Raw genomic sequence first — 461,373 nt, 5'->3', positions numbered from 1 at the left:
TCAATGATTATTGGAAGGATCATTGGTTTTTTCTTCGTTTGATTAAAGAGATATTGCCCCAGTTCCTTCTTAATGGTTTGTTTAATGATGTTCCACCGGTATATTTTTTCACTTTGTAAGTCATTGACCGTTTTCGTGACAAGACGATTCACATTCTTAAGGAGGTCCTCGGAATTTTGAACATATACAAATCCACGGGAAATGGTATCAGGTCCTGATACTATTTTTCTTTCCGTCTTGCTAAGTGTTATGACGATGACGAGCATTCCATCTTCGGAAAGCTGCTTACGGTCCCGCAGAACGATTTCTCCAACATCCCCGACGCCAACACCGTCGACAAAGGTATTGCCGGCAGCCACCTTTCTTGTTTGACGGGCAACGGAGTTTTCAATATCCACCACATCACCATTATTGATGATGAAAGTGTGGTCCTTCTCCACCCCGACAGACTCAGCTAACAATCGATGCTGGTGCAGCATCCGATACTCACCGTGAATCGGGATGAAATACTTAGGTTTCATAAGGGTTAGCATGAGCTTTAACTCTTCCTGATATGCATGTCCTGATACATGCATGCCCGTTACAGTCCCAGAACCGTAAATGACCTTGGCACCCAGTTGAAACAGGTTGTCGATGATACGTGAAACATCCCGTTCATTTCCGGGTATTGGTGTGGAGGCAAGAATCACTGTATCATCGGGCAATATGCTCATATCCCGATAATTCGAACTGGAAAGGCGGGAAAGGGCGGCAAACGGCTCTCCTTGACTTCCTGTACATAAAACCGCGACCCTTTCCGGAGCATAACTATCGACTTCTTGTGGTTGGATAAGCATCCCATCAGGAACCTCGAGATAGCCGCGTTCAATGGCAACGGTTACGACGTTCACCATGCTTCGTCCAATCAGGGCCAGTTTCCGGTTTGTCTTCTGTGCAGCGTTCACAACTTGTTGAACACGATTGACATTTGAAGCGAATGTCGAAAGGATGACTTTCTGTTTTGCCTGCATGAAGGCCTCTTCAATATGGCTGCCAACCAGATGCTCCGAGGGACTGGAGCCGGGACGCTCTGCGTTCGTGCTTTCCGATAGTAGAACGAGGACACCTTCACTCCCGATTTTGGCCATTTTATGAATATCGGGATACTGATCATTCATCGGGGTCAAGTCAAACTTGAAGTCCCCTGTATGAACGACCGTGCCTTCCGGCGTATGCATGGTGACTCCGAGGCAATCGGGAATACTATGATTCGTTTTGAAAAAGTCCAGAACCATTTCCCCGAATTCCAGCTTTGAATCCGAATTGATCTGGATTAATTCCGTATCACCCAAAAGGTTATGTTCTTTTAACTTCAATTCAATCAAACCAAGTGTTAAACGTGTGGCATAAATGGGTACATTCAATTTTTTCAAGAAATAGGGGATACCGCCGATATGATCTTCATGCCCATGAGTCACAATCAAAGCGCGTATCTTCTCCTTATTCTCCTGAAGAAAGGAAATATCAGGAATGATCAAATCGACTCCTAATAAACTTTCATCAGGAAACTTTGCACCACAATCAATAATGACGATATCGTTAGAATATTGAATCACATACATGTTTTTACCGATTTCATTCACTCCGCCCAGAGCCAATATGGACAAAGCATTCTCTTTCACACTCAAGTAGATAGACCTCCCTTTATTATGATAAGGATAGTGTTTCCTTAGGTCGCTTTTATAAAACCAACTCTTTTTTAAAATCAGGGCAATTCAAAAAGCCATAAAAAAAACACCTGCCGCTTTCGGTAGGTGCGTATCTTCAATCTTATCGGCTCAAGCAAGAATGGATGCTTTCTTCAAAAGCCTCCATGTATGCTTGGATCTGTGAAGCATATCCAGTTTTCAAAGTGGAAAGCAGACTTTCTATCAAGAATTCTCGCGGTTTGTCTGACTGCATCAGCTCATCTTGGATGAAGTCGACCAATTCAATGGCTCTTCTTCGATCTTCATCGCAAGGAATAGCTTTGTTTATCGCTTTTTTCAATTCCGTGGTGGAATGAAGCAAATCATTATGGCAAGCATCAAGCTGGTTTGTGAATTTTGGAAACCACGTATCCATTAATTCCGGATCAATGATCTGTTCCCCGCTTTCAGCCACTTCATTGACTAAATGGACAATGCGATTCATGCAATAGCGGATAATTTGTATGTCCGGTGTACCGGCGGGATTAGCACGGTAACTAAAATGGCTCATGTGGGTCATCATCGAATGAAAGATAATGACGCTATCTAAAAGATAGGGTTTTTTACTTTCACCGAAGATATCGATAAAACGGTTATACATCCAGCGTAAGCTCAACAATAGCGTCTTATTGATGAATTGTTTTAATTCTTCATCATTGGAAACACGGACTTCTTCGATCAGGATAAGCAATTTGCTTTGCTTGTTCACCATCAATTGCAGTTCGAGCTGCCGGATGAAAATTTCAATATCGGCGGAATCTTGACCAATCAACAGTTTTTCCCGTTCATGGCGGATCTTTGTATAAAAGGAGCGGAAAATGGCTATAAATAATTCACCCTTCGAAGGGAAATAATTATAAAATGTACCTTTTGATATACCGCTGCCGTCTAAAATGTCCTGAATGGACGTCGCTTGGTAGCCTTTGTCAATAAACAGCTTATGAGCCGTATCGATGACATTCTGCCTTCGGTTGTTCATCATATCACCTTATTTTCATTATACTGCTTGTATAAATTTAATCGTACTCTATTTTTCATCACAGCACAAACCCTTATTTAAACCAGTAAATTTTTATTGCAAAAAATGAACTAGGGGTATATTATTGATTTTGTGAGATTGAAATATACCGCTCGTATAATTAAATGAACCAATAGTTTGAATGGAGGAATAGATAAAAAGTGAGTACTGCACAAATAAATGAGAAAAAGGGTTCGTATGGCATTTTGGCCATACTGATGGTCGGTGCGTTCATATCGATACTGAATTCAACCCTTTTAAATATTGCACTGCCATCAATCCAAATAGACCTGGGAATCGAGACTGCCACAGTCCAATGGCTGACAACGGGCTACATGCTCGTGAACGGAATCATGATTCCGACAACTGCCTTCTTAATAAGAAAATATTCGGTGCGTAATCTGTTTCTGACAGCCATGCTCCTATTCTCAATCGGGACGATCGTGGCAGGTGTAGCGCATGTATTCCCGCTATTATTGAGCGCACGTATGGTTCAGGCTGCCGGTTCGGCAATCATGATGCCATTATTAATGAACGTACTTTTAACTTCTTTCCCTGTTGAAAAACGGGGCTCGGCAATGGGACTATTCGGTTTGGTCATGATGTTTGCCCCTGCAATCGGGCCGACGCTTTCAGGCTGGATCATCGAACATTATGATTGGAGAATGCTATTCCATTTCATTACTCCGCTAGCTTTACTAGTGCTTATTTTCGGCTTCTTTAAACTTAAAGACCACAAGGAAAAAGTCGATATCTCAATTGATAAAATATCGGTCATCCTTTCAAGCTTAGGCTTCGGCGGTTTGCTTTACGGATTCAGTTCGGCAGGCAGCAAGGGTTGGGATAGCCTTGAGGTATACGGAACACTGATTGTCGGTGCCATCTCCCTGATCCTTTTCATAACACGCCAGCTTAAAATGGAAACACCAATGCTTGAGTTCAAGATCTTCAAGCACCCGATGTTCGCTTTATCCGCAACGATCTCAATCGTACTGAACATGGCGATGTTCTCGGGGATGATCTTAATTCCGATGTACACACAAACAGTACGTGGCATTTCACCATTCGATTCTGGATTACTGATGCTTCCAGGTGCGTTATTAATGGCCCTCATGTCACCGGTTACCGGTAAGCTTTTCGATAAGTTCGGTGCCCGCATCCTTGCTTCAATCGGTTTGCTTATCACCGTGGTAACCACGTATTTGCTAAGTAAATTATCAATGGAAACTACGTATACAGAAATTATAATCCTGTTTTCCGTTCGTTCCTTCGGGATGTCAATGTCCATGATGCCGATCATGACAAATGGCTTGAACTCGTTGCCAGCCCGCATGAACCCGCACGGTACAGCGATGAATAACACACTGAACCAAATTTCCGGTGCGATCGGTACGGCATTGCTCGTTACGGTCATGTCTAACCGTGCAGCTTCTAGTGCCGAAGATTTAATGACGAAAGCGATGAGCAAATTAACAAGCCAGCCCACCGCTGAGATGATGGGCCAAATGAAAGCCCAAATCGGGATGCAGGCAATGCTGGATGGAATTAACTTCTCCTTCTTTGTATCTACCTTCATTGCCGGTGTGGCGCTGATTCTGGCATTATTCATTAAGCGTGCTTGGCCGGCTGAAGAAAAACCAGCTGTGAAAAAAGATCAAACCGCTTAAATGAAACAATAAAAGGCCCTATGCCACCTGAATCGTTCAGGCAGCATAGGGCTTTTTTTATTCTGCCTTTCACGTTAAGGCCCGTAACGGAATGTAATTCAGGCTGCTGAGGAATGAAGCCAAAGGATGAATAAATGGATGAAGGCAGGAATAAAAGGTGTGAAGGCAGAAATGATCAGATGCAGGATGAAAAAATGGGTGAAGGCATAAAACGTATAATTTACTTATAGTAAACATAGTATTTTAGAGGTTTTTTTAAAATAGATCGAGGTTCAAAATGACGAATCCGATCCTGGGAGTGAACGGAGATGGAAATTCGGGTTAATCAAATTGAGTTGAATGGACTCACGTTTCAATATCGGGAGTGCGGGGATGTTTCTGCACCACCGCTTGTTGTTCTTCATGCGCTGGGAAAAAGTTCGGAATCATGGGACCATGCGGCTGCCGCATTAGGAGAAAGTTTTCGTGTTTTAGCTTTAGATCAACGGGGCCACGGTGGGAGTGCGAGAACGAATACATATACTTTTGAATCGATGCGTGATGATTTGCTTCATTTTGCGGATGCGCTTGATTTGGGAAGGTTTTCGCTAATGGGGCATTCCATGGGGGGGACGGTTTCCTATCTTTTCTCGCAAACTTTTCCTTCGAGGATAGAAAGGTTGATTGTCGAAGACACACCACCTCCTTTCTCGGATAAACCAATGGAGGTTCCTTCCAGGCCTTCTGTCCCGCTGCCGTTTGATTGGCAGGTAGTGCCTTCGATTCTACAGCAGCTTAATGAACCCGATCCCGAATGGTGGGCACGCCTCACCGATATTATGATGCCAACGCTTGTTATCGGGGGCGGGGCCAGCCATATTCCCCAAAACAAATTGCAGGAGGTTTCCGAGCTTATCCCCAATTGCGAATTGGTGACGATAGAGGATGCCGGACACTTTGTCCATGAAGATGATTTACCTGCTTTCTTGTCTGTCGTAAAAAGGTTTCTTTCCAAAGGGCAGGCGCTTTAAGGCGATAGGAGGGTTGCCGGTGCAGCCCTCTTATTTCTGCTTTAAATGGTTTATTTTAAAGACGGCATTTACCGATTTATTATTAAGGATTTCCAGCAGCTGTTCAGCCATATAGTCAGCGCTATATTTAAAGCCAGTGTTGACCCATTCGATGATCATGCCCAATATCGCATATGCTTGGTAACTGGAGGCAAGTTCTTTATTGATCTTAGGGTTCGGCCGGTAATCTTCCAGGTCCTCCACTGGAAGTTTCTTCAACTCATTACAAATCCGTTCCAGTAATGTAGGCCATGCATTCGACTTTAGGATGAGGGTATAAATGTTTGCATGGTTAGCTACATGTTCAAATATTTTGATGACCGAAGCCGTTAGTTCATTGATGGTGAAAGTTTCGGCGTTCTTATAAGGTTCCCGGTAAGATATGATCAAATCGGCAATCACATCCTCCATGACCTCTTCAAGCAGTTCCTCTTTGTACTGATAGTGTTTATAAAATGTACCCCGATTAAGGTCGGCGAGTTCTACAATATCAGTAATCGATATCTCCCTGAAATCCTTACTTTGCATTAAAGAAATGAGGGATTCTTTCAAAGCCATTTTGGATTTCCTGATCCTTCTATCAATCCCAGTATTATTATCAGTCATTTTCTTCATCCTTTGTTCGTTATTGTGCTTTTAATAAACATAATCATCACTTTCTGTTCATTATTCAACATGGAGGACAGCATTTGCTGATTGTATAAGCCTACTGAAACTAATTATACTATAAAGGAAGGTAGATAATGAACATCTGTACAATAAGTAACGCTTCACTAGAATGAATGGGGGAGTTCAAATGAAATTACAAGACAAAGTTGCCGTTGTGACAGGAGCAGCATCAGGCATGGGGAAACAAATTGCCATAGATTATGCTCTAGAAGGAGCTAAAGTCGTCGTATCGGATTTAAATCTTGATGGTGCGAACGATACGGTGGAAGAAATAAAAGCGAATGGCGGAGTGGCCTTTGCCATTAAAACGAACGTAGCGGTGGAGGAAGATATTCAACATTTGATCGATACCACGGTCAGTACGTATGGAACGGTGGATATTTTGGTGAATAACGCGGGTATCATGGATGGCATGGAACCTGCTGGAGACATTGAAGATTCTAAATGGGATCGGATTTTTGCCATTAACACGACAAGCGTCATGCGTTCGACTAGAAAGGTGATGCCAATCTTTTTAGAAAAACAAAAAGGGGTCATCATCAATATTGCTTCTGCTGGCGGTTTGTACGGTGCCCGGGCTGGTGCGGCTTACACTGCCTCTAAACATGCAGTCGTTGGTTTCACGAAAAACACGGGCTACATGTATGCCAATAAAGGGATTCGCTGCAATGCTATAGCACCAGGCGGAGTAGAAACCAATATTGGTTCCAGCATGACGAATATCAATGAGTTTGGCTTCTCTCGCCAACAACTGGGTATGGCTATCAATCCACGAAACGGTAAACCTGAAGAAATCGCTAAAGTGGCATTATTCCTTGCTTCAGACGATTCCAGTTTTGTTAATGGTACTGTCATCGCGGCAGATGCTGGTTGGAGTGCATATTAAGCCATGAATTAAAAAGAATCCATGCATTCCTGCCAGTAAGCAGGGATGCATGTTTTTTTGAGTGGAGCCTTGGCAGGATATTTGGAGGGGGATTGTGGTTAGCTAGCAATTTCCATGAGGGAGGTTTTGACTTCATCGGGTGATTTCAATCGAAAGTGGATTAGTGGGGGCTGGATAGTTCCGCTACTATCCAGTTTTTCTCAAAAAGAATTATGCTATCAATTGGATTTAAAAGATAAGTTGAACTCTGAAATCTCGGAAGCAAAATAGGTTCCCTGAAAAAATCCACTTTCCTTATGAAATAGAATCATTGAGTGATCCATTAGTTTGCTGCGATACCTCGCAAACAATATATTAATGTTCGTGAGAATATTGAAGGACTTTCTGACGGACGTAATCAAGGTGCTTGTACATTTGGCTGAATGCTTCATGTGGATCATGTGCTGCAAGTGCAGCATAGATGGCTTTATGATACTTCACAGTCAGTTCCCGTTCCCTGAATTGAATCAAGCTATTTATTTTATTATGAGTGATCAATAAGGAATCGATCATGCCTTCAATGATGGGATTGTTCGCACTTAAAGCGATGATCTTATGGAATTCTTTATCGGCCTCTCCGTAATCGTTGTCTTCACTATTGGCAATCGTGTCAATCGTAACTTGCAGTTTCTCCAGTTGCTCGTCTGTGATCTTCTCGGCAGCCATTGTTACCAATCCCAACTCCAAAGCCATTCGCGCTTCGATGATCGCTGGTAAATTATCCGTAGCCAACGCAAGCATCACAGAGAATGGATGTGTACCGATTTTATCGTTAAAAAAGGTTCCTTCACGCGTTTTCCGTGTAATGACCCCTAGTGTATCAAGGGCACTGAGCGCCTCACGTAAAACAGGCCGGCTTACTTCAAGTTCTTTCATAAGCTCCATTTCAGGAGGCAGTTTGTCGCCCGCTTTCATTTGGCCAGTAACGAGCAGATGCACGATTTGATCCACGACTTGTTGTGAAAGAGTGTTGCGATGTACCGATTGTACGCCTAATTTCTTTGACGATTCTTCCATTGTGTAACCCCTTTTCTGTTAAATCCTATATGTATTCCTACTGTAAGACTAATTATATAATATAATACACTTATTTGCATGTAGACCTATGTCCAAAAAAAGTAAAATGCGCCGCTCTAAAGAGAGAGACGCACGCATTGTTGGTAAAAAATCATCTGACAAGGCAAGGTGATTTCGGATTGAACTTCCATCCGGAAACCAAGTATTGCATAGCCATTGAATCATCACGGGCACCAAGTCCTTTTTGTTTATAAAGCTGATGTGCCTTCTCGATTTGTTCCATATCCACTTCAATTCCAAGTCCGGGTTTGGAAGGGACATCGACCATTCCGCCGACAATTTTAAAAGGTTCTTTCGTCAAACGCTGCCCATCCTGCCAAATCCAGTGGGTATCGATCGCAGTGATTTTTCCAGGTGCGGCTGCAGCAACGTGTGTAAACATGGCAAGTGAAATATCAAAGTGATTATTCGAGTGTGATCCCCAAGTCAAGCCCCAGTCATTACACATTTGAGCGACACGGACGGAGCCTTGCATCGTCCAAAAATGCGGATCGGCAAGAGGAATGTCCACGGATTGAAGTTGAATGGAGTGCCCCATTTGCCTCCAGTCCGTTGCAATCATATTCGTAGCGGTTGGAAGGCCCGTTGCGCGCCTGAATTCCGTCATGATTTCCCGGGCGGAAAAACCATTTTCCGCTCCGCATGGATCTTCCGCATAAGCCAAAACATGATGTTGATCCCGGCAAAGTTTAATCGCATCCTCAAGCAGCCAGCCGCCATTTGGGTCAAGGGTGATCCTGGCTTCAGGGAAGCGTTCCGCAAGTGCCTTCACCGCTTCGATTTCTTCTTCCCCGCGCAAAACCCCGCCTTTCAATTTAAAATCATTGAACCCATAGCGAGAGTGGGCGGCTTCTGCCAAGCGGACGATCGATTCGGGTGTCAGCGCTTCCTCATGACGGAGGCGAATCCAGTCATCTTCCGCTTCCGGTTCGCTTAAATAACCAAGATCTGTTTTATTGCGGTCACCTACATAAAATAAGTAGCCCAGCATTTCCACTTTATCACGCTGCTGTCCTTCGCCGAGAAGGGCTGCGACTGGAACACCTAAATGTTGGCCAACTAAATCAAGAAGTGCCGCTTCCAATGCTGTTACGGCATGAATGGCAATACGAAGATCGAACGTCTGAAGGCCGCGCCCTCCAGCATCCCGGTCCGCAAACTGCTTGCGGATGGTATTTAGAATGTTGTTGTATGTCCCGATGGACTGGCCGACAACCAATTCTTTAGCATCTTCGAGTGTCTGGCGGATTTTTTCGCCTCCAGGAACTTCACCGACACCCGTATTACCTGCATTGTCTTTTAGAATGACGATGTTCCGAGTGAAATAAGGAGCATGGGCACCACTCAAGTTCAAAAGCATGCCGTCATGGCCCGCAACTGGAATGACGCTCATTTCTGAAATTACCGGTGTGCCGATTTTTACATTATCCTTTAGCAATTGATTGTTCATGATTTTTTCCCCCTGCCAGAATATTTAGTTTACTATGACTTTAACTCTACACGTTTAATTTCACCAACTAGGAATAAATAACTTAAAATCGCGACAAGAGCATTAGCACAAACGAAGACTAGCGCACCATTGAACGACCCTGTAGTGGCAATGATATATCCGATGATAATCGGTGTTGTAATGCCGGCAATGTTACCGAATGTGTTGAAAAGCCCGCCGCTGACACCTGACATTTCCTTTGGTGAGGTATCGGCCACTACCGCCCAGCCGAGTGCCCCGAATCCTTTACCGAAAAACGCAAGGGCCATAACGAAAATGACAACCCATTCCGTATCTACATAATTTGCTGCCACCAAGCTCATCGATAGAATCATCCCAACAACAATTGGCAACTTTCTGGCGACAGTCAATGAGAATCCCTTCCGTAACAAGAAATCCGAGAATGTCCCTCCGAGAATGCCGCCAAAAAACCCACAAATGGCCGGAAGGGAAGCGACGAATCCAACTTCAAGAATGGTCATGCCCCTTTCTTGTACTAGGTACACAGGAAACCATGTCAGGAAAAAGTACGTTAACGTCGTAATGCAATATTGTCCGAGATAAACACCTAACAGCATGCGATTTGATAATAGCTGCTTTATATGATTCCAGTTGACGCCTTTCTTTTCCTCCTTATTTGTACTGGTTTGATCCATATTGATCAAAGCGCCGCCCGCTTCGATATATTCAAGCTCAGCTTTGTTGATGCGTGGATGTTCCTTTGGGCCATAAATCGTTTTCAGCCAGATGAAAGCAACGATGATTCCTAAAGCCCCCATAAAGAAGAAGACGTATTCCCAACCGAATTTATACGTAATGTAACCCATGATCGGTGCAAAGAGAACGGTTGCAAAATACTGGGCCGAATTGAAAGTGGCAGCCGCGGTTCCGCGTTCATGGCTTGGGAACCAGGTGGCAACGATACGGCTGTTGGCCGGAAAGGAAGGGGCTTCCGCCAATCCAACTAAGAAGCGCAGTCCGAACAATACCATGACAGCCGTTCCCGCAGAACCGAAAAAACCGAGAAACCCTTGTAAAAGCGTAAAGGTAGACCATAACGTGATACTCCAAAAATAAACTTTTTTCGAGCCAAAACGGTCTAAAAGCCATCCGCCTGGAATTTGTCCAGCTACATAAGACCAAGCGAAAGCGGAGAAAACATAGCCCATCATGACTGAATCGAGACCAAGCTGACCAGACATGTCCGTACCCGCAATGGATAGCGTCGCACGATCCGCATAATTCAGTGCTGTAACCAAAAAGAGCATAAAGACAATGAACCATCGTGTGCGTGTTTTTTTCTGGGCACTTGGCAGTTTAGGAGATGGTTGAAAAACTTTTTCTTCAGCGTTCATATACTCACTTCCTTAATCGTATTTTATTATATTTTCTAATTGATACCGCTTACAATGTTAACTGTTTCCTCCTTCGTGAAAATTCTTAATATTTAGTTTTGTCCAATGGTAAGACAAATAAAATTGTTTGTCAATAGCTTTTTTTCTTAAAAGTTTTTTCATTTTAGCTCCTTCATTATCGTGTTTTTTGTATATATTAGAAGCGAAATTATCGAGGGATAAAGTAGTGCTTCATTTTTCAGAAAATAAAAAAAATACGATTGACCAGATGGTGTATTTGTCTTACAATAAAACAATAATACACAAGGGGGAATAAAAAATGAATAAGATCCGCAAGGCACCTAAAGGAATTCTCGGATTTCCCGTGGCACCATTCACAACGAGTAATAAGCTTGATGAACAAGCACTCGCCCAAAATATCCAATTTTTATTAGATGAGGGACTAGAAGCTATTTTCGTGGCATGTGCAGCAGCGGAATATCCATCATTAAGTAAAGAGGAATATGAAGCGATGGTCGAGGTAGCCGTATCCGTCACCGCTGGAAAAGTACCTGTATACACAGGGGTAGGCGGGAATATTCAAACTTCCCTCGAACTTGCCAGAATATCTGCGGAAAAAGGGGCAGATGGTTATTTAATATTACCTCCATATCTCGTTACTGGAGAACAGGCAGGTCTGTCGGCTTATTTCAAAGCCATCGCAGAGAGTACAGACTTGAATTCCATCGTATATCAGCGTGATAATGTGGCATTTTCACTTTCAACTTTGGAAGCGCTTGCTGAGGTCCCGCAGGTAGTCGGCGTCAAAGACGGTCTGGGCAATATGGAGTTGAATGGACTCCTTACACAAACCTTCGGAAAACGTTTCGGCTGGCTGAACGGAATGCCGCTTGCGGAAGTTACCATGTCGGCCTACGTTCCACTTGGCTTTGATTCCTATTCATCGGCGATATCCAATTACATCCCGCATATCTCACGAAAGTTCTATAATGGCATTTTGAGCGGAGATCAAGAAACGGTCAATGAAATTTACCAGCAGGTCATCATGCCGATCAACAACATTCGCCGTCAGCGAAAAGGGTATGCCGTTTCTCTCATTAAAGCAGGTATGGAGATTATGGGAATGCCGGTTGGGCAAACAGTCAGATTACCGATTCTTCCGGTGGAAAAAGAACATTATGCAGAAATGCAAACGATATTAGAGAATGCTTTAGATCGTTTTCCAAAAGAAACACCAATTCAATCAATCTAATAAGGGTGGGGATTATATATGATTACTACAGTTCAAACAAAAACGTATCTTAACTATATTAATGGTGAATGGGTTGCTTCCATTTCAAATGAAGTTGAAAAAAGTTTAAACCCGGCAGATAAACAGGCAATTGTCGGTTATGTACAAAAATCCACCAAGGAAGACTTGAACCTGGCAGTGGAAGCAGCGAAAAAGGCGAAAGGTAAATGGCGCAAACTAGCTGGTTCAGAGCGCGGGGAGTATCTATATAAAGCAGCGCAAATTCTTGAAAAGCGGATTGATGAAATCGCAGAATGTGCAACACGGGAAATGGGCAAGACATTTGCTGAAACAAAAGGGGAAACGGCACGCGGTATTGCGATCCTGAAATACTATGCAGGAGAAGGAATGCGTAAGGTGGGGGATGTCATTCCATCCACCGACAGTTCAGCGCTTATGTTCACGACGCGCGTTCCGCTTGGTGTAGTCGGTGTCATTACACCTTGGAATTTCCCGATCGCCATCCCAATCTGGAAGATGGCTCCTGCCCTCGTATATGGGAATACGATTGTGGTGAAGCCAGCCACCGAGACGGCCATCACCTGTGCGAAAATCATGGAGTGTTTTGAAGAAGCCGGTTTCCCGGCGGGTGTTGTCAATATGGTTACAGGGCCGGGCAGTGTCATAGGGCAGGGCATCGCCGATCACGAAGATATAAACGGGATTACCTTTACCGGCTCAAACGGAGTCGGAAAAAGGATTGGACAAGCGGCGTTAGCGCGCGGAGCGAAATACCAGCTTGAAATGGGCGGGAAAAACCCGGTGATCGTTGCAGCGGATGCGGATCTTAACTTGGCTGTAGAAGCAGTCATCACAGGTGCGTTCCGTTCAACGGGGCAAAAATGTACCGCGACAAGCCGTGTCATCGTTGTAGCTGAAGTTTATGAAGAGTTCAAGCAGCTGCTGGTGAAAGAAACGAAAGGCATTTCCATCGGGGATGGATTGGACAGCGGGACATGGATGGGACCATGTGCCAGCGAAAGTCAATTGAATACGGTTCTTTCCTATATCGAAAAAGGAGTGGAAGAAGGTGCTGCACTTCTAATTGGCGGGAAGCGTGCTGAAGAAGGCCCTCAGGCGAATGGCTTTTATGTAGAACCTACGATTTTTGATAATTGCACGTCAGATATGACAATTGTACAGGAAGAAATTTTTGGCCCGGTGATTGCCTTATTGAAAGCTGATTCAGTTGAAGAAGCCCTGCACCTTGCGAACAGCGTGGAATATGGCCTTAGTGCTTCAATTTTCACAGCCAATATCAAACATCTGCTTTCATTTGTTAATGATATGGAAGCGGGATTGATCAGGGTCAACGCCGAGAGCGCAGGCGTTGAATTACAGGCGCCATTTGGCGGCATGAAAAACTCCAGCTCCCACTCCAGGGAACAAGGAGAAGCCGCAAAAGAGTTTTTTACTTCCATTAAAACGGTGTTTGTCAAATAAGGGGAAAAAACAGTATTTTAACTGAAAATTACCGGCACGTGTATGTTTAGTGATGTCTGTTTGCTTTTTTAGAATGAAGGAGTGGTGAAGTGGATACGAAAACGCAACTGACGGAGGTACCGCTTTATATTAAGGTGAATGGGATCGACAATGTCGCCATCGTGGTTAATACGGGAGGCCTGGATCAAGGAACCGTATTCCCTTGTGGGCTTGAATTGAAAGAAAGAGTGCCACAAGGCCACAAAGTGGCTTTAATGGACATAGTCGAGAATGAAGCCATCGTACGCTATGGGGAAGTTATCGGTTATGCTGCTAAATCAATCAGTAAGGGCTGTTGGATTGACGAATCACTGGTGATACTTCCGTCTTCTCCGGATTTAAAGGAATTGCCGGTAGCAAATGATATTCCGAAAACTTTACCCCCGCTTGAAGGGTATACATTCCAAGGGTTCCGCAATGAAGATGGCAGTGTTGGAACCAAGAATATATTGGGCATTACAACAAGCGTCCAATGCGTAGTGGGCGTGCTGGATTTCGTCGTGAACCGGATAAAAAAAGAGCTACTCCCGAAGTATCCCAATGTTGATGATGTTTTCGCCATAAATCACAACTATGGGTGCGGAGTCGCTATCAATGCACCGGAAGCGGTCATTCCCATTCGCACGATACAGAACCTTGCGAAACACCCGAATTTCGGCGGGGAAGCCTTGGTAGTTGGACTGGGGTGTGAAAAACTGTCTCCAATGAGAATAAATCCAAGCGGGGACGATTCAGATATCATTTCACTTCAGGACCAGCAGGGATTTGCGGGAATGGTCCAATCCATTATGGAAATGGCCGAGGAACGTTTAATCAAGTTGAACCGCCGGCAGCGGGAGACATTTCCGGTTTCCGAATTAGTCATCGGCACCCAGTGCGGAGGAAGTGATGCGTTCTCTGGTGTCACAGCTAACCCTGCCGTAGGATATGCTACAGATCTGTTAGTCAGGGCAGGGGCAACCGTTCTATTCTCTGAAGTAACAGAAGTACGGGATGCGATTCATCTATTAACGCCTCGTGCAGTGAATGAAGAAGTGGGGAGAGCTTTAATAAAGGAAATGGATTGGTATGATAACTATCTTGCATTGGGTGATGCCGATCGAAGTGCCAATCCGTCGCCTGGAAACAAAAAGGGCGGGTTGGCCAATGTAGTGGAAAAATCATTAGGCTCCATTGCCAAATCCGGAGGCAGCCCCATTTCAGGCGTTTTGGCTCCAGGTGAAAAAGCAACGGAAAAAGGGCTGATTTTTGCCGCTACACCAGCTAGTGACTTTGTTTGCGGAACACTGCAGCTTGCTTCCGGCATGCACCTTCAAGTTTTTTCAACTGGAAGAGGCACACCTTATAATCTGGCAATGGCTTCCGTCATCAAAGTATCTACACGAAATACATTGACCGAGCAATGGAAAGATCTGATCGATATAAATGCTGGAACTATCGCTACTGGTGAAGCAACCATAGAGGAAGTCGGGTGGGAAATATTTCACCTTATTCTGGAAGTGGCCAGCGGTAAAAAGAAAACCTGGGCAGAGCATTGGGGCCTGCATAATGATTTGGCACTGTTCAATCCTGCGCCAATTACCTAATAATGATTCACTTGACGGACTTCCTTTTATAGGGGGTCCTTTTTTGTTGATCCAATTTTTATGGGTTGATTGAAAAGTAAAAAGACTTCAAAATCCTTCTATTTTAAGTGAATTTTGAAGTCCCCTAAAATAAGGACATTACCATCTATCACTGTATACCTTTTCCTGTACAGGTCACTGAGGACATCGCTGTTTAGGTTATTTGTATAGGTATAAACATCCCGAGGCTGATAAACGAAGGGTGATACTTCTTTATACGTATAAAAAGTGTATCCGTCATATGCCTCGCCAGCGATCTTATACGATTCGAATCGGATTACATAATCACCCTTTCCCCCTTCTCCCTCAATTACATAGTATTCATGACCTAAAAGTAACCGAGGGATAATAGTAAGTACTAATAGCACAAATATAACATTGGCTATAATGGTTGTTACCGTTTTGTTAGTGAAGTATATGTATGAGAAAAACCAAAAGATAAATAGAAAAAGGAAGTCGGGTAGAATCGTACCAAATATAAATTCCTTCCCATCGGATGGAGACACTAAAACAAATCCAATAAATGAAAGGACTATCATAACAAGCCTAAGAAGCGCATAAACTGCTGCTGTTGAAATGAAAAATATACATATTGTACGTTTCATTCCATTCATTCTTATTTTCAACGGTTAATATCACCCCAGTCCAATCTTACTCTACCATAAATATTCTTGGAATTTACAAGAAAAGGATTTTGGTTGAATCAATGCTATTATTTTTCCTCCAGAAAAGAGGACCGCCGTACTATTGGCAGAAGTTATTAATGAAGGAATGATTTACATCAGGGTGATACTGAAGTAAATATGAGGAGGGATCGCATGGTCACATTCAGGAATGCGACGGCAGAAGACTTAAGTGAAATCGTACGGATGCTTGCGGATGATGTATTGGGGAGGGAGAGGGAGCGGTATGAAAATCCGCTTCCTGACAGCTATCTAAAAGCATTTGAATCCATAGCTGCAGATGAAAATAATGAATTGATCGTTGCATGTCTTGGTGAGGAAATCATTGGGGTGCAGCAAATCACATTCACGCCTCATATTACCCATCAAGGCGGCTGGAGGGCTACGATCGAAGGGGTTCGGACGGCATCTGCAGAACGGGGGAAAGGCATTGGCAGCAAGTTGATTCAATATGCGATTGACCGTGCAAAGAAGCGGGGCTGCCATATCATTCAGCTCACGACCGATAAACAGCGGGAAGAAGCGCTGCGATTTTATGAACGGTTAGGATTCAAAGCCACTCATGAAGGCATGAAAATGAAGCTTTAATTCACGGTCTTTTGTCCCCTTTTTTTGTGCACGACAATCCGGCTGGAATTATATGTTAAAATCATTGGTGAGATAGTAATAGATGTATAGATGTTAAAAACTGATGAAAGGGTGAGCTAGATGGAAAACGAAGCATGTATTCAGAAGAGGTACGGTGTAATTAGTTTTACTTCATTCATCATTGGAATCATTTGCTTTTTTACTGTTTTTATTACGCCTATCAGAATGGCCAATTTCGGGAGCATGACTGGTGGTTATATCACATTTTTCCTTACGATTGCCGGCATCGTCCTCTCTGTCATAGGAATTTTGAAGAAAACGGAGAAAAAAATGATTTCCATCATATCATTGGTTTTCTCTTCATCATTCTTTATATTTTGGGTAATCATCATCACTTTGTTGTTAACTGGTGAAATAGAATGGCCACGCAGATCAAATTAGCAGTTGCATTGGTAGAGTTACTGAGTTTTGCTTGAAGATTGGTTGGAGTTGAACCAATTGAACCTTTCGTGATGCTCAGCGGAGCTGAAAAACAGAATGGAGAATCATAGAATGAATGTCAAAGCGGAATTATATTGGAATGAATATTGGCAAGGGAAAGAAGATAAACCCCAGTCAGTCAGTGCATGGCAATTCGGGGCCGATCCCGATGATTTGGCTCAGTTAGTGATGGATGGGATAAAAACGGCTACATGCTCTGGGTATGTTTTTTACGGAGAGGAAAATGAACCATTACCATCCGTGGGTGATTACAGCATTATCTTAAGCAGTGAGGATTTGCCCTTAGCCATCATACAAACAGTGAAAGTCGAAGTATTGCCCATGAACGAAGTGAGTGAAGAGTTTGCGATTGCAGAAGGGGAAGGAGATCGAACCTATACATACTGGTGGGATGCTCATGAGAAATTTTTTAAAGAAGAACTGGACAAAATCGGCCACACCTTTAAAGAAGATATGCTGCTGGTGTGTGAGCGTTTTGAATTGATACATGTAAAGTGAGTGTGGACGGATCGGTCGGAGAGAGCAATAAGTGTTTTTGTTCAGTGATTTGCTATAATAGGTCATTGAATTAAAAAACTTATAGAAAGATAGGTATTTGCATGAAAAAGAAACTGATATTCATTGGATTGGGAATCCTGGTTGTTTTCCTGCTGTTGCTTGGTACGTATAAATTAATGAATTCGAGAACCTATCAGGTGTTCGGTGGATTAACGGATAATGTCGAGACGAATGAAAAAGTGGTCGCTTTGACTTTTGATGATGGCCCATCGAAGAATGTAAATGAGATCCTGCCGTTGTTGGATAAATATGATGTGAAAGCTACGTTCTTCCTGATCGGAAATGAAATCGAAAAGTACCCGGAGGAAGCTGGGAAAATAGCGGAAGCGGGACATCAGATTGGAAATCATACGTATTCCCACAGGCGGATGGTGTTTAAATCGCCTTCTTATATCAAGGCGGAAATCGAGAAAACGGATAAATTGATTCAGAACGCCGGATATAAGGGTGAAATTGATGTCCGGCCTCCAAACGGGAAAAAAATCATAGGTTTGCCTTATTATTTAAATAAAAATGATAGAGAGACCATTACCTGGGATCTGGAACCAGATAGCTATTACACTACCGCTTCTGACAAAGTGAAGTATGTGAAGGAAAATATAAAACCAGGTTCGATCATCCTGATGCATCCGATGTATGATGATACGGGTAAAGAGCTTCAAGCGATTGAAGGGATCTTACGAGAGTTAACGAACGAAGGGTATACGTTTGTGACGGTCAATGAACTTCAGGAAATGTAGTTTTTGGTCCAGACGATTTTCGAAGAATCGGGTTGCTGCGGCAGCCCTTTTTTATTTGATATAAAGAATAGTACAAAACCTGGGCTGCATATTGTTTCTTAACGGAAGGTTGTTGTTAGGGCTTGGATTCGCATGAATTTTTCCTTAGTGGAAATAAAGCTTTTAAAATGGGGCTGGTTACTTGTATCGGAATAAAAACACCGCTCTGATCATGATTTTGTGTTTCCTGTTATTCCTATTTCTTGTGGTGCTCATTTTTCGCCACATCACGGTATACTTCGTGTATAGCTCGGGCATCGGCCCGTTATTACTTATTGGGGTAATGGTTTTGGCTATCGTTATGCTTTTTATCAGAGGGTATAAATAATCGAGTCTGTTTCTTCGAGGCTGCTGCGCAGCCTTTTTTTTGTTTCTTTGAATCAAGAGACATAAAAAAATATAAAAATCAATAAAAAATTAACACTCCAACATTAGTAATATATGGTAAGATTTGAAATGGAATTATTTTCTTCTAAATTTTATTCAGGGGTGATTAGTGCGTGGAGTTTTTTACTAAGTGGTCGTTTAAGAACAAGGCTGCCGTTTCATTGGTAACCATATTTATTTTGATGATAGGAGTTGTCAGTTATTTTAAACTGCCGATGGAATTTTTACCATCTGCTGATAATCCACAAGTTACGATTATCACAATGGGGCAGGGCACCGATTCGAAAACGATGGAAGCACAAGTTACAGATCCGATTGAAAGGGCAGTAACGGGCGTTAAAGGAAAGAGTTCCATATACTCCACTACTGGAGATGGTTTTTCTAAAGTAGATCTATTCTTTGAAGCCGGATCGGATATGAAACAAGCGAAACTGGATGTTCAGGAAGCATTAGGCAGTGTAGCATTGCCGCAAAGCATGGCAAAGCCTACTGTTACACAGTTAAATACATCAATGATTCCCATTTCATTTGTATCAGTTACTTTTAAGGATGGGTTAACAGCTGAAAATATAGACTTTGCCAAGAAAGAATTAGAGCCTTTGTATAAAGATATTAAAGGGGTTTCGGATGTACAGACATTTGGGGTTTCGCAATCCATTCTTTCAGTCAAAGTGGATAATGAAGAATTGGCTAAAAAGAAAGTCTCCATTCAAGATGTCATGAGCGTCCTTAACGGTCAGAATGCAGCTCTGGCCGTAGGCGAAAAAGTGATTGATGGGAAGGCAAGTAACATCAAGGTGATTGGTGATTTAACAAGTATTGAAAAATTAGAAGCGCTGAAGGTCACTCCGAATGTCGCACTTGGAGAGATAGCAAAAGTTGAAGAAGCGAATGATGGCAACCTCATCAGTCGTTTTAATGGAAAGGAAAGCATTGATTTAAGCATTATCAAGGACAGTCAATCAAATGCTGTCACAATCAGTAAAGAGGTTGAAAAAGTAGCAAAAGAAATTAATGAAAAGTATAGTGACCAGAAATCGACCATTTATTTATCTACAGCTGATATGGTGGAGACGTCCGTTCAGACGATGGTAAAAGAAGTTCTGTTAGGTGCGCTATTCGCTACGATTGTAATCATGGTCTTTTTACGGAATGTACGATCTACATTCATTACAATCGTATCCATACCGCTATCTCTTGGCTTTACGTTATTTTTACTGTCATTGTCGGGAGTGACGCTGAATATTTTGACGTTGGGCGGTGTCGCTGTAGCGATCGGGCGCTTGGTGGACGATAGTATTGTCGTTATTGAAAACATTTTCCGGAAAATGCAGCAGGAGAAGATTTCAGTCGAATTGGTGATGGATGCAACGAAAGAAGTGGGAGTGGCAATCACAGCTTCAACCCTTACGACTGTGGCCGTTTTCTTGCCGGTTGCTTTATTGAATGGAGGGCTTCAGGAGTTTCTTCTTCCTTTCGCTTTGACTGTCACTTATTCTTTGCTGGCTTCATTAATTGTGGCATTGACGGTTGTTCCGTTAATGAGCGCAGGATTGCTGAAAAGGACGGAGCTGCCAAAACATCGACCGGCCAAGCGTTTTACGAAGCTGGTTACTTGGTCACTAAACCATAAATGGGTTGTCCTGATTGTTGCGATGCTGTTGTTTGTCGGTTCCATTGGTACATATTTTGCCATGCCAAAAGGGGCGATTGATAATTCTTCAGCAGACTATGTCTCCGTGACATTAACTTATCCAAATGATCAGCCCTATGAGAAAGTAAAGGAAAAAGCGATTGAACTCGAAGAAACGATGCAGGGTATGAGTGAAGTGGATAATATTTTCATGCAATTAGGAAACTCGCCCGAGACAGCACAATATGGCGAAGTCGCATCACCTACAGAAGCGATTTTCGGCATCCTGGTAAAGGATAAAGCAAATGTAGATGCAATCCTGAAAAAAATGGAAAAGGAACAAGAAAACTATCCTGATGCGAAGCTTACGGCCCAAGCCTCTTCCTTTATGATGGGAGCATCAAAGACGAACATTACGATAGATGTGATCGGCAGTAATGTTGAAGATTTGGAACGGACGGCCAATAATGTCAAAGAAAGAATTCAGGATATTAAAGGAATCGAAGAAATTACAACGAACCAGGATGAAAAGAAAACCATTTATTCATTCACGGTAGATCCAGCTAAAGGCAATACAGAACAAATAGGTCAACAATTGGGTATCATGCTTAATAAAACCCCTATCGGCCATATAACTTTACAGGATAAGCAAACACCTGTTGTCCTTGAACCAATCTTGGATCCTAAAAAACCGGAGGATTTAAAAAGCATTCCGATCATGACAGACGGGGGGCTAGCCCCAGTGTCAAAAGTTGCTTCTTTAAAGAGCGAAGAGAGCGCAACAACGCAGTTCCATAAAGATGGAGAAACATATCTCCAATTAACGGCAACGGTCGATCCGGCTAAGCTTTCCGATATTGCAAGCAAAATAAATCTTGAGGTATTTGGAGATAAAGAGAACAAAGGCCTTGATATTCCGGATGATGTAGAGATTTTAGTCGGCGGAGCCAGTGCTCAGCAGACAGATGATTTTTCCGATTTATTCCTTACGATGTTAATATCGATCGGCATTGTCTTTTTAATCATGGTTATAACCTTTAAATCGATCAAAGCACCGATTGCCATTCTATTTTCCTTGCCATTCGCTGCCATTGGAGCGGTATTAGGATTGGTTATCAGTCGAATTCCAGTGGATATTACAGCACTGCTGGGTGCTCTCATGTTAATAGGAATTGTTGTGACAAACGCGATTGTGCTTCTGGATCGAGTCAAACAAAACGAAGAAAAAATGATCATCCGTGATGCGATCGTCGAAGCGACAGCCACAAGATTCCGTCCAATCATAATGACGGCTGTAGCAACGATTTGTGCCATGCTGCCGCTTTTATATAAAAAGGCGGAAACAGGAAGCTTGGTTTCACAAAGCTTGGCGATCGTTGTCATTGGAGGGCTAGCTGTTTCCACACTGCTCACACTGATCGTCATTCCATGTATATACGAATTGCTGTACTATAAAAAATCGAAAAAACAGAGAAGGAAAAAGAGAGAACCCGTTAACGAACAAATCGAGATGTAAGGAAGTTTTAATAAAAAAGTTTGTAGAGAAAAGCAACATTTTCTTTACAAACTTTTTTTCTTTAAAATAATGGTTGACTTCCCTCTAACCTGTAACTAAAATGATTACAACGGGCGATGAACAATCCCAGGAAGCAATCGACTGTACAGTTACTGAATGCCATGTTCTTATATTGATTTTTTTTGCTCGGTGTTGTAACTATTTTGGTTACAAGTTTAGTTGATATTGAAAAGTGAGGGAATATATTATGACAGTGAAAATTAAAGCGTATTCTGATTTTATTTGTCCATTTTGTTTTTTAGGTAAAGGGCCTTTGGACGAAATCGTGAAGGAAAAGGATGTAGAAGTGGAATGGATGCCATTTGAATTGCGTCCTAGTCCATATACGAAAATTGATCCATGGAAGGAACCCGATAAGTTGAATTCATGGGATTCTTACATTCTTCCTGCTGCGAAAAAGCTAGGGGTTGATATGCGTTTACCCCGTGTCTCCCCGCATCCATATACACATTTGGCATTCGAAGGCTGCCATTTTGCAAAGGAGCACGGAAAAGGGAACGAATTCCACAACAGAGTATTTACTGCGTTTTTTCAAGAGGAACAAAATATTGAAGATATAGAAGTGTTGACAAAATTAGCGGGTGAAGTTGAGCTTCCTATAGATGCCTTTAGAGAAGCGTTAGTGTCACGAAAGTATCGGGAAGTGCACCAGCAAGCACTCAAACATGCTTATGAAGAAGCAGATATCAGGGCTGTCCCGACGTTTATTATTGGTGATGAAGTCATTCAAGGACTAGCCAACAAAGAAAGGTTAGCGCAAGTCATTGAGAAGGAAGAAGCAAAAAATAAACAGAATGAATTTGATGGCTTGCAATGTGATGGTATGGGGAATTGCTAATAACGTTTTTACTGTCAGGGAAATGAGAATTTACAACAGTAAGGTCATTTCAAGCTACTTAAAATAGGGCATGATTAGAATACTTACAGAAAAAACCCTTTTATCAAACAATAAAACCTGTTCTTTTACTGTTTAATATAAAAGGGGTATTTTAATGTAATTCTAGTTGAATTGTAGTAATAATATTAGAATCATCAACCCATATATAAGCATTTTTACACTTATGAGTGAAATATCTAATGGCAAAAGTATCTTTTAAACAATCTTTTAAAGTCCAATTGTATAAGGAGAGCGAGATTATTGGCCCCTTTGATGTGTTTTTTAAATAAGCTAACACCTTATCGAACTCCATATCTTCGTATTTCTTTATAAATTCAGGTATTATCTTGTATGATTTTTGTGGTTTCCATTCATATTGTGATTTGCTAATTGTCCCATATAGATTTTTTATTATTGGATTTATGTGACTCGACCTTATCAAGGAGAGAGATTCTTGATTCGGCTTATTTAATATTATTTCTGATGGTACTTCGTTTTCTAATAAAATCTTGGTGTTGTCAAAATGCATAATAATTTCTTCGATGACTTGATTATCAATTCTATCGACAAATAACGAAGTAACACTATTTTCATCTTGGCAACCCAACAGTAAAAAGAATTGAGTTAATAGTGAATATTTTTTTTCGAAATTTGAATTAGGGGTAAATTCCCTGATCTTGAAATCTGAAAAACTGTCTGTATTGTTTTCGAACTGATTATTAGCTTCAGAAGGTTTCAACCATTCCATTAGTAGCCCACCTAGTATGTTTTTTATTTAACCTCAAAATAACTATAACCATTTGCAATGGCTGAATAAGTACCATTTTTTACTGTCCTGAACGTTCCACCAAGTTTTGCACGGTATTTTCCAGCAGACAATCGGTCAGATGATTCATTTCTAATTGTGGAAGTTGGTCGGTTTATAGGATAGCTGAAATTGTGAGTTTTATAATTTTTCCAACCGCCTTTAAGGAATCCGTGATGTTTTTGTATTGTAACTTTTACATTGCTATAAGCTATTACATCTCCACCAACTTGTATTGTCCAAGGGCAATAGGCAGATTTACTTATGACATAACAGCCAACCGTTCCGCGCGCGAAAGAAAGTCCGTATGGAGTGATAACTGATTCATTTCCATTAGAAAGGCTATTTGGTGAATAATCAGTGTTTGCAAGATTTGGTAGTGAATCCAGGTCTATTGTTGGCTCTGCCTCTTGTATTATTACTTCTGTTAATTCTTTAGATGGACCTGTTTCTTCTGCTTTTGATTGATTAGGAAAACTAGTGAACAAAAGTACTGAAAATAAAAATAGAAAAAGCACTTTTCTCATCATAATAACCCCCTAAATAATTATTTTCCATAATAAAATCATATATTTATGGATTTATTACAAAAACTAAAAGGCAGATATAATCATCGGAAGGTGTTATTTTGTTTTGTTATATATACCTATATAGTTAAATTATTACATAGTGTATCATGTTTTTTTGTGAAAACATAGGTTGTTTTACCTAGATATTTTGGTTTTTTCACTTAATTTTTAGGACATTTATATTATTTTTAAGATGAAGAAGGACTGCTTAATATAATTAGCGGAGGTAAATAATTGACAATGAGAATCATTTTCATTTATAGTGGAGTGTGTAATGAAATCAATTCTCAATTAGGAAGGTGATATAGATGAAGGTATTCATTGGTTATGTCAGTTTATCCGGTAATACCGAGAAAATGGCTATAAACATAAAGAATAGAATGAAGGCTGTCGGCTGTGAAGTATATATGGAAAGATTGGACACTGTTGAAGTTGATGCTTTAAAGGATTTTGATTTGGCCTTTATTGGTTTATATACATGGAATCTTGAAGATGTACCGTATGAAGCAAACGAGTTTTATGAAGAAATTGACCAAGTGGACTTTGCTGGAGTGAAAGTTGCACTCTTTGGTGCCGGCGACCTGACCCATTCGAAACCCTGCGCCGCGTTAGATATCCTTTCCGATAAAATGAAGCGATTTGGATTTGATGTATATGATCGAGTATTGAAATTACACCATGAAAGCAGTACATACGAACAACTGAGGAAATGCGAAGACTTTGCAGAGCATGCCCTTATATGGGGAAGCAATAGGAAAAAGTGGAGATTCTTCATGTGGGATCGGTTGCTAGGCAGCCCCAAATACCAAAAGTCTGTATTTTTGTTAAGGAGGGTCCTTGATGATTACCCAATTAAGTGCAAAGGGAGAAGCAAAAAAAGAAGAACTTATACAAGAACTTCTGAAATTCGGGATTTTTAAAAAATATAATAAACAACTATACGAGCTTCCGATCGTAGTTTTACAGAAGGAATTCAATCACTTGAGAGGTGAATCAAAAAATGTCTAGGAGAAGGAAATCTTATACTCAACTGCTAAAAGAAAACCGCGAGCTTCTGTTGCATGACAAAATCGAAGTGGAACGCATCTATACAAAAATCGATCAAAAAGCCATCAATGAAAAAAAGGGCAGTAAGCAAGTACAATCATGATTGGTCAATAAATAAAACCGAAATCTATTTTTTGATTTCGGTTTTTTCACCTTGATTTTTCACTTTTCGCAACAGCTTGTCATGAAGTTTGGACAAGGTAAACAATACAAGGATAGAGCCGATTAATGTTAACGCCATATCCCATTGGGCGTCCCAAATATCACTTTGTGTTCCTAAAAAGTCCTTTGAAGCTTTTCTGCCTTTTGAAATGATGGCAGCTATCCATTCGATGATTTCATAGAGTGCTCCAATGGCAAGCGCAAAACTTACTGTGACAGCAAATAACCACGGTCCTTTTGTTAGGGGGGTTTTACGGATTACTATTTCCCTAATCACAATTGCAAGTAAACCTTTTATGAAATGCCCGAACCGGTCATAGTGGTTCCGGTTTAGATCGTAATGATCTTTTATCCAATTAAATAGAGGAACTTTTGTGTACGTATAATGGGCACCGATGAACATGGTAATTGAAAGAACGGCAATAACGAAATAGGATAATGTAGTAAGGCGGAATTTATTATATGTGGCCATTACATAAATCAGAAACACTACGGCAGGAAGGACTTCCATTGTCCATATCAAGTATCCTTCAGGCTTAATCACTGACCAAATAAACACTGCAGTGACTAGCAATAGAAATAATAAATGAATCAGTCTACTTTTATCTCTTCCCAATTTTTTCACTCCATAAATTTATGATATGTACATAGCAAAAGATTGAAATTCACAATCGGAAAAATCAATCAGATTGTGAATGGATAAAATGCTTAATACTTTCATTTAAATGATTAGCCGCTTTTGTAGGGATTTGATGCTTTACATGATCAATGAATCTTAATTCCGTATAGGGCAATTTTTCATGCAATAAATGGGCATAGCGATACATTGGTTTATCTTTTTCACCATAGATCAGTAAAGTGGGAAGATTGATTTTCTCAAGCTGATGGGTACAGTTATAATGCAAACTATAATGGTAATACTGTTCGATATTTCGGGCATCTCCTTTTAGGGCTTCATTAAACATTTTGTTGAACAGCTTAATGGTATTTGAATTGCTCCATGAGATGGAAAGCGCAAGAATGGGAACTGCGTCTTTCTGGGCAAGTGATATGCCTAAAGAAATCTTTTGCTTTAAAGATGTATCCCTCACTTCAGACATTCCACCTATTACAATGCCACCTAGAGCCCTATCGGCACAACTCAGCAAGAATTCCAGTACGATGGAGCCGCCGGTCGAGTATCCGCATATCATTGCTTTTTTAATTTTCAAATGATCCAACAGATGTTTGATATCTTCTATAATCAGGGGATAAGTTACTGGCTGTCTTGAATACTGACTTCTTCCATGACCCCTAATATCAAAAGTGATAACTTTGAATTCTTCGGATAATTTCTCCAATTGGTATTCGAAATTCACACTAGTCAGTACAGGAGGATGGATAAAAACAATAGGAACCCCTTCTCCCCTAACAGAATAATGCAAGCTGATACCGTCCACATCTAACATTGGCATGAATATTCACCTCATTTGAAGAGTACTTGCATAATATCCCTCCTGAAAGAATTTTCCCTATTTAACATGTTTTTATTACTAATTGTTTTGGTAACAAACATCTTGAATTTTTTGGTTTTTTTTGAACAAGATATTATAGTTCAGGAAATGAACAAAAATATATAAAATAAGGTGATGTAAATGAGAGCAAACATGGATAAAATTTTACCAGTTGTCGCTTCGGTAGGAGTAGGTATAGCCACTTATCAAATGTTGAGTGGAAATGGCGGGAAAATGAAAAATATGGTGCCGCTAGCCACTAACTTGATGGGAATGGGAACTGGGATGCCAGGGCAGAATCAACAACAGCCAGAAAATCAATAAAAACAAAATCATCCCCTATAGGGGATGATTTTGTTTTTTTTCAAGTGTTTCTTCCTGCCTGTGAACAACATATGTAATTCTATTTGGGGTACGCCAACATTTCGAAATCATGACATTACCCAATCTGATTTTAACTATGATTCAAATGTACACCCTTATGAATTTCTGGCTATCCTATTTTTTATCAAATTTAGGCTGGGAGAATGATTCGAACGGTTGTGCCTTTTTGGGGTGAACTTTTTACATTAATGGATCCTCCATGAAGGTGAACCAATTGTTTCGTTATGGCCATCCCAAGACCCGTTCCACGCCCGGAATCACTAGTATTGGTACCACGGTAATAGCGCTGGAAGAGCCTATCTAGAGTTTCATTGTCCATACCTATGCCGTCATCTTCAATCTTAATTATGAGAAGGTGCTGCTCAATAGGCGAAATAGATACTGTAATCGTAGTACCAGCAGGATTATAATGGATTGCATTCGCAATTAGGTTATCAATAATCCGTTGAAACCATTTGGTATCGATGGATGCTATAGCTGTTTCGTTTTTCGGCTGGAAGACGAATTTCATATAGCTGTTAGCCGGATCATTTATGAAATGGATAATGGTTCTGCGTATGAATTCAATGATATCCACTTCTTCTTTCACAATGGGCAGAGCTTGATTTCTTAAACGGTATGTTAATGTTAGGTCTTCAAGTAATTCCATCATATACCCTGACTTTTCAGCAATGATTAAGGCGAATTCTCTTGTCTCTCTTTCTGTCCACGAGTAATTTTCAGATTCAAGCATTTGAGCATAACCTGATATGGAAGCAAGAGGCGTTTTTAAATCATGCGAAAGACCGCTTATCCATTCATCCCTGGTTTGAGTCATTTTCCTTCGTTGGGTTTCGTTTTGATGTAGGGTCTCGGTTAACTGTTCAAGGGTTGTAATCAGATCCTTATATAACCGATATTTCCTTTTTAACTTTCCTTTTTTATTTAACAAGATGGGGCGCTGATGAAGATCGAGTGGCTGTTCATATAAACCACTTCCAAGATTTTGAATCCATTTCATCATCGTAATCAAAGGAACCCCGAATTTACGTGCATACCAGAAAGTACCCGTTAACAACAGAAGAAATAACACTATAAAAATGATTAAAATACTTTTACTGATCCTTTTGAACAAGTTTTCTTCTATAGAGGTCGAACCTGAATGGTTTATACCCACAATTATTGTCTGTTCTGTCTCTGCATCAAAGAAAGCATCAACTGAATCGTGTTCACTCTCTGATAAGGTTTGAATGTCCTGATTCGTGTATGAGATCCCTTCCTTTTCGCTACCATATCCATCCAATACCTTACCGGTCGAATTGATTAATTGAATCCAACCTTCTTCCTCATCTATTTGCTTAAGAGTAGCAGCGGAAAGATTAAGATGATGATTTTTCCAATCGATACTTGTCTTAACCTCGTTTAACAGACTAGTCTCAGAACTTTTTCTACCGAATATAAGTAACTGGGGCTGCGGATACGCTTCATCTAATTTCCAATGGAAGTATTCCACAGGGTCAGAGCTATTTTGTAGCATTAAACCAGCAAGTTCGCTCTCATTAAAATGTGAAGGTACATTTTCTGAAGTATTGTAAGCTCCAATGACATCGCCTTTTGTTGTCAGGACTAGGAGCCAGCCATTCTGATTCTTTGCCAGCTGTTTTAATTCGTCATCGAATGTCACTTTTTTACCTTGTATCGTAATCCTATCAGAAAAGAAAGTGCTATCTGCCTTTGATAAGTCTTGTGTAACCTCGTCATTCATGATGGAAAAGCCAATGATCGCCCAAATGGACAATAGAATAAAGAAAAATATGATGAAAACAAGAATTAATTGGATAAAAAACTGTACAATAAAACGTTTATGAATGTTCATGTTTACTACCATCAGAAATAAATTTATAGCCAAGTCCTCTTACAGTAATAAGATGACGTGGTTTACTTGGATTGTCCTCAATCTTTTCCCGAAGTTTACTAATATGGACCATAACGGTATTATCCTCACCTAAAAATTCTTCGCCCCACACTTTTTCATAAAGCTGGCTTTTACTAAAAAGCTGATTGGGATATTTACAAAAGAATAGTAGTAGCAGGTAAACTTGTGCAGGCAATTCTACTTTTCTGCCATTCACGGTCACTTCTCCAGATAGAATGTTTACTTGGATTTGTCCGTATTGGTAAAACGTTTGGGGAGTGTGTGAAATCTTTCCTGAATGACGCCGTAAATGTGCTTTTACCCTTGCGACAACTTCAAGTGGATTAAAGGGTTTTGTAATATAATCGTCTGCGCCTAATGCAAATCCAGAAAGTTTATCCAAATCTGTTGAACGTGCCGTAAGAAAGAAAATGGGGGCATCGGTAGTTTCTCTAATGAGCGGACAAATCTCAAAACCACTGCGATCTGGGAGCATAACATCCAAAAGGATTAAGTCATATCTTTTTGTTTGACATAAGGTCAAAGCGTCCGCAGCAGTAGATGCTGTATCTATATTTTTGAATTCTTCTCTTTTTAGAATCGTTGTTAACATATGTAGTATTGCTTTTTCATCATCTACAATTAATATTTGTGTCTCTTGCATATGGATACTCCCATTCTATTATGATATATAAATTATCATATCATTCGTTTACCAATTATTTAATAATTAAGGAAAAATTAAGGTGGAGTTTCTGATAGCTTAAGAAAGAACATCTATAATAGTCCTTAAGTGATGAACAGGAAGGAAGAGACTTAGTATGTATATTATTGGAAAAAGAGAATTTATCAGCTTATTTAAAGGAATTAAATCAGTCATTATAGTAATGATGTTATTAGCTACCTCCTATTATTCGGCCAAGTTTTCCGATTTATTAACGTCTGGGATTGAACTTACAGCGAGGGAAGCTGAAAATATACACACAGTTGGTCTTTTGATCCTTATATTATTTTTTGGTCAATTATTTGTTATGGGCCTTTCACACGATAGCCTGAACAGAGAAACACACGAACGCACTATACGATTTTTAGTGACAAGAACGTCAAGAACCTCCATTATACTGGGGAAGTTTTTAGGTATTTGGCTATTTTGGCTTATTTGCCTAACGACCTCCTTCTTGCTTACCAGCATCTTTTCCCAGAAGATTGATGTTTTTATCTTTACTCAGACAATGAGTTTATTAACCTACCAAATAGGCTTAACAATCTTACTTTCCGTTCTCATTCCTAAGCCTGGATTTACCATGTTCCTTGGAATCATGGTTGGGGTAGCTTTTCCTATCATTGGATTATGGGTTTCCTTTACGTCGAATGTTTGGGTGAGTTGGATAAAATTCATAACCCCCTATTATTATCTGATTAGGGAAGACTATACCTTTTTGGTGATTATTATATTAGCAGGTATCATGCTCGTTATCGCCAATCTGATTTTCAAAAGGAGGGAATGCTGATGAACGCCATAGAAACAACGCAGTTAAAGAAATCGTATGGAGCGGTACCAATCGTAAAAGGAATTGATCTTATCGTGGAAAAAGGAGAAATCTTTGGTTTTCTAGGTCGTAACGGAGCTGGTAAATCAACCTTCATCAATATGTTAACCGGCATTATTCAACCCAACTCTGGAACGTACTCGCTTCTAGGTGTAAAAGGTTCAAATGATCAGGTAAAGAAGAGGATTGGGGTAATGCCTGATTACTCGACATTATATGGCTCGTTAACGGCGGTGGAGCATTTGAAGTTTTTATCAGCTCTTTCAGGAAATCCTGCAGGAAAAGATAGGTGTATTGAAGTCTTGCAGTTAGTTGGTCTTGAATCTCATGCTCATAAAAAAGCCGCTAAATTTTCATTCGGTATGAAAAAGAAGCTTGGAATTGCACAAGCCATCATCCATGAACCTGAGCTAATCTTTCTAGATGAACCAACTTCAGGTTTGGATGCGGAATCCGCAATCCATATTCAAAAGCTGATCAAGGATCTGCAAAAAAAAGGTGCGACCATTTTCATGACATCCCACAATCTTTATGAAGTAGAGAAAATATGCACTCGAATAGCGATTATGAAAGAAGGTCAGATTGTTAATATTGGCACAATGGAAGAACTCAGGAACTTATATAGGTCGACGATAAGGGTCAAGCTTAAGCATTCTTCGGTACCGAAATCGGAACAAGTAAAATTACATCAGTGGCTGGAGTCAGTAGGTACAGAACTGGAAATGAAAGATCCTTACATGACTATCAATATTGATGATGAGAAAAAGATTGCTGATATGATCCGAGCTTTCAATCAGTGTAAGGTTGATGTCTTACGTGTAAAAGTAAAAGAACCATCACTAGAAGAAATCTTTTTGGCCGAATAGGTTAAATGAATATAAGTTTATAAAGCACATTGATTTAAAAATTCAGGCGGTGATTTTATTTATTCTATAATGAGCTTACCTCAAAAAAGATTATCCAAGGATGCGATAAAAGTGTGGATGTTAAGTGAAACGATTACGAATCTAATCGCATTCATCATACTTGGAGTCTTACTTTACTTAGATTATCGTTTTTCTTGGAAAGAGTGGATCGGTTGGATTCTGATTGGGATTACAGTTATCTCTGTGCTAGGTGCAGCCTGGTCATTGATCAGCCCTTTTCTTCTTTATAAAAACTGGCGCTTTGATGTAGATGAAGAGTTTTTACAATTGAAATCTGGTGTACTAAATGAAGTGCATGAACTTGTTCCAATGACAAAAATTCAATCGGTTGCAACCAAACAAGGACCGTTACTTAGAAAATACGGACTCTGTTCAGTTTCAATTGAAACGATGGGTTCCTCTCACTCGATACCAGCTCTACCAAAAGAGGTTGCTATCAAGTTAAGGAATCAGATTGCTCAATATGCAAAAATTAAGGAAGTGGAGCAATGAAGACAGCAAAACGATACAATCCACTTCTTATGCTTTTTAACTTCTGTAAATTAGTCAGGAATTCCATTTTCTTTGTCATTTATTTCTTTGTGATCAAAGCTGGTTCTGAATCCACCTTCATCACATATGGCAGGGTTGTTTTTTTTATCGTTTTCGGATTAACACTTATTTCAATTATTTTAAAATGGTTCACCCATAAATACGAACTTGATTATCGTTCCTTTCATCTATACAAAGGAATTTTCAATAAATCTGAACGAACCATTCCTTTTTCTAAAATTCAAAACGTCAACCGTCATACGTCTTTATTCCATCGAATTTTTAAAGTGACTTCCGTTAATTTTGAAACAGGTATAACAGGTGAGGATGCTGCTGTTAGATTCGAAGTCATTTCTCAAAAGGAAGCAAATCGAATGGAAATGCATATGAATAGTACTGTTAACGAAGAATTGGCGACCATTCATGCTAGCGAATATAAAGATATTCTTTCTGTTGAAGCGGAAGTTAAAAAAGAGATTTCAAATCGGACCAATCATTATAAGCCGACAAAAAAGGATATTATAAAAGCTTCCTTTACATCTCTTAGTTTTCTGGTCCTTATTCCTTTTATTAGTTCTTTATATTTTAAAATCAATGAAATCTTTCATGTGGAAAATAAAGCAGTGGGAATTTTTGAAAAGCTAATAGGCTCTTGGTGGATGATGACGATCATCATCATTGTTTTCGTCATTGCTTCTATCACTTTCGGAATAGTGAGGACATTTTTAAAATATGGGAATTATCAAATTTCCTCAGACCATGATCGAATTTACATTACGAAAGGTCTAATCGATGAAACTGCCTTTTCTATAGCCAAAGAAAAAGTGCAGGCAATTGAAATTAAACAGTCCTTCATGAAACGGTTGCTCGGACTTGCCGAAGTGAAACTGACAAGTGCAGGTGGTTTAAGTTTGGACGAAGATACGCTTGAAACCAACTCACTCTATCCCTATCTACCTGTTAAACGGGCATATGAAATAGTCTCGGAAATTTTGCCATTCTATGAAATATCACCTAAGATGATTCCCCTCCCGATCAAATCCTTTTGGCTGCGCATACTGTGGCCAAGCTGGCTTTGGGTCGTAGCAACAATTTTCTTATTTTATTTCAAGCCAACTGTTCTGGAAGTGGAAGAAGCTTGGTGGATGCTATCTGCTATCCTGTTAATAATTATTGTTGTTTCAAGGTTATTAGATTTCTTCAATACCTTCTACATTTTGAACAATGACTTCATTCAATTCAAAACCGGGAGTTTCACCACATCTTTATTCGTGTCAAGACGAGATAAGATCATTGAAGTGAACGTAACCCGAAATCTCATTCAAAAAATGCTCGGCCTTGCCTCCATTGGGACAATCAACCGGGCTAAACCGGTGCATCATGCTGGTATTGACCATGTTTCTTTTGAGGTGGCTGATTCATTTTACAAATGGTATATGGAACGTAGAAATGAAATCAAAGTTGAATGAAAGGGTATAACATAAAGATAGGGCCAACATCAGGATAAGTGTTCGATCAGATCATGATTACTAATATATATAAATAAAGCCTATGAATGAGGATGGTGCATTGTCAATAATGGGATTCCTTTTCGGCACTTCCTGTGGATAATATTTACCATTTTTTATAATTAAAGTAATAAAACACCAATAAAATAACTCCTTGCGTTATAATGAATGGGCTCCAAGGGAAGTGTCAGAAACCTGCAGGAGTCATTTGAATGGAGGTTATATGTGTTGAAGAAAAAATTATTGGTCATGATTCCAACAGTTGCCTTGATGTTGGCCCCTTTAGGAACGGGGACTTCAATTACCGAAGCGGCATCAAAGGGAAGTCAAATCCAGAAAATCGAAACGAAGGCGGAAACACGCCCGACCCTCAAGAAAGGCTCACGTTCGAGTTATGTAAGAGACTTACAGCAAAGCCTTAAAGATGTTAAATATCATGTAGGTGTTGATGGGATTTTCGGTCCCCAAACACAAAATGTGGTAAGGGAGTTCCAAGTGGATCATAACTTAGCTTCAGATGGTATCGTCGGACCGAAGACATGGGCTGCTTTAGATGAAAATAAGGTGGAAAGAAGACAGTTCACGGAGAAAGACGCTATCGCGTTAGGGAAGAAGAAGCTGGGTAACAACATCGTATTCAGCGGTGATGGCAGATTGCTGAAAGATGGCAAGGGAAAATCATATTACAACTTTAAAGCAGCTAATAAAGATTGGATCGATCAAGGCGGCACAGGAACGATTGGGTGGTTCCACATTTATAAAGATGGCCGTGTAGTGGAACAATAAAGGATATACATGCAAAAATGGTTCTCACTTTAAGTGGGATTTTTTTTATGTGAAGCATCAAGAAGACTAAATACATCTATTTTTGGCTATAAATAACAAGTAAATACAGATATAATAGTAAATGGACAGCAATTTGGTATAGTGGGCAGCGGTCACTCCTTTTCAGAAAGGGGGTGTCGCTGGTGATTTCTATTATGGACGGACTGATGCTAATGATTTCATTCGCCTCTTTAATCGTCGCAGTAATCGCGGTTACATTAAAAAAGTAACCCCCTCCATACCATCCGGCCAGATGTATGTAGGAAAAGGGTTACTTTCATGATCGAGTAGCAACTGACTTACCACAGAAAGCCGCTGCTCTTTATGCAGTTTGCTGTTCATTGAGACGCTGGTTTAACCAGTGTCTTTTTTTTATATTTATTATTATATCCTCATTTTCCCTATACATTCAACTAAAAAACCTGGATGAAATCTTGAATAAAAGTAAAATCATTTAGATTTTCGTTAAATTCCTGCCGTTTTCCAGTTTGAATGATTTCATTCCTTTATAAGAAACAATCGCAGGAATCATACAAAGCAAGGCCATCGGTAAACAATAAAGCAGATAGAAATGCCCTCCGTTATCAAGCAAGGGAATGAAGGCTAAAGCAACAAAAAGTAAAGTGAAAAAAATGATCGTGAAAATCCCGAATGATTGATGATAGAATGCATGAATTTCCCTTCTTCGTTCATCTTGGTTGGGTAAGGTCTTTACTGCTTTGTGCGTTCGAAGGAATAGGTACAAGGAGAACATTAGAAATAACGCGGAAAATGGCAAAGCGATCGCAAATAATGAAACGTCAAGAATGGAAAGATAAAAGCTGGATAAAAAGAAAACCTCTGATACCCCTAATGCAAAACAATAATTGAAGATACTTATTCTATCAGGTTGTTTAAGCATGAAATCCCTCCTTCTATATCATATTATGCAACTGCTTTCATGTTCACCACTTTGTCACATTTAAAAGGTAAAAAATCCTCCCGGTTCCACTCAGCACCGCTCGCTGCCTAGTGGGATGTATCAAGCCTCCAGATGTTGAATAGAGTCTTTGCATATTACGAATAGTAATAAAATATCGCTTAAAGGGGGGAGTGCTCAGTGACTGTAAAAACGGCAATCAAAGGATTTTTGCTTGTTCTTCTATTATATTTCCTTTATGTAGTTGTGACGGCTGTTGTTCTTTTCCCCAAAGCAGAAAAAGAAGAAAACAGGCCGATAAAACAGGTAAGTGAATATATGGGAGAGAAGGAAGCCACCGTGGATCGTGTCCTGCTTTTCGAAGACGGTTATGAGTCGGGACTCGCCAGAATGCGAATGATCCAGGAAGCCCAGCATTCAATCGATATCGCCTACTATGCTTTTGGAAAAGGTGAATCAACCGAGCTTTTTCTTGGAGCCTTGATCGATGCGGCTGACCGAGGTGTCAAAGTCCGAATCCTTCTGGATGGAATATCTCATGGACTCAGAGGGCAATTAAGCAGTGCCCGTTATGCATTGGCTTCACATGAAAACATTGAATTAAGATATTACGAAACCTTTAAGCCATTTAAGCCGTGGACCTGGCATAATCGCCTTCATGACAAGATCATCACGGTAGATGGAAAGTTAGGCATCATCGGAGGGAGGAATATTGCCGATAAGTACTTAGCAAATAAGCCGCCGAGGAATTTTGTCTATGACAGGGATGTACTCATTTTCAATGCTAAAGAGGAGAAAGATAGTGTAATCGTTGAAATGAAGGGCTATTTGAATGAATTATGGACCCATCCGTATACGAGCGATGTTTTTTCGGACCTGTCGAAAAGGCAAACGGAAAAAGGAAAACGCGAAAGAGATGCGTTAGCGAAAAAATACAGCAAAGCTTTGCGCACTGAAACCGATTTCGTGAACCCAGTCGTCGATTGGGGTAAGGCTACTACACCTACTAAAAAAGTGTCCTTCATTCATAATCCGATCGAACGGTTCAACAAATACCCTATTGTGTGGAGATCTTTATTGGATATTGCTGCGAACGCCAATCAATCGGTATACATCCAAAGTCCCTATATTGTCCCAGCGGATGCCTTGAAGGAATATGTACCGAAGCAATTGGATTCAAAGGCTGATTGGACCATACTTACCAACTCGGCTGCATCAACCCCGAATATGATCGCTTTTTCCGGTTACTTGGCTTTTAGGGATAGCGTCGTTGAGACGGGGGCAAGGCTTTATGAATATTCAAAGCCTTATTCTTTGCATGGTAAATCGGTTGTCTATGATCAACGATTAAGTGCAGTGGGTTCCTACAATTTGGATTCTCGATCTGCCTTTTTAAATACGGAATCGATGGTGGTCATCGATAGTGAAAGATTTGCAGCGCAGTTGATAGGAGCGATGGATTCAAAAATCAAAAATAGTACACTCATTGCGGACAATAAAAAATATATACAACCGCCTGAAGATCAGAAAAAGGAAGAGTCCTTTTTTAAGGCCACCTTTTTAAATGCCCTCTCGAAAATTACGGTATATTTGAATAGGTTCATTTGAAACATGACTAAAAAGACAGCAATCTCAGTGATTGTTGTCTTTTTAGCCTTTTGCGGAGATTATCTTATGAATACATATGTAATTTGCTATACTTGAGCAAGCTAATCACAATAATCGTAAGGAGAACAGAAACATGCAAACATTACAGCACCTATCGAAACATATTGTCTACCTGCCGCCAGTTCAGGAAACGGATCGCCCGGTTCTTGCCGCCGTGACGGGAAACAAGAAAACGCTCATCATCGATGCCGGTAACTCTGTCAGGCATGCACAGCTCTTTGAGGACGAATTGCTTCGGAATGATATAAGCGGGAATTTCCTCGTTCTTACCCATTCACACTGGGACCATGTATTCGGACTGGAGAATATCGGGATTCCGGTGATTTGTCAGGAAAAAACATACACGAACATTAAAGATATGCAGCAGCTTTCATGGGAAGATCGGGCCCTTGATCAACGTGTCGAAGAAGGGACGGAGATTGCCTTTTGTGCCGATGCAATCAAATTGGAACATGGGACGAATAGAGAGATTTCCCTCCCCCTGCCCGATATCATCTTTGAAAAAACGATGACGATCGATCTCGGCGAGATAACCTGTGTCATCGAACATGTTGGCGGCGACCATGCCAAAGATTCCTGCATCATTTATATACAGGAGGAAAAAACCTTATTTCTGGGAGACTGCCTGTATGCCAATCTTTATGCGGAAAAATGGAATTATACGGCTGAAGAGGCTTTGCTGCTTCTTAAGAAAATTGAAGCCTATGATGCCGAAACATATATACTTTCCCATCATGATCAGCCTCGCACGAGACTGGAGATGGAGGCGGAGCTTAAGCTAATGAAAGAATGTGCCAGAGCGGTGGTCGAACATCGGGGAAGCCGGGCTTTAATGGAGCAGGAATTGGCTAAAGGATTAAAGCGGGATTTAACTGAGGACGAGCTCGAAACGATTGGATTTTTCGTGAATGGGTATGTTGAGAGTGACTGAACTCTAAAGTGGGGTATGAGCTCGGCATTATTGGGCTCATACCCAGGCCTCAAAAGAGATAATAAACGTTATTAGTGCTGAAACGATAAGAACTGATAGGATGCCTGATATGATTTTCCCTGCTTTTGCTCCTCTATTATCGGGATATATATGACCAATAATATAGGAGGGGATGAAAAAGATAGCCGAATAGAACACTGTATAATGAATACCTGAATCTCCATTTGACCAGCCGCTAATTCCGATAGTATGTAAAATATGATCTCCCATGCAAGATTTATCGCCAAATTCAAACGTAAACAATATTCCCAATAAACATAGCACGAAAGAAAGTGAACCTAATCCGATATCTTTTGTTTTCATAACTTCAATGGTTGTCATGTTCTTTTTTCTCCTTGTATTAAAAACCAAATTATGGTTTTTATTGTAAGATAACTCAGCTAGTACTTAAATCCCTACACCTGTACCAGAACCCCAATTAAAAACTGCACCTCCAATTGTCTAACAATTAGGGTGCAGTTCACATTAATTATGAGCTTTTTCTAGAGCTAGCTTTATCCCGAAACCAATCAAGACCGTCCCGGTTATCCCCTCGAATATCGCTTGGGTTCTAGGCTTTTTCATAAAAGCACTGATTTGGTTCAGCAGATAGATATAAAATACAAACCACAACGCAGTTAAAACGGTATACGTCATGCCCATGATCAGGAATGGTAAAAACGTATCATTCCCCGGATTCACGAACTGAGGCAGAAACGTTAAAAAGAAGACGGCCACTTTAGGGTTCAGCAGATTGGTAAGGAACCCTTGCTTAAAGCATGACTGGTTTTCGTACTTACTTTTGACCGTCGTTTCCGCCGCTGCGGCCACTTGCTTATTCCTTAATCCCCATAGTGTCTTGAAGCCTAGATATACCAAGTAAACGGCACCGACATATTTGAAGATGGAAAATAATAAAGCGGATTTCACAATGATTGCTGAAAGCCCGAACACGGCAGCAGATGTATGAATGAGCAGGGCACAGCATGTGCCGAACATCGTTTTAAAACCTCCCGACGTCCCCACGGTAACGGTGTTCCTTGTGGCTATTGCTGTATCTGGACCAGGTAAGATGATGAGAAGGATGCACATGATGATGAACAGATAAAAGTTTTCCATATTCGGACCTCCACTCTTAGCGATGAATTCTGAAAATTATAACATAGATGCACGTGGTTTAGGGAGATAAATTTGATAGTTAATGATTACAACAAAAAACAAGCCAAATCAGTTTTTGATCTGGCTCGTTTTTTTGAAAACATTTTGTCAGGGCGACTTTTTCAACACAGCACGTACCGGACTTCCATCTGCTTCAACTAAAGGAAGAGGGAGGGCTGCCAACTCATAATTACCCGGTCCGATGCCGTCCAATACAAGTCCTTCCAAAATGTGAATGCCATGATCGGCAAGTTCATGGTGGGCAGACAGCTCTTTACTATCCAGTGGATCTACTGATGGTAAATCAAGTCCAATTAGACGGACGCCGTGTTCTGATAGATATGCCGCTAATTCTGGCTGGATATGTGGAATGGTTTGTGGAAACACACTTCGATCCTTCCATGCATCCGTGCGAATTAACAGACGGGTAACGCCTTGTAGATCTATATGGGATAATTCATCGACTCCGATGCTTGTCTTGTTTGGTAAATGGATAACTCGGGCATTTCCCATATATAAGTCGAGATCCAAATCAATCACTCTTTTTCCATCATCATCGAAATGAAAAGGTGCATCAATATGGGTACCGGTATGGATACTCATATTGATTTGACCTACATTGACAGATCCGCTCTGTTCTTTACTCCAATTGACTTTATAAGAGAAAGGTGTATCTCCAGGCCAGACTGCAACGTTATCATCCAGACGTTGTGAAATATCAATCCATGTCCCCATGCATTTACCTCCGTCTCTACTGGCTGTTTCTTGAATATCTTATAGCTTCGTTCTTAGACTCCATAGCTCTGGGAAAAAGTGTTGATCCAGTGCTCTTTTTAAATACGTTACACCTGATGATCCGCCAGTACCTTGTTTATTACCAATGATTCTTTCCACTGTAGTCATATGATTAAAACGCCATAATTGCTGTTGGTGGCCAATGTCCACTAACTTTTCGCCCAGCTCATATAAGTCCCAATATTGCTCTACATCGCGGTAAACTGTCAGCCAAGCCTCTTCAACACTGGCATTTGGTTCATACCTTTGTGACCAATCCCTGCTGATGGCTTCTTGATCAATAGGTAATCCGCGCGCCACAAGAGCATTGATCGCCGCGTCATAAATACTTGGCTCATGAAGGGCCTGCTGCATTTGCTCGTATAAATCCGTTTGGTGCTGATAGACGGATAGCGTATGGACATTTTTGTTTCCTAATGCAAATTCAATCAAGCGATTCTGATAAGATTGGAATCCGGAAGATTGTCCCAGTTTATCCCTGAACTCCATGTATTCAGCCGGCGTTAAAGTTGAAAGGACATTCCATGACTGGATCAATTGCTGCTGGATCCTCGAAACGCGGGACAGCATTTTAAACGAAGGTTCCAACCTGTTTTGGCGTATGGACTCAGTTGCTGCTGTCAATTCATGCAAAATGAGCTTCATCCATAGCTCACTCGCTTGATGGATAACGATAAATAGCATTTCATCATGATGATCGGAACATCTATGCTGACTGGTTAAAATCTTATCAAGGTGGAGGTAATCTCCATAGGACATCGATTTTTGAAAGTCGGTTTGAATTTCTTTCTCTAAACCCGTTATTGTTTGTTCATTTTTATCTGTATTCTTCATTCCGCAATCTCCTCACTTTTCGCAAAAAACTATTTATTCCGTCATTCTATTCTATCTTCTTTTCCAGAGGTTCTTCCATTACATTATGGTTAATATTTCTTCTTTTTGAAACAAAATAAGCAACAGCTAAAAATAGTAACCAAGGAATCCCGAATTGAAGCATGATTTTGAAATCCGTAAACCATGACGTAATCATCAAACTGAATAGAAGAACGGCTCCTAGTATCGTTAAATAGGGGAAACCGATCATCCTAACAGGTAATTTGCGTCCGCCGGTTTTCTCCCATTTCACCCTGAAAAACAAATGGGAAATGAAGATCATGAGCCATGTGAACATGGCACCGAACATGGAAATCCCCATCATGAAAGCATAGGATGAACCAGGAAGTAACGCATGAACGCCTGCAGCGATGAAAATCCCCGTTGAAGAGACAGCAAGGGCTTTCGTAGGAACACCGCTTTTGTTTAACTTTCCTAAAAAGGTAGGTGCATGTTTTCCGCGTGCCAATGAAAACATCATCCGTGTTGAAGCATAGAGCTGAGCGTTCATGGCAGATATGGCCGCCGTTAGAATAATAAAGTTCATGATCCCGGATGCACCTGGAATGTTCAGGATTTCCATCACTTTTACGAATGGGCTTACCTCGATCCCGGCCGTTTTCCAAGGAACGATCATCAGCATGATGCCGATTGTCAGCACATAGAAAGTGGATAAACGGAACACGGTCGCTTTTAATGCTTTTGGGACGGCTGCATCCGGATCTTTTGCCTCCCCTGATGTAACCGCTATCAATTCAGTTCCAAGAAAGCTGAATAAAGAAATAAATACGGCTATCCACATCCCCTTCAAACCAAATGGGAAAAAACCGCCTTCATTCACGAAGTTTTCCGGTCCTATATGCGGCTGTTCGGATGAACCGAACAGTACATAGGCTCCAAGTAGGATAAAACCAACAATGGCACTTATTTTAATAAAGGAGAACCAATACTCAAATGTCGCGAATGTATTCACGCTGGTAGCATTTACATAAATCAGGACACCTGCAAACAACAAAATCCATACGATTCCCGGCACGGTCGGAAACCAATAATTCATATATACGCTGACTGCACTTACTTCAACCCCAACGGCCAAAACATTGCCAATCCAATAGGAATAGCGGACAAGATAGCCTGCCATTGGACTCATGTACTTTTCCGCAATGGCCCCAAAAGATCCGGAAGTAGGGTGGGCAACCGTCATTTCGGCTAAACAGCCCATCAATAGTAAGACAATGAACGCCCCAAGAGCATAACTGAGCAATACACTTGGCCCTGCCGCTTGAATCGCAAGTCCGCTGCCAAGAAATAGCCCCGTCCCGATGGCACAGCCCATCGCGATCATGGAAAGCTGACTTGTTTTCAGCTCTCGCTTTAATCCTTTTTCTGGCTCATCTTTAAAGTTCAATTGAGTATTGTTTTTCTCCATAGTTCATCTCCTTTTTATCAAAAAGATTTATCCTGCCCTAATTAATTAACCATTTGAGGGATGAGCCCCATCTGGCGGAACTCCAGGTTATGCGACCACTTCACGCTCATTCTTGTATTTTTCATATTGTTTTTCTGACATGATTTTCTTGAGTATTTGTACAACTTCCCAAACTTCCGCATAAGAAGTATAGAGTGCAACCGGGGCGAGGCGAATGATGTTAGGTGCACGGAAATCTGGAATGACACCGTTCTCTTTCAATGCCTTGCATATCCGTGCAGCTTCTTTATGCTCGAGGCTTACATGACCACCGCGGCGGATGTCTTCTCTGGGAGTTCCAATGAAAAAGCCCATGTCTTCCAATTCGAATTCGACTAAATCCATTAAATATTGATTGATTTTCAGGGATTTTTCACGAATATTTTCAATTCCAGCTTCTATAAAAATGTCCAAAGACCCAATCAAAGGTGCACAACTTAACACATGCGGCGTGCCAATTTGATACGCTCCTGCTGATTCAGCTGGTGTTAAGGTATGTTCCATATCGAATTGTTTATCTTTTTTGGAGCCGAACCATCCAGCCAATCCAGGCATCGTCCCAAAATGTTTTCGATTTACATATAAACCGCCAACACCGCCAGGGCCGCCATTTAAATGTTTATAATTGCACCAATAAGCAAAATCCACATCCCATTCGCTGAATGAATGCGGGATGGCACCGATGGAATGACATCCGTCAAATCCGATTACAATGCTTCTTTTATGAGCTTCATCAGTCAATCGTTTCATATCCAGTATTTGACCGCTGCGATACAGGACCGTTGGCAAGATGATCAAAGCGATGTCATCGGTCATTGCTTCGATAATGTCATCTTCTTCAAGAAATCGGCCATCACGGCTTTTCACGCGGATGAGATCGGTTTCCGGATCGTATCCATGTGTACGCAGCTGACTTTGAAGAGCATAAATATCAGTCGGGAAGGTTAATTCATCAGCCAAAATCTTTCTGCGCATTCCTTCAGGCTTATAAAAAGTAGCTACTAGCTGATGCAGATTTACAGTTGTGGAGCCGGTTACAATAACTTCCTCGGGAGAAGCTCCGACCAATTGGGACATCTTCGCGCCCAATTTCTCAGCCATGAAAAACCATGGGTGATTCCCTTGCGTCCATCCATCAATCCCATGCTCTTTCCAATCTTCCAAAGACTCCAGAAGAGTGCGTTCAGCCCTTTTCGAAAGAAGCCCCAATGAGTTCCCATCCATATAGATGGAATCCGGCTTTAAATAAAACTCTTCCCGAAAATCTTTAAGCGTATCATTCTCATCCATTTGTTTAGCGTGATCCAATGTATATTCAGAAACCATAATCATCCTCCTATATTAGTTTTTTTAAATTCTAGGAGAATCGTACCAAAGAATATGACACGGTGTCAATAAGTTAATTCAGAAAATTATAAACATTAAAACTGACATTCCAACAAATGTTTTTTATTTTATGGAAATCCTTTATGCTAGAAGATAAAGGGAGGAATAGGCATGGAGAATGGCAAAGTAGGAGATAAACGGCATTTACGCTCGATCATGACACGACAAAAGCTATTGGAAGCTGCAAAGGAAATATTTCTTGAAGAAGGTTATCAAGCTGCGCTTATTTCCCAAATGATCAAAAGAGCAAACATCGGATACGGGACGGCCTATGTTCATTTTAAAGGGAAAGAGGATCTGTTAATTGTATTAATGGAGAATGTAATGGAGCAATTCTATGAAATTGCCGAGACCTCTTTCTTCCCAAAATCAAAAGACGAAGCAAAACATATCATCAACAGACAAGCTAATGCATTTTTGAAAATGGCAGAAGCTGAACGCAATATGATGCAGGTTTTCGAACAGGCCATTGGCATATCAACCATTATTTCAGATAAATGGAAAGCGATCCGCATGAAGTTCATTCAGCGAATTTCACAGGACGTCGCCTATGCACAGCAAAATGGGCTGGCAAGAACGGAACTAAACCATGAGCTTGTCGCAAGAGGATGGTTTTTCACAAATGAAATGTATCTGTGGGAAATCGTCCGAAACGAACATCGAAGTTCAGTAGAAGAAATCGCTCAAACCATCACCTCAGTTTACGTCGAAGGCTTATATGTATAATGATAATGGCAGCTCACCAATCTTCCGGTTATATACAATCGGAAGTTTTTTTTATTTTCAAAACTCACGAGTATAGCCGCGGAATTCACGAGTAAACTGCTCAAACTCACGAGTAAATAGCGCAAATTCACGAGTAAAGCGCCCAAACTCACGAGTAAATAGCGCAAATTCACGAGTAAAGCGCCCAAACTCACGAGTAAAGCCGCAGAACTCACGAGTAAAGTGCAAATTCACGAGTAAAGTGCCCAAACTCACGAGTAAATAGCGCAAATTCACGAGTAAAGTGCCCAAACTCACGAGTAAATAGCGCAAATTCACGAGTAAAGCGCCCAAACTCACGAGTAAATAGCGCAAATTCAGGTATATATCACTCAAACTTACAAGTAAGGTGCAAATTCCCGAGTAAACCGCCAAAACACCCTCCTCATTAGCATCGGACTTACAGCGTCTACTCCTTAAGTCTTACTAGAAAATATAGCTAAGGCTCATTATACGAACCTGTAAAAGTAGATAAGATATAAACATAGAAAGGAGGACGAAAACAATGAAGAAATTTGGTTTATTTATTGTAGGACTGATCGCACTTTTCCTGTTGCTGGCGAACGTTGGTCCACTGATCAGCCTGGCGATTTGCTTGGCGATCCTATACTTTGGGTTCAAGCAGTTCATGAAGTCCGAATCGACAGGGGCGAAGATTGCGTGGGGGTCAGTCTCCATTATCGTGCTGATCGTTTCTATTTCCCATATCCCGGCAATATTGGGACTGGTGGCAGCTTATGTTCTTTACCTGGTTTATAAAAAATGGAATGAAAATGATGAAAGTGCATCATCGAAAGAAAGTGACCCATTCTCAAATTTTGAAAGAGAGTGGAAAGAGTTGAATAAGAACTAATAGAAGGGATGTAATGGGAATGGGTAATTTATTTTCAAGAATGAAACAAACGATTTCGGCTGATTTTCACGATCTATTGGATAAAAAGGAGCAAAAAAATCCAATAGGGATGTTAAATCAATATTTGCGTCAATGTGAGCAGGAGACGGAAAAGGTCGGTAAGTTGCTTGAACGTCAATATCTTTTGAAAGAAGAGTTTACACGTGAGTATAATCAAGCGCAAAATCTAGCTGAAAAACGTAAGCATCAGGCTGAGATTGCCAAGCAGTCGGGAGAAACCGATTTGATGGAATTTGCTGTAAAGGAAAGCCTGCACTATGAAGAGCGTGCACAAAGTTTGAAAGAGGCGCATAAAAGTGCAGAGGTTCAGTTGGCTGAGTTGGAGCGGAAATATGAAGAAATGAAACATAAGCTGAAGGATATGCATCTAAAGCGGTTGGAACTGATGGGCAGGGAAAATATTGCCCGGGCAAACAACCGGATCAATCGGGTTTTGGACGGAGGCAGTTCCGAAGCCAAACCGGTAGCGATGTTTGAAGAAATGGAGCATTATATCGATCGCATCGAGCACCAGGTCCATACAGATTATAATCGGCATACGATCGATGCCAGGATTGTTCAGCTTGAAAAAGAATTGGAACAGAAAGAAGCGTAAAGTTTTTTTAAGGCATCGCTGTCATCCCCTCGCCTTTTGGAATGGAGGGCGGGGGAAAACAGGCTGTCAGAACGTGACAATTTCATGGTATTCTTAAAAGGCACGGGTTTCTGTGCCTTTTAAGAATATCGTGATCATATAAAGGGGAGGCGAACCGATGTTGAACAAGATGAAGACGGACTATATGGGATGGATACTTCTCATCGGAGTCGTCCTGATTTTTTTAGAGATTGCATTTACGGGTGGAGGTCTCCTTTTTTCCCTCGCTTTTTCAATAGGATGCATCTATTTAGGCAGGAAATTCACAAAACGGACAATCGGGAAAATCCTATTTTTTATAGGGCTGATTTCGCTTATCATCAATGTCTTGAATATGTTCGTCTTTAAATTTTTCCTAATGGCGATCCTCATTTATCTTTTGTTTTTATATTATCAGTCCAAAAAGAATCCTGATTGGGTCAGTCCCATTTTAACCAATGATGATTCGGACGAAGAAAAGATCAATAAGGAACGACTGCTGAAAACCGATTATCTATTTAAAAATAAGTTGTTTGGTCATCAACAAACGACCGAACATGTATATGAATGGAATTCCGTGAATGTTCAGGGCGGGGTCGGTGATACGGTTATCGATTTAAGCAAAACGATTTTACCGAAAGGCGATGCTGTCATTTCCATCAGGAATATCATTGGCAATATCACTGTCCTTGTACCGTATGGCATCGAAATCAGGGTCCATCATTCTGTCATTGCAGGCAGAGCGCGGATTTTTGAAAATAAGCCTGAATCCAGGGTCTTTAATCAAATTTATTCCTACCAAACGGAAGGGTTCAATGAAACGGATCACAAGGTTCATATCATCACTTCAATCTTAGTTGGCGATTTAGAGGTGAAGCGTATATGAGCATACTGACACGGCAGATATTGACTGCCCTTGGTGTTGCTTTCGTTCTTTCCCTTGCTTTGCCGGCGATGGTTTTCTTCATCTTTCCTTTATCCGATTGGAGTGTATTGTGGGAGAAAGTGGTCATGGGATTACCCTTCGTCATATTTTTGCCAAGCCTGGTCATGACGGTAGGGCTGATTTATGGAGTGGTTTCGGGTATGTTTTGGAAGAGACAGCTTGAAAGGGTGGATGAAGGTCTGCATTTCCTTGAACAGGGCCGCTTACCCTCGCAACAGGAAACGTATCCAATTCAAGAGATGGCTAAAATGGCGGAACGGATGCAACTGATCCATAAGCAAATCAATGAGCAGACAAAACTATCGCAAAAAATGGCGAATGAAAAGGCCATTGATCAGGAGAAACAGATCCAGGAAATCGTTTCCCAGGAACGAAACCGTTTAGCGCGGGAGCTGCATGATTCGGTGAGCCAGCAATTGTTTGCCGCTTCGATGTTCATGTCGGCCATCACCGAATCACAATCCGATATGGAAAAAACGGAAATGAAACAATTCAAGGTAGTGGAAGAAATGATCCATCAATCCCAGCTTGAGATGAGGGCGCTATTGCTTCACTTGAGACCTGTTGCATTAAAGGGAAAATCTTTACATGAAGGAATGAAGGAGCTTCTTTTGGAATTGGCCCAAAAAGTGACGATGGATATAAATTGGAAGATGGAGCCTGTCACTCTGGATAAGGGGATTGAGGACCATCTGTTTCGGATTTTACAAGAATCGATTTCCAATACGCTGAGACATGCAAAAGCGAATTCGCTTGAAGTGCTATTGATCGTTCGTGATGGATTGATCATTTTACGAATAACGGATGACGGCATCGGTTTTAACGTCGAGGAGTCGAAAACGGGATCATATGGTCTGCAAAACATGCATGAACGGGCTGTTGAATTAGGCGGGACGATGCAAATTGTAAGTGTTCAGAATAAAGGAACGAAACTTGAAGTGAAAATCCCATTATTAAATGCTGGAGGTGATCATGATGATTAAAGTATTATTTGTCGATGACCATGAAATGGTAAGGATAGGGGTATCGGCTTATTTATCCGCACAGTCGGATATCGAAGTGATCGGGGAAGCGGACAATGGTTTGAAAGCTGTAGAACTGGCAATGGAATTGCGTCCGGATATCATTTTGATGGATTTGGTGATGCCGGAAATGGACGGCATAGAAGCGACGAAACGAATTATTGAAAAATGGCCAGAAGCAAAGATCATCATTGTGACAAGCTTCCTAGATGATGAAAAAGTGTACCCGGCATTGGAAGCCGGAGCGACGAGCTATATGCTGAAAACATCAAAGGCCAGCGAGATTGCGAGAGCTGTCCGTTCCACTTTCCAGGGTCAAAGCGTACTTGAACCTGAAGTGACGGGAAAAATGATGGAAAAGCTGCGTCGCCCAAAAATCACCCAGCTTCATGATCAATTGACAAACCGTGAAATGGAAATTTTACTGCTGATGACTCAAGGGAAAACGAATCAGGAAATTGCCGATGAACTATACATAGCCCTGAAAACCGCCAAAGTGCATGTCAGCAATATATTAAGCAAGCTTGCCGTGCAGGACCGTACGCAAGCAGTGATTTACGCATTTAAGCATTCGCTCGTTCATGACGAACAATGACGCAAAAAAAGGGGCTGTCCCAAAAGGATAAAACCAGCCAAAAAGAAGCAAATAAAAAAATCAAGAATGCTGTTAAATCAACATCTTGATTTTAAAGATGGGGTGTCAATAAGTCTAAATTGGACTTATGAGACAGCCCCCTTTTTCTATGGTTCTAGGCAGAGATTAGAGAAGGAGAGAAATCGCGTCATATAACGTCTGTGAACAGGAGAGGATAAGGAGTTGATAGACTCGTTGCTGTACCAAGACCCTCTTTGGGTCTCAAAAGGACATTACCTTTTTAGCCTTAGTCTTTATGTTTCACTCTTTTTATTCATCTTATGATTAGCCAACAGTAAACCTATTCCAACAATCCCACCAATAATGGTTATTGTGAAACTTTCAGGTGTTCTGGTGGTGACACCATATAGAAAGCATCCGAAGAATATGACCACGATAAGAGTGTGGAATAAACGATATTTTGACATCAAAACACCTCTTTTATTTAGTTGTGATACTTGTACTTAGTCGTAGTCTTACCTTTGTAGTTGATCTTTTCATAGTATACTGTTTTTGACTTAAATTTATAAGCTTTAAGGTCACTTTTCTTAATGTAGTTTCTAAATGAAAGACTACCATGATATAACTCTTTCCAACTAGTATATGTAGCAACTGCAAAAGAGCCAACACCTGCAGTAGTCCCTAAAAATCCTACACCACCCAGTACAACCCCACCAATAATCAGACCTTTACGCCTATCTGAATTTTGGTAGACCAATGAATAGTCTTTTGGAGGTACTTTCATACATGTATATGCAGGATAACATGCTGCTGCCGGTTCTGGTTTTGCCAGTGATGTAATACTAAACATGCTGGTTAATAGGATAACGGACAATAAGGCTTTTAAAGTTTTACTTCTCACGAACATTCCCCTTCCCAAGACAAATTTAAACTCACTTTGTGTTTAATAGATATTTTAATTCATAACTTTATAGTAATACAAAGTGAGAGGAACGAAATTCCAATTTTGAAATGGGGCGTTGCTGTTTTGAGATGCTTATTTATTTGTTGAATGGAAAAGCTATTGCTTACTCACGAACAAGTTGTATGGTTTGAATCGTTTAGACTTATTTGTAGTTAGTTATTGTAACTGCCCTTAAAATATCTTGCCAGTTAAGTGTAGGCAATTCAGTGTTTTCTACAATGACTCTATTCCAGAGAATCCTTAGAATTAAATCAAGCTTCCTCTACTGTATCGAGCCTCGTTCCGTATATCCGATAAAGAACCAAAGCGAATACCATTCCTATAAAGGAGATGGAGGAAATGAACAAGTAAAGGGTCTTCCCGCCATATGCTCCATATATGGCTCCGCCTATATAAGAAGCAATAATTCCCGAAACCCCGAAGAATAGCAGCGCCAGTACGGTCTGGCCTGTGGCACGCCATTCCACCGGAACGATCCGGTAAAGATATTGGATGGCCGCCGAGTAGAAAATCGGGAAAGTCAATAGCTGCATGACCTGCAAATAAGCTAATAGCTGTGGATCGGTAATCCACGCAGAGACGAAATAACGGATAAAGAAAAACGCTGCTGCAAACGAAATGATGATGATTTCCTTACCTTTGCGCAGCCACCAAAAGCTTAGGGCGAATACAACGATTTCACTTCCCGCCGCCAAGAACCAGGTCAAGCCTACAAGCTTGGCACTTCCCCCAAGTTCCCGGATATATACTCCAAGGAAGGTATCGTTCATCCTTGCCGGAACAGCACAGATAAAGACCAATAACAGAAAGAGAAGCGTCTCTTTATTGCTGAAAAAATGCTTAAGGCTGCTTAAGGTGACAGGTTTCCCTGAAACGGGAGCATCAGGCATCATCCAGCTGACAATGAAGCTGATCAAACCTATTCCTGCAAAAAGGAACGCAAGGCTGTTCGCTCCGAAATATGACATAACATAGCCGGTGATCAGCGATATGACCGCATAACCCAATGCACCATATGTCCGGATGGAGCCGTAGCTAATCCCGGATTTCTCTGCCATCGTAAAATTGAGGCTTTCCGTCAGGGGATCGATCGGCATCAGAAAGAAATATAGCAGCATGGCAAACAGGATAAGCTGAAGATAACTGCTTGAATCATAGAGGAAATAACCGATTACGCTCGAGAAAAAGATGAGTAACAACAGGACTTTTCGTATAGTCCTTGTTTTGTCGCTGATCATTCCCCATAAAGGCTGGGTAATGAGGGTGACAAAACCTCCTGTACCGATGATGAATCCGATTTGGGCTGGACGCAAACCTTGATCAGCCAGATAGACTGGGAGAAACGGAATGAAAATGGCAAGCAGTCCAAAATATAAAAAGTTAAAACTCTTTAATAATCGTATTGCTTTCATAAAAAATATAATACCTCACGTGTTCTATAGAGTGGATTGATTTCAGACCATGTTATTGTATCATTGATGACAGAATTTGAAAAAATAGTTTTAAAATAGATTCGGTTTCGAGGTTAAATCTCACTTTTAAAAAATGGATGTAAATGATAGAATTAACACTTATTGTTAATTAAAGAGGGTGGTAATTCATGGACCAGGACACAAAAGTGATTCAAGAGTTGCAGCAATTGAAGCAAAAAGTCGGTCATCTTGAAGACTTATTGACGCAGCAACAGAATAAAAAGGAAAAAGCAGGACCATTTCGAATCTTCCTGGACGCAGTAGGCTCACTGCTATTTGGATTAATTGTTGTAGGACCGGTTATAGTGATTGTCGTTGGGGTTCTGATGGTGGCTGCATCATGGTTAGGGATCGAATTTTAAACGTTTAGGAGATTATGAATATATTGATTTGATTAGGTGACCAGTGGGAATGGATAGGGAAATGTTTTTTTCTATATATTGTAATTTTATTTGCATCGAATGCACGATTTAAGTATTGCATCTTTTCTTAAAAGGGGGATTTTTAAAGTGAAAGTATTGCTACCTTTTGCAATAGCCATGATTGCACTTACAGGGTGTTCTGCAATAGCCGATAACGGAACCAGTGAATTGAAATGGTATAAAACCAAAGAAGAAACGATTAATCATGGCATTAAAGAAGAAAAGATAAAAAAAGAAGACATCATTGGAGAAGTTAGTGAAAACAGAGAAACATTTGTTATTTATAAGAAACAATTTGAAGAAGGCTTGGGAGTAGGGGTATCAAGCATTAGTGAGCAAGAAGGAAAGTTTGCTTGGTATGACCCTGATCAAGATGTTCTTGTTAAAAACGATAAAGTCAAAAAGTATTCTTCCCAGATCAGTTGGGGAACAACAACACAATCAGGAAAGGATTTTACAATTTACACTGGATTAAGTGATGATCAAAGTCCTATCGTTAAAACACAAACTAGTGAAGTAAGCCCTGCGATAGACAAGGGAAGTGGGATTTATTTCTATATAGAACCTGCTAAATAAGTCATAAGAACATTTGTTGAATTTACGAAACTACTGGTAAATTGAGGGTATCCATTAATGGCACTCTTTGTCTTTAGGAAACCTTGCAAATACGATTCAACCATCATGGGTTCTTCATTTTCATCTTTTAAGACTATCTAACACTTGATTCTGCAGCCGCAGGATGTTCCTTAAGTGCGATTGAATTTGTATATTATTTGTCCGCCAGTATCCTATAATTGGATCAAGGGCTTTCACGATTTCCCCTAATTTGTTTCTTTGAAAATATTATCCTAAGAAAGTTATTGACAAATTTACCTTGAGTCCGTATAGTATGGGATATTATTAAAAATATTCAGATATAATTTTTGAAACGCAATGAACAGGAGTAGTAAAAGCTCATTATTCGGTGAAGAGAGCTGCGGGTTGGTGCAACGCAGTCCAATGATACTTTGAACTTGCCTGGGAGTGGTAAAGCGAAGGATAGGAATAATTCCATTCTTTTGTTTTAACGATTAACCTTCGTTACAAGGTTTTTAAAGCAGGGTTCTTTAAAGAGCCAATAAGAGTGGTACCGCGGTAAGCTTAAGGCATATCGTCTCTTTCTTCATTTGATTATGAAGGAAGAGACGATATGCTTTTTTTGATTTTTGGGAGGTAAGGATATGGAAACGGACAAACGGAATTTACAGAGGACAATGACTTCAAGGCATATTACGATGATGGCATTAGGCGGTGCCATCGGGGCAGGTTTATTTAAAGGAAGCAGTTCAGCCATTGATATGGCAGGCCCTTCCGTAATCATTGCGTACTTAATAGGGGGAATCATCCTATTATTCATCATGCAAGGTTTAGCTGAAATGGCGGTCCGCAATAGCGGTGCACGAACATTCAGGGATTTGGTCGAATCGATCTTAGGAAAGTATCCTGCCTATTTCCTGGATTGGATCTATTGGAAAATGTGGGTATTGAATATTGCGGCCGAATCAGTGGTTGCGGCGATTTTCCTTCAATATTGGCTGCCCGGATATCCAATCTGGATATTGGCATTAGCTGTTTCGGTTTTGGTTACTGCGGTTAACTTGCTGTCGGTAAAGGTTTTTGCTGAAACGGAGTACTGGCTTGCTTTAATTAAGATTACGGTCATCATTGTGTTCATCATCGCTGGATTATTGTTACTGCTCGTTACTTTTGGTGATCATACAGCGGTCGGTTTTTCTAACTTGACCGAACATGGTGGTTTCTTTCCGAATGGATCGACAGGTTTGATCACGGCGATGCTGGTGGTAATCTATTCATATGGCGGTACGGAAATCATCGGGGTCACATTAGCTGAAACGAAAAATCCTGAAAAAGTGGTTCCAAAGGCCGTTCGCAGTACATTGGTCAGGATCATTTCTTTCTATATCATTCCTTTTTTCATCATCGTTAGCTTAATTCCTTGGAACGAAGTAAACGGGGTGAAGGAAAGTCCGTTTGTAATGGTCTTTCAAATGATCGGGATTCCAGGTGCCGACCATATCATGAATGCCGTCGTTCTATTAGCGATCATATCATCGATGAACTCCGGGTTGTATGGTTCATCCCGCGTTCTGTATACACAAGCCGTGGATGGTCGCGTTCCGAAAATCTTTTCCCGTTTATCCAAGAAGAAAGTACCTGTTCCCGCAATATTAATGTGTACTTCCGCATTATATGGCGGTGTATTGATTTCCTTATTTGCCGGAAGCAAGACCTTCGATTTCCTAATGGGTTCGCTTGGATATACCGTATTATTCATCTGGTTGATCATTGCTTTCGCCCATTTGAAATCACGTAAACAACAGTCCGGAAAAACAAGTGCCTATTCGGTAAAATGGTTCCCGTATACGACTTGGGCTGCGATCATCGCTTTAATAACGATCCTGATCGGAATCATTTTCACGACATCCATAGTCGTTACGATCATTACACTTTGCATCTACATCTTCATTTCCTTAACGTATGTATGGAAAAAACGCCATAACAAAATCTAGAGATGGCGGAGTGATCACTTTTGCCTTCCCGCATATAAGTTTCATATCAAGCCGTGGTATATGCCATGGCTTTCGTTATGTATTCTTAGTTGGATGAAAAGTAAGAGATATCCATTTTACTAGTTCATGGGAATCATTAACTTTAGCGATTAAAGAGTTAATCTAGTGAAAAATGTAGTATAATAATCTTTGGAAAAAAACCAATATATTGAAAGCCGGAGCGAGCTATGAAAAACAATTCCCTACTATCCTTTCACCCGTTATATTATTTATTACTTTTGATGATTACTAGTTCCATCTATTCAATCATCAATCAATCTTCAGGTCATGCTGTCGATGTTACGACTATAATAGATGGGGAGATTCCCTTTATTAAAGAATTTGCCGTTCCTTATTTACTTTGGTATCCGTATATTTATGGATTGCTGATTTACTATTGCTTCGTTGACCGAAAGCACTATTTCGTCGGATTAGGCAGTTTGATATCGGGGAAACTTCTCTGTTTTCTTGTATATTGCCTTTGGCAAACGACAGTTCCGCGTCCAGAAGTCGTGGGCAACGATATCTTTGCCCAGTTAATGCGGTTCATCTATAGTCATGATCAACCTGTCAACTGCCTTCCCAGCATACATGTACTGACCACATTCATCATGATGATCGTCGCCCATAAGCGGAAAGAAGAGCACAAATGGGAGTATGCCAGTGTCACTGCATTCGGAACACTGATCATCCTCTCCACACTATTTACGAAACAGCATGCTGTATTGGATGTACTCGCAGGAATCCTCCTAGCATGCGGGGTATATGCAGCCGTCCAGTATACGTTCCATGCGCTATCGGCTTTTCAGGCCAATCATTACCCAGCGAGGCAAATTAAAAAGTGACCACAGGAAAAAGCCACTGTAAGAATATTCGCTCCCATGAGTTGATATGTTACAGCGGCTTTTTTTTATTGAATGATTGGGCATTTATGTAAATTATATATGGTATTATGTTTTTAATCGAATGGAAACAGTGGAGGGAGGAAAAGAATGCCTCATCATCTTGATCGAATGGCTGAAGACTTGGTTAAAGCAAAGTTGGAAAATTATTGGCCGGGTTTTGAACTTGTTGCCTATGCAATATATGACAAGAGTAATGTTTATCTATTTAATCATCCTAAATTCAGTAACAATCCACCATGTACATATCATATTTTAAAGTGGGATACCGAGTTTACTGCTGACACAATCATTATGTATGAAGAATACCCCACTGCAATTGTTAATATGGATCACTATAAGGAATATGAAGATTTGTTTTCAATGCTGGTTCATGAATTGTTTCACGGCTATCAATATATAAAGGATGAAAAACGGTTTCCCGATGAAATGCTGGGAATCACATATCCGCTGTCAAAAGAAAATGTGGAATTACGAAATCAGGAACGAACAAATCTTTATTGTGCAATGTTGGAAAATGACCTAATTAAGAAGAAACAATACCTTAATGCCTTCATTGCCCTAAGGGAAAAAAGAGCAGCCAAGATTGAAGAGTACCTGACATATGAAAATTTGATTGAAACAATCGAGGGACCTGCGTGGTATGTCGAATTGAAGGCTTACTCGGAAAAAAGCCCGCTTGATTACGATTCAGTTTTAAAAAAGTATGCACAACAACTAACAAACAAATATGAATCTACTTCTCGGATTAGAAGAAGTTGTTATAGTTCGGGTTTATTTATGTGTTTGTTACTGGCTGGATGGAAAGTTTTTTTGATAGAGAAGATACATTATATGACCTATTAAAACAGCAGTCCGGTGACTATATGGAGCATTCAATGGCTGATGTGAAAATAAGTCCTGAAACAGAGGAAGTCATTAGCTTTGCTATGGAAAAGAGAATGAAAGCATTTGAAGAGTTTAATAAAGAAGCAGGCATTCATTTATATATTGAAGGGAAAATAACTGCTGAATCTTATGACCCGATGAATATGATCCCATTAGAAGATAGACTGTTACATAAGAGCTTTATAAAAGTAAGGATGAACAATGAAGATTTTCTTATTCAACAACCGGTAATTGCCCATGTTGATCATGGGATTCAAAATATAAATAAATTACATCTGATAATAGAGAATGAACCCTCTGAAACCAATGATTCGCTAACCATTGATGGCATTGGAGAAATAAAGGGAAGATATAAGAAACAAGAAAATATCCGGCATGTACTTATTTAAAATGAATTTTATCTTAACTGGGTTTCAATCATCATTCCCTTATTACTTTTTGCACTAAGGATTTTGGTTGAATTGAATGTACAGCCTATGTAAAAAAAGCATCGAACCTCCCATGACAGGAAGTCAGATGCTTTTTTCTTTTACATTTCAGCTTCAATTTTCAAAGATGATTCTTCGCTGAACTGTTCTTTATCCAGGTCACCCGTTATTTTACTAGTCAGAATACCGGAAGTCATGCTTCCGCTGACATTCACGGCCGTTCTACCCATATCGATCAATGGCTCGACGGAAATCAACAGGCCGGCCAAGGCGATTGGCAGGTTCATTGCAGATAATACAAGGATGGCAGCGAATGTTGCTCCTCCGCCTACACCTGCAACCCCGAAAGAACTAATGGCCACGATGGCAATCAACATGGCGATAAAGGAAGGATCTAGCGGGTTGATCCCAACCGTTGGAGCGATCATGACCGCTAACATGGCCGGATAGATTCCGGCACAGCCGTTTTGACCGATCGACAAGCCGAAGGATCCGGCAAAGTTGGCAATACCTTCGGACACCCCTAGTTGTTTCTGTGTTTGGATGTTCAATGGCAGGGCGCCAGCACTTGTTCTTGAAGTGAAGGCAAACGATAATACTGGGAAAGCTTTTCTCAAATATACGATTGGATTCAATCCTGCAAGCATCAGCAATAGCAAATGGATAAGGAACATGACAATCAGGGCCACATATGAGGCACCTACGAATTTCCCTAATTTCAGGATGGCATCCAAATCACTCGTAGCTACCGTCTTCGTCATGATCGCCAAGATCCCGTAAGGTGTTAAACGCAGGATCAATGTTACTACGCGCATGATGATGCTGTGCAATGTATCTACTATTTTAGCAAAAAATTCAGCATGTTCAGGCTGTTTCCTTTTGACTCCTAAATAGGCAATCCCAAGAAATGCAGCAAAAATTACAACGGAAATGGTTGATGTCGGACGTGCACCCGTTAAATCAAGGAACGGATTGGACGGAATCAATTCAAGAATTTGCTGCGGCATCGTTTTATCCTGAATCGTACCGTATGTTTCCGATATTTGATCCCCGCGGCTTAACTCCGCTTCTCCTTGCTCAATTTGAACGGCTTCCAAATTGAATACAGTTGCCGAGGTGATCCCGACAGCTGCTGCAATCGCAGTCGTTCCAAGCAGGATTCCGATGATCAGGACACTGATCTTTCCAATATTGCTAGTCAGTTTCAATCTTGTGAATGCGGATAAGATGGAAATGAAGACAAGCGGCATGACGATCATTTGCAGGAACTTGACATAGCCGGAACCTACAATGTTAAACCAATCGACCGATTTAACGATCGCCTCTGACTGAGGTTCATAGAAATACTGCAAAAGAAGTCCGAATACAATTCCTAAACCAAGTCCAGTAAAGACCCTTTTTGTAAAGGAAATATGCTTCTTATTCATGTAAAATAAAACGCCTAAAAGAACGAGCATTATGGCAAGATTTAAAAACACATAACCAATCATATATATTCCTCCTAATTCCGATTAACCAAATGAGAATAATAAATATCTGAAGCCTATGATACATCATCCGCTGATTTTTTACCAGAAGAAAATAATTTATTTTTGACTTTTCAAGTAATTCATGTATTTATCTTTATTCAGGAACTGGATTTGAGGGAACAATAAAGGGATGCTGGATCAAGCTAGGGTACAAATCTTCATCTATATATTTATCAGGAAGGATTAGCCCTTTGTTTTCTTGAATGATAGATTAGGCCGCATATGCTTAGCGTTTTTTTGAAAGGGTGGAAGAATGATGGATATATACATTGACAGGCTTAATGAACGGGATGCACAAGCGTTATTTACATTTGAATGCAATAATAGAAGGTTTTTCGAGCAAACGGTCCCAGGCCGGGGTGATGATTATTATAGCTTTGGAACGTTTGGAATCAGGCATAAGGAATTATTAAAAGAACAAGAAGAGGCCATCTCCTCTTTTTATTTGATTAAGGATGGTTCAGGCATAATCGTCGGCAGGATTAATCTTGTGGATATCGACCCCATCAAGGGTACGGCTCATGTCGGTTATAGAATCGGTGAAGCGTTTACGCAAAAAGGGATTGCGAATGAAGCTTTAAAGCTATTGATGAAGCTGGCGCCGGATTTGAATGTGACGCAAATACATGCCAAAACGATAAGTGACAATATCGCCTCCCAAAAGGTTTTGGTGAAAAACGGTTTTGAACGGATTTCGATTAATGAGGAAATTAGTGCGGATTCGGGTCAAAAGCTAACATTCTTCCATTATAGTAGGAACCTTTAAATCCATTTTCTTCTATATAATAGAACGCATTCCATTTTTTAATTGTGAAAAGAGGGGGAGGTAGCGGCTGTCACAGAAAGGACCTTCCCTGTAAACTAACCGAGGATAGACCGCTTGATGGTCGCAAAGGACTTAAGAGTAAATAATTGCGAGATATTTTCCCGGCAAAAGAGTTCCTTTACTTAAAAGAAGAAAGGAGAATCTAATATGATAGAAGGTTTATATGAAGCCCATTTACCAGTCAAGAACCTGGACATCTCTATGGATTTTTATAAGAAAATAGGCTTGAAACTAGCTTGGAGGGATGAAGATACTGCCTTCTTTTGGATCGAGGAAAACAAAAGCTGGGTCGGCTTATGGGAAGGGAAGGAATATCAAACTCCATACCACCCTTCACTAAGGCATATCGCCTTTCGGGTAACTTATGATAATATGAAAAATGCATTAACTTGGCTCAAATCCTTGCAAATTGAAGTCGTCCCTTTTGGAAAAAGGACAACGATTGAACCATTTGTGCGTCCGAACCAAGGAAACGCTTCCGTCTATTTCAATGATCCCGATGGCAATAGTCTCGAACTTATGTGTTCGATAAAAGTCCCTGATGCATATAAGCATATGACCGAAAAACTTTCGCTTGAAGAATGGGAAGAACTATTAACCAGGTGAACTTTGTAAAGAAAAATTTCCCCGCCCTGTCTCAATCATTAATTTTTTATAGAAGTATGAGCAATCAATATGGAAAGGCTTAGGGCACTTGCTTCCCTCTAATGATTAATTTCAGATTTCTTGTTTATTTGTATTTTGTTAATATATAGATTAATTGGGTTTTTTGATAAAATGAAAACAAAAAAATATTCTGTATGAAACTTTTGATTTTGGAAAGGCAGAGCCAGTGTTTTTTGATTTTGGAAAGGCAGAGCCAGTGTTTTATAGAAGGAAGTGTAAGAATGCAATTAACGAATAACGATAGTATCCATAATCAATTACGTGCAGACTGTGAGAATTGTTTTGGTTTGTGCTGTGTAGCCCTGCCATATGCAAAGTCTGCTGATTTTGCATTTGATAAAGATGGAGGTACACCATGTTCAAACCTTCAATCCGATTATCGTTGCGGCATCCATGAAAATCTCAGAGCAAAAGGGTATAAAGGCTGCACGGTATATGAATGCTTCGGTGCCGGTCAAAAGGTATCCCAGCTCACCTATGATGGAAACGATTGGAGGGACAACCCAGAATCAGCAAAGGAAATGTTCGAAGTGTTTCCAATTATGCAACAACTCCATGAAATGCTTTGCTACTTAAATGAAGCACTTAATTTAAAAGATGCGCAACCTCTTCACCGAGAATTGCATGGCGCTTTTGAAGACACGGAATATCTCACTAAACAAAGTCCAAAGTCTATCATGGACCTGAATGTACCAGCTCATAGAACGATCGTTAACGATTTACTCCTGCGCACAAGTGAAATGGTACGTGCAAAGGTTTCATTTAAGAAAAATAAGAAAAAGCCGAACAAAATAGGCAGGGGAAGTGACCTGATCGGTGCAAAATTGAGAGGTGCTGACCTTAGGGGAGCGAACTTAAGAGGGGCTTTACTTATTGCATCCGACCTCAGGGAAGCCGACATGAGAGTGACGGACCTGATCGGTGCAGATTTTAGGGACGCCGATTTAAGCGGTGCCGATCTCACCGGAAGTTTCTTCATCACACAAGCACAGATTAACTCGGCTAAAGGCGACACGAATACAAAATTACCGCACTCATTAAGCATTCCCGATCATTGGAGGTAGAAGGATGTTTAATTCACGAGTAAAGCGTGAAACTCACGAGTAAAAGTGTCAAACTCACGAGTAAAAGCGTGAAATTCGCGAGTAAAAGTGCCAAACTCACGAGTAAAAGCGTCAAACTCACAAGTAAAAGCGCGAAACTCACGAGTAAAAGCGTGAAACTCACGAGTAAAGCCCAAACTCACGAGTAAAAGCGTAAAATTCGAAAGTAAAAGCGTAAAACTTACGAGTAATAGGAAATTTAATACATAGTGCATGAACATCAATAGCGGACAAGTAAATTAGATTTGGCTTTAATCCGAAGCTTTTACAAAGAGTGAACTCTACCAACAGCGATTCTTCATTAGGAAGGATCGTCTTTTACATTTGGGCGGGAAATGTTCATTTTTCCTTTGACTCTGACGTTGCGTGATACCTTAATGTAAATGATATCGAAAGGAGGTAAGAAGCAGTGGCAATGAAAGTGAAGGAGCTAGCCGATTTGGTTGGCATTAGTGTGCGGACACTGCATTATTATGATGAAATCGGGTTATTATCGCCGGAGGAAATAACCGATGCAGGTTATCGGCTTTATTCGAATGATAATCTTGAGATGTTGCAGCAAATCCTGTTTTTCAGGGAACTTGGCATGCCATTAAAGGAAATAAAACAAATGGTAAACAGCTCTTCGTTTGATAAACAAGATGCGTTAAAGCAACATCAAAAAATGTTACTGGAGAAACGCAGTCAGCTCGATAAATTAATTAAGACGGTCGAAAAATCGATCAAGCATATGAAAGGGGAAATTCAGATGACGAATAAAGAGAAATTTGAAGGATTTGACTTCAGTCAGAATCCATATGAAGAAGAGGCTCGCAAGCTTTGGGGGGATAAAGCTGTCGATGAGTCGAAGGCTAAAGTGGCGGACATGTCCAAAGATGCACAGAAAGTTGTATCGGAGATCTATTTAAAACTTGCGGCAATCCGAGATGCTTCGCCTAAGTCGGAGGAGGCACAAGAGGCCATTAAAGAATGGTATGATTGTTTGAACAATAACTTCGGCACATACTCGCTGGATGCTTTCAAAGGATTAGGTCAAATGTACGTGGACGATCAACGCTTCACCAAAAATATCGATCAATACGGTGAAGGATTGGCAAAATTCATGTGTGATGCGATGGGGCATTTTGCTGATGCTAACAAAAATTGAATCTCAAGATTAAGAAATTTCAAAATAAGAAGGTTGCTCCGGCAACCTTCTTATTGGAGCTGGATATCAGGTAATAGCCAACCCCTATGGTCTATACCCGTATGAAAAATTGAATATGAATATGAAAAGTAAAAAAACGGCCAAAGATGGAATGAAACTAATTAGTACCCATCCCTTCGCTTCCTTACTTTTCACACTTGTGAACCATTTAAAATAAATGAACAGGAGAATGATTAAAAAGGACCATGAATAATAACCAGTCATCGTGTCAACCCAGGCTGAATTTTTATCCCAGTAGGCGTCAGGCACAGGAGTGATATTTCCATACCGTTCATCAATTTTATTTTTTGTGGTAATGAAGATATAGGAAATGACAGAGTAATAAACGACAATGGCGGCTTTTACCAACCAGGGTATGAATCTATTGGAAAGGACGATTAAAAAGATGATGGCCAGAAACACGAATAACTCGATATATAGCTCCAAAATAAAAACACCTCCATTTTATATAGTATAATGATTATGTAAAAATTCCCATTATATTATGGTAGACTGCGAGGTACTGGTTAAATGGAACTTTGGAAAATCAGTCAAAAGGTTTCGGAGCTAAGCGATGTGATTCCTTATTATTTTTTTAGTCTAGTTTCTTCCTGTTTGTCGCTTTCCACGGTGATGGTTGTATTCAGCCTGGGTACCTGGGGAGTGATTGGCATTATCGTGATTTCTTTTTATGTCGTTATCCCTTATTTATTATTTGCTGTTCCGGTACAGGTCCTTTTCAATAAACATCCTAAAAAATTCAGTTTAAACTATTTTTGCCTTTATATTTTTTTCTCTTTGCCGGCCGTATTCATTTATAGTTCGGTGCTTAATTTTGACTTCAGCATGGATATTTTGACTACAAAGAATTTCTATGCAATCAGCCTTTTAGCGGCACTGTTTTTTTGGTTTTGGGATTCGGTCTTTTTACAAAAAAAAAGCTCTGTATCATAAAAAGGGACCGGTTAAATGGTCCCTTTCAACATTACTTCTTTAGCAAGTTTACGATTTCTTTAGCTTTTTCTAATGTAACTCCTTCAATGATACTGTTGTTTTTTCGAACAGCCGTACCGAAATGATAGTGACCGGTATGCAGTTCGGAATGGATAGAAAGGATATTATCCTTATTCAATCCGCTTCCAACCAGTATGGCTATGTCGCCGCAGACTCTTTTCATTTGTTGAATCGTTTTCATGCGGCCAGGGAAATCCCCATGCCCGCCTGAGGTCAATATCGTAGTGATTTCTGGATATTGTGCTAGCATTTCAGCTGAAATGACAGTGTCGTGCGTATCATCGATGGCTCGGTGGAATGTAATCTCCAAACCTTCACATACGGTCAATAGTTCTTCGAGGTATGGTCGATTGATTTCATTTTTTTCATTTAATGCACCTAATACGACCCCGTTCGCTCCCAGTGATCGAATGATTTGGATATCTTTTTTCATGATTTCCAAATCCTTTTGCGTATAGCAAAACGACTGGCTATGAGGCCTTACCATCACGTTGACGGGTATCTTCACTGAATTGACGACAGCTTCTATCAGGGCGTGGCTTGGAGTTAATCCACCCTCGGCTAAAGAACTGACAAGCTCGATTCGGTCTGCGCCCGATTCTTCGATTATTAGGGCATCTTCTATCGTTGTGGCAATGAATTCAATGTACATTGGATTTTCCTTTCCTGCATGCAAGTGTTATATGAATATTAAATCCATTAAAAATCGTAAAGTCAATTCATTAATAGTTTTCCTCAAATGGAATATCTTTATTTCTCAAATTTATGAAACGAAATGAACATTCAAACGTATAAAAACAGAATATATTCAATGGTATATTTGTTCGGCGGGGTAATTAAATGAAAATCATCATGACGGAGGTTTTTTAATTGGATAAAGAAAGTAAGGAAATAAAGAAATCGAGATTTTACAAAGTAGGGATGGGGTTCCTTATCATTTCCCTTCTCACTTGGATCATTCCTGTCGCAGCTCCTTTTACGCCATTTTCGACTGCGGTTAAGGCTGGGGTCATAACAGGTGCGATTGTCTTTGCGGAAGTGATGTTTTGGGCAGGCGCACTTTTGGTCGGGAAAGAAGTGGCCGCTAAATATAAAGGCTATTTAAACCCGAAAAATTGGAGAAAAGAAAAAGGCTGAAGCTGTTTTTTATAAAAAAGGGCTGGGAGTGAAGCTCCAATGGAAACTGAGTTGTTGAAAGTTTTCGATTCCAATCGCATTCAAACAGGCGTGGCTTCGCGAGAGGAAGTACATAGATTGGGACATTGGCATGAGGTTTTCCATTGCTGGTTCGCAAGTTCGGAAGCGGGCGTGGATTACCTATATCTTCAGCATCGTTGTGCGATGAAAAAAGATTATCCGAATCTATGGGATATTACGGCTGCCGGCCATTTACTGGCTCATGAAACGGTATACGACGGAGTAAGGGAGATTAAAGAAGAGCTAGGCATTGACGTTTCCTTTGACGAGTTGGTTCCATTAGGGATTATTGAATACCATCAAACGAAAGAAGGTTTCAACGACAAAGAACTGGCAAACGTCTTTCTATATGAACGTGCACATAGCTTCGATGATTTCACCCTGCAGCCAGAAGAGGTTTCCGGGATGGTGAAGGTTGTGCTGACTGACTTCGAAGAGCTTTGGACCGAAGCGAAGGACAAAGTGTATATTAAGGGATTTGAAATGAATCACGAAGGCCGCAGGATGATGATCGATCGATTTGTTGGACGGAATGAGTTCGTTCCGCATGATCGTTCCTATTATGATAGCATCATTAGATTGATCAGAGAAAACCTCGCTAAATGAAAATAAAGCCCCGACAAAACGATTCGAGTTTTGTCGGGGCTTTTCTTTTTTCTTGAAAAAAACATTAAGTATATCGACCTGTATCTTTCCCGATTAACGGCAGTCTATTGGCTCGTTTTGTTCCAGCTTGATACGCATAAGTTCTTAGTTGTTACCTTATTTGTCCTGAATGGCTCATAGGGATAATGACTTTGTCTCTGTGATGATTCAGCTGATAAAGCGAGACATACCAGACTGTAATGATGATGCCAGGCTGCAACGTAAGGGCGGGGGATGTAGTTTTTCATGAACTAGGGAATTTATCACTTGTAAGAATATTACAAAATTGTAAGATGAACAGTGTATAAATTTTGTTAAGGGGATGAGTGAAATAATGAAAAAAATGGTTTTATGCATTTCATTTTTTGTAGCTTCTTTAGTCCTTTTTGGCTCCCTTGATTCTTTTGCGAGCAAAGCTTCAGCAGAAACACACACCTATGACGGAAAAAGTCCTTACTATAATAGTTGTGCGAATAGCGCTGTCACGAAGAAGTCGGTGAAAATTTATGCCAATGGCGGTTCTGCCAATTTGGAGTTGAAATTCAGCACTGTCTGTAAAACCGCCTGGGCGAAGATCACTCTAAGCAGACCGGCTAAAGCAGATGGTGAGGCAACGGCATTGGTTGTTCGAAATACTGATAATAAACAATTCAGCTGTGCATCTCCTGGAGGAAATGGTGAAATAAATAAAGGTCAAACGTCATGCTATACACCGATGGTATATGATTTAGATCCGCGAAAAGCAAAAGCGGTAGCCTTTTGGCCATATACAGCAGGTGAAACCGACTGGTATTAATGAAAAAAGAAAAACCTTCATCTATATTTTTGCAAAGAAAGGATGAATGAATTGAATAAAAAGCTTAAAATGATAGGTTTATCCATGGTGATGACACTGTCGATGTTTATTGTCGACTTTGGATTTGGAAAAAATCAAGCACTGGCCGAAACACACACCTATGATGGAAAAAGTCCATACTATAATAGTTGTGCAAATTCGGCGGTAACGAAGGATAAAAAATGGATCGATTCCAATTCGTACGTAGAATTGAAATACAGCACTGTGTGTAAAACCGCCTGGGCAAAAGTGACCGTAACACGCCCCGCCGTATACAATCATGAAGCGGATGCCAGAATCGTCCGAAGTACTGATGGTAAGGCCTATACATGCTCAAGTTCCGGGGGCAATGGTGTTGTGAATATCGGGCAGACCTCATGCTATACACCAATGGTATATGATTATGACCCGCGCAAAGCACAGGCCCAAGGGATCCATGCGATTCCAAATAGTGATGCCTATAATAAAGCGGTGACTATTTGGTACTAAAAAACAAAAACGCAAAAAAGCATCCTTATAGCCGGATGCTTTTTTTGCGGTCAGATTGTGCTTCCAATTGAAGTAGATATCGTTTCATCTCCGTACCTCCACGGTAGCCGGTAATGGCCCCGTTTTTTCCGATAACCCGGTGACATGGCACCGTGATCAGAATTGGGTTGGCGCCAATGGCCGTACCAACCGCCCGAACAGCTGCAGGTCTTTGGATGATTTGGGCAATATCGGAATAGGAACAGGTTTGTCCATAGGGTATTTGATTCAGCGCTGCCCAAATTTCTTGTTGAAAGGGGGTGCCTTTTATATCTGCGGGAAGAGAGAAAGTCTGCCTGGTTCCTTCGAAATATTCTTGTAGTTCTTTTAGATAGGGATTTAATGCTTTTTCATTTTCAACAAGGTTCGCATTTGGAAAGCGTTTTTGCATCAAGGACTTCAGTTCTTCATACGTTTGACCGGGAGAGCCTACATAGCAAAGCCCTTTTTCCGTCCTGGCCACATATAATTGCCACTTATCATAATGGAATATGGCCCAGTCAATGGTTTGTTTTTTATCATTCTTCATTTGCTTCACGCTCCAAAGCTTGAGTTTTGAGATAAGCATTCCTATATCCTGAAGGGGTATTCCCCATTTTCCTTTTGAATAACGTCATGAAATAGGGCGTACTGGAGAACCCGGTAGCGAAGCCTATTTCAGTTATCGGCAGTTCGGAGGTTTCCAGCAGCCTCGCCGCTTTTTCAAGGCGAAGCCGCTGAATGTATTCAGTGGGCGATATTCCCTTCACACGCTTGAATGATCGTTGTAAATGATACGGGCTGCCGTGGGAAATATCCGCCAATTTGTTCAAAGTGAGGGGTTCGCTGTAATGGGTGTCGATCCATTCGGCTATTTGTTCAACCCATTCTTCTGTCGGCACATTCAGTCCTTCCGGTTTACATCGTTTACAAGGCCGGAACTCCTCTTCCAAAGCCATCATGGCATTTTTGAAGATCTTCACGTTTTCCTTTTTAGGCACCCTAGATTTACAGGAGGGCCTGCAAAAGATGCCTGTCGTAATCACCCCGTATAAAAAATGATCATCATATGCTGCATCACAATCTATAATAGCTTTCCAATACTCATTCGGGAAATCTGCTTTTTTCGGATTCACTACATTCACCTCTCCATTTAGTATACAAGAAAGGGTTGATATACAAACATTTTGATAATATAAAAGCAAGATAACGTAATTGTTCAATAATTTTTGTTAAAATTAGGGAGTTGAATGAAAGAGCAAGATAACGTACTTGTTTTTGATTAGAATAAAAGGAACGGGACATAGGAGGAGCAGAATGAAAGAGACATTATCAAATGATGAAGGCATGAATGAATTGAGAATTCGTGCTCCAAAAGAGTTTAGTTTTTCGGAAAATCTTAAATATTTATCAAGATCCTCCAATGAATGTCTGTTCGATATTGTTGATCAAAAGATTTATCGAGCACTTGTTGTCGAAAACGAGACACTTTTAGTAGAAATCAGTGCTTTGAATGAAACGGAGCTGAACGTTCGTTTTCCAGGGCGAACTGCCCCGATGGATAATCAGGTAAAGGATGCTGTTTCCCAATACGTTCGTCACTGGTTCGATCTTGAGACAAATCTGCTTCCTTTTTATGAATTGGCCCAAAAGGACCCTTTATTGCAAAAGCCGGTAAGCCAATTCTTCGGCTTGAGAAATATGGGCATCCCTGATTTATTTGAAGCGATTGCCTGGGGAATACTTGGTCAGCAGATTAACTTGACTTATGCCTATACCTTGAAACGGAGGCTTGTGGAGGGATTTGGTGAATATGTTGAATTCGAAGGAAAGCAATATTGGCTGTTTCCGACACCTGATGCGATCGCGAAATTGACCGTAGAAGATTTTTCCGATTTGAGGATGACCGTAAAGAAGTGTGAATATTTAATAGGTGTTGCTCAACTGATTGCAGAAGGGGAACTTACTAAAGAAAAGCTATTGAATGCAAAGGATGTAAAAGAGGCTGAAAAAATGCTGACCAACATACTGGGAATCGGTCCGTGGACAGCGAACTATGTCTTGATGCGCTGTTTGCGTTTTCCAGCAGCCTTTCCCATCGATGACGTCGGGCTGCATAATTCCATGAAACTGCTCATGCAAACAGAAGCAAAACCAACGAAAGCGGAAATCCTGAAACTATCGGAAGCATGGGCCGATTGGGAATCCTATGCAACCTTCTATTTATGGAGATTGCTATATTGAATACCGGAGATAAAACAGCAAGTAACGCCGATAAAACTCCATATTCCGAGATAAAACTATAGAATTCGTCGATATATCTCCATATTAGGAGATAAAACTGCAAGTAACGTCGATATATCTCCATATTAGGAGATAAAACTATAGAATTCGTCGATATATCCCCATTTCCGGAGATAAAACTATAGAATTCGTCGATATAACTCCATATTCGGAGATAAAACTATAGAAATCGTCGATATATCTTTATATTCGGAGATAAACCTGTAGATTACGTCGATAAAACTCCATATTCGGAGATAAAACAATAAATTTCGTCGATATATCCCTATTTCCGGAGATAAAACTGCAAATAACGTCGATTTCAGCATTTGCGATAGATCCGGGTGCGATTTCGTTTTGTCTGTTCAGGAATACTTTTATATATCTAAACAATGGTGCGCGTTTCTGGTATTACCCCATCTTCGTCGGACCGCGTTCTGTTGCCGGCTTCAGGTGGAATGGCAGGTTCTGGACGTTTTTGGCATTGATACAAGACAAATCAATTCATTTAGCTGTTTTTGAAAAAATGCTCAAAGGAGATGTTTCCTTTGAGCATTTTATGTTTCTGATTGTTTTGCTTTCTTCCAATACGAAAAGGTATGGTAGCAAGACAGAAGCAGCACTATCCAAAGAAAAACATTATTAAGAGAAATGCCTATCGTTGATCGTCCCCCTAAAGCGGTCAACATTCCGACTAAGGAAAGGAGATACAAGGTGGAAAACAACAGCTCCTTGAACTTCGCACCATGATCGGCGTGACGATCTTTCTTAAATAGGATACTGAGAAATAGTCCTATCATAACGCCAAGAAGCACCTCAGGTGAAATGATATCAGAAAGAAAGAAGACTGGAAAAAAATCATAAATCAGCAAAAGGGTGAGGATGATCATATAAATCATTTGAAAAGGATTCAATTCAGCACTTCCTTTTTTGTTAAATTATACCTTGTTTTGTTGCTTAAATCCTTTCATTTTTGAATGTGGCTAAATAAACGGCCAACAATGTTCAATATTTAATAGAAATGGTAAAATCATTATGCTCCTATAAAATTTAGTGAATGAAAATGAAAATAGAGGATGCTGTTGAATATGAGGAAAGTATCGCTGGAAACCAAGATTCTCGGGTTAGTTCTATCATTGAGCCTGTTTTTGATCCTGTTATTGACGACTACTTTTTCCTATATGGAAGGAAGGCAAATAGCGAAGGATAAAGGTCAATTGGCGTTGGAGCTTTCAAAGACGATTAGCTTCATGCCTACCGTTACAGAGGCTTTTGAGACGGATGATCCCGCTGGCATCATCCAGCCGATTGCCGAAAAGATCCGCAGGGAAACAGGTGCTGAGTTCATCGTTGTAGGGAATGCAGAGGGAATTCGCTATTCCCATCCGCTTGTTTCCGAAATTGGGAAGCGGATGGAAGGCGGGGATAATAGCAGGGCCATTCGGGAAGGCGAATATTATGTCTCCGAAGCGGCAGGATCACTCGGTCTTTCCATTCGGGGGAAGTCACCGGTATTCAATGAGGATGGAAAAATAATTGGAATCGTCTCCGTCGGTTTTTTGGTGGACGATGTCCGCGCCCAAATTTTCAAGGATTTGTCCAAGGAGATGATTGTATCTTTAGTGGCCATCATGATCTCGATCATTGGCAGTTATATGCTGGCAAGGAGCATACGTAAAGATACACTGGGGCTGGAACCATTTGAAATCGCCAATTTATATAAAGAAAAAAATGCAGTGCTTCAATCGGTGAAAGAAGGGATTCTGGCCATTGACCAAAATGGGCTGATTACCTCGATGAATCAGCCGGCAAAAAAATTGCTGGATATTAAAGAGTCCGTTCGCCATTTGAACGTCGATGGCCTATTTCCTTCGAAATATTTATTCGAGGTGCTGAAGTCCGGTGAACCGCAAGTGGATAAGGAGATTTCATGGGAAGACAAATCCGTTATCGTCAATTGTACGCCGATTTTCGATAGTGAAGGGGTAAGCGGTGTTGTCGCTTCGTTTCGTGATCGAACGGAAATTGAGGAAATGGTCAACACATTATCGGAAGTGAAGATGCATTCAGAGGATTTAAGGGCACAAACCCATGAATTTACCAATAAACTATACGTCCTATCAGGATTGATACAATTAGGGGAATATGATGAAGCAATCGATATGATTCAAAGCGAAACATCCGAATTGCATTCCCTGAACCGTGTCGTGTTCGAACAGATAAAGGATACAAAGGTACAAGCCCTGTTACTTGGCAAGATCGGGAAAGCATCAGAAAAGAAGATCATCTTTGAAATAGACGCACAAAGCTACCTAGAGAAACTGCCGGATCATATAAAATTGTCACAACTAACATTGATTCTAGGCAACATTATCGATAATGCACTTGAAGCGGTTTCAAGCATGGAGGAGCCGCTCGTGAAATTTTTCGCCACAGATATCGGAAATGATATGGTATTTGAAGTGAGTGATAACGGAAAAGGAATACCTGAGGATGCCATCGCCCATATTTTCGATCGGGGTTTCACTTCGAAAAACAGCGGAAGTCCAAGTGGTTATGGACTTTCGAATGCTGATCATGTCGTCAAAGAGCTGGGCGGCATCATCGAGGTTCAAAGCGAGGATGGGAACACCATATTCACCGTTTATCTTCCTAAAGAACAGTGAGGAGGGAAAGAATGCAGAAGATAAGAGCAGTCATCGCAGAAGATGATTTTCGTGTAGCGGATATCCATGAAAAATTCTTGAAAAACTTTGATGAAATAGAAGTGGTCGGAAAAGCTGTCAATGCCAAAAAAACGCTTCGGATCTTGGAACAGAAAAGCCCGGATCTGCTTTTGCTTGATGTTTATATGCCGGATCAGCTTGGTACAGACCTCCTTCCGGACATACGGAAAAAATTCCCGAATGTGGATATCATCATGATTACCGCGGCAACGGATAAAGAACAACTGGAAAAGGCGCTTCACTATGGTGTGGAGAATTATTTAATTAAACCAGTGGAGATGAAGCGCTTCAACCAAGTTATCGAAGAGTATCTGAAGAAAGTCCATCTGATGAAATCCAAACAAGAGATAGATCAGGATTTTGTGGATCTCATTTTGAAAAAGGGTTCATCCGTTTTGGAATCGAACGATGGGCAGGACCTGCCGAAAGGGGTCGACGAAATCACTTTGGCGAAGGTGATAGAGGTACTCGAAGCAAGCGATATCGGTTTGTCGGCTGAACAAGTGAGCGGACAGATCGGTGCTTCCAGGACAACTGCGAGACGCTATCTGGAATACTTGATTTCCGTTAAGAAATGTAAAGCGGAAGTCGTATATGGGGTAGTGGGGAGACCTGAGCGAAGATATTATAAAATTCAATAGAATTAAGTGAGAGACACCTTCAAGATTGAAGGTGTCTTTTTTAGGCTGTCTTCACATACTTTGTTGCTATTTACCAGGTAGTGAGTTGTGGTTGATTTCCCCTCCAGATGCTCGCTTTCCGCGGGGCGGGCGGTGAGCCCCCTCGGCGTAAACGCCTGTGGGGTCTCACCTGTCCCGCTGCTCCCGCAGGAGTCTCGCACTTCCGCTCCAATCAACCTTAAATAGTTTCGTTTTAAAAACAACAATCTTTACGAAAAGAGCCTTTTTTTATGATGCATCGTTTGAAAGATTATGAAAAAAGCAATATATGTCAAAAAAACGATATGTTAATCTGTTATCCTTTTCTTAAGGAGGTTCGGAAATGAGATATAGCCCCATCATCCAAAAAACGATTGAATATATAGAGAATAGCTTACAAGCCGAATTGTCCTTGGAGAACATCGCACGGTTCGCAGGTTTTTCGAAGTTTCATTATCATCGTATTTTTCACAAGGAGGTTGGCGTGACCGTATCGGAATATATTCGATATCGAAGAATTGCCAATGCAGCTAACATGCTGCTTTATACCGATGAAAAAATAATCGATATTGCTTTATATTACCGCTTTGAAACACAGGAATCCTTTACTCGTTCATTCAAGAAATATTATGACCTGCCGCCAGGGCAATATCGGAAACTCGTAAGTAAACTAACCTTGCAAAAGGAGGAAATGACGATGAAAAACGAACAATTATTAAAAGGCTGGAATTTAAGCGGGAGTCATCCATTCAATTATCAAATGGGAATTGACCGGGAGACATTCCATAAAGGCCAGGCATCAGGATTCCTGAAATCCGTCACTGCCGAATCCAAGGAGCAATTTGCAACGATGATGCAGCAATTCAAGGCGGAAAATTACCTTGGTAAAAGAATGAAACTGTCGGGTTTTTTAAAATCAAAAGGTGTTGATGGATTTTGTGGTTTATGGATGAGGGTGGATAATGCGCTTCAGGATGTTTTGCAATTCGACAATATGGGGGATCGGCCCATCGTCAACGATACGGAATGGAACCATTATTATATTATCCTGGATGTACCCGAAAACAGTGCCATCATTTCATTCGGGGTCCTTCTTTCAGGGCGCGGCCAAGTATGGATCGATGAACTGGAATTCGAGGAAGTCAGTATCGATACACCAACGACCAATATAGACTACGGCTGTGACCTATTGGACGGACCGGCAAATTTATCATTTGAAGAATAAATGCGCCTAAATAATCGCTGAATTCCTTAAAGAACGCGCCATTCAACCCGGGGAGTGGCGTTCGGTTCATCCTCGAAAAATCGCTTCCGTGAACACAATGAACACAATTAACAAAATAGTTTTAAAACACAATAAATTGAGAACGCTTACAAATGAAGCGGTTTCATATACACTTTATCTTATTAGAAGATAGGAGTGATAGATATGCTCGCTTTATTAGGATACTTGATGATAGTAGTGTTTATGATTTTAATTATGACAGGGCGACTTTCAGCCATGATAGCTTTGATTGCAGTACCAAGTGCCTTTGCACTTATTGGCGGGTTTGGCGGTAAAATGGGTGAGATGGCGCTGGAAGGCATCAAAGACGTTGCGCCAACGGGAATCATGATTTTATTTGCAATCCTTTTCTTTGGCATTTTGATTGATGCTGGGGTTTTTGACCCGATCATCAATACGATTCTTAAGGTTGTAAAAGGAGATCCGGTGAAAATTGCCATCGGCACGGCAGTCCTGGCTTTGCTGATTTCCTTGGATGGAGATGGTACGACTACATATATGATAACGATTTCAGCCATGCTTCCGCTATATAAACGGATTGGAATGAGACCGCTAGTATTGGCCGGTATTGCCGTTTCGTCATCTGGAGTCATGAACCTTCTTCCTTGGGGAGGCCCTACAGCACGGGTGATGACCGCTTTAAAACTTGAAATGTCCGATGTGTTCACACCCGTCATTCCAGCGATGATTGGCGGAGTCCTATTCGTCCTTTTCATGGCATATTGCTTGGGTAAAAAAGAAAGAAAGAGAATCGGGATCATTGAAGTCGATTATCATGCTGTGGCACAGCACGCGGCTGCAACGGAAGATGCTTATCTTAAACGGCCTAAATTGATCATATTCAATTACGCATTGACTCTTACACTGCTGGTTGCGCTGATCATGGAACTTATGCCTTCAGCGGTTCTGTTCATGGTAGGTTTCGCGATTGCCATTACGGTTAACTATCCGAAACTCAGTGATCAGAAAGAACGTGTAGCAAACTATGCGGACAATGCTTTATCTGTTATTTCGATGATTTTTGCGGCAGGTGTTTTCACTGGAATCCTTGCCGGTACGGAGATGGTCGATGCCATGGCAAACTCTTTGATTCAGCATATTCCAGATCAAATGGGCGCACATTTTGCTGTCATCACAGCCATCATCTCAGCACCTTTTACGTTCTTCATGTCTAATGACGCATTTTATTATGGGGTGCTCCCATTACTTGCTAAAGCGGGAGCTGCTTATGGAATTGACCCTGCCCTGATCGGCAGAGCTTCACTATTGGGGCTTCCTGTCCATCTATTAAGCCCGCTTGTTCCATCTACCTATCTATTGGTTGGAATGGTAGGGGAAGATTTCGGTGCCTTGCAGCGCACTTTCCTGAAATGGGCATGCGGATCGACGCTTGTCATGATAGTGGTTTGCGTCCTATTGGGAATCATCCCGCTATAAAGCTCTAAGAGTCCCGTTCGTCACGTTGGCGAACGGGACTCTTTTCTGTCTGCATCAAGCGCTGAATAAATCTGGAAAAGTGAGATACATTATGTTTGTCTTCTCTTTCGCGACAAAGTTAGCTTTTTCTTTTATTGAATGAGGGATGTACGTACCTTAAGATTAAAGGAAACTATATTAATAAGAAGGGAAGAGAGCAAAAATGGCTCACTTTAATATAAAAGTTGCAGTTCAAAAGTTCGGTAACTTTCTAAGTTCAATGGTCATGCCGAATATATCAGCTTTCATAGCATGGGGGCTAATCACTGCCCTATTCATCCCATCTGGTTTCCTGCCAAATGAAAGCCTTGCCAAAATGGTTACACCGATGGTTACGTTTTTATTGCCGCTTTTAATTGGGTATACGGGCGGTAAGCTAATCCATGACCACCGCGGCGGCGTAGTCGGTGCCATTGCGACAATGGGCGTCATCGTCGGATCTGACATCCCGATGTTCCTTGGAGCCATGATAATGGGACCGTTCGGCGGTTATGTCATCAAGAAATTCGATCAATTGATTGAAGGGAAAATAAAAGCAGGTTTTGAAATGCTTGTTAATAATTTCTCGGCGGGGATTATTGGCGGCTTATTGTCCATTCTATCCTTCTTGGCCATCGGGCCTGCTGTTGACGTATTTACGGGCTGGCTTGTAGCAGGAGTCGATTGGCTTGTCGGTACAGGTTTACTGCCGTTGACAAGTATCCTGATCGAGCCTGCCAAGGTCTTGTTCTTGAACAATGCCATCAATCATGGTGTACTATCACCAATTGGTGTAGAGCAAGTTAAACAAACAGGGGCTTCCATCCTGTTCCTTCTGGAATCGAATCCAGGACCAGGTATCGGCGTACTGCTTGCTTATTGCTTTTTTGGAAAGGGAACGGCGAAGAAATCGGCGCCAGGAGCTGCCATCATTCATTTCTTCGGCGGGATCCATGAAATTTATTTCCCTTATATCCTAATGAAGCCGATGTTATTCTTAGCCGTCATTCTTGGAGGCATGAGTGGAGTTTTCACATTGGTCCTACTGGGCGGAGGATTGTTCGCTCCAGCATCTCCAGGCAGCATACTTGCCATTACAGCGGTAACTCCGCATAATGCAGGTGCATATATTGCTAACTTTGCAGGCGTCATCGTAGCCGCCCTTGTTTCATTCATCGTCGGTGCATTCATCCTGAAAACAGGAAAGCAATCTGAAGAGAATATTGAAGATGCCGCGAAAAAAATGCAAGAAATGAAAGGCAAGAAAAGCTCTGTTGCCGATGTATTCGCTTCAGATCCTGGAACGATGCCAACAAACGTCAGCAAAATAATATTTGCCTGCGATGCCGGGATGGGATCAAGTGCTATGGGGGCTTCGCTGCTTCGCAAGAAGGTGAAGGAAGCCGGATTGAATATCACTGTTACAAATACGGCAATCTCAAACATTCCTGCTGATGCACAAATCGTCATTACACAGGAAGAGTTAACTCCAAGGGCACAGAATAAAGTGCCGAATGCCTATCATGTATCCGTCGATAATTTCCTATCAAGCCCGGAATACGATTCATTGCTTGCACGGCTTCAGGATGACGGTACCGATGAGCTGCATGAAATCGTCGAAGATGCTGAAGAGAAGGTTCCCGGTGTTCGTGAACATTCAATCGAGCCTGGCATCGACGAGGATGAGCAGGAAGGTAATGAATTGCTTCGCAAAGAAAATGTCTTCCTTAATCAACAATTCGCCAATAAGGAAGAAGCGATCCGCTTTGCGGGAAGAGCTTTGGTCAATGCAGGTTACGTTAAGGAAAGCTATATTGAAGCGATGATTGCCCGTGATGAATTGACTTCAACCTATATGGGGAATGATGTAGCCATTCCGCACGGAACCGAGGAAGCTAAGAAAGATGTCCTTAAATCCGGATTTACCGTTTTACAAATTCCTGATGGTGTCGACTTTGACGGCCAAAAGGCACGATTGATATTCGGCATTGCCGGCAAGGACGGGACACATCTTGAAATTCTATCTGGCATTGCAGTTACATGCTCTGACATGGAGAATATTGAAAAGATGGTTAAAGCCACATCAGCCAGGGAATTGATGGATATTATAAGTGTAGAAAATAATTAAATACTCTTAACCAAGAATAGAAAAGCGATTTACGCTTTTCTATTCAGTATTTTCTCGTGTTACTCCACCAGAAATGAGTTGGTAGCATGTATATTACTTCAAGGGAAAAATCAATCATAGAATTGATCATAAAAACTTCAGGAAAACATACAGCCTTATCCATTGCGACACAATTGAATGTTAGTGTCCGGACGGTTCAACGCGATCTGAAGTCCATAGAAAAAATCCTGCAATCATTCGAGTTGCATTTAACACGCAATACACATGAGGGACTGTCCATCGACGGGAAGAATGAACAAGTCTTTCGGCTTGTACAGCATCTGATGGGCAATCATCCGATCGATCAAACGCCACAAGAAAGAAAGCTGCATCTTCTTTTAGCTTTACTGCAGGAAGAATCGTATAAAACTCAAGTTCTTGCGGGGGATCTCGCTATAAGCATTACGACTCTTACAACCTATTTGGACGAACTGACCGAATGGTTAAAGAATTTTAATATCGTGATTACCAGAAAAAGGGGAGTCGGAATAGAGCTAGCCGGCACCGAAGAAAATAAACGGAAAGCCCAGGCAGCCTATTTCTTGCACTTCTTTAATGAAGAACTGATTGAAAGTTTATTTTTGCTGCAAGAAGGAAAATTCCCAGAAGCGAAAATCCTCGACTATTTCGATCCCGAATATCTTCTGGCTATCGACGGGGTGCTGAACTCAACTTTTAACAGTGCCCACTCCCGATTGGCGGATAGCGGGTATATAGGGTTAATTGTACATATTTATGTAACCCTGCAAAGGAATGAAAGCCAATATTTTTTGGAGAAGGACTTCAATAAAATAAGCGAACTTTCCGATGAGAATAATCTCATGAATAAAATAGGCAAGGAACTCAGCACCATGCTGGAAGTTTCTTTTACCATCGATGATATAAGCTACCTTGCAGCCATCCTTAAAGGCTCCAAGCTTCATGCGGCTGATGCCGTTCCCTATGACAGTGTATTGCTTGGCCAGCTGATAAGAAACCTGATAAAAGATGTTTCGGCACAACTGCAAATCAATTTGACCAAGGATTTCCCATTGTATCAGGGGCTCCTTGCCCATATGGAACCATCGCTTTTCCGAATCAAACAGGAAATGGGATTGTACAACCCATTAACCGAAGATATTAAGCGAAAGTACCCGGTTCTCTTTTTGGCAGTGAAGACCAGTCTGGAAAAGGGATTCAAAGAAATAAAAGAATTTCCTGAAGATGAAATAGCCTTCATCGTCCTTCATTTCGGATCTGCATTAGTGCTGCGGGAGGAAGAAATATCAATAAGGGCACTCATCGTCTGCCCGACAGGTATCGGTACGTCGAAGATGCTTGCAAGCCGGATCAAAAAGGAAATCATCGAAATCGAGACTGTAGAAATCAAGACGATTAAAGACATCCAGCAGCAGGGCAGTCTGAAAAACTATGATGTGATCATTTCTACCGTCCGGCTTCCGTATATCGATAGTGATTATATCCTTGTATCCCCTCTATTGAGTGAAGAGAATATTTTGAACATCAGGAATTATTTAAGGAAGAATATCGAAAACTTCACGAAGAATAAGCGTTATGGCATTCAGTCAGCCGATAAGGATACCGTGACCAAAAAAGAGGATGGCGAACTGAAAGAAGTGCTGCAGGAATTGAAAGATACCCAGCAGAGCATCGAGTCGATCATGGATAATTTCCGGTTTTATCGGCTGCCGCATCGGAAAGGACATCCAGAAATCATCGAAGAAATGGTGAGGGTGTCTGAAACGGAAGAACTGCTGATGGGTGCCGATGATGTGGTCAGATCCTTGAAGGAACGGGAAAAAAAGGGCGGTTTAGGCATTCCCGGCACGGGAATGGGCCTGTTCCATACGAGACATAAGAATGTAAAAGAACTGATATTCCAGGTGGCCCACCTGGAGGAATATCGTCTGGTCAAAGGTATGGACGGTAATGACGTCCATATGAAAAATTTACTGCTGATGCTGGCACCTGAAGAATTGAGTGTGAAGCAGCAGGAAATCGTCAGCTTAATAAGTTCAAGCTTAATTGAAAGCAATGAATCCATCATGATTTTTTCATCTTCGGACGAAGAAATGATTAGAAGAAGGCTGGAAGCCATATTTTTGGATTATTTATATACTAACTTGATAAAGGGATGATTGTAATGAAACAAGCAGTACATTTCGGTGCAGGAAACATTGGAAGAGGATTTATCGGAGCACTTTTTTCACAATCTGGATATCATGTGACATTTGTAGATATAGCTGATCAAATCATCGATCAGTTAAATGATAAAAAGCAATATCAAGTCAAACTGGCCACTGATCAACAAGAATCAGTCACTGTGAAAAATGTTTCGGGTTTAAACAGTTTAAAGCAGGAAGAGGAAGTCATTAAAGCAATTTCCGAAGCAACCTACCTCACCACTGCTATCGGACCCAATATTTTGCCTCATATCGCTCCCTTAATTGCAAAAGGATTAGCATCAAGAGTGAAGGAAACCGATGAAAAACTATATGTGATCGCTTGCGAAAATCAAATATCGGCAACAGACCTATTAGAAGGCTACATTCTGGAAAACCTGGATCAAGCTACGAAGGAAAAACTAGCCGATAAAGTCTACTTCTTTAACTCAGCAGTCGATCGCATCGTTCCTATCCAAAATAACGAAGGATCACTCGATGTTTTGGTGGAACCTTATTATGAATGGGTCGTTGAAACGAAGGAAAGCATACCTGCCGTTGAAGGGATGACCATTGTAAAAGAACTCGCCCCATTCATTGAGAGAAAACTGTTTACCGTTAATACAGGACATGCCGTCATTGCTTACCTCGGTTATCTCAAAAATAAAAAATCAACCATAGACCAGTCATTGGAAGACGCGAGCATTGTGGAGCAAGTCAAGAAAACCCTAGGCGAAACGGGCGCCTATTTAATAAAGCAATACGGTTTGGATGCAGGTGAGCATCAGCAGTATATCGAAAAAATCATCAATCGTTTTAAAAACTCCTACCTTAATGACTCGGTGAATAGAGTCGGACGTTCACCGCTCCGTAAACTCGGGCCAAACGACCGTCTAGTGCGCCCTGCCGTAGAAGCAAAGAAAGCCGGCCTATCCTACACTAATCTGGCGAAAGCGATAGCGGCCGCTTTACTCTTTGATTTTAACGAAGATGAAGAAGCCCTTAAACTGCAAACGATGATCAAAGAACACGGTGTAGCTTCAGTACTTAAGGAAGTTAGCGGATTGGACGAGAATAGCGAAATAACCGAAGAAGTCATCAACCACTACAACAACTTGAAATAAAAGCAGAAGAACTCCTGAAATCTTTTTCAGGAGTTTTTTACTTAATCAAAAAGCCAATCTATAGAAGGAACTGGCATCCGATAATCTATAAAACTCAAAAAAAACCTTGTAAACAGTAATCATTACGTTTTATAATGGGAGACAGTCAAGACAAGAGAGAGTGTTTTAAAGTATAAATCGTAATCGTTTTGATTTATTGGCCGAAAAGGGCTGAAAGAATGGATTGAAAAAGGAGGATTCATACAATAAATCGAGAATTTGGTGCATTATTTAATAATTTGGTGCTATTGCAAGAGATTTAGAGCTATTATTCACGAATTTAGAGCTGTTACTCATGAATTTAGAGCAAATACTCGTGAGTTTGGAGCAAATACTCGTGAGTTAGAGCAAATACTCGTGAGTTTGGAGCAATACTCGTGAATTTAGAGCAAATACTCGTGAGTTTGGAGCAAATACTCGTGAGTTTAGCACATTTACTCGTGAATGAATATTTACTCTCGAGGAGGATTACATAGTTTGATTTCGGATAAGCAATCGGCGATGTGTTATGTCGTTTGTCATGATGGTAAAGCTGCAATCTAAATCGTAATCAATGCGATTTTAAAACAGCCAATAAAAATAGTTGAGGTAATGGGGGAAATATATCGTGTTCAGAAAATGTAAATTGATTTTTATTGTATGTTTATCATTCTTTCTTTTGGCTGCTTGTTCCACCGAGTCTGCGAAGGATCAAGCGGGAGGGAAGAAAGAAGTGAACTTGCTTTTTAATTTTGCGACTAGCTCGCTTGATCCGAATGTTGATACTAGTTATGTGTCGCTTAGGGCTGGCATCACTGAGACATTGGTCCATCTCAATGATGAGGATTTGACCATCGAACCTTGGCTGGCGAAGAGCTGGGATAGCAAGGATGGTCAATTATGGAATTTTGAATTAAGGGAGGGTGTGACGTTTCAGAATGGAAAGCCGATGGATGGCAAAGCGGTGAAGGCTTCCTTGGAGAGGGCGATGAAAGATAGTCCGGCGATCAAGAATGCTTTGCGGATTGAGTCGATTGAAGCGGACGGGAATGCGCTGACCATTAAGACGGAGGTTCCTTTTCCTGAGTTTCCTTCTGAATTGGTTCATCCAAATACATCGATTATTGATGTGAAGGAAAGTGACTATATAAACAAGCCGATAGGAACCGGGCCATTTGCCGTTTCGAAATTCATACCAGGTACGGCTGTTGATTTAATCCGATATGAGTCTTACTGGGATGGAGCCGCAAAGCTTGAGAGAGCCAGGTTTTCGTTTAATGAAGATGCCAATGCACGGTCTCTTGCCCTTGAATCGGGAGACGCTGATATTGTTTTCCGTCCGGAAGTGGAAAGCCTGGAAAATTTAGAGGCGAAAGATGGTGTGAAGGTTGAATCGACATCGACTTTCCGCGTACATCAAATGACGATGAATTTGGAACGTAAAGCATTGCAGGACATACACGTCCGGAAGGCGGTTGATGCCTTGATCGATCGTTCATCCATTGCGGAAACGATTTTACATGGTCATGCAGAAGTGGCGACGGGGCCATTCCCATCCACTTTCTCTTTTGCTCCGGATTATCCGAAAAAAGCGAATGGAATGGAAGCCGCTAAGGCGTTTCTTGATCAGGCGGGATATAAGAAAGTGGATGGTGTCATGCAAAAAGACGGTAAACCGTTAACGTTTACACTGCTTACATACAGTTCACGTGCCGACCTGCCGTTAATTGCCCAGGTTTTTCAATCGGATGCCGGTCAGTTGGGGATTGATGTGAAAATCAAGCAAATAGAAATCCCTGAAGAGTATATGGCTTCCAATCGCGATTGGGATTTAACGACCTACAGCAATTTAACGGCTCCGAGAGGGGATGCCGGTTATTATTTAAATGCTACTTATCATCCAAAGGGTGCCTTGAACTTCAGTGGGGCTGATGATGATCGCCTGACGTCCCTGATTGATGAGCTGAACGTGACGGTCGGGCAGGAGGAGCGCTCGGATTTAGCTGAGGAGATTGCGATGTATGTGGATGAACAAGTGTATAATTCATTCATTTTACATCCGAATACACTTGTTGCTTATGATGCCGATAAAGTTAAAAACTGGATCACTTCGAGAAGCGAATACTACATGCTGACGAATGAATTGGATGTGAAGTGAATGCTTCGCATCTTAGTCCGCCGATTCATTGAGGTCGCGATTTTTGTTCTTGTGATTACATTCATCTCTTTCCTTTTTGTTAGGCTTGCTCCTGGCGACCCGGTTCTCTCGATACTTCAAGTGGATGATGTGTCGGTCACAAACGAGCAAGTCAATGAGCTTCGTGAAGAATTAGGGTTCAATGATCCGCTGTTCGTGCAGTATGGCAATTGGTTTGCGGACTTTATCCGGTTGGATTTCGGGCATTCCTACCTGACGAATCAGCCTGTGATGGAAATGATCATGAGCGGGCTGCCTGCAACACTTGAGCTGGCGGTTGGTGCATTGCTTGTCATGCTTGGTATAGCGATTCCGTTAGGTTCGCTTGCTGCCTTGTACAGGGGGAGCTGGATCGATCAATTCAGCCGGGCCGTTTCTTTATTGGGGGCAGCCATTCCTAGCTTTTGGCTGGGGCTGCTTTTGATAGATTTATTTGCGGTACGATGGGGAGCCCTTCCAACGATGGGCAGGGACGGGTTTCGTTCTTTGATTCTGCCGTCGGTCACGCTGGGGCTGGCCATCACAAGTGTGTACGTCCGTTTGCTGCGTTCGAGCTTGATAGATTCCCTCAGTCATGATTTCATCAGGGCTGCCCGATCTAGGGGGATTTCAGAGATGCGGATATTCTTTGCCCATGCATTTCGTTATAGCTTGCCCCCGGTCATTACCGTATTCGGCGTCAGCCTTGGCAGCCTGATCGGCGGTGTAGTCGTGATCGAAGTTATTTTTGCCTATCCGGGCATAGGTAAGATGGTCGTGGACTCGATTCGGTCGCGGGATTATCCAGTCATCCAAGGGTACCTGCTGGTCATGGCCATCATTGTATTCATGGTTAATAGTGCCGTGGATTTATCTTATCGTTATTTAAATCCGGAGCTAAGACTGAAGGAAAGGAAACATGGAAAATGGAGTTAGTTATCAAAGAAAAATCCAAAAGGCGCTGGAGAATGACCGTCCTATTTGCGGTGATGGCGACAGTCCTTGCCGTTGCGGCTTACACCTTTCTTATTCTGAAACATGATCCGGCACTGGTCAATCTGGAAGAAAGGCTATGGCCGGCGAGCATGGAACATCCGTTAGGGACGGATCATCTAGGGCGTGATGTATTGACGCGCCTTCTGCTTGGCGCACAGCTGACGGTTGGCTACGGCCTCTTATCTTTGTTTGCCGCAGTTATCATCGGCGTCCCGTTCGGGATGATTGCCGGTTTTAAAGGAGGTCTGATCGATCGGGTCTTCATGCGCATGGCCGACGCGTTTCTCGCCTTCCCAGATACGATCGTTGCCATTGTTCTTAGCGGTTTATTAGGTCCGGGAATCGAAAATCTCCTCTTGGCGATCGTTCTGGTGAAATGGGTGAATTATGCCCGGCTTGTGCGAAGTACGGTGATCACCGAACGTCAGAAGGAATATGTCACAGTTGCTAAAATCAATGGATTGAGTTCATTTGGGATCATGCGGAAGCATCTATTTCCGCACCTAATCGGGAATGTGCTTGTCCTTTCTAGCCTCGATTTAGGAAAAATCATTTTGCTCATATCTTCCTTATCATATATCGGGCTCGGTGCGCAGCCGCCGGCACCGGAGTGGGGGGCCATGCTGAATGATGCCCGTCCATATTTTCAATCCAATATGTTGCTGATGATTTACCCAGGGCTCGCCATCGTATTTGTCGTCCTTTTAACCAACATGCTCGGTGATTATTTGCGCGATGCATTCGATGTGAAAAAGGAGGTGGGATCATGAGCATTTTATCCGTGAGGCAGCTGCATATCATGGGAAAGCAAAATCATATCGTCAAGGATCTTTCATTAGATGTGCAGGAGGGTGAGTGGTTCGCACTTGTCGGACAAAGCGGGAGCGGCAAAAGCATGACGGCCATGGCAATATGTCAGCTGCTTGCACCCAATCTTCAAGCAAAGGGGGAGATATGGTACGGGGAAAAGAATTTATTAACCCTATCTTCCTCAGAAATCAGGAAGGTTCGCGGAAAGCGCCTGGCCTATATTTTTCAAGATTACCAGGGTTCATTCACACCGTTCCTTACCATCGGTCAGCATTTCGACGAATATCAGCGTACACATTTGAATCTTTCCAAAAAGGCAAGGAGGCAGCAAGCGGTCAATGCGCTCATATCGGTGGGCCTGAATGACGATATCTACGGCAGATACCCTTTTCAATTAAGCGGCGGTCAGCTTCAACGCGTATCCATTTCAATGGCCCTGCTGCTTGAACCTGATATCTTGATAGCGGATGAACCGACCACAGCCTTGGACAGTGTATCTTCCTTTAAGGTTTTACAGCTATTATCAAAGCTCCAAAAAGAAACCGGATGTGCAATCTTGTTCATTACCCATGATTTACGTCATGTCAGGAAGTATGCGGACCGCATTGCGGTCATGAAAGACGGGTCCATCATAGAGACCGGTGATAAAAATCAGGTATTGAATCATCCGCAGCATGCTTATACGAATGAACTGATTCAATCATCGCCATCATTGAGGAGAATTCCATTTAAGCTTGAAGGAGTGTCAGGATGAGTTTATTAGACGTGCGAAATGTCCATAAAAGCTATGATAACGGAGTGGAAATACTAAGGAACGTGAATTTCAGCATGGAAAGGAAGGAATGCCTCGGGTTAGTGGGGGAGAGCGGCTGCGGAAAAAGCACACTGGCAAGACTCATCCTTCAGATTGAATCTTTTGACAAGGGCAGCATCCTATTTGAAGGAACCGAGCTGCAAAACAAAAGCGAACGCAGTTTAAAACCGTATCGCAAGAACATCCAGGCCGTTTTGCAAAATCCTGCATCGGCTTTGAATCCAAAACTAAGGATAAAGGATTCACTAATGGATCCATATCTTCAATTTGGCAGCCAGGTCAATTTGAAATATTTTACGTATACAAGTGAAGCGAACTTTATCGGACAGCTCCTGGAAACGGTGGAGCTTCCAAGGAGTTTTGCTGAACGTTACCCGCATGAGCTAAGCGGCGGACAAAAGCAGCGGGTGACCATTGCACGTGCAATCAGCATCGAACCGGCCCTCATTATATTGGATGAACCGGCTTCAAGCCTGGACGTGCTGTCGCAAGCGGCGGTGCTGAAATTGTTAGGCGGGCTGCGGGAGACTTTGGACACTTCCTACCTTTTTATTTCTCATGATCTATCGGCTGTACAGGAGATGAGCCAACGGATCATGGTGATGAAAGGGGGTGTTATTGTGGATTCATTCGAAAAAGAACAGCTTTTTTGCAGCGATCGCCATTCATACACAAAAGAACTGATTTCGATGTTTGAATAATGAAGTTTGAGTTTTAAATCGTAATGATTTCGATTAAGTTGCAGTTTGATACTTAAGGAGGAAGTAAGGTGAACCATCGATCATATTTGGCCTTGGCCATTCCTCTGACCATATCGACGATAACGACGCCATTGATAGGCGCGGTGGACACCGCTGTTGTGGGTCAGTTGCCAAACCCTGCTTATTTAGGCGGCGTAGCTATAGGTACGGTTATATTCAATACCTTATATTGGCTGTTTGGTTTTTTACGTGTGAGCACTTCGGGATTTGCTGCACAAGCACTTGGGGCAAACGACGGAAAGCAAGGCGTTTTAGCCTTTTTAAGGCCTTTTATACTGGCGATTGTTGTAGGGGGAGGTTTCATCCTGCTTCAGGGGCCAATTGAACAGGTTTCCTTAACACTGATGAATCCCAATGCTGATGTTCGAAGATATGCGGCAGAATACTTCAGCATTCGAATATGGGGAATCCCATTCACTTTAATGAATTACGTCATCTTGGGATGGCTGATGGGGATGTCCAAGATCAAGGTTTCGCTAGTTTTACAGGTGTTCATGAACCTGATGAACATTGCCTTGGATTTCCTATTTGTTCATGGATTCCAGTGGGGTGTGCCAGGGGTAGCGATTGCGACCCTCCTTTCGGAAGTGACCGCCTTTTTCATTGGACTGATTCTTATTGTGAAAGCGTCGCCGCATCGAATGGAAATGCCCCCGTTGAAAGAGATGTTCGACCCTTCATCCATTAAGAAAATGATGTCGGTGAATCGGGATTTATTCATCAGGACGCTTTGCCTGTTGGCAGTTTTTAATATCTTCACGGCAAAGGGGGCCTCATATGGGACGGAGATATTGGCGGCGAATGCCGTACTCATCCAAATTCACTATATGATGGCTTACTTCTTTGACGGGCTCGCAAATGCTTCAAGCATCCTTGTTGGAAAAGCGATTGGTGCGAGAGATAAGCACTTATATAAAAAGACCCTGATCCTGTCGTTGCAGTGGGGTGTTCTGTCCTCCATGTTGCTCGCTGTCAGTTACTATTTATGCGGTGATGCCATCCTAGCACTTTTCACAAGGATACCAAGTGTCATCGAGCTGGCAAACATTTATGGAATCTGGCTTATTTTGTTTCCTTTAACGGCCAGTGTAGGCATCGTTTTCTACGGTGTTTTTACTGGGGCAACAGAAGCTGCCCCGATTCGTAACTCGATGATTTATTCCTTGATTGCCTTTATGATAACACTTTATATTTTTGTCCCGGCCTATCAAAACCATGCATTATGGCTGGCCTTTACAGTATTCAGCCTAGGACGTTCGGTATTTTTGGCATTGTATATACCACGGTTAAGCGAAAAAATATTTCCAAATAGGAGTGTGCGCCTTGAAAACGATCAAATGGTCTAGAAATCAGGAAAAAATCATTCATACATACATGGATACTTATAAAATTTTACTAGAAGAAGATGATTTATCACCAAATAACGAAATCATCAATCGCGTTTTGACCGAACTGGTTTCGATGATATCGAAACCTTTGGACCAGCATGTGGCAGATGAAATTCTTAACCATGATGAAATCCGATCGATTCGGGATACCATGCTTGAAAAGCTGACGATTGCTGAAACGTTGATGGAGAATCATTATGCCGAATTATTCGTTGGCCGTGTGAACTCCCTGGATGACTTCCGTTCTTTCATTTATTGGGATAACTACAAAGAACTGATTCAAACGGAAATCAATGAATTGAATAAGGTGAAAAATGATATTCGATCATTTGCATTTGTAGGGACGGGACCTCTGCCATTAAGTCCTTTGCTGCTAAAACGGGAGTTGAGTGCGAAAATGACATGTCTCGATATTGATGAACAAGCCCATTCACTTGGCCGGCGCATCGTCCAAGAACTGGATAAAGAAGGGGATTCAGACTATATTTTGAATGATGGCGCCCTTCATGACTACACGGAGTTCGACCTGGTGTGGATTGCCAGCCTGGTTCCTAATAAAGAAGAAATACTGGAACGGATATATCAGACAAACCCTGATGCAACCGTCGCAATACGGTCGGTGGACGGCATTCATCAATTATTATATGAGCCCGTTGATGCAACAAAATTCAGTAAGGTGGCATGTGAGGAAGTCGGGAGAACCATTGCGGATTCTTTCATCATCAATTCAACCATTTATTACACATTTAAATAGTGGCACCATGGAACGAGTTGCTTCGGCAATTCGTTTTTATTTAGGGAAAAAAGAAATTCCAATAAACTTACTTGACATTATAAGCTTATGAAAATATAATTACTTACATAAAGTAACCAACAAAAAGGAGAATTCATACATGAATAAAAATGATGCAGGTCAAGTTTTTTTAAGGGTGATATTAGGTCTTACTTTTTTCATTCACGGCGTTTCAAAGTTTCAAGGGGGCATAGGAAATACGGCCGGATTTTTTGATAGCCTTGGCATTCCTGGCTTCATGGCATACATCGTTGCAGGAATCGAATTGATCGGAGGACTTGCGGTTATACTGGGTTTGGGAACACGAATCGTATCCGTCCTATTTGCGGTCATTATGGCGGGGGCGATTTTCACGGCTAAATTACCTGCCGGTTTTCTAGGAAACGGGCAAGCAGCGGGTTACGAATTGGACTTGGCACTGCTTGCGATGTCTGTCTATCTAGCGTGTGCCAACCGCACGGTTCTTTCTTTGGATCATGTGATTTTCAATAAAAAAGGGAAGTGACAATATGGAGAAATTTCACCAAAAACCAATTACATTTGTTGGCGAAGTCAGTATAAATGTTTTGGATTTGAATAAGGCCATTCTGTTTTATCAAGAAATCATCGGTCTTCAAGTATTGAAGAAAACCGACCGGCAAGCTGTTTTGACGACAGACGGAAAAAACCCGTTGCTGATACTTGAGCAGCCTGCGGATGTGATTCCGAAAGAAGGGCGGACGACGGGCTTATATCACTTTGCCCTGTTGCTGCCGAGCCGTGCCGACTTATCGATTTTTTTACGCCATTTACTTCAAACGAAATATCCATTTGGAGCGGCGGATCATGAAGTGAGTGAAGCGCTGTACATTACCGATCCGGATGGAAATGGCATCGAAGTATACTCTGACCGGCCATCAGCTGATTGGAGATGGGCCGGCGGGGAGGTCGAAATGGGCACGGATCCGCTGGATGGGAATGACCTGCTGAAAGAAAGCGATGGGGAGTGGAGCAAACTGCCTGCAGGTACCTTGATGGGGCATATACATCTGCATGTAGCGGATTTACGTAAAACGGAGGAGTTTTACATGCAAGGTCTTGGGTTCACCGTCGTGAATCGATATGGAGGAGCGCTCTTTACTTCAACCGGCGGATATCATCATCACATCGGATTGAACACATGGAATGGCGTTGGTGCCCCTGCCCCGAAGGAAAATAGTGTGGGGCTAAACTGGTATACACTCGTTTATGCAGATGAAGAAGCGAGAAACAAAGTAACGGAGCAACTGGAAGGAATCGGGGCTGTCGTCACGGAAAAAGAAGGTTTTTTCGCTGTAACAGATCCATCAGGCAATGAGATTCATTTAGTGGTCTAAATGATAAGAATAAAATAGAAAGCAATGGTGAGAGGATAATGGGATTCTTAAGCAGATTATTTGGAAATAAAGAAGCCGCGGCAGAAGAGAATGGGAAAATGACAAAAGTGTTATTCGTGAAAGTGAACGATCGTCCTGCAGATCAGGCAATCAGCTCGAAAATGTATGACACATTCTTACAAGCATATAAAGAGACACACCATGCGGATGAAGTGACCGAGCTGGATTTATTTAAAGAAGAGCTTCCTTACTATGGAAATACGGCGATTACCGGACTATATAAACGCAACCAAGGTCTTGAACTGACAGCTGAAGAGGAAAGTGCCGCAAAACTGGTTGACCAATATTTAAATCAATTCATGGCCATGGATAAAGTGGTATTCGCTTTCCCTCTATGGAACTCAACGGTTCCTGCACCGTTAATCACCTATCTTTCTTATTTGGCACAAGCCGGTAAAATGTTCAATTATACGGCGGAAGGTCCTGTCGGGTATGCTGGAGATAAAAAAGTCATGCTATTGAATGCCCGCGGTTCTGATTATGCATTAGAAGGAATGGCTTCCGCTGAAATGGCCGTGAGTTTAGTGAAAAATATCATTGGGCTATGGGGAATCAACAATCCGGAGACCGTGGTCATTGAAGGCCATAATCAGTATCCGGATCGGTCACAAAAAATCATCGCGGATGGTTTGGAAAACGTTGCAAAAGCGGCTGAAGCATTCTGATTGCAAAGCGAAAAGAATAGCAGGCAAAGAAAGGCCTCCATATCAATGGGGGCCTCCTTTTGTGCAGGTATGGTGTTATTTGACCTGATACTTTTTCAAACGGTATTGAAGGCTTTGGCGGCTAATATTCAGGGCCTTGGCTGCTTGGGAGATATTCATGCCATGTTCCTTCAATATCTTCTCCAAGTATTGCTTTTCAGTATTGGCGATATAATCATCAAGAGATAAGGTCGACTCCTGTAAATCTCCATTTGCTTGAGTCTCTTTTCTTCCGGGATGAATGTCTTCCAAATGGGCTTTCTTCCTAAATAGAGCCGGAAGGTGGGTGATGGCAATCTTTGCATCGCCAGGTTCCATTAAATTCATGGCCCCCTCAATGATATGTTCAAGTTCCCTTACGTTCCCGGGCCAGTCGTAATCATAAAAAAGCGAGTAGACTTCTTCGCTGATCCCTTCTATATTCAATTCGAACAGCGCATTGAATTTCTCGATGAAGGATTGCGCCAGCAAAGGAATATCCTCTTTCCGTTCACGAAGAGGCGGGATGAATAACGAAACGACACTTAATCGGTAGTATAAATCCTTTCGTAAATGGTCATTTGAAATGGCATCTATCGGATCTTCATTTATCGTTGCAATGACCCTAACGTCAATGTTCTTATCTTTAGTATCCCCAACACGGCGAATCGTCCTTTCTTGAAGGGCCCGTAATAATTTCGCTTGCATGTTCGGATTTAATGAGTTGATTTCATCTAGCAGGATGGTACCGCCCTGTGCCTGTTCGAATAATCCAGGCCGTTCGATCGATCCGGTGAAGGCGCCTTTCTTTGTGCCGAAGAGTATTCCTTCAATTAGACTATCTGGCAGGGCAGCACAGTTTTGGCTGATGAAAGGTTGTGTCGAACGGCTGCTGCCATTATGGATGCTTTGGGCGAAGAGCTCTTTTCCGGTGCCCGTTTCCCCAACGATGAGGATGGAGGATGCCGTCCTGGTCGAGCGCTTGCACTTTTCTATGACTTCCAGGAAATTTTCACTCGTTCCGATGATGCTGTCAAAGGTATATTTGGTATCGCCCTTATTCAATATATTATCTTTAATGATTCTTTCCAGATTCGTTATATCCTTTGCCACTTCAATGGCCCCGATGATATTTTGCTTTTGATCCAAAATCGGAAACGTATTATTGATTGTTGTAATTTCCTGACCAAGATTATTGAAGTAGGTCTGCTTCGAGTTCTCGGTTGTCTTCCCCGAATGAAGAGCCCTTATTAATGTACTCTCCGTTTCTTCCTTGAATTTAAAGATTTCGTGAATCTTCTTCCCTAACACTTCTTCTGAATCCATTCCTTCGATTTCTGCCATTTTCTTGTTATATACAATCGTCCGCCCCTTTATATCGATTATATGTATCCCTGTATCGATTACATCCACAAGCGAATAGAGGATGGATTGGAAACCATCTATTTTAATGATTTGATCTAAATTCATGAATGCCTCCCGTTTTTCTTCTTTTCTTAGAGTTATTGTAGAGGAATTGAAGCAAAGGCGCAAATAAAATTTGCACAGCAAGATTATTTTGCATTGAAGTGCAAAAATATTTTGCAGAAAAAGTTCAAAAATGCTGTTTTTTATGGTTTTTCTAGTTGGCATGAAATTTGCATTAATAAAAAGTGTAAGGTTTAAGCGACAAAAATAGGGATTAGAGCAAAAAATAATGGCATACTATGTCAATTTTGCCCTTGAAGTGCTGAATTTCATTGCGTTTTTAAAGAAAAAACATAATTTTTTCGAAAAAATGAAAAGTTGGCACGGAACTTGCTTGTTAAATAAGGGAGAAGTAAAAACATAAATTTAGGGAGATGAGACATAATGGTCCAAACATATAAACACGAACCATTTACTAATTTTAAAATCGAAGAAAACAATAAAGCTTTTCAAGCGGCATTGAATGATGTAGCTAATGATCTAGGGAAGAAATATCCGCTGATCATTAATGGTGAAAAAGTGTTTACTGATGAAGTCATTACCTCTGTAAACCCAGCAAATAAAGAAGAAGTTATCGGAACCGTATCCAAAGCAAATAAAGATCTTGCAGAGCAAGCGATGCAAGCGGCAGATAAGACATTCCAAACTTGGAGAAAAACGAAAGCGGAAGTGCGTGCAAACATTTTATTCAGGGCTGCAGCGATCGTTCGCAGAAGAAAACACTATTTCTCGGCTCTATTGGTTAAAGAAGCAGGGAAGCCTTGGAATGAGGCGGATGCAGATACAGCGGAAGCGATCGACTTCATGGAATACTATGCACGTCAAATGCTGAAGCTTAAAGACGGCATGCCAGTGGAAAGCCGTCCGATTGAACACAATGCTTTCAATTATATTCCGCTTGGTGTCGGTGTCATCATCTCACCTTGGAACTTCCCGTTTGCGATCATGGCAGGCATGACGACGGCTGCTCTTGTTTCAGGTAATACAGTCTTATTGAAACCGGCCAGTACAACACCGGTCATTGCAGCTAAATTCATCGAAGTGCTGGAAGAAGCGGGCATGCCTGCAGGAGTTGTGAACTTCATTCCAGGAAGCGGTGCCGAAGTAGGCGATTATTTAGTAGATCATCCTCGTACACGTTTCATCAGCTTTACCGGATCTCGTGATGTCGGTATCCGTATTTATGAGCGTGCGGCAAAAGTACATGAAGGCCAAATCTGGTTAAAACGTGTCATCGCTGAAATGGGCGGTAAAGATACGATCGTTGTTGATAAAGAGGCTGATCTGGAATTGGCGGCACAATCAATCGTCGCTTCTGCATTCGGATTCTCCGGTCAAAAATGTTCTGCTTGTTCACGTGCTGTCATAGTGGAAGATGTATATGACCAAGTCTTGAATCGTGCCATTGAATTAACGAAAGAAAAAACGATCGGGGAACCAACAGATCTAAACAACTTCATGGGTCCGGTCATCGATCAAGCAGCTTACGATAAAGTCATGAGCTACGTTGAAATCGGTAAAGAAGAAGGGAAAATTGTAACAGGGGGAGAAGGAGACAATTCAAAAGGTTTCTTCATCCAGCCAACTATCATTGCCGATGTGGATGAGAACGCACGTGTGATGAAAGAAGAGATTTTCGGACCGGTGGTTGCATTCTGTAAGGCAAAAGATTTCAATCATGCAATCGAGATTGCCAATAATACGGATTATGGATTAACGGGTGCAGTCATCTCTAACAACATTGAACATATCGAACAAGCGCGTGAGGATTTCCACGTAGGTAACTTGTACTTCAATCGCGGCTGTACTGGTGCCATTGTAGGATACCAGCCATTTGGCGGATTCAATATGTCAGGTACGGATTCAAAAGCGGGCGGTCCTGATTATCTAGTTCTTCACCTTCAAGGTAAAACAACATCTGAAACGCTATAAATTTTAGGGGGAATCAACATGACAACTTTAACGGAAAAATTAATCGAGCAAACAGAACAATATGGTGCAAACAATTATAATCCACTTCCAATCGTCATTTCGAAGGCAGAAGGAGTTTGGGTGGAAGATCCTGAAGGCAACAAATATATGGATATGCTTAGTGCCTATTCAGCAGTGAACCAAGGCCACAGGCATCCGAAAATCATCGACGAATTAAAAAAACAAGCTGATCGCGTAACATTGACATCCCGTGCATTCCATAGTGATAAATTAGGACCATGGTATGAAATGGTTTCACGCATTACGCAAAAAGACATGGCACTGCCTATGAATACAGGTGCTGAAGCCGTTGAAACAGCCATCAAAGCTGTTAGACGCTGGGGCTATGATGTTAAGGGAATCGCAGAAAACCAAGCTGAAATCATTGCTTGTATCGGGAACTTCCATGGCCGTACGATGGCAGCCGTGTCCTTGTCATCCGATGATGAATATAGAAGGGGCTTTGGACCGATGCTGCCAGGGATCAAGCTTATCCCTTACGGCGATCTTGATGCATTGAAAGAAGCGATTACACCGCAAACGGCTGGATTTTTAATCGAACCGATTCAAGGTGAAGCGGGAATCATCATTCCGCCACAAGGATTCTTAAAAGAAGCTTACGACTTATGTAAAGAAAATAATGTCCTATTCGTTTCTGATGAAATTCAGTCAGGACTTGGACGTTCAGGAAAAATGTTCGCCTCTGACTGGGATGGAGTAGTTCCTGATATGTACATTTTAGGTAAAGCGCTGGGCGGCGGGGTTTTCCCAATCTCTTGCGTAGCTGCGAACCGTGAAATCCTTGGCGTATTCAATCCTGGTTCCCATGGTTCTACATTCGGCGGCAATCCATTGGCATGTGCGGTTTCCATCGCTTCATTGGAAGTCCTTGAAGAAGAGAAGCTTGCGGAACGTTCATTGGAGCTTGGGCAATACTTTATGGATAGTTTAAAAGAAATCAAGAATCCAATGATTAAAGATATCCGCGGTCGAGGCTTATTCATCGGAGTCGAATTAACAGAAGCAGCAAGACCATATTGTGAGCAGCTTAAAGAAGAAAAACTGCTATGTAAAGAAACACATGATACAGTTATCCGTTTTGCTCCGCCATTAGTGATTACTAAAGAAGACTTGGATTGGGCAATCGAACGCATCAAAAAAGTTTTATCCTAATATACCTATGAGGTGAATTCCATTGAGTACAACAATCAAAGAAGAAAAAGAAACTGCCAGCTTGCTTGATTCAACACAGGTCGTAATCAAGGAGGCGCTGGATAAGCTTGGCTATTCTGAAGAAGTGTTCGAGCTTTTGAAGGAACCTCTGCGGATGTTGACCGTCCGGATTCCAATTAAGATGGATGACAATTCGACGAAGATTTTCACTGGATACCGTGCCCAGCACAACGATGCTGTCGGTCCGACGAAAGGCGGAATCCGTTTTCATCCTGAAGTCGATGAGGAAGAAGTCAAGGCACTTTCAATGTGGATGAGTTTGAAATGCGGAATCGTGAATCTGCCATATGGCGGAGGAAAAGGCGGCATCATCTGTGATCCGCGCCAAATGTCAATCGGTGAATTGGAAAGGCTTAGCCGTGGATACGTTCGGGCAATCAGCCAAATAGTGGGGCCGACTAAAGATATCCCGGCCCCGGATGTTTATACGAATTCACAAATCATGGCATGGATGATGGACGAGTACAGTAGAATAAGAGAACACGATTCTCCTGGTTTCATTACAGGTAAGCCACTGGTACTGGGCGGTTCACACGGCAGGGAAAAGGCGACTGCACAAGGTGTCACCATCTGTATCGAGGAAGCGGCAAAGCGTAAGGGCATAGAATTGAAAGGTGCACGCATCATCGTCCAAGGGTTTGGGAACGCAGGAAGCTTTTTAGCCAAATTCATGCATGATGCAGGTGCGAAAGTGATTGGCATATCGGACGCATATGGTGCCATCTATAAACCTGAGGGTCTGGATATCGATTACTTACTTGATAAAAGGGATAGCTTTGGAACAGTAACGACACTATTCGATCATACAATCACCAACCAGGAGCTTCTGGAACAAGATTGTGATATTTTAGTGCCTGCCGCCATTTCCAATCAAATCACCAAAGAAAATGCCCATCTTATCAAAGCCCAAATTGTCGTAGAGGCCGCGAATGGGCCTACCACATTGGAGGCAACCAAGATCTTGACGGAACGCAATGTGCTTCTCGTACCTGATGTATTGGCAAGTTCAGGCGGTGTGACAGTTTCTTACTTCGAATGGGTTCAAAATAATCAAGGTTATTATTGGGAAGATGAAGAGGTCCAAACCAAATTAAAAGCGTTATTGGTCAACTCATTTAATCAAATATATGAAATGTCCGAGACGAGAAAAGTGGATATGAGGCTGGCAGCGTATATGGTGGGTGTCAGAAAAATGGCAGAAGCCTCGATATTCCGCGGCTGGGTATAAGCTAAAGTCTAATAATGGGGAGTGGAGGAGTGATTCCGTGTTAAAACCGATTCATACCATCGAGTGTGCTCAAGATGGGACCGTCGAACAAGTTTACGTTCAAAAGGATTCCTATGTTTATGAATGGGAAAGGCTCTTTTTAGTGAAGACGGAAGATGGGAAATTGATTGATGTTTCAATAGGTGCCAGTGGTCACATTACTGAAATTAATGTTTCGGCAGGGGATACTATTAAAAGAAAGCTTCCTTTAGCTTTGCTCCAAGACGATTTTGTTATAACTGGCTCTGATTGAATATAGGAAAGAGGGTGTTCCAAAGGCGGAAGCGATTTCTGCTTTGGGATGCTCTTTTTTTTGTTGTGATCATTTATAAGGCGGTGACAAAGCCAGGAAAAAGTTTGAAAAGAAAAAACGCCCTGTTTCATGGTAAAATATCAGAATGATTGGACAATGCACCAAGCAGATCCTAACCAAGAAGTAATAAGTGAATGGACCAATCTGTGGAGGCTTGGCAGGGTTTTGTAAAGTCGGGAGGAGGCTGGAAGGGTGAATATGGATGTGGATATATTCAGGCGATTATCCGATTTTGATAATGTTTTGGTCGTAGATGATAAAGGGATGATCATTTTTTATGATATGGCAGATTTAAATGTCCTTATGGAGCTTGGGATAAGGCCGGAAGAATTCATGGGGAAGAGTGTCACTTCCTTTTATAAAAACATCACGAACGAAAATAGTACGCTGATGAATGTGTTAAGGACGGGAAAGCCGTTATGTAATATAAAACAAGAGATGATCACCAAAACGGGAGAGGTCATCGAAACGATCAATTCCACATATCCGATAGCCGAAAACGGTAAAATCATTGGGGCCGTAGAATTCTCTAAGCGTTTCTTTTCCAAGGATGCCATCCAATACTTGGACAAATATTCGAGCCATAAAATCTTCAGGAGAAATAATACCGTTTATACGGTCGATGATATTATCACGGTTAACCCTAAAATGGAAAGCATTAAAGATAAACTGGGAAGAATTGCGCGAACGACCTCAAATGTTTTGATCGTTGGGGAAACGGGCACAGGGAAAGAGCTTATCGCCCAGGCGATCCATAATTTAAGCGATCGTTTTGGAAAGCCCTTCATATCACTTAACTGCAGTGCGGTTCCTGCCAGTCTATGGGAAAGCACTTTGTTTGGTACGAATAAAGGGAGCTTCACCGGGTCGGAAGACATGCCGGGTCTATTCGAACAGGCGGAAGGCGGGACTTTATTTCTGGATGAAATCAATTCCCTGGATATGAATCTTCAGGTGAAGCTCCTGAAGGCGATTGAAGAGAAAACGATCAGGAGACTGGGCGGGAAGAAAAATATCCGCTTGGACATTAGGGTGATTTCAGCAACGAATGAGGTACCGGATATTTTACTGGCGGAGAAACGGTTGCGGGAAGATTTATTCTATAGAATTGGTGTCGTGCAGATTGACCTGCCAAACTTGATGGAAAGAAAAGAGGATATAGAAGTCCTTGTCGATCATTATCTGAATTTTTACAACAATACGATGAATATCTTTATAGACGGTGTTCAGGAAGAAGTGCTCCAATGCTTCAAAAGATATCCATGGCCAGGGAATATCAGGGAATTGAAAAATGCGGTCGAGACGGCATATAATCATGTCCAGTCCAGTAAAATCACCCTTGATGATATTCCTGGAAGAATCAGAGATTATACGGAAGCTCCAATGGCTGATAACAACAGCCTTCATGTGGATTCCTTAAAAGATGCGGTTCAGCAATATGAAAAAGAGATCATTGTGCGTCAATTGAAAAATACGAATGGGAAAATTGCAGAATCTGCCAGACAGCTTGGCATCTCCAAACAATTATTGAAATATAAAATGGAAAAACATAAATTGCGGTAAAAATTTTTTTGCGCTAGAGGGAAAAATTTCACCACTTCTTAATGGATTTGGATAATCAAAGGGTCACATTCTATATGCTAAATAGAATCGTGACCCTTTTTTTTGCCTTGTGTGCAGGGTCATATGCCAGTAATGTTAAAAATAATTAAAATATTGTTAAGATTGGCACGAGATTTGCTTATATAACTGATAGGCGTATTAAAAATAGTTTCATTGAATGATAAAAAAATAGAGGTGAATGGATGAAGACAAACAAGATAGTACGTGACAGCCTTATTTTTGGTTTTGCTTTATTTGCCGTATTTTTTGGGGCGGGCAACCTGATTTTTCCTCCGTCGATCGGACTTGCATCAGGGTCGGATTGGCTTCCGGCGTTAGCGGGCTTCATTCTTACCGGAATTGTACTCCCTATACTGGGTGTTGTGGCGGTCCTGAATTCAAAAGGAAAATTTGAAGAACTGACAAGGCCGATCAGCCCCTGGTTTTATAAGGTATTCAATCTGGTCGTCATGATTGGGATTGCGATGCTCGTCACTGTACCCAGGACAGCCGCCACGACACATGAGATGGGGGTTCATACATTATTCCCGAATGTACCTTCTTTCGTGACGATGCTCGTTTTCTTTGGATTGAATTTTTATTTTGCCAGCGATCGCTCCAATCTCATTGATAAAGTCGGACAAGTGCTAACGCCTGCCCTGTTCGCGATCCTTCTTTTTATCGTCATCAAAGGCACATTCGATCCATTGGGGGCGCCAGTAAATACGGAAATCCAAAATCCGTTTGGCCACTCGTTTTTTAGTGCTTATCAGACCGGTGACGTGTTTACGGGCCTTCTTTGTGCCTCGGTTTTCATTGGCTCGATTGCAGCTAAAGGATATGCGGAACCTTCCAAAATGAAGCAAGTGGTCATGAATGGAACCATAGTGGCTGGTTTGGGATTGCTCATCATATACGGAGGGCTACTATATATCGGTGCTACAGGAAGCGGATTATTTCCAAATGAAATGGAGAGTGCGCAGCTGGTGACGGGCCTGGTTTATAAACTGCTTGGGGATTACGGCACCGTTGCATTGGCTATAGCGGTTTCATTAGCATGCCTTACCACCTCAATTGGAATAACCGCTTCAATAGCAGATTTCCTTAGCGGGCTGACAAAACAGAAAGTGAGTTACCGCAATTGGGTAATCGTCGTTTGTACCACTGGAGTGTTGATGGGGCTAATGGGTGTCGAAAAGATCATCGACTATTCGGTACCTTTATTCATGGGAATTTACCCTGTTTCGATCGTGATTGTCTTACTTGGCGTTTTCCGCAGGTACATCCCAAACGCGGGTGCCTATAAGGGGTCTGTCCTGGCCACTTTCATCATCAGTTTATGCGAAACATTGGATAGCATCGGTATCCATATGGGATACATGAGCGATTTCATTTCCATCATCCCCTTCAATGCAAATGGGTTTGCATGGCTCATTCCAGCCGTACTGGGATTCGTTGCGGGAATGCTCATTCACCGAAAACAGGCTCAGGAAATTTCTTCAACCCCCATGTCTGGTGAAAACCATTCATCTTAAATGTTGGGAAACGGCATAAAGTTTAAATATGGAAGGATGAAGGGAAGTTTCCACGTTCATCATGTTGGATTTTACTTAATAAGGAGAGGGAAAGTATGAATGCGAATAAACGAAATATGAATGTTATTTATATAAATGGAAAAATATTCACTTCGAATCCAAAACAACCTTATGCAAGTGCCATGGTTGTTCGTAATGGACGCATCGAGTGGGTTGGAGAACAGTCAGAGACAGATGGAATGAATGGGGAACGGATCGACCTTCTAGGGCGGCGGGTGCTTCCCGGACTCATTGATGCACATCTTCATCCGCTATTTTTAGCTAAGGCAGCCAAGCAAATTCCATGTATGCCCCCTGTCGTTGAATCGATTGAGGATTTGATCAAAGCCGTTCGTGAACAATGTGAATCCCGGAATTCAGGGGATTGGATTGAAAGCTGGGGATATGATGAAGGGAAATTGACGGAAGGACGGTCCCCTTCACGCCATGATCTGGATAGGGCGACTACGGAAGTCCCTGTTGTCATAACCCGTACCTGCGGCCATATAATTGCCGTGAACAGCAAGGCATTGGAATTGGCGGGGATCACAAAGGACACGCCAAATCCAGCAGGAGGGGAGATTGACAGGGATTCGGAAGGGGAGCCGACCGGAATATTACGGGAAAATGCAAAAGAACTGGTCAATAAAGTGATGCCGGTTCAAACATTCGAAGAAGAAACAGATACTCTCGCCGAACTGAGTCCCAAATTATTATCACATGGGATTACGGCAATCACTGAGCTCCTGGCAAGGACCCAGCCGATCGATTACTTGGATATGTATAGGGAAGCAAGCAAAAAGGGCCTCAAGCAACGTACCGTTTTATACTATATTTGGGAAGATATGAAGAAGGATATGATCCTGGATAAGGATAAAACAAACAGGGAAAGCCAGAATCATATAGGCGGGGTCAAGTTATTCTCGGATGGCAGCGTGTCGGGGCAAACGGCGTGGGTCGATCCGCCGTTTTTAGGAGAAGAAAAGAACCATGGCATCCAGATGACATCAGAGGCAGAGTTGTTAAGTGCAGCTGAGGCAGCCAGGAAAAACAATATTCAATTGGTCATACATGCCATGGGGGAGCAAGCGATCGATATGATCGTGAATACCTTTTACGGAAAAACGGGATGGATCACGGATGGTCCATCGATAAGGATCGAACATGCTGCCATGCCTACAAAGCAAGCACTTCAGCGTGCAGCTGAAACGGGTATCGCTTTTGTTCCACAACCAATCTTTTTATATGCCGAAATCGAAAGCTACCTTAAAAATCTAGGTGCAGAACGTTTGAAGCAAACCTACCCCATCCAATCCATGTTGGAAGCAGGCATTAAACTGGCATTCTCTTCCGATGCACCTGCAACGGCATGGGTCGATCCGGTCAATCCGTTCGTTGGAATCAAGGCAGCCGTCACGCGAATTGCCTATGACGGTACGGACACCGGTCAGGATCAGCGTGTAGATGTACCCACCGCGATTTCACTTTACACACGGGCCGCTCAGGAGATAACGAGAATCCCGGATGTCGGGCAGCTCACTCCGGGCTATCATGCAGACTTCATTGTGCTTGACCAAGATATATTGGCGATCAGGCCGGAGGAAATCGATAGGATTACAGTGGAAGAAACTTATATGGGCGGTTCTTTGGTTTATCAAAAAGAAACGGCGATAAATAAATAGAAGATATAGGGACGAAAAGGGGCAGATTTCCTTTTCGTCCCTTTCAATTCCTTGGTGCGGATGTTCCACGATAGTAAAAAAAATTTTACGCTAGAGGGTAAAAAAATTTACACTTCCGTGCTGGGAAGTCTTGGAAGTGATGTTGCTGTTTGAGAGTATAAGGCGCAAATCCTGTTTTTCAAGGAGCGGGAATTCTTAATTTACAGAAAATTAATAATTAGCACATAACTTGCTGGTTTACTAGATAGATAGATTTTATAGTTCATATTTGAGGAGGAAATGGTCATGCAAAGTTTGAAGTTATATCCGGAAATAAAAGGTGTAAGAGAAGATGTGATTGCTTGGCGGCGTCATCTTCACCAGCATCCGGAATTATCTTATCAAGAAGAGAAGACATCGCAATTCGTATACGAAACCCTGTTGTCATTTGGAAACCTGGAAGTTACACGTCCGACAAAATACAGTGTGATGGCCCGCTTGATTGGCTCCCAACCGGGGAAAACATTGGGTATCCGTGCAGATATGGATGCGCTGCCGATCGAGGAAGAGAATTCTTTCAATTTTAAATCCCGAACACCTGGTGTCATGCATGCTTGCGGTCATGATGGTCATACGGCGATGCTTCTTGGTACGGCGAAAATCCTTTCCTGAAAGATGGCCTGAAAGGTGAAGTTCGCTTCTTTTTTCAGCATGCCGAAGAGTATTTTCCTGGTGGAGCGCAGGAAATGGTCGATGCAGGCGTAATGGAAGGTGTGGATATCGTGATTGGGGCCCATCTCATGTCCACCTTTGAAATCGGGAAAGTTGGCATCGTGTATGGACCGATGATGGCTGCGCCAGATGGTTTTTTTCTGACCATTAAAGGAAAGGGAGGCCATGGTTCGGCTCCCCATGAAACGATTGACAGCATCGCGATTGGTGCCCAGGTCGTTACGAATCTTCAATATATCGTGTCCCGCAATACAGATCCGCTGGACAACTTGCTTCTTTCCATCGGAAAGTTCGTTGGAGGGGAAGCGGCCAATGTCATTGCAAACTCTGTAGAGATTAGCGGGACGGTTCGAAGTTTTGATTTGAAATTCCGTGAATCCATGCCAATTCTTATGGAAAGGGTCATTAAAGGCATTACGGAAGCACATGGTGCCTCGTATGAATTTAACTATCTAACTGGATATCGCCCAGTCATAAATGACAATGAAGTCACTAAGCTCATTGAAGAAACTGTCCTTGAAGTTTATGGAGAACAAGCTGTCGACCATCAAAAACCGACGATGGGGGCTGAGGACTTTTCGGCTTTCCAACAGAAGGCCCCTAGCAATTATTTCTTGATAGGAGCTGGGAAAAAGGAAAAGGGAGTAACCTATCCCCACCATCATCCGCGTTTTAATTTTGACGAAGATGCCATGGAATACGGTGTTAACATTTTTCTCCATGCTGTTCGAAAGATTTTGGGATAGGGCCTGATCTACCTGGGAAAAGGAAAAAAGAACTAGATTAACATAAGGACTTTTAACCAAGATAAATACATGCTCCTTCGCTGGCCATACGTCTTAACAGGGGATGGTTCCGCGAAGGTATTTTTGATTTGGAAGGGCATATTGTCTTATTCCCGTTCATAAACTTTTACAAGCCAGTACCAAGGCAAGAAAGGAGTGGATCATGGTTGCTCGAAACCGGTTGACTCTATCCGTGTGCGCTTTCTAGGAATTTAAGCCCACGACTAGGAGCTAGTATGCTAAAATACAAATTGAGATTTATACATCAAATAAATAGTGGTTTTTCTGAATCTATCCATATTTACAATAAAAAAGAAAACATTCAGAATTCCGCCATTTAAAAGAAGGGAGTTAATCAGAGTATGAGAATCTCAGAATTAAAGAGGAAAGCCCTTCAGTCGTTGGGAGGTAAATGGGGAGTAACTGTTTCGCTTATGTTGCTGTTATTCTTGATCAACCTCGTTTTTCCTATAATTGTCGAAGTGATCGGAAGCGGTGGGTTTTCAGAATGGCTCATGCAGGAAGAAACACCGTTATGGTCTGATATCTTCAGCATGGTCTTTTCCATTGCCTTAATCCCGCTTACCATTTCAACCACTTGGTTCTACCTGAATTTAGTTAGGGAAGGGAATCCTGGCATTCCGGAAGTGTGCGCTATCTATAAAGATGGAAAAACCTCTTTCAAGCTTATTGGGGCATCCATCTTACAAGCAATTTTCATTTTTTTATGGTCATTATTATTAATCATTCCGGGTATCATCAAGGCCATCGCTTATTCGCAGCAGTTTTTCTTATTGAAGGATCATCCTGAATACACGGTGCTTGAAGCCATTACAGAGAGCAAAAAAAGAATGAAGGGCTTGAAATGGAAGTATTTCCTTATGCACCTAAGCTTCATCGGGTGGGGCATCCTTTGCATGTTCACGCTGGGAATTGGTTTGCTATGGTTGATTCCTTATGCAGGAACAACAACGGCTGCATTCTATGAAGAATTGATTGTGCCTCAAGAAGATATTGACGATGATCAACAAATAGAGGGATAAAAGATGAACCGATAGCATATGGCTATCGGTTTCAGACTGTAGACAAACTCGATTTTAATCGAGTTTGTCTATAGTTTTTTTATGGCATGTACAATTTGGACGTTGATTTACGCTCCAGGCACTCGCTTTCCACGAGCCTCCTCGGCTTGCGCCTGCGGGGTCTCCCTAGACGCGCTTTTCCCGCAGGAGTCTCGCACCTTCCTATCCAATCAGCTTTGTTATAAAAATTAGTTAGAAACCATACCTGATGAGTTGAAGGTGTTGGTTTGGGAACATCATTTGATCAAAGTCACATTTTCCGAACCCCTTTTGTCTACAAACTGCAATCAGTAGTAAAAGGCTATCTGTTTTTCCCGTTTCTCCTTAAAAAGGTTAAATTGTTCATTTTGCCTAGTGTATAATAGAATATTGAGAATGCCATTTAGGGGGATTACATAGTGAGTGGGTATAATATTGCGGATCTGGTATACCAATTGTTTTGCCTTTTATTTCTAATCCTGATCATCGTTGGGACCGTATCCCTTTTCCGTTCCATCAAGCACCGTAAAACCAGACTGGATATCATGGAAAAGAAAATGGATGATTTGCATGAACTGATTAAAAGGGGAAAAAATTGACGGCGGCATGGTGCAGGCGTTCAAGCTGCAGGTAAACTCGAAGAAAAGCGAGTTTGCCTGCAGTTTTTTTATTTAATCAGCTTGATTTCAGAAATAATATTTTTATTTTAAATCATGGTTATCACCTGTAATAGCTTGATGGGCATTCGGCAGGAAAGCATTCCGAACCCTATGTTTGTGCAGTTTTTATTATTTGAAAAACGTTCCAATCAACGTGATCCACAAACTCAGGTAAGTACAAAAAATTTATACTGAAATAACGTAGTGAAAAGCACTCTTTCCGAATTTGGAAAAAGAGGATTGGATTTTAGCCTCCTTGAGAGACATAAAAAAATAGAAAAAGAAAGGGAATTGTCAAAAATAAGCAGTTTTACATAGGGGTGTCGGGATTGTGGGGCAAATTTCATGTAAGGCCGCTGGTATGGAAGATGCATGGTTTGTTGCGGTGTTTTACCCTATAATGGAATAGATGTTTATTTAAGGATTTGGTGAAAAAGTCTATCAGGAATGCTCGGCCCTATAACAAATCGACGGAGATGGAGAATGCTTCACATTCGGTCCTTTTGTTAGGTACTTTTGAGAAGTGGGAGGAGTCGGTATCATGAAAGAAGTTATTGCAGTAAAAGAAATTACTAGGTTTAAAACAAGGGCGGAGGAATTTAGCCCGTACGCTTGGTGTAAAAGGATGTTAGAAAATGACCCTGTGAGTTATCACGAAGGAACGGATACGTGGAATGTTTTTAAATATGAAGATGTGAAGCGGGTTCTCAGTGATTATAAACATTTTTCAAGTGTTCGGAAACGGACGACGATTTCGGTTGGAACGGATAGTGAGGAAGGTTCTGTGCCTGAAAAGATCCAAATCACTGAATCGGATCCACCTGATCATAGAAAACGCCGTTCACTGCTGGCAGCAGCATTCACACCTAGAAGTCTTCAAAACTGGGAACCTCGCATTCAGGAAATTGCAGATGAATTGATTGGACAAATGGATGAGGGAACAGAAATCGATATTGTGGCATCATTGGCGAGTCCGCTTCCGATCATTGTCATGGCCGATTTGATGGGCGTTCCCTCGAAAGATCGTTTATTGTTTAAGAAATGGGTGGATACCTTATTCCTTCCTTTTGATAGAGAAAAACAAGAAGAAGTAGATAAATTGAAGCAAGTGGCAGCAAAAGAATACTATCAGTATTTGTATCCGATTGTTGTGCAAAAACGATTGAACCCGGCGGATGATATCATCTCAGATCTATTGAAGTCGGAAGTGGATGGGGAAATGTTTACGGATGATGAGGTTGTCCGGACGACCATGCTGATTTTAGGTGCAGGAGTCGAGACAACCAGTCATTTATTGGCCAATAGCTTTTATTCGCTGCTATATGATGACAAAGAAGTTTATCAAGAGTTACAAGAAAACCTGGATTTAGTTCCGCAGGCGGTCGAAGAAATGCTCCGTTTCCGATTCAATCTTATTAAATTGGATCGCACTGTAAAGGAAGATAACGATCTATTGGGAGTGGAATTGAAAGAAGGGGATAGCGTGGTTGTTTGGATGAGTGCAGCTAATATGGACGAAGAGATGTTTGAAGACCCCTTCACACTTAATATCCACCGCCCTAATAATAAGAAACATCTCACATTCGGTAATGGCCCTCATTTCTGCCTGGGAGCGCCGCTTGCCAGGCTGGAAGCGAAGATTGCGCTTACTGCATTCCTGAAGAAATTCAAGCATATTGAAGCGGTGCCATCGTTCCAGTTAGAAGAGAATCTTACCGATTCAGCAACCGGTCAAACTTTGACATCACTACCGCTTAAGGCAAGCTGCATGTAAAAACGAAAAACCTTGTGCCCTAACCTGCATAAGGTTTTTTCTTTTTGCATGTTGAATGGTATGCGTTAAATATGTTCCTGCCACTCCTTGAAACGTTCGGCAGGAAATCTTATAGTAACCTGAAGTTGAGGTGACAATGACGAATAGAGTAGTATGATAAAGTAGAAAATTTTGTGCCCAGGCATGTTCCCCGAATTAGGTTGGCGGGCGATGAAGCAATTACACCCACCATGCAATGAAGAAGATATGATAAAATAGAAATTTCCAAATGAAACAGTTTTAATAAGTGAAAGGATGTTATCATGAAATTAAAGCAGCAATTAACCATTGCCTTTATAATAAGTGTACTTTCTTTAATCGGGTTCAGTTTCATGGCATTTACCATAAGTGCAAATGAATACCTGAAATTTGATGAAGATGTGATTTCCTTGGTGCAGGGATGGGAGTCCCCTCTGCTGACGGACATCATGAAGTTCTTTACTTACATAGGTTCAACCGCTTCACTGATCATCCTTTCCTTGGTCATTTTGTTTTTCTTATATAGGATTTTGAAGCATCGTTTGGAACTAGTCTTATTCACTGCAGTCATGGTGGGTTCACCTCTTCTCAATTTGATGGTTAAGCTATTCTTTCAACGCGCCCGGCCCGATTTACATCGACTCATCGATATAGGGGGATACAGTTTCCCTAGTGGACATGCCATGAATGCATTTTCTTTATACGGTATTCTTACATTTCTGCTATGGCGTCACATTACGGCTAGGTGGGCAAGGATTCTATTGATTCTTTTCAGCATGTTGATGATCCTCTCGATAGGTATTAGCCGAATATACTTGGGGGTCCATTATCCTAGTGATATCATTGCCGGGTATTTGGCGGGCGGTTGTTGGATTGCGATTTCCATCTGGTTTTTCCAAAGGTATCAAGACCGGCGGAAGAACAAAGATCGTTAATAAAGGGAGCAAGGTTATTGCAAGATAAACAGCCGGCAGGTAACAAGCCAGCTGTTGATTCAAGAAAGTTAGGAGCGTATTAAATGGAAAACTGGATTACGGAATTCATGAATGATTTTGGGTATATGGGAATCTTTCTATTAATAGCATTGGAAAATATTTTCCCGCCGATCCCGTCTGAGGTCATTCTTACTTTTGGCGGTTACATGACAACAAAAGCGGATATGACGATTATCGGTGTCGTGATCGCTTCGACCCTAGGGTCTGTGGCAGGGGCAGTCGTCCTTTATGGAATTGGTTTACTTCTTGATGTGAAGGTCATTGAAAGGTTCGTGGAAAGATGGGGCCATATTCTTCGGTTAACGGTATCGGACGTCCATAAGGCGAATTCATGGTTTGACAAATATGGGTCATGGACCGTGTTTTTCTGCAGGCTGGTTCCGCTGATCAGAAGTTTGATCTCGATTCCAGCAGGGATGTCCCATATGAGCTTTTGGCTCTTCCTGCTTTACACAACATCCGGAACATTAATTTGGAACATCATCTTGGTGAATATCGGGGCAGCTGTTGGCTCTTCGTGGGAAGATATTGTAGGGTACATGGACATTTATTCAAACATCGTATATGCGATACTGGCCTTGCTATTGATCGCTTTCGTTGTTTTGATTTTTAGAAGGAATAAAGGCAAAGTATAATCTCAGTTTAGTTGATTGGGCCGTTATCATCGGCATTCATTCCCTAACCGAATATGACCATTAAAGGCTGTCATTGCGACAGCCTTTTTCTTATTGGAGGAAGAAAACTGAACCCAGAATAAAGGGGGAGTGCTTTGGACAAAATGAGTGAAACGAAAAAGGAATGAGGTTCGGTGCTATGGCTTCTTTTTTCAAACAAAAGAGACAAGTGAAGCAACGTGAAAAGAAAAAGGAAGATGAAAGTCAATCCAAAAGCAAAACGCCTGATTATATTGAAAGTTCCCTTTCTGCCAATCTGGAAATCGTGAAGAAAAAGACGGGAAAAAGTCCCGACATCATTATCCGAACGTTGAAAATCGGGCAAAACCCGGAGATAAAAACAACTATTTTGTATGTGCAGGGTCTGATTGATAATCCTAGCGTTACGGACTTTATAATTGAATCAATCATGAAAAATCCTCACCTGTCAAAAAACATACTTCCACAAGAAGCATTGGATATTATCTCTGAGGACGTAGTCTCCCTCGGTGGGGTAGAAACCGTCACGGACTGGGAAAAACTATTTTTGTCATTATTATCAGGGGACAGCATCATTTTTGTTGATGGAGTAAACACCGCCCTGGTTGCCAGTACAAGAGGAGGAGAGAAGCGCTCGATTCAGGAGCCAAGCACGCATTTGACTGTCCGGGGATCGAGAGAAGGGTTTACGGAATCGAATGGAACGAACATCGCCATGTTACGCCGCATCATCAATACCCCGGATTTATGGATAGAGTCGATGAAAATAGGCACGGTGACAAAAACGGACGTTTCCATCATGTATATAAATGGAATTGTCAAGGAAGGGATTGTCGAGGAGGTCAAGAAGCGCTTAAATCGAATTAACATCGATAGCATTCTTGAATCAGGATATATTGAACAATTGATAGAAGACCAGGTCATGACCCCATTCCCAACCCTTAACCATACAGAAAGACCGGATATGGTTGCGGGAAATCTTCTGGAAGGAAGAGTGGCGATATTCGTTAATGGAACGCCTTTCGTCTTGGTGGCCCCGGCAATATTCGTACAGTTTTTTCAATCTGTCGAAGACTACTATAATCGCTTTGACATTGCTTCTGCCACACGTTTTTTACGGATCATCGTTTTCATCATCTCGATAGTCGGGCCAGCTGTCTATGTTGCAGCAACGACTTTTCATCAGGAAATGATTCCAACAAAGTTGCTGGTCATTGTAGCGGCCCAAAGGGAAACGGTTCCTTTGCCTGCCGTCGTTGAAGCGCTTCTTATGGAAATGACCTTTGAAATATTACGGGAAGCAAGTCTTCGGATGCCAAAGGCCGTTGGTTCGACGATGTCCATTGTCGGAGCATTGGTCATCGGGCAGGCGGCCGTCCAGGCTGGTATCGTATCGCCGGCAATGGTCATCATTGTCTCGATCACGGCGATTGCCAGTTTTGCAACCCCTTCTTATGCCATAGCAATTTCTGCCCGCATTGTGCGGTTCGGATTCATCATTTGTGCCGGCACTTTAGGTTTTTATGGGATGATTTTAGCCTTTATCATTCTCATCGTCCATTTATGCAGCCTCCGTTCACTTGGAGTTCCTTATATGACACCGCTCGCCCCTCTGAATCCTGAAGGGTTGGGCGACACATTCTTCAGAAGACCTATGTGGGCCTTTAAGGAAAGGCCAAAATTATTAACCAACGAAAGTAATCTGATAAGGGAAGGCGAAAATCAAAGACCATTGCCTCCTGAATCACGCGGAATGAAAACTTCTGACGAGAAAAAAGGTGAAGGCAATGAATCGTAAAAGATTAGTCCTGCTCTTGATGATGTTGATCGCCACCACATTCACTACTGGCTGCTGGGATAAAACAGAGTTAAACGAAATGGCCATCGTCTCGGCGGTCGGACTCGATAGAAATAAAGAGGGAAAGATTGTGGGAACATTCCAAATCATTAATCCAGGTAATGTGGCGGGAGCTCTTCAGGGCGGCGGCGGAACGAATCCACCGATATCCATTTATAGGGCCGCTGGAAATAATATACTTGAACTGGATAGTATCGCTTCAACGAAAATCTCCCGAGATATGTATTTTGCCCATGCCAACCTGGTTGTCATCGGTGAGGAACTAGCAAAGGAAGAGGGCCTCAACGATATTTTCGATGCATTTGAGCGCTCACCGGAATTCAGGGCAACTACGAGGATTGTGATTGCCCGGGGTGTGAAAGCAAGGGATATTGTCGAAACGTTAACTGCAATCGATAAGGTATCTGCTGAAAAAGTCATTAGGACGATTGAAACCACTGAAAAAACCCAAGGGAAAAGTATTAGCATCAATCTCCAAGAGGTGATCAAGAATCTGCTTAGTACCGGAAAAGAACCAATAATAAGCGGTTTTACCGTGAAAGGCAACACAGGTAAAGAGGATAAAATGGAGAATACCATGTCTTCGGATATTGAGGCAAACCCTAATGCAGCGGGAATTGGTGTTTTTAAAGATGGCAAATTGATTGACTGGCTGGACGGTGATAAGGCAATAGGATCAATGTGGGTATTGGATAGGATCGAAAATACCTATTTAAACCTTGATTGGGAGGGTAAAAAAAACGCAATCACCTATTCAGTAATTCGCCAAAAAACCAACGTCGGGGCAAAATTGGTAAACGGCAAACCGAAAATAACGATAAATGTCCGTGCAGAGGGAGATATCCGGGAGGTGAATGTTCCCTTGAACCTAACCGATATGCATGTTCTGATAGATATTGAAAAGAAGTTAGCGAAGGATTTGAAGAAGGAGATGGAAGAAGCAATCGTTCGGGCACAAAAAAATAAATCCGATATTTTTGGCTTTGGGGAGCTCATGCACGAATCCCATCCGAAAGAATGGAAGAAACTAGAGAAAAACTGGGACGACGATACTTTTCCTAAACTGGAAGTAGATGTGCAGGTAGAAACTTTCATTCGCCGTACCGGATTACGTAATAAGCCATTTCTTTCAAATTTAAAAAAGAAAGATCAATAATGGAAAGGAAGTGGCATCCTCATGGAAAAGGCAAAAATCAGCGGTTACCAGCTGTTCGTCCTTATTTTCCTGTTTGAAATGGGCAGTGCACTTTTGGTTCCGCTTGCAGGTGAAGCCAAGCAGGCTGCTTGGCTAGTCATCCTTATTGCGATGATAGGTGGATTTTTATTATTTTTCATTTATTATGGCCTTTTTCAATACTACCCTGAGCAGCTGTTAACAGAGTTTGTAAAACATATATTGGGGAATTTTCTAGGCAGGATCGTAGCTTTTCTATACATCCTTTATTTCATCTATCTTTCTGCAAGGGTGCTGAGGGATTTCGGAGATACGCTGCTTACTTTTGCCTATCCTCATATTCCGTTATTTGTTGCGAACGCTGCATTCATTTTAGTCGTGGTGTATACGGTCCGTAAAGGGATAGAAGTATTGACGAGGACGGGGGAACTATTCTTTGTCTTGGAGAATTTACTTTTAATGACCTTCATGCTTCTGATTATTGCTTCCGGCATGATCCATTTAAACAACTTAAAACCCATTTTTGAAATGGGCGGGACAGAGATGGTGAAAATGGGTTTCACTAAAACCGTATTTTTTCCATTTGGCGAGATCATAGTGTTTTTAATGATTTTTCCTTATTTGAATGAACCTCAGCGACTGAAAAAAATTGGGATAGGGAGCTTGGCGACAAGCGGTATTTTTCTCGCGATAATAATGGCTGTGAATATTGCTGTACTTGGTGTGGACCTTACGACACGTTCGCAATACCCTCTTCTTACCCTTATTCAGTCAATAGAGGTCGCTGGCTTTCTTGAACGTCTCGATGTGTACTTTCTGTTTTTGTTGATGATTGGCGGGTTCATCAAGATATGTGTATTTACTTATGTAGCGGTAACGGGTACGGCGAATGTTTTCAATGTTAAACAGCCCTCCAGACTTGCATACCCTGTTGGCATCGTCATTTTATTGATTTCAATTATTATGTCAAGCAGCTATACGGAACATATCCATGAAGGGCTAGATGCCGTACCAAATTACGTCCATCTGCCATTTCAGGTGATCATTCCGTTGCTTCTCTTGATGATTGCCTTTTTTAAGAATCGAAAAAAAAGGAAAGGCCAGCACCAAAATAAGTTCCAAGGCGGAGTTGATCAAAAATGAAATTCTTCGGTATAACTGTTTTGATACTGTTTCCTTTAGTGGCCTTTTCTTTAGGTATGGATATTCTATTGGGATTTGATCTGGATAATTCAATCAAGCATGCCATTAACCCATTTTTGGTGAAGGACCCCGCTGAACTTATCCTTTTTATCATTCTTGTTGTACTCCTTCTGTTCAGCTTCTTTTATCGAAAAAAAAAGAAAGGCAACACGAAAGGACAACAATGAAGTTGCAATTTCCTTTGTTGAAATAGAGATGAACTCCGAATGGGGAGTTTGTCTTTTTGCTTTTTTACAACCCTGTAAACCCATTTCATAGTATGATGTTAAAATGAGCTTATTTTTCAGCGGAATGTAAAATCACTCAACCAAAAAACCCCGGGAGGAGGACGGCAATTTGGATATCAAATTAAATCAAAAAATCATAAAAGACATGTGCGGGGCCGTCTCCTTTAAAAGAGGGGAAGCTTTTCATCGTGCCAATAAAGTGACATTTGAAAGCTATCGTCATGATGGTTGTGAAGCATCGGTTAGAGGCAAGGAAGACTTCCATGTCACGATTGAAGTGGATGCAGTCGGCGGATTTCAGACGAAATGCAGCTGTCCTGTGCTAGTTTCCTTCCCTAGGGATTGCCAGCATATTGCAGCCGTCCTGCTGTCGGTATACGACCATCAGCGAGATGGAACGATTCCTGAAGGCCTGCATACAGCCGGTTCTGATGCTACAGCCCATGAGAAGTTGTCAGAGGGCTTGCTGACCCTTTTCAATAATCAGCCTGTACGCAAAAGCGGTCATCAGCGCCATTTTGAAAAAAGAAAGATGCTTGAAGCGGAATTTACGTGTAAACCAGTATGGATGGGCATGGAACAATATATGTTAGGACTGGAAATGAAAATCGGTTCTCTCAATGTGTCGAATGTCCGGGATTTCCTGAAGCGAGTTAAAGAAGGAAAGCCTGCCCAAGTGTCCCCTTCATTTATATATGACCCGGTGCTGCATTGTTTTCAGAATGAAAATGATTCCGTGCTTCAGGAACTCATTACAGTGATATCGGATGAAAAAGTCTACGTGGACGCCCTGACGGATAAATCTGAATATACATTGGACGATCACTTATTACTTTTGCCTCCATCTTCTTTCCGAAGGCTTGTCCCCATCCTTGAAGCGGCGCCAATGGTGAAGCTTGCCTATGGCGGCCTTGCATTCAATGGCTTTCGTGTAGCAAACGGACCGCTTCCTTTACAGTTTGACTTTACCGAAAGCGAGGTCAAAGGTTATCATTTGAATATTAAAAGGCTGCACGAGATGATCGTCATGAATGCATACACATTGGTCCTATTTGAGGGGAAATTGGTTCAGCTCGAAAATGAGGATTTCAAACGCCTTTCAGAGTTAAAGCAAATGATGGAGGATTCGGGGATGAATCAAATTCCAATCCATCATGACCAGCTGGAATTATTCCTGGACAAAGTGGTACCAGGTTTGAAAAGATTCGGTGAAGTCCATATAGCAAGATCCATCACCGAATTGTTTTTGAAGACACCGCTGGTTGCAAAGCTATACTTGGATCGAGTGAAAAACAGGCTGCTTGCCGGGCTGGAATTTCATTATGAAAATATCGTGATCAACCCTTTGGAAAAACAGGAATCCAAGGTTATGAGGGATGTTGAGAAAGAGGCGGAGATAATAAAGCTGATGGAGGATAGCCAGTTTGCCAAGACGGAAGGCGGCTATTTCTTGCATAACGAAGAGTTGGAGTATGAGTTCTTGTACCATATCGTTCCTAAACTCCAGAAGCTGGTACAAATCTATGCCACGACCGCTGTAAGGAACCGAATTTCCCGTGGAAATGCTGCACCGCGCATTAGGGTGAAAATTAAAAAAGAGCGTACTAATTGGCTCGAATTCAAATTTGAAATGGATAATATCCCAGATAAACAAATACGTGAGGTCTTAGCCGCGCTTGAAGAAAAAAGAAAATACTATCGTTTAAGGAATGGATCGCTGCTTTCCCTTGAAACAAGGGAATACGAGGAAATCAATCGTTTTCTGAATGCACTGCCCGTACAGGATGAAGACCTGGAAAGCACACTGAACATGCCCATCATAAAAGGACTCCAGCTCCTTGACTCCGTTAATGATGGCCAGACATTCACGATGGAAGAATCATTCCGGCAGTTTTTGGATAACATCAGGAATCCGGGTGCCTTGGAGTTCACGGTGCCAAATAGTCTGGACCCGATTTTGCGCGAGTATCAAAAAAACGGCTACAAATGGATGAAAATCCTTGCACAATACGGTTTTGGCGGGATTCTTGCTGATGATATGGGTCTGGGAAAAACACTGCAAAGCATCACGTTCATTTTATCCGAGCTACCTGACATCCGTAAGAAAAGGGTTCCGGCGCTAATTGTCTGCCCATCATCATTGACCTACAATTGGCTGAGTGAATTCACTAAATTCGCTCCTGATATACAAGCCGTCGTCGTGGATGGAGACAAGACGGAAAGGACGAAGCTGCTTAAAGAAATGAAGGACATGGATGTAGTGATCACTTCTTATCCATTGCTTCGGAAAGACATCAAGTCGTTTGAAAAAGAGGACTTCCATACGGTGTTTTTCGATGAGGCACAGGCTTTTAAGAACCCGATGACACAAACGGCACGAGCGGCCAAGAAGATAAAAGCGGCACATCGCTTCGCGTTGACTGGTACGCCCATCGAGAATTCACTAGAAGAACTCTGGTCCCTTTTCCACGTCGTATTCCCTGAACTATTCATGGGGTTAAAGGAGTATAGCAACCTCTCAAGGAAGCAGATTTCCCGCAGGATCCGTCCATTTTTGCTGCGGAGAATGAAAGAGGACGTACTAGGGGAATTACCGGAAAAAATCGAGTCGCTGGAATCGATGGAACTGCTTCCCGATCAGAAGAAACTGTACGGCGCTTATCTGGCCAAGCTGCGGCATGATACGCTGAAACACCTGGACAAGGATACCCTTCGCAAAAATCGGATCAGGATCCTTGCAGGCTTGACCCGGCTTCGGCAAATATGCTGTCACCCCGCCTTGTTTGTGGACGGATATAAAGGCAGTTCAGCAAAATATGAGCAACTGATGCAAATTGTCGAAGATTCGAAGCATTCTGGAAGACGGGTGCTGATTTTCTCGCAATTTACAAAAATGCTTACAATCATCTGCAAGGATTTGGCCATGAAAGGACAACCCTTTTTCTACCTGGATGGCCAAACCCCATCAAAGGAACGTGTGGAAATCTGCAATCGGTTTAATGAAGGAGAACGGGATATATTCCTCATTTCGTTGAAAGCGGGCGGTACGGGTCTCAATCTGACGGGTGCCGATACAGTCATTCTATATGACCTTTGGTGGAATCCGGCAGTTGAGGAACAAGCCGCGGACCGTGCCCATCGAATGGGGCAGAAAAATGAGGTTCAAGTCATCAAGCTTATTGCTCGTGGGACAATCGAAGAAAAAATGAATGAACTCCAAGAGAAAAAGAGACATCTTATTGAAGAAATCATCGACCCTGGAGACAAGTCGTCATCTGCACTTACAGAAGAGGATATCAGGGAAATCCTGATGATATAAGGGTTTAGCCGAAGGTAATAAATAAATAGTTCAGTTATGGAGCATTCCTCTTACAAAGGAATGCTTTTTTATTTTTAAGGCACTTTTCGTAAAGATTGTTGTTTTTAAAACGAAACTATTTAAGGTTGATTGGAGCGGAAGTGCGAGACTCCTGCGGGAGCAGCGGGACAGGTGAGACCCCACAGGCGTTTACGCCGAGGAGGCCCACCGCCGGCCCCGCGGAAAGCGAGCATCTGGAGTGGAAATCAACCACAACTCACTACCTGGTAAATAGCAATAAAGTATGTGGAAACAACCATTTTAAAAAGAATAGGATATTTTATTAACAATAATAATATAATAAAAAACAACAATGTTTTATTGTAAAACGATAAAACGTGTGTTAAATTAAATGGACAATAAATAAGTGAGGTGCTTTTTATGAAACTAGGAACAACACTCTTTTTAAAGATGGCTGTTATTCTTATTGGAATTCCAGTTCTTGCTTTGTGCATCTTCGTGGTGCCTGGAATAGCGAATTTTGCAGCAGAATTATATCCGGATATGGCTTATTTGAAATATCTCGTTTTAATCGACTTGTATGCATCGGCGATACCTTTTTACTTTGCTCTATATCAAGCCTTTAAACTTTTAAGCTATATTGACAGGAACAAAGCTTTCTCGGAATTATCTGTAAGAGCCTTAAAGACTATAAAAAATTGTGCAATCACAATAAGCAGCTTGTATGTAGCAGGCATGCCGCTCTTTTATCTCATGGCGGAAAGGGACGACGCCCCAGGTATCATATTAATCGGAATGGTCGTTATTTTTGCTTCAATGGTGATTGCAGTCTTTGCTGCTGTTCTTCAAAGGCTTTTACAAGAAGCCATCGATATAAAATCAGAAAATGACTTAATGGTCTGAGGTGAATAACTTGGCAATTATAATCAATATTGATGTGATGTTGGCTAAAAGGAAAATGAGTGTTACAGAACTTTCCGAGAGGGTTGGAATAACGATGGCTAATCTTTCCATATTGAAAAATGGCAAGGCAAAAGCGATTCGATTAACAACTTTAGATGCGATTTGTAAGGCTTTAGAATGTCAACCCGGGGATATTTTAGAATACCGAAATGATGAAGGCACTCAAGATTAAGATTTATAAAGGGGAGTTACTCATGAATGTAGATAAAAAAATGGAGGCACCAATCATGAGAGCATTAAAACAACTCGTTCGTTTTGGTTGGGAGCAGGCCCTATCATGCTTGTTTCCGGCCGTTATTTTTGGCTCTTTGGCTATTACAAAATTCATTCCGCTTCCCTTTCTGCCGCGGTATGACTGGCTGCTCATCATCTGCCTTCTAATGCAGTGGTGGATGCTGCGTTCCGGACTTGAAACACGGGATGAACTAAAGGTCATCACCTTATTCCACCTTATTGGTCTTGTCCTTGAACTTTTCAAGGTACATATGGGCTCCTGGACTTATCCAGAGGAAGGATATTTCAAGTTTTTTGGAGTGCCTCTGTATAGCGGATTCATGTACGCAAGTGTAGCGAGTTATCTTTGCCAGGCGTGGAGGAGGTTAAAGGTTGAACTGATCAAGTGGCCGCCGTTTTTGGTCGTTGTACCTCTTGCGCTTGCGATTTATTTGAATTTTTTCACCCACCATTATTGGATGGATGTTCGTTGGTGGTTATCTGGACTTGTCATCATCGTCTTTTGGCGAGCATGGGTCACATACGAAGTTGGTGGAACCCGTTATCGTATGCCAATCGCATTTTCTTTTGTGCTCATCGGATTTTTCATATGGATAGCCGAAAACATCGCAACGTTCTTTGGAGCTTGGGAATATCCAAACCAAACCGATGCATGGAGTCTCGTACATCTAGGAAAGGTAAGCTCATGGCTCTTACTAGTGATTGTCAGCTTTCTTATAGTAGCGACGCTAAAACAGGTTAAGGGGAAAGATTCCGCTGTGATGGATGAGGGTCAATTTTTATAAGATAATTATTCAAGTTAGATAAAAATAAGTATAGACGACACATTGTGTCGTCTTTGATTTTCTATGCTTTTATGTCATTCCTATGAAACAAGTTTTAATCCTACTGCTGCGCCAAGGACCATGGCTATAAAAACGACCCTGCGCCAATCTTTGGATTCCCCGTATAAGAGCATCCCGATTATCGCTCCGCCTGATGCGCCGATTCCTGTCCAGATTGCGTAAGCCGTTCCCATCGGCAAGGTTTTCATGGCATAAGCAAGAAACAGGAAACTTGCTCCAAATCCGATGAATAACAGCAGCAAGGATTGCCAATTTCGGTCTTTGTGCAATTTATTGATCATCGCAACCCCAAACATCTCAAAAAGCCCCGCTAAGATTAAAGAGACCCAAGCCATTATGATTCATCCCCTTTCTCAGCCTTATCATCCGTCACTAGCTTCAAGCCGATCACCCCTGATAATAAGAGGAGGATCAATAGCGTTTTGCTCAGCTTGAAGGATTCCCCAAAGAAAAGGATTTCGGAAAAAACAGTCCCAGCAGTCCCCATACCGACAAAAACGGCATATACCGTTCCGACAGGAAGCTTCCTGCCAGCCATTATCATCAAGTAAAAACTGATGATGATCGAAATGACCGTTCCAGTCCAAGTCCAAAAGTCATCCGCATGTTTTAAGCCAATCACCCAAAATACTTCAAAAAAAGCTGCAATGAATACTTTAATCCAGTTTGTGCTCATGAAATAACGCACCTCCGATTTTATTCTTTACCAAAAAAACAAAAAAAGCCCAAGAGATAACTGTTAAACAGTTTCTCCCAGGCTTTTATCCTTCCGTGACACAGCATGCTGTGAGTTTTCTCTCGGACCAGACCAGCAATGAGACGCACTGCGGAACCCTAGAAAACCTTTGACATATGCAATTACCTTTCATTATACATACTTTTTGAACTTACTCAAGGTAAAAGTTTTGCCAGCTGCCATGCCGATTTTTCCCTAATATCCGCATATGTCCCGTAACGTTTGCAGCTTTCATCTGAATACAGCGACCCATTTCGAACTCTACCGGACTATATTCAAATTGGAAGGAAAGCCTGTTTTCCTATAGTTTTTTTATTTGGCTCCTTTCGTAAAGATTGTTGTTTTTAAAACGAAACTATTTAAGGTTGATTGGAGCGGAAGTGCGAGACTCCTGCGGGGCGAGCGCCTGGAGTGGAAATCAACAAATAATGAAGGGATAGATAGGTAGTGTAATCGGCTAAGAATTTGCGGGGTTTCAGGTCAATTTTTCGGATCTTAACAAAGAATGCTAATATAAGAAATAGATTAAAGAGGGAAAGTAGGTGGCTCTTATGGAGAAGCAGGTACATATTTTAATTGTTGAAGATGATAATGATATTAGCGGATTGCTTTGCAATATGATGAAAAAAAGTGGATATGTCCCTCAGCCGGCATTTTCAGGGACGGAAGCAATATTGTACGTGGAGAAAAAGAAATGGGATATGGTGTTGTTGGATTTAATGCTGCCAGGAATGGACGGGGAGGAAGTTCTTCGTAAAATTAGGGAGCATCATCATGTCCCTGTTTTGATTATATCCGCAAAAGGAGAACAGCAAACGAAAATAAATGGATTGCGCGCTGGGGCAGATGATTTCATTACGAAGCCATTTGATATTGAAGAAGTAATGGCAAGAATAGATGCTCATTTAAGAAGATCTTCAACCATGAAAAGAATAGAGGAAAAGAACCAGCTTACGTATAGAGGCATTACTGTGGATACTTGAATGGTGAGCTTTTTGCCACTCTGAAAAATCATCTATTTATCATGACCTGTCAATGGAAAAAAAGAACGTAGTCGGCTTCTGTTTTCAGCTCAAAAAAGCCCCTAAGTCTTATCCGGGGCTTTTTTGGCTTGCTATTTAGGCATTCACTGTCCGTTTCGGGGATGGACCTTCTTTTTTATGAGATACATAGCTATGTAGGATCATTCCCATGATGACGATAAAGATGCCGAACCACGATAACGGAGAAGGAATCGGTAAAGATAGGAATAGTAATTCGCCAGCAAGGGCAAAAAGGACCTCCATCGATTGTGTTGCTTCAACTGAAGCTAATTTCTGCATATTTCCGCGTACCAAATCGGTCGCCATGAAAAAAAGGACCGTGGCAATGACTCCAGAAAATAGTGCCACCAAAAGGGATTGGAAACTCTGCATCTTCGTCGGTGCACCTACTGTAAAGAAACCGTACAAGGAAAGCAAAAACCAGAATGGCAGACTCGCCAAAGTCATTCCCAAAACCCGCTGATAAGCATCCAGACGGCCTTCGGATACTTCCATCATTTTGCGATTTCCCAAAGGGTATGCAAATGAGGCGATGACGATTGGAATCACTCCCAGCCAAAGATTGGCCATTGAAATGTGTTTGGTATGTTCCAGTTGCATCAGGATGATCCCAAGCAGAATGATCATGGACATGAGGAGGCCTTTCACAGAAACCCTTCCCCTTTGCCTTTCGATCCCATCTTTCGTTTGGACATTTTCAAAAAACAGCGGCGCAAGCAGCGCACCCGAAATGATCGTGATTTGCCAAGTGCCGGCGATCAGCCAGCCAGGTGAGTAGGCGGACGCAAAGCATAAAGGAGCATAAAATAACCCAAATCCGACAAAACTCCAAAGCAGCCAAGGACCCGGCTTTTCTCTCATCACTTGTAAAAGGGGACGCAGGTTTTTTCTGCTCCATACGATACACAACAGAAAGGGCACCATAAAGATATAACGCAGCGAAGCACTCCAAATCCAACTTCCGCCAGACAGCTCCATGGCCTGATTCAAAACAAACGTAAATGCAAAAAAGAAAGCAGAACAAATACCTAATATAATCGGACGCAATTGACTCACCTCAATCTGTTTTATGAGTCAGTAAGACTCTGGAAGGATGGCAATCGTTTCGGCTTTCTGAAAAATTTTTCAGGAATGAAAGCAGAATGAATTTTCTAAATATTATAAGCGATCAATTTAAATTGTCCTTCAAAAGCAAAAGAAAATCAACAGATTCTTTTAAGCTAGTGAAATTCATTCTTCATGATTCGACATGAAATGAAAAGAAAGCTTGTTGGAATTGAATGAAGGCGTTTCCATTTTTGAATTCAAATTAGAAATATATACCAAAACAAGAAGCGATAAACGTTGTCGTGAAGCGTATTATGGAGGAATTACTAATATTTTATATAAAAATCATATAGAGGCAGATAGTATATGAAGATACGAGAATTGACGAATATGGTAGGTAGTGGTATCTTAATAGAAGTGCAAATAATGTCGAATGGTGACGAAATGTATAAATGCAACATTCGCAAGAAAGTTAGTGGGGTAAATTAAATGAAATCTACAGGTATTGTACGTAAAGTTGACGAATTAGGGCGGGTAGTCATTCCAATTGAACTGCGCCGAACATTAGGAATTAATGAGAAAGACGCTCTGGAGATTTATGTAGAACAAGAGCGCATCATCCTTCAAAAATATAAACCAAACATGACTTGTCAGGTTACAGGTGACGTTTCAGATGACAATATGAAACTTGCTGACGGTAAATTAATACTTAGCCCAGAAGGTGCCGAACTTCTAATCAAAGAAATTCAAGCCAGCATGGAAACTGCTAAATAATTAATATACTAGATAAATAGCATCCAAGTGTAGGGAAGGTTTTCCCTACACTTTTTTATATTAAATGGTGAAATAATAAAAATGGTTCGATTCACGGGAGAAACCAATCTTTTCATAAAGTCTCTGTGCTTTCACATTATCCTTGCCTGTCTCCAGTGAAACCCCTTTAGCACCTGTTTCACGTGCAAAAGCGATGGCCGCGTTCAATAACTCCTCGCCAAATCCCTTTTTACGGGCGGACTCCTTCACGAATAAATCATTCAATACCCATGACCGCATCATACTCACAGAAGAAAAAGAAGGATACAATTGTACAAAACCAATTGGATTTCCTTCATCAAACGCCATAAAAACCACAGACTCCCCATGTGTCAGCCTTTCCCTTAAAAACTCCCTTGCACGACCAGGATCAGAGGTTTGCTTATAAAACACCCTGTATAAATCAAAAAGTTCCGTCAGTGATTCCAGCTCATGTAATGTAGCCTTCTGTATGCTCATAAATGGACCCCCAAATGTTAGAATAATCTAAATTTACCATTTAACCATGCTATCCGCCAAATTCCGGACCGCATTTTCCAGCCCCAAAAAACAGGATGGAGCTCAAAAAGGCACCATCCTGATTTTTTCATCATGTAGAGGGCTGTTAAACCCGAAATGAGCAGCAAACTTATGAGATATTAGCGTTTATCCATAGAATGCAGCAGCACCCTCATGAGATATAGGTGTTTACTCGTGAATTAAGCCGTTTTACTCGTGAGATTGGAGCAAATACTCGTGAGTTTAGTCGATTTACTCGTGAAAGGAGCATTATCCATAGAATGCAGCAGTAATCTCATGAGATATAAGCATTTACTCGTGAGATTAGTCGATTTACTCGTGAAATTGAAGCAAATACTCGTGAGATTAGCCGTTTTACTCGTGAGATTAGCCGTTTTACTCGTGAGATTGAAGCAAATACTAGTGAGTTTAGCCGTTTTACTCGTGAGATTGAAGCAAATACTAGTGAGTTTAGCCGTTTTACTCGTGAGATTGAAGCAAATACTCGTGAGTTTGGCCAATTTACTCGTGAAAGGAGCATTATCCATAGAATGCAGCAGTAATCTCATGAGATATAAGCATTTACTCGTGAGATTAGTCGATTTACTCGTGAGATTGAAGCAAATACTCGTGAGTTTAGCCGTTTTACTCGTGAGATTGGAGCAAATACTCGTGAGTTTGGCCAATTTACTCGTGAAAGGAGCATTATCCATAGAATGCAGCAGTAATCTCATCTCGTGAATGATGCATTATCATTGAACCCTAAAATCAAGCTAAATCTTCATTACCGCAGTGGTTGAGCTTCTAATCCGCCTGTGTTAAGGATATGTACATTTACGTTTATATCATGTATTGAATTCTTATCAAGAAAATCGGCCGGCTCTTTAATATGATTTTCTTGCCAGTATTTTGTCTCTTTGATATAAAGAATTTTGCCTAAGTTTAAAGGGTCTGCGTTCTTTTGGAGCCCTGTTTTAAAAGTTGTTTGGATTTCTTTTTTAATTTGATTTTCAAATTTTCGTTTTAATATATCCATTTCTATTTGTTTGTCCAGTCCTTCGATTCTGCCGGATACATCAATATCAATCACAAACTTGTATTTCCCATTCTTGAAAACTGGTTTAACTTTATGCTGTGGATGGGAGAATAATGCATTGATGTCCTGTTTATTCAAGATAATATTTAAGGGAGTTTTGTTGGTACTTTTAGTTAGCCAGCGAACACCGCTCAATTCTTTTTCAGAGAACCAGGGCTGGGACACTTTATAGTAAATGACAAATGCACCATCCATAACAAGGCTTTTTCGATTTTTATCTTTATCTTTCCAAGTTTTATCGTTCCAGGAAATGGAGGGTAAGATGGTCGTTGATGATTTTTCCCGCTGATTGGAATAGTATCTTTGTACCGTTATGGGTTTGATGTATGATCTATTCCGATATACATCTTCCGGTAAATATAATGTCGTGTATAAAGGCGACAAATTAAAAAAGCCGTTAATGGAGAATAGCTCATCCATTGAACTTTTTGTGGCAAAAATATTGGCTGAGTATCTAAGTAATTGGTTTCTGTAAATATAATCCACTATTTCTGTACTTTGCTGCTTCAAAACATTTTCACTGATTACAAAGGTGGAAACATGCCCTAAATATAGCGCTTGTTGAGTATTGCGCATAAGTTGATTAATGGCGTTCGAGACGGATCGGCCTTTTTGTTTTCCAACATATACGGGAGGGGCTTGAGTCGGCTTCGATTCCGTTTTAGCTACAGCAGCGAAGTCTACAAGTTGCGTATATACAATGTATTCCCCATCCTTGTAATCAATCCCTATAGCTGTTATATAATGAAAATCCTGAATCGTTTTTTCGTCCCAGCACCCCGAAAGTAAAAAGAGTAACGGAAGAGTCAACAAAATGTTACAGATGCGGAACATGGCACTACTGCCCCTTTCTGGTCTTATCTTGAGCTGCCAAGGATCGCTTGCTCAGGGATTGCCATGGCCTCATTATTAATGAATCCAGTATTTTAGTGAGTCTTGGCGGGTTTAGTCCATCAAGATATGCAACCCCAAAAGAATCCAGTCTGGATAATATAGTGACAATGGTGAGTAAACCGATTATCATGCCGTAAATTCCATAAATACAGCTTAATAACAAAACAAACATACGGAGTACGGTGACGGCAGCTGTTAAAGACTGGTTTACAAGGGTATAAGATGCGACAGAGGTCACGGCAGTTACCACAAGCATGGTTTGTGAGGTCAGTCCTGCCCTTATCGCGGCATCGCCGACAATGAGACCACCTACAACGGCAACTGTCTGCCCAACCGCTTTAGGTAACCTGACACCGGATTCACGGAATAATTCAAATAAAAGGAGCATGAGAATGAATTCCATCGTGGCAGATAAGGGGAGTCCCAGCCTTGAAAGGGTTATCGTGGCCAGTAACGGAAACGGCACCTGTTCAATATTGAAAGCGGAAATCGATATCCAAAATCCGGGCAATAAAATCGTTATCCCAATCCCTAAAACACGAAGAAGTCTCTCAAGGCTTACAAATAAATAGGGGAGATTCGAATCTTCTGCAGTTTTTATTTGCAATAATAAGGTAGATGGAGCCACTATTACCGTTGGCATTCCGTCCACGATCAGAATGAATCTTCCTTGATTGAGTGCTTCGACTACAAAATCAGGGCGGCTCGTGTAATGAGTGAGTGGAAATATACTATATTTACTGTTAGTGATCAATTCCTCCAATTGTTGACTGCTCACCAATATATCAATATCTATGGAGTTAAGCTTGGACCTTACATTTTTGACTAGTTCTAGGTCGATAATGTCATCCATGTACATCAGTGCGACTTTCGTTTGACTGCGCCTACCAACGATAAAGTCTTCATAGACAAGCGATTTTGTTTTCAGACGTTTTCTGACTAAAGCGGTATTTATGGATAAATCTTCGACAAATCCATCTCTTGGCCCCCTTACCGAGACCTCGAAAGAAGACTCCTCAGGCTGCCGGTTCGGAACTTTGGACAAATTAATGGAAAATAAATCTTGTGTCGACGGTATGAACAATAGGGCATTCCCGGAGAAAATCTGCTGTTGGACACTAATGAATTCACTATCAATGGTCACTTTCGTCAAATCCACCAAAGGTTTTAGCTTGTTGATAACCTTTTCAGCATCTATTCTCTCGTCCAATTGCATCATTTTGTTTAACTTTTCCAAAATTCCTTCGTTCAATAAACTGATATCAGCCATACCCGAGCAGTAAAAAATAAGGACAGGAATGGGTCTTTCTGTTTCTCCGATATAAAACGTTTCAAATATGATATCTGAACTTGAACTGAATAACTCCCGAAATGTCTCTTCCTTTAATTCAGGCAGGGTTGGCTCATTTTTGGATCGTCTCATTCTCATGTTTTTTCCCCTCCTTAGAATTAATGAATGTGCCGATAAATAAAAAGGTGGACAAAATGATCAAAAAATATAAAGCGCCAGGGTAGTAAAAAGTTTGGGTCATTTGCAAGAACTTGAAATTACTGTAGGGAACGATGGAGACGATCGCCATAAGAAAACCTACAGCGAAGAGAATTCCTATCTTCATTTGGTTCGTTTTTTTATTAAAGACTTCCGTTATTAAGAATAATGCCAGTGAAACACGGACATAGGCCCCAGCAAGCCATTGATAAATCGAAAAGAAATCTGTATGTTCAATATATTTTCCAATTGTCAGTAAACGCCATTGTTCATAGGCAGGGTATCTCATTGCCTCAGCTAATGTCGGGCCGAACTCAGCGATTCCAGCCGTCAATGGGCCGAAAACCAGAAAAACTAAACCGATACTTAAGAAAACCAATGTCTTGCGACTAATTGTATCCGTAAGTTTTTCCTGGAAAAAGGTGAGTAAAATCAGTTCCATAAGACCATATGCAGTATATTGAAAGGATTTAATGCCGTTAAAATAACCATCCTCAAAAAGAGGCAGGAGGTGACTATAATCTTTAGTCGGTATATTTCCAGTCGCAACCAAAATGCCAAGTAACACGACAACGGGCAATAATACGGAAGAACTGATGGCAATGGATCGAATGCCTGAATGGGCCAAGAATATGCATAACAGCGTAAACGGGATGATAATGGCTAAACTTGGCGTTTCAAATAGAAAAGTTGTAGTGATCCAATCCATCGTTTCCTTTGTAGTGGCCAAAACAAGGCTGATCAGGTAGAGCACTATAAAGAATAAAACGATATTTTTAATAGGTTTTCCAAATCTATTTTCAAGCCAATCCGTCATGGATTGATTTTTCATATTCGTGATTATCCTGGATAGGAGGTAGACCCAAATAGGGATTAAACCAAGGGTAAGGATAGAAAAAAACCAAGTATCCCTTCCGCCGGTGGATAGGAGGAATGGAATCAAAATAACGTGATTAAGAAGGCCGATTGATAAAAAGAAGATGCTCAGGGTTTGTATCGAACTAATTTTCTTCAAGATGATCCTATCCCCATTTCCATTTCCATTTCCATTGTTTAAAGATTGGATTGATGCAAAATGCCATTCATTTGTTTATGATTGCTAAATGTGGAAATAGTATACGCGCTAATGATATGGATTAAATTTCCTGATATTTAGTGATGAGCAGTAGAGCAAAGCAAACTATGCCGGAAAAAGGATTTGTTTTAATCGATAAAGAATATATATAGATGCTATTTTTATTGAACATCAAGGGGGAATGAAGATGGATTTAAGATACCCGATTGGGAAGTTTCAGTTTGACGGGGAAATTAATAGTGGTGTAGCCGAAGGGTGGCTCAACGAGATTGAAGCTATGCCTCGGGTTCTGCGGGAAGCAGTAGGGAACATGGATGATGAACAGCTTGATACGGCTTATCGTCCTGGAGGATGGACGGTCCGCGAAGTGGTGCATCATGTTGCTGATAGTCATATGAACGCATATATTCGCTTCAAATTGGCCCTTACGGAAGAAAGTCCTGTCATTAAACCGTATGAGGAGGGGAAATGGGCAGAGCTGCCTGATTATGATTTGCCGATTGATGTTTCTCTATCACTAATCGAAGGTATACATATCCGCATGGGCAAACTTTTATCGGGTCTTCATGCAGATGACCTGAGCAGAACATTCATCCATCCTGATTCAGGAGAGGTGACAGTCGGTGAAAATATAGGAATTTATGCATGGCACGGACGCCATCATCTGGCTCACATTATTACTTTATCAAAGCGCCAGGGATGGTGAATATGACTGAGAAAGGTGTGATTACTGTGAACGCCGATGTGAAAATCGAACAAATAACATCAATCGAAGACCATCTTAATGAACTGTCCGACCTTTTGGTGCAAGTGGTGGATGATGGTGCGTCCATCGGTTTTTTACCACCCATGAAACAGTCTGAGGCCATTGATTACTGGGGTAGTGCCATGAATCCTGATGTGATTCTGTTGGTCGCTAAGTTACAGGGTAAGATTGTAGGGAGTGTACAGTTACATTTATGTTCAAAGCAAAATGGCGGCCATCGAGCGGAAATCGCAAAATTAATGACGCATACTGGTTATAGAAGAAATGGCATAGGACGTTCACTCATGCTAGAGGCTGAGAAGAAGGCCAAACAGGAAGGGCGGACATTATTGGTCCTGGATACGAGGGAAGGAGATCCTTCAAATCTCCTGTATACCTCATTGGGATATATTCAGGCAGGCAGGATTCCTGAATATGCGAAATCTGCAAATGGTGAATTCCAACCGACCATTTTTTATTATAAAAATAATCTCGGGTAACGAATTGAATGGGGGGAATCCAAGTGCAAGCTTCAATCGAAAAAGATGGTAATGGGATTATCGCAAGATTCGATCGCCTTCTCAATCATTCGGTTGAAAAGGTATGGGGTGCTTTAACGGAGAATGATAAGTTGGAAAAGTGGATGTCCAACCTGGAAATGAAGGACCTCCGAAAAGATGGGACGATAAAATTCAATTTCAATGATGGGTCAGGGAAATCTTTTGATATGAAGATCAGGGACTTCCGGGAATCTGCCGTTTTAGATTTTGAATGGGGGGACGGCTGGGTTCGTTTCGAGGTATCCCCTGAAAAGGATGGATGCTCATTGGTATTGAAAGAATCCATTACGCCAGTTAATGATCATACATCAAAAGATTTGGCAGGCTGGCATATTTGCCTAGATATGTTTAGTGATTTACTTGATGGACACCATCAGGACTTCCCAATGGATGAATGGGAAAAATGGCATAAGGAATATACGGCTGCCGTCAAACGAATGGATGGATAATGGATGTGTGACAGGCAGCAGGATACATAAGGAAGCGGAACAATGAATTTCGGCCAAAGCCGAAGTGATGCTTCTGCCATGAAGGAAGTTTTTTATTGATATTCCAGTTGGCTCCATGTTAAGATGACTTTAACTTTTAAGAAATGGAGGTTTTCCTTGTGACATATATCAGACTGCGTTTCCAATCTTTGAACCGTTAATTGAATACGTTCAAGAGCTCTGCCGTCCGCAGGGTAAATGGGAATGGTCTGTCTATTTTTAAGGAAACCTTCATTTTACGCATTTAAGAAAAAAGAGACCCAACCTCTTTTTTTTTGTCCAGCTGTAGCCGGGGCAACCTTTGTGATCATAGGTTTTCACGATTCCAGTTGAATTTAAAATGGAAGAATTTATATAAAGGGAGAATTACATTACCTATCCAAGGGATTTTGGATAGATCTAAGATTCTTCATTGTATTGACCAAACCGAAGGCCAGTGGGAGATTGATTTTTTATCGTGAAAATAGTCATCCTCTCAGGTTTCTTTAGATAGGTTCTGATCCATTTACTCTAAACACAGGCAAATAGCCTGTGTTTTTTTTAGGGCATTAAGAACAAATATTGAAAATAGAATGAGGTGTTTAAGAGATGAAATCATTAAATGAACAAGTAAAGGACAATTGGAAAAAGAATATCCCTCTTTTTCTAGGCAGTCAGACGATATCCCTCTTTGGCTCGTCCTTGGTCCAGTATGCCATCATGTGGTATATCACATTGAATACACAGTCGGGTGTCATGATGACGATATCCATCGTTTGTGGTTTCGTGCCCACCTTCATACTCTCCCCAATCGCGGGGGTATGGGCAGACCGCTATAATCGGAAGATACTGATCATTCTTTCGGATTCTTTGATTGCCATTTCAACGCTCGTATTGGCCATCTTGTTTTTAATCGGCTACGATGAGCTTTGGCTGCTTTTCGTCATGTCCGCTGTCCGCGCAATCGGAACTGGGATCCAGACTCCTGCAGTCGGGGCCATTCTCCCGCAGCTTGTGCCAGAGGATAAGCTTACGAAGGTGAACGGGACAAATGGAAGCATTCAAGCGCTAGTGATGCTCGTTTCCCCCATGGTGAGCGGCGCGTTGCTTACGATGGCTTCAATCGAAACCATTTTCTTCATTGATGTGATTACAGCTGCAATTGCCATCTTCACATTGCTGGCCTTTTTGAAAATTCCAGCACATTCGAAGGCATTACAAAAGCAAACAACCAGCTATTTCACCGATTTGCAAGAAGGCTTCAGTTATATCAGGAATCACGACTTTCTTAAGAAGTTCTTTATGTTTTTCGCATTTTTCTTCGTGCTTGCCGCACCAGTTGCATTCCTAACACCGCTTCAAGTCACACGCTCTTTCGGGAATGATGTTTGGCGGTTGACTGCGATAGAAATCACCTTTGCCATCGGTATGATGCTAGGCGGGATTTTCATGGCTTCCTGGGGAGGCTTTAAAAACAAGATCCATACGATGACACTTGCAAGCCTTATAATTGGTGCCTGTACTTTCGCTCTTGGAATCATCCCCGTTTTCTGGATTTACTTGATCATCATGGGGGTAGTGGGATTGGCGATGCCCATTTTTAATACGCCGTCCATGGTCTTGTTACAGGAGAAAATTGAGGGTGATCTTCTTGGGAGGGTATTTGGTGTTTTAGGAATGATCTCGACTTCCATGATGCCCCTGGGAATGCTTGTATTCGGACCGATATCCGACATCATTAAAATAGAATGGCTCCTTATAGGAACTGGTATATTGCTGTTCATTCAAGGTTTTTTCCTGCTGGGCAGCAAAGTGTTGATCGAAGCCGGAAAACCTATCTCCAAAGATGCCTCCGAGTAATGGGGCACGGAACGACATGTCAGGCTGAAGGATTTTCAGCATGCCGGATATTTATTCTTGTAGAAAGATGATACCATGAAAGTCATCATTTGATTGGGGAAGGAGGAAAAGATGGGTTTTTTGGGGAAATTATTTAATTGGATGGTAGTTATCGGAATGATTCTTCTTATAGGACGATTGATTACGATGGCGTTCTTGTTTCTGGAAATTCCATTTACGACCTTTTTCAAGGACTACAGTCTCATTTCGATCATCATTTTAATAATAGGTGCAATTGGTCAGCAATTCACCAAGCCGGGTAAAAAGTAAATGAGTTATCACCTTTCCTTTTCATGAAAAGAATCAGCTTCGAATTCACTAGACCGAGATATTCTAATGTCGGTCTAGTTTTTTATTTAAGATATGTTAAATAATTCTGCCTGTGGAACAACATCGCTATCGGCAATGAATTGTCGTCGGACAATACACTTTGCACCGATGCTTGGAGGGCATTTTCCACCTAGGCAAGAAACAAAGGATTGGAACACTACTGTTTTAAATCAGACGGTGCAGAACGTGTAGAGGGATTTATCATATCCAAAATGTTAATAATTATCTCATTCTATTGAAAGGTTGGATACAACGACTTAATGGAGTAGCAACAAAATATCTACCCCATTATTTGAGTTGGTTTCATTTCTTGGATATGATTAAACATCGAAGTGATAACATTTCAATAAGTAGTATGATAGTAGATAGTAGAAAGTTGTCTTTTCAAGACAGATGTTACTTATAAAGAGTTAAAGATTATCAACCTTAATAAATGAATACATTGGAACTAAGGGGGCGGAAAATTGAATATAGAAGTTGGCTATTTCCCGAAGAGATATTATGACTCAAATCCTGATGCTGGAGGTTTTTTTCCGTTTGCAATAGAAGGCACTACACCATATGTTTTCTTAATGGATGGCTTTTATCTACCAGAATGTGATGAAAATTTCCTGCCATTGTGGATGAGGAATATTAAAGCATTTCCACTTTATTTTTGTGCTGAGGTTTCTTCTTATTGGAAAGATGAGTTTGAACATAATTGCAAGGAATTCAATATCAGTTATAGATACTTAACTAACCGATACGTTGTTACTGAAATCCAGAATGAAAAGCAGTTTAAGGAGATTTTCCCTTTCTATATTACTCTTGGTAGTGGGAATGATTTAGTTTTATGGTCCACAAACAAAGATGTATTTAGTGTAGAACAAAGAGAATGGAAAGGAAATTGGGAAGGGAAAATTGCGGGAACAGTAGTGGTTAAAGTAGAAGTCGATGCAAGTATTTTTTGGATTGGCTATGATGGAGATAACATTTCGGTTATCTCAAGTCAATCGAATTTCGCAACATATAAAAAAATAATCAAGACTTTTCCCGATTTTGTAGTTCCAAAGCTATGTAAGTACGAGTAATTTTAAAAATTAAAATGATTATGAGACCCCTGATAAGAGAAGGTCTCATTTATTTGACTAAAAAATAACAATATTATTTAACATAACCTTTATTTAAAAAATGCTTCAGTTGATTTCAGAAATCCGCTCCCTTTCCGCCGACAGTCTGCCAAGCCTCCTCGACGCAAGCCTCCTCGACGCAAGCGTCTGCGGTGTCTCGTCTAGCCAGTTATTCGGCAGGAGTGTCGCAAATTTCTTCAATCGATTAAGGGTATAGGAAAAAAACATGAAGAATAATCTAGTCTTAAGAATATTGGGGATGAGACTAGCCTACAGTTTTTTCTTAATAAATGTTCCAGTTGATTTCAGAAATCCGCTCCCTTTCCGCCGACTGCCTGCCAAGCCTTCACAGCATGCACTAGTGGGGTCCCGGCCCTTGGAAAGCGAGTGTCTGGAGGCAACGCTCACATTTTACAATGGGCTTTGTTTTTCGGGTCACGAATGTATTATTAATTCCCATCATTTTCACTGACATGCATTTCTTGTTTAATTTCATTCATCCTGTTTTTTCCCCATTCATACATCATTTCAACGATCGGCAGCAAGGTCATTCCAAGTTCAGTCATGGAATATTCGACTTTTGGAGGGATCTCGGGATATACCTTCCGATGGACGATGCCGTCTTCCATTAGTTCACGTAACTGATTCGTTAAGATTTTATGGGATATTTTCGGGAAAAGCCTTTGTAGTTCACTGAATCTGTGCGGGCCTTCTACACCTAAATGCCATAGAATGACGATTTTCCATTTGCCGCTGAATATGGATAAAGTAAGCTCTTTTTCGCAATTATAATAGCCGTTTAAGATCTTTTCTTTGATTTCATCTCTTAATGTTTCTGACATGGACATTAGCTCCTTTTTTATTTTACCAGTAACCTTAAGGTAACCTCCGCACATAAAAGTGCATTCTTCACAGCGCCGATTACGAGCGTTACAATTTGAGTGTCATCAGACAATTCAATTCAGGAGGCAATATATATGAGTAAAAAAGCATTACTAATTATACCACCAGAACGTTTTAATGAAGATGAATTATTTCAGCCGAAGGAAGTATTGGAAAATGCAGGAGTGGCAGTGACGATAGCCAGTACGAAAACAGGAGAAATAACTGGTGACTATCAAGGCAAGGCTTTGGCAGAGGTGATCTTTTCTGAAGTTTCAGCAAGTGATTATGATGCAATCGCAGTAATTGGGGGATCAGGTACGAATGATCATCTATGGGGTAACCAAGAACTGCAAAGTTTTTTGAAACAAGCGCATGAACAAAAAGTTCTTGTAACGGGAATTTGTGCAGGTTCTGTCACTGTAGCGAAAACAGGTTTACTTTCTGGACGTAAAGCTGCTTGTTACCCAGTTGATGTTCAAATTGACGAATTGAAAGCCAATTCCGCTGAATATGTAAAACAGCATGTCGTTGCGCATGGTGATATCATAACGGGTGATGGTCCGGATGGCGCAAAAGAATTCGGAGAAAGCTTAGCCGCAGCATTACGCTAAATCGCGTTTTATTGCTGACTTAATATCCCCTATGTGAAACCCTTGGATTCTATACAATCCAAGGGTTTTTTTATTTGAAAATGGAATGCAAACTTTAGACCTATTAATTTATCCTTTATTGGTGATTGACAAGGGATTGATAGGTATATAGTATGTTTATGTGGAAAAATAAAGTAAGTGATCGTAATTTAGGAAGGATCCATTTTGAGCATAGATTGAATCTTTGTTTTCACACATAAGGGCATTTGCAGGCCAAATAAAAGGGGGAAACTATTGATGAGAAGTTCATCGATTGACAAGAAAGAAAAAGTAAAGAGAAGGATATCGCTCCGGATAAAATGGTTACTATTTATATGTACATCCGTTCTTCTCGCGATAGTCGTATCCGTTTCGATAATGGGGGTAAAGGTGACTTCCATTTTTAAAGAAGATAGTACGTCCATCAACGAAAGCTCGGCCCAAAATGCAGCGGCCCAAATCAATTTGAGCATGGCCACGTATGAAAATTCGCTAGAGCAATTATCACAGCTGGTTTCCAATCAGATCAAGAATGGTGATTCAATCAAGGATATTCAAAAAACGTTAGAGGCTTTTCAAAAGAACAATGAGGATTTAATTTCCGTTTATTATATGGATGGATCGGATGGTTCCTTGTATGCTTCTCCCCAAATGGATTTCAATCAGGATGCCAGGGAGACAAAGACTTATACGCAGCTGACCGAAAGACCGGAAACGAAATGGATGGATGTGTATAAAGATGGAGTTTCGGGAATGATCATGACTTCCGTTGTCACGCCCGTTTTATCGGACGGGAAAATGGCAGGGGCCCTGGGTTATGATATCGACCTTGCGACAATCGGGAAAATGAGGTCAACCATCGAAAAAGATTCCACTAGCAATCTGGTGATATTGGATTCACAAGGGTTTATCGTGAGTTCATTCATGAAGGATATGGACGGGAAGAATATGAATCCTGACAAAAGCGGCATGGAAGAAGGTGTGGAGGATTTCATTACGGACACTGACCGATTCAGTTCAGAGTTCAAGTGGGTGGCCGACATGTATAATGGGGGCGGAAAAGCAAACCAACCCTTGACGTTGGATGGTGAAGATTACACAGGTGAATGGAGTACGGTCCCTGAAGTGAACTGGAAGGTGTTGGCGCTCACACCAGACAAAATACTGCAATCCAAGCTAGGTGACATTACTAGAATCGTACTGGTATCAGGTATTTTAGGTCTTTTATTCGGGATGGTATGTGCTCTTTATCTAGCAGGAAAGTTAACGAAAATCATGGCCGACTTCCAAAAAATCATAGAAAAGACGGCAAGTGGGGATTTAGTGACCGAATTTGCCATTAAATCCAATGATGAGATTGGGGACTTGAGCAAAAGCTATAACTCGATGCTAGGGAAATTAAGAAGATTGGTTGAGAAGGTAAACGGCAATGCGGAATCGGTGACAAATGCCAATGCCGGCTTAAGCCAAATAGCTGCTGAAAATAGTGCGGCCATTACAGATGTTTCACGCGCGATAGAAGAGATTGCAGCGGGTGCTTCGAATCAATCTGAACAGGTGGAGCATGGTGCGGGTACGATCCAGGTCCTTAGTGGGGAAATCGATGGGTTATCAAAAAAATCAAGGGAAACCCAGTCCGTATTGGAACTTGCATCTGAAAAAATAGAGTCAGGGAAACAACAGGTAAGTGGTTTGGAAGCGTCATACCATAAATTAGAAGTGGCGTTTTCTGCAGTCACGAGCATGAGCTTAAGACTTGTGGAAAAATCAAAAACCATTTCAGATGTCACGAATGCCATTTCGAAAATATCGGAACAAACCAATTTATTATCTTTGAATGCATCTATAGAAGCTGCAAGGGCAGGTGAGTCCGGCAAAGGTTTTGCTGTCGTGGCGAATGAAGTAAGGAGCTTGGCTGATGATTCAAAAGAAGCTACAAAAAATATTCAAGCAATCATCCAAAGCATTCTGTCAGATACAGAGGAATTGCTGAAAACGACAAATGAAACGAATCAAATCAGCAAGGATCAGAAAAATGCCGTGAACACGGTAAGTGAAGCCATGAAAGAGCTGGAAGATTCCGTCGGGAAAATATCCAATTCGATTCAGGAAGAAACACAATCCATTGAAAGCATCAATCGACAAAAAGAAACGGTTATTAAAGTGATAGAAGAAATCACCGCCGTATCACAGCAAACGACAGCTTCATCAGAAGAAATTGCATCATCCATGGAGGAACAAGCTGCTTCTTCCAATGAACTTGCTCAATATACACAGCAGCTTACACAGTTAATAAATGATTTGGAGCAGACGCTAGGGGAATTCCAGATAGAGAAGTAGGGAATAAACAAGTGTTGCAAAAAGGGAGTCCATTACAGTGGTTTCCTCTTTTGTTGGATTGCCATTTCATCATTATGAAAAGGTACATCGCTGGGACATCTCTCTATGGTGGACAAAATCAATAGAAGCACAAAAGTATAATTTAGAGGATCGGGTCAAGTATCCATGCTTTTTTTACAAAGGGGAATAATATATAGGAATCGGACAAGTCGGCACGGATATTAGAAGCTTCACAAATTTATATGAGATAGATTCATAGTAACGAGAGGGGAATGCCATTTAGCTTTCCCCTTATTTACTTCTGCTAGATGATGTATGTACCAATGGGTTTGGTTTCCTGATCAATAATCCATCGCCTTCGTAATCAATTTCCGTTTGTTCTCATGCAAAACCTCAAATACGTTTCCCTTCCAAAACTATGCTGCATATCTTCCATTTTTATCAAAGTGTGTAAACAAAATCCTCTAGGGATTCTTCGATTTCCAACTTTTCTCGATGAGGTATAGGAATAATGATTTGCTTTTATGGTGTTTTATTGAATCCGACTGTTGGTTTTTTTGTAAGAAATAGGCTAAAGGTTTCATTGTTTTTACCGATAATATTATTGTTGTGAGCATTAAGGTGCATCTGATTGAGTGGATGATAGGATAGAAGATTCGTATGATGGGATTTACATGAACATCGTAAATATATAAATATTTCAGCATATAAAGGAAGGTTAAAATGTTTAATGGAAAAATAAGCTGTATGATACTGACGACATTGGTATTCATGGTTAGTTTCACTTTTTTACCTGGTTTAAAGGCCGAGGCTGCAGATCCTGTGCATACTGTAATCTCTGGCGAAACGGTGGAATCGATTGCCAAGACACATGATATATCGGCTGAACAATTGATGAAGACGAATGGTTTACCGGATGATAAGTTATTTGCGGGCCAAAAGTTGACAATCATTCAAACGGCGTATACTCCTTCCATCTATCAATGGTCGGAGAGAGGAAAAAAAATTGCGAAATATGCGAGATCTTTCATAGGTTTTAAAAAGACAGCTGGAGAGGAGACGCCTGAAAAAGGATTCGATTCGAGCGGATTGATTCATTGGGTGCTTTCCCGGCAAAATGTGCCGGTTGACCGTTTGACAGTAGATGGTTTTTATAAGCAAGGGATGGATACAGCCACTCCAAAAACTGGGGATATAATATTCTTTCTGGAAAAAGACAGCTTAAAAGTGGTGACTGCGGGTATTTATGTCGGCAATAACCAATTTGTCAATTCTGGATATGGTGCGGAAACGGTTCAGGTGAGATCCACTACAGAAGATTACTTTGCAAAATACCAAGTGGCGTACAAAACATATACGCCTAAAGGAGAGCATATCGTCCAAACGGGAGAAACGCTTAAAAGTATATCGGAGAATTACAGTATTTCCATGAGTACGATCAAAAGTCGTAACGCTTTAATTACCGATGAGTTGTTGCAAGGGCAGTATCTTCAACTATACAGCAACCCGTTATATCCGTTTTATGTAAACCAGGAGGCTGCATATGATAAGGCATATGATGTCATCAAGTATGCATACACTTTACGCGGATTCACCTATGTTTTCGGGGGAGACGATCCAATGACCGGTATGGATTGCAGCGGCTTCATATATTGGGTCATGAAGGAGCAGGGCCTTTCGGTAAAACGAGGTTCCGCCGAGGATTACTTTTCATTGGTGCCCAAAATCGATAATCCAAAGGCAGGGGATTTAGTTTTTTTTAGCGACACAGGAACAAGGCTAGGTGTGACCCATGTTGGTATTTATCTGGGTGATGGACGTTTTCTCCATACAACGGAAAACGCAGGCGTTCATATTTCCAACCTTTCGTCAGGTTATTTTGCCGAGAAATTCGAAAGCTTCGGTCAAGTTGAAAGCCTCATGGACTAAGAAGGTCATTCAACCTGTTTATATTCATGAGTCGCTTTTTCAATGGCAGTAACGAACCGTTTAAGAATATTACAGTGATTGGCCCTGTTCTTACTGGTAAAGTCATCACCTTTGAAAAAGCTTTTTCTGAGCTTTGTGGAAAGTTCCAATTGTACGCCTGCACCCGTTTTGGATGTGTTGGTGATGTTGTTTCCATTCATGCCAGAAAGGTGCTGCGGTGCATGATCAGTTTGAAATCCAGCTTTGTTGAGGCATTGCTGGATAAGGTTCTTATATGATTCGTTCTTTCCGCCAATGTAAACCAGCGCATGATGTACGTCGTAGTGGCCATGGATCGAAAGGGTGGTCTGAGCATTCGCTGCCATCGAAACGCCGCTCGGTTCATTGAATAAGCGGGATGTTATATGGAGGACCTGGTTGCCCCTTGATTTTAGGCCTTCGAATAGATAGGTGCTTGCAAAAAGTTTCTCTCCAAGTGCGGCCGCAACTTCGCTCGTACCTGGTTCGATATTCCCGCCATGGATGGCTAGAACTGCAATATCAGGATTCCTGTGATGAACGATGATGCGGTAATCAAGGTATTCTTGTTCATTTTCCTGCAGTTCAAAAAAATCGGTATAGCTATTTTCAATCATGGTAATCCTCCGTATCTGTAGTGTATCTGATCTTCCATACCCGTTGACGGCAAAAATAAAAAAAGCGGGGATGCCCCAGCTTTTTTTATTTTTCGACTGTTGTATATTGTTCTATTTTCTTTTGCTCGTCGGGTGTTAACGTTTCTGTCCGTTTAAACGTATTCATTGTTACAAGCAGGGCTGCTACAAGAAGGACGGGTATTACCCAGCTTGTTATTTTTTTTACGATATTCATATTCAAAATCCCCTTATACAACGCTAAAATTCTTATGATATTTAGAAAAGGAGGGGCTGGATTGCCTGTTTAATGCTGAGCTTTCCAGCTTCCGTTTCTTCTTTTATCTCCAGCTCCGGATATTTGTCCATTTTTCTCGTTTTTAACGAGTCCTTGAACCCCGCCATAATACATGGGGGAAATCTTCTGAATGACTTCATATCCTGAATCTTCCAAGTCGGATATGGTTTCATCCGAAAGCCTGGATTCTGTATAAATCTTCTTTCCATCAAAGACGAACCGATTACGATCGACGATATCCTGTAATGAGCCTTCATTTTCTGTATAAGAATAAAGAACCTGCATCAATACTTGCGGAATCCTATTCCCGCCTGGTGAGCCGATCCCGATCGATTCGCGCCCAGGTTTCTTGAGAATGGTCGGAGCGGTGAAAGTTCTTGACCGTTTATATGCCTCTTGAGAGTTCAAGCCGGACCTGAAATTTTTCAATTGATCGTTAAGGAAAAATCCATTTGTATAATCCCCAGATCCGAAAAAGTTACTGAGCGTATTTGTTGTGGAAACGACAGTGCCATTTTTGTCCATTATCACAAAGTGTGTCGTACTTTCATGTTCTTCGGAATCATTCGGTTCTTTATCTTCCCATTTTTCACTTTTTATCTTATTTTTAAGATTATCCAAGTGAATGGGGGAGAGCAATTTTTCCGCCTTGGAGTGACTTATTCCATCTCCAACATGGACGGTCCGATCTTGATAAGCGGTATCCGTGATGCCCCCCAAGACTTTCATATAAGCTGATTTGCTTGAAGAATCACCTAGGTTCATTTCCTCGGCTAGCTTTAACATTTCAAGAACGGTAATTCCTGAAAAGGGCGGAGGGGCAGTAAAAACATCATAACCGGCAAATGTTCCTTGGACCGGTTTCCGTTCTTTCACCTCATAGCGCTTTAAATCCTTCAAGTCGATATCTGATTCCCTTTTAATATCCCGCGCAATTTCCCCTTTATAAAAACCATCAGGACCTTCCTGCTGGATCTCCTTCAATGTTTCAGCAAGTCTTTCCTGGACGAGGGTTTTGCCTGGTTCAATGGCATCACCATCAGGATAAAAAAGTGAAGTCGCATCGGAGGATATCCTTGGCTGGGCCGCGTCTAAGCGTGATGATAACGATTCGTCGACTTCAAATCCGTCTTCAGCCAAATCTATCGCCGGCTGAAGAAGATCTGCCATTGGTACGCTCCCATACTTATCACTGATGACCTGCATGCCGGCCACTAAGCCAGGAATCCCTGTATCGTGTCTTGAACTTGGGTCTTCTGGGGAGGATTCACGATAATCGATAAATTCGGGTTCGCCGGATTCCGGGGCAATCAGCATACCGCCGCCGCCTCCCACGCCAGATCCATAAGGTTCGACTACACCTAATACATACGATACCGCAATGGCGGCATCAGCGGCCGTTCCGCCGTTTTCCAATATATCCATACCCACATCTATTGCGATCGGATTTGAAGAACTGACCCCATATGATTGTTCCGTTTTACTCTTTATCGGATCATTCGTGTCAGAAATAGGGGGTGTCTTCGAACATCCAGCAATATATATGAGCAAGCTTAGGGATATGAGCACTTTTCCCGTCATACGGTTAATCATCGGTTGTTCCCCCTTTTCGTTGAGCTTCTAAGTTGTGTATCTTCATTCTTCAAATAGTAGTGATAAAGCGTTCCTTACTGAATGGGTTGCATTTCCGGTTGTTTAGCTTGTACGGCCTTTTTCTCTTGTGCTGCTTTTTTCTCTAGTGCAGCTTTCTTTTCCATTGCTGCCTTTTCCTCTTGTTCACGCTGTGCCTTATGATCGATTACCTTCTTGTGATCCAAGGTAATCTCGATGCGATCCTCTTTTTTAGACCACTGGACTTTTTCACTCGTTTCCTTCGTCAACTGTCGGTAAACACGTGATTTGTCAATGGAAGAGGTAGCTGGCCTTGGTGTTGCTTCTTCAATTTGCAGCGGTACGACATCGATTGTAGCTTTTCCGTCTTCCGCTAAATGGTATTGAACCATGGCTGAATCCTTTGTGCGTGTCCAGCCTTGATCGAATATGAAATTTCCTAGACTATAGAAAATGATTCCATCTTTATAAACATCAAACGATTGAAGCACGTGGGGGTGATGCCCGATGATGATGTCAGCGCCCGCATCGATGATAGCTTTAGCCAAGTCTTTTTGCCGATCGGTTGTTGAGGTTGAATACTCTTGTCCCCAGTGCATATTCACCACAACCAAGTCTGCATTGCCTTGCTTGGCATTCCTTGCTTTGCCGATCATTTCAAATAATAAATCAGGATTGGAGTTCAATAGTCCGGCTTTATCATTTTTTGATACGGCATCCTTACCGTAAACATCTGTGAAGCCAAGTGTTGCAACACGTACGCCATTAACATCCGCATAGTCGATGCTGTTTTTTGCTTCCGCAGTGTTCGATCCAACACCGACATAGTGCATATCCTCACTTTTAAATTCATCAATCGTGTCAAGGAGTCCTTGTTCTTCATAGTCCATCATATGGTTATTTGCCAATGACACCACAGAGAAGCCAGCATCTTTAACGGCTTCCACACCACTAGTATTGGAGTTTAACCGGATTGGAGTATCTGCTTCCTTGTAGTTAGATACCTCTTCTTTTAAAGCGGTATGTTCATAATTCCCACTGACATAATCCGAATTGGCAAAATAGGGTTTCATATACCGGAAGAGGTATTCATACCCGTGCTTTTCCGTCACTTCTTCAACATAACGTCCCATCATCACATCACCGACCATTGTCATCGTCAATGGTTGATCGGATTTTGTTGCGACTGTTTTCACTTCCTCAGCCCGTCCCATCCAAGTGGTAATGACTAAAGCGATTAGTAATATAGGTAGTATGATTCCAGTGTATTTAAGATTTTTTTTCTTCGTGCGTTTAATAAAGATAAGTGTTTTTTCTTTTGCATTTAAAGTCCGTTTCATTTTTTGCACCTCAGAATAGGTAATACACGTTCATTAAACCGAAAGTTAAACCGGATAATAAAAGCGTGCTGCCAAGTGTCAATGGCATTCCTTGTCTTTGTATGGTATTCGCTATCAATCCAGGTACGATTATACCGATTCCCCGAAACTCGAATATTTCAAAGGGCATGACGGGGTAGACTAAGTCCAATAGGAGTTTCAAGCAAATCCCGGTCACCATCATGGCGGCGAATTTTCTTCTTCCATATAAAATCACCCATCTTGAAAGGCCGTGGGTGACGATTAAATAAGTTACGACACTAATGATCAAAATGGTGAGCATGATTTCCCATTGATCAAATACTAATGCCAAATAACCTGGCACGATAAGTCCTGCGGGTACGACACCCGTCTTTTCTGAAAATATAAGGCTAAGCGTTACTCCAAGTACTAGGGCTACGTATAAATCCGATCCAAACATTAAGGTTCCTCCTACTTAACTTGCTTTTTGCTTTGTTTTAGATTTCATGAATGCTTCAATTAATGGTTCCGCTGCACCGTGAATATTCCCGACACCGTAGACGATGCGATTTTTCATCAATGGGCGGAGACGGGCCACGATTTCTTCAGTTGACCAGTTTTCTAAATCCCAATATTCTTTAGTATCCAATTTACCTTGCTCGAATACCCTTGTAATCGGTGATGTGGTTTCACCAATGGCAATGACGATTTCAGATTTTATGTAAGGCAATACATCTCTTGCAAACTGCTCAGTACGGTCCACACGATCGGCACGGCAATTCATGATGACGATAGGAGGTTCTGTGCTGTATCCGAACGTATTGACACGTTCCCATATGTTCAGCGTCGATGATGCATCATTTGCAGCAAAGCCATTGACAAAGAAAGTTGGCTGGATGGGATCTCCGAATTTGGTGATCCGCATGGCACCTGGATCGGGATGCGCATTCAACATGCCGCGAAAAGCCGTTTTTTCATCAATGCCCAAAGCTTCAGCAACGGCCAAGGCCAGTGATGCATTATCAGGAAATACCATATAGTCGAATTCACGCAGGAACTCTTCCGATATTCTGGAGTTGTCTGCAACGATTACTTTTGTGTTGCGTTCTTTGGCAATTTGCTTGAAAAAGTCCAAATATTCACTTTCGATGGTTATTAAGTGACCATTATGGGGAATGGTAGCAGTGAAGGCTTCAGCAACCTCATCCAATGTCGGTCCCATGACATCCATATGGTCTTCCAATACATTCACGATGACCCCAATGTTTGCCTGGATCATTTTGTTTTGAAAGATTAGTTGATAGTCAGGCTGTACGGCCATGCACTCACAAACCAGTGCTTCCGTGCCTAAGTCGGCAACTTCTTTAACTACACGCCGTTGTTCTCCTATGTTGGGTCCTTCCGGGCGTCGTACAATCGGTTTTTCCTTGTCGGTAAACCAATAGATCATTCTTGCTGATGTTCCGGTTGTTTTACCTACTGTTTTGTATTTAGCTTCCTGGATCACACCTGTAATTAGACGCGTTACAGTCGATTTCCCTCGAATCCCATTCACATTCACACGTACCGGGATGGAGTCGAGACGCTTCTGATGGCGTTTTTGTTCAAAAATGCCATAGCCAAGCAAAAAGATCGCACAAATAAATATTGGTGCCATTTTTTAACCTCTCTTTTTTTCAAATATTTGAATTACTGAATACACACTACATGATTTTAAACTTAATAGGCAAGAGTCAATTATTCTATCGTAATATAGTTATCGTCAGCTTTTTCAAATATATGTATATTAGAGTGTAATAGTATCTAATGGGATAAATTGTTTTATGAGTACAAAGATATGGCTGAAAATTGAGGGAATCGAGGTTTTATTACACTAAATTATGGAAAGTTTAATAAAAACCTATTTTGGTCAGAAGTAAAATAGGTTTATGAGTATTTGAACCTAATTCATAATGGCTATATTTGAATAATAATTAATTTTTAAAAGTGAGGTTTATTACAGTTTATTAATTGTTTATACCCATTGTTTGACATAAACGTTACAATTTTTATGCATTTGTCATTCAATGTGAAATATTGCATCTAACGACTCAATTAGTTGAACTCTTTTGAATATGGATAAAGATGAGTAAAAGAACACATCTCTTTTTTTTAAATATTTTTCGGTTTTTCCTTGGTAATACCCAGGGGTCTATAATTGAACTTTTACCTAAAACATGAAATAAACTAAAGTTAACCCATTTCTTTTAAAAAATACCTAGTTTCTTCTATAAATATAGTGTTTATAGAAGAAGGAAAAATAAAAAAGCCCAGAAGCATATCTGAGCTTTCGGCTTATATATTGTAAATGAATGTAATGGTCACGGATCTCCGTTAATCATGGAGATTTAACTTTTGTGGGTCTTGAGTTACAGCTTGGGTAGCTGATAATGGAAGGAATCAGGTTAACTGGATTTCTTTCTGTCAGAAATCTCAAGGTTGGAGCCCTTTTTACCGCCATCAATCACATAAAGTCTAGGAGCTAATCTCCTTCTTTTTCCTTGATTGTCAGGATTCATCTTCATATAATTTTCGTATTCTTTGCGAAAGAATTCTTCGGTTTCCCGTTCCAGTGCTTTTCTTTCTTTAAAATCTGCGATGAATTTGAAAAAACGTTTCATATGAATTCCTCCTTATGGGGTTAAAAGGTCTTAGTTTAATAGTAACATATCGTTGGTGTAGTTTAACCTTTTTTTACAAATTTGGAGTGGAAAATATGTTTTTGTGTGAATAAAGTTGTGAATGGTTTGATTCGAGAGAAAGCATGCAATCGATATTTACTGAGCATATGGGCCCGTGCATGGTGTTGAAAGGAAAGGTCTGGATTTGCAGGTATTGGAAGTAATCATTATTTCAGTTAAAATATTCCTTTGATTATATTCATTATACACTAAATATTCTGAAAACAAAGGAAAATATTCACTTCCAGCCGCTTTTGATAGATTTGCTTTTTTAACGGTTCATTATTTTGTATAGTTATATATTCCCCGAATATACGAAAATGAAACAACACTTATAATAGGAGAAAAAAAGCAAGTTCCCGCATTCAAGCAGCGGGAACTTGCTAGTGTCATAATTGGAATTTCTTAACCTGTGCAGTCAGCAATTCTGCCGAAGATGCAAGTTCACTGGCATGATTCGTGATTTCATCCATCGAAGAACTGGATTGCTGAGCGGAGGCGGAGACTTGTTCGATTCCTGCCGCGGACTCTTCAGAAAAGGCAGCGATATCTTCGATAGCCTGATTGATTTTTTTGCTATTTGTGGAGATATAGTTCAATTCTTCGGTAATATGCTGTATTTTCATTTCCATATTCCCGACAGAGTGATTGATTGTTTCAAAGGTTCGGCCTGTGAGTGTGATCTGTTTCGTGCCTTCATCCACTTGAGTATAACCATCTTCCAGGGAGTGGACGACTGTTTTTGAACCCGTTTGAATGGCGGAGACAATATTGGTGATATCCCCAACGGAGTGTGTGACCTCTTCAGCGAGTTTCCGCACTTCATCGGCGACGACGGCAAAGCCCTTGCCATGTTCACCAGCACGAGCGGCCTCTATGGCTGCATTCAGCGCCAATAGATTGGTTTGATTGGATATATCTTTGATGACCTGCACAAGCTGCGAGATTTGCTGTGATTGAGAATCGAGCCCTTTCACTTGCTCTACGGCATTTTTGACAATCCCATCAATACTTTGCATCTGTTGGACTGAACTGCGCATTAAAGCGGTGCCGTCCTTGGTCAAGGAAAGGATTTCGGTTGAACTTCTAGCCACATCCGCTCCTTCCAGGTGGGCCAACTCGATCCTGCCGGTGAAATCATCCATCATGCGAACCATTTCGGCTGCCCGGCTGGCTTGTGACTCCGAACCTTCCGAAAGTTCATACATCGTAGACGCTATTTGCTTGCTGCCCTGCTGCACTTCATTTGCTGATTGAGTCAGATCCTCGCTTTGGTTGGTAACGGATTGCGAAACAACGAGCATTTTTTCGATCGTATCACGAAGGTTTTTCTGCATTAGGTTGGCGGAGACCGTTAATTCGCCCAGTTCATCATATGACTTTTGCTCCAGGGGCTCATGATTCAGCTCTCCGTCAGCCACCATTTTCATCCTGTCCCTAATTTTAAGGAGGGGGGTGGTAATGAGGTTGGCAGTAACAAGCGCCAGCACAAGGCCGATAAGGACTGCTGCAATGGATAAGATGATACTTGTCGTCTTGACCGATTTCCCGCTTTCGATGACGGTTTTACCTGAAGCGACAATCAATTCCTCGCGTTTAGAAGCAAGCTCCTTGAAACCCTCCATTACTTCATTGCTGATTGGCGCCACTTCATTTTTGAGTATCTCTTTGGCGCGTTCTTCATTTCCTTTTTCATACTGGATAAATACCCGTTCTACAATCATCGTCCTCCAATCCACGCTCTTCTCGATCAATTCCTTTGTTTTATCAGAATCGCTTAAGGCTAGGAGTTCCTCCTGGATGACCTGGCTTTCTTCGGTATATTGTAAGAACCTTTCTTTATAACTCTCGTCGCCATATAGAATATAGGCCCGGACGAATGCGGTTCTTTGTGATAGATTATATAGGAGCTTTTCGTCTTGGAAAAGAAGCGGAAGTTCCCTTTCGATGATATCCTGTGAGTATACCAGTGACTTGTTGCTGCTATAAATGTTGAATGCTCCTAAGATGACACATAAAGATATGATGAGTGAAAATGCCACCAATACCTTTGCTTTAATGCTTTTCAAATTATTGGACCCCTTTATCGATATTTTATTCACTCTTTTTATCGGATTTTTAATGTGATTTTTAAGTAATGAAAAGTTAACCAAATTTTCCACCAGGTCTAATGTTCACTTTATATAAACATCTTGATTTCTTATCATTTTCAAGTTACTATTGACTTGGAAAAATATAATATTCCGCGTTAAGGCGGAAGAGGTTCTAGCTACCCTCTCAAAAAAACTAAGGAGAAACAGTGCTCTATTCTTAGGGTGCTGTTTTTTTCCGTAAAAAGGAGTTTTATAGAATGAAGAAGAAAGAAAAGGCAGTGGTTGTGTTTAGCGGAGGGCAGGACAGTACGACGTGCCTGTTTTGGGCATTGGAGAGATTTGAGGAAGTGGAAGCGGTGACGTTCGATTATAATCAGCGGCATAGCTTGGAAATCGAATGCGCTCAAAACATTGCCAAGGAATTGGGCGTGAACCACCATATCCTTGACATGTCGCTGCTGAACCAACTGGCACCGAATGCATTGACAAGAAGTGATATCGCAGTGTCGGACGGAGAAGAAGGGGAACTGCCGTCGACGTTCGTGCCAGGGAGGAATTTGCTGTTCCTTTCGTTTGCCGGAGTGCTGGCGAGCCAGATTGGCGCTAAACATATTGTCACAGGAGTCTGTGAAACGGATTTCAGCGGATATCCTGACTGCCGCGATGTATTCATTAAATCGTTGAATGTGACCTTGAACTTATCGATGGACCAGTCATTCGTGATTGATACGCCGCTAATGTGGCTTAATAAAGAGGAAACATGGGAGCTTGCTGACCAGCTTGGCGCGTTCGACTTTGTCCGCGAAAAGACCCTGACTTGCTATAACGGAATCATCTCCGATGGCTGTGGAGATTGTCCGGCATGTAATCTGCGGAAAAAAGGACTCGATGACTATGTAAGCAGACGGAAGGTGCTTTCATGATGTACGGTTTTAAGATAGTGGATAAACTCCAGAAAATAGATGAAGATATTCAGCGCAGCCAATTGAAGTATACAAACAAGAGGGTTCTCGTGAGTAAGGAATTCACCTTTGACGCGGCGCACCATCTGCATGACTATGAAGGGAAATGCAAGAACCTGCATGGCCACACGTATAAAGTCATTTTCGGATTGAGCGGGTATACGGATTCACGCGGGTTGATGATAGATTTTGGTGACATCAAGGATATATGGAAAAATGAAATCGAAATCCACCTGGATCATCGTTATTTGAATGAAACCCTGCCGCTCATGAATACAACAGCTGAAAATATGGTTGTCTGGATTTATGAAAAAATGGCCGAAGCCCTATCATTAAAAGAATATGAGGGTGCTAGAGTCGAATTTGTTCGACTGTACGAAACGCCGACAAGCTATGCCGAAGCCAGACGGGAGTGGATGGAAAGTGAGTAAACTCCCGGTTATGGAAATCTTCGGGCCGACCATCCAAGGAGAGGGAATGGTCATTGGTCAAAAAACCATGTTCGTTCGGACGGCCGGCTGCGATTATTCATGTTCCTGGTGTGATTCCGCATTTACATGGGATGGCACAGGTAAGGAAGATACCGTTCAGATGACTGCCGATGAAATATGGGATGAGCTGAAGCGAATTGGGGGTTCCGGTTTTTCCTTCGTGACGATATCTGGGGGAAACCCGGCCCTGTTGAAAAACCTGAACGGCTTGATAGCGATCTTACATGAAAATAAAATGAAAATAGGTGTCGAAACACAAGGGAGCCGATGGCAGGATTGGTTTCTCGATATTGATGAACTGACTATCTCACCTAAGCCGCCGAGCTCTGGAATGAACACGGACTTTACCGTGCTTGACCAAATCATCTCGAATCTTGCCAATCGAAATCCAGAAAAACATGTTTCATTGAAGATCGTCGTCTTTAACGAGGAAGATTATCAATATGCCAAACATGTACATGGGCGTTACCCGGATATTCCCTTTTATCTGCAAGTCGGCAATGACGACAGCAGGACGGCGGATGATCGACAATTGATCAGCGGCCTATTGAAGAAGTACGAAGAGTTAATTGATAAAGTGATAGCGGATGATGAATTGAATGATGTGAAAGTCCTGCCACAGCTGCATACCTATATATGGGGTAACAAGCGGGGCGTGTAAAGTAAAGGCAGTGTGATGTTTAATCACACTGCCTTTTAAGCTTATTACAACCTTTGCATGTGTGTAGCTTTGAAGGATGATGTGTATTTAAGGCCATATCCAAATAAGCGATCCATTCCTATATGTGCTGTCCAAATTAAACCAATCATCATCCATGCATCCGACTTTAGGAATATGGCTAACAAAATCATGAAGATGGACACGATATAAGTATGGAATGCGTTATAAACCTTTGCTCCAATCCGATCATCGATCAGATAGGCCAGCATGGAAACATCAGGGGACAAAATCAACAAGAGGAAAATCCACCAGCTGAATTCATATAACGAATAGATGTAAATCACCGCTAAAAGGACCATAAGTCCTTCAATATGAAGGAATTTCTTCACCATTTCATAACCTCCAAAGTTTAATTGACCATTGGTCAATTATATCCAAAAAAAATTATATGATGTTCTTGGTGATATTTTTTACATGAAAATAGGCTAAACCTTTTACATCTTGATAAGATAGCTCAGAATTAATATAAAAAGTTATGAATCCGTGAAGAGAAAGAAAAATCGACCAAATGGATGCAGGATTTAGTTTGTTGTCCGTTAGATCCGTCAAGGACTGGATTAGCTTTTCGTATGTTTTATTAGAGTCGAATTGAAGTAACTGCTGAATTTCTTTTTCCTTCGATAAGAACATGATGGAATAATGATTCTGTTGGGTTAAACCGAACTCCAAGAAGCACAATAAAATCTTTTCCATTTTTACAGAAGGGTCATTTTTCGACAGGATGATATCATCGATTAAAGAATTTAAAACGGAAAAATCCGTTTTCACCAAACTATAAAATATTTCCGCCTTGTTTTTAAAATGATAATAAATGGCTCCATGACTGCAATCCAATGATTTAGCCAATTGCCTCATCGAGACATTCGAATACCCTAACGCTGCAAAAAGGTTTCTAGCTTCATTCAAAACCATGTCCCTGGATAATTCTTGACCTGCCGATTTCCTTGGCGACATCTTGTCACCTCCTTATTAATTGACCACTGGTTAATTAGGATGATAGCTCACGGATTTTCAAATGTCAATTATTAGGTCGAATGATAAAGTACTGTTTTTTAAGTGGGATTTTGCCATTTGTTTCACCAGTGTTGCAAAGGATAAACCCCCAGTTTATTGAGGGTTTATGCAATTTATTAAAAAACTAATGATGCTCTCAAAGTAGTAACGCCATTTTCTAAATAACCCTTTAAACAGGTTAATGTATATACCCAACCTTCTTTTTGTCCGATCATTTTGTTTATTATTTCAGGGTCGTCTTCACTCAATCCAGATTCGTTCACTTCAATGATCGTACTCGTTTTATCCAACTCTTTTAGTGTAATGGTAACAATCGTTTCTTGATCATTTCCGCCCCATGCAAACACGATTTTCCTATTTTCCTCTACTTCCAATACATGAATGACCACTTCAGCATCGTATTCGTTGTATCTCAATGTAGGCGTCCTGCCTTTTTCCCATCTTTCCGAACTTGATGAGAACCAGAAATTCCCGATTTTTTCAGGATTCACAATGGCTTCAAACACTTCATTAGCTGGCTTGATTATCTTAAATTTCGTGATTATTTGGGTATCCATTATTAACTCAACTCTCTTTCAATGTGTTTTTATAGTTTCCGTTTAATTATCCCAGTCTACTGATATGGGCGGGAGGGTCCGTCCAGTTTCAAGCAAGCTCTTCAGGTTACTTAAAAGGGCTGGCCATCCATTATTCAAGCCTTCAAAGGTATTGTCATCATATACGAAATCCGTCTCCAATAGCTCCTCATGCCTAAGAATTAACTTCACAGTCGAATCGTCCATTTTCTGTAATTCAAAAGTGACCCGTGTAGGCTGCTCGCGAGGTGTTTCGTCTCCTGCCATGATCCATGTAAACGAGAGCAGGTGCAACGGCTCGCATTTAAGTACATGCCCATGATCGGTAATCCGCCCATCTTCCAGCAAATATTTAACGGCTGACCCTTCTTGCCAGTCAGACTGAACTTGTAATCCGAAGTGGTATTTCTTCGTGACTTCACCACTCGTCAAGGCTTCCCAAAGCTTCTCTGGTGTGGTTGAGATATAAATAGGATAGACAAACGTAGTTTTTTTCATCATTCTTTTTCTCCTCGCCAAATAAGGTACAAGACTCTATCTTTGATTTTCGGCTTTTATATACAGACGGTCAAGCAGTTTTATGCGACAGAAATCGGCAAAAGGGGGAAACAGGCCCATTGAAATAAATGGCTAAATCAATCGGTTTCAGCGAATACATACTTAAATCGACGGTATGGAAACTTCTTGATTTCCAACCGCTTTCAAGCTACGATGAATAAGGGAAATGATAATCCGCCCGGGCGGAAGAGGTTCTAGCTACCCTCTCAAAAAAACTAAGGAGAACAGGGCTCTTTCTTAGGGTGCTGTTTTTTCTGTATAAGGAGAATTAAGAAATGTTAAGAATTTTATTGTATTTAGTATCCATCATCACGGCGAATGTGGTTACAGCAGCTTTTGCGCCATTACATTTTGGCATGTTCATCATCCCGATGGGGACATTGCTCATCGGGGGAACCTTCATCTTCCGAGATCTGGTCCAGAATAAATTCGGCCGCGCGAAGACCTATATATGCATCGTCACTGCACTTATTTTATCTGCATGTGTATCATTTTTATTAGGAGATACGTTACTGATTGTGTTTGCTTCCGCATTATCCTTCGTGGTCGCAGAAACAGCGGATACGGAAATTTATACCCGTTTAAAGCTCCCGATGAGTTGGAGGGTGTTTTACAGCGGGATCGTTGGAGGATTTTTCGATTCGGTGATATTTGTCGTGATTGGCCTAAGTCCTCTGGGTGCCAATATATTGCCATGGGAAGCAGTACCCGCTGCGGTCATCGGCCAAATCATCGTTAAAACGATCATTCAGTCCATTGGTGCCGTATTGTTGGGACGAATCAACGTAGAACTGGAGAAACGTGTAGTCTCCAGTTAAATGCTAGGAGGGATGCACTCGATGGATGGAACCAAAAAAGAAGAAGAAAAATGCTATTGCCTCGAGGCCTTTCGTGAAAAATATGGCCCGCATGTTCAAGGGGAATGCATGAAGCTCTCCTGCGCCAATTATCGCAAGCAAAAAGGAATAGACAAAAAAAGGACCTGATTAGGTCCTTTTTTTGCGTGATTGAAGTGACCCACGAGTAAACATTCCAAACTCACGAGTAAACAGCGCAAATTCACGAGTAAACAGTCCAAATTCACGAGTAAAAGTGCGAAACTAAGTGTACAGTACGAATTCGCGAGTAAAAGTGCAAAACTCACGAGTAAACAGCGCAAATTCGCGAGTAAAAGTGCAAAACTAAGTGTGCAGTACGAATTCGCGAGCAAATTCACGAGTAAACAGCGCTCACGAGTAAAAGTGCGAAACTAAGTGTGCAGTACGAATTCACGAGTAAACAGTGCGAACTCACGAGTAAACAGTCCAAACTCACGAGTAAAAGTGCGAAACTCACGAGTAAACAGTCCAAATTCACGAGTAAAAGTGCGAAACTCACGAGTAAACAGTCCAAACTCACGAATGCCGTATGAATTCGAGAGTAAAATAGCAAAAAAAGCTCCTTGGGCCGTTCCATTATTGGGGGCAGGAAGCTTTTTATTTGGTTTAGAAATGCTCTGCGCTTTTTCGAACTAATTTTTCCAGGAAGAAAAAGCATTCGCGTTTCCGCTCAAGTTCGGTTTGTCCATTTTCGGTGACATGATAATATTTCCTGCGGCCTGATTCGGACTCTTTCCAATGTCCTTTTATGAATTCTTTTTTTTCTAATCGTTTAAGGGCAGGGTAGAGGGTGCCTTCACTTATTTCATAGTTGCCCTTGCTCATTTGCTTCAGGATTTTGGTTATTTCATAGCCGTATAGCTTTTTTTGTGAAAGAAGTGAAAGCAAAAGGAGGTCAATGCTTCCCTTCATTAATTCTTTATCCATATAAAATCTCCTCCTTTTCATTTTTAAAGTGTAATACGTTGTACATCGTATCACAAGGTGCATTTTACTTTTCTTAAAAAAAATGGTTAAATGACGATTGCTAAATAAATTTAATCATAGTAAAATGTGCTTCGGAACGGATGAGTTGTGAAGAGTGTGGTAAGGATACTATATACATGATTTAATGGTTTTAATGAAAATACGGAATAGGATAGAAGAATCACTACTCAAGGGGTATTAATTGATTTTTTTTCGAAAATCATTTAGATTCTATTTATCAACAAGAGCAAAGAAAGAAGGTCCTAGATAGATGAAAGTGAAAGCACCTGAGTCATTCACATATATAGGTGGAAAGAGAGCAGTTCTTCTGCTTCACGGGTTTACCGGAAGTACAGGAGATATGAAGAAGTTAGGGAAGTACTTAAATGATCTCGACTATACTTGCCACGGACCTCTTTATAGTGGGCACGGAGTATCAGCCGAGGAACTTGCTAAAACTGGTCCAAAGGAATGGTGGGGAGATGTAGTTAATGGCTATAATTTCCTAAAAGGAGAAGGCTATGAGGAAATTGCAGTTGTAGGAATTTCTTTAGGGGGAGTGTTCTCATTAAAAGTTGGAATTGAATTGCCTGTAAAAGGGGTAGTTTCAATGTGCGCTCCGACGCAAGGAAAAAGTATCGGTCGACAAAAGAACCGCTTGCTCAATTATGCACAGGCTTATAAGAAGTTTGAGGGCAAAGATGCAGACCAAATTGCTGCAGAAGTGAAGCTGCTTGAAGAAGAGCCTATGCCTCAACTAAAAGATGTGTTGAACATTATAAATGAGACAGGTGAAAATTTAGATTTAATCACATCACCAACTCTTGTTCTGCAAGGTCGTTTGGATGATCCCGACTATACGGAGAGTGCTACAGCGATTTTCAATGAAGTCGATACACAGCATAAACACTTGATTTGGTATGAAAAGTCTGGCCATATTATCACATTGGGCAAGGAACGTGAACAGGTGTATGAAGATGTGTATAAGTTCTTGAATACACTGAATTGGTCGGAGTAATAAGCGATATTTTTGATTCCCTTTAAGTTGAACGTGTAAAAAGCCTACAGTCGTAAGTAGGCTTTACACTATACTTGAGGGGATTTTATTTTGGCTGCGCATCTATTTGTAGAAAAAGACCTTTAAGGTATCGTTATTATCAAGAGTTGCCAATAAAATATCGTTCACGTCGGCATTATATGTTATTTTGATTTTGTTTTTCAGCCATGCTTCGTCTTTACCGCCCCGGTTCAATTCTTTAGAATCAATCTTTCCCTCTTTAATAATCGTTTTAGGAAAAGTGAAGGCATTTGTTGCCAGGTGCATATCTGCTGGGGTTACTGCTTCATATTGGGGATCTAAAAACAATGAAATGGTACCGCCCGGTTCCCATAGCGCGAGGGATACTTTTTGAATATCTTCGACTTTTTCTTTTCTTAATTCCGATAATAAAACATCGATGGAGATTCTGGCCCTTGCTAAGCTTTTGTAAATGATTTGTCCATTTTCGATAAGCGGAAAGGGGTCTGAGTCAAAAAACCTTCGGAGTTTTCCCCACTTAAGGCTTGCAAACACACTAATTATATATAAAATGACCAATACACTGGTTGTTATCATGGAGCCCTTCAAACCTAACTGTTCATCAGATAAAGGGTGGGCAAGAATGTTTCCAAGAATTAAAGCCATTATGAAATCAAGTAATCTTAACTGCGAAATGGACCGTTGCCCCATCAATTTTACCGAAAGAAGCAAGAAGAAGAAGGAAATGATGGCCCTTAAGATCCACTGGATTGCAGTAAGAGTTTCCTGGCTATTAAAAAAATCCACAAAAATTCACGTCCTAATTTCCAATAAAGGAGAAGAATGGGCCTCTTTAGAGGGGGCCGTTTATAGTTTTAGCCGGCTCCTTCATAAGTATTACCCAACATTGGCCCTTCGGAGACTTTATTGACTGTTTTCGAAAAATTTATATTAATATAACAACTTTAAAACGTATTGTAATTAAAAATAAACTGATTTAAAATGATATCTTTCCTAAGAAATTTATTTAAAAAATATCCTTGTATAATATCAGTGACAATGGTCTGATAGTTTCTACCTGGCAGCCGTAATGCCGGACTACAAGGAAGTATGAAAATAGAAGAGATGAACAGGTTAATGTTGGTTCGCTTGAAAAAAGCTTGATCCTAAAAAACATGCTTCGATGAAAGCTCTTACTTTTTCACACTTTCTTGCTGCGGCTGAAGGTGTAAAAGGTGAGGGCTTTTTATATAAAAAAAACGAATGGGAAATGATATAGCTAAAGGGGATGAAAGCATGCTTTTCTTATTGAATATACTAGGTGTTTTAGTTGTAATGGGTATCGTTTACCTTTGTTCACCTAATAAAAGGAACGTTAAGTGGAAAGCCATTCTTACCTTGCTGGTTCTTGAATTGCTTATCACATGGTTCATGTTATCGACAAAAATAGGGGCATGGGTCATCAATCTGATCGCTTCATTCTTTACCTGGTTGATTGAATGTGCGAATGAAGGGATTTCTTTTGTCTTTCCTTCGCTTATGGCAAATGAACAAGTGGATTTCTTTTTCAGCGCATTGATGCCGATTATCTTCATTATCACGTTTTTTGATGTTTTATCGTATTTCGGTATACTTACGTGGATCATTGATAAAGTGGGATGGCTCATTTCAAAAGTATCCGGTTTGCCGAAACTTGAGAGTTTCTTTTCGATTCAGATGATGTTCCTTGGAAATACGGAGGCACTTGCCGTACTCCGCCTTCAACTCAGTGCGATTAAGGATCAGCGTCTTTTGACATTTGGAATCATGAGCATGAGCAGCATCAGCGGTTCAATCATTGGAGCCTACCTGTCCATGGTACCGGCAACCTATGTTTTTGTAGCGATACCTTTGAACTGCTTAAATGCTTTGCTGATAGCTAATATGCTGAATCCCGTCGATGTCAGTAAAGAAGAAGACGTCGTTTATGTACCTTCTAAAGAGGAACGTAAAGATTTCTTTTCCACCATTTCCAACAGTATGTTGGTTGGGGCCAAAATGGTCTTCGTCATCATGGCAATGGTTATCGGCTATGTGGCGTTGACGGCCAGCGTAAACGGCATTTTCGGCTTCTTCGTGGATGGATTGACCATTCAAAAGATTTTCTCTGTCATTTTTAGTCCATTTGCATTCTTGCTTGGATTAACTGGACAGGATGCCATGTATGTCGCTCAATTGATGGGAATCAAGCTTGCCACGAATGAGTTCGTTGCCTTGCTCGATCTAAAGGATAAAGTCAGTACACTGCCTCCGCATACAGTCGCTGTTGCTGTCACTTATTTGACGTCATTTGCCAACTTCAGTACAGTGGGCATGATCTACGGAACATTCAATTCCATCCTCAATGATGAGAAATCGAACATTATCGGAAGGAATGTTTGGAAGCTGTTGGTTAGCGGGATGGCTGTTTCCCTGTTAAGTGCCATGGTCGTTGGATTATTCGTTTGGTGATTTAAAACATGGGCATCCATTTGGATGTCCCATCTGAAAAAAGCTGTGCAGGATTTTCCATGCACAGCTTTTTCGTTTATTTCGTCAAATAGTTCTCTGTATAATATGGTTTATTTTCCTCATCGAAGGCAACTCCGACACCGAGGGATTCAAAATCTTTCTGTAATTTGTTTTCCCTGTGTCCAATGGAGTTCATTAGGCCTTCATGGGCAAAGATACTGCTATTCTGACCGGCAGCCAGGTTCTCCCCCGCCATTCGAAAATTGATTTTGTCATCTTCCATCCGGTCAAAAGGGGATTCCCCTTCAAGGTTTGTATGGTTGAAGTATTGATTCACGGCCATATCTGCACTATGATCCTGTGCAGTGACCTTCACTCGTTTATCCCATGTTAGCACGGAGAGATCATGATTGACCCGTGATGCATTGGTCAAATCGAATAATTGATATTCAAAGCCCTTCTTTAATCCGGGGCCGGCTTTTGCAAAATAGCCACTCTTTTGCTTTTCGAGTTTTGCGTCGATGATTTGGATTGCCGTGACTGTATTTTTCTCATGTTTGTCATAAAAAATGGTCACATAGCTATTATCCATTTCGAACATATCGTATTCGCCGCCGTCACTTCGAATCTGGTAATAGACGTTTCCTTTAAGCAGTTTTGTTACAGGCTCCGCCATTTTCCCGGTCACGGTTTCTTTTGGTGTACCGCGTTTAATGCCTTCCTTTGAGGAAATCAAATCTTGGTTCGTATATAAACCAACAACTTTATTGTTATTATCGTAGGCAACCATGAAGAAGTTTTGATAATTTTCGTGATAGGCAAACCAGTCCACGCCATATTCATTCCGCGTATTCCGCTTAGCTTCACCAGCCATTTTTTCTACATCATCCTTCGTGTCGCCAATTTCGATATTACGGACTGAAAAGGATGCATCAGCAGGTGCTTCCAGTGCTGGTTTTTTCACTTTTTCCGTTTCCTGAGATTCTTTTTCAGAAGCGGTATCCAATGTTTCCGTCAGCGAGCCAATCAGGCTGCTGACTCCAGTGCTCAGTTTTTCCAAGGCTGTCGTAATCTCGGGCCCGTTTATAACTGAACGAACATCTGATGCAAAGGCACTAACCCCGGCTTTGAATCCAGACTCCTGAATATCTTTACCATAGCCATACCATAATCCAGAGAGTAGGAGTATGAGGACCACAATATTAAATAATTTACGCAAATCGTTCACTCCTGCTCTATCCAGGATATAGAATCCCGATTAATGAAAGATCATCTGCAGCACACTTAAAACAGGTGGGGCACCTAACAAAAATAGTGAACACATAATGAGTATTTGCGAGACCATTTTTGGAAGCTTTTCTTTCCCTTTTCCCGAATACCAGCCACTGAACTGAAGTTTATTTCTATACCAGACGAATAATAAAAGCAGTATCGCAATCGAGCCTAGCCAGCCATACTGAGTCACTCCTATGTTTATATATATGCCGTTTACAATGCTCGAAATGATTGTTCCGGCAATCCCGAATATTAATATGATGCGGAACAATTCTAATAAGACTTTCATATGTCACTCCTTGGTTAGACCATTATACTTCTTCGATTACAAAATAAAAATTTAAATGATTTGGCATTACATATTATACCAAAAATAAAGAGGGGAATAAAACAGGTACCTCTTTCGAAGGTGAAATTTTCATTATTATTTAGGCTGTTTTCACATACTTTGTTGCTATTTACCAGGTAGTGAGTTGTGGTTGATTTCCCCTCCAGATGCTCGCTTTCCGCGGGGCGGGCGGTGAGCCTCCTCGGCGTAAACGCCTGTGGGGTCTCACCTGTCCCGCTGCTCCCACAGGAGTCTCGCACTTCGGCTCCAATAAACCTTAAATAGTTTCGTTTTAAAAACAACAATCTTTACGAAAAGAGCCATTAGTTAAGTCTTTATAAACAAAAAAAGATTAGCCATTGCGCTAATCTTTTTCATTTGGGATTACTTTAATTGATCATTCAAGACACTTTCCTCGAGAACGGAAAACTTATCACCATACACCCTTGTTATGTGATTTTCCCCCCATGTACATAGTGCGGAAAGAATACTTTCCAGGCTTTGTCCATACTCACTTAATTCATATTCCACTTTTGGGGGGACCTGGTTGTAAACGATCCGGTTGATGACTTCGTCCTTTTCCAACTCCCTCAACTGTTGGGTCAACATTTTTTGGGTGATGTTCGGCATAAGGCGCTTCAATTCACTAGTCCGCTTTTTCCCGTGGGTAAGATGGCAGAGGATAACGCATTTCCATTTTCCTCCCATTACTTCAAGTGTCGCTTCAACGGATATATTGTATTTCTTTTTTTGCATGATTTGCATACTCTCCTTACATTATAGGTACTAAAAGGTGCCTATATCACTTTAAAGTACGTACTGTTTTTTATTTGTATTATATCTCATAATAACATTTGCACACCGAATTCCACTGTACCATTTATAAAAAAAGTTGCTCAGGCAATTTCAATGATAGTACAAAACGACAAGAAGGAGAAGAGGATATGATTTCAAATAAAAATAGAAGTACATGGGCATTGCTGGCTTTAGCGATCAGTGCCTTTGCGATTGGAACAACTGAGTTCATCAGCGTGGGATTATTACCACTCATTTCTAAAGATTTACACATTACAGTGACGACGGCGGGACTGACGGTGTCCTTATACGCTTTGGGGGTCATGTTCGGGGCACCTATCCTGACATCATTGACATCGAATATGTCGCGAAAGACTTTATTGCTTTGGATAATGGTCGTGTTCATTATAGGAAATGCATTAGCGGCTTCTGCGACCACGGTCGGTGTATTATTGATCGCACGTGTCATTTCAGCGCTTGCACATGGTATCTTCATGTCAATCGGCGCTACGATTGCCGCTGATTTGGTCCCTGAAAACCGCAGGGCGAGTGCCATCGCCATCATGTTTACAGGTCTGACGGTGGCAACGGTGACCGGAGTTCCTTTTGGAACCTTCATCGGTCAGCAATTCGGCTGGAGATTCGCTTTCATCATCATAGTGGCTATCGGCTTGATCGCTTTCATCGGAAACGGCATCCTAGTCCCATCGGATTTAAGAAAAGCGGCACGGACCACTTTCCGTGACCAAATCAAATTGGTGACGAATGGGCGTTTGCTGCTAGTATTCATCATTACAGCGTTAGGGTATGGCGGTACATTCGTTGTCTTTACGTACCTGTCGCCTTTACTTCAGGAAGTGACAGGGTTTAAAGAAGGAACTGTTGCCTTGATTTTGTTAATATATGGAGTAGCCATAGCAATAGGAAATACCCTTGGCGGGAAATTCGCCAATCGCAATCCTATTAATGCCCTATTCTATATGTTTCTTATTCAGGCCATTGTTCTTGTGGTGTTGACTTTCACGGCACCGTTCAAGGTAGCTGGTTTAATTACGATCATTTTAATGGGATTGTTTGCATTCATGAATGTTCCGGGGCTTCAAGTGTATGTCGTCATGTTAGCGGAGCGTTTCGTGCCGAGTGCAGTGGACGTGGCGTCAGCCATCAATATTGCCGCCTTCAATGCGGGTATCGCCATTGGTGCCTACTTAGGAGGGGTGATAACGGATTCGATCGGATTGATCCATACAGCGTGGATAGGTGGGGTCATGGTGTTTGCAGCAGTGATTTTAACAGGATGGAGCCGGGCCCTGGAAAGTAAAGACCGTACCAAGGGAACGGACAAAATAGCATAGGATTTAAAAAGTGATGCATCTTAGAAAAAGCATGCTATGCGTATAGGGTATCAATGAAAAGTATCATTGCATCCCTTCAGTGAATGATGGAAGGTTCTCTGAAGGGATGTAATGATACTGATACTAAAAGCGCATTACAATCTATAAAAACAATCATCTGGAGGTAGAGTATTATGGTGAAAAACTTACAAGATACAACTACATTGCATAACGGCGTCAAAATGCCTTGGTTCGGATTGGGCGTATTTAAGGTGGAAGAAGGACCGGAGCTGGTAAATGCAGTTAAAGTGGCCATTAAACATGGTTATCGCAGCATCGATACGGCTGCCATTTATGAAAACGAAGAAGGGGTTGGACAAGGGATCCGTGAGGGCTTAAAAGAAGCTGGAATCTCAAGGGAAGACTTATTCGTAACATCCAAAGTCTGGAATGCCGATTTAGGCTATGAATCGACAATTGCAGCTTACGAAAAAAGCTTACAGAAACTTGGCTTGGAGTACCTGGATTTATATCTTATCCATTGGCCAGTGGAAGGAAAATATAAAGAAGCTTGGAGAGCGTTGGAAACTCTATATAAAGAAGGAAAAGTGAAAGCGATCGGTGTGAGCAATTTCCAGATTCACCACCTAAAAGATTTAATGGAAGATGCAGAAGTGAAGCCGATGGTCAATCAAGTGGAATGCCATCCGCGTTTAACTCAAAAAGAAGTTCAGGCATTCTGTAAGGAACAAGGAATACAACTTGAAGCATGGTCTCCTTTGATGCAAGGTGAACTTCTTGATAATGAGGTTTTACAAGCTATTGCAACCAAGCATGGCAAATCTGTTGCACAAGTCATTTTACGCTGGGATTTACAAAATGGGATTGTAACGATTCCGAAATCAACTAAAGAACATCGTATTGTCGAAAACTCAACTGTATTCGATTTCGAATTGACCGAAGAGGAAATGAACCAAATTGATGGATTGAATCAGAATCACCGTGTTGGGCCAGATCCTGATAATTTCGACTTTTAATTAAGTATGAAGGAGAGGGACGGGATATCCGTCTCAGAATGTAGACAAACTCTATGTAAATCGAGTTTGTCTACATTTTTTTGCTTATACAAATTTGGACGTTGATTGGAACGTAGGGCACTCGCTTTCCGCGGGCGGTCCGCCCTCGGCGAACTTGCGCCTGTGGGGTCTCCCTTGGACTCGCTATTCCCGCAGGAGTCTCACACACCCGTTCCAATCAACTATGTTTTGAAATTTTAGGTAAAACCCCTTTTGTCTACTAACTCGGACGGGATATCCGTCTTTCTCTTTTTTTATGGATTTCGCATCGGAATTTACAATGACAGCTTCGGGAATCTGATTAGTTGACACCGTATTACTGGGATGATATAAATGCATGTGCATGCATTATATAAAAAAGGAGATGAAGAATGATGAATGATTTATTTTCACCTTATCGCATAAAAGAACTTGAACTTAAAAATAGGATCGTCATGCCGCCGATGTGCCAATACTCCGTCGAAGCGGAAGATGGTATACCAACGAACTGGCACCAGCAGCATTATGTAAGCAGGGCAGTTGGCGGCACGGGGTTAATTATAGTTGAAATGACCGATGTGGAGCCTGATGGGCGCATTTCGAATCGTGATCTTGGATTATGGTCCGATGATCAAATTGGGGCTTTCTCCAACATCGTTAAGGAAGTTCACCAATACGGTGCAAAAATCGGGATACAAATTGCCCATGCAGGCCGTAAAGCGGAGGATGCGGAACCGCCGGTGGCACCATCAGCCATTGCGTTTGATGAAACGTATAAAACACCAAGAGCTTTAGAAACGGAAGAAGTGAAGGAAATGGTCGATAAATTCCGGGCATCGGCCAGAAGGGCAGTTCAAGCAGGATTTGACGTAATCGAATTACATGGTGCACACGGGTATTTAATCCACCAATTCACTTCACCGCTTACGAATAAACGTGATGACGAATATGGAAGAGACCTGACTAAATTCGGAGTGGAAGTCATTAAAGCAGTGAAAAGCGAAATGCCTGCCGACATGCCTTTAATCATGCGCATTTCTGCAAAAGAATACGTTGAAGGCGGATATGGTATTGAAGAAAGCATTGCATTTTCACAAGTCTTTAAAGAAGCAGGCGTCGATATGTTCCATGTAAGCTCTGGAGGAGAAGGCCCGATTGGAGCAGACGGAAGACCTGGTACCCATGCCAGCTATCAAACTCCGTTGGCCAGGGAAATCAAAAAAGCTTTGGATATTCCGGTGATTGCTGTAGGTCGATTAGATGATCCGATTCTTGCAAATTCAATCATTGGTAATGAAGAAGCGGATTTGGTTGCCGTCGGCCGAGGAATGCTGCGAAACCCTTATTGGGCACTTGAAGCATCAAAAGCTTTGAATATAAAAACGGAGATTCCTAAACAATATCAACTGGGATTCAAGCATTGATACGGATTTTTAAAACGCCGGCGAATATTATATTCGCTGGCGTTTTTCCATTCAGTGCATGAGGGGATTTGCGTACGCGAATCCATTACGTGATGTTTGACTGGAAATTTTGCTATAATGAAAAAGATAAATCAAACGATAATTCGAGGTGCTAATTATGGAAGAAATCAAAATCATTACAACGGAAGAAGTGGAAGCTAAGCTTGAGGCAGGAGAAGCGATGGAGCTTGTCGATGTTCGTGAAGACGAAGAAGTGCAAGAGGGAATGATCGAAGGCGCGAAACATATTCGCATGAATGATATCCCGGCGAACCTTGACTATTTTGATAAAGAAAAAGAATATATCTTTATCTGCCGTTCAGGACGCCGCAGTGAAAATGTATGCCATTATCTTCAGGAACAAGGATATAAAGTGGCAAACATGGTTGGCGGAATGCTTGAATGGGACGGCGAAGTCATCGTTAAGTGAAGTTCTTCAAAAAGACCTGTTACTTTTGTAAGCGTAAATCCAAGAATGTGACGGCTTATTTGAATGAAGAAAGAAAAAAGATCATGGTTTGTTCACAATGCCGTGAATATGCGGAAAGACGTGCATATTTGAAGGCATGAAAACAAAGAGTCCTTTCATCATGAAAGGACTCTTTTTTCTATATGAACCTTACTTACGGGGATTCAAACGTTATATGTTAAAATTAGGGTGCTGAAGTCAGAAAATATAGAAAAAGGAGATTTGAAGAATGAATGTTCATAAAATAGCGGTCATTGCGGGTGACGGGATTGGCCCTGAGGTGATTAATGAGGGTGTAAAGGTCCTTAAAGAAGTGGCGGCCATTGCCGGTGATTTTTCTTTCCAGTTCACCTATTTTCCATGGGGCTGTGAATATTACCTTGAGCACGGCAAAATGCTGCCCGACGATGGACTGGAACAACTGATGAAGTTTGACGCCGTGTATCTGGGGGCTGTCGGTTATCCTGGTGTCCCGGACCATATTTCCTTACGTGAACTTTTGCTGAAGATCAGAAAGGGATTTGACCAATATGTGAATGTTCGACCCGTTAAATTGCTTCAAGGTGCACCCTGTCCATTAAAAGACGTGACTCGTGACCAAATCGATATGGTTGTCATCCGTGAAAACAGTGAAGGGGAATATTCCGGTGCCGGTGATTGGCTTTTTAAAGGCAAGCCGGAAGAAGTCGTCCTGCAGACGGGGGTCTTTTCACGAAAGGGAACCGAGAGGATCATCCGTTATGCTTATGAACTGGCGCGCAAGACGGGAAGGACGCTAACGAGCATAAGCAAGGCGAACGCATTGAATTATTCAATGGTTTTTTGGGATCAGGTTTTTGAAGAAATTGGACAGGAGTATCCGGAAGTAGAAACGAATTCCTATCTGGTCGATGCGGCAAGCATGTATTTTGTCAAACAGCCCGAACGGTTTCAAATCGTTGTCACCTCCAATTTGTTCGGTGACATCATAACGGATTTAGGTGCTGCCATTGCAGGCGGGATGGGACTGGCGGCCGGTGCCAATTTAAACCCGGAACGGATTTATCCTTCGATGTTCGAACCGATTCATGGTTCAGCCCCGGATATAGCACATCAAGGCATCGCCAATCCACTTGCGGCCATATGGTCCGCCAGTCAGATTCTCGATTTCTTTGGACATGAGGTTTGGGGTGCAAAAGTGTTGGACGTGATTGAACAGGCGATGGTCGATAAAAAGGTGCTGACTCCTGATATGGGCGGGGCAGCTTCTACAGAGGAAGTCGGGGATGAAGTGGTTAAAATATTATCCGCTTTACAAACAAATCAAGTATAAAAATCAAGTGAAAAGGGCATCCTGCACAATAACTATCATTATAGTAAAAGGGCGGGGAGAGCCGATGATACAAGTGAAATTATTTGATTATGAGCATGAAAAGGATCTAGAGGATGAAATGAACTTTTTCCTGGAAGACATTCGTGATAATCAAATTGTCGATATCAAATACAATGTCGCCACTACAGGTGAAGAGGAAGAGGAACAGATCTACTGTTTCAGTGCGATGATCATCTATAAAAAAAAATAAAGGCCGGCTGGCCCGATAATCAATAATAGACTACCTATTGCTTGCTGACGGGCAATCAAAGGTAGTCTTTTTTCCGTCTGACTTCCTCGGAAGGGGGCATGTTCGTTGTGGAAATTAGGACGATGTCGCTTCCCCGCCGTTGACATGAAGTGTTTGTCCTGTCACAAAACGGGAATCATCAGAGGCGAGATAGACAAAGGTGGGAGCCAGTTCAAATGGCTGGCCTTGACGCTCCATCGGATTATCGACTTGTGTCACTTCGTCTGCCGAGAAACTTGCCGGGATGAGGGGTGTCCAAAACCTTCCGGGCGCAATGGCGTTCACCCGGATGCCTTGATCGACAAGACTGTTTGCCAAGGCACGGGTAAAACCAATGTTGGCCCCTTTAGTCGCCGTATAATCTATTAATTGCTTATTCCCATTGAACGTCACGACAGAAGATGTATTAATGATGGAGGACCCAGCTTTTAAATGGGGAAGGGCAGCACGCGTCGTGTAGAAGTGGGAATAGATATTCACTTTGAAGGTATCATCGAATTGCTCATCCGTAATATCAAGCAAGCTTAATTGCTGAAATTGAATGCCTACGTGGTTACAAAGTATATCGAGCTTTCCAAATGTTTCGATGGTGTCTTCCACGATATTGATGCATTGCTGCTTATCCCTTAAGTCCCCAGGCAGCAGTAAGCAACGTTGCCCAAGCTCTTCAATTCTCGTTTTAGTCCGATTGGCATCCTCATGTTCATCCAAATAAGCGATGGAAACATCTGCCCCTTCTTTAGCAAAAGCGATGGCAGCCGCAGCGCCAATCCCGCTGTCTCCGCCAGTTATCATTGCGACTTTACCTGTTAATTTCCCGCTGCCCCTATAATTGGGATTTTCGATGATGGGCCTGGGCACCATTAATTTTTCTACACCGGGTTGGCGAAATTGGCGTTGCTCCGGAACCGTGATGGGTACGTCTTGATAACGGGTGATCTTCCCATAATTCGGATGCATGGGATAACTTTTACCGGATGATTTCTTTTTATTATCTTCAGCCATGAGGGGTCCTCCTAAAAAAGAATTTAGTCGGATTACTTTATGATGATCAGGCATATGCCGTGCATGAAGAACATGTATCGGGACGGGCTCGTTGCCGTGCGGCTCGAATATGCTGAAGGGTAGAAAAAAGTTTTTGGAGGCCTCTATATGCCATATTATTATAGCGAAGAAGTGAAGTGGTTATTGGTCGAACAATCTGATGAAAAAGTGGAGTTGTTATATGACTCCAACCCAAATACCTTTGAATTGCCGCTTATTGGACCAAGACCGCCATATTATTATAACCCGCGCTATGTGCCGTATTATCCCGTGATTTAAGAGTGAACATCAAAAGGGAAAATGCATGAAGTACGGAGTCTGCCGGATTGGGCTGCCTAGGTCTTTTTAAGAGTGGACTGAAAGCAGCCACAATTCGACTCAACTAAATTCCAGATCTTAACATGTCATTAGGAAAAACTGATTATATTCTTCTATGAATTTTACAAACACGGAGATAATGGGTAAAGTTATACATAATACATAGTACGGACTGGTGTATTAAAGGAGAGATTCATTTTGGATAATAAAATGAAACAATTAATAGAAAATATACAGCAGTCGGATGGTGGCCATATTTTATACTGTTTTAATGAATTGGAGTCATACATTGAAAATGAGGCAACTTTCATCATTACCGGTGTTGAACAGGGAGACCATATCCTGGTCGTCGAAAATGACCGTATCTTTCCTTTCGTGTACAAAAAATTGCAGCTTCATTTAAATGAGAAGCAATTGGAGCAAGTGCATCTTATGAATAATTTTGATTTTTATTGTTTTCATGGAGACTTCCATCCTTCGACGATGGTTCATTATTTCTTGGAAAATATCGAGATATACACTAAAGGCAATCAGCACGTTCGGACTTGGGGCCATGTTGAATGGGGCCATGACGATCAAGTCAGCTTTGCGATAGGCGAATATGAAAAAGGGATCGACAAATTGATCAAGGAAAGAGGACTGATTTCTGTATGTGCATACGATGACTGCAGAGTGCCTGCCGAGCTTAAAACAAACTTGATCAAGCATCATGGGATCCTGATTACCGATGAAAAAATCACGATTTTAGCAAACGGATAGAATAAAGGGGCGAGGTATTTGGAAAGTTTTACTGAACGAGTCATTCATATCATACAACGAATCCCCCCCGGTAAAGTGATGACATATGGTCAAATAGGACAGCTCGCCGGAAGTCCGCGCGGTGCACGGCAGGTCGTAAGGATCCTTCATTCTAGCAGCAAAAAACATGACCTTCCTTGGCACCGGGTGATCAATGCCAAAGGTGAAATCGGGATAAAAGCGGAGGGCGCTGCAGAACACCAGAAGGCGATGCTCGAGAGTGAAGGCATTACGTTCACGGGCCGGAATACCATTGAACTCGAAGCATATCGCTATCATCCAGAAATATTTTAAACGCATAGCCGGATAGTATAGCCGGACGCGGGTTCGGTCGAAAAAGTACAGTGAAGGCCCAAACAAGAGCACCTACACCAGAATCAAAGCCTAACGGTCATCGAATGGATTTATAGGCTTACGAAATCGCAGTAAAAGAGGCTGATCCAAGCGGATCAGCCTCTTTTACGGATTATGAACGGGCAGACATGGCAGCATTCATGCCGGCGAGTCTGCCGGTTACTAATGCAGATGTGATATTGTAACCGCCTGTGTATCCGTGTATATCCAGAATTTCACCGCAGAAATACAGTCCCTCCATTAGTTTGGATGCCATTTCCTTTGGATGTATTTCTTTGACGGATACGCCGCCGCCTGTTACGAAGGCTTTTTCAAGCGGCTGGGTGCCGTGCACCCCGAATTGGAAGTCCTTGCATAATTCTGCAAAGCGGCGGATTTTTTCATTTGATATCGTCGCCCCTTGCTCTTGAAGGTCGATGCCGCTTCGCTCAAGCAGGAAGTGAAGGTATCGCTCAGGAACTAAACCTTTTAAGGTGTTTTTAATGGCTTTTTTCGGTTCGGCTTTTATTTCCTTCATGATGTCTTGAAAAACCTCTTCCTTGTTTCGGTCCGGCAGGGCATCGAGTTTCATGGTCACTTCCGACAGGTTCCATTTTTTCATCGCTTTCACGACAAATTGGCTGCATCTTAGAACAGCTGGACCGGAGACGCCAAAATGGGTGAAGAGCATATCCATTCTATGTGTGATCAGGGCCTTGCCCTTTGGGTTAAGGACACTCAATGAAACATCGCGAAGTGCAAGACCTTGAAGTGTTCGATCTTTAATGAATGTTTCATGGCTAAGTACGGGAACTTCAGTCGGGAACAATTCGGTAATCGTATGCCCCGCCTTTTTAGCCCATGCGTAGCCGTCTCCCGTTGAGCCGGTGTGGGGAACTGATTTCCCGCCGACTGCAATCACGACTGCATCCGTGTCAATGGTCTGGCCATCTTTTAACCGGACACCGCTGGTTTTTCCATGTTCATAGAGAACTTCCGCAACTGGAGAGTTCTTGTAGATCGTTACTTTTAAATTCGACAGGCGCGTCAGAAGGGCATCCACGACACTTTGCGCTTTATCGTTGACAGGGAACATCCGGCCATGGTCCTCTTCTTTTAGAGCCACGCCCAATTTTTCAAAGAATTGAATAATGTCCTCATTATTGAACTCTGAGAAAGCACTGTATAGAAATCGCCCGTTTCCAGGGATATGCTGAATGATTTCATCGATTGAGAGCCTGTTCGTCACGTTGCAGCGTCCGCCGCCCGAGATTGCAAGTTTCCTTCCAAGCTTCTCGCCTTTATCCACTAACAATACATGGGCACCTTTTTCCCCGGCTGCTATCGCTGCCATCAATCCGGAAGGACCGCCGCCAATTACCACTACATCATATTTCAAATTGATCACCACTTTATCATTTTCAGTCCCTTCATTATATAGCAAGAGCCCGTCAGATTGCTAATGTTGAAAAAAAGGAATTATTTGTTTGTGTATTATCTTCGAAAACGATAAACTTGAATGTAGTTTTCTATAGAAAAAATACTTTAATATGATAAGATAAAGAGCGTGTGAAACGTAACTGACAGAGGCAGGAAGGGATTAGATGTCATCTAAGTTTTTAAAAGGGGCTTTTATATTAACGCTGGGAGCGATCATTTCCAAGATTCTTGGTTTATTTTATGTCATCCCATTTGAACATATGGTTGGGAATAAAGGGGCTACCCTCTATCAATATGGGTACGTTCCATATACCATTTTCATTAGCTTTGCAACGGCCGGCATGCCGCTTGCAGTATCTAAATTCATCTCGAAGTATAATGCGCTCGAGGAATACGCAGTCGGTGAGAAGTTATTTAAATCGAGCCTGAAATTAATGGTAATCACCGGTTTTCTCGCTTTTTTGATTCTCTATACGATGGCCCCGCTGTTTACTGGAGTCTTTGGGGTCAAGCCGGAAGATGCTGCGGATGTCACGGAGATCATTCGGGCAGTCAGCTTCGCCTTGATTTTTGTACCGTTCATGAGCATCATCCGCGGCTTCTTTCAAGGGCATGAAGCGATGGAACCAACGGCCATTTCCCAGGTTGTCGAACAAATTGTCCGCATCGTGTTCCTTCTGGCCGGTGTGTATGTTGTTTTGAATGTCCTTGACGGAGAGTTAGTGAGAGCCATCCAAATAGCTACCTTCGCGGCGACGGTCGGGGCTGTCGGCGGTTTAGTGGTGTTATTTTGGTATTGGAAAAAACAAAAACCATATTTGGACAGCTTGATGAAGAAAGACAGGGGAACGATGGAAATTTCCCTGAAGGAGATTTATAAAGAAATATTCCTTTCGTCGATTCCTTTCATATTCGTCGGAATCGCGATGCCAATGTTTCAGTTGGCTGACTTATTGTCTTTCAATAAGGCGATGTCGTCGATCGGGCTGCAGCATGTTGCTGAGGATGCACTAGGGGTGTTGAATGTGTATGCCCAGAAGCTTGTCTTGATTCCGATGACGCTTGCAACCGGGTTTTCGATGGCGCTTCTTCCTTCGGTGACGAAGGCATATGTAAGCGAGGATTCAAACGAGTTCAACCGCCAGCTGAACCAAGCCTTTCAAATTTTGTTGTTCATTACGATTCCAGCAGTCGTTGGCATGTCTGTGCTGGCCGATCCAATCTATAGTGCCTTTTACAGCCATGATCCACTTGGAATCAGTGTCCTGAAGGCATATGCGCCCGTTTCCATCTTGTTTGCACTTTTTTCCGTTTCGGCCGCTGTATTACAAGGGATCAATCAGCAAAAATATACAGTGCTCAGCCTGCTTGTGGGCTTTTTAATCAAATTGAGCTTGAATATCCCGTTGATCAAGTTGTTTGAAACGGAAGGATCCGTTTATGCTACGGCATTCGGCTACTTGGCTGCCGTGCTGCTGAATTTGTATGTCATTACCTACTTTACTGGATATCGTTACAGCCTTACCATCAGAAGATCTGTTTTGATCACAGTTTTTTCAATAATAATGGGACTGGCTGCCTGGGGCATGAACAGTTTATTATCGCTATGGCTTACAACGGAAGGGCGCTTCCAGGCGATTTTGATCGTGGCCGTTTGTGCAATTTTTGGAGCGCTCGTTTATGCGGCTCTTTCCTTGAAAAGCAAACTTGCCCATCGTTTGTTCGGTGCCCGGATCGATCGGTTAAAAGCTAAATTGGGATTGTAAGCTGGAAGTTTGATGTGTAAAAAAAAGGGTATTGAATGGTGAATCCCCGATTAAAATATATTGGCCTTGCCTGTCATTAAAGTGGGCAAGGCTTTTTACTGAAAAAGGCTTTAGGAGGAAACGATGAGAATAGATAAGATTTTATCCAATATTGGTTATGGCAGCAGGAAAGAAGTGAAAAAGCTCCTGAAATCCGGCGCCGTCAAGGTTAATGAAAGGCTGATTAAGGATCCGAAGGAACAAGTGGACCCTGATGCGGAAAACGTGACGGTTCATGGTGAGCGGGTTGAATATAGGGAATTCATTTATTTAATGATGAATAAACCGCCGGGCGTATTGTCGGCAACGGAAGATAACTACCAAGAAACGGTCATCGACATCTTGGAGCCGGAAGATTCGGTATTCGAGCCATTTCCTGTAGGCCGTCTTGATAAGGACACAGAAGGTTTATTGCTGATCACGAATGACGGAAAGCTTGCCCACCAACTGCTTTCCCCAAAGAAACATGTCCCTAAAACATATTTTGCGGTCATTGATGGCGAAGTGACGGAACGGGATATCGAGGCATTCCGCAACGGCGTGACCTTGGATGATGGATACGAAACAAAACCAGGTGAATTGAACATTTTAAAATCAGGTCTGACATCGGATATCGAGCTGACGATCATGGAAGGAAAGTTCCATCAGGTGAAGCGGATGTTTGAGGCCGTTGGCAAACGTGTCGTCTACCTTAAGCGTCTTTCCATGGGGAGTTTACAGCTTGATGAGGAACTCGAGCTTGGTGAATACCGTGAGTTGACGGCGGAGGAGCTTGAACAGTTAAAGGCGGGCCAACCGGCTGAATGATGGCTGGACACAAAAAATGAGGCGGACAATATTGTCCGCCTCAAAGTATTTTACATATCGATCTTGTTCGGGTGGTCGTTCTTTTTACGATGACATCTTCACCTTTTTACTTGTTGTCGTCCAAAGGCCTCGGCTTGGGCTTTGAACAAGGTCATTGTATGCTAAGACATTTAAATCGCGCTGCACAGTTCGAGGAGTGATGCCAAATTCTTCTACAAGCTCTTGAGTAGAAACCGTACCGTTATTGCTAATGAACATATAAACGGATTTAATACGGGTTAACATGCGATTTGTTGAAGGTTTCAAAAAATCACTCCTTATTCTTTTCATTGTTATTTTGAACAAATGAAAACAACCGATATGTCGGACAGCATTCCAGCTGTCACTATGTACTTGCTATACCCACCCTATAACTCCTCGGAAACATTAGAAAAAATAAGATGTCATTAGCTTCATTCTACCCCTTTGCAAAAGCAAATTCTAGGAAAAGATACTAATTGACTAAATATTACATTTATTATATCAAATTTTAACAAAATTATTCTCATTGCCTATACAAAATTAATAAAGAGCTGTTCCATTTGTTCATGCTCATATTTTGCCAATAAAGAATGCTTACTATGCACCCAACACGAACGTTGACTTTTAAAGCATAAACATGTTATTTTACTTAAAACGCCCCTTAAATCGTAATTATTACGCTTTATGTGTGGATGGAGGAATTGCTTGATGGCTTGCCGTTACGATGTCATAATGAGGTATCGGGCAGTATAGACTTTTCATACATATCCAAGAGATTTAAATATAAACCAATTCGAGGTAGAGCCATATGAACGATAGATTAATGGAGTTTTTATTGCGCGACGAAGTGACCAGACTTTCTGGCGTCAAAAAACAAGTGTATGAATTCATCGTGAACGAAGAAGATTATCTTGCATCGAAGGCGGACACGGTCGATCAATTCATGAGATTGCTGGTCAAGCATTCTCCGCCCAGGCTTGCAGCCCGTCATTTCAACATGCCATATGGGGAAATCATCCGTTTCATGAATGAAATAGAAGATGAACTGAATGAGAGATTAGAGGAAAGATGCAAGAAAGTGAAGTGGATGGACTACACGGAAAAGGACCAGCAGGCATTTGAGGAATATCATAGGAAGTTATATCTTTTCGTAAATTAATCAATTGGATCATGAAAATGCCCCGGAATGAAAGGGCATTTCAGACTGTAGCCAAACTCGATGAAAATCGAATTTGTCTACAGTTTTTTTTGCTTGTACAAATTTAGACGTTGATTGGAACGTAGGGCACTCGCTTTCCGCGGGCGGTCCGCCCTCGGCGCACTTACGCCTGTGGGGTCTCCCTTGGACTCGCTATTCCCGCAGGAGTCTCGCACCTTCCGTTCCAAACACCTTTGTAATAACCTTAGATAGAACCCTTTGTATACAAACTGAAATGCCCTGGTATGAAAGGGCATTTTTTTTATTTGTCCGAAACCGTTAAACGGGTATCCAGCACAAACATTGTTTGAATGGACCATAAGAGCAAGAATGAGGACGATTTGGAGCTGGGTTGATTGTTAAAATGAGGTCAAATAAATTTTAGGAGCAACTATAATGACTAACATTAAGGAATTCAATGAATTACACTTTTCGAAGGACCTGTTGATATTGGGGAACGCCTGGGATCTATTATCGGCCTTGATTCTCGAGAAATCAGGATTCAAGGCGATTGGAACGACAAGCTGGGGAATTGCCAACTCCCTGGGTTATTCTGATGGCGAAGTGATTGATTTTGAAAGACATTTAAGTATCATTAAACTAATTGCGGATAATGTGAAAATTCCCGTCACCGCGGACATTGAAGCAGGCTATGGTGAAACCGCAGAAAAGATTGTCGATAATGTGTTAAGGACAGCAGACGCCGGTGTAGCCGGGATCAATATTGAGGATTCCCTCAAAAAACAAAAAGGGCTAAGAGATATATATCAACACTGCAGCCTGCTATTAAAAATAAGGGAAGCGTTGGATTATAATGGGTATGAAGGTTTTTACATCAATGCCAGAACAGATACTTATTTTCAAAAAGAAAATCCTTTCCCGGAAACGGCAGAGCGGGCAAAAGCGTATGTGGAGAGTGGTGCCAGCGGAATATTCATCCCTGGAATAACGAACCATGATGAAATAAAGGAAATCACTTTGAATATAGGTGCTCCCCTTAATGTATTATCTTTACCTGGATTGAAGAATGGTAAGGAGCTTGAAGAATTAGGCGTAAAACGTCTCAGTTTCGGGAATGCCCTGTTCGATAAAGCCATTGAATTGTTAGAACGAGATACAGCACGAATAGTAGAGCTAAGTGACACCTCACATTTATATGGGAAGTAAAACCTGAAAGGATGCGGAGTATAATGGCTGTTGCTATAAATCTTTCTTTTGAAGAAATGTGGGAGAAAATCATTGCTTGCGACCCTAAATATGACGGATTATTCTTTACCGCAGTAAAGACAACTAAAATATACTGCCGCCCTTCCTGCAGGTCAAGGAAGCCGAAAAAAATAAATGTGAAATTCTATCATGACATCGATGAAGTTGAAAAGGCCGGTTTCCGTGCTTGCAAACGATGCCAACCGGAAGTTGATGATTCCCCTCAATTAGGACTTGTAAGAGATATCATCGCTTTCTTGGTCAATCAGTATAATCAAAAAGTTGAATTAAAGGATATTGCCAATCATGTCGGTGTAAGTTCCCATTATCTAGAGCGGCTGTTCAAAAAGGAAACATTAGAAACTCCCCGTTCCTATTTGGAAAAAATAAGAGTGGATAAAGCTTCATACCTTCTAACAAGCACAAGTCTAACGAATCTTGAGATTTGCCTTGAAGTGGGCTTCCAAAGCCCTTCAAACTTTTATAAAGTATTTCGCCGTTTGAAAAATTGTACTCCCAGTGAATACCGCAACATGAATCTTAAGAATCGAGTGTAAGCCACATATACGGAAATGGAGGCCCTTATATGAGTGAATTATATAAACTAGATTATGAATCGCCGATTGGAGTAATCGAGATATCAGGAACGAATGATGCCATCCGTTCCATAATGTTCGCTGAAAGGGATATAAAGATAAATATTATGCAAGAGCACACGCCTCAGGTTTTGGCGGAGTGCTTTAGCCAGCTTGATGAGTATTTCAAAGGTGAACGCAGGGAATTTACATTTCCTTATATACTTGAAGGGACCATCTTCCAAAAAAACGTATGGAACGCATTAACAGGAATCCTGTACGCTAACACGGGTTCCTATAAAGACATCGCCGTTTCAATCGGTAATGAAAAAGCCATTAGGGCAGTAGGGAGCGCTAATGGCAGAAATAAGTTAAGCATCGTGATTCCTTGTCATCGAATAATAGGTTCAAATGGGAAATTAACTGGTTATGCGGGTGGCTTGTGGAGAAAGGAATGGCTCCTTCAGCATGAAAGGAATTTTAATTGAGGTACTAGACTCAACTTTATGGGAATCGCCCGGGCCCGGTCAGAGTCAACACCAGAAATTAGCCTGAGTTTCACTCTCCATTGATGGAGGACACAGTTTTATTATTTCAAGTTGCAGTTGATTTCAGAAATCCGCTCCCTTTCCGCCGACTGTCGCCAAGCCGCATCAAAGCAAGCGTCTGTGGGGTCTCGGCTAGCCCGTTATTCGGCAAGTGGTGTCGCAAATTCCTTCCATCCATTAAGGAGAACAGGGAAAAACATGAAGGATAAACTAGTCTTAAAGAGGGTTCGGAATAAGATAAGCCTGCATTTTTTTCATTTAAAACACGTTAGTTGATTGGAACGGAAGGTACGAGACTCCTGCGGGAAAAGCGAGTCCAGGGGAGACCCCACAGGCGCAAGGCGCCGAGGAGGCTCCCGGACCGCCCGCGGAAAGCGAGTGCCTGGAGTGGAAATCAAAATTTTACACCGCCTCAAAAAAACTGTGGACAAAAGGATTTTATCTTTTAACACAAAGTTGATTGGAACGTAAGGTATGAGACTCCCCGGGAAAAGTGAATGCCTGAAGTGGAAATCAACGTTGTGATGAAGGTGATGCTTTGGGCAAATTGGTCCCTGAACATCATGTAGACCTGCAATTATTGATTTCCCGAAGATGATCGCCCAAATTAGACTTGCTAAACGTCCTTTAACCGAATGCACTTGCATTCGCTGAACCTCAAAAACGGGAATTATACTATTGTATAGTTCCCGTTTTTTTTGCTTTTAAGAAAGAATCAAATGTGTGCCGGTCTCTTTAAACGAAGAGATGAAATCTTTAGGCAGATGATCGTCAGTAATGATGTAATCGATTTTATCAAGTGACGATATCCCGATGGTCACGTCTTTGCCGAACTTGGAGCTGTCAGCGGCAACAAAGACTTCTTGGGATAAATCAATGATTTTTTTTCGTGTGTTCGCTTCTTCTAAATTATAGTCGGATATGCCTTTTTCAACGGTTATGCCACTCGCACAAATGAATGCTTTTGAAATATTCAATTCACTGAAGTTGAATAAGTAGTCGAATGCAACGATGGATTGTTCATTTCTCCTGACTTTCCCGCCTATGATCAATATCTCGATATCGCTATGAATGAGCTCATTTATAACAGGAATCGAACTGGTTATCACGGTCAGTTTCTTTTTCTGTTTTATATATTTAGCGATTTGATAGGTTGTCGAACCACTATCGATATAAATGCAATCACCATCGTCGATATACTCACTGCATTTTTGGGCGATGGTTTCCTTTTCTTCTAATTGACTGAACATCCTTTCCTCTATCGTCGATTCCCCAAACTTCGATTGAACCAGCTTAACGCCTCCATAGATCTTTTCAATTTTTCCCTGCCTTGTAAGAAGGTTTATATCCCTTCTGATGGTTTCGATGGAAACTTGCATTTCTTCAGTAAGCTCGGCAATCTTCATCACTTTTCTAATCGTTAATAACTCGATGATCTTCTTTTGCCTTTCAAGAGGAAGCATAAGTTACACCCGCCTATTCTTCATATCTATCTTCCTGATATTCAGTTTAAGTGTACTGTTTACCGCGAACATATTCAACATATAGATGATAAAAATATCATTAGTTGGTCAACAGTTAGTATCAATTTAGTAAAAAGATGTTCAATATTTACAGAGTATTTACAAAAATCTCAAATTCGGTTTACAAAGGGCTTTTATACTAAGGGTGTATTAAAGGAGGTGAACGGTTTGCTAAAACTACAAAATATTAGCAAGCAATTCGATGGAAAATCAGTTTTGGATCATATAAATCTTGAAATTCAAACGGGGGAGATCGTTTCACTATTAGGACCAAGTGGAAGCGGCAAAACTACTTTATTACATATAATTTTGGGCTTGACGGGTATCAATCATGGAAAAATCATTTTCAATGATACCGATTTGAGTAACGTGCCCATGAAAGACCGGGGATTTAATATCGTTTTCCAGGATTACGCTCTTTTCCCGCATTTGAATGCCTATGAAAATATCGTTTATGGATTGAGGAACAGGAAGGGGTCCGTTTCCAAGGAAGAGCTTCAGGAATACATCGATTTCCTGGAATTAACGCCGCATTTGAAAAAAAGGATCAGCGAATTATCAGGGGGTCAGAAACAAAGGGTTTCGATCGCAAGGACTCTTGTAATGAAGCCGAAAATCCTCTTACTTGATGAGCCGCTGAGTGCTTTGGATGGTGTGATCAAGGAATCGATAAAGGAACGCATCAAATCCATTGCCCGCGAATTTAAGCTGACGACCATCATAGTGACTCATGACCCGGAAGAGGCTTTGACGATGTCGGATAAGATTTTGATCATTAATCAAGGGAATATTTCTCAATTTGGATCGCCGCAAGAAATCATCAATCAGCCAGCCAATGATTTTGTTAAGGAATTCATTCTTAAACAGCTGGAGATCAAGAGAGAAAATATTTATAACTTATTCGGTGAAAAGTATGCCTGATGTAAAACCGGCAATGAGAATCATTTATATACCTATCTTACTGCTATTTGCCGCTTTTCTTTTCTTGCCGCTTGGCATGTTGTTCGTCCGTTCTTTTGAAACGGCAGATGGAATCAATCTCTCGAATTATCTAACGGTCCTTTCAAATGCTGAGCTGATGAAGTCATTTGGAAACAGTGTGAAAATCTCGGGACTCACAGCCGTCATTACGACCGTTTTAGCCTTTTTCCTGGCCTATTCCATCCATTGCACCCGATTATATAGGCCATTAAAAAGTGTAATTAAAACCGGGATCCTTATTCCGATGCTGCTTCCGACAATCACATTCGGGTTTGCGATCATCTACTCTTTCGGCAATCAAGGAATCATAACGAAGATTTTTGGAAGGAATCTCTTCGATATATATGGATTTAATGGATTATTGATAGGTTATGTGATCTATACATTGCCATCAGCTTTTCTTCTCATTAATAATTCCTTCAAGTACATGGATAAAAAGTTCATCATCGTCTCAAAATTAATGGGTGACGGAACGATAAGAAGTTTCTTGAATACCATCATACGGCCATTGTCAGGAACTTTAGGTGGAGCTTTTGTACTTTCCTTCATCTTGAGCTTCACCGATTTTGGGATACCGGCTTCGGTCGGCGGGACCTACTCCGTCGTTGCGACGCAATTGTATCAAGTCATGCTGGGTTCCATCCCTGATTTCAATAATGGCGCAGTGATTGCCATTCTCATGCTCATTCCGGTAGTATTCAGTGTTTTCCTATTAAACTATCTGGAAAAACTTAATTTTCATTATGACAAGTTCAGCGATATTGAATTGACGCAGCACAAAGGGAGGGATATCTGTTTTGGCGGTATTTCGCTGCTGGTCTTAATAGGAATGTTTTCTGTATTTGCAGTCATGTTCATTGCACCATTTTTAACTAGTTTCCCTTACGATCTCACCTTCACCTTAAAGCATTTTATCGACACATTCCAATCGAGCGATTTAACGGCAGTCTATAAAAACTCCTTATTCGTTGCCTTGATGACGGCCGTACTGGGAACGTTCATCGCCTTTAGCTCGGCGGTCTTGAATGTCAGGACGCCCCTTAAAGGGAAATCATCAATGGATGTCATTTCGATGCTGACGAATACAGTACCGGGAATCGTGTTGGGTTTATCGTATTTGCTGCTGTTCAACGGCAGCAGCTGGAAGGGGACCTTTGCCATCATCATTCTATGTAACATGGTCCACTTCTTTACGACACCCTATTTAATGGCGAAGAACTCTTTATCCAAAATGAACCCTGCTTGGGAAACCACCGGGAATTTATTGGGGGATAGCTGGTTCGGGACAATCTATCGTGTCATTCTGCCTAACTCGGCATCTACGGTAATCGAGATGTTCAGCTATTATTTCATCAATAGTATGGTGACGATCAGCGGAATCATCTTTTTGGTCACGGCCCAAACCACATTAGTGGCCAGTAAAATTAAAGAGCTTCAGCATTTTGCCAAATTCAATGAAATATTCATCCTGTCTCTACTTATCTTTTTTACAAATCTAGTCGTGAAGCTGCTTTGTGATCATTATCAAAAAAGACAATTCAAACATTAATGAGGGGGATATTATGTCTAAAACGATCAAGATAGCCTTACTTTCTTTAGTTGCTCTAAGTTTGGTATTTGTATTGGTGGGCCGTAACAGCGGCAAAGCGGATGAGGAAAAGGTGGTCATTTATACGAATGGCGATGAAGAAGCCACTGCCGCAATGGAGACTTCGCTGAAGGATGCCGGATACGAAGGGAAATATGTCCTTCAATCATTAGGCTCATCTGAATTAGGAGGGAAACTGCTCGCAGAAGGAGATGAAATCGAGGCTGATGTCGTGACGATGAGTTCCTATTTCATTGAAAGCGCACAGGAACAGCACTCCATGTTTAAGGACCTGTCATTCAGTACAAAAGCATTGGAAAAAAAACCAGCCTATTATACACCGATTTTGGCCAATACCGGTTCCATTTTTGTGAATACGGAAGTGCTTAAACAAAAAGACCTGCCGATGCCTACCTCGATTAAGGATTTAACAAAGCCGGAATATAAAGGGCTCGTTTCAATTCCTAATATCCTGGACTCTTCAACAGGGTGGCTGTTAGTTCAAGCAATAATCAGTCAATACGGTGACGCAGAGGGCAAAAAGGTTCTCCATGATTTAATAGCGAATAGCGGTCCGCACCTTGAGAGCTCAGGTTCAGGCCCGATCAATAAAGTTCAAGCAGGGGAAGTGGCTGCCGGTTTTGGTTTACGTTATCAAGCCGTGATGGCTAAAGAGTCGGGCTTACCGATCAAATTCGTCGATCCGGCTGAGGGGAATTTCTCCTACACGGAATCCGTGGCTGTCGTGAATAAAGATAATGAAGCTAAAACAAATTTAGCGATGAAAATGGCAGAAACGATCAGTAAAGATGCTAGAAAAGAACTATTGAAACATTACCCGGTCGCACTTTATGAAGGTGAAAAGGTAACGGAAAAGAATAAACCGGCCCACCCTATGAAATTCAAGCAGCCCCTAACGGTCGAATTATTGAAACAGCACCAAGAGTTCTTTAAATCAGCACAATGATAAATACAGTGAGGAGTGAAGGAAAATGAATACCTATAAACTATTGACGCCTGGACCGCTGACCACTACAAGTACGGTGAAACAGGAAATGCTTGTTGACCGCTGCACGTGGGAAAATGATTATAAAGAAATCACACAAAAAATCAGATCCCAGCTTCTTGAATTGGCATATGCTGCAAACGGAGAATATACGGCTGTACTTATGCAGGGAAGCGGCTCGTTTGTTGTAGAGTCTGTGCTGACGACTGCACTTTCAAAATCCGATAAAGTGCTGATCATTACGAATGGAGCATATGGAAAACGGATTGTGAAAATGGCGGAGTGCATCGGCCTGAATCATGTTGAATATGGCGTAGAGTACAATGAATATCCAAAGGAAGCTGAAATCCGGAACATTTTACTGGATGATCGCGACATCACACATATAGCGATGGTTCATTGTGAAACGACGACAGGGATTTTAAATCCGATAGAGATGGTTTCGAAGATATCAAACGAACAAGGGAAATCCTTGATCATTGATGCGATGAGCAGCTTTGGCGGAGTGGAGATGAATGTGCCTGAACTCGGAATTGATTATTTGATCAGCAGTGCGAATAAATGCATTCAAGGAATCCCTGGTTTTGGTTTCGTCATTGCAAAGCTTGAGAAATTGTTGGGCTGTGAAGGCAATGCCCGCAGTTTGTCCCTGGATTTATATGACCAGTGGAAAGAGATGGACAAGGATGGGAAATGGCGTTTCACATCTCCAACACATGTAGTGGCCGCGTTTGCTAAAGCGCTGGAAGAATTAACGGAAGAAGGCGGCATCCCAGCCAGATTCACCCGTTATAAAAATAATAATGATAGGCTGAGGGAGCTGATGGGGAAATTGGGCATACATGCATACATCTCACCTGATAAACAATCGCCTATCATTACAACTTTCCTTTTTCCAACTGAAACCTTTGATTTTGGGGACTTCTACAATTTCATCAAAGAGAGGGGCTATGTAATTTACCCCGGAAAGCTGACTGACATAGATACTTTCCGGATCGGCAATATTGGCGAAATCCATGAAGAAGATATCGAGGAACTAGGCAGAATCGTAGAAAAATATATGAAAGTGGTGACAGTATGAATAAGGTAGAAGGAATCATTTTGGATTGGGCTGGAACAGCGGTGGATTTTGGATGTTTTGCACCAGTGAATGTTTTTGTGGATATTTTTAAGAATGCTGGACTGGACGTGACGATGGAGGAAGCCAGAGCTCCGATGGGCATGCTGAAAATCGACCATATTCGTGCGATGCTGACCATGCCAAGGATATCCTCGTTATGGGAGGAGCAATACGGAAGGCCATTCAATGAGGAAGACGTTGAAAAACTATATGCTGAATTCGAACCGGCGCTGATGATGTCATTGGCGGATTATACAGATCCCATTCCAGGGGTTATCGAGACGGTGGAAGCATTAAGGAATCGCGGCCTGAAGATTGGGTCGACAACGGGCTATACGGATACAATGATGGAGGTCGTCACAGCAAATGCTTTGAGAAAAGGGTATGGGCCGGATTTCCATGTAACTCCGGATGCAACCCATTCGATTGGAAGGCCATATCCTTACATGATCTATCGGAATATGGAAAAATTGAAATTAGCGGCATCTTGGAAGGTAGTGAAGGTAGGCGATACCATTTCCGATATGCAAGAGGGAGTGAATGCTGGGGTATGGTCGGTCGGAGTCATTGTCGGAAGCTCTGAGATGGGATTGAGTTTGGATGAGTATACGAGTTTGCCAGAAAGAGATAAACAAGATCTCATCTCTAAAACGGCAGATATCTTTTTGAAAAACGGGGCAGACTTCACCATCAAAACGATGGAGGAACTGCCTGAACTCATAGATCATATCAACCTTCTTATAGCGGACGGGAAAAGACCTCGTTCAAGCTAACATTCAGTGCTAAGAAAGTGCAGCATCTTTCATCCTTGAGGAGGGATGAAGGATGACTGCACTTTTTTTCAATGTTATACATACGCGTGAGGATTTTTTTTGAAATTTAACTCGACTGCTTATTGTAAAAAGTGAGAAAAGAGTGTACGATTAACTGAGAATGATAATCAATCACATTTGATTACCGGGGAGTGGACGTAGATGGAACAGCAGGATTTATTTGATGTAACGGTTATTGGGGGAGGGCCAGCAGGCCTTTACTCCACTTTTTATAGCGGACTTAGAGAAATGAAAGTTAAACTGATTGAATACCAGCCACGGCTGGGCGGGAAAATTCATGTCTATCCAGAGAAAATGATTTGGGATGTTGGAGGGCTGACACCGACTACTGGGGAAAAATTAATTGAGCAGCTAGTGGAGCAAGGTTTAACATTCAATCCAACAGTCGTCTTGAATGAGAAAGTGGAATCAATCACACGTAATGAAGAAGGTATCTTCGTTTTACATACGGCTTCAGGTCAAGTGCACTTTTCCAAGACGATCATTGTCGCGGTTGGCGGCGGAATCCTGAATCCGCAAAAGTTGGAAATAGACGGGGCAGAACGGTTTGAAGTCTCCAATTTAAACTATACTGTCAAGTCTTTCAATCGTTTCAAGGATAAGACGGTGATCATTTCAGGCGGCGGGAATTCTGCCATAGACTGGGCAAATGAATTAGAGCCCATCGCCAAAAAGGTGTACCTGACATACAGGAAAGATAGTTTAGCAGGACATGAATCACAAGCAAGGCAATTGATGGAAAGCTCTGCTGTTTGTTTCTTGAATACGACGATTACAAAATTGATCGCCTGCGACGATCATGAATCAATTGAGCATGTTGAACTGACGAATCACGCAACGGGAGAGGTATCTTACTTACCGATCGATGAAGTCATCATCAATCATGGTTATGAGCGTGATACATCGCTGCTTCGAAATAGTAAAGTGGACATTGCCATTGCCGACAACTATTATATTGAAGGTACTCCTTCGAGTGAATCATCGATGGATGGAATATACGCAGCCGGTGATATCCTTAAGCATGAAGGTAAATTGAACCTGATAGCAGGCACTTTTCAAGATGCTGCAAATGCCGTAAACAAGGCAAAGCAATATATCCAGCCTGACGCTCACGGAGTGGGGATGGTTTCTTCCCATAATGAAATCTTTAAAAAGCGCAATAGGGAATTGATCAAGGAAATGATGAAACCGGCTGGGGTACTTTAATGGGAGCGGATTTCTGAAAGCAGCTGGAACTTCATTGAGGGTTTGTATAATCTGATCGTTGATTTCCACTCCAGGCACTCGCTTTCCGCGGGCGGTCCGGGAGCCTTCTCGGAGCTCTTTGCGCCTGCGGGGTCTCCCTTGGACACGCTTTTCCAGCAGGAGTCTCGAACACCCATTCCAATCAACTGGAATGTTTTTTTAGAAAAATTTTAGGGGAACTGGCTTTTCTTCGGATTTTTCTACAGTTTAAAAGCTCCAGTGCCTCATTGGCCCTGGAGCTTTTAGTATCTTCGAAATTATAGAGATTCTTTGATGACCTTCTTGTAATGAAATACGGATAGGATTCCGAAGATCGAATACAGTGCCGTGTATAATGCCATGACGATGATCATCGGTGTCCAAACTTCGGTTCCGAATAAGAACCATCCTGATTGGACTGCGAAATAACTGTGAAGCAGCCCGACGATTAAAGGAATGCCGAAATTAAAAACCTGTTTTGCTTGGATTCCTCTTAGTAGGTCACCACGCGTGAATCCCAGTTTTCTTAAGATTGTATAATTGGGTTTTTCACCTTCACTTTCATCCATTTGTTTGAAATACAGGATACAGCCGGATGTGATGAGGAAGGTTAATCCCAAGAAGCCGACGATGAACATGATAAGACCCATATTCTTCTTCTGGGTGTTGAACATTTCTAATTGGGAATCATTCACATGTTCTTCTTTAAAACTCATTTTTTTGAATAGATCATTCGCTTTTTCAAGTTCAGCTTCATCCTTCACATCAATGCCGATATTAACGGATGATACTTTTTGGATTTTCGGGTCGACATCCTTTTTCAAACGGTCGAATATCGTTTGGTCTACAATGGCAACGGGCAATCCGCCACTCGTGAAGTAATAGGACAGGAAGGTATCATCATTCAATCCCATATATGTTTGCGGAATCACTTCATTTTTGCCCTTCAGTTCAATCTTTCCGGAATCCTTTAAGGATATGACATTCTCCATCATATTACTGTATCCGCTGAAAAGGGTCTCATCTTCAGCAAGGTTGATTCCTTTAACGGATTCATCACTGATGACGGGAACGGTCATGATGCCCGAATCGAAGTTCACTCCTTCGAGGCTCGTTTCCATTATTTCCTTTACATTGACATCCACTTGAATGACGTCAATCACCTTTGCGTCATAATCAATTTTACTGTCTGATAAAGCTTCTTTGAATGCATCTGCATCTCCCTTATCCGTCATCGAAAAATCGGTAGGGATACTGCTTTGTGCCATTCTCTCCGCTGAGTAGTAGGAGATATAGCTTAATGATAATAAACCGATTGCCAAAGCGGAAACGGTCGTGATGATCGTCAACAATATCGCATTCGATTTCATCCGGAACATGATGGATGAAAGGGACAATACTTCATTGATGTTCAAATAGCCATTTTTCTTTTTACGGACGATATTAAAGATGAAGCTTACGGATCCTTTATAGAATAGGTAGGTCCCGATGATGACGGTTGCCAGAATGACGATCATGGCCATGAAAAGCTCGGTCATCTGTGTAAATGCTCCATCGAATAATTTGGATGAAACGACATAGCCAGTAATGATCAGCATGATCCCGAATATCCCGATGATCATTTCGACCATCGAAACCTTCTTCACTTTTCCTTCCGTCATGGAAGTCACTCTAAATAATGATAGAATGGTTTGCCTTTTAATGAAGGCATAATTCATCAACATGATTAAAAGATAGATGGCGCTAAAAACGAGCAAGGTTTGCACTAGCGGCTGAAAAGAAAATGTAAGAGTCGCGATTGCCTGGACACCCATTATTTTAAATAGGATCATGATGATCAATTTTGAAGCGGCAAACCCTACAAAGATTCCCAGAAATACGGAACAGAAATACAGGATCAGGTTTTCCACACTCAGGATACGGAATATCCTGTTCTTCGTCATGCCTATCAATTGGAATAAGCCAATTTCTTTACTGCGTCTTTTAATGAAAATGCTATTGGCATATAAAAGGAATATGGAAACTATCGCAACAAGCAGGATTGATGCTGCCTTGATGGAGGCGGCCCCTTTCACCGTACCCTCCGCTTCATCCAGCGCAGGGTCATATTGCAAGGTGACAAAGGCAAAGTACAGGGAAGCGCTGAAGATCAGGGCAAACACATACAGATAATAGTTCTTCAGATTCTTTTTCAGATTTCGCAAGATGAGTTGATTAATGCTCATTTTGAACCCCTCCCAATACACCTTGTGTTTTCATGATGTCCTTGAAGAAGATTTGTCTGGATTCTTCACCTTTATTCAATTGTGTATATATTTGTCCATCTTTAATGAAAATGACTCGGCTGCAATAACTGGCGGCCACGGGATCATGGGTTACCATGATGATGGTCGCTTTGTGCTTTTTATTCATTTCGCTCAGTTTGTTCAGTAAATCGGAAGCTGATTTGGAATCAAGCGCCCCAGTCGGTTCATCCGCAAAAATGATGCTTGGATCATGGATGAAAGCCCGCGCTGCAGACGTACGCTGTTTTTGACCACCGGAAATTTCATTTGGGTATTTATCCTTCACTTCATATATGCCCAGTTCCTTTGCCACGCTATCAAACTTTTGTGCCGCTTCATTATTTGGCGTTTTTGTAATGGATAAGGGCAGAAGGATATTTTCTTTGACAGTCAATGTGTCCAATAGGTTATATTCCTGGAAAATGAAGCCCAAGTGGTTCTTACGGAATTCGGCCAAATTCTTTTCTTTCATCCCTGAAATCTCTTTACCATCGATTGTAATGGTGCCGTTGCTGATTTTATCGATCGAGGAAAGGACATTCAGCAAAGTCGTTTTTCCTGAACCGGAAGCACCCATGATACTTACGAATTCGCCTTCTTGTATGCTTATATCAAGACCCTTTAATACTTCTTGTTTATTGAATTTATTACCATAGCTTTTATGGATTTTTTTCGCTTCTAATATATTCATTTGGATACACTCCTTTTTTTCTATATCCTCATTATAAAAGGCCATGTATTTCTTTTCCTTCGTTTGGACGAACAAAGAATAAAAGCATGTGACACTTTTGTCACATGCTTGTGATATTCACGAAATCATTTCTTTTTGGGAAGGTCAAGGTAACGGTCGTCCCGGTTCCAGGCACTGATTTCACATCAATGGAGATGAATAGGGACTCGGCCGCATTCTTGGTTAAATATAACCCCATGCCGGTTGCCGCATTGTCACGATGGTTTGTCGTGGATGTAAATCCTTTATCAAATATGCGGGTTAAATCCTTTGGGTCAATTCCCCGTCCGGAATCCTGCACTTCAAGAACCGTTTGTCCGGCTCGCTCATGGCTATAAATTTTGATATCTGAATTTTCACTGTATTTAATGGAGTTGGTCAAGAGCTGCCTCATGATGAAGGCCAGCCATTTGGCATCACTAAGCACTTCGGTTACGTCCAATTGTATGTCGAAGCCGATTCCTTTTTGAATGCACCATGATCGCAGCGTTTTAATCTCATCAAAGATTATTGTTTCCAAATCGGTTTTCTCTATATACAAATCATTTTCGATGAAAGGCATGCGCCTTTGATGGAGCTGCTGATCAAGAAGAAGATGAATGCGCAGCCACTCATAAGTCAAGTGTGATTTCAGCAATTCATCATCCAAGCGGTCAATCATTAAATGCATCGCCGTCAATGGTGTCTTTACTTCATGAATCCAAGATAATAATTCATCCTTCTCCTGCTCTAAAGTCATTTGACCGATTGCAGCGGACTGCTTCAATAATTCAGTTTGGTTAATGATGCTGTTTTCTATGATTTTTTCGAAAGGGCTCTCTGGTTCGGCTATATTCGTTATATCCAGGTTGTCTTCCCTCACTTCTAAACTTTTATAAAAATACGTTTCTTTTTTATAGCGGAATATCAGAAACATACTGAATATGAGCAAGGATAAAAAAACAATATACAGTATGGGCTTTAACGGAATGGCCGAATCAAGATAGGCGACAAAGATAATGAATAGATGAAGAAGGATGTAAAAGGTGATCCAGCTGAACCTTTCCACGAGATATTTTCTGATCATGCATTTGCCTCTTCTACGGCGATATAGCCCTGTCCGACTTTCGTTTCAATATAATGACCTAAACCCAGTTCATCCAACCTCTTTCGTAAACGGTTCACATTAACAGTAAGGGTGTTATCGCTTATAAAACGTTTGTCATCCCATAGGCTGTTGATCAATTCTTCGCGGCTTACGATCTTGTTTTTCTGTTCAATGAGCTTTTTCAAGATGAAAATTTCATTTTTCGTCAATTCGATTGTGCCCGTCTCGGCCGAAACCGTGTTCTTCTCGTAATCCACGGTGGCGCCGCACCAGGTTTTCAATTCGATCTTTTCCGTATTGTAATTATAGACACGGCGAAGGATGGCCTGTATCTTCGCGATGAGTACATCGAAATGAAAAGGCTTCTGAATAAAATCATCAGCTCCAAGCTGCATGGACATCACCATGTCCGTAGGATGATCACGTGATGATAAAAAGATGATGGGAACATTGGAATGGGACCGGATCATTCTGCACCAATGAAATCCATCAAACTTCGGCAACTGTATATCAATGATGACCAAATCAGGTTTTATGTCCGTGAATTCCTGAACCACCTTACTAAAATCGCCGATTCCGTAAATATCATAAGACCATTGCGCCAATCTATCTTTAATTTCATTGAATAACGTCGTATCATCTTCTATCAATAGAAGTTTAAACAATGGGTTCACCGCACTTTCCAGCTTTTTCTTAAAAGTATATAGTAAAACCTTTATAGGTTCTAGAGGAAGGGGGGACAGGGGAGGTAATAGACTACTGGTTGTGTGTAAACCATTATTATATTAAAATTGACATAATGAATGGAGGAAGTGAATTTATGCCTGATTTTCCTAATTGCCCTGCATGTGATTCAGAATATACATACGAAGACGGAAGTCTTTTTGTTTGCCCGGAATGCGCCCATGAGTGGACGATGGAAGCGGAAAACGAAAATGGTGATCAAAAGAAGGTTATCAAAGATGCTAATGGAAACGCCTTGAATGATGGTGATACCGTTACGGTAATCAAGGATCTTAAAGTGAAAGGGAGCTCATCCGTTTTAAAAATGGGCACTAAAGTCAAAAGCATCCGTCTAGTTGATGGAGATCATGATATTGATTGCAAGATTGATGGTTTTGGTGCAATGAAATTAAAATCCCAATTTGTTAAAAAGGTATAATGATAAAAAACGGCCTAATCCATTGATTAGGCCGTTCTTTATTACGTTCCTTCTTAATAAACTTTGTCACCGTTAAAGATTGAATTCTTAACGACCACATAATCCACATTCCGGATGGCTTCCAACTTGGTACCGCCTGCATATGAAATGGATGACTGAAGATCTTGTTCCATTTCCTTCAACGTATCTTCCAAAGATCCTTTGTGCTCGACAAACATCTTTTTGCCTTCAACGTTTTTCTTTTCACCTTTTTGGAATTCAGAAGCTGAACCAAAGTATTCTTTAAAGGTCTTTCCATCTTTCTCGATCGTTTGACCAGGAGATTCTTCATGTCCGGCAAATAGTGAACCGATCATGACCATTGAAGCTCCAAATCTAACCGATTTGGCAATATCACCGTTCGTACGAATGCCGCCGTCGGCGATGATTGGCTTGCTTGCCGCTTTTGCACACCAGCGAAGTGCAGCTAATTGCCAGCCGCCCGTTCCAAATCCAGTCTTGATTTTAGTGATGCATACTTTCCCTGGTCCAATGCCCACCTTTGTAGCATCTGCACCGGCATGTTCCAATTCACGTACCGCTTCAGGAGTGCCCACATTTCCTGCAATGACAAAACTTTCAGGTAAATGTTTTTTAATATGCTGTATCATCTTTATCACGGCATTGGAATGTCCGTGTGCAATATCTATCGTAATGTATTCAGGTACAATGTTGTCATTCGATAATTGTTCGATGAAACCGTATTCTTCATCTTTAACGCCGACACTGATGGAAGCGATCAATTCTCTTGCATGCATGTCTTTAATGAAAGTCAGTCGTTTTTCTGGCTCAAAACGATGCATGACATAAAAGTAACCGTTTTCAGCCAAGTAAATGGCAATCTTTTCATCAATGATCGTTTGCATATTGGCAGGTACTACAGGTAACTTGAATGTATGTTTACCTAAAGTAACGGATGTATCACACTCAGAACGGCTATTTACTACACATTTTGCAGGAATTAATTGAATATCTTCATAATCAAACACGTTTTCCATGTTATGCACCTCTATATACGAATATTTTTGTCTTTTTTAATAAAAATTGTTCGCCCATTAGGTAATGTACATCATTTTTGACAGTAAGTCAAAATTTTTATTGGTTTTATTCTGGTTTTATTTCAACTTGATGGGAAATCCGTTACAGGGTAGGGAGCTGAAAAGGACGAATGAACATGTTACTTTGGAACGTTGATTTCCACTTCAGGCACTCGCTTTCCGCGGGCGGGCGGGAGCCTCCTCGGCGCGCCTGCGGGGTCTCCCAAGCCACGCTTTCCCCGCAGGAGTCTCGCGGATTACGTTCCAATCAACTTTGTTTTATTTAGATAGATCCCTTTTGTTCACAAACTAGATAATAATTGTTTGCCGACAGCTTTTTTGTGGGTTTGTAAAATGGGAACGTTGATTTCCACTTCAGGCACTCTCGATTTCCGCGGGCGGGCGGGAGCCTCCTCGGTACGCCTGCGGGGTCTCCCAAGATGCCACGCTTTTCCCGCAGGAGTCTCGCGGATTACGTTCCAATCAACTTTGTTTTATTTAGATAGAACCCCTTTGTCTACAAACAAGATAATAATTGTTTGCTAACATTTTTTTGGGGTTTGTAAAAGGGGAACGTTGATTTCCACTTCAGGCACTCGCTTTCCGCGGGCGGGCGGGGGCCTCCTCGGCGCGCCTGCGGGGTCTCCCAAGCCACGCTTTTCCCGCAGGAGACTCGCGCCTTCCGTTCCAATCCCCTTTGTTTTAATTAGATAGAGCCCTTTTGTTTACAAACTAGATAATAATTGTTTGCCGACAGCTTTTTTGTGGGTTTGTAAAAGGGGAACGTTGATTTGCACTTCAGGCACTCGCTTTCCGCGGGCGGGAGCCTCCTCGGCGCGCCTGTGGGGTCTCCCATGCCACGCTTTTCCCGCAGGAGTCTCGTCCCTTCCGTTCCAATCACCTTTGTGTTTTAAAAGAAAAAACTGCAGGTTCGTCTTATTCCGAACCATGTTTAAGACTAGTTTATCTTTCTATTTTTCCCTGTAATCCTTAATGGATGGAAGAAATGTGCGACACTCCTGCCGAATAACTGGCTGGCCGAGACCCCGGAGACGTTTAAGTCGAGGACGCTTGGCAGGCAGTCGGCGGAAAGGGAGCGGGTTCTGAAATCAACTGGTATTTTTTTGTCTACAGTCTGAAATACTTAAGTATTTTCACCAATCAGGACGACTTTTACACCTTTACGTTTTTTTACATCATCTTAACGTTGACCGACATGGCACTAAGTTAAAATGAAAATGGGTAACGAATAAGAATGGGGGGATTGGCATGAAGGTTGAATTACATTGTCATACGAACGTTTCAGATGGTTCCAGTTCTTTTGAAGAATTATTGGAGGTTGCAAAAAGGGAGAGCATTGGCCATTTAGCGATTACGAATCACGATACAACAATGAGATTGCAAGAGATGGTGGAACGGGGTAAGGAAATAGGAATTGAAATCATCCCTGGTATCGAAGTTTCCGGTTATGACTTTGCAAGAGGAAGGCGTGTACATATTTTGGGCTATTTTGTTGAGCCTGGTCATAAGGCCCTTGAGGATTTATGTAATCCACTGATTGAAAAGAGGAATGCAGCTTCTGAAAAAATGGTGGAACGGCTGATTCATGCAGGATATCGAATAACTTGGGATCAGGTATCTAAATTCAGGGGAGGAACCGGTGTTTATAAACAGCATATTATGCTGGCGCTTCGGGAATCGGGGTATACGGATTCTATCTATGGAGATTTGTATAAGAAAATCTTCAGCCGCGGCCAAAATGGGGAAGAGCCGGGCATTGCCTTTATTCCTATGGAGTATGTGGATGCCATACTGGCTGTGAAGGCGATTCGTGCTGCAGGAGGCGTCCCGGTCCTTGCTCATCCTGGACAATACGGGAGCTTCGAAATTATCCCTGATCTTGTAAAAGCAGGGCTTGAAGGGATTGAAGTTCTTCACCCGCATCATGGTCATGCAGAAGAGGAAAGAGCGATTTCATATGCAGATCAATATAATCTCATTAAAACAGGAGGTTCGGATTTTCATGGGGATTATGGGGAGAAGCCGATTCGGCTTGGCAGTATGAGCCCTGGAACGGAATGTGTGAATGCTTTGAAATTAAGGAAAAAAAGCATGGCCATTAATGATGTGGTATTGAAAAATATCGATCTATGAAACCAGGAATTTTGCTGTGAGAGTGGCATGTTTACATGCTGGATTAGGAATTTGAAAGAATGAACATGCAGGGGATTGTATGGAAAAAGATCGATAAAATAAGTGCTTCCTTTCGTTCTGGTAATTGACCAGGACTTTTTTTTTACAAGAAAATCATGATAGCTTCATATTTTCTCATTACACTGACAGTAACAAGGAAATTATATGTAAAGGGGGATTTTTGTTGGCGGAAAAAAACTTTTTAGTGGATCATTTGATATCTGAAATTAAGAGTGGGACCTTTCAATTGGATAAAAAGTTACCTTCAGAGCATATACTCGCCGATCAATTTAATGTACCAAGAATGGTTGTCAGGAAAGCATATGAGCAGCTTCAAGATTTAGGCTTTATCTATTCGAAGCAAGGTAAGGGAAGTTATGTCCAGGAAACCAAGAAACAAATTCCGTTAATTCTATCCGGAGATGTCAGTTTCACCGAGAAAATGAAGGAATTCCAGTTTTCCTTTCAAACGAGTACTATTTTTTGCGAAGAAATTTCTTATGATCGGAAGATTTTTCGAAGCCTTGAGGTGGAAAGTGATGATAAGGTCTTTAAAATTGGCAGGCTTAGGTTAATGGACGATTTCCCGATTGCTCTCCATACATCTTTTGTAGCAAAATCAACATTTCCTGAAATAGAAAAAGACGGTCCGGATATAACCTCCATGTTTCAATATTATCGGCAGCGTGGCTTTGTAGAGTTCGGATCCAGCAGGAGCACGCTGAATGTGATTTTTCCCACTCTTTTCGAACGGGATATTTTGCAGTGTTCAAGTTTGATTCCACTTTTGCAAGTGGAATCATTATGCCGGGATAAGCGGAGTAATCAAGTCCTTGAGCACACGGTCATAATCTATCGGAGCGATTGTTTCACATATGTTATATAAAAACTTCCATTCCAGATATCGATCGAATTCACTAGTAAATGCCTTGAATTCACGAGTAAAAGTACGAAACTCACGAGTAAATGCCCCGAATTCACGAGTAAAGGTACGGAACTCACGAGTAAATACTCCGAATTCACGAGTAAAGCACGAAATTTGAATAGTGCAGGCCCGGCTTTAACAAATTTCATACAAAGATTTACTCTTTCTTAACGTACGTTCACTTGGCAACAAGATACATTGAAGATGTTAGCTTGAAACTAAAACATTGGAGGCCAATGGAATGAGAAGAAGGGAAAGAACCGAGATTTTGATTCAAGGCTCTGAGGACATTGCGAAGGAATTTGCCAAGGAAATAGCCATGAAATATAAAGTTACCGTCATTCAAAAGCCAGAGAGTGCCCTTGTGTTGCTAAAGACAAGGGAAACGGCAAAAAAGAGCTTGTTTTATCTAGGGGAAATGCTGGTGACAGAATGCACGGTCCAAATCAAGGATTCAATCGGGATTGGTATCGTTAAGGGACAGCGGGAAGAACTGGCACATAGTTTAGCGATCATTGATGCCGCTTATGAGGCTGATCTTGGCGAAACAAGGTCATGGTCACATGTTTTAGAAAATGAGAAGAAGAATATACAAAAAAATCTTCAAGAGCTTAATCGATCGATCTTAAGAACCAAGGTTAACTTCGAAACAATGGATGTTCAATAAGAGGGGGGAAAGCAATGAATTTGGATGTAGTTCATGATATACAAACTGTTTATAGAAAGCTTGTAACGGCGACTTCAAGACCTGGAACTTTAGTGGTTTTGGATAGGGAGGCCAGGACGTTGGATGTTCAAATGGAATGCTTATCTTCGACCATCCTGCTTGCACGAACGGTACTCGACCCTGAAGTGTCATTTAAGGTCATTTCAAAGGCGGAGGAGGCCGTGTCAAAAATGATCAATCAGCTTACTTATTCAAAGCCTGTTGATTTGCCGGAAGCGGATTTTATCTTTATTTTACATGATGCCTCCGAGGAGCAAATGAAGGAAGCCTTGAATAAAGCAAAGGTAGGAAATCTTTTGAACCCTCATGAATCGGCGATGCTCATTCTAGAAGTACCGGATGTTACGAAAGGGGACTCAATGATTCTTTCAGGACCGGGAATTCAAGACGAATCATTCTTAAGTCTCCCGAATGTCTCCGCCTGGCTGGCTGCAAGGAACGAAAAAAACATGGAATTCCCGTTAGGAATCGATATGTATTTTGTTGATCAACAAGAGCGTTTAATAGCTTTGCCGAGAACGACTCAAATTAGAGAAAATGGGGGTGAGATTTTATGGGATATGTTGCAGTAAAGGGCGGAACAAAGGCGATTGAGGAATCCATCAAACGCTTAAAGTATGAACGGGTCAAAAAAGGGACGGCCATAGAACTGCATAAGATAGAAGCCGGGATGAGAGGATTGATCGATCAGGTTATGTCAGAAAGCAGTTTGTATGATCAATCACTGGCTGCACTTGCCATTAAACAGGCTGAAGGCAATCCGGAAGAAGCTGTTTTCCTCTTGAGAGCCTATCGATCCACTTTGCCGCGAAAACATGTTTCACGGGTGATCAGTTCTGAAAATATGAAAGTGGAACGGCGGATTTCAGCTAGTTTTAAGGATGTGCCTGGCGGACAGATTTTAGGTGCCACGACCGATTATACACATCGGTTACTAGATTCGGAGCTGGAAAAAGAATCGGATATAAGCATACAAGATTGGTTACGGGCTTTTCAAGAGGAAGATCATTCAACAGAAAATCAAAATGATAGTGCTGATTTAAACTCCCTGCCTAAAGTTTTGGACTACTTAAGAAGTGAAGGCTTATTAGCAAGCTGTGAGAACAATGATTTGCAGCCTGGGGATGTGACAAGGAAAAGTCTGGAGTTTCCTTCAATGCGGAGTGAACGCCTGCAAATTTTAACAAGGGGCCAAACCGGCGCAGTTACATCGCTTGCTTATGCAGTCATCCGTGGATATGGTGCACTGCACCCGACAGTAGGGGAGCTGCGTGTAGGCCAGCTGCCCGTCCATCTCGATCACCCGCTGCTGGACGAAGGGCAAGAGGAAGATAGCTATTATATTGGGGACTTCACAGCAACTGAGGCAGAGATGCTCATTCCGCTTACGGTAGAAAAAGAACAAGGCAAAAAAGAAATAGAGTTTGAAGTCGGCTATGGCATGTGCATGGGACAAAATGAAACGAAAGCAATCGCTATGGGCATCTTGGATAATTGCTTGGAAAAACCAAACAAGGAGTTTCCAAGTCACAACGAGGAATTCGTTCTTTATCATATAGATTCAGTGGAATCGACGGGTTTCATCTCCCATTTGAAGATGCCTCATTACGTTACGTTCCAATCCAAGCTTGATAGCATTCGGAAGTCAAAAGATAAGACCACAGAGCAGGAGGTTGGATTGCATGAATAAGACTTATAATTTTGCATTCTTTGATGAAGGGTCGAAACGGGAAATTAGAAGGGCAACACTGAAGGCGATTGCCATTCCCGGTTATCAAGTCCCATTCGCTTCAAGGGAAATGCCGATTGGACGAGGTTGGGGCACAGGCGGCCTGCAGTTGACATTGTCATTGATCGGAAAGGATGACGTCCTTAAGGTGATCGACCAAGGCTCGGATGAATCCGTTAATGCCGTTAACATAAAAAAACTCGTATCTGATACCACTGGGGTGAGGACAACGGATTGTACAAAAGAAGCCTCTTTAATCCAGTCAAGACACAGGGTGCCGGAAGTGCCGCTGCATCGGGACCAGATATTAGTTCTTCAAGTTCCGTTACCGGAACCTTTAAGGAATTTCGAGCCGAGCGAACATGAAACGAAAAAGCTGCATGCTGAGAGAGAGTATAGCGGAGCATGGCTTATGTTATTTGAACAAATTATGAAGTACGGAATAATGGCGACGGATGCAGACCATCCGGTGATGGTTCACGACAGGTATGTCATGGCACCAAGCCCGATACCAAGATTCGATAATGCCAAACTGGACGGAAATGAAGCACTCATTTTGTTAGGTGCAGGCAGGGAGAAAAAGGTATATGCAGTACCCCCATATACAAATGTATCATCTTTGGCATTTGATGATTATGAATTTGAAATCGAGTCCTTTGCAAATCATTCTTGCATTCTCTGCGGTTCCAATGATGTGTTTTTGGATGAACTTGTTGATGAGGAATCAGGGGAAACGTATTTCCAATGCAATGATACAAGCAATTGCCTTGAAATGGTCAATCAAAAACAATCATTGGGAGTGAATTAAATGTCTGTGCTTGAGGTTCCCGTATTATCAGTTAAACAAATGAGCAAACAGTATGGTAACGGATGTTCGGCATGCAAACATATGAAATCAGGAAAAGTGACGAAAAACTATTGTCACGAATGCGGGACGGTTTATGCCTGCAGAGATCTGACATTCGATTTGTATCACGGTGAAGTTCTTGGAATTGTAGGGGAAAGCGGCAGCGGCAAATCCACTTTAATGAAAAGTTTGTATTTTGATGAAGAAGTGACCGATGGAGAACTGTATGTAGCTGGCTTTGAGGAAGGAAAAAAGAATGTTTTCATGGAGTCTGCCCAGAAGAAAAGATACGTTCGAAACCACCTGATGGGGAAGGTTTATCAAAACCCGATTCTAGGGTTGAAAATGGATTTTTCCTCGATCGGCAATATTGCCGAAAAGTTGATTTCAGCCGGGAACAGACATGTTGGCAGCATGGAATCAAGAGGCGCCGAACTCCTTGAAGCAGTCAATATTCCGATTCATCGAATGACAGAAGAACCAAGGAATTTCTCAGGGGGAATGCAGCAAAGGGTCCAGATAGCCAAAGCATTGTCCAACAATCCTCCCATACTGCTTTTGGATGAAGTCACCACGGGTTTAGATTTATCAGTTCAAGCAAGTGTATTGGATTTAATTAAAGGCCTCCAAAGAGATTTGAATATTAGCATGGTATTGGTATCCCATGATCTGGGTGTAATCCGAATGCTTGCAGACCGTACTCTCGTTATGCTGGAGGGTAAAATAATCGAGCGAGGTTTAACAGATCAAATACTCGAAGATCCACAGCATCCTTATACCCAGCAATTAGTACACTCGCTGCTGTAAAAGAAACTAAACCGAAAATGGGGGAAGAGACATTGTTGCTGATTAAAAATGGAAAAATAATAACAGAAGACTCGATCCTGATGGACCATGATCTCTTAATTAAGGATGATAGAATTTGCCGGATTGCACCTGTGGGAGAAATCGAGAGAAGTCCTGGGATGGAAGTGCTGGACGCTATGGGCGGATATGTTTCACCAGGTTTCATTGATCTCCATTCAGATTATATTGAACATATGACTGCGCCGCGCCCGACTTCTTTAATGAATTTTAATTTGAGCTTAAGAGAAACGGAAAAGGAATTGATTACGCATGGGATTACGACCATGTTTCACTCTCTATCGCTCTATAAATCCACTGAATACGCATATAAGCCCATTCGGGAGCCGGAGAATGTAAGAAAGCTTATTGATTTGATCGATCAAACACATAGGATGAAGCACCTAGTGCGTCACCGGTTTCATGCACGTTATGAAATCGATAATTTGGATGATATTGATAGTCTAAGAGAATATGTTATGGAAAAGAAAGTGCATCTGGTCTCATTCATGGACCACACTCCAGGACAAGGACAGTATCGGCATCTAGAGATTTATCGAAACACTTTAAGAGGGTATAACGATTATAGTGATGAAGCCATTGATGTCATGATCCGGACTCATCAAGTGAAAGAAAAGCTGACGATTGAAAGAATGAAGGAGATCGCACTGCTGGCAAGAGAAAACAATGTTGCCGTTGCCTCACATGATGATGATTCAATAGAGAAGCTTGAATTGGTTCACAGCTTTGGAACGAGTATAAGTGAATTTCCAATCACACTTGAGATTGCCCGTAAGGCCCATGATATGGGGATGTATACTATAGCCGGTGCACCAAATGTGCTTTTGGGAGGTTCTCACAGCGGGAACTTAAGTGCCTCTGAAGCCATTCAGGATGGAAGCATAGACATATTATGCAGTGATTATTACCCTTCAGCCCTTCTCCATTCAATGTTTGAATTAGTGGAAAACCATGGGATGGATCTTGTCGATATGTTCAAGCTGGTTACGATTAATCCCGCAAAGGCAGTCAAGATGGAGGACGAAATTGGATCGATTCGCGAAGGGAAAAAGGCTGACATACTTATTATTGAAAAAATTTCTGGTGATTTCCCTGTAATAACAACTGTGATTGTAGATGGGAAATTGATTCAAAAAACGAATTACAGGATATAAATTCTAAAAAGCGGGTGGCAAAGTGGAGAACATATTGGAGATCAATGATTTATCCAAGTCTTTTATTTTACATAATCAACGCAAGAATATCCATGCAGTCAGCAATATTACGATCACCGTGAAAAAAGGCGAATTCATTGGCATTACAGGCAAGAGCGGCAGCGGAAAATCAACGATCCTAAAATCGATTTATGGTACTTATCGGGTTCAAGAAGGAGACATCTGGTATGATTCTTCACGCTTTGGTGCGATTAATCTAGCAAAAGCAACAGAAAGGGAAATGATTTACCTGCGTAAGCATGAGATAGGCTATGTATCCCAATTTTTAAATGTCATGCCAAGAACGACAGCAAGGCAGCTCGTTACTGGGGCCATCCTTGAAATGGGACAAACAAGGGAAATGGCCAATATCGAAACAGAAAAAATCCTCGGCCATTTTGAAATAGGAAAAGAGCTATGGGACAGTTACCCTGCTACTTTTTCAGGAGGAGAGAAGCTAAGGTTAAATATTGCAAGAGCAATGGTGAAAAGGCCGCGGCTCCTCCTGTTGGATGAACCGACAGCAAGTTTGGATCACGATTCTAAAGTGAAGGTGAAAACCCTGCTGGAACAGCTAATGAATGAAGGAACGACAATGCTGGGCATTTTTCATGACTTGGAGTTCATGAATCGGTTAGTAACTAGAGAATATAGCATGCAGAATGGCTGTTTTACTCAAGCTATTCAAAAAATTTAACGATGAATTCACATAAACTTTACTGAATATTCAGCCCCCTTAACGGCAGGTTAGTATTGTACCGGTATGGTTATATGTGAAGTGGTTGTAATGAGAAATGATCTTTTAATTGGAGGGGAGATTTAACGTGAAAAAATCGATGATGTCCATATTGATGTTAGTTATTTTACTGGTGTTCACAGGCTGTTCTTCTAGTAGTTCAACAGGTGCAAATGAAGATGATACATTGACCGTAGCATGGCTGCCAAATGAATCCGGGGAAGATTTAGGGGAAGCCCGCGATGAAATCGGGAAGATCTTGGGAGATGCCACAGGAAAGAAAGTCGAACATAAGACAACTACGGATTATAACATTGCAATCGAGGCCATTGCTAATGGAAACGCAGATTTAGCATTCCTGGGTGCACAAGGATATATTGAAGCAAACAACAAAAACGATAGTGTTCAACCCCTAGTTGTTCCAAGCGGTGAATCAGGTACGTTGGATGATGCAGTCTATAATAGCTGGCTGGCTGTCCAAAATGCAGATGACTATAAAATGAACGGCGAATACAAAATAGACGGTATCCAAGGGAAAAAGTTCTCTTTCGTATCAAATAGCTCTACATCCGGCTTCAAAGTTCCTTCCACGGGAATCGTTGATTATTTTTCACAGCAAGATAAATTCAAGGAATTAAAGGCCGAGGATTTATTGGAAGGCGGGAAAGATAAATTCTTCAGTGAAGTGCTTTATGGCGGTTCACACCAAGGTTCGGCTGTAAATCTTTTGACAGGGAAAGCGGAAGTGGCAGCTTTTTGTGATACATGTGTCAATAATTATGTGGAGCTGGCTGATGGGGAAGAGAATAAAGCAGGTGCTGTGTATAAGGTAAAGAAGGATGCAGCTGAACCCTTCAACACAGTTGTGGGTAAGACATTCTCACTCATTTCAGTAACTCCAGTTTTGAATGCACCTTTCGTTGTTAACACCGAATTAGTCAGTGAGGAAACACGTGAAAAAATTCTTGAAACGTTGATGTCTGATGAAATAGCCAATAACGAAAAAGTTTTTGTACCGGAAGATTCTAAGTTATCAGGTCTATTTAAACGGGTGAGCGGAAAAGAAAGATTGGTAGAAGTCGAGGATGACTGGTTCAATCCAATTCGGGAATTATCTAAATAAAGGCAGTAATTTGTAGGAGGATCATACATGAAAACATTATTGGAAGTGAAAAATGTCTCAAAACATTTTGGAAATGGTACAAAGGCGTTATCCAATATTGACTTCACTGTGAAAGAAGGAGAGTTCGTTTCGATCATAGGGCCATCCGGAGCAGGGAAATCAACTCTCCTTCGATGCATCAACAGGATGATCGATGCTTCTAGCGGAGAAATCATTTTTGATAATGATCATGTATACAAGGTGAATAAAAGGGAGTTAAAGAAAGTACGCAGGAAAATAGGGATGGTTTTTCAACATTACAATCTTGTAAATAGATTAAGTGTGATTGAAAATACCCTGCATGGACGATTAGGCTATAAATCTACATTGGCTGGAATCCTTGGGCTTTATAGTGAAGAGGAGAAACTTCAGGCTGCTAAATTGCTCCAAATTCTCGGTCTTGAAGATCTAATCTATAAAAGGTCCGATCAGTTGAGCGGAGGACAGAAGCAACGGGTTGGCATTGCGCGGGCGCTTATCCAAAATCCCAAATTGCTATTATGCGATGAACCGATTGCCTCTCTTGATCCGAATTCTTCCAAAGTGATCATGGACCATTTAAGGGATATCTGCACTTCCATGGGAATCACAGTAGTAGTCAACCTGCATCAAGTCGATGTTGCCCTTAAGTATTCGGATCGAATCATCGGTGTGAATAGCGGCAAGGTTGTTTTCAATGGCACAACTCAAAATATAACCTCAAATGATATCCATCAGATCTATGGATCAGATGAAGGAAAGTTGATTTTTGATTTGGGAGGTTCCCATGCCGGCTGATGTTTTTGCAAAAAAGAGAAGAAATTCACTACTATTGTTTTTGCTTATTGGGGCTGCGACGGCAATTTCCATCATCATTACAGAATTCAGCATCGCAAAAGGGGTTACTTCGGTTCCTAAGGCCATACAATGGTCGTTATCGAATTTCTATCCAACAAAGGATTCCCTTGCCAAACTCCCAGACATTTTGGTAAAGCTGAAAGAAACACTTTTAATATCCGTTGCTGCAACCACATTAGCGGGAATATTGGCCTTTGTATTTGCGATATTAGGTTCCAATACGACAAGGGTGAATGCATTTTTCGGAGGTTTTAGCCGTGGGATAGCCGTTTTATTTAGAAATATTGATGTCTCAATATGGGCATTAGTTCTGCTATTCTCATTTGGACAAAGTTCCTTGACTGGTTATTTTGCCTTGTTTTTCGGATCTTTCGGTTTTTTAACAAGAGCTTTTATTGAAACGATTGATGAAGTGAGTTCAAGCTCTGTAGAAGCTTTGCAGACAACCGGCGCAAGTTATCTAACCGTCATTTCGCAGTCTGTTATTCCTTCGACAATTCCGCAAATGATCAGCTGGGTACTTTTTATGATTGAAACGAATATCAGGAATGCAACATTGGTCGGGCTGCTTACAGGATCGGGCATTGGTTTTACGTTTAATCTGTACTATAAAAACTTGAGTTATGACATTGCCAGCCTTGTCGTCATTACGATCATCATTTCGATATTATCTATTGAATTGGTCTCAAATTATGTGAGGAGGGTGATTTTATAATGCAGGCAGAAGGTCCAATCAAACCATTTCCTGCTCCTACTGGCCAGGATTTAGATAAAATGCTACTTGAACGATTATCGAAAAAGCCCTTCTCGAAATCTTCAATCGCGATTAGGTTGAGTATGCTGGTACTGGCAGTTTTGACCATATACGCTTTTGCCAGTTTTGATTATAAGGATGTTAAACTGTGGGACGCGCTGTCATTGACCGCCGACAATTTGAAGACCATGTTTTTTGAACCGCATTTGAAGCACTTTACCTTTTCACAAGCGCTTTATCAGGTGTCGATTACATTAGGTTTAGCCTTCTTGACAACAATATTTGGTGCGATCATTGCCCTGATGTTGGGGCTTTTAGCGGCTGGAAATATCTCGTCCAAGCCATTATCGATTATCATAAAGGGATCGGTTGCCCTGATTAGAGCCGTTCCTACCGTGTTATGGGTCCTCATTTTTGCAGTCGCAGCAGGGCTGGGCAGTGTAGCGGCCGTTATAGGGATGACGTTTCACTCCATAAGTTACCTTGTGAAGGCCTACTCGGAATCCTTCGAGGAAATTGATAAAGGAGCTATAGAGGCCCTGCAAGCAAGCGGAGCGAATTGGTGGCAGATCGTGTTCCAAGTCATCATTCCATCTTCGATCACTTATATCATTTCGTGGACCTTCATGCGCTTTGAAATCAATTTTGCAGTGGCGGTCGCAATGGGCGCAGCGGCAGGAGCAGGAGGAATCGGCTTCGATATGTTCATGGCAAGTGGATTTTACTTTGACTTGAGTGAAATTGGAGCAATCACTTATTTTATCCTGATCATCGCAATCTGTCTTGAAATCTTCGCAACACAAATCAAAAGGAAACTAAAAGTATCATCTTGATACTAGAATGCTGGTTAGGGAAATAGGGGCTCTGCCAATCTATCAACTTGGTGCAGCCCCCGACAGTCACGATCGTTTCATAGCATGCATGAAAAAAGACCACAAAATGACGTGGTCTCTTTGTTTTGTTTAAAAAGTCTCCGGTTGATTATCTAATTTGTCATGAAAGGCTTATATAAGGGCGGTCTTTATTTCTTGAATCTGTTTGATATGCCTTTGTTCATGTAAGGATAATAACTCAATCCATTGATCCAATGAGAGGTCCCCGAACAGGGGATGTTTGGCTTTCTTTCTATTTAACAGGATATCTGAATCCATATCATAAAGAACCTGTAATAATCGATCCCTTGATTCTGCCAGCAAATCCATGAGGCTCGATAATTGAAATGGGGCTGAAGAGGGTGAAATGGCCTCAGGGGATGAGAATTTCCTTGTTCTATCAGTAACGAAGTAAATGTTTTTTTGAATGATATTATTAAAATCCCTTTCCCGAATGCCATTTGCTATAACTTCGGTAAAAACCTGCTCCGTAAGATATAAATGATGGCAAATTTGGGCGATGTTCCATACTTCAGGCACAGGCTTATGGTGGAGCGTTTTTTCATCCAACCCCGTAATTTCCTCAATTAACTGTTTTCTTGATTCAAATAGCAAATCATACTCGATATAATTCATGAGAACTCCCCTTTTGTGACACTTCATATGAAAGCATCACTGAATTTTTTGATCTAGGAAAAAACAAAGGGATATCTGATTGCATAAAGAATGCATAAAAACTACGGGAAATACACCTGATTTAAAGTGGATTCATGATGATTGAAGGAGTGTGACACTATGTTTTGAAGCATGGTTTCTATTTAATGAAGAGTGTTAAAAGATATCTCTTATAGTACAACGAAAAGACATGTTTCACTGGTATACATAATTTGGGGAAGAAATGCAAATCTGGAATCAGGTCTGTATTCCCAGGGACTACATTTTTTCTGGAGCTTTGATACCCTATCATGCCTATGCAAAAAAGTTGAGTTTATGCCTACTTAGAATGCTGCGCCTAGGACCTCCGCTAATGAACCGAAAAATGAAGCTGGCATTCAAAGGGAAAAGAATCTAAAGAAGCTGGACATTGGAATTTATTATATCTGAATTATAGCACAGTTAATATTTTCCTAGAAATGATTATATGAAAAGAGACGGAAGTTTTCCACATCGACTTTTTATACTAACTAGAGAAAAGTTGCTAACGCAATGGGAAGCTTATAAACTGAAGGTAGAAAAAATCAACTAGGTGGTGAATGCAATGGCTAAAACAATAGTTGAAAAACTGAATTTACATAAATATGAACGGGTGGCAGTCCTGAATCAGCCAGCCGGGGTGGATTATTTAGCAGAGCTGCCGGATTACGATACAAAGCTTAATGAAAGTGCCTATGATCTTATATTTGCCTTTGTATTGGATATGGATTCTTTAAAGAGAATCGTGGATAAGGTGATTGAGAAAAATCATTTAAGTAAAAACGGCTATATTTTTTTTGCGTACCCCAAGAAGGGGAATAAAGAATATGCTACATATATTCATCGTGATGATCTGATGCAGGGCCTTGGTGCGGATGATGAAGGGTATGTCGGCTCGAGTGACCTGAAGTTTGCGCGTATGGTTGGGTTGGATGATGTCTTTACGGTAGTCGGACTGAAAGAAGATTCAAAAAATAGAAACCGTCCATCTACCAAAGCAAGCCAATCAGTAGATGATTATATCGGCATGATTTCTGAAATTGAGAAAGATTTGCAGGACTCCCCTGATTTGCTTGCGTTCTATCAATCACTTACGCCAGGGTATCGCAAGGATTGGGCACGTTACGTGTATAGTGCAAAACAAGAGGCGACACAAGTGAAACGGCGCCAGGAAATGAAAACGATTTTAGGAGAAGGTTACAAGAGCAGGGATCTATATCGAAGGAATAAATGAGGGTGGGGAATGTCTTCCATTCTCTTTTTTTTCTGTTCTGTTCACCCTATCAAAAGCATATACTAGACCGAATCCAAACTTAAATCGTAATAATTATGATTTGTGAGGTGGTTAAATATGCTTTTGAAACGCTACACGGGAAATTTGCTGTTATTGATTCTGCTGTTTTTGCTGCTGGCATTCTTTTTTCTAGGCGATGTGTTCATTCCCAAAGCGATTGATTTCTCCGACTACCCGATGCTTCACTCTGTGTTCGTCGTGTTTTTGGGATTGTTTTTAGAATCGATTCCTTTCCTGTTCCTCGGGGCCATTGCTTCATCATTCATCCAGTTGTTCATCAGTGAAGAAATCATTCAGCGGATGATACCCAAAAGCCCCCTGACGGCCATTTTTGCCGCGATAGCGGCGGCGCTGATCATTCCGGTTTGCGAATGTGCAATCATCCCGGTCGTCCGGAGATTGATTCAAAAGGGTGTCCCGGTCCATGCAGGTGTGGTCTTGCTCGTAACAGCCCCAATATTGAATGTCATCGTGTTTGGCTCAACTTATTATGCGTTCCAAAATAATCCGTCCATTCTATATGGAAGAATCATCCTTTGTGTCCTGACGGCCATAATCGCAGGTTTATTCATTCATATATTCAGCACAAAAGATGTGGTGAAAGAGGACAAGGTGGAACTGGTACAAGGGCATGAACATGATATTCAGTCGAGTAAATGGACAAGCTTCATTGATCATACTTCGCAGGAGTTTTTTATGGTCGGCAGATACTTTATCATCGGGGCCTTGTTTGCCAGTCTATTTCAGGTGTTCATGGATCGGTCCGTAATGGCCGATATTGGTCAGGCGCCAATAAAAGGCACGGCGTTGATGATGGGAATTGCGTTTGTGCTTTCACTCTGTTCATCAGCTGATGCATTCGTAGCGGCCTCCTTTTCCCATAGTTTTCTGCCAGGCTCCATACTGGGATTCCTTGTATTTGGCCCCATGCTGGATCTGAAAAATGTTTTGATCATGATGTCCTGTTTTAAACGGAGCTTCGTCGTCACGTATGTCCTGCTTATTTTCGCAGTCGTCTTCAGCCTATGCCTGATTGCAGGCATATTGATCAGTAAGGGGGGCTTCTGATGAAACGTTTTTTTATCCAAAGACTTGAAGGGTTGCTGCTGCTGGGATTGGGCCTCATGATCTTTAAATTGTATGTTTCAGGATATTTAACGAAATTGATTGCACCCAAGATGGTCCCATATGCATTGGCGGCACTTTTTGCTTTTTTAGTGATCAGCCTGCTCCGAATGAAAAAACAAAAACAGGGTGAACAACATTGTGATTGCGGATCGAATGGTGAGTCTTCCTCCTCCGCACTGGTCCTGAAATATAGTTTGTTCTTCCTTCCGATTCTTCTGGGCTTCATCCTGACCGACTTTACATTAAGCGGGGAAGTGCTGGCGAAAAGGGGGATGGCGAAGCAGCAGGCACAGATGGTAAGTTCATATGATTCAGGGAAACATGCGAATGGGGAGAAAATCTCCGTAACCGATGATAATTATTTTGAAGTACTGGATTATTTACTGAACAACCTCGATACGATCGAGGGGAAGGAAATAGAGATTTCCGGATTCATATACCGTGAGGATACATTTACGAAAAAACAAATGGCCATCTCCCGCCTCTCCATGTCCTGCTGTGTGGTCGATGCGACGTTATACGGATATATGGTCAACGGGAATGTGGAAGGAATGAAGACGAATGATTGGTATACGATTACAGGGACATTAAAAAAAGGAAGCTATAAAGGGGAACCCGTACCGGTGATCGATTTAAAAGATTCGAAGAAAATAAAGGCACCGGAAGAAGCTTATTTATATGAAAATGTACAAATCATTCAGTAGGATTGGAAAACCCGGCAAAAGGATATTTTGCCGGGTTTCGGTGCCGAAAGGGGGACATTATTTAGCGGAACCCGGAAACGGACGTAAAATCGTGCGCTGCGGGCGGAAAATCGAGAAATGGCGCCATTTGTTCGGGAGCACGTAACATAGTATAATGGCCTTACCATGGATAAGAGTGTAAGGGGGGATAATCTTGTCTTCAAGTAATCGAAACAATCAAATTGGTCCGCCGCGCTTTGCCATTGCCGTTCACTCTTTGGTTTGGCTCGCACAAAGCGAAAAGCTCCTGACAAGTTCGGCAATCGCCTTAAAGGTGAAGTCACACGCCACTTTTTTAAGAAGGGTGATGGCACAGCTTGCAGCTGAGGGGATCGTCGAAACAAAGGAAGGAAGGGAAGGCGGTTATAGTCTGAAGGTGCCTGCCTCTCAGCTTACTTTGGCGGATGTGTATCAAGCGGTACGGCCGGAATGTCTTGTTTGTATGGAAACGAGCGAATGCGGTGAAGTCGGGAAGCAGCTAGATACGGCTTTGGAGGAAATCATGAACGAAGCCGAAAAGGAAACATTGCGCCTGCTAAAGGGCTATACATTGGAAGAATTCATGAAAAAAGTCGACTTCACCAATTTTGAAAATGAGTGTCTGGGCTAATATCCTTGCAAGAGGATACCCAGGATTATATAATGTGCTTAATGCAATTGCATTTAAAATGAGGAGGTATTTACATGAAGGTGGAAATTTGGTCGGATTATCAATGTCCGTTCTGTTATATAGGTAAGCGTCGATTCGAAGAGGCTTTAAAGCAGTTTGAAAATAAAGATCAGGTAGAGGTCTCATTTCGCAGTTTTGAGTTGAACCCAGAGGCTGAGCGGGATATCAATATGACTCAAAATGAAATGCTGGCCAAGAAATACGGCATGTCTCAAGCGCAGGTGGAAGCGAACAGCCAAAACCTGACTCAACAGGCCAAAGAATTGGGACTCGATTATCATTTGGACAAAGTGGTCTTAACGAATTCGTTCGATGCCCACCGCTTGATGCACTTTGCTGAATCAAAAGGTAAAGAGAAAGAAATGAATGAGCGACTATTTAAAGCTTACTTTACGGAAGGCAAACATATTGGCGATCACGCTACATTGGCAAGTTTGGCTGAAGAGGTTGGCCTTGAAAAGTCCGAGACGGAGTCCATGCTGGCAGGAACGGCATTCACGGCAGAGGTTAGGGGAAATGAGCAAGAAGGAAGCCTGCTAGGAATTACAGGTGTCCCATTCTTCGTCATTAATCGCAAATATGGAATCTCCGGCGCCCAGCCAACGGAAGCATTCCTCGATACGCTAAAAAAAGTATGGGCTGAGGAAAATCCGCTTACGATCGTGAATGATCCAGCAACAGGCGACGCTTGTACGGACGGTTCTTGTAACGTAAAGGAAAAATAGAAGATGAAGAAGGAGATCCGAAACTGGGGTCTCCTTTTTTACTTAAAAAGGAAATGTCATGTATGGCAAAGAATATAGTGTACAGGATGGCTTTTCCAAAAAAAGTCCGAAATGAAAGGGAGTTAAAAGATGTATATAATGATTGGAATACTAGTCTTCGTGATTGCATGTGCAGTAATTGCCAAACTAATTTCCTATAAATATTGGACATGTATTTATACAGCATTCGGGAATGAAAATTATTATAAGGCAGTTGCGAAATTGGAAAGGGAAGGGATACCATTCAAAACGAAAACGCCTATGAATTTAGGCACTGAAAACTTTCAGAATCGCCATGAAACCACTCAATATGATGTTTTTGTAAAAAAAGAACAGGAGCATATTGCCCAAAGGGCGATAAATAAGAATTAACAAAGGGAAAATCATTGAAAATTGCTGTCCTGATGGCAGCTTTTTTGTATTGACTGAAAAGATAAGATAGGGAATTGAAGCAGTCCATGTTTTGCTTTTTTGGAAACTCACGAGTATTTACCCGAAACTCACGAGTAAAAGCCCGAAACTCACGAGTATTTGCTCCAAACTCACGAGTAAAAGCCCAAAATTCACGAGTATTTGCTCCAAACTCATGAGGGCGGGACTTATGAAAAGCAAAATGCTGCTAATCCATCTTTCCACTGAATTTATATAAGATAAAAGAAAGAAAAAGCGTTGTTTTTGATATGGAATCCGTTTTTTATAGTTTCAAAGACTGAAAATTTGTATAATGGGTGAGATGGATTTAATTGAATGTACATATAGGAGGGGCATGGATGAGTAAGCTAGATGGCAGGACCGTTGCTTTATTGGGGGCGCGGAAGACGGAAGAACTTAGTAAAATCGTTCAAAATCTTGGGGGAGTCCCGCTTGTTCGCCCGGCACAGGGGACGGTTTTCCTTGATGATTCCCATTTGGAAGAGGATGTCACCCGGTTGATGGCAGGGGAGTTCGATTGGATCATTCTCACGACGGGAGTGGGGACGGAATTATTATATAAAACGGCAGTGAAGATGGAAGCGGGAGATCGTTTCATAGAGGCTTTGCAGTCTATGAAAATTGCAGCTAGGGGCTATAAAACGGTGAATATGCTGAAAAAGCTTGGCCTGCAGCCATTAATCCGTGATGATGATGGCAGTACGGCAGGGCTTGTTCGCAATCTGGAAGGCCATCTGCCTGGAGGTGTAAAGGTCGCTTTGCAGCTGCACGGCGATCCGGCGCCTCTTTTGATGAATTGGCTGGATGAACAAAAAGTGGAACATAAAGAAATCCTGCCATATGAACATATAGCGCCTGAAAAAGAAACGATGCAGCAGCTGATCCAGGAAATCCTTGAAGGCAAAATCGATTCGGTTGTGTTCACGAGTGCACCACAGCCGCGAAATTTAATGAGATTTGTCCGTGAACAAGGTGTGGAGGATAAGATAATCGGCCTGTTTGCATCAGATGTAATTGCTCTTGCGGTCGGAAAGGTAACGGCGCAGGTGGTGATCGATGAAGGAATAGAGCGGGTCATTTATCCTGAAGATCAACGGATGGGCAGTGCAATGGTGGAGCTGGTGAAATATTATCAGGGAATGGCAAACAGATAGGGGTGAGTGCGGCATGACCAAGGGCAAGGTTTATTTTGTTGGTGCAGGTCCGGGTGATGTGGGCCTGATTACCGTAAAAGGCCAAAAAGCGATTGAAAAAGCGGACGTCATTTTATATGATAGATTGCTAAATCCCAAACTGTTGGAGGCAGCCGCCTTCGAGTGTGAATTGATATATTGTGGCAAGACACCTTATACTACTGGCATCAGCCAAGGGGAAATCAATGAGCTGCTTGTTTCCAAAGCACTGGCAGGGCATCGGGTCGTCCGTTTGAAAGGCGGTGATCCTGCCGTTTTTGGAAGAGTCGGGGAGGAAGCGGAATCGTTGAAAGAAGAGGGAATCCCATTCGAAGTCATTCCGGGGGTTACGTCCAGCATTGCTGCATCCATGTACGCAGGAGTACCCGTCACACATCGGGATTACGGACGTTCCTTTGCGATGGTGACGGGCCATGATCAAACGAAGAAGGATATATGGAATGGGCTTGTGAGTATAGATACGGTTGCCTTTTATATGGGTGTGGCCAACCTTCCGTCTATCCGCGAAAATTTGATCAATCATGGAAAGCCGGGGAATACACCGGCACTGGTCATTCAATGGGGCACTTATGGAAGACAGGAAAGTGTCGAGGGGACCTTGGATGATATCGTCGAACGGGTAAGTGGAAGGTCGCTTGGCAATCCTGCAATCACCTTGGTCGGGGATATCATTTCACTAAGGGGAAAACTGCAATGGTTCGAAAAGAAGCCGCTTTATGGACAACGGTTTTTAGTGGCCCGGACGGGGACGGCAAAAAGTGCCTTGGCGGAAGCCCTGTATGAACTTGGCGGCGAAGTCATCGAGTTTCCTAAATGGAATGCGGCAAAAGTGAAAATAGAAGAAAGTCAGCTGCTCGCTTTTCTTTCGTATGATCGAATTCTCTTCACCTCGCCTGAAAGTGTCCATGGATTCTTGGATTCACTCACTGAACATGCTATTGATTTCCGCCGGATTTCTTCTAAACTATATGTGTTATCAAGGAAATCGAAAAAGGCTTTACAGCAACGGGGTCTGACGGCCGAGCTCAAATCCGGGATGCCGGATGCCGGAACACTGTTAGTTGTTGGGGATCGAAACAGAGATCTTAGAGATCCGGCACATGGGGACGGAGACTATATTCAATCAATCACTAAATTTGTCGATGAAAGATTCCTTGAAATCTTTCCGAGAATGCTGGATGGGAAAGCTGTAGGAACGGTATTATTTTCGAATCGGCATTCAGTCGATATGCTGATGCAATATGGGAACAAGGCAGACGTGGATGTTGAAGCGCTGCTAAAACAAGCCACCATCGGGGTGATCGGGGAAAGTACCGGCAATAGACTTCAAGACTATGGATTTACATCTGATATGATGCCGAAAGAACCGTCTGTCGAACAATTGGTGGATTTGATCGTGAATAGGAATGTGTGTTAGGCTCTGATAAAAACAGAGTCTATTTCCTTTGGAGGGCGTCGTTATTCACCTTCTATTAATATTGTTGGCGTTCAGTGTTGGGGCCAATCGTGTTATCATTTAATTACGGGACATCACGGAGTACGAAAAGCCCTCACTTACTGCTTTTATTGGCCGGAATTCATTCAAGGACAGGAGGTGACTTCATGTTTAATATTGGTGATATTTTATGGCAATTATTCTACCTTGCCCTACTTGTTCTGTTATTCTTTATGGTTGTGAAGGCGGTCCGTTTCTTTATAAAGCATATGACAAAAATGAATAACCTGGAAAATAAAAGAGATGAATTACATGAACGATTGAAAAAGAAGGATGAATGAAGGCGAGGCAGGGGGAGCGTTGGACGATTTCACCAAATGGACACTCAACTTTGAGGAGTATGGAATAAAAAGTCTTTTATTCCTTCACAGATTGGGTATTATATATACGTGACTTTTCCAGGGAGGCGAAGTAAATGAAACGGACATGGGAATACGTATTAAGTATCATAGGCGTGAGTATCGCTGCGATTTTTTTAATCGTGACGATCATAGCGGCCGTCTATCTCAACAGTATCGATTTGAAAGAAATGGTGGACTACTCATTAATGTCAGATTCTGAGTTTTCCTCGTCTGAGGTAGATATGTCAATCAAGTTATTCATGGGCATGCTTTGGGTGGGGATCATATCGCTGTTCATTGCCTTGGCAGGCGGTTTGATCGCTATCTTTCTATTAAAGGGCGGCAAGGCGAAGGGAGCCGGAATCTTATTGATCATTACGGGCATTCTGACGATTTTTCATGTTTGGCCGCTTATCTTCTTCATCATACCAGGTATCATGTGCCTTGTAAGGAAGCCGAGGGAAACGGTGGAAGTGATCGAATGATCCGGCATCATACATAGTTTTGTGATTTGAAAACAAAGGAGCTTTCCGTAATGCGGGTAAGCTCCTTTTATGCTGTAAGGATATTTAAGGAGAAAATACCTTATTATACCTGAAATCACCAGTCTATCATGTTACTATTATTATAGATTTAAATATAAATAGACTGGAGTTCGATCGATGAAGATACCTTTAATGAAGATTGGGGCACTGACCTGTTTAACACTCGGTTTGTTCAATGGACAGGCTTTTGCGGAGTCTGGAATAACCAATGCGTGTTCATCATTCGGTGAGATTCAACCCAATGAAAATCCTTCCCATAAGCAGATCAACTGCTTACTGACGAATGCGGCAATAGAGGCTGAAATCCCCCCTGAAGTGGTAAAAGCGGTGGCTACGCAGGAAAACGGGGATTGGAGGCAATTTAATGAGGATGGTAAACCGATTATATCCGACGATGGCGGCATCGGTCTAATGCAGCTTACCAATAAAAGTGGGTATGACCAGAAAAATCTGGAAAATGACATAGTCTACAATATCGGGGCAGGCGTCGAGGTCCTGAGTGGCATGTATTCAAGAAGGGATTTGCCCAAGATCAAAGGTGCAGGACGCAGGGTCATCGAAAATTGGTATTTCCCTGTCATGGCTTACAATGGGACAAAACCGGTGAACAGTCCCCTTTACCAGGAAAAGGGAAAATAAATGTGAATGCGTACCAAGAGGAAGTTTTTGCTGAGATAGAAAACCAAAGTTATTTGAATGATACGAAACTGGCAAAATATCCATTCAAAACTTCGGACTTTCAATATGATCGGGAAAGCACGGAAAATATCGTCTTTAAAAATCTTGAATACACCCTGACAGATCAAACGCATGACTCTGTTTATTGGTTCAGGGCAGGAGACAGAGTGGTGACGACATCGAGCGCGAATATCAGGAAAGAAATAAGCACTACGGCAGGTGCAGTAACTGTTCCGCCAAATACAAGCTTGATCATCACAGGGAATTTTGACTATCACGAATCTAAGGGAAATAAATTTGTCTTTTACCCTGTACAAACGGAAGACAAGAGTATTAAGGGGTATGTTTCATCAGCTTACATCTCCAATCGGCCATCGATTGTCAAGGATACGAATAAGCCTGTGATTTCAGGGACTGCCGGTAAATCAATTCCATTCAACTCAACTTTCAATCCTAAAACCGGCGTAAAGGCGAAGGATGATAAAGATGGTGACTTAACGAATGTCATCCGAGTTGAAGGGAAGGTCGATACCAAGAAAGTGGGCACCTATAATTTGACTTATACGGTAGCTGACAAAGCTGGGAATGTTTCCAAGGTCACAAGGAAAATAACCGTTTATGATCAAGTCAAGCCTGTGATTTCAGGTGCCGGGAACAAAACCATCAAACTTAATTCTTCATTCAATCCAAAAACAAAAGTGAGTGCCAAGGATAATGCCGATGGAAATTTGACTAGTAAAATCAAAGTGACGGGTACAGTCAATACGAAGAAAAAGGGGACCTATACATTGAAGTATACGGTCACAGATTCATCGAAAAATGCGGCGACGGTCACAAGAAAGATCACGATAGATGGCACCAAGCCAGTCATCTCGGGAGCCAATAGTAAAACCATTGGCTATTATTCGACATTCATCCCTAAATCGGGCGTATCTGCGAAAGATAACCTGGATGGCAACATGACAAGTAAAATAAAGGTGACAGGTACGGTGAATACAAAGAAAAAAGGTACGTATACATTAAAGTATACAATCACTGATTCATCGAAAAATACGGCGACAGTCACAAGAAAGATCACGGTAGACAGCACAAAGCCGGTCATTTCCGGTGCCAAGAGCAAAACCATTGCCTATAACTCGACATTCAATCCTAAATCAGGTGTATCCGCAAAAGATAATCTTGATGGAAGCTTAACAAGTAAGATCAAAATAACAGGGACTGTGAATACGAAGAAAAAAGGAACCTATACATTGACTTACACAGTTACGGATAAATCGAAGAACAAGGCGGAAGTAAAAAGGAAAATCACCGTTAAATAGAAGGCCAAAAAGGATTCTCTGAATAGAAACATGTTTAGAAAGCATCCTCATCACCTCAAGTTTGAATACTTCTATTTTAAAACAAAAATGGCTCTAGGCAAAAGTGTTCTATCTAAAATTAAAACAAAGTTGATTGGAACGGAAGGTACGAGACTCCTGCGGGAAAAGCGAGTCGAGGTAGACCCCGCAGGCGAAAGCCGAGGAGGCTCCCGGACCGCCCGCGGAAAGCGAGTGCCTGGAGTGGAAATTAACGACCAAATTGTACAAGCCATAAAAAAATGTAGACAAAATCGATTTTCATCGAGTTTGTCTACAGTCTGCAAGGATTCCCTGAATAGGGGAATCCTTTTTTGATGTCTGAATGTGTTTGGCTGCAAGATAGGCATATATAATAGTAGAAAGTGTCCTCAAGGGTGGAGCAGGTATTGATAAAAATGTTATAATTGTAAAAACATGTAATGACAAGTGATCTGAAGGGGGATTGTTTATGGGCAAAGAACACGGGCATGTGAACTGGATGGATCAAATTTTTAAGGAATATGAAAGAGAAGGCGGGCTGAAGAATAATCCTGGCTTTGGTAAACCGCTTCCGGAGTCGGCGCTGTCGGGAAATATATATGACAACTTCTTGACGAAGGCCAAGGATGCCGGCTTCCTTCCGCTTTGGATAAAATGGCAAAAAGAAATTCGGGAAGAGCTAGCCGAATTGGTTCGATTGAAAAAAATGAATGGAACTGAATCTGAATTAATGAAACGAATGGATGAAATTAATGAGAAAGTCCGTACATATAATGCGATTTGTCCAACCCAAATGCAGCGTAGGGAAATAGAGTTGGAAAGCATCGAAATCCAGTATGAAAAATGGAAGTAAATGATAATGTGTAAAATGTGGGTATTTGTATGAAGTGATCATGAAAGGATTATGTTATAATGGCATGAATAAAAAACAGAGAGAGGGACTTCGAGTGGAAAAAAGAAAAGAAGTTTTTTCATGGATAAAAGCGATATTGATTGCAGTCATTCTAGCTTTTTTAATTCGAACGTATATTTTTGCACCGATTGTCGTGGACGGTGAGTCAATGATGCCGACTCTGCAAGACCACGAAAGAATTGTTCTTACCAAGTTTGGAACGAATATCGATAATATAGACCGGTTTGATATTGTCGTTTTTCATGCAACGGTAGATAAAGATTATATAAAAAGGGTTATCGGTCTGCCAGGTGACCATATTGAATATAAAGATGATACGCTTTATATTAATGGGAAAGCTTATGAAGAACCATACTTGGACAAATATAAGAATCAGATGGCATCAGGAGTGCCGCTGACTGAATCCTTCAAGCTCGAAGATATTACAGGCAGCATGACAGTGCCGGAAGGCCAGTTGTTCCTTATGGGGGACAATCGCCAAAATAGTTTGGATAGCCGTGAAATTGGCACGATATCCGTCGATGAAATCGTGGGCAAGGCGAATCTAGTGTATTGGCCGATCAATGAAATAAAGATTGTGAAATAAGAAGAAGCGGACTCGGGTATCGAGTCCGCTTTTATTGTTGCCGATTTTCATCCTTAATGAGGAAACTGCCATACAGGTATTTCAACAAAAAACGTGTTCATTCTTCTTTTTTTTCTATTTTTTTTTTTTGAAAATCAACTCATTTGGGTTAAATTAGGTTATCCTATTAAAAAGAAGTAATCACGTTACCCAGGCCCGCATAAGAAAAGAAAATGGATTACTTTAATAAAGGGTGCTGAGATGGAGTACTTTAGATGGATATAGTAAAAGATTTAATATCAAACTATGGTTATTTTGCGATATATGGATTGTTGGCGATTGGGATTATTGGCTTGCCGGTACCTGATGAGTTCATGATGACTTTTGTCGGCTATTTGTCATCCATTTCCGTTTTGAATGTCCAGGGAGCATTCCTTGTCAGTTTCCTGGGCTCGATATCCGGGATGCTTGTCAGTTATTTCATCGGGAAAAAGGTGGGGAAGCCTTTTTTGAGGAAGCATGGTAAGTGGATCAAAATGACCCCCGCGAGGTTGGAAAAATTGGAGAAATGGTTCAATAAATACGGTCCATGGACGATTATCATCGCCTATTTCATTCCAGGAGTCCGTCACTTCGCAAGTTACATTTCCGGTATGAATGGAATGGGGAAACGAAAGTACTTTATCTTTGCAGGAGCAGGGGCATTCAGCTGGTGTTTGGTATTTACGACTTTTGGCTATTTCATCGGTGTGTTAACTTAACTCATTACAACTTACAAAATTTCTTTATTGAATCAGAAAATCCCGTTTCTGAGTATTAGAAACGGGATTTTCCATTTCTGCTTTAATTATTGAGCGGAGTATCCGCCGTCGATGACAAGCTCGGCACCAGTTACATATGATGCTTCATCGGATGCTAGATAAAGCACGGCATTTGCAATATCCGCCGGCTGACCCAAACGTTGTAATGGAGTGGCCTTGATCATTTGGTTCACTAACTCTTTTGATTCTTCTAATTTTTGAGTCATCGGTGTTTCGATGATACCAGGGAATACGGCATTGACACGGACGCCCATGCGGCCATATTGCGTTGCGGCAGCCTTGGAAATAGCACGGACGGCACCTTTTGAAGCTGAATAAGAGTTTAAGCCCATTCCGATTTGAGCTGTAAAGGAAGAAATGTTTACAACTGCGCCTTTCCCTTCTTTAGCCATGTGAGGAACAACGTGTTTCATTCCAAGGAATGGTCCAAATCCATTGATGCCTAACATTAGCTGCCAATCGGCCAATGTCGTATCGTTAATGCCTTTTTCCGTTAAGATACCGGCATTGTTTACCAAAATGTCGATTTTGCCAAATTTAGCGATAACTTCATCCGTCACCATTTTCCAGCTTTCGTCTGAAGATACATCAAGTACAGTACCATGGACGTTATCGAGTTCATTCACGGCAGCTACAGCTTTTTCATTGATATCGGCAGCAATGACTTGTGCTCCTTCTTTTGTGAATAGGTCTACCATTTCCCTGCCCATACCAGATGCTCCGCCAGTGATAATGGCTACTTTATCAGTCAATCTTCCCATCATGATCACTCCTAATTATTTGTTATAACGATGAATATATATTCAAGCATAGTTCAAAAGGTATATTATCAACGAGCAATACTATAACTCCTTCAGGAATCCGTCAAGCATTTTATTTTCCGGCTTGGGAAATGCCTTTTTCTTGCTGGATAAAAATGTACTTCCCATAACCCCCGCGGGTTGAAAGCGATACCAATCTTTCAATCTTCAAATTTTGATACGTAAATGATCCAGATTTAAAATGGCTTTTACCCGTTCTATTTGAAACGTTCCACAAGTAATCTGGTAGAGGCATCTCTTGCATGTTGGGGAGCACCATATGTACAATTCTAGTGATTAAAATTAAATACTGCAATATTTTTGTACTTTGAATACAAATTTTTATAACGACATTCCAATTCTAACTTTTCAGAACTTTTATGTACATAGGAGGTCATCATTTTATGAATAACAGAGTATATCTTTCCTTGGCCATCCCGCTTACGATTTCGACGATGAGTACGCCCTTGCTCGGTGCGGTCGATACGGCTGTGGTTGGAAAGTTGAGTGATCCCGCTTATATTGGCGGTGTGGCTGTCGGAACCATAATTTTTAATACGATGTATTGGCTTTTTGGTTTTCTTCGGGTCAGTACATCTGCTTTCGCTGCACAAGCGGAAGGGGCAAGGGATGAAAAGCAAACCCTGATGGCCTTGATTCGGCCTTTTTTCATTGCAGCGATCATCGGTCTGCTTTTTATCGTGATCCAAAAGCCCATTTTGAATGTATCGTTAGGCGCAATCGGTCCGGAATCGGATGTTTCCGCCTTTGCCGCAGATTATTTCGGCATCAGGATATGGGGCGCACCATTTGCTCTATTGAATTATGTCATCTTAGGCTGGTTAATGGGGAAATCGAGGATAAAAACGTCTTTGTTCATTCAAGTTTTCATGAACGTGATGAATATAATCTTATGCCTCGTTTTCGTTAATGGCTTTTCATGGTCTGTATCAGGGGTTGCTGCCGCTACACTGATATCAGAGATTTCCGCTTTTTTACTGGGCTTGTGGGTCATCCGGAAAGCGGTTAACGTACCGGATTCTTTTTCAATCCGGGAGGGGTTCGATCGGGCTTCCCTGAAAAAAATGATGGTGGTCAACAGGGATTTATTCATCAGGACCATTTGCCTGATCACGGTTTTCAATCTTTTTACGGCCAAGGGAGCGACTTTCGGGACAGAGACCCTGGCGGCCAATGCCGTACTCATTCAAATCCATTACCTGATGGCCTATTGCTTTGATGGCTTCGCGAACGCGTCAAGTCTTCTGGTCGGGAAGGCGATTGGTTCGAGAGATATAAACCTTTATAAAAAAACACTCTCACTATCGGCGCGGTGGGGCTTGTATGCCTCGTTCATACTTGCCGCATCTTACTATCTTTTCAGCGATGAGGTCATTCTCTTATTCACGGATATTCCCGGCGTCATCGAATTGGCCCATGAATATGGACTTTGGATAGTCCTATTCCCATTCAGTGCCTTTATCGGACTCATTTTTTATGGAGTGTTTACCGGTGCGACTGAAGCCGTTCCAGTAAGGAACTCTATGCTTCTGGCTCTGATGGCTTTTTTAATAGTCCAATACGCAGCAGTCAGCAATCATGGCAATCATGGTTTATGGCTTGCATTCCTGGCTTTCAGTTTAGGACGTTCTTTGTTTTTAGCATTATATATTCCAAGACTGAACAGAAAAGTAACAGTGTTAATGAATGACGATAGTCTAATGAAATCATCCTCTTTTTAATAAAAGAGGGTGTTTTTTTATTTTTGTAAGGAATTTTATCGGTAGTTTGATGTTAGTAATAATTCGGGAATACGAAGAATAGGTAGCAAGGCTTGGCGAATGTGGTAGTAAAAGTGATAAAATGAAAAATATATATAAAAGAGGAGTTGTCATATTTTGAGTGAATTGAATTGGCGAGAAGAAGTTGAAAAACGGAAAATGGACTTATTACTGGACACACAAAACTTATTGAAAATAAAAAGTGTACTTGATGAAGAACACCCGACAGAGGAGGCCCCACTCGGTAAAGGGGTGAAGGAAGCGCTTGATTTCATGCTTCAATTAGGCGAAAAAGACGGTTTTACTGTGAAAAATGTCGATAATGTCGCTGGTCATATCGAAATGGGGGAAGGCGAGGAGTTAATCGGGATTTTATGCCATGTCGACGTGGTACCAGAGGGAGATGGCTGGAGTTCGGATCCGTTTGGAGCTGAAATCCGCAATGGCCGCATATATGCCCGTGGGGCAATCGATGATAAAGGGCCGACTATGGCTGCCTATCATGCGATGAAGCTGGTCCGGGAGCTAGGAGAACCTTTGAACAAACGTGTAAGGATGATCATTGGAACCGATGAAGAATCGAATTGGCGCTGCGTTGACCGGTACTTTGAAGTGGAGGAAATGCCTTCGATCGGCTTCGCACCAGATGCTGACTTCCCGATCATCAGTGCGGAAAAAGGAATCTGGGATTTCTCGGTTATCCATCCTGCCGATGCAGGAAATGGCACGAACTCAGACGTGAATGTCATCGAGTTTTCTTCAGGTCGAAGGACGAATATGGTACCGGATTTTGCGACGGCTATTGTGGAAACGGACAACACTGCTGAAGTGGCTGCAAACTATCAGGATTATTTGCAAAAGTACTCATTGGAGGGGCAAGCCGTTCCGCAAAAAAATCAAGTGCTGCTTGAAATGAATGGTGTTTCGGCACACGCGATGGAGCCGAACAACGGAAGAAATGCAGGTCTGCATTTAGCCGTATTTTTAGCTGATCTCACTCTTGATCCGCATGCGAAAGCCTACTTCACTTTCATCAAGGATCGTTTGTTCGAAGATTCCCGCGGAAATAATTTAGGTGTGGCGTATTCGGATGAGCAAACAGGAGAATTGACGATCAATGCCGGCGTTTTCAATTATTCTAAACAAGGCGACAGCTCGATCGGTTTCAGCATGCGTTATCCGGTCACGTTTGAGTGGGAACAGCAAAAGGCGGCGCTGGAAGAAAGGCTTGCGGCATATAATTTGAAAGTGAAGACCAATTCGCATTCAACTCCGCATTATGTGGACAGTGAAAGCTTCTTGATCAAGACGTTGCAGGAAGTGTATGAAGCGGAGACAGGTGATAAAGCCGAGCTTCTTTCGATTGGCGGCGGCACATATGCCCGTTCATTGAAAGAAGGCGTTGCATTTGGACCGCTTTTCCCAGGCAGCGAAGACATTGCGCATCAGAAAGATGAATATATTGATATTGAGGATATGCTTAAGGCTACGTCCATTTATGCACGTGCCATTCATGAATTGGCTAAATAAGAGGCAAAGAGGGAGAAAGACATGGGAAAAATCATTTTTAACGGCGACCTTAAAAGCAGGTCCGAAGTAAAGGTAGATATTGAAGACCGGGGATATCAATTCGGTGATGGCGTCTATGAAGTCATTCGGGTTTATAATGGCGAATTATTTACGGAGGATATGCATCTGAACCGGCTGATCGACAGTGCGAAGTTGATTCAGATGAAAGTTCCCTTTACCATAGCGGAAATCAAAACCCGCATGAAAGAGCTGATCGCTGAAAATCAACTGAAGGACGGTATCGTCTATATGCAGCTGACAAGAGGAGTATCTGCGCGTACACACTCTTTTCCAACTGCAGAGGTGGAACCGGTCTTTGTCGCCTATACAAAGGAAATGCCTTATACAGGCAAAATGAAGCCAGGGGTCAATGCTGTTACCACCGACGATATACGCTGGCTGCGCTGTAATATCAAGAGTTTAAATCTACTGGGAAATATAATGGCTAAACAGCAAGCTGTGGAAGCCGGCTGTGATGAAGCGATCCAGCATCGTGATGGTACGGTGACGGAGGGAAGTTCATCAAATGTCTCAATCGTGGTGGATGGTCAACTTAAAACGCATCCGGCCACAAACTTGATCCTGAATGGAATTACCCGTCAGGTGATGCTGAAGCTTTGCGCTGATCATGGGATTCCCTATGTCGAAGAAGCCTTCACGGTCGAGGACATGATGGCAGCCGATGAAGTTCTTTATACAAGCACTAGCGTCGAAGTGACACCCATCATTAATATCGATGGCCAATCGATTGCAGCCGGGGAACCCGGTCCGATAACTCAAAGACTGCAGAAACTGTTTTCCGAGGAAATCGAGAAGCAATGCGGTTCCGTTAAATAGAGGAATGCCCCTTTGCCACTAATGGCAAGGGGGTTTTTTTATCTGTGTAGCCGGAAGCGAGATGGCCTTCCCCGAATTCCCGATCACGTTAATTACATCGATATGCAATCCTCTCTTTTGACATTTTAAAAAACCAGGAATATACTTGCTAATAACCTAAAAAGTTTACCTATTGCAACAATTTGAGTTGCGTGTAAAAAGGAGTAGAAATAGATATGTCCGACGTGTTGCATCAATCTTCTTCGAGAGGAATAAAAAAACTGCTTCCCTATCTAGGGCCTGCCTTCATAGCAGCTGTGGCCTATATTGATCCAGGGAATTATGCGACCAATATTACAGCCGGATCAAAATATGGCTATACGCTATTATGGGTTATCTTCGCATCCAATTTAATGGCTGTGCTAATCCAATCACTATCAGCTAAATTGGGGATTGCCACTGGAAAGAACCTTCCGGAGCTATGCAGGGAAAAATTTTCGAAAAAAACATCTTTCTTATTATGGATTCAGGCTGAAGCCGTTATAATGGCAACCGACCTAGCTGAATTCATAGGAGCCGCACTAGGGATTTATTTACTATTTGACTTACCGTTAATCACATCGGCAATCATTGCAGCGATTGGTTCCTTTGCCATTCTGGAAATCCAGCGCAGGGGTTACCGGACATTCGAAGCCCTGATCACGGTCATGATATTTGTCGTTGTGATAGCTTTTGGCGCTCAAGTTTTTTATGCAAAACCTGACACTTCAGCCGTTGTTTTAGGACTCTTCACTCCGAAATTCGACGGAGTGGACAGCATTTTACTATCGGCCGGTATGCTTGGAGCCACCGTTATGCCACATGCGATATACCTTCATTCCTCTTTGACTCAAAGAAGGATAGTCGGAGTAAATGATTTGGAAAGAAAAAGGATTTATCGTTTTGAGCTAATTGACATTGTCATCGCCATGCTGATTGCAGGTGCGATCAATGCCGCCATGGTCATCGTTTCAGCTGCCCTATTTCATAAGAATGGAGCACTAGTGGAGGACTTGGATGTTGCCTATCAACAATTCGGGGCCATGCTTGGACCATCAGTCGCGATGTTCTTTGGAATAGGATTATTATTTGCCGGTTTATCGAGCTCATCCGTTGGTGTAATGACAGGTGATGTTGTCATGCAAGGATTCATTAAAAGACATATTCCGATTTATTTAAGAAGGGTCATTACTACCGTCCCGCCCCTGCTCATAATATTATGGGGAGTGAATCCATCCAAAGCGCTTGTGATGAGCCAAGTTGTCCTCTCGTTTGGCATCGCGTTTGCCTTAGTGCCATTGATCATGTTTACAAGTAATAAAAAAATCATGGGCAGCCTGGTCAACCATAAAATCACCTCGGGCGCCGCTTGGCTTATAGCTGTACTTATCATTGGACTGAACTTGTTCCTGCTTTACGAAACACTGTTCAGCTAACATGGAAATGGCAGGGGAGGACCGATTTTTGGTCCTTTTTTGCTGTATTTTTCTATAATCGACCCACAGCTGAAAAAAATACATCCAGGAACTGCGTATGATCCGTCATGGGCTTTTTTCATAGTATGGTAGATTGGGGAATATTCCTGTGGGGATTAGGAGGCCCAAGAAAGGGTATAGGCAATGGGAATTATGGTAAAATTAAAGGGAAAACAGGAAGGAATGGAAATGAACATGAATACTCATTTTTTCTTTGCTTTAGTATTGCCTGATGATATTAAGGCCTATTTAAATGCTGTTACGGAACAACTAAAGCCAGGCTTTCCATTTAAGAAATGGCTGCATCCAGCCGATTATCATATTACGATGGCATTTTTGGGGAATGCTCCCGATACATTGAAAGAGGATGCTGTGGGGCGTGTGGGAAGCGTGCTTGCCAATGAGGCTTCATTCGGCTTGGAACTCGGCGATATTGGCGGTTTCGGCAAGAGTGACAGTCCAAGGATTCTATGGGCAGGCGTCAAGCAGCAAGAAAGGCTTTTTGCCATTCAAAGGAAAGTCTATAATTCCTGTATCGAAGCGGGTTTTGAACTTGATAAGAAGCCGTTTAAGCCTCATATTACACTGGCAAGAAAATTCGAGGGGGATAATCCCTTTTCGCTGGAGGGCGTTCGCCAGATGGCGAATGTGCAGGATATGCATTTTGAAGCAGATCAAGTTGCGTTATATCAAACACATCTTGGAGCTTCCCCTTCATACGAGAAGATTTTCACGATAAACCTCCAAAAATAGAGAGATGGGTGGTGGTCGAATGGCACAGCTCATAAAGATGCAAGATTATATTTCCCGGTATGAGCAGGATATTTATCGTTATCCTACACAATTTGCACGGTTGAAAAAACAGCAATGGGATAGATTGAAGGCTGCTTATAATGCGGGTGAGCTAGATCGGTTGTATAGCGAACATACTGAAAGTAAAACACAGGTCAAACTTGATCCGCCTCAGGAAGATTCGAAGCGCCTGTTTAAAAAGGTGAAAGACATATTCCGCCGGACAGGTAAACAGGAGTCAGAGGCGGAAGAACTGCCAATGCCGAAACAGATTGAAGATCCTAATGTTTTTTCATTAAGATTTCCGTTCCGGCCAGCCAGTCTCGATGAATTAAAGCAAAATTTTTTAAATCAATTGCTTCGTTTTCAAATGAAATGGGGGAGTTCGACGCTTCGTGAAAAGTCATTTGTGGACCAATCATTCTTTTTGGATGAGAGGCTCCGCTTTTTTCTGCAGCGTTTTCCGGATACGTTTCTTGTATTATATAAACCTATCTTTCTTTTGAAAAATGCGCCTGTTGAAGTCGAAGTCATTTTATTGACCCCGGTTGATGCTTGGTGCATCACGTTTCTGGAAGCGGAAGAAGACGCTGCTTTCATCGGGTCAAGTGAACGATTCTGGGTCCGCAGGCATCATAAGCATCCTGACAAAAAAGTGCTCAATCCTTTGCTTGGTGCAAATCGGATGACGAACATCGTCTCCCAGTTATTTGAGCTATATGGAGTGAACATGCCGATTAAAAAGGTGATTTTATCCCGGAATGGATATGTCGATTATCCCGAAGCCCCTTATGATATTACGATATTGGATAAACGGACCTTCCCAGAATGGTTCGAAAGGATGCGGGCCATATCGTCTCCGCTCAAGGCACAGCAGTTAAAAGGGGCACAGGCTCTGCTTGAATATTGCCAAACTACATCCAGCCTGCGACCTGAATGGGAAGCGGAGTATAACCAAACGGATGGAAATCAGCATGCCGCACCTTAAAGAAACGGTGTATTTCATTGTCAATCCAATGGCAGGAAATGGAGAGAGTTTGAAGGTTTGGAAAAAAGCCGAGAAAATACTGCAATCAAAAGCTGTTCCCCATGAGGTGTTTTTTACACGGGAAAAGGGGCATGCGCTAAGATTGACGAAGGAGATCCTATCAGGGACTAAGCAGGATACCCGGATGATCGCTGTCGGGGGAGATGGCACGATCAATGAAATGATAAATGGCGCCATAGGTTTCCCCCACGCTATCATCGGCTCCCTTGCGGCTGGATCCGGTAATGATTATGTAAGGGGCATTCAAAAAACCGAGAGTGTGGAAGAAGCTCTTTCTTTATTTCAGGATAATGCCTTTAGTGCCATTGATATCGGACAGTTCGAGACGAATGGCAAGATGGGGTATTTCGTGAACAGCCTGGGAATGGGCATTGATGCTGAAATTTCCGATGAAGCGGAGCGTTCCCCTCTGAAAAAATGGTTTAATTTTGTCAGAGCGGGTAAATTAATTTATCTGTTCATTTTTATAAAAAAGATAGTGACTTACAAGCCCGGCTGCATGGAATTGATCATTGATGGAGACCGGCATCTTTTGAAAAAGGTTTGGTTCATCGTTATTGCGAACCAGTCCTATTTTGGCGGTGGGATGAAAATTTCACCGATGTCGAAGCTGGATGATGGCAGGTTGAACGTGATTGCGGTCCATGATATTCCTTTGTTGAAATTATTGACCGTCTTCATCACCGTTTTATGGGGCGGTCACCTGAACATTAAAAATGTTGATTCTTTTTCCGGTAAAATGATAAAAATGAAGAATGAAGGGTCAGTGAAAATCCAGTCTGATGGGGAAATTGTTGGTAGGAACGAAGTAGCTGCAGTGGTTCTGAAAGAGAAATTGCGCGTCATGTTACAGGCTGATAACCGACACAAAAATATGAAATGATTTATTTGTTTTTGTTTTATGCGTATAATCGTTTTATAGTACTTGACGAAGAAACCGTTTTTCAACTAAAATTTAATTTATGGCTATTGTTTAATTGCTCAATAGCTATTTTTTTATTTCTCTAAAATGAGGATGTTTTTAATTGCGGGTATCATCCCGATGCAAGTATATATGCAGCTTCGCCAGCAGGCGGATTTTTTATAAAACATGGACTCAAAGTAGTGGTAATACATACACTAGGTGAACGTACCCACATTTGTATGATTAAGCGAGGAAATCGAAGGTGAACCAGTTGGAACATTTATTAGGTCAGGAGTGGGATATATCCCCTGCTGGAGGAGCTACGGGAGAAGCCTTTATTGCCGAGAAAGAGGGGCAGAAGCTTTTCCTTAAACGAAATTCATCGCCATTTTTAGCTGTTCTTTCAGCTGAGGGCATTGTTCCAAAGTTAATGTGGACAAAACGCCTGGAAAATGGGGATGTAATTACGGCCCAGCATTGGATGGAAGGCAGGGAGCTATCTCAGCAGGAAATGAACAATATAAGAGTCGCAAAGCTGCTTCAAAAAATTCATCAATCCGATCCTTTGTTAAGCATGCTCAAAAGGCTTGGGAAATCCCCTTTACGACCTGAAAGTATACTTACAGACATAGAAACCGGGTTATCTTCGGATGTTACGGACATTCCGATTATCAAACAGGCCATCCATTTTTTACAGAACAATCTCCTGTTGATTGAATGCGACGAAAAAGTCGTCTGTCATTGTGATGTGAACCACAATAATTGGCTCATGACAGAAACGGACGGTTTGTTCCTGATTGATTGGGACGGAGCGGTCATAGGCGATCCGGCCATTGACCTCGGCATACTCCTGTATTCATATGTCCCAAGGGAAGAATGGAATCAATGGCTTGCCCGTTACGGCAAGAAGCTTGACGCAGGCCTGGAGATGAGGATGAAATGGCACACGGTTTCACAACTTGTGCTTTCCATCCAATGGCATCATCGCAGGAAGCGGTACGAGGAAAGAAATGAATTACTGCAAAAACTGGAAGCGTTATTGATGTTCAGCTGATCAGAATTGATCTATATCATCCACCCACTGGGACAGGTCGTTCTGGTGGGTTGAAATATGTGCATCTAAATCGGCGGTACCGATGCCCGTCTGACTGTATTCGTAAATCTCCGTCAGTATCGTTTTCACATTGCTGTCAATTTCCATATTGATCATTAAGGATTTGACGAGCCTTTCAACCTGTTCACATTCAGAAACGGATCCGCAGCAGTCTGTTTGATGGTTGGTCAATATATCTTTCAATAGTGACATTTGGTGTTCATGGGAAAGCGGCATATAATACCTCTCCTTTCTTAAACATGGATTCAAGGGATTCCCAGGTGGTACCCGCCTGCCCTTCACTTATTTATGGTGTGTTTTGCTGAAAGTTTTATACATGAAAACTACAGTGACTGTCGCCTGGATGGCCGGCAGTTTTTTTATTTGATCAGTGGGTGTTTCCTGAAAAAATCAACTTGCAGGAATCCATACACTCGTGTTATGGTTTGAACGATTATATTATAAATAGGGGTGTCATCATGCGTTTAAGAAATAAACCTTGGGCTGAAGACCGTTTGAATGATTTTCCACAATATGTAATTCAGCAGCCAGTGAGCCATAAAGGTAAATGGCATGAAGTTTTCGGAAACGATAATCCGTTATATATTGAAGTGGGTACGGGAAAAGGCCGTTTCATCACAGAAATGGCAAAGGCCCATCCTGATGTGAATTTCATTGGAATTGAAGTATATGGAAGCGTCATTGTCGCAGCATTGGACTTGCTGATTGAAGCGGATGTTCCAAATTTAAAGCTGTTGAATGTTGACGCAGCGAACTTAGGGGACTATTTTGCAAAAGGTGACGTGGATCGCGTCTACTTGAATTTCTCTGATCCATGGCCGAAATCACGTCATGCAAAACGTCGATTAACATATAAGACATTCCTCGAAGTATATGAAGGCATCCTGCCGGACAAAGGCGAGATTCACTTCAAGACGGATAATCAAGGGTTATTCGAATCTTCCTTGAAAAGTATTTCCGAATACGGCATGCTCTTGAAATTTGTAAGCCTTGATTTGCATAACAGCAGTTTTGAAGGCAACATCATGACTGAATATGAAGAAAAGTTCTCGAGTAAAGGCAATCGGATATACCGATTGGAAGCAATGTTCCAATAATCAACGATCAGAAACCAGGTGCACAGCATCTGGTTTTTTTGTTTATGATTTACGGGATGACTTGATTGTTATCAATTTCAATATATGGAAGCGGGTGTTAAACTAAAGGCAGAGGAGGGGTAAAATGGAAACGATGCAAATAGGGGAAATAAAATTAACATGGTTGAATGGCGGTGTGACACACTTGGATGGCGGTGCGATGTTCGGTGTTGTACCGAAACCGCTTTGGTCCAAGAAGTATCCCGTTAACGAAAATAACCAAATCGAGTTACGTACGGATCCGATTTTGGTGCAGGCCAATGGATTGAATATGCTTATAGATTCCGGTATTGGCAATGGAAAGATGAATGACAAGCAGAAACGGAATTTTGGGGTGACGGAGGAATCCAATCTTGTCGAAGATCTGGGCAGACTTGGGATTCAGCCAAATGATATCGATTACATTTTAATGACCCATCTACATTTCGATCATGCCTGCGGGTTGACGAAACGTGAAGGTGAAACTTGGGTGCCTGTTTTCGAGCGTGCAGAAATCATCACGACCAAAACGGAATGGGCGGAAATGAAAAACCCGAATATTCGTTCAAAAAGTACATATTGGGCAGAAAACTGGGAGGCTGTCGCTTCTCTTGTACGTCCTTTTGAAGGGGAACAGGAAATTACGGCTGGCATTAAAATGATCCATACCGGGGGGCATAGTGATGGACATGCGATCATCATCATGGAAGATGGCGGGGATAGATTGATCCACATGGCAGATATCATGCCGACGCACGCGCATGCGAATGTCCTCTGGGTCCTCGCTTATGATGATTATCCCATGACTTCCATCGAGGCGAAGGAAAAGTGGATGAAATCCGGACTGGAAAATGGGTCCTGGTATAGCTTTTACCATGATGCCCAATACTGTGCCATCAAATGGGATGCAACGGGTAAGGAGATACTAGCCGAATTGAAACGGAAGCGTTAAGAAGGAAAGCAAAAGGAGGACGTCATCTTGACGGCCCTCCTTTTTTTGTTTCAATCATTTTGTGCATTAAGCTCCAATATCGTTCCTGTCGAGGCATCTGCAACAAATTCGAATTGCTCGCGTTTACCCTCTGTATTTCTGGTGATCCCGCCTTTGTACACTTCATAGTCCAAATCGTTTTTTGTATAGTTCTCCGGCTTCATCAAGATCCATGAGCCATATATATTTCCGTCCTTTTTGACTGTTTCCTTCACTTGGGCCAAGACTTTATCGGGAGAAGGTTTACTTGATTGATCCAATAATTGTTTTGTTGCATAGCCAGCAGCAAACCCGGCTGCAGTACCTAGTAAAAACGTTTTCCAATTCATTGATTTCTCCTCCATTGCATTTTATAAAATCACTTCTTCTAGTATACAGAAGAACGCTTTATTTGACTAATAATTTGAAATTTTACCCATAAACTGATAAATTAGAACTTTCTAGTGTAACATGATGCTAAGTTTTGTAAAATAGAAAGAAACAATACATAGTTAGGGGTAGAAAAATGAATCATGAGACTTTGGAGCTTTTTAAAACATTGACGGAATTACCGGGAGCCTCGGGAAATGAACATGCAGTTCGGAGTTTCATGAAGAGTGAGTTGGAAAAGTATTCGGATGAAATCGTCCAAGATCGCCTTGGCGGAATATTTGGCGTAAAAAGAGGCAATGAGGATGGGCCTACCGTCCTGGTTGCCGGGCACATGGATGAAGTGGGATTCATGGTCACATCCGTAACTGAAAATGGAATGATTCGCTTTCAGACCCTAGGAGGCTGGTGGAGCCAAGTGCTTTTGGCCCAAAGAGTCGAGATCATAACCGATAACGGTCCGGTCATTGGTGTCATCGGTTCGATTCCGCCCCATTTGCTTGATGAATCGCAACGCTCAAAACCAATGGATATCAAAAATATGCTGATTGATATTGGGGCGGATGATAAAGAAGATGTGAAGAGAATCGGTATTAAGCCCGGTCAGCAGATTGTACCGATTTGTCCATTCACGCCGATGGCCAATGAGAAGAAAATCCTCGCAAAAGCGTGGGATAATCGTTATGGCTGCGGACTTGCGATTGAATTGTTAAAGGATTTAAAAGGTGAAACGCTGCCGAATGTCTTATATTCCGGGGCAACCGTCCAGGAGGAAGTGGGATTACGGGGTGCGCAAACTGCAGCTCATATGATCAAACCGGATCTTTTCTTTGCTTTGGATGCAAGTCCGGCGAACGATATGTCCGGCAGTAAAAGTGAATTTGGCCAGTTGGGAAAAGGGGCACTGCTCCGCATTTTTGATCGTTCGATGGTTACCCATCGCGGCATGAGGGAATTCATCCTTGATACGGCCGAGTCGAATGAGATTCCGTATCAATATTTCGTTTCCCAGGGCGGCACGGATGCAGGGCAAGTCCATATTGCAAACGAAGGCATTCCAAGCGGGGTGATTGGCATTTGTTCCCGCTATATTCATACACATGCATCCATGATTCATATTGATGATTATGCCGCTGCCCGTGAACTGATAGGGAAATTGGTTCGTTCCTGTGATAAAACGACATTCGAGACCTTGATAAAAAACGGTTGATGGAGGAAGCTGAAATGGAAAGGGATGCTGTCATAATCCTTTTCCATCAGCTTTTTTTTACATAGAAGGAAGGTAATTATATTGAAAATAGCAGTAGGAAGTAAGAATCCGGCGAAAGTAAGTGCCGTGCTTGGTGTATATGAAGATGCTGAAATCATTTCGCTTCAAGTGGGGAGCGGGGTTCCGGAACAGCCTTTTTCAGACGAGGAAACGATGGAGGGGGCCATGACACGTGCCCGGAATTGCTTGATTCACAGTGATGCCGATATGGGCATCGGACTTGAAGGCGGTGTCGTGAAAATGGGACAAGCCCTGTTTCTGTGTAATTGGGGCGCAATGGCCACGAGGGACGGTGAGGTCTTTGTAGCTGCCGGAGCGAGAATCCCGGTTCCGGGAATCGTTGCCGGGAAGGTGCTGGAGGGTGAAGAGTTGGGCCTGGTGATGGACGCCTTCACAAAGCAAGAGAATATTAGCAAAAAGGAAGGGGCGATCGGCGTATTTACAAATGAGCGAATCACCAGGGGCGAAATGTTCCTTCATATCATGAGGATGCTAGCCGGTCAACACGAATATAAGCTGAAAATGGGAAAGCACGATTTATGAATCACTGTCATGGAAAGGCGTCTTCGAATGGAAACGAACACTGCCAAAACTGAGCAGAATAAGACAGGGTTTTATTGAGCGGTCTTGCTACTATAGTGACAGGGGGTGAGCGGATATGGGGTGGGTAGAGTCAATCCAAAAGGCCATCGACTATATCGAAGAGCACTTATTGGAGGACCTTACGATCGAGAGCATTTCCAGGCAGGCGAATGCTTCGGCTTTTCATTTTCAACGGACCTTCACCATTTTAACGGATATTTCCATTGGTGAATATATCCGGCGTCGAAGACTGACTTTAGCGGCACAGGAGATATCATCCGCAAATGGCAAGGTCATTGATTTAGCCTACAAGTACGGCTATGACACCCCCGAGGCATTCTCAAAAGCTTTTCGAAGGCAGCATGGGGTTTCTCCAAGCGAAGCGCGAAAGTATATGGGGAAGCTGAAATTCTATGAACGCCTGATGATACAGGTCATTCTGAAAGGGGCAAAACCGATGAAATACAATATCCTTGAAAGGGATTCCTTTCAATTGATTGGAATCAAGCAAGAGTTTTCCTTGGTTAATGAAGAGAATTTGATTGGGATTCCAAAGATGTGGGAGAAAGTCAATTCGAATGGAACAGGAGATAGGTTAGCGAAGTTGAACAATGGCCAAATAGATGGCTTGCTTGGTGTATGTGTCGATAAGCGGGCTGTGGAAAAAACTGAAACGATGGATTATTGGATAGGTGCAGAGTATGCCGGGAAAGTGCCTGAAGAGTTTTCGACCCTTACGATACCGGCTTCCAAGTGGGTTGTATTTGAAGTTCACGGACCTATGCCTGATAGCATGCAACAAGCTTGGAAGCGGATTTTTTCCGAATGGTTCCCTACGAGCGGTCATGAACATGCCGGAACTCCTGAATTGGAAGTATACGACAATGCGGATGCTTCAAACCCTGACTATTACTCCGAAATTTGGATTCCGATTAAAAAGGGATAGTATTCAACCATCAAAATCATTCGTTATTCGCTTGCAGGGGGTTAGGCATCTAATTTGCCCCTGCAAGCTTATTTATTTGTAAATATGAAATGATCAGCCCTTCATTCTTGTGCTTGATAAGGGCAGGGAGATTTACAGCCCGTCTTCAAAAATATAGGAAAGCACCTTCATGGCCTGGTTCACGGATTCGACCGTGACACTCGCCTTTTCCGATAATTCCTTTAAGGCATGGTGATGGGATTCCGGGCGAATCAAAATAAGCGGTTTTCCCAGGGAAATGGCGGTGCTTGCGTCCATGGCAGTATTCCACTGCTTATATTTCTCGCCAAACAGAGCGACGACAAGATCGGCTTTTTTCATCAAAAGACCTGTCCGCAAATTATTGATTTGGGAAGCGGCTGCATCCTTCAGGATAGGATTCGGCTGTTCCCCGAGGACATCTTCACCAATATTATCGGAGCGTTCATGATTTTCCATCGGGCCGACGAATTCTAATGGAAGCTTCAGTGCAGCGGCCTTATCTCTCAACTCACTTCTCCAATTTGAATGGATTTCCCCAGCAAGATAAACGGTTAACTTCATTGTTTTCCTCCTCGATATTAAAATTGCTTTCATTGTACCATGTTTTTTAGAAAATGGATGAATTCCATAAATAAGGATAATATTATCCATAAGATAATAAAAGAGACGGCTGGAGGAATGACGATGGCTTTATCGAATAAGAATTTCCTTGTTATCCTGTTGATAAGCAGTTTGATCGTAGGCTGCTCAGGGATCGAGAGACAAACCGAAAAGGCAATGAAGGCTGCTGAAGTGGCTTTTCGTGACGATGAAAAACAGCCCAATCAAGAGGCAGGGCTAATTCAGGTCCATCTGCCCAAGGATTTTAAAGTAGTGGAAGAACATGATAATAACTTGATTTTACAAAAAGGTGATCAGATTTATATATTATTTGTCAATCCAAATGAAAAAGAAGACAGCTCCGTGTTATATTTAGCGATTAAGGAACAAGAGGATCAATTTGAAGTGCTGCATTCTTTTCAAACTGATGATAAATTCGGCTTTATTTCAATTAAAGAAATACCGAAAGAAAAGTATGAGCTTGCAGTGGGGATCGGCGGGGTGAAGCTGACAACGGAAACGGATAAAGACCAATTAAAAACCGATGCAAAACAAATGATGGAAATCGTTTCATCCGTGCCCCAGAAATAAGCTGACCCCTGCCTTTCGACCGATCCGTATTAATGGTTGATTCGCGGAGAGTCTGGTATGATGGGATTATAAAAACTAAGGTGTCATTTAGAGCAGGAGGAATATTCAAATGGAAAAATTACAAACCGTCGAGCAATATGATGCATTGAAAAATGAAGGCAAACATATCTTTCTTTTTTCCGCTACATGGTGTGGAGATTGCCGTGTAATCGAACCGATAATGCCGGAGATAGAAACGAAATTTCCTGACTTTACATTCATTTATGTGGACCGTGATGAATTCATCGATGTGTGTGCGGCTAATGATGTATTCGGTATACCAAGTTTCATCGCCTATGATAATGGTAAAGAGCTAGGCAGATTCGTAAGCAAGGATCGCAAAACGCAAGAACAAATTGAGGAATTCATTCAATCACTATAATCAAAATCCCCTTCTCGCTGGGGATTTTTCAATGAAGAGGAGGGTCAGTCATGAAAATGGACAGCACGAAGCTGAAAAATATTTTGAAGGAACGTTTAAAGGATGAGGGCCGGACATTCAAATTCGATAGCAAGCAAGATACGTTACGGGTGGAAAATGTGAAGACCGGGAAAGGGATCACCATCGAGTTGCCTCCTGTACTTGCTAACTATGAAAACGTACAGGAAAAGGCCATCGATGAAATTATTTATTACGTGGAAGAGGCCCTGAATGTAATGGGGGAAGAACACAGCATGGAAGGCAAGGAGAAATTCATTTTCCCAGTCATCCGCTCGACCTCCTTTCCAATGGAATCGGAAGACGGAAATCCGTTTTTATTCGATGAGCATACAGCTGAAACCCGGATTTTTTATGCCCTTGATTTAGGTAAAACCTACCGTCTTATAGATGAAAAGATGATTCAACGGGAAAATTGGCAGGGTGACAGGATCCGTGAAATAGCCCTTTTTAATGCCCGTTCCCTCTCCACTGAAATGAAGTCGGATATCGTTGCAGGTAATGCATTTTATTTTTTGAACACGAATGATGGATATGATGCCAGCAGGATCCTGAATGAATCATGGCTTCGGGAAATGAAGGACAAGATCGAGGGAACCATGGCTGTGGCCATTCCCCATCAGGATGTCATCATCATTGCCGATGTAAAGAATGATACGGGCTATGATATCCTGGCGCAAATGGCGATGAGCTTCTTTGCCAGCGGTCATGTTCCGATTACGGCTCTATCATTCCTTTACGAAGAAAATGAGTTGGAGCCCATCTTCATTATGGGTAAAAACAAAAAGCGTGAACAATAATATAGAGAATCACAAAAGGACCGTGTCAGCATTTGGCAGCGGTCCTTTTAAGTTTGATAGAGTTTATAACTCTCTTGTAGTTGATATTTATTTTTTAATCGGTGATAATATAATTGTAATATTTTGAAAATATGGATAAAAAATAGAACAAGATTGAGGCGCCAAGGAGAGCAAGTTCCAAAAATATCCTTTGGAGCTAAACCCTTTGTCCGTTTTATCGTCCAATATAGAGTAAGGAATTACGCTGTTATTCAACGGGGCATGATGTATAAATGTCCACGAAAGGCAAACCTGACCAAGGGGGAGAATAATCGTGAACGTGAAAAGCAAATTAATGAACATGCTGGAAGCCCGTAAAGGGGAAATCGTTCAAATCCGCCGTCATTTACACGAAAATCCGGAACTATCCTTCAAAGAAGAGAAAACGGCACAATATATCATTGATTTTTATAAGGGGAAAGATGTGTCGATACAAACGAATGTAGGAAATGGTTTAGGGATCATCGTAACGATCGAAGGCGGAAAACCTGGGAAAACGATAGGTCTCCGTGCCGATTTCGATGCATTGCCGATTACAGAAGAAGCGGAGGTCCCGTTCCGTTCAAAAAATGAAGGTGTCATGCATGCCTGCGGACACGATGGGCATACCGCTTATTTATTGGTACTGGCAGACTGCATCAATGAGCTGAAAGATTCCCTATCAGGTACGATTAAAATAATCCATCAACATGCAGAAGAGACACCCCCAGGCGGAGCAAAAAGCATGATGGAATCAGGGGCTTTGGATGAACTGGATGCTGTTTTTGGAATCCATTTATTTCCGTCGCATCCAGCAGGGGTTGTCGGGTATCGCGGCGGCTATTCGATGGCTGGAAGGACCTATTTCAAGCTGGCGATAAAGGGTGTGGGCGGCCATGGTTCCTCCCCGCATATGGCGAATGATGCCATTGTGGCAGGGGCCCATTTCGTGACAGCCGTACAAACCGTAATCAGCCGTCGCTTGAACCCTTTTGATATGGGCGTGGTCACAATTGGCTCCTTCGATGGAAAAGGAAGCTTTAATGTCATTAAAGATCGTATAGAAATTGAAGGGGATGTCCGTTATATGACAGCGGAAACCCAACAGCTGATCGATAAGGAAATCCACCGGATCGTCAAAGGGATCGAAACGGAATTCGATGTTCAGTGCGAACTTACATATGTGCCCGATTATCCTCCGCTATATAATGACCCTGAACTGACTGAATTCGTGAAGAATAGCCTGGAAAGCATGAATGACAAAGAGATTAAGAAGGTTGTCGAATTTCCGGTTTTTTCAGGTTCAGAAGATTTTTCGTATTATGCAGAAAAGATACCAGGCTGCTTCTTTTACATTGGCTGTAAACCGAAAGGGGTGGAGAAGGCTTATTTCAATCACCATCCTAAATTCGATATTGATGAAGATGCCCTTTTGATCGCTTCCAAATCAGTGGCGCAGGTTGTTTGCCGTTTTTATGAATGGAACTAGTCCCTTGGTCTTTGTTTGCAAAAAAAACGGAGAAACCCACAAAACACCGTTCGGTATTAACGAACGGTGTTTTATGGGTTGCGACAGGCATTTGGATTCTGCCGGAGGTTTCGTGAAGGATGATGCAATGAATTGGCCAGTCTGTTTCAAGTCAGCATGAAAACTTAATCTCTTTGTAAACGCGATTTAATAGCTGTGTTTTATTTAAATAGTAGACTAGGGGCTAATGTTATTTCGCGATGATAGGTTTAAACCCATTCCAGAAGGGGTTTAATAGGGTAGGAGTTCTGCGAAATACGTTTAGGTAGTAAGAATGCGATAAAAAAGTAGATACTAATCCAATTTAGCTTAAATTTTCTCGATATTTTTAAAATAACTGGTAGAATTAGTTACATAACTACAGATGTAGAAAGAGTGATAGTTTTGAAATGGCTAAATAAGATGAAAAAATGGTTCCAAGCAGAGGAAATTATTGAAATCGAAGAGATTATTATAGATGAACCGCTTGATGAAGAGACATTGAGGAAAATGGATTTTTCGAAGCTTACGAAGTCAAAGAAAGAAGAAATAAAGGTTTACAATCAAAAAGTGGAAAAAATGTCCCAGACGCCAGACCCGGATACGAAAATCCTGTTTCAATATCCAAAAGGCCAGTTCAAGTTTCCTCTCATTCCAGACCGGGAGCAGAATAAAAGAAAACCTAGGGAAAGAAACAGGGAAGACAACGAACCCAAACAGGGGAAGAATGTGACTAAAGAAACAACGAGAAGGCCTGTAAGGGATCCTGAACCAAAACGGAGAAGCTTTGACCGGGAGGAAACTTCAAAAATAGTCCCGTCAAATACTCCATTCCGCCCAACGGAAATCCCATCACCCATTTACGGGTTCCGTCGTCCGGAAAAAAAAATAGTCCCTTCTGAAGAAATTGTCGAATATGAATTGGAAAGCAAAATGCCCATCCTTAAAAAGGAAGAACCCGCTATCGAGATTCCGGTATCGTTCCCTGAAATCTCAAAAGATGCGTCACATGAGGAAATGACGGCAGAACCCGCCATTCTTATACCGGAACAAGCGGAAAAAAAAAGGGAAGATACGGAGATACCCGCTTTCTTTCGTAGAAATTCCATTGAGTCATTGCCAGAAGAAGCGGTAAGCGAGCCTAACATAATTGAGCCTGAGGTAGAAAAAGAGGCTAATGAACAGGACCAAGTCGATTTTGGACGCGAAGTCGCTGTATCCATCATGGAACAGGCCGACGACACACGGCCTGAAGCGATATCGGTTCATGGGGAGGCAGCTGTACAATCAAATCAATCATCCGTTAGTCAAGGGACAATGCCTGAAAGCGACTCATCTGAGGCAATACCTGAAGTACAGCCTAAAAGTCCGAAAAAACATATTCCATTTAATGTGATGATGCTTAAGCAAGATCGGGAAAAAAATGGCTTCATGAATAAAATGATGCCGGAAAAAAAAAGCCTTAATCCGGAAAGGGCAGTAGTTTCACCTGATAAACGAGCTATGGATGATGCTGCCCAAATAGAGGCAGGACAAGTGGAACCATCCGCCATTCCCGAACGGAAACCGGAGGAAGGCAGAGTTATGCCGAAAGAGGAGACTCTGGACATTACACCTGCCATTTTGGACACCGAAACCGCCGCCGAGCCTGAAAATACAGTTAAATCCATTATTGGTTCCGACCCTAAGCAGCTTCTAGAACAGGAATCCCCCATTTCTGGAGATGGGTATCAAGAAGCCGTTTTAACAGAGACAGTGGAAAGTGGCCAGGGCAATGGCCTTGAAGTTTTTGAATCCGTGGAAGCGGATGATAATCCATACTATGTGTTTCCGAATATCGAATTGCTGACACCTCCCACTTATGCTGTGCATGATGATGAGTGGCTCGGTGAACAGACTGTATTACTTGATCAGACATTGAAAAATTTCAATGTCCGTGCAAAGGTCGTCAATGTCACCCAAGGACCGGCAGTCACTCGTTTCGAGGTGCATCCGGAGCCGGGAGTAAAGGTGAATAAAGTGACGAACCTGATGGATGACATCAAATTAAGCCTTGCTGCCCAGGATATGAGGATGGAAGCGCCCATTCCGGGTAAACATACAATCGGCATCGAGATTCCGAACAGGAAAAGCAAACCGGTATTTTTGCGTGAGGTTTTGGAAAGTACTGAGTTTCAAGAGCATGAATCACCGCTTGCCGTGGCTTTAGGACTCGATATATCCGGTCAGCCGATCATCACGGATTTGAGAAAGATGCCGCATGGTTTGATAGCCGGGCAAACGGGATCGGGGAAAAGTGTCTGTATCAACACCATGCTGGTCAGCTTGCTGTATAAAGCGACGCCGCAGGAGCTGAAATTACTGTTGATCGATCCGAAAATGGTCGAGCTCGCCCCATATAACCGGATCCCGCATTTGGTCAGTCCAGTCATAACCGATGTAAAAGCCGCTACGGCTGCGTTGAAATGGGCTGTAGAGGAGATGGAACGGCGTTATGAATTGTTTGTACATGCCGGTGTACGTGATATCACCCGCTTTAATGAACAAGCGGAAAAAGCCGGTCAATATTCAAGCAAGCTGCCTTATATCCTGGTGATCATCGATGAGCTTGCTGATCTAATGATGATGTCCCCGGCTGATGTAGAGGAAGCGATTTGCCGGATTGCTCAAAAGGCCCGTGCCTGCGGCATCCATTTGATTGTAGCCACTCAAAGACCTTCAGTCGATGTCATAACTGGATTGATCAAGGCAAATATCCCGACAAGGATCGCTTTTTCGGTTTCTTCACAAGTCGACTCCCGTACAATCATCGATAGCGGCGGTGCAGAAAAACTTTTGGGAAGAGGAGATATGTTATTCGCTGAAAACGGTTCTTCAAAAACGGTGCGCCTGCAAGGGACTTTCGTGAGTGATGAAGAAATCGATCAAGTGGTCAACCATGTTAAACGGGAGCAGCAGCCGAAATACCTGTTTGAACAGGAAGACTTGCTGAACAGGGCCCAGGTTACGGAAGAAGCGGATGAACTGTTTTTCGAGGCATGTGAATTTGTCGTGAGCCAGCAGGCCGCATCTGCATCGAGTGTCCAACGGCGTTTCCGTGTCGGATATAACCGTGCAGCGCGCCTAATAGAAATGATGGAGCAACAGGGAGTCGTTTCCGAATCCAGGGGCTCAAGACCAAGGGATGTATTGATTACGGAAGAAGAGCTGGAATTTTTACATGTTAATTAAGAGAACCTAATAAAAGGAAATTGTATATAATGTGAAAGGGTGAAAACCCTTTTTTATCACCTTAATTGAGGGAAAAGCCAAGGATTTGATAAATTGGCATCTGCCTGACATGGATGAATGAATAAAAAAGTGATATAATAGTTTTTTGTTGATGAATGATTGAAAATAAAAGCTTGAAAACCTATGAAGAAATTGCGTTACTAACAAGTCTCGTAATGGAAAAACAAATAAAAGATGACGTCATATACTGTCATACAGGTAGACGATTGGTGGAGGTTCGCTTTATGACTGCTTACCATTTTGTGGGAATTAAAGGGTCGGGTATGAGTGCTCTTGCACAAATACTGCATGATATGAATATTGAAGTGCAGGGTTCCGATTACGAAAAAGAATTTTTTACACAATTGGCATTAGAGAAAGCCGGGATTAAAATCCTTCCTTTCAACGAGGAAAATATTCAACCTGGAATGACCATCATTGCAGGAAATGCGTTTCCGGATAGTCATCCGGAAATCTTGAAGGCAAAAGAACTTGATTTGCCGATTATCCGTTATCATCGTTTCCTAGGTGATTTCATGAAAAACTTCATCAGCGTGGCAGTTACGGGAGCGCATGGTAAAACATCGACGACCGGCTTACTTGCCCATGTAATGGGGGGCGCTAAACCGACATCCTTCTTGATTGGGGATGGAACGGGTAAAGGAATCGTGAATTCTGATTACTTCGTTTTCGAAGCATGTGAATATCGCCGTCATTTCCTTTCCTATTATCCGGATTATGCAATCATGACGAATATCGATTTTGATCATCCTGATTATTACGCTAATGTCGAAGACGTGTTCGAGGCTTTCCAAACGATGGCCCTTCAAGTCAACAAAGGCATCATTGCGTGCGGAGATGATGAGCATTTACCACATATTCAGGCGAAAGTACCGGTTATTTTTTACGGATTTGCAGAAGGAAATGATTTTCAAGCGAAAAATGTTTCCGTCACTCCGGATGGCACGACTTTTGATGTGCATGTAAGGAACAATTACTATGATACATTCACTATTCCTACTTTTGGAAAGCATAATGTGTTGAATGCACTTGGTGTCATTGCACTTTGTAAATATGAAAACTTGGATACGGAAGCTGTGAAAGCTCAATTGCGGACTTTTGGCGGAGTTAAACGCCGGTTCTCCGAAAAGGAAATCGGAAGTCAGATCATTATTGATGATTATGCACACCATCCGACCGAGATCTCTGCAACTGTTGACTCGGCGCGTCAGAAATATCCAGAGCGTGAAGTTGTTGCTGTATTCCAGCCGCATACTTTCTCGAGAACGCAGGCATTCCTGGATGAATTCGCCGACAGCTTGAATTTGGCCGACAAAGTATACTTATGTGAAATTTTTGGATCTGCTCGTGAACATCAAGGAAAGTTATCGATTGAAGACCTTCAAGATAAGATTCCGGGTGCCGAGCTGATTACGGAGAACACAACATCTATATTGCAAAACCATGATAACAGTGTCGTGTTATTCATGGGTGCGGGGGACATTCAAAAGTTCCAAGCAGCCTATGAGCATTCACTGCAGGTAAAATAAAAAAAACGACCATCCGTTAGTAGCGGATCGGTCGTTTTTTTATTGGGTTATTTTAAATTTTCCGGATTTAAATTTTCCAGTTCCGGTAAAACGAAGCGTCCGTCCTTACGTATCAAGACGTCATCAAAGTGGATTTCCCCGCCGCCATATTCAGGCCGCTGGATATTGACCAGGTCCCAGTGAATGTCTGAATGGTTTCCGTTAAAGGCATCATCATAGCATTGTCCTGGAGTGAAATGAAAACTTCCATCAATTTTTTCATCAAAGAGGATATCTTGCATCGGGTGTAGAATATAAGGATTTACACCAATTGCAAATTCACCGACATATCGTGCGCCTTCATCAGTATCAAAAATTTTGTTGATGCGTTCCGTATCATTCGCAACCGCTTCAACGATTTTTCCATCCTTGAATGTCAACTTCACGTTTTCAAAAGTAAAACCCTGATATGGGGAAGGAGTATTATACGAAATCACTCCATTGATGGAATCTTTAACTGGAGCCGTATATACTTCACCGTCAGGAATGTTCAGCTCACCCGCACATTTGATGGCTTTAATGTCTTTGATGGAGAAGGTTAGATCCGTACCGGGCCCAGTTAAGCGGACCTTATCCGTTTTATCCATCAATTCAACAAGGTTGTCCATTGCTGCGCTCATTTTGCCATAGTCGAGGTTGCAGACTTCGAAATAAAAGTCTTCGAATGCTTCTGTGCTCATTTTGGCTAATTGGGCCATGGAATTTGTCGGGTAGCGAAGTACGACCCATTTTGTTTTTGGCACGCGGATATTTCTATGTACTTTACCGACTGTCTGTCCATGAATCGCCATCTTCTCGGAAGGGACATCGGATTGTTCATTGATATTATCCCCGGCACGAAGCCCGATATAAGCATCCATCTGCTTCATTACGTTTGCTTCAAACTCACCCATCATCTTGTACTGTTCTTCTTTGGCACCCATCAGCAAGGCCCGATCCACTTGGTGGTCCTTTAACAGGACGAATGGGTAACCATCTGCTGCATAGGCTTCATTCACAAGTGCGTTAACAAGTTCACGCTGCAATCCAAAGTTTTCGATCAAGATTTTTTCACCTTTTTGAAGCTTCACGGAATAATTGATTAAGTTTTTGGCCAATGTACCAATTCTGGGATCTTTCATAAAAAATACCTCCATTGTTTAAATTCGACTTATCTTTTTTATCATACCCGATTTCCTGCCATAAGTGTCACCCATGAATTTCAAGGAGGAACTGGATGCAGACAACAATATTTCCAGATTAGGGTTTGATAGGGTATATTGAAAAAATAAATACGTTTATAATAATAGGGAAGGGGTAATTAATATCTAACAGCTATTAAATAAGTCGATTTTTTTCGGAGGTGTTCCAATGGAGATTATTTTATACGTAAGTGCTGCTGTTGCAGCGATAGCTTTTTTGGTACTCGTTATTTTTTTAACGAAGGTACTGACATCACTTCAAACTACCCTGGACAGTGTGGCCCGGACGCTGACAGGACTAGAGAGCCAAATGCAGGGCATAACGCTCGAAACTACTCAGTTATTACATAAAACGAATACGTTGGCTGAAGATTTGCAGCAAAAGTCAGAAAACCTGAACACGGTGGTGGATGCGGTGAAGGATGTAGGTACATCCATCTCCAGCTTTAATTCTTCCATCCAAAAGGTTTCCCATAAAGTGCAGGCTGAGATTGATAATAATCAAGAAAGAATCTCACAAATTGTACAATGGAGCAATGTAGCCATGGAGATCAGGGACAAATGGAAGTCCAGGAGCAAACAGGCAGCCCCGTCCCCGACTGAAAGGGCAGAGTTAGAAAGGGAAGCGCTGGAAACAGATAACTTACCTAAAAAAAGGTTTTTACGTTCTAGATCATAAAATCTAGTTAAATAAAAATGAACTGAAAATTGAAAGGGGAATGTATTATGACTCAAAAAGAATTTCCGACAAAGGACTATCAGAAATCATATGAGGACGAACGCGACTCGATCAATTCTAAGGACTTTATGATTGGCGCCTTGATCGGCGGGATGATCGGAGCGGCTACAGCTTTGTTCATGGCTCCGAAAACAGGCAAGGAATTAAGGAATGACTTCAATGAACAAGCTAGAAACATTTCCGAGAAAACAGAAAGATTAAGACAAACGGCGATGGAAAAAGGTACAGTCCTTGCTGATACTGCAAAAGAAAAAACAAGCTCCGTCACGGAAATCGTTTCAAATAAATCTTCGAATATCGTCAACAAAGTGAAGAGCCTGAAAACAGGAAAAGAAAACGGCGACGCTGCTGATGATACAACGAATTCAAGCAATAAGGATATTGATGTAACCGGAACTACCGATGCTCCTATCGTATCCGTCGAAACGAACTTTGCTAACAGCAATGATTCGGAAAATAATCCTGCAGATCCTACAAGCGGAAACAAGAATGCGGCAAAATTAAAACTTGATGAAGCGAAAAAGGCATTTGATGAAACGGAGAGTAAACTAAAGAATTAAACTCCCTAAGGGGAATGAAGAGTCATTAAGGGACGAAGAATAAGGCGGTGAAGTGCTTCGATGGCTTCATCGCCTTTTTGATGGTAAAATTTATATGACAAGGAAAGGAGACTGCTATATGGTCATGAGCAAAATCGAAACAGAAGAACAATTCAATGAGCTTCTAAAAGAGGATACATTCCTGCTTTTCAAGCATAGCGTAACATGCCCTGTAAGTGCTGAAGCATTTGAACAATATGAGAGGTACATCTTAGGGAACGAACAACTTAAAACGGCCTATTTGGCCGTCCAGGAAGCTCGTCCACTATCCAATTATGTGGCGGAAACCTTTGATGTCAAACATCAATCACCTCAGGCAATCCTTTTTAAAGGTGGAAAACCTGTCTGGAATGAATCTCATTGGCGGATTACATATGATTCATTGAGCAAAGCCATTACAGAATGAATGGAAGGCCGGATCCCTTTGGTAAGGGGTCCGGCCTTTTATTATTCCATTGATTGGCGGGCCTAAGGATGTTTATCCTGGGGAAACCTTTTCTAGAGTGGCCCTTCCGTAAAGACTCTTTAAACATTTCTCAGCTTCGGACAAGTGGCAGAAGATTTAAACTTTTCTATGCTTTTGTGAAAAATGATCAATTAAATGATAGCTTTCCTGTTCTATTTCCAATATAATTCCTACAATGGATGTGTTTCAATATTCTGTGTAATCGTTTTTCTGGAATGAATGCACCTAGTTTTATGCATTTATAACTTTAATGCTTAAAAGCGTTTAATTATTAAAGAAAAATATCGTGACATTTATGGACACTTCATTTATAATTGATTTAATCATACATGAAATATTCTAAATTTTTCATTGATAAAACAATCGGGGTGGAAGTTCTAGAATCCGGATGGGATTTTTTTTAGTTTGAGTCCGCTGAACCGATTTCTATTTTAAAAAACGAAGGGATGGATTTGTAATGAGCAACAAAGAGCTTGATGGACTTCGTAATCAACTGGATGATGTGAACCTTCAGTTATTACATCTTATTAATCAACGTGCTGAACTTGTACAGGAAATTGGTCGCGTTAAAGAAAAACAAGGTGTAAACCGTTACGATCCGGTCCGTGAAAGAACAATGCTGGATCTTATCGAAGCCAATAATCAAGGACCGCTTGATCTTGGTTCGATTAAACATATTTTCAAAGAAATCTTTAAATTGGGCTTGGAGCTGCAAAAAGATGATCAGAAGAAAACGCTTCTTGTATCAAGAAAACAAAAAGCTGAAGACACGATCATCGACATCAAGGGTGAATTGGTAGGTAACGGGATCCCTAGCTTCGTTTTCGGACCATGTGCCGTTGAATCTTATGAACAGACAGCTGCGGTGGCGGAAGTCATTAAAGCTAAAGGTTTGAAATTGATGCGCGGCGGTGCCTTTAAGCCACGTACATCTCCATATGACTTCCAAGGGCTTGGTTTGGAAGGTTTACAAATACTTAAACGCGTTGCTGATGAATACGGCTTGGCTGTCATCAGTGAAATCGTGAGTGCCAATGATATTGAAGCGGCGATCGATCATATCGATGTCATCCAAATCGGGGCTCGCAACATGCAAAACTTCGACTTGCTAAAAGCGGCAGGTGCAGTAAATAAACCAGTTCTGTTAAAACGCGGACTGGCTGCAACGATTGAAGAGTTCATTCATGCAGCGGAATACATCATGTCGCAGGGCAATGGCAACATCATCCTTTGTGAACGCGGTATCCGCACTTACGAAAAAGCAACAAGAAATACACTTGATATCTCTGCTGTACCGATCTTAAAACAAGAAACACATTTACCGGTCATGGTTGATGTAACGCATTCAACTGGACGTCGCGATCTATTGCTTCCTACGGCTAAAGCGGCTCTTGCAATCGGTGCTGACGGTGTTATGGCTGAAGTGCATCCGGATCCTTCCGTTGCTCTATCGGATTCTGCACAGCAAATGGACTTCAAACAATTTGATGAATTCTACGATGAAATTAAACGTTTGAACTGGGTAACTGTTTAAGCTAAGAATGTCTTTAATTGATCTACTTACGGCCCTTACCAACTTGGCAAGGGCTTTTTTTAATGGTAAAATACTAGTTTTTGCAGAAAAACCTTCGAAATACGCACTATTGGATTGCAGGAAAGATTCGACTATCGTATGATAAATAACAAGAATGAGAACTGTTCGGAAGATTGAGTCATACATAAAGTGATATCTATGTGAATTTTATACTTGAATAGGGTATTGAATATTTGACTGAGAAGAGAGTAGGACTGCTTTTTGTTAGGCAGATCGTTCCTAAATTAATCTTCCTTATAGAGAAAAACGCATAAAAGATTTTTTTCCGAAATAATTCGGGTCTTTTATGGGGAAAATGAAAGAAATGGAGGAATGGATGAATGAATAATATAACCATTTATGATGTGGCGCGTGAGGCGAATGTTTCCATGGCCACCGTTTCCCGCGTAGTTAACGGGAATCCAAATGTAAAGCCTGCAACAAGGAAGAAAGTTTCCGATGTGATTGAAAAGTTAGGGTACCGTCCGAATGCAGTGGCAAGGGGACTTGCCTCAAAGAAAACGACTACAGTCGGGGTCATCATCCCGGATATCTCCAGCATCTTTTTTGCCGAATTGGCACGGGGCATAGAAGATATAGCCACCATGTATAAATACAATATCATCCTAAGCAGTTCTGATGAGAATATAGATAAGGAATTCCATTTGCTGAATACGATGCTTGGAAAACAAGTGGATGGTATCGTATTCATGGGCGGCAACATTTCTGATGAGCATGTCAAAGAGTTTACTAATTCACCGGTTCCGATCGTTCTGGCAGGTTCGGTGGATGAAAGCGGGCAAGTTCCATCTGTTAATATTGATTATGAGGCGGCGGCATTCGACGCAGTGACCTTCTTTGCTAATAAAGGCCACAAGCATATCGCTTTTGTAAGCGGAAACCCTTCCGCGCTGATTAATGAAATGAAATTGACTGGATATAAACGAGGATTGAAAGAAGCTGGTCTTTCATTTGATGAAAGGTATATTGTTGAAGGTGATTATACATATGATTCAGGAATTGAATCTTTTGAAAAGTACCTGGAAGTTGAAGACAGGCCGACGGCATTCATCGCCGGTGCTGATGAAATGGCGCTTGGTATTGTCCATGCCGCACAGGACAAGGGGTATAATGTGCCGGAAGACTTTGAAGTGATCAGCTTCGATAATACGAGATTGACATTGATGGTGCGTCCTCAAATCACGACGATCGTTCAACCTTTATATGATATTGGTGCGGTTGCGATGAGGCTTCTTACAAAGTTGATGAATAAAGAACAAGTGGAGGAAGGTCTTGAAAAAGTGATCCTGCCGCATCGGATTGAAAATCGTCAATCAACGAAATGAACTTGTTTGGAGAGTGTCCCGAGGGCACTCTCTTTTTGTTTCTCAAATGTATGACCGAACAAAAAAGATCGTTTTTCAACGATCTTTTGGTTAACTTTGTTCATTGCTTTTCGATGTTTGCTTGGAAGACCTGATGGGATAAAGGGCTTTTTCAAGCGTCAGGGCATTCTTCTCGGTAATTTCAGGCTTTCTCGGAATGGGTTCGTATATATCTTCCATGTCATCCCATTCAGTCGGTAGGGGAACAGGGGACTCAGGCTGCCAGCTATCGAGCCATTCCTTTGATAGGGGACCTGAAATATCATTATTCGTCATCTCAAGCCAGACCCTCGCCCAAGCCCTCGGGACGACGCGCCATATATCATATCCGCCGCCGCCTACTGCAATCCAGCGTCCTTCGCAATACTTATGGGCCATTTCATGGGCCAACTTTGGTATTTCCCTAAAAATCTTCATGGTCGCAGATAAATGGGTGAGCGGATCGTAATAATGGGAATCGGCTCCGTTTTGCGTTAATATGACATCCGGTTTGAAGTATTCAATGACCTCTTTAAAGGAAGCCCTATAGCAATCGAGCCAGGATTCATCTTCAGTGAACGCATCGACCGGGATGTTGAATGAATAGCCGTAGCCTTTTCCCTGGCCCCGCTCGTTAATCGTGCCGGTGCCGGGAAATAAGTAGCGCCCTGTTTCATGAATGGATAGGGTGCATACATCGGGATCATCATAAAATGACCATTGGACTCCGTCACCATGATGTGCATCGGTATCGACATATAAGACACGCGCACCATATTTCTTTTGCAGGTATTTAATCGCGACCGAACTATCATTGTAAATGCAAAAGCCCGAGGCTTTCCCGCGGAAACCGTGATGCAGGCCACCGCCAAGATTAAGTGCGTGCAGGGACTGACCGGTCATGACGGCATCCACAGCCGTCAAGGTACCGCCTACAAGCAAGGCGCTTGCTTCGTGCATATTGGGGAAGATAGGGGTATCCTCTGTTCCCAGTCCATAATTTACTGCCTTTTCAGGGGGGAGCTTTCCCTGGCCCGCTAATCTGACAGCGTTTACATAATGGTGATCATGGATCAGTTCCAATTCTGCATCGGTAGCCATTCTTGGCTTGATAATTTGATCATCATTGATGGCATGGTGTTTTTTTAATAAATCAAGCGTGAGTTTAAGGCGTTTTTGATTGAATGGATGCTCATCGTTGAATTTGTAGGTAAGGAGTTCATCCGAATAGACGAAAAGGGATGTATCATTCATGTGAAATCCCCGGTAGACTAGGCCATAAAACGGTATAGCCTTCTTTCTTCAAATCCTCCACCACCATAAATGGATTCATCGTCTGTACACGAATTACAAGAATTTTATAATCGGTTCCATTTTTTTCAGGATAAACAAGGGTGCTCAGGATATTCGTATTGCGCCTTTTGAAAATATGGGCAATATCATGAAGGGAACCTGCCTTATCCGGGATTCTGATTTCGATTTGGGAACCGGGCTGATTGACTCCTGTCAACTCAACGTATGAATGAAGTAAATCAGTCCCGGTTATGATGCCCACTAACTTCCTGCCCTTTACGATTGGGAGGCAGCTGATATTGTTATCACAAAAAACAGCCCCGATTTCTTCCACGAAATCAAGCGGGTGCCCTGTGATTATTTCCGTTTTCATGATGCTTGATAATGGTTTTTGTAAATCATTTTTGTATTCTTCGGTACGGAAAATAGAAGGGGCAGCATCCCGAATATCACGGTCGCTGACTAATCCCACAAGTTGAAAGCTGTCATCGACAATGGGTATATGGCGAATTCGTTTCTCCCTAATGATCAAGACAGCGCTATGGATGGTATCCGTTGGAGTGAGGGTGATGATCTCCTCATTCATTATTGTTTCAACAATCATTTTCCTTCCTCCTCTTCCTCTCCTCTTTAATACATAAACCGATTCATAAAACGCAATTGGTCGAACTTCTGGATGGATTCCGGCGGGACTCTTTTGCCAATTCGGGCCATCAGGCAGTTGGCCGGGTGGGAACTGATTTCAGGATCATCTGTTGCAAAGTAGACCAAGCCACCCGCGCTCATCATTTTTTCCATGACCTTGCGATAGTCCCAAATATTCAGCCCTGTCCCTTTCAAATCCCAATGCCAATAGTATTCAGTGGTGATGATGATGAAGTCTTCAACCGAATCGTCTTCCATTGACAGGCGGATCAGGTTCTTCCCGACGGAGGCACCCCGGTATTTAGGGATGACCTCGATTGCACCAAGCTCAATCAGGTCCTCCATCTTGATTTCCGACCAGCGTTCCAAGGGATCGGGATATAAGTAAGTTACATAACCTACGATTGTTTCATTTTCACGGGCGATGAAGATCCTGCCCTCAGGCAAGTCTGCTATCTCTATTAACGCTTTATGCTGCAAAGCAGGGGGGCGAAAGGCGACCAAGTCTTCGTGAAACTCATAAGCGGACATTTTCTCGCCGCTTAACGGCCCCTCGATGATGAGCGTTCCGCTTAATGTCTGCAGTTCCTTAGTGTAGAAGGTCTTACTATATTCCATTCTTTCACCACCCTTGTTATATAGTAATCTTACACTCTCGCATTCCGAAGCATCGCTTTTAAACCGAATGGAAAGCTTACATAAATTATACATGAAAACAAGGGGCATAATTCAGAAAGTTCAAGGCGCTTTTGTTACAGTGTTTTCTCTTTCCCGGCTATCATATGGGTCCGCCTTGACCATAACCATATACCAGTATCTTTCAACATTCACCAAGAAGGGATTTCCCTAATATGGAAGTGCATAATATTTTAAAAATTGAGATAATTCGATTCTTATATTATAATAAAAATATAGAGCCGAATGAAGGGGGAGTTTGTCGTATGAATGTGAAAGCGTTGCCAGTAGTGGAAGGTAATTTTAATTTAAAGAATTATGATGAAAAATACAATAAGTTTGACTGGTCTGAGACGGAAAAGGAATTCTCCTGGTCTGAAACCGGTAAAGTGAATCTTGCGTATGAAGCCATTGACCGCCATGTCGAAACATACAAAAAGAATAAAGTGGCCCTTTATTACAAAGACGATAAAAGAAATGAAAAGTATACATTCAAGGAAATGAAAGATTATACGAACCAAGCGGCCAATGTATTCAAGAACATTGCCAATGTGGAAAAAGGTGATCGTGTTTTCATCTTCATGCCTCGCTCCCCGGAGCTGTATTTTGCATTGTTGGGTGCGATTAAAACGGGAGCGGTCGTAGGGCCGTTGTTCGAAGCCTTCATGGAAGGCGCCATAAGGGATCGTCTTGAAGATAGTGAGGCAAGTGTGATTGTGACGACACCTGAACTTTTGCCGCGCGTGCCAGTGGATGAATTGCCCCATTTAAAGCATATTTTCTTGGTGGGGGAAAATATAAAAGAAGAAGGAAAGTACCATCACTTCAATAAGAAATTAAAAGAAGCCGACAAAAAATTCGACATTGAATGGGTCGATCGGAATGACGGTTTGATTCTTCACTATACCTCCGGTTCGACAGGAAAACCAAAAGGGGTGCTTCATGTTCATAATGCGATGATCCAGCATTATCAAACGGCAAGATGGGTCCTTGATTTGCAGGAAGAGGATGTGTACTGGTGCACAGCGGACCCTGGTTGGGTGACAGGGACGTCTTACGGGATTTTTGGACCTTGGCTGACAGGGACCTCGAATGTCATTGTAGGCGGGCGGTTCAAGCCTGAATCCTGGTACAAGACCTTGGAGGACTTTGGTGTCACGGTATGGTATAGTGCACCGACTGCCTTCAGGATGCTGATGGGCGCGGGTGACGAGATCGTTAAGCGGTTCGATTTAAGCACTCTCCGCCATATTTTAAGTGTCGGTGAACCGTTGAACCCGGAAGTGGTGCGTTGGGGAATGAAGGTATTCAATCACCGGATCCATGATACATGGTGGATGACGGAGACCGGGGCTCAGGTCATCTGCAATTATCCTTGCCTGGAAATCAAACCGGGTTCGATGGGTAAACCGATTCCTGGCGTGAAAGCGGCAATAGTGGATGATCAAGGCAACGAGCTTCCGCCGCATAGAATGGGGAACCTTGCCATCAAGAAAGGCTGGCCTTCGATGATGAAGACCGTCTGGAAGAATGAAGCGAAATATGAATCTTACTTTATGCCAGGTGATTGGTATGTTTCCGGAGATTCCGCATATATGGATGAAGATGGATATTTCTGGTTCCAAGGCCGTGTTGATGATGTCATCATGACGGCAGGGGAGAGGGTCGGACCCTTCGAAGTGGAAAGCAAGTTGGTCGAGCATCCAGCTGTAGCTGAAGCGGGGGTCATCGGTAAGCCGGATCCGGTTCGGGGGGAAATTATCAAAGCGTTTATCGCCCTTCGTGACGGATACGATGCGAACGATGAGTTGATTGAGGATATTCGTACATTTGTAAAACATGGTCTAGCAGCACATGCAGCACCTCGTGAAATTGAATTCAGGGATAAACTTCCTAAAACAAGAAGCGGTAAAATCATGCGCCGTGTCTTGAAAGCTTGGGAACTTGATTTGCCAACCGGTGATTTATCATCGATGGAGGATTGAGAAACTGAGTCATACTGATTATTGAAAATGAAAAGGCATCCATTGTCACTTTCATGGATGCCTTTTTGGAAGATTATAAGGAAACAGGCTGTCGGGTAATCCCGGCAGCCTGTTTTAGTTCAAGAGTGTCATTCTTCCTCTTCTTCCGCTTTATCCGTTTCTTGCTCTTGATCCTTGACTGTACCTTGATCTTTGTCAGTCTCTTGAATTTCTTTATCTGTATTTTCTTTGTCTTGAACTGGCTCTTTTTCTTTATCCGTTTCCGTTTCTTTTTCTGGTTGTATATCTTTTTCCGGTTGTTTATCTGTATTTTTATCTGGACCGTTCTCTTCTTTTGAGTCAGTCTTTTTAACTTCGTTAACTATTTTATCTTTTCCGCGATCATCTTTATTTTTCGTGGAGTCTTCTTTGGAACTTGTCTTTTTAGCGCCGCTTTCAACATGTTGGGAAGGGGCTGATTCTTTACCGACAATGTCGACGGCCGTTACGTAATAAGATCCGCCAGAGCCGACTTTGTAAACGAGATTCTCCCCAGCATTGATGCTCGCCACTTTTTTGCCGTCTTTATAGACACGATAACCGACGACATCCCCTTCATGATGCAAGCCCCATGTAATCTTATCGTTGCTGATCGTTATGGATAGGGGATCTGGTGCTTTGCCATTATCATTCAATTTCGCTGTCGCCCCGACGACATTTCCTGATTTTTCGGCTCCGGGAATCACAGATCCCGGGTCAACGACATATTTCAATCCGATATCTGCAAAGGAATCGGGATTCAACATGAACCCGCCGCTTGTGAATTCACCAGGCGTTTGCGGAAGGGCTGCGTAGCGTTTGCTGCCGACTGATACATATTGACCATCTATGAAACTATCATCCGCCCTGGATGGAGCATATTTCGCGATGAATAAATCCGATTTGACAAGCCCGGCCTTTTGGCATGAGCTTGAAGGCAGCAGTCCTGAAACGCCACAGAAGGAACGGCTGACAATTCCGCCAGGCCTTTCAAATCGCTTATCGGGATCGATGAGTTTAGGGTCGACTTTATATGCGGCATTGATCAAATCTGCCCAATAATACATATTACGTTTATTATATTCAAGACCATTATAAGTCCCTTGCAAGGATTTCGGCTTGTCATAACCGAGCCATGTCCCGAACGATACATTCGGGTTGCTGGCTACAAACCAGGCATCCCAATAGTTTTGTGAAGTACCGGTTTTACCTGCCCAATCACTTGAGAAGGCAAGGCGGTTCCTGACCGAGGCCGCCGTCCCGCTGTTTACGACATCACGCATCATATCAAGCGTCAGGTAAGCGGCTTGCGGAGAGAAAACATCCACTGGTTTCACTTTATGCTGATAGATGACTTTACCATCTTTCGAAACGATTTTATCGATCATATAAGCATCGATGAATTCTCCTGAATTGGCAAAAGTGCCATATGCATTGACGTTTTCTTCAACGGTTACACCTTTTTCCATCGCACCCAATGACACGGCAAGATTGGAGTAATCCCCTTTCGTCACGGTGGAGAAGCCCATTTTTTCCAAATACGAAGCGGGGCTCAGGTTGATTATTTTCTTGTAAAAGAGCGCTGCCGGGATGTTATAGGAATTCTTCAGGGCCTCGCGGGCAGTCGATACTCCCGTATAGCTGCCGCCGCCATAGTTTCCTGGACTCCACGGTTTGCCGCCTGTTGGAATGGAGATCGGCACGTTGGCCGATACGCTGCCAGGCGAGATCTTGCCTAGCTCGATGCCTGGACCATATATCACCAGCGGCTTCATCGTTGATCCGTTCGAGCGCAATGATGCGGTGGCGTGGTTCGTCTGTTCCCGCTTGAAATCGCGGCCGCCTACGAAACTGATGATTTTCCCTGTTTTATTCTCGATAAGTATCGCTCCGGCCTCTACGGGCTGGCTTACTGTCTTCATTTCCTTCGTATCCGGGTCGGGGACTTGCGCCAGTTTATCGTACCCGAAATTCGGATAGTTTTTCGTTACTTCCTGCATCTTGTCATAAATCTTTTTGTTGACGGTCGTATAAACCTTATAGCCATTTTGCCGCAGCTTACGGTCGGCAAGTGCTAGATATTGAGCTTTTAAATCATCATTCTTTAAATCTTTCTCTTCATATCCATCTTCTTTTGCCAGACTGACAGAGAGGATTTCGATGGAGCGTTTTTCGATTTCATAGGTGAGCCATGGATATTTCTCGGATGGCATCTCCGTTTTACCGATAAAGTCTTTTGTAATGTCGTATGCGTTTGCTTTATCATATTCTGCTTTTGTTATGTACCCGTTACTATACATCCGCTTTAAAACGGTTTTCATCCGGTTGATTCCGGGCTCTTGATTTTCCTTCAATTTTCCTTTCTGGGTATATGGTGTATATCCGAAAGGGCTTTGCGGCAATCCAGCGATAAAGGCTGATTGGGGCAGTGTCAGATCTTTGGCCTCCACGCCAAAAATACCTTCAGCGGCGGACTCGACTCCGGCGATGTTACGGCCTGAAGAGTTTCGTCCCAAAGTGGAGACGTTTAAGTACGTTTCCAAAATTTCTTCTTTTTCAAAGAACTTTTCGACCCGGAGTGCAAGAAGAATTTCTTTTGCTTTCCGTTCAAACGATACTTCGTTGGTCAGGACTTGGTTTTTAATGAGCTGCTGTGTTAATGTACTTCCTCCCGATTGGACGGTTGCATTCGAAAATTCCTGGTAAATCGCACGCAGGATGGCTTTCGGGACAACCCCGTCATGCTCATAAAAATACTCATCTTCTGTAGCGATGACTGCATTTTTAAGATGCTCGGAAACTTTATCGATGGACACTTCCTCACGCTCAAGGTCACTCTTAAGCTTGCCCAAGTATACTTCATCTGCAAAGTATACTTCAGAGGTCTCTTCATAATTGTAAATGTCTTTTTTCAAATCTTCTTTTGAGCGTACTGGCTCATCATTGACGAGGGCAGCGAAATAGCCGGCTCCGACGCCGCCGGCGAATGAGAATCCTAGGATCCCGACAATAATGAGGATCAGTGTTAAATTCCAAATGACTTGGTATGTAACCCGCGCGTTCTTATGTGTTTTTTCACTTTGGAAAAAACGGGTCAGCTGCTTCCAGACTGTTTGAAATCTATCTTTTTGATTATTATTCATCGTATCATACCCCCTGAAATCACATATATTATAGCATATAACAGGTAGGGGAAAGGGCATCTTTCTTATTTTTCTATAATCTGTAAGGGTGATGTTGACAAGGATTCTTATGTATGATAAAAGTTTATTAACAACAATAAAATGATTAAATGATCGCGATGATAGGACCCAGTAGTCAGACTATCCCTGTTTCAGAGAGCCGGTGGTTAGTGGAAATCGGTACAAATGGTATGATGAATTACTTCCTGGAGCATTTGCTGTGAAATGATTAGTAGCAGGAAACGGCTGACGACCGTTATTCGTCTTGAGCGGAGGGCATATTATGTCCTCAAGTTGGGTGGTACCGCGAATTCATTCGTCCCTTCATATTTATGAAGGGGCGTTTTTGTGTGCTTTTTGCGGGTTTTTCTAAGATGGAGGAGGAATATTTAATGGAATTGCTTAAAGACCTCGAGTGGAGAGGAATTATTTATCAACAAACGGATGAAGAAGGTTTTAAGAACCTTTTGGAAAAAGAGAAAATTTCTTTATACTGTGGTGTCGATCCAACTGCGGATAGCATGCACATTGGTCATCTATTGCCATTCTTGACATTGCGCCGTTTCCAGCAGCACGGTCATCGTCCCCTTGTGCTGGTAGGCGGTGCGACAGGACTCATCGGTGATCCAAGCGGTAAAAAAGAGGAACGTCAGCTGCAAACGCTGGAAAAAGTGCTTTATAATGCAGACTGCATAAAAGGGCAGCTATCCCATATCTTTGAATTCGACGGTGAAAATGGTGCGGTCATGGTCAATAACTATGACTGGATAGGCAAAATCGATATGGTTACGTTCCTGCGTGATTACGGGAAATACATCGGCATTAACTACATGCTGGCAAAAGATACGGTTGCTTCCCGCTTGGATACGGGAATTTCCTTCACTGAATTTGCGTACACGATTTTACAAGGAATTGATTTCGGTCATTTATACAGCAATTACGACTGTAAATTGCAAATAGGCGGCAGTGATCAATGGGGCAACATTACGACCGGCCTTGAAATGATCAGGAAATCCAATGATGAGAATGCCAAAGCATTCGGTATGACGATCCCGCTCGTAACGAAAGCGGATGGAACGAAATTCGGTAAAACGGAAGGCGGAGCGATTTGGCTTGACCCTGAAAAAACGACTCCTTATGAATTTTACCAATTCTGGATCAATACGGCAGATGCAGATGTCGTGAAATACCTGAAATTCTTCACATTCCTATCTCGTGAGGTGATTGAAGAGTTAGAGCAATCCGTACAAAACGAACCGCATTTGCGTAAAGCGCAAAAAGCTTTAGGGGAAGAAATGACCCGTTTGATTCATGGTCAGGAAGCTCTTGACCAAGCAATCAAAATCTCTGCCGCCCTATTCAGCGGTGAGGTGAAGAATTTAAGTGCAGCGGAAATCAAATTGGGCTTTAAAGATGTCCCTAGCTTCGAACGTGAAAGCAAGGAAGATATCGGTTTGGTCGATTTAATCGTTGAAGCGAAAATTTCGCCATCAAAGCGTCAAGCCCGTGAAGATATTCAGAACGGGGCAATCTCCATAAATGGGGAGAAAGTGACCGATCTGCAATATGTAGTGACGGAAGCTGCCAAGATTGAAGGGGAGTTCATCCTCGTTCGTCGCGGCAAGAAGAAATACACATTAGTGAAATGATTGTCCAAAGCCCGGCTGAATCCCAGCCGGGCTTTGTTCTGCAATAATTTTTTGAAAAAAACGTTGATTGGAACGTGGGCACTCGCTTTCCGCGGGCACCCCCTAGAGGAGCTTTACCCGCAACCGTTGGGAGGATAAGCTATGATTTTAATGGGGGGAGGAGAATGGAAACCTAAGTCTAAATCTGCAGTAGTCACGATTTATAATAAAATGTTGATTAGCTAAAAATCCTGACTCAAATTCGAGTAGACGTGATGGAGATTCCAGAAAATCATGATAATCCGTTACAGCATACCATTCAATGAAAGTAATTCTTACCTCCTTCTTATCTGCAGAAATCTCTTGCCTATTGGAGCTTAGACAAAGCTGTTTCGGTACCTTTTCAAAGATAGGATCAAGTTCCAGGATTAAACCCTTCCATGTAAGATTGGCTTTTGCACCCTTTTTTTGTTTAGTCTTTGTTGTTTTTCCTCATAATTGATACAAAACAAAACATGGCTATCAATAATAGTATTGCTGGAAACGTATAAAAGCTTCCGTTGTATTTAATAGAGTGATCTACTTTTAAGCCATACAAATAAATAAATAGGATAAAAGAAACAGATAACGCTATAGTTCCGGCTATTAATTTCATAATATCACCTCTCTTTGGTTAATTTGTATTATATACTAAAAAGTGTATACTATCAGAAAATTTAGAAAAAAACGGAGGGGTAAAAAATGAGAATTAATAACCAAAAGTTTTACATTCAACTTCTTAGTCTTTTCAGCCTGTTTATTCTATTAATAGGGTCTCTGAATTTATCAAGGGTCTCAGCAGAAGGTGGAGACGATTCCATTGTAGAAATTGAAGGAGCTAATGTGGAATTAACAGTTGATGCTCCTTACAGTTTAACAAAAGCCGATGGAGCCTTAGTATTTTTTGATACAGTAGAAGACTATAATGCTTATTTAGATAGCCAAATTATAAAAATTGTTCCTATATGCGCAACGTGTAATAAAACTACAACAACAACCATTACTACTAATACAGCAAAAGAAAAATGGGTAAACTACCACCCTCTTACAAACGCTTGGGCTAAAGCTAGCAGTTATACTATTTCTCGTGGGAAATCATATACTATTTCTGGTTCTTATAGTTATGATGGATTTAATGTGGGTGTTAGCGTAGCTCATAATACCTCAGTTTCTACAACAATCCCAGCTAATTCAAAAAAATACAGTAGATTAGGTGTTTGGTCAGACATTACTTTCAAGAGATTTAAACACATAGTAAAAAACCCGACTGGAAAGGTTATAAATACGTATTATTCAAATACTGCATACGGTGTTGGTGCTCCCTATATAAAAGTTAAATATAAATAAGAAATCATCAGTTTATAAATCATTGGAGAACAAATACAGTATCTATTTTAAATGAATATATTATCTACAATAATTGTCTTAGCCTATTTCGTTACTGTATTTCTCCCTACATTTATAATTTAAGTAATGTGGTGGTGACTTGGCTTTCGCTATATTTTTAATTATTACACTACTTTATAAAGTATTCTTCTCTGATATTAAAAACGTCCTCCTATTTCAAGAGAACGTAAAAATAAGCGACAGTCCACAACCTATTTTTTTAGTGGAGTTTTCTAAACCTCCCCTAATTAAACAGGTTATCATACACCATTCTAAAATTAGGAGAAAAAGAAAAAACCCTAGAAACACTGATGTATCAATGTTTTTAGGGTTTTTTTAAATTGCTGTTAACAAAGCGTTTTTATTAACGAGAGTAGAACTCAACGATAAGAGCTTCGTTAATTTCAGCAGGCAATTCAGAACGTTCTGGTAAACGAGTGAAAGTACCTTCTAATTTCTCAGCATCGAAAGTAAGGAAATCAGGAACGAAGTTAGTTGCTTCAACTGATTCTTTGATGATTGAGAAGTTGCGTGATTTTTCACGAACTGAGATTGTTTGTCCAAGAGACACTTTGTAAGATGGAATGTCTACGCGGCTTCCGTCTACAGTGATGTGACCGTGGTTAACAAGTTGACGTGCTTGACGACGTGTACGAGCTAAACCAAGACGGTAAACTAGGTTATCAAGACGTGATTCAAGAAGAATCATGAAGTTTTCACCATGTACACCTTTAAGTTTGCCAGCGCGGTCGAACATTGTGCGGAATTGACGCTCAGTGATTCCGTACATGTGACGAAGTTTTTGTTTCTCTTGTAGTTGCATTCCGTATTCAGAAATTTTTCTACGTTGGTTAGGACCATGTTGTCCTGGAGCATAAGGGCGTTTTTCTAATTCTTTACCAGTACCTGTTAGGGAAATTCCTAAACGACGGGATAGTTTCCAGCTTGGGCCAGTATAACGAGCCATAGGATGACTCCTCCTTTAAATGTTTTTATTTTGGTAAAATAAAAACCGTGTGAATGTACGATCATGACCATTTTGTTTTCATGTACCTTCGCCCTAGCAGCAGAGGGTTACGAGATACACCTCTGGATTGAGGAACAAAATGAGAACATAAAGGCTATCACATAGGCTGCAATATTTTACACAAAGAGTATTGTATAATATTCTGCTCAATGAGTCAAGGACAGTTGTGATAATTATAGAATAGAGAATGGCGGCAGGAAAAATACAATTTTATCATGAGAGAATGAATGCAACAATTATGGATGGTTTCCGGGATTACTTGGGAGCCCTTGCCACGGGTTTCCTTTGCATCATTTAAAAGTGAAATGTCAAAAGGGCCGGTGAGAAGTTATATATTGAGAAGGGTTCAGGAAAGGGCTTGTACCTGGGAACTGAAATGGAAAAGGGAGCAGGCATGGGTTGCCGCTCCCTTTAACTTTTATAGATGATTGGAAAGGATTTCAGCGAACTTCTCCAGTCCTTGCTGATCCATTTCGTCAAAACGGTCCGTTATCGGGCTGTCGATATCGAGGACACCAAGCAATTTGCCATCCTTCATGAGCGGGATGACAATTTCAGATCTTGATGCCGCATCGCAGGCGATATGTCCAGGGAATTGGTGGACATCCTCAATGCGCAGGGTTTTTTCAGTTGCCGCTGAAGTGCCGCATACGCCCTTGCCCATTGGAATGCGGACACAGGCCGGAAGCCCCTGGAAGGGTCCTAGTATTAATTGGTCTTCTTCATATAAATAAAAGCCAACCCAGTTAATCTCATCGAGAAACTGATTAAGTAAAGCTGCCGCATTGCTTAAATTGGCTATCCTGTTCGTTTCATCTTCGATTAAGGCAAGTAGTTGTTTTTGGACCAGTTCATAGTTTTTTTCTTTTTTTCCTTGATACATTTCGACATTAAACAAAAGCGTTCACCTGTCTTCCTCATATTTTTACAGCACTTTCTAATCATGATGCTCCATTGTTGGGAAATTGTCGAGAACTTACTAAAGGATTCAGGCTCTTTCGTGAAGAAGTAGTCCATAAGACTTGTCTCAAAGAAAGCGAGGGATTGCCTGAATGAATCGCCAGACGCCAACGAAACAAGCCATTGTGGATGCTGCATTGCATTTATTTCATTTAAAAGGCTATCATGCTACATCCATACGGGATATTGCGAATAAAGCGAAAGTGAACGCTGCCAATATTGCCTACTATTTCAAGAATAAGCAGGGGTTGCTGGAATTCTGTTTCACTTCCTATTTAGAAGAATATATCCTGGTCCTTGAGACGAACATGACGCTGCTTGAACTTAAAGGCCCGCAGCAATGCTTGATGAACCTTGTAAAGGATATCCTCGCTTTCCAGAGGGAAAACTTCCTTGCTGCACGGTTCATATATGGGGAATCTTCACTCGATTCCAATTTAAACCGTGAAATTCATTCGACTTATTTTACAAAGGAAAAGTCTTATTTTCAATATATATTGGAACAAGGAATCAAGAGCAGGAGTTTCCAGCAGGTCTCCGTTCCCATGTATATGCTGCAGTTGAAGGGATTATTGACGGCCCCTGTCCTGCATACCCATTATGCGATGGATGTGCTTCATGTATTCCCGCAGGAAGCGTATTACACGAATATTTATGCCAATGAAGTCGGGCGTTTTCTGCAAGATACCCTTTTCATTGCCGAAGACCTGCAGCCGCTGTTAGCTGGCCGGGGCTGAAGTGTAAACATGAGTTACCCATTATACCCTTCAATCAGTGCCTGATGGCCCTGACCCAAATCTTTAGCCTGATGGGCATCGGAACCGTAAATGAGCGGAATGCCGAGTTCTAAAGCACGCTTTGCAAATCGTTCAGGAGGGTAGGGTTCACCGCATAGCGGCTTTACAAGCCCAGCTCCATTATAATCCAGTTCATACCTTTGATCCTTGATCATTTCGAGAACCTTGTAAACCCGCTCGTCAAAACTTGATGCCGGCGGATATCGATGCTGGAATTTATGGACAAGCGTAATGTGCCCGATCCGTTTTGGTTTATAAATGCCTAAATCAGTTTCTATTGACTTTTCCAGTGTATCGTAATATTTGGCATAAACCGATTCCACTGAACCTAGTTCATTGGCAATCTCAGCGAACCCAATTTCGCTGAAATCGATGCAATGCCAGCTGTTTTGATGCTTGATGAAGTGAACGGAAAGTATACTATCATCAAGGAATTCTCCGATTTCGTCGAGGAATTCTTTTGTTTCTTTTTCATACCCCTCTATAAAGTCAACCTCCAGACCTGTTTTGATCAGGATTTTGTCTTTATGGCGTTCTTTCAGTACGCGGAGCTCTTGAAAGTAATCCAGGAGCAGGGCAGCGTCCATCCCGCTGTCTTTTTCAGGCGTAGGATCTTGAAAATTTCGTGGCAATGGAGCATGTTCCGTAAATGTGATTTCCTTTAATCCTAGCTCGATTCCCCGCGTAATATATTCATCGAATTTATCCGTAGAGCCGTGAGGGCAAAACGGAGTGTGCACATGACCGTCAGCTTTCATGGTCCTTCCCTCCCAAAAAACAGGTATTTGTAGCAATTTTCTACAAAAAAATCATTTTTCTCGTCAAAAATTATTGCTAACATGGTATCATAAAAGCATTAAATTTAACATTTTTACAATTCATATATAAATAGCAAGACTGTAAGGACTAGAACAGGGGGCTTACCATGGATTACATAATTGGGGTAATTGTATTAATTTTGATTTTCATCATTTGGGGTTATTTTTTCAAAAAGAGATATTTTAAAGAAATCGATCGACTGGAATCCTGGAAAATAAGCATCATGCACCGCCCCGTGCTGGAAGAGCTTTCTAAAGTCAAACAATTGAACATGACAGGTGAAACAGAGGAAATGTTCGAAAACTGGCGCATTGAATGGGACGCCATCATTACGGATCATATGCCCGAAGTCGAAGAGCTTTTATTCGATGCCGAGGAATCCGTCGATAAATACCGTTTCAGCCGATCAAAAGAGATACAGCGCAAAATTACAGTCAAGCTGAATGAAATAGAGGAAATGATCAAAAAGATCCTATACGAACTGAATGAACTCGTAGGCAGTGAGGAAAAGAATCGATTGGAAATAGAGGATATCAAAGAATCCTACCGTCAATTGAAGAAATCCCTGCTTGCACACAGGCATAATTATGGGAAAGCGGCTGATAAGCTGGAAAGCTCCTTGGATGAAGTGTTGCAGATCCTTCAGAAATATGAAGAAGAGACCGTGAACGGCAATTATTTGAATGCGAGGGAGCTTGTTCTCACCATTAAGGACAAATTGGCGGTTCTGTCAGTTAAAATGGAAATGCTCCCAAAATTATTGATTGATAGCCAATCCGAGCTGCATTCCCAGCTTAATGAATTGAAGGATGGTTATGAGGAGATGTCAGGACAGGGGTACCTGTTGAGCCATATCCAATTCGAGCAGGAGATATCACGGCTTGAGGAAGAACTGGATCTATATAAAACACAATTGGAAAATGCCGAAACGGAAGCAGTGGAAAAAGGCATTAAAGAAATGCGCGAAAGCATCGAGGTTCTTTATGACCTTTTGGAAAAAGAAGTACTTTCAAAACAGTATATCTTGAAAAATGATGAAATTCTCAGGAAAACGATTAGTGACCTTGAATATGAAAACGATAAACTTAAAGTTGAAACCATACATGTTCAACACACGTATCATCTGACGGAAAATGAGCTCGATGCCCAACGGAAAATGGAAAAGCAGATTGCCCAGATTTCAAAACGCCATCAATTGCTCGTCTTGAAAATGGAGGATAATGTGATGGCGAGCTCGCTTATCAGCGAAGAGATGCAGGGGCTTGCAGTACAGTTGAAGGAATTACAGGAAAATCAGAAAGACTTTACCGTTAAATTACAGGCTTTACGAAAAGATGAAATGGATGCCAGGGATTCACTGGCAGAATTGAAGCGCAAAATGGTCGATACTGGACGTTTAATTTCAAAAAGCAATATTCCAGGTCTTCCAGAAGAGTATAAAGTGGTGCTTCAGGATGCCAAAGAAAGCATGGATGACGTTCAGGGTAAACTTGAAGAAAAGCCGCTTGAGATGGCCGCTGTTTATATTTATTTGGAAAAAGCGGTTCAACAGGTTGATAAGGTCCACGAAAAAGCCCAAGAATTGATCGAGCATATGTATTTGGCCGAAAAGGTGATCCAATTCGGAAATCGTTATCGAAGCAGCCACGATATGGTAGCCGAGAGCCTAAGGGAAGCCGAAGCGAAATTCCGAAGCTATGAATATCAAGCCGCATTGGAAACGGCAGCCACTGCCATAGAAAAGGTCGACCCAGGCAGTTTACGAAAAATCGGGGCGAACATAGAAGAAGTCCTTTCCTGAAAACCCGCCATGGCGGGTTTTTTTCTTTTTATAGCTTAGGTGGGAAGTTAAATCATTCTCGGGAATAAAAAGAAGCAGGTATCCTATCATTCTTGGACCAGTGTTTTACATTCTCTTTCAAATTCAATTATGTTAATATTAGAAGTTGCAACAGCAACATTGAAACTTATATTTAGAAGAGTGACCATCATAGATATAAAAACATGGAAGGTGAACCCATGATTTATTTTGACAATAGTGCAACAACAAAACCGTATCCCGAAGTAATCGAATCATTCATGAAGGTTACTTCGGACTATTTCGGGAACCCTTCTTCGCTTCATGGACTTGGGGTGCAATCCGAAAAACTGCTTTCCGCTGCCAGAAAGCAGATTGCTGATTTATTAAAGGTGAAGAGTTCGGAAATATATTTCACTTCCGGGGGAACGGAAGGAAATAATCTTGCCATTAAAGGGGCCGCCCACTTTCAGGGAAATCGCGGCAAACACATAATCACGACAGCGATTGAACATCCTTCTGTAGAAGATGCATGCCAATCATTGACGAGAATGGGATATGAGATCACATATCTTCCCGTTAACGAATTTGGACAAATTGATGTAACCGATCTTAAGGATGCATTGAGGGAAGATACCATTTTGGTTTCCGTCATGCATGTTAATAATGAAGTTGGCTCGATACAGCCGATTGCTGAAGTGGGCAAATTGTTAAAACAATACCCAAACGTGCTCTTTCATGTCGATAATGTACAGGGAACAGGCAAGGTTTCGTTATCATTGCGTGAAGCCAATGTGGATTTATGTACAATTTCCGGCCACAAGGTTCACGGTTTGAAAGGGACGGGCATCCTGTATGTTCGTGAAGGCGTTCGGGTCGATCCGCTTTTCCATGGTGGCAATCAGGAAACGAAAATCAGGAGCGGCACCGAAAATGTGGCGGGAATCGTCGCCCTTTCGAAGGCTTTGCGTATTAGTATGAACAATCAATTGCTGTATCATGATAAGCTTCAGCAAATCAAAACTTATTTATATAAAGGTTTGAAGGAAATGGACGGGGTGTTGGTTAACAGTCCCGAAGAGGGTGCACCCCATATTGTGAATTTTTCCGTTCCGGGACTTAAATCCGAGGTATTGCTGCATGCACTGGAATCGGAAGGAATATATGTTTCGACGACTAGTGCCTGTTCTTCGAAAAAAAGGACGGTAAGCAAAACGGTGGACGCGATGTTCCATCATTCGGCTCGTTCCGAAAGCGTCATCCGTATCAGTACTACCTATGGCAATGAAATGGAAGAAGCAAAGCAAGTTCTGGCGGCGATACAGAAAATAGTCGCTAATTTAGAAAAAATAATGAGGGTTGCTAAATGAAATTTGATCATATAATTATCCGTTATGGAGAAATCTCCACTAAAAAAAGAAACCGTAAAGGCTTTGTAGACAAAATGAAGGCACATATCCGCTGGAGTTTAAAAGATATTGAAGGCGTAGTGCTGACAGCCAACCGGGAGCGGATGTACGTTCTCCTGAACGGTGCTGACCATGTGCCGGTCATTGACCGATTAAAAGGCATTTTTGGAATACAGTCATTAAGCCCTGCAATAAAAATAGAGCGTGATCTGGAAGTGATGAAAACGGCAGCCTTGTATTACCTTAATCATACCCTTGAAGAGGTAAACACGTTCAAAATCACGACAAAACGCGCCGATAAGGATTTTCCATATAATACCGATGAAATTAACAGGGCAATCGGCGGGCATTTGCTCCGAAATACAGAAGATTTAAAAGTCGATGTAAAGAACCCTGATTTGAACCTGCTAGTGGAAGTGAGACGCGAAGCCGTGTATTTGACAGGTGAAATCATCCAGGGTGCAGGCGGTCTTCCATTCGGTTCAAGCGGGAAGGCGATGCTGATGCTTTCAGGCGGGATTGATAGCCCTGTTGCAGGCTTCCTTTCGATGAAACGGGGATTGGACGTGGAGGCGATCCATTTTTACAGCCCGCCGTTCACAAGCGAGCGTTCACGTCAAAAGGTCATTGATTTGGCAGGTAAGCTGGCAGAAATAAATGGAAGCATGAAAGTGCATATCGTTCCATTTACGGAAATCCAGTTATTGATTCAAAAACAAATCCCGGAAAACTACTCAATGACTACAACCCGTCGTTTAATGATGCGGGTCGCCGATCGAATCCGTGAAAAGGAAGAAGCCATGGCACTGATTACCGGTGAAAGCCTTGGACAGGTTGCGAGCCAGACGATGAGCAGCATGTTTGCCATCAATGAGGTGACGAATACACCGATCCTGCGTCCGCTGATTACCATGGATAAGACAGAAATCATCAAAATAGCAAGAGAACTCGATACTTTTGAAATATCCAATCTGCCGTACGAGGATTGCTGTACGGTCTTTACGCCGGCAAGCCCAAAAACGAAACCGAAACGTGAAAAAGTCAATTACTATGAAAGCTTCGTCGACTTTGAATCCTTGATCGAAAAAGCGGTCTCCGAAACAGAAATATTAACGGTTAAACCGGGCCAGACTTTCGATAAGGAAGAAGCGATGGAAGACTTATTTTGATATCCTTTAATTACCAATAAAAATGTGCGAATGAAGCCATGTGTTTTAACACACTCTATAATCACAAGGAGGTGAAACACACATGGCAAACAACAACAGCTCAAACGAATTATTGGTACCTGGAGTTGAACAAGCTCTACAACAAATGAAATATGAAATCGCTACAGAATTCGGCGTACAACTTGGTGCCGACACAACATCTCGCGCTAACGGTTCAGTTGGTGGAGAAATCACAAAACGCCTTGTTCAAATGGCTGAACAACAATTAGGCGGAGGTTTCAACAGATAATTTCATAAATATGGCTACAGAGAGCGGGTTTTAACACCCGCTCTCTTTACGTTTGCGGACTGAATTCGTGGACGCCGAATAATTAACGACTTAATAAATTCCTTAGTTTTACTACATAATTGTTTACTGTTTTATATAATATTAAACCTTATTGGAATGAAGAAATGTGCGACACTCCTGCTAGCCGATACCCCACCGAAAGGGAGTATGTGTAATGATTTCCACTCCAGGCACTCGCTTTCCGCGGGCGGTCCGGGAGCCTCCTCGGCGCTCGCCTGCGGGGTCTCCCTTGGCCACGCTTTTCCCGCAGGAGTCTCGTACCTTCCGTTCCAATCAACTTTTTGTTTTAAAAGAAATAACTGCTGGCTCGTCTTATTCCGAACCCTAATTAAGACTAGTTTATCCTTTAAGTTTTTATTCTGTAATCCTTAAAGGATGGAAGAGATGTGCGACACTCCTGCCGAATAACTGGCTAGCCGAGACCCCACAGGCGCTTGCGCCGAGGAGGCTCGGCAGACAGTCGGCGGAAAGGGAGCGGATCTCTGAAATCAGCTGGAATGTTTTCTTAAAAAAACTGTAGGCTAGTCTCATCATCCTTTAAGTTTTTTCTTGTAATCCTTAAAGGATGGAAGAGATGTGCGACACTCCTGCCGAATAACTGGCTAGCCAAGACCCCGCAGGCGCTTGCGCCGAGGAGGCTCGGCAGACAGTCGGCGGAAAGGGAGCGGATCTCTGAAATCAGCTGGAATGTTTTCTTGAAAAAACCTTAGGCTAGTCTCATCCTGAATTATGTTTAAGACTAGCTTATCCTTTAAGTTTTTATTCTGTAATCCTTAAAGGATGGAAGAGATGTGCGACACTCCTGCCGAATAACTGGCTAGCCGAGACCCCACAGGCGCTTGCGCCGAGGAGGCTTGGCAGACAGTCGGCGGAAAGGGAGCGGATCTCTGAAATCAACTGAAATGTTTTATTGAAAAAAACTGTAGGCTAGTCTCATCATCCTTTAAGTTTTTCCTTGTATTCCTTAAAGGATGGAAGAAATGTGCGACACTCCTGCCGAATAACTGGCTAGCGAACCCCACAGGCCTTGTACCGAGGAGGCGCGGCAGGCAGTCGGCGAAAAGGGAGGGGTTTCAGAAATCAGCGGAATTTTTAAAAAGAAAAACTGCAGGCAAACTCACTTTAGGAATTGTCTACAGGCTAAAAGAGAGCGGGTGTAGGAATCCGCTCTCTTTTTAATTTGTAAAAATAAATAGAAATTTTAGAGAAGTATCTTGTATAATGAGTAGGTACTAAGAGTTCATAATTGGAGGGGAATATATATGAAGCGTGAAGACTTATTGGCTCCGGAACATTACAACTTAGTGAGTGAAATGGAACGTTATGCAAAAGATCCAGGTAAAGTTGCCGTACTTTGGGAGAACGAAACCGGAGATAAAAAACAACTTACATATGAGAATTTATTAAAAAGTGCAAATAAAATTGGAAATGCCTTCAAGAAAAAAGGACTGGGTAAAGGTGATACGGTCCTCATCATAATCCCCCGTTTGGTGGAAGCTTATCAAGTGTATTTAGCCGCACTGAAAATTGGCATGATTGTCATCCCTTGTTCTGAAATGCTTCGTGCGAAGGACTTGCAGTACCGAGTCAACCATGGTGATGTCAAAGGAATCATCAGTTATCATGAATATACTGACGAATTGAATGAAATAGAAGGAGCGGAAAGCCTCCTGAAGTTTTCAATCGGAAAACGAATCGAAAATTGGCTGGATTTGAATGAGCTCGCCGATGAGGAATCCGATCAGCTGACCATCGCTGACACGAAGAGTGAGGATATGGCATTCTTATCGTATACTTCCGGAACGACAGGGAATCCAAAAGGGGTCGTCCATACACATGGATGGGCTTATGCCCATTTGAAAACGTCTGCTGCAAACTGGCTCGGGATCAGCGAAACGGATGTCGTTTGGGCAACGGCAGGCCCAGGGTGGCAAAAGTGGATTTGGAGTCCTTTCCTGGCGGTTCTGGGAACAGGAGCGACAGGCCTTGCCTATCATGGAAAGTTCGAGGCGAAAAAATATCTTCAGCTGCTACAGGACTACAAAGTGAATGCATTATGCTGCACGCCAACCGAATATCGATTGATTGCAAAGGTGGATAACCTTGATGATTATGATTTATCCCATCTTCACAGTGCTGTATCGGCGGGAGAGCCTTTAAATCAAAAAGTGTTCGAGGTCTTTAAGAACCATTTCCAGATTGAAGTGCGTGATGGGTATGGACAGACCGAAAATACCTTGTTGGTTGGTGTAACGAAAGGCATGGAAATTAAATTGGGCTCCATGGGCAAACCGACTCCGGGCAACCATGTGGAAATCATCGATGATTCCGGTAAACCTTGTTCGCCTGGCGTAGTGGGGGATATTGCCGTACATGTCGATACACCTGCCCTATTTAAAGAGTATTTTAAAGATCCCGAGCGGACATCGCAGCAGTTCCGCGGGGACTATTATATCACCGGCGATCAAGCGAAAAAGGATGAGGATGGTTATTTCTGGTTTGAGGGTCGTTCTGATGATATCATCATCAGTTCGGGATATACGATCGGACCGTTTGAAGTGGAAGATGCACTCGTTAAGCATCCATATGTTAAAGAGTGTGCCGTTATAGCAAGTCCTGATGAAATAAGGGGAAATGTGGTCAAGGCGTATGTCGTCTTGATGGATGATATCGATCCGAACAGCCAGGACTTGATCAAGACGCTTCAATCGCACGTGAAAGAATTGACTGCTCCATATAAATATCCAAGGAAAATCGAATTTTTAGAAGAGCTGCCCAAAACGACATCAGGTAAAATCAAACGGGTGGATTTACGGAAAAGGGAAGAAGCACTCCTTAACAATTGATCGAAATGCATGACCGTCAGCCTCCAAGGCTGGCTTTTTTTATTGACAGGGGCTTGGGTAAAAGCATAAATATGGGAATTCATGATATGAGATGGTACACTTACTGCATATCTGCACAGTAACAATCATTTAATAAGGAGTGTAAAGCCGGAATGGGAACGTTATGGTTCAATGGGTCGATTTATACGATGGTTAAAGAAAATGATCAAGTGGAGGCAGTCTTCACTGAAAAGGGGGTAATTGTTGATACCGGCAGCCTGGACCATTTGAAAAATCAACATGCCGGCAATATTTCCAGGGAAATCGACTTAAAAGGACAAACGATGCTGCCGGGGTTAGTGGATAGTCACCTTCATTTGGTCGGGCATGGTGAAAGGCTGCTTCGTCTAGATCTCTCTTTGATGGATAGCAGGGAGTCGATCATGAAATCCTTGAAGGAGAAGTGCTCAAAGACCCCGGCAGGAAAGTGGATCGTTGCAGAAGGGTGGAATGAAAATGAATGGCCGAGACCTGAATTGATATTACGGGATGAGCTTGACGCGATATCGGCAGATCATCCCATCGTATTGAAAAGGATCTGCCGTCATGCCTTGGTGGTCAATTCGCGCGCCCTTTTGGAAGCGGATATTAAAGAAGATATAAAAGAACCTTCAGGCGGGGTGATCTGCCGTTATCCTGACGGACGTTTAAATGGATTATTTAAAGAAAGCCAGGCGCAGAACCTCATTTTAGACAGCCTTCCCGGCATTGATCAAGAGTATATCGAAAACGCGCTCACAGAGGCCATAGAAGACGCATATAAGCTAGGTTTGACTGGCGGGCATACCGAGGACCTCCATTACTACAATGGCTTCATGCCGACATATCAGGCGTTTAAATCGGTAATCGAGGACCGGGAAATGGCCTTTCGCGCCAACTTGCTCGTCCATCACGAAGCGTTTGAAGAAATGCTGGCAGCAGGCGGCGGCTATCAGAAAGGTACGCGATATATCAAATTCGACAGCATGAAGATCTTTACCGACGGCTCCTTAGGCGGACGCACAGCCCTGTTGAGCGAACCTTATGTAGATCAAAAGAATACAAATGGAGTCGCGATATTCACTGAAAACGAGCTTCAGGAATGGGTGAAAAAAGCAAGGGCTGGCGGAATGCCGATTGCTGTCCATGCGATTGGCGATCTCGCTTTTGAATACGTCTTGAATGCAATTGAAGCCCTCCCCCCGAAAAAGGGACAGAGGGACCGGCTCATCCATGCGCAGATTGTACGGCCGGAGCTTTTGGAGCGGGCGGCGAAGCTGCCGGTAATCTTTGATATCCAACCGGGGTTCGTTCCGTCCGATTTTCCGTGGGTGGAAGAAAAGGTGCCAGCCGATCTATTGGAATCCTCCTATGCCTGGAGAACCTATTTGAACTTGGGCATCATTTGTGCGGGAGGGTCGGATGCACCCATTGAACCATTAAATCCGATTTTGGGCATTCATGCAGCTGTCACAAGGATGAAAATCAACAGTGAGGACCGTACCGTATATGGTTTGTCTGAAAGGCTTTCCGTTTTCGAGGCTTTCGCATTGTATACCAAAGGGAGTGCTGCAGCAATCGGCCAGGAAAAACGCCGCGGTGTGATCAATAAAGGGTACGATGCCGATTTTACCGTGTTTAATCTGGATGTCTTTGCTGTTGCACCGGATGATCTCCTGAAAGCTGAGGCGGTCATGACGGTCATCGATGACAAAATCATGTATGATAAAAATTAACAGTTGCAAAAAAAGAAATGGAAATACAAAATTGTTAGATGGAATTAGATAAAGGAATGTAAATGGAAAGAAGGCTTGTTATGAAAGTGGATCAACAAAAAGAAGGGGCGATATATGCAGCCCTTTCTTACATGATGTGGGGAGTTGTGCCGGTTTACTGGAAGTTCCTTCAGGGAGTCGGTGCAATGGAAATTTTAGCTCAGAGGGTATTATGGTCTTTCGTGTTCATGCTGGTTTTATTGATGTTCATGAAAAAATGGCAGGCGTTTCTAGATTATGTCAAAAATATAATGGGAAATCCGAAACTCTTTACGGCATTGCTAACGGCGTCCCTGCTTGTTACAGCTAATTGGGGAGTGTTCATATGGGCCGTTAACTCAGGACGGATCCTCGACACGAGCCTTGGATATTATATCAATCCTCTCGTCAGTGTACTATTGGGAGTGATAGTCTTAAAAGAAAAATTGAGCGGGGCCCAAATCATTTCATTCCTGCTTGCAGGAATCGGAGTCTTGATCCTTGGCATTCATTTCGGCACGATCCCGTGGATCTCTCTTGTTTTGGCCATGACCTTTGGATTATACGGTCTGGCAAAAAAAATGATCAAGGCCGAATCGGCAATCGGGCTGACGCTTGAAACGATGATGGTAACGCCTCTGGCCCTAGGTTACCTGATTTACTTGATGAACAGGTCGGAAATGCAATTCTTTACAGACGGAAGCACAAGCTTGCTGTTGGTGGGCGGCGGGATTGCCACGGCATTGCCTCTTTTATATTTTGCAAAAGGGGCGGAGAAGATCCCGTTATCGATGCTTGGCATTTTTCAGTATATCGCTCCGACCTTATCTTTATTGATCGGGGTATTCGTCTATCATGAAAGTTTCACCAAAGCACATCTATTAGCCTTTTTGTTCATATGGTCAGCTTTGGCTGTTTATACACTATCCATAACGAAATGGGGGCAGGCAAGTGCCCGCAGGTTCAAAGGCAAAGGGAATATTGGTGCGTGAAAAGAAAAAAAATGCTTGGGGAGATTTCTGCCCAAGCATTTTTTTTATGTCGTTACTCAATAAAACGGTTTTATGGCATAGGCGAAATGTCAGGGTCATGAAAGGTATATCTTCGAACCTATTTCAGAAACAATACAATTGGAAAGGCAGGCAGGACTGTTATCGGGATTGGCACGGGGGGAATTCAGTTGGAATTGTCTATAGAAGGAACTATCCAGGAAAATGATATGTGTTGTCAGGAATGCTGATATGGTGGCGTACGGCTTTCTATTGCTATTTAATTCATCGATGATTCCCTGTGCAGTGGTAATCCCGATCCCGTGGCCATAAAAGAGGTTATTCCCTAATAATATGGCATTTTCACCTTGCCATTCAGGGGTTGCCAAGTCGTGATCAGGGTTTTTGAAGTAAACGCAATCACCTGGTAAATAGTCCCTTCCCTGGTGAACGCTGAGAGCCATATTCCTTGGAGGGCGCCAGTCATATAAAAATAGGTCTGAAAAAAGATAGTCGAAATTCCTGGGGCCGATTAAATCCAAAATCGCCTTTAAAAAAGTGACGACTATTGCTGTCCCGCATTCGAAGGCATAAAGCCCCCCATTCATGAAAATGTCAACGAGCGCAGCATGAGGGAGAATCCCTGGCTGAAGGGTAAAGGTGCCATCCTTTGAAAGGTGCCAATAACGCTGATTGGATTGAGATTCCTCAAGTGTGGAAAATTCCGGCCCGCTTTTATCCAACGCAATAGCTGCCTCTATGACCCGGTTCCTCAGCTGTATCTCGAAATTAAAATCCCCAAAGTTCCGGTATTCAAAAACGTTAGAATCTTCCGCCAAGCATTGAAGAGTTTCAAGCGATTTGGCAGAGGCTGTACCTGGTTGGATTTGACTGACATCTAACCATTTGTGATTAATCTTTATCATGACATATCCACCTTTTGCTTATGAAATTAAGGGTTTAATAAAACCAGTAAACAAAAATGTCTACACGTAATGCTCATTATATGAATGCTTGCAAAGAAATGACTATTTGGAGCGTGTCCGCCACCGTTGCAGCCAAGAACGATTGGAACGGAAAGAGGCAGAATTATTTTGCTTTCAATGATTTTCGTTCCAAAAGATGTTTTGCAAGACATCCTGAAGTGCAAGGAATACCTTTCCAATTAGAGAGTAGAAGCAAATTAGTATTCCTTTTTCCCTATGAATTGATATAATGAGAGAGAAAAGTTCATATGTGCGAGAAATGTAGGGGGGCCAGTACTGCTGGCTGAGATTGCATCCATTAGATGCTGACTCTTTGAACCTGATCTGGGTGATGCCAGCGGAGGGAACATATTATGACTGATTTTCTGTTTTGTATGTTAACGTCCGAATTCATCTTCGGGCGTTTTTTGCTTTTTTATCCAGTATTTGAATAGCCCTGGAGCCCCATCATGGTTCCGGCATATGAATCTTATAAGATGTGTAGGAGGATAATGACTTGAATAAATTCTTACCACTGTTAGCTTCGTTCTTCCTTTTAGCTGGATGCGGAGCAGGCGGAACTAATGAAAAAGAAGAAGCATCTAAAAATGAAGAATTAAAAAAGGTATCGGTCGTGCTCGATTGGACACCGAATACAAACCATACAGGATTGTATGTAGCCAAGGAAAAAGGTTATTTTAAAGAACAAGGTCTTGATGTGGAAATTATCATGCCAGGTGAAGCGGGAGCTGATAAGCTTGTCGCTTCAGGGAAATCTGAATTTGGCGTGAGCTACCAGGAGGGCATAACGCAGGCCCGCGTGCAGGGCGTGCCGATTGTTTCGGTAGCTGCCGTCATCCAGCATAATACCTCGGGATTCGCTTCCCCTGAGGCAAAGGACATTACGACTCCCAAGGATTTTGAAGGGAAGACTTATGGTGGCTGGGGATCTCCGGTTGAAAAGGCCATTATTGATTCACTCATGAAAAAGGAAAATGCGGATGTAAATGAAGTGGACATAGTCAATACAGGAGACATGGATTTTTTCACTTCGGTTAAAAGGGATATAGATTTTGCCTGGATTTATTATGGTTGGACAGGCATAGAGGCTGAGTTGCGAAATGAAAAGCTTAATATGGTGTACTTAACCGAATACTCTGATAAGCTTGATTACTATACGCCTGTTTTGACTACAAATGAAAAGATGATAAAAGAAGATCCCGAGACTGTTAAAGCATTCGTTCATGCAGCTTCGAAAGGGTACCAGTTTGCGATTAAGAATCCTGATGATGCAGCAGATATGTTAATTGAGTCTGCACCGGATCTTGATCCAGAACTAGTGAAGAAAAGCCAGGAGTGGCTTGCAGCCAAGTATCAGGATGATGCTCCGCGATGGGGTGAACAAAAGCTTGAAATTTGGAAGAATTACAGTGAGTGGATGACTGAAAATAAGCTTCTTGAAGGTGATTTCGATCCTGAAAAGGCATTTACCAATGAATTTTTACCAAAATAGGAGGAAATGCAATGGCCAATTCATTAGTTAGTATACAAATTATTCCTAAAGGGGAAAATGTCATCCCTATGGTCGATGAAGCAATCAAGATCATTGAAGAATCAGGTGTCAAGTATGAGGTTCACCCGCTTGAAACGACAATGGAGGGGGAGCTTTCCGAACTTTTTGCCGTGATAGAAAAAATGAATGTAAGAATGATTGAAATAGGATCGCCGAATGTCATTTCCCAAGTGAAAATATTATATCAGCCAAGCGGGATTACGATGGATACGTTAACGGAGAAATATCGGGCATGATCGGAAGGGGAATTTGGAAGAAGGGGGCTCCCTTCTTTCTTTTATTATTGTTGCTGATTGTATGGGAGTCAGTGACAGTCTTATTGAAAGTTGAAGAATGGCTGCTTCCCGCTCCATCGGCCATTTTCATTGAAGGAATTGAGTCGTCCCGCAATCTTTACGGACACCTTACATCCACAACCGAGCTTGCGTTGTCGGGATTTTTTATTGGAAGCTGCATCGGCTTATTGATCGCGGCAATCCTACACCTATTTCCAGGTGTGAAGGACGCGGTTTATCCTCTGCTCATACTATCACAAAATATACCTATCATTGTTTTGGCGCCGCTTTTGGTGATCTGGTTTGGCTTTGGCATGCTGCCTAAGTTAATCGTGATTTCACTTGTATGTTTTTTTCCGGTTGCGGTCGCATCATTGGACGGTTTTCGCCAGACACCATACGAGCTTAAGCATTATTTCAAGATGATGGGAGCGGGGAAAAACCAGTTATTTTGGAAGCTGGAACTTCCTCACTCGATCCCGTTCATTTTCTCCGGCCTGAAAATTTCGGCTACCTATAGTGTAATGGGTGCTGTTATTTCGGAATGGCTTGGGGCAAAATCGGGGATTGGTGTTTATATGACTCTCGCTTCTTCAGCGTTCAGGACAGATCGGGTGTTTGTAGCCATTTTCATCATTATGGGAATGAGCCTGATCTTTTTTGGAATCATCACTTTCCTGGAGAAATACTTGGTTTCTTGGAAGAGAAAGGAGGGTGAAAAGGATGAAGCTGGAAATTAAAGACGTCTCCTATTCTTTCGATGGTAAGCAGAATATATTGGAGAATATGAATTTCCATGTGAATGATGGGGAATTTGTTACGATCCTTGGGCCATCGGGAAGCGGTAAAAGTACATTGTTCCACTTGATCGGCGGGATTTTGAAGCCTGATCATGGCATCATTTCATTGGATGGAAAAAAGATAAATGGCTTAAAGGGACATATCAGCTATATGCCTCAGCAGCCTTCCCTTTTACCTTGGAGAACGGTATTGGAAAATGTTTTGCTTGGAAGTGAACTTGCTGGGACCAGAGATAAAGAAAAGGCAAAAACCCTTTTGATGAAAGCTGGTTTAGAAGAATACGATAAAGCATATCCGCATGAATTATCTGGAGGCATGAAGCAAAGGGCCGCATTCATTCGGAGTATCTTAAGTCCACAGGACTTGATGTGCCTGGACGAACCCTTTTCTGCCTTGGATGAACTGACAAGATTGCAAATGCAACAATGGCTGTTGTCGGTTTGGGAAGAAAATCGGAGGTCGGTGCTTTTTGTCACTCACAGCATAGATGAAGCGGTTTTCCTATCAGATAGAATTTATGTGTTATCAGCAAAACCGGCTGCTGTCATCAAAGAAGTGAAAGTTCCATTTTCAAGGCCAAGAAGAGAAGAACAGCTTCTTAGTGATGAATTTATTCATTTGAAGAGAGAATTATATGCAGCACTCAAGCCAACTTTCACTACTTAAGTAAGGAGGCGCTACCATTTGAGAATCATCGACAGCCATATCCATTTGGATAAGTATGATATTGATAAGCGGAAGCAGATCCTGAAAGACATGGAAAAGGTTCAGTTGGAATCCTTGCTGACTGTTTCCATGAATTTGGCTTCTTCGATTAACAATTATCAGCTTTCACTTAAAGATTCACGAATTAAGCCTGCCTTTGGTTTTCATCCAGAGCAGCCCCTCCCGAGTGATGAAGAAGTGAATGAATTATTGAGCTGGATGCGGGAACATCGTCACAATATGGTTGCGATAGGCGAGGTTGGGCTGCCCTATTACTTAAGGTAGGAAAATCCCAATATTGATAACTCAGCATATATAGTGATACTGGAGAGGTTCCTGACCTTAGCTAAAGAGATTGAAAAGCCGGTTATCCTTCATGCCGTCCATGACGATGCACCTATCGTTTGCGACCTTTTGGATAAGCATCAAATCACAAGGGCACACTTTCATTGGTTTAAAGGCGATATCCGGACAGTTGAAAGAATGGCAGAAAAGGGCTACCGCATTTCGATTACACCTGATGTTTGTTATGAGAGGGAAATACAGGAATTAGTTTCGGCCTATCCACTTAAGCTGATGATGATAGAAACGGATGGACCATGGCCGTTTGAAGGGGTTTTCAATGGGGAATGGACCCATCCCGGCATGATGCATGAAAGTGTGCGTCAAATTGCTTCGATTAAAGGATTGCCGATTGAGGATGTCTATGAAGCCCTTTATCAAAATACGAAAGATTTTTATCATATATAAAGGTACCGGTTATCATATCCGGTACCTTTTTTCGTTTAGAGAAAGGTCCTTTTAACCTTTTCCCAAAAGGAATTGTCTTTTAGCTTAACGGTCTTGATGACCTTACCGCTTAACCGGACCTTTACCTTTTCGACATGATTGATGCTTAACGCTTCATTGTCCATTCCGACGATCGGATAGCTTGGTCCGTTTTGTTCAAGGTGGACGGTCAACGTCTTAGCACCGCTTAAGATGAATGAGGAGCCTAAGGTCCGATAGGTATTATTATTGACGGAAGCAAGCTCGCTCACTTGGAAGCAAGGGAGAAGGGGGTCGACAACGGCCCCATTGACCGATTTATTATAGGCGGTGCTTCCGGTCGGAGTCGCAATGATGATCCCGTCCCCGCGAAAAGTTTCAAAATGGAGTTGATCAATGAAAATATCCATGATGAACGTTTTGGTGATCGAAGAGCGGATACTGAGTTCATTAAGGGCGTAGAAGGAGGGCTGATCGTCCAATTGGATAGAGATGGTTGGATATTTACGCACCTCGATTTGCTCCCTTGTCATGGCATCAATCATTTTATCACTGTCTTCCAAGTGGAAATCGCAATACATATTCAAGTTACCTGTCGTTGAAATGCCCGCATATAAACAGTCATCCCTGAACCCGGTTTTACGGGCTGCCTGCAGGAATGTGCCGTCATCACCGATGCTTACGATGATGTTCGCTTTTGTGAAATCCTGGATGACTTCATACGAATGTTGCTTCGCCAAGTCTGATAAGTATTCAACCTTGCTAAGCATCTCTTCATTCGGTGCATGGAAAAAATAAATATTCCTTCGAGTGTTCATCATGTTTCCCCCTAGTATGTATGGTGATGAAAGGGCTTTCTTTAACCTGTTTACGATACATGCAATTTGTGCAAAATGGACCAATGCATTTCCAATTTGAGGATTCTTTGCTACAATTTTATATGTCTTAGTTTATCATGGAATGAAACATTTTTGGTATTAGTTCGTATGGTAAGAAGGATACATATATTTAAGGGGGAAAACAGATGAATGGAAAGCGTTGGGCTGCACTTGGAATCGCAGCCGTTTTATTTTTTGTTTCTATTGCTGTAGGGGCGGCCACTACTCTTTTTACAGCGGATACGGAAAATATCATTGAAGAATTATTTGCTTCCGAAAGTGCATTTTACGAGGAAGTCATAGAAGGCGATGATTACACTAATGTTATTGCCGTATTTGATGTAGAGGGCACGATTCAAGATACAGGTGAAGCCTCATTACTTAGTTCAACAACATATAATCACCGTGCCTTCATGGATAAGCTGAAGATGGCGGAGGAAAATGACGATATCAAAGGAATCATCCTTCGGGTGAATTCTCCAGGCGGCGGTGTCGTCGAAAGTGCAGAGATTCATGAAAAGATCCTTGATATCAAGAAAGTGAAAAAACCTGTTTATGTATCAATGGGGTCTATGGCTGCTTCAGGCGGATATTATATTTCTGCACCAGCCGATAAGATTTATGCCAGCCCAGAAACGATGACGGGTTCACTTGGAGTCATCATGCAGGGGTATAATTACGAGAAATTGGCCAAGAAGTATGGTGTTGAGTTCCAAACCATCAAAAGCGGACCACACAAAGATATTATGAGTCCAACCCGGGAAATGACTGGTGAAGAACGTGAAATACTCCAAGACATGATCGATAATTCTTATGATCAATTTGTAAAAATCATTGCAGACGGCCGCGGTATGACTGAGAAGGAAGTAAGGGAAATTGCCGATGGACGCATTTATGATGGACGCCAGGCTAAAGAAAACCATCTTATCGATGATTTCGGCCATTTGGATGATGTAATTGCCGCTATGAAAACTGATATCGGTAAAAAGGATGCTCAAGTTATCCGTTATACAGATGAGGCAGGTTTCGGTTCATTATTCAGTATGGGTGCGCAAAAAATGTTGGGAAATGATGTGGAAACGGCAGTCTTGACAAAAATCCTTTCCTCTTCAAATTCTCCACGCTTAATGTATTTGTATGCGGAATAGGGGGGCTGAAGGATGACGGAACGAAATGAAAACAATGAACAAATCGCTTCATCCAATCTAATGGCAGATCAAGAGGTTCCCGTTCAGCAGGAATTTACACCAGCCAAAAAGGCCGTGGATGATGACGAAGTCAAGAAAGTGCATTTTGCAGGTTTTTGGATGAGGTTTTGGGCCTATTTAGCGGATCTATTGGTTATCGGAAGCTTGAACCGGATCTTGATTCATCCCATCTTTAAATTTTATGAAGGGACAGATGACCTTTGGTTCTCCGCAGAGGGGTTCTTAACGGGGGTCGTATTCTTCCTATACTTTGTTTTGATGACCAAATTCTGGAACCAAACCCTAGGCAAGATGATTTTCGGGCTGAAAGTCGTTGCCTTGAAGGAAGAGAAAAAAACCATTTCATGGGGTACGATATTGTTCAGGGAGCTGATAGGCCGCTATATTTCAAAGGTCACTTGGATTGGCTATCTCTTGGCAGGCCTATTACCGAAGAAACAGGCTTTGCATGATGTCTTTGCTGACACGGGCGTTGTGTTGATCAGAAGATGATTTTTTCCATTCATAAATCTGTAAGAGCGTGATTTTCGCTTTTGCAGGTTTATTTTTTTTGCATATGCCGATAATGATAGGCTGAAGGGGTGTGGGTGCATGAAGTGGCTTTTGTTGATTATGGGTATCCTCATTTTGGTGCTGCTTATTGTTGTTTTCACTAAAGTAAAAGTGTCCATCGACTACAAACGTGTCCAAAAGAATGACCTAATACATATTAAATTATCAGCTTGGTACGGGCTTTTTCACTATACATTCAAGGTTCCGGTCATGAAAATGGAAGATGACTCAGCAACCGTAGTTGTAAAGGAAGAGCAAGAAATGAACGGAAAAACAAAAAAGGAAGAAAAGAAAAAAATCACAGCCGAAGATTTGCGTGACGGATTCGCAGACATTCTGGAGATGCTTCAGCATATAATCGGATTCCATAAGATCGTCCGTCAATTCGCTGGGAAAGTCAAAGTCAAAAAATTCACCTGGCATAGTAAGGTCGGTACTAAAAATGCTGCACACACCGGTGTTTTAACTGGTGCATGCTGGGCACTTAAAGGTTCAATCATCGGTTTGCTGACAACCTATTTCAACTTTCGGATCATGCCCTCCTATTCCATTACACCCGACTTTCAGAGATGGCAGGCAAACACGTCATTTTCCTGCATATTACAATTCAGAATCGGGCAGGCTATGGTGACTGGAATAAAACTGCTTCGTTATTGGAAAGGCGGAAAGCCGCATTTCAAGTCGAGGAAATTAGCGAAGCTATCAGATGATTCCAATAAACAATCGTTCTAGAGTGGAGGGAATTTAAATGTCAGATCATCCGATCCAAGGTTTAATGAAAGAAGCTATGGAAAATCTTAAAGAAATGGTCGATGTGAACACGATCATTGGGGATCCGGTAGAAACTCCGGATGGAAGTGTCATTTTAACTGTATCCAAAGTGGGTTTTGGTTTTGCAGCCGGTGGCAGCGAATTTGTGATGGATGGAAACCATCAAGGACAGCAAGGTGGTTCCAAGCAGCCTTTTGGCGGCGGTAGCGGCGGTGGGGTTTCCATAACGCCAATTGCCTTTTTGATTGTCGGTTCCCATGGAGTGAAAATGATTCATCTCGATGAAGGGACGCATCTTCTCGAAAAAATGATGGATTTAGCTCCTCAAGTCGTCGATAAGATTCAGTCCATGCTATCCAAGAAAGACAATAATCAAAAGCAAGGCAATAATCAAAACCAAAAAAATAATCAATACCAAGGCGGCAGTCAACCAGCTGTGAACAGATACCAAGAACCTAAACAGGATATAGACTTCTAATTGCGACTCGGCATCCGCCGAGTTTTTCTTTTTGCTGCATTCTTCCACTACACAAAAAAGCTCGGATGCAGAACTTGTGCAAGCACCATTCACATTTCCTGATTCAATTAATTGCAAAATTCCGGCAAAACAAATATTATTATGCTTGTACATATAGCAGAAAAGGGAGGAATTATTAATGGCTTCAGTTACATTTAAAAACAACCCGATCACTTTAGTGGGACAAGAACTAAAAGTTGGGGACAAAGCACCTGATTTTACAGTATTGGCTAATGACTTATCACCGGTTACTTTAAGCGACTCCAAAGGTTCTGTCCGCATTATCAGCGTTGTTCCATCCGTGGATACAGGCGTATGTGATGCACAGACACGTAAATTCAATGAAGAAGCGGCAAAATTGGATAATGTGAAAGTACTGACGATCAGTAACGACCTTCCTTTCGCGCAAAAACGCTGGTGTGCTGCCAGCGGCTTGGACAATGTTCAAGTTCTTTCCGATCACCGTGACCTTTCATTCGGTGAAGCATATGGTGTCGTCATGCAAGAACTTCGTCTATTGGCTCGCTCTGTATTCGTTGTGAACAGCTCTGATGAAATCACATATGTAGAATATGTGAGTGAAGGTACCAACCATCCAAATTACGAAGGTGCAATCGAAGCGGCGAAAGCGGCAAAATAAGATGCGAATTTAAGAAACCGGGCACAATGTGCCCGGTTTTTTGTTATAATGTTGATTTTCTTGTTGATAAACACCTTGTCGTTGAAGTGGACAGGTCCTTTTTAGGATTTAATGTTCATTGGAGTTGTGTCGATCGATACATTTCATTTCTATTGAAGGGTATCATTTTTTATATCTGGATTCAGTTAAGGCTCGAAAGTCGGACCATTTTGTGGTAAAACAACCTTGCCAGACCATTCCTGACCATTAGGTGTTCCAACTCTTATGTCAATTTCATTAGGCCACGACGGCATTTGTCTTGGTCCTCCTGGGAAAAACCCCGCTTGTTGCCCTGCTCGATAACCTTCTCGATACCCTTGTCGATACCCTTGTCGAAATCCTTGTCGAAAACCTTGTTGAAACCCCTGCTGTTGCCTGTTAAATTCATCTGCTGACTGAATATCATGTTGCTGATTTATCGGATTAACCTGCCCATGATAGTTTTGATATTGATTATCCATATATAATCACCACCTCATGCATGGTATTCTGTTTGGGCCTTCATTGAGCCTATCCAAGTAATAAAAAATTACAGGGCAACAAAACAACCCGTTTTAGACAAAAGAGTTTCCATCTAATTTCAAAACAAAGTTGAATGGAATGTAAGGTAGGAGACTCCTGCTGGGAAAAGCGTGTCCAGGGGAGACCCCGCAGGCGCAAGCCGAGGGCAGACCGCCCGCGGAAAGCGAGTGCCTGAAGTGGAAATCAATGTCCAAATTTTACACCTTGTATTTAATTTACCTTTTACTAACTCATGGTTGAAATTTTGAAAAGGGAGTGTGTGCGAGAGAGTATAGGCGGAATTTCAAAACGGAAAACGGTACGTTAAACAAACGAAGAATGATGAGCAGGACGTACGGCTTGTATCTATTTCTTCTTACCTTTAAAATAGGGACAGAAGCAAACAGGAGGAATTAATAAGTGAAGTCTACCCCAGTTGAACAATTATTTTATGAATTTGATGAAACAGCTCAAATATTGCAAAGTGAACTATCATGTACGTATCTGGACGCCTTGGGCGAAACGGGCGAGAATTTCTTCCAAGGGAAAGTCCTGCAGGATGAAATCAGTGAAGTATCGAAGAAAAGGTTAGCGAAGCATTATGCAGATTTTTCACCAGAGAAATATGAGAAGGAGGCAATCCGTAAAGCGTATCAGCTTGCCATTTTAAAAGGCATGCAGCAAAGCGTTCAGCCGAATCATCATATGACTCCTGATGCAGTCGGCATGTTCGTCAGCTATTTAGTCGGTAAATTCACCAAGGACCAAAAAGAGATAGTCATGCTCGATCCAGCCATTGGGACGGGGAACTTACTATTTGCGATCATGAATCAACTTACTGATAAAAACATCGCTTCATATGGTGTCGAGATTGATGAAACCTTGATCAGGCTTGCTTATGCTGGTGCCAACCTGCAAGAACATCCACTGGAATTTTTCAATCAGGACAGCTTGGAGCCACTTTTCATCGATCCTTCAGATGTTGTGGTCAGTGATTTGCCGATTGGTTATTACCCGAATGATGTGCGTGCAGCTGAATATGAATTGAAGGCCGACAAGGGACATTCGTATGCACATCATTTGTTTATTGAACAAGGTGTTAAACACGCGAAGGATGGCGGACACCTATTCTTCATTGTCCCGAATAACCTGTTCGTCTCGGAAGAAGCTCCGAAACTCAATGATTTCCTGAAGAAGCATACACATATCCAAGGGATGGTGCAACTGCCGCTTTCCATGTTCAAGAATGAATCGGCTGCCAAAAGCATCCTGATTCTTCAAAAGAAAAAAGAGGGTATCGAAGCTCCGAAGAAGGCATTGCTTGTACAACTTCCGAAGTTGTCGGATTTCGAAGCGACAAGGTCTGTCATGCAACAGATGGATGATTGGTTTAAAGAGGAAAAATAATCAATGAAAGCTGATGCCGCAGGCATTGGCTTTCATTTTTTTTGGAAAAGTGATGATTGGCAATTTTTCATTATTATTTGGTTGTAATCGCATGCCATGATAAGATTGTACAATACACTGCACGTCTTCATTGAGATGCATATGGAAGAACTAACTTAGAGTAAAGGAGCAGGATCGATGTCAAAAGTCATGGCTATTAATGCGGGCAGCTCTTCATTGAAGTTTCAGCTTTTTGAGATGCCTAGTGAAAAAGTAATTACAAAAGGTATTGTAGAAAGAATCGGCTTGAAAAATTCCGCATTCACTTTAAGCGTCGAAGGCGAAAATGTTTCTGAAACGGTGGATATACCCAATCATGAAGTGGCTGTAGGGCTTTTATTGAAAAAGCTCATTGACCATCGTATCATTGACTCCTTTGAAGAGATAGATGGCGTAGGGCATCGGGTGGTGCATGGCGGTGAGGTATTCAGTGAATCGGTTTTGATCACGGAGGATGTAATAGAGGAAATCGAAAAGCTTTCCGAGTTGGCGCCCCTTCATAATCCAGCCAATATCACCGGGATCCAAGCCTTCAGGCGAATACTTGATGATGTGCCAGCGGTTGCGGTATTCGATACGGCCTTCCATCAAACGATGGCAGCAGGTTCCTATTTATACAGCTTACCTCTTGAATATTATGAAAAGTACGGAATAAGGAAGTATGGGTTTCATGGTACTTCACATAAATATGTATCGCAGCGTGCTGCCGAAATGATTGGCCGCCCAATTGAACAGCTTCGATTGATATCCTGCCATTTAGGGAATGGTGCAAGCATTACGGCCATAAAGGGAGGCCAATCAATTGATACATCAATGGGGTTTACTCCCTTGGCCGGTGTTACCATGGGAACGCGTTCAGGGAACATCGACCCTGCACTGATTCCTTATATCATGGAGAAGACGGGAAAAACAGCAGATGAAGTGCTGGATGTCCTGAATAAGAAAAGCGGCATGCTAGCCCTTTCCGGATTTTCCAGCGACCTGCGCGATATTCAAGTTGAAGCGGATAAAGGAAATGAGCGGGCTGAACTTGCACTTAAAGTATTTGCAGACCGGATTCACAAGTACATAGGCTCCTATTCAGCTAAAATGGGAGGTGTGGACGGCATCATTTTTACAGCGGGCATCGGTGAAAACAGCCAAAAGATTAGAGGGCGTATCTTGGAGGGACTTGAATTCATGGGGGTATATTGGGATAAGGATCTCAATCATACCAAGGGCAAGGAAGCGTTCATCAATACACCTTATTCCCCTGTCAAAGTCATGGTCATCCCAACCAATGAAGAAATCATGATTGTCAGGGATACTGTGAAAATAGCTTTGAAAGAAACCTGGAAAGCATGACTTCCTGTTTTTTTTATAATGATCTCCTTATCTCTCTGGTAAGGGGGTCTTTCCAGTGAATGCAGTCTATCAAATTTCTCGCCTTCTCATGGATTTTTTGTACTGGCAATCCATACCCTTGAACGCCGGATCGCCATCATCTATTCTCAGAAATGCTTCCTTCTATGGTATACTTAAGGGAGAATCCACCAATTCTGTACATAGGAGGCTTGATGCATGGAATTCACGAACCGGGAAATGAAAGTTTGGAATGAAATTAGTGAATGGCAGGAAAAACTCTATCAATATGAGCCAACGGACCTTGCTGCATATTATGATAAATGGTTGGAGCAGGGGTTTGCCCTGCTTCCGGAAAACGTCCAACAACAGTTTTTTGAAAAGCTTGATACTTGGCTTTTTCATTTGCATGCCATGGTTCAGAGCTCACAAGTTCAAATAGATGCAAGAGAGCGGATTTTAGCATCTGCGCGCGTGTTTAATGAAGAAATCGAAACGTTGAGTGATTTGAATCACTTATCGATCGATCAGTTGAATTACATAGCCAATCAGCATATCGCTAAGCATCGTTTATATTCTTTTGCACAAGGAGGGATGAGCGGATCAGGAGGCCTGCTTCTGCTGGGGAGCGATATTCCGGCCATGACCGTCATCAATGTCAGGATCGTACAGCTGATTGCGATGTCTTATGGTGTCGAGGTGAATACACCGTTTGAAATGATGCTGGCCCTTAAGGTATTCAATGCAGGAGCGATGCCAAAGAGGCTCCAAGGAATAGCCTGGGAAGAATTGATCCGGGAGGTCCAGACCGCAGAAGATGACTATTTTTATTTAGGAATCGAAGAATTGACAAACCCTACATGGATGGAACAGCCGCTCAAGCAGCTGTTGAAAGCATTATCCATTGCCGTTTTCCGCAAAAAACTGGTTCGGGGCATACCGTTCATCAGCATGGCCATCGGGGCTGGATCCAATTATCAAATGACCAGGAATGTCAGTGAATTTGCACAGAAGTTCTATCAATATCGTTATTTACTGGAGAAGAAGGCTGATGGAGAATGAGTGTCAAGAATCATAAAAAAGCCGTCACGGAGGCAGTTCGCTGCATGGTGATAACCGTCAGCGATACGCGTGATGAAGAAACGGATAAAAGCGGGGCACTGATGAAGGAATTATTGAAATCGAGTGGTCATGAAGTGACGGAATATGTAATCGTTAAAGATGAGCAAAAGGCGATTCAGGATGCGGTCACTTCTGGCAGCCAAAGCGGTATGGTTGATGTCATATTAACAAATGGGGGCACTGGCATCGCCAAAAGGGATGTAACGATCGAGGCGGTCAAAGAATTGATGACCAAGGAAATACCCGGTTTTGGTGAGATTTTCCGTATGCTCAGCTATCAAGAGGATATCGGGGCAGCTGCCATTCTCTCCAGGGCGATTGCCGGAGTCGTGAACAACAAAGCGGTTTTTTCCACCCCGGGTTCATCAGGGGCGGTTCGGCTTGCGATGAATAAATTGATTCTTCCGGAATTGGGACATGTCGTCGGTGAACTCCGCAAGGATTTATAAGAGGGATGCAAAAAAAAGCCACAGTTTTAAACTGGGGCTTTTTTTGCATGGAATAGGCCTTAATTATGCATCTTTTCCGTCACGGCTTGATTGGCACGATACCAAAGCCATAAATCATTGATGATGGAAGCAAGTTCCGCAATTTCGGAATTGAGCTGGCATGATTTGGCGAAATTACTCTCATCGGAGAGCCGAAACTGCTTTCGGTTAATCGTGGATTCCAGTTCCTTGATGCGGTCCGGGATGCTTCCCCGGATATTCTCCCAATGTACGAGTATTTGCTGCTGCTCGCCTTTTGTATATTCATCCCACTCCAGATTCAAATCGGGAATGGAGATGCCGAGCCTTTCATCATAGATAAATAGTTCTCTCATATGCCCTCCGCTTTTCGATTTATCATACTCCTAGTTTACTATATTCTCGCGGAAGCATCCAATGTGTAAATTCCCTGAAAATATTAGCGGATTATTTAGCGAAATCTTTAAAATACCCCTTGTATTCCATTAATAAAGATGATAAAGTACTAATCATAGATTGAATAAAAATAACAAACGATGAATTTTTATTCACACGAAAGGACGATGGAAATGGAAAATCAAAAAGTTGTTTTAGCATATTCCGGAGGTTTGGATACTTCCGTTGCAATTAAATGGTTACAAGATCAAGGGTACGAAGTTGTGGCATGCTGCTTGGATGTCGGAGAAGGAAAAGATTTGGACTTCATTAAGGAAAAAGCGATCACTGTCGGTGCGGTAAGTTCCTATGTCATTGATGCGAAGGACGAATTCGCTGATGAATTCGCATTGACGGCTCTTCAGGCACATACTTTGTATGAAGGGAAATATCCATTGGTATCTGCTTTATCACGTCCGCTGATTGCGAAGAAATTAGTGGAAGTGGCTGAAGCGGAAAACGCGGTAGCCGTTGCACACGGTTGTACGGGAAAAGGAAATGACCAAGTGCGTTTCGAAGTATCCATCTCCGCATTGAACCCTAATTTGCAAGTCCTTGCACCTGTTCGTGACTGGAAATGGTCTCGTGAAGAGGAGATTGAATATGCAGCGAAAAATGGCATTCCCGTTCCGATTGGCATGGCGAGCCCGTTCTCGATTGACCAAAACCTTTGGGGAAGAAGTAACGAATGCGGAATCCTGGAAGATCCTTGGGCAGCTCCGCCGGAAGAGGCCTATGATTTGACTACAAGCCTTGAATGTACGCCAGATACTGCCGATATCATTGAAATTGGTTTTGAACAAGGTGTGCCGGTTACATTGAATGATAAAAACTATAAATTGGCTGACCTGATCGTCGAGTTGAATCAAATTGCCGGCAAACACGGAGTTGGACGTATCGATCACGTTGAAAATAGATTAGTAGGAATCAAATCACGTGAAGTCTATGAAGCTCCTGGTGCGATGACATTGATAGCTGCACACAAAGAACTTGAAGATATCACGCTTGTTAAAGAACTGGCTCACTTCAAACCGGTGATCGAGAAGAAAATGACTGAATTGATTTATGAGGGACTTTGGTTCTCTCCGCTTCAAAAAGCTTTGGCTGCATTCCTGAAAGAAACACAAGTAAATGTAACGGGTACGGTCCGTGTGAAACTATTCAAAGGTCATGCGATTGTTGAAGGAAGAAAATCCGAGTACTCCCTATATGACGAAAAATTGGCTACCTATACAAAAGCGGACGAATTCGATCATGATGCAGCAGTTGGATTCATTAAGCTATGGGGACTTCCAACGAAAGTGAACAGCATGGTCAATAGCAAGAAGGTGACAGTGTGAGCAGCAAGCTTTGGGGAGGAAGATTTACGAAATCTGCCGAAGAATGGGTAGATGAGTTCGGAGCTTCCATTTCCTTTGACCAGGAACTTGTCCTTGAAGATATTCAAGGCAGTTTAGCTCATGTAACCATGTTAAAGCAATGCAGTATTTTACCTGAAGAAGATGCGGATCAGATCATTGCGGGTCTGAAAAGTTTACAGGAAAAAGCTGAGAAGGGTGAATTGACTTTTAAGGTTGAGATGGAAGATATCCACCTCAACCTGGAAAGTATGTTAATAAGCGAAATCGGTCCAGTTGGCGGAAAGCTTCATACAGGAAGAAGCCGTAATGACCAAGTTGCAACCGACCTTCATCTGTATATGCGGAACCAAACGAAAGTGATTCTGGAACTCATCAATGATTTGCAAATAGCGATTTTGGGACAATCCAAGAAAAATGTGGAAACATTGATTCCAGGTTATACACATTTACAGCGTGCACAGCCCATTTCGTTTGCCCACCATTTAATGGCCTATTTTTGGATGCTTGAGCGTGACAAGCAGCGCTTCACCGAGAGTTTCAAAAGAATCAACATTTCTCCATTGGGTGCTGGGGCATTAGCTGGGACGACTTTCCCGATTGACCGTGACCTCAGTGCGGAGCTATTGGGGTTTGATGGAATATACGAAAACAGCCTTGATGCGGTAAGTGATCGTGATTTTGCCATTGAATTCATGAGCAACAGCGCGACAATGATGATGCATTTATCCCGTTTCAGCGAAGAAATCATTCTCTGGTCAAGCCAGGAATTCCAATTCATTGAATTGGATGATGCGTTTTCCACTGGAAGCAGCATCATGCCGCAAAAGAAAAACCCTGATATGGCGGAATTGATCCGTGGTAAAACAGGACGGGTTTATGGGAACCTAACGGGGTTATTGACTGTTTTGAAAGGACTGCCGCTTGCTTATAACAAAGATATGCAAGAAGATAAAGAAGGCGTTTTTGATACGGTTAAGACCATTGTTGGTTCACTTAAAATATTTGCCGGCATGATTTCAACGATGAAAGTGAAAACGGACGTAATGGAAAAAGCAACAAAAAATGACTTCTCGAATGCGACGGAATTAGCTGATTACCTGGCTTCAAAGGGAATGCCTTTCCGTGAGGCGCACGAAGTGGTCGGGAAGCTTGTATTGTTCTGTGTCCAGAATGGCTGCTATTTAGTCGACCTGAGCATTGAACAATTCCAGGAAGCTTCCGAGTTGTTTGATCAGGATATTTATGATGCATTAAATCCTTATGAGGCAGTTAAACGCCGTAACAGTGCGGGCGGTACAGGTTTTGCCCAAGTCCTGTTGGCGATTGAAAAAGCGGAAAAACTGGTAAGTGAATAACAGGAAAAAGCTCGTTCACCAATTTGGCGAACGAGCTTTTTATCATTTTCTCTTATTGATTCGTACGCACGACCATTACATCACAGTTTGAATGGCGAACGATGCCTTCCGACACGCTGCCGATAAGGAAACGTTCGACTGCATTAAGGCCTGTTGCACCGCAGACAATTAAATCGATCGAATGCTTTTTCGCTAAATCCCTTGGAATTTGAACTTTAGGAGAACCATAGGCAACTTCTGTTTGGACCTTTGTAATCCCGGAGGCAATGGCTTCCGTTTTATACTTGTCCAAGAGCTCATTGGCAAATGTTTCAGAGTGATCACGGATAGTCATATCATAAGCTTCGACAGTAGGGAAATTCCTTGTATCCACGATGTGTGTGAGCACAAGGGTAGCGTCACTGAGTTTTGCTAGGTAGATGGCCTTTTTTAAGGCCCACTCTGCTTCTTCCGAGCCGTCCACTGCTACAAGAATATTTTTATAATCTATACTATTCAAGTGAATCTCCTCCTTCTATTTCATTCCTATTATACAATGATTTACCTTATGGATCTGATTTCAATTGTAACAAATTAGCGAATGTTTATGCCAATAATCTGGAAATCGCAAATGAAACCATATGATTCCAACCTTATTATGATGTAATGAATCATGCAGTAACGAAAATCTCTCCTTTTTACCTTATTTGTTTATTTATGGTAACCTCTAATGTGAGAGGGGAGTTTTTTTCTTTGAGTGTTTCAAAAATAGTAAACTATGCATTATATTTATACGTGCTTTTGTATGCTTTGATCTATTACATTTTTATTTCTTACATCAATTTTATACATGCTCCGATCAGTTTTATGAGATAGCAGCACTGCTGCTTCCATTTATTCTATTACTATTTTTTCAATGGATTTGATGGAAATATATCAATAAGCATAATAAAAGGAAACTCAAGATTAGATTTATAGTCATATCAAGCCTTGGCTTTGCCCTTCTGGTTTTTTGTGTGGTTCTGTTAGGGGTAAATGAATCTGATCAAGGTTCACCACTGAAAGATGGTTAAATGATGATAAAGGAAGAGTCTACCTGGTAGATGACTTAACCAATGAACATGAATTGATAGGCATGACAAAAGATGAAGTGTTCACGCTTTTAGGGTTTCCAACAGAAACGGAATATTTTAAAGAGGAAGATAATGTTGTTTATTATCTCGGTGACGAGAGGGGAATCATAAGAATAGACAGTGAATGGCTGGTCATTTGGTTTGACGGCAGTGATAAAGCAATGAAGTATGAACTGCGGACCGATTAGTTGATATGTTGAAAAAATACCCCCGTCTTAAATGAAGGCGGGGGTATTCGGATTTCGTTATATTAAATGGTTCATGCATTATCACTTTATGATTTGCAGGCTCTTCGGGAATTTGGTCAAAACCTCACAGCCGGCATCGGTGATCAATAGATCATCTTCAATCCTGACACCTGCAACATTTGGAACATATATGCCAGGTTCGATGGTATAAACCATTCCGGATTGAAGTTCGAGGGAATTCGTTTCAGTCAAGGATGGATACTCATGGACACTGATCCCAAGTCCGTGGCCGAGCCTGTGCGGGAAGAATTCACCGTATCCTTTATCCCTGATGATGTTTCTGGCTGTCAAGTCTATCTCGGAACAGGATACACCAGGTTTACTGGCTGCAACGGCAGCTTCTTGTGCTCTACGTACAGTTTCATATATTTCTGCCTGTTTATCATTGATATCTCCGTAAGCAACTGTTCTAGTAATGTCAGAGCAGTACCCTTCATGAACGACGCCAAGGTCAAAGAGTACAAGGTCGCCGCGCTGAACCTTCGTATTCCCAGGTGTGCCATGCGGGGAAGCGCCATTTTTACCAGTCAGGACCATGGTGGAGAAAGACATTTGGCTCACTCCGGCCTTTTTCAATTCGTATTCAATCGCTGCAAGGATTTCCATTTCCGTTTTACCTTCATGAATTTCGCTGACACCCACTTCAATCGCAAAGTCGGCAAGGCGGCATGCTTCACGGATTTTGACCATTTCATCTTCCGATTTGATCATTCGCATCTTTTGAAGTTTTTCTTCTGCGGAAACAAGCTTCGGTGCTCCGAAGTGTTGTTGGACCTTTTCATAACGTTCCACATTCATATGCTCTTTTTCAATGGCCATTGTATGAATGGTTAAACCGCGATCCTTGACTGCTTGCTTAACTTTTTCCCAAGGATTTTCAATGTCGGTGTAACCGATGATATCTCCATCCCATCCAGCCTGTTTAGCATCCGGAACTTCCATCTGCGGGCAGACAAGGAAAGGTTCGGCATTTGCAAAAATGGCAAGTGCCAGCAGTCTTTCATGAGGATCACTAAAAAACCCGCTCAAATAGAAGATGCTCTCTGTAGATGTAAGTAAAGCGGCTTCAGCTTCATTCGCCTGTAGCCAAGTTTGTAGTTCTTTCAAACGTTCATTCATGACGGTACCTCCATTAATAAGATATAATTACCTTAGCAATATTTAAAAGTATAGTAAATGGGAAAGGCCTAAGAAAGCTACATAAAAAAATTGTTGGTATGGGAAGGGAGCATCAAAAATGAAAGTATCTTTTCATGGACATGCAGTTGTAAAAGTCGAAACGAATGGTAAAACGATTTTAATCGATCCATTCATTACTGGAAACGAATTGACCGATTTGAAGGTGGAAGATGTGAAACCGGATGTGATCATCTTAACACATGGCCATAATGACCACGTCGGTGATACGGTTGAATTGGCCAAAAGGCATGATGCGCTTGTCATCGGCATTGCAGAGATTGCCGACTACCTGGGTGATCAAGGGGTCAGGACCCACGGGATGAGCATCGGCGGAGCTTTCGAGTTCGACTTTGGAAAAGTGAAACTGACGCCAGCTTTCCATGGAACGGGATTCAATAATGGAGAGGGGCAAATCATTTATTTAGGAATGCCTGCTGGAATATTGCTTACGATAGAAGGGAAAACGATCTATCATGCAGGGGATACAGCGGTATTTTCCGATATGAAACTGATCGGGGAACGACATCCGATTGACTTGGCATTCTTGCCTATCGGCGACAATTACACCATGGGCCCGGAAGATGCAGCACTTGCAGCGAAATTCCTTCAAGCCAAACAAGTCGTGCCGATTCATTACAATACTTTCCCTGTCATCAAACAGGATCCTGAAAAATTCCTCGACTTGCTTGAAGAGGAAAATGGACTGATCATGGAAGCCGGGGATGAAATAGACTTTTAAAAGGAGCGGGAGCCTGCAGGTGCTTCCATCAGACTATAGATAAGTTCGATGATAATGGAGTGTGTCGACAGTTTGGTTTGTAATATTTGACCGTTTCTTTCCACTGCAGGCACTCGCTTTCCGCGGGCGGTCCGGGAGCCTCCTTGGCGCTTATGCGCCTGCGGGGTCTCCCTTGGACTTGCATTCCCGCAGGAGTCTCGCACACCCGCTCCAATCAACTCTGCATTAAAACTAAGAGAGAAACCCAATTGCCCTCAGTTTTGGAAGGTTTGTGAGTTGACTTTTTCTTTCTCCATTAAGACTTAACAATTTATATCCGCCTTTACTAAAGACTTTTTGTTTTTTACTAGAAAAGGAGTACTTTAGGAAAATAAGTCAAGTTCATTATTTTACATATACACTTCCGTATATCTCATTATCGAGATAGCGTCCAGTTTCCAAATCTAATGCATGGGAAAGTCGTGGTTGTTGGTGCGTTTGTCTGCACCGCTGTAGACCAAGTGATGATTGGTGTTTTACAATACTACTGCTTCCTGTTTTCCTTGCAAACTACCCCGTACAGTGAGTTTCTTTTCTAAACTTCATTTTTATTTCTGACACTTTTTTATTATCTGTCTGTTTAGAATCATTTTCCTCTCCATTGACTGCCACTTTAGTACCTGCTTCGAAACATCCATCTATAGTTAGGGCGCTCAAAGCAACTATTATTGAATTGATATGTTTGACAAAAACTAATCCCTCCTTATGTATATCGAGTAAATGCACTCCTCTTTTATGAAAAAAGAATCCATACAAAGTGAATCTATCTGAAAGTAAACTCTCGCTCAGCAGCCAAGTCTTTTTTCCTTTCACAGGCATAAAATGAATAGATGAAAAAAAGGGGGGATTGGATGAAACAGAGGTTATTACTGTGTTTGCTTTTATGCGGTGTGATGCTGTATTATGCCGTGCCGCGTTTGTCGTTGGAAAGTGGCGGTCTGGAGGGCCTGTTTGCTGGATCCTGGCTGTTGTTTGCATTGTTGGCGGTAGCTGGAAACTTGACGGGCATACTATACTCTCCTAAGAAACAAAAGGTAAAACGACAGCCGGAATACAAAAGGTTGCGCCAATACTAGTAGTTGTTTGATAAACTAGGCTCTTTGACCTTATAATGGAGAATAGGAATACCGTGAAAAGGGTGAAGCGCTTGGCTACAAAGCATGAACAAATATTGAAACATATCGATGGGCTCCCTGTCGGCGAAAAGATTTCCGTCCGTCAAATAGCTAAAGCATTGAATGTTAGTGAAGGTACGGCATACCGGGCAATTAAAGAGGCGGAGAACCAGGGCTACGTGAGCTCGATTGAGCGGGTAGGCACGATCCGCATTGAGAAAAAGAAAAAAGAGAATATTGAAAAGCTCACTTTTGCAGAGGTAGTCAATATTGTTGACGGACAAGTTCTTGGAGGGAAAACGGGACTTCATAAGACATTAAATAAATTCGTCATCGGGGCGATGAAGCTGGATGCCATGATGAGATATACAGGGGCAGGAAACCTGCTGATCGTCGGGAACCGTACACAGGCCCATGAGCACGCGTTAAAAGCGGGTGCAGCGGTGCTGATCACCGGGGGATTCGATACTGAAGAGCCTGTTAAAAGGTTAGCCGATGAATTGGAGATGCCTGTCATCTCAACGAGTTACGATACGTTTACCGTTGCAACGATGATCAATCGGGCGATTTATGACCAATTGATCAAAAAGGAAATCTTGCTGGTGGAGGATATTTTGACACCCGTACAGGAAACGACCTTTTTGACAGTGGGTGACCGGGTTCAGACCTGGCATGAACTGAATCAGGAATCGGGGCATAGCCGTTTCCCTGTTGTCGATGACAATATGAAGGTTCAAGGAATGGTCACATCAAAAGATATCATCGGACAGGAAGAGATGACGCTCATCGATAAGGTGATGACGAAAAACCCGATGACCGTAGGCGATAAAATGAGTGTGGCATCTTCTGCACATATGATGGTTTGGGAAGGGATCGAGTTAATCCCGGTCGTGAATGACAGTCATATCCTAAAGGGTATCGTGAGCAGGCAGGATGTGCTGAAGGCATTGCAAATGAGTCAAAGGCAGCCTCAGGTCGGCGAAACGATCGACGATACGATCACCAGCCAGCTTGTGATGACTTCGAATCGCGGCAAGGGCGAGGAAGTGTATAACTATGGCGTCACCCCGCAGATGACCAATTACCTTGGCACCATTTCAAGCGGTGTGTTCACGACATTGGTCACCGACTCGGCAAATCGTGCACTTAGAAGCTATAAGCGCGGTGACTTGGTCGTGGAAAACATGACGATCTACTTTATCAAGCCAGTCCAGATCGACAGTACGCTTGAAATCCATCCGCGTGTCCTTGATGTAGGACGTAAATTCGGAAAAGTCGATGTCGAGGTGTTTAACCAAGGCAAACTTGTCGGCAAGGCGATGTTGACTTGTCAATTGCTGGACCGATCATGAAAAATAAAAAGGATAATCGAAATTCGATTATCCTTTTTGATTTGCAGCTTCTTCGATTGCATGCGGCAAATAAAATTTATACATTTTATAGCCGCCCCAAATACTGAATAAGCCAACGAAGATGAAAACGGCGGCAATGATATAAGTGATGGTCGTGTGGAATAGAAAAAGCTGATTGATTCCGAATAGTGCGACAAACGCACCGAGGGCAATGGAAGACTTCCCTGAAATCCACTTTTTCTCCATCGGCATTCTGGTTCGGACCGATTTGATTTTATAAAACAGATAGACCCCTAGTGAAAGAACGATCAAGGTGACAAGAATAGGCATCGTTTGAAATTCCCCCAATTTAACATATGTACCTTTTTATTGTAGCGGGAAATGAAAGAGAATGCCACAGTAAACAAGATGAGTCTTCCTATTTCCGCAATTTTTTGATTAAATGAAATATATCATCTTTATAAGGCTCGATAATACATATGTTAAGGGGAGATCAATATGAAAGCTGAAATATTAGCAGATATAAAGCGTTATGATACTATCATTCTCCATCGTCATGTCCGTCCAGATCCGGACGCTTATGGTTCACAGGGGGGATTGGCGGAAATCCTGAAAGCATCTTTCCCCGAAAAGCGAATTTATACGGTCGGGAAAGAGGAACCGTCATTGAATTATTTAAGAAGGCTCGATGTGATTTCGGATGAAACATATCAAGGTGCCTTGGTCATCGTTTGTGATACCGCAAATACGGACCGGATATGTGATGCACGTTACACGACGGGGGATAAACTGATTAAGATCGATCATCATCCTAATGAAGATCCGTATGGGGATATGCGTTGGGTCGATACATCGGCAAGTTCCACAAGTGAAATGATTTACGAGTTTTACCAGTTCGGTAAAGAACAAGGCTTGAAGATGAGTGATGAAGCGGCACGCCTTCTATATGCAGGCATTGTTGGCGATACAGGTCGTTTTCTATTCCAAAGCACAACTGAAAAGACATTTGCCTATGCCAGTGAATTGATTCACTATTCGTTCTCCCGCCCGCAGTTATATCAGGAGATGTATGACGTCGAGGAAAGCATAGTCCGGTTGAATGGATATGTGCTGCAGCATTTTGAAATCCTTCCATATGGAACGGGGAAAATGATCATCACGAAAGATATACTTGAAAAATTCAATGCTTCCACATCTGAGGCATCGCAGCTCGTCTCCTCGCTAGGTTCCATTAAAAATGTTAAGTCATGGGTCTTTTTCATTGAAGAGGATCAAGAAATCAGGGTCCGTTTCCGTTCTAAAGGACCGATTATCAATACGATTGCCCGTAAATATAACGGCGGAGGCCACCCGTTTGCAGCAGGGGCTTCGATCTATTCTTGGGATGAAGTGGATAATATCCTTGCCGACATGGAAGAGTTGAATAAAGCGGAATGATAAAAACTTAAAGACCAAATCACAAATGATTTGGTCTTTTAAATTCGGTGGATACTCACCCATCCTTAAGAAGTAGTCCTTTTTAGTTTGATTTCTATATTCATTTTCGTATAAAACATGATTTCAACGACTTCAAGTCGATAGCGCTTTTTATTGATGGTCATGATCTTGTTTTCTATCGATTTTTTCAACAGCATCTTTCCGTCATAGACACTGGCGACATCTTTGGCGAGAAGAGAGGATAGGTCGTCCTCAATTACATCCTCCGCTTCTGCAATACTCAGCTGATCCAGACTGTATTTTTCATTCGTGATCGTTACTTCCACTTCCTGAATCGTCAGGATTTCCTCGTTTTTCTCGTTCAATTTTTTATAATCCTGCTCCCAAATTGCGATCTTCCCGTTTAAATCCTTAATCTTTTCTCTTTGTTCGTGAAGGGTCAGGATCTGCTTCTCCTGCTGGACACCATGCATATAAAAGAATATCCCCCAGCTGATCAATCCGCCAAGTGCGGCCCCGGCAAAAAAACGCTGCCAGGTAGGAGTCCGGTGATAGGGAGGAATCCTCATGGTGAAATATGCTCCTGCGTGAACCAGTTGATGATCAGTGCTCCTGTCTGTGCCCCTCCAAGTGCAGATAGTATCAATAGGACCTGCTTGACTATATCCTTCGTTTCCCCGTGGAAAATACCGCGTTCAAAATTATAGACCATATCAAAAGTTCCCCCGATCGCAGCGACAATCGCCCAAATACGAAGGCTGTCCGACAGCCGGAATACAGTCGTCATCGGGGCTTGTCCAGTAAAAAAAGCGGCGAGGCCCCCGATTATCGAGCCGCCAAGCAATACGCCAAGCGATATGAAAAAGCTGTTGAGGAAGGCTGGAACAAAGGCTTCATTCATATATCATCATCCTTTTTTGCTTGATATTCTTCTATTCCATTTATATGGGATGTTCAGAGGTATTATGATAGTCGCCGGAAATCAGGAAGTTAAATTGCATTGGTAATGAGAACATATTTTCTTTTTTTGAAATAAACACTATAATGAAAAGAAACATGCCTTACAAAGGTGGGAGAAAAAAACGTGTATACTCATCTCCATATTCAGAGCGGATACAGCCTGCTGACAAGTACGGTGAAGATCACTGAACTTGTGGCCAAAGCGAAAGCGGATGGCTGTACAAGTCTTGCCTTAACCGATCGAAATGTTATGTACGGTTCGGTCTATTTTTATAAAGAATGCAAGAAGCAGGGCATTAAGCCGATTATCGGCATACTTGCGGATGTCCTTGATGAACGGGAATCTCCACATGGACTTCTTTTATTGGCAAAGAGTCTGCAAGGATATAAAAACCTGCTTAAAATAAGCAGTGCCATAAAAACGAAATCCCCGTCAGGCATTCCAATGAATTGGCTTAAAGCCTATTCCGGGGGCTTGATTGCAATCACACCAGGTGCAGAGGGGCAAATAGAAACGCTATTGAGAGAAGAAAACCCTGAAGAAGCCAAACAGGCAGCAGGGCGATTTCTGCAAATTTTTGGTCATGATAACTTTTATGTATCCATACAGAGACTTTCGATTGCGGAAGAGGAAAAAGGTAACGAAGCCATAAGTCAGTTGGCGAGAGATTTAGAGATAAAGATTGTCGCGACGAATCCAGTCTATTATTTGAACGAAAGCGATGCACTCGCTCATGAAGTCTTATTGGCAATCGGAAATGGCGACAAGCTGGCGGATGAGACGCATATGGTCCTTGAATCGGATCAATTTTATTTGAAAAGCCGGTCTCAGATGGCAGAACTATTCCATGACAGGCCGGATGCACTCGAAAATACACTGCATATTGCCGCGCAATGCAATCTGGACATTTCATTTCATCGTTCACTTCTGCCTAAGTACCCTACTGAGGATGGAGCCACAGCCGAGGAAATGCTCGAAACCATCTGCTTCCAAGGGCTGAAGAAAAGAGTGCCGGAACCATCCATTCAATATGAAGATCGCCTGCGATATGAATTGGATATCATCACCAAGATGAAATTCAGCGATTACTTTTTAATCGTTTGGGACTTCATGAAATTCGCTAAGGATCATCAAATCCTGACTGGTCCAGGAAGGGGGTCGGCCGCAGGGTCGATGGTCGCTTATGTGCTGTCGATCACGGATGTCGATCCAATCGAACATTCCTTGCTGTTCGAGCGTTTCCTGAATCCGGAACGTGTCTCGATGCCGGATATCGACATTGACTTTCCGGATAACCGCCGTGAAGAAGTGATTGCCTATGTCGCGAAGAAGTACGGGGAACTTCATGTAGCACAGATCATTACATTCGGAACATTGGCTGCCAAGGCTGCGTTAAGGGACACAGGACGTGTTTTCGGCCTGAATTCAAAGGAACAGGAAGCGGTATCGAAAATGATTCCAGGCCGTCTGGGCATCACGCTTCCCGAGGCTTTCAAGGAATCGAAAAGGCTTAGGGAATTTGTTAATGAGAGTGACCTGAATCAAAAACTATTTCAAACCGCGCTATTGCTTGAAGGGCTGCCTCGCCATGCTTCGACACATGCCGCCGGCGTCGTCATCAGTGACCAGGCACTGACCGAGCATATCCCGATTCAGGGAGGCCATGAGGGCATCCACCTGACTCAATATCCAATGGACCTTCTCGAAGAACTGGGACTTCTTAAAATGGATTTTCTTGGACTCCGCAATTTAACGCTCATCGATAATATTATAAATAACATTAAAAAGGGAACGGGGAAAAAGCTCGACTTGTCCCATATTCCGATGGATGACCCTGAGACGCTGGCCCTTTTAGGCAGAGGCGAAACAACCGGAGTGTTCCAATTTGAATCGGATGGCATCCGAAAGGTTTTGATCAAGCTGAAACCGAACCGATTCGAGGATATCGTTGCGGTCAATGCCCTATATCGTCCAGGTCCGATGGAAAATATACCGCTGTTCATCGAGCGAAAGCATGGACTTGCTCCGATTGATTACCTGCACGAGGATTTGAAGGATATCCTCGAGCCTACATACGGGGTCATCGTTTATCAAGAACAAATCATGCAAATCGCCTCCCGCTTAGCAGGGTTTTCATTAGGGGAGGCTGACCTGCTCCGACGTGCCGTTTCGAAGAAGAAGAAGGATGTTCTGGATCAAGAGCGGCAGCATTTCGTGAGCGGAGCATTGAAACAAGGATACTCCGAAAAAACGGCAGATGAGATTTATTCCTTGATTGTCCGCTTCGCTAACTATGGATTCAACCGAAGTCATGCGGTGGCGTATAGTTTCATCGCTTATCAGCTGGGTTACTTGAAAACCCACCATCCGGAATATTTCATGGCAGCACTTTTGACATCGGTTGTCGGGAATGATGAAAAGATTTCGCAATATATCCGAGAAGCAAAGAAGAAAGGGATAGCGGTTCTGCCTCCCTCGATTAACCGGAGCGGTTACCCGTTTTTACCGGAAAAGGAAGGGATCCGTTATAGCCTTGGAGCCATAAAAGGGATAGGCGGGACGGTCCTAAAAGATATCTTTGCTGCGAGGCGTCAGAAGAAGTTCGCTGATTTATTCGATTTCTGTTTGCGCGTTTCGGGGAAAATCGTAAATAGAAAAGTGTTGGAAGCGCTTGTCCATTCAGGTGCATTTGATGAATTCGGTGAAGACCGGGCAACATTGTTGGCGAGCTTGGACGTAGCGATCAATCATACGGAATTGGTTAATCCGGATGATGACCTATTCGATATGTTTTCGGATGGCGAGTTTTCACTCAAACCGAAATACCACCGGGTCGATCCTATCCCAATCGAGGACAAACTCTCGTTGGAAAAAAGCGCATTGGGGCTTTATCTATCGAATCATCCTGTGACAAGCTACAGAGAACTTTTTCAGCACTTCGGCTGTTTGACAATAGATGAAGCTATTAATAAAAAGGAATCGAAAGTCTTACTTGGCGCTTACATCACCTCGGTTAAAACCATAAGGACAAAAAAGGGCGATGTGATGGCTTTCTTGAGCGTCAGTGATGAAGAGGGGGATATTGAAGCGGTCGTTTTTCCAAATGTTTATAAAAACCACTCTGCCGACTTGAATCATGGACAACTCGTTATGCTGCAAGGGACATTGGAAGAGCGGGATGGAAAAACTCAATTCCTGATCCGGAACGTGTACCCGCTTGAAAAAGTGAAGCAGATGAAAGAGGAAAAAAACGGAACGATATTCCTGAAAATTGAGGCTGGCAAGCAAACGAAGGATACACTGCAAAAAATAAAAAAAATTTTAATGCAGCATAGCGGTGAAACCAAGGTCATGCTTTTTTACGAGAGGGAAAACCGCTATGTACAGCTATCTTATTGGGATTGGGTCAATCCTACAGATAGATTGATGCAGGCATTATTTGACTTGGTGGGAAAAGGGAATGTGGTTTACAAGAAAGAATAACTGTTTTACAACTTTAATAGTTATGTTATATTGAAAACAGGCCGCTGTGGTCTGACCACTAGATTTCAGCATATAAGATAATGGGTTACCCAATTTGTTTTAGGAGTGAAACTATGACATTAAGAGAAGAAGCGTTACATATGCACCGCTTGAATCAAGGAAAATTAGAAACAGTTTCGAAAGTGCCGGTTAGGAACGCAGTAGATTTGAGCCTGGCTTATTCTCCTGGTGTCGCAGAACCGTGTAAAGATATTTACGATAAGCCGGAAACCGTTTATGACTATACAATGAAGGGGAATACGGTTGCCGTCATTTCTGATGGAACGGCTGTTTTGGGACTTGGAAACATCGGTCCGGAAGCTGCTATGCCGGTCATGGAAGGAAAAGCCGTTTTATTTAAAAGTTTCGCCGGAGTGGACGCTTTCCCGATTTGTTTAAAAACGACGGATGTGGACAAAATTGTAGAGACCGTTAAATTACTCGAACCGACTTTCGGTGGAGTGAACTTAGAAGACATAGCCGCACCAAATTGTTTTGAAATTGAAGAACGACTCAAGAAAGAAATGAATATTCCTGTTTTCCATGATGATCAGCACGGTACAGCCATTGTTACTGTTGCCGGTCTTGTGAACGCGTTACGACTGGTGAATAAATCAATGTCAGAAATTAAAGTGGTAGCGAATGGCGCAGGCGCTGCGGGCATTGCCATCATTAAATTGCTTTATAGCTATGGAGTTCGCGACATCATCATGTGTGATACGAAGGGTGCCATTTATGAGGGCCGTTCGACAGGTATGAATGATACAAAAGAACAAGTGGCGAAAGTGACCAATCGAAATAGGGTTTCAGGACCTTTGGAATCTGTCATTGAAAACGCTGATGTATTTATAGGTGTTTCTGCCGCAGGTGCATTGACAAAAGAAATGGTTTCTTCGATGAATCGGGATGCGATCATTTTCGCGATGGCTAATCCAGATCCGGAAATCATGCCGGAAGATGCAAAAGCAGCGGGTGCCAAGGTTGTTGGAACTGGCCGTTCGGATTTCCCGAATCAGGTCAATAACGTCCTTGCTTTCCCAGGGATTTTCCGTGGTGCCTTGGATGTACGTGCGACTCATATCAATGAAAAAATGAAGGTCGCTGCAGTAAAAGCCATTGCTGGATTAATACAGGAGCATGAGTTGAACGAAGACTACGTGATCCCTGCTCCATTTGATGAGAGGGTGGCACCTGCCGTTGCGGCTGCTGTTGCCAAGGCAGCGATGGAAACTGGAGTAGCTAGAATCAATGTAGATCCAGAGGTAATTAAAGAAAAAACAAAGAAATTAGCGATCATTGGAAAAAGTGAGGAATAATTAATTTGGCAGGTCGTACTTCTTCATCCAAAATTTATCTCGATGTCGTTGAGAGCCTACGTAGCATGATTGAAGCGGACAGCCTCCTGCCGGGAGATAAAATCCCATCAGAACGGGAGTTATCGGATCGTTTTAATGTTGGGCGTTCCTCTGTCCGTGAAGCATTGCGTGCCTTAGAGCTATTAGGTTTAATAGAAACAAGGCGTGGTGAAGGGACGTTTATTAGGGATTTCCAGGAGCATAAGCTAGTCGAGCTTCTGGGAACCTTTTTTTTGCAAGATAAAAAAGTACAAGAAGATTTGGCTGAGACGAAAAGGCTGATTGAAATTGACTGTTTGCGGATCGTCGCTTTTTTCGCTACGGCTGAGGATATCAAAAGATTAATGGCCTGGGTCAAAGCGGATAAGTTTCATGATGATGATTTCTTTTTAAGAATTGCCATTATGAATCGCAATCGTTTGCTGGAAAGAATTTGGCGCATTGTCAACAGCTATGCTAGAACATCAGAGATGGTACAGGGTAATGTGAAAAAAGAAGATTATCTGGCACTTCTTACATATTTGCTCGAACGTGATGAAGAAAAAGCCATCGAAACGTATCTTATTAGAATTAGAAATATGTCGAAGGGCGAATGACACCTTTTTACACGATACTAATTTTATTTCTGATATAGTTTGTACCAAGTATCATAAAATAGATAATTGGTGGTAAAGGGAGGATTAAGCTTGCTTAAAGAGCTATTTGCGAAGTCTAAGAAGAAATATGCAACGGTTCCTTTAGATCGGGAGAAACAAGATGTACCAGAAGGAATCATGACAAAGTGCACCGGCTGTAAAAAAATCATGTATACAAAAGAATTGGTGAAAAACAAGAAAGTCTGTCTGCATTGCGGGTACCATCATCCGATGTCTTCCCATGAGCGCATCGAATTTTTATTCGACGAAGGCACTTTTAATGAATTTGATAAAGAAATGATTTCCGTTAACCCGCTTGATTTTCCGGATTACTTGGAAAAATTGGAAAAAGATAGAAAGAAAGCCAAGATTAATGAGGCGGTTGTTACAGGAGTCGGAAGCATCAATGGGTACCAAGTTTCAACTGCCATCATGGATTCGAATTTCCGGATGGGAAGCATGGGATCCGTTGTTGGCGAAAAAATTACCCGTGCCATTGAACGTGCTGGTGAATTGAAGATTCCGTTCATCATATTTACGGCATCAGGCGGCGCCCGGATGCAGGAGGGTGTTTTGAGCTTGATGCAGATGGCAAAGACAAGTGCAGCACTCAAGATATTCAGCAATGAAGGCGGACTGATCATATCAATGATGACCCATCCTACCACAGGCGGGGTTTCGGCAAGTTTCGCGTCACTTGGCGATATTAATCTAGCCGAACCTGGAGCCCTTATTGGATTTGCGGGACGAAGAATCATTGAGCAGACGATTCGTGAAGAACTTCCTGAAGATTTCCAAACGGCTGAATTCTTGTTGAAGCACGGTCAATTGGATGCGGTCGTCAAACGTACGGAAATGAAGGAAACCTTGACGACGATCCTTAAAATCCATGCCCCGGGCGGTGAGTGGTTATGATTTACGAATTAGAGTTCGAGCGTCCCATTACGGACCTGAGAAATAAAATTAAAGAGCTAAAGACAATTTCGAAGGATGCTGATGTAGACCTTACAGCAGAAATCGAAACATTGGAAAAGCGTTTAGAGAAGCTGGAAGTGGATATCTACAACCATCTTAAACCGTGGGATCGTGTTCAGATTGCCCGGCATCCAGCCCGTCCGACGACGCTTGATTACATTCCGCTGTTATTCAATGACTTCATCGAGTTTCATGGTGATCGTTATTATGGGGATGATGAAGCGATTGTCTCTGGAATCGCAGAATTCAATGGACTTGCCGTGACTGTCATCGGTCATCAACGCGGGAAGGATACGAAGGAAAACATCCGTCGTAACTTCGGCATGCCCCATCCTGAAGGCTATCGAAAAGCTTTGCGTCTGATGAAACAGGCTGAAAAATTCAACAGGCCGATTATTTGTTTCATTGATACGAAGGGAGCTTTCCCTGGTAAAGCTGCTGAAGAGCGCGGGCAAAGTGAAGCCATTGCGAAAAACCTTTTCGAAATGGCAGGACTGAAGGTCCCGGTCATCAGTATTGTCATTGGTGAAGGCGGAAGCGGCGGTGCATTGGCGCTTGGCGTCGGAGACCGAATTTTCATGCTTGAGAACTCAACATATTCCGTGATTTCCCCTGAAGGGGCTGCAGCCTTGCTGTGGAAGGATGCCTCTCAGGCTAAGAGGGCTGCGGAAACGATGAAAATCACGGCTCCCGACTTAAACCGCTTAGGAGTCATCGATGAGATCATTCCTGAAGTGAGGGGCGGCGCCCATCGGGATTCGAATTTACAGGCAGAAGCCATCAAGGAAATCCTGAAACGTTCATTCAATGAACTGTTGCCATTAAATAGTGATGATCTTATCAACCAGCGTTATATGAAATTCAAGAAAATCGGTGAATATGAATTTGCAAAACAACAACCTGAGGGCGAACCTAAGGAAGTGGAACAGCATTCATAAACACATTTTGGAAAAGGAAAAACGTGCTGCCTGGGGCAACACGTTTTTTCATCCTTTCATTCGCGCATATGTATTCATTACCGAAACGAGTAAAGAATATGGTTTGTGTGTAGAATGTAAAGTTTCACACCATTTTACTTCAATTTCTGAAGAGAATCGGTTAGGCTTATAACATCAAGTATGCATAAGTGAAACAGTTACTGCTTATTGAAGCTTGAAAAAGGGTACAATGATATAGCGAAGCTTAAAATTGATTAGTGCTGTAGAGAGGTGACATTTATGAAAAGAATAGGTGTATTGACAAGTGGAGGAGATTCTCCAGGAATGAATGCGGCAGTCCGAGCAGTTGTCCGGAAAGCAATTTTTCATGAAATGGAGGTCTTCGGTATTTATCATGGCTATCAGGGTCTGATAAATGGCAATATAAAGAAGCTTGAACTTGGGTCGGTCGGGGATATCATTCATAGAGGCGGCACGATGTTACATACGGCTCGCTGTCCGGAATTTAAGACGGAGGAAGGCCAGCTGAAAGCGATTGAACAATTGAATAAACATGGTATCGAGGGCATTGTCATAATTGGTGGCGATGGTTCTTACCGCGGGGCGAGAGCTTTAACGGAAAGGGGTTACCCTTGTATCGGGGTTCCTGGAACGATTGATAACGACATACCGGGTACGGACTTTACGATTGGTTTCGATACGGCCCTGAATACAGTCATCGATGCTATCGATAAAATTCGGGATACGGCTACTTCTCATGAAAGGACTTATGTGGTTGAAGTGATGGGAAGAGATGCCGGCGATATTGCACTTTGGGCTGGATTGGCTGGCGGAGCTGAAACGATTCTTTGTCCTGAATATGAATATGAAATAGATGATTTGATTGGAAAGCTGAACCGCGGACATGACCGAGGGAAAAAGCACAGTATCATCATAGTAGCTGAAGGTGTTGGAAGTGCCGTTGATATCTCCAGGAGTATTGAGGCGAAAGCAGGAATTGAAACCCGTGTAACTGTCCTGGGCCATGTTCAGCGCGGAGGATCTCCCTCTGCAAATGACCGGGTATTGGCAAGCCGGCTTGGGGCAAGAGCCGTTGAATTGCTTCTTGAAGGAAAAGGGGGCAGGGCAGTCGGAATCGAACAAAATCAACTTGTTGATTATGATATCATCGAAGCTCTTGCTAAACCGCATACAATTGACAAGAAAATGTATGAATTATCCGCTGAGCTATCCATTTAATCATTTTTATTGACCGATAGGAATCGCTTTTTAGTAATGGGTATTTAAAAGAAGACATAAAACACTGCGCCCCCTGTCTTCAAGAAGTGGACAGGCGGCGAGTTTTCCTTAAAGGAGGATGACACTATGCGTAAAACCAAGATTGTTTGTACGATTGGCCCCGCAAGTGAAAGTATAGAAAAGCTGGTTCAATTAATAGAGGCTGGAATGAATGTAGCACGGCTTAACTTTTCTCATGGAAATCATGAAGAACACGCAGCTAGAATCCGCAATATCAGAGAAGCGAGCGAAAAAACGGGTAAACAGGTTGCCATCCTGTTGGACACAAAAGGACCTGAAATACGGACAAATAATATGGAAAATGATTCTATGGAGCTTGTAGCCGGCAATGAAGTCATTATTTCCATGAATGAAGTCCTGGGAACACCTGAAAAATTCTCCATTACCTATGAAGGGCTTCTGCATGATGTTCACCTAGGATCTAAAATCCTTTTGGATGATGGATTGATCGGGCTTGAAGTGTTGAAGATTGATGAGGTCAGAAAAGAAATCCATACGAAAATCTTGAATAGCGGTACACTTAAGAACAAAAAAGGCGTCAATGTTCCAGGAGTTTCGGTTAACCTGCCTGGCATAACGGAGAAAGATGAACAGGATATCCTTTTTGGGATCGAACAGGGTATCGACTTCATTGCTGCCTCATTTGTACGCAGGGCTTCCGATGTGCTTGAAATAAGTGAATTATTGCAGCAAAATGGTGCGGAACATATTCAAATCATCCCTAAAATCGAAAATCAAGAGGGCGTGGACCGTCTTGATGAGATCTTGGAAGTTTCAGATGGCTTGATGGTGGCACGTGGAGACTTGGGAGTGGAAATTCCTGCAGAAGAAGTGCCATTAGTCCAAAAACAAATGATCAAAAAATGTAATAATGCCGGGAAACCAGTCATAACGGCTACACAAATGCTCGATTCGATGCAGCGTAATCCAAGGCCGACCCGTGCAGAAGCAAGTGACGTGGCCAATGCCATATTTGATGGAACGGATGCAATCATGCTTTCTGGCGAAACAGCTGCTGGAACCTATCCTGTCGAAGCGGTGCAAACGATGCATAACATTGCTTCACGTGCTGAAACTGCCCTTGATTATCGGGATATCTTATCAGTCAGAAGCAAAGTGAACCGTCATAATGTCACGGATGCTATTGGTCAATCCGTTGCCCACACTGCGCTTAATCTTAATGCCGGGGCAATCATCACGCCTACTGAAAGCGGTCATACGGCAAGGATGATCTCCAAATACCGCCCTAAAGCACCGATCATTGCGGTTACATCCAATGATCATGTTTCAAGAAGGCTTGCTTTGGCATGGGGAGTCTATCCGCAGATTGGTCCAAAAGCGACGACTACCGATGAAATGCTTCAAACCGCAATAGATGAAAGCCTGCATTCTGGCTTAGTTTCCCATGGGGATTTAGTCGTCATTACAGCCGGTGTGCCTGTAGGTGAAACAGGTACGACTAACTTGATGAAAATTCATGTGTTAGGAGAGGTTCTTTTGAAGGCTCAAGGAATCGGCAGGAAATCAGCGAAAGGTGAAGTGGTTATCGCTAAGAATGCCAAGGAAGCTTTGGAAAAAGTGAAGGAAGGCTCTGTATTGGTTACAATCGGTTCTGACCGCGAAATGATGCCGGCAATTGAAAAGTGTGCGGCATTGATTACGGAAGAAGGCGGTTTGACAAGCCATGCAGCTGTTGTAGGAGTCACATTGGGCATACCGGTCATCGTTGGGGCGGAGGACGCAACCAAGGTTTTCACGGATGGTCAAAGAATAACGGTCGATGCAGGTCGTGGAGTCATTTATGATGGACATGCAAACGTTCTGTAAAACGAAATTTTGGCTGATTCCTTGCCAATGAGGTAAGATGGATGTACCGCACCAGAAATGGGCTGTGCAGGAGGAATGAAGATGAAATATTTTTTAATGTTTATCATTGCGATGCCGGTCGTTGAAATTATTGTCCTTTTGCTGTCAGGCAATCTGATTGGTTTTTGGCCAACGCTGTTCCTGATTGTAGCCACAGGTTTGATCGGAGCCTATTTGGCTAAACGGCAAGGGATGGAAACGTGGAAAAAGGCACAGGAACAGATTCGTTACGGAATGATGCCAGGAAATGAAATCATTGATGGGATCTGTATCTTTATCGGAGCTGCACTGTTGCTGTCTCCTGGGCTCATCTCGGATATCATGGGATTGATCCTTGTGTTTCCGCCAACCCGGAATCTCCTCAAACCGATTGTTATCCGGTTTATCATGAACAGGATGAATAAAGGGAAAGTTACCATTATTCGGCATAAATAAATATAAGGCTGTCTAAAGGCGTAAGCTTTTAGGCAGCCTTTTTGGTCTTTGAAAAAGATCCGCAACAGCATCCCGTTTTTTTATGGGGTGCTTTTTTGCTTTACAAATGGCTCTCTGTTTCACCATTGAATGATGATTTCCACGAGAATGAAATGTGTATAATAACAGGATTTTTAAATGATACCCTTGGAAACATTGGTAAATAAGGCTTTTCCATGCTAAAAAATCTTTTTTTAGATTTTTTAGAAAAAACTGGTGACAAATTTATGCAACGTGTTATATAATACAAACAGGAAATAAAACATCTGTATTATAACATAAAAGAGTTGGAAAGGGTGTGGAGAGGCAACATGATTACGGAAGCAAAAGGCTTACAGATTACAGGCAACATTAAGCCAGGATATGAACAAATACTTACAACGGAAGCTCTTCAATTCATCGAAAGAATGGAACGGCATTTCAGTGGAAGAAGGTCAGAACTTCTAGAACGGCGGAAAAGCGTTCAGGAAGAACTGAATCAAGGCAAGCTTCCTGATTTCCTTGAAGAAACGAAGCATATTCGTGAAAGTGATTGGACGATTGCGCACCTCCCGAATGATTTGCAGGACCGCAGGGTTGAAATCACTGGACCTGTTGATCGTAAAATGATCATAAATGCCATGAACTCAGGTGCCAATGTATTCATGGCGGACTTTGAGGATGCCAATTCACCCACTTGGGAGAATTGCATCGATGGCCAATTGAATCTGCGCGATGCAATCCGCGGAACCATATCATTTAAAAATCCAAATGGCAAAGTGTATGAATTAAATGAAAGAACAGCTGTGCTAAAGGTAAGGCCACGCGGCTGGCATTTGGAGGAAAAACATGTCCTTTTGGATGGACAGCCTATATCAGCCAGCATTTTTGACTTTGGACTATACTTTTACCACAACGCAAAAGCATTGGTCGAAAAACAAAGCGGTCCATACTTTTACTTACCGAAAATGGAAAGCCATCTCGAAGCAAGATTATGGAATGAAATATTCGTATATGCACAGAACGATTTGAGAATCCCGCAAGGAACCATCAAGGCAACGGTCTTGATAGAAACAATTCTTGCTGCATTCGAAATGGACGAAATTCTGTACGAGCTGAAAGAACATTCGGCAGGCCTGAACTGTGGCCGCTGGGATTATATCTTTAGTTTCCTGAAAAAATTCCGTAACTCGGATGATGTCATTTTCCCAGATCGACAGCAGGTCACGATGACCGTCCCGAACATGAGGGCGTATTCCTTACTGGCAATCAAAACATGTCACAGCCGTAATGCTCCTGCAATTGGCGGGATGGCCGCACAAATTCCCGTTAAAAATGACCCGGTTAAGAACGATGAGGCTTTTGCGAAAGTTAAGGCAGATAAAGAACGCGAAGCAAGAGACGGTCATGATGGAACATGGGTTGCCCACCCAGGTATGGTAAGCACGGCAAAAGAGGTTTTTGATCTGCTCGTCCCAAAACCGAATCAAATTTTCCGGAAACGGGAAGATGTCCATGTAACAGCACAAGAGTTGCTGGCTGTACCGGAAGGAACGATCACAGAGGCAGGCTTAAGGACGAATATTAATGTAGGCATCCAATATATCGCCTCATGGTTAAGCGGCAGAGGTGCGGCACCTATCAATAACTTAATGGAAGATGCTGCAACCGCTGAAATTTCAAGGGCTCAAGTCTGGCAATGGATCCGTCATCCAAAAGGCATTCTCGAAGATGGCAGGAAAATAACCGAGGAATTATTCCATCAAATCAAAGAAGAAGAATTGGCGGTCATTAAATCGGAAGTAGGGGAAGAAACTTTCAAATCAGGAAAGTTTGAAGAGTCTACTAAACTATTTGAACAATTGATTGAAGCCGAGGACTTTGCAGATTTCTTAACTAACGCGGCATATGAAAAATTATCTTAATATTCAAAATATATAATATGAATTAGGAGGAAATAATGATGATGAATGAGAGAGCGCAAAAATTACAACAAAGCTGGGAAAATGACTCACGGTGGACTGGTATTAAACGTCCTTATACGGCCGAGGAAGTCATTAAACTGAGAGGTTCCATCGATATTGAACAAACATTGGCACGCCGCGGTTCAGAAAAACTATGGAATCTATTAAAAACAGAGGATTTCATCAATGCATTAGGAGCATTGACCGGTAACCAAGCCATGCAGCAGGTGAAAGCTGGTTTAAAAGCAATCTACTTAAGCGGCTGGCAAGTGGCGGCAGATGCTAACATCGCAGGGCAAATGTACCCTGACCAAAGTTTATATCCAGCCAACTCCGTGCCGCAAGTTGTTAAACGCATTAATCAGACACTTCAGCGTGCAGACCAAATCAGCTTTGCTGAAGGGAAAAATGATATCGATTGGTTCGCTCCAATCGTGGCGGATGCTGAAGCAGGTTTTGGCGGTTCCCTTAACGTCTTCGAATTAATGAAAGGCATGATCGAAGCTGGAGCGGCTGGCGTTCACTTCGAAGACCAGCTTTCTTCCGAGAAAAAATGCGGTCACCTAGGCGGTAAAGTCCTTCTTCCAACCCAAACGGCAGTACGTAATTTAGTTTCCGCCCGATTGGCAGCCGATGTAATGGGTACACCGACCATCTTGATTGCCCGTACGGATGCTGATGCTGCAGATTTGATCACCGACGATATAGATCCGGTCGATGCACCATTCATCACTGGTGAAAGGACTCCAGAGGGATTCTACCGCACGAATGCAGGTCTTGACCAAGCAATTGCAAGAGGCCTTGCTTATGCGCCATATGCCGACCTTATTTGGTGTGAGACTTCTGAACCTAATCTAGCGGATGCTCGCCGCTTTGCCGAGGCCATCCATGCAGAGTTCCCGGGAAAATTGCTTGCTTACAATTGTTCCCCATCATTTAACTGGAAAGCGAAATTAAGTGATGAAGAGATTGCCAATTATCAAGTGGAATTGGGTAAATTGGGTTATAAATTCCAATTCGTTACACTTGCAGGCTTCCATTCATTGAATCATAGCATGTTCAACCTAGCTCTTGGTTATAAAGAACGCGGCATGGCTGCATACTCTGAACTTCAACAAGCGGAATTCGCTAGTGAGCCGGACGGCTATACAGCAACACGTCATCAGCGTGAAGTGGGAACGGGTTACTTTGATGAAGTGGCACAAGTCGTTTCTGGTGGAACATCATCCACAACAGCACTTGCAGGATCTACTGAAACAGAACAATTCGAGACGTCGAAATAATTCTAGTTTAAAACCAAAAATCCGCCTTGTACCCGAGGCGGATTTTTAAATGGAAAAGAGAGAATGCTAATAGATGTCTGGATTGCCTTAAGTGGTTTTCTTTGTATCCCCGATGATGAAAGTCCATATGGCCTTGAAGACATTGGCACGCTGAAGTGTATTGAATATGACAAGTACGACAGGTCCTGCAATCAGTCCTAGAAAACCGATCAATTTGAATCCGATGAATAAGGCGATGAGAGTGGCAAGCGGATCCAAACCAATACTGGATGAAAGTACTTTTGGCTCTATTAGCTGACGCTGGACAACGACGATTATGTACAGGACGGACAAACCGATTGCGAGACTTGTATTCCCGGCGATGAATTCAAAGATGATCCAAGGAATGAAAATCGTACCTGTCCCTAAATAGGGAATGATATCGACCAGTCCGCATATCAGGGCAATGGTAATTGAATAATTCACCCCTAAAATGAGAAATCCGATTAAAATCGTGACAGTCGTCAATGAAACAAGAGTGAATTGTGCCCGGATGAACCCGAATAAAGCCCGTTTTAAATCCCTGAATAATCGCTTTGCACCTGCAAAAATCTTATCAGGCAACACTTTTCCGGTCATGCGGCCGAAGGTATCCCAATCTTTGCTGATGAAAAATGTGCCAAGCAAAGTAAAAAGGAGTGCCGTTGCTGTAGTTGGAAACCATCCGATGATTGTGGGGATGTTCTTCAAGAAGGCTTGAATGAAGCCGCTTACTCCCGTCGTGATGGATTCACCGATATTTTGGATATTCTTGAGGATTGTGTCTTGCTGTTCGGTATCCAAATTATTGAACATGGCAGCTATTTGATTATATAAAGGGATGACGGTGGTAGCGATATATGTTTCTATATAATCCACGATGGTTTCAATGTGTTTCGGGATGACTCCGGCAAGGTAATTGGTCCCTGAAATGATCTCGGTGACCAGTAAGGTGATAAGACCTGCAAATAAAAGGAAAATGAGTAAAAGGGAAACGAATACAGCCAACCCCCGTGGCAGCCGTCCTTTCCTTTCGAAAAAAATGACCAGGGGATTCATCAAGAAAGCGATGATCATGGCAATGATGAAAGGATATGTATATTTAGATAAATAAAACAAGGCAATTCCACCTAAAATTATCCCTCCGACGACCAGTAAAGAACGAATGAAACGATACATATATACCGGATTCAAGTCATATCCTCCTTCAACCATTAAGTTTGTATTATAATTGTAACGATGATGGAAAAGAAAGGAAAGATTCTTGCATCTTTCGTTTTGAATTTTTTCTGCAGATGCATCGTTCCTTAAATCATTTTTCTCCCAAGAAGAAGGGAGTTTGTTATGTTAAAATAACAAAAAACAGAAGGAAGAAGGTGAAGGGATAATGATAAACGGTCCTGTCGTATTTTTAATTCTGCTTGCTGCAATCGGTTGGTTTGGGAAAAATACCTCACTGATCATGGCTGCGGGTTTTCTTTTAAGCATGAAACTGATTGGCCTTGACGCTAAAGTGTTTCCATACCTGGAAGCGAAAGGAATCAACCTGGGCGTCACGATCATCACGATCTCCGTACTCATTCCCATAGCAAACGGGGCGATTGGTTTCAAGGAACTAGGAGACGCGATAAAATCCCCTTATGCCTGGATTGCACTTGCATCCGGAATAGCCGTTGCGCTCATAGCAAAAAATGGGATTACACTGCTGTCGCATGATCCGCACATTACCACCGCTCTTGTATTTGGGACGATTCTTGCGGTCGCCTTATTCAAAGGTGTGGCTGTCGGCCCGTTAATCGGGGCAGGAATTGCTTATTTATGCATGCAGATCTTCAATTTTTTTAAATGATGCGAGAGGCTAAGGGGAGAAAAGTCCGTCAGTACTGGAAATGTAAATTTTCTATTTAATGTTTCGTTTATTCTGCTTTGAGACATTTTTTTGAAAAAAACGATTTTAAACGCATGAATAAAGCAAGAGAATATGTAGCTAATTTTTCTAATAAAATAATAATTTTTTCACATTTTAAGTGCTTTTCATTCCCAAAAAAGTGTTTATTGTTTATAATAATCATGTAACTGCTCTGATTTATTAAAATTGGGATTCAGAATATCATTGATATTTTTGAGGAATCTTAAAAAAAAGATGTAGTTATTGAGCAAGCGCTCACTAGGAATAGCTACAAGCATTATTTTTAGAATTTCTTATTAAAGATTATCGTACATTTTACTATTGTTGGGGTCATATTCTGTGAACGCTTCCAATACAAGATGTATGTCTTCTGCTAAAAAATAGATGGTTGTTTACAATAGCTAATTTCTTGGAAGCGCTACATTTATACGCTAATAGCAAGGGCATAGGGGAATATCTAGGAAAAGGAGAGATTTAGTATGACAGCAACAAAAGGTCTTGAAGGTGTGGTAGCAACAACTTCATCAGTAAGCTCCATTATCGATGACACATTAACGTATGTAGGTTATGACATCGATGATTTGGCTTCGAACGCAACATTCGAGGAAGTAATCTATCTTTTATGGCACGGAGCTCTTCCGAACAAAAGCCAACTAGAAGAATTAACTAAACAACTTGCTGAAAATGCTGAAATTCCAGCTGAAGTGGTTAATCACTTCAAAACATACCCAATTGATAAAGTACATCCAATGGGAGCTCTTCGCACTGCAGTATCTCTTCTTGGTCTTTATGATGAAGAAGCAGATGTAATGAGTGAAGAAGCTAACTATCGTAAAGCAATCCGCATCCAAGCAAAAATCCCTACATTGGTAACAACTTTCGCTCGCGTCCGTCAAGGGAAAGAAGCTGTTGCTCCACGTACAGATTTAAGCTTTGCTGCTAACTTCTTATATATGTTAAGCGGTAATGAACCAACGGCAATCGAAGAAGAAGCATTCAACAAAGCATTGGTTCTTCATGCTGACCATGAATTAAACGCTTCTACATTCACTGCACGCGTTTGTGTGGCTACATTAGCTGATATCTATTCTGGTGTAACTGCTGCCATCGGCGCTTTAAAAGGCCCACTTCACGGCGGAGCTAACGAACAAGTCATGAAAATGCTTACAGAAATTGGTTCAGTTGATAACGTTGAGCCATATATCAACGAAAAATTAGCCAATAAAGAAAAAATCATGGGCTTTGGCCACCGTGTATACCGTAAAGGTGATCCTCGTGCTAAACACCTTAAAGAAATGTCACAAAAACTGACTGAACTTACTGGACAACCGCAATATTATGATATGTCCATCAAAATTCATGAAATCGTAACCGGTCAAAAGAATCTTCCGCCGAACGTGGATTTCTATTCTGCTTCCGTATACCACAGTTTAGGCATCGAGCATGACCTATTTACACCAATCTTTGCTGTAAGCCGTGCTTCAGGCTGGATCGCTCATATCCTTGAGCAATATTCAAACAACCGCCTTATCCGTCCGCGTGCAGAGTATGTTGGACCAGGTATGCAAAAATATGTACCGATTGAAAACCGCTAATTAAAAGTTTTTTCGAAAAATCATTTTTTATTTCATCGAATTTGTAGTAAATTAATAGATGTGAGTAAAAAAGGTTAGTGGTTCTGCCTTATTTAAGGACAGTCCATCTAACCTTTGAATTTGAATCGGAGGTAAGAGACATGACACAAAGCCAAAAAATCACAGTTACTAACGGTGTTCTTAACGTACCAAACAACCCAATCGTTCCTTATATTGAGGGAGACGGAATCGGTCCTGATATCTGGGCTGCAGCATCCCGCGTTTTAGACGCAGCAGTTGAAAAAGCTTACAATGGCGAAAAGAAAATCGAATGGAAAGAAGTTTTAGCTGGACAAAAAGCATTTGACCAAACGGGCGAATGGCTTCCACAAGAAACTCTTGATGTCATTAACGAATATCTAATCGCTATTAAAGGACCTCTTACAACTCCAATCGGTGGCGGTATCCGCTCATTGAACGTTGCATTGCGTCAAGTATTGGACTTATTCGTATGTCTTCGTCCAGTGCGTTACTTTGATGGTGTACCTTCACCAGTTAAACGTCCAGAAGACACTGACATGGTCATCTTCCGTGAAAACACTGAAGACATCTATGCTGGTATCGAATATGCAAAAGGTTCTGACGAAGCTAAGAAATTAATCGAATTCCTTCAAAATGAATTCGGTGTTCAAAAAATTCGTTTCCCTGAAACTTCAGGTATCGGAATTAAACCGATTTCCGAAGAAGGAACAAAACGTCTTGTTCGCGCTGCACTTAACTATGCGATCAAAGAAGGCCGTAAGTCATTAACGCTTGTTCATAAAGGTAACATCATGAAATTCACTGAAGGTGCATTCAAAACTTGGGGTTATGAAGTTGCAGAACAAGAATTCGCCGATAAAGTGTTCACATGGAACCAATATGACAAAATTAAAGATGCTGAAGGCACTGAAGCTGCTAACAAAGCACAATCTGCTGCTGAAGCTGAAGGCAAAATCATCGTTAAAGATTCCATTGCAGATATCTTCTTACAACAAATCCTGACTCGTCCTAAAGAGTTTGATGTTGTTGCAACAATGAACTTGAACGGAGATTACATTTCTGATGCATTAGCTGCACAAGTTGGCGGAATCGGTATCGCTCCAGGAGCAAACATCAACTACGAAACTGGACATGCCATCTTCGAAGCAACTCACGGAACGGCTCCTAAATATGCTGGTCTTGATAAAGTTAATCCATCTTCAGTTCTTCTTTCAGGCGTTCTTTTACTTGAGCACCTTGGCTGGAACGAAGCTGCAAACAGCATCACTAAATCAGTGGAACAAACAATCGCTTCTAAAGTTGTTACATACGACTTTGCCCGCCTAATGGATGGTGCAACGGAAGTTAAATGTTCTGAGTTCGCTGACGAGCTTATCAAAAACCTTAAATAATTCATTATATGCTTTCTGGAAAAGTGCCTGAACGGGCTGCTTTTCCAGGAGGCTTATATATATTTTCAGAGGATGTTAAAAGTATTCCAAAAGTATTTATATATTTTAAGGAGGAAATAACATGTCTAAACGTAAAAAAATCACAGTTGTAGGTGCTGGATTCACTGGTGCAACAGCAGCATTCCTGGCAGCTCAAAAAGAGCTTGGTGATATCGTTTTAGTTGATATTCCGCAAGCTGAAAACCCTACAAAAGGTAAAGCTCTTGATATGGCGGAAGCAGGACCTGTTCTAGGTTTCGATGCTAACATCATCGGTACATCCGACTATGCAGAAACAGCAGATTCCGACGTGGTGATCATCACTGCCGGAATTGCCCGTAAGCCCGGCATGAGCCGTGACGACTTAGTTCAAACTAACCAAAAAGTTATGAAATCAGTAACTAAAGAAGTCGTTAAATATTCCCCTAATACAACAATCATCGTTTTGACTAACCCTGTAGATGCAATGACTTATACTGTATTCAAAGAATCCGGTTTCCCTAAAGAACGCGTTATCGGGCAATCAGGTGTTCTTGATACAGCTCGTTTCCGCACTTTCGTGGCTCAAGAATTAAACTTATCCGTTAAAGATGTAACTGGATTCGTACTTGGCGGACACGGAGACGATATGGTTCCTCTAGTGCGTTACTCTTATGCAGGCGGAATTCCTTTGGAAAAATTGATCCCTCAAGATCGTTTAGAAGCAATTGTGGCTCGTACCCGCACTGGCGGCGGGGAAATCGTAAACCTTCTAGGAAACGGAAGCGCCTATTATGCACCGGCTGCATCCCTGGTGGAAATGGCTGAAGCGATCCTTAAAGATCAACGTCGCGTTCTTCCGTCAATCGCTTATCTCGAAGGTGAATACGGATTTGAAGGCATCTACCTTGGAGTGCCGACTGTACTTGGTGCAAACGGCATTGAACAAATCATCGAACTTGATTTGACTGAAGGCGAAAAAGCGGCACTTTCAAAATCAGTTGAATCAGTTAAAGCAGTCATGCAAGTCCTTCAATAAGAGATCATAATCGAACTGCCCGGATATTGGAAGAAAAGGCACGGCCTTATTCCGACTCCGGGCAGTTTTTTAATCCGCTTCAAAAGAACCCTGGAACTTATAATCTCCCTGCTGAAGATAGGAATAACTTTATTTCCGTTTTTTTTATGTGTAAATTTCATATAATATTCTTTATAATGGAATTGGATGAGTAGACCAAGAAATTGGTCTTTTGGGTAATACATAATTCAGGAGGATCTAATGTCAAAGAAAATTCTCGTAGTGGATGATGAGCAATCAATAGTTACCTTACTTCAGTACAATTTAGAACAATCAGGCTATACGGTGATCACAGCTTTGGATGGAGAACAAGGGCTGGAGGCTGCCGTGGATATACGACCCGATTTAGTGGTATTGGATTTGATGCTGCCTAAAATGGACGGGCTTGAAGTATGTAAGCAGCTTCGCCAGCAAAAAATCAATATACCGATCTTGATGCTGACAGCTAAGGACGATGAATTTGACAAGGTGCTGGGACTGGAACTGGGGGCGGATGATTACTTGACCAAGCCATTTAGTCCCAGGGAGGTAGTGGCCCGGATTAAAGCCATTTTAAGAAGATCCCAGTTGCAATCGAACGGAAGTGAGTCAAATCAGGATCAGGAAGAGGGTCTCCTGAAATTAGGGGAATTGAAAGTGTTCCCGGAACGATACGAAGCATTCTTTGATGAACAGCAATTAGAATTGACTCCAAAGGAATTTGAATTACTTTTATATTTGGCGAAGAATAAAGGAAGAGTGCTGACCAGGGATCAACTTCTCAGTGCGGTATGGAATTATGATTTCGCGGGAGATTCACGGATCGTCGATGTCCATATTAGCCATCTTCGTGAAAAAATAGAGAAAGATACAAAAAAACCACTCTATATTAAAACGATAAGGGGCTTGGGGTATAAGCTTGAGGAGCCTAAAAAAGAATGACGACCTATCGTAAAAAGCTCTTATATACCCTCATCACATTGGTGATGGTCGTCCTGATGGCCGTGGGCTTTTTATTAGGGCACTTGTTCAAAAGTTATTATATTAAAACGTTCAATGAGCGTATACAGAACGAAACATTTTTCATTTCTACATATATTCAGGAGCATGGCGGGATCGAGTCCTTTTTGGAAAAAGGGAAGACGGCAAAATTGACACCCCTTTTAGATTCTAATTTAACCATTCTTTCCGCGAGTGGGGAAATATTATACGATTCGACATCATCCAATGAAATACTTAAAAGCCATGCCAATGTCCTTCGCAAAATAACTTTGGAAAAAGGGCTTAAGAATGGGGAAGGGTATGAAGTGGTCGAAGGCGAATCGGACCTCCATTATTATTGGAAGACGGTTGAAAAGGACGGAGAGATCGAAGGCTTTGTCGTCCATAGCAATGAAATAGAGGCCATCCATCAAGTGAATAAACAAATGTGGCAAATATTAATCATTTGTTTAGGGGTTGCCTTGATCATCATCCTGATGCTTGCGAGTAAAATCACTTCATATTATACCCGTCCGATCGAAGAGGCGACGATGGCAGCCATAGAACTGGCAAAAGGGAATTACGGAACCCGGACATTCGGGAGGCATTCCGATGAAACGGGAATGCTGACAACTTCCTTGAACATATTGGCGAGGAATCTTCAGGAAACAGAGATAGCGAGGGAAATGAATCAGGATCGTTTGGAAACTCTTGTTGAGAATATCGGTAGCGGAGTCTTGCTGATAGACAGTAAAGGGTATACGACCTTGATCAACCGGGAATTCAAGAAAAGCTTCCGTGTGAACGCCGCTACGTTTTTGTTTCAGGAATATTATTCGGTCATTAAAGACCAGGAAGTGATAGCCATCATCGAAGAGATCTTTCGAACGGAAAAAACGATAAAACGGCAGGTGAAGATACCGCTTGCCATAGAACGAAAGCATTTTGAGATTTACGGCGCTCCAATAATCGGGAATCATGATGAATGGAAGGGGATCCTCCTCATATTCCATGATATCACCGAATTGAAAAGGCTCGAGCAGATGCGGAAGGATTTCGTGGCTAATGTGTCCCATGAATTGAGGACTCCGATCACTTCCATTAAAGGCTTCTCTGAAACATTGTTAGATGGCGCCTTAAAAGACGAAAAGACCTTAAAGCACTTTTTATCGATTATCTTGAAAGAAAGTGACCGGCTGCAAGAACTCATTCAGGAGCTTTTGAATTTATCCAAAATGGAGCAACAGGAATTCGTTTTAAACGCAGGGGTCGTGGATATTACGAAAGTGCTTGGGGAAATACAAGAGATGCTTATAGGCAAGCTGAAGGAAAAAGAAGTATCCCTTGAAATTAAAACACCACCGGAACCAGTTTTCATTGAAGGGGAATCTGACAGGATCAAACAGGTTTTCATCAATTTGATTACGAACGCATTGACCTATACACCAAATGGCGGCAGGGTCACCGTTGACATCATTGAAAATGAACAGACCGTCGATATTACAGTTCAAGACAACGGGATCGGCATCGAAGAAAAAGAACTTCCAAGGATCTTTGAACGGTTCTACCGGATCGATAAGGCGAGGAGCCGCGATTCAGGAGGAACGGGCATTGGACTGGCAATCGTCAAGCATATAATAGAAGTCCATAAAGGTAAAATCAACGTGGAAAGCACACCTGGAACCGGGACGACTTTTACAGTGACTTTAAATAAAAGCTTAAAAGGTAAAATGTAGCGGGCATCTTATTTACATGTCCTTTACAATTCCTTAAAACGGACTTCATAATGCAGGGGTACAATGGTTGTACAACCCCTCATCCAAGGAGTTAAACATTGACAGAGACATAGTCTCTGTTTGATTATTTAGAAGTTCAACCAAAATTTTAAAGCAAAGATGATTGGATCAGGTAGACAAAAATCCTGTAGGAATAGCGTCTAAGTTCCCAATCAACATTCAAATCGTACTAAACCCTTAATAAACTGTAGGCAGAGACATGGTCTCTGTCTTTTAATTTTGGCTATATTCCCCGGGAACCATTCCTCTATCCTATTTTTCTAGGAAAATATTTGATTTTTATGAAACTTTAGGCCCTTTCTTGCGTAAATAAGATATAACTGCAAAGAAGGGGTGATACATATCGTTAGCTTAAAAAGGATATATACAATTACAGGACTTGTCTTTCTTATTTTAATTTTGGGTGTAGTTGCGATATCGACCTGGTACACGGTTGATGAATCCGATCAAGCTGTCATAATGACGTTTGGTAAAGTGGAGGAGACGATAACGGAACCAGGACTTCACTTTAAACTGCCTTGGCCAGTTCAATCGGTCGAGAAATTATCCAAAGAAACATTCAGTCTTAAATTTGGATATAAGGAAGAGGATGGAGAGGTGACGGATTACCCGAGTGAGACCAAAATGATTACGGGTGATGAAAATATTGTGCTGGCCGACCTAGTCGTTCAGTGGAAAATCACCGACCCTCCAAAATATCTATACAATGCAGAAGATCCAGAAAAAATATTATACGATACGACTTCAGCTGCATTACGGAGCATAATCGGCAGCACGAAAATCGATGATGCCCTTACATCTGGTAAAGCGCAAATCGAAGCGGATGTACGCGATTTATTGTCACAGCTAATGGAGAAGTATGATGTCGGGATTTCCATATCTGCGGTTAAACTCCAGGACGTGGAGTTACCGAATGAAGAAGTGCGGAAAGCATTTACCAATGTAACGGATGCCCGTGAAACGGCGAATACGAAAATCAACGAAGCGGATAAATATGAAAATAAGCGTATGAATGAAGCGGAAGGGGAAAAAGATGCCATCATCTCACAGGCTAATGGGGATAAAGCTGCCCGTACGGAAGCTGCCCGCGGAGATGTTGCGGTCTTTGAAAAATTACTCAGTGAGTATAAAGGCAATAAGGGGATTACGAAGGACCGCCTTATTATTGAGACCCTTGAGGAAGTATTGCCGAATGCAGAGATTTATATTATGAATGATGATGGAAACACAATGAAGTACTTGCCGCTTCGCTCGCTTGAAAAGGAGGAAACGAAAAAAACTCCTGCCCCTGATGAAGCCGCCATACCTGAAGAAGAAACGAAAAAAGGGAATGCATCGGAAGAAAAAGCGACAGGGGAAGGGGGCACTAAACAATGAGTGGAAAAATAATAGATTTCTCTGAGTTGAAAAAAGGGGATTTTCATTGGAGGGGCTATGTGAGAATCGGCATTTTCCTGATTATTTTCATCGCGCTGCTGCTAATCATCTTCACCAATGTCTATATCGTCAAAGAGGGCGAATACAAGGTCGTCCGCCAATTCGGTGAGGTGGTAAGGATCGATAAGACCCCGGGATTGAAGGCGAAGGTGCCATTCATTCAGAGTATCATGACCTTACCGAAGTATCAGATGACTTCCGATGTTTCCGAAGCGGAAATCAATACGAAAGATAAAAAGCGGATGCTGATCGATAACTATGCAGTTTGGAGAATAGAAGATCCGAAGAAATTGATTACAAATGCAAGGACACTTGAGAATGCCGAAACGAAAATGGAAGAGTTCATCTATTCGGCAGTTCGTTCAGAGCTGGGCCAGCTGAATTATGATGAGATCATCAATGATGAGAAGTCATCCAGGGGAAGTTTAAACGACCGAATAACCGAAAAAGTCAATGATTTGCTGCAAAAGGACAGTTATGGAATCAGCTTGACGGATGTCCGGATCAAGCGGACTGACCTGCCTTCCGAAAACGAAGCATCCGTCTTCAAGAGGATGATTTCCGAGCGGGAATCGAAAGCGCAAGAATACCTGTCCAAAGGTGATGCGAAGAAAAACCGTATCATTGCGGATACCGATCGGAAAGTGAAGGAACTGCTTTCTACTGCGGAGGCTGATGCAGAAGTGATCAGGGCAGAAGGGGAAGGGGAAGCAGCGAAAATCTATAATAAATCGTTTTCCAAAGACCCCGAATTCTATAAACTATACCGGACTCTTGAATCCTACAAGAAAACGATTGGAGATCAAACGGTCATCGTTCTGCCTTCTGATTCCCCTTATGCCAGCTTGTTAATGGGAAATACTAAATAACCTTGATGCCGTCATTTTTCTTTCCGCTTCTACTCATGGTAGAATAGAGAAGGAAAATGAACGGCTTTTTGCGTTTTTATATAGAAGCTATAACTACATAAACCTGTATGACTGGAGGAAGACGGATTTGGATAAAAAGCTAGTGCTCATAGATGGAAACAGCATCGCATACCGTGCGTTTTTTGCGCTTCCGCTCTTGAATAATGATAAGGGGGTCCATACGAATTCCGTGTACGGATTCACCATGATGCTCAACCGCATTCTTGAAGAAGAAAAGCCGACGCACATACTTGTGGCATTCGATGCGGGTAAAACGACATTCAGGCATGCATCATTTAAAGAATATAAGGGGGGGCGCCAAAAAACGCCGCCAGAATTATCCGAGCAATTCCCTTTCATTCGGGAGCTGCTTGATTGTTTTCAAATAAAAAGGTATGAACTTGAGAACTACGAAGCCGATGATATTATCGGTACGCTGTCTTTACAAGCGGAAAAAGATGGTTTTGAAGTGAAGGTCATTTCCGGTGATAAGGATTTAACGCAATTATCCTCTCCTAGTACGACAGTTTCCATCACGAAAAAGGGGATTACTGAAATTGAGGAATACACTCCAAAGCATATACATGAAAAATACGGTCTATCCCCTTTGCAAATCATTGATTTGAAAGGGCTGATGGGAGATGCCTCCGACAATATCCCAGGCATTCCGGGTGTTGGTGAAAAGACTGCCCTTAAATTATTGCATCAATTCGAAACGGTTGAAAACCTTCTGCAGTCGATTGATGAGGTAAGCGGACAAAAATTGAAAGAGAAAATTGAAGAACATAAAGACCTGGCCTTATTAAGTAAAGAGCTGGCTACGATAACGAGGGAAGCGCCGCTTGAAGTTTCCGTTAACGAGACCGAGTACACTGGCATGGATCAGGATCGAGTCATCTCATTCTATAAGGAGCTTGGTTTTTCGACTTTGCTCGATAAATTGGATGTAACGGAAAGCGCACCGCTTGAACAGGAGAAGATAGAGGTGCACACTGCTGAAATGACAGAAGGAATGTTTGCGGATGAAAGTGCCTTGTATGTTGAAATTTTAGAAGATAATTATCATCGAGCCGACATAATAGGGATCGCCATCAGTAATGAACAAGGTCATTTTTACTTCAATGGAGAGGATGCTCTGAGTTCCGATGCATTTAAATCCTGGGCAGAGGATGAAACAAAAAAGAAAACGGTTTTCGATGCGAAGCGTACGGTCGTGGCACTGCGTCATCGGGGAGTCGAAATAAAAGGCATCGATTTTGATGTGTTTTTGGCATCCTATATCCTTGATCCGGCAGAGTCAGTGGACGAAGTTGCGGAAATCACGAAAACCCAAGGTACGATCCGGCTTGAAACAGATGATGTTTTTTATGGAAAAGGTGCAAAACGCAAAATACCTGAGGAAGCGGAATTGAGGGAGCATATCGCCAGAAAATCGAAGGCGATCTTTTCTCTGAAAGAACCGATGATAGATAAGCTGCAAGAGTTCGAGCAGTATCACCTATTTACGGAACTGGAGCTGCCATTGTCGATCATCCTGGCAAATATGGAATGGCAGGGAATCAAGGTGGACATAGGCCGACTGAAAAACATGGGACAGGAATTAGCCATTCGCTTAAGAAATATCGAAGCGCGAATTTTCGAATTGGCTGGAGAGGCGTTCAATATCAATTCACCTAAACAGCTTGGGGCCATCCTGTTTGAAAAGTTGGAGCTTCCGGTCATGAAGAAAACCAAAACAGGTTATTCGACTTCAGCCGATGTGCTGGAAAAACTGGAGAGCAAGCATGATATCGTTAAGGAGATACTGCTGTATCGCCAGCTTGGTAAGCTGCAATCCACTTACATTGAAGGATTGCTTAAAGTGGTCAATGGCAAAACGGACAAGGTGCACACCCGGTTCAACCAAGCATTGACCCAGACCGGCCGGTTAAGTTCTACAGATCCCAATCTCCAGAATATCCCGATCAGACTGGAAGAAGGAAGGAAAATCAGGCAGGCCTTCATTCCTTCCGAAAAGGATTGGATCATTTTTGCTGCCGACTACTCCCAAATCGAGTTACGTGTCCTGGCGCATATCGCCAATGACAGCGGATTGGTGGAAGCGTTCCAGGCAGGGATGGACATCCATACAAGGACAGCCATGGATGTATTCCATGTATCGGCAGATCAAGTCACTTCGAACATGAGGCGTCATGCCAAAGCGGTCAACTTCGGAATCGTTTATGGTATAAGTGATTACGGACTATCGCAAAGTCTTGGAATCACGAGAAAAGAAGCTGGAGAGTTCATCGAGAAGTATTTACGAAGCTTTCCAGGTGTTCAGGAATATATGGAAGAAAGCATACATGAGGCCCGTCAAAAAGGATATTGCACGACTCTGATGCAAAGAAGGCGATATATACCTGAGATAACAAGCAGGAATTTCAACATCAGGAGTTTTGCCGAACGGACAGCGATGAACACGCCGATTCAAGGCAGTGCCGCTGATATCATCAAGCTGGCCATGATCAACATGAATAAACGCCTGAAAAGGGAAGGGCTCAAAACGAGAATGCTTCTACAGGTGCATGATGAATTGATTTTTGAAACCCCTCCTGAGGAACTCGAAATCCTTAAAGTGATCGTTCCGGAGGAAATGGAGAATGCCATTGAATTGAACGTGCCCCTTAAAGTGGATTATGCTTTCGGGCCAACATGGTTTGATGCCAAATAATAAAAGATAGGTGATTGCAATGCCAGAACTTCCAGAAGTGGAAACAGTCAGAAGAACGCTAGAGCAGCTCGTACTCGGAAAAGAGATCAAGGAAGTGTCCGTTTTCTGGCCAAAGATCATTAAAGCGCCTGAGCCTGTCGAACAGTTTCAGGATGCCTTAAGGGGGCAGACGATTTCTGCAATAGGCCGTCGGGGCAAGTTCCTCATTTTCACCTTGGATGATTATTCGATGGTTTCGCATTTAAGGATGGAAGGGAAATACGGCGTCCATCCAAAAGAAGAGCCGTATGATAAGCATACCCATGTGATCTTCACTTTCACCGATGGCAGTGAACTTCGGTACAGGGATGTCCGGAAATTCGGAACGATGCATCTATTTGCCAAAGGGGAAGAATTTGAACAGTTGCCCCTGTTGCACTTAGGGCCTGAACCGTTGTCCGAAGATTTTACTGTCGAGGGGCTAAGCAGGAAGTTGGCAAGAACCAACAGGAAAATCAAGCCTGTTCTCCTTGATCAAACCGTTGTCGTCGGGATTGGGAATATATATGTGGACGAGTCGTTATTCCGTTCCGGTATCCATCCGGAGAGAATGGCATCTTCACTCTCGTTGCAGGAAATCGAAACGTTGCATGCTGAAATCATTGCGACGTTAGGTGAAGCTGTGGAAAAAGGCGGAAGCACGATTCGTTCATACATTAATTCCCAAGGGCAAATCGGCATGTTTCAGTTGGAACTGAATGTTTATGGACGAAAAGGCGAGAACTGCAAAACATGCGGCACGCCACTTGAAAAACTGGTTGTTGCAGGACGCGGCACACATATTTGCCCGTCATGCCAGCCGTTAAAATAGGTCATGTTTTTTCAAACACATCGGATGGGCTCCTTCCATATACTAGGGTAGCAACGAGTAGGGAAGGAGTAATATTCCGATGTGGCTACAAATTATTTTTCTCGCTTTTGCAGTTAGTATTGACGGATTTGGCGTCGGTTTGACATTCGGTATGCGGAAGATGAAAATCCCCTTAAGGTCAATAGCGGTCATCTCATTTTGTTCTGCATTGAGTTTAGGTATAGCGATGGTCATCGGACAATTCATCAGTCAGCTCATATCTATCGGGGCGGCTGAAAAAACAGGCGGCATCATCCTCATTTTTCTTGGTGCCTGGATGGTATACCAGTATTTTAAGCCTGAAAAAGATTTGAAAGATGATAGATATCATGAAAAGATCATCTTTAATTTTGAAATTAAATCACTTGGGGTAGTCATTAATATTTTACAAAAACCATTGAATGCCGATTTTGATAAATCAGGTACGATTACAGGTGTTGAAGCGCTTGTTCTGGGGTTTGCACTTTCGCTGGATGCGTTCGGGGCCGGAGTTGGAGCGGCTATGATCGGGATTTCACCGATCATCCTCGCAGGGTGCATCGCTGTTATGAGTTCGATTTTCATTTGGAGCGGAATTCAAAGCGGAAAATTGCTTTCGAATAATAAAGTTGTCCAGCATTTGACCTTTCTTCCAGGGGTATTATTGATTATCATCGGTTCATTCAAGTTATGATAAGGGTAAAAGGGGGGAGCTTATGGGACAAATCATCGGAATCACCGGAGGCATTGCCAGTGGGAAAAGCACCGTCAGCCTCTATTTACAGGAACTCGGATTCACGATTGTCGATGCAGATCTGGCTTCCCGTGCTGTCGTTGAGCCAGGTGAAGAAGCCTATCATCAAGTTGTGGAGGCATTTGGAGAAGATATCTTATTGACGGATGGGAATATAGATCGCGTAAAGCTCGGGTCGATCATATTTAATGATCAAGAAAAGAGATTGCTATTGAATGGCATCGTGCATCCTGCCGTCAGGAATTGGATGCGGCTGAAAACGAAAGCGGCACTATCATCAGGAGAAGAAACGGTGTTCATGGATATTCCGCTCCTATTCGAAAGCAAGCTGACATTCATGGTGGATAAAACGCTTTTGATCTATGTGGATGAGCAAGTTCAATTGGAGCGATTAATGAACAGGAATGGTCTTTCGGAGACGGAGGCACTTGCCAGGATCAATTCGCAAATGCCCTTGGCCGATAAAAAGGCCTTAGCGGATGCCGTCATCGATAATAATGGTGACATTAATGAAACGAAGCGGCAAGTGAAGGCCATACTTAGTGAATGGTATGTCATATAATCATGATAAAAAGAAGAAACCACCCGGTTTCTTCTTTTTATGTTGAAAAAATAAGAACAATCCGCATTTTTATTAGCACAATTCCTTTGAATTATGTTATACTAATTACATGTGAAAGGTAATAAGTATAACACTAATATTTCTGGAGGGTCCGAACAATGAATTCAAGAATAGCGATTAACGGATTTGGGAGAATTGGAAGAATGGTTTTCCGAAAAGCCATATTAGACGAGAGTTTGGACATTGTTGCCATAAATGCAAGCTATCCAGCTGAAACTTTAGCACACTTACTAAAATATGATACGATACATGGTAAATTCGACGGTATCATTATAGCTGAAGATGATTCACTAGTAGTGAATGGCCGCCGAGTAAAACTAATAAATAACCGCGATCCAAAGCTATTGCCTTGGAAAGAGATGAACATAGATATTGTAATTGAAGCCACTGGCAAATTCAATGATCGTTCTAAAGCGGCTCTTCATTTAGACGCAGGAGCAAAAAGAGTTATATTATCAGCCCCGGGTAAAAATGAAGACGTTACCATTGTAATGGGAGTGAATCAGGAGGTGCTGGAAATTGACAAGCATTTCGTCATATCCAATGCATCTTGTACAACGAACTGCCTTGGACCAGTTGCAAAAGTGCTTGATGAAAAATTCGGCATAGACAACGGTTTAATGACAACGATACATTCTTATACAAATGATCAAAATAATATCGATAACCCGCACAAAGACTTGAGACGTGCCCGTGCCGCTGCGGAAAGCATGATTCCTACGACTACAGGAGCTGCAAAAGCCATCTCACTAGTGTTGCCGCAATTAAAAGGCAAGCTTCATGGAATGGCGATACGCGTACCGACACCAAACGTATCTTTAGTCGATCTTGTTGTGGATTTAAACCGTGATGTCACGATTGAAGAAGTGAACCAAGCCTTCATCGATGCTTCAGAAAATGAACTCAAAGGAATCATGGAATTCACGATGGAACCTTTAGTTTCCAGTGATTTCAAAACGAATCCACACTCTGCAATCATCGATGGATTGACGACGATGATGATCGGGGACAGGAAAGTGAAGGTCCTTGCTTGGTATGATAATGAGTGGGGTTACTCCAACCGTGTAGTGGACCTTGTAAAATTGGTTGGCTCCGAGTTGAAAAAAATGTCCGAAGTCGAATTATCAGTAAAATAAAATGAAAAACCCGAGCCTGCTAAAATTTTTTAGCGGGCTATTTTTCATGCAGTGATCAATGAATTCCCGCCTGCTTTATGCTGCTGAATAAACCGAAGACGGAATTTGGTCCACATGGGAACCTTCGCTATATCCCCATTACATATAAAGTTTATCTTTCCAAAAATTAAATTTGGAGTTGCAAAAAAAATTCAAACCATATATACTATGAATCGTGAACTTCTTCAAAACGGTTTGCATGATGGCTACTTAAAGGGTTAGGACCTCTTTGGACTAACTTTCCCCCGTGGTAGTTATCAGAACTTATTTTTAAATCATGGTAAGGGGGAAGCTTAATATGGAAACAGCTTACACTATGGAAACAATGGGTAGACATGTCATTTCTGAACTTTGGGGTTGTGACTTTGAAAAACTGAACAATATCGATTTAATTGAAAAGATTTTTGTTGACGCTGCTTTGAAATCAGGTGCAGAGGTACGAGAAGTTGCCTTTCACAAATTTGCTCCACAAGGAGTCAGCGGGGTTGTCATCATTTCTGAATCACACTTAACGATTCACAGTTTTCCAGAACACGGCTATGCGAGCATTGATGTCTATACATGCGGTAACTTGGATCCGAATATTGCGGCAGATTATATTGCAGAAGCTTTGAATGCGCAAACACGTGAAAACATAGAATTACCACGTGGATTAGGTCCTGTACAAATGAAAAAAGCCAATATAAGTGCCCTATAAAAAAATGTATACACAGAGATGCCATGGGTGCATCTCTTTTTTAATGCAATGAATCGGCAGTCTGCTTCACTTTATTGGAGAGGATTGCCTTGTAGCACAATGCCCTTGGCAACGGTGCTTCAACGGCAGAACAAAAAGTGCCTGCTGCCGGAAGTTACACTTTTTACTTGTACTGTCCGTTCCTTTTAATATAAGATTAAGATAGAGAAGTAATTCCTTGGGGAACATTTAGATAGGGGATCCTACATAAAATACGGAGCTGATAATGATGAAATGCCCATCATGTCAATATAACGGAACAAGAGTGCTCGATTCCAGGCCAGTCGATGAAAGTAAATCGATTCGACGACGCCGTGAATGTGAGGCATGTGGTTTTCGATTCACGACATTTGAAAAGGTGGAGGAAACACCGCTTATTGTAGTGAAAAAGGGCGGGACACGTGAAGAGTTCAGTCGTGATAAAATCCTGCGTGGCTTAATCAGGGCTTGCGAAAAACGTCCGGTTCCCTTGAAAGAACTAGAGCAAATTACCAGTTATGTAGAAAAAGAACTACGCAACCAGGGCATATCGGAAGTGAAAAGCGACAGTGTCGGCGAAATGGTAATGGACAAGCTGGCAGAAGTCGATGAGGTTGCCTATGTAAGGTTCGCATCCGTCTATCGACAATTTAAAGATATCAATGTCTTTATTGATGAACTGAAAGATTTAATAAATAAAGAAAGAAAGTAGAGCTGAAGATTCACTTTGGCTCTTTTTTCACTACATCTTTTGAAAGGTTTGAATGGAGATGTCAATGCATTGGCAAGAATTGCTCCCAGCTGATTCATATTTGGTCTCATCTGCGGGGCTGCTTCATGATTATGATCGGAAAATACTTACCCGACTATATCAACCTCTTATTGGACCTATCTGCATTAGCCTATATATGACGTTATGGAGTGAGTTGGAGGAAAACAGGCTATGGTCGGAAACCTCCTCGCATTATCAATTAATGAATACCATCGGCCTTAAGTTAGGTGATATTTACGAAGCACGCCTTTTACTTGAAGGAATCGGCCTGTTGAATGTATATAAGAAATCGAAAAATGAAACGAAGGAATTCATTTATGAGTTAAACCCGCCGCTTTCACCTCAGCAGTTTTTCACGGATGGAATGCTGAATATTTACTTATACAAAAAAATCGGTAAAGCTCAATTCAACCGGTTAAAGAGATTCTTTTGTGATGACCATATCTTAACCGATCAATATGAAGGTGTGACTAAATCTTTTGCGGAAGTATTCTCATCAGATCATTTGGACTCTTTATATGTAACGGATGAAGCGAAAAACGAATGGAAACCGGTGCCTGAACAGCAATACATCGATCGGGCGGAAGGCGTTGAGCCATCGGGGTTTGATGACTTATTCGATTTTGACCTTTTATTTGCCGGGATGAAATCCTCGATCGTGCCGAAAAAGGCTTTTACTCCGAAAATAAAAAGTACGATTGCCAAACTCGCTTTTTTATATGGCATTGATCCGCTGGAAATGCAAAAACTAGTAATGGATGCCGTTTCATTGGATGATGAGATTGATGAGGAATTGCTTAGAAAGGCGGCAAGGGATTGGTACCAGATCGAACGGCAGGCCGATATGCCTTCCCTTGTCAATCGGGTGCAGCCAATTCGTGAACGGACACAAAAAGAAGAACCGAAAACAAAGGAACAAGAGTTAATCCGTCATTTGGAGACGATTTCCCCGAGGGAGCGGCTAATGCAATTGTCTGGCGGTGCAGAGCCGTCAAGCGGTGATTTGAAAGTGGTTGAGGGCGTGATGATCAATCAAAAGCTGAATCCGGGTGTCGTCAATGTCTTGATTGAATATGTCATGCTCAAAACGGATATGAAGTTCACGAAGGGTTATGTGGAAAAGCTGGCAGGCCATTGGGCACGGCTAAAGGTCTCAACAGTCGTCGAGGCGATGGAACTGGCCAAAAATGAACATAGGAAATATCAGGACTGGGCTCAAGGAAGCAGGAATGCTGCGAAGGGCAGCCGGAAAAAGGCGATACGGGAAGAAGTGGTTCCTGAGTGGCTTGAGAAAAAAGAAGAAGCACAGCAGGAGCAGAATGCGGATCAGCCTGAATTGGATGCCCAAAAACGCGAACTTCTGGAGAAATGGAAGCTGTGGAAAGCGGGAGGTGAAATGAACGATGGAAAAGATTAATAGGTCCCTTAATAAATTGGCCAATACAAATCAATTTCAACAGCGTTATGAAAAGCTGAAACAGGAGATTTTTGAAAACGAACAAGTGCGGTTATTCATGAATGCCAACAGCTCGACGGTCACGAAGGAAATGATTGATAAAAACTTGGGGAAGCTTTATGAGTTCACTTCACAGAGCAATAAGTGTGATAAATGTCCGAGCTTGGATGGCTGCATCAATATGATGCAAGGGTATTATCCTAAGTTGGTGGTTCAAGGAAAAGCCCTGAACCTGCATTATGAAGTCTGCCCGAGGAAATTGGCAGAGGATGAAAAGCGGAAACGGGAAAAGCTGATCCGCAGCCTGTATGTACCGAAGGATATTTTAAAGGCGAGCATTGAAGATTTTACCCAAACGGATAATGAAAACAAACGCTTGTCTGTCCTAAGTAAAGCGATGTCGTTCATTATGGAATATGAGCCGGGTAAAAGGCAAAAAGGCTTGTATATATATGGGAAATTCGGTGTTGGGAAAACGTACTTATTAGGTGCGATCGCCAATGAACTTGCAAAAAGGCAAATTTCCTCCCTTATAGTCTATGTACCTGACTATTTGAGGGAACTTAAGGGATCGATAGGTGATAATACAGTCAATGAAAAAATTGAAATGGTGAAAACGGCACCTATCCTCATGCTTGATGATATTGGAGCGGAATCCATGACGAGCTGGGGACGCGATGAGGTTTTTGGTCCGATTTTGCAATTTAGGATGCTGGAAAACCTGCCGACGTTTTTCACTTCGAATTTTGACTTGAATGGCCTGGAGAACCACCTGACCTTTTCACAGCGCGGTGAGAAAGAAGAAGTGAAGGCGGCCCGGGTACTGGAAAGAATTCAATATTTAGCTGAGCCGGTCAAGCTTGATGGCGTGAATCGGAGAAGATGAAGAAAAGTGGTCTCTTAATGGAGGTCACTTTTTTCTTCTTACAAGCCCCATCCTACTTCTAAACACGTCCACATCCCCATATACATGAAAAAAGAAGCAAGGGGGAAGGGGGGATGTCGTAGTGCAAATTTTGTTTCAAAACGATTCAGAGGCATTGAAATTACTGAATTTCGTTTCTGTCCATCCACTGGGGGCAGAATTTCAAGCATATATTCGATTTATTCCTCAACAAGGCATGCATGTGGATATGACGGAATCTTCAGGTGATGAATGGCTAATTCTGCTTCGTGATGCATTCCATTCTTTTTTATTGGAAGAAAAGACGCTTCCTGTTCTGGAGCAAATAATAGTCGGTAAATTTTTTTATAGGGAACGGGAAGAAATTGAAGCCATCATTGAAATTGCATCATCCATCATCGAGGCGGAAAGAGCCAGGAATCAAGATGAAGCATTCAGTACGGAGAAACGATTGATTGAGGAAGGACTTCAAAGCATTTTGGCTGGAAAGGTATCTTTTTCATTCGATTCTTTTACGACCTTCCGTTTAAAATCGTTTCAGCACACTTTGGAAAAGTATGTCGTCAAGGCGATTGATGAATATAAGCTGGAACAGGACTATCAAAATTTCATTGCTACGCTCCGGGATTGCCTTCAAGGGCAGGAGTCGAAATTAAGAAAGCTTCACCTGGTCAACCGGGATGGTTTTCACTTCTATGATCAGAAATTCAGCAAACTCGACCGTCCAAAAATCAATAGTATGATCGACAGGAGGCTTCTTGCCAAAAGCTCTCTTTTTCTCGATACGGTGATACTTGCCCCGCTTTTATCGATTGCTCCTGAAAACTTGTGCATCTATACCGATGACAAGGAAGAGGGGCTCATCCAGACCATTTCAAGGATTTTCGAAGAACGGGCGACTATCTTGCCACTTTCGTCATTTTCTATGCAGTTGAATGAACTTTCGTGGAAAAAAGAAAATTAACCTTGATTTTCACCGTATAACAAATTATAATTTCCTACATACTATTAAAAAACTAAAAGTTATGATGAGGACAAGGGTATTCTAGTCGCCGATTATCAGAGAGGGAAGCCAACAGGCTGTAAGCTTCCTATTCGCATGGAACACTTACCACCTTTAAACTTCGGCTCGGAAAGCAGGCATTCTGCGAATATGAGCTGACGGGAAGCTGCCGTTACCAAGTTACAAGTGCCATTTTGCCGTGAAAAGCAAGCTGGAACGAGGGTGGAACCGCGGGTTAATGATATTTATTACTAAGCTCGTCCCTGTTTTATACAGGGGCGGGCTTTTTTGTGTTGTAATGGAATCAAAAACCTGTAATTTGTTCGAACAAATAAGAAGGAGTGAAACTGAATGTCAGAACTACTAAAAATATCTTTTCCTGACGGAGCGGTCAAGGAGTTTGCTAAAGGCACAACAACTGAAGACATCGCTGCATCCATCAGTCCTGGTTTAAGGAAAAAATCCATTGCCGGAAAATTCAATGGTGAATTATATGATTTAAAACGTCAGATTGAACAAGATGGTACAATCGAAATCGTCACACAGGACGCAGCGGATGCTCTTGAAGTATTGCGTCACAGTACAGCGCACTTGATGGCACAAGCGATCAAACGTTTGTACAAAAACGCTAAATTCGGCGTAGGGCCAGTCATTGAGGGCGGCTTTTACTATGATATGGATCTGGAGGAATCATTGACTCCCGAAGACCTTCCATTGATTGAAAAAGAAATGAAGAAAATCGTCAACGAAAACTTGGCAATCTCCCGCATCGAAGTGAGTCGTGATGAAGCGATTTCCCGTTTTAAAGAAATCGGCGACGAGTATAAATTGGAGTTGATCGATGCGATTCCTGCCGATCAGCAGGTAACACTTTATGAGCAAGGGGAATTCTTTGACCTTTGTCGTGGAATTCATGTTCCTTCAACTGGGAAAATCAAAGAATTCAAGCTATTGAGCATCGCTGGAGCATACTGGAGAGGCGATAGCAAAAACAAAATGCTTCAACGCATTTACGGTACGGCTTTCTATAAAAAAGAAGATTTGGCCGAACACCTGCGTCTCCTTGAGGAAGCCAAGGAACGTGACCATCGTAAAATCGGCAAAGAATTGAACTTGTTCATGAGCTCACAGAAAGTGGGGCAAGGGCTGCCGATGTGGTTGCCAAAAGGCGCGACAATTCGCCGTACAATCGAAAGATATATCGTCGATAAGGAAGAACGTTTAGGCTATGACCATGTCTACACACCTGTAATGGGAAGCGTGGACCTTTATAAAACATCCGGACACTGGGATCATTACCAGGACGGCATGTTCCCGGTCATGGAGATGGAAAACGAACAGCTTGTACTGCGTCCGATGAACTGTCCGCATCACATGATGGTCTATAAAAACAGCATCCACAGCTACCGCGAACTGCCAATCCGGATTGCCGAGCTGGGCTTGATGCACCGCTATGAAATGTCAGGTGCCCTTTCAGGCCTTCAGCGTGTACGTGGGATGACATTGAATGATGCGCACATTTTCGTCCGCCCCGACCAAATCAAAGAAGAATTCAAGCGCGTTGTGAACCTTGTTCTGGAAGTATATAAAGATTTCGATATCAAGGATTATTCATTCCGTCTGTCTTATCGTGATCCTCAGGATACAGAAAAATACTTCGATGATGATGACATGTGGGAAAAAGCGCAAAGCATGTTAAAAGGCGCCATGGATGAGCTTGGTCTTGATTACTTTGAAGCGGAAGGTGAAGCGGCATTCTACGGTCCTAAGCTTGATGTTCAGGTGCGTACTGCCTTAGGGAAGGATGAAACGCTTTCCACTGTTCAGCTTGATTTCTTGCTTCCTGAACGTTTTGATCTTAATTATGTCGGTGAGGACGGCAAGCAGCACCGTCCGGTTGTTATCCACCGCGGCGTCGTTTCCACAATGGAACGTTTTGTCGCTTACTTGATTGAAGAATACAAGGGGGCATTCCCGACTTGGCTTGCACCTATCCAAGCACAAGTGATCCCGGTCTCACCTGAAGTGCACTTGGATTATGCGAAAGAAGTACAGGAAAAACTTAAAGCGCAAGGCATTCGTGTCGACCTGGATACACGTGACGAGAAAATCGGTTACAAAATCCGTGAAGCGCAAATGCAAAAAATCCCGTATATGCTGGTCGTTGGAGATAATGAAGCCAAAGAAGGCAGCGTGAATGTACGTAAATACGGTGAACAAAAATCCGAAACGATCGCTTTTGAAGATTTCGTTTCAGCGATTAAGGCGGAAGTGAGCCGTTAACAGCAAAAAGAGGGGCACATATAGTTGTGTCCCTCTTTTTAATTATGGCATGATGAAATCATCATGTGAAAATATGTACAGCAATGAAAAGGAGGGGCAGCATGAAAAAGAAATTTACTTATCTATTCGGACCGACATTCCTTGTCATCATCATCTTATTGTTATTGGATGGTTATCGACAATATGCCATCGTCCCGGTCCTGTTTTTTTGGATAGCGCTATTTTCTTGGGACGCCATTGAGAAAAAGAAAAAGGCGAAAGAAGACTCTTAACTTTGGATGGCTTTGGCCAGTATGGACTGTAACTAAAGGGGGAATGGGGATAAATGGAGATTAGAAAGGCTTCAAGGAAAGACGCGGGTAACTTGGCTGCTCTGATCAATCATGTAGAAGATTCCGGGTATATGCTGTTTAACCCTGGGGAAAGAAAAGCTACGGCGAAACAAATGGAAAAGCAATTGGAGCAAATCGAAAAAAATCCCCCTTCCATTGTCCTCGTTTCTGCTAGCGGCAATGAGTTGAATGGTTACCTAATCTTATTGGGCAATCAAATGGGCCGAACGAGGCATTCCGCCAAAATCGTCATCGGCATCCATGAACAGGATAGAGGAAAAGGCATCGGTCCGAAGCTATTTCAGAAAATGGAGGAGCATGCACGGACAAACGAAATACGGCGCCTGGAATTGTCCGTGATTGCAAACAACGCCCCTGCGCTTTCCTTATATCGAAAGATGGGGTTCGAAAAGGAAGGAATAAAGCGGGAATCACTGTTTTTTGATGGAAAGTATCATGATGAATATTTTTTGTCCAAATTACTTTAAAAAAACGTATTGTCAAATAACTGAATGTCTGATAATATTAATTTTGTTGTGAAAAACGAATAAATTAGCATTTGACAAGTCATCAGTGTTTATGATATATTTCTAAAGTGAATTGAATACGTGTTTGAGGAAAAGAAGAAGCACCCGCTTCTCACCTGGTTGACGCAAACAATGCAGTTAACAGGTCATGATTTGATTATTTGGATCTTTCTGAATGAGTCTATCAGTGTGGGTGCAACATGCATCCACACTTTTTTATTATGATTATATCCTGTAAGCGAGTTGTGAGCGTGACCGAATTTATTCAAATATTCGTATTCGCCAATATCTTTGGAGGTGGCTAACTATTAGTAAAGACGCGATGGTAAACGAGGGCATCCGAGCCCGTGAAGTTCGTCTTATTGACCAAAACGGAGAACAACTTGGAATTAAAACGAAATTCGAAGCATTGGAAATTGCCGCTCGTGTAAATCTTGATCTAGTTTTAGTTGCTGCAAATGCAAAGCCTCCGGTAGCCCGGATCATGGACTACGGAAAACACCGCTTCGAGCAGCAAAAGAAAGACAAGGAAGCACGTAAAAATCAAAAAGTCATCAGTCTGAAAGAGGTTCGTTTGAGCCCGACGATTGAAGAGCATGATTTCAATACGAAGCTTCGCAACGGTATTAAATTCCTTGAAAAAGGCGATAAAGTAAAAGCTTCTATCCGATTCAAAGGACGTGCCATTACGCATAAGGAAATTGGTCAACGTGTACTCGTTCGTTTTTCTGAAGCATGTAAAGAAGTGGCTACAATCGAGCAACACCCAAAAATGGACGGGCGCAGCATGTTCATTATCTTAGCACCGAAAAACGAAAAGTAATTGTAAAGTAATTTGTAATGAGGAGGAATACCTTATGCCTAAAATGAAAACTCACCGCGGATCTGCTAAACGTTTCAAAAAGACTGGATCCGGCAAACTTAAGCGTTCTAACGCTTACACAAGCCATTTATTTGCTAACAAATCTACTAAGCAAAAGCGTAAGCTTCGCAAAGCTAGCCTTGTAAGCAAAGGTGACTTCAAACGTATTCGTCATATGCTAGACAACATTAAATAAGTTCGATTTATCGAGTTAAATAGGAGGGAAATAACATGCCACGTGTAAAAGGCGGTACTGTTACTCGCAAACGTCGTAAAAAGGTAATAAAATTAGCTAAAGGTTACTATGGCGCGAAACATATTCTTTTCAAAGTAGCTAACCAACAAGTAATGAAGTCAGGAAACTATGCTTTCCGTGACCGTCGTCAAAAGAAACGTGATTTCCGCAAACTTTGGATCACTCGTATCAACGCTGCAGCACGCATCAACGGTCTTTCTTACAGCCGTTTAATGCATGGCCTAAAGCTTGCTGGTATCGAAGTGAACCGCAAAATGCTTGCTGATCTTGCTGTTGCTGACGAACAAGCTTTTGCTCAATTAGCAACTGCTGCTAAACAACAATTAGACAAATAAGTCTGACTGATACAGCCACTCTCTTTTCAAGAGGGTGGCTTTTTACATATTTAAAGGAGGGAATGGAATGCAAGGAGTATGGTTCATTGCTGCTTATATGATCATCACGAACATCATCGGCTTTGCCTTAATGGGAATCGATAAAAGGAAAGCGCGTAATGGGGAGTACAGGATCAGTGAAAAGACACTTTGGTTTTGGGCAGTCATAGGAGGAGGGACTGGATCCTTTTTGGGGATGAAGCAATTCCGCCATAAGACGAAGCATGCCGCTTTTAAGTGGGGCCTGCCTATATTGATGATTCTTCAGATAGGCTTACTGATTAAGTTATTCATTCAATTGTAATATGTAGCCCGTGTAGTGTATATGCTTGTAGAAGCAGCAAAGAGTAGCTGGAGGGAGAGCATGAATGATAAACTGACACTTGTGATGAGCTACGTTCAATCTGGAAGCGTGTTTGCACCGTTGATTTTTATCACTTTTCATTTATTAAGGCAATTTTTATTCATTCCCGTCATTGTGGTTTGCATGTCTGGAGGAGTATTATTCGGGGCAGCTTTTGGAACCATCTATTCGGTAATCGGTTTGACGCTGTCCAGCCTGGCCTTTTATTTCGTGATAGGCAAATTTCCGAAAACAAAGGATAGGCTGCTGAGGCTTAAGAATAAGCTGTTTGGAAACCGAAAGCTGAACAGCCGGCAAATTGCAGTACTCAGGCTAATACCATTCATACACTTTTATTTACTGTCGCTTTGTTTATTGGAATCCAATAAAGGACTGAAAAATTATTTTTACCTATCCTTCATGACCAATCTTCCTGTAGCATTCGTATACACGGTTTTTGGCCACTATATTGCAGATTTCAGTCCCACGCTGATCGTCATCATTTTATTATCCTTAACCTTATTGATCTATTTATTGAGAGAGAAGCAGACGGTCGTCCCCTGGAAGGAATTTTTTCGTTCAGATGATTAATATAGAGCCTTGAGTCCATTTTCCTCAAGGCTCTTCATTATGTGTGATTTTTTTCAATTTTGTAAGAACTCCTTGACCGGGCTCTTCCAATCAATAACGGCATCCGGATATTGTTTTTTTATGGCTGCCTCGATTTTTAAGAAATCATTTCGCTTCAAGCCTTTCAGGCCTGCCACTTTTTTAGGCCAAATGAAGATGGAGATGACCTCGAAGGAGCGTTCCGTCGTCCCTAAATACTTTTCCCCTTCAAACATCACCCCGTTGTACGTCAATAGAAAATTCTTTCGTATATTGGCTGTATCGTCGAGCAGAAAGAATTTTTTCTGTTCATGTGCCAGCTCTAATTTTCTTTTCGGATTAAATAGGTATTTAATGACTGTATAAATTAAGAAAATGATGAGAGCCAAAAGAATGAACCGCATGATCAATACCATGGAGCTACCTCCTTAAACAGAGTGATTCCCTTTCATTTACGTATGGGTTTTTAATAAGTTTCATTTATTTGATATAATTTAGGGGAAGACGAAGGAAAGAAGTGATGAAAATGAACATAAGTAAATTAATGGAAATGCAGGCGGCTTTGGATGAGCATATACAATCCAAGCATGATTTGGGCGCGGAAGACTTGGTGGAACGGAAGATACTTGCTCTTTTAGTGGAGCTTGGAGAGCTTGCCAATGAAACAAGATGTTTTAAATTCTGGAGTCTTAAAGGACCCTCTGATAAAGAAACGATTTTGGCTGAATACGTGGATGGCATTCATTTCATTTTGTCACTCGGGATCGAACGGGGATTTGTACCGGAAGCTCCATCTGCCCTAAAGTTCCATCAGGAGGATTTGACGGTTCAATTTACTTCCATTTACGGCTACATCAGTGAATTTCGCACACAGTTGACAGAGTCATCTTACCAAAAGGTTTTTACTGCTTATTTACAGTTAGGGGAGTTGCTTGGATTCTCCGCAGCGGATGTGGAAAAAGCATATGTAAGCAAAAATGAAGTGAATTACGAAAGGCAAAAGCAAGGCTACTGATTGTTTATGAAATCGTTTGTCTGTATAATTATTCTTGTAATGTAAGTTATAAGGAGGTAAGGGAATGGCTCAATTGGATGAAACGTTAAAGATGCTTGCTGCCTTAACGGATGCTAAAGGCATTGCAGGAAATGAAAGTGAAGTAAGAAAAGTGATGACCGAATACATAACACCATTTGCGGATGAAATATCGACAGATGGCCTGGGAAGTTTGATTGCCAAGAAAACGGGAGATGAAAACGGACCGAAAATCGTCGTTACCGGGCATATGGACGAAGTCGGTTTCATGATCACCCAAATTGATGATAAAGGATTTTTGCGTTTTCAGCCGGTAGGGGGCTGGTGGTCACAGGTAATGCTGGCCCAGCGCGTGACGATCGTTACAGGTAAAGGTGATATAACGGGCATTATCGGTTCCAAGCCGCCACATATCCTGTCAGCGGAGGCGCGGAAGAAGCCGATTGATATTAAGGATATGTTTATTGATATTGGTGCATCCAGTAAAGAAGAGGTTAAGGAATGGGGCGTCAAGCCAGGGGATATGGTTGTGCCATATTTTGAATTCACGGTTATGAATAATGAAAAGATGCTGCTCGCCAAAGCCTGGGACAATCGAATTGGCTGTGCAATCGCCATTGATGTGCTTAAACAGCTGAAAGATAGCGACCACCCTAACGTAGTTTATGGAATTGGCGCAGTGCAAGAAGAGGTCGGCCTGCGTGGCTCCAAAACATCCACATTCAAAATTCAGCCGGATATCGGTTTTGCCGTCGATGTCGGCATTGCTGGTGATACACCGGGGATTTCCGAAAAAGAAGCGATGAGTAAGATGGGGGAAGGCCCGCAAATCGTCATCTATGATTCATCGATGGTGGCACATAAGGGATTACGCGATTTCGTCACCGACACGGCTGGTGAAATGAATATTCCTTATCAATACGAATCGATTCCGGGCGGCGGGACGGATGCCGGCTCCATCCATTTAACGGCAAATGGTGTTCCCGCCCTGGCGATCACGATTGCCACACGCTACATTCATTCACACGCAGCAATGCTTCACAGGGATGATTATGAGAATGCAGTTAAGCTCATTGTCGAAGTGATTAAACGACTCGATCGTGAAGCGGTTGATCGGATCATTTACGAGTAATATAGTAAGTTAAAAATGGAGAGGCCTAATTTAGGTCCTCTCCATTTTCTTTTTCTTATTTCTACTTGTCTTCGACCATAATATAGACGGCTTTGATGGGTCCATGGACGCCGACGACAAGGTCCATTTCGATATCAGCCGAATTGCTCGGCCCTGTTATGAAATTGATGCAGGAAGGAACGACTTCGCCCCGGGTAACCTTTGAACGGATGGCCGCAGCAGCCTGGGTCATTCGCGGAACGATGGTGCTTTTTGGAATGATGGAAACATGGCAGGAAGGAAGGAAGCTGATGGAACGGCCGTGGTCCTTGTCGCTGAACAAGACGACGGTCGCTGATTCTGCTAGTGTCATCTCACTGAATGTGATTCCGATGTTAGCACTTTCTGCTTTTTCGATATTTTCATTCCCGGCTTGGTGATCCCATATATGGACATCTTTTTCCTTTAAGATACCCTCTAACCCATACTCGGTAAATCGATCGTCCTTAGGGATGATCACGGGTCCGTTTCCAAGTTCCTCGATCACCTGTGTTAAGCAATTCACCACTTGCTTGGAATCGGTAACGTGAAATGGAGTATGCACCCGTTTACATTGCTCCTTCAATTCCGCGACAAGATCATTTTGTGTTGCATGTTTCAAAACTTCTTTTTGGGGGGCATGCTTCCATTCCGGAACGGAGATGCCTTTCGTAATAGGAGCCCTTCCCAGGTTTTTGGCTATATTGTTTAAAAATGTCCCTTCATTATGGATGGTTCCATTCATGATGGTTTCCCTCCTTTTTCCCGATTTTTGAACCAGTCCCGAAAGCTCTCTTTTCCTGGAGCAGGGAACTCGCGGCTTTCTGTCCAAGTTTTGAGCGGTCCCGGTCCTTTCGAGATGATATCCCCGGTTTTAAAAGGTGACATCGCTGTTGGGGCCATTTTGGAGCCGAACTTATAAAGCATAGGCGATGCCGCACCAATTCCGAAGGCCTTCATGGCCATCTTTTCTGAAAACGGCGCCATTTTTTCTTTTTCAACGATGACTTCCCGATGCTTCCTCAGTAAATCATGGAGAGGAATCTTAACCGGACAGGCATCCGTACAGGCTGCACAAAGAGTGGAGGCATATGGCAGTTCCTTGAAATCATCATATCCTCCGAGTAAAGGTGAAAGCACAGCACCGATTGGTCCGGGGTATATTGAACCATATGAATGACCGCCAACCTGGCGATAGACCGGACAGACATTTATACAGGCAGCACAGCGAATGCATTGAAGAACGGATTGAAAATCAGTCCCTAAGATGGAGGAGCGGCCATTATCTACGATAACAAGGTGAAACTCCTCGGGTCCGTCTGCATCGCCTTCATCACGCGGACCGGTAAGTGCGGTGATGTAACTGGTCAATCTTTGGCCGACAGCGCTTCTTGTCAATAAGCTGACAAGGACTTCGAATTCATCGAATGTAGGTACAAGCCGTTCCATTCCCATCACGGTGATTTGCGTTTTTGGGAGGGCAGTGACCAAATCGGCATTTCCTTCATTCGTCACCAGTCCGATCGAGCCCGTTTCCGCAATCGCAAAATTACAGCCGGTAATGCCCACATCGGCGCTTAAAAAATCTTTCCGCAGAATGCCCCGCACATGGGCGGTAAGCTCCTCCGGTTTTTCGGTTTGCGTATAGGCAAGCTTTTCTTTAAAAACATCCCTGATCTGCTCTTTATTTTTGTGGAGCGCAGGTGCGACGATATGGGAAGGGGGATCATGATCATCCACTTGTAAAATGTATTCTCCAAGGTCCGTTTCAACGACATCGAGGCCAACTGCCTCAAGAGTTGCATTCAAATTGATCTCTTCCGTGACCATCGATTTGGATTTCACGACCTTTTTGGCATTCTTTTTTACAATGACATCCTTAATGTAGCCGCTTGCTTGTTCAGCGGTTTCAGCGAAAAAGACATGACCGCCCCTTTTCGAAACGTTTTCGGCAAGCTGGTGCAAATAGAAATCAAGGTTACTGAGTACATGCTGCCGGATTTCTTCCCCAAGGGATCGCCAATCCTCCCAGCTTCCCAATTCATCAGCGGCAGTCAGCCGCCGTCCGTGTAATCGTTCTTGGGCACTGGATACGGCCAATCGCATAAAGTCATTATGTATTCCTTCATCCACCCGGTCTTTAAATTTGGCAGAGCTGGTTTTCATAGCCATAAGTTTTTCCCTCCTCGCTTTCTTTAAATGCTATTCAGGACTTCCGCAATGTGAAGGACTTTCACCGGTTGCCCCTTCCTTTGGATCCGTCCGCCGATATTCATCAAACATCCTGCATCCCCGCCGATTAAAAAGTCGGCACCGGTAGCTTCAATATTGCATACCTTCTCCTCGACCATTTGCCCGGAAATGTCACCCATCTTAACCGAAAAGGTCCCCCCGAATCCGCAGCAGTTTTGGGCATCCGGAAGTGGTGTCATTTCCAGCCCCCTGACATGGCTTAATAAAATGGCAGGGGCTTCCTTCACCTTAAGCAGCCGTGTCATATGGCATGAAGTATGATAAGTGGCCTTTCCCTTGAGGGTCGCCCCGACGTCGGTCACTTTTAAGACATCCACGATGAATTGGGACAATTCATATGTTTTAGCAGCTAATGATGCCGCTTTCCTTTCCCATACGGCATCGCCTTTGAAAAGAACCGGATATTCCTTGAACATCGCTGCACAGGAACCGGAAGGGGTTACGATGTATTCAGCATCCGCGAACGTTTTAATCATCTTTTTCATGGCTTCCTTCGATTCCTTCGTATACCCGCTATTATATGCCGGCTGTCCGCAGCATATCTGGGACTCCGGGAAATCGATCTCACAGCCTAATCTCTCGAGTAGCTCCACTGTCGCTTTGCCGACATTGGATTGAAACAAATCCACTAAACATGTTGCAAAGAGAGTAACTTTCAATCTGAACTCCTCCTTTTTCAAAATAGGTTAACAGGTCATCTGATGACTAGAAAATGGAAAAAGGAAATGGCTAAGTGAAGATACCAATTTCCAAGATTTTTTAAATGAAGTAATCGTTTTCAAAATAATATATCAATTTAATCCTTTTTTGTATAGGGTATTTTTGAAATTTAAAGGAATGTCAATGATTCTTTTGCTGATTTTTTTGGATGACCCGGTCCAGCGATTCCTCGACGCTTTGAAGATGAAACAGCATGGCACTGCGGGCTCCGTCTTCATCCTGTGCCACGATTGCATCATATATCCTGACATGCTGCTGGTAAAGCTGCTTGAGTGTCATCTCTTCGGAATAAAGCGCAACCCGGCGGATATCACGCATCTTTTCCGTCATTAATTCTGAAACATGGTTCATCAATGTAATCAGCAGCTCATTTTGTGATGCGTTTGCCACGGCAACATGGAAGGAGATATCCGCTTTATCACTTAGCTCTTCATCATCCGAGACCTTGTCCATATTAAAAAGCATGTCCTTGAGTTCGATAAGGTTTTCTTCCGTTCTCTTCTTCGCTGCCACTTCTGCCGTACCGGACTCAAGGATTTTCCGAACTTCCAGTAAATGCTTGATATTGTCTTGATCCATCAAAAGGGCGGCAGACAATGGGTGGTTCATGATGGCAGGGTCGAAGGTTTTGACGAATGTTCCTTCACCTTGTTTTATTTCAATAAGACCCATTGAACTCAATGCACTTAATGCTTCGCGGATGGCCGGGCGCCCGACTTGGAAATTTTCCGCAAGCTGCTGAATGGAATCCAATTGTTCACCTGGTTTCAGGCTGCCTGACCGAATCATTTCATAAAGTTCATCGCTGACTTCTTCATAAATTTTTTTCGGCTTTATTTTTTTATATACCAAGTAGTAGCACCTCTATTTTCTATGAGTTTCTCTAGTTAATATTATATAACACAAATGATCTTTGACACTTCCAGAAGCGTTAAAAAATCAACAAAAAATAAAAAAAATCTTGATTTTATATTTTCAATCATTTAATTTAAATGAGTACTCATCAAGTCATCTGATGACTTTGAATATTTGAATATGTAAGGGGTTTCAATTAGCGTTTAATTTCTGAATTTTTTAAAAAATTTATTGAAAAAGGAGTCGAAATGAATGACATGGACACAAAACTTTACGCCGATTACCGATAATTTAGTTTTATCATCTCTTGCCGCACTCATTCCAATTCTTTACTTTTTCTGGGCGCTTACCATCAAACGCATGAAAGGTTACATGGCAGGTATAACCACGTTGCTTGTAGCTCTTGCAGTGGCTGTATTGATATATGGGATGCCTGCAGGAAAAGCAGTGATGTCCGCTTCACAAGGAGGCGTATATGGGCTGCTCCCAATCGGATGGATAATCATCACTTCCGTATTTTTGTACAAGATGACTGTTAAAAGCGGACAATTCAATATCATTCGTTCTTCTGTGCTTTCGCTTACGGAAGACCGGCGCCTCCAGGCATTATTGGTGGCATTTTCTTTCGGGGCCTTTTTAGAAGGTGCTGCGGGATTTGGAGCACCGGTCGCCATTTCAGCCGCGCTTTTAGTCGGTCTCGGCTTTAACCCGCTATATGCAGCCGGGATTTGTTTGATCGCGAATACCGCTCCGGTAGCATTCGGGGCGGTTGGAATACCGATCATCGCCATGGAAGGCCCTACTGGCATAGCCGCCATGGAGATTTCCAAAATGGTCGGCCGCCAATTGCCATTCCTTTCGGCTTTCATTCCGCTTTATCTCATTTTAATCATGACTGGGTGGAAGAGGTCGCTTGAGGTCTTGCCGGCAATTTTGGTTTCCGGAATTTCTTTTGCCATCACACAATACTTAAGTTCGAATTTTCTTGGGCCCGAATTACCCGACATCCTATCCGCGTTAGTGTCACTGTTTGCTTTGGCGATTTTCCTTAAATTCTGGAAACCTAAAACGATCTTTCGCTTTGCATCAGAGGAAACGGCAGCTGCTGTCGAACCATTATATACAGCCGAAACGGAAACAAAATACACGAAATGGCAGATATTCCATGCTTGGTCACCATTCCTTCTGTTAACGCTTTTCATCACAGTATGGGGGATGAACCCAATAAAGCCGGCACTATCCGGACATTATGAAGGCAACAATGTGCTGCTTGGCGGAATCAATGAAATCGGGAAACTATTAACCTTCCAAATCGAAGTGCCAGGTCTGCATAATGAGATAATCGGAAGCAATGGATTACCGATTGCGGCTTTCTATAAAATAGAATTGCTCGGAGCAGCCGGGACGGCCATTTTACTGGCTGCCATCGTAACGAAGTTCATCGCACACATGTCTGCAAAGGACTTTTATGGCACCTTTGTTGAAGCGATGAAAGAGTTGGCCAAACCAATCTTGATGATTTCTACCGTGGTCGCTTTTGCTTATGTGACGAATGCTTCAGGCATGTCGACAACATTAGGGATGACCCTGGCAAAATCGGGTGATTTATTTCCCTTCTTCGCACCTGTTCTCGGCTGGCTGGGTGTGTTCATTACCGGATCGGATACATCAGCCAACCTCTTATTTGGCAGTCTGCAGAAAGTGACTGCGCTTAAAGTGGGGATGGAACCGGTCCTGGCACTGGCGGCGAACTCTTCCGGAGGGGTCACCGGAAAGATGATTTCCCCCCAATCGATAGCGATAGCTTGTGCTGCCGTAGGATTGGCGGGCAGGGAATCGGAATTATTGAGATTCACGCTTAAACATAGCTTATTTTTATTGCTGCTTGTTTGTGTGATTACCTTCTTGCAAAATGGCGTCCTTTCCTGGATGATTCCATAAGTAGAATGAGGCTCCCTTTTCATCGGGGAGCCTCGAAATATTTTCAAGTCCATTCAAAAAAGGAGGACATATCATGCAATTGGCAGCTGTTGCAGGAAAATTGGTGCATGAGGTTCGAAAACTGATTGATGAGGAGATCATCATTATTGATCATGCTGGCATGATTATCGCCAGCACCGATGGCAGCCGTATTGGATCTTTTCATGAAGGGGCCATCCACGCTTTCAACAATCGTGAGAAATTGATCATCAATAAACAGGATGAACGAAGTTGGAAAGGAGTGAAGGCAGGGATAAACCTGCCTATTTTCTTTAATCAGGAAGCCGTTTGTGTCATTGGAATTACAGGTGACCCCAAACATGTTTCCCCTTATGCGGAACTATTAAAAAAGATGACGGAGATGTTCATTCAGGAAAGCTATCATATTGAACAAGCAGAATCCCAATCACGTCTGATGGAATTCTTTGTGTTTGAATGGCATCAGCTGCAGACGTTCAATGAGCACTTCCTTCAGAAGGCCAAGTTACTTGGGGTCGATGTTCATGCGGACCGGATCATCACCCTTGGTGAATTCAAGACGGAGGAAATCATTGAACCTCATGTATGGAGAACGCTTCAGATATTCATAAGACAGCAGCATCCCAATGACATCGCAGTACGTTGGGGGAGGAACCGATTCGTCATTCTTTCAATGGCCGATTTCATCGGTTCAAAAAACCAGCAATATATGAAACTAAGTAAACTGCAAAAAAAGCTGGAAGAGAGTTCGGGTTATAAAGTGTGTGCAGGAGTTAGTTCGCGTGCATCAGGATCCGCTTTCAGGCCAGCGTTTTTTAAAGCGGAACGTTCCTTGAAAATCGCGTCTTCTTCATCAGGTATCATATTTGACGAGGACTTAAAACTTGAGGTCCTGCTTGATGAAGTTACCGCTGAAACAAGACAGGAATATTTATCCCGGACGATTCAGGAGTTGCTTCCTAATGAGGAGCTGCTTAAAACCCTTACCATGTATTTTGCATGTGATCTATCTTTAAAAGAGACGGCTAGAGCCCTGCATATCCATATCAATACCCTCCATTACAGGCTCAAGCGCATAGAGGATTTGACCCGGCTGAATCCTAGGAAGCTAGCCGATTTAGTCACGATGTATTTAGCAGTAAGTGTATTGGATAAACATACAAATTAATTCTATGTAAAGCTCAAAACTTTATATGTTCATACATAGAAGGCCGAGTGTTTTTTTTCTTATACTTACATCATATTAAAAATCTAGAATTTCCTATGTTTATATGAGGAGGATGTACATGTTAACAAAGCAGGTTAAGCAGCTACTTCTTACCATCGTCGGTCAGGAGAATTACGATGACTCGAAAGTGGAATGTCTAGTCTATTCATATGATGCAACTCCTGGGTTTCAAGCGATGCCGGATGCTGTCATCAAACCGGGCAGCACAGCTGAAGTCGCAGCCATCGTCAAAGTTTGCAACGAATACAATGTTCCGATCGTTCCACGTGGGTCTGGGACGAATTTAAGCGGAGGCACATGCCCGACAGAGGGGGGGCTTGTCCTTTTATTCAATCGAATGAATTCATTACTTGAAATAGATGAGGAGAACTTAACGGCGACCGTACAGCCTGGGCTCATCACTTTGGACTTGATTTCAGCAGTTGAAGAGAAGGGATTGTTTTATCCGCCGGATCCAAGTTCGATGAAAATCTCCACGATTGGCGGCAATATTAATGAGAATTCTGGTGGACTGCGAGGCTTAAAGTATGGAGTCACCCGTGATTATGTCATCGGGCTTGAAGTGGTCCTTCCAAATGGGGACATCATTCGAACAGGGGGCAAGCTTGCCAAAGATGTAGCCGGTTATGATTTAACGAAACTTTTTGTCGGATCGGAAGGGACCTTGGGCATCGTTACGGAAGCGACCTTAAAGCTGATTCCAATGCCGGAAACGACTAAGACGATGCTTGCCTTATATCAAGATCTGGATGCTGCAGCCCAGTCAGTGGCCAAGATCATTTCAAATAAGATCATTCCTGTGACATTGGAATTTCTGGATCGGCCGACGTTGATCGTGGTTGAGGACTTTGCGAAAATCGGTTTACCTACCAATGTGGAAGCCGTCCTGCTGATTGAACAGGATGGACCGCCTGAAGTGGTGGAACGTGATATGAAAAGAATGGCCGATATCTGTCTAGAGGAAAAGGCGGTTTCCGTGGAAATTGCCGAAACTGAATCTGACGCTGTCGCCTTGAAAACGGCAAGACGAACAGCACTTTCCGCATTGGCACGCCTCAAGCCGACGACCATTTTGGAAGATGCCACCGTTCCTCGCTCGGAAATTGCCAAAATGGTTAGAGCGATTAATGAGATCGCTGACAAGCATAACGTCGACATTTGCACGTTCGGTCATGCTGGGGATGGGAACCTCCATCCGACATGCATTACCGACGCTCGTGATCATGAGGAAATGGAGAGGGTGGAGCTCGCTTTTGCCGACATTTTTGCCGCGGCTATCGACCTTGGCGGGACGATAACCGGTGAACATGGTGTAGGAGCGATGAAGGCCCCGTATCTTGAATGGAAGCTGAAGAAAGAAGGGATTGATGCCATGAGGGCGATTAAACAGGCCTTCGATCCCAATAACATCATGAATCCCGGCAAAGTATTTGCCAAGGAAACCAGGAAAAGGGTGGTGGTTTCTACATGACGACAGTTCAGGAAAGGGAAACCATTGCCATTCAATTCGCGGAAAAAATGAATGAAGATGAATTGTTGAATTGTATGCGCTGCGGCTTTTGCTTACCCCATTGCCCGACATACATAGAATCGGGGCTGAAGGAATCCCTTTCACCAAGGGGCCGGATTGCACTTATGAAGGCGGTGGCCGATGGCGTGATTGAGCCAGATAGGGATGTAGAACGGTCGTTGAGTCTTTGCCTCGGCTGCAGGGCTTGTGAACCTGTGTGCCCTTCAGGTGTGAAATACGGACATCTTCTTGAAGAAGCAAGGGATATCATCCATCAGAATAAAAAACACAGCTTCCCTGTAAAAACGATCCGCAAGGCCGTTTTTAGTGGACTATTCCCGCACCAGGAGCGAATGCAGACCATGACAAGTTTGCTTGGCTTCTATCAGAAATCAGGCCTTCAATACATGGCCCGTAAAACGGGAGTCCTCAACATGCTTCCGGATAATTTGGCAGCCATGGAAAAAGTGCTGCCGAAAGTCCCGAAAAAATCAGAAATGAAAAATCGGCCAACCGAACTGCCTTCTATCGGAACCCCCCTCAAAAAGGTGGCTTTCTTTTCCGGCTGCTTGATGGATACGATGTTTTTGGAAACGAACAAGGCCACACTAAAGCTTCTTCAGCTGGCCGGATGTGAAATCGTGATTCCGAAATCCCAGGCCTGTTGCGGGGCGCTGCATGGTCACAGTGGTGAAAAAGCAGGTGCAAAGCAACTGGCCAAGCGTAATATTGAAGCCTTTGAAACGGAGGAAGTTGATTATATCATTACGAATGCCGGCGGCTGCGGCGCTTTTCTCATAGATTATGATCATCTCCTCCAAGATGAACCGGAATGGCACGACCGTGCAATCTCATTTAAAAATAAGTTGAAAGATATCAGCCAGATCCTTGTTGATTTGCGTTTTCAGGAAAAAGTTCGCCTGAAACTGCCAGCTCAATCCGTAACTTTCCAGGATTCCTGTCACTTACGGAATGTGATGAACACCTCCTCGGCTCCGCGAATTCTCCTTCAATCAATAGAAGGAATCGATTTCAGGGAAATGAAGGATGCCGATCGCTGCTGCGGCTCAGCTGGGATATATAATATTGTTGAATCAGAGATGTCCATGAACATTCTCGACTCTAAAATGGAGCACACTAAATCGACACAGGCAGATATTGTTGTCACGGCAAACCCTGGCTGCCTGATGCAAATGCAATTAGGGATCGAGAGGGAAAACTTGGGGGAATGCACAAAAGCGGTGCATATTGCGGACCTGCTAATAAAGGCTGTGGCTTTATAATAGAAGAAAAAAGATCACAAGCAGTTTATGAAAAAATGAAATGGCAGGATTTGGTTAAACATTACATTTTTATAAAGGGGGAAACCCTTGTAAAGCTTGGATTTCAATTAAAAATGCGTTCTGTGCTGAGAACGAATTGTAAATGATATAACAAAAATGAAATATGGATTCCTCGTTTACTTAGGAACATGGCGGGTATTGTTTATATATAGCATCCACTAAACGAAACAACAAAACCTAAGGAGGAATGTAAAATGAATAAAACAGTGTATGGAGTATATGAATCAAATGCAGAAGTGATCCAAGCAATTAATGCACTAAAGGCAAAGGGCTTTGAAGGGGACGATATTACGGTCGTCGCAGATAAGGAAGAAACATTGGATTTCACGAACCATCAACGTGAAACGGATGTTCACACAATGACGAATGTTCCTAACGACGAATCGTTTATGGACAAGGTGGCACGTTTCTTCATGCCGGAAGATACGGCAGACCTTTCAACAAGATTGGCGAATGCAGGTCTTTCGAATAGTGATGCGGCTGAACATGTCTTTGATGTAGAAAATGGAAAAGTCCTGGTTCTGGTTGAAGAAGGTGAAGGCCATCTTGGAACGGCAAGAGATAAATTCACGACCGGAACAATGGACACTGCTGGTACAAGGCTTGATACCAACTCCACCAACCCACTATATAATGGCACGGAAAAAACCGATGCTTTAAATAAAGAAGATGTTTATGGAGTCAACGGACAAGGCCGTGAATTGCCAGAAGATGAAAGGACACTTACACTTCGGGAAGAACAGCTGAACATTGACAAAGAAAGAGTTCAGACAGGAGAAGTCGTCATTAATAAAGAAGTCAATGAACAGCATAAAACGATCAATGTCCCTGTTGAACACGAAGAAGTGACAGTTGAGCATAGATCAGTTTCAGGACGTGAAGCGAATCGGGAAACCGGAACCATTGAAGATGGGGAAACATTACGAATCCCGGTTGTTGAAGAAAAACTGGAAGTTTCGAAAAAACCGGTTGTCACCGATGAAATTGTCATCAAGAAACATGCTGTACAAGAAACGGAACAAGTTCAGGATACTCTTAAAAAGGAAGATATCCAGCTTGATAGTACAGATGAATCGATCGTGAATGAGAAAAAGGCAACTGAACGTAGAACCGACCGCTTCTAAGAGTGAAGGAAATGGCCTGCAGTTTTAAAAACTGCAGGTTTCTTTTTGGTTTTTAAAGGCTGATTAAAGGTTCGAGCTTAGGGAAGGCAAACCTTTTTGTTTAATTGGCACCCATCAGGGTATAAATACACATAAGAAGAAATATCGGAAAAAGGAGGAGGAAGATGCATGGGAAAAACATTATATGGTGTTTTTAATACGGAAAGAGAAATGATCCAGGCTATACAATCCCTCAAGGAAAAGGGGGTTCATGAAGGGGAAATAACGGTAATGGCTGATAAGAAAGAAGATTTGGATTTCGTTAATGAAAAGCATGATCCGGATGTCGAAGTCGTTACTAACTCTAACGAGGAATCCTTCATTGATAAAATGAAACACTTTTTCCTGAACGAGGGTTCTGAAGATTTAAGGAACCGTCTAGGTGAGTTAGGGCTTGCCGATAGTGAAGCAACCGCTTATATAAATGAAGTGGAGGCCGGAAAATTCCTCATTCTTTTAGATGAATCGGAAACCGTAACAGCACGAGAGAACATAACTTCCAATCGCATCGAGGATACGGACGCACCTGCAGAGAATCCGCTTAAAACAGGGGTGGTGAACAATCCGGACCCGAACCTTTTTCCGGAAACAACCGCGAATGCCTATCAAACAAGGGAAATGGAAGCACAGCCAGGAAGAAGCGAAGAGCTTCACGGAAATTCCGCCAATATCTATGAAAATGAAGAGCTGGATATGAAGCGAGCTCAAGAAAGGGAAATCTGGGGGAATTCCACAGAAAAATTCAAGAAGCAAAAACCAGGGATTCATGAAGGAACACGGGCAAGCGACCCGTTTGCAGACGATGCTGACAAAAACCTGGACGCTCAAGGATCACTGGATCGGACCGCGGGCCCGACAGCCAGCGGACAGCAAGAGGAAGGCTTACAAGATGAATACATTAAAAATCGAATCAATACCGACAATCTGTGATACGCAACAAGAACAGCCTGCATAAGGCTGTTTTTGTTTGTTTTTTCTGTATTCGTTATTGGATTGAATAAATGTGCGGCACTCCTGCCGAATTACTGGCTAGCCGAGCCACCGCAGCCGCTTTTTGATGTGGCTTGGCAGACAGTTGGCGGAAAGGGAGCGGATTCTGAAATCAACTGCAACATTTTTTTATAAAACTGCAGAGTTTGCTACAGGCTGTTATTTTTATAAAAACCCTTTAGGCTGAGGGTTCCCTTGTTCGTCTCCATAGACTATTTGCTTGTTTATTGATAAAGCTGCAAGGTATAATGACAAAGGAATTTTATTTTAAGTAGAGTAACAAGGAGGGGGAGAAACATGGAAAAAAACGTATATGGTGTTTTTGACTCTAATCCGGAACTACTTGCTGCAATTTCAAACTTAAAAGCAAAAGGCGTATCTGGCACCCAAATGACAGTGGCAGCTGATATAAAAAATTATGTGCAGCTTGGAAATGAACATACGGATATACTGATCATCGCCAATCAGGATAAGGAGGACACTCTTTTTTTTAAAATCTTCCATTACTTCACAGATGAAGGATCTGGAGATTTACGCAGCTTTTTCACGAAATACGGCTACTCTTTTGCTGAGACAAAAGCGATGCTTGAAGAAGTGAAAGCAAAAAAATTCATCTTGCTGCTTGATGAAGAAGTCTCCATCGAAGAACTGAAGGCTGGCAAAGCGAGATTAAAAAAATAACAGCCTTTGAAGGCTGTTATTTTTTTAATCCTGCTTCGAGGGCAGTGATCATTTCCTGTTTTTCCTGCTCAGATGAATTTTCCCAGATGACCTCGAATAAAACTCCCAATCCAGGAAGCATTTTTTCCTCGCCATTTTGTATGGCATCGACAATCGTGTCTTCCAGCTGCTCTTGCGTATTTCCAGATACATTTTGAATGATCGCATTACGTAAGTTTAAATTCATAATTATTCCTCCTCTAACACATAATGACTGACATTAATAGCATTTCACAAACTCGCATGCAATATGTATGTGAATTGCGTTATAATAGGAAAATCAGTGTGAAGTTAAAGGAGCGTTTACCCTTGAAATATATCGAATCCGTAAAAAACCCGCAAGTTAAGCAATGGAAAAAACTTTTGACGAAAAAAGAACGAGATAAAACAGGTAAATATTTAGTTGAGGGTTTTCACCTAGTTGAAGAAGCTTTAAAGGAAGAAATCGTCTTGGAAGTGATCATCAATGAAGAAACTGAAATGCCTGCCCATTTTAAGGTGGAAGGCACAGAACTCATTTATGTGAAAAATGATATTATGAAGGCGATTTGCGATACCGAAGCCCCGCAGGGAATTGCTGCGGTTTGTGAACAGAAATCAACGAGCATGGAGTCCATCAATCCGGAGAAATTATTGTTGATCGATGCCGTCCAAGATCCTGGGAATATTGGAACGATGATCAGGACAGCGGATGCAGCGGGAATCGATGCGGTCATCCTTGGGGAAGGGTGTGCTGACTTGTATAATCCCAAAGTGGTCCGTTCGACGCAAGGGAGCCTCTTCCATATGCCTGTCATTAAAGGGAACCTATCCGAAATCATCGATGGGCTGAAGCAAAGTGGCACACCGGTTTATGGCACGGCATTAGAAGGGGCATCGCCATTTGAAGAAGTGGAAAAGTCTTCCCGATTTGCCCTGCTGGTCGGTAATGAAGGCCAAGGAGTATCGAAGGAATTACTGGAGAAAACGACTAAAAACCTCTATATTCCCATCTACGGAAAAAGTGAATCTTTGAATGTGGGGATCGCTGCCGGGATTTTAATGTACCATTTACGAAAATCGATTTGAAACGGCCGAAGAATTATAATATAATAAAACAGAATTTTATAATGAAAACAACGATGACAAAGAGTAGTAGCTTTAAGTTAACCATATCCAGGGAGAAAATGCCTTGACTGAAAGCATTTTTATGGCACTGCTTAAGTGAATTCACCTTTCGAGTTGGCATTGGGAAGACAGAATGTCCGAAAAATGTTCCGGTGAAGAGCCGTTATTTTTAATGAAGTGAGTGCAGAAGTTTTTTTGTTTGTGCACTAATAAGGGTGGTACCGCGATACATAAACCTCGTCCCTTTAGGGATCGGGGTTTTTTTGTGTTCATTTTTACAAAAGGAAAATAAAGGAGGAAGACATGATGCAGGAACGTTTACTAGAACTGCAGGAAGAAGCGTTGCAAAAAGTTGCCGCCGCTTCCGAATTAAAAGAACTGAATGAAGTCCGTGTTGCTTATTTAGGGAAAAAAGGGCCAATCACTGAGGTATTGCGCGGCATGGGTAAATTATCTGCCGAAGAACGCCCGAAAATCGGGGCACTAGCCAATGAAGTACGTGAAGCGATCGCAACAAAGATCGAGGAGAAACAAAAAGCGCTTGAAACCGCGGCAGTCAATGCAAAGCTAGCAACTGAAACGATTGACGTCACACTTCCAGGACGTCCGGTAAACAAGGGGAATCTTCACCCATTAACACGAATCGTGGAGGAAATCGAAGACTTATTCATCGGGATGGGTTATACGGTTGCGGAAGGTCCTGAAGTCGAGAGCGACTACTACAACTTCGAGGCACTTAACTTGCCAAAAAGCCATCCGGCACGTGATATGCAGGACTCCTTCTACATCACGGATGAAATCCTGATGCGCACGCACACTTCACCTGTTCAAGCCAGAACGATGAAAAAACATAAAGGTCAAGGCCCTGTTAAAATCATTTGCCCAGGAAAAGTATATCGCCGGGATAACGATGATGCGACACACTCCCATCAATTCCAGCAAATTGAAGGCTTGGTCATCGATGAGAACATCAGCATGAGCGACCTGAAAGGAACGCTAGACGTATTTGCGAAAAAAGTATTCGGTCAAGACCGTGAAATCCGTCTTCGTCCGAGTTTCTTCCCATTTACTGAGCCTTCCGTCGAAGTGGATATTTCTTGTAAAATCTGCAGCGGTAAAGGCTGCAGCGTATGTAAAAAAACAGGCTGGATCGAAGTGCTTGGCGCTGGGATCGTTCATCCGAACGTCCTTGAGATGGCTGGCTTCGATTCCAAGAAATACTCTGGATTTGCATTTGGAATGGGCGTGGAACGGATTGCCATGTTGAAGTACGGTGTGGACGATATTCGTCATTTCTATACGAATGATGTTCGATTCTTAAAACAATTCAACCATCACGAAGCATAAATTTTTATTTTAAAAAGGAGGACCTACCATGTTTGTGTCATATAAATGGTTACAAGATTATGTTGACCTTTCAGGCATCAATGCGACGGAGCTAGCTGACAAAATCACGAAAAGCGGCATTGAGGTTGAAGGGGTGGAAAAGAAAAGTGAAGGGCTAAAAGGGGTCGTCATCGGGCATGTCTTAGAACGTGAACAGCATCCAAATGCGGATAAATTGAATAAATGCCAAGTTGATATCGGGGCAGAAAATCCCGTTCAGATCATCTGCGGGGCACCGAATGTCGATAAGGGCCAAAAAGTCGCAGTCGCTACAGTTGGCGCAGTCCTTCCAGGTAATTTCAAAATCAAGAAAGCGAAACTTCGCGGAGAAGAATCGCACGGAATGATTTGCTCGCTTCAAGAATTGGGCTTCGAATCCAAGCTTGTTTCCAAGGATTATGCTACAGGAATCTTCGTCTTCCCTAATGATGTGGAAGTAGGGAAAGATGCATTGGAGGAACTTGGTTTAAGTGATGAAGTGCTGGAACTTGGGCTGACTCCAAACCGCTCCGATGCTTTGAGTATGCTTGGTGTTGCATACGAAGTGGGAGCCATTCTAGGCCGGGAAGTGAAATGGCCGGTAGTCGAGAAAGAAGAGGCAGCTGAAAAAGCAACTGATTATATCAGTGTCAAAGTGGAAGCGAAAGAAGATAACCCGATATACATGGCTAAAATCATCAAGGATGTTAAGATCGGACCCTCACCGCTTTGGATGCAGACTAGGTTGATGTCTGCAGGTATCCGACCTCATAATAATGTGGTGGATATCACGAACTACATTTTACTTGAATACGGCCAACCGCTCCATGCCTTTGATTATGACCGCTTTGGTTCAAAGGAAATCGTCATCCGCAGAGCGAAGGATGCTGAAAAAATCGTAACATTGGATGAAGCGGAACGCACTTTGACACCTGACCATTTAGTGATCACGAATGGCAGTGAGCCTGTTGCGATTGCTGGTGTGATGGGCGGAGCGGATTCCGAAGTCAAAAATGATACGACGAACATCATTATTGAAAGTGCATATTTTGCAGGTACAGTGGTTCGCAAAGCTTCAAAGGACCATGGATTACGCAGTGAAGCCAGTGCCCGCTTTGAAAAAGGCGTCGACCCGGCACGTGTTCGTGAAGCAGGGGAACGTGCTGCACAATTGATTGCACAATATGCAGGCGGAACAGTCTTACAAGGAGCAGCAGAAGTTGACGAATTGTCAATGGAACCTGCGGTCATTAGCATCACGCTTGAAAAAATCAACACACTCCTTGGAACAAGCATGACCGTATCAGTTGTGGAGTCAATCTTCAAACGTCTGCAATTCGGCGTGGAACTTGACAATGAAACATTCACGATCACTGTCCCGACGCGCCGTGGTGATATTACGATTGAAGCCGATTTAGTCGAAGAGGCTGCACGTTTATATGGATATGATAACATCCCCGTTACACTGCCGATCGGTTCTGCTAACCCAGGACAATTGACAGACTATCAAATTAAACGGCGGAAGGCACGCCGTACACTTGAAGGCGCAGGCCTTTATCAAGCAGTGACCTATTCACTGACAAGCCAGGAAAAAGCGTCCCAATTCGCATTGGAAGCAAGAGAATCCATTCGATTGGCAATGCCAATAAGTGAAGAAAGAAGCCAGCTGCGTTTAAGCATCGTGCCTCAATTGCTGGAAGTCGTGAAATATAACAATGCCCGCCAAATTGATTCACTGGCACTGTATGAAATCGGTTCGGTATTCTTTAAGCGTGACGAACAAGAACTGCCTGAAGAAAAAGAACATGTTGCTGGAGCAATCACCGGCCTATGGGAGTCACATCTATGGCAGGGTGAAAAGAAACCAGTGGATTTCTTTGTAGCCAAAGGCGTGATCGAAGCATTATTCGACACACTTGGATTAGCTGATCAAATCAGTTACCGCCAAGCGGAAATCAACGACATGCATCCAGGACGGGCAGCGGAAGTACTATTGAATGGTGAAGTAATTGGCTTTATCGGTCAAGTGCACCCAACTGTCCAAAAAGACTTGGATATTAAAGAAACATACATTTTCGAACTTTCCTTAAAAGCATTGGCCGAAGCAGAAGTCGCGCCGATAGCATACCAAACGATTCCGCGCTATCCATCAACCACACGCGATATCGCGCTCGTTGTGGATCAAGCTACGAAAGCCGGGGACATTCAGGATATTATTGAAGAAGCCGGCGGCAAACTGCTGAAAGAAGTAAGCATCTTCGACTTATACGAAGGTGAAAGAATGGAGGAAGGCAAGAAATCCATTGCCTACTCACTGAAATACTACGACCCGGAACGTACACTGACGGACGAGGACATTACAAAAGCACATGATAAAGTGCTTGAAGCCGTTAAAGAAAAAGCCGGCGCAGAGCTAAGAGGATAAAACCAAAAAGACAGCTCCCTGAATCATGGGGAGCTGTCTTTTTTTATTTTACGAGTAAAAGGCGTGAATTCACGAGTAAAACGCACAGATTCACGAGTAAATAGAGCAAACTCACGAGTAAATGGAGCAAATTCACGAGTAAATAGTGAATTCACGAGTAAATGGCGTAAACTCACGAGTAAATGGCGTAAACTCACGAGTAAACCGCAAATTTACGAGTAAAAGTCGCAAACTCACGAGTAAACCGCACAAACTCACGAGTAAAACGCAAATTCACGAGTAAAAGGCGTGAATTCACGAGTAAACCGAGCGAACTCACGAGTAAATGGAGCAAATTCACGAGTAAATAGTGAATTCATGAGTAAATGGCGTAAACTCACGAGTAAATGGAGCAAATTCACGAGTAAATGGCGTAAACTCACGAGTAAACCGCACAAACTCACGAGAAAAAGGCGGCTGTTCAGGAAGATCAGCCGCTTTCTTCTATTTATGATATTTCTGTTGATAGAGTCGCTTCGCTTTTTCTGTGTTGGCAAAATGGGTTTTCGTGAATTCGTGTAATGAATCGATTCCTTTTTCGTGAATTAATCTTGCGGCCGCTTCATCGACTGCAAATCCGGCACCTTTAGGGATTTTGAATCCAGCTTTTTCACTCAGCAAGTCAAAGCGTTTGACGAATGCATATCGGGCCAGGATGGATGCGGCTGCCACTCCAAGGTGAATGCCTTCCGCTTTTGTGCATAGATAGGTGGCATTAGCTTGGAATAGTTCTTGGCCTTTTAGGTAATTGAAAAACACCTCTGGCTGAGCGAATTGATCAATAAGGACGGCTTCCGCTTGTTCTGGCTGGATTTTTTGCATGAGGTGCTTGATTGCTTGGTTATGGAGGAGTGCCTTCATTTTTCCTTGTGACATTCCCTTTGCCTGCAGCGCATTATATTTCGGGTTGTCGCATGTGAGCAGGCTGAAGGGCACTACATCCTTAATCTGTTTGGCAATGTCGATGATCTGTGGGTCTTTCAGATTTTTGGAATCCTGGACACCAAGCTCCTTTAATAGAGCGAGTTGCTCCTTCTTGGCATATACGGCTACGACGGTCATCGGGCCGAAATAGTCTCCTGTTCCGACCTCGTCTGAACCAATCACTGACATGGTTCCGATATTTGCAGGCGGCGAATATCGATGGACGTTGACCGATGCAGAGGATGCCGTTTTTTTCTTTGGAGCCGCAGCAGTGGTACCTTTTTGCCATTTTACCGCTTCTATTTCGGCATTCTTACCTTGAAAAAGGACCTTCCCGGATTTATAGGCCGTCACCGTACATAGCGGCGGTTTGGCGGAAAAGATGCTCCCCGGCGGCTGCTTGGCGGCCAAGGATGAAGAATAATGGGACTTCATCACCTTTATTTGTTCAGGACTGATAAGTAAAACAACATGGGACATAATGGGTTAGCTCCTAACTTCATTTTGTTTAATAGGTAATCTTCTTCCTAAATTCGATATCGTTTGACAAATTATTGAAATTTTTATGCAAGAAATGACGATGTACTCTCTTTCATGACGAAAAACTTCATGATATGATAGAATTAGGATTGTTTAGATTGGGGGCATCATTTTGTCAGACGATAAACGAAATAAAACAACAGTTGATATATACGGACAGCCATATACAATCGTCGGCACAGAAAGCGCAAGTCATATGCGCCTGGTCGCTTCGATGGTTGACGAAAAAATGAGAGAGATCAGGATGAAAAATCCATACTTGGATACAAGCAAGCTAGCGGTGCTAACGGCCGTGAATACCATCCATGAATATATTAAATTAAAAGATGAACTAGACCAGCTTCAACTGGAATTAAAGAGAGAGAAGGACTGAGTACATGCTTGATTTAGCAATTCTGGCCATTCTTTTAATCGGTTTATTAATCGGTTTAAAGCGTGGCTTCATTTTACAAACGGTTCATATGACTGGGTTCATTGTAGCCTTCATCGTCGCCTATGTATTTTACGGAGATCTTGCTCCCAATTTGAAATTATGGATTCCGTTCCCAACGATGGGTGATTCCTCGACCCTTAATATGTTTTTCGATACAGTCGGGCTTGATACGGCGTATTACAATGCAATTGCCTTTGCAATCATTTTCTTTGCTGCCAAGATTCTTTGGCAAATGATAGGATCCATGCTCAATTTCATTACCCATCTACCGATATTAAAGCAGCTGAATCGCTGGGGCGGAGGGATATTGGGTTTTCTCGAAGTCTATCTTATCATGTTTATTATATTATATATAGCTGCCATGCTGCCAATGGATTCCATCCAGAAACCATTAACTGGCTCATTTCTGGCAGAATCGATCGTGAAACATACGCCGTTCCTTTCCGAGCAAGTGAAGGAACTTTGGTTTCATGATGTAAAACAATCTTAATGTCAGTATAAGAGGGCCTGCCTCCCTTTCTCAAAGTCCTGGATTCCTATACTTTGAACACGGGGGAGGCCCCTTTTTATGTAGCGGCTTGTAGATTCCTTCTATTTGATTCGAAGGTTAAGAATCTGACTGCTTGTACTTTACCTCCAAGAAAGGTATCTTTAAGAAAGTGAACATGGGACACCCTATTAATTTTTTCGGCGGTGAATTAAATGACAATTAATAAAAAAGATATCATTAAACTATTAGAAAAAATTGCAATATATATGGAACTAAAAGGAGAGAACCCGTTTAAGGTTTCAGCTTTCCGAAAGGCAGCGGGCGCCTTGGAAACGGATGACCGGAGCCTGACGGAGATCGAAGATTTTACCGCTTTGAATGGAATCGGGAAAGGAACGGCATCCGTCATCGAAGAGTATATAAATGAAGGGAAATCGACTGTACTTGAAGAGCTTCAGGAGCAGGTGCCAAAAGGATTGATTCCGCTTCTGCAGCTTCAAGGTTTGGGCGGTAAGAAAATTGCCAAGCTTCATAAAGAGCTGCATGTCAAAGATGTGAATGATCTTAAAATCGCCTGTGAGGAAGGCAGGGTCGCGGCGCTTGCCGGTTTCGGCAAAAAAACGGAAGAGAAGATCCTGTCTGCAATTGCCGAGGCTGGTTCAAGGCCCGATCGGCTGCCCCTAGCCTTCATGAGGCCGATTGCGGCTGATATTGAAACGGCCCTTGCTAACATGGATTACATCATCCGTTCTTCCAGGGCGGGCAGCATCCGGCGTATGAGGGAAACGATCAAGGACCTCGATTTCATCATTTCGACAGATCATCCCGAAGAGGTTAAGAATCAACTGCTTGCAATAAAAGGGATAAAACAGGTGATTGCGGCCGGTGATACAAAAGTATCGGTCGTGCTTGATTATGAATATGACATTTCTGTCGATTTCCGAATCGTCAAGGATAAGGAATTCATCACGACACTTCATCATTTTACAGGTTCGAAGGATCACAATGTGCGGATGCGCCAGCTTGCTAAAGATCGCGGAGAGAAAATCAGCGAATATGGGGTGGAAGTGACTGAAACCGGTGATGTATTGACGTTTGAAACGGAAGAACAATTTTATAATCATTTTGGCCTTCCTTTCATTCCGCCAGAAATACGTGAAGACGGAACGGAAGTGGAGCATTATGATGCTAATGAACCTCTCATATCTTTAGAGGCCATTAAAGGTGATCTGCATATGCATACCACATGGAGTGATGGAGCTCATACGATTGAAGAAATGATTGAAGCATGCCGTGCAAAAGGGTATCGATATATGGCCATCACCGATCATTCGCAATATCTGAAAGTGGCGAACGGCTTGACCGCTGAACGTTTACGTGAACAAAAACGGATCATCCATGAACTTAATGAAAAATACACTGACTTTACCGTTCTTTCCGGGATAGAGATGGATATACTTCCTGATGGGACACTTGATTATGACGATGAGCTGCTTGCAGAGATGGATTTGGTGATCGCATCGATTCACTCAAGCTTTTCACAGCCACGGGAAACGATCATGGAGCGCTTAAAAACGGCTCTGAATAATCCGCATGTCGATATCATCGCCCATCCAACGGGAAGGATCATCGGCCGACGCACCGGATATGATGTGGATATAGAAATGCTGATCGAACTGGCCCGTGAAACGAATACGGCCTTGGAATTGAATGCGAATCCGAACCGGTTGGATTTGGCACCTCCGCATCTGCGCAAGGCTCAGGAAGCAGGCGTTCCGATCGTGATCAATACGGATGCCCATAGCATCGACATGCTTGAACATATGCCTGTGGGGGTCTCGTCAGCCAAAAAGGGCTGGATTAAAGAATCCACGGTTCTTAATGCAAGGGATACGGATGGCTTATTGGCGTTTTTAAAGAGAAATGATTAACTATTTGCCCATAAATAAGGAGGAGCTTTAACTCCATGCATAATAAAGCTTTAAAGACATTGGAATTTCATAAAATAAAAGAACAATTAATCTCACACGCATCCTCATCCATTGGAAAAGAAAAGGCAGAGCAATTGATGCCTTCCACGGATTTTGAAGAAGTGTCGAGATGGCAGGAAGAAACAGATGAGGCTGCCAAAATCGTAAGGTTGAAAGGTAACTTGCCATTGGGCGGAATTTTCGATATCCGTCCACATGCAAAAAGGGCACAGATTGGCGGTATGCTCTCACCGATGGAACTGATGGAACTTGCGAGTACGATTCGTGCCGGCAGGATCTTAAGCCGTTTCTTCGAAGAAATCGCAGAGCAGGAAATTGATGTTCCGCTTTTAGCCGAATATATCGATTCCCTTCATCCATTGATTGATTTGCAGCAGGAAATTACGTATGCAGTAAGCGAACATGGCGAAGTGATGGATTCGGCCAGCGACAAGCTTCGTACCCTAAGAAACCAAATTCGGACGAACGAAAGTCGTGTAAGGGAAAAACTGGAAAGTATGATCCGTTCTTCCAATGCATCAACCATGTTATCCGATGCCATCATCACCATCCGGAATGACCGATTCGTCATCCCGGTAAAACAGGAATACCGGAGTGTGTATGGCGGGATCATTCATGATCAATCATCATCAGGGCAGACGCTGTTCATTGAACCGCAAGCAATCGTTCAGCTGAATAATGTCCTGCAGGAAACCCGAGTGAAGGAAACGCAGGAAATAGAACGGATATTGGTCGAACTATCGGAAAAAGTCGGTGCGTTCACCCCTGAATTGCTTCATAATGTCAAAGTGCTGGCACAAATCGATTTCCTTGTCGCCAAGGCAAAATATGCAAAAGCGATAAAAGGGTCCAAGCCGATTCTGAATAATGAGGGGCGCGTAAAATTATTCAAAGCGAAACACCCGCTCATTCCGAATGATGTCGTCGTGGCCAATGATATTTTTCTTGGTGATGAATTTACGACAATCGTCATCACCGGTCCGAATACAGGTGGTAAGACGGTAACCCTGAAAACGATTGGCCTCTGTACGTTAATGGCCCAGTCCGGTCTGCAGATCCCTGCGCTGGATGGTTCCGAAACGGCTGTGTTTTCCTCTGTTTATGCCGATATTGGCGATGAACAGTCGATTGAACAAAGCTTAAGTACATTCTCTTCGCATATGGTCAATATTGTCGATATCCTTAAGCATGTCGATTATGACAGTCTTGTTTTATTCGATGAGCTTGGAGCGGGAACTGACCCACAGGAAGGTGCAGCTTTGGCCATTTCCATTTTGGATGAAGTGTATAAGCGCGGAGCGCGTGTGATTGCAACGACACATTACCCGGAATTAAAAGCGTATGGATATGATCGGGAAGGCGTCATTAATGCAAGCGTCGAATTTAATGTGGAAACCTTGAGTCCCACCTATAAACTTTTAATCGGTGTACCAGGGCGGAGTAATGCGTTTGAAATTTCCAAGCGCCTTGGTTTGGAAGAAAACGTGATCAGCAACGCCCGCAGCCATATTGGTGAGGATACGAATAAAGTTGAAAATATGATAGCGTCCCTTGAAGACAGCCGCAAGAAGGCTGAAGAAGAGGAACTGGAAGCCAAGAATCACCTGAAACAGGCGGAAATTCTTCATAAAGACCTTCAAAAGCAAATTGATGAGTACCATCAAGAACGGGATGCGATGGTTGAAAAGGCAGCAAAAGAGGCAGCGGCAATCGTTGAAAATGCACAAAGGGAAGCGGAAGCGATCATTGCCGACTTACGTAAACTGCGACTTGAAAAGCATGCCGATGTTAAAGAGCATGAACTGATCGATGCCAAAAAACGGCTTGAAGAAGCAGCGCCTAAAGTGAAAAAAACAACAAATAAAGCGGCGAAGCCGCTGGATAAAAGCTTGAAACCTGGAGATGAAGTAAAGGTCGTAAGCTTTGGTCAAAAAGGTCACTTGATTGAGAAGGTCTCAAATAATGAATGGCAGGTTCAGATCGGCATCATGAAAATGAAGGTGAAGGAGTCTGACCTGGAATTCATCAAGAGCACAAAAGTAAAAGAAACAAAGCCGCTTACCACGATCAAAGGCCGCGATTATCACGTTAGCGTCGAACTTGACCTTCGTGGAGAACGCTTTGAAAATGCCATATCAAGAGTGGAAAAATACGTTGATGATGCTCTTTTGGCCGGTTATTCGAGTGTCTCCATCATTCATGGTAAAGGGACGGGTGCTCTTCGGTCCGGGGTCCAGGAATACTTGAAAAATCACCGCTCTGTCAAAAGGATTCGCTTCGGCGAAGCCGGTGAAGGCGGAACAGGTGTTACGGTGGTGGAATTTAAATAAAGGAAAGCGGTCATTCCGGCAATTCAGCCAAGCCGGGTGGCTAGTTACCATTCGGGAGTTGGACCATGGAGAACATGTGGGAAAATGAATATGTATATATAGCTGCTCGTTATAGTGTCGTTATTCTGTGCATGATTGTTTTTTTAGCCATTTTTGAACTTGTCACAAAGTACAAGAACTGGGAGGAAATCAAACAGGGAAACCTTTCTGTCGCGTTGGCAACAGGTGGTAAAATTTTTGGGATCGCCTATGTATTCCAACAGTCCATTCTCCATCAGAATTCGCTTCTTACCATGATTGGCTGGGGCGTCTACGGTTTTGTCCTGCTGTTGATCGGTTATTTCATTTTTGAATTTATGACTCCTGGATTTAAAATAGATGAAGAAATACAAAAAGATAATCGGGCAGTTGGATTCCTATCGATGATCATATCAATCGCATTATCTTTTGTCATCGGAGCCGGAATTTCTTAATGCCCATCATGAGAGGGAGTAAGCTGTGGAGAAACTTGCAAAAGTCTTAATAGTTTGTTGCGGTATCTTTTTTCTGTTTGGAATCATTTATATGACATTGTTCAACTGAAGCGGCCATTGTGCCGCTTCTTTTATTTGTTCTATTAAAAAAAATGGGGCGGCATGTATAATAATAATGGTCAAATAGACTTTTGGAGAGGAGGAGGAATATGGATCAGTCCAAATGGATACAGAAGATTGAAGAATTATCGCTGAATGCTTTACCCGCCATGCAAACGCAAATCTATGATGGATGGGTTATCCGATTTGCGGATGGATATACGAAACGGGCGAATTCCATCAGCCCCATCTATACATCGAATGAAAATGTGAAAAAGAAAATTTCGAATTGTGAACATTTATATTTTGCAAGGAATGATAAGGCCGTGTACAAAGTGACTCCACAGGCAAACCCTATCAACTTGGATCGTGTACTGGAAGAGTCTGGGTATGCCCTTGAAGGAACAACAAGTGTCCAGGTATTGAATTTGGCAGATACAGAGTCACCGAATGAAACCAATGTCATAAAGTATGATCATTTACATGATGAATGGTTTCACGATTTCTGCCTGCTAAGTAATATTGATGATCATGATCAAACCATCCTGAAAAAGATGTTAGGGAATATCATTCCAAAAACATGCTTTATGTTGTTGACTGATGAAGGCGGAACCGTGACAGCAAGTGGACTGGGTGTTTTGGAAGACGAATACATAGGCCTGTACAATATCATTACCCATGAAAACTTTCGAAACCAAGGCAATGGTGCAATTCTCATTCGTAATCTATTGCATTGGGGTAAAGAAAATGGAGCAAAAAATGCTTATCTTCAGGTGATAGAAACGAACGCACCTGCTTTAAGCTTGTACGGAAAATTGGGGTTTGAAGAAAAATATAAGTATTGGTATAGAATTAAAACCAAGAAGTAGAACGCCTCTTTTCAGTAGACGACAAAAGAGGATCGGAATGCCCTCACCCCGATCTGTGATCTTAAAGAAAATTTGAAAACCCTTTACTTGAGGGGGTGTGAAATTTGAGCGTTGATTTCCTCTCCAGGCACTCGCTTTCCGCGGGCGGTCGGGGAGCCTCCTCGGCTTGCGCCTGCGGGGTCTCCCCTAGACACGCTTTTCCCGCAGGAGTCTCGTACCTTCCGTTCCAATCAACTTTGTTTTATTTAGATAGAACCCTTTTGTTCAAAACTAGATAATAATTGTTTGCCGACAGTTTTTTTCTGGGTTTGTAAAATGGGAACGTTGATTTCCACTCCAGGCACTCGCTTTCCGCGGGCGGTCGGGGAGCCTCCTCGGCTTGGGCCTGCGGGGTCTCCCCTAGACACGCTTTTCCCGCAGGAGTCTCGTACCTTCCGTTCCAATCAACTTTGTGTTTTAAAAGAAAAAACTGCAGGCCAGGCTCTTCTAAACCATGTTTAAGACTAGTTTATCCTTCATGTTTTTTTAACTATAATCCTCAATCGATTGAAGAAATTTGCGACACTCCTGCCGAATAACTGGCTAGACGAGACACCGCAGACGCTTGCGTCGAGGAGGCTTGGCAGACAGTCGGCGGAAAGGGAGCGGATTTCTGAAATCAAATGGAACTTTTTCAAAAGGAATATTGTAGGGAAACTGGCTCTTCTTCTCCAATTCGTCTTCAGTCTGGCGGTTCCATCAATTTTCCGGCAAAAGGAGTTCCGATTTGCTCTCGCCCGAACTAAAATTTTAAAAGTAAACTAGATTATCCTTCATAGTTTTTACAGTATTCCTTAAAGGATGGAAGAGATTTGCGACACTCCTGCCGAATAACTGGCTAGCCAAGACCCCAAAGGCGCTTGCTTTGATGAGGCTCGGCAGCCAGTCGGCGGAAAGGGAGCGGATTTCTGAAATCAGCTGGAACTTTTTTGAAAGAAAAAATGAGGGTAAAAGGGTTGTCTACATTCTGAAATGAGTTTTGTTTCCCTTTTATATGTTTCATCCAATATTCCCTGTGGTTGGTATAGGATATATTTACTATCCTGCTTCTCATCGTAAGGTCTTTATACTCTGAAATTCGGCAATTGTAAGAAAATCCCGATTGTATTATAATGATTAAGAGTATTGAGAATATTCAGAAGGAGGGGGCAAATGAGCAATAAGCCATGGCAAGCTATTTATCCGGAGCAGATACCCGCTGTTTTGTCGTATGAAGATAAACCTCTTTATTCTTTTTTGAAGGAATCAGCCGAAGAATTCCCTGATAAAGTATCGATTCATTTCCAGGGAAAAGAATTAACTTTCCGGGAAGTGCATGAATCTGCTTTAAAGTTTGCAGCCTATTTAAAAAGTATCGGACTTCAAAAAGGTGAACGCGTTGCTGTCATGCTTCCTAACTGCCCTCAAGGTGTCATAAGCTTTTTTGGGATATTGATGGCCGGAGGAGTCGTGGTTCAAACGAACCCAACCTATACTGAACGCGAATTAGAATATCAAATGAAAGATTCCGGAGCGAAAATGATTTTGGCGATGGATATTTTATTTCCCCGTGTTTCTGCAGTGGCATCAAGAACGGATATTGAACATATAATTGTAACCGCTATCAAGGAATATTTGCCATTCCCGAAAAATCTTATCTATCCTTTTATTCAAAAAAAGCAATACGGCATTGTCATCAATGTGGAGCATGAAGGGAATCATCATTTATTTTCCGAAATCATGAAAAGAAAGATCACTGAAGAAGTCACTGTGCCGATCGATGTGGATAATGATCTTGCCCTTTTACAATATACAGGTGGGACTACAGGCTTTCCCAAAGGAGTCATGCTTACCCATAAGAACTTGCTGGCAAATACGAAAATGTGTAATGCATGGCTTTATAAAAATAAGCGCGGTGAGGAAAGGATCCTTGCGATTCTGCCTTTCTTCCATGTGTACGGTATGACTACAGTCTTGGTTCTTTCCGTCATGGAAGGGAACACCATGATCATCATGCCAAAGTTTGATGTCGAAGCGACGCTTAAAACCATCCAAAAACAGAAACCGACCATGTTTCCAGGAGCGCCAACGATGTATATCGGGCTCTTGAACCATCCGGATATCGCTAAATATGATCTTTCTTCGATCAATGCCTGTATTAGCGGTTCTGCATCATTGCCCTTAGAGGTTCAAGAGCAGTTTGAGAAAATTACCGGCGGGAAGCTTGTTGAAGGCTATGGACTTTCTGAAACCTCACCTGTGACACATGCTAATTTCATTTGGGATCAGCCGCGTGTAAAAGGAAGCGTTGGACTGCCGTGGCCGGACACTGACTCGGCGATCCTGTCCCTGGAGTCCTATGAAGAGCTTCCTCCGAATGAAATAGGCGAGATTGCCATAAAAGGACCACAGGTAATGAAAGGTTATTGGAACCGTCCGGATGAAACGGAAAAAACCTTTAAAAATGGCTGGCTGCTTACTGGCGATCTGGGTTATATGGATGAGCAGGGGTTCTTTTATGTCGTCGAGAGGAAAAAGGATACAATCATTGCCGGCGGTTTCAATATATATCCACGTGAGGTGGAAGAGGTGCTATACGAGCATGAGGCCATACAGGAAGTAGTTGTGGCAGGCATCCCTGACCCTTATCGAGGAGAGACCGTCAAGGCCTTTGTCGTCCTGAAAAAAAATGCCAAGGTCACTGAACAGGAATTGAATGAATTTGCCAGAAAGAACCTGGCTTCGTATAAGGTACCGCGAAGCTATGAATTCAGGGATGAACTTCCTAAAACGACGATAGGAAAGATCCTGAGAAGAGTCCTTATCGAGGAGGAAAAGAAAAAAATATCCGAGGAAAGAAAAGAAGCTTAATCAAGCACCCCCTTTTAACGGAGCAGCGGAAGAAGGCTCCGTTTTGCAGAACAGCTGGACAAGCTATGGATGGTGACTGTACAATGAACAGAAGTGGAATGTAGGGATCCTTAAATAAGTTTTTGCTTGACAGTAAAGGGTCATCATTTTATGATAGAAATATGAATGATGGTTCATTCATATTTCTGAAAGGGGACATCCAGTGAAAAGCAACAGACCAAAGTATAATCAAATTATTGATGCGGCCGTTATTGTCATTGCCCAAAACGGTTACTATCAAGCCCAAGTATCCAAAATCGCCAAGCAGGCAGGCGTAGCGGATGGCACCATATATCTTTATTTTAAAAATAAAGAAGATATCTTAATATCATTATTCCATGAAAAGATGGGCTATTTTGTGGAACAGATCGAAGAAGAGATAAAAGGAAAGAGCACTGCTTCGGAAAAACTGCATGTGCTCATTCAAAAACATTTTAAAAACCTTTCAGAAGACGTGAATTTAGCAATTGTCACTCAGTTGGAATTAAGACAGTCGAATAAAGAATTGCGCCTTAGGATTAATGATGTGTTAAGAGGGTATTTAAATTTAATCGATCAGATCATTATAGAGGGAAAAGAGAACGGCGAATTCCTGCCTGATTTAAATAATTTACTTGCCAGGCAGATGATTTTTGGAACGATTGATGAAACTGTGACGACTTGGGTCATGAATGAGCAAAAGTATTCGCTCCCTGACCTTGCACCAGACGTTCACCGCCTGCTGATTGGCGGCTGTGGCCTGAAAAGTTAACGATTTAAATAGAGGATGGCTAGCCATCCTCGAAAGAATCGGTTAATTCTGCTTCTAGCTTTAACTGGAAGTGATACATATAGAATTTTCAAAAAAGTTTGACTAGTATGCCTGGAGGGATTGATATGGAATATCTTAAGCTTTCTGTCGAAAATCATGTGGCTTTTATAACGATTGATCATGCACCAGCAAATGCACTTTCTTCGGCTATCATCGGAGAGCTTTCACAGGCATTCGATCAAATTGAGAAAGACGAAGCCGTACGGGTTGTCCTTCTTCATGGTGAAGGAAGATTCTTCTCTGCAGGAGCGGACATTAAAGAGTTTACGGAAGTGAAAAACGGGAAAGCCTTCGAGAAGCTGACCAAGAATGGTCAATCTGTATTTGAGAAAATCGAATCTTTTCCAAAACCGGTCATTGCAGCCATCCATGGAGCGGCGCTTGGCGGAGGATTGGAGCTGGCTATGGCCTGCCACATCCGTTTGGTCACCGAAAGGGCTAAACTTGGTTTGCCTGAGCTGCAGTTGGGCTTAATCCCCGGGTTTGCTGGGACCCAACGTCTTCCTCGTTACGTAGGCATGGCAAAGGCAGCTGAAATGCTGTTTACAAGTGAACCGATTTCAGGCACCCAAGCTGTGCAATGCGGATTGGCGAATCATGCCTTCACGGATGAAGAACTGATTCCAAAAGCTAAGGATCTAGCCAATAAAATTGCCAAGAAGAGCCCACTGGCATTAAAGTCGGCCATTGAGTTATTGAATTATTCCAAGCATGATTCCTACCATAAAGGTGTGGAAAGGGAAGCTGCCCTCTTTGGCCAGGCTTTCGATACTGCTGATGCACAAGAAGGAATCGCCGCTTTCATTGAAAAAAGGGAAGCTGTATTCAAAGGGAAATGATGTTTCGGTTTAAATAACTATTTTTATATATCATGCAGGATTTTGGTGAAATCTGTAGAACATTACTATATATCAATAAAATTCATAATCTTCAAAACTCAAATTATTCGGGAGGTATTATCGTGAACATTTATGTACTGCTGAAAAGAACATTTGATACAGAAGAAAAAATTACACTATCCAACGGGAAAATCAATGAGGATGGAGCAGAATTCATCATTAATCCATACGATGAGTATGCAGTTGAAGAAGCAATCCAGGTGCGTGATGCACAAGGCGGCGAAGTAACGGTTATTTCTGTCGGAACGGAAGAGGCTGAAAAGCAATTACGCACAGCGCTGGCAATGGGTGCTGACAAAGCTGTATTGATAAATATAGAAGACGACATAGAAAATGGCGACCAATTCACGACTGCCAAAATTATTGGCGAATACTTAAAAGATAAAAACGCCGATCTAATCATTGCAGGGAACGTTGCAATCGATGGCGGCTCCGGTCAAGTGGGACCACGCGTTGCCGAAATTTTGGAGATTCCTTATATTACAACCATTACTAAATTGGACATAGAAAATGGAAATGTAAGCGTTATCCGTGATGTCGAAGGTGACTCTGAAACGATCGAAGCCTCTCTTCCATTATTGGTGACAGCGCAACAAGGGCTAAATGAGCCACGTTATCCTTCATTGCCAGGAATCATGAAGGCAAAGAAAAAACCGCTTGAAGAATTGGAATTGGATGACCTGGATTTGGAAGAAGACGATGTTGAGGCCAAAACAAAAACGATTGAAATTTACCTTCCTGCTAAAAAAGAAGCTGGAAAAGTTTTGGACGGGGAAATCAGTGCTCAAGTTACCGAGCTTGTTCAATTATTACGCAGTGAAGCAAAAGTGATTTAATCGAAACGGTACTTTTCAAAACAACAACACACGACAAAAAGAAAAATAGAGCACAGGAGGTTTTTATAAATGGCTAGAAAGTTTCTTGTATTGGGCGAAGTTCGTGATGGTTCACTAAGAAATGTATCATTTGAAGCTATCGGTGCGGCTAAGCTTGCTGCGGATGGCGGGGAAATCGTTGGTGTTTTAGTTGGTGACAGCGTTCAGAATTTCGGTAATGAATTGATCCAGTATGGTGCAGACCGGGTTATTGCAGTCGAAAATGATCAATTGAAACAATATACTTCAGATGGATATGCGCAAAGCTTGCTTGCCGTCATCGAGCAGGAAAAGCCGGAAGGGATTTTCTTTGGACATACGGCCTTAGGAAAAGATCTTGCACCTAAATTGGCTGGAAAACTTGAATCAGGATTGATTTCCGACGTTACATCCATTGAAGAAGAAGGCGGAAATATCGTTTTCACCCGCCCGATATATTCTGGTAAAGCGTTTGAAAAGAAAATTGTTACAGCTGGCGTGATTTTCGCGACAATCCGTCCGAACAATATCGAACCATTAGCGAAAGATGAGTCCCGTTCTGGTGATGTTTCTACATTAAGTGTGGATATTAAGGACTTACGGACAATCATTAAGGATGTTGTTAGAAAAGCCAGTGAAGGGGTCGACCTTTCAGAAGCGAAAGTAATCATCGCGGGTGGCCGTGGCGTGAAAAGTGAAGATGGTTTTGAACCATTAAAGGAACTGGCACAGGTTCTTGGCGGAGCGGTAGGAGCTTCCCGAGGAGCATGTGATGCAGACTATTGCGATTACTCATTACAAATCGGGCAAACGGGTAAAGTCGTAACACCTGACCTTTATATCGCCTGCGGAATTTCCGGTGCAATCCAGCATTTAGCGGGAATGTCCAACTCCAAGGTTATCGTTGCCATCAATAAAGACCCGGAAGCTAACATATTCAATGTGGCTGATTATGGAATTGTCGGAGATCTTTTCGAAGTCGTTCCATTGCTTACGGAAGAATTCAAAAAACTTAAAGTTAACGCGTAAAAGAAATAATACAGATGAGGGGCAAGACATTCGGCATAAGCCGATACATGTCTTGCCCCTTTATTTGCGCTACTGGGGAGGGTTTTTGGCCTGCATAATCACTCTTTTTTTGGACATCCTACCACTGAAGCAAAATATTAGCATCGATTTGAGCAACAGTGGTATACTGTTTTTAGTTATTTGAGTAAATTTGAGGAGGAAATATATATGGCTATTGTAAATGCAACTGACCAAACTTTCACAACAGATACTAGCGAAGGTGTCGTTCTTGTAGACTTTTGGGCTCCATGGTGTGGACCTTGTAAAATGATCGCTCCTGTTCTTCAAGAGCTTGATACTGAAATTGGCGATACAGCAAAAATCGTAAAAGTGGATGTAGATGAAAACCAAGAAACAGCTGGAAAATTCGGTGTGATGAGCATCCCGACATTAATCGTCCTTAAAGACGGTGAAGTGGTCGATAAGGTTGTTGGTTTCCAACCTAAAGAAGCACTTGCTGAACTTATTGCAAAACACGCGTAATAGTAAGTTAGCTAAAAAAAGCTTCAAGTCTGCGGACTTGAAGCTTTTTTCGCTATCTTGATATATAATGATTGTAAAAATGGGAGAACAGGAGGCTGAATGCATGAATCAACAAATAAAGAATAAACTTGCCCTTCTTCCCGATCAACCTGGTTGTTATTTAATGAAAGATCGTCAGGGAACGATCATATATGTAGGCAAAGCGAAAGTGTTGAAAAATCGTGTCCGTTCTTATTTTACGGGATCTCATGATGGGAAAACATTTCGACTCGTGAACGAGATTGAGGATTTCGAATACATCGTCACCTCTTCCAATATCGAGGCTCTTATTTTAGAGTTGAACTTAATCAAAAAACATGACCCAAAATATAATGTCATGCTAAAGGATGATAAGACGTATCCTTTCATCAAGCTGACTGCGGAACGCCACCCGCGTCTAATCATTACGCGAAAGGTCAAAAAAGACAAAGGGAAATATTTTGGTCCTTATCCGAATGCATTTGCAGCTAACGAAACGAAAAAATTGCTCGACCGCATCTATCCCCTAAGAAAATGCAATACGTTACCGGATCGCGTTTGTCTCTACTATCACCTTGGCCAGTGCCTTGCCCCATGTGTATATGATGTAGAGGAACAGGAATATAAAAAAATGGTCGATGATATCAACCGGTTCTTGAACGGCGGGCATACTGAAATAAAAAAAGAACTGACTGAAAAAATGCTGGAGGCATCGGAAGAGCTCGATTTCGAGAGGGCCAAGGAGTTCCGTGACAAGATTGCCCACATCGATATTACGATGGAAAAGCAGAAAATGATGACGACCGATTTCATCGACAGGGATGTATTTGGCTTTGCCTATGATAAAGGCTGGATGTGCGTTCAGGTATTTTTTGTCCGGCAGGGTAAATTGATAGAAAGGGATGTTTCGCTTTTTCCGGTCTACGATGAACCGGAACAGGAACTTCTTACATTCCTCGGTCAGTTTTACGAGATTACGAACCACTTTAAACCAAAGGAAATCTTGCTGCCAGAATCTGTGGATGCCGAAATGGCCGAAGGGCTGCTTGGTGTCAAAACGATTCACCCGAAACGGGGAGCGAAAAAAGACATGCTTAAATTGGCGAATAAAAATGCCTCCATCGCCCTTCAGGAAAAATTCTCTTTGATTGAAAGGGATGAAGAAAGAACGATCAATGCGGTGGAAAACCTCGGGAAACAACTGGGTATCTACACCCCGCATCGAATTGAAGCTTTTGATAACTCCAATATCCAGGGAAGTGACCCCGTTTCCGCTTTAGTCGTGTTCATTGATGGGAAGCCGGAAAAAAGAGAGTACCGCAAATATAAGATCAAGACGGTCCAGGGACCTGATGATTATGAATCGATGCGTGAAGTGGTCAGAAGAAGATATTCACGAGTATTGAAAGAAGGGCTGCCGCTTCCGGACTTGATCATCATTGATGGCGGAAAGGGACATGTCGAAGCGGTAAGGGATATTCTGGAAAATGAATTAGGCTTGGATATTCCACTTTCAGGCCTCATTAAGGATGAAAAGCATAGAACCTCGCAATTGATGATCGGAAATCCGCTTGAACTTGTACCTCTTGATTCAAGGAGCCAGGAATTTTACCTATTGCAAAGAATTCAGGATGAAGTGCATCGGTTCGCGATTACGTTTCATCGCCAGCTACGCGGGAAAAATGCGGTTCACTCCCAGCTTGATGATATTCCAGGAGTCGGGGAAAAGCGAAGGAAGCAATTATTAAGGCATTTTGGATCATTGAAGAAAATCAAAGAGGCGACGGCCGAGGAAATCATGGAAGCTGGCATGCCAAAAGGGGTAGCCGAGGGAATCGTTAGAAAATTACAAGAATAATCTTGCTACCGATAAATCTCTATGCTATGATTAAAAGGAATTTTTAACTAGACAACTTAAAAGTGCTGATAGAGGTGCGGAATTCAAGAGTAAAAACCTGGAGAAGTATGAGCTTCCATGAAAGGTTTTGAAAGGGGACGCCGCCGAAGGAAGACAAGACTCATACCTTGTCCTCCTGGTCCGACATTTAAGAAATGGCGGATTGTCAGGGTTTATACCCTGGAGAGCTATCTCACTGTGTTTACAGTATTAGATATGTGACCACAGCAATGAGATATTTCTCATTGCTTTTTTTATTGCCTAAAAAGTAGAGAGGGTGCATGAGGATGGCATTAATCGTTCAAAAATTCGGCGGAACATCCGTCGGTAGCGTAGAAAAAATCAAAAATGTTGCCAATCGGGTAATCGAGGAAGCGGAGAATGGAAATGAGGTTGTCGTCGTTGTTTCAGCTATGGGGAAAACAACGGACCAATTGGTTTCCATGGCGCGTGATATTTCCGGATCCCCGAGCAAGAGGGAAATGGATATGCTATTGACGACTGGGGAACAAGTAACGATTTCCCTGTTAACGATGGCATTGATTGAAGAAGGACATGAAGCCATTTCGTATACTGGCTGGCAGGCTGGCATGCAAACGGAATCCGTTCATGGGAATGCCCGGATTTTAAACATCGATGCCACGAGGATCCAAGCTCAGCTTCAGGAGAAGAAAATAGTGGTGGTAGCCGGTTTCCAGGGTAACGATGCAAATGGGGAAATCACTACCTTAGGGCGAGGAGGATCCGATACGACGGCGGTTGCCATCGCTGCAGCGCTGAATGCGGATAGATGCGATATTTATACGGATGTAACGGGTGTTTTCACAACGGACCCACGCTACATAAAAGGCGCGCGAAAACTCCAATCCATTTCTTACGATGAAATGCTGGAACTTGCCAACCTGGGGGCGGGTGTCCTTCACCCAAGGGCTGTCGAATATGCAAAAAATTATCAAATTCCGCTTGAAGTCCGTTCAAGCATGGAGAAAGAATCAGGTACGATCATAGAGGAGGAAGCAACTATGGAAGAAAACTTAATTGTACGCGGCATTGCTTTTGAAGACAGTATTACGAGGGTCACAATATATGGTTTGCCCCAATCACTTGGTGCATTATCCACAATCTTCACGACGCTTGCGAAAAACCGGATCAATGTGGACATCATCATTCAAAGCATGACTGCCGAGGATACGACGAATCTATCTTTTTCCACAAAAAGTGAAGATACGGAAGCGGCCTTGATCGTGCTGGAAAATAATAAAGAACAATTGGGGTTCGACCGAGTCGAAACGGAGAGCGGGTTGGCCAAAGTGTCCATCGTCGGTTCTGGTATGGTATCCAATCCGGGAGTGGCTGCCGAAATGTTTGAAGTGATGGCCAATACAGGCATCCAGGTGAAAATGGTCAGCACATCGGAAATTAAAGTTTCGACCGTCGTCAATGAAAAGGAAATGGTGAAGGCGGTTGAATCCCTTCATGAAGCATTTAAACTTGGTCAGCATGCAAATGTGCTAGCTTAAGTGTCAGGAGTCCAATAAAAAACAGACTTCCGGTAAAAAGGGTAAGTCTGTTTTCAGGGCTCATTAGATTGGATCTCTGGGATCCCATTGGATGGTGAATATCACTTTTTTTGCGCGGCGTTTGATTTCTTCCGTTGATTCGCTGAGGAATTTTTTTTGCAGTGTAAACTGCTCGGCAAGGAAACCGGCTTCAAGTTGGAAGTGACAATCCGGGTGTAAATCCAAACGGCGGCTGATTATTTCACCTGTCAGGGATAATTCCATCTCGTGTTTCGTATATTTCAAGATTTCCAGATTGCCCCATCCAGCGTTTTGGAAGAATTCAATCACTTCCTGATCGCCATTCAATGGGAATTTTCTTGCTAATTGTTTACCTGCCCAATAGAGGATTTGATTAGAGTCTTTTCCGAGAATATCGTTCAATAGAACTTCTCTGATTAATTCGTATCCGAAAGCTGGAACTTGGAATTCTTCAGTTGTTTGAATTTCTTCAGTTTGAATCTCTTCTTCTATCGCAGCAGCAATATTTTTTTTCATAATTTATCGCCTCTTTCTGTAAATCTATTATAAACGTATTTCTTTTGCAAATTATACTGTTTTTTATTTATTTAAATCACAATTGGAAAAAAATGAGAAATTATACCGGGATATTAATAGTTAAATTAGAAATTTCTTCAAAATATCATCTTGACAAACAAAAAATAGCCAATATAATCCAATAAAATCTATTCTGAAAAAGAGATTTCTTGTATCCGTTTTCTTGACGCACATAGAAGTCAGGAGTAAAATGGACATGTCACATAATTGTAAAGGAAGTATAGAGGAGTTTTTTGACTCTATACTGTATTTTCACGCGGAGATAAAAGGTAGCCACCAGTTTATCTTTGCATGATTTTTCACAAATTAAGGGGGGGCACTTAGTGGCAAAAAATCGTGAGTTTGGGAATCGCAGGCTTCATTCACTTCTAGGAGTAATTCCAATTGGTCTATTCCTAATTTTTCATTTATCGGTAAACTTTATGGCAACAAAAGGAGAAGAAACTTTTAATGGGGCAGTTCATTTAATTGAGTATACGCCCGTGAAGATTTTGGTAGAATGGGTCGTCATCTATCTACCGCTCATTTTCCATGCTGTGTACGGAATTTATATTGCCTTTACAGCAAAAAACAATTTAGGCAGATTTAGTTTCTTCCGTAACTGGATGTTCATGCTGCAACGCCTAACTGGAATCATAACGTTGATTTTCCTTGTTTGGCATATATGGGCAACTAGAATTCAAGCAGCTATGGGTGCTGAAGTTAACTTTGACATGATGGCAGAGATTTTCTCTAGTCCATTCATGATTGTGTTCTATATTGTTGGTATTATCTCGGCAATCTTCCACTTTGCTAATGGATTATGGTCATTTGCTGTGAGCTGGGGTCTTACAGTTTCACCAAGATCGCAAAGAATCATGACTTACTTTACATTGATCGTTTTCGTTCTTCTTTCTTATATCGGAATCAGCGCAATTTTCGCATTCGTATAAGAAGATAGAGTTCATTTATAAGAATTAGGAAAAACATAGCTTGGCTAATGGAAATAAGGGAGTGACAGAATTGGGTAAAGGTAAAATAGTTATCGTTGGTGGAGGTCTAGCTGGATTAATGGCTACGATCAAAGCAGCAGAGCTGGGACAACAGGTTGATTTATTTTCTTTAGTGCCTGTTAAACGCTCTCACTCAGTTTGTGCCCAAGGCGGAATCAACGGGGCAGTAAATACAAAAGGTGAAGGGGATTCTCCATATATCCACTTCGACGATACAGTTTATGGCGGAGATTTCTTGGCTAACCAACCGCCGGTTAAAGCGATGTGCGAAGCAGCACCATCGATCATTCATATGTTTGACCGTATGGGTGTTATGTTCAACCGTACTCCGGAAGGTCTTCTTGATTTCCGTCGTTTCGGTGGTACTCAACATAGCCGTACAGCATTCGCTGGTGCAACAACTGGTCAGCAATTACTTTACGCATTGGACGAGCAGGTTCGCCGTTATGAAGTTGAAGGCCTTGTAACGAAATATGAAGGCTGGGAATTCCTTGGAGCTGTTATCGATGATGAGCAAACAGCACGCGGTATCGTAGCACAAAACCTGACTTCAATGGAAATCAAATCATTCCCTGGAGACGCAGTCATCATGGCGAGCGGCGGCCCTGGAATCATTTTCGGTAAATCAACGAACTCAATGATCAATACAGGCTCAGCAGCTTCCATCGTTTATCAGCAAGGTGTTAATTATGCTAATGGTGAGTTCATTCAAATTCACCCGACAGCAATCCCTGGCGATGACAAACTTCGTCTAATGAGTGAATCCGCTCGTGGTGAAGGTGGACGTATCTGGACATATAAAGACGGGAAACCTTGGTATTTCCTTGAAGAAAAATACCCTGCTTATGGTAATCTAGTACCTCGTGATATCGCGACTCGTGAAATCTTCGACGTATGTATGAACATGAAGCTTGGCATTAATGGTGAAAACATGGTTTACCTGGATCTATCACATAAAGATCCTAAATTACTTGATATTAAACTTGGCGGAATCATTGAAATCTACGAGAAATTCATGGGTGAAGATCCTCGTAAAGTTCCAATGAAAATTTTCCCTGCCGTTCACTATTCTATGGGCGGACTTTGGGTTGATTATGACCAAATGACTAACATCAAAGGTTTATTCGCTGCAGGTGAGTGCGATTATTCACAACATGGCGGTAACCGTCTTGGTGCCAACTCACTTCTTTCCGCAATCTATGGTGGTTCAGTCGCTGGACCGAACGCCGTTAAATATATTGAAGGCCTTGCTAAAACTTCAGAATCCATTCCTTCTTCATTGTATGAAGGGTACGAAAAACAAGAACAAGAGAAATGGAATGAAGTCATGTCTCTTGATGGTAACGAAAATGCGTACGTCCTTCACAAAGAACTTGGTGAGTGGATGACACAGCATGTTACTGTAGTTCGTTACAATGACAAGCTGAAAGAAACGGATAACAAGATTCTTGAGCTGATGGAACGTTACAAGAAAATTAACATCAATGACACGGCTAAATGGAGTAACCAAGGAGCTGCATTCACTAGACAGCTGCAAAACATGATGCAATTGGCTCGTGTAATCACAATTGGTGCATTAAACCGTGACGAAAGCCGCGGAGCGCATTACAAACCTGATTTCCCAGAACGTAATGATGAGGAATTCATGAAAACTACTATGGCAACATTCAAAGGCTTGGATCAAGCACCTGAATTCCATTATGAAGACATAGATGTATCACTGATCGCACCGCGTAAACGTGACTACACTACGAAACACTAAAGAGGGGGAGCAAAAAAATGGTTGAAACTAAATCTGAGACTAAAACAGTCCGTTTTATAATCACTCGTCAAGATACACCGGATTCAGCTCCTTATGATGAGGAATTCGAATTAGCGTACCGTCCGAATATGAACGTAATTTCCGCCCTAATGGAAATTCGTCGTAATCCAGTAACGGTACAAGGCAAGCACACTACAGCAATCGCATGGGACATGAACTGTCTTGAAGAGGTATGTGGTGCTTGTTCAATGGTTATCAATGGTAAACCAAGACAATCATGTACAGCTCTTATCGATCAATTGGAGCAGCCGGTTCGTCTAGCACCAATGCGTACATTCCCTGTTGTTCGTGACCTGCAAGTCGATCGCAGCCGTATGTTCGACTCATTGAAAAAGGTAAAAGCATGGATTCCAATCGATGGAACGTACAACCTTGGACCAGGACCGCGTATGCCAGAAAAGAAACGTCAATGGGCTTACGAGTTATCTAAATGTATGACTTGCGGTGTATGTTTGGAAGCTTGTCCGAACGTAAACAGCAATTCAGACTTCATGGGGCCACAACCATTATCACAAGTTCGTTTATTCAACGCACATCCAACTGGTGCAATGAACAAAGCTGAACGTTTAAATACGATCATGGGTGATGGAGGACTTGCAAACTGCGGTAACTCACAAAACTGCGTGCAGTCTTGCCCTAAAGGCATTCCATTAACGACTTCGATTGCTGCGTTGAACCGTGATACTACGATCCAACAATTCCGTAACTTCTTCGGCAGTGATGAAGTTTAATCATGAACATGAAAGAACCTGTATCTTATGATATGGGTTCTTTTTTTCATTGTTTTACATACACAGACTTGGTTGGGAATCGAGAGAATCATAAACGATTGATAACTGGGGTTGAAGTGTAAATCCGGCACCAGGCCAACTGTGAAGGATTTGTGAAGTGAGCTTGATAATTCACCCTGCTTTCAATAGAAAATCCTTTTCATTATCGTTGTTTTCTTATAAAATGAGTGAATAGTCATTCAATTCAGAAAGGGTGTGCACAAGTTGGGCAAAATATCATATATCGATAATATTACGGAGTGGATCAATGATTTTTCTTTTAAACATGAGATTAAGATCCGCTTTTCGGAAACTGATATGTTTGGGCACTTGAATAACACGATTCCTTTTACTTATTTTGAGGAAGCTCGGATTGAGTATTTCAACAGTATGGGGTTCATGAAGGATTGGACCTCGGCTGAATGCGGTGAGATGCCGGTTGTTGCCAATTTACAGTGTGATTACCTTAAGCAGATGTTTTTCAATGATCAATTGACAATCCATGTGAAAGCTGACCATATCGGGAATTCTTCAGTGGACCTACACTATATGGGGACTAAACAAGATGGTTCCATTTGTTTAACGGGCAGGGGGACGATTGTACAAGTGTCCAAGGCCACTGGGAAGCCGGTACCTTGGACGGAAGACATGAAGCGTTCTATGCTGTATACTGTGCTGGAACATTCCTAAAAATATTTCCATTTAGACAAGTAAAAGAGTCACTCCATTGCCCCAGCCGACATACTATATCTTGACTAAATAGACACCCACTCCGGGTTTTATGCTGGTGAAGGCAAGGAGGGTAACATTACTTGAAGGAGAACGAATTCACTCATAAGCCATTACTCACCAAAAGAGAAAAAGAAGTATTTGAGTTACTAGTACAAGACAAAACAACAAAAGAAATCGCAGGTGAATTGTTTATTAGCGAAAAAACAGTTCGAAACCATATTTCGAATGCGATGCAGAAGCTTGGAGTTAAAGGACGTTCGCAGGCAGTCATAGAACTCCTTCGTATGGGAGAACTTAAGCTTTAATGTGTTAACTCTTAATACGTAAGCCTTATAAATAATTTCTCTCCCGTTCATTGGCAGCATATAAGGAAGGGCAAAACAATTTGGTTGTTTTGACTTCTTTGGATGCTGCTTATTTTTATGGCGGGGTTTCATTATGATTCCAGTCAATCAATCTTGAAAATCATTTCACTTTCATCCAAAATGGTAGTATGATAAGTTTCATGAAGTGGGGAGCTGTGTTTATGGATGAAGAGAAGCAGGCGGCATATGTAGCCGATATCGAGAAGGAATTGCGCTATGTATCGTCATGGCTTAAGCAAAGGGGAAGAGAAATTCTCCATGATTATAAAATTACCATTCCTCAATTCGTGGCTTTGCAATGGCTTTTTGAATCAGGGGACATGACGATTGGCGAATTGTCCACGAAGATGTTTCTCGCTTTCAGTACAACGACGGACCTGATTGACCGCATGGAGAAACATCAGCTTGTCCAGCGTGTCAGGGATGAAAAGGATCGGCGTGTGGTTCGAATTCACCTTCTTGAAGAAGGCGAACGGATAATCGAAGAAGTGATTAATAAACGGAGGCAGTACTTGAGTGGCGTGTTAGTCAATTTTAACGAATCTGACATCATGTCCCTCAAAGGGATTCTAGTAAAACTACATCAAGAAATGAAAGAAAAATGAGGCGAGTTTTTTGAAACAACCGATAGGCATCATTGATTCAGGAGTAGGCGGCTTGACAGTAGCTAAAGAAGTCATGCGTCAGCTTCCAAATGAAAATATAATTTACTTAGGTGATACAGCAAGATGCCCATATGGGCCGAGGACAAAAAAAGATGTCCAAACCTTCACATGGCAAATGACGAGATTTTTGATGAAGAAGGATATAAAAATGCTGATCATCGCTTGCAATACAGCAACTGCAGCTGTATTGGATGAAATCAGGGCTATACTCCCGATTCCTGTGTTGGGTGTCATACACCCAGGGGCAAGGGCGGCATTGAAAGTTTCTGATTCCTTGCATATTGGAGTTATCGGTACGGAAGGCACGGTAAAAAGCAAAGCTTATGACGATGCACTTGCTTCCATCAATTCCGATGTGAAAGTAGATAGTTTAGCATGCCCGAAATTTGTCCCGATCGTAGAAAGCGGGGAGTTTCAAGGGGGGATCGTCAATCGGGTCGTGGCACAAACCTTGAATCCGTTGAAGAAAACGAAGATCGATACACTGATCCTTGGCTGTACCCATTATCCACTGCTGGGGCCTGTAATCTCTTCTTATATGGGGGATGAAGTACAAGTCATTTCCTCTGGCGAAGAGACGGCCCGGGAGGCAAGTGTCATTTTGGATTACTATAAATTAATCAATAAAAGCAAGCTCCGTCCAGTTCATCGCTTTTATACAACCGGTTCAAGAGATATGTTTGGTTCCATCGCATCGAGCTGGCTCGGTATTCATGCCAATACCATCGAAACAATTAAAATCGATCACTTATAAGACTTCCATTAGGAAGTTTCAGACTGTAGACATACTCGATGAAAATGGAGTTTGTCTGCAGTTTTTTTTGCTTGTACATTTGGCCGTTGATTGGAGCGTGAGGCACTCGTTTTCCCCGCAGGTGGATGAAATGACCCTATCCATCATTCCGATTATACTTGGGGATGGGAGTCGATTGTTCCATTGAGGAAGTCTCCCCAAATCCTAATGAAGCTAAAAAAGATGCATCAGTACAGGCAAATTGCCCAGCTCCATTATCGGAGGGAAAAATAATTGGTCTATTTTCCCCTAGGGCTCGTATAAATAGGAGTACAAACTGTCCTAGGAGTGATTTTATGTCCAATAAATCAAAAGTAACAATGGCTGTGACCATTCTGGCATCTTCTTTTTGGCTTTCAGGCTGCGGATTATTTGGCGGTGAAGAGAAAAAGGAAATTGATCCCCCGAAGGATGTTTCATTAGTCGAGGATGAATCTTCATTAAAAGAAACAGAAACGAATGGTGAGGAAAAGCCAGCGACTGAGGGAGAAGAAGGCGCTGTGGAATCGAAAACGGTGAAGACGGAGTTATATTTAATTGATAAAAGCGGGTATGTGGTTCCACAGACATTGGAACTTCCTAAATCGGAAGCTGTCGCTAAACAAGCCCTTGATTATCTTGTCAATAACGGACCAGTTACGGATAAACTTCCGAATGGGTTCAGGGCCGTCATTCCTGCCGATACCCAAATAAGCGTGAACATTAAAGACGGGGTGGCTGTGGCGGACTTTTCGCCGGAATTCAAAAACTATCAGAAAGAGGATGAACTTAAAATCCTTCAAGCCATCACATGGACCCTGACACAATTCGACTCGGTCGATAAAATCCAAATGAGAATCAATGGGGAAGATATTTCCGAAATGCCGGTCAATGGTACACCGATAGATGAAAATATCTCAAGGTCGTCAGGAATCAATATCGATACGAGTGACGTAGTCGACATTTCCAATACCAAAGCACTGACCGTTTATTATGTAGGCGGTGATGAGGAGTACACTTATTATGTTCCGGTGACGCGCAGGATCAGCGAAACGGTGTCTGATAATGTAACAGCAGTCATTCAGGAATTAACGAAGAGTCCTTCAGGTTCTAACCTGCAAACAGGGTTCATGAGTGATGTAGCTTTACTTGACGAGCCTAAAGTGGCAGAAGGTAAGGTCAGTCTGAATTTTAACGAAAATATCCTTGGAAGCTTTAAAGAGAAAAAGGTATCACAGGAGGTCCTTGATGCCTTGGTCCTTTCCTTGACGGAACAGAAAGGAATTGAAAGCGTTGAAGTGCAAGTGCAGGGCAGCGCAGATGTTCTTAATGAAGAAGGTAAGAAATTATCCGAACCAGTCGTCCGTCCAGAGAAAGTCAACACAGGCAGTTTTTAAATATATGTAGAAATAAAACAATGAGGCAGCTTGCAGCTGCCTCTTATTTTTTTGCCTCCGCCATTGAATGACCACGCTGTTAGAGAGTTGAAAGCTATACAGCCCCGAAGCAATTTCCCGTGTTGTGGGAAAGTTTTTACATAAATAAATTTTTAAAAGGGGAAATTACTTTTAAACATGTAATTAATGGGGGGGTATTATGGATCAAAAGGTCATTCAGGCTTTACACATCTATGTTTTAATCATCATGAATACAGGGTTCATGGTACATGTCCTGCTCCTTCCCAATATCTTATCCGCATCTCAACGCGACGGATGGATAAGTGTCATAATAAGTGTTGTTCCATGTATCGTTTGGACACTATTTATTTTTTATATTTATAAAAAACTAGATAAAGAAGATATAATCTCTTTTCTGAAAAAATGGTCTACACCTTTTGTTACATATATTTTCACGATAGCATTTGGCTTGTACTTTATAATTAACGCATTCATTACCGTTAAATTTACATTGATTTGGGCAAAAGCTAATTATACTCATGACATACCAAACATCGTAGTCGTCAGCCTATTCACTTTTATTTGTATTTTTGCAAGTTATAAAGGAATACGCACCATAAGTACTTTGGCTCTCCTATTTCTTCCGGTCGTCACTATTTTGGGGATATTTGTGGGGCTGGGGAACACGAGTAATAAGAATTACGAATTATTGTTCCCGATATTTGAAAGCGGGTATCGCCATACACTAAATGGAATGCTGTATACGAGTGCAGGATATTTAGAAATCATCGTTTTTTTATTTTTAACTCCTTACTTGAAAAACAAGCTAAAAGCCAAGTGGCTTTTACTGGTTGGTATTATCCTCATGATGCTGACGTTAGGCCCCCTCATGGGAGCGATGGCAGAATTTGGTTCTGTGGAAGCTGTGAAAATGAGGAATCCGGCTTACGAACAGTGGAAGTTGCTAAGATTTGGCTATTATATTACTCGACTCGATTTCCTTTCCATTTTCCAATGGCTTTCAGGTGCCATGATCCGAATAAGTTTATGTTTATTTATAGGCTATAAGTTAATCTCGAATTCAAAACATCAGAAGTGGATCCTGCTTTCACTATATTTGTTAATTGTTATTGGAACGCTAATCCATTGGGATGCTACTTCATTTTTTAATTTTATATACAAATATTTCTTTCCAATAAGCAGTCTGTTTCTTTTTAGTGCTGCAATTATACTGTTATTTATTATTTTTAAAAAGGGAAAAGGAAAAGGTGAAACATTATGAAGAAGGGAAATTTGAATGGTACTCCTTCTTGTATTGACCAAATCCGAAAATGGTTCGAACATTCTTCCGATGTTGTTTTAAGAACAAAAACTTTTGATAATGAAGGTCGTTATTTGTTGGGATTTTTATATGCGCCAAACTTAGTGGATATGCCATTCATCAATGAAGTGATTCTGCCTACAATATCTAAAGCGGTTCAAGAAAATGGCGAATTAACAATTGATCAATTAAGCAATATCATGGAGATCAGTACGCTTAAAAAGGGCTCCGATTTAAAAGACGGAGTAGAAAGCATTCTTTTTTCAGGAGACCTGATCATTATTAATGAATCTTCCAACGAAATTTACTATACCCCATTAGCTAATTCCCCTAAGCGCAGTCCGGAAGAATCCAATATAGAATCTTCCATTCGGGGACCTAGGGATGGATTCGTTGAGAATATAGCGGATAACATGTCTTTAATTCGCCAGAGGTTAAAAACGGCATCACTTAAATGTATAGAATATACAATCGGGAAACGAAGTAAAACTAAAATATTGCTGCTATATATTGATGACATTATCAATCCCTCGATTCTTTTGGATGTTAAAAAACGATTGGATTCATTAAAGGCTGATATCATAGTCAGCAGTTACCAAGTTGAAGAACTCTTATATGATACTCAATTTTCCATTTTCCCCTTAATGGAGTATATCGGTCGACCGGATTATGTTGTTGAATCCTTGAATCAAGGGCGCTTTGCCATCCTGGTAGACGGGAATCCCACAAGCTTGATCGGACCAACGAGTATTAATCAGTTACTTTATGCTGCCGATGACGCACATGCAAGCTTTTTTTACATTAGTTTTATGCGCATCATTCGTGTAGTCTCATTATTTGTAACGGTTACGTTACCGGGATTTTTTATAGCGTTGGTTACCTATCAATTCGATCAAATTCCCTTTTCGCTTCTTGCGACGATTTCAATCACGAGACAGGGATTACCCATACCTGCTTCTTTGGAGGCATTCGTAATGATCATATTATTTGAACTATTTAAGGAAGCCGGTCTTCGCCTGCCAAAAGCTGTTGGTCCGACGGTTTCTGTATTGGGTGGATTGATTATAGGTGATGCAGCGATTCGGGCAGGGCTGACTTCACCCTCCATGCTCGTAGTAATAGCTGTTACAGTTCTCTCAAGCTATACCCTAATCAATCAGAATATCGCTGGGAATATTGTTCTTATAAGGTTATTCATATTTGCATGTTCAGCATTTCTAGGCTTGTTTGGATTCTTCATGGGAATATTTCTTATCTTGATTGTTGTAGTTTCCTTGGAAAGTTTCGGACAGCCTTTTGTGAATCCATTTTCCAAACCAAATAAATCGGACATTTTAAAAGTCTTATTCAAGCTTCCGTATGGGATGTTAAGGCAGCGGAATCAAGCTCTACAATCCAGTGATAATGAATCGCAAAAGGGGTCGGACAAATGAGAAAGCTAATTGCAGTCATGGTAATTGGCTGTCAACTTTTATTGACGACAGGCTGCTGGGGAATGAAGGAAATTCAAGCTCAAACATATGGATCCGCTCTAGGGATCGATTATAAAGAGGGTGAATTCATCTTATACTTTCAAGCATTGAATTTTGCGGATATAGCAAAACAAGAGGGGGCCACAGCATTACAAGAAAAAACTGGTGTTGTCATTGGGAAAGGTAAAGGGGAAAGTATCGAAGAAGCATTTACTGAATTAGAACAAAATGCAGCATTGCCACTTTATATCGGGCATGTTAACTCCTTCATTTTAAGTGAGGATGTAATCAATAAGAAAATGAAGGATTTCATTGAATATGTAGGGAAAGAGCCCTTATTGCGATACAATTCATGGCTGTTTGTTACAAACGAGGATATTAAAAAGGTGTTTAACGGTGATAGTTTCTTTAATCTTCCTAACTTATTCACGATCATTCAAAGGCCAGAGACCGTTATTAATGAAAACTATTTCATTTCCCCGTTAAAATTCAGTGAACTGGTTTCGAAATTTTATCAACCGGTTGGTTCCATTTTAATTCCCTCTATGGTAATAAATGAGCGTCATTACACAGACAGGGGTAAAGAAAAAAAGATACCAACGTTGAATGGCGGTTATGTTTTATCAAAACAACAGTATAAAGGGTTCGTAAGTAAACAAGATTTGACTGGTATGAAATGGGTTGGAAATAAGGCGACTGTCATGTTTTTTTCCCTGAATAAACAAAAGGTAAGTGTTGAAATCATGGACCCCAAAACAAACATCAAAGTATTGGAACAACAGAAGAAACCCTTATATGATTTAGAAGTTAAAGCAAATGGGATATTGAAACAAAATATAGACAACTTGGATATGGAAAAAATCGAAAAAAAGGTAGAAATAAAAATCAAGCAAGATATTTTGAGGACATTGGAGACGGGGGATAAAATCAATACAGACCTTTTTAACATAAGTGAAAAGGCATACAGATACCATGTCAATAAGTGGGATAATAAAATTATTAATTCCTTTGATAAGACTTCAATAAATAACATAAAAGTTAATATCCATATTGAACATAGTGAAAATTACAAACGTTAGTTTATAAGTTTCAGGTTATTGCAGATGAGGGAGTTGTGTTAGACTTAACTTATCTGGAAAATTCAGCGGCTGTTGTTGAACATGATAGGCAGAGTTGAATCCGTCCGTTGGCACTGGAGAAGAAGCGGCTTTTACATATGACGGATGACAGCAAATTCTTTCTCAGCCCCAAAAGAACTCCCGTGCCGATAAAATGAAAAAGGGTGAAATGAAAAATGAAGACAGTAATCATTGCAACGAAAAATAAAGGGAAAGCCAAGGAGTTCGAAAGCTTATTTTCTGCTAAAGGTTATGAAGTCAAAACACTTCTCGATGTACCGGATGCCCCGGATGTGGAGGAAACAGGCACGACCTTTGAAGAAAATGCGATCCTGAAGGCAGAGGCCATTGCCCATCAGCTAGGCCACTTTGTCATTGCTGATGATTCCGGATTGATTGTAGATGCATTGGAGGGCCGTCCGGGCGTATATTCTGCCCGCTATGCTGGAGAGGCCAAGAGTGATGAAGCAAACACGGAAAAAGTCCTCCGCGAACTGGAAGGCGTGCCGAAAGAGGCTAGGACGGCGAGATTTTATTGCGCCTTGGCACTAGCGTCGCCCAACCAGGAAACGATTACGGTATCGGGAACGATGGAAGGCTTTATCACGGAACAGCCTTCAGGAACGAATGGATTTGGTTATGATCCCATCTTTTTTGTAGAGGAACAGGGCAAAACAAACGCTGAATTGACAAAAGAGGAAAAAAACCAAATCAGCCACCGTGCCAACGCATTGAGGGCCCTAGATGAAAAACTTGATCTATTTCTAAAAAGGGAAGAAGGAATGTGACGATGAAAGTGCTAATAATGAGTGACAGTCATGGCTTAACTCATGAAATCAGCATGATTGCCGACCGTCATAAACAAGAGGTCGCCGCCATGATCCATTGCGGTGATTCAGAGTTGGAGAGAAATGACCCTCACATGTCGGAGTTTTTGGCCGTTGGAGGGAATTGCGACTATGATTCGGCATATCCGGATGATATTGTGGAGAATATCTCAGGCAAGCGTTTCTTCGTAACGCATGGACACCTCTATAACATAAATATGACCTTGATGAACCTATCTTATAAAAGTGAAGAGACAGGGGCGGATATTATTTGCTTTGGTCACTCCCATGCTGCAGGCTCAGAGTGGATTGACGGCAAGCTCTTCATCAACCCGGGAAGCATACGGCAGCCGCGGGGACGAAAAGAGAAAACCTATGCCATTTTGGAGATTGGAAATGACCAATTTGAAATCATCTATTATGACCTTGAAGGAAAAATCGTTGAGGATCTAAGAAATGCTTATCAAATGGAATGACTTCATGTATAATGAACAGGAAGCGTTTTTCCCCGCTTCCTGGTTCTTTAAAAAAAGAAAAAACTTTTTTTGAAAAACCGTTGACTTCCTTTTGATATCCTACTATAATAAGAAGTGTCCTAAGGGAACAGTTAAGGTAATACATAAGTTTTACCGCAACTTATATCATAAACGTCTCAGTAGCTCAGCTGGATAGAGCAACGCCCTTCTAAGGCGTCGGTCGGGAGTTCGAATCTCTCCTGGGACACTAACTTAAAAAGCCAAAACCTTCTAAAGGTTTTGGCTTTTTTACTTTTTTGGGTCGTTTAAGCTAACGAGGGTCATTTCGATTTGAATCCTTTTAACCATGAAATTTTTTATTTCATATTTATCGCAGGTGGATGACCATTTATGTCGAACTTGTAATAAATAAGGAGATGTTTAAATGAATAAAGATAGATTATTCAAGTTCATTCAAACTTCCACTCGGGGCAATTTCTTCTCAGTCGAAATAACCGAAGATGGAACAAAAGTGGTCCAATTAGCCAAAGAGTTAGAAAAAGAAGGAAGAATCAAGTTGAGGGAATGTAAACGAAAAGAAAAAGGTGTTTATCTGGAAGGAATACTTAAGTTTGTGCCTAGCTAATACTTAATGAGCTCTGCGAAGGATTTTTAAAAGGAATTTCATAACACATCCTTTGCGACAAAATGGGAATCGTAGTCTGAACAGTGAGGTGAAGGTTGAAAAAATGCATGAACGGTCGAATATTGTGTGGTTTAGGTCGATAAACTGCTCCGGTCTTCATGGTTTTGACTGTAATCCTCACTGGATTGAAGAAAATTTGCAGCGCTCCTGCCGAAACTGGCAGCCGAAACACCAAAAATGCTTGCTTTGATGCGACTTGGCAGACAGGAGCGGATATCTGAAATCAACTCCCGCTTTCTCAAATAAAAACTGTAGGCAAAAATGAACTGCCCCGTAAATGTTAGACACCAAACTAACATTTACGGGGTGTTTTTTATGGCTAATTTTTCTGCCGAACAGAAAATATTCATTGTACGACTTTACCTTGAAGGAAAGCACAGCTATATGGATCTTCAGAAAATATTTGAAGTTTCTTATCAAATGATTCAAGGATGGGTTCGTTTATACCAAATTCAAGGAGCCGATGGATTTAAGAAATCCTATACAAGTTATTCTACGGAGTTTAAAATGGATGTACTTAATTATATGAATGAAACGGGTATATCTTCTTACGACGCAGCCGCAAGGTTTAATATTTCATCTCCAGCGCTAATTCGGACGTGGAGAATAAATGTTAATGCCTATGGATTAGATGCCCTAATTTCTAAGAAAAAGGGGAGACCATCCATGAAAAAAGATATCAATCCATCCAAACAAATTGAAGGTTCGGTTAAAGAGCTTGAAGAACGAATTAAACAACTGGAAATGGAGAATGCGTATTTAAAAAAGTTAAATACTTTAGTTCAAATGCAGGAAAAATTACAACCAAAATCAAAGCGCAAGTAATTTATGAACTAAAGTCCATTTATGAGGTTGTGGCCTTAATTAAAGTCGCTGATATTCCACGTAGCACGTACTATTATTGGGAAAAACGCTTGAATCGAGAAGATAAGTATTCGAAGGTAAAAGCCACTATTCAGTCTATCTATCATGAACATAAAGGACGTTACGGTTATCGTCGTATCACAAAAGAGTTAAAAAAATATGGGTTTTCTCACAATCCAAAGACCATCAACCGCCTCATGAATGAAATGGGCGTAAAATGTTTAGTCCGTATGAAAAAGTATCGTTCATATAAGGGGCGTGTTGGTCGAATTGCCCCCCATATTTTACAACGTGATTTTCAAGCCGAGAAAATGAATCAAAAATGGGTAACAGACGTAACGGAATTTCATTTATTTGGGGAGAAACGTTACTTATCCCCTATCCTTGATTTATGTAATGGTGAAATTATTGCCTACAAAGTGATGAAACGGCCTGTTTATAAACTTGTTGGAGATATGTTAGATGAGGCGATTAAACACCTAAAACCAGAAGATACGGTCATCCTCCATTCGGATCAAGGGTGGCATTATCAAATGAAGAAGTATCAAAAAACCTTAAAAGATTCCCGCATTATACAAAGCATGTCCCGTAAGGGAAATTGTTTAGATAACGCAGTCATGGAAAACTTTTTTGGCTTGTTAAAGTCTGAATTGCTTTATCTCCAAGAGTTTGAAAGTATGGAGCACTTTGAAAAGGAATTAGATGATTATATTCATTACTATAACCACAAACGAATGAAGGTAAAATTAAAAGACCTGAGTCCGATAGAATACCGAACTCAGGTCTTAGAAGCTGCTTAAATTATATGTCTAACTTTATTGGGTCAGATCAAAAGAGTTCTATCTGAATTTTTAAACATAGTTGATTGGGCGGGTGTGCGAGACTCCTGCGGGAATAGCGAGTCCAAGGGAGACCCCACAGGCGCAAGTGCGCCGAGGGCGGACTGCCCGCGGAAAGCGAGTGCCTGGGGCAACGTTCAATTTGTACAAGCTAAAAAACTGTAGGTAAAATCGACTTACATCGAATTTTGTCTACAGCTGAGGCATCCATACTTGGATGTCTTTTTTTCGTTATCAAATTCTATTTAAGGTTTGGAGATTTTTTTTAATGATTTCACGGTTTTTGATTATTGCCGTATTCAATTCTTCGATGGGTGAACTTTTTTCATCCGCTTCACTCAGCTGCATCGATTGTTTTTGTATAAGTGATTCAATCGTATCGCGTAATTCTGGCAGTGAGACCTTGAATTGTTCGGATACATGTTGTAATGCCTTGTGTAAATCGGTGTTATGGATCGGTGGAATCGCCTCGTTTTCCTCTTTCAATAAGATATCCTCCTCTAAAGCTTATTCACGTTTATAAAGCATATTATTGGGGAAATTCGGCTTATTATTCAGGATACCATATCGGCTTAGTGCCATGGGAACCGTAAAATGGAAGGTGGAATCCCTTGTCAGCTTTATGTTATGAAGCCCTCTGACTAAGATGGCCATAATTTGCTGGAGTAATAAAAAAACAGAAAAAACATTGACATGATACAAACAAATCAATATTATGTTTATTATATTATAAACTTTATAGGGAAGTGTTTGTTTAATGAAGGACGCGGAAATGTTTTGGAGCGCATCTCAGGATGAGCTTAAACAAGGGTACATCGAAGTTGAGAATCAATATGTTTGTTTGCTGTGTGGAAATGCAGTTGAAAAGGGGATAGTATACCCGAAAGATGGAGTTCTTTATGAAGCGAAGAGGTATATGCGCATTCATATTGAACATGCACACAGCTCGGTTTTTGAATATTTGATTGATCTCGATAAAAAACTTACAGGTCTCACGGACCATCAAAACCGTCTTCTTCGCCTTTTTTACCAAGGGAAGAATGATGCTGAGGTTCAGGAGGAAATGGGAATTGGCAGTCCTTCCACCATTCGGAACCATCGTTTTGTGTTGAAAGAGAAAGAGCGTCAGGCTAAGTTGTTTTTAGCCCTGATGGAACTTTTGAAAGATAAAGATGAACACGCGCCGGCATTTATCCCGCTTCATCAAAAAGCAAGGATGGTCGATGATCGTTATAACGTTACTGAGGATGAAAAGGTGACTGTACTTAAAAAATACTTCCCTAAAGGCAGTCAGGATGCATTAAAGTCTTTTCCGCCAAAGGAAAAACAAAGGCTGATCATTCTCCGAGAAATTATGAACCGTTTTGAAAATGAGCGGAAATACGAAGAAAAAGAAATCAATCAAATATTGGGTGCCGTTTATCATGATCATGTTCTTTTGAGAAGATACTTAATAGAATATGGATTCTTGGATAGAAAGCCTGATGGGAGCCAATATTGGCTGAAGAAATGATGACTGGGGGCAAGAAAGATGGATCGTAAAAAAGAATTGAAGCAATTGTATAAAGAAACGAAGGTTGAAGCAGGGGTATACCAAATCAGAAATACGGTAAATAATAAGGTCTTTATCGGAAGCACCAGGAATTTAAAGACGTTGAAGGGCAAACAATTTGAATTGGAAGTCGGAACAAACACCAATAAAGAGCTGCAAAGTGAGTGGAACCAATATGGGAAAGATGCTTTTTCTTTTGAGGTACTGGAGGTATTGAAGCCAAAAGAAACAGGATTTTTTGATGCTAAAAGGGAATTGAAAAAACTTGAAGAAAAGTGGATGGAAAAAATACAGCCTTACGAAGAACGGGGATACAATAGAATGAAGCCCGCTGACTTGTAAGTGGCCTTTAGAGATTCTCCTTGATTCCCAGCTCCCGATTTACCTTTGATGCATTCCATTCTTATTTCTTTATGAAAAATAAGGTATTATGGAAACTGATGGTAATATATATATTAGTATTTATGATTAGGAGGTGCTGGGATGGAAAATGGAGATGGATATCTACGGGCGAAAAAAAGGGTTGAAAACCTTAAGGCGTTCTACATTCATTTAATGGTGTATGTATTCGTGAATGTCATGTTGATTGCAATTAACCTATTGACGGATCCCGGTTATTGGTGGTTCCTTTTTCCCCTTGGAGGGTGGGGGATTGGTGTTCTGATACACGGTATTACCATTCTTGCACAAGGAAACTTCGGGTCTGAGTGGGAAGAAAGAAAAATAAAAGAATATATGGAAAAGGATAAAAAGAACGGCTGAATTTGGGCGTGTTCAAAACAGGGAGTCATTTGTGGCTCTTTTTTTGTGGAAAAATAATCGGTGGATCTCACTTGTTGTAAGGTTTTAAATGGTTTAAGCTAGTAATGAGGGACCTATATGAAAAAGGGGGAAACCCTTGGAGGACCTTCACTAAATAATAATTAATCTTAGGAGTTGCGAATGAAAAAATTAGGATGGACCATAACGGGGATAGGGGCAATCCTGGCGCTGGGGGCCTTGCTTTATCCTTTGAATGTTATTGATAAAACTCTATGTATATATTTATTGCTCGGCGGTGCAGGGCTAATGTTTGTCGGGTCAATGTTCAGGGCCTTTTCGCTCCTGAAAAGATGACTGATTTTTACGTTTGATAAAAACGCTCGATTAAGGTGATGACATGGAGAAAAACCAATTGAAATATGCCCAGCAGCATCTGGCTAATGAACGCACCTTCTTGGCGTGGATAAGAACGGTGATTGCAATAGTGGGAGTTGGTTTTCTTGCGACAAGCCTGCATTTTACGATTGGTGTGCATCGGGATGCCCGGATTGACTTGATCAGCATCGTGCTGGGGATGTTTGCGTGTGCATTGGGACTTGTGATTACCGTTCTGGCGACAATCGGTTATCTTCAGAAGAAACGGCAAATCAATGAAGGGACTTTCCAGCCTTCAAGTGCGCACGTAATTCTAATCGCTGTTTTTATGGTCATATTATTATCGATGATCATTTTATATTTTGTTTTCATTTAAAACTGTCCTAACCTGAGTAGGACGGTTTTTTCAGTTTCTGCTATTATATACTTATTCTTACATCATTACGGAAAGATTTCTTCCATTGATTTAATGCCATCAAAAAACGAAAGCTTGAAAAACACTGTATTTCAGGTTATGAAAGAATCATTCAGACTTAGAAAAATTCGAAAAAAACGAGTTTGCCTGTAATTTTACGACAGTTAAAATTTGGGCGTGGATTTCCGATCCAGGCACTCGCTTTCCGAGGGCGGCCTGGGTGCGCCTGCGGAGTCTCGCACCTTCCTCTACAATCAACTTCGTTGTGAAAATCAGATATAAATCATACTACAGGAGTTGAAGGTATTGCTACTTTAGGTCCGTTGGTTTCGTGAGCTCATTTGATGAAAGATACATTTTCCGAACCCCTTCTGTCGACAAACTGAAACAATTAAAACCTTTTTATATTATTAAATACAATGTTGTCCAAGTTAAACATGGTGAAATTTGAAACCGGAAGGGTATATAAGAAGTAAGGAAAAGATCGATCGAATTTTGTCTTTTGGCTTCCTTAAAAAAAATAAACCATCATCGGTTTGTAAATAAACTTCACATGGGCAATGCTAACTTTATAACCCTTGAACGTACTTGCTTTATTCAATTTCATCACGTTTTAAATATTTGTTTAATTTCCTTTTTGTGAGATATGATAAAGAGGAACTAAAAGGAGGTCATCGTGATGGTGGATATCAAAAAAGGTGAAAGTTCTTTTTTTGTCGAAGAATCTGGTGAGAAACTAGCGGAAATTACATTCTTTAAATCAGGTGATGATGAGATCACGGTCGATCATACCGTTGTTTCTGACAAGCTTCGCGGGCAAAAGGTAGGAAACGCCCTTGTTGAAAAGGTCATAGGATTCGCAAGGGAGGAAAACCTGAAAATTGTTCCGGTATGTTCATTCGTTCAAAAACAATTTGAAAAAAATGCAGAATACGAGGATGTATTGGCTAAATGAACCAGAGGGCTGACTTAGGGGATGATTAATATCACCTATGTTCAGCCCTTTTTCATTTTTCAGATAATCTTTACACCCCCAATAAAATAATGGTAAAGCCTTTCCTCCTCCAGTTATGTTCGCATTTAATATAGGGGAGGTGCTAGGATGGCCATCAAATTACAAACCCTATTGAATCGCGCAAAGGAAAATATGGGAAGCGGTATGAACCCGGTCGTGAACGAGACGATACTCGAAGTGGTGAAATTAGCTTATGAAGCGGGGATTTTTGTTCAAATAACGGCTGGTTATCGAAGTTTCCGAGAACAAAATGAACTGTATGAACGGGGCAGAACGAATAAATCCAAGCCAATCGTGACTTATGCCAGAGGGGGGCAATCCTTGCATAACTATGGCCTTGCCGTCGATTTTGTCATCGTTGGTGATGACGGCAAGCGGACATTGTGGACAGAGGGCGAAAAGTGGACAAGGGTGGCAGCCATAGCAAAATCCCTGGGATTTGTTTGGGGAGGGGATTTTGAATTGTTCCGTGATTTTCCGCACCTTGGAATGTCAGGTGGTTTATCAACGAGAGATCTTCAAAAGGGATGGCGGCCGAATCTTGTATCAAGAGTGGCGTCAGCAATCAGTGAAATGAAGCTGAAAGGGAAAATGGATGATTCTTTTTTTTAGGAATCCGATACTAGTGACTGACATCATGTGGATGATGCGTGACAATAATCATTTAATGGGGATATCCTATGTTTTTAAAAATTAAAAATTGAAAAAACTTTTTTTATAAAATGTGGCCATGATAGGTATGTAAGCGGATACAACAAATCTTTCAATTTAGAATTATCAAAAAATTTAAAAAAACCTGTTGACTACTACCTGAAATACACGTAAGATAATCACAAATACAAGACATCAAACATAAGCGTTTCGAAAAATATGAATAATGCGAAAAGCATTGAAGAGGATAAGTAGTCTTTTAAAAAGGCAGTCACAGAGAGCCGGGTAGCTGAGAGCCGGTATTGTCCCGAAAGATGAACTCACCTTGGAGTTTCAGCTTGAACGTCAGACTAGTAGAGCTGAACGGGTGCGTACCAGTACCCGTTACCAAAACAGAGAATAGTGTAGTCTATTCAAAGTGCGCATGGAGTTTCATGCGAAAAAGGGTGGTACCGTGGAGTGGCTCATCAAGCCTTTTCACCCCTTTAACTTGCCGAGTGCAAGTACATTTGGGGTGAAAAGGCTTTTTTGTATGCTCAAAAAGCTGAAAATTCTGAATCTCGAGAAAACATTCGATTAGGAAAGCGAAGGAGGTTTTTTACGAAATGACACAAAAGTCAGTTGTTGCTGATCGGAAAAGTGGAAAGACACATTATAGTGGTGCCGAATTTCTGCTGGAAGCATTGAAAAAGGAAAATGTTGAAGTCATCTTTGGTTATCCAGGAGGTTCTGTATTGCCGATTTATGACAAGCTTTACAGTTCAGAACTTTTTCATATTTTGACAAGGCACGAACAAGGTGCGATTCATGCAGCGGAAGGATACGCCAGGATTACCGGCAAGCCGGGGGTGGTCATCGTCACATCCGGTCCAGGGGCAACGAACATCGTCACTGGTTTGGCCGATGCAATGATCGACTCTTTACCGCTAGTTGTAATTTCGGGTCAGGTAGCTACCAGTGTAATTGGCTCGGATGCTTTCCAGGAAGCTGATGTACTGGGGATTACTACCCCGATCACAAAACATAACTATCAGGTAAGGAAGCCGGAAGACCTTCCGCGCATTATAAAAGAAGCGTTTTACATCGCTTCCAGCGGCCGGCCCGGTCCAGTATTGATCGATATACCTAAGGATATGGCCATTTTGGAAGGTGTATCGACGGATGAAGAGCCAGAAATGAATCTCCCTGGCTATCAGCCAACGACCAAGCCGAATTACTTACAGATCAGAAAGCTTGTTGAAGCCGTAAGCGGGGCGAAAAGACCGGTCATTCTTGCAGGGGCAGGTGTCCTGCATGCAAAGGCCTCCCATCTATTAAAGGAATATGTCGAGCAGCAAGGCATTCCCGTCGTTCACACTTTATTGGGTCTTGGTGGCTTTCCGGCGGAACATCCACTCTTTATCGGAATGGGTGGTATGCATGGCTGCTATGCAGCGAACATGGCGTTAGCGAAATGTGATCTGTTAATCAATATCGGTGCAAGGTTCGATGATCGATTGACTGGGAATCTAGCGAAATTCGCACAGCACGCAACGGTTGCCCATATCGATATTGATCCAGCGGAAATCGGTAAAAATGTGCCGACAAAAATTCCAGTCGTCGGAAGTGCCAAAGAAGCACTCTCGGAATTGATTGCGCAAAATGGCAAGAAACCGGAAATTGATGAATGGACAACACAGCTTACTGCATGGAATGAAGAGTTCCCATTGCGTTATACCCATGAAGAAGGCGTATTGAAACCTCAGCGGGTCATCCAGATGCTTCATGAAAAAACGAATGGCGATGCCATTGTTACGACGGATGTTGGACAGCATCAAATGTGGGCAGCGCAATACTATCCATTTAACAAACCGAATTCATGGGTCACTTCCGGTGGATTGGGGACGATGGGCTTTGGCTTACCTTCGGCTCTCGGAGCGCAGCTGGCGAATCCGAAAGCGACGGTGCTTTCCATATCGGGGGATGGTGGATTCCAGATGTGCCTGCAGGAACTCTCGGTCATTGCCGAAATGAATCTGCCAATCAAAATCATCATCGTCAATAACGGTGCACTAGGGATGGTAAGACAGTGGCAGGAACTCTTTCATGATAACCGTTTCTCACACAGTATTTTTCAATCGCATCCGGATTTCGTGAAATTGGCCGATGCTTATGGAATTCCGGGATACAAGGTGACGACGGAGGAAGAAGCAAGCAACTGCCTGGATGTAGCGTTAAAGACTGATGGTCCCGTGTTGATTGATTTCCGGGTAAAACAAAACGAAAATGTCTTTCCGATGGTAGCACAAGGAAAAGGGCTAGATGAAATGGAAGGAGTTTAATCAATGAAGGGAATTCTTAGCCTCACCGTGAACAACCGGCCAGGCGTCCTTAATCGGATTACGAACCTGTTCACGAAAAGAAATTATAACATTGAAGGCATGACTGTCGGACCTTCCGAACAGGATGGCATTTCAAGGATGACCTTTGTGGTCGATGTCGATGACGAAACTGTCATTGAACAGATCACCAAGCAGCTGAATAAGCAGATCGATGTTTTGAAAGTATATGATATTACGAATCAATCGAATGTGGCGAGGGAACTTGCACTCATTAAAATATTGGTGACTACACAAACCCGAGCCGAGATTTATTCAGTCATCGAACCCTTCCGAGCTTCAGTTATTGATGTCAGTAAAGATAGCGTGACAGTCCAAATCACAGGGGAATCGGATAAAATCGAAGCCTTCATTGAACTGATCAAGCCATATGGCATCAAGGAATTGGCAAGGACAGGGACTGCCGCAATCCCGCGTGGAATGCAAATTGCACACGCTAAGAGTGCGACAATCGTATAAAACAAAAAACAAAAAACAAAAAACAAAAAACAAAAAACAAAAAACAAAAAACAAAAAACAAAAAACCAAAAACCAAAAACAAACAAAAACAATGATGAAAAGGGAGATGTAATTATTATGGCAAAAGTATATTATAACGCAGAAGCAAACGAGAATTTCTTCAACAATAAAAAGGTAGCGGTCATCGGATATGGTTCACAAGGACACGCACACGCTCAAAACCTACGTGACAGCGGTGTAGATGTAATCATCGGAATCAGAAAAGGTAAATCCTTCGATAAAGCGGTGGAAGACGGCTTTAATGTTTACACAGTGAAGGAAGCAGCTGAACAGGCAGACGTGATCATGAACCTATTACCGGATGAAACTCAGCCGAAAGTATACCAAGAAGAAATCAAACCGGTATTGCGTGCAGGTCAAGCGTTAATGTTCGCACACGGATTCAACGTCCATTTCAATCAAATCGTTCCTCCGGCAGACGTAGATGTTTTATTAGTCGCTCCAAAAGGTCCGGGACATCTTGTTCGCCGTACATATGAACAAGGTGCAGGAGTGCCGGCATTGTTCGCCATCTATCAAAATGTTACGGGTGAAGCAAGAGAATTGGCACTTGCATACGCTCGGGGAATCGGTTCTTTAAGAGCTGGCGGTTTGGAAACTACTTTCCAAGAAGAAACGGAAACAGATCTATTTGGAGAGCAAGCTGTACTTTGCGGCGGATTGACTGCCCTTGTGAAAGCTGGATTCGAAACCTTGACAGAAGCTGGATATCAACCGGAAGTAGCATATTTCGAGTGTTTGCATGAACTTAAGTTAATTATCGACCTTATGTATGAAGGCGGTATGGAAAACATGCGCTATTCCATCTCTGACACAGCTCAATGGGGAGATTTCGTTTCTGGACCACGCGTTGTGACGGAAACTACGAAAGAGGCAATGAAAGCGATCTTGAAAGACATCCAAGACGGTGAGTTCGCTAAAGGATGGATCTTGGAAAACCAAGCGAATCGTCCAGTCTTCAATGCGATCAATAATCGTGAAAACCAACATCAAATCGAAGTGGTCGGCCGTGAATTAAGAAAAATGATGCCATTCGTAAAACCACAACAAAAAGAGAAAGAAGTGGTAGCCGTTGCGAAAAATTAATATATTTGAAACCACACTTCGTGATGGGGAGCAATCCGCCGGTGTAAATTTGAATTTTACCGAAAAACTTGAAATTGCTTATCAGCTTGAAAGATTGGGTGTTGATATAATCGAAGCCGGTTTTCCGGCAGCATCCAAAGGGGATTTCAACTCCGTACAGGAAATCGCGCGCAAAATCAAAAACAGCTCTGTCACAGGGCTGGCGCGTGCTGTAAAAGGAGATATCGATGCAGCTTGGGATTCATTAAGGGGCGGCGCAGAACCAAGATTGCATACGTTCATCGCCACTTCGCCCATTCATCGTGAATATAAGTTGAAAATGTCTAAGCAGCAAGTGATTGAAAGGTCGGTTGAAATGGTTAAGTACGGAGCAGCGCGTTTTCCGATCGTACAATGGTCTGCAGAAGATGCAAGCCGTACGGAACTTGACTATTTGGCTGAAATCGTTGAAGCGGTCATTCAGGCTGGTGCCAAGGTCATTAACATCCCTGATACAGTAGGATATGCAGCTCCAATCGAATATGGCAACATTTTCAGATACCTTCGTGAACATGTTCCTTCTATTGATAAAGTTAGTTTATCTGCACACTGTCATGACGATCTTGGAATGGCGACGGCCAATTCATTGGCGGCCATCGAAGGCGGGGCTACGCAAGTCGAAGGCACAATCAACGGAATTGGTGAACGTGCCGGAAACGTGGCACTTGAAGAAGTGGCCATGGCACTCTACATCCGTAAAGATTTCTATCAAGCGGAAACGGGTCTTGTATTGAATGAAATTAAAAGGACCAGTGATTTGGTCAGCCGACTTACAGGTATGCAGGTTCCTGCTAATAAAGCAATTATTGGTGCCAATGCATACGCACATGAATCCGGCATTCACCAGGATGGCGTATTAAAAGAAAAAACGACTTACGAAATCATATCACCTGAACTAGTCGGGGTTTCGTCCAATTCACTCGTTTTAGGAAAGCATTCAGGACGCCATGCTTTCAAAGAAAGATTACAAGAGTTGAATTTTACGGTAACGGATGAGGAAATGAACTCATTATTCGTCCAGTTCAAGGAATTGGCCGATAATAAAAAGACCATGACGGATGAAGATATCGTTGCGCTGGTGCTTGAAGAGAAAGCGACGGATATCAGTTTCTATGACATGATTTCCTTACAGATTTCACATGGCACCCATCAAACGGCGACTGCGACGGTCACACTGAAAAAAGGCGATAATGAAGAGATTCAGGAAGCGGCTACAGGTGCAGGAAGTGTAGAAGCCCTATATAACACGCTTGAAAGATGTTTGGGCAAAGAGATCAACTTGCTGGACTATCGAATTCAATCGGTGGGTGGCGGAATGGATGCCCTCGCACAGGTTTTTGTGAAAATTGATTATAACGGTGTGGAAACAAGCGGCAGGGGTCTTGATCAGGACGTCTTGGAAGCATCCGCCAAAGCGTATTTGAACGCTGTTAACCGTGTGATCATCATGAAGGAACTGGAAGAAAAAGCAGTATTACAATAGGAAGGGGAGATTTCGATGAAAAGGAATATTGCGGTGCTTCAAGGAGATGGCATCGGGAAAGAAGTAACAAGAGGCGCTGTAGAAATCCTCGAAGCCGTTGCCCAAAGATATGGACACGATTTTGAATTTCAATATGGTGAGATTGGCGGAGGGGCCATCGATAGCACAGGTTCACCCCTGCCGGATGAAACAGTGGAGATTTGTAAAAACAGCGATGCGGTATTATTAGGGGCCGTTGGAGGACCTAAGTGGGATGACCAGCCTGCGCACCTAAGACCGGAACGAGGTTTGTTGAAAATCCGAAAAGATTTGAATCTTTATGCTAACATCCGTCCAATCAGCTATTATTCCAGCTTGTCGGAATCTTCTCCTCTTAAAAAGGAATTCATCGAAGATGTGGATTTCGTAATTGTCAGGGAACTAACTGGCGGCCTTTATTTCGGAAAGCCAAGTGAGCGCGTTGAAAAAGAAGGGAAAGAGGCGGTCGTCGATACACTTTTCTATCAGAAAAGCGAAATGAAGCGCATCATTGAACTTGCTTTTTCATTAGCATCGGAGCGCAAGAAAAAAGTAACATCCGTGGATAAAGCGAATGTTCTTGAATCCAGCAGGATGTGGCGTGAGACGGCTGAAGAAATTTCCAAGGACTATCCGGATGTAACCCTTGAGCATATGCTTGTTGATAATGCAGCCATGCAATTGATCAAAAACCCGAAACAATTTGATATTATCGTGACGGAGAATATGTTCGGTGATATTTTAAGCGATGAAGCGTCGGTATTGACTGGCTCGCTTGGAATGCTTCCTTCCGCCTCCATATCAACAAATGGGCCTAATCTATATGAACCGATTCATGGCTCTGCCCCGGATATCGCAGGCAAAAACCTGGCTAATCCGATTGGGACGATTTTATCGGCGGCTTCCATGCTGCGTCTATCCTTTGGTTTGGAAGATGAGGCGAAAGCAGTTGAGCAGGCGGTGGAAACGGTCCTTGAATATGGCTTGAGAACAGGCGATATCGCAAATGGCCAACCGACTATTACGTCTACCTCAGAGATGATTGCAGAAATAAAAGCAAATCTTTTAGACCAGGAAGCCATTTCCAACATCATGGGAGCTTACGCATAAACTTCTTTCACGGCCTAACATTAGGCCGTGTTTTTTAAAAAAAATACAAGATTGATCGAGGTGGGTTAGTGATGGGTAAGTCGATAATAGAGAAAATATGGGATCGCCATATTGTAAATGAAGAGGAGAATAAACCGGATTTAATTTATATAGACCTTCAATATATTCATGAAGTGACCTCTCCGCAAGCATTTGAAGGATTGAGATTAAAAGGACGCAAAGTCAGGAGACCCGATCGTACTTTCGCGACAATGGATCATAATGTGCCAACCGTTAATCGCTATTTCATCGAGGATGATATTGCAAGGAAACAACTAGAGGCGCTTGAGCAAAACTGTAAGGAGTTCGGTATCCGCCTTGCTGATTTAGACAGTCCGGATCAAGGTATCGTTCACGTTATCGGGCCGGAATTAGGGCTTACACAGCCAGGGATGACGATTGTCTGCGGAGACAGTCATACTTCCACACATGGGGCGTTTGGCTCGATTGCGTTTGGAATCGGTACGAGTGAGGTCGAGCATGTTTTGGCCACACAAACCCTATGGCAAACAAAACCCAAAACATTGAAGCTTGAGGTTAATGGCAAGCTTGGTCATGGCGTGATGGCGAAAGATGTCATTTTATATGTGATTTCTAAATTCGGCGTCGATTTCGGTACGGGGCATATCATTGAGTATTGCGGGGAAGTTTTCCGGGATATGTCAATGGAAGAAAGAATGACGGTTTGCAATATGTCGATTGAAGGCGGGGCAAGAGCAGGGCTGGTAGCTCCTGATGAAACAACGTTCTCTTATTTGAAAGGTCGTAAATATTTGCCGAAAGGCGAAGAGTTCGAGCAATGTGTTCAGGACTGGAAGTCACTTTCCAGTGATGAGGATGCTGTTTATGACCAAGAAATCATTCTTGATGGCAGCCTGATTTCACCAATGGTCAGCTGGGGGACAAATCCTGGAATGGCTAGTGGCGTGGACGGAAAAGTACCTACCTTCGCAGAAGATATCATGGATCCTAAGGAACTGAATCGAGCCATTGAGTATATGGGCCTTGAGGAAGGGATGCCGATCACGGAAATTCCCGTACAACATGTATTCATAGGGTCGTGTACCAATTCACGCATTGAGGACTTACGGCAAGCCGCAGAAATGATCGATGGCCAAACTGTTCATAAAGGGGTCCGGGCAATGGTCGTTCCTGGTTCACAAAGCGTCAAAAGGCAAGCGGAAGATGAAGGGTTGGATGAGATTTTCAAATCTGCAGGCTTTGAATGGCGCGAATCGGGCTGCAGCATGTGCCTGAGCATGAACCCTGACGTGGTTCCGGCCGGCGAGCATTGTGCCTCCACAAGCAATCGGAACTTCGAAGGCAGGCAAGGAGCTGGAGCAAGAACACACCTGGTTAGTCCGGCTATGGCTGCCGCGGCCGCCATTCATGGGAAATTTGTCGATATTAGGAATTTGAATAGAACTGAACAAGTCCAATAAGAATACGAATTAACCGGAGGTGCAGAAAATGGAACCCATTACTATATATAAAGGAAGAGCGGCGGCACTTGACCGTAAAAACGTGGATACGGACCAAATTATTCCAAAGCAATTTTTAAAAAGGATTGAGCGAAGCGGATTTGGCGAATTTTTATTCTATAACTGGCGTTTTGATGAAACTGGGAAGAAACGTCCTGATTTTGAGTTGAATCAGCCCCATAATCAAAACACGTCCATATTAATAGCAGGTGAAAATTTTGGCTGCGGATCGTCCCGTGAGCATGCCCCTTGGTCTTTGAAAGACTACGGGTTCGATATCATCATCGCTCCGTCTTATGCTGATATCTTTAAAAGTAATTGCATGAAAAATGGCATGGTCCCCATCGCTTTGACCCAGACTGAAGTAAACTATTTAATGGAGAGAGTATCGGCACCTGATTATGAGTTGACGATCGATCTTCCCAATCAGACATTGAAAGATGGGCAAGGGTTTGAAACGAGCTTTGAAATTCATCCATATTGGAAGGAAATGCTCGTCAAAGGCTGGGATGAAATTTCGATAACGCTTCAATATGATAAAGAGATTTCTGCCTATGAATCTCAAAAAAAGGCAGTATCGAGTATTTAAAAGAAAAAAGTCATTTCCCGTTCTCCTTTCTTAATTGAAAGGATGCGGGATTTTTTTTATCGGGGAAAGAAGGTATCCGCCCATATAAATTTTTGTGTTTCCAGCTATTACATGCTAAACTGTTTCTCAAAAAGCGAACGGTGAGGCGGAAAATAGGATGGATGATGAGAACAACCAAAAGAAGGCCGGAGAAACAAAGATTATCGCCTTTCCAAATCTCGGTGAGAGGCTGATAGTAAAAGGACTGGATGAGCTTGGTAACAGGAACTTTAAAGCGGCTGCACAGCTTTTTAGCCAAGCCAGGGAGTATGAGCCCGAAAATGATGAAGTTTGCATGGGACTTGTGGTCTCACTAGTTGAACTTGAGTATTACCAGGAGTCAAAAGAGTTGTGTATAGAGATGCTGAATAAAGGCATCGGCGACTATTTTCAACTGATCAATATTTATTTGATGGTACTGCTGCAATTAGGCGAGCACCAGGAAATGGTCACGACGATTGAACTGCTATTTGAAGAAAACCAAATTCCCTTTGATAAAGAGGAACATTTCGAAAAGATGCTTCAGTTCAGTAAAAGGGCCCTTGAGGATAAAAAAGAAGAGAAAGAAAGGCAAAATCAACAGCTTTCAGAGGAAATGCAGGAGGATGAACTTTTTGAAGGGAAAACGGATAATGAAATGCTTATGGTCATTTCAAAACTAACGAATATCAATATTCGACCATTTATCCCTCAAATCGAAGAATTTCTACAAAATGATGAGGGGCATCCTTTCTTCAAAACGATGCTCCTTAACATCCTTATCGACCAGGAATATAACGAGGAAATGACGGTGAGGAAATTCAATCAATCGAAGTCGGTCATCCCAAGGGAATTGAAAAGTTTGAAGGAGACGGACTTCTATAAGAAGGTAACCGGACTGGCCGAAGAGGAAATCAGTCAGGATAATCCGAGCTTATATGAAATGGTCCATAGTTTGATTGAACGTCATTCTTTTTTATTGTTTCCTTTTGAACCAGGACCTGAAAGCTTGCCTGCATGGGCAGCTGCCTACCATGCCTTGGCGGAAGAGTACATGACCGGGGAAGTTTCCGTGAGGGACTTAGCGGACCTTTACCAGGCAGATGAGGAAAGCGTTGCGGATATTCTTTCCTATATAAAAGAAATTGAAGAAATTTCTTATCCTATTATTTAAGCTATTGCTGTTGTAACAGATTGATCCTGTGGTATAATGTAGTGGTTGTAATGTATAATTCGTCTAATTTTGACGATTTCCCCATTATTTTGGGGGTATATTTGAAGGATGACTTGTTAACACTTGCAAAGCATAATCATCCAATGCTTATTATTGAAGTATATAGATTTTTGGAGGGAAACACATGTCTGTAAAATGGGAAAAACAAGAAGGTAATCAAGGCGTACTAACAATTGAAGTTGACGCTGCAAAAGTAAACGAAGGTTTAGACGCAGCTTTCAAAAAAGTAGTGAAACAAGTAAATGTACCTGGCTTCCGTAAAGGGAAAATGCCACGTCAAATGTTCGAAAAAAAATTCGGCGTAGAATCACTTTACCAAGATGCGCTTGATATCATTCTTCCAGATGCTTATGCAAATGCTGTCGAAGAAGCTGGAATTCAGCCTGTAGATCGTCCAGAAATCGACATCGAGAAAATGGAAAAAGGCGAAAACCTGATCTTCACTGCAACTGTAACAGTTAAGCCTGAAGTTAAATTAGGAGATTACAAAGGTGTTGAAGTTGAAAAATTCAATACTGAAGTAACTGACGAAGATGTTGAAAACGAATTGAAAACTTTACAAGAGCGTCAAGCTGAACTTGTCGTTAAAGAAGAAGGACAAGTTGCTGAAGGCGATACGGTTGTTCTTGACTTTGAAGGATTCGTTGATGGTGAAGCATTCGAAGGCGGAGCTTCAGAAAACCATTCATTGGAAATCGGTTCAAACTCTTTCATTCCAGGATTCGAAGAGCAACTTGTCGGTCTTGAAACTGGCGCTGAAAAAGATATCGAAGTTACATTCCCTGAAGAATACCATGCTGCTGAACTTGCAGGTAAACCAGCAGTATTCAAAGTGAAAATTCACGAAATCAAAACAAAACAACTTCCTGAGTTGGATGATGAGTTCGCGAAAGATGTCGACGACGAAGTGGAAACTTTGGCTGAACTTAAAGAAAAAACAAAGCATAAATTAGAGCATGACAAAAAACATGAAGAAGAAAACTTCATTCAAAACACTGTAATTGGTAAAGCTGTTGAAGGTGCAGAAATCGACGTTCCTGAAGCAATGATTTCAAACGAAGTTGACCGCATGATGAATGAGTTCTCTCAACGCATCCAATCTCAAGGTCTTAATTTGGAACTTTACTACCAATTCTCAGGTCAAGACGAAGAAGCTTTAAAAGCGCAAATGAAAGAAGAAGCTGAAGGACAAGTTCGTACGAGCCTGACTCTTGAAGCAATCGCAGAAGTTGAAAAACTTGAAGCGACTGACGAAGATGTAGAAGCTGAACTTGCACAAATGGCTACTATGTACAATATGGAAGTTGACGCGATCAAACAAGCTCTTGGAAACTTAGAAGGAATCAAAGGCGATCTTAAAATTAAGAAAGCAATTGACTTCTTGGTAGAAAACAGCAAAACAGTTGACGCAAAATAATTTTTATAAATAAGTAGATTTAAATATTTCCTTTAAAAAACAAGGCGCGAGTAATCGTGCCTTGTTTTATACATATTGAGAATTAGTGTAAATTTTAAATATCGGTTATTTCCTGATTGATTTTTTTTGGATTTCGGTGTAGATTAGTTCTAATACCGCATATACATATTTATACAGCAAATCCTGCTTTTAAAAATCCGAAGTTTTGGGCATGCTGGTAAAGGGCAAATACATATTGATTGATTATTGTACTTATTTAACAACTCGGACCGTGAGCATTTTTGTTACTAAACTTCCAAGAACATGATAAAATGCAAAACATACTAGGGATTTTGGAATGTTTAAGCAGATGTGTACCTAGTTTTTTTATTTACGATTAGGTACCGCTATGTAATAGAGTTGGAAGAGTATTTAAAGGGGTGAACGTACATGTTTAAATTTAATGATGAAAAAGGACAGTTAAAATGTTCTTTTTGCGGTAAAACACAAGAACAAGTCCGTAAACTGGTTGCTGGTCCAGGTGTCTATATTTGTGACGAGTGTATAGAACTTTGTACGGAGATCGTCGAAGAAGAGCTGGGAACTGATGAAGAAGTAGAATTCAGAGATGTTCCTAAACCTATGGAAATCCGTGAAATTCTTGACGAATATGTGATTGGACAAGAACAGGCAAAGAAATCTTTGGCTGTAGCTGTTTATAACCATTATAAACGTATCAATTCCAATAGCAAAGTCGACGATGTTGAGCTTTCTAAAAGTAACATCGCCCTAATCGGACCGACGGGAAGTGGGAAAACCCTTCTTGCGCAAACATTGGCACGTTTACTGAATGTTCCTTTTGCCATTGCTGATGCCACTTCCTTGACGGAAGCTGGATATGTTGGGGAAGATGTTGAAAACATCCTTCTCAAATTAATCCAAGCAGCTGATTATGATGTGGAAAAAGCGGAAAAAGGCATCATTTATATTGATGAAATCGATAAAGTTGCCCGTAAATCGGAAAATCCTTCTATTACACGTGACGTGTCTGGTGAAGGTGTGCAACAAGCTTTATTGAAAATTCTTGAAGGAACGGTTGCAAGCGTTCCGCCTCAAGGTGGACGTAAACATCCACATCAGGAATTCATCCAAATCGATACGACCAATATTTTGTTCATCTGCGGCGGTGCCTTTGATGGCATCGAACCGATCATCAAACGCCGTCTTGGTCAAAAAGTCATTGGCTTTGGCTCTGACGTGAAAAAGGATGATATTGCAGAAAAAGAATTGCTTTCCAAAGTCCTTCCTGAAGACTTGCTTCGTTTCGGATTAATTCCGGAATTCATCGGACGTCTTCCGGTAATTGCGACTCTTGAGCAATTGGATGAAGCGGCTTTGATTGAAATCCTTACACAGCCGAAAAATGCCCTTGTTAAACAATATCAAAAATTACTTGAGCTTGACGATGTTGAATTGGAATTCGAACAGGAAGCGCTAAGTGAAATTGCTAAAAAGGCAATTGAACGCAAAACTGGTGCACGTGGTCTGCGCTCCATCATCGAAGGCATCATCCTTGAAGTGATGTTCGATCTGCCTTCACGTGATGATGTTGCAAAATGTGTAATCACAGGCAGCACGATTTCGAAAAATGAATCTCCAAAGCTCGTCCTTAAAGACGGCACAACCATCAAAGGACAAGAAAAGAAAACATCTGCTTGATTTATAAGGAAAAGAAAGGCTGCCAGTTAATCCTGGCAGTCTTTTTGTTTATAGACCAAAGTTGATTGTAACGGAAGGTACGAGACTCCTGCGGGAATACGCGTACAAGGGAGACCCCGCAGGCGCAGAGCGCCGAGGGGCGGAAGCGAGTGCCTGTAGTGGAAATCAACGTTAAAACCTCAAAAAAGTAGGGTGAAACCAGTTAATTTCGAGTTGTTTACAGTCTGAGACTGCCAGTTCATTCTGGCAGTCTTTTTCTTTTCCTTTTTTTCAAATTGTTGTTGTACAGGATAAAAACGCCAATTTTTCAACACGAATTTCTTGGATAATTTCGCCCTTCCAAAGGAGATACTAACAGAAATGACAAACTAGGAGAGTGCAGGAGGGAATACGATGAATTGGACAGGATTGGCGTTGTTTATCCAGCTGTTTTTTGGGATTATTATTGGATTGTATTTTTTGAACTTATTGAAAGGCCAGCGGACACAAAAAGTTTCCATTGACCGTGATTCACGTAAGGAGATGGACCAATTACGGAAGATGAGATCGATTTCGTTAACAGAACCATTGGCAGAAAAAGTTAGACCAAGCACATTTAATGAAATCATCGGTCAAGAAGATGGGATTAAATCATTAAAAGCTGCTTTATGTGGGCCGAATCCCCAGCATGTGATAATTTACGGTCCTCCTGGGGTAGGGAAAACGGCAGCTGCCAGACTTGTTTTGGAAGAGGCGAAGAAAAATGGCAAGTCCCCTTTTAAGAATTCGGCCGTTTTTGTTGAATTGGACGCCACCACAGCCAGGTTCGATGAACGAGGGATTGCCGATCCGCTCATCGGTTCTGTGCACGATCCAATCTACCAAGGAGCCGGGGCAATGGGACAGGCAGGCATTCCGCAGCCAAAGCAGGGTGCAGTCAGCAATGCACATGGAGGCGTACTGTTCATAGATGAAATAGGGGAGCTCCACCCGATACAGATGAATAAACTGTTAAAGGTATTGGAGGATCGTAAGGTCTTTCTGGAAAGTGCCTATTATCAAGAGGAAAATCAAAATATTCCCACTCACATCCATGATATTTTTAAAAATGGACTGCCCGCTGACTTTCGGTTGATTGGAGCTACTACAAGAACACCAAATGAAATCGCACCTGCTATACGTTCAAGATGCATAGAAGTGTTTTTCCGTGAACTGGACCGGGAAGAAATAATCGCCGTGGCCAAGAATGCCTCAGATAAAGTGGGGATCACCATCAGTGAAAAAGGCTTGCAATCGATTTCGGATTATGCCCGAAATGGCAGGGAAGCTGTCAACATGATTCAGACTCTTGCAGGAATATCAATTAATGAAAACAGGACTTTCATCAGGGAAGAAGATATAGATTGGATGGCCCATAGCAGCCAGCTGACCCAAAGAATGGACAGGAAAATAGAAGCGAATTCCAAAATAGGCCTTGTCAATGGTCTTGCAGTCTATGGTCCAAACAGCGGGGCATTGCTGGAAATTGAGGTTACGGTCATGGCTGCCTCTGATGAAAAAGGTTCGATAAACATTACCGGTATCGTTGAGGAAGAAAGTATCGGCGGCGGGAGTGGCAAATCGGTTCGACGCAAGAGCATGGCGAAAGGTTCGATTGAAAATGTCATTACGGTTTTACGTTCGATGGGAGTGCCTGCCGATCAATTCGATATCCATGTGAACTTTCCGGGCGGAAGTCCAGTGGATGGCCCTTCAGCAGGAATTGCAATGGCCACAGGCATATACTCGGCCATTTATAAAATCCCTGTTGACCATACTATGGCGATGACTGGGGAAATAAGCATTCATGGCGGCGTTAAACCGATTGGCGGTGTCATTCCGAAAATCAAGGCGGCTAAACTTGCCGGGGCAAAAAAGGTAATCATCCCAGCCGAAAACATGCAGCCGCTTCTATCTGAAATCAAGGATATAGAAATCATTCCTGTTTCGAATGTGAAAGAAGTGCTGGATCAGGCACTGAAGAAAGAATTGATGTCGGAACAAATCCTCACAACCTTGGACCTATCAAAAAAAGAAAGTGTATAAAGGATATGCCCCGGCTAAAAATAGAACCGGGGCATTTTAAGGACCATATTGGCGTTCACGGCCACCCTGCCGTAAAAAATAAACACGCATTCAGGCGTGCTTTTTTATCTAATATTGGAGATAATAATAGCAGTCGAAACGTGTTAAGGTAAACGAATAGACACTTCTATATAAATAGGATAGAATTGTTAAAAGGTTGAGAACATGGGTAAATAGTTTACAACGACGATACTAAATAGATGGAGGTGTCAGGAAATGACTGATAAAGAAATCATCGTCCCCCTCCTGCCGCTTAGAGGACTGCTTGTATATCCAACGATGGTACTTCATTTAGATGTAGGCCGAGATAAATCGGTACAAGCCCTTGAGAAAGCAATGGTGGAAGACCATCTTATATTTTTGACGACACAACAAGATGTTTCGTTGGACGAACCAGGTGAAGAAGATTTATTTACAATGGGAACTTTAACAAAGGTAAAACAGATGTTGAAGCTTCCGAATGGTACAATCCGGGTGTTGGTGGAAGGGTTGAACCGCGCAGAAGTCATGGAATTTTACGATTATGAGACACATTATGGTGCCAAGATTAAAATATATGAAGACAGTGATGAAAAGGATGCTGAACATCAAGCATTAATGCGCACACTACTGGATTATTTTGAACAATACATAAAAATGTCCAAGAAAATAACCGGTGAAACGTTTTCGTCCACTTCGGATATTGAAGAGCCTGGGCGATTGGCGGATATAATCGCTTCCCATTTGCCTTTGAAATTGAAGGAGAAGCAAGAAGTGCTTGAGACCATTGATATGAAAGAGCGTCTTAGCCGTGTAATCGAGATCATCAATAACGAGAAAGAAGTTCTTTTTCTCGAGAAAAAGATCGGCCAGCGTGTTAAACGTTCGATGGAACGTACTCAAAAGGAATATTATTTACGAGAGCAAATGAAAGCGATCCAAAAGGAATTGGGCGATAAAGAAGGAAAAACAGGGGAAATTGAAGTCCTGAACGAAAAGATAGAAGAAGCGGATATGCCTGAGCATATCAAAGAAACGGCATTAAAGGAATTGGACCGTTATGAAAAAGTTCCTTCGAGCTCAGCCGAAAGTTCTGTCATCCGCAACTATATCGAATGGCTGATCTCTCTTCCTTGGACCAAAGCGACCAAAGATGACTTGAATATTCATAAAGCCGAAAAAATCCTGAACCGGGATCACCATGGTTTGGAAAAGGTGAAGGAGCGTGTGCTTGAGTATTTGGCCGTACAGCAATTGACCAAATCATTGAAGGGACCGATCCTTTGCTTGGTGGGACCGCCAGGAGTCGGGAAAACGAGCTTGGCTAAATCGATCGCTTCATCCCTGAATAGGAATTTCGTCCGTATATCTTTAGGTGGGGTACGCGATGAATCAGAAATCCGCGGACATCGCCGCACATATGTAGGGGCAATGCCGGGACGGATCATTCAAGGCATGAAAAAAGCTGGTACGATCAATCCGGTCTTTTTACTGGACGAAGTGGATAAGATGTCCAATGACTTTAGGGGAGATCCATCTGCAGCGATGCTTGAGGTGCTCGATCCAGAGCAAAATCATAATTTCAGTGATCATTATATTGAAGAAACCTACGATCTTTCCAAAGTCATGTTCGTCGCAACGGCAAATAATTTGGGATCGATTCCTGGTCCGCTTCGTGATCGTATGGAAATCATTTCGATTGCAGGTTATACTGAGATAGAGAAACTTCATATAGCCAAGGATCACTTGCTGCCTAGACAGCTTGAAAACCATGGTTTATTGAAGACACAATTGCAAGTCCGTGAGGAAGCTCTTACAAAAATCATCCGTTACTATACTCGGGAAGCCGGTGTTCGGAGTCTGGAACGACAGCTTGCAGGCATCTGTCGGAAGACTGCAAAAATCATCGTGTCCGGAGATAAAAAGCGGGTCGTCATTGCTGAAAAGAATGTCGAGGAGTTTTTAGGGAAAACCATGTTCCATTATGGACAGGCGGAGGTCGAGAACCAAGTCGGTGTAGCTAATGGTTTAGCATACACGTCGGTAGGTGGCGATACGCTGCAAATCGAGGTTTCCTTATCACCAGGTAAAGGGAAGCTGATCCTGACAGGAAAGCTTGGCGATGTAATGAAAGAGTCAGCCCAGGCTGCTTTCAGTTTTGTCCGTTCGAAAACCGAGAAACTTCAGATTGATGCGAACTTCCATGAAAAATATGATATTCATATTCATGTCCCCGAAGGTGCGGTTCCAAAAGATGGCCCTTCTGCAGGCATCACGATTGCAACAGCGTTAATATCGGCCCTTACAAATAGGCCGATCAGAAAAGAGGTAGGCATGACAGGCGAAATTACATTACGCGGACGGGTTCTTCCGATCGGCGGGCTTAAAGAAAAATCTTTAGCGGCCCATCGCGCAGGACTTACGAAAATCATCATCCCGCAAAATAACGAAAAGGATATTGATGATATCCCGGAAAGTGTCCGTAAAGCATTAACATTTGTTCCAGTTTCACACGTCGATGAAGTCCTTGAGCATGCATTGGTAGGTGTGAACGAATGAAAGTAACAAGTTCAGATATTGTCATCAGTGCTGTGAAGCCTGAACAATATCCCAATACTCCAATACCGGAATTTGCCTTGGCAGGCCGTTCCAACGTTGGGAAGTCCAGTTTCATCAACAAAATGATCAATCGAAAAAATTTGGCGCGCACATCCTCTAAACCGGGTAAGACGCAGACCTTGAATTTTTATATCATAAATGAAGCACTCCATTTTGTGGATGTACCGGGTTATGGTTATGCAAAAGTATCCAAGACGGAGCGTGATGCTTGGGGGAAGATGATCGAAACGTACTTCACTTCCCGTGACCAGCTCCGCGCTGCGCTTCTGATCGTCGATTTGCGCCATCCGCCGACAAAGGATGATATCGCAATGTATGAATTCCTGAAGCATTATGACCTGCCCCGGATCGTCATTGCCACCAAAGCGGATAAAATTCCAAAAGGCAAATGGCAGAAACACTTGAAAATCACACGCCAAACGTTAAATATGGAAAAAGAAGATGAATTGCTTCTATTCTCTGGTGAAACAGGCGAAGGTAAGGAACAAGCATGGGGAGTCCTTAAGAAATATATGTAAAGGAAAAGGGTATTCCGCATCTGGAATACCCTTTTTCATTATGGAATCGAAAATCTTCACTTTTTTCGAACCAAAAAATAAATGCCGATCGCCATCAAGGCAAAGGGCCAAAACCTTTCGATGTTCGCGGTGGTTGTTTCAACAATCCCGAAAGACGTTGTGATTTTATCATAGAATAAGAATGTGATCGAGACGATGAATATGACCATTCCGTGAAACATTCCAGAATTTGTTTTACGTGCCCGGAGAATAAATCCCAGTGAGATGATTAAAATAAAGATACCTATATCATCCGGCCAAATCTCCAGGTTCTCGGCGATGTGGAAGTGAGCCCCGAACCCAAGTAAGATGACGCCTGGCAGGATGGACTCATATTCATTACCGCTATATGCCTGGATCAGGAAGGCGGCACCGACAATACATAATAAAGTGGGCCAGCTGAAAAAGCCCGGAAAGATTTCGATTTGGGAATGTTCAAGAAAAAAATAGAGCCCGAAACCGATTAAAACGATTCCTGGGAAAATACGATGCGTTTTCATTTTATCCTCCTATGCAATTCGATTACTTGAAGTTTTTTGCCATTTTTGATATGGTACTTTTGTACACAATGTCGAAATATGTATGTAACTTTACAAATCCCGCTTAGACACCTTTTGTAGCATTGAGGCGTTTTGGCTGTCTTTTCATGGTAGCATACGTTTTCATAAACTGTTCATATTATTTGCGTGAATCCATTTTAGTACATGGTATAATTAATTTACATGAAAAATTTTGGGGGTGCAAAACAAAAGGATGCATATTCTAGCGGTTGGTATAAATTACAAAACTGCCCCTGTAGAAATTCGGGAAAAACTATCGTTTAACGAAGCCGAACTTGCCGAGGCAATGAAAGCTCTTAAAAATAAAAAAAGCATCTTGGAAAATATTATTATTTCAACATGTAACAGGACGGAAATCTATGCGGTCGGGGACCAGCTTCATACAAGCAGGTATTATATCAAGGAATTTCTTTCAGAATGGTTTAACATCGATAAAGAAGAATTTTCTAAATATCTGTTCATTTATGAAGGCGATGGGGCTGTCGAGCATTTATTTTCAGTTACCTGCGGCTTGAATTCCATGATACTGGGAGAAACTCAGATTTTGGGACAAGTACGTTCAAGCTATTTGTTAGGGCAGAAGGAAGATACGATCGGTACCGTTTTTAACCATCTCTTCAAGCAAGCCCTTACATTAGCTAAAAAAGCTCATTCGGAAACCGAAATCAATACCAATGCCGTTTCCGTCAGCTATGCGGCAGTCGAGCTTGCAAAAAAAATCTTCGGAGGCCTGAACGGCAAGAATGTCTTGATTCTTGGGGCCGGTAAGATGGGTGAGCTGGCCATTCAAAATCTGCATAGCAATGGCGCCGACAGCATTACGGTCATTAACCGCACCTTTCAGAAAGCGGTCGACCTGGCTGAGAGATTCAATGGTACGGCCAAACAGCTGCAAGAGCTTCAATGCGCTTTAGTGGATACCGATATCCTGATTACTTCCACTGGTGCAAAAGATCTTCTTGTAACAAAAGAAATGATGTCATTCGTCAATAAGCTTCGGAAGGGCCGTCCTATTTTCATGGTCGATATCGCAGTGCCGCGTGACCTCGATCCAACATTGGCCGAGCTGGAAAATGTCTTCTTGTATGACATTGACGATCTGGAAGGGATCGTGCAAGCCAATATCGAAGAACGTAAAAAAGCTGCCGAGAAAATAGAAATGATGATCGAATCAGAAATCGTGGACTTCAACCAGTGGATTAATTTACTTGGTGTGGTTCCCGTCATTTCCTCTTTACGGGAAAAATCCCTATCGATACAAAAGGAAACGATGGAAAGCATCGAAAGAAAGCTTCCGCATTTGAGCGAACGTGACAAAAAAGTCCTGAACAAGCATACGAAAAGCATCATCAACCAAATGCTGAAGGATCCGATACTTTATGCAAAAGAGCTGGCAGATGAGCCGAATGCAAAAGAGCAATTAAATAATTTCGTGAAAATCTTCCATTTAGAGGAATTGATTGAAGACCAGCTGGTTGCGGATGAAAAAGAACGGAACAGCTCCAAGTCATCCCTATTGAATCCAGTTCCTGTCCAGTAATGAGGTAGATATGGAATTACTAATGACAAGATTGCATGAAGCCACTGTTTTGCTGTATGCCATCAGTATGCTTTTATATTTTATTGATTTCCTTAATAATAACCAGAAGGCGAACAGGGTCGCCTTCTGGTTGCTTTCTATTGTTTGGGTGCTGCAAACAATTTTTTTGTTTCTGTATGTGTTGAAAACGGGAAGGTTCCCGGTATTGACGATTTTTGAAGGCCTATATTTTTATGCATGGGTCCTCATATCGCTATCATTGATCATTAACCGATTGCTAAGAGTCGATTTTACGGTCTTTTTTACGAATGTATTAGGTTTCATGGTTATGGCCATCCATACCTTTGCACCTGTTCAGATAGAATCTCAAGTGCTTGCACAGCGCCTGGTTTCAGAGCTATTGCTCATACATATCACTTTTGCGATCCTATCATATGGGGCATTCACACTTTCTTTCGTTTTTTCAGTTTTATACTTAATTCAATATGATCTATTGAAACGGAAGAAGTGGGGAAAACGCCTGCTTCGACTTGGCGATTTAACAAAGCTCGAGCATATGTCCTATGTCCTCGCAGTTATAGGTGTTCCATTATTGGTGGTCTCCCTCATCCTGGGGATTCAATGGGCTTATATAAAAGTCCCTGGGGTATCCTGGCTGGACATGAAGATCATCGGCTCATTTATTTTGCTTATTGCTTACAGTGTGTTTTTATACTTGAAAATTCGGAAACAAATGTATGGAAGGACGCTAGCCTTTCTGAATATTGGATCTTTCATGATTGTGTTAATTAACTTTTTCCTTTTCGGAAGCCTTTCAACATTCCACTTTTGGAATACATAGGAGGAAACTATGAGAAAAATAATTGTCGGTTCAAGACGTAGTAAATTAGCGATCACCCAAACGAACTGGGTGATCGATCAACTTAAAGGACTTGGGGTCCCATACGAGTTCGAAGTGAAGGAAATTGTCACAAAGGGTGACCAAATCCTTGATGTAACACTTTCCAAGGTCGGCGGAAAGGGCTTATTCGTTAAAGAAATCGAACAAGCGATGCTGGATAAAGAAATTGATATGGCCGTACATAGTATGAAGGATATGCCGGCAGTGCTGCCTCCAGGTTTGACGATTGGCTGCATACCACCGAGGGAGGACCATCGGGATGCTTTGATATCAAAGAACCATGAAACCCTTTCCGAACTGAAGCCCGGTTCCATCATAGGTACTAGCAGCTTGCGGCGTGGCGCGCAAATTTTGGCTAGAAGGCCGGACCTTGAAATCAAATGGATTCGCGGAAATATCGATACCCGTCTGAATAAGCTGAAAACGGAAGATTATGATGCTATCATTTTAGCGGCAGCCGGACTATCAAGAATGGGTTGGGAGCAGGACATCGTAACGGAATTTTTAGATGAAGATATTTGCATTCCGGCAGTGGGACAAGGAGCTCTTTCCATTGAATGCCGTGAAGACGACAAAGAACTGCTGGCGGAACTTGCGAAATTGACATGTGAAAAAACGAAAAGAACGGTTGAAGCGGAACGTGCCTTTTTGGATAAAATGGAAGGCGGATGCCAGGTGCCGATTGCCGGTTTTGCGGTGGCAAAAGATAATGGGTCCGTTTCCTTGACGGCTTTGGTCGCTGCTCCGGATGGAAAGGTGATATATAAAGAAATGGTTGAAGGTGCTGATCCAGAGGCAGTTGGGCATGCTGCTGCCAAACAGATTAGCGAAATGGGCGGTAAAGAATTGATCGATCGCGTTAAAGAAGAGCTTGATCAGTAATGAACCCAGTTCAACCTCTTAAGGATTATCAGGTGTTAATCACCAGAGGGAAAGGACAGGCAGATGGTTTAAAAGAGTCGATCGAAAAAAATGGCGGAACGCCGCTTCTTGTGCCATTGCTTGAGTTCACTCTTCCAGATCATATGGAAGATGTGCAACAGCGGTTTGAAGAGTTGCTTACATATGACTGGATCATTCTGACCAGTCAAAATGGGGTGGATTTCTTCTTTAAGCTTCTTGGAAACCAGCCTCTGAAGCTTCCGAAAATAGCCGTAATCGGCTCCAAAACAGAAGCGGCCCTGAAACGGCATGGTTATAAGGCGGATTTCGTTCCAGCTCAGTTTGTTGCCGAAGGGTTCGTGGCGGAGTTCAATACCCTGCTTGATCCGGGGGCCCGCGTGTTGCTTGCAAAAGGAAATCTCGCAAGGGCGGTTATTGCGGAGGCGATCAATGAAGCTGGAGCAATCTGTGATGAAGTGATTATTTATCATACAGTGCTTCCTCGAAGCAGTGAAAAAAAGCTGGTGCAGCTTATAAAGAACCATGAAATCGACATCATGACCTTTACGAGTTCATCGACGGTCAATCATTTTTTACAGATCATGAAAAGCCATGAATTGGATACATACATAGACCGGATCATCATCGCCTGCATCGGGCCGATTGCCGCTAAAACGGCTGAAAAACATGGGCTATCCGTCGATGTCTGTCCAGATGTTTATACGACGGATGCCATGGTTGCGGAGTTAATACGCTTCATCTTGAAAAGAAATAAAAAGGGAGGAACTTTCAAATGAAAAACATTCCATTCAATCGCCACCGCCGCTTGCGCGCAAGTGCTGGCATGAGGGCTTTAGTCCGTGAAACACAATTGCATAAAGAGGATTTGATTTATCCGATCTTCGTCATCGACGGGGAAAATGTGAAAAATGAAATCAATTCCATGCCAGGTATCTATCAGCTTTCCATGGATAATTTGGGGGCCGAAATGGATGAAGTCGTGAGTCTGGGCATTAAATCAGTCATTTTATTCGGTGTCCCTTTTGATCATGATAAAGACGAACAGGGAACAGGGGCATTTCATCACAACGGACTTGTGCAAGAGGCCACCCGCTTTATTAAAAAACAATATCCTGAAGTTATTGTCATAGCGGATACCTGCCTTTGCGAGTATACAAGCCATGGCCATTGCGGGGTCGTTGAAGGGGAAAAAATCCTTAATGACGCTTCTCTTGACCTTCTTGCCAAAACGGCAATCAGCCAGGCTGAGGCCGGCGCAGACATCATTGCGCCTTCCAATATGATGGACGGTTTCGTTGCGGCCATCCGTGCAGGTCTGGATGAAGCGGGTTATGAAGATATTCCGATCATGTCCTATGCGGTGAAATATGCTTCGGCTTTTTACGGCCCATTCCGTGATGCTGCGAATGGTGCGCCACAATTTGGCGACAGGAAAACTTACCAAATGGATCCCGCCAATCGCCTTGAAGCGTTTCGTGAAGCTGAATCCGATGTTGCTGAAGGTGCGGACTTCCTAATCGTGAAACCAGCCCTTTCCTACATGGACATCATCAGGGACGTTAAGAATAACTTTAATCTTCCGATCGTTTCCTATAATGTCAGCGGTGAATATTCAATGGTCAAAGCTGCTGCCCAAAACGGCTGGATTGATGAAAAAGCGATAGTGATGGAAATGCTGACAGGCTTGAAACGCGCAGGTTCCGACTTGATCATTACGTATTTTTCAAAAGAGGTAGCACGCTGGATAAACGAAGATAATCAATGATAAAAAAATATAACCTGTAATGGAAAAAGGGGATTGAATCATGCGGTCATATGAAAAATCGAAAAAAGCTTTTGCCGAAGCAAAAAATTTGATGCCAGGCGGCGTGAACAGCCCGGTACGTGCCTTCAAATCTGTGGACATGGATCCCATTTTCATGGAGCGTGGAAAAGGCTCGAAAATGTATGATATCGATGGAAATGAATATATCGATTATGTTCTTTCATGGGGACCGCTCATCCTGGGTCACACGAATGACCGTGTCGTGGAATCATTGAAAAAAGTAGCGGAGTCAGGTACAAGCTTTGGAACCTCTACACTGATTGAGAATGAACTGGCCAAGTTGGTCATGGAACGGGTGCCTTCGATTGAAATGATCCGGATGGTATCATCAGGAACCGAAGCGACGATGAGTGCGCTAAGGCTGGCACGAGGCATAACAGGCCGTGATAAAATCCTGAAATTCGAAGGTTCCTACCATGGCCATGGCGATTCATTGCTGATCAAAGCGGGTTCCGGCGTTGCAACATTAGGTTTACCGGATAGCCCGGGTGTACCGGAAGGCATTGCAAAAAATACGATTACCGTAGCATATAATGATCTTGCTGCAACCAAATATGCGTTTGAACAATTTGGCGAAGACATTGCCTGTATCATCGTAGAACCTGTTGCAGGGAACATGGGCGTGGTTCCGCCACAACCTGGTTTCCTCGAAGGCTTACGTGAAGTGACGACCCAATACGGAGCTCTATTGATCTTTGACGAAGTCATGACAGGGTTCCGTGTCGACTATAATTGTGCACAAGGCTATTTTGGCATCGTACCTGACCTGACTTGCCTTGGGAAAGTAATTGGCGGCGGCTTGCCTGTCGGAGCATTCGGAGGCAAGCGCGAATTCATGGAACAAATTGCCCCGAGTGGGACAATCTATCAAGCGGGAACATTGTCCGGTAACCCTCTTGCCATGACGGCCGGCCTTGAAACGCTGAGCCAATTGACTCCAGAATCTTATGATGAGTTCACCCGAAAAGGGGATATGCTCGAAAAAGGAATTGGAGCGGCAGCGGATAAGTACGGTGTTCCCCATACATTCAACCGTGCCGGCTCCATGATTGGACTTTTCTTTACTAATGAAGATGTCGTAAACTATGATACAGCAAAAACATCCGATTTAGAGTTCTTTGCTTCCTACTATAGGGAAATGGCGAATCAAGGCATCTACTTGCCGCCGTCACAGTTTGAAGGGTTATTCCTTTCAACTGCACATAGTGATGAAGATATCGAAAAAACCATTGCAGCGGCAGAACAGGCTTTTGCCAAATTAAAAAAATGATTCAAGGCTTCATGAGCTTCCGCGATATTCGATAATGATAAATTTGAACTGGCTGCCATTTTCCAAAAAACTTTTGGAGAAAGGCAGCCAGTTTTTTTTGAATTCAATCCGTATGTGTAAGAACCGAATTTAATTGGAGGTAGGTCGAAATAATTGGTAGAAAGCAGAATTAATAGGGCGTTGGGAATTAATATGGCGGTAGGTCGAGTCGGATTTTTCAAGCTGAATGTTATTCCCGCTTTATTTTAGCCTGAAAATTGAACCTCCTTCTTTTAAAAGGTTCAGGGAATATCTAAGGAGTGCTGCAAATGAAATTAAGGAATAAACAGCTTCCTGTCTTCATAGATTGATATTGGTATAGGTACCGTTTCATGAAGCTGAAAGGAGGAGTTGTCTTGTCGCAAGAAAATGAATCGTATTTACGATTTTCTTTAGAGGAATCCGTTTGGTTCCAGAAGGGACAGGAAGTGGCTGAGCTATACTCGATTTCCCTTGATCCAAATGTGTCGATTCAAGAAAGTGATCAATATGTTTTTATACGAGGCTCGTTAGATTTAAGCGGTGAATACAAAGACTCGCAAAATGGTGAAGAAGAGGAGTTTTCGCAGACCTTTTTGCCAAAGGCGGTTCAAAAGGTCGAGAGGCATCCCAATGGACTTAATGAGTTCACACACCGTTTTCCGGTTGATATAACGATTCCGAATAATCGGATTGCCTCTTTGGATGAGGTTGATGTCTCGATTCAAAGCTTTGACTATGCCATGCCAGAGCATAACTGCTTGAAATTGCAGGCGGACCTTTTGATAACCGGAATCTATAATGATTCATATGTGGAAGAACGGTTTGATACTGAGCAGGAAGTTGGGGAAACGGAGGATCAGGAAGAAACGGATGGGGAAAATGAGTCATATATTCCTTATGCAGCGGCAGTGCCGCCAATCCCGGATTTTCAGCCCGTTTTCCGTGATGAGGAGGAAGAAGAGTTATACGCGCCTTTTACTGCAGAGTCAAAACGGGTTTCTGAAGCAAATGAAGAAGAAGAAGAGGAACCGATTTATTTAAGCGATCAGCATAATGCTCCCGTTTTTGAAATTCCCGTTTCACCATATCCTGAAGAGGAGGAATGGGAAACGGAAGTGCATAGACAGGAAGAAGTCGAAGCTGTAGAGGAAGAAGTGATTGGTGATCCGCCTGACTCCACGGAAAAGGTACCTTTCATGGGAGAGGCAAAATTGGAGGAAGAACCAAGCAGGCAGGATTCCTTGGAGATTCCTAGAGTGACATTTATAGAAGAAGTAGAAGAAGAACCAAGTCAAGCAACCAATCATCAAAGTAGCCCAGTTTCAAATGTAGAAACCGAGGATGTCATCCGGCAGGAAGACGATGCCGTTGCAGCGGGTCCTATCCTTAATGAGAGTGTGAAGGTGGAGCAGGAAGAGGAATCCAATTCGTCCATAAGCGATCTATTCAAAAAGAGGGAAAGACCTGCGCCTCCGGCTAAGGAGGGTAAGAATTTCAAAGGCAGGAAACAAGCAGCGGAACGTGATGAAAAAGAAACGGCCGATCATGATGAAAAGCAGCTTTCCATCATGGATTTATTCGGACGGAAACAAGAAGAAGAACTGGTAAGGATGAAGGTTTGCATTGTTCAGCAAGGGGAAACGCTTGATGACTTGGCTCAGCGATATGATGTTACGGTTCAATCGATACTTTTCAGCAATGAATTGGAGTCGAATCAGAACGTCCATGAAGGGCAAGTCATTTATATACCGAAGGCGGTTGCGTATAAGAATTGACCGGGACAGAGAGCGGGGCATATGCTCTGCTCCTGTTTTTTAAATGCTAGAGGAATCGGATTGTTTAGTTTTTTTAGAGAAAGTGAGTGAGTCTCGTGAGGGAAAACGAGAATCAGCAGCCTGCCAATCGGGATCGGGACACGGAGACCGTATTGAAGGAATATGCCATGTATGTACAATATATTGAGGACTTTGGGCGTGTGAAAAAAGTATACAGTGATCGCGGTACATTTGCCTTGAAATCCATGTTACCGCATAACGGCATTGATTTTATCAAAAATGTTCAAAAACTGTACCATCGCGGCTATAATCGAATCGTTCCCATTTATCAAACGATGGATCAGCGTTACGCCGTTCTTCATAATGGACGTTTGTATTACCTGATGCCCTGGCTCAATGATGAAAGGGACGGGGAGCGCGATGAAAAGCATAAGCAATTGTTCAGGGAGCTTGCTCGGATGCATACACTTTCCGTTAAGGAAATACAAGTGGATATTGAGGAACGGGAAGCCCATTATGAGCGGACGCTTGATGCCTGGAATAACGAAAAGGAATTTATAGAAGAGTATATTGTCAGCTGTGAAAAGAAGTGGTATATGTCTCCATTCGAACTGACGGTTTGTTCTTTCTACACTGATATTTCACAGGCTCTGAAGTACTCGATCAAGAAGTTTGAAACCTGGTATGAAAAAACGAAGGATAGTGAAAAGGTTCGAACCGTGGTAACGCACGGAAAGGTTTCTTTGAAGCATTTCGTTTATGATGAGCGGGGATATGGCTACTTCATCAATTTTGAGAATTCGAATACGGCTCCGCCGCATTTCGATTTACTGCCATTTCTCGTTAAATCGGCCAGGACCTATCCTGTCCAAAGCGATGACTGTGTTGACTGGCTATATAACTATTTTCGTTATTTTCCGTTAAAAGAAGAAGAATTATTGCTCATGCAAAGTTATCTGGCATTCCCTGGATCAGCTTTGGAATTAGTGAAGGGTTATTCCGATGGCAGGAGCCATCGTTCAGAGCTTGATAATGTCACGCAACTGCAGCGGCAATTTTGGCTATTGAAAAATATTGAATATATGGTGATGAGAATCGAAGAAATCGAACAGAAGAAAAAGGCCGCTGCCGAGGCTGCCAAAGAAGAACAATCACCCCCAAGCTAAATATACATGATTGGATCATCTCCAGTCATGTATATTTTTTTGCTGTAAGGGAATAATTAAATCCATTCGAAATACAAAGACATGGCCAGGAAAATAAACGCGATAAGCAGGAGCATATCGAAGAAAGTCGGGAAAATCAGCGTACGTAATCCTTGGAATACGATAAAGGGGACGATGAACTGCTGGCAGACACCGCGGAATTTTTTCACCCAAGGCGGTAAAGTATAGGGAGTATATCTTCGCTTCATAATATTACCTTCCTTTTTAGGACTTCTTATATTCTATGGGTGGGCAGTGAAAAAGGTGAAACAGCCGTCACATTCACTGTTCCTGGAGGATAAAATAAAGAAAATGAACATGAATGCATCAAATGGGATGATTCCTGAGAAAGTAAGCGAAAAGATGATTGACTGGAGCCCCATGTTTTTTGTACTATATACTATATGCATTCAATGTTTTTACATATGAATATAAATCAATGCAAAGACCGGAAATAGTAAGATGAAATGCACTTTTCAGAGAGGAAACCAAATTGGTGCGAGGTTTCCAGGCAGCAGCATCCGAAGTCGTCCGCGAGCAGTCTTCGTGAACTTCTTAGTAGCGAAGGCCGGTGAAGAGCCGTTATCCGATTTGAGAGCCGAAAGGGATTTTTTTCTTTTTCGGAAAAAAGGTGGCACCGCGAACAACTTCCTTCGTCCTTTTGTGATGATGGAAGTTTTTTTTATGCCCAAAAAGGAGGAAATGATATGGAAGAGAACCAAATTTCTATGCCGACTAAATATGATCCGCAGACGATAGAGAAAGGCCGCTACAAATGGTGGCTTGATGGAAAGTTTTTCGAAACGACAGGTGACGATAAAAAAGAACCATATACGATTGTCATCCCGCCGCCTAACGTTACAGGTAAGCTGCATCTTGGCCACGCTTGGGATACGACACTTCAAGATATATTGACACGCATGAAAAGGATGCAGGGCTATGATGTTTTATGGTTACCAGGCATGGACCATGCAGGTATCGCCACTCAAGCGAAAGTAGAACAGAAACTTCGTGCGGATGGCGTGAGCCGTTATGACCTTGGGCGTGAAAAATTCGTGGAAGAGACATGGAAATGGAAAGAGGAATATGCGAGCCATATTCGTGAACAATGGTCAAAGCTAGGTCTTGGACTTGATTATACACGTGAACGTTTCACTCTGGATGAAGGGCTTTCAAAAGCAGTGCGCGAAGTGTTCGTTTCGCTTTATAACAAGGGCTTGATTTATCGCGGCGAATACATCATCAACTGGGATCCATCAACGAAAACGGCGTTATCCGATATCGAGGTTATTTACAAAGATGTGCAGGGCGCATTTTACCATATGAAATATCCATTGGTTGACGGATCGGGTGAAATTGAAATTGCCACCACCCGTCCAGAAACGATGCTTGGCGATACTGCTGTTGCTGTACACCCTGAAGATGACCGTTATAAACACTTGATCGGCAAAAAGGTCCGCTTGCCAATTACAGGCCGGGAAATCCCGATTGTCGGTGATGATTATGTCGATATGGAATTCGGTTCAGGCGCGGTCAAAATTACTCCTGCTCATGACCCGAATGACTTCGAAATCGGGAACCGTCACGATTTGGAGCGCATCCTTGTCATGCATGAAGATGGCTCGATGAATGAAAAGGCCGGTAAATATGAAGGCATGGACCGTTTTGAATGCCGTAAGCAAATCGTCAAGGACCTTCAGGAAGAAGGAGTACTCTTCAAAATCGAAGATCACCTTCACTCAGTAGGCCATTCAGAGAGAAGCGGTGCTGTTGTTGAACCATATCTTTCGACGCAATGGTTCGTTAAGATGCAGCCGCTGGCTGATGCTTCCGTTGAGCTTCAAAAAGGAACCGATGAGGAAAAAGTTCATTTCGTACCGGACCGTTTCGAGAAAACGTACCTGCATTGGATGGAAAATATCCGCGACTGGTGCATTTCCCGTCAGCTTTGGTGGGGTCACCGCATTCCCGCCTGGTACCATAAAGAAACAGGTGAAGTGTATGTAGGTCATGAAGAGCCTGCGGACGCTGAAAACTGGGAACAAGATACAGATGTGCTTGATACATGGTTCAGCTCGGCATTATGGCCATTCTCGACTATGGGCTGGCCTGACAAGGACAGTGTCGATTTCCAACGTTACTATCCAACCGGGGCACTTGTGACAGGCTATGATATCATTTTCTTCTGGGTATCGCGGATGATTTTCCAAGCTCTTGAGTTCACAGGTGAACGACCATTTGAAGATGTGCTGATCCACGGTCTGGTTCGTGACGAACAGGGGCGCAAGATGAGTAAATCGCTAGGCAATGGTGTCGATCCGATGGATGTCATCGATCAATACGGTGCCGATTCCCTGCGTTACTTCTTATCTACGGGCAGCTCGCCAGGCCAGGACCTCCGTTATAGTACGGAAAAAGTCGAAGCAGTTTGGAATTTCTCCAATAAGATTTGGAACGCATCACGTTTTGCTTTGATGAACATGAATGGCATGACGTATGACGAAATCGATTTAAGCGGTGAGAAGTCTGTTGCCGATAAATGGATCTTGACGCGTTTGAATGAAACGATTTCCAACGTAACCAGACTTGCGGACCGTTATGAGTTTGGTGAAGTGGGCCGTGTGCTATACAACTTCATTTGGGATGACTTCTGTGACTGGTATATTGAAATGGCGAAGCTTCCGCTATATGGAGAAGACGAAGCGGCTAAGAAAACGACGCGCTCGATCTTGGCGTATGTACTGGATAACACAATGAGATTGTTACACCCGTTCATGCCATTCATTACCGAAGAAATTTGGCAGAACCTACCTCACCAAGGTGAGTCCATCACTGTTGCCGCTTGGCCGGAAGTGAATGAAGAGTTGACAGATACAGCTGCAGCCGAGGAAATGAAGCTGCTTGTTGAAATCATCCGCTCCGTCCGTAATATCCGTGCTGAGGTGAACACACCGCTAAGCAAAAAAATCAATTTGATTTTAAAAGCGAAAGATGAGGCCATCTTAGCGACATTACAGAAAAACAGCAGCTATATCGAGCGTTTCTGTAATCCTGAACAATTGACGATCGGAATCGAAGTCGAAGAGCCTGCTCAAGCCATGACAGCTGTCGTAACTGGTGTAGAACTAATCCTTCCGCTTACAGGACTGATCAATATTGACGAAGAAGTGAAACGTCTTGAAAAAGAACTCGACAAACTTAATAAAGAAGTTGAGCGTGTACAGAAAAAATTAGGCAACGAGGGCTTCGTTAAAAAGGCGCCGGCAAGCGTCATCGAAGAAGAACGTGCCAAGGAAAAAGACTATAGCGAAAAACGCGACTCTGTAATCCACAGGATCAGCGAACTGAAACAACTGTAAAACAAAAGGATGAACCAGCTTGAAGCCGGTTCATCCTTTTTCTGTTTAAAAGCTATTTAAGAAGAGGATATGCTTTCTTTTATGAATGTAAGGTACTCCCATACGATATTCATATCACTTAGTGCACTTAGTGTCCGGCTCCCGACGACATCCTCAATTTCGTTCAGCATGAGGCTGCCATCTTCGGCAAATATGAAATCGATACCGACCAGGCCGAAATCAAATGATCTCATTACTCTTTCAACAAGGGCTAATTCAGATGCAGTCAGCTCATATAGCGAAGCCGATCCGCCCAGCGTATAATTTGCCTTGAAACTGGAAGCGGATTCCCTGAGTACAGCAGCCTTCACTTTATTACCAACCACAAAAACGCGGATATCCCTACCGAATAAGCCAGGTTTTTGGACTATCCAATTCCCATCATTCAGTTGGGCAAGATCATCGGCATGCTCGATTAGAAATACTTGTTTCCCGCCGCGGCCGCTAGTTTCTTTAGCAATGAAAGGGAGCTCCATGTCATTAGCACCCGGCCTTCCGTTACAATAAACGGTATCGGCCATTGGAATCCCCAGCGAGGACAAATATTGATGCGTCTTTGCTTTGTCATTCGCGATTTCCGATACGAAGGAGGAGTTAAAGCAAGCAATCCCCAATTGCTCAAGTTGCTTTGTAAAAAAAGGATCGATGGTCCGGACGATGGCAAAGTCCGGCAATGAAATTGGCTGCATTTCATGTTCAACATATAACTTGTTGAAACGATGACCGATCCTAAGGTCTTCCCGAAAGTGAAAGTGTAAATCAAGATCAAGCTTACTGGCTTCGTCAAGCATCCAATCTATGTATCCTTTATTTTTCAAGGCATCCTCACGGTTATAAATCAACCAGCCTGCTTGTTTTTTCATCAGGTGCACTTCCTTTTCCTAATTCTTTCAAGATATAATCGAACATGCTATCGGCGATGTTGATGCCAGTACATTCATAAATGTTCAATAAATGCGAATTTGAATTCACTTCGCACAAAAGCGGACCTTCTTCACCAAACAGCAAATCGACACCAGCGAAGGCGGCACCCAGAATTTGCGCACATCGAATGGCAAGTTGTGCTTCTTCACTGGTGGGGATATATGGTGCAGCCTGCCCCCCGGCAGTCATATTAGCTCGGAAGTCCTGCTCGGAATGACGTTGCATCGCTGCTATGACTTGATTGCCCACGACATTCACGCGAATATCCCGACCTTTACTGTGCTCGATGAATTCCTGGATGATAAATGGTTTGTGGCCAAGATCACGGATCGTCTTCAGTAACTCATCCTCTGTTTGGATTAAATATACTTGTTCCCCAAAAGAACCGTATGCTTCCTTAACGATAAGAGGATACCCGAGTTCATTGCCGATTTGGATAAAAGCATCCATATTGACCCTTTCAATCCCTTCGTACGTAAAAGGGGGAAATATGGTTTTCGGCATCGGTATCCCATGCCCTGTTAAGGCTTGATGTGTTTTTGCTTTGCTGTCGCAAATATCGATTGCTGCACTGCTGTTATATACGGGGATGCCGATCAATTCCAAATGGCGCGCCAAATGAATGTCTTTATCCATGAACAGAACAAAATCCGGCAGCTTATCAAAGGTTCCTTTAAGCAGAGGCACTCCTTTTTCGATTATGGGCATGAGATCTGAATTGCGGATAAGGGTTGCCGTGATATCTTTCCTTTCAGCAGCCTCTTTAATGAACAAAGCTAAACTGGAAAACTTATCATGCTGTAAATAGCCGTTGACGACAATCCAACAGTGGAAATCTGAAGGTTTCATGGTAAAACACTGCCTTTCATCTAGGTTAATCGTTCATATATTGATAAAATAATCTTAACGCATAAGAGCGGTATAAAGAAAGAGGAGGCTCCACGATAATGGTTACAACCATGAAAGAAATCAATCAATTTTTTGAACGGCGCCAAGTTCGATTGGGCATGAATTTTGGACTGTCACGGATGGAAACATTGTTATCTGAATTAGGCGACCCGCACAAGGAGCTAAAGTATATTCACATTGCAGGGTCCAACGGGAAAGGATCGACACTGCAATATATTAAAGAAATTCTGCTTGCACAAGGAATTCGGGTCGCTTCCTTCACTTCTCCTTATTTAATACGGATGAATGAACAGCTGAAGGTAAATGAGGATGAAATCAGTGATCAGGAATTCATCGATGTTTTCCGGAAGCTTTGGCCGATCATCCATGAGATGGACAGCAAGGGGAATGGTCCCACTCAGTTCGAAATTTTGACTGCCATGGCATTCTCTTATTTTAGCAAAAAGGAAGTCGATTTGGTTTTGATGGAAACCGGTTTAGGAGGCAGACTTGATACAACGAATGTCATCCAGCCGTTTCTTTCGATCATTACCTCGATCTCTTTGGAACATACGAACATCCTGGGTAACACACTTGGGGAAATTGCTTTTGAGAAGGCAGGCATCATAAAAAGCGGGGCGCCGGTCATCAGCGGAGTCACAGCCGGGGAACCAGCAAAAGTAATTGAAGAAAAAGCGTCAGCTATAGGCGTACCTTATTACCAATTGGGTAAAGAATTTCGTGTTAGCAATATGAAGCGAAGTGAACGTGGGCAAAGTTTCTCATTTTCGCTTGCCGACAGGTCAATCGAAAATGTGGAAATGCAGATGCTGGGCCGTCATCAAATGCAGAATGCGGCACTGGCCATTGCTGCTGTCACAGTAGGAATGGAAAATATCGATGAAAAAAGCATCTTTGAAGGAATAGGGGCAGCGAAATGGGATGGACGCTTTGAAAAAATATCGGATGAGCCATTGGTGATCATTGATGGTGCACATAATCCTGCTGGAATCGACGTACTGAAGGAAACGCTAAAAGTGCATTACCCCGGCTATAAGTACCGATTCGTATTCAGTTCATTTAAAGATAAAAACTATTCCGAGATGCTTCATGGACTGGAAACGGGGGCGATGGAAATCATCATTACCGAATTCGACCACGAACGGGCGGCGGATGCGAAAACGCTTTATGAAAAATGCAGTCATCCAAATAAAAGTATAAACAAGGATTGGCAGGCGGCGATAACGGAAGGCAGAAGGAAAACGGGGGATAAAGAGATCCTTGTCATTACAGGGTCCCTTCATTTCCTATCACTTGTGAGGGAGTTCCTAATCAGAGAAGATGCCTAAAGAATGTGCATAACGTAATGAGGCACTTTATCATGGAAACCAAAGCCTAAGAACCAACGGTAAGCCATATTTGTTTCAACTTCTTCAATTGCTTTATGCATTGAACGAATACCGAGGGTAAATCGAATGAAAGTCAGTTTGGCTAATATAACTGGATCAATACTTGGGCTTCCTATCTCTGAATATATATCTTTCACCAAATCATAAATGAAAGTGAAGTCAATGGCAGCCTCCATTTTACGAACCAAATGATTCGCCGGCACCAGTTGATCTAAAGTAATCATTTCAAGTTGGCCTCGCTGAATAGAATAATGTTTCGAAAGCATCATCTTCACCTGGCAAAAGGGGTTCTATCTATAAGTTAAAACAAAGTTGATTGGAGCGGGTGTTCGAGACTCCTGCGGGAAAAGCGAGTCCAGGGGAGACCCCGCAGGCGCAAAGGCGCCGAGGGCGGACCGCCCGCGGAAAGCGAGTGCCTGGAGTGGAAATTAACGTTCAAATTGCACAAACCCCTAAAAAACTGAAGACAAACTCTATTTTCATCGAGTTTGTCTCCAGTCTGAGAAAAGGATCTTTTCAAAGGTCCTTTTCTCTTGTTAAAGAGCCTCTTGGAAAGAAAAAACTCCAATAGAGTGATTGATAACAAATCACCCAGTTTATTTGTTAAAATATGTTTATATATTGCATTCCATATGAATGTTGAATAGTAGGATCTGTTTAATAAAATGACGGGAGGGATGAGCATGAAGAACCCAATGGTTAATTACATAGCGGAAGGGACTTTTATATCAGGGTTTCAAAGAAAGGCAATCGAATCCTCATGCACTTTGTATAAATGATGGCTATCCATATCTATCTCTTCGTATTGGGCTTAATTTTAGGCTCATTCTTTAACGTTGTCGGTTTAAGTGTTCCAGCTGGTCATTCATTCGCGAATCGTCGCTCCGCCTGCCCTTCTTGCGGGCGTACATTGACATTCTTCGAGTTGATACCGGTTATTTCTTATATGTTGCAAGTCGGTGAATGCCGGGGCTGTAAAGCAAGGATATCCCCCCTTTATCCGGCCGTGGAAATGCTGACCGGTGTTTTGTTTGCCTCTGCTCCGATATTCCTTGGCTGGTCGGGCGAACTGTTGGTTGGCTGGATATTGATTTCATTATTTATGATCATCTTCGTGACTGATGTCGCCTATATGCTTATACCCGATAAAATACTGCTTTTCTTTATAGTGATTTTTATTGTTTTAAGAGTCTCATTTCCACTGACGCCCTGGTGGGATTCAATTGTCGGGGCAGCGGTTGGTTTTAGCCTGCTGTTATCAATCGCGGTCGTGAGTAAGGGTGGCATGGGTGGCGGTGATATCAAGCTGTTTGCAGTGATTGGCTTCGTATTGGGAATGAAGATGGTGCTGTTATCTTTGCTTTTTGCGTGCTTTTATGGGGCATTGCTTGGCATCATCGGGTTGCTGACCGGAATCTTAAAAAAGAAAACCCTTATTCCTTTCGGACCGTATATCGTTTTTGGGACATTGACTGCTTATTTTTGGGGCGATTCGCTATTATATTGGTATGTAACATTTTTAAGATGAGCTTAAAGGACCATCCTGATCCAAGAGGAATTTGTCAAAAATCACCTGAACAATGGCTCAGTAGGGAACCATCCCCATTTGGAGGCAAGAGATTATGGAATGATAGAGGGATGTATGTAATTGGTGAGAGGTGATATGGAATGGTTTCATGAAGCAATAGTACCAGTACCTGAATTCCTTTTTTGTTACCCATATATGAATAGGGAAATTTGACGAAACCTATTAATGACAAGACGACAAAAGTCTTGTTATTTTTTTTTACCTCTATGTTAGGATGAAAAAAATGATCTGGAGGGGAGGAAAAAAATTGGGCAAGCCGGAACAAAGCAAGGGTGTAACGATTAAAATAAATGGGGAAGAAAAAGTATTTGCCGATAAAAAAATTGAAAGTCAAGAGGCGGCGAGTAAGGAGCAGGAACAGGAACAAACTGATGAGAGTTTCGAATGGATACTCCCTGAGGATTCAAATGAAAGCAAGATTGTATTGGTACCCACACCGCCAAAGAAGAAAATGCCGAAGCTCATCGGTTTTGGTACCGGGTCACTGAAAAGCTCGGATAAAAGACCGATCAAGACATTCATGATCGCAGTCATTTGTGCTGTGTTTTTTGGGTCGATTCTTGGCTTGATCGCCGTTAAAACGATTACAAAGGAAAAAGCCGAAGTATCTTCGGTCGAGACCCCGATTCCAACTGAAGCCACCGTTGAAGATAAAAAAGCGGCAGTGACTGAACCGGGAAACCAGCTGAAGACATTCCTTGTACAGGGAGGAGTATTCAGCAGCGAGGATGCGGCAAGGCAAATTCAAAAGAAAATCATTGAAAAGCAGGTTCCTGCTGAAATCTTCAAATTGGAAGAAAGCTATTATCTATTTCTGGGATCGGCAGAGAGTCTAGCTGCAAGTAAAGAACTGGCCTTGTTCTTAAAGTCATATGATGTGGATGTATATTGGAAGGAAATCAATTTTGAAGCGGCCGGGACAAGCCAAGAAGATGAAAAAACCCTCGACAAGATGAAAGCAGTATATGCTTCGTTGGCAGAAACATCCGCAACAAAGCTTCGCGGAAAGGCAGGGACGGTAAACGGGGAAACCCTGAAAAAAAACATGGATGAACTGAAGGCGGGGAAATTATCGCCGGCGTTTTCAAAGATGAACGATGACCTGACTGCTGCGGCAAAGTCGATTGATGAATATGAGACATCCAAAAATGAAGAAAAGCTATTCCAGGCTCAAGAAAGTCTTCTGAATTTTTTATTGAATTACCAAAAGTAAAGAAAAAAAGGGGGGCTGCCTAATGGGACAAGCCTCCCAATATGAAACCCTCTGTGACACCTTTTTTATTTTCCGGGAAATACTTACAGGCATTTGTCGATTCCTAGTAAACAATAATTGTGGATTGCACCATTATTTGATAGGATAGATATGTATCTCCCTATGTAAAGAAAGGTGACTTTTATATTATGCAGCCATTGATTTTAGCTTCTTCATCACCACGTCGTAAAGAACTTCTGCAATTTCTTCAAATCCCCTTTGAAAGCATGAATTCCAATGTTGATGAAAGTATTGATGAAAACATGTGTCCTGATTCAGCGGTGAAAGAACTGGCATCCCGTAAAGCGGAAGCCATCGCAGCAAAATTTCAGGATAGCTGGGTAATCGGCTCGGATACCGTTGTAGTCCTTGATGGTGAGATCTTGGGTAAGCCGGTAAGCAGGGCAGACGGAAAAAGAATGCTGGAAATGTTATCAGGACGGACACATGAAGTATACACAGGTGTCGTCATCCTGTTCGGCAAGCATCGCAGAGTATTCGCAGAAAAAACGGAAGTGACATTTTGGGAGCTGCCAGAAGCTGAAATCGAACGATATCTGGATAGCGGGGAACCTTTTGACAAAGCTGGCGGCTATGGGATTCAAGGATACGGATCTCTTCTTGTCAAACAAATCAAAGGGGACTATTTCTCAGTCGTCGGGCTTCCGGTCTCAAGGCTGGCCCGGGAACTTAAAGCGATGCAGGAAGAGTTAGGATAATCTGATTTCCTCTGGCATCTTCCCTTTTCTAAGGAAGGGTTGATCTTTTGAGCGAAAAAATGTTAATACGGGATTACCCGAAAGAAGAGAGGCCGCGCGAAAGGTTTCTACAGGACGGGCCGCAAAGTCTTTCCAATCAGGAATTGCTTGCTTTGCTATTGAGGACAGGATCAAGGGAAGAATCAGTCCTGCAACTATCCGGCAGACTTATCAATTCCTTCAAGGGCCTGCGCCTGTTAAAAGAAGCCTCAGTGGAAGAACTGACCGTGATTAAAGGGATTGGTGAAGCAAAAGCGATACAAATCCTGGCCTCCGTCGAACTTGGCAGGAGAATTAACAATTTGAATGACCAAGACCGTTATGTGATTCGATCTCCTGAAGATGGAGCTAATTATTGCATGGAGGAAATGCGGTTTTTATCACAGGAACATTTCGTCTGTCTCTATTTAAATACGAAAAATCAAGTGCTACAAAAAACTACGGTATTCATCGGGAGCCTCAATGCCTCGATCGTGCATCCGCGCGAGGTCTTTAAAGAGGCTTTCAAAAGGTCAGCTGCCTCTATCATATGTCTTCATAACCACCCCTCCGGAGACCCCTCTCCCAGCAGAGAAGATATTGAAGTGACGAAAAGGTTAGTCGAATGTGGTAAAATAATCGGGATTGAAGTATTGGACCATATCATCATCGGGGAACATAAATATGTTAGCTTGAAGGAAAAAGGTTATTTATGACACTATCAAAATTTTTGACGATACGATATAATATTGTTTATGATTTTTAAAAGAGGAAACTTTTTCAAAACTCTTATTGTCAAAAAACGACAAATTATTATTTGAACTTATAAAAAGGCATTTTTGTTTACGAAAGGGAGATACCATAATGTTTGGAATTGGAGCAAGAGATATAGGGATTGATTTAGGAACGGCGAATACGCTTGTATATGTGAAGGGAAAAGGCATCGCAGTACGTGAACCATCGGTTGTAGCGGTGCAAACAGATACAAAGCAAATCGTTGCAGTCGGAAACGATGCGAAAAACATGATCGGCCGTACACCTGGTAACGTGGTTGCCCTGCGCCCGATGAAGGACGGAGTAATTGCCGATTATGAAACGACGGCTACCATGATGAAGTACTATATGAAGGAAGCTCAAAAGAAGGGCGTATTCGGCAACAAGCCATATGTCATGATTTGTGTGCCTTCTGGAATTACGGCAGTCGAGCAGCGTGCAGTCATCGATGCAGCAAGACAAGCTGGAGCCCGTGACGCATATCCTATCGAAGAACCGTTTGCAGCAGCGATCGGTGCGGATCTTCCCGTTTGGGAGCCTACAGGCAGCATGGTCGTTGATATCGGCGGAGGAACGACGGAAGTGGCCATCATTTCCCTTGGCGGAATCGTTACAAGCCAATCGATCCGTATTGCCGGTGACGAAATGGATGATGCCATTATCGTTTACATCCGTAAGAACTACAATTTGATGATCGGTGAGCGTACTGCTGAAGCGATCAAAATGGAAATTGGTTCTGCTGGAGACACCGAAGGCGTCGAAAACATGGAAATTCGCGGCCGTGACCTATTGACTGGATTACCGAAAACGATCGAAATTACAGCTGAGGAAATATCCAAAGCATTAAGCGACACCGTTTCTGCAATTGTGGATTCCGTGAAAAACACTTTAGAGAAAACACCACCTGAATTAGCCGCTGACATCATGGACAGAGGCATAGTACTGACAGGCGGGGGTGCTTTGCTGCGCAATTTGGATAAAGTCATCAGTGAAGAAACGCAAATGCCGGTGATCATCGCTGAAAATCCGCTGGATTGTGTTGCGATCGGAACGGGAAAAGCGCTGGACCACATTCATTTATTCAAGACTAAATCAAGAGATTCGCGATAAGCATTACTTCTCAAATAGGGCCGGCTCAACAAAAGGTGCAATTTTGAGCCGGTTTTCTTATGTTTTGCTGTTTCATTAAATCCATAGTGTAATTTTAAAAACCATAGAGTAAATTTTAGATAGAGGTGTAATCACCATGCCACAGTTTTTTAATAAAAAGCTCCTTCTCTTGCTCGTTAGTATTATCGTTCTCGTGGCATTGATCGGTTTTTCATTAAGGGAGAGAGAAGAGTTGACCTGGCCGGAGCAATTCCTGAAAGATACGACAGGCTGGGTCGGAAATGTGTTTAATAAGCCAGTATCGGGTATAACAGGTTTTGTAGGGGGCTTAAAAGACCTTCAACATACATACGATGAAAACAAAAAATTGAAAGCCCGCTTGGATGAATATGTATTATTGAAAACCCAAGTCCAAGATTTAAAGGAAGAAAATGAAGAACTTCGCGACAACCTCAAAAAAGAAGATGACCTGCGGAAGTATTCGCCCACTCAGGCGACTGTCATCGGACGTAATCCCGACCGCTGGCATGAAATGCTGACGATCAATAAAGGGAAGCGTAATGGGGTAGAAAAAAACATGGCGGTCATCACGTCCAATGGGTTAGTCGGTAAGGTGAAATCAGCGACGGATTTCACGGCCTCGGTTCAACTTTTAAGTTCGATCGATAAAGCCAACCGTGTCTCAGCCATCGTTCAAGGTGATGATAAAGCATATGGCTTGATTGAAGGGTTCGATGATAAGAAGAACCTTTTGCTGATGAAGCGGATTCCATATGATAAAAAGATCAAGAAAAATTCATTGGTCATCACATCCGGTTATGGAGGAATCTTTCCGAAAGGTCTGCTGATCGGGAAAGTTGTCGATGTCAAAGTGGATCAATATGGATTGAACCAGACTGCATATATCGAACCTTCCACGGATTTTTATGATATTAATAATGTAATGGTCGTTCAGCGTGAAGTGGACGGTGTACCGAAAGAAAGTGAAGGGGAGGATGAAGCTGAGTGAGATATTTCATCCTTTCTTTCATAGCCTTGGTTTTTTTTGTTTTTGAAAGCATCTTCGCCCAGATGTTCGCTGGGGATGCATTCGGGGCCGATAAAATCCTCGTGCCCCATTTCATGATGATATTCGTTTTTTTCCTGACCATGTACGGGTCCAGGAAAATGGGTATGCTTTATGGGGCGATTCTAGGGTTGACTTATGATGTCGTATATACGGAAATCCTTGGAATTTACATGTTCCTGCTGCCTTTTCTTGCCTATCTGATATCGAAAAGCATGAAAATCCTGCAAAATAATATTTTGATTGCCTGCCTTACTGCACTTTTATTCACGGCAGTTTTAGAGGTTGTCATCTTTCAGATGAATATCATCCTATCGTTTGCAGATATGGGATTTGGTGAATTTGCGGAACGGAGATTGATTCCGACATTATTATTGAATCTCGCATTCATTATCATCAGCTGCTATCCTTTAAAGAGAATCATTGAAAAGCTTGATTTGCAAGGAGAAACGGAATAACGTTCCTGTGTCTTAAGAAGCAGGTGGGAAATGTATTTTCTCTTTTCCGTGTACGTAGAAAAAGGAAATTTGTTTTCCTATGTCGAATTATATTTCATTGAGGTGAAACAAACGTCATGAATAAAAGAATTCAGCAAAATGTCATGATTAAGGGAACAAAAGACGGGTTTATGCTTCATCTCGATGATTCTTGCTCATTTTCCGAATTATTGAAAGAGTTAGAAGTGAAGCTTTCGGCAAACTATCAGTTTCAAGAAAATGACCCGTCCATTTCCGTAAAAGTACATACAGGGAACCGCTATCTTGATGAACAACAAGAAGAAAAGATTAAAGAGGTCATCCATAAAAAGAAGAAGCTTTTCGTGGATGAGATAATTTCGAATGTCCTGACGAAGGATGAAGCGAAACGATGGAAAGATGAAAACCAAGTGACGACCGTGACCAAGGTGATAAGGTCGGGACAGGTTTTTGAAGTTCCCGGTGACTTACTGTTAATTGGGGATGTCAATCCCGACGGAACGGTTCGTGCGGGTGGCAACATATATATCATGGGACAGCTAAAGGGAATAGCCCATGCCGGATATAAAGGGAATAATGAGGCCATCATAGCTGCCTCTGTCATGAAGCCTGCCCAGCTGCGCATTGCCGGACAAGTGAATCTATCTCCTGATCAATATACAAAATGGGGACATGACCTGGAATGTGCCTTCATGGATGAAGAAGAAAATATCATTATAGAAAAACTGCAAGTTTTAAAGAAATATAGACCTAATTTAAATAGATTAGAAGGGGGTCTCTAATCGTGGGAGAGGCAATAGTTATAACATCCGGTAAGGGTGGTGTCGGGAAAACGACCACCTCCGCCAATTTAGGAACATCTTTAGCTCTTCTAGGCAAGAAGGTTTGCTTGATTGATACGGATATTGGTCTTCGGAATTTGGATGTGATCATGGGATTGGAGAATCGCATCATCTATGATTTGGTCGATGTGGTCGAAGGGCGCTGCAAGATACACCAGGCGCTCATTAAGGATAAACATTTCGAGGATTTGCTTTATTTGCTTCCTGCTCCGCAAAATAGTGATAAAACAGTGGTGAATGAAGAGCAGATGAGGAAACTCATAAGCGATATGAAGCCTGACTATGATTATGTCATCATTGATTGCCCTGCAGGCATCGAACAGGGTTTCAGGAATGCCATAGCTGGGGCAGACAAGGCAATTATCGTTACGACGGCAGAGAGACCGGCTGTAAGGGATGCTGACCGTATTATTGGCCTGCTTGAAAAAGAAGAGCATATTGAACCGCCTCAATTGATCATCAACCGGATACGCGGCCATTTGCTTCATGAGGATGAAGAAATGGATATCGATGGAGTTGCCGATTTTCTTAAGATTGATTTGATCGGCGTCATTCCTGATGATGACCAGGTCATTGTGGCAGCTAATAAAAAGGAACCCATTGCCTATAATCCGGACAATAGAGTCTCGCTTGCCTATCGGAACATTGCCAGAAGGATCCTTGGTGAATCTGTGCCCTTGACTCCAATTGGCAGCGAACCAAAGGGCTTCATGTCCAAGTTGAAAAAATTCTTTAGCGTGCGGTAAATCTATATTCTTTTTGTCAAGAAGCGGGGAGCATTTGCCCTCGCTTTTTTTTTGCACGGAACTTCATGAAAATAAAAAAGGCAAGCCGTATCCCGGCTTGCCTGTTCTATATGCTAAAATGCAGCGGGTTATCCGCGTCTTCCGCCTCTTCCGCCGCGTTTTGATTCAGTGCTGCGTTTAAGAGTCGATAAATTTTCTTCGCTAGTCTTTAAAAAGCGCACCATTTTATCTTCGAAATTTTCCTTTGGTTGGAAATTACCTTTTGAACGAAAATCTTTAGAACGGCTATCCCCTTGGCGTGGTGGGCGTTTGGTATAAGAAGAGGTTTGCCCTTCGGGTCTATCTATAGCCTTTTTGATGGACAAGGCAGTTTTTCCGTCTTTCTCACTAATCACTTTTACTTCAATTTGGTCGCCTACTTTAAGATGGTCATTTACGTCTTTTACATAGCTATCTGCTACTTCACTGATATGCACAAGACCTGTTGAGCCTCCTGGTAATTCTACGAATGCTCCAAAATTAGTGATACCTGTTACTTTACCTTGTACTTTGCTGCCTATTTCGATTGACATAAAAAAATGTTCCCCCTCAATAATGTTAAAACCACTTTATTATAACAAATTTCGGGGAACAATATCAATCTCAATTATTAGATTTTCTGAATCGATACAGAAATCACCTTGGAAATTCATTGGTTTCCGGATGATTTTTCATTGAAAAAAATTTTTCAGGATGTGCAGAAAGAATATCTTTTCTCCGTCATAGTCTGGACAAGTTACTCATACGTTGTAATATAGCGCTTTGACATGAGCAGGGGGGGAAGTCTGGAATGGATGATCGCAGGAAAGATATCCGCAATCGTATCGCCAAGAGACGCAAGTTTAATGATAAGCCGGCAGGAAGCAGTAGTTGGACGGAGATCAACAATGAGGAACCATATGGGATTGATTCATATAACGGGTATTCCGAAAAAGACCATCCGCTCTTCAAGAAAGAATATTTTTTCTTTAAAATCCTTGCCAGTGTATGCCTGTTCCTGATTGTCGCGGTGATGTTCAAACACCCTTCTGTGCGGCTGGACCCTGCCAGGAGTTTTGTCATGGAGAACATGAACAAGGAATTTCAGTTCGCTTCAATCTCCAATTGGTACGAAAGTGCGTTTGGTAAACCAATCGCTTTTTTACCGAATGAAGCCAATACGGAAACTGTTGATTCGAATGAAGAATATGCAATGCCAGCTTCTGCGAAGATTACCCAAAACTTCGAGACGAACGGTGAGGGAATCATATTGGAAACGAGCAAAGGCTCAAAGGTCGAGGCCGTTAATGAAGGGGTAGTCATTTTTGCCGGTGAAAAGGAGGGGATTGGAAAGACGGTAGTCATTCAGCATGCCAATAAAACTGAATCTTGGTATGGGCAGCTGAAAGAAATTGATGTGAAATTGTATGAGTTCGTTAAAAAGGGCAATGAAGTCGGACAGGTTACACTAAGTGAAGATGGATCCAAGGGCAGATTTTATTTAGCGATAAAAGAAAATGATGCTTTCGTCGATCCTAAAAAGGTGATTTCCTTTGAGTGAATATGGGAAGTTACTGTTTAAAATCAGGGTGCACCCGACACTGTGGTTTGTCATTGGCATTGCCATCCTCACAGCCCATTTCGTTGAAGTGATGATGCTGTTGCTCATCGTCTTCATACATGAGATGGGGCATGCCGTCTGTGCGCAGCACTTCAAATGGCGGATAAAGTCAATCCAGCTTCTTCCTTTTGGCGGGGCTGTCGAGACTGAGGAATATGGAAACAAGAGTTTGAAGGAGGATTTGGCGGTGGTGCTTGCCGGTCCGCTTCAACATGTTTGGCTCATTGGCGTAGCTTTTATGCTCTATTTCTTTACCATTATCCCATATGAGCTGTACCAGCCATTTTTGTATATGAACCTCATGCTGCTGATTTTTAATCTGCTGCCAATTTGGCCCTTGGACGGGGGACGCTTGCTATTCATCGGTATTTCCCTATACTGCACCTTTTTGGAAGCGCAGAAGCATACCCTTCATTTTTCTGCAGTATTCGCTGTCCTGGCTTTTTTGACCTGGATCATACTGGATCCGCTCAATTTGAACATCTGGCTCATCATCTTTTTCATAAGTCTCTCACTCGTCATGGAATGGCGGCAGAGGTATTACGCGTTCATCCGCTTTCTTCTGCAGCGCCATTACGGGCATACGAATGATTTGGCGAAACTGAAGCCGATATCGGTGGATTCACAAGAACCGATTTATAAAGTGCTGGAACTGTTTCAACGCGGCTGTAAACACCCCGTCATCATCATGAAAAACGGGAAAGAGAGCGGCTCATTGGATGAAACGGAAATCCTCCACGCCTATTTTTCGGAGAAAATGACGAACGGGAAAATCGGCGACCTATTATATTCTTATTAAATATGTTATCCTTTCTTCAAATTGAGGAGAGGATTTTTTTTGATGAAAAAAATGATCGCGAACCTAGCTTCACGCGAAAAAAGAGTGGCCGTCCTTGAGAATGGTGTTTTACGTAAACTTGAAATCATGCCGCCTCAAAAGCGCAGTACGGTCGGTAATATATATCTTGGGAAGGTGACGAAGGTGCTGCCGGGAATGGATGCCGTCTTCATTGATTATGGTGCAGAGAAGAATGGTTTTTTACACCGTGACGAGATTCCCTCCTTCCAGCTCACAAAAAAAAGTGATGGGAAAGCATCCATCGGTCAATTTGTCCGTCAGGGAGAAAAGCTGCTAGTTCAGGTGACCCGGGATGAAACGGGAACAAAAGGAGCTAAATTGACGGGGCTGATCGAGTTTTCAACGGAGTCCCTCGTATACATACATGGAATAGATTATGTTGGTGTTTCAAAGAAATTCAAAAACGACGATCTTCAGAAGCAATGGCGGGAAACGGCCATGCGGCATAAAAATCCTGATGAGGGATTGATTGTCCGCACCTCGATGGAGAACGAAAGTGAATCGGTTTTCCTTGACAGGTTAACTGGATTGCGGGAGCTCCATAAAGAGCTTGAAGTCAAGGCTGCATCCCTAAAGGCCCCGTCCCTTCTCTATGAGAGGGACGCTTACCTTGATATGATCATTTCCGAAATGTCGGGAACGGCGACCGGGGAACTTGCCATCGATGACTTCGAGGCCTATCGCGAGTTGAAAAAGTGGATACAGGAAAACCGTAAGGAGTGGGAAATATCCCATGTATCGGGTACCAGGAATATTTTTTCCGAATGGAATGTGGAAGCGCAAGTTGAGAAAATGGCCAAGAAAATCGTTTGGCTTGATAATGGCGGATATTTAATTTTTGAAGAAACGGAAGCTTTCACCGTAATCGATGTCAATTCAGGTAAGTTCACCGGCAAGGTGGAGAAGGAAGCAACATTGTTTGCGGTTAATCAGGCTGCGGCGAAAGAGGTCGCCCGTCAACTGAGATTGAGGAATATCAGCGGGATCATCCTGATAGATTTCATCAATATGGACCAGACCCGGCATAAGCAGGAAATCATCGAAATCGTCAAAAAGGAAGCGGTGAGGGATGAGAAGCGAATCCAGGTCATCGGTTTTACGGAACTGGGCATTTTACAAATGACGAGAAAGCGAACCTCCCCGTCTTTAAGTGAAATGACGACGGTGCCTTGCCCTGTGTGCAGTGGAAGCGGTAAAATCGAGAGCCCGGAAACGGTGGCCTTCCGGTTGGAACGTGAACTGCTGGAACACAGGAAGACGGATGATGAAGCGGTATGGGTGGAGGTCAGTAAAGCGGTGGCGGACGTGCTGCTTGGTGAAAAGGAATCATATCGGCCGGCCTTGGAGGAATTGATCGCTAAAAAGATATTCCTGTCTTTTATCCCAGGTTTGACGAATGCCTATTCCATCAAGCGATTCGGAAGCATTCAGGAAATCGGGCGGGCTTTCGAGTGAAGAGCGGGAATTGTTATAAATATATTGACAGCCTTTCCTGTTTCATGGTAGGATTTTAATGTTATGTTTGTAGCACCCGTGCTACAACCGCTCAACATCAGGTTTTAAGCTTTTGCCTTTTTGGTAAAACGCCTGTGATTGGCGAGTCTGAGACATTTAAGGAGGTGCAAGTATGTACGCAATTATCGAAACTGGCGGTAAACAAATTAAAGTAGCAGCTGGCGAAGCGGTTTACATTGAAAAATTAAACGCAGAAGCAGGCGAAACTGTTACATTTGACAAAGTTTTATTCGTAGGTGGCGAAGACGTGAAAGTCGGTGCTCCACTAGTTGAAGGCGCTACTGTAACAGGTACTGTCGAAAAACAAGGTAAGCAAAAGAAAATCACTGTTTTCAAATACAAAGCGAAGAAAAACAATCGTAAAAAACAAGGTCATCGTCAACCATACACTAAAGTTGTTATCGAAGCAATCAACGCGTAAGGGCTGATTCTAGATGATCAAAGTTGTATTTGATGCTCCGCAGGAACGGATTGCTTCGTTCACCTTAAGCGGACATGCTAATTTTGCTAAAAAAGGTTCTGATATCGTTTGTGCAGGTGTATCGGCTGTTTCCTTCGGGGCAGTCAATGCCATCATGTCCTTAACGGACGTAGAGCCTGAGATTGAGCAAGGGAGAGAAGGCGGCTATCTTCGCTGCGCCATTCCGGGGAATCTTTCGCCGGAATCGGAAGAGAAGGTTCAGCTGCTTTTGAACGGAATGCTCATATCGCTGCAAACCATCGAACGTGATTATGGTAAATACATGAAAATTATCCTCAACCAATAGGAGGTGGAACAAATGTTAAGATTAGATCTTCAGTTCTTCGCTTCGAAAAAAGGAGTAGGTTCTACAAAGAACGGACGTGACTCAATCTCCAAGCGTCTTGGCGCTAAACGTGCAGATGGTCAATTCGTATCTGGTGGTTCTATCCTTTACCGTCAACGCGGAACAAAAATCTATCCAGGTGAGAACGTAGGCCGTGGTGGAGACGATACTCTATACGCTAAAGTAGACGGTGTTGTTAAATTCGAACGTTTCGGACGTGACCGTAAAAAAGTAAGCGTATATCCAGTTGCACAAGAAGCATAATTGGCATCTTTGAACAGAGGCTGACTCAAAAGGGTCTGATTCCTTCTACAAGACACTATATACCGCGTCATTATTAATAATGGTATGCTATATAGTGATGAAGGGGTCCGGCCCTTTATTTATACTATAGGAACGAACCAGCATTTTGCAGGAGACTTTAGTCATTAGTATAAGGAAACAACCTCTGACTTACAAAAGGCTCGCCAATAGGCGGGCTTTCTTAAACTTTCAGGGGGTAAATCCAAGATTATTCATCCATCCGATTTGGTTAAACCAAATAGACACTCCAATTCAACTATAATATCTCCAATTGGTGCATAAATAAGGCCCATTCTCTTTTTTAGTTCAAATGGCTCTACCATCGTCCAAAGAACTCAGGGTGTGCGGCTGTATTTTTTGGACGGGGGCTTTCATGTGAAGGCATGTGAATCGAGCTTCATTTCCTGTTTGTTGTTTTTTTGATATACTGTACAAATGGAAGTATTCAACATGATAGAGCTGAAAAAAGTTTCTTTATCATAATTGAAGGTGTTAATAATGGATAAAAATTGGACGACTATTGAAACTCTGCGTCAAACCAGGCATGACTGGCTGAATAAAATTCAAATCATCAAAGGGAATCTGGAGTTGAACAGAATTGATCGTGTCAAGGGCATCATTGATGAAATCATTGTTGAAACCCAGAATGAAGCACGACTTTCCAGTTTGAATTTACCCAAGTTCACCGAGATGCTGTTGACGTCGAATTGGAATAATGGATCATTTTATTGCGAATATGAAATCATTGATGTTTTTGAAGGCTCAACCGAGATGGACGGGCTGATGTATCGCTGGACAAACGATTTCTTCAAGATTCTGGATAAAAACCTGGATCCGTTTTTTGAAAATATACTGGCTGTTTCTATGTGTAAAAAAGAAGTGAGCGATATGCACTGTACATTTCATATGCAAGGCAGGTTCATTGATTAATCCCCAGTGATCGAGTTTTTGGAAAGTTCATTAACGGCCGAGCAATCAATTGAAATTCTTGAATGTAATGAGGATGAAATATTTTTTAAGATGGATATTAACTTTTAGAGAAGTATACAGCAAGAATTGACTTGCAGAAAACAAGGAAGTGATAGCATGTTTGTCGATCAAACGAAAGTCTATGTAAAAGGCGGAGACGGTGGTAACGGGATAGTTGCTTATCGTCGTGAGAAATTCATACCTAAAGGCGGACCAGCTGGCGGAGATGGCGGTAATGGGGCCAATGTCGTATTTGAAGTGGAAGAGGGCTTGCGTACATTAATGGATTTCCGTTACCAACGTCACTTTAAGGCACCTCGCGGAGAACATGGCATGTCCAAAAACATGCATGGTGCGGCTGCAAAAGATATGGTGATCAAGGTTCCACCTGGCACCGTTGTCATCGATGATAAAACGAAGGAAGTCATTGCTGATTTAGTTGAGCACGGACAACGCGCCGTTATCGCCAAAGGTGGCCGCGGAGGCCGGGGAAATTCCCGTTTTGCCACGCCTGCCAATCCTGCACCCGAAATCGCGGAGAATGGCGAACCCGGCCAAGAACGCGATATCGTCATGGAATTGAAACTGTTGGCTGATGTCGGTTTGGTTGGTTTCCCAAGTGTAGGGAAATCCACTTTGCTTTCTGTCGTATCCGCAGCAAGGCCTAAAATTGCCGAATATCATTTTACAACGATCGTACCGAACCTCGGAATGGTGGAAACGGAAGATCACCGCAGCTTCGTCATGGCCGATTTACCTGGTTTGATCGAAGGTGCTTCAGAAGGAGTGGGACTTGGACATCAATTCCTGCGCCATATTGAAAGAACGAGGGTAATCGTTCATGTAATCGATATGTCTGGTCTCGAAGGCCGGGATCCATACGAAGACTACCAAACAATCAATAAAGAATTGGAAGAGTATAACCTGCGCTTGACTGAACGTCCGCAAATCATTGTTGCAAGTAAAATGGATATGCCGGACTCAGAAGATAACTTAGCTGCTTTCAAAGAAAAGCTGGAAGAAGACTATCCTGTCTTCCCGATTTCTGCCGTGACGCGTGAAGGGATCCGTGAGCTTCTTTATGCAATCGCTGATAAAATCGAAGAGACCCCTGAGTTCCCTCTTGAACATGAAGAAGAGAATACTGGAATCCACCGGGTTCTATATAAACATACATCACAGTCGGATGAATTTAACATTGAACGCGAACCCGATGGCAGCTTTGCCGTATCAGGATTCAAGATCGAGCGTCTATTCAAAATGACTGACTTCACCCGTGAAGAGTCCATACGTCGTTTCGCCAGACAGCTTCGTTCATTCGGAGTCGACGAAGGCCTTCGCCAAAAAGGTGCGACAAATGGCGATATCGTCCGTATCCTTGAATATGAATTTGAATTTGTTGATTGATTGGAGACCATGATGGCAGGCAAAAGGAGGCGTGCGGAGTTTGAATAAGTCCGATCAGAAATTTTTCCTCGTTCGAGAGGATGTTCTTCCCGAAGCGATGAAAAAAACGCTGGATGCAAAAGAAATGATTGAACGGGGAAAAGCGGAATCAGTTTGGGAAGCGGTACAGCGAGTAGACCTAAGCAGGAGTGCTTTTTACAAATACCGTGACACGGTTTTTCCGTTTCATACAGTTGTTAAGGAAAAGCTGATTACACTGTTCTTCTATCTTGAAGATCGTTCTGGTACTCTATCGGAGCTTTTACGGCTCGTCGCCTCATCCGGTTGCAACATCATGACCATCCACCAAACGATTCCTTTACAGGGACGTGCAAATGTCACCCTATCCCTGAATACGGGTGGGATGACGATGGATATTAATGAACTGCTCACTAAACTGCGTAAAATGGAGTTCGTCGAAAAAGTCGAAATCATTGGTAACGGCGCATGATAACAGCCTGTACATTACACATGTACAGGCTGTCAGTTTGTATATAAAAGGTTTCCCGAACCTTTTCCAACTGATGCTGAACAAAAAAGTTTGCCTATTCGTTTCATGCGGTGCAGACCGTAATGGATTTATGTTGGGGACGATAGTAGCTCCGCGAAATAATCCGGAAGCCTTCATTAAGATGCAATAGTAAATCCGTTCAAACAGGTCGGTATCTTTAAAGCGTGGCTCATAATTTTTGCGAATGTTGAGAAGCAAGGCATTTATCATGGAAACCGTAACCTAAAGACCAACGGGCTACCGGACCGCCCGCGGAAAGCGAGTCCTGGAGCGGAAATCAACGTCAACGTTTAAAAACCTAAAACAGCCTGAAGACAAACTCATTTATTATCGGGTTTGTCTTCAGGCTGTTTTCATTTGTAAGAGGAAATTAACGATTAACTATTGTAAAAAATCAGAAAATGGCATAACATAAACAATAGATTTTCCGTGAAAAGGAGTTTATAATATGACAGCAAAAATTGCATTTCTTGGACCAAAAGCAACGTTCACGGATTTAGCTGTATCGCGACTATTTCCTAATGATATAAAAATACCGATGAACACGATTCCGGACTGCCTTGATGCTGTTCGGGACGGGGAAGTGAATCACGCGCTCGTGCCGATCGAGAATGCTTTGGAGGGTTCGGTAAATATAACGATGGATTACTTAGTCCATGAAGTCACATTGCCGATGAAGGGCGAAGTGACGATTCCAATTCAACAGCATTATATGGTGCATCCGGATCATGCATATCCTGGTTTCAAACCTGACATGGTTTATTCGCATTCCCATGCCATCGCTCAATGCCGCAAATTTCTACATAATGAGCTAAGGGGCATTCCATATGAGTATGTCACATCCACAGCAGCCGCTGCTAAGATGGTGATGGAGAATCCCGATATCAATATTGCTGCAATTGCAAATGATATGGCTGCAGAGGAGTACGGTTTGAAGATTGCCAAACAAAATATTCATGATTATGAACATAATCACACCAAGTTTATCGTCGTATCCAACAGTGAAGTCGACTATGAAGGGCATTTGACCGTGGAAGGGGATAAGAAAACGACCTTGATGATTCAGCTGCCTGCCGACCACTCAGGGCAGCTGCACCAAGTGCTTTCCGCTTTTTCCTGGAGGAAACTTAACCTTTCCAAGATTGAATCAAGACCCATGAAAACTGGATTAGGCAATTACTTTTTCATCATCGACATAGAAATGTCCCTTGACGATGTCCTGATCCCAGGAGCGATCTCTGAGCTCGAGGCCTTAGGATGTACGGTATCGATCATGGGAAGCTATACATGCTTTAAAGTCCAAACTGGTGTACCGCAACGATAATTCATCATTTGTGAGATTTCTTTTCAAAATGATGAATGGTACAAACTCAGCTAAGTTTTATCCAATGAATAGGAAGATGCCCCGGGAGTTTTCCCGGGGCATTTTTTAGTGAGTATTCGTTAAGCTTTGTATGAAATATATATAGATAGGCAGCAGGATTCTGGATGCAAAACAAACACCGATTGTGCAAAAAGCAAATACAATAAGTAAATCTCGGTAGGCCACATGTGGAACAAGCAAATACATATTTTGAAAACTAATTCAGTGGATGCGCCTTTTTAATCAAAAATGGCAGAGAGAGGGTGGTGGTCAGCAAAGATGGATAATCAATTCAAAGAAACTTTCGGTTCGTGGACTCAAGCGATAGGAACCGTCATTTCAGCTATTGCTGGTACACCATCCAATGTCTTGGACGAAGAATTTCGTAAGAACTTGGATTTGATTGGAAATGAACTTCAAGCAACAGGAAATGCCTTATTGGCCGACGCGGAAGAAACCTGGTCTCTAGATAAATTCGGGAATATAATACAGGCGATCGGGAATTCGACTGTTATCTTAGGTTTAGTCATTGATTTTGATGAAATAACGAAACAGGAATTAATCATCAAAGGCAATCTGATCCAAGCGTTGGGCGGAGGAACCGCTTTGGCGGGGGCATACGAAAATCCGGATGAACCGGAACAGGCCTTCAATGCTACGGGAAATTTGTTGCAGGCGATTGGGAATTCGATGCAAGCGATGGGTGGAATTGCCGAACTTAAAAATAGCATTCTAGAAAAAGACCAAGATAAGGATCAAGAACAAGAAGAACAAGATAAGGAGCAGGAACAGCAAAAATATCAATATCCTTATTTGGAAGAGAAGCAATCTGATGCAGAATTAATCCAAGTGATGGGGGGCTGGGTTCAGGCGGTCGGTTCCGTCATTAGCCTTATTGGGCAGTTGAGAAGTAACGAAGATGAAAACTCCGGCGATGGAAGCTCAAATGAAAGCAATTCCAATGAAGAGTGAGCATGAGGGCCCATAAAAAAATCCTCAAAAGCCCTATCTTTTGAGGATTTTTCGTTCATTCAATCGACTAAAATGCCGGCATCCCTCAAAGCGCTCTCCGCTTCGTCGAGCAGTTCTTCAGATGATGCGCTCAGTGTATGGAGATGGATGCCGCTCGTTAGTTCCGATAAAAACGATGCATTCGTTGCCGTCACCCTTGAAAGGAATTGCTGGACCTCTTTACGGCTGCTGACCATGATGGAAGCGGTCAGGTCGCCGTAAACGGGGTGCTCGATTTTGACATCTTTCACCGTGATGCCGATATCCACTAGTAAATATAGTTCTTCTTGGGTCCGGGAAGGATCGTGCTGGCAAGCGATGATCCTTTCCGGCTTCTGCGTGCTCCCCGTTTGTAGGTACAGATAGCCTTGGCTTGTGGCAATGATAGGTTCATTCCGCGCTTTCAGGAGGGTTATGTCACCAACGATAACCTGCCGGCTTACATTCGTTATCTGCGAAAGCTCGCTGCCCGTTACAGGCTCCGTGCTTGTTTGCAATAAATGTAAGAGTTTCGTCCGTCTTTCTTCCCCAAGTAATTTCTTTCTTTCCATAAACATTCACCTCTTTAATTACAAACATTCTAACACAGATTGGAGGGTTTTATCGAATGGAAGCTATTCCTTCGATGCAGTCCGCCAACTTGTGAATGTCGTCGGCCGTCGTGTTTTTGCCAAAGGAAAAGCGGACGAATTGATGGGCTTCATCTTCGCTTTTTCCAATGGCCATCATCGTTTTTGAAGGATCCTGTTTACCGATTTGACAGGCGCTTCCCGTCGAAACGGCAAATCCTTTCTGGTTTAATTCCAGCATGATGTACTGTCCTTGCAATCCAGCGAAGGTCAGCGCCAGTATGTGAGGCAATTGCTCGTATTTTGCTTCGATGATTTGAAAATCGATTTTCCTTTCCGTCAGCCGTTGAATCAATTGCGTCCTAAGTGCGGAAATCCGTTTTCGTTCATCTTCCATGATGTCGCCCAATTTCTTAGCAGCGGTCACGAAGGAAGCTATCCCGGGGACGTCCACTGTTCCTGGTCTGAAACCATATTCATGAGTGATGTTCGGTACCGAAGCCTTCAACTGATGGATGGCCGGGAAAATGACGGCCCCAGTCCCTTTTGGACCATAAACTTTATGACTGGAAACGGATAGTCCATCACATGAGGCGGCTATCTTGCCAAGCGGTAATTTAGCAAATGATTGGACGCAATCCACATGAAAAAAAGCCTGGTGTTTTCGAACGATTTCACTTATTTGCTCAATGGGTTGAATGACCCCGATTTCCGAATTCACATGTTGGACAATGACCAAGCATGTTCTCTCCGACATGCATTCCTGCAGATGTTCAATATCAACACGGCCATCTTCCAAATGCCGTAAATAAGTAACCTCGAAGCCATCTTGTTCAAGCTTTTCGACGAAATTGGCAAGAGATGCATGTTCAGTCCGGCTTACAATCAAGTGGTTCTGCCAGGATGGTTTCGAAGCGATGAATGTATCTATCGCAAGCATGTTGCTTTCTGATCCGCCGCTCGTAAAGATGATTCCTTCCTTTTTTATGTTCAGCATTTCTGCGAGTTGCTGCCGTGACATATCCAATAAACGTGCCGCTTCAGAGCCAATATCATGCAAACTGCTCGCATTCCCGAAAAACTTCCGGGACGCTTGGCTGAATACGTCGAGAGCCTCCTCGTCAATCGGTGTTGTAGCGGCGTAATCCAAATAAATCAAGAAATCACTTCCATCCTTTAATCTTAAAAAACTCTTGATAATAGTTTAATAATATGTAAATATAGTTGTCAAGACACCTGTCATAAACAGGAGGAATGAAATAATGGTAAAAGCGGAAATCATCGTGATAGGCAGCGGGATTGCTGCCTTGAAAACGGCATTGGAAGCAAGTGAGCATAAGCATGTGATACTCATCACAAAATCAAATATCCGTCATGGTAATTCATATTTAGCTCAGGGCGGGATTGCTGCTGCAATATCTGATCGTGACAGAGTATCCTTACATAAAAAAGATACGCTGGCGGCTGGTCAGAGATATAACAAAGTGAAGGCAGTGGAAAAACTCGTCGAAGAGGCACCTTCGGTTATAGCTGAACTTATAGAATCGGGTATGCAATTTGACCATGATCATGACGGAACTCTATTGCTTGGCATGGAGGGCGCCCACAGTGAACGAAGAATCCTCCATAGTCACGGTGATGCTACCGGAAAGTACATCATGGAACATCTTATAGGCTGCTTGAAAAAATCATCGATTACTGTGATGGAGGATGTTACTGCAGTGGAGTTGATCATCGGGAAAGATGATTCTTGCATAGGCGTCAAAGCACTTGAAAAGGCAGGGGAACTCGTAACCTATCATGCTGAACAGACGGTTTTGGCAACAGGCGGCTGTGGCTCCCTATACCATTTCACTTCAAATTCACAAACGGTTTCAGGTGATGGAATCGCACTTGCATTCAAGGCTGGTGCAAAAGTTCGTGACATGGAATTCATACAGTTCCATCCGACCCTGCTTTTTGTAAATGGCAAAGCGAAAGGTCTGGTTTCAGAAGCGGTTCGCGGGGATGGTGCGAGATTAGTGACGGAAACGGGAAAGCCAATCATGGAGGATGTCCATAGCTTGAAGGATCTAGCACCAAGGCATATTGTTGCACAGACGATCTTTTCTTATATACAGCGCGGTGAAAAGGTATTTTTGGATATTTCGATGATCAAGGATTTTAAAAATCGTTTTCCGACAGTGACCTCATTATGTGAAAAAAGCGGGCTGGACCTTGAATTGGGGAAAATTCCAGTTGCACCTGGAAACCATTTTCTAATGGGAGGGATTGAAGTGGATGAATCGGGGCAAACCTCAGTACCCTCTTTGTATGCAGTTGGTGAAGTGGCATGCACTGGTGTACATGGTGCAAACCGATTGGCAAGCAACTCGCTTCTCGAAGGACTGGTTTTTGGAAATACGCTAGGCCGTTTCCTTGCTAAAGTGCCGTCAAGGTCAATACCGCAAGAAAAAGAGCAGTCCAAGTGTTCCAGCCAAATTTCATTTTTACCTGATTTCACGACATTGCAGGAAAAATTAATGAACGAAGCGGGAATCGTCCGAAATGAAGCGGGTTTAACTCGTCTGAAGGATTATCTTGAAACGTTTAATATCGAAAAATTGCTGCATGTGGAAGTAACGGCATTATCGATACAAGAAATAACGAAAATCAATGCCTTAATCGTGGCGTGGCTGATTGCCGAATCCGCATTGACCAGGACGGAAAGCAGGGGCGGTCATTTCCGCAGTGACTATCCAAGCGAAGATGACACCCAATGGCTTGATAATTCGGTTATCCTTGCTTGCACGGATGTGAAAAACCGAGTGAAAGGGAGACAACTATATGAATATATTGAAGCTTAAGCAGATGCTGCAACAATTTTTAATGGAAGATATAGGGGAATGCGATGTAACGAGTGATACGATTTTTGATCAAGGTGAACAAGGTACTTTGACATTCATCGCAAAAGAAGGCGGGGTCTTTAGTGGAGGGGACGTCATCCAGACGGGATTTGCATTGTTGGATGAGCAAATCGAGGTTTGCGTTTTTGTTAAAGATGGAGAAGTTTTTGAAGAAGGACAGCAGCTTGCAAAAATGACCGGCGATATGGCCTCTCTTTTAAAAGGGGAACGGGTCGTTTTGAATTTAGTGCAGCGTATGTCCGGAATTGCGACACAGGCTCATAAAGCTGCCATGATATTAGCGGGGACGAAGACGAGAGCGTGTGATACGAGGAAAACTACACCAGGCCTGCGGATGCTTGAAAAATATGCGGTCCGCTCAGGCGGGGCATTCAATCACCGTTATGGTTTATATGATGCAGTCATGATAAAGGACAACCATATTTCTTTCGCTGGGTCCATAACGAAAGCGGTACAAACGGTAAAATCCAAACTGGGACATACCACTAAAGTGGAAGTGGAAACGGAATCACCACAGCAGGTGCTTGAAGCAGTGGAAGCCGGTGCAGATATCATCATGTTCGATAACCGGAGCCCCGAAGAAATCAAGCAACTGATTAAATTGGTTCCCGCCCACATCATAACTGAAGCTTCTGGAGGGATCCATTTAGACAATCTAGCCTCATATCGGGAAACAGGGGTAGATTATATTTCGTTGGGCAGCTTGACGCACAGTGTCAGGGCACTGGATATTAGCGCAAAGGTCAAAGAACGTGAGGGGATATTGAAATGAACATATTGGAGATGGCTAAGTCAGCAGGAAATACATTGCCTGAAAAGTATAAAACGATGACAAAGGAAGAGATGGAGAATCGGGTCCATGACATCAAGAAACGACTCGGGAACCGTCTTTATATCCCAGGCCATCATTATCAACGGGAGGAAGTCATTCAATTTTCGGATTCAACGGGGGATTCACTTCAATTGGCCCAGCTTTCCGCGCAAAATCGTGAAGCGGATTATATCGTGTTTTGCGGCGTGCATTTCATGGCGGAAACAGCCGATATTTTGACCGAAGAAGGGCAGACGGTTATCCTTCCTGATATGCGTGCAGGCTGCTCCATGGCGGATATGGCCGATATTGAACAAACGGAACGGGCGTGGACAAAGCTTCAGGATCTTTTTGGCGATACGATCCTTCCGCTAACTTATGTGAATTCAACTGCGGCCATCAAAGCTTTTGTAGGGAAAAATGGCGGGACGACGGTGACATCCTCCAATGCACAAGGGATGGTCTCGTGGGCCCTCGCGCAAAAAGAAAGAATCCTATTTCTTCCCGATCAGCATCTGGGGAGGAATACAGCCTTTGACCTTGGAATCCCATTGAATGAAATGGCCGTTTGGGATCCGCATAAAGATGAATTGATCTATGAAGGGGAACTCGAAGATTTGAAGGTACTTCTTTGGAAAGGACATTGTTCAGTCCATGAAAATTTCACTACGGCTAATATTGAAACGCTTAGAGCGGAGCAGCCTGAAATGAATATCATCGTTCATCCCGAATGCCGCCGTGAGGTAGTCGCCCTGTCAGATTATGCAGGTTCGACATCGTACATCATAAATATGATTGAAAAAGCCGAACCGGGCAGTTCCTGGGCAATCGGCACGGAAATGAACCTTGTCAAGCGACTTATCGCCAATAATCCTGACAAGAACATCATCTCGTTAAATCCGAATATGTGTCCATGCCTAACAATGAACCGGATTGATCTGCCTCACCTGCTGTGGGCGCTTGAATCCATTGAAGAAGGTATAATCATCAATCCGATAAAAGTGGGGAAGAGCATTGCGGATAATGCCATCCTGGCTTTAAACAGAATGCTGGAACGCGTTTGAGTTAGTGCAAAAGACTTTGAATCATAAGAAAAAAAGGGGTAAGACACCCGTTCAGTTAGCTGACCTAATGAGGATTGAATGGTTTATCCCGAATACAATTTTATCAAGGGATTATTGCCGTGATTTTAAAACAAGACCGAGTAATCCACGTGTATTTTTACTGTTTTAGCTGAAACTCACAAGATGGAAGAAAATTGAGAAACACCTGCCGAATAACTGGCTAGCCGAGACCCCACAGACGCTTGGCGGACAGTCGGCGGAAAGGGAGCGGATTCCTGAAATCGACTATAATTTTCACCATAAAAAAAGTAGACAAACTCGCTTTTCTTCGAATTTGTCTTCAGTCGGGAAAGGGGGACAAGCTCCCCCTTTTTTTGTTTTGAAACAAGTAAGAACTTTTAGAGGTTATTCGCTTTAAAAGTATTGCCTTCATTCATATCACCGGATTTAAATCCTTTATTGAACCACCGTTTTCTCTGTTCGGATGTACCGTGCGTGAAGCTGTCTGGAACCACGTACCCCTGTGCCTTTTTTTGGATACGGTCATCTCCCACACCACTTGCTGCATTCAAGGCCTCCTCAAGATCGCCTTCTTCAAGCAAATTCTCTCCTTGGACATGATGTGCCCAAACTCCAGCCAAATAATCGGCCTGTAATTCAAGACGGACAGAATGCCTATTATATTCAGTCTCGCTGACCTTTGACCGATCTGGCATTTCCTTTTCCGTTGTCCCTAAAAGTGTCTGAACATGATGTCCGACCTCGTGGGCAATGACATAGGCCATGGCGAAATCCCCGGGTGCCTGGAATTCTTGCTTCAACTCTTGATAAAAGCTGAGATCAATATATAGTTTCATGTCACCAGGACAATAAAATGGCCCTACCGAAGAAGCTGCCATCCCGCATGCCGATTCGACACTTCCTGAATACAGGACAAGGGTAGGTTCCCTATATTCCAGTCCATTTTTACGGAATTCTTCTGTCCAGACCTGCTCCGTTTCTGCAAGGACGACAGATACGAACTGCGCAAGCTCTTTCTCTTCATCCGTTTCGACATAAGAGCTGCCATTGTTCGATTCAGTAGAATTCAAGCTGCCCAGCAATTCGCTTGGATTACCGCCAAGGAGCGTCACGATCAAGACAATTACCAATCCGACCCCTCCGCCGATTCCGGCCATGCTTTTTCCGCTCATCCCTCTTTTGTCCTCGACGTTCGAGCTGCCCTGTCTACCTTTCCATTTCATTATTATTCCCCCCAGGAATGTAAGATAAGTACCTGAAGACAAAGCTTTAGGCCATTTACTTTCTTATACCCGGATTTCCCTGAATTTAGACAGAAGCTTGAAAGAAGCATTTTAGAACATGATGGCTTCCTAACTAAAAAACCATTGCCTCCTCTCTTAGAATGAATGCAATGGTTAAGATGTCATATCATTTATTTCTTCTCCAAAAAAGTAGCTTCCATGTCCCTAAATCATTGAACCAATCATAAAAGTCATTTTTCACGCATAAGTTTTCATGATAAAAATAATAGCATTTCACCCACTGCTTCATAGAATATATGGACATATGCACAGGAGGGGTTAACAGCGTGAAAATTCATATAGTCCAAAAAGGCGATACACTTTGGAAACTCGCCAAAAAATACGGCGTCAGTTTTGAAGAACTTAAAAAAGTTAACACGCAATTGAGCAACCCGGACATGATGATGCCCGGAATGAAAATTAAAATTCCAGGGACATCCGGAGCTGTAATAAAAGAAACGGGTAAACCAAACGTGAATATTCAGCCGGGAATGAAAGAATCCCAAATTCAACCGTATCAGGCTCAGCCAGCACCAATGAAAGAGCAGCAAATTATGCAAAAACCGGCTGAAAAAGAACAGCCGAAATTTCAACAGCCCGTAAAAGAGCAACCGAAATTTCAACAACCGGTAAAAGAACAGCCAAAATTTCAACAGCCCGTAAAAGAGCAACCGAAATTTCAACAGCCTGTAAAAGAGCAACCAATCGTTCAAAAACCAAAAAAAGAGCAGCAAATCATTCAGCCAAAGCCTATCATTAAAGAAAAGGAAAAAGTCGTTCCAAAAGAAATGCCGGTGCCGATGCCGGTAATTCCAGAAATCGATGTTAATAATTATTATATGGTCAACATGACCAATATGAGTGTGCAAAAGCCTCCTGCACCACCGCCTTTACCAAAGAAAAAAGAAGAGCCTGCAGTCACTAAAAAGAAGAAGAAAAAGCCAGCTGTACAGTCAGCTCAGGATGAGCCGGTGGATGATTGTATTCCAGTAACGCCAATCTTGCCTGGAAGCGGCTATTGCATTCAACCGCCACCGTGGGCGCAGATGCACATGCAAGACATGCAAGCCCCATACCAAGGCGTTCAAGGGTATCAGGCGGCTCCGGAAATGCATGGTTATCAAATGATGGAAGAGAGCTCTGATATTTGGGGAGAATCTCCTGACATGCCAATGATGGATCATGGATTTGTCCAAGGGGCGAGCATGAATGCACCAAGCCAGCAATATTATCCATATCAAGCCTCCGCGCCGGTTCCGCACCATTATTATGGAGGGATGAATCAACAACCTCAAGCAGGTTCATATATGCAACAAGATTATGAGTCACCAGGCGAATCACCTTCCTACAATCAAAACTTCCCTCAGTTTTCACAGACTGCCGGTGAGGAAGAGGAAGATTGCGGCTGTAATAAGGGGCTGCTTGGAACTTATGGACCGGAAGTGAAGGGACAGTATCAAGGGAACCAAGGGATGGATGCACATCACCATCCGGATTATCACCAATATCAATCCGTTCAATCACAGCAACAGGCCCCATCCCCTGGGATGTCACCTAAAGAGTCTCAGATGGGAATGGATATGCAATATCAATTTGATGATGAGTCAGTAGAATCGGAAGAATTCATGATGATGGGCGGCCAAAACGGAGGTCAGCCATCAGGTATGATGATGGGCGGCCAAAACGGAGGTCAGCCACCAGGCATGATGATGGGCGGCCAAAACGGAGGTCAGCCACCAGGCATGATGATGGGCGGCCAAAACGGAGGTCAGCCACCAGGCATGATGATGGGCGGCCAAAACGGAGGTCAGCCACCAGGCATGATGATGGGCGGCCAAAACGGAGGTCAGCCACCAGGCATGATGATGGGCGGCCAAAACGGAGGTCAGCCACCAGGCATGATGATGGGTGGTCAAAACGGAGGTCAGCCACCAGGCATGATGATGGGCGGCCAAAACGGAGGTCAGCCACCAGGCATGATGATGGGCGGCCAAAACGGAGGTCAGCCCGGCATGATGATGGGCGGTCAAAACGGAGGTCAGCCACCAGGTATGATGATGGGCGGCCAAAACGGAGGCCAGCCACCAGGTATGATGATGGGCGGCCAAAACGGAGGTCAGCCGGACATGATGATGGGCGGTCAAAACGGAGGTCAGCCACCAGGTATGATGATGGGCGGCCAAAACGGAGGCCAGCCACCAGGTATGATGATGGGCGGCCAAAACGGAGGTCAGCCGGACATGATGATGGGCGGTCAAAACGGAGGTCAGCCAGGTATGATGATGGGCGGTCAAAACGGAGGCCAGCCCGGCATAAAGGAGATGCAAATAGGAGGTCCTCCAGGGATGATGGGCGGCCAAAACGGAGATCAGCCAGAGATGATGGGCGGTCAAAACGGAGGCCAGCCCGGCATGATGGGTAGCCAAAACGGAGGCCAGCCGTGGATGATGGGCGGTCAAAATGGAGGTCAGCCGTGGATGATGGGCGGTCAAAATGGAGGCCAGCCAGGGATGATGGGCGGCCAAAATGGAGGCCAGCCGTGGATGATGGGCGGTCAAAACGGAGGCCAGCCCGGCATGATGGGTGGTCAAAACGGAGGTCAACCAGGAATGATGCCTGGACAATTTGGTGGTCAGCCGGACATGATGCGCGGACAGCTTGGGGGGCAGCCTGAAGCTATGTTACCTGGACAAATGGGAGGCCAGCCAGGTCAATTCGGGGGCGTTCGTGCACCTGAAACATTTGGGATACCGACATATGTAGATGAAAGCGATGACTACTAATCATCAAGGAGACAGTGTTTTTAACACTCGTCTCCTCTCTTATTTAAATCGTAAGCCAAAGAATGTCCACCATATTCAAAGCAGTGTCTATTTAATAACTTTTGAAAAAGGTCATTCAATGATCCTTAAAGGATTTGACAGTTTTGAAAAATGGGATCGGCAAAGAGAACTGACTTCTTTATTAAAACAAAAGGGATTTCATCAAACGTATTATATTCATCAGAATTTAATGCCCTTTCAATTTAAAGGGAAATGGTATGGCAGTATGGACTATTTTCCGCCGAACAAGAAAAAATTCAGGTTTTCCAATGATAAGGACCGCTTAGAAGGCATTCAGTTACTGGAAAGCTTCCATGATGTGTCGGAAAATCTCTCCATTAACGCGCCTGTTTTCAATCAATCAAAAAAGTGGAAAGAACGCTTATCACTATTTAAAAAGAACTTTTCTTATGTTCGCCAATATGTTTCCGAAGATATTATCAAGGAATGGATTAGATGGGGGGAATGGTCGCTAGAGGGGTTTGATAAATATCAGTCTTTATGGGATAAGGAAAAGAAAGTCATCATTCATGGTGATTGCGCCCACCATAATTTCTTGCGGAGAGCGGACGGCACTTTGACTTTAATCGATTTTGACTTAATGGCCAATGCCCCAAGGTGCATTGATTACTTACAGTATGCAAATCGAATTTCGCCACATCTGGAAGATGCGGCCAACGAGCTGTGGGAAGTGCCGCAATTGCAAAGGTATCAGTCAGACCTGGCCTTTTTATATGCTTTAACTTACCCTACCGATATCTTCCGTGAATGGAATCGTCTTAATAAAAGTTCTTCCCAGCTTCATTCGGTCTGGAAAATGACCGTGGAAGGTTTTTCGGAGCGGATGGAGATGAATGAAAAATTGGCGAAAAGGATTTCTTCCCTTAATAGGAATTAAAACGGGTTTTTGGCCGTATCTTACAGAGTACATTTCCCTTTCGACACCCATGCTAATTATGAGCGGAATATAGCTCATTCTATTGCAATGGGAGGGTTATTGGTGCAGAAAATAAAATGGGCACAGCCGCTTTGTACGGTATTGGCCGCCGTCAGTTTGGTTGGATGTGCTAATAATGATACAGCGGAAAATGAAAATATCACGAATGATACAGGGTACCATGAAAAAGATGCATTGGTGCGAAACATCAATTATGAGAATATGGTGCAAGGTTTATA

At 42.3% G+C, this 461,373-nt stretch carries 445 protein-coding genes, 1 tRNA gene, 5 pseudogenes, 6 riboswitches and 7 other annotated features (2 of these 464 cut by a window edge); of the genes and pseudogenes, 345 read left to right on the top strand and 106 right to left on the bottom strand.

The window, feature by feature from the left end; all coding sequences use genetic code 11:
• Both MKX49_RS19150 and MKX49_RS19145 read right to left on the bottom strand, forming a co-directional pair.
• Positions 1-1,667, bottom strand: the 5' portion of a protein-coding gene (locus MKX49_RS19150; protein ID WP_053536113.1) for a ribonuclease J. The gene continues 7 nt to the left of window position 1, outside the view; 1,667 of the gene's 1,674 nt are visible here — the first part of the coding sequence; its start codon is at positions 1,665-1,667; its stop codon lies off the left edge, out of view.
• A 142-nt stretch (positions 1,668-1,809) separates the two neighbouring features.
• Positions 1,810-2,709 (bottom strand): TetR/AcrR family transcriptional regulator, encoded by a 900-nt coding sequence (locus MKX49_RS19145; RefSeq protein ID WP_081088696.1) that lies wholly within the window; start codon positions 2,707-2,709, stop codon positions 1,810-1,812.
• Between the two features lie 254 nt (positions 2,710-2,963).
• Here MKX49_RS19145 and MKX49_RS19140 point away from each other — a divergent pair, with 254 nt between their 5' ends.
• Both MKX49_RS19140 and MKX49_RS19135 read left to right on the top strand, forming a co-directional pair.
• A complete protein-coding gene (locus tag MKX49_RS19140; RefSeq protein ID WP_340878574.1) occupies positions 2,964-4,412 on the top strand; it encodes a DHA2 family efflux MFS transporter permease subunit in 1,449 nt (482 codons plus the stop codon).
• A gap of 308 nt (positions 4,413-4,720) precedes the next feature.
• Positions 4,721-5,422 (top strand): alpha/beta fold hydrolase, encoded by a 702-nt coding sequence (locus MKX49_RS19135; protein WP_340877361.1) that lies wholly within the window; start codon positions 4,721-4,723, stop codon positions 5,420-5,422.
• Between the two features lie 30 nt (positions 5,423-5,452).
• Here MKX49_RS19135 and MKX49_RS19130 read toward each other — a convergent pair whose 3' ends face one another.
• Positions 5,453-6,067 carry a TetR/AcrR family transcriptional regulator gene (locus MKX49_RS19130; protein WP_054399846.1) on the bottom strand — a complete coding sequence of 205 codons (615 nt, stop codon included), beginning with the start codon at positions 6,065-6,067 and terminating at the stop codon, positions 5,453-5,455.
• A 190-nt stretch (positions 6,068-6,257) separates the two neighbouring features.
• On the opposite strand from MKX49_RS19130, the gene MKX49_RS19125 reads away from it, so the two are divergent.
• Positions 6,258-7,016: an SDR family oxidoreductase gene (locus tag MKX49_RS19125; RefSeq protein ID WP_340877359.1), complete on the top strand. Its 759-nt coding sequence runs from the start codon at positions 6,258-6,260 to the stop codon at positions 7,014-7,016.
• 354 nt (positions 7,017-7,370) lie between these two features.
• On the opposite strand, the gene MKX49_RS19120 is transcribed toward MKX49_RS19125, so the two are convergent.
• From MKX49_RS19120 to MKX49_RS19110, 3 genes are all read right to left on the bottom strand, one after another.
• The gene (locus MKX49_RS19120; RefSeq protein WP_034309657.1) at positions 7,371-8,072 is read right to left on the bottom strand and encodes a FadR/GntR family transcriptional regulator; all 702 of its coding nucleotides are present in this window, start codon (positions 8,070-8,072) and stop codon (positions 7,371-7,373) included.
• 151 nt (positions 8,073-8,223) lie between these two features.
• Positions 8,224-9,582 carry a glucarate dehydratase gene (gene gudD / locus MKX49_RS19115; RefSeq protein ID WP_340877358.1) on the bottom strand — a complete coding sequence of 453 codons (1,359 nt, stop codon included), beginning with the start codon at positions 9,580-9,582 and terminating at the stop codon, positions 8,224-8,226.
• A 32-nt stretch (positions 9,583-9,614) separates the two neighbouring features.
• Complete coding sequence (locus MKX49_RS19110; protein ID WP_340877357.1) at positions 9,615-10,976, bottom strand: MFS transporter; 1,362 nt, start codon at positions 10,974-10,976, stop codon at positions 9,615-9,617.
• A gap of 319 nt (positions 10,977-11,295) precedes the next feature.
• Between MKX49_RS19110 and kdgD the strand changes: the two genes are divergently transcribed.
• The 3 genes from kdgD to garD all read left to right on the top strand — a co-directional run bounded on the left by kdgD (position 11,296) and on the right by garD (position 15,335).
• Positions 11,296-12,228: a 5-dehydro-4-deoxyglucarate dehydratase gene (gene kdgD / locus MKX49_RS19105; protein WP_323599362.1), complete on the top strand. Its 933-nt coding sequence runs from the start codon at positions 11,296-11,298 to the stop codon at positions 12,226-12,228.
• A gap of 18 nt (positions 12,229-12,246) precedes the next feature.
• The gene (gene gucD / locus MKX49_RS19100) at positions 12,247-13,710 is read left to right on the top strand and encodes an alpha-ketoglutaric semialdehyde dehydrogenase GucD (RefSeq protein ID WP_340877356.1); all 1,464 of its coding nucleotides are present in this window, start codon (positions 12,247-12,249) and stop codon (positions 13,708-13,710) included.
• Positions 13,711-13,799: 89 nt separating this feature from the next.
• Positions 13,800-15,335 carry a galactarate dehydratase gene (gene garD, locus MKX49_RS19095; protein WP_340877355.1) on the top strand — a complete coding sequence of 512 codons (1,536 nt, stop codon included), beginning with the start codon at positions 13,800-13,802 and terminating at the stop codon, positions 15,333-15,335.
• A 98-nt stretch (positions 15,336-15,433) separates the two neighbouring features.
• Here the strand turns inward: garD and MKX49_RS19090 are convergent, their stop codons facing one another.
• The gene (locus MKX49_RS19090; RefSeq protein ID WP_340877354.1) at positions 15,434-15,979 is read right to left on the bottom strand and encodes a hypothetical protein; all 546 of its coding nucleotides are present in this window, start codon (positions 15,977-15,979) and stop codon (positions 15,434-15,436) included.
• 213 nt (positions 15,980-16,192) lie between these two features.
• Here MKX49_RS19090 and MKX49_RS19085 point away from each other — a divergent pair, with 213 nt between their 5' ends.
• The 6 genes from MKX49_RS19085 (at position 16,193) to MKX49_RS19060 (ending at position 22,917) form a co-directional block, all read left to right on the top strand.
• Positions 16,193-16,645, top strand: a complete 453-nt coding sequence (locus MKX49_RS19085) for a GNAT family N-acetyltransferase (RefSeq protein ID WP_340877353.1) — start codon at positions 16,193-16,195, stop codon at positions 16,643-16,645.
• Between the two features lie 120 nt (positions 16,646-16,765).
• Positions 16,766-17,086: a hypothetical protein gene (locus tag MKX49_RS19080; protein ID WP_340877352.1), complete on the top strand. Its 321-nt coding sequence runs from the start codon at positions 16,766-16,768 to the stop codon at positions 17,084-17,086.
• A 111-nt stretch (positions 17,087-17,197) separates the two neighbouring features.
• Complete coding sequence (locus tag MKX49_RS19075) at positions 17,198-17,644, top strand: ASCH domain-containing protein (protein ID WP_063594569.1); 447 nt, start codon at positions 17,198-17,200, stop codon at positions 17,642-17,644.
• Positions 17,645-17,745: 101 nt separating this feature from the next.
• Positions 17,746-18,444, top strand: a complete 699-nt coding sequence (locus tag MKX49_RS19070; protein WP_202316973.1) for a polysaccharide deacetylase family protein — start codon at positions 17,746-17,748, stop codon at positions 18,442-18,444.
• Positions 18,445-18,983: 539 nt separating this feature from the next.
• The gene (locus MKX49_RS19065; RefSeq protein WP_340877351.1) at positions 18,984-22,019 is read left to right on the top strand and encodes an efflux RND transporter permease subunit; all 3,036 of its coding nucleotides are present in this window, start codon (positions 18,984-18,986) and stop codon (positions 22,017-22,019) included.
• A gap of 247 nt (positions 22,020-22,266) precedes the next feature.
• Positions 22,267-22,917, top strand: coding sequence for a DsbA family oxidoreductase (locus MKX49_RS19060; protein ID WP_340877350.1), 651 nt, complete (start codon positions 22,267-22,269; stop codon positions 22,915-22,917).
• Between the two features lie 151 nt (positions 22,918-23,068).
• Here MKX49_RS19060 and MKX49_RS19055 read toward each other — a convergent pair whose 3' ends face one another.
• Both MKX49_RS19055 and MKX49_RS19050 read right to left on the bottom strand, forming a co-directional pair.
• A complete protein-coding gene (locus MKX49_RS19055; RefSeq protein ID WP_340877348.1) occupies positions 23,069-23,704 on the bottom strand; it encodes a hypothetical protein in 636 nt (211 codons plus the stop codon).
• A gap of 23 nt (positions 23,705-23,727) precedes the next feature.
• Entirely contained in the window at positions 23,728-24,291 is a 564-nt protein-coding gene (locus MKX49_RS19050; protein WP_340877347.1) for a hypothetical protein, read from the bottom strand.
• A gap of 347 nt (positions 24,292-24,638) precedes the next feature.
• Between MKX49_RS19050 and MKX49_RS19045 the strand changes: the two genes are divergently transcribed.
• The 3 genes from MKX49_RS19045 to MKX49_RS19035 are packed head-to-tail and all read left to right on the top strand — an operon-like array spanning position 24,639 to position 25,480.
• Entirely contained in the window at positions 24,639-25,250 is a 612-nt protein-coding gene (locus MKX49_RS19045; RefSeq protein WP_340877346.1) for a flavodoxin domain-containing protein, read from the top strand.
• Entirely contained in the window at positions 25,171-25,338 is a 168-nt protein-coding gene (locus MKX49_RS19040; protein ID WP_340877345.1) for a Fur-regulated basic protein FbpA, read from the top strand. The genes MKX49_RS19045 and MKX49_RS19040 overlap by 80 nt, the downstream gene beginning before the upstream one ends.
• Positions 25,331-25,480 (top strand): FbpB family small basic protein, encoded by a 150-nt coding sequence (locus MKX49_RS19035; protein ID WP_095679135.1) that lies wholly within the window; start codon positions 25,331-25,333, stop codon positions 25,478-25,480. Before MKX49_RS19040 ends, MKX49_RS19035 begins: the two co-directional genes overlap by 8 nt.
• Before the next feature lie 24 nt (positions 25,481-25,504).
• Here MKX49_RS19035 and MKX49_RS19030 read toward each other — a convergent pair whose 3' ends face one another.
• Together MKX49_RS19030 and MKX49_RS19025 are read right to left on the bottom strand one after the other, a co-directional pair.
• Positions 25,505-26,155 carry a DUF2238 domain-containing protein gene (locus MKX49_RS19030; protein WP_340877343.1) on the bottom strand — a complete coding sequence of 217 codons (651 nt, stop codon included), beginning with the start codon at positions 26,153-26,155 and terminating at the stop codon, positions 25,505-25,507.
• A gap of 64 nt (positions 26,156-26,219) precedes the next feature.
• A complete protein-coding gene (locus MKX49_RS19025; protein WP_336865521.1) occupies positions 26,220-26,993 on the bottom strand; it encodes an alpha/beta fold hydrolase in 774 nt (257 codons plus the stop codon).
• Positions 26,994-27,173: 180 nt separating this feature from the next.
• Between MKX49_RS19025 and MKX49_RS19020 the strand changes: the two genes are divergently transcribed.
• The gene (locus MKX49_RS19020; RefSeq protein WP_034309625.1) at positions 27,174-27,356 is read left to right on the top strand and encodes a hypothetical protein; all 183 of its coding nucleotides are present in this window, start codon (positions 27,174-27,176) and stop codon (positions 27,354-27,356) included.
• Positions 27,357-27,546: 190 nt separating this feature from the next.
• Here the strand turns inward: MKX49_RS19020 and MKX49_RS19015 are convergent, their stop codons facing one another.
• Entirely contained in the window at positions 27,547-29,271 is a 1,725-nt protein-coding gene (locus MKX49_RS19015) for a sensor histidine kinase (RefSeq protein ID WP_340877341.1), read from the bottom strand.
• Complete coding sequence (locus MKX49_RS19010; RefSeq protein ID WP_340877340.1) at positions 29,258-29,974, bottom strand: response regulator transcription factor; 717 nt, start codon at positions 29,972-29,974, stop codon at positions 29,258-29,260. Before MKX49_RS19010 ends, MKX49_RS19015 begins: the two co-directional genes overlap by 14 nt.
• A 157-nt stretch (positions 29,975-30,131) precedes the next feature.
• Between MKX49_RS19010 and MKX49_RS19005 the strand changes: the two genes are divergently transcribed.
• The 5 genes from MKX49_RS19005 to MKX49_RS18985 all read left to right on the top strand — a co-directional run bounded on the left by MKX49_RS19005 (position 30,132) and on the right by MKX49_RS18985 (position 34,611).
• Complete coding sequence (locus MKX49_RS19005; protein ID WP_034309620.1) at positions 30,132-30,821, top strand: ABC transporter permease subunit; 690 nt, start codon at positions 30,132-30,134, stop codon at positions 30,819-30,821.
• On the top strand, positions 30,821-31,726 hold the full coding sequence (locus MKX49_RS19000) for an ABC transporter ATP-binding protein (RefSeq protein ID WP_336865526.1): 906 nt from the start codon (positions 30,821-30,823) through the stop codon (positions 31,724-31,726). The genes MKX49_RS19005 and MKX49_RS19000 overlap by 1 nt, the downstream gene beginning before the upstream one ends.
• Before the next feature lie 117 nt (positions 31,727-31,843).
• Complete coding sequence (locus MKX49_RS18995) at positions 31,844-32,278, top strand: PH domain-containing protein (protein ID WP_419721607.1); 435 nt, start codon at positions 31,844-31,846, stop codon at positions 32,276-32,278.
• Positions 32,275-33,786, top strand: coding sequence for a PH domain-containing protein (locus MKX49_RS18990; RefSeq protein WP_340877339.1), 1,512 nt, complete (start codon positions 32,275-32,277; stop codon positions 33,784-33,786). The genes MKX49_RS18995 and MKX49_RS18990 overlap by 4 nt, the downstream gene beginning before the upstream one ends.
• A gap of 264 nt (positions 33,787-34,050) precedes the next feature.
• Positions 34,051-34,611, top strand: coding sequence for a peptidoglycan-binding domain-containing protein (locus tag MKX49_RS18985; RefSeq protein ID WP_340877338.1), 561 nt, complete (start codon positions 34,051-34,053; stop codon positions 34,609-34,611).
• 493 nt (positions 34,612-35,104) lie between these two features.
• Here the strand turns inward: MKX49_RS18985 and MKX49_RS18980 are convergent, their stop codons facing one another.
• Positions 35,105-35,551: a hypothetical protein gene (locus MKX49_RS18980; protein WP_053536088.1), complete on the bottom strand. Its 447-nt coding sequence runs from the start codon at positions 35,549-35,551 to the stop codon at positions 35,105-35,107.
• Positions 35,552-35,749: 198 nt separating this feature from the next.
• On the opposite strand from MKX49_RS18980, the gene MKX49_RS18975 reads away from it, so the two are divergent.
• Together MKX49_RS18975 and MKX49_RS18970 are read left to right on the top strand one after the other, a co-directional pair.
• Complete coding sequence (locus MKX49_RS18975; protein ID WP_336865530.1) at positions 35,750-37,177, top strand: phospholipase D-like domain-containing protein; 1,428 nt, start codon at positions 35,750-35,752, stop codon at positions 37,175-37,177.
• A gap of 133 nt (positions 37,178-37,310) precedes the next feature.
• Complete coding sequence (locus tag MKX49_RS18970) at positions 37,311-38,168, top strand: MBL fold metallo-hydrolase (RefSeq protein ID WP_340877336.1); 858 nt, start codon at positions 37,311-37,313, stop codon at positions 38,166-38,168.
• A 36-nt stretch (positions 38,169-38,204) separates the two neighbouring features.
• Here MKX49_RS18970 and MKX49_RS18965 read toward each other — a convergent pair whose 3' ends face one another.
• From MKX49_RS18965 to kynU, 6 genes are all read right to left on the bottom strand, one after another.
• Positions 38,205-38,549, bottom strand: a complete 345-nt coding sequence (locus tag MKX49_RS18965) for a hypothetical protein (protein WP_340877335.1) — start codon at positions 38,547-38,549, stop codon at positions 38,205-38,207.
• A gap of 144 nt (positions 38,550-38,693) precedes the next feature.
• Positions 38,694-39,326: a LysE family translocator gene (locus MKX49_RS18960; RefSeq protein WP_063594553.1), complete on the bottom strand. Its 633-nt coding sequence runs from the start codon at positions 39,324-39,326 to the stop codon at positions 38,694-38,696.
• 147 nt (positions 39,327-39,473) lie between these two features.
• The gene (kynB, locus tag MKX49_RS18955) at positions 39,474-40,100 is read right to left on the bottom strand and encodes an arylformamidase (protein ID WP_338566304.1); all 627 of its coding nucleotides are present in this window, start codon (positions 40,098-40,100) and stop codon (positions 39,474-39,476) included.
• 39 nt (positions 40,101-40,139) lie between these two features.
• Positions 40,140-40,994, bottom strand: a complete 855-nt coding sequence (kynA, locus tag MKX49_RS18950) for a tryptophan 2,3-dioxygenase (protein WP_048679521.1) — start codon at positions 40,992-40,994, stop codon at positions 40,140-40,142.
• 46 nt (positions 40,995-41,040) lie between these two features.
• Entirely contained in the window at positions 41,041-42,462 is a 1,422-nt protein-coding gene (locus MKX49_RS18945; RefSeq protein WP_048679518.1) for an amino acid permease, read from the bottom strand.
• An 87-nt stretch (positions 42,463-42,549) separates the two neighbouring features.
• Positions 42,550-43,827, bottom strand: coding sequence for a kynureninase (gene kynU / locus MKX49_RS18940; RefSeq protein ID WP_340877332.1), 1,278 nt, complete (start codon positions 43,825-43,827; stop codon positions 42,550-42,552).
• 171 nt (positions 43,828-43,998) lie between these two features.
• On the opposite strand from kynU, the gene MKX49_RS18935 reads away from it, so the two are divergent.
• Positions 43,999-44,613: a TetR/AcrR family transcriptional regulator gene (locus tag MKX49_RS18935; RefSeq protein WP_048679510.1), complete on the top strand. Its 615-nt coding sequence runs from the start codon at positions 43,999-44,001 to the stop codon at positions 44,611-44,613.
• Between the two features lie 57 nt (positions 44,614-44,670).
• Here MKX49_RS18935 and MKX49_RS18930 read toward each other — a convergent pair whose 3' ends face one another.
• Entirely contained in the window at positions 44,671-45,027 is a 357-nt protein-coding gene (locus MKX49_RS18930; protein WP_340877331.1) for a hypothetical protein, read from the bottom strand.
• A gap of 130 nt (positions 45,028-45,157) precedes the next feature.
• On the opposite strand from MKX49_RS18930, the gene MKX49_RS18925 reads away from it, so the two are divergent.
• The 5 genes from MKX49_RS18925 (at position 45,158) to MKX49_RS18905 (ending at position 48,741) form a co-directional block, all read left to right on the top strand.
• Positions 45,158-45,505 carry a lmo0954 family membrane protein gene (locus MKX49_RS18925; protein ID WP_034309581.1) on the top strand — a complete coding sequence of 116 codons (348 nt, stop codon included), beginning with the start codon at positions 45,158-45,160 and terminating at the stop codon, positions 45,503-45,505.
• Between the two features lie 19 nt (positions 45,506-45,524).
• Positions 45,525-46,160 (top strand): PspA/IM30 family protein, encoded by a 636-nt coding sequence (locus MKX49_RS18920; RefSeq protein ID WP_034309579.1) that lies wholly within the window; start codon positions 45,525-45,527, stop codon positions 46,158-46,160.
• 157 nt (positions 46,161-46,317) lie between these two features.
• Positions 46,318-47,064, top strand: a complete 747-nt coding sequence (gene liaF / locus MKX49_RS18915; protein WP_057276865.1) for a cell wall-active antibiotics response protein LiaF — start codon at positions 46,318-46,320, stop codon at positions 47,062-47,064.
• Positions 47,061-48,107, top strand: a complete 1,047-nt coding sequence (locus MKX49_RS18910) for a sensor histidine kinase (protein WP_340877330.1) — start codon at positions 47,061-47,063, stop codon at positions 48,105-48,107. Before liaF ends, MKX49_RS18910 begins: the two co-directional genes overlap by 4 nt.
• A complete protein-coding gene (locus MKX49_RS18905) occupies positions 48,100-48,741 on the top strand; it encodes a response regulator transcription factor (protein WP_214744755.1) in 642 nt (213 codons plus the stop codon). The genes MKX49_RS18910 and MKX49_RS18905 overlap by 8 nt, the downstream gene beginning before the upstream one ends.
• 293 nt (positions 48,742-49,034) lie before the next feature.
• On the opposite strand, the gene MKX49_RS18900 is transcribed toward MKX49_RS18905, so the two are convergent.
• From MKX49_RS18900 to MKX49_RS18890, 3 genes are all read right to left on the bottom strand, one after another.
• Positions 49,035-49,208: a hypothetical protein gene (locus MKX49_RS18900; RefSeq protein ID WP_340877329.1), complete on the bottom strand. Its 174-nt coding sequence runs from the start codon at positions 49,206-49,208 to the stop codon at positions 49,035-49,037.
• A gap of 17 nt (positions 49,209-49,225) precedes the next feature.
• The gene (locus tag MKX49_RS18895) at positions 49,226-49,642 is read right to left on the bottom strand and encodes a hypothetical protein (protein WP_340877328.1); all 417 of its coding nucleotides are present in this window, start codon (positions 49,640-49,642) and stop codon (positions 49,226-49,228) included.
• Positions 49,643-49,956: 314 nt separating this feature from the next.
• A complete protein-coding gene (locus tag MKX49_RS18890) occupies positions 49,957-51,117 on the bottom strand; it encodes an MFS transporter (protein ID WP_340877327.1) in 1,161 nt (386 codons plus the stop codon).
• A 188-nt stretch (positions 51,118-51,305) separates the two neighbouring features.
• Between MKX49_RS18890 and MKX49_RS18885 the strand changes: the two genes are divergently transcribed.
• The 6 genes from MKX49_RS18885 to MKX49_RS18860 all read left to right on the top strand — a co-directional run bounded on the left by MKX49_RS18885 (position 51,306) and on the right by MKX49_RS18860 (position 56,387).
• Positions 51,306-51,539: a hypothetical protein gene (locus tag MKX49_RS18885; protein ID WP_340877326.1), complete on the top strand. Its 234-nt coding sequence runs from the start codon at positions 51,306-51,308 to the stop codon at positions 51,537-51,539.
• A 147-nt stretch (positions 51,540-51,686) separates the two neighbouring features.
• Positions 51,687-52,175 (top strand): hypothetical protein, encoded by a 489-nt coding sequence (locus tag MKX49_RS18880; protein ID WP_340877325.1) that lies wholly within the window; start codon positions 51,687-51,689, stop codon positions 52,173-52,175.
• A 348-nt stretch (positions 52,176-52,523) separates the two neighbouring features.
• Positions 52,524-52,760: a binding site (T-box leader), on the top strand.
• A gap of 59 nt (positions 52,761-52,819) precedes the next feature.
• Positions 52,820-54,169 carry an amino acid permease gene (locus MKX49_RS18875; RefSeq protein ID WP_340877324.1) on the top strand — a complete coding sequence of 450 codons (1,350 nt, stop codon included), beginning with the start codon at positions 52,820-52,822 and terminating at the stop codon, positions 54,167-54,169.
• A 227-nt stretch (positions 54,170-54,396) separates the two neighbouring features.
• Positions 54,397-55,053 carry a phosphatase PAP2 family protein gene (locus MKX49_RS18870; protein WP_323599336.1) on the top strand — a complete coding sequence of 219 codons (657 nt, stop codon included), beginning with the start codon at positions 54,397-54,399 and terminating at the stop codon, positions 55,051-55,053.
• A 147-nt stretch (positions 55,054-55,200) separates the two neighbouring features.
• Positions 55,201-55,956: a hypothetical protein gene (locus tag MKX49_RS18865; RefSeq protein ID WP_340877323.1), complete on the top strand. Its 756-nt coding sequence runs from the start codon at positions 55,201-55,203 to the stop codon at positions 55,954-55,956.
• 32 nt (positions 55,957-55,988) lie between these two features.
• Positions 55,989-56,387 carry a hypothetical protein gene (locus MKX49_RS18860; protein ID WP_340877322.1) on the top strand — a complete coding sequence of 133 codons (399 nt, stop codon included), beginning with the start codon at positions 55,989-55,991 and terminating at the stop codon, positions 56,385-56,387.
• A 140-nt stretch (positions 56,388-56,527) separates the two neighbouring features.
• Here MKX49_RS18860 and MKX49_RS18855 read toward each other — a convergent pair whose 3' ends face one another.
• Entirely contained in the window at positions 56,528-57,916 is a 1,389-nt protein-coding gene (locus MKX49_RS18855; RefSeq protein WP_072273439.1) for an L-cystine transporter, read from the bottom strand.
• A 295-nt stretch (positions 57,917-58,211) separates the two neighbouring features.
• On the opposite strand from MKX49_RS18855, the gene MKX49_RS18850 reads away from it, so the two are divergent.
• From MKX49_RS18850 to MKX49_RS18835, 4 genes are all read left to right on the top strand, one after another.
• Entirely contained in the window at positions 58,212-58,721 is a 510-nt protein-coding gene (locus MKX49_RS18850; protein WP_340877320.1) for a GNAT family N-acetyltransferase, read from the top strand.
• Between the two features lie 207 nt (positions 58,722-58,928).
• Complete coding sequence (locus tag MKX49_RS18845; protein WP_034309555.1) at positions 58,929-59,387, top strand: VOC family protein; 459 nt, start codon at positions 58,929-58,931, stop codon at positions 59,385-59,387.
• 281 nt (positions 59,388-59,668) lie between these two features.
• On the top strand, positions 59,669-60,511 hold the full coding sequence (locus tag MKX49_RS18840) for a pentapeptide repeat-containing protein (protein WP_340877319.1): 843 nt from the start codon (positions 59,669-59,671) through the stop codon (positions 60,509-60,511).
• A 448-nt stretch (positions 60,512-60,959) separates the two neighbouring features.
• Positions 60,960-61,697, top strand: coding sequence for a MerR family transcriptional regulator (locus tag MKX49_RS18835; RefSeq protein WP_340877318.1), 738 nt, complete (start codon positions 60,960-60,962; stop codon positions 61,695-61,697).
• Between the two features lie 84 nt (positions 61,698-61,781).
• Here the strand turns inward: MKX49_RS18835 and MKX49_RS18830 are convergent, their stop codons facing one another.
• Positions 61,782-62,183, bottom strand: a complete 402-nt coding sequence (locus tag MKX49_RS18830; protein ID WP_340877316.1) for a hypothetical protein — start codon at positions 62,181-62,183, stop codon at positions 61,782-61,784.
• 84 nt (positions 62,184-62,267) lie between these two features.
• Here MKX49_RS18830 and MKX49_RS18825 point away from each other — a divergent pair, with 84 nt between their 5' ends.
• Complete coding sequence (locus tag MKX49_RS18825; protein ID WP_340877315.1) at positions 62,268-62,690, top strand: UPF0715 family protein; 423 nt, start codon at positions 62,268-62,270, stop codon at positions 62,688-62,690.
• A 31-nt stretch (positions 62,691-62,721) separates the two neighbouring features.
• On the opposite strand, the gene MKX49_RS18820 is transcribed toward MKX49_RS18825, so the two are convergent.
• Entirely contained in the window at positions 62,722-63,402 is a 681-nt protein-coding gene (locus MKX49_RS18820) for a copper homeostasis protein CutC (RefSeq protein WP_340877314.1), read from the bottom strand.
• Between the two features lie 218 nt (positions 63,403-63,620).
• Between MKX49_RS18820 and MKX49_RS18815 the strand changes: the two genes are divergently transcribed.
• The 4 genes from MKX49_RS18815 (at position 63,621) to MKX49_RS18800 (ending at position 65,916) form a co-directional block, all read left to right on the top strand.
• Positions 63,621-63,887, top strand: coding sequence for a transporter suffix domain-containing protein (locus tag MKX49_RS18815; RefSeq protein WP_034309540.1), 267 nt, complete (start codon positions 63,621-63,623; stop codon positions 63,885-63,887).
• 39 nt (positions 63,888-63,926) lie between these two features.
• Positions 63,927-64,553: an NUDIX hydrolase gene (locus MKX49_RS18810; protein WP_340877313.1), complete on the top strand. Its 627-nt coding sequence runs from the start codon at positions 63,927-63,929 to the stop codon at positions 64,551-64,553.
• Positions 64,554-64,926: 373 nt separating this feature from the next.
• On the top strand, positions 64,927-65,388 hold the full coding sequence (locus MKX49_RS18805; RefSeq protein ID WP_063594528.1) for a DUF2690 domain-containing protein: 462 nt from the start codon (positions 64,927-64,929) through the stop codon (positions 65,386-65,388).
• A gap of 84 nt (positions 65,389-65,472) precedes the next feature.
• Complete coding sequence (locus tag MKX49_RS18800) at positions 65,473-65,916, top strand: DUF2690 domain-containing protein (RefSeq protein ID WP_170946930.1); 444 nt, start codon at positions 65,473-65,475, stop codon at positions 65,914-65,916.
• Positions 65,917-65,941: 25 nt separating this feature from the next.
• On the opposite strand, the gene MKX49_RS18795 is transcribed toward MKX49_RS18800, so the two are convergent.
• Entirely contained in the window at positions 65,942-66,484 is a 543-nt protein-coding gene (locus tag MKX49_RS18795) for a methylated-DNA--[protein]-cysteine S-methyltransferase (protein ID WP_340877312.1), read from the bottom strand.
• Positions 66,474-67,070, bottom strand: a complete 597-nt coding sequence (locus tag MKX49_RS18790; protein ID WP_340877311.1) for a bifunctional transcriptional activator/DNA repair enzyme AdaA — start codon at positions 67,068-67,070, stop codon at positions 66,474-66,476. The genes MKX49_RS18795 and MKX49_RS18790 overlap by 11 nt, the downstream gene beginning before the upstream one ends.
• 181 nt (positions 67,071-67,251) lie before the next feature.
• Between MKX49_RS18790 and MKX49_RS18785 the strand changes: the two genes are divergently transcribed.
• Positions 67,252-68,178, top strand: a complete 927-nt coding sequence (locus MKX49_RS18785; RefSeq protein WP_340877310.1) for a DNA-3-methyladenine glycosylase family protein — start codon at positions 67,252-67,254, stop codon at positions 68,176-68,178.
• A gap of 361 nt (positions 68,179-68,539) precedes the next feature.
• Positions 68,540-68,739 (top strand): annotated as a pseudogene (locus MKX49_RS18780) (collagen-like protein); the annotation flags it as partial.
• A gap of 35 nt (positions 68,740-68,774) precedes the next feature.
• On the opposite strand, the gene MKX49_RS18775 reads toward MKX49_RS18780, so the two are convergent.
• The gene (locus MKX49_RS18775) at positions 68,775-69,131 is read right to left on the bottom strand and encodes a hypothetical protein (RefSeq protein WP_340877309.1); all 357 of its coding nucleotides are present in this window, start codon (positions 69,129-69,131) and stop codon (positions 68,775-68,777) included.
• A gap of 174 nt (positions 69,132-69,305) precedes the next feature.
• Between MKX49_RS18775 and MKX49_RS18770 the strand changes: the two genes are divergently transcribed.
• From MKX49_RS18770 to MKX49_RS18690, 17 genes are all read left to right on the top strand, one after another.
• The gene (locus MKX49_RS18770; RefSeq protein ID WP_340877308.1) at positions 69,306-70,883 is read left to right on the top strand and encodes a sensor histidine kinase; all 1,578 of its coding nucleotides are present in this window, start codon (positions 69,306-69,308) and stop codon (positions 70,881-70,883) included.
• 11 nt (positions 70,884-70,894) lie between these two features.
• Complete coding sequence (locus MKX49_RS18765) at positions 70,895-71,584, top strand: response regulator (protein ID WP_048683166.1); 690 nt, start codon at positions 70,895-70,897, stop codon at positions 71,582-71,584.
• A gap of 361 nt (positions 71,585-71,945) precedes the next feature.
• A complete protein-coding gene (locus MKX49_RS18760) occupies positions 71,946-72,827 on the top strand; it encodes a helix-turn-helix transcriptional regulator (protein WP_340877305.1) in 882 nt (293 codons plus the stop codon).
• 204 nt (positions 72,828-73,031) lie between these two features.
• Positions 73,032-74,324 carry a CitMHS family transporter gene (locus MKX49_RS18755; protein WP_048683174.1) on the top strand — a complete coding sequence of 431 codons (1,293 nt, stop codon included), beginning with the start codon at positions 73,032-73,034 and terminating at the stop codon, positions 74,322-74,324.
• 202 nt (positions 74,325-74,526) lie between these two features.
• Positions 74,527-76,470 carry a PTS mannitol transporter subunit IICBA gene (locus tag MKX49_RS18750; RefSeq protein ID WP_340877304.1) on the top strand — a complete coding sequence of 648 codons (1,944 nt, stop codon included), beginning with the start codon at positions 74,527-74,529 and terminating at the stop codon, positions 76,468-76,470.
• 86 nt (positions 76,471-76,556) lie between these two features.
• Positions 76,557-78,647, top strand: coding sequence for a BglG family transcription antiterminator (locus MKX49_RS18745; RefSeq protein ID WP_340877303.1), 2,091 nt, complete (start codon positions 76,557-76,559; stop codon positions 78,645-78,647).
• Positions 78,648-78,652: 5 nt separating this feature from the next.
• Positions 78,653-79,795 (top strand): mannitol-1-phosphate 5-dehydrogenase, encoded by a 1,143-nt coding sequence (locus MKX49_RS18740; RefSeq protein ID WP_340877302.1) that lies wholly within the window; start codon positions 78,653-78,655, stop codon positions 79,793-79,795.
• A gap of 646 nt (positions 79,796-80,441) precedes the next feature.
• Entirely contained in the window at positions 80,442-81,971 is a 1,530-nt protein-coding gene (nikA, locus tag MKX49_RS18735) for a nickel ABC transporter substrate-binding protein (protein ID WP_251541907.1), read from the top strand.
• Positions 81,972-82,925, top strand: coding sequence for a nickel ABC transporter permease (gene nikB / locus MKX49_RS18730; protein ID WP_048683199.1), 954 nt, complete (start codon positions 81,972-81,974; stop codon positions 82,923-82,925).
• A complete protein-coding gene (gene nikC, locus MKX49_RS18725; protein ID WP_445670134.1) occupies positions 82,916-83,755 on the top strand; it encodes a nickel transporter permease in 840 nt (279 codons plus the stop codon). Before nikB ends, nikC begins: the two co-directional genes overlap by 10 nt.
• Positions 83,752-84,549 carry an ABC transporter ATP-binding protein gene (locus MKX49_RS18720; RefSeq protein WP_323596622.1) on the top strand — a complete coding sequence of 266 codons (798 nt, stop codon included), beginning with the start codon at positions 83,752-83,754 and terminating at the stop codon, positions 84,547-84,549. The genes nikC and MKX49_RS18720 overlap by 4 nt, the downstream gene beginning before the upstream one ends.
• Positions 84,546-85,310 carry an ABC transporter ATP-binding protein gene (locus MKX49_RS18715; protein ID WP_323596621.1) on the top strand — a complete coding sequence of 255 codons (765 nt, stop codon included), beginning with the start codon at positions 84,546-84,548 and terminating at the stop codon, positions 85,308-85,310. The genes MKX49_RS18720 and MKX49_RS18715 overlap by 4 nt, the downstream gene beginning before the upstream one ends.
• A 68-nt stretch (positions 85,311-85,378) precedes the next feature.
• On the top strand, positions 85,379-86,716 hold the full coding sequence (locus MKX49_RS18710; RefSeq protein ID WP_340877298.1) for an MATE family efflux transporter: 1,338 nt from the start codon (positions 85,379-85,381) through the stop codon (positions 86,714-86,716).
• Positions 86,694-87,512 carry a nicotianamine synthase family protein gene (locus tag MKX49_RS18705; RefSeq protein WP_340877297.1) on the top strand — a complete coding sequence of 273 codons (819 nt, stop codon included), beginning with the start codon at positions 86,694-86,696 and terminating at the stop codon, positions 87,510-87,512. Before MKX49_RS18710 ends, MKX49_RS18705 begins: the two co-directional genes overlap by 23 nt.
• 139 nt (positions 87,513-87,651) lie before the next feature.
• Positions 87,652-88,056, top strand: a complete 405-nt coding sequence (locus MKX49_RS18700; RefSeq protein WP_260358432.1) for a DoxX family protein — start codon at positions 87,652-87,654, stop codon at positions 88,054-88,056.
• A gap of 4 nt (positions 88,057-88,060) precedes the next feature.
• Positions 88,061-88,906, top strand: coding sequence for a VOC family protein (locus tag MKX49_RS18695; RefSeq protein ID WP_323596618.1), 846 nt, complete (start codon positions 88,061-88,063; stop codon positions 88,904-88,906).
• A 38-nt stretch (positions 88,907-88,944) separates the two neighbouring features.
• On the top strand, positions 88,945-89,631 hold the full coding sequence (locus MKX49_RS18690) for an FMN-dependent NADH-azoreductase (protein ID WP_340877295.1): 687 nt from the start codon (positions 88,945-88,947) through the stop codon (positions 89,629-89,631).
• Positions 89,632-89,706: 75 nt separating this feature from the next.
• Here MKX49_RS18690 and MKX49_RS18685 read toward each other — a convergent pair whose 3' ends face one another.
• Positions 89,707-91,119, bottom strand: coding sequence for a sigma-54 interaction domain-containing protein (locus MKX49_RS18685; protein ID WP_340877294.1), 1,413 nt, complete (start codon positions 91,117-91,119; stop codon positions 89,707-89,709).
• Positions 91,120-91,500: 381 nt separating this feature from the next.
• Here MKX49_RS18685 and pruA point away from each other — a divergent pair, with 381 nt between their 5' ends.
• The 21 genes and pseudogenes from pruA to MKX49_RS18580 all read left to right on the top strand — a co-directional run bounded on the left by pruA (position 91,501) and on the right by MKX49_RS18580 (position 117,177).
• Positions 91,501-93,048 (top strand): L-glutamate gamma-semialdehyde dehydrogenase, encoded by a 1,548-nt coding sequence (pruA, locus tag MKX49_RS18680; protein WP_202316598.1) that lies wholly within the window; start codon positions 91,501-91,503, stop codon positions 93,046-93,048.
• 18 nt (positions 93,049-93,066) lie between these two features.
• On the top strand, positions 93,067-94,260 hold the full coding sequence (locus tag MKX49_RS18675; RefSeq protein ID WP_034309472.1) for an ornithine--oxo-acid transaminase: 1,194 nt from the start codon (positions 93,067-93,069) through the stop codon (positions 94,258-94,260).
• A 22-nt stretch (positions 94,261-94,282) separates the two neighbouring features.
• Entirely contained in the window at positions 94,283-95,548 is a 1,266-nt protein-coding gene (locus MKX49_RS18670) for a Glu/Leu/Phe/Val family dehydrogenase (protein ID WP_048686806.1), read from the top strand.
• 37 nt (positions 95,549-95,585) lie between these two features.
• Positions 95,586-95,840 carry a hypothetical protein gene (locus MKX49_RS18665; protein ID WP_340877292.1) on the top strand — a complete coding sequence of 85 codons (255 nt, stop codon included), beginning with the start codon at positions 95,586-95,588 and terminating at the stop codon, positions 95,838-95,840.
• Positions 95,841-96,098: 258 nt separating this feature from the next.
• Positions 96,099-97,463: a sigma-54 interaction domain-containing protein gene (locus MKX49_RS18660; protein ID WP_323596729.1), complete on the top strand. Its 1,365-nt coding sequence runs from the start codon at positions 96,099-96,101 to the stop codon at positions 97,461-97,463.
• Positions 97,464-97,705: 242 nt separating this feature from the next.
• A complete protein-coding gene (brnQ, locus tag MKX49_RS18655; RefSeq protein WP_340877290.1) occupies positions 97,706-99,037 on the top strand; it encodes a branched-chain amino acid transport system II carrier protein in 1,332 nt (443 codons plus the stop codon).
• 95 nt (positions 99,038-99,132) lie between these two features.
• The gene (locus tag MKX49_RS18650) at positions 99,133-100,758 is read left to right on the top strand and encodes an amidohydrolase (protein WP_340877289.1); all 1,626 of its coding nucleotides are present in this window, start codon (positions 99,133-99,135) and stop codon (positions 100,756-100,758) included.
• Between the two features lie 285 nt (positions 100,759-101,043).
• Positions 101,044-102,215: pseudogene (locus MKX49_RS18645) on the top strand (M20 family metallopeptidase).
• Positions 102,216-102,616: 401 nt separating this feature from the next.
• Positions 102,617-103,297: a DUF975 family protein gene (locus MKX49_RS18640; protein ID WP_340877288.1), complete on the top strand. Its 681-nt coding sequence runs from the start codon at positions 102,617-102,619 to the stop codon at positions 103,295-103,297.
• Between the two features lie 437 nt (positions 103,298-103,734).
• Complete coding sequence (locus MKX49_RS18635; protein WP_034309467.1) at positions 103,735-103,914, top strand: hypothetical protein; 180 nt, start codon at positions 103,735-103,737, stop codon at positions 103,912-103,914.
• Between the two features lie 598 nt (positions 103,915-104,512).
• Complete coding sequence (locus MKX49_RS18630; protein WP_340878572.1) at positions 104,513-105,748, top strand: cytochrome P450; 1,236 nt, start codon at positions 104,513-104,515, stop codon at positions 105,746-105,748.
• 302 nt (positions 105,749-106,050) lie between these two features.
• Positions 106,051-106,701: a phosphatase PAP2 family protein gene (locus MKX49_RS18625; RefSeq protein ID WP_063594503.1), complete on the top strand. Its 651-nt coding sequence runs from the start codon at positions 106,051-106,053 to the stop codon at positions 106,699-106,701.
• Positions 106,702-106,784: 83 nt separating this feature from the next.
• Positions 106,785-107,396, top strand: a complete 612-nt coding sequence (locus MKX49_RS18620) for a DedA family protein (RefSeq protein ID WP_034309462.1) — start codon at positions 106,785-106,787, stop codon at positions 107,394-107,396.
• A 178-nt stretch (positions 107,397-107,574) separates the two neighbouring features.
• The gene (locus MKX49_RS18615) at positions 107,575-109,212 is read left to right on the top strand and encodes a spore germination protein (protein WP_340877287.1); all 1,638 of its coding nucleotides are present in this window, start codon (positions 107,575-107,577) and stop codon (positions 109,210-109,212) included.
• Entirely contained in the window at positions 109,202-110,428 is a 1,227-nt protein-coding gene (locus MKX49_RS18610; protein ID WP_340877286.1) for a Ger(x)C family spore germination protein, read from the top strand. Before MKX49_RS18615 ends, MKX49_RS18610 begins: the two co-directional genes overlap by 11 nt.
• 21 nt (positions 110,429-110,449) lie before the next feature.
• The gene (locus MKX49_RS18605) at positions 110,450-111,589 is read left to right on the top strand and encodes a GerAB/ArcD/ProY family transporter (RefSeq protein ID WP_340877285.1); all 1,140 of its coding nucleotides are present in this window, start codon (positions 110,450-110,452) and stop codon (positions 111,587-111,589) included.
• Entirely contained in the window at positions 111,586-111,816 is a 231-nt protein-coding gene (locus MKX49_RS18600; RefSeq protein ID WP_336866881.1) for a hypothetical protein, read from the top strand. Before MKX49_RS18605 ends, MKX49_RS18600 begins: the two co-directional genes overlap by 4 nt.
• A gap of 169 nt (positions 111,817-111,985) precedes the next feature.
• Positions 111,986-115,195 carry a DEAD/DEAH box helicase gene (locus MKX49_RS18595; RefSeq protein WP_340877284.1) on the top strand — a complete coding sequence of 1,070 codons (3,210 nt, stop codon included), beginning with the start codon at positions 111,986-111,988 and terminating at the stop codon, positions 115,193-115,195.
• A 420-nt stretch (positions 115,196-115,615) separates the two neighbouring features.
• Positions 115,616-116,098, top strand: coding sequence for a DUF2975 domain-containing protein (locus tag MKX49_RS18590; protein ID WP_340877283.1), 483 nt, complete (start codon positions 115,616-115,618; stop codon positions 116,096-116,098).
• A 10-nt stretch (positions 116,099-116,108) separates the two neighbouring features.
• The gene (locus MKX49_RS18585) at positions 116,109-116,330 is read left to right on the top strand and encodes a helix-turn-helix domain-containing protein (protein WP_034309451.1); all 222 of its coding nucleotides are present in this window, start codon (positions 116,109-116,111) and stop codon (positions 116,328-116,330) included.
• Between the two features lie 55 nt (positions 116,331-116,385).
• Complete coding sequence (locus MKX49_RS18580; RefSeq protein ID WP_340878570.1) at positions 116,386-117,177, top strand: DUF817 domain-containing protein; 792 nt, start codon at positions 116,386-116,388, stop codon at positions 117,175-117,177.
• Positions 117,178-117,257: 80 nt separating this feature from the next.
• On the opposite strand, the gene MKX49_RS18575 is transcribed toward MKX49_RS18580, so the two are convergent.
• Both MKX49_RS18575 and MKX49_RS18570 read right to left on the bottom strand, forming a co-directional pair.
• Positions 117,258-117,572, bottom strand: coding sequence for a DMT family transporter (locus MKX49_RS18575; protein WP_034309447.1), 315 nt, complete (start codon positions 117,570-117,572; stop codon positions 117,258-117,260).
• Positions 117,572-117,913, bottom strand: coding sequence for a DMT family transporter (locus tag MKX49_RS18570; RefSeq protein WP_063594494.1), 342 nt, complete (start codon positions 117,911-117,913; stop codon positions 117,572-117,574). The genes MKX49_RS18575 and MKX49_RS18570 overlap by 1 nt, the downstream gene beginning before the upstream one ends.
• A 72-nt stretch (positions 117,914-117,985) precedes the next feature.
• Positions 117,986-118,086: riboswitch (guanidine-I (ykkC/yxkD leader) on the bottom strand.
• Positions 118,087-118,524: 438 nt separating this feature from the next.
• On the opposite strand from MKX49_RS18570, the gene MKX49_RS18565 reads away from it, so the two are divergent.
• Positions 118,525-118,956: a response regulator transcription factor gene (locus MKX49_RS18565; protein WP_340877282.1), complete on the top strand. Its 432-nt coding sequence runs from the start codon at positions 118,525-118,527 to the stop codon at positions 118,954-118,956.
• Between the two features lie 135 nt (positions 118,957-119,091).
• Here the strand turns inward: MKX49_RS18565 and MKX49_RS18560 are convergent, their stop codons facing one another.
• Complete coding sequence (locus MKX49_RS18560) at positions 119,092-120,063, bottom strand: DMT family transporter (RefSeq protein ID WP_054399921.1); 972 nt, start codon at positions 120,061-120,063, stop codon at positions 119,092-119,094.
• 489 nt (positions 120,064-120,552) lie between these two features.
• Here MKX49_RS18560 and MKX49_RS18555 point away from each other — a divergent pair, with 489 nt between their 5' ends.
• Positions 120,553-120,837: an AbrB/MazE/SpoVT family DNA-binding domain-containing protein gene (locus MKX49_RS18555; protein ID WP_048677948.1), complete on the top strand. Its 285-nt coding sequence runs from the start codon at positions 120,553-120,555 to the stop codon at positions 120,835-120,837.
• Between the two features lie 60 nt (positions 120,838-120,897).
• Here the strand turns inward: MKX49_RS18555 and MKX49_RS18550 are convergent, their stop codons facing one another.
• Positions 120,898-121,335, bottom strand: coding sequence for a GNAT family N-acetyltransferase (locus tag MKX49_RS18550; RefSeq protein ID WP_340877281.1), 438 nt, complete (start codon positions 121,333-121,335; stop codon positions 120,898-120,900).
• 276 nt (positions 121,336-121,611) lie between these two features.
• Between MKX49_RS18550 and MKX49_RS18545 the strand changes: the two genes are divergently transcribed.
• Entirely contained in the window at positions 121,612-122,115 is a 504-nt protein-coding gene (locus tag MKX49_RS18545; RefSeq protein ID WP_340877280.1) for a hypothetical protein, read from the top strand.
• A 43-nt stretch (positions 122,116-122,158) separates the two neighbouring features.
• Here MKX49_RS18545 and MKX49_RS18540 read toward each other — a convergent pair whose 3' ends face one another.
• Genes MKX49_RS18540 through MKX49_RS18530 form a run of 3 tightly spaced genes read right to left on the bottom strand, consistent with a single transcriptional unit; the run spans position 122,159 to position 125,868 of the window.
• Positions 122,159-123,304: a Ger(x)C family spore germination protein gene (locus MKX49_RS18540; RefSeq protein ID WP_340877279.1), complete on the bottom strand. Its 1,146-nt coding sequence runs from the start codon at positions 123,302-123,304 to the stop codon at positions 122,159-122,161.
• Positions 123,305-123,308: 4 nt separating this feature from the next.
• Positions 123,309-124,793, bottom strand: a complete 1,485-nt coding sequence (locus MKX49_RS18535) for a spore germination protein (RefSeq protein ID WP_340877278.1) — start codon at positions 124,791-124,793, stop codon at positions 123,309-123,311.
• Complete coding sequence (locus MKX49_RS18530) at positions 124,768-125,868, bottom strand: endospore germination permease (protein ID WP_340877277.1); 1,101 nt, start codon at positions 125,866-125,868, stop codon at positions 124,768-124,770. Before MKX49_RS18530 ends, MKX49_RS18535 begins: the two co-directional genes overlap by 26 nt.
• A 247-nt stretch (positions 125,869-126,115) precedes the next feature.
• Between MKX49_RS18530 and MKX49_RS18525 the strand changes: the two genes are divergently transcribed.
• The 7 genes and pseudogenes from MKX49_RS18525 (at position 126,116) to MKX49_RS18495 (ending at position 130,999) form a co-directional block, all read left to right on the top strand.
• Positions 126,116-126,634, top strand: a complete 519-nt coding sequence (locus tag MKX49_RS18525) for a YfiT family bacillithiol transferase (protein WP_445670133.1) — start codon at positions 126,116-126,118, stop codon at positions 126,632-126,634.
• Positions 126,635-126,636: 2 nt separating this feature from the next.
• Entirely contained in the window at positions 126,637-127,173 is a 537-nt protein-coding gene (locus tag MKX49_RS18520; protein WP_323596596.1) for a GNAT family N-acetyltransferase, read from the top strand.
• A gap of 23 nt (positions 127,174-127,196) precedes the next feature.
• Positions 127,197-127,682 (top strand): SRPBCC family protein, encoded by a 486-nt coding sequence (locus MKX49_RS18515; RefSeq protein ID WP_340877275.1) that lies wholly within the window; start codon positions 127,197-127,199, stop codon positions 127,680-127,682.
• Positions 127,683-128,309: 627 nt separating this feature from the next.
• A complete protein-coding gene (locus MKX49_RS18510; RefSeq protein ID WP_340877274.1) occupies positions 128,310-129,560 on the top strand; it encodes an MFS transporter in 1,251 nt (416 codons plus the stop codon).
• A 111-nt stretch (positions 129,561-129,671) separates the two neighbouring features.
• The gene (locus MKX49_RS18505; protein ID WP_048686936.1) at positions 129,672-129,869 is read left to right on the top strand and encodes a hypothetical protein; all 198 of its coding nucleotides are present in this window, start codon (positions 129,672-129,674) and stop codon (positions 129,867-129,869) included.
• A 125-nt stretch (positions 129,870-129,994) separates the two neighbouring features.
• Positions 129,995-130,366 (top strand): annotated as a pseudogene (locus tag MKX49_RS18500) (IS1595 family transposase); the annotation flags it as partial.
• A 27-nt stretch (positions 130,367-130,393) separates the two neighbouring features.
• Complete coding sequence (locus tag MKX49_RS18495) at positions 130,394-130,999, top strand: hypothetical protein (protein ID WP_340877273.1); 606 nt, start codon at positions 130,394-130,396, stop codon at positions 130,997-130,999.
• Positions 131,000-131,487: 488 nt separating this feature from the next.
• On the opposite strand, the gene MKX49_RS18490 is transcribed toward MKX49_RS18495, so the two are convergent.
• Positions 131,488-131,880: a winged helix-turn-helix transcriptional regulator gene (locus MKX49_RS18490; protein WP_340877272.1), complete on the bottom strand. Its 393-nt coding sequence runs from the start codon at positions 131,878-131,880 to the stop codon at positions 131,488-131,490.
• Between the two features lie 135 nt (positions 131,881-132,015).
• On the opposite strand from MKX49_RS18490, the gene MKX49_RS18485 reads away from it, so the two are divergent.
• From MKX49_RS18485 to MKX49_RS18475, 3 genes are all read left to right on the top strand, one after another.
• Complete coding sequence (locus tag MKX49_RS18485; RefSeq protein ID WP_048687548.1) at positions 132,016-132,534, top strand: DJ-1/PfpI family protein; 519 nt, start codon at positions 132,016-132,018, stop codon at positions 132,532-132,534.
• Positions 132,535-132,810: 276 nt separating this feature from the next.
• Positions 132,811-134,892 carry a methyl-accepting chemotaxis protein gene (locus tag MKX49_RS18480; protein ID WP_340878569.1) on the top strand — a complete coding sequence of 694 codons (2,082 nt, stop codon included), beginning with the start codon at positions 132,811-132,813 and terminating at the stop codon, positions 134,890-134,892.
• A 723-nt stretch (positions 134,893-135,615) separates the two neighbouring features.
• Positions 135,616-136,821: a C40 family peptidase gene (locus tag MKX49_RS18475; RefSeq protein ID WP_340877271.1), complete on the top strand. Its 1,206-nt coding sequence runs from the start codon at positions 135,616-135,618 to the stop codon at positions 136,819-136,821.
• A 5-nt stretch (positions 136,822-136,826) separates the two neighbouring features.
• Here the strand turns inward: MKX49_RS18475 and MKX49_RS18470 are convergent, their stop codons facing one another.
• The 8 genes from MKX49_RS18470 to MKX49_RS18435 form a co-directional block, all read right to left on the bottom strand.
• A complete protein-coding gene (locus MKX49_RS18470; protein WP_340877270.1) occupies positions 136,827-137,456 on the bottom strand; it encodes a poly-gamma-glutamate hydrolase family protein in 630 nt (209 codons plus the stop codon).
• 85 nt (positions 137,457-137,541) lie between these two features.
• Complete coding sequence (locus MKX49_RS18465) at positions 137,542-137,691, bottom strand: CapE family protein (RefSeq protein ID WP_153246158.1); 150 nt, start codon at positions 137,689-137,691, stop codon at positions 137,542-137,544.
• Between the two features lie 69 nt (positions 137,692-137,760).
• Positions 137,761-139,344, bottom strand: a complete 1,584-nt coding sequence (locus MKX49_RS18460; RefSeq protein WP_340877269.1) for a gamma-glutamyltransferase family protein — start codon at positions 139,342-139,344, stop codon at positions 137,761-137,763.
• Positions 139,345-139,418: 74 nt separating this feature from the next.
• On the bottom strand, positions 139,419-140,702 hold the full coding sequence (locus tag MKX49_RS18455) for a CapA family protein (RefSeq protein ID WP_340877268.1): 1,284 nt from the start codon (positions 140,700-140,702) through the stop codon (positions 139,419-139,421).
• A 10-nt stretch (positions 140,703-140,712) separates the two neighbouring features.
• Entirely contained in the window at positions 140,713-141,162 is a 450-nt protein-coding gene (gene pgsC, locus MKX49_RS18450; protein ID WP_048687555.1) for a poly-gamma-glutamate biosynthesis protein PgsC, read from the bottom strand.
• 15 nt (positions 141,163-141,177) lie between these two features.
• Positions 141,178-142,359 carry a poly-gamma-glutamate synthase PgsB gene (pgsB, locus tag MKX49_RS18445; protein ID WP_048687556.1) on the bottom strand — a complete coding sequence of 394 codons (1,182 nt, stop codon included), beginning with the start codon at positions 142,357-142,359 and terminating at the stop codon, positions 141,178-141,180.
• A gap of 787 nt (positions 142,360-143,146) precedes the next feature.
• The gene (locus MKX49_RS18440) at positions 143,147-143,362 is read right to left on the bottom strand and encodes a hypothetical protein (protein WP_063594475.1); all 216 of its coding nucleotides are present in this window, start codon (positions 143,360-143,362) and stop codon (positions 143,147-143,149) included.
• 449 nt (positions 143,363-143,811) lie between these two features.
• Entirely contained in the window at positions 143,812-145,491 is a 1,680-nt protein-coding gene (locus MKX49_RS18435; RefSeq protein WP_340877266.1) for a methyl-accepting chemotaxis protein, read from the bottom strand.
• A 184-nt stretch (positions 145,492-145,675) separates the two neighbouring features.
• A riboswitch (PreQ1 riboswitch) is annotated at positions 145,676-145,718 on the top strand.
• A 54-nt stretch (positions 145,719-145,772) separates the two neighbouring features.
• On the opposite strand from MKX49_RS18435, the gene queC reads away from it, so the two are divergent.
• Genes queC through queE form a run of 3 tightly spaced genes read left to right on the top strand, consistent with a single transcriptional unit; the run spans position 145,773 to position 147,629 of the window.
• Positions 145,773-146,438, top strand: a complete 666-nt coding sequence (gene queC / locus MKX49_RS18430; RefSeq protein ID WP_161922259.1) for a 7-cyano-7-deazaguanine synthase QueC — start codon at positions 145,773-145,775, stop codon at positions 146,436-146,438.
• Positions 146,438-146,908, top strand: a complete 471-nt coding sequence (queD, locus tag MKX49_RS18425) for a 6-carboxytetrahydropterin synthase QueD (protein ID WP_034309398.1) — start codon at positions 146,438-146,440, stop codon at positions 146,906-146,908. The genes queC and queD overlap by 1 nt, the downstream gene beginning before the upstream one ends.
• On the top strand, positions 146,901-147,629 hold the full coding sequence (gene queE, locus MKX49_RS18420) for a 7-carboxy-7-deazaguanine synthase QueE (RefSeq protein ID WP_340877264.1): 729 nt from the start codon (positions 146,901-146,903) through the stop codon (positions 147,627-147,629). The genes queD and queE overlap by 8 nt, the downstream gene beginning before the upstream one ends.
• Before the next feature lie 44 nt (positions 147,630-147,673).
• Here queE and MKX49_RS18415 read toward each other — a convergent pair whose 3' ends face one another.
• The 4 genes from MKX49_RS18415 to MKX49_RS18400 form a co-directional block, all read right to left on the bottom strand.
• The gene (locus tag MKX49_RS18415; RefSeq protein WP_048687561.1) at positions 147,674-148,021 is read right to left on the bottom strand and encodes a DUF4260 domain-containing protein; all 348 of its coding nucleotides are present in this window, start codon (positions 148,019-148,021) and stop codon (positions 147,674-147,676) included.
• Between the two features lie 52 nt (positions 148,022-148,073).
• Entirely contained in the window at positions 148,074-148,643 is a 570-nt protein-coding gene (locus tag MKX49_RS18410) for a TetR/AcrR family transcriptional regulator (RefSeq protein ID WP_252278249.1), read from the bottom strand.
• A gap of 176 nt (positions 148,644-148,819) precedes the next feature.
• Entirely contained in the window at positions 148,820-149,260 is a 441-nt protein-coding gene (locus MKX49_RS18405; RefSeq protein WP_340877262.1) for an SRPBCC family protein, read from the bottom strand.
• 42 nt (positions 149,261-149,302) lie between these two features.
• Complete coding sequence (locus MKX49_RS18400; protein ID WP_340877261.1) at positions 149,303-149,779, bottom strand: SRPBCC family protein; 477 nt, start codon at positions 149,777-149,779, stop codon at positions 149,303-149,305.
• 239 nt (positions 149,780-150,018) lie between these two features.
• Positions 150,019-150,061: riboswitch (PreQ1 riboswitch) on the top strand.
• Positions 150,062-150,111: 50 nt separating this feature from the next.
• Here MKX49_RS18400 and MKX49_RS18395 point away from each other — a divergent pair.
• Both MKX49_RS18395 and MKX49_RS18390 read left to right on the top strand, forming a co-directional pair.
• Positions 150,112-150,654: a VUT family protein gene (locus tag MKX49_RS18395; protein ID WP_048687567.1), complete on the top strand. Its 543-nt coding sequence runs from the start codon at positions 150,112-150,114 to the stop codon at positions 150,652-150,654.
• A 21-nt stretch (positions 150,655-150,675) separates the two neighbouring features.
• On the top strand, positions 150,676-150,822 hold the full coding sequence (locus MKX49_RS18390; RefSeq protein WP_318290439.1) for a hypothetical protein: 147 nt from the start codon (positions 150,676-150,678) through the stop codon (positions 150,820-150,822).
• A gap of 498 nt (positions 150,823-151,320) precedes the next feature.
• On the opposite strand, the gene MKX49_RS18385 is transcribed toward MKX49_RS18390, so the two are convergent.
• Positions 151,321-151,641: a PadR family transcriptional regulator gene (locus MKX49_RS18385; RefSeq protein ID WP_063594467.1), complete on the bottom strand. Its 321-nt coding sequence runs from the start codon at positions 151,639-151,641 to the stop codon at positions 151,321-151,323.
• A gap of 310 nt (positions 151,642-151,951) precedes the next feature.
• On the opposite strand from MKX49_RS18385, the gene MKX49_RS18380 reads away from it, so the two are divergent.
• Entirely contained in the window at positions 151,952-152,698 is a 747-nt protein-coding gene (locus tag MKX49_RS18380) for an alpha/beta hydrolase (protein ID WP_340877260.1), read from the top strand.
• Between the two features lie 102 nt (positions 152,699-152,800).
• On the opposite strand, the gene MKX49_RS18375 is transcribed toward MKX49_RS18380, so the two are convergent.
• A complete protein-coding gene (locus MKX49_RS18375; RefSeq protein ID WP_340877258.1) occupies positions 152,801-153,505 on the bottom strand; it encodes a DUF421 domain-containing protein in 705 nt (234 codons plus the stop codon).
• A gap of 213 nt (positions 153,506-153,718) precedes the next feature.
• A riboswitch (purine riboswitch) is annotated at positions 153,719-153,819 on the top strand.
• Positions 153,820-153,994: 175 nt separating this feature from the next.
• Between MKX49_RS18375 and MKX49_RS18370 the strand changes: the two genes are divergently transcribed.
• A complete protein-coding gene (locus MKX49_RS18370; RefSeq protein WP_063595059.1) occupies positions 153,995-155,188 on the top strand; it encodes a nucleoside transporter C-terminal domain-containing protein in 1,194 nt (397 codons plus the stop codon).
• 76 nt (positions 155,189-155,264) lie between these two features.
• Here the strand turns inward: MKX49_RS18370 and MKX49_RS18365 are convergent, their stop codons facing one another.
• The 3 genes from MKX49_RS18365 to MKX49_RS18355 form a co-directional block, all read right to left on the bottom strand.
• Complete coding sequence (locus MKX49_RS18365) at positions 155,265-156,416, bottom strand: CAP domain-containing protein (protein WP_340877257.1); 1,152 nt, start codon at positions 156,414-156,416, stop codon at positions 155,265-155,267.
• Between the two features lie 30 nt (positions 156,417-156,446).
• Positions 156,447-156,752 (bottom strand): hypothetical protein, encoded by a 306-nt coding sequence (locus MKX49_RS18360; RefSeq protein ID WP_340877256.1) that lies wholly within the window; start codon positions 156,750-156,752, stop codon positions 156,447-156,449.
• A 423-nt stretch (positions 156,753-157,175) separates the two neighbouring features.
• Entirely contained in the window at positions 157,176-157,547 is a 372-nt protein-coding gene (locus tag MKX49_RS18355) for a winged helix-turn-helix transcriptional regulator (RefSeq protein ID WP_034309370.1), read from the bottom strand.
• A gap of 188 nt (positions 157,548-157,735) precedes the next feature.
• Here MKX49_RS18355 and MKX49_RS18350 point away from each other — a divergent pair, with 188 nt between their 5' ends.
• The 6 genes from MKX49_RS18350 (at position 157,736) to MKX49_RS18325 (ending at position 163,469) form a co-directional block, all read left to right on the top strand.
• The gene (locus tag MKX49_RS18350; protein ID WP_034309369.1) at positions 157,736-158,941 is read left to right on the top strand and encodes an MFS transporter; all 1,206 of its coding nucleotides are present in this window, start codon (positions 157,736-157,738) and stop codon (positions 158,939-158,941) included.
• A 173-nt stretch (positions 158,942-159,114) separates the two neighbouring features.
• Entirely contained in the window at positions 159,115-159,957 is an 843-nt protein-coding gene (locus MKX49_RS18345) for an aldo/keto reductase (RefSeq protein ID WP_048681988.1), read from the top strand.
• Between the two features lie 413 nt (positions 159,958-160,370).
• Positions 160,371-161,399 (top strand): NADH:flavin oxidoreductase/NADH oxidase, encoded by a 1,029-nt coding sequence (locus tag MKX49_RS18340; protein WP_034311501.1) that lies wholly within the window; start codon positions 160,371-160,373, stop codon positions 161,397-161,399.
• Between the two features lie 157 nt (positions 161,400-161,556).
• Positions 161,557-161,868 carry a rhodanese-like domain-containing protein gene (locus MKX49_RS18335; RefSeq protein ID WP_034309364.1) on the top strand — a complete coding sequence of 104 codons (312 nt, stop codon included), beginning with the start codon at positions 161,557-161,559 and terminating at the stop codon, positions 161,866-161,868.
• A 268-nt stretch (positions 161,869-162,136) separates the two neighbouring features.
• Complete coding sequence (locus MKX49_RS18330) at positions 162,137-163,219, top strand: tartrate dehydrogenase (RefSeq protein ID WP_096337974.1); 1,083 nt, start codon at positions 162,137-162,139, stop codon at positions 163,217-163,219.
• A 64-nt stretch (positions 163,220-163,283) separates the two neighbouring features.
• Complete coding sequence (locus MKX49_RS18325; RefSeq protein WP_048682016.1) at positions 163,284-163,469, top strand: sporulation protein Cse60; 186 nt, start codon at positions 163,284-163,286, stop codon at positions 163,467-163,469.
• Positions 163,470-163,583: 114 nt separating this feature from the next.
• Here the strand turns inward: MKX49_RS18325 and MKX49_RS18320 are convergent, their stop codons facing one another.
• Complete coding sequence (locus MKX49_RS18320; protein WP_340877254.1) at positions 163,584-164,513, bottom strand: SDR family oxidoreductase; 930 nt, start codon at positions 164,511-164,513, stop codon at positions 163,584-163,586.
• A 147-nt stretch (positions 164,514-164,660) separates the two neighbouring features.
• Here MKX49_RS18320 and MKX49_RS18315 point away from each other — a divergent pair, with 147 nt between their 5' ends.
• The 3 genes from MKX49_RS18315 to MKX49_RS18305 all read left to right on the top strand — a co-directional run bounded on the left by MKX49_RS18315 (position 164,661) and on the right by MKX49_RS18305 (position 165,962).
• Positions 164,661-164,831 carry a hypothetical protein gene (locus MKX49_RS18315; protein ID WP_164855101.1) on the top strand — a complete coding sequence of 57 codons (171 nt, stop codon included), beginning with the start codon at positions 164,661-164,663 and terminating at the stop codon, positions 164,829-164,831.
• A gap of 237 nt (positions 164,832-165,068) precedes the next feature.
• Positions 165,069-165,629 carry an MEDS domain-containing protein gene (locus MKX49_RS18310; protein WP_340877253.1) on the top strand — a complete coding sequence of 187 codons (561 nt, stop codon included), beginning with the start codon at positions 165,069-165,071 and terminating at the stop codon, positions 165,627-165,629.
• A gap of 18 nt (positions 165,630-165,647) precedes the next feature.
• The gene (locus MKX49_RS18305; protein ID WP_323596576.1) at positions 165,648-165,962 is read left to right on the top strand and encodes an MGMT family protein; all 315 of its coding nucleotides are present in this window, start codon (positions 165,648-165,650) and stop codon (positions 165,960-165,962) included.
• Positions 165,963-166,134: 172 nt separating this feature from the next.
• On the opposite strand, the gene MKX49_RS18300 is transcribed toward MKX49_RS18305, so the two are convergent.
• The gene (locus tag MKX49_RS18300; RefSeq protein ID WP_340877252.1) at positions 166,135-167,400 is read right to left on the bottom strand and encodes a BaiN/RdsA family NAD(P)/FAD-dependent oxidoreductase; all 1,266 of its coding nucleotides are present in this window, start codon (positions 167,398-167,400) and stop codon (positions 166,135-166,137) included.
• 205 nt (positions 167,401-167,605) lie between these two features.
• Between MKX49_RS18300 and MKX49_RS18295 the strand changes: the two genes are divergently transcribed.
• Positions 167,606-169,207: a putative polysaccharide biosynthesis protein gene (locus tag MKX49_RS18295; protein ID WP_340877251.1), complete on the top strand. Its 1,602-nt coding sequence runs from the start codon at positions 167,606-167,608 to the stop codon at positions 169,205-169,207.
• A 123-nt stretch (positions 169,208-169,330) separates the two neighbouring features.
• Positions 169,331-170,053 carry a pseudouridine synthase gene (locus MKX49_RS18290; RefSeq protein WP_063594460.1) on the top strand — a complete coding sequence of 241 codons (723 nt, stop codon included), beginning with the start codon at positions 169,331-169,333 and terminating at the stop codon, positions 170,051-170,053.
• Positions 170,054-170,137: 84 nt separating this feature from the next.
• Here MKX49_RS18290 and MKX49_RS18285 read toward each other — a convergent pair whose 3' ends face one another.
• The gene (locus tag MKX49_RS18285) at positions 170,138-170,359 is read right to left on the bottom strand and encodes a DeoR family transcriptional regulator (RefSeq protein WP_034309346.1); all 222 of its coding nucleotides are present in this window, start codon (positions 170,357-170,359) and stop codon (positions 170,138-170,140) included.
• A gap of 523 nt (positions 170,360-170,882) precedes the next feature.
• Here MKX49_RS18285 and MKX49_RS18280 point away from each other — a divergent pair.
• The 4 genes from MKX49_RS18280 (at position 170,883) to MKX49_RS18265 (ending at position 173,541) form a co-directional block, all read left to right on the top strand.
• Positions 170,883-171,233 (top strand): hypothetical protein, encoded by a 351-nt coding sequence (locus MKX49_RS18280; protein ID WP_034309343.1) that lies wholly within the window; start codon positions 170,883-170,885, stop codon positions 171,231-171,233.
• Between the two features lie 435 nt (positions 171,234-171,668).
• Positions 171,669-172,439 (top strand): isocitrate lyase/PEP mutase family protein, encoded by a 771-nt coding sequence (locus tag MKX49_RS18275; protein ID WP_340877250.1) that lies wholly within the window; start codon positions 171,669-171,671, stop codon positions 172,437-172,439.
• 23 nt (positions 172,440-172,462) lie between these two features.
• Positions 172,463-173,035 (top strand): bifunctional transcriptional activator/DNA repair enzyme AdaA, encoded by a 573-nt coding sequence (locus MKX49_RS18270; RefSeq protein ID WP_340877249.1) that lies wholly within the window; start codon positions 172,463-172,465, stop codon positions 173,033-173,035.
• A gap of 29 nt (positions 173,036-173,064) precedes the next feature.
• Positions 173,065-173,541 (top strand): methylated-DNA--[protein]-cysteine S-methyltransferase, encoded by a 477-nt coding sequence (locus MKX49_RS18265; RefSeq protein ID WP_340877247.1) that lies wholly within the window; start codon positions 173,065-173,067, stop codon positions 173,539-173,541.
• 764 nt (positions 173,542-174,305) lie between these two features.
• Here the strand turns inward: MKX49_RS18265 and MKX49_RS18260 are convergent.
• Positions 174,306-175,064: a DeoR/GlpR family DNA-binding transcription regulator gene (locus MKX49_RS18260; protein ID WP_340877246.1), complete on the bottom strand. Its 759-nt coding sequence runs from the start codon at positions 175,062-175,064 to the stop codon at positions 174,306-174,308.
• 228 nt (positions 175,065-175,292) lie between these two features.
• Here MKX49_RS18260 and MKX49_RS18255 point away from each other — a divergent pair, with 228 nt between their 5' ends.
• From MKX49_RS18255 to MKX49_RS18230, 6 genes are all read left to right on the top strand, one after another.
• Positions 175,293-176,045: an ABC transporter ATP-binding protein gene (locus MKX49_RS18255; protein ID WP_241634949.1), complete on the top strand. Its 753-nt coding sequence runs from the start codon at positions 175,293-175,295 to the stop codon at positions 176,043-176,045.
• Positions 176,038-177,654, top strand: a complete 1,617-nt coding sequence (locus MKX49_RS18250) for an ABC transporter permease subunit (RefSeq protein WP_340877244.1) — start codon at positions 176,038-176,040, stop codon at positions 177,652-177,654. Before MKX49_RS18255 ends, MKX49_RS18250 begins: the two co-directional genes overlap by 8 nt.
• 13 nt (positions 177,655-177,667) lie before the next feature.
• Positions 177,668-178,660: an extracellular solute-binding protein gene (locus MKX49_RS18245; protein WP_340877242.1), complete on the top strand. Its 993-nt coding sequence runs from the start codon at positions 177,668-177,670 to the stop codon at positions 178,658-178,660.
• 25 nt (positions 178,661-178,685) lie between these two features.
• The gene (phnW, locus tag MKX49_RS18240; protein ID WP_340877240.1) at positions 178,686-179,780 is read left to right on the top strand and encodes a 2-aminoethylphosphonate--pyruvate transaminase; all 1,095 of its coding nucleotides are present in this window, start codon (positions 178,686-178,688) and stop codon (positions 179,778-179,780) included.
• A complete protein-coding gene (gene phnX, locus MKX49_RS18235; protein WP_340877239.1) occupies positions 179,777-180,592 on the top strand; it encodes a phosphonoacetaldehyde hydrolase in 816 nt (271 codons plus the stop codon). The genes phnW and phnX overlap by 4 nt, the downstream gene beginning before the upstream one ends.
• A gap of 201 nt (positions 180,593-180,793) precedes the next feature.
• Positions 180,794-181,858 carry an NAD(P)/FAD-dependent oxidoreductase gene (locus MKX49_RS18230; RefSeq protein ID WP_072273406.1) on the top strand — a complete coding sequence of 355 codons (1,065 nt, stop codon included), beginning with the start codon at positions 180,794-180,796 and terminating at the stop codon, positions 181,856-181,858.
• Between the two features lie 296 nt (positions 181,859-182,154).
• Here the strand turns inward: MKX49_RS18230 and MKX49_RS18225 are convergent, their stop codons facing one another.
• From MKX49_RS18225 to MKX49_RS18210, 4 genes are all read right to left on the bottom strand, one after another.
• Positions 182,155-184,101, bottom strand: coding sequence for an FtsX-like permease family protein (locus MKX49_RS18225; RefSeq protein WP_340877238.1), 1,947 nt, complete (start codon positions 184,099-184,101; stop codon positions 182,155-182,157).
• Entirely contained in the window at positions 184,091-184,852 is a 762-nt protein-coding gene (locus MKX49_RS18220; RefSeq protein WP_340877237.1) for an ABC transporter ATP-binding protein, read from the bottom strand. Before MKX49_RS18220 ends, MKX49_RS18225 begins: the two co-directional genes overlap by 11 nt.
• Positions 184,853-184,952: 100 nt before the next feature.
• Entirely contained in the window at positions 184,953-185,957 is a 1,005-nt protein-coding gene (locus MKX49_RS18215; RefSeq protein WP_340877235.1) for a sensor histidine kinase, read from the bottom strand.
• Complete coding sequence (locus tag MKX49_RS18210; RefSeq protein WP_048689368.1) at positions 185,954-186,643, bottom strand: response regulator transcription factor; 690 nt, start codon at positions 186,641-186,643, stop codon at positions 185,954-185,956. The genes MKX49_RS18215 and MKX49_RS18210 overlap by 4 nt, the downstream gene beginning before the upstream one ends.
• 155 nt (positions 186,644-186,798) lie before the next feature.
• Here MKX49_RS18210 and MKX49_RS18205 point away from each other — a divergent pair, with 155 nt between their 5' ends.
• On the top strand, positions 186,799-187,140 hold the full coding sequence (locus tag MKX49_RS18205; protein WP_251541810.1) for a zinc ribbon domain-containing protein YjdM: 342 nt from the start codon (positions 186,799-186,801) through the stop codon (positions 187,138-187,140).
• Positions 187,141-187,193: 53 nt separating this feature from the next.
• Here the strand turns inward: MKX49_RS18205 and guaC are convergent, their stop codons facing one another.
• Entirely contained in the window at positions 187,194-188,177 is a 984-nt protein-coding gene (gene guaC, locus MKX49_RS18200) for a GMP reductase (protein ID WP_340877234.1), read from the bottom strand.
• 1,308 nt (positions 188,178-189,485) lie between these two features.
• Here guaC and MKX49_RS18195 point away from each other — a divergent pair.
• The 13 genes from MKX49_RS18195 to MKX49_RS18135 all read left to right on the top strand — a co-directional run bounded on the left by MKX49_RS18195 (position 189,486) and on the right by MKX49_RS18135 (position 201,016).
• Positions 189,486-190,370, top strand: coding sequence for a PHP domain-containing protein (locus tag MKX49_RS18195; protein ID WP_283905866.1), 885 nt, complete (start codon positions 189,486-189,488; stop codon positions 190,368-190,370).
• Between the two features lie 223 nt (positions 190,371-190,593).
• Entirely contained in the window at positions 190,594-191,295 is a 702-nt protein-coding gene (locus tag MKX49_RS18190; RefSeq protein WP_340877233.1) for a GntR family transcriptional regulator, read from the top strand.
• Between the two features lie 280 nt (positions 191,296-191,575).
• Positions 191,576-192,001: a phosphonate C-P lyase system protein PhnG gene (gene phnG, locus MKX49_RS18185; protein ID WP_202311534.1), complete on the top strand. Its 426-nt coding sequence runs from the start codon at positions 191,576-191,578 to the stop codon at positions 191,999-192,001.
• A gap of 14 nt (positions 192,002-192,015) precedes the next feature.
• Complete coding sequence (phnH, locus tag MKX49_RS18180) at positions 192,016-192,633, top strand: phosphonate C-P lyase system protein PhnH (protein ID WP_340877232.1); 618 nt, start codon at positions 192,016-192,018, stop codon at positions 192,631-192,633.
• Complete coding sequence (locus MKX49_RS18175; protein ID WP_340877230.1) at positions 192,615-193,751, top strand: carbon-phosphorus lyase complex subunit PhnI; 1,137 nt, start codon at positions 192,615-192,617, stop codon at positions 193,749-193,751. The genes phnH and MKX49_RS18175 overlap by 19 nt, the downstream gene beginning before the upstream one ends.
• Complete coding sequence (locus MKX49_RS18170) at positions 193,744-194,598, top strand: alpha-D-ribose 1-methylphosphonate 5-phosphate C-P-lyase PhnJ (protein ID WP_340877229.1); 855 nt, start codon at positions 193,744-193,746, stop codon at positions 194,596-194,598. Before MKX49_RS18175 ends, MKX49_RS18170 begins: the two co-directional genes overlap by 8 nt.
• The gene (locus tag MKX49_RS18165) at positions 194,599-195,444 is read left to right on the top strand and encodes an ATP-binding cassette domain-containing protein (protein WP_048685596.1); all 846 of its coding nucleotides are present in this window, start codon (positions 194,599-194,601) and stop codon (positions 195,442-195,444) included. It begins immediately after the preceding gene.
• Positions 195,445-195,476: 32 nt separating this feature from the next.
• Entirely contained in the window at positions 195,477-196,655 is a 1,179-nt protein-coding gene (phnM, locus tag MKX49_RS18160; RefSeq protein WP_340877228.1) for a phosphonate metabolism protein PhnM, read from the top strand.
• 22 nt (positions 196,656-196,677) lie between these two features.
• Positions 196,678-197,391, top strand: coding sequence for a phosphonate C-P lyase system protein PhnL (locus tag MKX49_RS18155; protein ID WP_134783612.1), 714 nt, complete (start codon positions 196,678-196,680; stop codon positions 197,389-197,391).
• A 127-nt stretch (positions 197,392-197,518) separates the two neighbouring features.
• A complete protein-coding gene (phnD, locus tag MKX49_RS18150; protein ID WP_340877225.1) occupies positions 197,519-198,553 on the top strand; it encodes a phosphate/phosphite/phosphonate ABC transporter substrate-binding protein in 1,035 nt (344 codons plus the stop codon).
• A gap of 27 nt (positions 198,554-198,580) precedes the next feature.
• A complete protein-coding gene (phnC, locus tag MKX49_RS18145) occupies positions 198,581-199,369 on the top strand; it encodes a phosphonate ABC transporter ATP-binding protein (protein WP_048685586.1) in 789 nt (262 codons plus the stop codon).
• Positions 199,359-200,144, top strand: coding sequence for a PhnE/PtxC family ABC transporter permease (locus tag MKX49_RS18140; protein ID WP_340877224.1), 786 nt, complete (start codon positions 199,359-199,361; stop codon positions 200,142-200,144). Before phnC ends, MKX49_RS18140 begins: the two co-directional genes overlap by 11 nt.
• A 59-nt stretch (positions 200,145-200,203) precedes the next feature.
• Positions 200,204-201,016, top strand: coding sequence for a PhnE/PtxC family ABC transporter permease (locus MKX49_RS18135; RefSeq protein WP_095393523.1), 813 nt, complete (start codon positions 200,204-200,206; stop codon positions 201,014-201,016).
• A gap of 171 nt (positions 201,017-201,187) precedes the next feature.
• On the opposite strand, the gene MKX49_RS18130 is transcribed toward MKX49_RS18135, so the two are convergent.
• Positions 201,188-201,691 (bottom strand): DinB family protein, encoded by a 504-nt coding sequence (locus tag MKX49_RS18130; RefSeq protein WP_048685577.1) that lies wholly within the window; start codon positions 201,689-201,691, stop codon positions 201,188-201,190.
• Positions 201,692-202,313: 622 nt separating this feature from the next.
• Here MKX49_RS18130 and MKX49_RS18125 point away from each other — a divergent pair.
• From MKX49_RS18125 to MKX49_RS18055, 15 genes are all read left to right on the top strand, one after another.
• Positions 202,314-202,982, top strand: a complete 669-nt coding sequence (locus MKX49_RS18125) for a YdeI/OmpD-associated family protein (protein ID WP_340877223.1) — start codon at positions 202,314-202,316, stop codon at positions 202,980-202,982.
• 117 nt (positions 202,983-203,099) lie between these two features.
• The gene (locus MKX49_RS18120) at positions 203,100-204,110 is read left to right on the top strand and encodes a permease (RefSeq protein WP_340877222.1); all 1,011 of its coding nucleotides are present in this window, start codon (positions 203,100-203,102) and stop codon (positions 204,108-204,110) included.
• Complete coding sequence (locus tag MKX49_RS18115) at positions 204,110-204,874, top strand: TIGR03943 family putative permease subunit (RefSeq protein ID WP_340877221.1); 765 nt, start codon at positions 204,110-204,112, stop codon at positions 204,872-204,874. The genes MKX49_RS18120 and MKX49_RS18115 overlap by 1 nt, the downstream gene beginning before the upstream one ends.
• A gap of 193 nt (positions 204,875-205,067) precedes the next feature.
• Positions 205,068-205,523 (top strand): RrF2 family transcriptional regulator, encoded by a 456-nt coding sequence (locus tag MKX49_RS18110; protein WP_340877220.1) that lies wholly within the window; start codon positions 205,068-205,070, stop codon positions 205,521-205,523.
• A gap of 74 nt (positions 205,524-205,597) precedes the next feature.
• Entirely contained in the window at positions 205,598-206,308 is a 711-nt protein-coding gene (locus tag MKX49_RS18105) for a DsbA family oxidoreductase (RefSeq protein WP_095394304.1), read from the top strand.
• 129 nt (positions 206,309-206,437) lie between these two features.
• Positions 206,438-206,719, top strand: a complete 282-nt coding sequence (locus MKX49_RS18100; RefSeq protein WP_134783620.1) for a hypothetical protein — start codon at positions 206,438-206,440, stop codon at positions 206,717-206,719.
• A gap of 398 nt (positions 206,720-207,117) precedes the next feature.
• Positions 207,118-207,933 carry a uroporphyrinogen-III synthase gene (locus MKX49_RS18095; RefSeq protein WP_340877217.1) on the top strand — a complete coding sequence of 272 codons (816 nt, stop codon included), beginning with the start codon at positions 207,118-207,120 and terminating at the stop codon, positions 207,931-207,933.
• A 13-nt stretch (positions 207,934-207,946) separates the two neighbouring features.
• Positions 207,947-209,389, top strand: a complete 1,443-nt coding sequence (gene cobA, locus MKX49_RS18090; RefSeq protein ID WP_340877216.1) for a uroporphyrinogen-III C-methyltransferase — start codon at positions 207,947-207,949, stop codon at positions 209,387-209,389.
• Between the two features lie 185 nt (positions 209,390-209,574).
• A complete protein-coding gene (locus tag MKX49_RS18085) occupies positions 209,575-209,748 on the top strand; it encodes a hypothetical protein (protein WP_153246136.1) in 174 nt (57 codons plus the stop codon).
• A 134-nt stretch (positions 209,749-209,882) separates the two neighbouring features.
• A complete protein-coding gene (locus MKX49_RS18080; protein ID WP_340877215.1) occupies positions 209,883-210,293 on the top strand; it encodes a DUF4064 domain-containing protein in 411 nt (136 codons plus the stop codon).
• A 177-nt stretch (positions 210,294-210,470) separates the two neighbouring features.
• Positions 210,471-210,992 (top strand): transglycosylase SLT domain-containing protein, encoded by a 522-nt coding sequence (locus MKX49_RS18075; RefSeq protein WP_340877214.1) that lies wholly within the window; start codon positions 210,471-210,473, stop codon positions 210,990-210,992.
• A gap of 2 nt (positions 210,993-210,994) precedes the next feature.
• Positions 210,995-212,350, top strand: coding sequence for an immunoglobulin-like domain-containing protein (locus tag MKX49_RS18070; protein ID WP_340877213.1), 1,356 nt, complete (start codon positions 210,995-210,997; stop codon positions 212,348-212,350).
• A gap of 487 nt (positions 212,351-212,837) precedes the next feature.
• Entirely contained in the window at positions 212,838-213,221 is a 384-nt protein-coding gene (locus MKX49_RS18065) for a DnaJ family domain-containing protein (protein ID WP_081088687.1), read from the top strand.
• Positions 213,222-213,315: 94 nt separating this feature from the next.
• The gene (gene lepB / locus MKX49_RS18060) at positions 213,316-213,867 is read left to right on the top strand and encodes a signal peptidase I (protein ID WP_241634908.1); all 552 of its coding nucleotides are present in this window, start codon (positions 213,316-213,318) and stop codon (positions 213,865-213,867) included.
• A gap of 254 nt (positions 213,868-214,121) precedes the next feature.
• Positions 214,122-214,607: a DedA family protein gene (locus MKX49_RS18055; RefSeq protein ID WP_034309313.1), complete on the top strand. Its 486-nt coding sequence runs from the start codon at positions 214,122-214,124 to the stop codon at positions 214,605-214,607.
• 86 nt (positions 214,608-214,693) lie between these two features.
• Here MKX49_RS18055 and MKX49_RS18050 read toward each other — a convergent pair whose 3' ends face one another.
• Complete coding sequence (locus MKX49_RS18050) at positions 214,694-215,428, bottom strand: SDR family NAD(P)-dependent oxidoreductase (RefSeq protein WP_340877212.1); 735 nt, start codon at positions 215,426-215,428, stop codon at positions 214,694-214,696.
• A gap of 443 nt (positions 215,429-215,871) precedes the next feature.
• Here MKX49_RS18050 and MKX49_RS18045 point away from each other — a divergent pair, with 443 nt between their 5' ends.
• From MKX49_RS18045 to MKX49_RS18010, 8 genes are all read left to right on the top strand, one after another.
• Positions 215,872-217,209 carry an MATE family efflux transporter gene (locus tag MKX49_RS18045; protein ID WP_340877211.1) on the top strand — a complete coding sequence of 446 codons (1,338 nt, stop codon included), beginning with the start codon at positions 215,872-215,874 and terminating at the stop codon, positions 217,207-217,209.
• Between the two features lie 156 nt (positions 217,210-217,365).
• Positions 217,366-218,778: a dipeptidase PepV gene (gene pepV / locus MKX49_RS18040; RefSeq protein WP_034309301.1), complete on the top strand. Its 1,413-nt coding sequence runs from the start codon at positions 217,366-217,368 to the stop codon at positions 218,776-218,778.
• Positions 218,779-218,799: 21 nt separating this feature from the next.
• A complete protein-coding gene (gene dat / locus MKX49_RS18035) occupies positions 218,800-219,654 on the top strand; it encodes a D-amino-acid transaminase (protein ID WP_340877210.1) in 855 nt (284 codons plus the stop codon).
• A 215-nt stretch (positions 219,655-219,869) separates the two neighbouring features.
• Positions 219,870-221,108, top strand: coding sequence for an Nramp family divalent metal transporter (locus tag MKX49_RS18030; protein WP_340877209.1), 1,239 nt, complete (start codon positions 219,870-219,872; stop codon positions 221,106-221,108).
• Positions 221,109-221,291: 183 nt separating this feature from the next.
• The gene (gene thpR / locus MKX49_RS18025) at positions 221,292-221,900 is read left to right on the top strand and encodes an RNA 2',3'-cyclic phosphodiesterase (protein WP_340877208.1); all 609 of its coding nucleotides are present in this window, start codon (positions 221,292-221,294) and stop codon (positions 221,898-221,900) included.
• Between the two features lie 19 nt (positions 221,901-221,919).
• The gene (locus tag MKX49_RS18020) at positions 221,920-222,927 is read left to right on the top strand and encodes an NERD domain-containing protein (RefSeq protein WP_340877207.1); all 1,008 of its coding nucleotides are present in this window, start codon (positions 221,920-221,922) and stop codon (positions 222,925-222,927) included.
• On the top strand, positions 222,839-223,870 hold the full coding sequence (locus MKX49_RS18015) for a diacylglycerol/lipid kinase family protein (RefSeq protein ID WP_340877206.1): 1,032 nt from the start codon (positions 222,839-222,841) through the stop codon (positions 223,868-223,870). The genes MKX49_RS18020 and MKX49_RS18015 overlap by 89 nt, the downstream gene beginning before the upstream one ends.
• Positions 223,871-224,162: 292 nt before the next feature.
• On the top strand, positions 224,163-224,945 hold the full coding sequence (locus MKX49_RS18010; RefSeq protein ID WP_048682303.1) for a phosphotransferase family protein: 783 nt from the start codon (positions 224,163-224,165) through the stop codon (positions 224,943-224,945).
• On the opposite strand, the gene MKX49_RS18005 is transcribed toward MKX49_RS18010, so the two are convergent.
• Positions 224,946-225,221 carry a YtzH-like family protein gene (locus MKX49_RS18005; RefSeq protein WP_034309293.1) on the bottom strand — a complete coding sequence of 92 codons (276 nt, stop codon included), beginning with the start codon at positions 225,219-225,221 and terminating at the stop codon, positions 224,946-224,948.
• 242 nt (positions 225,222-225,463) lie between these two features.
• On the opposite strand from MKX49_RS18005, the gene trmB reads away from it, so the two are divergent.
• A complete protein-coding gene (gene trmB, locus MKX49_RS18000; RefSeq protein ID WP_034309290.1) occupies positions 225,464-226,102 on the top strand; it encodes a tRNA (guanosine(46)-N7)-methyltransferase TrmB in 639 nt (212 codons plus the stop codon).
• A gap of 124 nt (positions 226,103-226,226) precedes the next feature.
• Positions 226,227-227,072 (top strand): YtnP family quorum-quenching lactonase, encoded by an 846-nt coding sequence (locus tag MKX49_RS17995; RefSeq protein WP_340877205.1) that lies wholly within the window; start codon positions 226,227-226,229, stop codon positions 227,070-227,072.
• Between the two features lie 50 nt (positions 227,073-227,122).
• Here the strand turns inward: MKX49_RS17995 and MKX49_RS17990 are convergent, their stop codons facing one another.
• Positions 227,123-227,440 (bottom strand): PepSY domain-containing protein, encoded by a 318-nt coding sequence (locus MKX49_RS17990; RefSeq protein WP_076364628.1) that lies wholly within the window; start codon positions 227,438-227,440, stop codon positions 227,123-227,125.
• Between the two features lie 176 nt (positions 227,441-227,616).
• Here MKX49_RS17990 and MKX49_RS17985 point away from each other — a divergent pair, with 176 nt between their 5' ends.
• The 3 genes from MKX49_RS17985 to MKX49_RS17975 all read left to right on the top strand — a co-directional run bounded on the left by MKX49_RS17985 (position 227,617) and on the right by MKX49_RS17975 (position 230,278).
• Positions 227,617-228,690 (top strand): M42 family metallopeptidase, encoded by a 1,074-nt coding sequence (locus tag MKX49_RS17985; protein WP_053535952.1) that lies wholly within the window; start codon positions 227,617-227,619, stop codon positions 228,688-228,690.
• Between the two features lie 81 nt (positions 228,691-228,771).
• Entirely contained in the window at positions 228,772-229,293 is a 522-nt protein-coding gene (locus tag MKX49_RS17980) for a DUF84 family protein (RefSeq protein WP_340877203.1), read from the top strand.
• A gap of 115 nt (positions 229,294-229,408) precedes the next feature.
• Positions 229,409-230,278, top strand: coding sequence for an AraC family transcriptional regulator (locus MKX49_RS17975; protein WP_289350614.1), 870 nt, complete (start codon positions 229,409-229,411; stop codon positions 230,276-230,278).
• 132 nt (positions 230,279-230,410) lie between these two features.
• Here MKX49_RS17975 and MKX49_RS17970 read toward each other — a convergent pair whose 3' ends face one another.
• Positions 230,411-230,860 carry a YtoQ family protein gene (locus tag MKX49_RS17970; protein ID WP_340877200.1) on the bottom strand — a complete coding sequence of 150 codons (450 nt, stop codon included), beginning with the start codon at positions 230,858-230,860 and terminating at the stop codon, positions 230,411-230,413.
• 123 nt (positions 230,861-230,983) lie between these two features.
• On the opposite strand from MKX49_RS17970, the gene MKX49_RS17965 reads away from it, so the two are divergent.
• From MKX49_RS17965 to murC, 6 genes are all read left to right on the top strand, one after another.
• Positions 230,984-231,490: a hypothetical protein gene (locus MKX49_RS17965; protein WP_048682248.1), complete on the top strand. Its 507-nt coding sequence runs from the start codon at positions 230,984-230,986 to the stop codon at positions 231,488-231,490.
• 109 nt (positions 231,491-231,599) lie between these two features.
• The gene (locus MKX49_RS17960) at positions 231,600-231,911 is read left to right on the top strand and encodes a thioredoxin family protein (protein ID WP_034309264.1); all 312 of its coding nucleotides are present in this window, start codon (positions 231,600-231,602) and stop codon (positions 231,909-231,911) included.
• Positions 231,912-231,961: 50 nt separating this feature from the next.
• Positions 231,962-232,768 carry a DUF1444 domain-containing protein gene (locus tag MKX49_RS17955; protein ID WP_048682251.1) on the top strand — a complete coding sequence of 269 codons (807 nt, stop codon included), beginning with the start codon at positions 231,962-231,964 and terminating at the stop codon, positions 232,766-232,768.
• A 319-nt stretch (positions 232,769-233,087) separates the two neighbouring features.
• The gene (locus tag MKX49_RS17950; RefSeq protein ID WP_048682306.1) at positions 233,088-234,275 is read left to right on the top strand and encodes an amidohydrolase; all 1,188 of its coding nucleotides are present in this window, start codon (positions 233,088-233,090) and stop codon (positions 234,273-234,275) included.
• 423 nt (positions 234,276-234,698) lie between these two features.
• The gene (locus MKX49_RS17945; protein ID WP_445670132.1) at positions 234,699-237,524 is read left to right on the top strand and encodes a DNA translocase FtsK; all 2,826 of its coding nucleotides are present in this window, start codon (positions 234,699-234,701) and stop codon (positions 237,522-237,524) included.
• A 284-nt stretch (positions 237,525-237,808) separates the two neighbouring features.
• Positions 237,809-239,113 (top strand): UDP-N-acetylmuramate--L-alanine ligase, encoded by a 1,305-nt coding sequence (gene murC / locus MKX49_RS17940; protein ID WP_034309255.1) that lies wholly within the window; start codon positions 237,809-237,811, stop codon positions 239,111-239,113.
• Positions 239,114-239,160: 47 nt separating this feature from the next.
• Here the strand turns inward: murC and MKX49_RS17935 are convergent, their stop codons facing one another.
• Entirely contained in the window at positions 239,161-240,273 is a 1,113-nt protein-coding gene (locus MKX49_RS17935; protein WP_340877198.1) for an aminopeptidase, read from the bottom strand.
• A 229-nt stretch (positions 240,274-240,502) separates the two neighbouring features.
• Between MKX49_RS17935 and MKX49_RS17930 the strand changes: the two genes are divergently transcribed.
• The 5 genes from MKX49_RS17930 (at position 240,503) to ccpA (ending at position 245,056) form a co-directional block, all read left to right on the top strand.
• Positions 240,503-241,012 carry a DUF948 domain-containing protein gene (locus MKX49_RS17930; RefSeq protein WP_340877197.1) on the top strand — a complete coding sequence of 170 codons (510 nt, stop codon included), beginning with the start codon at positions 240,503-240,505 and terminating at the stop codon, positions 241,010-241,012.
• Between the two features lie 47 nt (positions 241,013-241,059).
• The gene (locus tag MKX49_RS17925; RefSeq protein WP_053535945.1) at positions 241,060-241,632 is read left to right on the top strand and encodes a YtxH domain-containing protein; all 573 of its coding nucleotides are present in this window, start codon (positions 241,060-241,062) and stop codon (positions 241,630-241,632) included.
• Positions 241,633-241,750: 118 nt separating this feature from the next.
• Entirely contained in the window at positions 241,751-242,077 is a 327-nt protein-coding gene (ytxJ, locus tag MKX49_RS17920; RefSeq protein WP_057276733.1) for a bacillithiol system redox-active protein YtxJ, read from the top strand.
• A gap of 517 nt (positions 242,078-242,594) precedes the next feature.
• The gene (locus MKX49_RS17915; protein WP_034309244.1) at positions 242,595-243,671 is read left to right on the top strand and encodes a bifunctional 3-deoxy-7-phosphoheptulonate synthase/chorismate mutase; all 1,077 of its coding nucleotides are present in this window, start codon (positions 242,595-242,597) and stop codon (positions 243,669-243,671) included.
• Positions 243,672-244,051: 380 nt separating this feature from the next.
• Positions 244,052-245,056, top strand: a complete 1,005-nt coding sequence (gene ccpA / locus MKX49_RS17910; RefSeq protein ID WP_048682265.1) for a catabolite control protein A — start codon at positions 244,052-244,054, stop codon at positions 245,054-245,056.
• 90 nt (positions 245,057-245,146) lie between these two features.
• On the opposite strand, the gene MKX49_RS17905 is transcribed toward ccpA, so the two are convergent.
• The 3 genes from MKX49_RS17905 to MKX49_RS17895 are packed head-to-tail and all read right to left on the bottom strand — an operon-like array spanning position 245,147 to position 247,630.
• The gene (locus MKX49_RS17905) at positions 245,147-246,328 is read right to left on the bottom strand and encodes an acetoin utilization protein AcuC (protein ID WP_323596536.1); all 1,182 of its coding nucleotides are present in this window, start codon (positions 246,326-246,328) and stop codon (positions 245,147-245,149) included.
• Positions 246,321-246,971 (bottom strand): acetoin utilization AcuB family protein, encoded by a 651-nt coding sequence (locus MKX49_RS17900; RefSeq protein WP_323596535.1) that lies wholly within the window; start codon positions 246,969-246,971, stop codon positions 246,321-246,323. Before MKX49_RS17900 ends, MKX49_RS17905 begins: the two co-directional genes overlap by 8 nt.
• A 26-nt stretch (positions 246,972-246,997) precedes the next feature.
• Positions 246,998-247,630 carry a GNAT family N-acetyltransferase gene (locus MKX49_RS17895; protein ID WP_034309235.1) on the bottom strand — a complete coding sequence of 211 codons (633 nt, stop codon included), beginning with the start codon at positions 247,628-247,630 and terminating at the stop codon, positions 246,998-247,000.
• Positions 247,631-247,953: 323 nt separating this feature from the next.
• Between MKX49_RS17895 and acsA the strand changes: the two genes are divergently transcribed.
• Positions 247,954-249,672 (top strand): acetate--CoA ligase, encoded by a 1,719-nt coding sequence (acsA, locus tag MKX49_RS17890; RefSeq protein ID WP_048682278.1) that lies wholly within the window; start codon positions 247,954-247,956, stop codon positions 249,670-249,672.
• A gap of 128 nt (positions 249,673-249,800) precedes the next feature.
• On the opposite strand, the gene MKX49_RS17885 is transcribed toward acsA, so the two are convergent.
• Positions 249,801-252,833 (bottom strand): transglycosylase domain-containing protein, encoded by a 3,033-nt coding sequence (locus tag MKX49_RS17885; RefSeq protein WP_340877195.1) that lies wholly within the window; start codon positions 252,831-252,833, stop codon positions 249,801-249,803.
• Positions 252,834-252,982: 149 nt separating this feature from the next.
• Positions 252,983-253,199 (top strand) — a binding site (T-box leader).
• Between the two features lie 65 nt (positions 253,200-253,264).
• Here MKX49_RS17885 and tyrS point away from each other — a divergent pair.
• Both tyrS and MKX49_RS17875 read left to right on the top strand, forming a co-directional pair.
• Positions 253,265-254,521 carry a tyrosine--tRNA ligase gene (gene tyrS, locus MKX49_RS17880; protein WP_034309231.1) on the top strand — a complete coding sequence of 419 codons (1,257 nt, stop codon included), beginning with the start codon at positions 253,265-253,267 and terminating at the stop codon, positions 254,519-254,521.
• Between the two features lie 720 nt (positions 254,522-255,241).
• Entirely contained in the window at positions 255,242-255,886 is a 645-nt protein-coding gene (locus tag MKX49_RS17875; protein WP_340877194.1) for a hypothetical protein, read from the top strand.
• 403 nt (positions 255,887-256,289) lie between these two features.
• Here MKX49_RS17875 and rpsD read toward each other — a convergent pair whose 3' ends face one another.
• Together rpsD and MKX49_RS17865 are read right to left on the bottom strand one after the other, a co-directional pair.
• Positions 256,290-256,892: a 30S ribosomal protein S4 gene (gene rpsD, locus MKX49_RS17870; RefSeq protein ID WP_034309220.1), complete on the bottom strand. Its 603-nt coding sequence runs from the start codon at positions 256,890-256,892 to the stop codon at positions 256,290-256,292.
• 478 nt (positions 256,893-257,370) lie between these two features.
• Positions 257,371-257,850, bottom strand: a complete 480-nt coding sequence (locus MKX49_RS17865) for a GAF domain-containing protein (protein WP_034309218.1) — start codon at positions 257,848-257,850, stop codon at positions 257,371-257,373.
• A 154-nt stretch (positions 257,851-258,004) separates the two neighbouring features.
• Here MKX49_RS17865 and refZ point away from each other — a divergent pair, with 154 nt between their 5' ends.
• Positions 258,005-258,649, top strand: coding sequence for a forespore capture DNA-binding protein RefZ (gene refZ / locus MKX49_RS17860; protein WP_048682281.1), 645 nt, complete (start codon positions 258,005-258,007; stop codon positions 258,647-258,649).
• Positions 258,650-258,663: 14 nt separating this feature from the next.
• On the opposite strand, the gene hisJ is transcribed toward refZ, so the two are convergent.
• Complete coding sequence (hisJ, locus tag MKX49_RS17855) at positions 258,664-259,467, bottom strand: histidinol-phosphatase HisJ (protein WP_340877192.1); 804 nt, start codon at positions 259,465-259,467, stop codon at positions 258,664-258,666.
• A gap of 167 nt (positions 259,468-259,634) precedes the next feature.
• On the opposite strand from hisJ, the gene ezrA reads away from it, so the two are divergent.
• From ezrA to rarD, 7 genes are all read left to right on the top strand, one after another.
• A complete protein-coding gene (ezrA, locus tag MKX49_RS17850; RefSeq protein WP_340877191.1) occupies positions 259,635-261,329 on the top strand; it encodes a septation ring formation regulator EzrA in 1,695 nt (564 codons plus the stop codon).
• A 218-nt stretch (positions 261,330-261,547) separates the two neighbouring features.
• Positions 261,548-262,696 carry a cysteine desulfurase family protein gene (locus MKX49_RS17845; RefSeq protein WP_340877190.1) on the top strand — a complete coding sequence of 383 codons (1,149 nt, stop codon included), beginning with the start codon at positions 261,548-261,550 and terminating at the stop codon, positions 262,694-262,696.
• Positions 262,693-263,904, top strand: a complete 1,212-nt coding sequence (thiI, locus tag MKX49_RS17840) for a tRNA uracil 4-sulfurtransferase ThiI (RefSeq protein ID WP_034309205.1) — start codon at positions 262,693-262,695, stop codon at positions 263,902-263,904. The genes MKX49_RS17845 and thiI overlap by 4 nt, the downstream gene beginning before the upstream one ends.
• An 82-nt stretch (positions 263,905-263,986) precedes the next feature.
• On the top strand, positions 263,987-264,193 hold the full coding sequence (locus MKX49_RS17835; RefSeq protein WP_034309203.1) for an alpha/beta-type small acid-soluble spore protein: 207 nt from the start codon (positions 263,987-263,989) through the stop codon (positions 264,191-264,193).
• Between the two features lie 1,322 nt (positions 264,194-265,515).
• The gene (gene mbcS / locus MKX49_RS17830; RefSeq protein WP_054400025.1) at positions 265,516-267,099 is read left to right on the top strand and encodes an acyl-CoA synthetase MbcS; all 1,584 of its coding nucleotides are present in this window, start codon (positions 265,516-265,518) and stop codon (positions 267,097-267,099) included.
• A 152-nt stretch (positions 267,100-267,251) separates the two neighbouring features.
• Entirely contained in the window at positions 267,252-268,853 is a 1,602-nt protein-coding gene (locus tag MKX49_RS17825) for an amidohydrolase (RefSeq protein WP_340877189.1), read from the top strand.
• Between the two features lie 80 nt (positions 268,854-268,933).
• Positions 268,934-269,863 (top strand): EamA family transporter RarD, encoded by a 930-nt coding sequence (rarD, locus tag MKX49_RS17820; RefSeq protein WP_340877188.1) that lies wholly within the window; start codon positions 268,934-268,936, stop codon positions 269,861-269,863.
• A 95-nt stretch (positions 269,864-269,958) separates the two neighbouring features.
• Here rarD and MKX49_RS17815 read toward each other — a convergent pair whose 3' ends face one another.
• Positions 269,959-270,786, bottom strand: coding sequence for a protein-glutamine gamma-glutamyltransferase (locus MKX49_RS17815; RefSeq protein WP_340877187.1), 828 nt, complete (start codon positions 270,784-270,786; stop codon positions 269,959-269,961).
• A gap of 313 nt (positions 270,787-271,099) precedes the next feature.
• Positions 271,100-271,209: riboswitch (TPP riboswitch) on the top strand.
• A gap of 133 nt (positions 271,210-271,342) precedes the next feature.
• Between MKX49_RS17815 and MKX49_RS17810 the strand changes: the two genes are divergently transcribed.
• The 5 genes and pseudogenes from MKX49_RS17810 to MKX49_RS17790 all read left to right on the top strand — a co-directional run bounded on the left by MKX49_RS17810 (position 271,343) and on the right by MKX49_RS17790 (position 274,929).
• Positions 271,343-272,338: an ABC transporter substrate-binding protein gene (locus MKX49_RS17810; RefSeq protein WP_323596528.1), complete on the top strand. Its 996-nt coding sequence runs from the start codon at positions 271,343-271,345 to the stop codon at positions 272,336-272,338.
• Positions 272,339-272,349: 11 nt separating this feature from the next.
• Positions 272,350-272,634 (top strand): thiamine-binding protein, encoded by a 285-nt coding sequence (locus tag MKX49_RS17805; protein WP_323596527.1) that lies wholly within the window; start codon positions 272,350-272,352, stop codon positions 272,632-272,634.
• A complete protein-coding gene (locus tag MKX49_RS17800; protein WP_340877186.1) occupies positions 272,631-273,413 on the top strand; it encodes an ABC transporter permease in 783 nt (260 codons plus the stop codon). Before MKX49_RS17805 ends, MKX49_RS17800 begins: the two co-directional genes overlap by 4 nt.
• Entirely contained in the window at positions 273,397-274,140 is a 744-nt protein-coding gene (locus MKX49_RS17795; protein WP_063594398.1) for an ABC transporter ATP-binding protein, read from the top strand. Before MKX49_RS17800 ends, MKX49_RS17795 begins: the two co-directional genes overlap by 17 nt.
• Positions 274,141-274,158: 18 nt before the next feature.
• Positions 274,159-274,929 (top strand): annotated as a pseudogene (locus tag MKX49_RS17790) (TatD family hydrolase).
• Positions 274,930-274,964: 35 nt separating this feature from the next.
• On the opposite strand, the gene MKX49_RS17785 reads toward MKX49_RS17790, so the two are convergent.
• Positions 274,965-275,765: an NAD kinase gene (locus MKX49_RS17785; RefSeq protein ID WP_034309184.1), complete on the bottom strand. Its 801-nt coding sequence runs from the start codon at positions 275,763-275,765 to the stop codon at positions 274,965-274,967.
• 206 nt (positions 275,766-275,971) lie between these two features.
• Between MKX49_RS17785 and sppA the strand changes: the two genes are divergently transcribed.
• From sppA to tpx, 5 genes are all read left to right on the top strand, one after another.
• A complete protein-coding gene (sppA, locus tag MKX49_RS17780) occupies positions 275,972-276,973 on the top strand; it encodes a signal peptide peptidase SppA (RefSeq protein WP_340877184.1) in 1,002 nt (333 codons plus the stop codon).
• A 12-nt stretch (positions 276,974-276,985) separates the two neighbouring features.
• Positions 276,986-277,525 (top strand): RDD family protein, encoded by a 540-nt coding sequence (locus MKX49_RS17775; protein WP_072273375.1) that lies wholly within the window; start codon positions 276,986-276,988, stop codon positions 277,523-277,525.
• 99 nt (positions 277,526-277,624) lie between these two features.
• Positions 277,625-278,317, top strand: a complete 693-nt coding sequence (locus MKX49_RS17770) for a DUF2953 domain-containing protein (RefSeq protein ID WP_323596524.1) — start codon at positions 277,625-277,627, stop codon at positions 278,315-278,317.
• Between the two features lie 16 nt (positions 278,318-278,333).
• A complete protein-coding gene (ytfJ, locus tag MKX49_RS17765) occupies positions 278,334-278,834 on the top strand; it encodes a GerW family sporulation protein (RefSeq protein WP_048677933.1) in 501 nt (166 codons plus the stop codon).
• Positions 278,835-279,012: 178 nt separating this feature from the next.
• Positions 279,013-279,513, top strand: coding sequence for a thiol peroxidase (gene tpx / locus MKX49_RS17760; RefSeq protein ID WP_034309176.1), 501 nt, complete (start codon positions 279,013-279,015; stop codon positions 279,511-279,513).
• Between the two features lie 185 nt (positions 279,514-279,698).
• On the opposite strand, the gene MKX49_RS17755 is transcribed toward tpx, so the two are convergent.
• On the bottom strand, positions 279,699-280,013 hold the full coding sequence (locus MKX49_RS17755; protein ID WP_241634851.1) for a hypothetical protein: 315 nt from the start codon (positions 280,011-280,013) through the stop codon (positions 279,699-279,701).
• 460 nt (positions 280,014-280,473) lie between these two features.
• Between MKX49_RS17755 and MKX49_RS17750 the strand changes: the two genes are divergently transcribed.
• The 4 genes from MKX49_RS17750 (at position 280,474) to MKX49_RS17735 (ending at position 284,411) form a co-directional block, all read left to right on the top strand.
• Positions 280,474-281,460 (top strand): class I SAM-dependent methyltransferase, encoded by a 987-nt coding sequence (locus tag MKX49_RS17750; protein WP_034309170.1) that lies wholly within the window; start codon positions 280,474-280,476, stop codon positions 281,458-281,460.
• Between the two features lie 177 nt (positions 281,461-281,637).
• On the top strand, positions 281,638-282,843 hold the full coding sequence (locus MKX49_RS17745) for an acetate kinase (protein WP_340877183.1): 1,206 nt from the start codon (positions 281,638-281,640) through the stop codon (positions 282,841-282,843).
• 216 nt (positions 282,844-283,059) lie between these two features.
• Positions 283,060-283,902, top strand: a complete 843-nt coding sequence (locus MKX49_RS17740) for an EcsC family protein (RefSeq protein ID WP_340877182.1) — start codon at positions 283,060-283,062, stop codon at positions 283,900-283,902.
• Complete coding sequence (locus MKX49_RS17735; protein ID WP_323596520.1) at positions 283,899-284,411, top strand: MogA/MoaB family molybdenum cofactor biosynthesis protein; 513 nt, start codon at positions 283,899-283,901, stop codon at positions 284,409-284,411. Before MKX49_RS17740 ends, MKX49_RS17735 begins: the two co-directional genes overlap by 4 nt.
• Before the next feature lie 59 nt (positions 284,412-284,470).
• On the opposite strand, the gene MKX49_RS17730 is transcribed toward MKX49_RS17735, so the two are convergent.
• Positions 284,471-284,785 (bottom strand): hypothetical protein, encoded by a 315-nt coding sequence (locus MKX49_RS17730; protein ID WP_034309161.1) that lies wholly within the window; start codon positions 284,783-284,785, stop codon positions 284,471-284,473.
• Positions 284,786-284,998: 213 nt separating this feature from the next.
• Here MKX49_RS17730 and MKX49_RS17725 point away from each other — a divergent pair, with 213 nt between their 5' ends.
• Together MKX49_RS17725 and argH are read left to right on the top strand one after the other, a co-directional pair.
• Positions 284,999-286,204: an argininosuccinate synthase gene (locus MKX49_RS17725; RefSeq protein WP_034309158.1), complete on the top strand. Its 1,206-nt coding sequence runs from the start codon at positions 284,999-285,001 to the stop codon at positions 286,202-286,204.
• On the top strand, positions 286,201-287,580 hold the full coding sequence (gene argH / locus MKX49_RS17720; protein WP_323596519.1) for an argininosuccinate lyase: 1,380 nt from the start codon (positions 286,201-286,203) through the stop codon (positions 287,578-287,580). Before MKX49_RS17725 ends, argH begins: the two co-directional genes overlap by 4 nt.
• A 52-nt stretch (positions 287,581-287,632) precedes the next feature.
• Here argH and MKX49_RS17715 read toward each other — a convergent pair whose 3' ends face one another.
• Positions 287,633-288,070: a universal stress protein gene (locus MKX49_RS17715; protein ID WP_034311454.1), complete on the bottom strand. Its 438-nt coding sequence runs from the start codon at positions 288,068-288,070 to the stop codon at positions 287,633-287,635.
• 624 nt (positions 288,071-288,694) lie between these two features.
• Between MKX49_RS17715 and MKX49_RS17710 the strand changes: the two genes are divergently transcribed.
• Positions 288,695-288,880 (top strand): hypothetical protein, encoded by a 186-nt coding sequence (locus tag MKX49_RS17710; protein WP_340877181.1) that lies wholly within the window; start codon positions 288,695-288,697, stop codon positions 288,878-288,880.
• An 81-nt stretch (positions 288,881-288,961) separates the two neighbouring features.
• On the opposite strand, the gene MKX49_RS17705 is transcribed toward MKX49_RS17710, so the two are convergent.
• A complete protein-coding gene (locus MKX49_RS17705; protein WP_048681093.1) occupies positions 288,962-290,059 on the bottom strand; it encodes a M24 family metallopeptidase in 1,098 nt (365 codons plus the stop codon).
• Between the two features lie 118 nt (positions 290,060-290,177).
• Here MKX49_RS17705 and MKX49_RS17700 point away from each other — a divergent pair, with 118 nt between their 5' ends.
• The 3 genes from MKX49_RS17700 (at position 290,178) to MKX49_RS17690 (ending at position 293,364) form a co-directional block, all read left to right on the top strand.
• Positions 290,178-290,858, top strand: coding sequence for a metal-dependent hydrolase (locus MKX49_RS17700; RefSeq protein WP_048681095.1), 681 nt, complete (start codon positions 290,178-290,180; stop codon positions 290,856-290,858).
• 890 nt (positions 290,859-291,748) lie between these two features.
• Positions 291,749-291,973, top strand: a complete 225-nt coding sequence (locus MKX49_RS17695) for a hypothetical protein (protein ID WP_034309145.1) — start codon at positions 291,749-291,751, stop codon at positions 291,971-291,973.
• A 71-nt stretch (positions 291,974-292,044) separates the two neighbouring features.
• Complete coding sequence (locus tag MKX49_RS17690) at positions 292,045-293,364, top strand: DRTGG domain-containing protein (RefSeq protein ID WP_034311452.1); 1,320 nt, start codon at positions 292,045-292,047, stop codon at positions 293,362-293,364.
• A 27-nt stretch (positions 293,365-293,391) separates the two neighbouring features.
• Here MKX49_RS17690 and MKX49_RS17685 read toward each other — a convergent pair whose 3' ends face one another.
• Positions 293,392-293,694, bottom strand: coding sequence for a YtpI family protein (locus MKX49_RS17685; protein WP_034309143.1), 303 nt, complete (start codon positions 293,692-293,694; stop codon positions 293,392-293,394).
• Positions 293,695-293,862: 168 nt separating this feature from the next.
• On the opposite strand from MKX49_RS17685, the gene MKX49_RS17680 reads away from it, so the two are divergent.
• Positions 293,863-294,801 carry a DHH family phosphoesterase gene (locus MKX49_RS17680; RefSeq protein WP_251539780.1) on the top strand — a complete coding sequence of 313 codons (939 nt, stop codon included), beginning with the start codon at positions 293,863-293,865 and terminating at the stop codon, positions 294,799-294,801.
• A 65-nt stretch (positions 294,802-294,866) separates the two neighbouring features.
• On the opposite strand, the gene ytrI is transcribed toward MKX49_RS17680, so the two are convergent.
• Both ytrI and MKX49_RS17670 read right to left on the bottom strand, forming a co-directional pair.
• Complete coding sequence (ytrI, locus tag MKX49_RS17675; protein WP_251539779.1) at positions 294,867-295,370, bottom strand: sporulation membrane protein YtrI; 504 nt, start codon at positions 295,368-295,370, stop codon at positions 294,867-294,869.
• Entirely contained in the window at positions 295,367-295,702 is a 336-nt protein-coding gene (locus MKX49_RS17670; RefSeq protein WP_034309135.1) for a YtrH family sporulation protein, read from the bottom strand. The genes ytrI and MKX49_RS17670 overlap by 4 nt, the downstream gene beginning before the upstream one ends.
• A gap of 183 nt (positions 295,703-295,885) precedes the next feature.
• Between MKX49_RS17670 and dnaE the strand changes: the two genes are divergently transcribed.
• From dnaE to aceA, 10 genes are all read left to right on the top strand, one after another.
• The gene (gene dnaE / locus MKX49_RS17665; protein ID WP_340877179.1) at positions 295,886-299,245 is read left to right on the top strand and encodes a DNA polymerase III subunit alpha; all 3,360 of its coding nucleotides are present in this window, start codon (positions 295,886-295,888) and stop codon (positions 299,243-299,245) included.
• Between the two features lie 113 nt (positions 299,246-299,358).
• Positions 299,359-300,600, top strand: a complete 1,242-nt coding sequence (locus MKX49_RS17660; RefSeq protein WP_323596514.1) for an NAD(P)-dependent malic enzyme — start codon at positions 299,359-299,361, stop codon at positions 300,598-300,600.
• 5 nt (positions 300,601-300,605) lie between these two features.
• The gene (locus tag MKX49_RS17655; RefSeq protein ID WP_105718762.1) at positions 300,606-301,235 is read left to right on the top strand and encodes a FadR/GntR family transcriptional regulator; all 630 of its coding nucleotides are present in this window, start codon (positions 300,606-300,608) and stop codon (positions 301,233-301,235) included.
• A gap of 90 nt (positions 301,236-301,325) precedes the next feature.
• Entirely contained in the window at positions 301,326-302,189 is an 864-nt protein-coding gene (gene accD, locus MKX49_RS17650) for an acetyl-CoA carboxylase, carboxyltransferase subunit beta (protein WP_063594386.1), read from the top strand.
• Positions 302,186-303,187 (top strand): acetyl-CoA carboxylase carboxyl transferase subunit alpha, encoded by a 1,002-nt coding sequence (gene accA / locus MKX49_RS17645; RefSeq protein ID WP_053535914.1) that lies wholly within the window; start codon positions 302,186-302,188, stop codon positions 303,185-303,187. Before accD ends, accA begins: the two co-directional genes overlap by 4 nt.
• Before the next feature lie 279 nt (positions 303,188-303,466).
• Positions 303,467-304,426, top strand: coding sequence for a 6-phosphofructokinase (pfkA, locus tag MKX49_RS17640; RefSeq protein ID WP_340877178.1), 960 nt, complete (start codon positions 303,467-303,469; stop codon positions 304,424-304,426).
• Between the two features lie 126 nt (positions 304,427-304,552).
• Positions 304,553-306,313, top strand: a complete 1,761-nt coding sequence (gene pyk, locus MKX49_RS17635) for a pyruvate kinase (RefSeq protein WP_063594385.1) — start codon at positions 304,553-304,555, stop codon at positions 306,311-306,313.
• Positions 306,314-306,394: 81 nt separating this feature from the next.
• Positions 306,395-306,787, top strand: coding sequence for an FxsA family protein (locus MKX49_RS17630; protein ID WP_034309123.1), 393 nt, complete (start codon positions 306,395-306,397; stop codon positions 306,785-306,787).
• A 350-nt stretch (positions 306,788-307,137) separates the two neighbouring features.
• Positions 307,138-308,730 (top strand): malate synthase A, encoded by a 1,593-nt coding sequence (gene aceB / locus MKX49_RS17625; RefSeq protein WP_340877177.1) that lies wholly within the window; start codon positions 307,138-307,140, stop codon positions 308,728-308,730.
• A 38-nt stretch (positions 308,731-308,768) separates the two neighbouring features.
• Entirely contained in the window at positions 308,769-310,052 is a 1,284-nt protein-coding gene (gene aceA / locus MKX49_RS17620) for an isocitrate lyase (protein ID WP_034309118.1), read from the top strand.
• An 87-nt stretch (positions 310,053-310,139) separates the two neighbouring features.
• Here the strand turns inward: aceA and ytvI are convergent, their stop codons facing one another.
• Entirely contained in the window at positions 310,140-311,264 is a 1,125-nt protein-coding gene (gene ytvI / locus MKX49_RS17615) for a sporulation integral membrane protein YtvI (protein ID WP_057276705.1), read from the bottom strand.
• Between the two features lie 193 nt (positions 311,265-311,457).
• Here ytvI and MKX49_RS17610 point away from each other — a divergent pair, with 193 nt between their 5' ends.
• The 26 genes from MKX49_RS17610 to MKX49_RS17485 all read left to right on the top strand — a co-directional run bounded on the left by MKX49_RS17610 (position 311,458) and on the right by MKX49_RS17485 (position 337,733).
• Positions 311,458-311,919 (top strand): DUF441 domain-containing protein, encoded by a 462-nt coding sequence (locus MKX49_RS17610; RefSeq protein ID WP_034309113.1) that lies wholly within the window; start codon positions 311,458-311,460, stop codon positions 311,917-311,919.
• A gap of 539 nt (positions 311,920-312,458) precedes the next feature.
• A complete protein-coding gene (citZ, locus tag MKX49_RS17605; protein ID WP_048681140.1) occupies positions 312,459-313,574 on the top strand; it encodes a citrate synthase in 1,116 nt (371 codons plus the stop codon).
• An 83-nt stretch (positions 313,575-313,657) separates the two neighbouring features.
• Positions 313,658-314,986: an NADP-dependent isocitrate dehydrogenase gene (gene icd / locus MKX49_RS17600; protein ID WP_285856465.1), complete on the top strand. Its 1,329-nt coding sequence runs from the start codon at positions 313,658-313,660 to the stop codon at positions 314,984-314,986.
• Positions 314,987-315,107: 121 nt separating this feature from the next.
• Positions 315,108-316,043, top strand: coding sequence for a malate dehydrogenase (gene mdh, locus MKX49_RS17595; RefSeq protein ID WP_340877175.1), 936 nt, complete (start codon positions 315,108-315,110; stop codon positions 316,041-316,043).
• Between the two features lie 240 nt (positions 316,044-316,283).
• Positions 316,284-317,003, top strand: coding sequence for a response regulator transcription factor (locus MKX49_RS17590; RefSeq protein WP_034309100.1), 720 nt, complete (start codon positions 316,284-316,286; stop codon positions 317,001-317,003).
• The gene (pnpS, locus tag MKX49_RS17585) at positions 317,000-318,778 is read left to right on the top strand and encodes a two-component system histidine kinase PnpS (protein WP_340877174.1); all 1,779 of its coding nucleotides are present in this window, start codon (positions 317,000-317,002) and stop codon (positions 318,776-318,778) included. The genes MKX49_RS17590 and pnpS overlap by 4 nt, the downstream gene beginning before the upstream one ends.
• Positions 318,779-319,180: 402 nt before the next feature.
• Positions 319,181-320,215 (top strand): FtsH protease activity modulator HflK, encoded by a 1,035-nt coding sequence (hflK, locus tag MKX49_RS17580; RefSeq protein ID WP_048681237.1) that lies wholly within the window; start codon positions 319,181-319,183, stop codon positions 320,213-320,215.
• Positions 320,212-321,144: a protease modulator HflC gene (hflC, locus tag MKX49_RS17575; protein WP_034309097.1), complete on the top strand. Its 933-nt coding sequence runs from the start codon at positions 320,212-320,214 to the stop codon at positions 321,142-321,144. The genes hflK and hflC overlap by 4 nt, the downstream gene beginning before the upstream one ends.
• A 127-nt stretch (positions 321,145-321,271) precedes the next feature.
• Complete coding sequence (gene polA, locus MKX49_RS17570; protein WP_340877173.1) at positions 321,272-323,896, top strand: DNA polymerase I; 2,625 nt, start codon at positions 321,272-321,274, stop codon at positions 323,894-323,896.
• A 19-nt stretch (positions 323,897-323,915) separates the two neighbouring features.
• Positions 323,916-324,746 (top strand): DNA-formamidopyrimidine glycosylase, encoded by an 831-nt coding sequence (mutM, locus tag MKX49_RS17565; RefSeq protein ID WP_048681155.1) that lies wholly within the window; start codon positions 323,916-323,918, stop codon positions 324,744-324,746.
• Positions 324,747-324,825: 79 nt separating this feature from the next.
• Positions 324,826-325,458, top strand: coding sequence for a sporulation membrane protein YtaF (gene ytaF / locus MKX49_RS17560; protein ID WP_340877172.1), 633 nt, complete (start codon positions 324,826-324,828; stop codon positions 325,456-325,458).
• Between the two features lie 22 nt (positions 325,459-325,480).
• The gene (gene coaE, locus MKX49_RS17555; RefSeq protein WP_340877171.1) at positions 325,481-326,080 is read left to right on the top strand and encodes a dephospho-CoA kinase; all 600 of its coding nucleotides are present in this window, start codon (positions 325,481-325,483) and stop codon (positions 326,078-326,080) included.
• 158 nt (positions 326,081-326,238) lie between these two features.
• Positions 326,239-327,276, top strand: coding sequence for a glyceraldehyde-3-phosphate dehydrogenase (locus tag MKX49_RS17550; RefSeq protein WP_048681161.1), 1,038 nt, complete (start codon positions 326,239-326,241; stop codon positions 327,274-327,276).
• 355 nt (positions 327,277-327,631) lie between these two features.
• Positions 327,632-328,012, top strand: coding sequence for an adenosylmethionine decarboxylase (gene speD / locus MKX49_RS17545; protein WP_034311443.1), 381 nt, complete (start codon positions 327,632-327,634; stop codon positions 328,010-328,012).
• 268 nt (positions 328,013-328,280) lie between these two features.
• Complete coding sequence (nrdR, locus tag MKX49_RS17540; RefSeq protein WP_034309080.1) at positions 328,281-328,742, top strand: transcriptional regulator NrdR; 462 nt, start codon at positions 328,281-328,283, stop codon at positions 328,740-328,742.
• Between the two features lie 64 nt (positions 328,743-328,806).
• Complete coding sequence (locus MKX49_RS17535) at positions 328,807-330,219, top strand: replication initiation and membrane attachment family protein (protein WP_309138933.1); 1,413 nt, start codon at positions 328,807-328,809, stop codon at positions 330,217-330,219.
• Positions 330,206-331,144: a primosomal protein DnaI gene (gene dnaI, locus MKX49_RS17530; protein ID WP_048681168.1), complete on the top strand. Its 939-nt coding sequence runs from the start codon at positions 330,206-330,208 to the stop codon at positions 331,142-331,144. Before MKX49_RS17535 ends, dnaI begins: the two co-directional genes overlap by 14 nt.
• 121 nt (positions 331,145-331,265) lie before the next feature.
• Positions 331,266-332,126, top strand: coding sequence for a sporulation protein YtxC (gene ytxC / locus MKX49_RS17525; protein WP_054400048.1), 861 nt, complete (start codon positions 331,266-331,268; stop codon positions 332,124-332,126).
• Positions 332,127-332,516: 390 nt separating this feature from the next.
• A complete protein-coding gene (gene thrS / locus MKX49_RS17520) occupies positions 332,517-334,448 on the top strand; it encodes a threonine--tRNA ligase (protein ID WP_340877170.1) in 1,932 nt (643 codons plus the stop codon).
• A 101-nt stretch (positions 334,449-334,549) separates the two neighbouring features.
• Positions 334,550-334,720, top strand: coding sequence for a hypothetical protein (locus MKX49_RS17515; RefSeq protein ID WP_153246102.1), 171 nt, complete (start codon positions 334,550-334,552; stop codon positions 334,718-334,720).
• A gap of 53 nt (positions 334,721-334,773) precedes the next feature.
• Positions 334,774-335,268 carry a GNAT family N-acetyltransferase gene (locus MKX49_RS17510; RefSeq protein WP_048681181.1) on the top strand — a complete coding sequence of 165 codons (495 nt, stop codon included), beginning with the start codon at positions 334,774-334,776 and terminating at the stop codon, positions 335,266-335,268.
• Between the two features lie 126 nt (positions 335,269-335,394).
• Positions 335,395-335,531 (top strand) — a sequence feature (ribosomal protein L20 leader region).
• A 98-nt stretch (positions 335,532-335,629) separates the two neighbouring features.
• Complete coding sequence (infC, locus tag MKX49_RS17505; RefSeq protein ID WP_034309072.1) at positions 335,630-336,130, top strand: translation initiation factor IF-3; 501 nt, start codon at positions 335,630-335,632, stop codon at positions 336,128-336,130.
• 34 nt (positions 336,131-336,164) lie between these two features.
• Positions 336,165-336,365 carry a 50S ribosomal protein L35 gene (rpmI, locus tag MKX49_RS17500; RefSeq protein ID WP_034309070.1) on the top strand — a complete coding sequence of 67 codons (201 nt, stop codon included), beginning with the start codon at positions 336,165-336,167 and terminating at the stop codon, positions 336,363-336,365.
• 35 nt (positions 336,366-336,400) lie between these two features.
• Positions 336,401-336,760, top strand: coding sequence for a 50S ribosomal protein L20 (gene rplT / locus MKX49_RS17495; protein ID WP_034309067.1), 360 nt, complete (start codon positions 336,401-336,403; stop codon positions 336,758-336,760).
• A gap of 67 nt (positions 336,761-336,827) precedes the next feature.
• Positions 336,828-337,103, top strand: a complete 276-nt coding sequence (locus MKX49_RS17490) for a DUF1294 domain-containing protein (protein ID WP_048681184.1) — start codon at positions 336,828-336,830, stop codon at positions 337,101-337,103.
• A 60-nt stretch (positions 337,104-337,163) separates the two neighbouring features.
• Positions 337,164-337,733, top strand: a complete 570-nt coding sequence (locus tag MKX49_RS17485; protein ID WP_048681189.1) for a TVP38/TMEM64 family protein — start codon at positions 337,164-337,166, stop codon at positions 337,731-337,733.
• A 53-nt stretch (positions 337,734-337,786) separates the two neighbouring features.
• Here the strand turns inward: MKX49_RS17485 and MKX49_RS17480 are convergent, their stop codons facing one another.
• On the bottom strand, positions 337,787-338,167 hold the full coding sequence (locus MKX49_RS17480) for a hypothetical protein (protein ID WP_048681192.1): 381 nt from the start codon (positions 338,165-338,167) through the stop codon (positions 337,787-337,789).
• A gap of 110 nt (positions 338,168-338,277) precedes the next feature.
• Here MKX49_RS17480 and MKX49_RS17475 point away from each other — a divergent pair, with 110 nt between their 5' ends.
• Both MKX49_RS17475 and MKX49_RS17470 read left to right on the top strand, forming a co-directional pair.
• On the top strand, positions 338,278-338,766 hold the full coding sequence (locus tag MKX49_RS17475) for a dUTP diphosphatase (protein ID WP_340878566.1): 489 nt from the start codon (positions 338,278-338,280) through the stop codon (positions 338,764-338,766).
• Positions 338,767-338,830: 64 nt separating this feature from the next.
• Positions 338,831-339,916: a M42 family metallopeptidase gene (locus MKX49_RS17470; RefSeq protein WP_340877168.1), complete on the top strand. Its 1,086-nt coding sequence runs from the start codon at positions 338,831-338,833 to the stop codon at positions 339,914-339,916.
• Positions 339,917-339,977: 61 nt separating this feature from the next.
• Here MKX49_RS17470 and MKX49_RS17465 read toward each other — a convergent pair whose 3' ends face one another.
• From MKX49_RS17465 to MKX49_RS17450, 4 genes are all read right to left on the bottom strand, one after another.
• Positions 339,978-340,682, bottom strand: coding sequence for a LutC/YkgG family protein (locus MKX49_RS17465; protein WP_249595215.1), 705 nt, complete (start codon positions 340,680-340,682; stop codon positions 339,978-339,980).
• On the bottom strand, positions 340,676-342,106 hold the full coding sequence (locus tag MKX49_RS17460; protein ID WP_340877167.1) for a LutB/LldF family L-lactate oxidation iron-sulfur protein: 1,431 nt from the start codon (positions 342,104-342,106) through the stop codon (positions 340,676-340,678). Before MKX49_RS17460 ends, MKX49_RS17465 begins: the two co-directional genes overlap by 7 nt.
• Before the next feature lie 23 nt (positions 342,107-342,129).
• Complete coding sequence (locus tag MKX49_RS17455) at positions 342,130-342,846, bottom strand: (Fe-S)-binding protein (protein WP_053535898.1); 717 nt, start codon at positions 342,844-342,846, stop codon at positions 342,130-342,132.
• A gap of 181 nt (positions 342,847-343,027) precedes the next feature.
• Positions 343,028-343,759, bottom strand: coding sequence for a FadR/GntR family transcriptional regulator (locus tag MKX49_RS17450; RefSeq protein ID WP_072273362.1), 732 nt, complete (start codon positions 343,757-343,759; stop codon positions 343,028-343,030).
• 255 nt (positions 343,760-344,014) lie between these two features.
• Between MKX49_RS17450 and MKX49_RS17445 the strand changes: the two genes are divergently transcribed.
• The 8 genes from MKX49_RS17445 (at position 344,015) to MKX49_RS17410 (ending at position 352,636) form a co-directional block, all read left to right on the top strand.
• The gene (locus tag MKX49_RS17445) at positions 344,015-345,703 is read left to right on the top strand and encodes an L-lactate permease (protein ID WP_340877166.1); all 1,689 of its coding nucleotides are present in this window, start codon (positions 344,015-344,017) and stop codon (positions 345,701-345,703) included.
• 73 nt (positions 345,704-345,776) lie between these two features.
• Positions 345,777-346,889, top strand: coding sequence for a PucR family transcriptional regulator (locus MKX49_RS17440; protein ID WP_106025983.1), 1,113 nt, complete (start codon positions 345,777-345,779; stop codon positions 346,887-346,889).
• 118 nt (positions 346,890-347,007) lie between these two features.
• Complete coding sequence (gene glcD / locus MKX49_RS17435; protein WP_063594366.1) at positions 347,008-348,420, top strand: glycolate oxidase subunit GlcD; 1,413 nt, start codon at positions 347,008-347,010, stop codon at positions 348,418-348,420.
• The gene (locus tag MKX49_RS17430) at positions 348,417-349,742 is read left to right on the top strand and encodes a (Fe-S)-binding protein (RefSeq protein WP_340877165.1); all 1,326 of its coding nucleotides are present in this window, start codon (positions 348,417-348,419) and stop codon (positions 349,740-349,742) included. The genes glcD and MKX49_RS17430 overlap by 4 nt, the downstream gene beginning before the upstream one ends.
• A gap of 254 nt (positions 349,743-349,996) precedes the next feature.
• Complete coding sequence (locus MKX49_RS17425; protein WP_053535893.1) at positions 349,997-350,926, top strand: YsnF/AvaK domain-containing protein; 930 nt, start codon at positions 349,997-349,999, stop codon at positions 350,924-350,926.
• A gap of 168 nt (positions 350,927-351,094) precedes the next feature.
• Positions 351,095-351,895 (top strand): general stress protein, encoded by an 801-nt coding sequence (locus MKX49_RS17420; RefSeq protein WP_340877163.1) that lies wholly within the window; start codon positions 351,095-351,097, stop codon positions 351,893-351,895.
• A 33-nt stretch (positions 351,896-351,928) separates the two neighbouring features.
• Entirely contained in the window at positions 351,929-352,090 is a 162-nt protein-coding gene (locus MKX49_RS17415; protein WP_340877162.1) for a hypothetical protein, read from the top strand.
• Between the two features lie 162 nt (positions 352,091-352,252).
• A complete protein-coding gene (locus MKX49_RS17410; RefSeq protein WP_340877161.1) occupies positions 352,253-352,636 on the top strand; it encodes a general stress protein in 384 nt (127 codons plus the stop codon).
• Positions 352,637-352,652: 16 nt separating this feature from the next.
• Here MKX49_RS17410 and sspI read toward each other — a convergent pair whose 3' ends face one another.
• Complete coding sequence (gene sspI / locus MKX49_RS17405; RefSeq protein ID WP_289350576.1) at positions 352,653-352,862, bottom strand: small acid-soluble spore protein SspI; 210 nt, start codon at positions 352,860-352,862, stop codon at positions 352,653-352,655.
• Positions 352,863-352,984: 122 nt separating this feature from the next.
• Between sspI and MKX49_RS17400 the strand changes: the two genes are divergently transcribed.
• The 3 genes from MKX49_RS17400 (at position 352,985) to pheT (ending at position 357,572) form a co-directional block, all read left to right on the top strand.
• Positions 352,985-353,743 (top strand): TrmH family RNA methyltransferase, encoded by a 759-nt coding sequence (locus tag MKX49_RS17400; RefSeq protein WP_063594361.1) that lies wholly within the window; start codon positions 352,985-352,987, stop codon positions 353,741-353,743.
• A 44-nt stretch (positions 353,744-353,787) separates the two neighbouring features.
• Positions 353,788-354,030 (top strand) — a binding site (T-box leader).
• 58 nt (positions 354,031-354,088) lie between these two features.
• The gene (pheS, locus tag MKX49_RS17395; RefSeq protein ID WP_323596502.1) at positions 354,089-355,129 is read left to right on the top strand and encodes a phenylalanine--tRNA ligase subunit alpha; all 1,041 of its coding nucleotides are present in this window, start codon (positions 354,089-354,091) and stop codon (positions 355,127-355,129) included.
• Between the two features lie 28 nt (positions 355,130-355,157).
• On the top strand, positions 355,158-357,572 hold the full coding sequence (gene pheT / locus MKX49_RS17390) for a phenylalanine--tRNA ligase subunit beta (protein WP_340877159.1): 2,415 nt from the start codon (positions 355,158-355,160) through the stop codon (positions 357,570-357,572).
• Between the two features lie 483 nt (positions 357,573-358,055).
• On the opposite strand, the gene rnhC is transcribed toward pheT, so the two are convergent.
• Entirely contained in the window at positions 358,056-359,015 is a 960-nt protein-coding gene (gene rnhC, locus MKX49_RS17385) for a ribonuclease HIII (RefSeq protein ID WP_340877158.1), read from the bottom strand.
• 172 nt (positions 359,016-359,187) lie between these two features.
• On the opposite strand from rnhC, the gene zapA reads away from it, so the two are divergent.
• The 14 genes from zapA to MKX49_RS17315 all read left to right on the top strand — a co-directional run bounded on the left by zapA (position 359,188) and on the right by MKX49_RS17315 (position 376,238).
• Positions 359,188-359,448 carry a cell division protein ZapA gene (zapA, locus tag MKX49_RS17380; protein WP_048678967.1) on the top strand — a complete coding sequence of 87 codons (261 nt, stop codon included), beginning with the start codon at positions 359,188-359,190 and terminating at the stop codon, positions 359,446-359,448.
• Positions 359,449-359,452: 4 nt separating this feature from the next.
• Positions 359,453-359,998 (top strand): CvpA family protein, encoded by a 546-nt coding sequence (locus MKX49_RS17375; protein WP_048678970.1) that lies wholly within the window; start codon positions 359,453-359,455, stop codon positions 359,996-359,998.
• A 212-nt stretch (positions 359,999-360,210) separates the two neighbouring features.
• Positions 360,211-361,929, top strand: coding sequence for a DNA polymerase/3'-5' exonuclease PolX (gene polX / locus MKX49_RS17370; protein WP_063590478.1), 1,719 nt, complete (start codon positions 360,211-360,213; stop codon positions 361,927-361,929).
• Positions 361,930-361,964: 35 nt separating this feature from the next.
• The gene (locus MKX49_RS17365) at positions 361,965-364,319 is read left to right on the top strand and encodes an endonuclease MutS2 (protein WP_340877156.1); all 2,355 of its coding nucleotides are present in this window, start codon (positions 361,965-361,967) and stop codon (positions 364,317-364,319) included.
• A gap of 65 nt (positions 364,320-364,384) precedes the next feature.
• Entirely contained in the window at positions 364,385-364,792 is a 408-nt protein-coding gene (locus MKX49_RS17360; RefSeq protein WP_034309012.1) for a DUF350 domain-containing protein, read from the top strand.
• Positions 364,793-365,001: 209 nt separating this feature from the next.
• Positions 365,002-365,760: a GNAT family N-acetyltransferase gene (locus MKX49_RS17355; RefSeq protein ID WP_340877155.1), complete on the top strand. Its 759-nt coding sequence runs from the start codon at positions 365,002-365,004 to the stop codon at positions 365,758-365,760.
• Positions 365,761-366,951: 1,191 nt separating this feature from the next.
• On the top strand, positions 366,952-368,649 hold the full coding sequence (locus MKX49_RS17350) for a long-chain-fatty-acid--CoA ligase (protein WP_340877154.1): 1,698 nt from the start codon (positions 366,952-366,954) through the stop codon (positions 368,647-368,649).
• Positions 368,650-368,851: 202 nt separating this feature from the next.
• Positions 368,852-369,439 (top strand): TetR/AcrR family transcriptional regulator, encoded by a 588-nt coding sequence (locus tag MKX49_RS17345; protein WP_048689000.1) that lies wholly within the window; start codon positions 368,852-368,854, stop codon positions 369,437-369,439.
• A gap of 125 nt (positions 369,440-369,564) precedes the next feature.
• Entirely contained in the window at positions 369,565-370,338 is a 774-nt protein-coding gene (locus MKX49_RS17340; protein WP_095390741.1) for an enoyl-CoA hydratase, read from the top strand.
• 122 nt (positions 370,339-370,460) lie between these two features.
• On the top strand, positions 370,461-371,234 hold the full coding sequence (locus tag MKX49_RS17335) for an electron transfer flavoprotein subunit beta/FixA family protein (protein WP_048689004.1): 774 nt from the start codon (positions 370,461-370,463) through the stop codon (positions 371,232-371,234).
• A 69-nt stretch (positions 371,235-371,303) separates the two neighbouring features.
• The gene (locus tag MKX49_RS17330) at positions 371,304-372,281 is read left to right on the top strand and encodes an electron transfer flavoprotein subunit alpha/FixB family protein (RefSeq protein ID WP_048689007.1); all 978 of its coding nucleotides are present in this window, start codon (positions 371,304-371,306) and stop codon (positions 372,279-372,281) included.
• A gap of 207 nt (positions 372,282-372,488) precedes the next feature.
• Positions 372,489-372,803, top strand: coding sequence for a thioredoxin (trxA, locus tag MKX49_RS17325; RefSeq protein ID WP_034308995.1), 315 nt, complete (start codon positions 372,489-372,491; stop codon positions 372,801-372,803).
• Between the two features lie 103 nt (positions 372,804-372,906).
• Complete coding sequence (uvrC, locus tag MKX49_RS17320) at positions 372,907-374,679, top strand: excinuclease ABC subunit UvrC (RefSeq protein ID WP_053535876.1); 1,773 nt, start codon at positions 372,907-372,909, stop codon at positions 374,677-374,679.
• Between the two features lie 61 nt (positions 374,680-374,740).
• A riboswitch (Lysine riboswitch) is annotated at positions 374,741-374,917 on the top strand.
• 88 nt (positions 374,918-375,005) lie between these two features.
• On the top strand, positions 375,006-376,238 hold the full coding sequence (locus MKX49_RS17315) for an aspartate kinase (RefSeq protein ID WP_340877152.1): 1,233 nt from the start codon (positions 375,006-375,008) through the stop codon (positions 376,236-376,238).
• Between the two features lie 63 nt (positions 376,239-376,301).
• Here the strand turns inward: MKX49_RS17315 and MKX49_RS17310 are convergent, their stop codons facing one another.
• Positions 376,302-376,775, bottom strand: a complete 474-nt coding sequence (locus MKX49_RS17310; RefSeq protein WP_340877151.1) for a YslB family protein — start codon at positions 376,773-376,775, stop codon at positions 376,302-376,304.
• Positions 376,776-377,158: 383 nt separating this feature from the next.
• Here MKX49_RS17310 and MKX49_RS17305 point away from each other — a divergent pair, with 383 nt between their 5' ends.
• The 16 genes from MKX49_RS17305 to MKX49_RS17230 all read left to right on the top strand — a co-directional run bounded on the left by MKX49_RS17305 (position 377,159) and on the right by MKX49_RS17230 (position 391,913).
• A complete protein-coding gene (locus MKX49_RS17305) occupies positions 377,159-377,767 on the top strand; it encodes a succinate dehydrogenase cytochrome b558 subunit (RefSeq protein WP_034308986.1) in 609 nt (202 codons plus the stop codon).
• A gap of 70 nt (positions 377,768-377,837) precedes the next feature.
• On the top strand, positions 377,838-379,589 hold the full coding sequence (gene sdhA / locus MKX49_RS17300) for a succinate dehydrogenase flavoprotein subunit (protein ID WP_048689080.1): 1,752 nt from the start codon (positions 377,838-377,840) through the stop codon (positions 379,587-379,589).
• 17 nt (positions 379,590-379,606) lie between these two features.
• Positions 379,607-380,380, top strand: a complete 774-nt coding sequence (gene sdhB / locus MKX49_RS17295) for a succinate dehydrogenase iron-sulfur subunit (protein WP_048689018.1) — start codon at positions 379,607-379,609, stop codon at positions 380,378-380,380.
• A 264-nt stretch (positions 380,381-380,644) separates the two neighbouring features.
• The gene (locus MKX49_RS17290) at positions 380,645-381,109 is read left to right on the top strand and encodes an acyl-CoA thioesterase (protein ID WP_057276667.1); all 465 of its coding nucleotides are present in this window, start codon (positions 380,645-380,647) and stop codon (positions 381,107-381,109) included.
• A 122-nt stretch (positions 381,110-381,231) separates the two neighbouring features.
• A complete protein-coding gene (locus MKX49_RS17285; RefSeq protein WP_028392149.1) occupies positions 381,232-381,456 on the top strand; it encodes a helix-turn-helix domain-containing protein in 225 nt (74 codons plus the stop codon).
• A 221-nt stretch (positions 381,457-381,677) separates the two neighbouring features.
• The gene (locus tag MKX49_RS17280) at positions 381,678-382,121 is read left to right on the top strand and encodes a MarR family winged helix-turn-helix transcriptional regulator (RefSeq protein ID WP_034308979.1); all 444 of its coding nucleotides are present in this window, start codon (positions 381,678-381,680) and stop codon (positions 382,119-382,121) included.
• 10 nt (positions 382,122-382,131) lie between these two features.
• On the top strand, positions 382,132-382,935 hold the full coding sequence (gene racE / locus MKX49_RS17275) for a glutamate racemase (protein WP_048689031.1): 804 nt from the start codon (positions 382,132-382,134) through the stop codon (positions 382,933-382,935).
• 335 nt (positions 382,936-383,270) lie between these two features.
• Entirely contained in the window at positions 383,271-384,350 is a 1,080-nt protein-coding gene (locus MKX49_RS17270) for a GerMN domain-containing protein (RefSeq protein ID WP_063594348.1), read from the top strand.
• Positions 384,351-384,549: 199 nt separating this feature from the next.
• Positions 384,550-385,632 carry a GerAB/ArcD/ProY family transporter gene (locus tag MKX49_RS17265; RefSeq protein WP_048689037.1) on the top strand — a complete coding sequence of 361 codons (1,083 nt, stop codon included), beginning with the start codon at positions 384,550-384,552 and terminating at the stop codon, positions 385,630-385,632.
• On the top strand, positions 385,629-387,104 hold the full coding sequence (locus MKX49_RS17260) for a spore germination protein (protein WP_340877149.1): 1,476 nt from the start codon (positions 385,629-385,631) through the stop codon (positions 387,102-387,104). Before MKX49_RS17265 ends, MKX49_RS17260 begins: the two co-directional genes overlap by 4 nt.
• Entirely contained in the window at positions 387,101-388,222 is a 1,122-nt protein-coding gene (locus tag MKX49_RS17255) for a Ger(x)C family spore germination protein (RefSeq protein WP_340877148.1), read from the top strand. Before MKX49_RS17260 ends, MKX49_RS17255 begins: the two co-directional genes overlap by 4 nt.
• Before the next feature lie 215 nt (positions 388,223-388,437).
• Positions 388,438-389,049, top strand: coding sequence for an XTP/dITP diphosphatase (locus MKX49_RS17250; protein ID WP_340877147.1), 612 nt, complete (start codon positions 388,438-388,440; stop codon positions 389,047-389,049).
• Between the two features lie 2 nt (positions 389,050-389,051).
• Complete coding sequence (locus tag MKX49_RS17245; protein ID WP_340877146.1) at positions 389,052-389,564, top strand: metallophosphoesterase; 513 nt, start codon at positions 389,052-389,054, stop codon at positions 389,562-389,564.
• Between the two features lie 173 nt (positions 389,565-389,737).
• Positions 389,738-389,811, top strand: a tRNA-Arg gene (locus MKX49_RS17240).
• 177 nt (positions 389,812-389,988) lie between these two features.
• Positions 389,989-390,189 carry a hypothetical protein gene (locus MKX49_RS17235; protein WP_072273342.1) on the top strand — a complete coding sequence of 67 codons (201 nt, stop codon included), beginning with the start codon at positions 389,989-389,991 and terminating at the stop codon, positions 390,187-390,189.
• A gap of 375 nt (positions 390,190-390,564) precedes the next feature.
• Positions 390,565-391,913 (top strand): IS3 family transposase gene (locus MKX49_RS17230; protein ID WP_340876385.1). Its coding sequence is split into 2 segments (ribosomal slippage): positions 390,565-391,024 and positions 391,024-391,913, totalling 1,350 coding nucleotides; the frame shifts between segments, so codons are not numbered across the junction.
• 273 nt (positions 391,914-392,186) lie between these two features.
• Here MKX49_RS17230 and MKX49_RS17225 read toward each other — a convergent pair.
• A complete protein-coding gene (locus MKX49_RS17225) occupies positions 392,187-392,438 on the bottom strand; it encodes a hypothetical protein (RefSeq protein ID WP_048688858.1) in 252 nt (83 codons plus the stop codon).
• Positions 392,439-392,709: 271 nt separating this feature from the next.
• On the opposite strand from MKX49_RS17225, the gene MKX49_RS17220 reads away from it, so the two are divergent.
• From MKX49_RS17220 to yihA, 20 genes are all read left to right on the top strand, one after another.
• Complete coding sequence (locus MKX49_RS17220; RefSeq protein ID WP_340877144.1) at positions 392,710-393,465, top strand: DUF2087 domain-containing protein; 756 nt, start codon at positions 392,710-392,712, stop codon at positions 393,463-393,465.
• Between the two features lie 18 nt (positions 393,466-393,483).
• Positions 393,484-393,846, top strand: coding sequence for a GIY-YIG nuclease family protein (locus tag MKX49_RS17215; protein ID WP_318292926.1), 363 nt, complete (start codon positions 393,484-393,486; stop codon positions 393,844-393,846).
• A 141-nt stretch (positions 393,847-393,987) separates the two neighbouring features.
• Positions 393,988-394,266 (top strand): 2TM domain-containing protein, encoded by a 279-nt coding sequence (locus MKX49_RS17210; protein WP_340877143.1) that lies wholly within the window; start codon positions 393,988-393,990, stop codon positions 394,264-394,266.
• A 180-nt stretch (positions 394,267-394,446) separates the two neighbouring features.
• Entirely contained in the window at positions 394,447-394,620 is a 174-nt protein-coding gene (locus tag MKX49_RS17205; RefSeq protein ID WP_176702870.1) for a hypothetical protein, read from the top strand.
• Positions 394,621-394,663: 43 nt separating this feature from the next.
• Entirely contained in the window at positions 394,664-395,017 is a 354-nt protein-coding gene (locus MKX49_RS17200) for a YidH family protein (RefSeq protein WP_063594338.1), read from the top strand.
• A gap of 718 nt (positions 395,018-395,735) precedes the next feature.
• Positions 395,736-396,011 (top strand): GNAT family N-acetyltransferase, encoded by a 276-nt coding sequence (locus MKX49_RS17195; RefSeq protein ID WP_063594337.1) that lies wholly within the window; start codon positions 395,736-395,738, stop codon positions 396,009-396,011.
• A gap of 147 nt (positions 396,012-396,158) precedes the next feature.
• Entirely contained in the window at positions 396,159-396,683 is a 525-nt protein-coding gene (locus tag MKX49_RS17190) for a M15 family metallopeptidase (protein WP_340877142.1), read from the top strand.
• A 268-nt stretch (positions 396,684-396,951) separates the two neighbouring features.
• Positions 396,952-397,210: a binding site (T-box leader), on the top strand.
• Positions 397,211-397,327: 117 nt separating this feature from the next.
• Positions 397,328-399,043 (top strand): acetolactate synthase large subunit, encoded by a 1,716-nt coding sequence (gene ilvB, locus MKX49_RS17185; protein WP_323596486.1) that lies wholly within the window; start codon positions 397,328-397,330, stop codon positions 399,041-399,043.
• A 3-nt stretch (positions 399,044-399,046) separates the two neighbouring features.
• Positions 399,047-399,559 carry an acetolactate synthase small subunit gene (gene ilvN, locus MKX49_RS17180; RefSeq protein WP_340877139.1) on the top strand — a complete coding sequence of 171 codons (513 nt, stop codon included), beginning with the start codon at positions 399,047-399,049 and terminating at the stop codon, positions 399,557-399,559.
• Positions 399,560-399,676: 117 nt separating this feature from the next.
• Positions 399,677-400,705, top strand: coding sequence for a ketol-acid reductoisomerase (gene ilvC / locus MKX49_RS17175; protein WP_048688871.1), 1,029 nt, complete (start codon positions 399,677-399,679; stop codon positions 400,703-400,705).
• Positions 400,692-402,227 carry a 2-isopropylmalate synthase gene (locus MKX49_RS17170; protein ID WP_048688874.1) on the top strand — a complete coding sequence of 512 codons (1,536 nt, stop codon included), beginning with the start codon at positions 400,692-400,694 and terminating at the stop codon, positions 402,225-402,227. The genes ilvC and MKX49_RS17170 overlap by 14 nt, the downstream gene beginning before the upstream one ends.
• Positions 402,228-402,242: 15 nt before the next feature.
• The gene (leuB, locus tag MKX49_RS17165) at positions 402,243-403,355 is read left to right on the top strand and encodes a 3-isopropylmalate dehydrogenase (protein WP_048688876.1); all 1,113 of its coding nucleotides are present in this window, start codon (positions 402,243-402,245) and stop codon (positions 403,353-403,355) included.
• 71 nt (positions 403,356-403,426) lie between these two features.
• A complete protein-coding gene (gene leuC, locus MKX49_RS17160; RefSeq protein ID WP_048688879.1) occupies positions 403,427-404,836 on the top strand; it encodes a 3-isopropylmalate dehydratase large subunit in 1,410 nt (469 codons plus the stop codon).
• 28 nt (positions 404,837-404,864) lie between these two features.
• A complete protein-coding gene (gene leuD, locus MKX49_RS17155; protein ID WP_034308930.1) occupies positions 404,865-405,464 on the top strand; it encodes a 3-isopropylmalate dehydratase small subunit in 600 nt (199 codons plus the stop codon).
• Between the two features lie 157 nt (positions 405,465-405,621).
• A complete protein-coding gene (locus tag MKX49_RS17150) occupies positions 405,622-406,656 on the top strand; it encodes a tetratricopeptide repeat protein (protein ID WP_048688882.1) in 1,035 nt (344 codons plus the stop codon).
• A 184-nt stretch (positions 406,657-406,840) separates the two neighbouring features.
• A complete protein-coding gene (gene tig / locus MKX49_RS17145; protein WP_034308928.1) occupies positions 406,841-408,133 on the top strand; it encodes a trigger factor in 1,293 nt (430 codons plus the stop codon).
• Positions 408,134-408,562: 429 nt separating this feature from the next.
• Positions 408,563-409,831 carry an ATP-dependent protease ATP-binding subunit ClpX gene (gene clpX, locus MKX49_RS17140; RefSeq protein ID WP_034308926.1) on the top strand — a complete coding sequence of 423 codons (1,269 nt, stop codon included), beginning with the start codon at positions 408,563-408,565 and terminating at the stop codon, positions 409,829-409,831.
• A 393-nt stretch (positions 409,832-410,224) separates the two neighbouring features.
• On the top strand, positions 410,225-411,895 hold the full coding sequence (gene lonB / locus MKX49_RS17135; RefSeq protein ID WP_048688888.1) for an ATP-dependent protease LonB: 1,671 nt from the start codon (positions 410,225-410,227) through the stop codon (positions 411,893-411,895).
• A 255-nt stretch (positions 411,896-412,150) separates the two neighbouring features.
• Positions 412,151-414,472, top strand: coding sequence for an endopeptidase La (gene lon, locus MKX49_RS17130; protein ID WP_054400085.1), 2,322 nt, complete (start codon positions 412,151-412,153; stop codon positions 414,470-414,472).
• The gene (gene yihA / locus MKX49_RS17125; protein ID WP_034308918.1) at positions 414,469-415,050 is read left to right on the top strand and encodes a ribosome biogenesis GTP-binding protein YihA/YsxC; all 582 of its coding nucleotides are present in this window, start codon (positions 414,469-414,471) and stop codon (positions 415,048-415,050) included. The genes lon and yihA overlap by 4 nt, the downstream gene beginning before the upstream one ends.
• Positions 415,051-415,106: 56 nt before the next feature.
• Here the strand turns inward: yihA and MKX49_RS17120 are convergent, their stop codons facing one another.
• Positions 415,107-415,589 carry a LiaI-LiaF-like domain-containing protein gene (locus MKX49_RS17120; protein ID WP_034308917.1) on the bottom strand — a complete coding sequence of 161 codons (483 nt, stop codon included), beginning with the start codon at positions 415,587-415,589 and terminating at the stop codon, positions 415,107-415,109.
• A 253-nt stretch (positions 415,590-415,842) separates the two neighbouring features.
• Here MKX49_RS17120 and hemA point away from each other — a divergent pair, with 253 nt between their 5' ends.
• The 8 genes from hemA (at position 415,843) to ysxE (ending at position 425,050) form a co-directional block, all read left to right on the top strand.
• Entirely contained in the window at positions 415,843-417,189 is a 1,347-nt protein-coding gene (gene hemA, locus MKX49_RS17115; protein WP_034308915.1) for a glutamyl-tRNA reductase, read from the top strand.
• Positions 417,190-417,199: 10 nt separating this feature from the next.
• Positions 417,200-418,030, top strand: coding sequence for a cytochrome C assembly family protein (locus MKX49_RS17110; protein WP_034308913.1), 831 nt, complete (start codon positions 417,200-417,202; stop codon positions 418,028-418,030).
• A 9-nt stretch (positions 418,031-418,039) separates the two neighbouring features.
• Complete coding sequence (gene hemC / locus MKX49_RS17105; protein WP_034308911.1) at positions 418,040-418,972, top strand: hydroxymethylbilane synthase; 933 nt, start codon at positions 418,040-418,042, stop codon at positions 418,970-418,972.
• Positions 418,972-419,769 (top strand): uroporphyrinogen-III synthase, encoded by a 798-nt coding sequence (locus MKX49_RS17100; protein WP_241634776.1) that lies wholly within the window; start codon positions 418,972-418,974, stop codon positions 419,767-419,769. Before hemC ends, MKX49_RS17100 begins: the two co-directional genes overlap by 1 nt.
• The gene (gene hemB, locus MKX49_RS17095) at positions 419,766-420,758 is read left to right on the top strand and encodes a porphobilinogen synthase (RefSeq protein WP_072273336.1); all 993 of its coding nucleotides are present in this window, start codon (positions 419,766-419,768) and stop codon (positions 420,756-420,758) included. Before MKX49_RS17100 ends, hemB begins: the two co-directional genes overlap by 4 nt.
• Positions 420,759-420,798: 40 nt before the next feature.
• Positions 420,799-422,088, top strand: coding sequence for a glutamate-1-semialdehyde 2,1-aminomutase (gene hemL / locus MKX49_RS17090; RefSeq protein WP_048688905.1), 1,290 nt, complete (start codon positions 420,799-420,801; stop codon positions 422,086-422,088).
• Positions 422,089-422,483: 395 nt separating this feature from the next.
• Positions 422,484-423,884: a stage VI sporulation protein D gene (gene spoVID / locus MKX49_RS17085; RefSeq protein WP_340877132.1), complete on the top strand. Its 1,401-nt coding sequence runs from the start codon at positions 422,484-422,486 to the stop codon at positions 423,882-423,884.
• Between the two features lie 95 nt (positions 423,885-423,979).
• The gene (gene ysxE / locus MKX49_RS17080; RefSeq protein WP_340877131.1) at positions 423,980-425,050 is read left to right on the top strand and encodes a spore coat protein YsxE; all 1,071 of its coding nucleotides are present in this window, start codon (positions 423,980-423,982) and stop codon (positions 425,048-425,050) included.
• A 56-nt stretch (positions 425,051-425,106) separates the two neighbouring features.
• Here the strand turns inward: ysxE and MKX49_RS17075 are convergent, their stop codons facing one another.
• Positions 425,107-425,298 carry a hypothetical protein gene (locus MKX49_RS17075; RefSeq protein ID WP_034308896.1) on the bottom strand — a complete coding sequence of 64 codons (192 nt, stop codon included), beginning with the start codon at positions 425,296-425,298 and terminating at the stop codon, positions 425,107-425,109.
• Between the two features lie 226 nt (positions 425,299-425,524).
• Positions 425,525-425,753 (top strand) — a binding site (T-box leader).
• A gap of 43 nt (positions 425,754-425,796) precedes the next feature.
• On the opposite strand from MKX49_RS17075, the gene MKX49_RS17070 reads away from it, so the two are divergent.
• Entirely contained in the window at positions 425,797-428,448 is a 2,652-nt protein-coding gene (locus tag MKX49_RS17070; RefSeq protein ID WP_034308891.1) for a valine--tRNA ligase, read from the top strand.
• Between the two features lie 56 nt (positions 428,449-428,504).
• On the opposite strand, the gene MKX49_RS17065 is transcribed toward MKX49_RS17070, so the two are convergent.
• Together MKX49_RS17065 and MKX49_RS17060 are read right to left on the bottom strand one after the other, a co-directional pair.
• Positions 428,505-429,350, bottom strand: a complete 846-nt coding sequence (locus MKX49_RS17065) for an ATP-grasp domain-containing protein (protein WP_340877130.1) — start codon at positions 429,348-429,350, stop codon at positions 428,505-428,507.
• A complete protein-coding gene (locus tag MKX49_RS17060) occupies positions 429,319-430,260 on the bottom strand; it encodes an ATP-grasp domain-containing protein (RefSeq protein WP_340877129.1) in 942 nt (313 codons plus the stop codon). Before MKX49_RS17060 ends, MKX49_RS17065 begins: the two co-directional genes overlap by 32 nt.
• Positions 430,261-430,358: 98 nt before the next feature.
• Here MKX49_RS17060 and MKX49_RS17055 point away from each other — a divergent pair, with 98 nt between their 5' ends.
• Positions 430,359-431,648 (top strand): bifunctional folylpolyglutamate synthase/dihydrofolate synthase, encoded by a 1,290-nt coding sequence (locus tag MKX49_RS17055; protein WP_340877128.1) that lies wholly within the window; start codon positions 430,359-430,361, stop codon positions 431,646-431,648.
• Positions 431,649-431,662: 14 nt separating this feature from the next.
• Here MKX49_RS17055 and MKX49_RS17050 read toward each other — a convergent pair.
• A pseudogene (locus MKX49_RS17050) lies at positions 431,663-431,974 on the bottom strand (transposase); the annotation flags it as partial.
• A gap of 509 nt (positions 431,975-432,483) precedes the next feature.
• On the opposite strand from MKX49_RS17050, the gene MKX49_RS17045 reads away from it, so the two are divergent.
• The 9 genes from MKX49_RS17045 to minD all read left to right on the top strand — a co-directional run bounded on the left by MKX49_RS17045 (position 432,484) and on the right by minD (position 440,299).
• Positions 432,484-433,236, top strand: coding sequence for a prepilin peptidase (locus MKX49_RS17045; RefSeq protein WP_340877126.1), 753 nt, complete (start codon positions 432,484-432,486; stop codon positions 433,234-433,236).
• 307 nt (positions 433,237-433,543) lie between these two features.
• Entirely contained in the window at positions 433,544-434,509 is a 966-nt protein-coding gene (locus tag MKX49_RS17040; RefSeq protein WP_142398502.1) for a hypothetical protein, read from the top strand.
• Between the two features lie 188 nt (positions 434,510-434,697).
• Complete coding sequence (locus tag MKX49_RS17035) at positions 434,698-435,267, top strand: Maf family protein (RefSeq protein ID WP_340877125.1); 570 nt, start codon at positions 434,698-434,700, stop codon at positions 435,265-435,267.
• Between the two features lie 59 nt (positions 435,268-435,326).
• Positions 435,327-436,001, top strand: coding sequence for a RadC family protein (radC, locus tag MKX49_RS17030; protein WP_053537324.1), 675 nt, complete (start codon positions 435,327-435,329; stop codon positions 435,999-436,001).
• A gap of 148 nt (positions 436,002-436,149) precedes the next feature.
• Positions 436,150-437,169, top strand: a complete 1,020-nt coding sequence (locus MKX49_RS17025; protein WP_034308871.1) for a rod shape-determining protein — start codon at positions 436,150-436,152, stop codon at positions 437,167-437,169.
• Positions 437,170-437,305: 136 nt separating this feature from the next.
• Positions 437,306-438,178, top strand: coding sequence for a rod shape-determining protein MreC (gene mreC / locus MKX49_RS17020; RefSeq protein WP_034308869.1), 873 nt, complete (start codon positions 437,306-437,308; stop codon positions 438,176-438,178).
• On the top strand, positions 438,175-438,693 hold the full coding sequence (gene mreD / locus MKX49_RS17015; protein ID WP_340877124.1) for a rod shape-determining protein MreD: 519 nt from the start codon (positions 438,175-438,177) through the stop codon (positions 438,691-438,693). Before mreC ends, mreD begins: the two co-directional genes overlap by 4 nt.
• Before the next feature lie 116 nt (positions 438,694-438,809).
• On the top strand, positions 438,810-439,493 hold the full coding sequence (gene minC / locus MKX49_RS17010) for a septum site-determining protein MinC (protein ID WP_048688939.1): 684 nt from the start codon (positions 438,810-438,812) through the stop codon (positions 439,491-439,493).
• A gap of 2 nt (positions 439,494-439,495) precedes the next feature.
• Complete coding sequence (gene minD / locus MKX49_RS17005; RefSeq protein WP_034308862.1) at positions 439,496-440,299, top strand: septum site-determining protein MinD; 804 nt, start codon at positions 439,496-439,498, stop codon at positions 440,297-440,299.
• 128 nt (positions 440,300-440,427) lie between these two features.
• Here minD and MKX49_RS17000 read toward each other — a convergent pair whose 3' ends face one another.
• A complete protein-coding gene (locus tag MKX49_RS17000) occupies positions 440,428-440,871 on the bottom strand; it encodes a S1 domain-containing RNA-binding protein (protein WP_034308861.1) in 444 nt (147 codons plus the stop codon).
• Positions 440,872-441,128: 257 nt separating this feature from the next.
• Here MKX49_RS17000 and MKX49_RS16995 point away from each other — a divergent pair, with 257 nt between their 5' ends.
• The 11 genes from MKX49_RS16995 (at position 441,129) to MKX49_RS16945 (ending at position 450,682) form a co-directional block, all read left to right on the top strand.
• Positions 441,129-441,878 (top strand): M23 family metallopeptidase, encoded by a 750-nt coding sequence (locus MKX49_RS16995; RefSeq protein WP_063594289.1) that lies wholly within the window; start codon positions 441,129-441,131, stop codon positions 441,876-441,878.
• A complete protein-coding gene (locus MKX49_RS16990) occupies positions 441,871-442,737 on the top strand; it encodes a M50 family metallopeptidase (RefSeq protein WP_072273328.1) in 867 nt (288 codons plus the stop codon). Before MKX49_RS16995 ends, MKX49_RS16990 begins: the two co-directional genes overlap by 8 nt.
• Before the next feature lie 42 nt (positions 442,738-442,779).
• Positions 442,780-444,252, top strand: coding sequence for an Rne/Rng family ribonuclease (locus MKX49_RS16985; protein ID WP_340878563.1), 1,473 nt, complete (start codon positions 442,780-442,782; stop codon positions 444,250-444,252).
• A gap of 75 nt (positions 444,253-444,327) precedes the next feature.
• Positions 444,328-444,411 (top strand) — a sequence feature (ribosomal protein L21 leader region).
• A 13-nt stretch (positions 444,412-444,424) separates the two neighbouring features.
• Positions 444,425-444,733, top strand: coding sequence for a 50S ribosomal protein L21 (gene rplU, locus MKX49_RS16980; RefSeq protein ID WP_034308849.1), 309 nt, complete (start codon positions 444,425-444,427; stop codon positions 444,731-444,733).
• Positions 444,734-444,746: 13 nt separating this feature from the next.
• Positions 444,747-445,079, top strand: coding sequence for a ribosomal-processing cysteine protease Prp (locus MKX49_RS16975; RefSeq protein WP_048688952.1), 333 nt, complete (start codon positions 444,747-444,749; stop codon positions 445,077-445,079).
• 12 nt (positions 445,080-445,091) lie between these two features.
• Entirely contained in the window at positions 445,092-445,382 is a 291-nt protein-coding gene (rpmA, locus tag MKX49_RS16970) for a 50S ribosomal protein L27 (RefSeq protein WP_048688955.1), read from the top strand.
• 537 nt (positions 445,383-445,919) lie between these two features.
• Entirely contained in the window at positions 445,920-446,351 is a 432-nt protein-coding gene (locus MKX49_RS16965) for a Spo0B domain-containing protein (RefSeq protein ID WP_340877122.1), read from the top strand.
• A gap of 156 nt (positions 446,352-446,507) precedes the next feature.
• Entirely contained in the window at positions 446,508-447,797 is a 1,290-nt protein-coding gene (obgE, locus tag MKX49_RS16960) for a GTPase ObgE (protein ID WP_048688961.1), read from the top strand.
• Between the two features lie 40 nt (positions 447,798-447,837).
• Entirely contained in the window at positions 447,838-448,287 is a 450-nt protein-coding gene (locus MKX49_RS16955; RefSeq protein WP_034308837.1) for an ACT domain-containing protein, read from the top strand.
• 508 nt (positions 448,288-448,795) lie between these two features.
• Entirely contained in the window at positions 448,796-449,671 is an 876-nt protein-coding gene (gene pheA / locus MKX49_RS16950) for a prephenate dehydratase (protein ID WP_340877121.1), read from the top strand.
• A gap of 318 nt (positions 449,672-449,989) precedes the next feature.
• The gene (locus MKX49_RS16945) at positions 449,990-450,682 is read left to right on the top strand and encodes a DUF6944 family repetitive protein (protein ID WP_340877119.1); all 693 of its coding nucleotides are present in this window, start codon (positions 449,990-449,992) and stop codon (positions 450,680-450,682) included.
• Between the two features lie 59 nt (positions 450,683-450,741).
• On the opposite strand, the gene MKX49_RS16940 is transcribed toward MKX49_RS16945, so the two are convergent.
• Entirely contained in the window at positions 450,742-451,272 is a 531-nt protein-coding gene (locus tag MKX49_RS16940; RefSeq protein ID WP_048688970.1) for a transcription repressor NadR, read from the bottom strand.
• Positions 451,273-451,321: 49 nt separating this feature from the next.
• On the bottom strand, positions 451,322-452,449 hold the full coding sequence (locus MKX49_RS16935; RefSeq protein ID WP_063594284.1) for an IscS subfamily cysteine desulfurase: 1,128 nt from the start codon (positions 452,447-452,449) through the stop codon (positions 451,322-451,324).
• 103 nt (positions 452,450-452,552) lie between these two features.
• On the opposite strand from MKX49_RS16935, the gene nadB reads away from it, so the two are divergent.
• From nadB to nadA, 3 genes are read left to right on the top strand one after another with little or no spacing between them, the layout of a single operon-like run.
• Positions 452,553-454,136, top strand: coding sequence for an L-aspartate oxidase (nadB, locus tag MKX49_RS16930; protein WP_340877118.1), 1,584 nt, complete (start codon positions 452,553-452,555; stop codon positions 454,134-454,136).
• Positions 454,117-454,968 (top strand): carboxylating nicotinate-nucleotide diphosphorylase, encoded by an 852-nt coding sequence (gene nadC, locus MKX49_RS16925; RefSeq protein ID WP_048688978.1) that lies wholly within the window; start codon positions 454,117-454,119, stop codon positions 454,966-454,968. The genes nadB and nadC overlap by 20 nt, the downstream gene beginning before the upstream one ends.
• Entirely contained in the window at positions 454,965-456,071 is a 1,107-nt protein-coding gene (nadA, locus tag MKX49_RS16920) for a quinolinate synthase NadA (protein ID WP_340877116.1), read from the top strand. The genes nadC and nadA overlap by 4 nt, the downstream gene beginning before the upstream one ends.
• A 398-nt stretch (positions 456,072-456,469) precedes the next feature.
• Here nadA and ypfJ read toward each other — a convergent pair whose 3' ends face one another.
• Positions 456,470-457,315, bottom strand: coding sequence for a KPN_02809 family neutral zinc metallopeptidase (gene ypfJ / locus MKX49_RS16915; protein ID WP_318292943.1), 846 nt, complete (start codon positions 457,313-457,315; stop codon positions 456,470-456,472).
• 347 nt (positions 457,316-457,662) lie between these two features.
• Here ypfJ and safA point away from each other — a divergent pair, with 347 nt between their 5' ends.
• From safA to MKX49_RS16900, 3 genes are all read left to right on the top strand, one after another.
• On the top strand, positions 457,663-460,158 hold the full coding sequence (gene safA, locus MKX49_RS16910; protein ID WP_340877115.1) for a SafA/ExsA family spore coat assembly protein: 2,496 nt from the start codon (positions 457,663-457,665) through the stop codon (positions 460,156-460,158).
• Positions 460,148-461,095, top strand: a complete 948-nt coding sequence (locus MKX49_RS16905) for a phosphotransferase (RefSeq protein ID WP_170956534.1) — start codon at positions 460,148-460,150, stop codon at positions 461,093-461,095. The genes safA and MKX49_RS16905 overlap by 11 nt, the downstream gene beginning before the upstream one ends.
• A 102-nt stretch (positions 461,096-461,197) precedes the next feature.
• On the top strand, positions 461,198-461,373 hold the 5' portion of the coding sequence (locus MKX49_RS16900) for a YhcN/YlaJ family sporulation lipoprotein (RefSeq protein ID WP_340877113.1). It continues 424 nt past the right edge of the window; 176 of the gene's 600 nt are visible here — the first part of the coding sequence; its start codon is at positions 461,198-461,200; its stop codon lies off the right edge, out of view.

This window comes from Peribacillus sp. FSL M8-0224 (genome assembly GCF_038003055.1).
GTDB lineage: Bacteria > Bacillota > Bacilli > Bacillales > DSM-1321 > Peribacillus > Peribacillus frigoritolerans.
Note: the sequence above shows the minus strand (reverse complement) of the source record. Positions and strands in the feature narration are given on the sequence as shown.

What these genes read in the sequence shown, in the direction of transcription:
- kdgD (WP_323599362.1), top strand. Translation starts at nt 11,296, where the DNA reads ATGAATAAGATCCGCAAGGCACCTAAAGGAATTCTCGGATTTCCCGTG.
- liaF (WP_057276865.1), top strand. Translation starts at nt 46,318, where the DNA reads ATGTTGAACAAGATGAAGACGGACTATATGGGATGGATACTTCTCATC.
- clpX (WP_034308926.1), top strand. Translation starts at nt 408,563, where the DNA reads ATGTTTAAATTTAATGATGAAAAAGGACAGTTAAAATGTTCTTTTTGC.
- MKX49_RS19035 (WP_095679135.1), top strand. Translation starts at nt 25,331, where the DNA reads ATGTCTAGGAGAAGGAAATCTTATACTCAACTGCTAAAAGAAAACCGC.
- MKX49_RS17710 (WP_340877181.1), top strand. Translation starts at nt 288,695, where the DNA reads ATGACAAAAGATGAAGTGTTCACGCTTTTAGGGTTTCCAACAGAAACG.
- MKX49_RS17700 (WP_048681095.1), top strand. Translation starts at nt 290,178, where the DNA reads ATGAAAGTATCTTTTCATGGACATGCAGTTGTAAAAGTCGAAACGAAT.
- nikC (WP_445670134.1), top strand. Translation starts at nt 82,916, where the DNA reads ATGGAGTTAGTTATCAAAGAAAAATCCAAAAGGCGCTGGAGAATGACC.
- MKX49_RS18990 (WP_340877339.1), top strand. Translation starts at nt 32,275, where the DNA reads ATGAAGACAGCAAAACGATACAATCCACTTCTTATGCTTTTTAACTTC.
- rplU (WP_034308849.1), top strand. Translation starts at nt 444,425, where the DNA reads ATGTACGCAATTATCGAAACTGGCGGTAAACAAATTAAAGTAGCAGCT.
- MKX49_RS17755 (WP_241634851.1), bottom strand. Translation starts at nt 280,013, where the DNA reads ATGGATAATCAATATCAAAACTATCATGGGCAGGTTAATCCGATAAAT.
- trxA (WP_034308995.1), top strand. Translation starts at nt 372,489, where the DNA reads ATGGCTATTGTAAATGCAACTGACCAAACTTTCACAACAGATACTAGC.
- ilvN (WP_340877139.1), top strand. Translation starts at nt 399,047, where the DNA reads ATGAAGGGAATTCTTAGCCTCACCGTGAACAACCGGCCAGGCGTCCTT.
- MKX49_RS17875 (WP_340877194.1), top strand. Translation starts at nt 255,242, where the DNA reads ATGAGAATTAATAACCAAAAGTTTTACATTCAACTTCTTAGTCTTTTC.
- MKX49_RS18695 (WP_323596618.1), top strand. Translation starts at nt 88,061, where the DNA reads ATGGAGAAATTTCACCAAAAACCAATTACATTTGTTGGCGAAGTCAGT.
- hemC (WP_034308911.1), top strand. Translation starts at nt 418,040, where the DNA reads ATGAGAAAAATAATTGTCGGTTCAAGACGTAGTAAATTAGCGATCACC.
- MKX49_RS17190 (WP_340877142.1), top strand. Translation starts at nt 396,159, where the DNA reads ATGGCCATCAAATTACAAACCCTATTGAATCGCGCAAAGGAAAATATG.
- MKX49_RS18925 (WP_034309581.1), top strand. Translation starts at nt 45,158, where the DNA reads ATGAAGAAATTTGGTTTATTTATTGTAGGACTGATCGCACTTTTCCTG.
- MKX49_RS16940 (WP_048688970.1), bottom strand. Translation starts at nt 451,272, where the DNA reads ATGGAAAGAAAGAAATTACTTGGGGAAGAAAGACGGACGAAACTCTTA.
- MKX49_RS18325 (WP_048682016.1), top strand. Translation starts at nt 163,284, where the DNA reads ATGATACAAGTGAAATTATTTGATTATGAGCATGAAAAGGATCTAGAG.
- MKX49_RS17995 (WP_340877205.1), top strand. Translation starts at nt 226,227, where the DNA reads ATGGAAACGATGCAAATAGGGGAAATAAAATTAACATGGTTGAATGGC.
- MKX49_RS18960 (WP_063594553.1), bottom strand. Translation starts at nt 39,326, where the DNA reads ATGGAAAACTTTTATCTGTTCATCATCATGTGCATCCTTCTCATCATC.
- MKX49_RS19045 (WP_340877346.1), top strand. Translation starts at nt 24,639, where the DNA reads ATGAAGGTATTCATTGGTTATGTCAGTTTATCCGGTAATACCGAGAAA.
- sppA (WP_340877184.1), top strand. Translation starts at nt 275,972, where the DNA reads ATGAATGGAAAGCGTTGGGCTGCACTTGGAATCGCAGCCGTTTTATTT.
- MKX49_RS17485 (WP_048681189.1), top strand. Translation starts at nt 337,164, where the DNA reads ATGAATGATAAACTGACACTTGTGATGAGCTACGTTCAATCTGGAAGC.
- MKX49_RS18510 (WP_340877274.1), top strand. Translation starts at nt 128,310, where the DNA reads ATGAAATCATTAAATGAACAAGTAAAGGACAATTGGAAAAAGAATATC.
- kynU (WP_340877332.1), bottom strand. Translation starts at nt 43,827, where the DNA reads ATGGTTTCTGAATATACATTGGATCACGCTAAACAAATGGATGAGAAT.
- MKX49_RS19050 (WP_340877347.1), bottom strand. Translation starts at nt 24,291, where the DNA reads ATGATGAGAAAAGTGCTTTTTCTATTTTTATTTTCAGTACTTTTGTTC.
- ytaF (WP_340877172.1), top strand. Translation starts at nt 324,826, where the DNA reads ATGTGGCTACAAATTATTTTTCTCGCTTTTGCAGTTAGTATTGACGGA.
- infC (WP_034309072.1), top strand. Translation starts at nt 335,630, where the DNA reads ATGGTAAACGAGGGCATCCGAGCCCGTGAAGTTCGTCTTATTGACCAA.
- MKX49_RS16975 (WP_048688952.1), top strand. Translation starts at nt 444,747, where the DNA reads ATGATCAAAGTTGTATTTGATGCTCCGCAGGAACGGATTGCTTCGTTC.
- queC (WP_161922259.1), top strand. Translation starts at nt 145,773, where the DNA reads ATGAAGAAGAAAGAAAAGGCAGTGGTTGTGTTTAGCGGAGGGCAGGAC.
- MKX49_RS17915 (WP_034309244.1), top strand. Translation starts at nt 242,595, where the DNA reads ATGAGCAACAAAGAGCTTGATGGACTTCGTAATCAACTGGATGATGTG.
- MKX49_RS18900 (WP_340877329.1), bottom strand. Translation starts at nt 49,208, where the DNA reads ATGTCAAAATATCGTTTATTCCACACTCTTATCGTGGTCATATTCTTC.
- tig (WP_034308928.1), top strand. Translation starts at nt 406,841, where the DNA reads ATGTCTGTAAAATGGGAAAAACAAGAAGGTAATCAAGGCGTACTAACA.
- nadB (WP_340877118.1), top strand. Translation starts at nt 452,553, where the DNA reads ATGGTAAAAGCGGAAATCATCGTGATAGGCAGCGGGATTGCTGCCTTG.
- MKX49_RS18555 (WP_048677948.1), top strand. Translation starts at nt 120,553, where the DNA reads ATGAAATCTACAGGTATTGTACGTAAAGTTGACGAATTAGGGCGGGTA.
- MKX49_RS17045 (WP_340877126.1), top strand. Translation starts at nt 432,484, where the DNA reads ATGATGGCTATCCATATCTATCTCTTCGTATTGGGCTTAATTTTAGGC.
- MKX49_RS17205 (WP_176702870.1), top strand. Translation starts at nt 394,447, where the DNA reads ATGAAAAAATTAGGATGGACCATAACGGGGATAGGGGCAATCCTGGCG.
- MKX49_RS18995 (WP_419721607.1), top strand. Translation starts at nt 31,844, where the DNA reads ATGTTAAGTGAAACGATTACGAATCTAATCGCATTCATCATACTTGGA.
- MKX49_RS19130 (WP_054399846.1), bottom strand. Translation starts at nt 6,067, where the DNA reads ATGACTGATAATAATACTGGGATTGATAGAAGGATCAGGAAATCCAAA.
- pgsB (WP_048687556.1), bottom strand. Translation starts at nt 142,359, where the DNA reads ATGGCACCAATATTTATTTGTGCGATCTTTTTGCTTGGCTATGGCATT.
- MKX49_RS17445 (WP_340877166.1), top strand. Translation starts at nt 344,015, where the DNA reads ATGACATGGACACAAAACTTTACGCCGATTACCGATAATTTAGTTTTA.
- MKX49_RS17265 (WP_048689037.1), top strand. Translation starts at nt 384,550, where the DNA reads ATGGATCAAAAGGTCATTCAGGCTTTACACATCTATGTTTTAATCATC.
- MKX49_RS19125 (WP_340877359.1), top strand. Translation starts at nt 6,258, where the DNA reads ATGAAATTACAAGACAAAGTTGCCGTTGTGACAGGAGCAGCATCAGGC.
- MKX49_RS18095 (WP_340877217.1), top strand. Translation starts at nt 207,118, where the DNA reads ATGAGTAAGCTAGATGGCAGGACCGTTGCTTTATTGGGGGCGCGGAAG.
- MKX49_RS18750 (WP_340877304.1), top strand. Translation starts at nt 74,527, where the DNA reads ATGGCTCACTTTAATATAAAAGTTGCAGTTCAAAAGTTCGGTAACTTT.
- pruA (WP_202316598.1), top strand. Translation starts at nt 91,501, where the DNA reads ATGGTCCAAACATATAAACACGAACCATTTACTAATTTTAAAATCGAA.
- MKX49_RS17245 (WP_340877146.1), top strand. Translation starts at nt 389,052, where the DNA reads ATGAAAGTGCTAATAATGAGTGACAGTCATGGCTTAACTCATGAAATC.
- MKX49_RS17705 (WP_048681093.1), bottom strand. Translation starts at nt 290,059, where the DNA reads ATGAATGAACGTTTGAAAGAACTACAAACTTGGCTACAGGCGAATGAA.
- pnpS (WP_340877174.1), top strand. Translation starts at nt 317,000, where the DNA reads ATGACGACCTATCGTAAAAAGCTCTTATATACCCTCATCACATTGGTG.
- MKX49_RS18080 (WP_340877215.1), top strand. Translation starts at nt 209,883, where the DNA reads ATGAAACGGACATGGGAATACGTATTAAGTATCATAGGCGTGAGTATC.
- MKX49_RS18965 (WP_340877335.1), bottom strand. Translation starts at nt 38,549, where the DNA reads ATGACAACCATTGAAGTTATGAAAACAAAAGATATCGGATTAGGTTCA.
- MKX49_RS17270 (WP_063594348.1), top strand. Translation starts at nt 383,271, where the DNA reads ATGTCCAATAAATCAAAAGTAACAATGGCTGTGACCATTCTGGCATCT.
- MKX49_RS19020 (WP_034309625.1), top strand. Translation starts at nt 27,174, where the DNA reads ATGAGAGCAAACATGGATAAAATTTTACCAGTTGTCGCTTCGGTAGGA.
- MKX49_RS19080 (WP_340877352.1), top strand. Translation starts at nt 16,766, where the DNA reads ATGGAAAACGAAGCATGTATTCAGAAGAGGTACGGTGTAATTAGTTTT.
- dat (WP_340877210.1), top strand. Translation starts at nt 218,800, where the DNA reads ATGGGAAAAATCATTTTTAACGGCGACCTTAAAAGCAGGTCCGAAGTA.
- ytfJ (WP_048677933.1), top strand. Translation starts at nt 278,334, where the DNA reads ATGTCAGATCATCCGATCCAAGGTTTAATGAAAGAAGCTATGGAAAAT.
- MKX49_RS17220 (WP_340877144.1), top strand. Translation starts at nt 392,710, where the DNA reads ATGAAGGACGCGGAAATGTTTTGGAGCGCATCTCAGGATGAGCTTAAA.
- rarD (WP_340877188.1), top strand. Translation starts at nt 268,934, where the DNA reads ATGAAAGTGGATCAACAAAAAGAAGGGGCGATATATGCAGCCCTTTCT.
- lon (WP_054400085.1), top strand. Translation starts at nt 412,151, where the DNA reads ATGACTGATAAAGAAATCATCGTCCCCCTCCTGCCGCTTAGAGGACTG.
- MKX49_RS17215 (WP_318292926.1), top strand. Translation starts at nt 393,484, where the DNA reads ATGGATCGTAAAAAAGAATTGAAGCAATTGTATAAAGAAACGAAGGTT.
- MKX49_RS17960 (WP_034309264.1), top strand. Translation starts at nt 231,600, where the DNA reads ATGGAAAAATTACAAACCGTCGAGCAATATGATGCATTGAAAAATGAA.
- MKX49_RS18405 (WP_340877262.1), bottom strand. Translation starts at nt 149,260, where the DNA reads ATGGATACCCAAATAATCACGAAATTTAAGATAATCAAGCCAGCTAAT.
- MKX49_RS17735 (WP_323596520.1), top strand. Translation starts at nt 283,899, where the DNA reads ATGAGTGTCAAGAATCATAAAAAAGCCGTCACGGAGGCAGTTCGCTGC.
- MKX49_RS17195 (WP_063594337.1), top strand. Translation starts at nt 395,736, where the DNA reads ATGGTGGATATCAAAAAAGGTGAAAGTTCTTTTTTTGTCGAAGAATCT.
- leuD (WP_034308930.1), top strand. Translation starts at nt 404,865, where the DNA reads ATGGAACCCATTACTATATATAAAGGAAGAGCGGCGGCACTTGACCGT.
- MKX49_RS17845 (WP_340877190.1), top strand. Translation starts at nt 261,548, where the DNA reads ATGATTTATTTTGACAATAGTGCAACAACAAAACCGTATCCCGAAGTA.
- MKX49_RS16965 (WP_340877122.1), top strand. Translation starts at nt 445,920, where the DNA reads ATGGATAAAAATTGGACGACTATTGAAACTCTGCGTCAAACCAGGCAT.
- MKX49_RS18890 (WP_340877327.1), bottom strand. Translation starts at nt 51,117, where the DNA reads ATGAAAGCAATACGATTATTAAAGAGTTTTAACTTTTTATATTTTGGA.
- MKX49_RS17150 (WP_048688882.1), top strand. Translation starts at nt 405,622, where the DNA reads ATGGATGATGAGAACAACCAAAAGAAGGCCGGAGAAACAAAGATTATC.
- leuC (WP_048688879.1), top strand. Translation starts at nt 403,427, where the DNA reads ATGGGTAAGTCGATAATAGAGAAAATATGGGATCGCCATATTGTAAAT.
- mdh (WP_340877175.1), top strand. Translation starts at nt 315,108, where the DNA reads ATGTCTAAACGTAAAAAAATCACAGTTGTAGGTGCTGGATTCACTGGT.
- MKX49_RS18970 (WP_340877336.1), top strand. Translation starts at nt 37,311, where the DNA reads ATGCAAACATTACAGCACCTATCGAAACATATTGTCTACCTGCCGCCA.
- gudD (WP_340877358.1), bottom strand. Translation starts at nt 9,582, where the DNA reads ATGAACAATCAATTGCTAAAGGATAATGTAAAAATCGGCACACCGGTA.
- MKX49_RS18840 (WP_340877319.1), top strand. Translation starts at nt 59,669, where the DNA reads ATGCAATTAACGAATAACGATAGTATCCATAATCAATTACGTGCAGAC.
- MKX49_RS18605 (WP_340877285.1), top strand. Translation starts at nt 110,450, where the DNA reads ATGGAAAAGGCAAAAATCAGCGGTTACCAGCTGTTCGTCCTTATTTTC.
- ezrA (WP_340877191.1), top strand. Translation starts at nt 259,635, where the DNA reads ATGGATTACATAATTGGGGTAATTGTATTAATTTTGATTTTCATCATT.
- sspI (WP_289350576.1), bottom strand. Translation starts at nt 352,862, where the DNA reads ATGAATTTAAACTTACGTAATGCGATCATTCAAAATGTATCTGGAAAT.
- hemB (WP_072273336.1), top strand. Translation starts at nt 419,766, where the DNA reads ATGAAAAACATTCCATTCAATCGCCACCGCCGCTTGCGCGCAAGTGCT.
- MKX49_RS18280 (WP_034309343.1), top strand. Translation starts at nt 170,883, where the DNA reads ATGAACGATAGATTAATGGAGTTTTTATTGCGCGACGAAGTGACCAGA.
- MKX49_RS17975 (WP_289350614.1), top strand. Translation starts at nt 229,409, where the DNA reads ATGGGGTGGGTAGAGTCAATCCAAAAGGCCATCGACTATATCGAAGAG.
- MKX49_RS19000 (WP_336865526.1), top strand. Translation starts at nt 30,821, where the DNA reads ATGAACGCCATAGAAACAACGCAGTTAAAGAAATCGTATGGAGCGGTA.
- MKX49_RS17425 (WP_053535893.1), top strand. Translation starts at nt 349,997, where the DNA reads ATGAATAAAACAGTGTATGGAGTATATGAATCAAATGCAGAAGTGATC.
- MKX49_RS17100 (WP_241634776.1), top strand. Translation starts at nt 418,972, where the DNA reads ATGAACCCAGTTCAACCTCTTAAGGATTATCAGGTGTTAATCACCAGA.
- MKX49_RS18600 (WP_336866881.1), top strand. Translation starts at nt 111,586, where the DNA reads ATGAAATTCTTCGGTATAACTGTTTTGATACTGTTTCCTTTAGTGGCC.
- MKX49_RS18085 (WP_153246136.1), top strand. Translation starts at nt 209,575, where the DNA reads ATGTTTAATATTGGTGATATTTTATGGCAATTATTCTACCTTGCCCTA.
- MKX49_RS17315 (WP_340877152.1), top strand. Translation starts at nt 375,006, where the DNA reads ATGGCATTAATCGTTCAAAAATTCGGCGGAACATCCGTCGGTAGCGTA.
- MKX49_RS17885 (WP_340877195.1), bottom strand. Translation starts at nt 252,833, where the DNA reads ATGAATAATAATCAAAAAGATAGATTTCAAACAGTCTGGAAGCAGCTG.
- MKX49_RS18175 (WP_340877230.1), top strand. Translation starts at nt 192,615, where the DNA reads ATGGGATATGTTGCAGTAAAGGGCGGAACAAAGGCGATTGAGGAATCC.
- MKX49_RS18345 (WP_048681988.1), top strand. Translation starts at nt 159,115, where the DNA reads ATGGTGAAAAACTTACAAGATACAACTACATTGCATAACGGCGTCAAA.
- MKX49_RS17815 (WP_340877187.1), bottom strand. Translation starts at nt 270,786, where the DNA reads ATGATAAAGATTAATCACAAATGGTTAGATGTCAGTCAAATCCAACCA.
- MKX49_RS18260 (WP_340877246.1), bottom strand. Translation starts at nt 175,064, where the DNA reads ATGCTTCCTCTTGAAAGGCAAAAGAAGATCATCGAGTTATTAACGATT.
- MKX49_RS18020 (WP_340877207.1), top strand. Translation starts at nt 221,920, where the DNA reads ATGGCACAGCTCATAAAGATGCAAGATTATATTTCCCGGTATGAGCAG.
- MKX49_RS18100 (WP_134783620.1), top strand. Translation starts at nt 206,438, where the DNA reads ATGTATATAATGATTGGAATACTAGTCTTCGTGATTGCATGTGCAGTA.
- MKX49_RS18340 (WP_034311501.1), top strand. Translation starts at nt 160,371, where the DNA reads ATGAATGATTTATTTTCACCTTATCGCATAAAAGAACTTGAACTTAAA.
- MKX49_RS17535 (WP_309138933.1), top strand. Translation starts at nt 328,807, where the DNA reads ATGCATTGGCAAGAATTGCTCCCAGCTGATTCATATTTGGTCTCATCT.
- MKX49_RS18640 (WP_340877288.1), top strand. Translation starts at nt 102,617, where the DNA reads ATGAGAATCTCAGAATTAAAGAGGAAAGCCCTTCAGTCGTTGGGAGGT.
- pheA (WP_340877121.1), top strand. Translation starts at nt 448,796, where the DNA reads ATGACAGCAAAAATTGCATTTCTTGGACCAAAAGCAACGTTCACGGAT.
- MKX49_RS18350 (WP_034309369.1), top strand. Translation starts at nt 157,736, where the DNA reads ATGATTTCAAATAAAAATAGAAGTACATGGGCATTGCTGGCTTTAGCG.
- MKX49_RS18455 (WP_340877268.1), bottom strand. Translation starts at nt 140,702, where the DNA reads ATGAAACGGACTTTAAATGCAAAAGAAAAAACACTTATCTTTATTAAA.
- MKX49_RS17310 (WP_340877151.1), bottom strand. Translation starts at nt 376,775, where the DNA reads ATGAAAAAAAATATTGCTGCTGCGATAGAAGAAGAGATTCAAACTGAA.
- MKX49_RS18625 (WP_063594503.1), top strand. Translation starts at nt 106,051, where the DNA reads ATGAAATTAAAGCAGCAATTAACCATTGCCTTTATAATAAGTGTACTT.
- nikB (WP_048683199.1), top strand. Translation starts at nt 81,972, where the DNA reads ATGCTTCGCATCTTAGTCCGCCGATTCATTGAGGTCGCGATTTTTGTT.
- MKX49_RS18075 (WP_340877214.1), top strand. Translation starts at nt 210,471, where the DNA reads ATGAAGATACCTTTAATGAAGATTGGGGCACTGACCTGTTTAACACTC.
- MKX49_RS18920 (WP_034309579.1), top strand. Translation starts at nt 45,525, where the DNA reads ATGGGTAATTTATTTTCAAGAATGAAACAAACGATTTCGGCTGATTTT.
- rnhC (WP_340877158.1), bottom strand. Translation starts at nt 359,015, where the DNA reads ATGTCCCATGTTGTTTTACTTATCAGTCCTGAACAAATAAAGGTGATG.
- MKX49_RS17590 (WP_034309100.1), top strand. Translation starts at nt 316,284, where the DNA reads ATGTCAAAGAAAATTCTCGTAGTGGATGATGAGCAATCAATAGTTACC.
- MKX49_RS17660 (WP_323596514.1), top strand. Translation starts at nt 299,359, where the DNA reads ATGACATTAAGAGAAGAAGCGTTACATATGCACCGCTTGAATCAAGGA.
- MKX49_RS19055 (WP_340877348.1), bottom strand. Translation starts at nt 23,704, where the DNA reads ATGGAATGGTTGAAACCTTCTGAAGCTAATAATCAGTTCGAAAACAAT.
- rpmI (WP_034309070.1), top strand. Translation starts at nt 336,165, where the DNA reads ATGCCTAAAATGAAAACTCACCGCGGATCTGCTAAACGTTTCAAAAAG.
- thpR (WP_340877208.1), top strand. Translation starts at nt 221,292, where the DNA reads ATGGGAATTATGGTAAAATTAAAGGGAAAACAGGAAGGAATGGAAATG.
- MKX49_RS17685 (WP_034309143.1), bottom strand. Translation starts at nt 293,694, where the DNA reads ATGCCTATTCTTGTCACCTTGATCGTTCTTTCACTAGGGGTCTATCTG.
- MKX49_RS17905 (WP_323596536.1), bottom strand. Translation starts at nt 246,328, where the DNA reads ATGAATGATACATCCCTTTTCGTCTATTCGGATGAACTCCTTACCTAC.
- MKX49_RS17725 (WP_034309158.1), top strand. Translation starts at nt 284,999, where the DNA reads ATGGAAAATCAAAAAGTTGTTTTAGCATATTCCGGAGGTTTGGATACT.
- MKX49_RS17410 (WP_340877161.1), top strand. Translation starts at nt 352,253, where the DNA reads ATGGAAAAAAACGTATATGGTGTTTTTGACTCTAATCCGGAACTACTT.
- MKX49_RS16905 (WP_170956534.1), top strand. Translation starts at nt 460,148, where the DNA reads ATGACTACTAATCATCAAGGAGACAGTGTTTTTAACACTCGTCTCCTC.
- MKX49_RS17515 (WP_153246102.1), top strand. Translation starts at nt 334,550, where the DNA reads ATGAAAAAGAAATTTACTTATCTATTCGGACCGACATTCCTTGTCATC.
- MKX49_RS17055 (WP_340877128.1), top strand. Translation starts at nt 430,359, where the DNA reads ATGGTTACAACCATGAAAGAAATCAATCAATTTTTTGAACGGCGCCAA.
- MKX49_RS17925 (WP_053535945.1), top strand. Translation starts at nt 241,060, where the DNA reads ATGACTCAAAAAGAATTTCCGACAAAGGACTATCAGAAATCATATGAG.
- MKX49_RS17060 (WP_340877129.1), bottom strand. Translation starts at nt 430,260, where the DNA reads ATGAAACCTTCAGATTTCCACTGTTGGATTGTCGTCAACGGCTATTTA.
- MKX49_RS17070 (WP_034308891.1), top strand. Translation starts at nt 425,797, where the DNA reads ATGGAAGAGAACCAAATTTCTATGCCGACTAAATATGATCCGCAGACG.
- kynA (WP_048679521.1), bottom strand. Translation starts at nt 40,994, where the DNA reads ATGAAGAATACAGATAAAAATGAACAAACAATAACGGGTTTAGAGAAA.
- MKX49_RS17680 (WP_251539780.1), top strand. Translation starts at nt 293,863, where the DNA reads ATGAAAGCTGAAATATTAGCAGATATAAAGCGTTATGATACTATCATT.
- MKX49_RS18525 (WP_445670133.1), top strand. Translation starts at nt 126,116, where the DNA reads ATGGATTTAAGATACCCGATTGGGAAGTTTCAGTTTGACGGGGAAATT.
- ypfJ (WP_318292943.1), bottom strand. Translation starts at nt 457,315, where the DNA reads ATGAAATGGAAAGGTAGACAGGGCAGCTCGAACGTCGAGGACAAAAGA.
- MKX49_RS18715 (WP_323596621.1), top strand. Translation starts at nt 84,546, where the DNA reads ATGAGTTTATTAGACGTGCGAAATGTCCATAAAAGCTATGATAACGGA.
- MKX49_RS18315 (WP_164855101.1), top strand. Translation starts at nt 164,661, where the DNA reads ATGCCATATTATTATAGCGAAGAAGTGAAGTGGTTATTGGTCGAACAA.
- MKX49_RS17695 (WP_034309145.1), top strand. Translation starts at nt 291,749, where the DNA reads ATGAAACAGAGGTTATTACTGTGTTTGCTTTTATGCGGTGTGATGCTG.
- citZ (WP_048681140.1), top strand. Translation starts at nt 312,459, where the DNA reads ATGACAGCAACAAAAGGTCTTGAAGGTGTGGTAGCAACAACTTCATCA.
- MKX49_RS17210 (WP_340877143.1), top strand. Translation starts at nt 393,988, where the DNA reads ATGGAAAATGGAGATGGATATCTACGGGCGAAAAAAAGGGTTGAAAAC.
- nrdR (WP_034309080.1), top strand. Translation starts at nt 328,281, where the DNA reads ATGAAATGCCCATCATGTCAATATAACGGAACAAGAGTGCTCGATTCC.
- MKX49_RS17365 (WP_340877156.1), top strand. Translation starts at nt 361,965, where the DNA reads ATGCATAATAAAGCTTTAAAGACATTGGAATTTCATAAAATAAAAGAA.
- MKX49_RS17740 (WP_340877182.1), top strand. Translation starts at nt 283,060, where the DNA reads ATGGAATTCACGAACCGGGAAATGAAAGTTTGGAATGAAATTAGTGAA.
- MKX49_RS17460 (WP_340877167.1), bottom strand. Translation starts at nt 342,106, where the DNA reads ATGGCTATGAAAACCAGCTCTGCCAAATTTAAAGACCGGGTGGATGAA.
- MKX49_RS17120 (WP_034308917.1), bottom strand. Translation starts at nt 415,589, where the DNA reads ATGAAAACGCATCGTATTTTCCCAGGAATCGTTTTAATCGGTTTCGGG.
- MKX49_RS17430 (WP_340877165.1), top strand. Translation starts at nt 348,417, where the DNA reads ATGACGACAGTTCAGGAAAGGGAAACCATTGCCATTCAATTCGCGGAA.
- pgsC (WP_048687555.1), bottom strand. Translation starts at nt 141,162, where the DNA reads ATGTTTGGATCGGATTTATACGTAGCCCTAGTACTTGGAGTAACGCTT.
- MKX49_RS17550 (WP_048681161.1), top strand. Translation starts at nt 326,239, where the DNA reads ATGAATTCAAGAATAGCGATTAACGGATTTGGGAGAATTGGAAGAATG.
- MKX49_RS17990 (WP_076364628.1), bottom strand. Translation starts at nt 227,440, where the DNA reads ATGAATTGGAAAACGTTTTTACTAGGTACTGCAGCCGGGTTTGCTGCT.
- MKX49_RS18910 (WP_340877330.1), top strand. Translation starts at nt 47,061, where the DNA reads ATGAGCATACTGACACGGCAGATATTGACTGCCCTTGGTGTTGCTTTC.
- MKX49_RS17965 (WP_048682248.1), top strand. Translation starts at nt 230,984, where the DNA reads ATGGCTTTATCGAATAAGAATTTCCTTGTTATCCTGTTGATAAGCAGT.
- aceB (WP_340877177.1), top strand. Translation starts at nt 307,138, where the DNA reads ATGATTACGGAAGCAAAAGGCTTACAGATTACAGGCAACATTAAGCCA.
- hemA (WP_034308915.1), top strand. Translation starts at nt 415,843, where the DNA reads ATGCATATTCTAGCGGTTGGTATAAATTACAAAACTGCCCCTGTAGAA.
- MKX49_RS17825 (WP_340877189.1), top strand. Translation starts at nt 267,252, where the DNA reads ATGGGAACGTTATGGTTCAATGGGTCGATTTATACGATGGTTAAAGAA.
- MKX49_RS18615 (WP_340877287.1), top strand. Translation starts at nt 107,575, where the DNA reads ATGGCTTCTTTTTTCAAACAAAAGAGACAAGTGAAGCAACGTGAAAAG.
- MKX49_RS18030 (WP_340877209.1), top strand. Translation starts at nt 219,870, where the DNA reads ATGTCCGACGTGTTGCATCAATCTTCTTCGAGAGGAATAAAAAAACTG.
- MKX49_RS18690 (WP_340877295.1), top strand. Translation starts at nt 88,945, where the DNA reads ATGGGATTCTTAAGCAGATTATTTGGAAATAAAGAAGCCGCGGCAGAA.
- leuB (WP_048688876.1), top strand. Translation starts at nt 402,243, where the DNA reads ATGAAAAGGAATATTGCGGTGCTTCAAGGAGATGGCATCGGGAAAGAA.
- glcD (WP_063594366.1), top strand. Translation starts at nt 347,008, where the DNA reads ATGTTAACAAAGCAGGTTAAGCAGCTACTTCTTACCATCGTCGGTCAG.
- MKX49_RS18005 (WP_034309293.1), bottom strand. Translation starts at nt 225,221, where the DNA reads ATGCCGCTTTCCCATGAACACCAAATGTCACTATTGAAAGATATATTG.
- MKX49_RS18760 (WP_340877305.1), top strand. Translation starts at nt 71,946, where the DNA reads ATGAGATATAGCCCCATCATCCAAAAAACGATTGAATATATAGAGAAT.
- MKX49_RS19040 (WP_340877345.1), top strand. Translation starts at nt 25,171, where the DNA reads ATGATTACCCAATTAAGTGCAAAGGGAGAAGCAAAAAAAGAAGAACTT.
- MKX49_RS18505 (WP_048686936.1), top strand. Translation starts at nt 129,672, where the DNA reads ATGGGTTTTTTGGGGAAATTATTTAATTGGATGGTAGTTATCGGAATG.
- MKX49_RS19015 (WP_340877341.1), bottom strand. Translation starts at nt 29,271, where the DNA reads ATGAACATTCATAAACGTTTTATTGTACAGTTTTTTATCCAATTAATT.
- dnaI (WP_048681168.1), top strand. Translation starts at nt 330,206, where the DNA reads ATGGAAAAGATTAATAGGTCCCTTAATAAATTGGCCAATACAAATCAA.
- MKX49_RS18485 (WP_048687548.1), top strand. Translation starts at nt 132,016, where the DNA reads ATGAGTAAAAAAGCATTACTAATTATACCACCAGAACGTTTTAATGAA.
- MKX49_RS18905 (WP_214744755.1), top strand. Translation starts at nt 48,100, where the DNA reads ATGATTAAAGTATTATTTGTCGATGACCATGAAATGGTAAGGATAGGG.
- MKX49_RS16995 (WP_063594289.1), top strand. Translation starts at nt 441,129, where the DNA reads ATGGATGATCGCAGGAAAGATATCCGCAATCGTATCGCCAAGAGACGC.
- pheS (WP_323596502.1), top strand. Translation starts at nt 354,089, where the DNA reads ATGCAGGAACGTTTACTAGAACTGCAGGAAGAAGCGTTGCAAAAAGTT.
- MKX49_RS18140 (WP_340877224.1), top strand. Translation starts at nt 199,359, where the DNA reads ATGCCGGCTGATGTTTTTGCAAAAAAGAGAAGAAATTCACTACTATTG.
- MKX49_RS17490 (WP_048681184.1), top strand. Translation starts at nt 336,828, where the DNA reads ATGCAAGGAGTATGGTTCATTGCTGCTTATATGATCATCACGAACATC.
- MKX49_RS19025 (WP_336865521.1), bottom strand. Translation starts at nt 26,993, where the DNA reads ATGCCAATGTTAGATGTGGACGGTATCAGCTTGCATTATTCTGTTAGG.
- acsA (WP_048682278.1), top strand. Translation starts at nt 247,954, where the DNA reads ATGAATGTGAAAGCGTTGCCAGTAGTGGAAGGTAATTTTAATTTAAAG.
- MKX49_RS18845 (WP_034309555.1), top strand. Translation starts at nt 58,929, where the DNA reads ATGATAGAAGGTTTATATGAAGCCCATTTACCAGTCAAGAACCTGGAC.
- MKX49_RS17000 (WP_034308861.1), bottom strand. Translation starts at nt 440,871, where the DNA reads ATGTCAATCGAAATAGGCAGCAAAGTACAAGGTAAAGTAACAGGTATC.
- MKX49_RS18105 (WP_095394304.1), top strand. Translation starts at nt 205,598, where the DNA reads ATGAAGGTGGAAATTTGGTCGGATTATCAATGTCCGTTCTGTTATATA.
- tyrS (WP_034309231.1), top strand. Translation starts at nt 253,265, where the DNA reads ATGGAATTGCTTAAAGACCTCGAGTGGAGAGGAATTATTTATCAACAA.
- MKX49_RS17250 (WP_340877147.1), top strand. Translation starts at nt 388,438, where the DNA reads ATGAAGACAGTAATCATTGCAACGAAAAATAAAGGGAAAGCCAAGGAG.
- MKX49_RS18805 (WP_063594528.1), top strand. Translation starts at nt 64,927, where the DNA reads ATGAAAAAAATGGTTTTATGCATTTCATTTTTTGTAGCTTCTTTAGTC.
- MKX49_RS18440 (WP_063594475.1), bottom strand. Translation starts at nt 143,362, where the DNA reads ATGAAACGTTTTTTCAAATTCATCGCAGATTTTAAAGAAAGAAAAGCA.
- thiI (WP_034309205.1), top strand. Translation starts at nt 262,693, where the DNA reads ATGAAATTTGATCATATAATTATCCGTTATGGAGAAATCTCCACTAAA.
- MKX49_RS18870 (WP_323599336.1), top strand. Translation starts at nt 54,397, where the DNA reads ATGAAAAACAATTCCCTACTATCCTTTCACCCGTTATATTATTTATTA.
- MKX49_RS17330 (WP_048689007.1), top strand. Translation starts at nt 371,304, where the DNA reads ATGGCTAGAAAGTTTCTTGTATTGGGCGAAGTTCGTGATGGTTCACTA.
- guaC (WP_340877234.1), bottom strand. Translation starts at nt 188,177, where the DNA reads ATGGAAAACGTGTTTGATTATGAAGATATTCAATTAATTCCTGCAAAA.
- MKX49_RS17475 (WP_340878566.1), top strand. Translation starts at nt 338,278, where the DNA reads ATGAACATAAGTAAATTAATGGAAATGCAGGCGGCTTTGGATGAGCAT.
- MKX49_RS18650 (WP_340877289.1), top strand. Translation starts at nt 99,133, where the DNA reads ATGAATGCGAATAAACGAAATATGAATGTTATTTATATAAATGGAAAA.
- MKX49_RS18120 (WP_340877222.1), top strand. Translation starts at nt 203,100, where the DNA reads ATGCTTTTGAAACGCTACACGGGAAATTTGCTGTTATTGATTCTGCTG.
- MKX49_RS19010 (WP_340877340.1), bottom strand. Translation starts at nt 29,974, where the DNA reads ATGCAAGAGACACAAATATTAATTGTAGATGATGAAAAAGCAATACTA.
- refZ (WP_048682281.1), top strand. Translation starts at nt 258,005, where the DNA reads ATGAATCGCCAGACGCCAACGAAACAAGCCATTGTGGATGCTGCATTG.
- MKX49_RS17795 (WP_063594398.1), top strand. Translation starts at nt 273,397, where the DNA reads ATGAAGCTGGAAATTAAAGACGTCTCCTATTCTTTCGATGGTAAGCAG.
- MKX49_RS18575 (WP_034309447.1), bottom strand. Translation starts at nt 117,572, where the DNA reads ATGGCTTGGGTCTCTTTAATCTTAGCGGGGCTTTTTGAGATGTTTGGG.
- MKX49_RS18800 (WP_170946930.1), top strand. Translation starts at nt 65,473, where the DNA reads ATGGTGATGACACTGTCGATGTTTATTGTCGACTTTGGATTTGGAAAA.
- ilvB (WP_323596486.1), top strand. Translation starts at nt 397,328, where the DNA reads ATGACACAAAAGTCAGTTGTTGCTGATCGGAAAAGTGGAAAGACACAT.
- MKX49_RS17955 (WP_048682251.1), top strand. Translation starts at nt 231,962, where the DNA reads ATGAAAATGGACAGCACGAAGCTGAAAAATATTTTGAAGGAACGTTTA.
- MKX49_RS18620 (WP_034309462.1), top strand. Translation starts at nt 106,785, where the DNA reads ATGGAAAACTGGATTACGGAATTCATGAATGATTTTGGGTATATGGGA.
- MKX49_RS17255 (WP_340877148.1), top strand. Translation starts at nt 387,101, where the DNA reads ATGAGAAAGCTAATTGCAGTCATGGTAATTGGCTGTCAACTTTTATTG.
- MKX49_RS18825 (WP_340877315.1), top strand. Translation starts at nt 62,268, where the DNA reads ATGGAACTTTGGAAAATCAGTCAAAAGGTTTCGGAGCTAAGCGATGTG.
- MKX49_RS18550 (WP_340877281.1), bottom strand. Translation starts at nt 121,335, where the DNA reads ATGAGCATACAGAAGGCTACATTACATGAGCTGGAATCACTGACGGAA.
- MKX49_RS18330 (WP_096337974.1), top strand. Translation starts at nt 162,137, where the DNA reads ATGAATGTTCATAAAATAGCGGTCATTGCGGGTGACGGGATTGGCCCT.
- MKX49_RS18565 (WP_340877282.1), top strand. Translation starts at nt 118,525, where the DNA reads ATGGAGAAGCAGGTACATATTTTAATTGTTGAAGATGATAATGATATT.
- MKX49_RS18520 (WP_323596596.1), top strand. Translation starts at nt 126,637, where the DNA reads ATGACTGAGAAAGGTGTGATTACTGTGAACGCCGATGTGAAAATCGAA.
- MKX49_RS18130 (WP_048685577.1), bottom strand. Translation starts at nt 201,691, where the DNA reads ATGAATTATATCGAGTATGATTTGCTATTTGAATCAAGAAAACAGTTA.
- MKX49_RS18045 (WP_340877211.1), top strand. Translation starts at nt 215,872, where the DNA reads ATGAATAACAGAGTATATCTTTCCTTGGCCATCCCGCTTACGATTTCG.
- MKX49_RS18720 (WP_323596622.1), top strand. Translation starts at nt 83,752, where the DNA reads ATGAGCATTTTATCCGTGAGGCAGCTGCATATCATGGGAAAGCAAAAT.
- MKX49_RS17480 (WP_048681192.1), bottom strand. Translation starts at nt 338,167, where the DNA reads ATGGTATTGATCATGCGGTTCATTCTTTTGGCTCTCATCATTTTCTTA.
- MKX49_RS18460 (WP_340877269.1), bottom strand. Translation starts at nt 139,344, where the DNA reads ATGATTAACCGTATGACGGGAAAAGTGCTCATATCCCTAAGCTTGCTC.
- MKX49_RS18265 (WP_340877247.1), top strand. Translation starts at nt 173,065, where the DNA reads ATGAGTGAATTATATAAACTAGATTATGAATCGCCGATTGGAGTAATC.
- mutM (WP_048681155.1), top strand. Translation starts at nt 323,916, where the DNA reads ATGCCAGAACTTCCAGAAGTGGAAACAGTCAGAAGAACGCTAGAGCAG.
- MKX49_RS18135 (WP_095393523.1), top strand. Translation starts at nt 200,204, where the DNA reads ATGCTACTTGAACGATTATCGAAAAAGCCCTTCTCGAAATCTTCAATC.
- mbcS (WP_054400025.1), top strand. Translation starts at nt 265,516, where the DNA reads ATGAAGCGTGAAGACTTATTGGCTCCGGAACATTACAACTTAGTGAGT.
- MKX49_RS18785 (WP_340877310.1), top strand. Translation starts at nt 67,252, where the DNA reads ATGAAAGAGACATTATCAAATGATGAAGGCATGAATGAATTGAGAATT.
- MKX49_RS18795 (WP_340877312.1), bottom strand. Translation starts at nt 66,484, where the DNA reads ATGAAGAATGATAAAAAACAAACCATTGACTGGGCCATATTCCATTAT.
- MKX49_RS17785 (WP_034309184.1), bottom strand. Translation starts at nt 275,765, where the DNA reads ATGAACACTCGAAGGAATATTTATTTTTTCCATGCACCGAATGAAGAG.
- MKX49_RS18540 (WP_340877279.1), bottom strand. Translation starts at nt 123,304, where the DNA reads ATGTTCCGCATCTGTAACATTTTGTTGACTCTTCCGTTACTCTTTTTA.
- gucD (WP_340877356.1), top strand. Translation starts at nt 12,247, where the DNA reads ATGATTACTACAGTTCAAACAAAAACGTATCTTAACTATATTAATGGT.
- MKX49_RS19070 (WP_202316973.1), top strand. Translation starts at nt 17,746, where the DNA reads ATGAAAAAGAAACTGATATTCATTGGATTGGGAATCCTGGTTGTTTTC.
- MKX49_RS18270 (WP_340877249.1), top strand. Translation starts at nt 172,463, where the DNA reads ATGGCTGTTGCTATAAATCTTTCTTTTGAAGAAATGTGGGAGAAAATC.
- phnC (WP_048685586.1), top strand. Translation starts at nt 198,581, where the DNA reads ATGAAAACATTATTGGAAGTGAAAAATGTCTCAAAACATTTTGGAAAT.
- MKX49_RS18580 (WP_340878570.1), top strand. Translation starts at nt 116,386, where the DNA reads ATGAGAGCATTAAAACAACTCGTTCGTTTTGGTTGGGAGCAGGCCCTA.
- MKX49_RS17065 (WP_340877130.1), bottom strand. Translation starts at nt 429,350, where the DNA reads ATGAAAAAACAAGCAGGCTGGTTGATTTATAACCGTGAGGATGCCTTG.
- MKX49_RS17730 (WP_034309161.1), bottom strand. Translation starts at nt 284,785, where the DNA reads ATGAGAGAACTATTTATCTATGATGAAAGGCTCGGCATCTCCATTCCC.
- mreC (WP_034308869.1), top strand. Translation starts at nt 437,306, where the DNA reads ATGCCACAGTTTTTTAATAAAAAGCTCCTTCTCTTGCTCGTTAGTATT.
- MKX49_RS18765 (WP_048683166.1), top strand. Translation starts at nt 70,895, where the DNA reads ATGCAGAAGATAAGAGCAGTCATCGCAGAAGATGATTTTCGTGTAGCG.
- MKX49_RS18610 (WP_340877286.1), top strand. Translation starts at nt 109,202, where the DNA reads ATGAATCGTAAAAGATTAGTCCTGCTCTTGATGATGTTGATCGCCACC.
- MKX49_RS18855 (WP_072273439.1), bottom strand. Translation starts at nt 57,916, where the DNA reads ATGATTGGTTATGTGTTTTTAAATCTTGCCATAATGCTCGTTCTTTTA.
- yihA (WP_034308918.1), top strand. Translation starts at nt 414,469, where the DNA reads ATGAAAGTAACAAGTTCAGATATTGTCATCAGTGCTGTGAAGCCTGAA.
- MKX49_RS19075 (WP_063594569.1), top strand. Translation starts at nt 17,198, where the DNA reads ATGAATGTCAAAGCGGAATTATATTGGAATGAATATTGGCAAGGGAAA.
- MKX49_RS19145 (WP_081088696.1), bottom strand. Translation starts at nt 2,709, where the DNA reads ATGATGAACAACCGAAGGCAGAATGTCATCGATACGGCTCATAAGCTG.
- MKX49_RS17805 (WP_323596527.1), top strand. Translation starts at nt 272,350, where the DNA reads ATGGCCAATTCATTAGTTAGTATACAAATTATTCCTAAAGGGGAAAAT.
- MKX49_RS18865 (WP_340877323.1), top strand. Translation starts at nt 55,201, where the DNA reads ATGCCTCATCATCTTGATCGAATGGCTGAAGACTTGGTTAAAGCAAAG.
- aceA (WP_034309118.1), top strand. Translation starts at nt 308,769, where the DNA reads ATGATGAATGAGAGAGCGCAAAAATTACAACAAAGCTGGGAAAATGAC.
- uvrC (WP_053535876.1), top strand. Translation starts at nt 372,907, where the DNA reads ATGAATCAACAAATAAAGAATAAACTTGCCCTTCTTCCCGATCAACCT.
- kynB (WP_338566304.1), bottom strand. Translation starts at nt 40,100, where the DNA reads ATGGGGACATGGATTGATATTTCACAACGTCTGGATGATAACGTTGCA.
- minC (WP_048688939.1), top strand. Translation starts at nt 438,810, where the DNA reads ATGAATAAAAGAATTCAGCAAAATGTCATGATTAAGGGAACAAAAGAC.
- MKX49_RS19090 (WP_340877354.1), bottom strand. Translation starts at nt 15,979, where the DNA reads ATGAAACGTACAATATGTATATTTTTCATTTCAACAGCAGCAGTTTAT.
- thrS (WP_340877170.1), top strand. Translation starts at nt 332,517, where the DNA reads ATGTCAGAACTACTAAAAATATCTTTTCCTGACGGAGCGGTCAAGGAG.
- queD (WP_034309398.1), top strand. Translation starts at nt 146,438, where the DNA reads ATGTACGGTTTTAAGATAGTGGATAAACTCCAGAAAATAGATGAAGAT.
- MKX49_RS18660 (WP_323596729.1), top strand. Translation starts at nt 96,099, where the DNA reads ATGGATGTGGATATATTCAGGCGATTATCCGATTTTGATAATGTTTTG.
- MKX49_RS18820 (WP_340877314.1), bottom strand. Translation starts at nt 63,402, where the DNA reads ATGTACATTGAATTCATTGCCACAACGATAGAAGATGCCCTAATAATC.
- murC (WP_034309255.1), top strand. Translation starts at nt 237,809, where the DNA reads ATGACTGCTTACCATTTTGTGGGAATTAAAGGGTCGGGTATGAGTGCT.
- MKX49_RS18410 (WP_252278249.1), bottom strand. Translation starts at nt 148,643, where the DNA reads ATGTCGCCAAGGAAATCGGCAGGTCAAGAATTATCCAGGGACATGGTT.
- MKX49_RS19135 (WP_340877361.1), top strand. Translation starts at nt 4,721, where the DNA reads ATGGAAATTCGGGTTAATCAAATTGAGTTGAATGGACTCACGTTTCAA.
- MKX49_RS18205 (WP_251541810.1), top strand. Translation starts at nt 186,799, where the DNA reads ATGCCTGATTTTCCTAATTGCCCTGCATGTGATTCAGAATATACATAC.
- MKX49_RS18860 (WP_340877322.1), top strand. Translation starts at nt 55,989, where the DNA reads ATGGCTGATGTGAAAATAAGTCCTGAAACAGAGGAAGTCATTAGCTTT.
- MKX49_RS18170 (WP_340877229.1), top strand. Translation starts at nt 193,744, where the DNA reads ATGAATAAGACTTATAATTTTGCATTCTTTGATGAAGGGTCGAAACGG.
- MKX49_RS18470 (WP_340877270.1), bottom strand. Translation starts at nt 137,456, where the DNA reads ATGATTGAAAATAGCTATACCGATTTTTTTGAACTGCAGGAAAATGAA.
- MKX49_RS18475 (WP_340877271.1), top strand. Translation starts at nt 135,616, where the DNA reads ATGTTTAATGGAAAAATAAGCTGTATGATACTGACGACATTGGTATTC.
- MKX49_RS17900 (WP_323596535.1), bottom strand. Translation starts at nt 246,971, where the DNA reads ATGATTGTTGAAACAATAATGAATGAGGAGATCATCACCCTCACTCCA.
- MKX49_RS19085 (WP_340877353.1), top strand. Translation starts at nt 16,193, where the DNA reads ATGGTCACATTCAGGAATGCGACGGCAGAAGACTTAAGTGAAATCGTA.
- pheT (WP_340877159.1), top strand. Translation starts at nt 355,158, where the DNA reads ATGTTTGTGTCATATAAATGGTTACAAGATTATGTTGACCTTTCAGGC.
- rpsD (WP_034309220.1), bottom strand. Translation starts at nt 256,892, where the DNA reads ATGGCTCGTTATACTGGCCCAAGCTGGAAACTATCCCGTCGTTTAGGA.
- MKX49_RS17835 (WP_034309203.1), top strand. Translation starts at nt 263,987, where the DNA reads ATGGCAAACAACAACAGCTCAAACGAATTATTGGTACCTGGAGTTGAA.
- MKX49_RS17930 (WP_340877197.1), top strand. Translation starts at nt 240,503, where the DNA reads ATGGAGATTATTTTATACGTAAGTGCTGCTGTTGCAGCGATAGCTTTT.
- MKX49_RS18320 (WP_340877254.1), bottom strand. Translation starts at nt 164,513, where the DNA reads ATGGCTGAAGATAATAAAAAGAAATCATCCGGTAAAAGTTATCCCATG.
- MKX49_RS18590 (WP_340877283.1), top strand. Translation starts at nt 115,616, where the DNA reads ATGAAACTAGGAACAACACTCTTTTTAAAGATGGCTGTTATTCTTATT.
- MKX49_RS17110 (WP_034308913.1), top strand. Translation starts at nt 417,200, where the DNA reads ATGGAATTACTAATGACAAGATTGCATGAAGCCACTGTTTTGCTGTAT.
- MKX49_RS17775 (WP_072273375.1), top strand. Translation starts at nt 276,986, where the DNA reads ATGACGGAACGAAATGAAAACAATGAACAAATCGCTTCATCCAATCTA.
- MKX49_RS18290 (WP_063594460.1), top strand. Translation starts at nt 169,331, where the DNA reads ATGAGAATAGATAAGATTTTATCCAATATTGGTTATGGCAGCAGGAAA.
- ccpA (WP_048682265.1), top strand. Translation starts at nt 244,052, where the DNA reads ATGAATAATATAACCATTTATGATGTGGCGCGTGAGGCGAATGTTTCC.
- MKX49_RS18490 (WP_340877272.1), bottom strand. Translation starts at nt 131,880, where the DNA reads ATGTCAGAAACATTAAGAGATGAAATCAAAGAAAAGATCTTAAACGGC.
- cobA (WP_340877216.1), top strand. Translation starts at nt 207,947, where the DNA reads ATGACCAAGGGCAAGGTTTATTTTGTTGGTGCAGGTCCGGGTGATGTG.
- MKX49_RS16945 (WP_340877119.1), top strand. Translation starts at nt 449,990, where the DNA reads ATGGATAATCAATTCAAAGAAACTTTCGGTTCGTGGACTCAAGCGATA.
- radC (WP_053537324.1), top strand. Translation starts at nt 435,327, where the DNA reads ATGTTAATACGGGATTACCCGAAAGAAGAGAGGCCGCGCGAAAGGTTT.
- MKX49_RS18220 (WP_340877237.1), bottom strand. Translation starts at nt 184,852, where the DNA reads ATGAATATATTAGAAGCGAAAAAAATCCATAAAAGCTATGGTAATAAA.
- MKX49_RS18745 (WP_340877303.1), top strand. Translation starts at nt 76,557, where the DNA reads ATGTATATTACTTCAAGGGAAAAATCAATCATAGAATTGATCATAAAA.
- MKX49_RS18465 (WP_153246158.1), bottom strand. Translation starts at nt 137,691, where the DNA reads ATGAATATCGTAAAAAAAATAACAAGCTGGGTAATACCCGTCCTTCTT.
- MKX49_RS18755 (WP_048683174.1), top strand. Translation starts at nt 73,032, where the DNA reads ATGCTCGCTTTATTAGGATACTTGATGATAGTAGTGTTTATGATTTTA.
- MKX49_RS18245 (WP_340877242.1), top strand. Translation starts at nt 177,668, where the DNA reads ATGTCTAAAACGATCAAGATAGCCTTACTTTCTTTAGTTGCTCTAAGT.
- MKX49_RS17745 (WP_340877183.1), top strand. Translation starts at nt 281,638, where the DNA reads ATGTCAAAAGTCATGGCTATTAATGCGGGCAGCTCTTCATTGAAGTTT.
- rpmA (WP_048688955.1), top strand. Translation starts at nt 445,092, where the DNA reads ATGTTAAGATTAGATCTTCAGTTCTTCGCTTCGAAAAAAGGAGTAGGT.
- MKX49_RS18370 (WP_063595059.1), top strand. Translation starts at nt 153,995, where the DNA reads ATGCTTTTCTTATTGAATATACTAGGTGTTTTAGTTGTAATGGGTATC.
- MKX49_RS18945 (WP_048679518.1), bottom strand. Translation starts at nt 42,462, where the DNA reads ATGGAGAAAAACAATACTCAATTGAACTTTAAAGATGAGCCAGAAAAA.
- MKX49_RS18480 (WP_340878569.1), top strand. Translation starts at nt 132,811, where the DNA reads ATGAGAAGTTCATCGATTGACAAGAAAGAAAAAGTAAAGAGAAGGATA.
- MKX49_RS18385 (WP_063594467.1), bottom strand. Translation starts at nt 151,641, where the DNA reads ATGGATAAAGAATTAATGAAGGGAAGCATTGACCTCCTTTTGCTTTCA.
- MKX49_RS19005 (WP_034309620.1), top strand. Translation starts at nt 30,132, where the DNA reads ATGTATATTATTGGAAAAAGAGAATTTATCAGCTTATTTAAAGGAATT.
- phnW (WP_340877240.1), top strand. Translation starts at nt 178,686, where the DNA reads ATGAATACCTATAAACTATTGACGCCTGGACCGCTGACCACTACAAGT.
- MKX49_RS19140 (WP_340878574.1), top strand. Translation starts at nt 2,964, where the DNA reads ATGGTCGGTGCGTTCATATCGATACTGAATTCAACCCTTTTAAATATT.
- MKX49_RS17200 (WP_063594338.1), top strand. Translation starts at nt 394,664, where the DNA reads ATGGAGAAAAACCAATTGAAATATGCCCAGCAGCATCTGGCTAATGAA.
- phnG (WP_202311534.1), top strand. Translation starts at nt 191,576, where the DNA reads ATGAGAAGAAGGGAAAGAACCGAGATTTTGATTCAAGGCTCTGAGGAC.
- MKX49_RS17630 (WP_034309123.1), top strand. Translation starts at nt 306,395, where the DNA reads ATGAAATATTTTTTAATGTTTATCATTGCGATGCCGGTCGTTGAAATT.
- MKX49_RS17440 (WP_106025983.1), top strand. Translation starts at nt 345,777, where the DNA reads ATGCAATTGGCAGCTGTTGCAGGAAAATTGGTGCATGAGGTTCGAAAA.
- MKX49_RS18250 (WP_340877244.1), top strand. Translation starts at nt 176,038, where the DNA reads ATGCCTGATGTAAAACCGGCAATGAGAATCATTTATATACCTATCTTA.
- MKX49_RS18700 (WP_260358432.1), top strand. Translation starts at nt 87,652, where the DNA reads ATGAATAAAAATGATGCAGGTCAAGTTTTTTTAAGGGTGATATTAGGT.
- nadC (WP_048688978.1), top strand. Translation starts at nt 454,117, where the DNA reads ATGAATATATTGAAGCTTAAGCAGATGCTGCAACAATTTTTAATGGAA.
- nadA (WP_340877116.1), top strand. Translation starts at nt 454,965, where the DNA reads ATGAACATATTGGAGATGGCTAAGTCAGCAGGAAATACATTGCCTGAA.
- MKX49_RS18275 (WP_340877250.1), top strand. Translation starts at nt 171,669, where the DNA reads ATGACTAACATTAAGGAATTCAATGAATTACACTTTTCGAAGGACCTG.
- MKX49_RS19110 (WP_340877357.1), bottom strand. Translation starts at nt 10,976, where the DNA reads ATGAACGCTGAAGAAAAAGTTTTTCAACCATCTCCTAAACTGCCAAGT.
- MKX49_RS17470 (WP_340877168.1), top strand. Translation starts at nt 338,831, where the DNA reads ATGGCTCAATTGGATGAAACGTTAAAGATGCTTGCTGCCTTAACGGAT.
- MKX49_RS17770 (WP_323596524.1), top strand. Translation starts at nt 277,625, where the DNA reads ATGAAGTGGCTTTTGTTGATTATGGGTATCCTCATTTTGGTGCTGCTT.
- MKX49_RS17350 (WP_340877154.1), top strand. Translation starts at nt 366,952, where the DNA reads ATGAGCAATAAGCCATGGCAAGCTATTTATCCGGAGCAGATACCCGCT.
- MKX49_RS18380 (WP_340877260.1), top strand. Translation starts at nt 151,952, where the DNA reads ATGAAAGTGAAAGCACCTGAGTCATTCACATATATAGGTGGAAAGAGA.
- MKX49_RS17510 (WP_048681181.1), top strand. Translation starts at nt 334,774, where the DNA reads ATGGAGATTAGAAAGGCTTCAAGGAAAGACGCGGGTAACTTGGCTGCT.
- MKX49_RS18050 (WP_340877212.1), bottom strand. Translation starts at nt 215,428, where the DNA reads ATGGGAAGATTGACTGATAAAGTAGCCATTATCACTGGCGGAGCATCT.
- MKX49_RS18740 (WP_340877302.1), top strand. Translation starts at nt 78,653, where the DNA reads ATGAAACAAGCAGTACATTTCGGTGCAGGAAACATTGGAAGAGGATTT.
- MKX49_RS18390 (WP_318290439.1), top strand. Translation starts at nt 150,676, where the DNA reads ATGGATGGAACCAAAAAAGAAGAAGAAAAATGCTATTGCCTCGAGGCC.
- MKX49_RS18295 (WP_340877251.1), top strand. Translation starts at nt 167,606, where the DNA reads ATGTCATCTAAGTTTTTAAAAGGGGCTTTTATATTAACGCTGGGAGCG.
- MKX49_RS18570 (WP_063594494.1), bottom strand. Translation starts at nt 117,913, where the DNA reads ATGAGCACAAACTGGATTAAAGTATTCATTGCAGCTTTTTTTGAAGTA.
- MKX49_RS18685 (WP_340877294.1), bottom strand. Translation starts at nt 91,119, where the DNA reads ATGAATTTAGATCAAATCATTAAAATAGATGGTTTCCAATCCATCCTC.
- MKX49_RS18415 (WP_048687561.1), bottom strand. Translation starts at nt 148,021, where the DNA reads ATGGTGAAGAAATTCCTTCATATTGAAGGACTTATGGTCCTTTTAGCG.
- MKX49_RS18980 (WP_053536088.1), bottom strand. Translation starts at nt 35,551, where the DNA reads ATGCTTAAACAACCTGATAGAATAAGTATCTTCAATTATTGTTTTGCA.
- MKX49_RS18195 (WP_283905866.1), top strand. Translation starts at nt 189,486, where the DNA reads ATGAAGGTTGAATTACATTGTCATACGAACGTTTCAGATGGTTCCAGT.
- hflC (WP_034309097.1), top strand. Translation starts at nt 320,212, where the DNA reads ATGAGTGGAAAAATAATAGATTTCTCTGAGTTGAAAAAAGGGGATTTT.
- MKX49_RS17800 (WP_340877186.1), top strand. Translation starts at nt 272,631, where the DNA reads ATGATCGGAAGGGGAATTTGGAAGAAGGGGGCTCCCTTCTTTCTTTTA.
- MKX49_RS18675 (WP_034309472.1), top strand. Translation starts at nt 93,067, where the DNA reads ATGACAACTTTAACGGAAAAATTAATCGAGCAAACAGAACAATATGGT.
- MKX49_RS18355 (WP_034309370.1), bottom strand. Translation starts at nt 157,547, where the DNA reads ATGCAAAAAAAGAAATACAATATATCCGTTGAAGCGACACTTGAAGTA.
- ilvC (WP_048688871.1), top strand. Translation starts at nt 399,677, where the DNA reads ATGGCAAAAGTATATTATAACGCAGAAGCAAACGAGAATTTCTTCAAC.
- MKX49_RS18810 (WP_340877313.1), top strand. Translation starts at nt 63,927, where the DNA reads ATGGAAACTGAGTTGTTGAAAGTTTTCGATTCCAATCGCATTCAAACA.
- trmB (WP_034309290.1), top strand. Translation starts at nt 225,464, where the DNA reads ATGCGTTTAAGAAATAAACCTTGGGCTGAAGACCGTTTGAATGATTTT.
- MKX49_RS18165 (WP_048685596.1), top strand. Translation starts at nt 194,599, where the DNA reads ATGTCTGTGCTTGAGGTTCCCGTATTATCAGTTAAACAAATGAGCAAA.
- MKX49_RS19060 (WP_340877350.1), top strand. Translation starts at nt 22,267, where the DNA reads ATGACAGTGAAAATTAAAGCGTATTCTGATTTTATTTGTCCATTTTGT.
- MKX49_RS17610 (WP_034309113.1), top strand. Translation starts at nt 311,458, where the DNA reads ATGATAAACGGTCCTGTCGTATTTTTAATTCTGCTTGCTGCAATCGGT.
- MKX49_RS19120 (WP_034309657.1), bottom strand. Translation starts at nt 8,072, where the DNA reads ATGGAAGAATCGTCAAAGAAATTAGGCGTACAATCGGTACATCGCAAC.
- MKX49_RS18055 (WP_034309313.1), top strand. Translation starts at nt 214,122, where the DNA reads ATGGATATAGTAAAAGATTTAATATCAAACTATGGTTATTTTGCGATA.
- MKX49_RS18770 (WP_340877308.1), top strand. Translation starts at nt 69,306, where the DNA reads ATGAGGAAAGTATCGCTGGAAACCAAGATTCTCGGGTTAGTTCTATCA.
- MKX49_RS17375 (WP_048678970.1), top strand. Translation starts at nt 359,453, where the DNA reads ATGCTTGATTTAGCAATTCTGGCCATTCTTTTAATCGGTTTATTAATC.
- hemL (WP_048688905.1), top strand. Translation starts at nt 420,799, where the DNA reads ATGCGGTCATATGAAAAATCGAAAAAAGCTTTTGCCGAAGCAAAAAAT.
- MKX49_RS16985 (WP_340878563.1), top strand. Translation starts at nt 442,780, where the DNA reads ATGAAAAAAATGATCGCGAACCTAGCTTCACGCGAAAAAAGAGTGGCC.
- MKX49_RS17235 (WP_072273342.1), top strand. Translation starts at nt 389,989, where the DNA reads ATGAATAAAGATAGATTATTCAAGTTCATTCAAACTTCCACTCGGGGC.
- MKX49_RS18935 (WP_048679510.1), top strand. Translation starts at nt 43,999, where the DNA reads ATGGAGAATGGCAAAGTAGGAGATAAACGGCATTTACGCTCGATCATG.
- MKX49_RS17035 (WP_340877125.1), top strand. Translation starts at nt 434,698, where the DNA reads ATGCAGCCATTGATTTTAGCTTCTTCATCACCACGTCGTAAAGAACTT.
- MKX49_RS17935 (WP_340877198.1), bottom strand. Translation starts at nt 240,273, where the DNA reads ATGAAAGATCCCAGAATTGGTACATTGGCCAAAAACTTAATCAATTAT.
- accA (WP_053535914.1), top strand. Translation starts at nt 302,186, where the DNA reads ATGATTTACGAATTAGAGTTCGAGCGTCCCATTACGGACCTGAGAAAT.
- MKX49_RS18225 (WP_340877238.1), bottom strand. Translation starts at nt 184,101, where the DNA reads ATGAGCATTAATCAACTCATCTTGCGAAATCTGAAAAAGAATCTGAAG.
- MKX49_RS18885 (WP_340877326.1), top strand. Translation starts at nt 51,306, where the DNA reads ATGGACCAGGACACAAAAGTGATTCAAGAGTTGCAGCAATTGAAGCAA.
- MKX49_RS18335 (WP_034309364.1), top strand. Translation starts at nt 161,557, where the DNA reads ATGGAAGAAATCAAAATCATTACAACGGAAGAAGTGGAAGCTAAGCTT.
- MKX49_RS17355 (WP_340877155.1), top strand. Translation starts at nt 365,002, where the DNA reads ATGGATCAGTCCAAATGGATACAGAAGATTGAAGAATTATCGCTGAAT.
- polX (WP_063590478.1), top strand. Translation starts at nt 360,211, where the DNA reads ATGACAATTAATAAAAAAGATATCATTAAACTATTAGAAAAAATTGCA.
- MKX49_RS18215 (WP_340877235.1), bottom strand. Translation starts at nt 185,957, where the DNA reads ATGATCAGAAAATATCTCGTGGAAAGGTTCAGCTGGATCACCTTTTAC.
- MKX49_RS17670 (WP_034309135.1), bottom strand. Translation starts at nt 295,702, where the DNA reads ATGAATGAAGCCTTTGTTCCAGCCTTCCTCAACAGCTTTTTCATATCG.
- sdhB (WP_048689018.1), top strand. Translation starts at nt 379,607, where the DNA reads ATGGTTGAAACTAAATCTGAGACTAAAACAGTCCGTTTTATAATCACT.
- rplT (WP_034309067.1), top strand. Translation starts at nt 336,401, where the DNA reads ATGCCACGTGTAAAAGGCGGTACTGTTACTCGCAAACGTCGTAAAAAG.
- MKX49_RS17985 (WP_053535952.1), top strand. Translation starts at nt 227,617, where the DNA reads ATGAATCATGAGACTTTGGAGCTTTTTAAAACATTGACGGAATTACCG.
- MKX49_RS17420 (WP_340877163.1), top strand. Translation starts at nt 351,095, where the DNA reads ATGGGAAAAACATTATATGGTGTTTTTAATACGGAAAGAGAAATGATC.
- tpx (WP_034309176.1), top strand. Translation starts at nt 279,013, where the DNA reads ATGGCTTCAGTTACATTTAAAAACAACCCGATCACTTTAGTGGGACAA.
- obgE (WP_048688961.1), top strand. Translation starts at nt 446,508, where the DNA reads ATGTTTGTCGATCAAACGAAAGTCTATGTAAAAGGCGGAGACGGTGGT.
- MKX49_RS18125 (WP_340877223.1), top strand. Translation starts at nt 202,314, where the DNA reads ATGGCTAAAACAATAGTTGAAAAACTGAATTTACATAAATATGAACGG.
- MKX49_RS17280 (WP_034308979.1), top strand. Translation starts at nt 381,678, where the DNA reads ATGGATGAAGAGAAGCAGGCGGCATATGTAGCCGATATCGAGAAGGAA.
- MKX49_RS18360 (WP_340877256.1), bottom strand. Translation starts at nt 156,752, where the DNA reads ATGAAAGTCTTATTAGAATTGTTCCGCATCATATTAATATTCGGGATT.
- MKX49_RS17260 (WP_340877149.1), top strand. Translation starts at nt 385,629, where the DNA reads ATGAAGAAGGGAAATTTGAATGGTACTCCTTCTTGTATTGACCAAATC.
- MKX49_RS17340 (WP_095390741.1), top strand. Translation starts at nt 369,565, where the DNA reads ATGGAATATCTTAAGCTTTCTGTCGAAAATCATGTGGCTTTTATAACG.
- speD (WP_034311443.1), top strand. Translation starts at nt 327,632, where the DNA reads ATGGAAACAATGGGTAGACATGTCATTTCTGAACTTTGGGGTTGTGAC.
- ytrI (WP_251539779.1), bottom strand. Translation starts at nt 295,370, where the DNA reads ATGAGGATTCCTCCCTATCACCGGACTCCTACCTGGCAGCGTTTTTTT.
- MKX49_RS17970 (WP_340877200.1), bottom strand. Translation starts at nt 230,860, where the DNA reads ATGAAGTTAACCGTTTATCTTGCTGGGGAAATCCATTCAAATTGGAGA.
- phnH (WP_340877232.1), top strand. Translation starts at nt 192,016, where the DNA reads ATGAATTTGGATGTAGTTCATGATATACAAACTGTTTATAGAAAGCTT.
- MKX49_RS17025 (WP_034308871.1), top strand. Translation starts at nt 436,150, where the DNA reads ATGTTTGGAATTGGAGCAAGAGATATAGGGATTGATTTAGGAACGGCG.
- MKX49_RS18400 (WP_340877261.1), bottom strand. Translation starts at nt 149,779, where the DNA reads ATGATGAAAAAAACTACGTTTGTCTATCCTATTTATATCTCAACCACA.
- MKX49_RS17360 (WP_034309012.1), top strand. Translation starts at nt 364,385, where the DNA reads ATGGAGAACATGTGGGAAAATGAATATGTATATATAGCTGCTCGTTAT.
- MKX49_RS18850 (WP_340877320.1), top strand. Translation starts at nt 58,212, where the DNA reads ATGGATATATACATTGACAGGCTTAATGAACGGGATGCACAAGCGTTA.
- MKX49_RS18535 (WP_340877278.1), bottom strand. Translation starts at nt 124,793, where the DNA reads ATGAGAATGAGACGATCCAAAAATGAGCCAACCCTGCCTGAATTAAAG.
- MKX49_RS17895 (WP_034309235.1), bottom strand. Translation starts at nt 247,630, where the DNA reads ATGGAATATAGTAAGACCTTCTACACTAAGGAACTGCAGACATTAAGC.
- hisJ (WP_340877192.1), bottom strand. Translation starts at nt 259,467, where the DNA reads ATGAAAGCTGACGGTCATGTGCACACTCCGTTTTGCCCTCACGGCTCT.
- MKX49_RS18875 (WP_340877324.1), top strand. Translation starts at nt 52,820, where the DNA reads ATGGAAACGGACAAACGGAATTTACAGAGGACAATGACTTCAAGGCAT.
- MKX49_RS17075 (WP_034308896.1), bottom strand. Translation starts at nt 425,298, where the DNA reads ATGAAGCGAAGATATACTCCCTATACTTTACCGCCTTGGGTGAAAAAA.
- pyk (WP_063594385.1), top strand. Translation starts at nt 304,553, where the DNA reads ATGCGTAAAACCAAGATTGTTTGTACGATTGGCCCCGCAAGTGAAAGT.
- MKX49_RS18115 (WP_340877221.1), top strand. Translation starts at nt 204,110, where the DNA reads ATGAAACGTTTTTTTATCCAAAGACTTGAAGGGTTGCTGCTGCTGGGA.
- brnQ (WP_340877290.1), top strand. Translation starts at nt 97,706, where the DNA reads ATGAAGACAAACAAGATAGTACGTGACAGCCTTATTTTTGGTTTTGCT.
- MKX49_RS18230 (WP_072273406.1), top strand. Translation starts at nt 180,794, where the DNA reads ATGGAACAGCAGGATTTATTTGATGTAACGGTTATTGGGGGAGGGCCA.
- MKX49_RS18395 (WP_048687567.1), top strand. Translation starts at nt 150,112, where the DNA reads ATGTTAAGAATTTTATTGTATTTAGTATCCATCATCACGGCGAATGTG.
- pfkA (WP_340877178.1), top strand. Translation starts at nt 303,467, where the DNA reads ATGAAAAGAATAGGTGTATTGACAAGTGGAGGAGATTCTCCAGGAATG.
- MKX49_RS18065 (WP_081088687.1), top strand. Translation starts at nt 212,838, where the DNA reads ATGGGCAAAGAACACGGGCATGTGAACTGGATGGATCAAATTTTTAAG.
- coaE (WP_340877171.1), top strand. Translation starts at nt 325,481, where the DNA reads ATGGGACAAATCATCGGAATCACCGGAGGCATTGCCAGTGGGAAAAGC.
- phnX (WP_340877239.1), top strand. Translation starts at nt 179,777, where the DNA reads ATGAATAAGGTAGAAGGAATCATTTTGGATTGGGCTGGAACAGCGGTG.
- lonB (WP_048688888.1), top strand. Translation starts at nt 410,225, where the DNA reads ATGAATTGGACAGGATTGGCGTTGTTTATCCAGCTGTTTTTTGGGATT.
- ytxJ (WP_057276733.1), top strand. Translation starts at nt 241,751, where the DNA reads ATGGTCATGAGCAAAATCGAAACAGAAGAACAATTCAATGAGCTTCTA.